Annotated in this window: 353 protein-coding genes, 8 tRNA genes, 1 rRNA gene, 4 pseudogenes, 1 riboswitch and 1 other annotated feature (1 of these 368 cut by a window edge); of the genes and pseudogenes, 193 read left to right on the top strand and 173 right to left on the bottom strand. The window is 55.3% G+C overall.

The annotated features are described in order from the left end of the window. Nucleotides 1–93, top strand: a 5S ribosomal RNA gene (rrf, locus tag AC2FAP_RS15795); the annotation flags it as partial. 314 nt (nucleotides 94–407) lie between these two features. Here the strand turns inward: rrf and AC2FAP_RS15790 are convergent. The 6 genes from AC2FAP_RS15790 to aspA all read right to left on the bottom strand — a co-directional run bounded on the left by AC2FAP_RS15790 (nucleotide 408) and on the right by aspA (nucleotide 6,205). Next, a tRNA-Phe gene (locus tag AC2FAP_RS15790) sits at nucleotides 408–483 on the bottom strand. Between the two features lie 126 nt (nucleotides 484–609). Beyond that, nucleotides 610–1,185: a transcriptional regulator gene (locus AC2FAP_RS15785; protein ID WP_020882970.1), complete on the bottom strand. Its 576-nt coding sequence runs from the start codon at nucleotides 1,183–1,185 to the stop codon at nucleotides 610–612. A 49-nt stretch (nucleotides 1,186–1,234) separates the two neighbouring features. After that, the gene (locus AC2FAP_RS15780) at nucleotides 1,235–2,938 is read right to left on the bottom strand and encodes a protein-disulfide reductase DsbD (RefSeq protein ID WP_063214282.1); all 1,704 of its coding nucleotides are present in this window, start codon (nucleotides 2,936–2,938) and stop codon (nucleotides 1,235–1,237) included. Further along, nucleotides 2,914–3,237 (bottom strand): divalent cation tolerance protein CutA, encoded by a 324-nt coding sequence (gene cutA / locus AC2FAP_RS15775; RefSeq protein WP_014168278.1) that lies wholly within the window; start codon nucleotides 3,235–3,237, stop codon nucleotides 2,914–2,916. The genes AC2FAP_RS15780 and cutA overlap by 25 nt, the downstream gene beginning before the upstream one ends. Nucleotides 3,238–3,350: 113 nt before the next feature. Further along, on the bottom strand, nucleotides 3,351–4,652 hold the full coding sequence (locus tag AC2FAP_RS15770; protein ID WP_006178930.1) for an anaerobic C4-dicarboxylate transporter: 1,302 nt from the start codon (nucleotides 4,650–4,652) through the stop codon (nucleotides 3,351–3,353). A 116-nt stretch (nucleotides 4,653–4,768) separates the two neighbouring features. Then, nucleotides 4,769–6,205 (bottom strand): aspartate ammonia-lyase, encoded by a 1,437-nt coding sequence (gene aspA, locus AC2FAP_RS15765; RefSeq protein ID WP_020882968.1) that lies wholly within the window; start codon nucleotides 6,203–6,205, stop codon nucleotides 4,769–4,771. 335 nt (nucleotides 6,206–6,540) lie between these two features. Between aspA and AC2FAP_RS15760 the strand changes: the two genes are divergently transcribed. Further along, nucleotides 6,541–7,005 carry an FxsA family protein gene (locus AC2FAP_RS15760; RefSeq protein ID WP_032679407.1) on the top strand — a complete coding sequence of 155 codons (465 nt, stop codon included), beginning with the start codon at nucleotides 6,541–6,543 and terminating at the stop codon, nucleotides 7,003–7,005. Between the two features lie 42 nt (nucleotides 7,006–7,047). Here AC2FAP_RS15760 and yjeH read toward each other — a convergent pair whose 3' ends face one another. Beyond that, nucleotides 7,048–8,286: an L-methionine/branched-chain amino acid transporter gene (gene yjeH / locus AC2FAP_RS15755; protein ID WP_020882966.1), complete on the bottom strand. Its 1,239-nt coding sequence runs from the start codon at nucleotides 8,284–8,286 to the stop codon at nucleotides 7,048–7,050. A 178-nt stretch (nucleotides 8,287–8,464) separates the two neighbouring features. Here yjeH and AC2FAP_RS15750 point away from each other — a divergent pair, with 178 nt between their 5' ends. The 3 genes from AC2FAP_RS15750 (at nucleotide 8,465) to AC2FAP_RS15740 (ending at nucleotide 10,925) form a co-directional block, all read left to right on the top strand. Beyond that, complete coding sequence (locus AC2FAP_RS15750; protein ID WP_003855929.1) at nucleotides 8,465–8,758, top strand: co-chaperone GroES; 294 nt, start codon at nucleotides 8,465–8,467, stop codon at nucleotides 8,756–8,758. 32 nt (nucleotides 8,759–8,790) lie between these two features. After that, the gene (gene groL, locus AC2FAP_RS15745; RefSeq protein ID WP_014168284.1) at nucleotides 8,791–10,434 is read left to right on the top strand and encodes a chaperonin GroEL; all 1,644 of its coding nucleotides are present in this window, start codon (nucleotides 8,791–8,793) and stop codon (nucleotides 10,432–10,434) included. A gap of 137 nt (nucleotides 10,435–10,571) precedes the next feature. Further along, nucleotides 10,572–10,925, top strand: coding sequence for a DUF4156 domain-containing protein (locus AC2FAP_RS15740; protein ID WP_020882965.1), 354 nt, complete (start codon nucleotides 10,572–10,574; stop codon nucleotides 10,923–10,925). Between the two features lie 63 nt (nucleotides 10,926–10,988). Here AC2FAP_RS15740 and epmB read toward each other — a convergent pair whose 3' ends face one another. Further along, nucleotides 10,989–12,017, bottom strand: coding sequence for an EF-P beta-lysylation protein EpmB (gene epmB / locus AC2FAP_RS15735; protein ID WP_086462885.1), 1,029 nt, complete (start codon nucleotides 12,015–12,017; stop codon nucleotides 10,989–10,991). 40 nt (nucleotides 12,018–12,057) lie between these two features. On the opposite strand from epmB, the gene efp reads away from it, so the two are divergent. The 3 genes from efp (at nucleotide 12,058) to ecnB (ending at nucleotide 13,069) form a co-directional block, all read left to right on the top strand. Next, nucleotides 12,058–12,624, top strand: coding sequence for an elongation factor P (efp, locus tag AC2FAP_RS15730; protein WP_014882207.1), 567 nt, complete (start codon nucleotides 12,058–12,060; stop codon nucleotides 12,622–12,624). A gap of 58 nt (nucleotides 12,625–12,682) precedes the next feature. Further along, a complete protein-coding gene (locus AC2FAP_RS15725; protein WP_025206267.1) occupies nucleotides 12,683–12,814 on the top strand; it encodes an entericidin A/B family lipoprotein in 132 nt (43 codons plus the stop codon). Between the two features lie 108 nt (nucleotides 12,815–12,922). Beyond that, nucleotides 12,923–13,069 (top strand): lipoprotein toxin entericidin B, encoded by a 147-nt coding sequence (ecnB, locus tag AC2FAP_RS15720; protein WP_014168289.1) that lies wholly within the window; start codon nucleotides 12,923–12,925, stop codon nucleotides 13,067–13,069. 38 nt (nucleotides 13,070–13,107) lie between these two features. Here ecnB and AC2FAP_RS15715 read toward each other — a convergent pair whose 3' ends face one another. Then, on the bottom strand, nucleotides 13,108–13,707 hold the full coding sequence (locus AC2FAP_RS15715; protein WP_485452985.1) for a LuxR C-terminal-related transcriptional regulator: 600 nt from the start codon (nucleotides 13,705–13,707) through the stop codon (nucleotides 13,108–13,110). A gap of 262 nt (nucleotides 13,708–13,969) precedes the next feature. On the opposite strand from AC2FAP_RS15715, the gene sugE reads away from it, so the two are divergent. Next, nucleotides 13,970–14,287 (top strand): quaternary ammonium compound efflux SMR transporter SugE, encoded by a 318-nt coding sequence (gene sugE / locus AC2FAP_RS15710; protein WP_032681885.1) that lies wholly within the window; start codon nucleotides 13,970–13,972, stop codon nucleotides 14,285–14,287. On the opposite strand, the gene AC2FAP_RS15705 is transcribed toward sugE, so the two are convergent. Together AC2FAP_RS15705 and blaACT are read right to left on the bottom strand one after the other, a co-directional pair. Next, the gene (locus tag AC2FAP_RS15705; RefSeq protein ID WP_279258850.1) at nucleotides 14,284–14,814 is read right to left on the bottom strand and encodes a lipocalin family protein; all 531 of its coding nucleotides are present in this window, start codon (nucleotides 14,812–14,814) and stop codon (nucleotides 14,284–14,286) included. The two genes, sugE and AC2FAP_RS15705, sit on opposite strands and share 4 nt — an antisense overlap. Before the next feature lie 97 nt (nucleotides 14,815–14,911). Next, entirely contained in the window at nucleotides 14,912–16,057 is a 1,146-nt protein-coding gene (blaACT, locus tag AC2FAP_RS15700) for an ACT family cephalosporin-hydrolyzing class C beta-lactamase (RefSeq protein ID WP_163304279.1), read from the bottom strand. A gap of 132 nt (nucleotides 16,058–16,189) precedes the next feature. On the opposite strand from blaACT, the gene ampR reads away from it, so the two are divergent. Then, entirely contained in the window at nucleotides 16,190–17,065 is an 876-nt protein-coding gene (ampR, locus tag AC2FAP_RS15695; protein ID WP_020882960.1) for a LysR family transcriptional regulator AmpR, read from the top strand. Nucleotides 17,066–17,094: 29 nt separating this feature from the next. On the opposite strand, the gene frdD is transcribed toward ampR, so the two are convergent. Genes frdD through frdA form a run of 4 tightly spaced genes read right to left on the bottom strand, consistent with a single transcriptional unit; the run spans nucleotide 17,095 to nucleotide 20,388 of the window. Next, the gene (frdD, locus tag AC2FAP_RS15690) at nucleotides 17,095–17,454 is read right to left on the bottom strand and encodes a fumarate reductase subunit FrdD (RefSeq protein ID WP_032679414.1); all 360 of its coding nucleotides are present in this window, start codon (nucleotides 17,452–17,454) and stop codon (nucleotides 17,095–17,097) included. Nucleotides 17,455–17,464: 10 nt separating this feature from the next. After that, nucleotides 17,465–17,860: a fumarate reductase subunit FrdC gene (gene frdC, locus AC2FAP_RS15685; protein ID WP_163304280.1), complete on the bottom strand. Its 396-nt coding sequence runs from the start codon at nucleotides 17,858–17,860 to the stop codon at nucleotides 17,465–17,467. A 10-nt stretch (nucleotides 17,861–17,870) separates the two neighbouring features. Then, the gene (gene frdB, locus AC2FAP_RS15680) at nucleotides 17,871–18,605 is read right to left on the bottom strand and encodes a fumarate reductase iron-sulfur protein (protein ID WP_020882957.1); all 735 of its coding nucleotides are present in this window, start codon (nucleotides 18,603–18,605) and stop codon (nucleotides 17,871–17,873) included. Beyond that, on the bottom strand, nucleotides 18,598–20,388 hold the full coding sequence (gene frdA / locus AC2FAP_RS15675; RefSeq protein WP_163304281.1) for a fumarate reductase (quinol) flavoprotein subunit: 1,791 nt from the start codon (nucleotides 20,386–20,388) through the stop codon (nucleotides 18,598–18,600). Before frdA ends, frdB begins: the two co-directional genes overlap by 8 nt. Before the next feature lie 310 nt (nucleotides 20,389–20,698). On the opposite strand from frdA, the gene epmA reads away from it, so the two are divergent. Together epmA and yjeM are read left to right on the top strand one after the other, a co-directional pair. Next, nucleotides 20,699–21,676 (top strand): elongation factor P--(R)-beta-lysine ligase, encoded by a 978-nt coding sequence (gene epmA / locus AC2FAP_RS15670; RefSeq protein WP_020882955.1) that lies wholly within the window; start codon nucleotides 20,699–20,701, stop codon nucleotides 21,674–21,676. A 200-nt stretch (nucleotides 21,677–21,876) separates the two neighbouring features. Continuing rightward, nucleotides 21,877–23,376 carry a glutamate/gamma-aminobutyrate family transporter YjeM gene (gene yjeM / locus AC2FAP_RS15665; RefSeq protein WP_163304282.1) on the top strand — a complete coding sequence of 500 codons (1,500 nt, stop codon included), beginning with the start codon at nucleotides 21,877–21,879 and terminating at the stop codon, nucleotides 23,374–23,376. 39 nt (nucleotides 23,377–23,415) lie between these two features. Here yjeM and mscM read toward each other — a convergent pair whose 3' ends face one another. The 3 genes from mscM to rsgA form a co-directional block, all read right to left on the bottom strand. Next, the gene (gene mscM, locus AC2FAP_RS15660; protein ID WP_025206261.1) at nucleotides 23,416–26,739 is read right to left on the bottom strand and encodes a miniconductance mechanosensitive channel MscM; all 3,324 of its coding nucleotides are present in this window, start codon (nucleotides 26,737–26,739) and stop codon (nucleotides 23,416–23,418) included. 19 nt (nucleotides 26,740–26,758) lie between these two features. Then, nucleotides 26,759–27,727 carry an archaetidylserine decarboxylase gene (gene asd / locus AC2FAP_RS15655; RefSeq protein WP_020882952.1) on the bottom strand — a complete coding sequence of 323 codons (969 nt, stop codon included), beginning with the start codon at nucleotides 27,725–27,727 and terminating at the stop codon, nucleotides 26,759–26,761. Between the two features lie 97 nt (nucleotides 27,728–27,824). After that, nucleotides 27,825–28,877, bottom strand: a complete 1,053-nt coding sequence (gene rsgA / locus AC2FAP_RS15650) for a small ribosomal subunit biogenesis GTPase RsgA (RefSeq protein WP_020882951.1) — start codon at nucleotides 28,875–28,877, stop codon at nucleotides 27,825–27,827. A 107-nt stretch (nucleotides 28,878–28,984) separates the two neighbouring features. On the opposite strand from rsgA, the gene orn reads away from it, so the two are divergent. From orn to AC2FAP_RS15630, 4 genes are all read left to right on the top strand, one after another. Further along, nucleotides 28,985–29,530, top strand: a complete 546-nt coding sequence (gene orn / locus AC2FAP_RS15645; RefSeq protein ID WP_013095280.1) for an oligoribonuclease — start codon at nucleotides 28,985–28,987, stop codon at nucleotides 29,528–29,530. A 215-nt stretch (nucleotides 29,531–29,745) separates the two neighbouring features. Further along, a tRNA-Gly gene (locus AC2FAP_RS15640) sits at nucleotides 29,746–29,821 on the top strand. A gap of 36 nt (nucleotides 29,822–29,857) precedes the next feature. Beyond that, nucleotides 29,858–29,933: transfer RNA gene (locus AC2FAP_RS15635), tRNA-Gly, on the top strand. A gap of 36 nt (nucleotides 29,934–29,969) precedes the next feature. After that, nucleotides 29,970–30,045, top strand: a tRNA-Gly gene (locus AC2FAP_RS15630). Between the two features lie 269 nt (nucleotides 30,046–30,314). On the opposite strand, the gene queG is transcribed toward AC2FAP_RS15630, so the two are convergent. Beyond that, nucleotides 30,315–31,454: a tRNA epoxyqueuosine(34) reductase QueG gene (queG, locus tag AC2FAP_RS15625; protein ID WP_025206259.1), complete on the bottom strand. Its 1,140-nt coding sequence runs from the start codon at nucleotides 31,452–31,454 to the stop codon at nucleotides 30,315–30,317. Between queG and nnr the strand changes: the two genes are divergently transcribed. The 14 genes from nnr (at nucleotide 31,453) to rlmB (ending at nucleotide 47,233) form a co-directional block, all read left to right on the top strand. Further along, a complete protein-coding gene (gene nnr, locus AC2FAP_RS15620) occupies nucleotides 31,453–32,976 on the top strand; it encodes a bifunctional ADP-dependent NAD(P)H-hydrate dehydratase/NAD(P)H-hydrate epimerase (RefSeq protein WP_410388934.1) in 1,524 nt (507 codons plus the stop codon). The genes queG and nnr overlap by 2 nt on opposite strands. After that, on the top strand, nucleotides 32,969–33,430 hold the full coding sequence (tsaE, locus tag AC2FAP_RS15615; RefSeq protein WP_014168307.1) for a tRNA (adenosine(37)-N6)-threonylcarbamoyltransferase complex ATPase subunit type 1 TsaE: 462 nt from the start codon (nucleotides 32,969–32,971) through the stop codon (nucleotides 33,428–33,430). The genes nnr and tsaE overlap by 8 nt, the downstream gene beginning before the upstream one ends. Before the next feature lie 16 nt (nucleotides 33,431–33,446). Next, nucleotides 33,447–34,784, top strand: coding sequence for an N-acetylmuramoyl-L-alanine amidase AmiB (gene amiB, locus AC2FAP_RS15610; protein WP_014168308.1), 1,338 nt, complete (start codon nucleotides 33,447–33,449; stop codon nucleotides 34,782–34,784). 9 nt (nucleotides 34,785–34,793) lie between these two features. Further along, the gene (mutL, locus tag AC2FAP_RS15605) at nucleotides 34,794–36,638 is read left to right on the top strand and encodes a DNA mismatch repair endonuclease MutL (protein ID WP_449541914.1); all 1,845 of its coding nucleotides are present in this window, start codon (nucleotides 34,794–34,796) and stop codon (nucleotides 36,636–36,638) included. After that, nucleotides 36,631–37,581: a tRNA (adenosine(37)-N6)-dimethylallyltransferase MiaA gene (gene miaA, locus AC2FAP_RS15600; protein WP_014168310.1), complete on the top strand. Its 951-nt coding sequence runs from the start codon at nucleotides 36,631–36,633 to the stop codon at nucleotides 37,579–37,581. Before mutL ends, miaA begins: the two co-directional genes overlap by 8 nt. An 85-nt stretch (nucleotides 37,582–37,666) precedes the next feature. Continuing rightward, nucleotides 37,667–37,978 (top strand): RNA chaperone Hfq, encoded by a 312-nt coding sequence (hfq, locus tag AC2FAP_RS15595; protein ID WP_014168311.1) that lies wholly within the window; start codon nucleotides 37,667–37,669, stop codon nucleotides 37,976–37,978. 74 nt (nucleotides 37,979–38,052) lie between these two features. Further along, nucleotides 38,053–39,333, top strand: a complete 1,281-nt coding sequence (gene hflX, locus AC2FAP_RS15590) for a ribosome rescue GTPase HflX (protein ID WP_020882944.1) — start codon at nucleotides 38,053–38,055, stop codon at nucleotides 39,331–39,333. Between the two features lie 56 nt (nucleotides 39,334–39,389). Continuing rightward, nucleotides 39,390–40,652, top strand: a complete 1,263-nt coding sequence (gene hflK, locus AC2FAP_RS15585; protein ID WP_014168313.1) for an FtsH protease activity modulator HflK — start codon at nucleotides 39,390–39,392, stop codon at nucleotides 40,650–40,652. Nucleotides 40,653–40,654: 2 nt separating this feature from the next. Beyond that, nucleotides 40,655–41,659, top strand: coding sequence for a protease modulator HflC (gene hflC / locus AC2FAP_RS15580; RefSeq protein WP_014168314.1), 1,005 nt, complete (start codon nucleotides 40,655–40,657; stop codon nucleotides 41,657–41,659). Between the two features lie 71 nt (nucleotides 41,660–41,730). After that, nucleotides 41,731–41,928: a DUF2065 domain-containing protein gene (locus tag AC2FAP_RS15575; protein ID WP_014168315.1), complete on the top strand. Its 198-nt coding sequence runs from the start codon at nucleotides 41,731–41,733 to the stop codon at nucleotides 41,926–41,928. A 104-nt stretch (nucleotides 41,929–42,032) separates the two neighbouring features. After that, a complete protein-coding gene (locus tag AC2FAP_RS15570) occupies nucleotides 42,033–43,331 on the top strand; it encodes an adenylosuccinate synthase (protein ID WP_025206256.1) in 1,299 nt (432 codons plus the stop codon). Nucleotides 43,332–43,523: 192 nt separating this feature from the next. Then, nucleotides 43,524–43,949, top strand: coding sequence for a nitric oxide-sensing transcriptional repressor NsrR (gene nsrR, locus AC2FAP_RS15565; protein ID WP_014168317.1), 426 nt, complete (start codon nucleotides 43,524–43,526; stop codon nucleotides 43,947–43,949). 38 nt (nucleotides 43,950–43,987) lie between these two features. Further along, nucleotides 43,988–46,429, top strand: a complete 2,442-nt coding sequence (gene rnr, locus AC2FAP_RS15560; protein ID WP_041162388.1) for a ribonuclease R — start codon at nucleotides 43,988–43,990, stop codon at nucleotides 46,427–46,429. Nucleotides 46,430–46,498: 69 nt separating this feature from the next. Further along, entirely contained in the window at nucleotides 46,499–47,233 is a 735-nt protein-coding gene (rlmB, locus tag AC2FAP_RS15555; protein WP_014168319.1) for a 23S rRNA (guanosine(2251)-2'-O)-methyltransferase RlmB, read from the top strand. A 67-nt stretch (nucleotides 47,234–47,300) separates the two neighbouring features. On the opposite strand, the gene AC2FAP_RS15550 is transcribed toward rlmB, so the two are convergent. Next, nucleotides 47,301–48,575, bottom strand: a complete 1,275-nt coding sequence (locus AC2FAP_RS15550; protein ID WP_449541913.1) for an MFS transporter — start codon at nucleotides 48,573–48,575, stop codon at nucleotides 47,301–47,303. Between the two features lie 194 nt (nucleotides 48,576–48,769). Between AC2FAP_RS15550 and AC2FAP_RS15545 the strand changes: the two genes are divergently transcribed. Next, nucleotides 48,770–50,392, top strand: a complete 1,623-nt coding sequence (locus AC2FAP_RS15545; RefSeq protein ID WP_047355590.1) for an isovaleryl-CoA dehydrogenase — start codon at nucleotides 48,770–48,772, stop codon at nucleotides 50,390–50,392. Here the strand turns inward: AC2FAP_RS15545 and AC2FAP_RS15540 are convergent. From AC2FAP_RS15540 to bsmA, 3 genes are all read right to left on the bottom strand, one after another. Next, nucleotides 50,389–52,320, bottom strand: coding sequence for a methyl-accepting chemotaxis protein (locus AC2FAP_RS15540; protein ID WP_449541912.1), 1,932 nt, complete (start codon nucleotides 52,318–52,320; stop codon nucleotides 50,389–50,391). The two genes, AC2FAP_RS15545 and AC2FAP_RS15540, sit on opposite strands and share 4 nt — an antisense overlap. Before the next feature lie 171 nt (nucleotides 52,321–52,491). Beyond that, the gene (gene yjfN / locus AC2FAP_RS15535; protein ID WP_025206250.1) at nucleotides 52,492–52,767 is read right to left on the bottom strand and encodes a DUF1471 family protease activator YjfN; all 276 of its coding nucleotides are present in this window, start codon (nucleotides 52,765–52,767) and stop codon (nucleotides 52,492–52,494) included. A gap of 148 nt (nucleotides 52,768–52,915) precedes the next feature. After that, on the bottom strand, nucleotides 52,916–53,245 hold the full coding sequence (gene bsmA / locus AC2FAP_RS15530) for a biofilm peroxide resistance protein BsmA (RefSeq protein ID WP_025206249.1): 330 nt from the start codon (nucleotides 53,243–53,245) through the stop codon (nucleotides 52,916–52,918). A 137-nt stretch (nucleotides 53,246–53,382) separates the two neighbouring features. On the opposite strand from bsmA, the gene yjfP reads away from it, so the two are divergent. Next, nucleotides 53,383–54,105 carry an esterase gene (gene yjfP / locus AC2FAP_RS15525; protein ID WP_047366503.1) on the top strand — a complete coding sequence of 241 codons (723 nt, stop codon included), beginning with the start codon at nucleotides 53,383–53,385 and terminating at the stop codon, nucleotides 54,103–54,105. Here the strand turns inward: yjfP and ulaR are convergent. Next, nucleotides 54,102–54,857 carry an HTH-type transcriptional regulator UlaR gene (gene ulaR / locus AC2FAP_RS15520; RefSeq protein WP_014168326.1) on the bottom strand — a complete coding sequence of 252 codons (756 nt, stop codon included), beginning with the start codon at nucleotides 54,855–54,857 and terminating at the stop codon, nucleotides 54,102–54,104. The genes yjfP and ulaR overlap by 4 nt on opposite strands. 111 nt (nucleotides 54,858–54,968) lie before the next feature. Next, on the bottom strand, nucleotides 54,969–56,033 hold the full coding sequence (gene ulaG / locus AC2FAP_RS15515) for an L-ascorbate 6-phosphate lactonase (RefSeq protein ID WP_020882936.1): 1,065 nt from the start codon (nucleotides 56,031–56,033) through the stop codon (nucleotides 54,969–54,971). A gap of 358 nt (nucleotides 56,034–56,391) precedes the next feature. Here ulaG and ulaA point away from each other — a divergent pair, with 358 nt between their 5' ends. The 6 genes from ulaA to AC2FAP_RS15485 are packed head-to-tail and all read left to right on the top strand — an operon-like array spanning nucleotide 56,392 to nucleotide 60,800. Further along, complete coding sequence (gene ulaA / locus AC2FAP_RS15510; RefSeq protein ID WP_025206247.1) at nucleotides 56,392–57,792, top strand: PTS ascorbate transporter subunit IIC; 1,401 nt, start codon at nucleotides 56,392–56,394, stop codon at nucleotides 57,790–57,792. Nucleotides 57,793–57,804: 12 nt separating this feature from the next. Beyond that, nucleotides 57,805–58,110, top strand: coding sequence for a PTS ascorbate transporter subunit IIB (ulaB, locus tag AC2FAP_RS15505; protein WP_014168329.1), 306 nt, complete (start codon nucleotides 57,805–57,807; stop codon nucleotides 58,108–58,110). Nucleotides 58,111–58,119: 9 nt separating this feature from the next. Then, a complete protein-coding gene (ulaC, locus tag AC2FAP_RS15500) occupies nucleotides 58,120–58,587 on the top strand; it encodes a PTS ascorbate transporter subunit IIA (RefSeq protein WP_014168330.1) in 468 nt (155 codons plus the stop codon). A gap of 13 nt (nucleotides 58,588–58,600) precedes the next feature. Next, the gene (gene ulaD / locus AC2FAP_RS15495) at nucleotides 58,601–59,251 is read left to right on the top strand and encodes a 3-keto-L-gulonate-6-phosphate decarboxylase UlaD (protein WP_106503662.1); all 651 of its coding nucleotides are present in this window, start codon (nucleotides 58,601–58,603) and stop codon (nucleotides 59,249–59,251) included. Nucleotides 59,252–59,260: 9 nt separating this feature from the next. After that, nucleotides 59,261–60,121 carry an L-ribulose-5-phosphate 3-epimerase gene (locus tag AC2FAP_RS15490; protein WP_182268140.1) on the top strand — a complete coding sequence of 287 codons (861 nt, stop codon included), beginning with the start codon at nucleotides 59,261–59,263 and terminating at the stop codon, nucleotides 60,119–60,121. Further along, nucleotides 60,114–60,800 carry an L-ribulose-5-phosphate 4-epimerase gene (locus tag AC2FAP_RS15485; RefSeq protein WP_032679424.1) on the top strand — a complete coding sequence of 229 codons (687 nt, stop codon included), beginning with the start codon at nucleotides 60,114–60,116 and terminating at the stop codon, nucleotides 60,798–60,800. Before AC2FAP_RS15490 ends, AC2FAP_RS15485 begins: the two co-directional genes overlap by 8 nt. Before the next feature lie 141 nt (nucleotides 60,801–60,941). Here AC2FAP_RS15485 and yjfY read toward each other — a convergent pair whose 3' ends face one another. Beyond that, nucleotides 60,942–61,217 carry a DUF1471 family protein YjfY gene (gene yjfY, locus AC2FAP_RS15480; RefSeq protein ID WP_025206244.1) on the bottom strand — a complete coding sequence of 92 codons (276 nt, stop codon included), beginning with the start codon at nucleotides 61,215–61,217 and terminating at the stop codon, nucleotides 60,942–60,944. Nucleotides 61,218–61,558: 341 nt separating this feature from the next. On the opposite strand from yjfY, the gene rpsF reads away from it, so the two are divergent. From rpsF to AC2FAP_RS15455, 5 genes are all read left to right on the top strand, one after another. After that, nucleotides 61,559–61,954 (top strand): 30S ribosomal protein S6, encoded by a 396-nt coding sequence (gene rpsF, locus AC2FAP_RS15475; RefSeq protein WP_014068637.1) that lies wholly within the window; start codon nucleotides 61,559–61,561, stop codon nucleotides 61,952–61,954. Nucleotides 61,955–61,960: 6 nt separating this feature from the next. After that, nucleotides 61,961–62,275, top strand: coding sequence for a primosomal replication protein N (gene priB, locus AC2FAP_RS15470; protein ID WP_003856035.1), 315 nt, complete (start codon nucleotides 61,961–61,963; stop codon nucleotides 62,273–62,275). Nucleotides 62,276–62,279: 4 nt separating this feature from the next. Then, nucleotides 62,280–62,507, top strand: a complete 228-nt coding sequence (gene rpsR, locus AC2FAP_RS15465) for a 30S ribosomal protein S18 (RefSeq protein WP_000135199.1) — start codon at nucleotides 62,280–62,282, stop codon at nucleotides 62,505–62,507. Between the two features lie 41 nt (nucleotides 62,508–62,548). Next, nucleotides 62,549–62,998, top strand: a complete 450-nt coding sequence (rplI, locus tag AC2FAP_RS15460; protein ID WP_014168334.1) for a 50S ribosomal protein L9 — start codon at nucleotides 62,549–62,551, stop codon at nucleotides 62,996–62,998. 150 nt (nucleotides 62,999–63,148) lie between these two features. Next, a complete protein-coding gene (locus AC2FAP_RS15455; protein WP_025205818.1) occupies nucleotides 63,149–64,078 on the top strand; it encodes a DMT family transporter in 930 nt (309 codons plus the stop codon). 45 nt (nucleotides 64,079–64,123) lie between these two features. On the opposite strand, the gene AC2FAP_RS15450 is transcribed toward AC2FAP_RS15455, so the two are convergent. Next, nucleotides 64,124–64,768, bottom strand: a complete 645-nt coding sequence (locus AC2FAP_RS15450) for an OapA family protein (protein WP_032679427.1) — start codon at nucleotides 64,766–64,768, stop codon at nucleotides 64,124–64,126. A gap of 233 nt (nucleotides 64,769–65,001) precedes the next feature. On the opposite strand from AC2FAP_RS15450, the gene bamJ reads away from it, so the two are divergent. Further along, complete coding sequence (gene bamJ, locus AC2FAP_RS15445) at nucleotides 65,002–65,622, top strand: BamJ family beta-barrel-assembly machinery protein (protein ID WP_025205816.1); 621 nt, start codon at nucleotides 65,002–65,004, stop codon at nucleotides 65,620–65,622. Nucleotides 65,623–65,935: 313 nt separating this feature from the next. Continuing rightward, nucleotides 65,936–67,345, top strand: a complete 1,410-nt coding sequence (gene cycA, locus AC2FAP_RS15440; protein WP_014168338.1) for a D-serine/D-alanine/glycine transporter — start codon at nucleotides 65,936–65,938, stop codon at nucleotides 67,343–67,345. A gap of 63 nt (nucleotides 67,346–67,408) precedes the next feature. Here the strand turns inward: cycA and ytfE are convergent, their stop codons facing one another. Beyond that, a complete protein-coding gene (gene ytfE, locus AC2FAP_RS15435) occupies nucleotides 67,409–68,071 on the bottom strand; it encodes an iron-sulfur cluster repair protein YtfE (protein ID WP_014168339.1) in 663 nt (220 codons plus the stop codon). Between the two features lie 245 nt (nucleotides 68,072–68,316). Between ytfE and AC2FAP_RS15430 the strand changes: the two genes are divergently transcribed. Further along, nucleotides 68,317–69,966 carry a methyl-accepting chemotaxis protein gene (locus tag AC2FAP_RS15430; protein WP_449541911.1) on the top strand — a complete coding sequence of 550 codons (1,650 nt, stop codon included), beginning with the start codon at nucleotides 68,317–68,319 and terminating at the stop codon, nucleotides 69,964–69,966. Here AC2FAP_RS15430 and AC2FAP_RS15425 read toward each other — a convergent pair. The 3 genes from AC2FAP_RS15425 to AC2FAP_RS15415 all read right to left on the bottom strand — a co-directional run bounded on the left by AC2FAP_RS15425 (nucleotide 69,963) and on the right by AC2FAP_RS15415 (nucleotide 72,758). Then, nucleotides 69,963–70,928 carry a DMT family transporter gene (locus AC2FAP_RS15425; protein ID WP_449541910.1) on the bottom strand — a complete coding sequence of 322 codons (966 nt, stop codon included), beginning with the start codon at nucleotides 70,926–70,928 and terminating at the stop codon, nucleotides 69,963–69,965. The genes AC2FAP_RS15430 and AC2FAP_RS15425 overlap by 4 nt on opposite strands. A 75-nt stretch (nucleotides 70,929–71,003) precedes the next feature. Next, a complete protein-coding gene (locus tag AC2FAP_RS15420) occupies nucleotides 71,004–71,828 on the bottom strand; it encodes an AraC family transcriptional regulator (RefSeq protein WP_196356128.1) in 825 nt (274 codons plus the stop codon). 81 nt (nucleotides 71,829–71,909) lie between these two features. Then, a complete protein-coding gene (locus AC2FAP_RS15415) occupies nucleotides 71,910–72,758 on the bottom strand; it encodes an SDR family oxidoreductase (RefSeq protein WP_063157029.1) in 849 nt (282 codons plus the stop codon). 84 nt (nucleotides 72,759–72,842) lie between these two features. Between AC2FAP_RS15415 and AC2FAP_RS15410 the strand changes: the two genes are divergently transcribed. After that, nucleotides 72,843–73,229 (top strand): winged helix-turn-helix transcriptional regulator, encoded by a 387-nt coding sequence (locus AC2FAP_RS15410; protein ID WP_014168344.1) that lies wholly within the window; start codon nucleotides 72,843–72,845, stop codon nucleotides 73,227–73,229. A gap of 44 nt (nucleotides 73,230–73,273) precedes the next feature. Here AC2FAP_RS15410 and AC2FAP_RS15405 read toward each other — a convergent pair whose 3' ends face one another. After that, on the bottom strand, nucleotides 73,274–75,217 hold the full coding sequence (locus AC2FAP_RS15405; RefSeq protein WP_449541909.1) for a bifunctional 2',3'-cyclic-nucleotide 2'-phosphodiesterase/3'-nucleotidase: 1,944 nt from the start codon (nucleotides 75,215–75,217) through the stop codon (nucleotides 73,274–73,276). A 190-nt stretch (nucleotides 75,218–75,407) separates the two neighbouring features. Here AC2FAP_RS15405 and cysQ point away from each other — a divergent pair, with 190 nt between their 5' ends. Continuing rightward, nucleotides 75,408–76,148, top strand: a complete 741-nt coding sequence (gene cysQ, locus AC2FAP_RS15400) for a 3'(2'),5'-bisphosphate nucleotidase CysQ (RefSeq protein ID WP_014168346.1) — start codon at nucleotides 75,408–75,410, stop codon at nucleotides 76,146–76,148. On the opposite strand, the gene AC2FAP_RS15395 is transcribed toward cysQ, so the two are convergent. Next, on the bottom strand, nucleotides 76,142–76,699 hold the full coding sequence (locus tag AC2FAP_RS15395) for a YtfJ family protein (protein WP_014168347.1): 558 nt from the start codon (nucleotides 76,697–76,699) through the stop codon (nucleotides 76,142–76,144). The two genes, cysQ and AC2FAP_RS15395, sit on opposite strands and share 7 nt — an antisense overlap. Nucleotides 76,700–77,023: 324 nt before the next feature. On the opposite strand from AC2FAP_RS15395, the gene AC2FAP_RS15390 reads away from it, so the two are divergent. Then, nucleotides 77,024–77,230, top strand: coding sequence for a DUF1107 domain-containing protein (locus AC2FAP_RS15390; protein WP_003856054.1), 207 nt, complete (start codon nucleotides 77,024–77,026; stop codon nucleotides 77,228–77,230). Nucleotides 77,231–77,308: 78 nt separating this feature from the next. Here the strand turns inward: AC2FAP_RS15390 and paeA are convergent, their stop codons facing one another. The 6 genes from paeA to AC2FAP_RS15360 all read right to left on the bottom strand — a co-directional run bounded on the left by paeA (nucleotide 77,309) and on the right by AC2FAP_RS15360 (nucleotide 84,918). Then, nucleotides 77,309–78,646 (bottom strand): polyamine export protein PaeA, encoded by a 1,338-nt coding sequence (gene paeA, locus AC2FAP_RS15385; RefSeq protein WP_014168349.1) that lies wholly within the window; start codon nucleotides 78,644–78,646, stop codon nucleotides 77,309–77,311. Between the two features lie 193 nt (nucleotides 78,647–78,839). Beyond that, the gene (locus tag AC2FAP_RS15380; RefSeq protein WP_014168350.1) at nucleotides 78,840–80,387 is read right to left on the bottom strand and encodes an MFS transporter; all 1,548 of its coding nucleotides are present in this window, start codon (nucleotides 80,385–80,387) and stop codon (nucleotides 78,840–78,842) included. Nucleotides 80,388–80,454: 67 nt separating this feature from the next. Further along, entirely contained in the window at nucleotides 80,455–81,489 is a 1,035-nt protein-coding gene (locus tag AC2FAP_RS15375; protein WP_020882923.1) for a Gfo/Idh/MocA family protein, read from the bottom strand. A 12-nt stretch (nucleotides 81,490–81,501) separates the two neighbouring features. Next, nucleotides 81,502–82,569, bottom strand: coding sequence for a Gfo/Idh/MocA family protein (locus AC2FAP_RS15370; RefSeq protein ID WP_193163448.1), 1,068 nt, complete (start codon nucleotides 82,567–82,569; stop codon nucleotides 81,502–81,504). Between the two features lie 2 nt (nucleotides 82,570–82,571). Beyond that, a complete protein-coding gene (locus tag AC2FAP_RS15365; RefSeq protein WP_449541908.1) occupies nucleotides 82,572–83,750 on the bottom strand; it encodes a Gfo/Idh/MocA family protein in 1,179 nt (392 codons plus the stop codon). Nucleotides 83,751–83,766: 16 nt separating this feature from the next. Beyond that, nucleotides 83,767–84,918: a Gfo/Idh/MocA family protein gene (locus tag AC2FAP_RS15360; RefSeq protein WP_449541907.1), complete on the bottom strand. Its 1,152-nt coding sequence runs from the start codon at nucleotides 84,916–84,918 to the stop codon at nucleotides 83,767–83,769. A gap of 193 nt (nucleotides 84,919–85,111) precedes the next feature. On the opposite strand from AC2FAP_RS15360, the gene AC2FAP_RS15355 reads away from it, so the two are divergent. Beyond that, complete coding sequence (locus AC2FAP_RS15355; RefSeq protein ID WP_014168356.1) at nucleotides 85,112–86,170, top strand: LacI family DNA-binding transcriptional regulator; 1,059 nt, start codon at nucleotides 85,112–85,114, stop codon at nucleotides 86,168–86,170. Here AC2FAP_RS15355 and msrA read toward each other — a convergent pair whose 3' ends face one another. Beyond that, nucleotides 86,171–86,812 carry a peptide-methionine (S)-S-oxide reductase MsrA gene (gene msrA / locus AC2FAP_RS15350; RefSeq protein ID WP_020882919.1) on the bottom strand — a complete coding sequence of 214 codons (642 nt, stop codon included), beginning with the start codon at nucleotides 86,810–86,812 and terminating at the stop codon, nucleotides 86,171–86,173. 225 nt (nucleotides 86,813–87,037) lie between these two features. Between msrA and tamA the strand changes: the two genes are divergently transcribed. From tamA to AC2FAP_RS15335, 3 genes are read left to right on the top strand one after another with little or no spacing between them, the layout of a single operon-like run. Continuing rightward, nucleotides 87,038–88,771 (top strand): autotransporter assembly complex protein TamA, encoded by a 1,734-nt coding sequence (gene tamA, locus AC2FAP_RS15345; RefSeq protein ID WP_020882918.1) that lies wholly within the window; start codon nucleotides 87,038–87,040, stop codon nucleotides 88,769–88,771. Then, nucleotides 88,768–92,544: an autotransporter assembly complex protein TamB gene (gene tamB / locus AC2FAP_RS15340; protein WP_449541906.1), complete on the top strand. Its 3,777-nt coding sequence runs from the start codon at nucleotides 88,768–88,770 to the stop codon at nucleotides 92,542–92,544. The genes tamA and tamB overlap by 4 nt, the downstream gene beginning before the upstream one ends. Before the next feature lie 2 nt (nucleotides 92,545–92,546). Then, the gene (locus AC2FAP_RS15335; protein ID WP_014168360.1) at nucleotides 92,547–92,891 is read left to right on the top strand and encodes a gamma-glutamylcyclotransferase family protein; all 345 of its coding nucleotides are present in this window, start codon (nucleotides 92,547–92,549) and stop codon (nucleotides 92,889–92,891) included. 42 nt (nucleotides 92,892–92,933) lie between these two features. Here AC2FAP_RS15335 and AC2FAP_RS15330 read toward each other — a convergent pair whose 3' ends face one another. Then, nucleotides 92,934–93,227 (bottom strand): hypothetical protein, encoded by a 294-nt coding sequence (locus tag AC2FAP_RS15330; RefSeq protein ID WP_032669643.1) that lies wholly within the window; start codon nucleotides 93,225–93,227, stop codon nucleotides 92,934–92,936. A 511-nt stretch (nucleotides 93,228–93,738) separates the two neighbouring features. Further along, nucleotides 93,739–94,269 (bottom strand): inorganic diphosphatase, encoded by a 531-nt coding sequence (gene ppa, locus AC2FAP_RS15325; protein ID WP_020882913.1) that lies wholly within the window; start codon nucleotides 94,267–94,269, stop codon nucleotides 93,739–93,741. 309 nt (nucleotides 94,270–94,578) lie between these two features. On the opposite strand from ppa, the gene ytfQ reads away from it, so the two are divergent. The 5 genes from ytfQ (at nucleotide 94,579) to AC2FAP_RS15300 (ending at nucleotide 100,851) form a co-directional block, all read left to right on the top strand. Further along, nucleotides 94,579–95,535 carry a galactofuranose ABC transporter substrate-binding protein YtfQ gene (gene ytfQ / locus AC2FAP_RS15320; protein WP_020882912.1) on the top strand — a complete coding sequence of 319 codons (957 nt, stop codon included), beginning with the start codon at nucleotides 94,579–94,581 and terminating at the stop codon, nucleotides 95,533–95,535. A 124-nt stretch (nucleotides 95,536–95,659) separates the two neighbouring features. Beyond that, nucleotides 95,660–97,162 (top strand): galactofuranose ABC transporter, ATP-binding protein YtfR, encoded by a 1,503-nt coding sequence (gene ytfR / locus AC2FAP_RS15315; protein WP_032681853.1) that lies wholly within the window; start codon nucleotides 95,660–95,662, stop codon nucleotides 97,160–97,162. Between the two features lie 10 nt (nucleotides 97,163–97,172). Further along, complete coding sequence (ytfT, locus tag AC2FAP_RS15310) at nucleotides 97,173–98,198, top strand: galactofuranose ABC transporter, ATP-binding protein YtfT (protein ID WP_025205793.1); 1,026 nt, start codon at nucleotides 97,173–97,175, stop codon at nucleotides 98,196–98,198. Then, complete coding sequence (gene yjfF / locus AC2FAP_RS15305; RefSeq protein WP_020882909.1) at nucleotides 98,185–99,186, top strand: galactofuranose ABC transporter, permease protein YjfF; 1,002 nt, start codon at nucleotides 98,185–98,187, stop codon at nucleotides 99,184–99,186. The genes ytfT and yjfF overlap by 14 nt, the downstream gene beginning before the upstream one ends. A 93-nt stretch (nucleotides 99,187–99,279) precedes the next feature. Next, on the top strand, nucleotides 99,280–100,851 hold the full coding sequence (locus tag AC2FAP_RS15300; protein ID WP_025205790.1) for a methyl-accepting chemotaxis protein: 1,572 nt from the start codon (nucleotides 99,280–99,282) through the stop codon (nucleotides 100,849–100,851). Here AC2FAP_RS15300 and AC2FAP_RS15295 read toward each other — a convergent pair. Both AC2FAP_RS15295 and fbp read right to left on the bottom strand, forming a co-directional pair. After that, on the bottom strand, nucleotides 100,823–101,179 hold the full coding sequence (locus tag AC2FAP_RS15295) for a helix-turn-helix domain-containing protein (RefSeq protein ID WP_025205788.1): 357 nt from the start codon (nucleotides 101,177–101,179) through the stop codon (nucleotides 100,823–100,825). The two genes, AC2FAP_RS15300 and AC2FAP_RS15295, sit on opposite strands and share 29 nt — an antisense overlap. 148 nt (nucleotides 101,180–101,327) lie before the next feature. Further along, nucleotides 101,328–102,326 (bottom strand): class 1 fructose-bisphosphatase, encoded by a 999-nt coding sequence (gene fbp, locus AC2FAP_RS15290; protein WP_020882906.1) that lies wholly within the window; start codon nucleotides 102,324–102,326, stop codon nucleotides 101,328–101,330. Nucleotides 102,327–102,523: 197 nt separating this feature from the next. Here fbp and mpl point away from each other — a divergent pair, with 197 nt between their 5' ends. Continuing rightward, nucleotides 102,524–103,900 (top strand): UDP-N-acetylmuramate:L-alanyl-gamma-D-glutamyl-meso-diaminopimelate ligase, encoded by a 1,377-nt coding sequence (gene mpl / locus AC2FAP_RS15285; protein ID WP_025205787.1) that lies wholly within the window; start codon nucleotides 102,524–102,526, stop codon nucleotides 103,898–103,900. A 92-nt stretch (nucleotides 103,901–103,992) separates the two neighbouring features. Here the strand turns inward: mpl and yjgA are convergent, their stop codons facing one another. Beyond that, complete coding sequence (gene yjgA, locus AC2FAP_RS15280) at nucleotides 103,993–104,544, bottom strand: ribosome biogenesis factor YjgA (protein ID WP_014168373.1); 552 nt, start codon at nucleotides 104,542–104,544, stop codon at nucleotides 103,993–103,995. A 95-nt stretch (nucleotides 104,545–104,639) separates the two neighbouring features. Here yjgA and pmbA point away from each other — a divergent pair, with 95 nt between their 5' ends. The 14 genes from pmbA to AC2FAP_RS15210 all read left to right on the top strand — a co-directional run bounded on the left by pmbA (nucleotide 104,640) and on the right by AC2FAP_RS15210 (nucleotide 115,955). Continuing rightward, a complete protein-coding gene (gene pmbA, locus AC2FAP_RS15275) occupies nucleotides 104,640–105,992 on the top strand; it encodes a metalloprotease PmbA (protein WP_020882904.1) in 1,353 nt (450 codons plus the stop codon). A gap of 41 nt (nucleotides 105,993–106,033) precedes the next feature. Then, nucleotides 106,034–106,420 (top strand): cytochrome b562, encoded by a 387-nt coding sequence (cybC, locus tag AC2FAP_RS15270; protein WP_014168375.1) that lies wholly within the window; start codon nucleotides 106,034–106,036, stop codon nucleotides 106,418–106,420. A 318-nt stretch (nucleotides 106,421–106,738) separates the two neighbouring features. Beyond that, nucleotides 106,739–107,077, top strand: a complete 339-nt coding sequence (locus tag AC2FAP_RS15265) for a glycine dehydrogenase (protein ID WP_014168376.1) — start codon at nucleotides 106,739–106,741, stop codon at nucleotides 107,075–107,077. A gap of 10 nt (nucleotides 107,078–107,087) precedes the next feature. Then, a complete protein-coding gene (locus AC2FAP_RS15260; protein WP_003830384.1) occupies nucleotides 107,088–107,450 on the top strand; it encodes an SFCGS family glycine-rich protein in 363 nt (120 codons plus the stop codon). A 2-nt stretch (nucleotides 107,451–107,452) separates the two neighbouring features. Beyond that, nucleotides 107,453–107,752: a DUF4312 family protein gene (locus tag AC2FAP_RS15255; protein WP_006810338.1), complete on the top strand. Its 300-nt coding sequence runs from the start codon at nucleotides 107,453–107,455 to the stop codon at nucleotides 107,750–107,752. 22 nt (nucleotides 107,753–107,774) lie between these two features. Beyond that, entirely contained in the window at nucleotides 107,775–108,551 is a 777-nt protein-coding gene (locus tag AC2FAP_RS15250) for a DUF4311 domain-containing protein (protein ID WP_485452984.1), read from the top strand. 13 nt (nucleotides 108,552–108,564) lie between these two features. Continuing rightward, nucleotides 108,565–109,206 (top strand): DUF4310 family protein, encoded by a 642-nt coding sequence (locus AC2FAP_RS15245; RefSeq protein ID WP_014882285.1) that lies wholly within the window; start codon nucleotides 108,565–108,567, stop codon nucleotides 109,204–109,206. 42 nt (nucleotides 109,207–109,248) lie between these two features. Then, nucleotides 109,249–110,382: an amidohydrolase/deacetylase family metallohydrolase gene (locus AC2FAP_RS15240; protein WP_047743208.1), complete on the top strand. Its 1,134-nt coding sequence runs from the start codon at nucleotides 109,249–109,251 to the stop codon at nucleotides 110,380–110,382. Beyond that, nucleotides 110,366–111,484, top strand: a complete 1,119-nt coding sequence (locus AC2FAP_RS15235; protein WP_104440427.1) for a DgaE family pyridoxal phosphate-dependent ammonia lyase — start codon at nucleotides 110,366–110,368, stop codon at nucleotides 111,482–111,484. The genes AC2FAP_RS15240 and AC2FAP_RS15235 overlap by 17 nt, the downstream gene beginning before the upstream one ends. After that, nucleotides 111,481–112,221, top strand: coding sequence for a 2-dehydro-3-deoxy-phosphogluconate aldolase (dagF, locus tag AC2FAP_RS15230; RefSeq protein ID WP_047355607.1), 741 nt, complete (start codon nucleotides 111,481–111,483; stop codon nucleotides 112,219–112,221). The genes AC2FAP_RS15235 and dagF overlap by 4 nt, the downstream gene beginning before the upstream one ends. A gap of 118 nt (nucleotides 112,222–112,339) precedes the next feature. After that, nucleotides 112,340–113,476, top strand: coding sequence for a lactonase family protein (locus AC2FAP_RS15225; protein ID WP_449541905.1), 1,137 nt, complete (start codon nucleotides 112,340–112,342; stop codon nucleotides 113,474–113,476). Nucleotides 113,477–113,495: 19 nt separating this feature from the next. Continuing rightward, nucleotides 113,496–115,406 carry a BglG family transcription antiterminator gene (locus tag AC2FAP_RS15220; protein ID WP_014168384.1) on the top strand — a complete coding sequence of 637 codons (1,911 nt, stop codon included), beginning with the start codon at nucleotides 113,496–113,498 and terminating at the stop codon, nucleotides 115,404–115,406. A 77-nt stretch (nucleotides 115,407–115,483) separates the two neighbouring features. After that, nucleotides 115,484–115,726, top strand: a complete 243-nt coding sequence (locus tag AC2FAP_RS15215) for a type II toxin-antitoxin system RelB/DinJ family antitoxin (protein ID WP_020885404.1) — start codon at nucleotides 115,484–115,486, stop codon at nucleotides 115,724–115,726. Further along, nucleotides 115,716–115,955: a type II toxin-antitoxin system RelE family toxin gene (locus AC2FAP_RS15210; protein ID WP_449541904.1), complete on the top strand. Its 240-nt coding sequence runs from the start codon at nucleotides 115,716–115,718 to the stop codon at nucleotides 115,953–115,955. The genes AC2FAP_RS15215 and AC2FAP_RS15210 overlap by 11 nt, the downstream gene beginning before the upstream one ends. A gap of 48 nt (nucleotides 115,956–116,003) precedes the next feature. On the opposite strand, the gene nrdG is transcribed toward AC2FAP_RS15210, so the two are convergent. The 6 genes from nrdG to AC2FAP_RS15180 all read right to left on the bottom strand — a co-directional run bounded on the left by nrdG (nucleotide 116,004) and on the right by AC2FAP_RS15180 (nucleotide 123,905). Next, nucleotides 116,004–116,468 carry an anaerobic ribonucleoside-triphosphate reductase-activating protein gene (nrdG, locus tag AC2FAP_RS15205; RefSeq protein WP_426494125.1) on the bottom strand — a complete coding sequence of 155 codons (465 nt, stop codon included), beginning with the start codon at nucleotides 116,466–116,468 and terminating at the stop codon, nucleotides 116,004–116,006. Further along, nucleotides 116,469–116,783: a hypothetical protein gene (locus AC2FAP_RS15200; RefSeq protein WP_426494124.1), complete on the bottom strand. Its 315-nt coding sequence runs from the start codon at nucleotides 116,781–116,783 to the stop codon at nucleotides 116,469–116,471. Between the two features lie 36 nt (nucleotides 116,784–116,819). After that, on the bottom strand, nucleotides 116,820–118,958 hold the full coding sequence (nrdD, locus tag AC2FAP_RS15195; RefSeq protein WP_032679516.1) for an anaerobic ribonucleoside-triphosphate reductase: 2,139 nt from the start codon (nucleotides 118,956–118,958) through the stop codon (nucleotides 116,820–116,822). Between the two features lie 367 nt (nucleotides 118,959–119,325). Next, nucleotides 119,326–119,898 (bottom strand): PTS sugar transporter subunit IIA, encoded by a 573-nt coding sequence (locus tag AC2FAP_RS15190; protein WP_032679517.1) that lies wholly within the window; start codon nucleotides 119,896–119,898, stop codon nucleotides 119,326–119,328. Between the two features lies 1 nt (nucleotide 119,899). Then, complete coding sequence (locus AC2FAP_RS15185) at nucleotides 119,900–122,497, bottom strand: glycoside hydrolase family 38 N-terminal domain-containing protein (protein ID WP_449541903.1); 2,598 nt, start codon at nucleotides 122,495–122,497, stop codon at nucleotides 119,900–119,902. Between the two features lie 10 nt (nucleotides 122,498–122,507). Beyond that, nucleotides 122,508–123,905: a PTS fructose transporter subunit IIC gene (locus tag AC2FAP_RS15180; RefSeq protein WP_071993116.1), complete on the bottom strand. Its 1,398-nt coding sequence runs from the start codon at nucleotides 123,903–123,905 to the stop codon at nucleotides 122,508–122,510. A 179-nt stretch (nucleotides 123,906–124,084) separates the two neighbouring features. Here AC2FAP_RS15180 and AC2FAP_RS15175 point away from each other — a divergent pair, with 179 nt between their 5' ends. Next, nucleotides 124,085–124,744, top strand: a complete 660-nt coding sequence (locus AC2FAP_RS15175) for a MurR/RpiR family transcriptional regulator (protein WP_014168392.1) — start codon at nucleotides 124,085–124,087, stop codon at nucleotides 124,742–124,744. Nucleotides 124,745–124,752: 8 nt separating this feature from the next. On the opposite strand, the gene AC2FAP_RS15170 is transcribed toward AC2FAP_RS15175, so the two are convergent. From AC2FAP_RS15170 to treR, 4 genes are all read right to left on the bottom strand, one after another. Next, nucleotides 124,753–125,499, bottom strand: a complete 747-nt coding sequence (locus AC2FAP_RS15170) for an oligogalacturonate-specific porin KdgM family protein (protein WP_032679522.1) — start codon at nucleotides 125,497–125,499, stop codon at nucleotides 124,753–124,755. A 134-nt stretch (nucleotides 125,500–125,633) separates the two neighbouring features. Continuing rightward, complete coding sequence (gene treC / locus AC2FAP_RS15165; protein ID WP_485452983.1) at nucleotides 125,634–127,289, bottom strand: alpha,alpha-phosphotrehalase; 1,656 nt, start codon at nucleotides 127,287–127,289, stop codon at nucleotides 125,634–125,636. A gap of 51 nt (nucleotides 127,290–127,340) precedes the next feature. Continuing rightward, a complete protein-coding gene (treB, locus tag AC2FAP_RS15160) occupies nucleotides 127,341–128,759 on the bottom strand; it encodes a PTS trehalose transporter subunit IIBC (protein WP_025205752.1) in 1,419 nt (472 codons plus the stop codon). Between the two features lie 128 nt (nucleotides 128,760–128,887). Then, nucleotides 128,888–129,835, bottom strand: a complete 948-nt coding sequence (gene treR / locus AC2FAP_RS15155) for a trehalose operon repressor TreR (RefSeq protein ID WP_014168396.1) — start codon at nucleotides 129,833–129,835, stop codon at nucleotides 128,888–128,890. A 392-nt stretch (nucleotides 129,836–130,227) separates the two neighbouring features. On the opposite strand from treR, the gene mgtA reads away from it, so the two are divergent. Together mgtA and AC2FAP_RS15145 are read left to right on the top strand one after the other, a co-directional pair. Next, nucleotides 130,228–132,936 carry a magnesium-translocating P-type ATPase gene (mgtA, locus tag AC2FAP_RS15150; protein ID WP_047956192.1) on the top strand — a complete coding sequence of 903 codons (2,709 nt, stop codon included), beginning with the start codon at nucleotides 130,228–130,230 and terminating at the stop codon, nucleotides 132,934–132,936. 150 nt (nucleotides 132,937–133,086) lie between these two features. Further along, entirely contained in the window at nucleotides 133,087–135,471 is a 2,385-nt protein-coding gene (locus AC2FAP_RS15145) for a beta-N-acetylhexosaminidase (RefSeq protein ID WP_485452982.1), read from the top strand. A 65-nt stretch (nucleotides 135,472–135,536) separates the two neighbouring features. Here AC2FAP_RS15145 and ridA read toward each other — a convergent pair whose 3' ends face one another. The 4 genes from ridA to AC2FAP_RS15125 all read right to left on the bottom strand — a co-directional run bounded on the left by ridA (nucleotide 135,537) and on the right by AC2FAP_RS15125 (nucleotide 137,543). Beyond that, nucleotides 135,537–135,923, bottom strand: a complete 387-nt coding sequence (ridA, locus tag AC2FAP_RS15140) for a 2-iminobutanoate/2-iminopropanoate deaminase (protein ID WP_014168399.1) — start codon at nucleotides 135,921–135,923, stop codon at nucleotides 135,537–135,539. A gap of 74 nt (nucleotides 135,924–135,997) precedes the next feature. Further along, entirely contained in the window at nucleotides 135,998–136,459 is a 462-nt protein-coding gene (pyrI, locus tag AC2FAP_RS15135; protein WP_025205744.1) for an aspartate carbamoyltransferase regulatory subunit, read from the bottom strand. A 12-nt stretch (nucleotides 136,460–136,471) separates the two neighbouring features. Then, the gene (gene pyrB, locus AC2FAP_RS15130) at nucleotides 136,472–137,404 is read right to left on the bottom strand and encodes an aspartate carbamoyltransferase (RefSeq protein ID WP_014168402.1); all 933 of its coding nucleotides are present in this window, start codon (nucleotides 137,402–137,404) and stop codon (nucleotides 136,472–136,474) included. A gap of 34 nt (nucleotides 137,405–137,438) precedes the next feature. Then, nucleotides 137,439–137,543: a pyrBI operon leader peptide gene (locus tag AC2FAP_RS15125; RefSeq protein ID WP_168769597.1), complete on the bottom strand. Its 105-nt coding sequence runs from the start codon at nucleotides 137,541–137,543 to the stop codon at nucleotides 137,439–137,441. Between AC2FAP_RS15125 and AC2FAP_RS15120 the strand changes: the two are divergent. After that, a pseudogene (locus AC2FAP_RS15120) lies at nucleotides 137,523–137,640 on the top strand (hypothetical protein). The gene AC2FAP_RS15125 and the pseudogene AC2FAP_RS15120 sit on opposite strands and share 21 nt — an antisense overlap. A 3-nt stretch (nucleotides 137,641–137,643) precedes the next feature. Here the strand turns inward: AC2FAP_RS15120 and AC2FAP_RS15115 are convergent. From AC2FAP_RS15115 to arcA (AC2FAP_RS15095), 5 genes are all read right to left on the bottom strand, one after another. Further along, nucleotides 137,644–138,123: an arginine repressor gene (locus AC2FAP_RS15115; RefSeq protein ID WP_025205741.1), complete on the bottom strand. Its 480-nt coding sequence runs from the start codon at nucleotides 138,121–138,123 to the stop codon at nucleotides 137,644–137,646. A gap of 80 nt (nucleotides 138,124–138,203) precedes the next feature. Beyond that, the gene (locus AC2FAP_RS15110) at nucleotides 138,204–139,607 is read right to left on the bottom strand and encodes a YfcC family protein (RefSeq protein WP_485452981.1); all 1,404 of its coding nucleotides are present in this window, start codon (nucleotides 139,605–139,607) and stop codon (nucleotides 138,204–138,206) included. 46 nt (nucleotides 139,608–139,653) lie between these two features. Beyond that, on the bottom strand, nucleotides 139,654–140,658 hold the full coding sequence (argF, locus tag AC2FAP_RS15105; RefSeq protein WP_395015790.1) for an ornithine carbamoyltransferase: 1,005 nt from the start codon (nucleotides 140,656–140,658) through the stop codon (nucleotides 139,654–139,656). Between the two features lie 90 nt (nucleotides 140,659–140,748). Beyond that, nucleotides 140,749–141,660, bottom strand: a complete 912-nt coding sequence (gene arcC / locus AC2FAP_RS15100; RefSeq protein WP_014168407.1) for a carbamate kinase — start codon at nucleotides 141,658–141,660, stop codon at nucleotides 140,749–140,751. Between the two features lie 10 nt (nucleotides 141,661–141,670). Beyond that, nucleotides 141,671–142,891: an arginine deiminase gene (arcA, locus tag AC2FAP_RS15095; protein ID WP_020885388.1), complete on the bottom strand. Its 1,221-nt coding sequence runs from the start codon at nucleotides 142,889–142,891 to the stop codon at nucleotides 141,671–141,673. A 675-nt stretch (nucleotides 142,892–143,566) separates the two neighbouring features. Here arcA (AC2FAP_RS15095) and AC2FAP_RS15090 point away from each other — a divergent pair. The 5 genes from AC2FAP_RS15090 to AC2FAP_RS15070 all read left to right on the top strand — a co-directional run bounded on the left by AC2FAP_RS15090 (nucleotide 143,567) and on the right by AC2FAP_RS15070 (nucleotide 150,477). Further along, complete coding sequence (locus AC2FAP_RS15090; protein ID WP_014168409.1) at nucleotides 143,567–144,019, top strand: YhcH/YjgK/YiaL family protein; 453 nt, start codon at nucleotides 143,567–143,569, stop codon at nucleotides 144,017–144,019. Between the two features lie 218 nt (nucleotides 144,020–144,237). Next, nucleotides 144,238–145,146, top strand: a complete 909-nt coding sequence (gene yagE, locus AC2FAP_RS15085; RefSeq protein ID WP_020885387.1) for a 2-keto-3-deoxygluconate aldolase — start codon at nucleotides 144,238–144,240, stop codon at nucleotides 145,144–145,146. Nucleotides 145,147–145,160: 14 nt separating this feature from the next. Next, on the top strand, nucleotides 145,161–147,128 hold the full coding sequence (gene yagF, locus AC2FAP_RS15080) for a xylonate dehydratase YagF (protein WP_485452980.1): 1,968 nt from the start codon (nucleotides 145,161–145,163) through the stop codon (nucleotides 147,126–147,128). A gap of 335 nt (nucleotides 147,129–147,463) precedes the next feature. Further along, nucleotides 147,464–148,846, top strand: a complete 1,383-nt coding sequence (locus AC2FAP_RS15075) for an MFS transporter (RefSeq protein WP_485452979.1) — start codon at nucleotides 147,464–147,466, stop codon at nucleotides 148,844–148,846. Nucleotides 148,847–148,857: 11 nt separating this feature from the next. Next, the gene (locus AC2FAP_RS15070) at nucleotides 148,858–150,477 is read left to right on the top strand and encodes a glycoside hydrolase family 43 protein (RefSeq protein WP_277493075.1); all 1,620 of its coding nucleotides are present in this window, start codon (nucleotides 148,858–148,860) and stop codon (nucleotides 150,475–150,477) included. 4 nt (nucleotides 150,478–150,481) lie between these two features. Here AC2FAP_RS15070 and xynR read toward each other — a convergent pair whose 3' ends face one another. The 3 genes from xynR to argL all read right to left on the bottom strand — a co-directional run bounded on the left by xynR (nucleotide 150,482) and on the right by argL (nucleotide 152,422). Next, entirely contained in the window at nucleotides 150,482–151,240 is a 759-nt protein-coding gene (xynR, locus tag AC2FAP_RS15065; protein ID WP_025205733.1) for a DNA-binding transcriptional repressor XynR, read from the bottom strand. A gap of 133 nt (nucleotides 151,241–151,373) precedes the next feature. Further along, nucleotides 151,374–152,378: an ornithine carbamoyltransferase gene (gene argF / locus AC2FAP_RS15060; RefSeq protein WP_032679528.1), complete on the bottom strand. Its 1,005-nt coding sequence runs from the start codon at nucleotides 152,376–152,378 to the stop codon at nucleotides 151,374–151,376. Continuing rightward, nucleotides 152,348–152,422 carry a putative translational regulatory protein ArgL gene (gene argL, locus AC2FAP_RS15055; RefSeq protein ID WP_223399268.1) on the bottom strand — a complete coding sequence of 25 codons (75 nt, stop codon included), beginning with the start codon at nucleotides 152,420–152,422 and terminating at the stop codon, nucleotides 152,348–152,350. The genes argF (AC2FAP_RS15060) and argL overlap by 31 nt, the downstream gene beginning before the upstream one ends. A gap of 120 nt (nucleotides 152,423–152,542) precedes the next feature. On the opposite strand from argL, the gene rraB reads away from it, so the two are divergent. From rraB to AC2FAP_RS15030, 5 genes are all read left to right on the top strand, one after another. Next, nucleotides 152,543–152,968, top strand: coding sequence for a ribonuclease E inhibitor RraB (gene rraB, locus AC2FAP_RS15050; protein ID WP_014168417.1), 426 nt, complete (start codon nucleotides 152,543–152,545; stop codon nucleotides 152,966–152,968). Nucleotides 152,969–153,014: 46 nt separating this feature from the next. Next, complete coding sequence (gene miaE / locus AC2FAP_RS15045) at nucleotides 153,015–153,773, top strand: tRNA isopentenyl-2-thiomethyl-A-37 hydroxylase MiaE (protein ID WP_047743237.1); 759 nt, start codon at nucleotides 153,015–153,017, stop codon at nucleotides 153,771–153,773. A 30-nt stretch (nucleotides 153,774–153,803) separates the two neighbouring features. Next, on the top strand, nucleotides 153,804–154,532 hold the full coding sequence (locus AC2FAP_RS15040) for a topoisomerase II (protein ID WP_485452978.1): 729 nt from the start codon (nucleotides 153,804–153,806) through the stop codon (nucleotides 154,530–154,532). A gap of 104 nt (nucleotides 154,533–154,636) precedes the next feature. Beyond that, nucleotides 154,637–154,721: transfer RNA gene (locus AC2FAP_RS15035), tRNA-Leu, on the top strand. A 228-nt stretch (nucleotides 154,722–154,949) separates the two neighbouring features. Beyond that, nucleotides 154,950–156,068: a hypothetical protein gene (locus tag AC2FAP_RS15030; RefSeq protein ID WP_049023645.1), complete on the top strand. Its 1,119-nt coding sequence runs from the start codon at nucleotides 154,950–154,952 to the stop codon at nucleotides 156,066–156,068. A gap of 176 nt (nucleotides 156,069–156,244) precedes the next feature. Here the strand turns inward: AC2FAP_RS15030 and AC2FAP_RS15025 are convergent, their stop codons facing one another. The 4 genes and pseudogenes from AC2FAP_RS15025 to AC2FAP_RS15010 all read right to left on the bottom strand — a co-directional run bounded on the left by AC2FAP_RS15025 (nucleotide 156,245) and on the right by AC2FAP_RS15010 (nucleotide 161,054). Next, the gene (locus AC2FAP_RS15025; RefSeq protein ID WP_020885377.1) at nucleotides 156,245–156,454 is read right to left on the bottom strand and encodes a KTSC domain-containing protein; all 210 of its coding nucleotides are present in this window, start codon (nucleotides 156,452–156,454) and stop codon (nucleotides 156,245–156,247) included. Nucleotides 156,455–156,456: 2 nt separating this feature from the next. Beyond that, nucleotides 156,457–158,289: an ATP-binding protein gene (locus tag AC2FAP_RS15020; protein ID WP_049023643.1), complete on the bottom strand. Its 1,833-nt coding sequence runs from the start codon at nucleotides 158,287–158,289 to the stop codon at nucleotides 156,457–156,459. Then, complete coding sequence (locus tag AC2FAP_RS15015) at nucleotides 158,279–159,541, bottom strand: SIR2 family protein (protein WP_049023642.1); 1,263 nt, start codon at nucleotides 159,539–159,541, stop codon at nucleotides 158,279–158,281. Before AC2FAP_RS15015 ends, AC2FAP_RS15020 begins: the two co-directional genes overlap by 11 nt. A gap of 405 nt (nucleotides 159,542–159,946) precedes the next feature. After that, a pseudogene (locus AC2FAP_RS15010) lies at nucleotides 159,947–161,054 on the bottom strand (IS3 family transposase). 174 nt (nucleotides 161,055–161,228) lie between these two features. Here AC2FAP_RS15010 and AC2FAP_RS15005 point away from each other — a divergent pair. Then, nucleotides 161,229–162,104, top strand: a complete 876-nt coding sequence (locus tag AC2FAP_RS15005; RefSeq protein WP_436369624.1) for a HEPN domain-containing protein — start codon at nucleotides 161,229–161,231, stop codon at nucleotides 162,102–162,104. Nucleotides 162,105–162,471: 367 nt separating this feature from the next. Here AC2FAP_RS15005 and AC2FAP_RS15000 read toward each other — a convergent pair whose 3' ends face one another. After that, on the bottom strand, nucleotides 162,472–163,347 hold the full coding sequence (locus tag AC2FAP_RS15000; protein WP_485452977.1) for a phosphorothioated DNA-binding restriction endonuclease: 876 nt from the start codon (nucleotides 163,345–163,347) through the stop codon (nucleotides 162,472–162,474). Nucleotides 163,348–163,647: 300 nt separating this feature from the next. Between AC2FAP_RS15000 and AC2FAP_RS14995 the strand changes: the two genes are divergently transcribed. Next, the gene (locus AC2FAP_RS14995) at nucleotides 163,648–164,100 is read left to right on the top strand and encodes a SymE family type I addiction module toxin (protein ID WP_072255820.1); all 453 of its coding nucleotides are present in this window, start codon (nucleotides 163,648–163,650) and stop codon (nucleotides 164,098–164,100) included. Between the two features lie 95 nt (nucleotides 164,101–164,195). Here the strand turns inward: AC2FAP_RS14995 and AC2FAP_RS14990 are convergent, their stop codons facing one another. From AC2FAP_RS14990 to AC2FAP_RS14975, 4 genes are all read right to left on the bottom strand, one after another. Then, nucleotides 164,196–164,942 (bottom strand): SAM-dependent methyltransferase, encoded by a 747-nt coding sequence (locus AC2FAP_RS14990; protein WP_485452986.1) that lies wholly within the window; start codon nucleotides 164,940–164,942, stop codon nucleotides 164,196–164,198. A gap of 10 nt (nucleotides 164,943–164,952) precedes the next feature. Continuing rightward, a complete protein-coding gene (locus tag AC2FAP_RS14985; protein ID WP_014168433.1) occupies nucleotides 164,953–165,210 on the bottom strand; it encodes a YjhX family toxin in 258 nt (85 codons plus the stop codon). Nucleotides 165,211–165,498: 288 nt separating this feature from the next. Next, the gene (locus AC2FAP_RS14980; protein WP_020885350.1) at nucleotides 165,499–166,071 is read right to left on the bottom strand and encodes a DUF1349 domain-containing protein; all 573 of its coding nucleotides are present in this window, start codon (nucleotides 166,069–166,071) and stop codon (nucleotides 165,499–165,501) included. Nucleotides 166,072–166,121: 50 nt separating this feature from the next. Beyond that, nucleotides 166,122–167,117, bottom strand: a complete 996-nt coding sequence (locus AC2FAP_RS14975) for a LacI family DNA-binding transcriptional regulator (RefSeq protein ID WP_044859407.1) — start codon at nucleotides 167,115–167,117, stop codon at nucleotides 166,122–166,124. A gap of 241 nt (nucleotides 167,118–167,358) precedes the next feature. On the opposite strand from AC2FAP_RS14975, the gene AC2FAP_RS14970 reads away from it, so the two are divergent. From AC2FAP_RS14970 to AC2FAP_RS14945, 6 genes are all read left to right on the top strand, one after another. Then, on the top strand, nucleotides 167,359–168,597 hold the full coding sequence (locus tag AC2FAP_RS14970) for an MFS transporter (protein WP_014168436.1): 1,239 nt from the start codon (nucleotides 167,359–167,361) through the stop codon (nucleotides 168,595–168,597). 19 nt (nucleotides 168,598–168,616) lie between these two features. Further along, complete coding sequence (locus AC2FAP_RS14965) at nucleotides 168,617–170,050, top strand: glycoside hydrolase family 32 protein (RefSeq protein WP_485452976.1); 1,434 nt, start codon at nucleotides 168,617–168,619, stop codon at nucleotides 170,048–170,050. Between the two features lie 91 nt (nucleotides 170,051–170,141). Continuing rightward, the gene (locus AC2FAP_RS14960; RefSeq protein WP_485452975.1) at nucleotides 170,142–171,407 is read left to right on the top strand and encodes an OmpG porin family protein; all 1,266 of its coding nucleotides are present in this window, start codon (nucleotides 170,142–170,144) and stop codon (nucleotides 171,405–171,407) included. A 14-nt stretch (nucleotides 171,408–171,421) separates the two neighbouring features. Then, nucleotides 171,422–172,915 (top strand): family 43 glycosylhydrolase, encoded by a 1,494-nt coding sequence (locus AC2FAP_RS14955; protein ID WP_485452974.1) that lies wholly within the window; start codon nucleotides 171,422–171,424, stop codon nucleotides 172,913–172,915. 12 nt (nucleotides 172,916–172,927) lie between these two features. Next, nucleotides 172,928–173,941 carry an OmpG porin family protein gene (locus tag AC2FAP_RS14950; protein ID WP_063214235.1) on the top strand — a complete coding sequence of 338 codons (1,014 nt, stop codon included), beginning with the start codon at nucleotides 172,928–172,930 and terminating at the stop codon, nucleotides 173,939–173,941. 108 nt (nucleotides 173,942–174,049) lie between these two features. Next, a complete protein-coding gene (locus AC2FAP_RS14945; RefSeq protein ID WP_422710562.1) occupies nucleotides 174,050–175,000 on the top strand; it encodes an aminoimidazole riboside kinase in 951 nt (316 codons plus the stop codon). Nucleotides 175,001–175,272: 272 nt separating this feature from the next. Here the strand turns inward: AC2FAP_RS14945 and guaD are convergent, their stop codons facing one another. From guaD to trpS, 5 genes and pseudogenes are all read right to left on the bottom strand, one after another. Continuing rightward, a complete protein-coding gene (gene guaD, locus AC2FAP_RS14940; protein ID WP_485452973.1) occupies nucleotides 175,273–176,652 on the bottom strand; it encodes a guanine deaminase in 1,380 nt (459 codons plus the stop codon). A gap of 62 nt (nucleotides 176,653–176,714) precedes the next feature. Next, complete coding sequence (locus AC2FAP_RS14935) at nucleotides 176,715–177,161, bottom strand: hypothetical protein (RefSeq protein WP_078774320.1); 447 nt, start codon at nucleotides 177,159–177,161, stop codon at nucleotides 176,715–176,717. A 401-nt stretch (nucleotides 177,162–177,562) separates the two neighbouring features. After that, the gene (locus AC2FAP_RS14930) at nucleotides 177,563–177,901 is read right to left on the bottom strand and encodes a hypothetical protein (protein ID WP_108647536.1); all 339 of its coding nucleotides are present in this window, start codon (nucleotides 177,899–177,901) and stop codon (nucleotides 177,563–177,565) included. Between the two features lie 40 nt (nucleotides 177,902–177,941). Beyond that, nucleotides 177,942–178,109, bottom strand: a pseudogene (locus AC2FAP_RS14925) (hypothetical protein); the annotation flags it as partial. Between the two features lie 173 nt (nucleotides 178,110–178,282). Then, nucleotides 178,283–179,287 carry a tryptophan--tRNA ligase gene (gene trpS / locus AC2FAP_RS14920; RefSeq protein ID WP_485452972.1) on the bottom strand — a complete coding sequence of 335 codons (1,005 nt, stop codon included), beginning with the start codon at nucleotides 179,285–179,287 and terminating at the stop codon, nucleotides 178,283–178,285. A 199-nt stretch (nucleotides 179,288–179,486) separates the two neighbouring features. Between trpS and AC2FAP_RS14915 the strand changes: the two genes are divergently transcribed. Continuing rightward, a complete protein-coding gene (locus tag AC2FAP_RS14915; protein ID WP_025205684.1) occupies nucleotides 179,487–179,912 on the top strand; it encodes a fosfomycin resistance glutathione transferase FosA2 in 426 nt (141 codons plus the stop codon). Here AC2FAP_RS14915 and AC2FAP_RS14910 read toward each other — a convergent pair. Next, nucleotides 179,898–180,905 carry a LacI family DNA-binding transcriptional regulator gene (locus AC2FAP_RS14910; protein WP_485452971.1) on the bottom strand — a complete coding sequence of 336 codons (1,008 nt, stop codon included), beginning with the start codon at nucleotides 180,903–180,905 and terminating at the stop codon, nucleotides 179,898–179,900. The genes AC2FAP_RS14915 and AC2FAP_RS14910 overlap by 15 nt on opposite strands. Nucleotides 180,906–181,090: 185 nt before the next feature. Between AC2FAP_RS14910 and AC2FAP_RS14905 the strand changes: the two genes are divergently transcribed. Then, nucleotides 181,091–182,179 (top strand): cellulase family glycosylhydrolase, encoded by a 1,089-nt coding sequence (locus AC2FAP_RS14905; RefSeq protein ID WP_485452970.1) that lies wholly within the window; start codon nucleotides 181,091–181,093, stop codon nucleotides 182,177–182,179. 45 nt (nucleotides 182,180–182,224) lie between these two features. Further along, complete coding sequence (locus tag AC2FAP_RS14900; protein ID WP_228176100.1) at nucleotides 182,225–183,619, top strand: MFS transporter; 1,395 nt, start codon at nucleotides 182,225–182,227, stop codon at nucleotides 183,617–183,619. Nucleotides 183,620–183,652: 33 nt separating this feature from the next. Here the strand turns inward: AC2FAP_RS14900 and AC2FAP_RS14895 are convergent, their stop codons facing one another. Next, a complete protein-coding gene (locus tag AC2FAP_RS14895) occupies nucleotides 183,653–184,039 on the bottom strand; it encodes a VOC family protein (protein WP_148576568.1) in 387 nt (128 codons plus the stop codon). A gap of 93 nt (nucleotides 184,040–184,132) precedes the next feature. Here AC2FAP_RS14895 and AC2FAP_RS14890 point away from each other — a divergent pair, with 93 nt between their 5' ends. The 3 genes from AC2FAP_RS14890 to AC2FAP_RS14880 all read left to right on the top strand — a co-directional run bounded on the left by AC2FAP_RS14890 (nucleotide 184,133) and on the right by AC2FAP_RS14880 (nucleotide 186,806). Then, on the top strand, nucleotides 184,133–184,903 hold the full coding sequence (locus tag AC2FAP_RS14890; protein ID WP_020885337.1) for a DeoR/GlpR family DNA-binding transcription regulator: 771 nt from the start codon (nucleotides 184,133–184,135) through the stop codon (nucleotides 184,901–184,903). A gap of 63 nt (nucleotides 184,904–184,966) precedes the next feature. Beyond that, the gene (locus tag AC2FAP_RS14885; protein ID WP_014168451.1) at nucleotides 184,967–185,569 is read left to right on the top strand and encodes an ATP-dependent Clp protease proteolytic subunit; all 603 of its coding nucleotides are present in this window, start codon (nucleotides 184,967–184,969) and stop codon (nucleotides 185,567–185,569) included. 115 nt (nucleotides 185,570–185,684) lie between these two features. Then, complete coding sequence (locus AC2FAP_RS14880; RefSeq protein ID WP_485452969.1) at nucleotides 185,685–186,806, top strand: ribosomal protein uL16 3-hydroxylase; 1,122 nt, start codon at nucleotides 185,685–185,687, stop codon at nucleotides 186,804–186,806. Between the two features lie 38 nt (nucleotides 186,807–186,844). Here the strand turns inward: AC2FAP_RS14880 and AC2FAP_RS14875 are convergent, their stop codons facing one another. Continuing rightward, nucleotides 186,845–187,039: a DUF2767 family protein gene (locus tag AC2FAP_RS14875; RefSeq protein WP_020885335.1), complete on the bottom strand. Its 195-nt coding sequence runs from the start codon at nucleotides 187,037–187,039 to the stop codon at nucleotides 186,845–186,847. 229 nt (nucleotides 187,040–187,268) lie between these two features. Here AC2FAP_RS14875 and AC2FAP_RS14870 point away from each other — a divergent pair, with 229 nt between their 5' ends. The 3 genes from AC2FAP_RS14870 to foxA all read left to right on the top strand — a co-directional run bounded on the left by AC2FAP_RS14870 (nucleotide 187,269) and on the right by foxA (nucleotide 190,824). After that, on the top strand, nucleotides 187,269–187,502 hold the full coding sequence (locus AC2FAP_RS14870; protein WP_020885334.1) for a DUF2171 domain-containing protein: 234 nt from the start codon (nucleotides 187,269–187,271) through the stop codon (nucleotides 187,500–187,502). Nucleotides 187,503–187,640: 138 nt separating this feature from the next. After that, nucleotides 187,641–188,594, top strand: coding sequence for an AraC family transcriptional regulator (locus tag AC2FAP_RS14865; RefSeq protein WP_485452968.1), 954 nt, complete (start codon nucleotides 187,641–187,643; stop codon nucleotides 188,592–188,594). A 121-nt stretch (nucleotides 188,595–188,715) separates the two neighbouring features. Continuing rightward, nucleotides 188,716–190,824, top strand: coding sequence for a ferrioxamine B receptor FoxA (foxA, locus tag AC2FAP_RS14860; protein ID WP_108647525.1), 2,109 nt, complete (start codon nucleotides 188,716–188,718; stop codon nucleotides 190,822–190,824). Between the two features lie 66 nt (nucleotides 190,825–190,890). Here foxA and AC2FAP_RS14855 read toward each other — a convergent pair whose 3' ends face one another. After that, nucleotides 190,891–192,306, bottom strand: coding sequence for an aminotransferase-like domain-containing protein (locus AC2FAP_RS14855; RefSeq protein WP_244047645.1), 1,416 nt, complete (start codon nucleotides 192,304–192,306; stop codon nucleotides 190,891–190,893). Nucleotides 192,307–192,482: 176 nt separating this feature from the next. On the opposite strand from AC2FAP_RS14855, the gene AC2FAP_RS14850 reads away from it, so the two are divergent. Next, nucleotides 192,483–192,644, top strand: coding sequence for a DUF1127 domain-containing protein (locus tag AC2FAP_RS14850; protein WP_014168457.1), 162 nt, complete (start codon nucleotides 192,483–192,485; stop codon nucleotides 192,642–192,644). Nucleotides 192,645–192,703: 59 nt separating this feature from the next. On the opposite strand, the gene AC2FAP_RS14845 is transcribed toward AC2FAP_RS14850, so the two are convergent. Together AC2FAP_RS14845 and pdxR are read right to left on the bottom strand one after the other, a co-directional pair. Next, nucleotides 192,704–192,958, bottom strand: coding sequence for a DUF4282 domain-containing protein (locus AC2FAP_RS14845; RefSeq protein WP_020885330.1), 255 nt, complete (start codon nucleotides 192,956–192,958; stop codon nucleotides 192,704–192,706). Nucleotides 192,959–193,039: 81 nt separating this feature from the next. After that, nucleotides 193,040–194,428, bottom strand: a complete 1,389-nt coding sequence (pdxR, locus tag AC2FAP_RS14840; RefSeq protein ID WP_485452967.1) for a MocR-like pyridoxine biosynthesis transcription factor PdxR — start codon at nucleotides 194,426–194,428, stop codon at nucleotides 193,040–193,042. Nucleotides 194,429–194,530: 102 nt separating this feature from the next. On the opposite strand from pdxR, the gene AC2FAP_RS14835 reads away from it, so the two are divergent. Continuing rightward, on the top strand, nucleotides 194,531–195,010 hold the full coding sequence (locus AC2FAP_RS14835; protein WP_020885328.1) for a carboxymuconolactone decarboxylase family protein: 480 nt from the start codon (nucleotides 194,531–194,533) through the stop codon (nucleotides 195,008–195,010). Here the strand turns inward: AC2FAP_RS14835 and AC2FAP_RS14830 are convergent. Continuing rightward, on the bottom strand, nucleotides 194,997–195,899 hold the full coding sequence (locus AC2FAP_RS14830; RefSeq protein WP_485452966.1) for a LysR family transcriptional regulator: 903 nt from the start codon (nucleotides 195,897–195,899) through the stop codon (nucleotides 194,997–194,999). The genes AC2FAP_RS14835 and AC2FAP_RS14830 overlap by 14 nt on opposite strands. 100 nt (nucleotides 195,900–195,999) lie before the next feature. Here AC2FAP_RS14830 and AC2FAP_RS14825 point away from each other — a divergent pair, with 100 nt between their 5' ends. The 7 genes from AC2FAP_RS14825 to AC2FAP_RS14795 all read left to right on the top strand — a co-directional run bounded on the left by AC2FAP_RS14825 (nucleotide 196,000) and on the right by AC2FAP_RS14795 (nucleotide 201,642). Continuing rightward, nucleotides 196,000–197,415, top strand: coding sequence for an aldehyde dehydrogenase family protein (locus tag AC2FAP_RS14825; RefSeq protein WP_436368365.1), 1,416 nt, complete (start codon nucleotides 196,000–196,002; stop codon nucleotides 197,413–197,415). Nucleotides 197,416–197,523: 108 nt separating this feature from the next. Continuing rightward, a complete protein-coding gene (locus AC2FAP_RS14820) occupies nucleotides 197,524–197,847 on the top strand; it encodes an antibiotic biosynthesis monooxygenase family protein (protein ID WP_025205658.1) in 324 nt (107 codons plus the stop codon). Beyond that, entirely contained in the window at nucleotides 197,840–198,217 is a 378-nt protein-coding gene (locus tag AC2FAP_RS14815) for an amino acid-binding protein (RefSeq protein ID WP_196356089.1), read from the top strand. The genes AC2FAP_RS14820 and AC2FAP_RS14815 overlap by 8 nt, the downstream gene beginning before the upstream one ends. Next, nucleotides 198,210–198,905: an ArsR/SmtB family transcription factor gene (locus tag AC2FAP_RS14810; RefSeq protein ID WP_342864903.1), complete on the top strand. Its 696-nt coding sequence runs from the start codon at nucleotides 198,210–198,212 to the stop codon at nucleotides 198,903–198,905. Before AC2FAP_RS14815 ends, AC2FAP_RS14810 begins: the two co-directional genes overlap by 8 nt. A gap of 136 nt (nucleotides 198,906–199,041) precedes the next feature. Continuing rightward, nucleotides 199,042–199,512 carry a MarR family winged helix-turn-helix transcriptional regulator gene (locus tag AC2FAP_RS14805; RefSeq protein ID WP_025205651.1) on the top strand — a complete coding sequence of 157 codons (471 nt, stop codon included), beginning with the start codon at nucleotides 199,042–199,044 and terminating at the stop codon, nucleotides 199,510–199,512. Beyond that, complete coding sequence (locus tag AC2FAP_RS14800; RefSeq protein ID WP_086533213.1) at nucleotides 199,509–200,576, top strand: HlyD family secretion protein; 1,068 nt, start codon at nucleotides 199,509–199,511, stop codon at nucleotides 200,574–200,576. The genes AC2FAP_RS14805 and AC2FAP_RS14800 overlap by 4 nt, the downstream gene beginning before the upstream one ends. Next, the gene (locus tag AC2FAP_RS14795; protein ID WP_185791546.1) at nucleotides 200,566–201,642 is read left to right on the top strand and encodes a DUF2955 domain-containing protein; all 1,077 of its coding nucleotides are present in this window, start codon (nucleotides 200,566–200,568) and stop codon (nucleotides 201,640–201,642) included. Before AC2FAP_RS14800 ends, AC2FAP_RS14795 begins: the two co-directional genes overlap by 11 nt. Here the strand turns inward: AC2FAP_RS14795 and AC2FAP_RS14790 are convergent. From AC2FAP_RS14790 to AC2FAP_RS14780, 3 genes are read right to left on the bottom strand one after another with little or no spacing between them, the layout of a single operon-like run. Then, on the bottom strand, nucleotides 201,639–202,910 hold the full coding sequence (locus tag AC2FAP_RS14790; RefSeq protein ID WP_014168469.1) for a DUF445 domain-containing protein: 1,272 nt from the start codon (nucleotides 202,908–202,910) through the stop codon (nucleotides 201,639–201,641). The genes AC2FAP_RS14795 and AC2FAP_RS14790 overlap by 4 nt on opposite strands. A 3-nt stretch (nucleotides 202,911–202,913) precedes the next feature. Further along, nucleotides 202,914–203,567: a LysE family translocator gene (locus tag AC2FAP_RS14785; RefSeq protein WP_020885321.1), complete on the bottom strand. Its 654-nt coding sequence runs from the start codon at nucleotides 203,565–203,567 to the stop codon at nucleotides 202,914–202,916. 39 nt (nucleotides 203,568–203,606) lie between these two features. Continuing rightward, a complete protein-coding gene (locus tag AC2FAP_RS14780) occupies nucleotides 203,607–204,359 on the bottom strand; it encodes an AraC family transcriptional regulator (protein WP_279260215.1) in 753 nt (250 codons plus the stop codon). A gap of 154 nt (nucleotides 204,360–204,513) precedes the next feature. Between AC2FAP_RS14780 and AC2FAP_RS14775 the strand changes: the two genes are divergently transcribed. After that, entirely contained in the window at nucleotides 204,514–205,884 is a 1,371-nt protein-coding gene (locus AC2FAP_RS14775) for an NAD-dependent succinate-semialdehyde dehydrogenase (protein WP_485452965.1), read from the top strand. Between the two features lie 43 nt (nucleotides 205,885–205,927). Here AC2FAP_RS14775 and AC2FAP_RS14770 read toward each other — a convergent pair whose 3' ends face one another. Continuing rightward, entirely contained in the window at nucleotides 205,928–206,248 is a 321-nt protein-coding gene (locus tag AC2FAP_RS14770) for a hypothetical protein (protein WP_485452964.1), read from the bottom strand. Then, nucleotides 206,248–206,793, bottom strand: a complete 546-nt coding sequence (locus AC2FAP_RS14765; RefSeq protein WP_485452963.1) for a YfaZ family outer membrane protein — start codon at nucleotides 206,791–206,793, stop codon at nucleotides 206,248–206,250. Before AC2FAP_RS14765 ends, AC2FAP_RS14770 begins: the two co-directional genes overlap by 1 nt. Nucleotides 206,794–207,205: 412 nt before the next feature. Here AC2FAP_RS14765 and AC2FAP_RS14760 point away from each other — a divergent pair, with 412 nt between their 5' ends. Next, nucleotides 207,206–208,564: an esterase-like activity of phytase family protein gene (locus AC2FAP_RS14760; RefSeq protein ID WP_485452962.1), complete on the top strand. Its 1,359-nt coding sequence runs from the start codon at nucleotides 207,206–207,208 to the stop codon at nucleotides 208,562–208,564. A gap of 46 nt (nucleotides 208,565–208,610) precedes the next feature. Here the strand turns inward: AC2FAP_RS14760 and yjiA are convergent, their stop codons facing one another. The 14 genes from yjiA to hpaG form a co-directional block, all read right to left on the bottom strand. Next, nucleotides 208,611–209,564 (bottom strand): GTPase, encoded by a 954-nt coding sequence (gene yjiA / locus AC2FAP_RS14755; protein WP_020885316.1) that lies wholly within the window; start codon nucleotides 209,562–209,564, stop codon nucleotides 208,611–208,613. A 10-nt stretch (nucleotides 209,565–209,574) separates the two neighbouring features. Then, the gene (locus tag AC2FAP_RS14750) at nucleotides 209,575–209,778 is read right to left on the bottom strand and encodes a YbdD/YjiX family protein (RefSeq protein ID WP_003856610.1); all 204 of its coding nucleotides are present in this window, start codon (nucleotides 209,776–209,778) and stop codon (nucleotides 209,575–209,577) included. A gap of 96 nt (nucleotides 209,779–209,874) precedes the next feature. Further along, the gene (locus AC2FAP_RS14745; protein ID WP_020885314.1) at nucleotides 209,875–212,028 is read right to left on the bottom strand and encodes a carbon starvation CstA family protein; all 2,154 of its coding nucleotides are present in this window, start codon (nucleotides 212,026–212,028) and stop codon (nucleotides 209,875–209,877) included. A 190-nt stretch (nucleotides 212,029–212,218) separates the two neighbouring features. After that, complete coding sequence (locus tag AC2FAP_RS14740; RefSeq protein WP_063156969.1) at nucleotides 212,219–213,136, bottom strand: helix-turn-helix transcriptional regulator; 918 nt, start codon at nucleotides 213,134–213,136, stop codon at nucleotides 212,219–212,221. Nucleotides 213,137–213,314: 178 nt separating this feature from the next. Then, a complete protein-coding gene (locus tag AC2FAP_RS14735; protein WP_014168481.1) occupies nucleotides 213,315–213,824 on the bottom strand; it encodes a 4-hydroxyphenylacetate 3-monooxygenase reductase subunit in 510 nt (169 codons plus the stop codon). Nucleotides 213,825–213,841: 17 nt separating this feature from the next. Continuing rightward, nucleotides 213,842–215,404 carry a 4-hydroxyphenylacetate 3-monooxygenase, oxygenase component gene (hpaB, locus tag AC2FAP_RS14730; protein WP_014168483.1) on the bottom strand — a complete coding sequence of 521 codons (1,563 nt, stop codon included), beginning with the start codon at nucleotides 215,402–215,404 and terminating at the stop codon, nucleotides 213,842–213,844. A gap of 164 nt (nucleotides 215,405–215,568) precedes the next feature. Further along, nucleotides 215,569–216,480: a 4-hydroxyphenylacetate catabolism regulatory protein HpaA gene (gene hpaA, locus AC2FAP_RS14725; RefSeq protein ID WP_032681716.1), complete on the bottom strand. Its 912-nt coding sequence runs from the start codon at nucleotides 216,478–216,480 to the stop codon at nucleotides 215,569–215,571. A 9-nt stretch (nucleotides 216,481–216,489) separates the two neighbouring features. Next, complete coding sequence (hpaX, locus tag AC2FAP_RS14720; protein ID WP_485452961.1) at nucleotides 216,490–217,842, bottom strand: 4-hydroxyphenylacetate permease; 1,353 nt, start codon at nucleotides 217,840–217,842, stop codon at nucleotides 216,490–216,492. Nucleotides 217,843–217,863: 21 nt separating this feature from the next. Then, on the bottom strand, nucleotides 217,864–218,661 hold the full coding sequence (gene hpaI / locus AC2FAP_RS14715; protein ID WP_032681713.1) for a 4-hydroxy-2-oxoheptanedioate aldolase: 798 nt from the start codon (nucleotides 218,659–218,661) through the stop codon (nucleotides 217,864–217,866). A 9-nt stretch (nucleotides 218,662–218,670) separates the two neighbouring features. Further along, on the bottom strand, nucleotides 218,671–219,474 hold the full coding sequence (hpaH, locus tag AC2FAP_RS14710; protein WP_020885309.1) for a 2-oxo-hept-4-ene-1,7-dioate hydratase: 804 nt from the start codon (nucleotides 219,472–219,474) through the stop codon (nucleotides 218,671–218,673). Between the two features lie 78 nt (nucleotides 219,475–219,552). After that, nucleotides 219,553–219,933 carry a 5-carboxymethyl-2-hydroxymuconate Delta-isomerase gene (locus AC2FAP_RS14705; protein WP_059306539.1) on the bottom strand — a complete coding sequence of 127 codons (381 nt, stop codon included), beginning with the start codon at nucleotides 219,931–219,933 and terminating at the stop codon, nucleotides 219,553–219,555. A gap of 9 nt (nucleotides 219,934–219,942) precedes the next feature. Next, the gene (hpaD, locus tag AC2FAP_RS14700) at nucleotides 219,943–220,800 is read right to left on the bottom strand and encodes a 3,4-dihydroxyphenylacetate 2,3-dioxygenase (RefSeq protein WP_020885307.1); all 858 of its coding nucleotides are present in this window, start codon (nucleotides 220,798–220,800) and stop codon (nucleotides 219,943–219,945) included. Nucleotides 220,801–220,802: 2 nt separating this feature from the next. Then, nucleotides 220,803–222,269, bottom strand: a complete 1,467-nt coding sequence (gene hpaE / locus AC2FAP_RS14695; protein WP_014168491.1) for a 5-carboxymethyl-2-hydroxymuconate semialdehyde dehydrogenase — start codon at nucleotides 222,267–222,269, stop codon at nucleotides 220,803–220,805. Next, nucleotides 222,266–223,543, bottom strand: coding sequence for a 4-hydroxyphenylacetate degradation bifunctional isomerase/decarboxylase (gene hpaG, locus AC2FAP_RS14690; protein WP_485452960.1), 1,278 nt, complete (start codon nucleotides 223,541–223,543; stop codon nucleotides 222,266–222,268). The genes hpaE and hpaG overlap by 4 nt, the downstream gene beginning before the upstream one ends. A gap of 269 nt (nucleotides 223,544–223,812) precedes the next feature. Here hpaG and hpaR point away from each other — a divergent pair, with 269 nt between their 5' ends. Both hpaR and tsr read left to right on the top strand, forming a co-directional pair. Further along, on the top strand, nucleotides 223,813–224,253 hold the full coding sequence (hpaR, locus tag AC2FAP_RS14685; RefSeq protein WP_014168494.1) for a homoprotocatechuate degradation operon regulator HpaR: 441 nt from the start codon (nucleotides 223,813–223,815) through the stop codon (nucleotides 224,251–224,253). An 85-nt stretch (nucleotides 224,254–224,338) separates the two neighbouring features. Then, nucleotides 224,339–226,003 carry a methyl-accepting chemotaxis protein gene (gene tsr, locus AC2FAP_RS14680; RefSeq protein ID WP_025205618.1) on the top strand — a complete coding sequence of 555 codons (1,665 nt, stop codon included), beginning with the start codon at nucleotides 224,339–224,341 and terminating at the stop codon, nucleotides 226,001–226,003. 68 nt (nucleotides 226,004–226,071) lie between these two features. Here tsr and AC2FAP_RS14675 read toward each other — a convergent pair whose 3' ends face one another. The 13 genes from AC2FAP_RS14675 to AC2FAP_RS14615 form a co-directional block, all read right to left on the bottom strand. Continuing rightward, nucleotides 226,072–226,578, bottom strand: a complete 507-nt coding sequence (locus AC2FAP_RS14675; RefSeq protein ID WP_049023607.1) for a GNAT family N-acetyltransferase — start codon at nucleotides 226,576–226,578, stop codon at nucleotides 226,072–226,074. A gap of 29 nt (nucleotides 226,579–226,607) precedes the next feature. Next, nucleotides 226,608–227,081 carry a hypothetical protein gene (locus AC2FAP_RS14670; RefSeq protein ID WP_485452959.1) on the bottom strand — a complete coding sequence of 158 codons (474 nt, stop codon included), beginning with the start codon at nucleotides 227,079–227,081 and terminating at the stop codon, nucleotides 226,608–226,610. Nucleotide 227,082: 1 nt separating this feature from the next. After that, nucleotides 227,083–227,823 (bottom strand): winged helix-turn-helix domain-containing protein, encoded by a 741-nt coding sequence (locus tag AC2FAP_RS14665; protein ID WP_485452958.1) that lies wholly within the window; start codon nucleotides 227,821–227,823, stop codon nucleotides 227,083–227,085. A gap of 270 nt (nucleotides 227,824–228,093) precedes the next feature. Further along, on the bottom strand, nucleotides 228,094–228,633 hold the full coding sequence (locus tag AC2FAP_RS14660) for a helix-turn-helix transcriptional regulator (RefSeq protein ID WP_020885300.1): 540 nt from the start codon (nucleotides 228,631–228,633) through the stop codon (nucleotides 228,094–228,096). Nucleotides 228,634–228,894: 261 nt separating this feature from the next. After that, nucleotides 228,895–231,186 carry a phosphatidylglycerol--membrane-oligosaccharide glycerophosphotransferase gene (gene opgB / locus AC2FAP_RS14655; protein WP_014168500.1) on the bottom strand — a complete coding sequence of 764 codons (2,292 nt, stop codon included), beginning with the start codon at nucleotides 231,184–231,186 and terminating at the stop codon, nucleotides 228,895–228,897. Nucleotides 231,187–231,456: 270 nt separating this feature from the next. Beyond that, a complete protein-coding gene (locus AC2FAP_RS14650) occupies nucleotides 231,457–231,939 on the bottom strand; it encodes a YjjA family protein (protein ID WP_020885299.1) in 483 nt (160 codons plus the stop codon). Between the two features lie 85 nt (nucleotides 231,940–232,024). After that, nucleotides 232,025–232,762 carry a replicative helicase loader DnaC gene (dnaC, locus tag AC2FAP_RS14645; RefSeq protein WP_014168503.1) on the bottom strand — a complete coding sequence of 246 codons (738 nt, stop codon included), beginning with the start codon at nucleotides 232,760–232,762 and terminating at the stop codon, nucleotides 232,025–232,027. Beyond that, a complete protein-coding gene (gene dnaT / locus AC2FAP_RS14640; RefSeq protein WP_020885298.1) occupies nucleotides 232,759–233,304 on the bottom strand; it encodes a primosomal protein DnaT in 546 nt (181 codons plus the stop codon). Before dnaT ends, dnaC begins: the two co-directional genes overlap by 4 nt. Nucleotides 233,305–233,452: 148 nt before the next feature. Further along, nucleotides 233,453–233,881, bottom strand: a complete 429-nt coding sequence (locus AC2FAP_RS14635; RefSeq protein ID WP_006174091.1) for an organic hydroperoxide resistance protein — start codon at nucleotides 233,879–233,881, stop codon at nucleotides 233,453–233,455. Nucleotides 233,882–233,965: 84 nt separating this feature from the next. Continuing rightward, nucleotides 233,966–234,418: a MarR family winged helix-turn-helix transcriptional regulator gene (locus AC2FAP_RS14630; protein WP_020885297.1), complete on the bottom strand. Its 453-nt coding sequence runs from the start codon at nucleotides 234,416–234,418 to the stop codon at nucleotides 233,966–233,968. 41 nt (nucleotides 234,419–234,459) lie between these two features. Then, nucleotides 234,460–235,101: a TetR/AcrR family transcriptional regulator gene (locus AC2FAP_RS14625; protein WP_020885296.1), complete on the bottom strand. Its 642-nt coding sequence runs from the start codon at nucleotides 235,099–235,101 to the stop codon at nucleotides 234,460–234,462. Nucleotides 235,102–235,168: 67 nt separating this feature from the next. Continuing rightward, nucleotides 235,169–235,642 (bottom strand): threonine/serine exporter, encoded by a 474-nt coding sequence (locus AC2FAP_RS14620; protein WP_020885295.1) that lies wholly within the window; start codon nucleotides 235,640–235,642, stop codon nucleotides 235,169–235,171. Beyond that, a complete protein-coding gene (locus AC2FAP_RS14615) occupies nucleotides 235,633–236,409 on the bottom strand; it encodes a threonine/serine exporter family protein (protein ID WP_025205612.1) in 777 nt (258 codons plus the stop codon). The genes AC2FAP_RS14620 and AC2FAP_RS14615 overlap by 10 nt, the downstream gene beginning before the upstream one ends. Nucleotides 236,410–236,820: 411 nt before the next feature. Between AC2FAP_RS14615 and AC2FAP_RS14610 the strand changes: the two genes are divergently transcribed. Both AC2FAP_RS14610 and bglJ read left to right on the top strand, forming a co-directional pair. Next, nucleotides 236,821–237,558 (top strand): helix-turn-helix transcriptional regulator, encoded by a 738-nt coding sequence (locus AC2FAP_RS14610; RefSeq protein WP_014168509.1) that lies wholly within the window; start codon nucleotides 236,821–236,823, stop codon nucleotides 237,556–237,558. Next, entirely contained in the window at nucleotides 237,555–238,190 is a 636-nt protein-coding gene (gene bglJ, locus AC2FAP_RS14605; RefSeq protein ID WP_032681707.1) for a DNA-binding transcriptional activator BglJ, read from the top strand. The genes AC2FAP_RS14610 and bglJ overlap by 4 nt, the downstream gene beginning before the upstream one ends. 38 nt (nucleotides 238,191–238,228) lie before the next feature. On the opposite strand, the gene AC2FAP_RS14600 is transcribed toward bglJ, so the two are convergent. After that, nucleotides 238,229–238,687 carry a YbaK/EbsC family protein gene (locus tag AC2FAP_RS14600; protein ID WP_032679578.1) on the bottom strand — a complete coding sequence of 153 codons (459 nt, stop codon included), beginning with the start codon at nucleotides 238,685–238,687 and terminating at the stop codon, nucleotides 238,229–238,231. Nucleotides 238,688–239,015: 328 nt separating this feature from the next. On the opposite strand from AC2FAP_RS14600, the gene AC2FAP_RS14595 reads away from it, so the two are divergent. Then, entirely contained in the window at nucleotides 239,016–240,362 is a 1,347-nt protein-coding gene (locus AC2FAP_RS14595; protein ID WP_014168512.1) for a PTS cellobiose transporter subunit IIC, read from the top strand. A gap of 47 nt (nucleotides 240,363–240,409) precedes the next feature. Here AC2FAP_RS14595 and fhuF read toward each other — a convergent pair whose 3' ends face one another. Further along, entirely contained in the window at nucleotides 240,410–241,198 is a 789-nt protein-coding gene (gene fhuF / locus AC2FAP_RS14590; protein WP_020885292.1) for a siderophore-iron reductase FhuF, read from the bottom strand. Between the two features lie 94 nt (nucleotides 241,199–241,292). Beyond that, entirely contained in the window at nucleotides 241,293–242,357 is a 1,065-nt protein-coding gene (locus AC2FAP_RS14585; RefSeq protein WP_485452957.1) for a GGDEF domain-containing protein, read from the bottom strand. A 215-nt stretch (nucleotides 242,358–242,572) separates the two neighbouring features. On the opposite strand from AC2FAP_RS14585, the gene AC2FAP_RS14580 reads away from it, so the two are divergent. After that, nucleotides 242,573–242,842: a DUF1435 domain-containing protein gene (locus tag AC2FAP_RS14580; RefSeq protein ID WP_059306528.1), complete on the top strand. Its 270-nt coding sequence runs from the start codon at nucleotides 242,573–242,575 to the stop codon at nucleotides 242,840–242,842. 40 nt (nucleotides 242,843–242,882) lie between these two features. On the opposite strand, the gene AC2FAP_RS14575 is transcribed toward AC2FAP_RS14580, so the two are convergent. The 4 genes from AC2FAP_RS14575 to rsmC all read right to left on the bottom strand — a co-directional run bounded on the left by AC2FAP_RS14575 (nucleotide 242,883) and on the right by rsmC (nucleotide 244,405). After that, a tRNA-Leu gene (locus AC2FAP_RS14575) sits at nucleotides 242,883–242,969 on the bottom strand. 32 nt (nucleotides 242,970–243,001) lie between these two features. Beyond that, nucleotides 243,002–243,088, bottom strand: a tRNA-Leu gene (locus AC2FAP_RS14570). Between the two features lie 28 nt (nucleotides 243,089–243,116). Continuing rightward, nucleotides 243,117–243,203 (bottom strand) — tRNA-Leu (locus AC2FAP_RS14565). Nucleotides 243,204–243,376: 173 nt separating this feature from the next. Further along, nucleotides 243,377–244,405 carry a 16S rRNA (guanine(1207)-N(2))-methyltransferase RsmC gene (gene rsmC / locus AC2FAP_RS14560; protein ID WP_014168516.1) on the bottom strand — a complete coding sequence of 343 codons (1,029 nt, stop codon included), beginning with the start codon at nucleotides 244,403–244,405 and terminating at the stop codon, nucleotides 243,377–243,379. A 102-nt stretch (nucleotides 244,406–244,507) separates the two neighbouring features. On the opposite strand from rsmC, the gene AC2FAP_RS14555 reads away from it, so the two are divergent. The 8 genes from AC2FAP_RS14555 to AC2FAP_RS14520 all read left to right on the top strand — a co-directional run bounded on the left by AC2FAP_RS14555 (nucleotide 244,508) and on the right by AC2FAP_RS14520 (nucleotide 250,875). Further along, nucleotides 244,508–244,921 carry a DNA polymerase III subunit psi gene (locus AC2FAP_RS14555; RefSeq protein WP_149376234.1) on the top strand — a complete coding sequence of 138 codons (414 nt, stop codon included), beginning with the start codon at nucleotides 244,508–244,510 and terminating at the stop codon, nucleotides 244,919–244,921. Continuing rightward, entirely contained in the window at nucleotides 244,890–245,333 is a 444-nt protein-coding gene (gene rimI / locus AC2FAP_RS14550; protein WP_025205607.1) for a ribosomal protein S18-alanine N-acetyltransferase, read from the top strand. Before AC2FAP_RS14555 ends, rimI begins: the two co-directional genes overlap by 32 nt. A 19-nt stretch (nucleotides 245,334–245,352) precedes the next feature. After that, nucleotides 245,353–246,030 carry a pyrimidine 5'-nucleotidase gene (gene yjjG / locus AC2FAP_RS14545; protein WP_485452956.1) on the top strand — a complete coding sequence of 226 codons (678 nt, stop codon included), beginning with the start codon at nucleotides 245,353–245,355 and terminating at the stop codon, nucleotides 246,028–246,030. 91 nt (nucleotides 246,031–246,121) lie between these two features. After that, the gene (prfC, locus tag AC2FAP_RS14540; protein WP_014168520.1) at nucleotides 246,122–247,711 is read left to right on the top strand and encodes a peptide chain release factor 3; all 1,590 of its coding nucleotides are present in this window, start codon (nucleotides 246,122–246,124) and stop codon (nucleotides 247,709–247,711) included. A gap of 303 nt (nucleotides 247,712–248,014) precedes the next feature. Continuing rightward, on the top strand, nucleotides 248,015–248,632 hold the full coding sequence (gene osmY, locus AC2FAP_RS14535; RefSeq protein ID WP_020885287.1) for a molecular chaperone OsmY: 618 nt from the start codon (nucleotides 248,015–248,017) through the stop codon (nucleotides 248,630–248,632). Nucleotides 248,633–248,761: 129 nt separating this feature from the next. Beyond that, nucleotides 248,762–248,923: a DUF1328 domain-containing protein gene (locus tag AC2FAP_RS14530; RefSeq protein WP_003856556.1), complete on the top strand. Its 162-nt coding sequence runs from the start codon at nucleotides 248,762–248,764 to the stop codon at nucleotides 248,921–248,923. A 120-nt stretch (nucleotides 248,924–249,043) separates the two neighbouring features. Beyond that, nucleotides 249,044–250,096: a patatin-like phospholipase family protein gene (locus tag AC2FAP_RS14525; protein WP_113656605.1), complete on the top strand. Its 1,053-nt coding sequence runs from the start codon at nucleotides 249,044–249,046 to the stop codon at nucleotides 250,094–250,096. After that, a complete protein-coding gene (locus AC2FAP_RS14520; protein ID WP_485452955.1) occupies nucleotides 250,093–250,875 on the top strand; it encodes a TatD family hydrolase in 783 nt (260 codons plus the stop codon). The genes AC2FAP_RS14525 and AC2FAP_RS14520 overlap by 4 nt, the downstream gene beginning before the upstream one ends. Here AC2FAP_RS14520 and AC2FAP_RS14515 read toward each other — a convergent pair. Continuing rightward, nucleotides 250,870–251,730 (bottom strand): YjjW family glycine radical enzyme activase, encoded by an 861-nt coding sequence (locus AC2FAP_RS14515; RefSeq protein ID WP_020885284.1) that lies wholly within the window; start codon nucleotides 251,728–251,730, stop codon nucleotides 250,870–250,872. The two genes, AC2FAP_RS14520 and AC2FAP_RS14515, sit on opposite strands and share 6 nt — an antisense overlap. Further along, a complete protein-coding gene (locus AC2FAP_RS14510; RefSeq protein ID WP_485452954.1) occupies nucleotides 251,705–253,252 on the bottom strand; it encodes a YjjI family glycine radical enzyme in 1,548 nt (515 codons plus the stop codon). Before AC2FAP_RS14510 ends, AC2FAP_RS14515 begins: the two co-directional genes overlap by 26 nt. Nucleotides 253,253–253,513: 261 nt before the next feature. Between AC2FAP_RS14510 and deoC the strand changes: the two genes are divergently transcribed. The 4 genes from deoC (at nucleotide 253,514) to deoD (ending at nucleotide 257,776) form a co-directional block, all read left to right on the top strand. Beyond that, the gene (gene deoC, locus AC2FAP_RS14505; RefSeq protein WP_020885282.1) at nucleotides 253,514–254,293 is read left to right on the top strand and encodes a deoxyribose-phosphate aldolase; all 780 of its coding nucleotides are present in this window, start codon (nucleotides 253,514–253,516) and stop codon (nucleotides 254,291–254,293) included. A gap of 56 nt (nucleotides 254,294–254,349) precedes the next feature. After that, nucleotides 254,350–255,672: a thymidine phosphorylase gene (gene deoA / locus AC2FAP_RS14500; protein ID WP_014168528.1), complete on the top strand. Its 1,323-nt coding sequence runs from the start codon at nucleotides 254,350–254,352 to the stop codon at nucleotides 255,670–255,672. A 53-nt stretch (nucleotides 255,673–255,725) separates the two neighbouring features. Further along, a complete protein-coding gene (deoB, locus tag AC2FAP_RS14495; protein WP_020885280.1) occupies nucleotides 255,726–256,949 on the top strand; it encodes a phosphopentomutase in 1,224 nt (407 codons plus the stop codon). Nucleotides 256,950–257,053: 104 nt separating this feature from the next. Then, the gene (gene deoD, locus AC2FAP_RS14490; protein WP_013095492.1) at nucleotides 257,054–257,776 is read left to right on the top strand and encodes a purine-nucleoside phosphorylase; all 723 of its coding nucleotides are present in this window, start codon (nucleotides 257,054–257,056) and stop codon (nucleotides 257,774–257,776) included. A gap of 46 nt (nucleotides 257,777–257,822) precedes the next feature. Here deoD and AC2FAP_RS14485 read toward each other — a convergent pair whose 3' ends face one another. From AC2FAP_RS14485 to AC2FAP_RS14445, 9 genes are all read right to left on the bottom strand, one after another. Then, nucleotides 257,823–258,524 (bottom strand): DUF1120 domain-containing protein, encoded by a 702-nt coding sequence (locus AC2FAP_RS14485; RefSeq protein ID WP_014168530.1) that lies wholly within the window; start codon nucleotides 258,522–258,524, stop codon nucleotides 257,823–257,825. A 117-nt stretch (nucleotides 258,525–258,641) separates the two neighbouring features. Continuing rightward, a complete protein-coding gene (locus AC2FAP_RS14480; RefSeq protein ID WP_223398459.1) occupies nucleotides 258,642–259,211 on the bottom strand; it encodes a DUF1120 domain-containing protein in 570 nt (189 codons plus the stop codon). Further along, on the bottom strand, nucleotides 259,208–261,622 hold the full coding sequence (locus AC2FAP_RS14475) for a fimbrial biogenesis usher protein (RefSeq protein ID WP_410384516.1): 2,415 nt from the start codon (nucleotides 261,620–261,622) through the stop codon (nucleotides 259,208–259,210). The genes AC2FAP_RS14480 and AC2FAP_RS14475 overlap by 4 nt, the downstream gene beginning before the upstream one ends. A gap of 15 nt (nucleotides 261,623–261,637) precedes the next feature. Then, the gene (locus tag AC2FAP_RS14470) at nucleotides 261,638–262,342 is read right to left on the bottom strand and encodes a fimbria/pilus chaperone family protein (protein ID WP_449541893.1); all 705 of its coding nucleotides are present in this window, start codon (nucleotides 262,340–262,342) and stop codon (nucleotides 261,638–261,640) included. A gap of 71 nt (nucleotides 262,343–262,413) precedes the next feature. Beyond that, on the bottom strand, nucleotides 262,414–263,130 hold the full coding sequence (locus tag AC2FAP_RS14465) for a DUF1120 domain-containing protein (RefSeq protein WP_014168534.1): 717 nt from the start codon (nucleotides 263,128–263,130) through the stop codon (nucleotides 262,414–262,416). A gap of 251 nt (nucleotides 263,131–263,381) precedes the next feature. After that, entirely contained in the window at nucleotides 263,382–264,092 is a 711-nt protein-coding gene (locus AC2FAP_RS14460) for a DUF1120 domain-containing protein (RefSeq protein WP_449541892.1), read from the bottom strand. A gap of 271 nt (nucleotides 264,093–264,363) precedes the next feature. Beyond that, a complete protein-coding gene (locus AC2FAP_RS14455) occupies nucleotides 264,364–265,056 on the bottom strand; it encodes a DUF1120 domain-containing protein (RefSeq protein WP_113656601.1) in 693 nt (230 codons plus the stop codon). Nucleotides 265,057–265,462: 406 nt separating this feature from the next. Beyond that, nucleotides 265,463–266,479: a lipoate--protein ligase gene (lplA, locus tag AC2FAP_RS14450; protein ID WP_073397141.1), complete on the bottom strand. Its 1,017-nt coding sequence runs from the start codon at nucleotides 266,477–266,479 to the stop codon at nucleotides 265,463–265,465. A 39-nt stretch (nucleotides 266,480–266,518) separates the two neighbouring features. Next, entirely contained in the window at nucleotides 266,519–267,163 is a 645-nt protein-coding gene (locus AC2FAP_RS14445) for a YtjB family periplasmic protein (protein ID WP_020885273.1), read from the bottom strand. A 117-nt stretch (nucleotides 267,164–267,280) separates the two neighbouring features. On the opposite strand from AC2FAP_RS14445, the gene serB reads away from it, so the two are divergent. The 3 genes from serB to nadR are packed head-to-tail and all read left to right on the top strand — an operon-like array spanning nucleotide 267,281 to nucleotide 270,914. Further along, nucleotides 267,281–268,249 carry a phosphoserine phosphatase gene (serB, locus tag AC2FAP_RS14440; protein ID WP_020885272.1) on the top strand — a complete coding sequence of 323 codons (969 nt, stop codon included), beginning with the start codon at nucleotides 267,281–267,283 and terminating at the stop codon, nucleotides 268,247–268,249. Between the two features lie 11 nt (nucleotides 268,250–268,260). Continuing rightward, nucleotides 268,261–269,646 (top strand): DNA repair protein RadA, encoded by a 1,386-nt coding sequence (gene radA, locus AC2FAP_RS14435; protein ID WP_014168542.1) that lies wholly within the window; start codon nucleotides 268,261–268,263, stop codon nucleotides 269,644–269,646. Nucleotides 269,647–269,681: 35 nt separating this feature from the next. Then, complete coding sequence (gene nadR, locus AC2FAP_RS14430; protein WP_014168543.1) at nucleotides 269,682–270,914, top strand: multifunctional transcriptional regulator/nicotinamide-nucleotide adenylyltransferase/ribosylnicotinamide kinase NadR; 1,233 nt, start codon at nucleotides 269,682–269,684, stop codon at nucleotides 270,912–270,914. Nucleotides 270,915–270,972: 58 nt separating this feature from the next. Here the strand turns inward: nadR and AC2FAP_RS14425 are convergent, their stop codons facing one another. After that, the gene (locus tag AC2FAP_RS14425; protein ID WP_020885270.1) at nucleotides 270,973–271,974 is read right to left on the bottom strand and encodes a zinc-binding alcohol dehydrogenase family protein; all 1,002 of its coding nucleotides are present in this window, start codon (nucleotides 271,972–271,974) and stop codon (nucleotides 270,973–270,975) included. 108 nt (nucleotides 271,975–272,082) lie between these two features. On the opposite strand from AC2FAP_RS14425, the gene AC2FAP_RS14420 reads away from it, so the two are divergent. Beyond that, complete coding sequence (locus AC2FAP_RS14420) at nucleotides 272,083–272,982, top strand: LysR family transcriptional regulator (protein ID WP_014168545.1); 900 nt, start codon at nucleotides 272,083–272,085, stop codon at nucleotides 272,980–272,982. Nucleotides 272,983–273,049: 67 nt separating this feature from the next. On the opposite strand, the gene ettA is transcribed toward AC2FAP_RS14420, so the two are convergent. Continuing rightward, nucleotides 273,050–274,717 (bottom strand): energy-dependent translational throttle protein EttA, encoded by a 1,668-nt coding sequence (ettA, locus tag AC2FAP_RS14415; RefSeq protein ID WP_014168546.1) that lies wholly within the window; start codon nucleotides 274,715–274,717, stop codon nucleotides 273,050–273,052. 227 nt (nucleotides 274,718–274,944) lie between these two features. On the opposite strand from ettA, the gene sltY reads away from it, so the two are divergent. Together sltY and trpR are read left to right on the top strand one after the other, a co-directional pair. Further along, the gene (gene sltY, locus AC2FAP_RS14410; protein ID WP_257806649.1) at nucleotides 274,945–276,882 is read left to right on the top strand and encodes a murein transglycosylase; all 1,938 of its coding nucleotides are present in this window, start codon (nucleotides 274,945–274,947) and stop codon (nucleotides 276,880–276,882) included. Nucleotides 276,883–276,936: 54 nt separating this feature from the next. After that, complete coding sequence (trpR, locus tag AC2FAP_RS14405; protein WP_020885267.1) at nucleotides 276,937–277,266, top strand: trp operon repressor; 330 nt, start codon at nucleotides 276,937–276,939, stop codon at nucleotides 277,264–277,266. Here the strand turns inward: trpR and yjjX are convergent. Next, nucleotides 277,257–277,772, bottom strand: a complete 516-nt coding sequence (gene yjjX, locus AC2FAP_RS14400; RefSeq protein WP_014168549.1) for an inosine/xanthosine triphosphatase — start codon at nucleotides 277,770–277,772, stop codon at nucleotides 277,257–277,259. The genes trpR and yjjX overlap by 10 nt on opposite strands. Nucleotides 277,773–277,822: 50 nt before the next feature. Here yjjX and gpmB point away from each other — a divergent pair, with 50 nt between their 5' ends. Beyond that, a complete protein-coding gene (gene gpmB, locus AC2FAP_RS14395; protein WP_014168550.1) occupies nucleotides 277,823–278,470 on the top strand; it encodes a 2,3-diphosphoglycerate-dependent phosphoglycerate mutase GpmB in 648 nt (215 codons plus the stop codon). On the opposite strand, the gene robA is transcribed toward gpmB, so the two are convergent. Further along, entirely contained in the window at nucleotides 278,467–279,336 is an 870-nt protein-coding gene (gene robA, locus AC2FAP_RS14390; RefSeq protein WP_014168551.1) for an MDR efflux pump AcrAB transcriptional activator RobA, read from the bottom strand. The two genes, gpmB and robA, sit on opposite strands and share 4 nt — an antisense overlap. A 211-nt stretch (nucleotides 279,337–279,547) precedes the next feature. Here robA and creA point away from each other — a divergent pair, with 211 nt between their 5' ends. Genes creA through creD form a run of 4 tightly spaced genes read left to right on the top strand, consistent with a single transcriptional unit; the run spans nucleotide 279,548 to nucleotide 283,555 of the window. Continuing rightward, nucleotides 279,548–280,018, top strand: coding sequence for a protein CreA (gene creA, locus AC2FAP_RS14385; protein ID WP_014168552.1), 471 nt, complete (start codon nucleotides 279,548–279,550; stop codon nucleotides 280,016–280,018). A gap of 14 nt (nucleotides 280,019–280,032) precedes the next feature. After that, nucleotides 280,033–280,722 carry a two-component system response regulator CreB gene (creB, locus tag AC2FAP_RS14380; RefSeq protein ID WP_014168553.1) on the top strand — a complete coding sequence of 230 codons (690 nt, stop codon included), beginning with the start codon at nucleotides 280,033–280,035 and terminating at the stop codon, nucleotides 280,720–280,722. Then, nucleotides 280,722–282,146 carry a two-component system sensor histidine kinase CreC gene (creC, locus tag AC2FAP_RS14375; RefSeq protein ID WP_257806647.1) on the top strand — a complete coding sequence of 475 codons (1,425 nt, stop codon included), beginning with the start codon at nucleotides 280,722–280,724 and terminating at the stop codon, nucleotides 282,144–282,146. Before creB ends, creC begins: the two co-directional genes overlap by 1 nt. Nucleotides 282,147–282,202: 56 nt before the next feature. Continuing rightward, nucleotides 282,203–283,555, top strand: coding sequence for a cell envelope integrity protein CreD (creD, locus tag AC2FAP_RS14370; protein ID WP_485452953.1), 1,353 nt, complete (start codon nucleotides 282,203–282,205; stop codon nucleotides 283,553–283,555). Nucleotides 283,556–283,598: 43 nt separating this feature from the next. Here creD and arcA (AC2FAP_RS14365) read toward each other — a convergent pair whose 3' ends face one another. After that, nucleotides 283,599–284,315: a two-component system response regulator ArcA gene (gene arcA, locus AC2FAP_RS14365; protein ID WP_003856501.1), complete on the bottom strand. Its 717-nt coding sequence runs from the start codon at nucleotides 284,313–284,315 to the stop codon at nucleotides 283,599–283,601. A 95-nt stretch (nucleotides 284,316–284,410) separates the two neighbouring features. Here arcA (AC2FAP_RS14365) and yjjY point away from each other — a divergent pair, with 95 nt between their 5' ends. The 7 genes from yjjY to AC2FAP_RS14330 all read left to right on the top strand — a co-directional run bounded on the left by yjjY (nucleotide 284,411) and on the right by AC2FAP_RS14330 (nucleotide 291,192). Then, nucleotides 284,411–284,551, top strand: coding sequence for a YjjY family protein (gene yjjY, locus AC2FAP_RS14360; protein WP_001541509.1), 141 nt, complete (start codon nucleotides 284,411–284,413; stop codon nucleotides 284,549–284,551). 399 nt (nucleotides 284,552–284,950) lie between these two features. Then, the gene (locus AC2FAP_RS14355) at nucleotides 284,951–285,637 is read left to right on the top strand and encodes a tRNA/rRNA methyltransferase (RefSeq protein ID WP_032679596.1); all 687 of its coding nucleotides are present in this window, start codon (nucleotides 284,951–284,953) and stop codon (nucleotides 285,635–285,637) included. A gap of 211 nt (nucleotides 285,638–285,848) precedes the next feature. Next, nucleotides 285,849–285,917: a thr operon leader peptide gene (gene thrL, locus AC2FAP_RS14350; RefSeq protein WP_015572623.1), complete on the top strand. Its 69-nt coding sequence runs from the start codon at nucleotides 285,849–285,851 to the stop codon at nucleotides 285,915–285,917. Beyond that, nucleotides 285,856–285,973, top strand: a sequence feature (Thr leader region). It overlaps the preceding gene by 62 nt. A 24-nt stretch (nucleotides 285,974–285,997) precedes the next feature. Next, nucleotides 285,998–288,460 carry a bifunctional aspartate kinase/homoserine dehydrogenase I gene (gene thrA, locus AC2FAP_RS14345; RefSeq protein ID WP_014168557.1) on the top strand — a complete coding sequence of 821 codons (2,463 nt, stop codon included), beginning with the start codon at nucleotides 285,998–286,000 and terminating at the stop codon, nucleotides 288,458–288,460. 1 nt (nucleotide 288,461) lies between these two features. Then, a complete protein-coding gene (gene thrB, locus AC2FAP_RS14340; protein ID WP_014168558.1) occupies nucleotides 288,462–289,391 on the top strand; it encodes a homoserine kinase in 930 nt (309 codons plus the stop codon). Between the two features lie 3 nt (nucleotides 289,392–289,394). Next, on the top strand, nucleotides 289,395–290,681 hold the full coding sequence (gene thrC / locus AC2FAP_RS14335; protein WP_020882536.1) for a threonine synthase: 1,287 nt from the start codon (nucleotides 289,395–289,397) through the stop codon (nucleotides 290,679–290,681). 211 nt (nucleotides 290,682–290,892) lie between these two features. Further along, nucleotides 290,893–291,192: a DUF2502 domain-containing protein gene (locus tag AC2FAP_RS14330; protein WP_020882537.1), complete on the top strand. Its 300-nt coding sequence runs from the start codon at nucleotides 290,893–290,895 to the stop codon at nucleotides 291,190–291,192. 31 nt (nucleotides 291,193–291,223) lie between these two features. Here the strand turns inward: AC2FAP_RS14330 and yaaA are convergent, their stop codons facing one another. Together yaaA and AC2FAP_RS14320 are read right to left on the bottom strand one after the other, a co-directional pair. Then, nucleotides 291,224–291,997 carry a peroxide stress protein YaaA gene (gene yaaA / locus AC2FAP_RS14325; protein ID WP_025205476.1) on the bottom strand — a complete coding sequence of 258 codons (774 nt, stop codon included), beginning with the start codon at nucleotides 291,995–291,997 and terminating at the stop codon, nucleotides 291,224–291,226. A gap of 66 nt (nucleotides 291,998–292,063) precedes the next feature. Continuing rightward, nucleotides 292,064–293,494, bottom strand: coding sequence for an alanine/glycine:cation symporter family protein (locus AC2FAP_RS14320; protein ID WP_032681687.1), 1,431 nt, complete (start codon nucleotides 293,492–293,494; stop codon nucleotides 292,064–292,066). 262 nt (nucleotides 293,495–293,756) lie between these two features. Between AC2FAP_RS14320 and tal the strand changes: the two genes are divergently transcribed. The 3 genes from tal (at nucleotide 293,757) to AC2FAP_RS14305 (ending at nucleotide 296,854) form a co-directional block, all read left to right on the top strand. Then, a complete protein-coding gene (gene tal, locus AC2FAP_RS14315; RefSeq protein ID WP_257806637.1) occupies nucleotides 293,757–294,710 on the top strand; it encodes a transaldolase in 954 nt (317 codons plus the stop codon). Nucleotides 294,711–294,821: 111 nt separating this feature from the next. Beyond that, the gene (mog, locus tag AC2FAP_RS14310; RefSeq protein WP_020882540.1) at nucleotides 294,822–295,409 is read left to right on the top strand and encodes a molybdopterin adenylyltransferase; all 588 of its coding nucleotides are present in this window, start codon (nucleotides 294,822–294,824) and stop codon (nucleotides 295,407–295,409) included. 122 nt (nucleotides 295,410–295,531) lie between these two features. Continuing rightward, nucleotides 295,532–296,854: an MFS transporter gene (locus AC2FAP_RS14305; protein ID WP_032681686.1), complete on the top strand. Its 1,323-nt coding sequence runs from the start codon at nucleotides 295,532–295,534 to the stop codon at nucleotides 296,852–296,854. Here the strand turns inward: AC2FAP_RS14305 and satP are convergent. Next, entirely contained in the window at nucleotides 296,831–297,397 is a 567-nt protein-coding gene (gene satP, locus AC2FAP_RS14300; protein WP_020882542.1) for an acetate uptake transporter, read from the bottom strand. The genes AC2FAP_RS14305 and satP overlap by 24 nt on opposite strands. Nucleotides 297,398–297,694: 297 nt before the next feature. Between satP and dnaK the strand changes: the two genes are divergently transcribed. The 4 genes from dnaK to nhaR all read left to right on the top strand — a co-directional run bounded on the left by dnaK (nucleotide 297,695) and on the right by nhaR (nucleotide 303,156). Beyond that, nucleotides 297,695–299,608 carry a molecular chaperone DnaK gene (gene dnaK, locus AC2FAP_RS14295; RefSeq protein WP_014168568.1) on the top strand — a complete coding sequence of 638 codons (1,914 nt, stop codon included), beginning with the start codon at nucleotides 297,695–297,697 and terminating at the stop codon, nucleotides 299,606–299,608. A gap of 87 nt (nucleotides 299,609–299,695) precedes the next feature. Then, nucleotides 299,696–300,841 (top strand): molecular chaperone DnaJ, encoded by a 1,146-nt coding sequence (gene dnaJ, locus AC2FAP_RS14290; protein ID WP_020882543.1) that lies wholly within the window; start codon nucleotides 299,696–299,698, stop codon nucleotides 300,839–300,841. A 182-nt stretch (nucleotides 300,842–301,023) separates the two neighbouring features. Further along, entirely contained in the window at nucleotides 301,024–302,199 is a 1,176-nt protein-coding gene (gene nhaA, locus AC2FAP_RS14285) for a Na+/H+ antiporter NhaA (protein ID WP_014168571.1), read from the top strand. Nucleotides 302,200–302,256: 57 nt separating this feature from the next. Then, nucleotides 302,257–303,156, top strand: coding sequence for a transcriptional activator NhaR (gene nhaR / locus AC2FAP_RS14280; protein ID WP_014168572.1), 900 nt, complete (start codon nucleotides 302,257–302,259; stop codon nucleotides 303,154–303,156). A gap of 59 nt (nucleotides 303,157–303,215) precedes the next feature. Here nhaR and rpsT read toward each other — a convergent pair whose 3' ends face one another. Continuing rightward, nucleotides 303,216–303,479, bottom strand: coding sequence for a 30S ribosomal protein S20 (rpsT, locus tag AC2FAP_RS14275; protein WP_008502037.1), 264 nt, complete (start codon nucleotides 303,477–303,479; stop codon nucleotides 303,216–303,218). Nucleotides 303,480–303,581: 102 nt separating this feature from the next. On the opposite strand from rpsT, the pseudogene AC2FAP_RS14270 reads away from it, so the two are divergent. The 8 genes and pseudogenes from AC2FAP_RS14270 (at nucleotide 303,582) to AC2FAP_RS14235 (ending at nucleotide 311,067) form a co-directional block, all read left to right on the top strand. Next, a pseudogene (locus AC2FAP_RS14270) lies at nucleotides 303,582–303,800 on the top strand (DUF2575 domain-containing protein). 7 nt (nucleotides 303,801–303,807) lie between these two features. Then, the gene (gene ribF, locus AC2FAP_RS14265) at nucleotides 303,808–304,746 is read left to right on the top strand and encodes a bifunctional riboflavin kinase/FAD synthetase (protein WP_014168574.1); all 939 of its coding nucleotides are present in this window, start codon (nucleotides 303,808–303,810) and stop codon (nucleotides 304,744–304,746) included. Nucleotides 304,747–304,780: 34 nt separating this feature from the next. Then, entirely contained in the window at nucleotides 304,781–307,597 is a 2,817-nt protein-coding gene (gene ileS, locus AC2FAP_RS14260) for an isoleucine--tRNA ligase (RefSeq protein ID WP_047955029.1), read from the top strand. Then, nucleotides 307,597–308,097 carry a signal peptidase II gene (gene lspA / locus AC2FAP_RS14255; protein WP_020882545.1) on the top strand — a complete coding sequence of 167 codons (501 nt, stop codon included), beginning with the start codon at nucleotides 307,597–307,599 and terminating at the stop codon, nucleotides 308,095–308,097. Before ileS ends, lspA begins: the two co-directional genes overlap by 1 nt. A gap of 92 nt (nucleotides 308,098–308,189) precedes the next feature. Further along, nucleotides 308,190–308,639, top strand: coding sequence for an FKBP-type peptidyl-prolyl cis-trans isomerase (fkpB, locus tag AC2FAP_RS14250; protein ID WP_020882546.1), 450 nt, complete (start codon nucleotides 308,190–308,192; stop codon nucleotides 308,637–308,639). Between the two features lies 1 nt (nucleotide 308,640). Next, nucleotides 308,641–309,591 carry a 4-hydroxy-3-methylbut-2-enyl diphosphate reductase gene (gene ispH / locus AC2FAP_RS14245; protein WP_020882547.1) on the top strand — a complete coding sequence of 317 codons (951 nt, stop codon included), beginning with the start codon at nucleotides 308,641–308,643 and terminating at the stop codon, nucleotides 309,589–309,591. Nucleotides 309,592–309,749: 158 nt separating this feature from the next. Next, nucleotides 309,750–310,304, top strand: coding sequence for a glucose-6-phosphate isomerase family protein (locus tag AC2FAP_RS14240; protein ID WP_047955031.1), 555 nt, complete (start codon nucleotides 309,750–309,752; stop codon nucleotides 310,302–310,304). Next, on the top strand, nucleotides 310,297–311,067 hold the full coding sequence (locus AC2FAP_RS14235) for a glucose-6-phosphate isomerase family protein (protein WP_020882549.1): 771 nt from the start codon (nucleotides 310,297–310,299) through the stop codon (nucleotides 311,065–311,067). The genes AC2FAP_RS14240 and AC2FAP_RS14235 overlap by 8 nt, the downstream gene beginning before the upstream one ends. A 26-nt stretch (nucleotides 311,068–311,093) precedes the next feature. Here AC2FAP_RS14235 and AC2FAP_RS14230 read toward each other — a convergent pair whose 3' ends face one another. The 5 genes from AC2FAP_RS14230 to AC2FAP_RS14210 are packed head-to-tail and all read right to left on the bottom strand — an operon-like array spanning nucleotide 311,094 to nucleotide 315,397. Continuing rightward, entirely contained in the window at nucleotides 311,094–311,912 is an 819-nt protein-coding gene (locus AC2FAP_RS14230) for a PTS system mannose/fructose/sorbose family transporter subunit IID (protein ID WP_040018597.1), read from the bottom strand. After that, nucleotides 311,912–312,709 carry a PTS mannose/fructose/sorbose/N-acetylgalactosamine transporter subunit IIC gene (locus AC2FAP_RS14225; RefSeq protein WP_449541916.1) on the bottom strand — a complete coding sequence of 266 codons (798 nt, stop codon included), beginning with the start codon at nucleotides 312,707–312,709 and terminating at the stop codon, nucleotides 311,912–311,914. The genes AC2FAP_RS14230 and AC2FAP_RS14225 overlap by 1 nt, the downstream gene beginning before the upstream one ends. Nucleotides 312,710–312,719: 10 nt before the next feature. Then, the gene (locus AC2FAP_RS14220) at nucleotides 312,720–313,214 is read right to left on the bottom strand and encodes a PTS sugar transporter subunit IIB (RefSeq protein WP_449541891.1); all 495 of its coding nucleotides are present in this window, start codon (nucleotides 313,212–313,214) and stop codon (nucleotides 312,720–312,722) included. Between the two features lie 9 nt (nucleotides 313,215–313,223). Further along, nucleotides 313,224–313,652 carry a PTS sugar transporter subunit IIA gene (locus AC2FAP_RS14215; protein ID WP_449541890.1) on the bottom strand — a complete coding sequence of 143 codons (429 nt, stop codon included), beginning with the start codon at nucleotides 313,650–313,652 and terminating at the stop codon, nucleotides 313,224–313,226. Between the two features lie 2 nt (nucleotides 313,653–313,654). Beyond that, entirely contained in the window at nucleotides 313,655–315,397 is a 1,743-nt protein-coding gene (locus tag AC2FAP_RS14210; RefSeq protein WP_449541889.1) for a class I mannose-6-phosphate isomerase, read from the bottom strand. Nucleotides 315,398–315,585: 188 nt separating this feature from the next. Between AC2FAP_RS14210 and AC2FAP_RS14205 the strand changes: the two genes are divergently transcribed. The 8 genes from AC2FAP_RS14205 (at nucleotide 315,586) to folA (ending at nucleotide 325,854) form a co-directional block, all read left to right on the top strand. Continuing rightward, entirely contained in the window at nucleotides 315,586–316,593 is a 1,008-nt protein-coding gene (locus tag AC2FAP_RS14205) for a LacI family DNA-binding transcriptional regulator (RefSeq protein ID WP_020882554.1), read from the top strand. Between the two features lie 133 nt (nucleotides 316,594–316,726). Then, a complete protein-coding gene (gene dapB, locus AC2FAP_RS14200; protein WP_324285203.1) occupies nucleotides 316,727–317,548 on the top strand; it encodes a 4-hydroxy-tetrahydrodipicolinate reductase in 822 nt (273 codons plus the stop codon). Between the two features lie 454 nt (nucleotides 317,549–318,002). After that, entirely contained in the window at nucleotides 318,003–319,151 is a 1,149-nt protein-coding gene (carA, locus tag AC2FAP_RS14195) for a glutamine-hydrolyzing carbamoyl-phosphate synthase small subunit (protein WP_020882556.1), read from the top strand. 18 nt (nucleotides 319,152–319,169) lie between these two features. Beyond that, complete coding sequence (gene carB / locus AC2FAP_RS14190) at nucleotides 319,170–322,394, top strand: carbamoyl-phosphate synthase large subunit (protein WP_014168589.1); 3,225 nt, start codon at nucleotides 319,170–319,172, stop codon at nucleotides 322,392–322,394. Nucleotides 322,395–322,532: 138 nt separating this feature from the next. Beyond that, nucleotides 322,533–322,766 (top strand): YgdI/YgdR family lipoprotein, encoded by a 234-nt coding sequence (locus tag AC2FAP_RS14185; RefSeq protein WP_010427047.1) that lies wholly within the window; start codon nucleotides 322,533–322,535, stop codon nucleotides 322,764–322,766. 105 nt (nucleotides 322,767–322,871) lie between these two features. Further along, the gene (kefF, locus tag AC2FAP_RS14180) at nucleotides 322,872–323,402 is read left to right on the top strand and encodes a glutathione-regulated potassium-efflux system oxidoreductase KefF (RefSeq protein ID WP_020882557.1); all 531 of its coding nucleotides are present in this window, start codon (nucleotides 322,872–322,874) and stop codon (nucleotides 323,400–323,402) included. Next, complete coding sequence (kefC, locus tag AC2FAP_RS14175; RefSeq protein ID WP_020882558.1) at nucleotides 323,395–325,260, top strand: glutathione-regulated potassium-efflux system protein KefC; 1,866 nt, start codon at nucleotides 323,395–323,397, stop codon at nucleotides 325,258–325,260. The genes kefF and kefC overlap by 8 nt, the downstream gene beginning before the upstream one ends. Before the next feature lie 114 nt (nucleotides 325,261–325,374). Beyond that, entirely contained in the window at nucleotides 325,375–325,854 is a 480-nt protein-coding gene (gene folA, locus AC2FAP_RS14170; protein WP_008502023.1) for a type 3 dihydrofolate reductase, read from the top strand. A gap of 39 nt (nucleotides 325,855–325,893) precedes the next feature. On the opposite strand, the gene apaH is transcribed toward folA, so the two are convergent. From apaH to lptD, 6 genes are read right to left on the bottom strand one after another with little or no spacing between them, the layout of a single operon-like run. Continuing rightward, the gene (gene apaH / locus AC2FAP_RS14165) at nucleotides 325,894–326,742 is read right to left on the bottom strand and encodes a bis(5'-nucleosyl)-tetraphosphatase (symmetrical) ApaH (protein ID WP_014168593.1); all 849 of its coding nucleotides are present in this window, start codon (nucleotides 326,740–326,742) and stop codon (nucleotides 325,894–325,896) included. A gap of 4 nt (nucleotides 326,743–326,746) precedes the next feature. Continuing rightward, nucleotides 326,747–327,124 (bottom strand): Co2+/Mg2+ efflux protein ApaG, encoded by a 378-nt coding sequence (gene apaG / locus AC2FAP_RS14160; RefSeq protein WP_014168594.1) that lies wholly within the window; start codon nucleotides 327,122–327,124, stop codon nucleotides 326,747–326,749. A gap of 3 nt (nucleotides 327,125–327,127) precedes the next feature. Then, a complete protein-coding gene (gene rsmA, locus AC2FAP_RS14155) occupies nucleotides 327,128–327,949 on the bottom strand; it encodes a 16S rRNA (adenine(1518)-N(6)/adenine(1519)-N(6))-dimethyltransferase RsmA (RefSeq protein ID WP_014168595.1) in 822 nt (273 codons plus the stop codon). Then, entirely contained in the window at nucleotides 327,946–328,932 is a 987-nt protein-coding gene (gene pdxA, locus AC2FAP_RS14150) for a 4-hydroxythreonine-4-phosphate dehydrogenase PdxA (RefSeq protein ID WP_047356970.1), read from the bottom strand. The genes rsmA and pdxA overlap by 4 nt, the downstream gene beginning before the upstream one ends. After that, nucleotides 328,932–330,218, bottom strand: coding sequence for a peptidylprolyl isomerase SurA (gene surA, locus AC2FAP_RS14145; protein WP_014168597.1), 1,287 nt, complete (start codon nucleotides 330,216–330,218; stop codon nucleotides 328,932–328,934). The genes pdxA and surA overlap by 1 nt, the downstream gene beginning before the upstream one ends. Nucleotides 330,219–330,271: 53 nt before the next feature. Next, nucleotides 330,272–332,623 (bottom strand): LPS assembly protein LptD, encoded by a 2,352-nt coding sequence (lptD, locus tag AC2FAP_RS14140; RefSeq protein ID WP_079231415.1) that lies wholly within the window; start codon nucleotides 332,621–332,623, stop codon nucleotides 330,272–330,274. Nucleotides 332,624–332,862: 239 nt separating this feature from the next. Between lptD and djlA the strand changes: the two genes are divergently transcribed. Further along, entirely contained in the window at nucleotides 332,863–333,678 is an 816-nt protein-coding gene (gene djlA / locus AC2FAP_RS14135; RefSeq protein WP_014168599.1) for a co-chaperone DjlA, read from the top strand. A 29-nt stretch (nucleotides 333,679–333,707) separates the two neighbouring features. Here the strand turns inward: djlA and rluA are convergent, their stop codons facing one another. The 6 genes from rluA to araB form a co-directional block, all read right to left on the bottom strand. Further along, entirely contained in the window at nucleotides 333,708–334,367 is a 660-nt protein-coding gene (gene rluA / locus AC2FAP_RS14130; RefSeq protein WP_014168600.1) for a bifunctional tRNA pseudouridine(32) synthase/23S rRNA pseudouridine(746) synthase RluA, read from the bottom strand. Between the two features lie 12 nt (nucleotides 334,368–334,379). Then, entirely contained in the window at nucleotides 334,380–337,286 is a 2,907-nt protein-coding gene (gene rapA, locus AC2FAP_RS14125) for an RNA polymerase-associated protein RapA (RefSeq protein WP_020882562.1), read from the bottom strand. Between the two features lie 128 nt (nucleotides 337,287–337,414). Further along, on the bottom strand, nucleotides 337,415–339,772 hold the full coding sequence (polB, locus tag AC2FAP_RS14120; RefSeq protein WP_410384494.1) for a DNA polymerase II: 2,358 nt from the start codon (nucleotides 339,770–339,772) through the stop codon (nucleotides 337,415–337,417). 74 nt (nucleotides 339,773–339,846) lie between these two features. Then, nucleotides 339,847–340,542, bottom strand: a complete 696-nt coding sequence (gene araD, locus AC2FAP_RS14115) for an L-ribulose-5-phosphate 4-epimerase (protein ID WP_025205439.1) — start codon at nucleotides 340,540–340,542, stop codon at nucleotides 339,847–339,849. A 52-nt stretch (nucleotides 340,543–340,594) separates the two neighbouring features. Continuing rightward, nucleotides 340,595–342,097: an L-arabinose isomerase gene (gene araA / locus AC2FAP_RS14110; RefSeq protein ID WP_014168604.1), complete on the bottom strand. Its 1,503-nt coding sequence runs from the start codon at nucleotides 342,095–342,097 to the stop codon at nucleotides 340,595–340,597. A 10-nt stretch (nucleotides 342,098–342,107) separates the two neighbouring features. Continuing rightward, on the bottom strand, nucleotides 342,108–343,817 hold the full coding sequence (gene araB / locus AC2FAP_RS14105; protein ID WP_059306546.1) for a ribulokinase: 1,710 nt from the start codon (nucleotides 343,815–343,817) through the stop codon (nucleotides 342,108–342,110). Nucleotides 343,818–344,153: 336 nt separating this feature from the next. Here araB and araC point away from each other — a divergent pair, with 336 nt between their 5' ends. Both araC and AC2FAP_RS14095 read left to right on the top strand, forming a co-directional pair. Further along, complete coding sequence (gene araC / locus AC2FAP_RS14100) at nucleotides 344,154–344,999, top strand: arabinose operon transcriptional regulator AraC (protein WP_025205437.1); 846 nt, start codon at nucleotides 344,154–344,156, stop codon at nucleotides 344,997–344,999. A gap of 128 nt (nucleotides 345,000–345,127) precedes the next feature. After that, nucleotides 345,128–345,895, top strand: a complete 768-nt coding sequence (locus AC2FAP_RS14095) for a DedA family protein (protein ID WP_014168607.1) — start codon at nucleotides 345,128–345,130, stop codon at nucleotides 345,893–345,895. A 27-nt stretch (nucleotides 345,896–345,922) separates the two neighbouring features. On the opposite strand, the gene thiQ is transcribed toward AC2FAP_RS14095, so the two are convergent. The 4 genes from thiQ to sgrR form a co-directional block, all read right to left on the bottom strand. Next, the gene (gene thiQ, locus AC2FAP_RS14090; RefSeq protein ID WP_020882567.1) at nucleotides 345,923–346,624 is read right to left on the bottom strand and encodes a thiamine ABC transporter ATP-binding protein ThiQ; all 702 of its coding nucleotides are present in this window, start codon (nucleotides 346,622–346,624) and stop codon (nucleotides 345,923–345,925) included. After that, nucleotides 346,608–348,218 (bottom strand): thiamine/thiamine pyrophosphate ABC transporter permease ThiP, encoded by a 1,611-nt coding sequence (gene thiP, locus AC2FAP_RS14085; protein ID WP_047955039.1) that lies wholly within the window; start codon nucleotides 348,216–348,218, stop codon nucleotides 346,608–346,610. Before thiP ends, thiQ begins: the two co-directional genes overlap by 17 nt. Beyond that, a complete protein-coding gene (gene thiB / locus AC2FAP_RS14080) occupies nucleotides 348,194–349,177 on the bottom strand; it encodes a thiamine ABC transporter substrate binding subunit (protein ID WP_047955040.1) in 984 nt (327 codons plus the stop codon). Before thiB ends, thiP begins: the two co-directional genes overlap by 25 nt. A gap of 31 nt (nucleotides 349,178–349,208) precedes the next feature. Then, a riboswitch (TPP riboswitch) is annotated at nucleotides 349,209–349,309 on the bottom strand. 36 nt (nucleotides 349,310–349,345) lie between these two features. Then, nucleotides 349,346–351,001, bottom strand: a complete 1,656-nt coding sequence (gene sgrR / locus AC2FAP_RS14075; RefSeq protein ID WP_014168611.1) for an HTH-type transcriptional regulator SgrR — start codon at nucleotides 350,999–351,001, stop codon at nucleotides 349,346–349,348. An 88-nt stretch (nucleotides 351,002–351,089) separates the two neighbouring features. Here sgrR and sgrT point away from each other — a divergent pair, with 88 nt between their 5' ends. Both sgrT and AC2FAP_RS14065 read left to right on the top strand, forming a co-directional pair. Next, nucleotides 351,090–351,242: a glucose uptake inhibitor SgrT gene (sgrT, locus tag AC2FAP_RS14070; RefSeq protein WP_014168612.1), complete on the top strand. Its 153-nt coding sequence runs from the start codon at nucleotides 351,090–351,092 to the stop codon at nucleotides 351,240–351,242. 119 nt (nucleotides 351,243–351,361) lie between these two features. Then, entirely contained in the window at nucleotides 351,362–352,540 is a 1,179-nt protein-coding gene (locus tag AC2FAP_RS14065) for a sugar efflux transporter (RefSeq protein WP_020882570.1), read from the top strand. Between the two features lie 201 nt (nucleotides 352,541–352,741). On the opposite strand, the gene leuD is transcribed toward AC2FAP_RS14065, so the two are convergent. The 5 genes from leuD to leuL all read right to left on the bottom strand — a co-directional run bounded on the left by leuD (nucleotide 352,742) and on the right by leuL (nucleotide 357,601). After that, nucleotides 352,742–353,347, bottom strand: coding sequence for a 3-isopropylmalate dehydratase small subunit (gene leuD / locus AC2FAP_RS14060; RefSeq protein ID WP_014168614.1), 606 nt, complete (start codon nucleotides 353,345–353,347; stop codon nucleotides 352,742–352,744). Nucleotides 353,348–353,357: 10 nt separating this feature from the next. Continuing rightward, complete coding sequence (gene leuC / locus AC2FAP_RS14055; RefSeq protein WP_020882571.1) at nucleotides 353,358–354,758, bottom strand: 3-isopropylmalate dehydratase large subunit; 1,401 nt, start codon at nucleotides 354,756–354,758, stop codon at nucleotides 353,358–353,360. A 2-nt stretch (nucleotides 354,759–354,760) separates the two neighbouring features. Beyond that, nucleotides 354,761–355,852 carry a 3-isopropylmalate dehydrogenase gene (leuB, locus tag AC2FAP_RS14050; protein ID WP_449541887.1) on the bottom strand — a complete coding sequence of 364 codons (1,092 nt, stop codon included), beginning with the start codon at nucleotides 355,850–355,852 and terminating at the stop codon, nucleotides 354,761–354,763. Continuing rightward, a complete protein-coding gene (gene leuA, locus AC2FAP_RS14045; protein WP_014168617.1) occupies nucleotides 355,852–357,423 on the bottom strand; it encodes a 2-isopropylmalate synthase in 1,572 nt (523 codons plus the stop codon). The genes leuB and leuA overlap by 1 nt, the downstream gene beginning before the upstream one ends. A gap of 91 nt (nucleotides 357,424–357,514) precedes the next feature. Beyond that, on the bottom strand, nucleotides 357,515–357,601 hold the full coding sequence (gene leuL, locus AC2FAP_RS14040) for a leu operon leader peptide (RefSeq protein ID WP_071530973.1): 87 nt from the start codon (nucleotides 357,599–357,601) through the stop codon (nucleotides 357,515–357,517). Nucleotides 357,602–358,236: 635 nt separating this feature from the next. Between leuL and leuO the strand changes: the two genes are divergently transcribed. The 14 genes from leuO to murG all read left to right on the top strand — a co-directional run. Beyond that, a complete protein-coding gene (leuO, locus tag AC2FAP_RS14035) occupies nucleotides 358,237–359,181 on the top strand; it encodes a transcriptional regulator LeuO (protein WP_032669418.1) in 945 nt (314 codons plus the stop codon). 380 nt (nucleotides 359,182–359,561) lie between these two features. Then, entirely contained in the window at nucleotides 359,562–361,286 is a 1,725-nt protein-coding gene (gene ilvI / locus AC2FAP_RS14030; RefSeq protein WP_014168620.1) for an acetolactate synthase 3 large subunit, read from the top strand. 1 nt (nucleotide 361,287) lies between these two features. Next, the gene (gene ilvN / locus AC2FAP_RS14025) at nucleotides 361,288–361,779 is read left to right on the top strand and encodes an acetolactate synthase small subunit (protein ID WP_003856371.1); all 492 of its coding nucleotides are present in this window, start codon (nucleotides 361,288–361,290) and stop codon (nucleotides 361,777–361,779) included. 179 nt (nucleotides 361,780–361,958) lie between these two features. Further along, nucleotides 361,959–362,966 (top strand): catabolite repressor/activator, encoded by a 1,008-nt coding sequence (gene cra, locus AC2FAP_RS14020; RefSeq protein ID WP_113656584.1) that lies wholly within the window; start codon nucleotides 361,959–361,961, stop codon nucleotides 362,964–362,966. 598 nt (nucleotides 362,967–363,564) lie between these two features. After that, nucleotides 363,565–364,023, top strand: coding sequence for a division/cell wall cluster transcriptional repressor MraZ (mraZ, locus tag AC2FAP_RS14015; protein ID WP_025205427.1), 459 nt, complete (start codon nucleotides 363,565–363,567; stop codon nucleotides 364,021–364,023). 2 nt (nucleotides 364,024–364,025) lie between these two features. After that, a complete protein-coding gene (gene rsmH / locus AC2FAP_RS14010) occupies nucleotides 364,026–364,967 on the top strand; it encodes a 16S rRNA (cytosine(1402)-N(4))-methyltransferase RsmH (protein WP_014168623.1) in 942 nt (313 codons plus the stop codon). Then, nucleotides 364,964–365,329: a cell division protein FtsL gene (gene ftsL / locus AC2FAP_RS14005; protein ID WP_008501989.1), complete on the top strand. Its 366-nt coding sequence runs from the start codon at nucleotides 364,964–364,966 to the stop codon at nucleotides 365,327–365,329. Before rsmH ends, ftsL begins: the two co-directional genes overlap by 4 nt. Before the next feature lie 15 nt (nucleotides 365,330–365,344). Then, nucleotides 365,345–367,111 carry a peptidoglycan glycosyltransferase FtsI gene (locus AC2FAP_RS14000; RefSeq protein WP_014168624.1) on the top strand — a complete coding sequence of 589 codons (1,767 nt, stop codon included), beginning with the start codon at nucleotides 365,345–365,347 and terminating at the stop codon, nucleotides 367,109–367,111. Next, nucleotides 367,098–368,585, top strand: a complete 1,488-nt coding sequence (gene murE / locus AC2FAP_RS13995) for a UDP-N-acetylmuramoyl-L-alanyl-D-glutamate--2,6-diaminopimelate ligase (RefSeq protein ID WP_032679622.1) — start codon at nucleotides 367,098–367,100, stop codon at nucleotides 368,583–368,585. The genes AC2FAP_RS14000 and murE overlap by 14 nt, the downstream gene beginning before the upstream one ends. Next, nucleotides 368,582–369,940 (top strand): UDP-N-acetylmuramoyl-tripeptide--D-alanyl-D-alanine ligase, encoded by a 1,359-nt coding sequence (gene murF, locus AC2FAP_RS13990; RefSeq protein ID WP_025205424.1) that lies wholly within the window; start codon nucleotides 368,582–368,584, stop codon nucleotides 369,938–369,940. Before murE ends, murF begins: the two co-directional genes overlap by 4 nt. Continuing rightward, a complete protein-coding gene (gene mraY / locus AC2FAP_RS13985) occupies nucleotides 369,934–371,016 on the top strand; it encodes a phospho-N-acetylmuramoyl-pentapeptide-transferase (protein ID WP_008501985.1) in 1,083 nt (360 codons plus the stop codon). Before murF ends, mraY begins: the two co-directional genes overlap by 7 nt. Before the next feature lie 2 nt (nucleotides 371,017–371,018). After that, entirely contained in the window at nucleotides 371,019–372,335 is a 1,317-nt protein-coding gene (gene murD, locus AC2FAP_RS13980; protein ID WP_025205419.1) for a UDP-N-acetylmuramoyl-L-alanine--D-glutamate ligase, read from the top strand. After that, nucleotides 372,335–373,579 (top strand): cell division protein FtsW, encoded by a 1,245-nt coding sequence (ftsW, locus tag AC2FAP_RS13975; RefSeq protein WP_014168628.1) that lies wholly within the window; start codon nucleotides 372,335–372,337, stop codon nucleotides 373,577–373,579. The genes murD and ftsW overlap by 1 nt, the downstream gene beginning before the upstream one ends. Then, a protein-coding gene (gene murG / locus AC2FAP_RS13970) for an undecaprenyldiphospho-muramoylpentapeptide beta-N-acetylglucosaminyltransferase (RefSeq protein ID WP_449541886.1) crosses the window boundary here: on the top strand, nucleotides 373,576–373,776 show its beginning. 864 nt of this gene lie beyond the right edge of the window; the window shows 201 of its 1,065 coding nt (coding positions 1–201); its start codon is at nucleotides 373,576–373,578; its stop codon lies off the right edge, out of view. Before ftsW ends, murG begins: the two co-directional genes overlap by 4 nt.

Raw genomic sequence — 373,776 nt, 5'->3', positions numbered from 1 at the left:
CCCACCTGACCCCATGCCGAACTCAGAAGTGAAACGCCGTAGCGCCGATGGTAGTGTGGGGTCTCCCCATGTGAGAGTAGGGAACTGCCAGGCATCAATTAAAAGAACCCCGTACCGTATGGTGCGGGGTTTTTTGCTTTGGGGCGCGAAATACACATCTGAATTCCCCAAAGAGTGCCGCCAGACAAGGCGAAGCCACGATACGGTAACCCCAAACCCCATCATCTCCCTTCAGGATCCCCCAAACACTTCAATCAGTACGGAATTTAGCGTGCACAGGACCACTTTAAGCGCCATGAAATACTGCAGGAACAGGTTTACGAGGATGTGACCAGAGAGTGGTTACAGGAGAGTTTATCAGACGCAGAAAAGCAAAAACCCAGCCATAGGCTGGGTTCTTTAAATAGTGGTGCCCGGACTCGGAATCGAACCAAGGACACGGGGATTTTCAATCCCCTGCTCTACCGACTGAGCTATCCGGGCAACGGAGCGCATTAAACCGCAATCGCGCCTGATCGTCAACACTATTTCGGGAAAAGCCGTTCAACTGCTTAACTTTGCGGCAATCTGACGGTTTACGCGCCGAACAGGTCAAATTCTTCAGACAGATTACGTCAGCGCACCACCCATACGACACTGCGCAAAACGCAGGATATCTTCGGCCAAACGGTGTGCTGTATCCACATCGGCCTGGCTACGGTTTACCAGCATGCGGCTCAGGCAACCTTCCAGTACCAGCTCCATCTGCTTAGCGACCATCGCCGGGTCATCCACTTCGAGCGTGGTCAGCAGTTCGTGCGTGAAATCATGCGCCGCCCGCTTTTGCTGATCCGCCAGTTGATGGATAGGATGGCCGGGGTCAGGGTAGAAGGTGCAGGCGGCAATAAACAGGCAACCCGGATAACGGTTGTTGCTTACGCATTCGCTCAGGGCGGTATAACGCGCCAGCAGCTTTTGCTCCGCAGTCAGTTCTTCATTTAACATCAGCTGCCTGCGCCAGACATCAACCTGCTGGCTGAGATAACGCAGGGCATCGTAAAGCAGCGCCTCTTTATCCGGCCAGAAGCGCATGAGTTCATCCAGAGGATAATCAATACGGTCGGCTACCATCTCAAGCGTGGTGCTGGCGATCCCTTGAATCTCAAGTAATTGCAGGGCTTGTCCCAGTACGTCTTCGCGTTGCACGGTTATCTCCTCCGTTATTCCCAACGGTTTGTCCCGTTTCAAGTGTTGTTTACGGTTGGCGATTGCGCAAATGCGCGCTGAATGCCGTCGCGTCCATAAACCCGGTTACACGCTGTGCAGGCTGCTCCTGGCCCTGTTCGTTGAAGAACAGAATGGTTGGCAGACCCAGCACGTTAAGTTGCTTCAGCAGTGCCTTATCCGCTGTACTGTTGGCGGTGACGTTTGCCTGGAGCAGAACAGTCTCTTTCAGTGCACCTTGCACCTGCGGATCGCTAAACGTGTACTTTTCGAATTCTTTACAGGCGACACACCAGTCCGCATACAGATCCAGCATGACCGGTTTGCCTTTCGCCTGCGCCAGTGCGCTGTTGAGTTCATCCACGTTCTTTATCTGGATGAAGTTCAAATGCGCCTGCGTTTGTCCCGCGGGTGTGCCAAATGCCCAGTCCTGCAGTGGCCGTACGCTCACCAGCGCGGCGGCGAGCAGGAGGATTTGCACCAGACGCATCCACGGCTTTTTCGCTGCCAGGCTTGTGATAAACGCCCAACAGAAGAAGGCAACACCGAGCATTGCCCACAGGCGCATCCCCCAGACGTCGCCGATAATACGCTCGAGCAAGAACACCGGCAGCGCCAGAATGACAAAACCAAACGCGGTTTTCACCGTCTCCATCCACGGGCCGCTCTTGGGCAGCAGACGGTTGCCAAATACCGTTACCAGAATCAATGGCAGACCCATTCCCAGCGCATAGAGATACAACGTACCACCGCCGAGCCACAGGTTACCGCTCTGGGCAATATACAGCAGGATCGCGCTCAGTGGCGCGGTAGTGCACGGTGAGCAAATCAACCCGGCGATGGCACCCATCACGAACACGCCGCCCGGGGAACCACCCTGCTGACGGTTACTCATCAGCGTTAAGCGAGTCTGCAACGCGGACGGCAGCTGTAAGCTGAACAAACCAAACATCGACAGCGCCAGCACAATAAATACGATCGACAGGCCAGCCAGCACATAAGGGTGCTGAAGTGCAGCCTGGAACTGCAGTCCGGCAGCAGCAACCACGAGGCCCAGTGCGGTGTAGGTCAACGCCATACCCTGCACGTAGATAAAGGCCAGCAGCAGGGCGCGTGCGGTTGAAAGGCGTTGCTTACCGCCAAGGACAATCCCGGAGATAAGCGGATACATGGGCAGCACGCACGGCGTGAAGGCGATGCCGATACCAATCAGTAAAGCCCACAAGGCGGAGAAGGGCAGCGCTGTGTGACCGTCGCCCTTCACCCCGGTGCTCTCATCTGCGTGAGGCGCAGGCATACTGTCGGCCGCTTTAACTTCGCTCAGCGGAATGACTTTAGTTTCCGGCGGATAGCAGAAGCCCGCGTCGGCACAGCCCTGATACGTGACGGTCACGGTGGCGCCTTTATCGGCCTGATTGACCGCCACTGGCACGCTTAACCGCTGGCGATAGATTTCACTTTTGCCGAAAAACTCGTCTTCATGCCACTCGCCCGCAGGCATCTGAAGTGGGCCTACCTTTGCCTGAGCAGGCGTGATGCTGACCTGCTTGCGATAGAGGTAATACCCCTCTTTTATCTGCCAGGTAAGATTCAGGTCATGCTGATCTTGTTGAAAATCGAAAACAAAGGCCTGGTCGGCAGAAATAACGTTCGAACGGCCGGGAGCGTCAAATAACCCGGCAAAAACTGATGTGCTGCACAGCAGCAGGATCAGCGTAAGGAAGCGTTGAGCCATGAGAGATAATCGTTGTCGCCGTGGACCACTGGCAATACCAGCAGTTCGGGGGTTTGATAAGGATGATGAGATTTGAGGCAGTCCAGGAGTGCCTGCTGGTTCGCCAGATTGGTTTTGAGCAACATCTGGACTTCGTACTCCTGCTCCAGTTTACCTTCCCAGTAGTAAAGGGAGGTGGCGCCAGGAAGGAGCGTCACGCAGGCTGCCAGTTTTTCGGCCAGCACTTTGGCGGCGAGATCCTGGGCAGAGGCTTCATCAGGGGCGGTACAAAGGACAACAACAGCATCAGGCGTGTTCACAAGTCGACCTCCTCATCACGAAAGTCTTCACTATATCACGCAAGGCTATTGGTCATTAATGAAACGGGCCGCAGAGCGGCCCGTTTTTAACTATTTTTACAACCCATCATTGTTTACAGCACGATGCCGCCAATGATAAAACCGAGGATCACGCACAGCGAGATAGCCACCACGCCCGGGATCAGGAACGCATGGTTAAACACGTACTTACCGATGCGAGTCGAGCCAGTGTCATCCATCTCAACCGCCGCCAGCAGGGTTGGGTAGGTGGGTAAAACGAACAGTGCAGAAACGGCAGCAAACGAGGCAATAGCCGTCAGCGGGGTAACACCCAGCATCAGTGCCGCAGGCATCAGGGCTTTGGTGGTGGCCGCCTGAGAGTAAAGCAGGGTTGCGGCAAAGAACAACACCACAGCCAGGAGCCACGGATAGTTGTGCAGCAGGTCGCCCGCAACGGTCTGGATATCGCTAATGTGAGCTTTCACGAAGGTATCACCAAGCCAGGCCACACCCAGTACACACACGCAGGCGCTCATACCGGATTTAAAGGTGCTGGCGTTGAGCACTTCGCTGGTGTCGATTTTACAGGTGATGCTGATCAGCGTAGCGATAGTCAGCATGAATACCACAATCGCTTCGTTACGCGGCAGGACCGGGTTTTGGATCAGACCCACGGTGTCACTGATGGCGGTTGCGTAGAACATGACCGCAACGATACCGATCAGGAACAGCAAGACAGAGCGTTTTGCATGCGGCTTCAGTTCGAAGACCTGGCTACCACGCAGTTTCACTTCACCTTTTGCCAGACGCTCCTGATAAACCGGATCGTCTTTCAGTTCGGCGCCGAGGAAGTTACACAGCACGGCGGTGATCATCACTGCAATCAGCGTCACCGGAATACAGATGGCCAGCAGCGTCAGGTAACTCACGCCCATAGGCTCAAGGATACCGGCGAAGAAGACCACCGCAGCGGAGATAGGTGATGCGGTAATCGCAATCTGGGACGCGACCACGGCAATCGAGAGGGGACGAGACGGACGGATGCCCTGCTCTTTCGCCACTTCGGTAATGACCGGCAGCGTGGAGAAGGCGGTGTGGCCAGTACCGGCGAGAATGGTCATAAACCACGTCACCAGCGGGGCAAGGAAGGTAATGTATTTTGGATGGCGGCGTAACATACGCTCCGCCAGGCTTACCAGGTAGTCCATACCGCCTGCCACCTGCATGGCTGCGATAGCGGCAATAACCGCCATGATGATTTCGATAACGTCAAAAGGGATTGCGCCGGGTTTAATCTGAAAGATAAGGGTAAGTACGAGCACCCCGAGACCGCCGGCAAAACCAATGCCGATACCCCCGAGTCTTGCTCCCAAATAAATCGCCAACAGGACGATGACGAGTTCTGCTCCAAACATAAGGACCTGCCTTGCTTATTAACAAGTTGATATTGAATTGTTGTATTTTGGTAACGCCTATAAAGAAAAAAGGCACGTCACAAGTGACGTGCCTTAAGGAAGCCTAGCCTGAACTGCTACTGTTCGCTTTCATCGGTATATCGTTTCGCTTTGTATGCCGGGTGCATCAGGTTCTGGGCCGAGAAGATATCGTCCAACTCGGCTTCGGTCAACAGTCCACGTTCCAGAACGACTTCACGCACGCTCTTACCTGTTTCGGCGCAAATCTTACCGACGATGTCGCCGTTATGGTGGCCGATGAACGGGTTGAGGTAGGTGACGATGCCGATGGAGTTGTAGACATACCCTTCACAAACTTCTTTGTTCGCGGTGATGCCGTTAACGCATTTCTCCAGCAGGTTGTAGCAGGCGTTGGTCAGAATGTGGATGGATTCAAACATTGCCTGGCCGATGACCGGCTCCATGACGTTCAGCTGCAGCTGGCCGGCTTCAGAGGCCATGGTCACGGTTGTATCGTTACCGATGACTTTAAAGCAGACCTGGTTCACCACTTCTGGCACTACCGGGTTCACTTTCGCCGGCATGATGGACGAACCGGCCTGCAGCTCTGGCAGGTTGATTTCATTCAGACCAGCGCGTGGACCGGAAGAGAGCAGGCGCAGGTCATTACAGATTTTGGAGAGTTTCACCGCCAGACGTTTCAGGGCGCTGTGAACCATAACGTACGCGCCGCAGTCGGAGGTGGCTTCAATCAGATCTTCTGCAGGCACAACCGGCAGGTTAGAGACTTCAGCCAGCTTCTGTACCGCCAGCTGCTGGTAACCGTCCGGCGTATTCAGACGCGTGCCGATGGCGGTTGCGCCCAGGTTCACTTCCAGCAGCAGCTCGGAGGTGCGCAGCAGGTTTTTAGTTTCTTCGTTAAGCAGCACGTTAAACGCGTGGAATTCCTGACCGAGGGTCATCGGAACCGCGTCCTGCAGCTGGGTACGACCCATTTTCAGGATGTCCTGGAACTCAACGGCTTTGCGCTGGAAGCCATCACCCAGCTGATTAATGGCGTCCACCAGTTTCACCACGGAGGCATACACCGCGATACGGAAGCCGGTTGGGTAGGCGTCGTTAGTGGACTGACATTTATTAACGTGGTCGTTCGGATTCAGATACTGGTATTCACCTTTCTGATGACCCATCAGCTCCAGGCCGATGTTTGCCAGTACTTCGTTGGTGTTCATGTTAACGGAGGTGCCCGCGCCGCCCTGATAGACATCGACCGGGAACTGATCCATGCATTTGCCGTTGTTCAGCACTTCATCGCAGGCAGCGATAATCGCATTTGCCGCGCTTTTCGGAATGGTTTGCAGCTCTTTATTGGCCAGTGCTGCGGCTTTTTTCACCATCACCATGCCACGTACAAATTCAGGGATGTCGCTGATTTTGTTGTTGCTGATGTAGAAGTTTTCAATCGCTCTCAGAGTGTGAACACCATAGTAGGCATCCGCTGGAACTTCCCTGGTACCCAACAAGTCTTCTTCGATACGAATGTTGTTTAACATGTGAACCTTCTTTTCAAGCTGCCGATGGATTGTACTAAACACACAGTATTTATGTGGTTTTGAATATTTTCTGACCGACGATTATTCCCTCAATCAGCCAGATGTTCGAGATCATATGCTGATGATAGCGAATTGCCGTAATCTGGATCACTTATTATCGACCCGATTCCATGATAATTATTAATCTGTGAAATGAGTCACCGCTTTAAAATTTCCAGAAAAAATATCCGTGCAAACCGATTGAATTTTGGCTAACCGTCACCATTTCTTACAGACGCGTTTCGCGAACACATTCAGACAGGGGCCTGAGGGCACCTGCCACACAGGAGATGCCAGTGCGCTGGATACCATTTATTGCTTTCTTTCTCTATGTTTACATCGAGATTTCAATTTTTATCCAGGTCGCCCATGTACTGGGTGTCCTGCTAACGCTGATTCTGGTGATTTTCACTTCGGTGATCGGCATGTCGCTAGTGCGTAATCAGGGTTTCAAAAATTTCCTGATAATGCAGCAGAAGATGGCCGCAGGCGAAAGCCCGGCCGCAGAGATGATCAAAAGCGTCTCGCTGATTATTGCTGGCCTGCTGCTGATCCTGCCGGGGTTCTTCACTGACTTCCTCGGCCTGCTGCTGCTTCTGCCGCCGGTGCAAAAACACCTGACCATGAAGCTACTGCCGCATCTGCGTTTTAGCCGTATGCCGGGCGGTGGATTCAGTACAGGGCCGGGGGATACTTTCGAAGGGGAGTATCAGCGTAAAGATGAACAGCGCGACCGTTTAGACCATAAAGACGATCGGTAAAAGAGGCCAGGCCCGGTAAGCGAATCGCTACCGGGCTTTGTTTTACAGGGTGCCGCGTTTCGGTAAAAACAGCCACAGCCCCGCCAGCATGCTAATCGCATACAGGCTTTTCCACCCCACCATCGCCAGCAACAGCAGGCAAAGCACGCCACCAACCACTGCCAGCGCTTTATAGCGACCTTTCAGCAGACGACAACCCGCCAGCATGCACAGCAGGTAGATCATGATGAAAATCCCGTTGGCGTACACGATCAGGGCATCAAGATTGATATTCAGCCCGTAAATACATAGCGAACTCAAGACGCAGCAGCCCAGCACGGTATTAAGCGCATTCAACGGCAGCTGACGTTTAGACAGGCGCGCAAGGCGGCTCTCTGGTTTATCAAGCGCCTGCGACCACACCAGACGCGCAAAGCTCTGGATGTAGATATTGAGGCTGGCAAAACAGGCCAGATAGCCAATAACACAGGCGACCCACAGCGCTTTCAGACCAAACAGTTGCACCACCATGCCCGGCAGCGAGGCAGCGGCCGCTTTATCCGCGGCGAACGCGTTGAAATGCAGTACCAGCACGGTACAGGCCCAGTAAACGGTACCTGCTAACAGCAGGCCAATCATCAGGGCGCGCGGGAAATCCCGTTCCGGTTGTTTAAACTCAGAGGCCAGATGGGCGAACGCCTCCAGCCCGACAAAACACCAGAACATCACCGACAGCGCAGCGAACAGCTGCGAATGGTTGACGTCACTTACCGCGGGGAAGGGGATCTCCTTCAGCGTAATATCCCCTTTCCACCAGATGGCGACAATGAGGGCCACAATCAGTATTGCAACGACGGTTTGCAGGTTGGCACTCGAGCTGGCACCCCGTGAGCCGACCCACCAGACGATGGCCAGCGTACCCAGCTCGGCCAGCAGCAGTTGCTCGTTATGCCAGCCAAACAGCGCCTGGCCAAAACCGGTCGCGATATGCAACGCTGCCGGTAGACCGACCGGAATAACAGAAAGAAACAGCCAGCCGGTGACCCGCTCCAGTCGCGGACCAAACGCCATACCGACAAAGTGCGCTACGCCGCCCGCGCTGGGGAAATGCCGTCCGAGGATGGCAAACACGACCGCGACCGGAAACACCAGCACAATCAGCACTGGCCACGCCCACAGGCTATTATTGCCGGCCACCAGAGCTGCCAGCGCGGGTACCGCAAACACCCCCGTACCTAACAAGGAGGTCGACAGCAGACCCACGCCCTGCGCCAGTCCCAACTCCTGTTTTAGTCCACTCATTGACATCGCCCTGCCACGATCAAAAGAGAGGCGATGGTAACACTTTCGCAAATTTTTTTTCGTCTGCCCCTTGAAGGGGGAAAAAGCTATCCCCATCTCTCAGGGCACTAGTCGGAAAACCGCGTGCGGACCGGCGTCATCCATAACTGATAATGACTTTCTCAAAGGAGAGCTATCAATGAGTATTCGTCCGTTACATGATCGTGTGATCGTCAAACGTAAAGAAGTTGAAACCAAGTCTGCTGGCGGCATCGTTCTGACTGGTTCTGCAGCAGCAAAATCAACGCGTGGCGAAATCATCGCTGTCGGTAAGGGCCGCATTCTGGAAAACGGAACTGTGCAGCCACTGGACGTTAAAGTTGGTGACATCGTTATTTTCAACGATGGCTACGGCGTGAAATCCGAGAAGATCGACAATGAAGAAGTGTTGATCATGTCCGAAAGCGACATTCTGGCAATTGTTGAAGCGTAATTTTACGCACGAGAATTTGAGGAAATAAGAACATGGCAGCTAAAGACGTAAAATTCGGTAACGACGCTCGTGTAAAAATGCTCCGCGGCGTAAACGTACTGGCAGATGCAGTTAAAGTGACCCTGGGCCCGAAAGGCCGTAACGTAGTGCTGGATAAATCCTTCGGCGCGCCAACCATCACTAAAGACGGTGTTTCTGTAGCACGTGAAATCGAGCTAGAAGACAAGTTCGAAAACATGGGCGCGCAGATGGTGAAAGAAGTTGCCTCTAAAGCGAACGACGCTGCAGGCGACGGTACCACCACCGCAACCGTACTGGCGCAGGCTATCATCACCGAAGGTCTGAAAGCCGTTGCTGCGGGTATGAACCCAATGGATCTGAAGCGCGGTATCGACAAAGCGGTTACTGCGGCGGTTGAAGAGCTGAAAGCGCTGTCCGTTCCATGCTCCGACTCTAAAGCGATTGCTCAGGTTGGTACTATCTCCGCTAACTCCGACGAAACCGTAGGTAAACTGATTGCGGAAGCGATGGACAAAGTCGGTAAAGAAGGCGTGATCACCGTTGAAGACGGTACCGGTCTGGAAGACGAACTGGACGTGGTTGAAGGTATGCAGTTCGACCGCGGTTACCTGTCCCCATACTTCATCAACAAGCCAGAAACGGGCGCTGTTGAGCTGGAAAGCCCATTCATCCTGCTGGCTGACAAGAAAATCTCCAACATCCGTGAAATGCTGCCAGTGCTGGAAGCCGTTGCGAAAGCAGGCAAGCCGCTGGTTATCATTGCTGAAGACGTTGAAGGTGAAGCACTGGCGACCCTGGTGGTTAACACCATGCGTGGCATCGTGAAAGTGGCTGCGGTTAAAGCACCTGGCTTCGGCGACCGCCGTAAAGCGATGCTGCAGGATATCGCTACCCTGACTGGCGGTACCGTAATCTCTGAAGAGATCGGTATGGAGCTGGAAAAAGCGACCCTGGAAGACCTGGGCCAGGCTAAACGCGTTGTGATCAACAAAGACACCACCACCATCATTGATGGCGTGGGTGAAGAAGCGGCTATTCAGGGCCGTGTTGCTCAGATCCGTAAGCAGATTGAAGAAGCAACCTCTGATTACGACCGTGAAAAACTGCAGGAGCGCGTAGCGAAACTGGCAGGCGGCGTGGCAGTAATCAAAGTGGGCGCGGCAACTGAAGTTGAAATGAAAGAGAAGAAAGCACGCGTTGACGATGCTCTGCACGCGACCCGTGCAGCAGTAGAAGAAGGCGTGGTAGCTGGTGGTGGTGTCGCGCTGGTGCGTGTTGCCGCTAAACTGGCTGGCCTGACTGCTCAGAACGAAGATCAGAACGTGGGTATCAAAGTTGCGCTGCGCGCAATGGAAGCACCACTGCGTCAGATCGTTTCCAACGCCGGTGAAGAGCCATCCGTGGTTGCGAACATGGTGAAAGCGGGCGAAGGTAACTACGGTTACAACGCTGCAACTGAAGAATACGGCAACATGATCGACTTCGGTATCCTGGATCCAACCAAAGTGACCCGTTCTGCACTGCAGTACGCGGCCTCTGTAGCGGGTCTGATGATCACTACCGAGTGCATGGTGACCGACATGCCTAAAGGCGACGCACCTGACTTAGGTGCTGCGGGTATGGGCGGCATGGGTGGTATGGGCGGCATGATGTAATCGTGCGCTTTACCGCTTAGAATGAGAAAAACCCCCGGGCAGAAATGCTCGGGGGTTTTTCTTTTGGTCATCTTTTTAGTATAAGGTTTACACACGGACAACATCTGCTGTCCAGCTTATTGAAAACGAGGAATAACATGCGCGTAAAAGTCTGTGCAGGGATCGTAGGAGCAGCATTGCTGCTGGCGGGTTGTAGCTCCAGCAATGAGCTGTCTGCTGCAGGTCAGGGCGTTCGCTTTGTTGAAGATAAGCCGGGTAACGAGTGCCAGTTTTTAGGCACGGCAACCGGTGAGCAAAGCAACTGGATGTCGGGTCAGCACGGTGAAGAAGGTGGATCTATGCGCGGTGCCGCTAACGCGCTGCGTAACCAGGCTGCAGAGATGGGTGGCAACGTGATTTACGGTGTGAGCAGCCCGTCGCAAGGGATGTTGTCCAGCTTCGTGCCAACGGCCAGCCAGATGAATGGCCAGGTCTATAAGTGCCCTAACTGATCTACATTGCTGATGGCGCTGCGCCCAACCCCACCGGGCGGATAAGCGTAGCGCCACCTGCCGTTATTGTTGCCGCAGTTGCAAATCCAGCGGCGTCTTACTCGGCTCACCGCCAATCTCTCGCGCCAGCTTCGGCACCATATAGCCTGAAATCAGCGTTAACAGTTCGCGCATAATCTGCCGGGCCTCTTCATCCGTGACCATGAAATGCGCCGCGCCTTGCACACGATCCAGTACGTGCAGGTAGTAGGGCATCACGCCCGCATCGAATAACGCATTACTGAGCTCCGCCAGAACCCGGGCATTATCATTCACACCGCGCAGCAACACGCTCTGGTTCAACAGCGTCACCCCCGCTTTGCGCAGACGCGCCATCGCCGCACGGAATGCCTCATCGATTTCATTCGCATGGTTGATATGGTTCACCAGCAGAACCTGTAAACGAGACTGCTCAAGGCGAGATACCAGACCGTCCGTAATACGTGCCGGAATAACAATCGGTAAACGGCTGTGGATGCGCAAACGCTTGATGTGTGGAATGGCTTCAAGCTGGGTCAACAGCCAGTCCAGCTCATGATCTTTTGCCATCAGCGGATCGCCACCTGAAAAAATGATCTCATCCAGTTCCGGATGGGCGGCGATATAGTCCAGGGCGACCTGCCAGTTGCGTTTATTACCCTGATTTTCGGCATACGGGAAGTGGCGACGGAAACAATAACGGCAGTTTACCGCGCAACCGCCTTTCACCAGCAGCAGGGCACGGTTGAGATATTTGTGCAGTAAACCCGGTACCACACTGTTCTGCTCTTCCAGAGGATCGGTGCTGTATCCTGGCGCCGATATAAACTCTTCCTGCGCAGTAAGCGTTTGTTTTAATAATGGATCGTCAGGGTTTCCTTTCTCCATACGGGCAACAAACGCGCGGGGAACACGCAGGGCAAAAAGTCGCTTAGCCTCGCGGCCTGCAAGCAACTCTGGGTGCTGATCGAGGTCTAACAGACGCAGCAATTCATCAGGACTGGTGATTACATCGGCAAGTTGCGATAACCAATCTTCTCTGGACGGGGTGTTTAGGGTTACAATATGCGCCATTTTGTGGCTTAGCTACCAGTTAACAAATTTAGAGGGCCTTATGGCAACGTACTATAGCAACGATTTTCGTGCTGGTCTTAAAATCATGATGGACGGCGAACCGTACGCGGTTGAAGCCAGCGAATTCGTTAAACCAGGTAAAGGCCAGGCATTCGCGCGCGTTAAGCTGCGTCGCCTGCTGACCGGTACCCGTGTTGAGAAAACCTTCAAGTCTACTGACTCCGCTGAAGGCGCTGATGTTGTCGATATGAACCTGACTTACCTGTACAACGACGGTGAGTTCTGGCACTTCATGAACAACGAAACGTTCGAGCAGCTGTCTGCGGATGCTAAAGCGATTGGCGATAGCGAAAAATGGCTGCTGGACCAGGCTGAGTGCATCGTGACCCTGTGGAACGGCCAGCCTATCGCTGTTACCCCACCAAACTTCGTAGAGCTGGAAATCGTTGAAACCGACCCAGGTCTGAAAGGTGATACCGCAGGTACTGGCGGCAAGCCAGCTACCCTGTCCACTGGTGCAGTGGTTAAAGTTCCACTGTTTGTACAGACTGGTGAAGTGATCAAAGTAGATACCCGCTCCGGCGAATACGTATCTCGCGTGAAGTAATTTACGTCAAGACTGAAGGCGCAGCGCCCGCTGCGCCTGTTTTTTGCAGGCAGGGATGATGAACCGTACCGTTAAAATTCTGCTTCTGTTAGCGCTGTCCAGCGCGTTGCTTTCCGGCTGTAACACCACGCGTGGAATGGGGGAAGATATCCAGGATCTCGGCCATATCATTTCTCACGCGGCCAGCTAACCCCGTCTAATTTTCCTAAAAATGCGTCCTTTTCCGTCAAACGACGGGATATTGTCTATTCTTAAGTTGCTATACACAAAACAACTTTGGCTATAAAAGGAAGATATTATGGTTAAGAAGACAATTGCAGCGATCTTTTCAGTCCTGGTACTTTCTTCAGTATTAACAGCCTGTAATACCACGCGTGGCGTTGGTCAGGATATTTCTGAAGGTGGTAGTGCAATCTCTGGTGCGGCAAGTAAAGCACAGCAGTAATTGAATAAACGGTACGGAACCAGACGGGTTTCGTACCGTCAGCTTTCTGATTCCTGCAGGGATAAAAACGGTGAATAACGCGTATCCATATGCAATTTCATGCGGATATTCCGTTTATAGGTATAGACCGTTTTACCGTTAATACTCAGGTGAGCCGCAATTTTCTGATTGCTGGCACCCTCCATCCACAACGTCAGCACTTTCTCCTCCTGGCGCGTCAGCAAAGGCGCGGTTACCTTTGGCTTTTCACTGTTCGCGTGCGAAATGAGTGCGTCGTGGATAACTGTCCCCAGTTGTTCAAGACGGGCATTTTTCAACAGCGATGACCAGACCGGGAATTGCTTCAGCCAGGCGCTCATTTCACTATCCTCACCCGATTGCAGCAAAATAAAGGGCACTCTTTCGCTGGCGTTCAGTAAAGATGAGAGGGACTGAAAGGGATGGACATCCTGTCTGAACCCATGCAGGTCAGCAATGACCAGCGTCGGTTTCCATTGCAGAATGTGCTCTCTGGCGAGGAAAAGATTATTCAGGCCGGTCACAACGACGTTTTCCGGAAATAAACCGGAATGATTGAGCCATGCTTCAAACCCGGTGCGGGTGAAGTGACAACGGTCAATCAAAAGAATTTTGAACATATTATATTCGCAGTCGGCTAGTGGTTTGGCTTCCTGCCATCAGAAAGCACATCATCATAGAGAAGTCGGATGAGTGATAAATGCCTGAACTACGCGGCATACTGCGGCTATTTCTTGCCTTAACATGTTCAGCACAAAAGGATTGAAAAAAAATCGCACGCTAACCAAAATATGAGGCGTAATCTTTGCCTTGCGGGACGACCCGTAAGCGCTTCCTTCATCGGGGACGGCCCCAACTTGCATTTAAGTTAAGGAGCCTGAAATGTCCTGGATCATTCTTGTTATTGCTGGCCTGCTCGAAGTGGTATGGGCGATAGGTCTGAAGTACACCCACGGTTTTACCCGCCTGACACCCAGCGTCATTACCCTTACCGCGATGATTGTGAGTATCGTTTTGCTCTCGTGGGCGATGCGTTCTTTACCGGTGGGGACAGCGTATGCCGTCTGGACGGGAATTGGCGCCGTGGGGGCGGCCATCACGGGGATCCTGCTGTTGGGTGAGTCAGCGAGTCTGGCGCGTATCGCCAGCCTCGCCCTGATTGTGGCCGGTATTATTGGGTTGAAGCTCAGCACCCATTAATGGGGTTGTTCTACCCAGATGAGTTTCGACACATCAAACCCTTGCCGGGTCGCGACGTCCAGCATCTGCTGTTTCATCTCAGGTGAAAGGGTTGGGGTGCGAGAGAGGATCCACAGATAGTTGCGATCCGGCCCGCAGACCAGCGCGTGACGGTACTCTCTGTCGAGCGCTATCACGTTATATCCGCCATAGAACGGGCCGAAGAAGGAGACTTTGAGCGCGGCCCGTCGCGGGTCGCCGGTAAAGTACGCTTGTCCAATCGACTGCTGCCACATCTCCCGACCCGGATTATAGCCCCGGTTGATAACCTGAATACCGCCGTCATCCATCGGGCTGTAATTTGCCGTGACCTTCTCTAAACCCCGTTCAAAACGGTGGTCAAGGCGCGCGATTTCATACCATGTTCCAAGAAAACGTTGTGCGTCGAAATTGCTGACAACGGTGACGCCGGGAGGGGGAGTAGGGGAGCTGCAGGCAACCACTAAAAACGCGGCTGTCACTGCGGCGATAACAGGCAAAATGCGCATAGGAGTTTCCTTACTGTTTTTGTTAAGTGTAGATGACAGCAAGGAAAATGCGGGAATTTTGCAGGCCGGGTGGGCATCAGCATCACCCGGCAAGATTTTACTGCAGAGCGCTCAGAATACGGTATGCCGCTTCCACGCGTGCCGGGTTCGGGTAGCTCTTGTTCGCCAGCATAACGATGCCGAGTTCCTTCTCAGGAATAAATGCCACGTAGCTGCCAAATCCGCCCGTCGAGCCTGTTTTATGCACCCATGACGCTTTTACCGGTGGTGCAGGAGGGTTCACTTCTATCACGGGCAACGGTGCAAGTGCTACCTTGTTGTCGCTGCCCTCCACCACGGTTTTGGCTTCTACCGGCCAGTTGAGCATCTCCCAGCCCAGGCCCTGGTACATCGAGCCTGTGCGCCAGTAGCGAGACTGTGCAAGCACCATGCCCTGCTTCAGTGAGGCATCCTGTACCCCATCGGGGGCCATGTTAGCCACCACCCAGCTCGCCATATCCTTCACGTTGGTTTTCACGCCATATGCTTCGGCATCGAGTATGCCCGGCGAAACGTGAACCGCTTTACCGTCACGATAACCCCAGGCGTAATGCTGTTCTTCTGCCTTCGGAACGTTAATCCACGTATGGTTCAGGTTAAGCGGCTTCAGGACCCGCTCCGTCATCGCCTGCTCAAAGCGCATGCCAGAAGGTTTCACTGCCAGAGCCCCAAACAGACCGATGCTGGCATTCGCATAAAGACGCGTGGTGCCTGGCGCCCACTGTGGTTGCCAGGACTGGTAAAAACGCAGCAGCGAGGCATTATCGGTAACCTCATCGGGCACCTGTAACGGCAGGCCACCGGCAGTATAGGTTGCCAGGTCCAGCATGCGAACGCCCTGCCACTGTTTGCCGGTCAGTTCAGGCCAGTATTTGGTCACCGGATCGCCCAGCGAAATTTCACCGCGAGCAATAGCATCGCCACCCAGAACGCCGGTGAAGGTTTTGCTGATTGAGCCCAGCTCAAACAGCGTTTGTGCAGTGACGGGTGTGTTCGCGGCGACATCGGCCTTGCCGAAGGTGAAGTAGTGCGGCTGGCCCTGATAGATCACGGCGACCGCCATACCCGGAATAGACTGCGCTTTCATCAGGGGCGTAACGGTACGTTCCACGACCTTCGCCAGCTGTGTTTCTGACAGAGGTGCGGCTAATGCAGCGCAGGAGGTGCTGAGCAGCAGAGCGCAGCACAGGGATTTTTTCATCATCAGTTATCTTCCGTAATAGCGAGTCAAGGGAGTGTCCGGGCCCGTCAGACATACCCAGTCTGTTGGATTTGACTGTGGCTGACAAACGGTTAAATTTAGCATTAGCTGTTAATTTTTCTAACGGATGGGTCGATGACACGCAGCTATTTACCGCTTAATTCGCTTCGTGCCTTCGAAGCCGCCGCAAGGCACCTCAGTTTTACTAATGCTGCCATTGAGCTGAATGTCACCCATTCAGCCATCAGTCAGCACGTTAAGACGCTGGAACAACATCTGAACTGTCAGCTGTTTGTCCGGGTTTCGCGCGGATTGATGCTGACGACAGAGGGCGAGAATCTGCTGCCGGTGCTGAACGATTCGTTTGATCGTATCGCCGGCATGCTGGATCGCTTTGCCAGTCATCGCGCGCTGGAGAAGCTTAAAATTGGCGTGGTGGGGACTTTTGCGACCGGGGTGTTATTCGCGCAGCTGGATGATTTCCGTCGCCGCTATCCGCATATCGATCTGCATCTTTCGACCCATAATAACCGTGTCGATCCGGCCGCCGAAGGGCTTGATTACACGATCCGCTACGGTGGAGGGGCGTGGCATGGCACTGAAGCGACGTTTCTGTGTTCTGCGCCGCTGGCTCCGCTGTGCACGCCTGAAATTGCCGTCGGGCTACAAGCACCGGCGGATATGCTGAAGTTTACGCTGCTGCGCTCCTACCGACGCGACGAATGGTCGGCGTGGATGCAGGCCGCGGGCGAACTCCCGCCGTCACCAACGCATCGGGTGATGGTGTTTGATTCATCCGTTACCATGCTGGAAGCCGCGCAGGCCGGCGTGGGAATTGCTATCGCGCCTGTGGGTATGTTCACTCATCTGCTGAACAGTGAACGTATCATTCAGCCGTTTGCGACACAGATTGAGCTGGGCAGTTACTGGTTAACCCGATTGCAGTCACGGACAGAAACCCCTGCAATGCGTGAGTTTGCGCAGTGGCTGGTGGGGAAAATGCAGAAATGACAGGCCCGCCGGGGGGCGGGCCTGATGTATCAGATAGTAACCACGGCAATCAGCGTAACCACCGTCAGGATGGTTGCCAGGCCGTAGAACACCCATTTCCCGCTCGGGACATGGATTTTCAGGTCATGCATCGCATGGTGAATACGGTGCAGGCCACACCACAGCGGCAGGACGATCATCAGGAAGAGGAACACACGGCCAATAAAGCTGCTGGCAAAGGCCAGTACTCGCTCGTAACCCAGCGCATCGCCCGGAAACAGCCCCAGTGGCAGCATAATACCGACCAGCAGGATGATGACCGGCGCGATGATGGCGCTCCACATCCCCCCTGCGCCAAACAGTCCCCAGAAGACCGGCTCGTCAGAACGTTTTGGATTTGGATTAATCACAGTAGTCTCCTTACCAGAACAGTGCGACAAACAGAATGATCACAGTGACGAGGATCGTCACGCCCCATAGCCCTTTAATGACAGGCTCTGGCCCCATTTTCTCGTCTTTAATGATGATGTTCGCCGCTTTTGGCGCCAGTTCAAACCAGGTTTTGGTATGAAGCAGCGCTGCCGCGAGCACAATCAGGTTCAGGATCACGATGATGGGGTTTTGCAGGAAGCCGACAAAGCTGGCCCAGGTTTCAGGGCCATGTTTGAGGGCATAAACGCCATACATCAGCTCCAGGCTGAACCAGACCGCCGGCACCGCGGTGCCTTCACGCAGCATATAGAAGCGATAAAACGGCAGTTTCTTCCACCAGGTGGACGGCATTGGCCGCACGTAGGCTTTGCGTTTAGTCGTCATTATGCACTCCTTAGCGTGGTTTCAGGGTGGCGATAAGAAAGTCTTTCGAGCTTTCCACTTTACCCTGCTGAATAGCGGCGGCCGGGTCGACGTGCTTCGGACAGACTTCGGAGCAGTAGCCCACAAAAGTACAGCTCCAGACGCCGTTCTGGCTGTTAAGCTGCGCCATACGTTCTTTTTTACCGTGGTCGCGGCTGTCCTCGTTATAGCGGTGCGCCAGGGTAATGGCCGCCGGGCCAATAAACTCTGGATTCAGGCCAAACTGTGGACACGCGGCGTAGCACAGACCACAGTTGATGCAGCCGGAGAACTGATGGTATTTCGCCATCTGAGCTGGCGTCTGGGTGTTCGTCCCCTGATCCGGCGTACGTGGATTGCCGATGATGTACGGCTTAATCGCTTCCAGACTTTCGATAAAGTGAGTCATATCGACCACCAGATCGCGTTCAATCGGGAAGTTACCCAGCGCTTCTACTTTGATGCCTTTGGTGTATTCACGCAGGAAAGTTTTACAGGCCAGTTTTGGCACCTTGTTGACCATCATGCCGCAGGAGCCGCAGATTGCCATACGGCACGACCAGCGGTAGCTCAGGTCCGGCGCAAGGTTATCTTTGATATAGCCGAGCGCATCCAGCAGAGAGGTTTGCTCGTCATAAGGGACTTCATAGAATGCGCTGTGCGGTGCGGTGTCCACTTCCGGATTGTAGCGCACCACTTCGATTTTCAGTTTCTGCATCTCAGCCATTCGCCTTCTCCTTCTTCTCGGCGGCTTCTGCTTCTGCGCCATACACGCGTTTAGCCGGTGGCAACGTCGTGATTTTCACGTCGCTGTAGTCCAGACGGGTGGTGCCATCCGCATCGCGCCAGGCGAGAGTGTGTTTCAGGAAATTGACGTCATCACGTTCGGTGCAGCCTTCATCAAGACGCTGATGCGCGCCGCGTGACTCTTTACGTGCCAGCGCAGAGTGCGCCATACATTCCGCCACGTTCAGGCCGTGACCCAGCTCAATGGTATAGAGCAGGTCTGTGTTGAACACGCTGGAGGTATCGGTAATGCGTACGCGCTTGAAGCGCTCCTGCAGCTCTGCCAGCTTATCCACGGTTTTTTGCATCAGTTCAGGGGTACGGTAGATACCGCAGCCTTCTTCCATCGACAGGCCCATCTCGTCGCGGATTTTCGACCAGTTTTCATTTCCTTCCTGGTTCACCAGGTTCTTCAGCCGTTTTTCGACGTCAACGACCTGGGCATCCAGCGCCGCGCTGTTCGCCTCGCCGGCGGTGGCAGCACGCTCCATCGCGCGTTCGCCCGCCATGCGGCCAAAGACCACCAGCTCCGCCAGTGAGTTTGACCCCAGACGGTTAGCACCGTGCAGGCCGACAGAGGAGCACTCGCCCACGGCAAACAGCCCTTTAATGCGGGTTTCGCACTGCTGATCGGTTTCGATACCGCCCATGGTGTAGTGGGCCGTTGGACGTACCGGAATCGGCTCTTTCACCGGATCGACGCCAACGTAGGCTTTTGCCAGTTCGCAAATGAACGGCAGACGTTCCAGCAGTTTCTTCTCGCCAAGATGACGCAGGTCGAGGTAGACCACATCGCCGCGTGGCGTGGAGATGGTGTTGCCTTTGCGCCACTCGTGCCAGAAGGCCTGAGATACTTTGTCGCGCGGGCCCAGTTCCATGTATTTGTTTTTCGGCTCGCCGAGCGGGGTTTCCGGGCCCATGCCGTAATCCTGCAGATAGCGGTAGCCATTTTTATTGACCAGGATACCGCCTTCACCACGACAACCTTCCGTCATCAGAATGCCGGAGCCTGGCAGACCAGTAGGGTGATACTGCACGAACTCCATATCCCGCAGCGGCACGCCGTGGCTAAGCGCCATGCCCATGCCGTCACCGGTGACGATACCGCCGTTGGTGTTGTAGCGGTAAACACGCCCCGCACCGCCGGTAGCCATGACCACCGCGTTGGCGCGGATCTGGACGAGGGTGCCTTCCATCATGTTCATCGCCACCAGACCGCGCGCATGACCGTCATCAACCAGAATGTCGAGGACGAAATGTTCGTCAAAGCGCTGAATCTGTGGGAACTGAAGGGAGGTCTGGAACAGGGTGTGCAACATGTGGAAGCCGGTTTTATCGGCGGCGAACCAGGTGCGTTCGATCTTCATCCCGCCGAAGCGGCGAACGTTGACGCTGCCGTCCGGACGACGGCTCCACGGACATCCCCACTGTTCAAGCTGGGTCATCTCCGTAGGACAATGGTGTACAAAGTAGTCAACGACATCCTGCTCGCAAAGCCAGTCGCCCCCTGCAACCGTGTCGTGGAAATGGTATTCGAAGCTGTCATGATCCTGCGCAACGGCGGCGGATCCTCCTTCTGCGGCAACCGTATGGCTGCGCATCGGATAGACTTTTGAAATCAATGCGATTTTAGCGTTGGGATTAGCTTGTGCTGCAGCAATCGCAGCACGTAATCCAGCCCCGCCAGCGCCTATAACGGCAAGATCGGCTTGAAAAGTTTGCACGACATTCCTCCAGATTTTTGTTATTTCGCAACGCGATAAACTAAAGGTAGTTCACCCGTCCAAAAGGACGATTGCGAAAGCGTTTCCACTGCTCCTTTATGGGTAAAGCAGTATAACCGCGTGGATGTCAGGGAAATTTGACGTGTTCGATTTTTTTGCTGTTCTGTGCGGCGATTTATCGCGGTGAGTAATGAATTTCGTTGCGCAATTGTTCACCTAAATGAAATGCGCTTTTTTACTGCGCAAAATTTGTCTCCGTCCCTGGTAACGAGTAGACTTCGTGCCCTTGTCTGAAATCGGAGAAAAACTCATGAGCGAAACGGCCACCTGGCAGCCGAGCGCATCCATCCCCAACCTGCTAAAACGCGCTGCAATTATGGCGGAGATCCGCCGCTTCTTTGCCGACCGCGGCGTCCTTGAGGTGGAAACCCCGTGCATGAGTCAGGCAACGGTAACGGATATTCATCTGGTCCCGTTTGAAACCCGTTTTGTTGGTCCTGGCCACTCACAGGGCATGAATTTGTATCTGATGACCAGCCCGGAATACCACATGAAACGCCTACTGGCGGCAGGGTGTGGCCCGGTCTATCAGCTGTGCCGCAGTTTCCGTAATGAAGAGATGGGGCGTCACCACAATCCGGAATTCACCATGCTGGAGTGGTACCGTCCGCATTATGATATGTACCGCCTGATGAACGAGGTGGACGATCTGCTGCAGCAGGTGCTGGAGTGCTCAGAAGCGGAAACGCTCTCTTATCAGCAGGTTTTCCAGCGTTACCTGGAAATTGATCCGCTCTCTGCGGATAAAGCGCAGCTGCGCGAAGTGGCGGCAAAACTGGATCTGAGCAACGTGGCAGATACCGAAGAAGACCGCGACACGCTGCTGCAACTGCTCTTCACCTTTGGCGTTGAGCCGCAAATTGGCAAAGACCGGCCGACGTTTGTATATCACTTCCCGGCAAGCCAGGCTTCGCTGGCGCAGATCAGCACCGAAGATCACCGCGTGGCGGAGCGTTTTGAGGTCTATTACAAAGGTATCGAGCTGGCGAACGGCTTCCACGAACTGACCGACGCACGCGAACAGCAGCAGCGTTTTGAGCAGGATAACCGCAAGCGCGCGGCACGTGGTCTGCCGCAGCAGCCCATTGATACCCATCTGCTGGAAGCATTGAAAGCGGGTCTGCCGGACTGCTCCGGCGTGGCGCTGGGCGTTGATCGTCTGGTGATGCTGGCGCTGGGTGCAGAACAGCTGGGCGAAGTGATCGCGTTTACGGTCGATCGCGCATAACGCACCGTATTGCCGGGTAGCACTGTCGCTTACCCGGCTCACCTCTGATATCAATTAACCTTTCCATTTCCGCACGACAACATTAAAAACTGCCACATTCTCTGTACGCAGGTCTTTTTCTTAATTTGCCCCTAATAGCCACAATATTAGTCTGGTCATCTGCTACCATCCGCGCAGTTTAACTTCCTTTGGATGGCGCTATGTCCCAGTCACTTAAAAAGATGACCCTCACCGGGCTCATCCTGATGATTTTTACCTCCGTCTTTGGCTTTGCCAACAGCCCGTCGGCTTTCTATCTGATGGGCTACAGCGCAACGCCGTTCTACATCGTCTCGGCTCTGTTTTTCTTCATACCGTTTGCGCTGATGATGGCGGAAATGGGGGCGGCTTACCGCAAAGAAGAGGGCGGGATCTATTCCTGGATGAACAACAGCATCGGCCCGCGCTACGCGTTTATCGGCACGTTTATGTGGTTCTCCTCGTATGTGGTCTGGATGGTCAGTACGGCGGCCAAGGTCTGGGTACCGTTTTCGACGTTTGTTTTCGGCAGCGATTACACTCAGGTCTGGTCTTTGGCCGGTCTGAGTTCCACGCAGGTGGTCGGGATTCTGGCCGTCTGCTGGATGGTGGTTGTAACGCTGGTGGCGTCTAAGGGCATCAACAAAATTGCCCGCATTACCGCCGTGGGCGGGATCTCGGTGATGTGCCTGAATCTGGTGCTGCTGCTGGTCAGCATTGCCATTCTGTGCCTGAACGGCGGACATTTCGCTCAGGAGGTGAACTTCGTTTCCTCGCCCAACCCGAGCTATCAGTCCGGGCTCGCTATGCTCTCCTTTGTGGTGTTTGCCATTTTTGCGTACGGCGGTATTGAGGCGGTGGGCGGTCTGGTCGACAAGACCGAGAACCCGGAAAAGAACTTTGCGAAAGGCATTATTTTTGCCGCGATAGTTATCTCCATTGGCTATTCGCTGGCAATTTTCCTCTGGGGCGTCAGCACCAACTGGCAGCAGGTACTCAGCAACAACACCACTAACCTGGGCAACATTACCTATGTGCTGATGAAAAGCCTGGGGATGACGCTGGGACAAGCGATGAATCTGACACCGGAAGCGGCGGCAGCGATGGGCGTCTGGTTTGCACGCATCACCGGCTTGTCCATGTTCCTTGCCTATACCGGCGCGTTTTTCACGCTGATTTACTCTCCGTTGAAAGCGATAATTCAGGGCACGCCAAAAGCGCTGTGGCCTGCACGCATGACGCAACTGAATACCGCGGGTATGCCCGCCAACGCCATGTGGATGCAGTGCCTGCTGGTCAGCGTGTTCATTTTGCTGGTGTCGTTTGGTGGGGATACCGCGTCAGCGTTTTATAACAAGCTGACCCTGATGGCGAACGTGTCGATGACGTTGCCTTATCTCTTTCTGAGCCTGGCCTTCCCGTTCTTTAAGGCGAAGCAGGATCTTGAGCGTCCGTTTGTGATTTTCAAAACGCGCGCCGCCACGCTGCTGGCAACCACGGTGGTGGTGCTGGTAGTGGCATTCGCCAACATCTTTACCGTTATTCAGCCGGTGATTGAGGCGAATGACTGGAGTAGCGCACTGTGGATGGTGGGCGGTCCAGTCTTCTTCTCGCTTCTGGCGATGGGGATTTATGAGAATTACCGCCGACGTTCTGTGGCGTTGCTGACGGAAGTGGCGTAGCGGTCAAACATTCCCCTCCCGGAAGGGAGGGGAGAAGGGTTACAGACTTCCTGCCGGGCGTGTGCGCGCCGCTGACGTTAACGTTCTTCCCGTTTTACGCCCGTCCAGGCTTTCCAGACGCATCTGGAACGGTGGGAACGGCATATCAATGCCGTGCTCACGGAACCCTGCCAGAATCAGCTGGTGGATCTCATGACGCAGTGGCATACGGTGTCCCATTTCGGCGGCGTAAATACGCAGTTCGAAAATCTGGATCCCCTGTTGTAAATCCACCAGGAACACTTCCGGCGCCGGGTTGTCGATCACAAATGAACAGCGCTCCGCGGCGGTGTAGAGGATCTGAGTGACCTCTTCGCTGTTGGCATCCGACGGCGCAGGTACCGTCAGCACCACACGCGTGACGGAGTCTGACAGCGACCAGTTGATAAACTGCTCGGTAATAAACGCCTTGTTCGGCACGATGATCTCTTTACGGTCCCAGTCGCTGATCGTGGTGGCGCGCGTGTTGATCCTGGTGATGCTGCCGGTCAAGTCGCGGATCGTTACCGTATCGCCAATACGAATCGGTTTTTCGAACAGAATAATCAGGCCAGAGATAAAGTTGGCGAAGATCTCCTGTAAGCCAAACCCTAACCCCACACCAAGTGCCGCCACCAGCCACTGCAGTTTCGACCATTCAATGCCAATCATTGAGAAGCCGACCAGCCCGCCAAACAGCATGATCAGATATTTGGTGATGGTGGTAATTGCGTATCCCGTCCCCGGGGTTAAATCGAGATGCTGCAGCAGGGCCAGCTCCAGCAGCGCCGGGAAGTTACGCACCAGTTGGGTGGTGATGATCAACACCAGAATGGCAATCAACACCGCGCCTAAGGTAATCGGCTCCAGGCTCTCCACACCTTGTACCGTGGACGTTACGTCCCACAGAGAGATGTTTTCCAGGAAGCCAAACGCGGAGTGAATTTCCGACCACAGGAAGATCACCGACAGCAGGGCAATCAGCATCAGGATCGAGCGTACCAGTCGCAGGGATTGGGTACTGATGGCATCCAGATCCAGCTCGACTTCGTCAGCTTCCGTCGTGCCTTCTGTGCTGTTGACATGGTTTGGCTCTTCCTCGCCACGCGCACGCTGGGCGAGGATCTCTGCCCGTCGGTGCTTGGCACGGTCGAACGCCAGACGGCGGCGCTGGATCAGCATCCAGCGGCGTATCACGTGATACACCACCAGAAGCAGGAACCAGATCGCCACCGAGGTTTCAAGCCTCGCCAGCAGCGCCTTGGCGGTCGCCAGGTAACCCACCGTCGCTGCCAGCATGGCAATCAGCGGTGCGCTCAGCAGCAAGTTCCAGAGCAGCCGGTTGAACATGTTGTCGCCGTTACCGGATTTATCCAGATAGAGCGGGATACCGGCGCGTTTCAGGCTGAGCGTGACAATTGCCAGCGCCCCGCATATCAGCATAAAGCAGAGGCGGCCCAGCGACCCTGAGAATTCCCGGTCGTTGAGTTTATCGAACATGATCAGCGCCATAATCAGCGGCACAATCAGTCCGATGCTCATCAGGTAGTAACGCATGGCGCGTGCAACGCGATTACGCGGCCAGCCGAAGTGAGCGATGAACAAACCGTTGGGCCGCGCGAACGTGGCGCAAATCATTACCACCCACAGCAGTGGCACCGTGGCAGTGACGCCATCGCCAATGGCCACCGCGAGCGGGTAGGGCCAGGCTTCCCGCAGGCCATATCCAAGCGTCATCCACAGGACCGGTAGCGGTGAGGCGACGAGAATCGACCAGAAGACGGTGCGTAACGTCAGCCAGAAGTGATCCTGCGTAACTTTCCCCACCCGGGCGCTGGAGCGCTCCAGGAATCGGGTGAAATACCGGCGCGAGTAAATGCTGAAGCCCACCAGAATCAGCGCGGCCAGCAGCGGGAAAATGGTCTCTTTACTGGTGAGCATCATCACGCTGGCCTGGCCCAGCTGGCTGAAGGTATCCAGCGAAATAAGGCGGCGCAGATCCTGAACAATCTCAATCGGCCACGAGAAGGTCATCGGCCGCACGTCGGAGGTCCAGAAGAGATAACGGTGCGTTGCCTCATTCACCTCTTTCAGCGCATCTTCCAGTTGGCTATTAGAGACCTTGAGCTTGGTCAGTTCCAGAATCAGCGTATCCCCGCCCTGGAGCAGGGAGTTCAGCAGTTCACGCTGGGTACGCAACTGGGCTTCCAGAATGCGGTTCTGCTCGCTGGTCAGCGGCTGTCCGTCAGCCTGACGGATCTGGCGGATTTGCGGCTGTTTGTTGAGCAGATCCTCAAAGTGCAGTCGCTGCACGCGCAGCTGAGCCATTTCGGTATCCAGCTGTTGCGGTTTGGGCATTTCCGGCAGGCGTGAGACCTGCGCGCGTAACGCCTCACCCAGCAGGTTTGATGACCCTAGCCATTGGGACTGCTCACGCAGTGTGTTAAGCGCCTGGCGGACCTGCAGGGTTTGATTGGTAGCCTGACGCTGTTGCGAGGCCACCAGGTCCATACGCTGCGCCTGTTGATTCAGCGCCGCAGAGAGCTCGCGGTTGACCTTAAACTGCTCAACGATGCCGCTGGGCAGGTTCGCGCTGTTTTCCGCCAGCAGTTCGGTGCTTTCAAGCGCACGCTCGGCTTCGCGCTGTCGCTGGCTGTTAAGCTGATTACGCAGGGCCTGCAGATATGCATCCAGCTGTTCGCTCTGCTTCTGCGCCAGCTCAGAGCGCATCCGCGACAGCTCCTGGCGGTTATTGGCGGACAGCTGCGCCAGCTCCAGTTCATCGACAAGGGCTTTGAGGCGAGCAGATTCGGCCTGCAGCCCCAGATTCTGCGCCTGCGCTTGCGGCGTGTTGCCGCTTTGCGTGCCAACGCGACGCTCAACTTCATTAAGCTGGCGGCGGGCATCGGTTTGCTGCTGGGGAAGCTGGCTGAGCGAGTCGGCAATTTCACGCGCCCGCTCCTGCTCCTGCTGAGCCAGACGGCTCTTTTCCAGAAGCTGGCTGCTGACCTGGAGGATCTCCTGATTCAGCGCATCAGAAGACATGTCCGCCGGTATATCGCGCGGTTCATCACGCAGATTACTGAGCTGCGAGCGCAGCGTTTGCGAGAGTTTGGGGAAGTTGTCGATAACCTGCTGATATTGCTGCGCACGCTCAAGGGAGCCTTTTCGCTCCGCGAGCGCGTTCAGGGCGGACTGGAGCGACTCAACGGTCTCTGGCTGAGCGGGTTTTGCCGCTTTTGCCTGCTCCAGTTCCTGGGTTATCTGTTTTGCGTCGGGGGCTGTCGCTGCGTACGCCCCCATGCTGAGGCACCAGGCCATCAGTAGAACGATAATCGGGCGCACGTCAGCGATCCTTCTGTTATTAGCCTTCGTCTTTTTTGTCGTCAACCAGCGGGCTGGCGTCGTGCTCGGCGTCGATCTCTTCTTGGGACAACGGTGCAGGTTCTGCCACCGGCGTTACGAAGGTTTCGGTAGAGACGGCCAGCGGCTGACCCAGTTTGGTGACCGACAGGCTTTCAAGCTGTTCGGCCAGCTTAACTTTACCCGGTGCAAACAGGTTGATAACGGTTGAGCCCAGCTTGAAGCGACCCATCTCCTGACCTTTCAGCAGGGCGACAGAGCCTTCTTCTTCACCGGCAGGCCAGGTCCAGCGCTTGATCACGCCTTCACGTGGTGGGGTGATGGTGCCAGCCCAGACGGTTTCAATGCTGCCGACAATGGTCGCGCCCACCAGAATCTGCGCCATAGGGCCGAATTCAGTATCAAACAGGCAGATGACGCGTTCGTTACGGGCGAACAAGTTAGGTACGTTCTGCGCCGTGAGGTGGTTCACGGAGAACAGATCGCCCGGAACGTAGATCATTTCACGCAGGATGCCGTTGCACGGCATGTGCACGCGGTGATAGTCGCGCGGTGAGAGATAGGTGGTCGCGAAGGTCCCGTTACGGAACAGATCCGCCATCAGGTAGTTACCTGCCAGCAACGCTTCCAGGCTGTAGTTATGGCCTTTCGCCTGCAGGATTTTGTCGTCTTCGATGTGACCCAGTTGGCTAATCACGCCGTCTGCAGGCATCACCAGCACGTTAGGGTCCGTATTCAGCGGGCGCACGTCGTCGCGCAGTGGGCGGACGAAAAACTCGTTGAAGGTGCGGTAGCTGGCGGTATCCGGCTTCTGCGCCTCTTTCATGTCGACCTTGTAATATTTTACGAAAAGGTCGATGACCAGTTTGGTCAGCCAGCCCGCTCGTTTGCTCGCGCCCCAGCCCGCCAGGCGAGTGAGCCACAGTTTCGGCAGAATGTATTGAAGCGAAAGTTTAAATGAGTTTAACAAGGTAGCCTCCAGGCCATTGTTTTGTCGTTCCTGATCCGGCCGCAAAGCGCCGGAACCTGAAAAAAGGGGACGATTTTAGCGATGCTTAGCTTAGTTGTCAGTTATCAGAATCAGAAAAGTTTTTACGCGTTTTTACCTGATCCATGCTCTCGAGAATGCGGTGGTAGTTTTCAAAGCGGGTCTCCGCTATTTCGCCTTTCTCGACCGCTTCACGGATAGCGCAGCCCGGGTCATTGTCATGTTTACAGTCGCGGTATTTGCAAGCACCTAAATAATCATGGAATTCGACAAATCCGTTGAAGATTTGTTCCGGCTCAAGGTGCCACAAACCGAATTCACGCACGCCCGGGGAGTCAATGACATCGCCGCCGTGCGGGAAGTGATACAGGCGTGACGCGGTGGTAGTGTGCTGGCCCAGGCCAGAAACATCAGATACATCGTTGGTCACGATCTCTTGCTGGAGGCCGAGAAGGTTGTTCAGCAGGCTTGATTTGCCCACACCGGACTGTCCCGCAAAGATGCTGATGCGATCGGTAAGCGCCTCTTCAAGCGGTTTCAGACCATCTTTGGTATAGCTGGAAACCATCAGAACGCGATACCCGATGTTGCGGTAGATATCCATCTGCTCGTTGACGAAGTTCATACCGTCTTCATCGAGCAGATCGATTTTGTTGAGTACGATGATCGGTTCAACCTGCAGCGTTTCACAGGCGACAAGGTATCGGTCGATAATATTGAGCGAAAGTTCGGGCAAAATCGCCGAGACGATAACGATCTGGTTAATGTTGGCTGCGATAGGTTTAACCCCGTCGTAGAAATCGGGACGGGTCAGTACCGACGTACGCGCGTGGACCGCCTCAACGATGCCTTTTACCGTGACGCCTTCCGCCGCTTCTTTACCCGGGCGCCAGACCACGCGATCGCCGGTTACCAGAGAACGAATCGTCCGGCGGATGTTGCAGCGGTGAATCTCACCGTTGGCGGATTCCACGTCGGCGTGCATACCGAAACGGCTGATGACGATGCCTTCCATCGGTTCGCCAAACAGGTTGTCGTCGTAATCGACCTTCTCCGAAGTGGTTTTAAGACGGCGCTGGTGATTGGCATTCACACGGCGCTGCTGCCCTTTGGAGAGTTTATTTTTACTCAATCGCGCTGGCTCCTGGTCGCCCGTAAGGGGCAAAACCTCTATGATACACTCTAATTAATACTAGTTAACCTGCTACAGCCGGTTATGCGAGAAGGGTGGAAAATAACATGAGCGCGGATGAAAACAACCTGATTTGGATCGATCTTGAAATGACCGGGCTGGATCCCGAGCGCGATCGCATTATTGAGATTGCAACCCTGGTGACCGATGCCAACCTGAATATTCTGGCGGAAGGGCCGACTATCGCGGTTCATCAGTCCGACGACCAGCTTGCGTTAATGGATGAGTGGAACGTGCGCACCCATACGGGGAGCGGGCTGGTGGAGCGCGTTAAGGCTAGCACCATGGGCGATCGCGAGGCGGAGCTGGCAACGCTTGAGTTTCTGAAACAGTGGGTTCCGGCGGGCAAATCACCTATCTGCGGTAACAGCATCGGTCAGGATCGCCGTTTTCTGTTTAAGTACATGCCGGAGCTGGAGTCTTACTTCCATTACCGCTATCTGGATGTGAGCACCCTGAAAGAGCTGGCGCGTCGCTGGAAACCGGAAATCCTGGATGGCTTTAAAAAGCAGGGTACGCATCAGGCCATGGACGATATCCGTGAGTCTGTGGCCGAACTGGCGTATTATCGCGAGAACTTTATTAAGCTGTAATTCAGGCGGTTGCCGGGGGCGTTGCGCGTTACCCGGCCTACAGAACGCATGAATGGTGTAAAAACGTGCAAAGCGATGAATATTCCATCACTTGAACTGAATTTCACAAAAAACGCTTTTAGGGGGGTTGCAGCTAAACGGATTTCTCGTATAATGCGCCTCCCGTAACGACAGAGAAATACACGTTACGACAGCAACAAAAGCAGTGCAAATTTGCGGGAATAGCTCAGTTGGTAGAGCACGACCTTGCCAAGGTCGGGGTCGCGAGTTCGAGTCTCGTTTCCCGCTCCAAAATTTGAAGGTGCTTCTAAAGCACAGACCACCCAAGCGGGAATAGCTCAGTTGGTAGAGCACGACCTTGCCAAGGTCGGGGTCGCGAGTTCGAGTCTCGTTTCCCGCTCCAAAATTTGAAAGTGCTTCCACAGCACGGACCACCCAAGCGGGAATAGCTCAGTTGGTAGAGCACGACCTTGCCAAGGTCGGGGTCGCGAGTTCGAGTCTCGTTTCCCGCTCCAAATTCTTATCATCTCCAGATTATCCACAGCGGAATGCTTCGTTGGGGACATTTTCTATTGCATCTGAAATACTCTTGTGAACAGAGTTATCCACAGAAGCCCTACTCAGTTACAGACCAGAAGAAAATTAGCAGGGTGAATAATATCTTCTTAACATACTGAATTTAATGAAGTAAATTTCGTTTCAAAATGTTATTTAGATCACTTGACCTCATTGCCAGCCCCGATGGCGCTTGAGTTTTTATTTTTATTCACAGGCTGTGAATATATCAAGCATCCCGTACAAGCCCTTTTTCAATCACTCTCACCAGCCGTTGTTTCTTCGGCAGCTGCACCTCGACAACGCAGGCATTGCGCTTCTCGATTTGCTGCGCAATCGCCCATTCTATGTGTTCATCAAGAAGTGGGTGCTCACCTCTGCGACTTTCGAGCGCCTGAATATTGGCTTCATCCCAGGATGCATTACCCAGCGCAACGGCGACATTACGTAACCAGCGCAGATGCCCAATACGCCGAATGGCGGATCCTTCGGTGACTTTCAGGAACCAGGCCTCACTCCAGGCGAAGAGCTCGATAAGCTGAGGCGCATGAAGCGCTTTACGAGGACTGAAATCGTCTTCATCCGTAAGCTGCGAGTAACGATTCCAGGGGCAGATCAGCTGGCAGTCATCGCAGCCGTAGATACGGTTCCCGATGAGCGGACGGAATTCTTCCGGTATCGCCCCTTCGAGTTCAATGGTGAGATAGGAGATGCAGCGGCGCGCATCCACCGTATAAGGCTCAACGATGGCACCCGTCGGGCAGATGGTCATGCAGGCCACGCAGCGCCCGCAACCTTCCTCTACCGGACCATCTACCGGCAGCGGCAAATCTATGAGCAGTTCACCGAGGAAAAAGAACGATCCGGCATCGCGGCTAAGGATAAGTGAGTGCTTACCTGTCCAGCCAAGCCCGGCTTTTTCTGCTATCGGGCGCTCAAGAACAGGCGCAGAGTCTACAAACGGTCTAAAATTCAGCGACACACAGTGCTGCTGAATAGTTTCCCCAAGTTTTTTTAAACGGTTACGCAGAAGCTTATGGTAATCACGGCCCAGGGCGTACCGGCTGACGTAACCAAGTGCGGGATTTTTTAACGTGCGAGCAAACGCCGCGTTGGCGGGCAGGTAGTTCATGCGTACGCTGATGACGCGTAATGTACCGGGCAACAGCTCGTGTGGGCGGGCACGCATCATGCCATGACGCGCCATCCACTCCATTTCGCCATGGTATTGTTTATCCAGCCATGCCTGCAGTTTCGGCTCGCTGGCGGAGAGGTCGGTATCGGTGATACCCACCTTCTGGAAGCCAAGCTCAGCACCCCACTGTTTAATTTTTTGCGCTAATTCATTGAGATCGAGGGGCTGTGACATGACGGACCATACTGTGAAGAAAAACCCCGAAAGTATACCACATTCCATCTGGCATGCGGATGACCTCCGGCACGCCGAAAAAGAGGCCGCAGACAGCCTCGGCATTACCCTGTATGAACTGATGCAACGCGCGGGCGAAGCGGCGTTTAACGTTACCCGCACGGCTTACCCTGAATCGTCGCATTGGCTGATTTTATGCGGACACGGCAATAACGGCGGTGACGGTTATGTCGTCGCCCGACTGGCGGTTGCCGCCGGGATCCACGTGACGTTGCTGGCGCTGGAGAGCGATAAACCGCTGCCAGAAGAGGCCAGTGCGGCGCGGGAAGCCTGGCTGAACGCGGGCGGTGTTATTCATGCCACCGATATCGTCTGGCCGGAAGAGATTGATGTGATTATTGATGGCCTGCTGGGCACCGGACTACGCAGTGCGCCGCGCGACCCGGTTGCCACCCTGATTGCACGTGCCAATGCCCACAGCGCGCCGGTGGTGGCCCTGGATATACCTTCTGGACTGATGGCGCAAACCGGCACGACGCCGGGCGCGGTGATTCAGGCCGCGCACACCGTTGCCTTTATCGCCCTGAAACCGGGGCTGCTTACCGGTAAAGCACGGGATGTCACGGGAACGTTGCACCATAACGCACTGGGGCTGGAGAGCTGGCTTGCCGGGCAGGAAACTCACGTTTCGCGCGTTGATGCTTCGCTACTGGCACAGTGGCTACCGCCGCGCCGCCCGACGTCCCATAAGGGCGATCACGGCAGGCTGGTGATCATTGGAGGTGACCACGGCACGGCGGGGGCTATCCGCATGACGGGGGAAGCGGCATTGCGTTGTGGTGCCGGTTTAGTGCGGGTGCTGACGCGCATCGAAAATAGTGCGCCAATTATTACGGCCCGTCCGGAGCTGATGGTGCATGAATTGACGCCGCAGTCGCTTGAAGAGAGTCTCGAATGGGCGGATGTCGTGGTCATTGGCCCAGGGCTTGGGCAGCAGGCCTGGGGGAAACAGGCCCTGCAGAAGGTCGAGAATTTTCGTAAACCGATGCTGTGGGATGCCGACGCGCTGAACCTTCTGGCAATCAATCCTGATAAGCGTCACAATCGCATTCTGACGCCGCACCCCGGCGAAGCCGCGCGCCTGCTTAACTGCAGCGTGGCAGAAATTGAAAGCGATCGCTTACTTTCTGCCCGGCGTCTGGTAAAACGTTACGGAGGTGTTGCCGTTCTGAAAGGGGCAGGAACCGTTGTCGCCAGCGACGAGGCGATGGGCATTGTCGATGCCGGAAATGCGGGTATGGCGAGCGGCGGAATGGGCGATGTGCTTTCAGGCATCATTGGCGCATTGCTTGGACAGAAACTTCCCCTTTATGATGCAGCCTGCGCTGGCTGCGTGGCCCATGGTGTCGCGGCGGATAAGCTGGCGGCACGTTACGGCACACGCGGAATGCTGGCCACCGATCTTTTTTGCACGCTACGGCGTGTTGTTAACCCGGATGTGATTGACGTAGAAAATGACTAATCGAGCGATTTCTTTACCTGATGAACAAGCCACTTTAGATCTTGGCAAACGCGTGGCACAGGCCTGTCAGGGGGCAACCGTCATTTATCTGTATGGTGATTTAGGTGCGGGTAAAACCACCTTCAGCCGGGGTTTTCTGCAGGCGTTAGGCCATAAAGGCAATGTGAAAAGCCCAACCTACACGCTGGTAGAACCGTACACCCTTGAAAATCTCATGGTGTACCACTTTGATTTATACCGCCTTGCGGATCCCGAGGAGCTGGAATTTATGGGGATCCGTGATTATTTTGCCAATGATGCCATCTGCCTGGTGGAGTGGCCGCAACAAGGTGCGGGTGTGTTGCCTGACCCGGATGTCGAAATTCACTTAAATTACCAGGCACAAGGGCGTGAGGCACGCATCAGTGCTGTTTCCTCATCAGGTAGTTCCTTACTGGCGCGTCTGGCCGGTTAAGCGTAGGGATGACGGGATGATTAGTCGCGTTAAAGGTTGGTTATTGGCTGCCACGGTGCTGCTGTGCGCGCAGGCCGGGGCGGCAAGCCTGTCGGATATTCAGGTGTCGAACGGCGAAAGCCAGGCCAGGATCACGTTCAGCTTTATGGGCGATCCGGAATATGCTTTTTCACAGCCAGACAGCCACAGCGTGGCGCTGGATATCAAACAAACCGGGGTTATCCAGGGGTTACCGCTCCAGTTCAGCGGCAATAATCTGGTTAAAAGCATTCGTTCCGGCTCGCCAAAAGATAGCCAGTCATTGCGTCTGGTGGTCGACCTAACCGAAAAGGGTAAAACCAGAGCGGTTAAGCAGCAAAACGGTGCGAATTATACGGTGGTCTTTACCATCAACGCTGACGCCCCTCCGCCGCCTCCGCCTCCACCGGTGGTGGCGAAACGCGTGGAAGAGCCGGTTTATACCCCGCGCCCATCCGAACCGGCACGTAATCCGTTTAAAACGGACAGCGACCGCATTACCAGCGTTACCAGCAGCAATACCGTGACGCGGCCGGCGGCCAGCGCACGTCGCGCGGTCAGCGGTGATAAAGTGATTATCGCCATTGATGCGGGGCACGGCGGTCAGGATCCCGGCGCAATTGGCCCGGGCGGTACGCGGGAGAAAAATGTCACCATCGCGGTTGCCCGTAAGCTGCGGACGCTGCTAAATGACGACCCTATGTTTAAAGGCGTGCTGACGCGCGACGGCGATTACTTTATCTCGGTGATGGGCCGCTCGGATGTGGCACGTAAGCAAAATGCCAATTTCCTGGTGTCCATTCATGCGGATGCCGCGCCAAACCGTAACGCCACGGGAGCCTCAGTGTGGGTGCTGTCAAACCGTCGGGCGAACAGTGAAATGGCAAACTGGCTTGAAGAGCACGAGAAACAGTCCGAACTGTTAGGTGGGGCGGGTGATGTGCTGGCAAACAGCCAGGCCGATCCGTATCTCAGCCAGGCGGTGCTGGATTTACAATTCGGTCATTCCCAGCGCGTCGGGTATGATGTCGCCACAAATGTATTGAATCAGCTGCAGGGTATCGGGTCATTGCACAAGCGCCGTCCGGAGCATGCGAGCCTTGGCGTTCTGCGATCGCCGGATATTCCATCGATTCTGGTGGAAACAGGCTTTATCAGTAATAACGCTGAAGAACGCCTGCTGGGCAGCGACAGCTATCAGCAGCAAATTGCCGAAGCGATCTATAACGGTCTGCGTAAATACTTTGATGCGCATCCGCTGCAGTCCGCGCCACAGGGCGGTGCCGCCCAGACGGCCAGCGCAGCGCAGCCAGGTGAGATGACCGCGACCAACTAAGGAGAATTCATGCCGATTCAGGTTCTACCGCCGCAGCTCGCGAACCAAATCGCCGCCGGTGAGGTGGTGGAGCGCCCTGCATCGGTGGTGAAGGAGCTGGTAGAAAACAGCCTTGATGCGGGGGCCACCCGCATTGATATTGATATCGAACGCGGCGGCGCAAAGCTGATTCGCATTCGTGACAACGGCTGTGGAATTAAAAAAGACGAGCTGGCGTTAGCGCTGGCGCGTCATGCCACCAGTAAAATTGCCTCTCTTGATGACCTGGAAGCGATCATCAGCCTCGGTTTTCGCGGGGAAGCGCTGGCCAGTATCAGCTCCGTTTCCCGTCTCACGCTCACCTCCCGTACCGCTGAACAGCAGGAAGCCTGGCAGGCGTACGCCGAAGGGCGTGATATGGACGTGACGATTAAACCAGCGGCGCACCCGGTCGGTACGACGCTGGAAGTGCTGGATCTGTTTTATAACACCCCCGCCCGACGCAAGTTTATGCGTACCGAAAAAACCGAGTTTGGGCATATCGATGAGATCATTCGTCGCATTGCCCTGGCGCGGTTTGACGTGACCATTAACCTTAGCCATAACGGCAAAGTCATGCGCCAGTACCGCGCCGTGGTTGAAGGTGGGCAGAAAGAGCGCCGCTTGGGCGCTATCTGCGGCGTACCGTTCCTCGAGCACGCGCTGTCCATTGAGTGGCAGCATGGCGATCTGGCCATGCGCGGCTGGGTGGCTGACCCCAACGCGAGCAGCGCCGCCTTCGCTGAGATCCAGTATTGCTACGTGAACGGTCGTATGATGCGTGACCGCCTCATCAATCACGCCATTCGTCAGGCCTGTGAAGATAAACTGGGTGCAGATCAGCAACCGGCGTTTGTGCTCTATCTAGAAATCGATCCACACCAGGTGGACGTTAACGTCCATCCTGCCAAGCATGAAGTGCGGTTCCACCAGTCACGTCTGGTGCATGATTTTATCTATCAGGGCGTGCTGAGCGTATTGCAACAGCAGGCTGAACCGACGCTGCCGTTGGAAAAAGAAGAACCCGCCCCGCGCGCGTTTCCGGAAAACCGTGTTGCAGCGGGCCGGAACCATTTTGCTGAACCTGCCGTGGCGCGTGAGCCGGATGCCCCGCGTTTCTCTGCTGCGGGTAGCACACCGCGCCCAACGGGAGCGAACTATCCAAACGCCCAACCTGGCTATCAAAAACAGCAGGGAGCGTTGTACCGCAAATTGCTGGAAACCCCCGCGGTGGAGCGCAAAGCGCCTGTCGCGGTGCCAGCGCCTTCGCTGGACGGCCACAGCCAGAGTTTTGGCCGGGTTCTGACGATTATCGCACCGGATATGGCGTTGCTGGAGCGCGAAGGCCACGTGATGCTTCTGGCATTGCCGGTGGCGGAACGCTGGCTTAAACAAGTGCAACTTACGCCGGGTGAAAACGCGGCCTGTGCACAACCGCTGCTGATCCCCGTTCGGCTAAAAATATCCCCTGAAGAAACAGGGGTACTGCGTCGCGCAGAGGCCCTGTTGGCGCAGATGGGCATTGAAATGGTGCTCGAACCACAACATGTGACCATTCGCGCAGTGCCTTTACCCTTACGCCAACAAAATTTACAAAACTTGATTCCTGAACTGATAGGCTACCTGGCGCAGCAAACGTCGTTTGATGCCGCCAACACCGCGCAGTGGATCGCCCGCCATCTGGCAAGCGAACATACGCCGTGGAGTATGGCGCAGGCCATTAGCGTGCTGGCGGAGGTTGAACGCCTTTGTCCGCATCTGGTGAAGACACCGCCAGGTGGGTTATTACAACCTGTTGATTTACAAAAGGCGATGAATGCCCTGAAACATGATTGACGTAAGCAAGGCGAGCCTGCCAAAGGCGATTTTTTTAATGGGCCCCACGGCCTCCGGCAAAACGGCACTGGCCATTGAGTTGCGTAAAGTTTTGCCTGTAGAGTTGATTAGTGTCGATTCTGCCCTTATCTACCGAGGGATGGACATCGGCACGGCGAAGCCTGACGCAGACGAACTGCGTGCGGCACCGCATCGTTTGCTGGATATTCTCGACCCGGCTCAGGCATACTCCGCAGCGGATTTCCGCCGCGATGCGTTAGCCGAGATGGCCGAGATAACGGCGGCGGGACGTATACCGCTGTTGGTTGGCGGAACCATGCTTTATTTCAAGGCGTTGCTGGAGGGGCTTTCACCTCTGCCATCAGCGGATCCGGAAGTAAGAGCAAAAATTGAGCAGCAGGCGGCAGAGCAGGGATGGGACGTTTTGCATAAGCAACTGGCCGAGATTGACCCGGTTGCCGCAGCACGGATCCATCCAAATGATCCGCAAAGGCTTTCCCGGGCACTGGAAGTTTTTTTCATTTCGGGTAAAACTTTAACGGAACTGACGCAAACGTCAGGAGACGCTCTGCCGTATCAGGTGCATCAGTTCGCCATCGCCCCGGCGAGCCGTGAACTGCTCCATCAACGAATTGAGCAGCGTTTTCATCAGATGTTAGCTTCAGATTTTGAAGCAGAAGTGCGGGCGCTATTTGCCCGTGGAGATTTGCATACGGATATGCCTTCCGTTCGTTGTGTGGGATACCGCCAGATGTGGTCATATCTTGAAGGCGAGATTTCATATGATGAAATGGTTTATCGAGGTGTTTGCGCCACGAGACAGTTAGCGAAGCGCCAGATCACCTGGTTGCGCGGTTGGGACGGTGTTCACTGGTTAGACAGTGAAAAACCGCAACAGGCGTTAAACGAAGTGATTGAGGTTGTTGGTGATATCGCTCACTGAATGTGTACAATTGAGTCGTATCGTGCGCAATTTTTCAGAATCGCAAGGTTCTAAGTACAAAACAAGCATATAAGGAAAAGATAGAATGGCTAAGGGGCAATCTTTACAAGATCCGTTCCTGAACGCATTGCGTCGGGAACGTGTTCCAGTTTCTATTTATTTGGTGAATGGTATTAAGCTGCAAGGTCAGATTGAATCTTTCGATCAGTTCGTGATCCTGTTGAAAAACACGGTCAGTCAGATGGTCTATAAGCACGCTATTTCTACAGTTGTTCCGTCTCGTCCGGTATCCCATCACAGCAATAACACTGGCGGCGGCACGGGTAGTAACTACCATCATGGCAGCAGCGCGCAGGGTTCTTCTTCTCCTGCGCAGGACAGCGAAGATACCGAATAAGGTTTCGGGCTGTTATCCACACGGGGAGCCAGGGATCCTGCGTTCCCCGCTGATCTTTTTTGAGGAATTTACGCTTGTTTGACCGTTATGATGCCGGTGAGCAGGCGGTGCTGGTACACATCTATTTTACGCAAGACAAAGATATGGAAGACCTCCAGGAGTTTGAATCTCTGGTCTCTTCCGCCGGTGTCGAAGCAATGCAGGTGATTACCGGTAGCCGTAAAGCGCCGCACCCAAAGTATTTTGTTGGTGAAGGTAAAGCAGTTGAAATTGCGGATGCCGTAAAAGCAACCGGCGCGTCAGTCGTGTTGTTTGATCATGCGCTGTCTCCGGCTCAGGAACGTAACCTGGAACGTCTTTGCGAATGCCGTGTTATCGATCGCACGGGTTTGATTTTAGATATTTTCGCTCAACGTGCGCGTACTCACGAAGGTAAGCTGCAGGTTGAGCTGGCGCAGTTGCGCCATCTGGCAACGCGGCTTGTGCGTGGCTGGACCCACCTTGAAAGACAAAAGGGCGGGATTGGTTTGCGCGGTCCGGGTGAGACCCAGCTTGAAACCGACCGCCGTCTGTTGCGTGGCCGTATTACCCAGATCCTTTCACGTCTGGAACGCGTTGAAAAACAGCGTGAGCAAGGACGTCGGGCGCGATCAAAAGCTGACATCCCGACGGTGTCGCTGGTGGGGTATACCAACGCCGGTAAATCCACCCTGTTTAACCAGATTACTGAGGCCCAGGTTTATGCCGCAGACCAGCTGTTTGCGACCCTGGACCCCACATTGCGTCGTATTGACGTCGCTGACGTCGGTGAAACGGTGCTGGCGGATACCGTAGGGTTTATCCGTCACCTGCCGCATGACCTGGTGGCTGCGTTTAAAGCCACCCTGCAGGAGACGCGTCAGGCGACCCTGCTGCTGCACGTCATTGATGCTGCAGACGTTCGCTTGCAGGAGAACATCGACGCGGTAAACGTGGTGCTCGACGAGATCGACGCCGACGACATCCCAACGCTGTTGGTGATGAACAAGATCGATATGCTGGAGGATTTTGAGCCGCGTATCGACCGAGATGAAGAGAACAAACCGATTCGGGTCTGGCTTTCCGCTCAGACCGGTATTGGTGTGCCACTGCTTTTCCAGGCTTTGACAGAACGTCTTTCCGGTGAGGTAGCCCAGCACACGCTGCGATTGCCGCCACAGGAAGGCAGGCTGCGCAGCCGGTTTTATCAGCTTCAGGCGATAGAAAAAGAGTGGATGGAGGATGACGGCAGCGTGGGGATGCAGGTGCGTTTGCCGATCGTTGACTGGCGTCGCCTCTGTAAACAAGAACCTGCGCTGGTCGACTATATCGTCTGATCAGAAAGGGGATGCCTGAATAATTCGCCCTTGCATAACAAATATGGAGCATATACATGGCGTGGAATCAGCCCGGTAATAACGGACAAGACCGCGACCCGTGGGGAAGCAGCAATAATCAAGGCGGCAACTCTGGGGGAAATGGCAACAAAGGTGGTCGCGAGCAGGGGCCGCCGGATCTGGATGATATCTTCCGCAAACTAAGCAAGAAGCTTGGTGGCCTTGGCGGAGGTAAAGGTTCTGGCTCTGGTGGGGGTTCCACTCAGGGGCCGCGCCCGCAGTTAGGGGGCCGCGTGGTGGGCATTGTTGCCGCTGCCGTGGTGATCATCTGGGCTGCCAGCGGGTTCTACACCATTAAAGAAGCGGAACGCGGTGTGGTCACCCGTTTCGGGAAGTTCAGCCATCTGGTTGAGCCAGGTCTGAACTGGAAACCGACTTTCATTGACGACGTGACCGCGGTGAACGTGGAGTCTGTCCGTGAACTGGCGGCGTCCGGCGTGATGCTGACCTCCGACGAGAACGTTGTGCGCGTTGAGATGAACGTCCAGTACCGCGTCACCGATCCGCAGCACTACCTGTTTAGCGTGACCAGTGCAGATGACAGTCTGCGCCAGGCCACAGACAGTGCGCTGCGCGGTGTGATCGGTAAGTACACCATGGACCGCATTCTGACCGAAGGTCGTACCGTTATTCGTAGCGATACCCAGCGTGAGCTGGAAGAGACCATTCGCCCGTACAACATGGGTATCACCCTGCTGGACGTCAACTTCCAGGCTGCTCGTCCGCCGGAAGAGGTGAAGGCCGCGTTTGATGACGCGATTGCCGCCCGTGAAAACGAACAACAGTACATCCGTGAAGCGGAAGCGTACACCAACGAAGTTCAGCCACGTGCTAACGGTCAGGCGCAGCGTATTCTTGAAGAAGCGCGTGCGTATAAAACCCAGACCGTCCTGGAAGCTCAGGGTGAAGTGGCGCGTTTCGCGAAGATTTTGCCAGAATATAAAGCGGCTCCGGAGATTACCCGTGAACGTCTTTATATTGAGACCATGGAAAAAGTGCTGAGCCATACGCGTAAGGTACTGGTTAACGACAGCAAAGGTGGAAACCTGATGGTACTGCCGTTGGATCAGATGCTGAAAGGCGGTTCGGCGCCGGCGGCAAAGGCGGATACCAGCGGTGCCAACAACCTGCTGCGTCTGCCACCTGCGGCATCCGGTAGCTCAAGCGCCACAACCACGCCTTCTTCGAACGATGGTGACATTATGGACCAACGCCGTGCTAACGCGCAGCGTAACGACTACCAGCGTCAGGGGGAATAAGGATGCGTAAGTCAGTTATTGCGATCATCATCATCGTATTGGTCGTGCTTTATACCTCTATCTTTGTGGTGAAAGAGGGCGAGCGTGGAATTACCCTGCGTTTTGGTAAAGTTCTGCGCGACAGCGAGAACAAGCCGCTGGTGTTTGAGCCGGGTCTGCACTTTAAAATGCCACTGATTGAATCGGTGAAAACGCTCGACGCCCGTATCCAGACCATGGATAACCAGGCCGACCGTTTCGTGACCAAAGAGAAGAAAGACCTGATCGTCGATTCCTACATCAAATGGCGTATCAGTGATTTCAGCCGCTACTACCTGGCAACGGGCGGTGGCGACGTTTCTCAGGCGGAAGTGCTGTTGAAACGTAAGTTCTCTGACCGTCTGCGCTCTGAGATTGGTCGTCTGGATGTGAAAGACATCGTCACCGACTCCCGTGGTCGTCTGACGCTGGAAGTGCGTGATGCGCTGAACTCCGGTTCTGCAGGAACCGAAGACGAAGTCACCACCCCGGCAGCGGATGATGCCATTGCCAAAGCGGCAGAACGCGTTCAGGCTGAAACCAACGGCAAAGTGCCGGTGATCAACCCGAACAGTATGGCTGCTCTGGGTATCGAAGTGGTCGATGTCCGTATCAAGCAGATCAACCTGCCAGCGGAAGTGTCCGAGGCGATTTACAACCGTATGCGCGCCGAGCGTGAAGCGGTAGCCCGTCGTCATCGTTCACAAGGTCAGGAAGAGGCGGAGAAACTGCGTGCGGCAGCGGATTACGAAGTGACCAAGACGCTGGCAGAATCTGAGCGTCAGGGCCGTATTCTGCGCGGTGAAGGGGATGCCGAAGCGGCAAAACTGTTTGCCGATGCCTTCAGCCAGGATCCCGACTTCTACGCCTTTATCCGTAGCCTGCGAGCTTACGAGAACAGCTTCCAGAGCAACCAGGATGTGATGGTGCTCAGCCCGGACAGCGATTTCTTCCGTTACATGAAGACGCCGGCTAACGCAACGCGATAAACTCAGGCCAGTTTGAGTATTCAAACCACCGCTCTCAACGGAGCGGTGGTTTTCTTTTATAAGGATTAAAAATGAATTCAACGATTTGGCTTGCGCTGGCCCTGGTTCTGGTGCTGGAAGGCCTTGGACCGATGCTTTATCCGCGTGCATGGCGTCGGATGATAGCCTCTCTGAGCCAGTTGCCGGATAATATTTTGCGTCGATTTGGGGGCGGACTTGTGGTTGCCGGCATCGTTATCTACTACATGTTGAGGAAAACGATTGGCTGATCAAAAAGTAATCTGGTTTGGCGTATTTTGAGGTCAAAAAGTGCTGTATATCTGAAAAAGCGATGGTAGAATCCATTTTTAAGCAAACGGTGATTTTGAAAAAAATGGGTAACAACGTCGTCGTACTGGGCACCCAATGGGGTGACGAAGGTAAAGGGAAGATTGTTGATCTTCTGACTGAACGGGCTAAATATGTTGTACGCTACCAGGGCGGTCACAACGCAGGCCATACTCTCGTAATCAACGGTGAAAAAACCGTCCTCCATCTTATTCCATCAGGCATTCTTCGCGAAAACGTCACCAGTATCATCGGTAACGGCGTTGTGCTGTCTCCGGCTGCTCTGATGAAAGAGATGAAAGGTCTGGAAGACCGTGGTATCCCCGTTCGCGAGCGTCTGCTGCTCTCCGAAGCCTGCCCGCTGATCCTTGATTATCACGTGGCGCTGGACGTAGCGCGTGAAAAAGCGCGTGGTGCGAAAGCGATCGGTACGACCGGTCGTGGTATCGGCCCGGCTTATGAAGACAAAGTTGCTCGTCGCGGTCTGCGCGTGGGCGATCTGTTTGATAAAGAGACGTTCGCTGAAAAACTGAAAGAAGTGATGGAATATCACAACTTCCAGCTGGTGAACTTCTATAAAGCTGACGCTGTTGACTACCAGAAAGTGCTGGATGACGTCATGGCGATTGCTGACATTCTGACCGGTATGGTTGTTGATGTGTCCGATCTGCTGGACCAGGCGCGCAAGCGTGGCGATTTCGTCATGTTCGAAGGTGCGCAGGGTACGCTGCTGGACATCGACCACGGTACCTATCCGTACGTCACCTCCTCTAACACCACCGCGGGTGGCGTTGCGACCGGTTCTGGTCTGGGTCCACGTTATGTGGATTACGTTCTGGGCATCATCAAAGCTTACTCCACTCGCGTGGGTGCGGGTCCATTCCCGACTGAGCTGTTTGATGAAACCGGCGAGTTCCTGTGCAAGCAGGGTAACGAGTTTGGCGCGACCACCGGTCGTCGTCGTCGTACCGGCTGGCTGGACGTTGTAGCCGTGCGTCGCGCAGTACAGATTAACTCCCTGTCTGGCTTCTGCCTGACCAAACTGGACGTGCTGGACGGTCTGAAAGAGGTGAAACTCTGCGTAGGCTACCGTATGCCTGATGGTCGCGAAGTGACCACCACTCCGCTGGCTGCGGATGACTGGAAAGGCATCGAGCCAATCTACGAAACCATGCCAGGCTGGTCTGAAACGACGTTCGGTGTGAAAGAGCGTAGCGGTCTGCCGCAGGCAGCGCTGAATTACATCAAGCGTATTGAAGAACTGACCGAAGTGCCGATCGACATTATCTCTACCGGCCCTGATCGTACTGAAACGATGATCCTGCGCGACCCGTTCGACGCATAATCTTCGTGACTGCTGGCCTGCGGGACAACCCGCAGGCTGGATACGCGTCGCGCCATCCGGCGAACGCTCCTCGATCTCCGCTTTTTCGCCCCGTCTGTCAAATAAATTAGCCGCTTACTATCTGGCTGGTTTATCATCATTAATGAATATCTGTGCGGTTTATCCGCGTTTTCCCTTTTTCCTGAGGTTGATGTGCAGTTAACAAGTTTCACCGATTACGGCTTACGCGCGCTGATTTACATGGCGTCGTTACCCGATGGGAAAATGACCAGTATCTCTGAGGTTACAGAGGTATACGGTGTGTCCCGTAATCATATGGTCAAAATAATCAATCAACTTAGTCGTGCCGGATACGTTGCTGCCGTCCGCGGGAAGAATGGTGGGATCCGTCTCGGTAAACCGGCGCAGAGTATTCGTGTTGGGGATGTGGTACGTGAACTGGAGCCGTTGTCTCTGGTGAACTGCAGCAGCGCGTTCTGCCACATTACGCCCGCTTGTCGCCTTAAACAGGCACTTTCTCTGGCCGTGCAAAGTTTTCTCAAGGAACTGGATAACTACACGCTGGCCGATTTGGTTGAAGAGAATCAACCACTTTATAAATTATTGCTGGTGGAATGAAGAAAATTTCCACCGGAGCTGACAACGGAGGAACCGATATGTCACATGATCCTTTCCAGGAACGCGAAGCCGAAAAATACGCGAATCCTATCCCCAGCCGCGAGTTCATCATTGAACACTTAACAAAACGCGAAAAACCCGCCAATCGTGAAGAACTTGCCGTTGAATTAAACATTGAAGGTGAAGAGCAAATTGAAGCCCTTCGCCGCCGCCTGCGCGCGATGGAGCGCGACGGGCAACTGGTCTTTACCCGCCGTCAGTGCTATGCGCTTCCCGAACGTCTTGACCTGCTGAAAGGCACCGTTATCGGCCACCGTGATGGCTATGGCTTCCTGCGCGTAGAAGGCCGTAAAGACGATCTTTATCTTTCCTCTGAACAGATGAAGATGTGCATTCACGGTGACCAGATCCTGGCGCAACCGCTGGGCGCGGACCGTAAAGGCCGCCGCGAAGCGCGCGTGGTGCGTGTCCTGGTCCCTAAAACCAGCCAGATTGTTGGCCGCTACTTTACCGACGCTGGCGTGGGCTTTGTGGTGCCGGACGACAGCCGCCTGAGCTTCGATATCCTGATCCCGCCTGAAGAGGTGATGGGCGCCCGTATGGGCTTTGTGGTGGTGGTTGAACTCACCCAGCGTCCTACCCGACGCACCAAGGCGGTCGGGAAAATCGTCGAAGTGTTAGGCGATAATATGGGCACCGGCATGGCCGTTGATATGGCGCTGCGTACTCATGAAATTCCTTACGTCTGGCCGAAAGCGGTTGAAGAGCAGGTTGTCGGCCTGAAAGAAGACGTGCCGGAAGAGTCCAAGGTGGGCCGCGTGGATCTGCGCGATCTGCCGCTGGTGACTATTGATGGTGAAGATGCCCGCGACTTCGATGATGCCGTTTATTGCGAGAAAAAACGCGGCGGCGGCTGGCGTCTGTGGGTTGCCATTGCTGACGTAAGCTATTACGTGCGCCCGCATACTCCGCTGGATAACGAAGCGCGCAGCCGTGGAACGTCGGTCTACTTCCCGTCGCAGGTAATACCAATGCTGCCGGAAGTCTTGTCTAACGGCCTGTGCTCCCTGAACCCGCAGGTTGACCGCCTGTGCATGGTCTGCGAGATGACCATCTCCACCAAAGGGCGCTTAACGGGTTACAAATTCTACGAAGCGGTAATGAGCTCCCATGCGCGCCTGACCTACACCAAGGTCTGGCATATGCTGCAGGGCGATCAGGATCTGCGTGAGCAGTATGCGCCGCTGGTGAAACACATCGAAGAGCTGCATAACCTCTACAAAACGCTGGATCAGGCGCGTGAAGAGCGCGGCGGGATCTCGTTTGAGAGCGAAGAGGCGAAGTTCATCTTTAACGCTGAACGCCGCATAGAACGTATTGAGCAGACCCAGCGTAACGATGCCCATAAGCTGATTGAAGAGTGTATGATTCTGGCAAACATCTCGGCGGCACGTTTCGTTGAGAAAGCCAAAGAACCTGCGCTGTTCCGTATTCACGATAAACCGTCGACCGAAGCCATCACTGCGTTCCGCTCCGTGCTGGCTGAACTGGGTCTGGAACTGCCTGGCGGTAACAAGCCAGAGCCGCGTGATTACGCTGAATTGCTGGAGTCGATTGGCGATCGCCCGGATGCAGAAATGCTGCAGACCATGCTGCTGCGTTCCATGAAGCAGGCGATTTACGATCCGGAAAACCGCGGTCACTTCGGTCTGGCGCTGCAGTCTTACGCCCACTTTACCTCGCCGATCCGTCGTTATCCGGACCTTTCCCTGCACCGCGCGATCAAGTATCTGCTGGCGCAGGAGCAGGGTCATAAAGGTAATACGACCGAAACCGGTGGCTACCATTATTCAATGGAAGAGATGCTGCAACTCGGTCAGCACTGTTCCATGGCCGAACGTCGTGCAGATGAAGCGACGCGCGACGTGGCAGACTGGCTGAAGTGTGACTTTATGCTGGACCAGGTGGGTAACGTCTTTAAAGGCGTGATTGCCAGCGTCACCGGCTTTGGTTTCTTCGTCCGTCTGGATGAACTGTTTATCGACGGTCTGGTGCATGTCTCCAGCCTGGATAACGACTATTACCGTTTCGACCAGGTCGGGCAGCGCCTGATTGGCGAATCTGGCGGCCAGACCTATCGTCTTGGCGATCGCGTGGAAGTGAAGGTCGAAGCCGTTAATATGGACGACCGTAAAATTGACTTTAGCCTGATCTCCAGCGAGCGTGCCCCGCGTAATGTGGGTAAAACGGCGCGTGAAAAGACGAAAAAAGGGGGCAACGGCAACAGCGGTGGCAAACGTCGTCAGGCGGGTAAGAAGGTAAACTTCGAGCCAGACAGCGCGTTCCGCGGTGAGAAGAAACAGAAGCCGAAGGCCGCGAAGAAAGAGGCCCGGAAGGCGAAAAAGCCGTCCACCAAAACGCAGAAAATTGCGGCTGCCACCAGGGCAAAGCGCGCAGCGAAGAAACAGCAGGCGGAGTAATTCTCCCCCTCAACCTGACCCTCTCTCCTGCGGAGAGAGGGAAAAGAAAAGACAGAACGAGAACCATCAATGAGTGAAATGATTTACGGCATCCACGCGGTGCAGGCCCTGCTGGAGCGCGCACCGGAGCGTTTTCAGGAAGTGTTTATTCTGAAAGGGCGTGAAGACAAACGTCTGATGCCGCTGATCCACGCCCTGGAAGCACAAGGTGTTGTGATCCAGCTGGCGAACCGCCAGTTCCTGGATGAGAAAAGTGAAGGTGCCGTTCACCAGGGCATTATTGCCCGCGTTAAGCCAGGTCGTCAGTATCAGGAAAACGATCTGCCGGATCTTATCGCCGGGCTGGAAAATCCATTCTTCCTGATCCTTGACGGCGTGACCGACCCGCACAACCTTGGCGCATGTCTGCGAAGCGCAGATGCGGCAGGTGTTCATGCCGTTATCGTGCCGAGGGATCGCTCTGCACAGCTTAACGCGACGGCGAAGAAAGTGGCCTGTGGCGCAGCGGAAAACGTACCGCTGATCCGCGTCACCAACCTGGCGCGCACCATGCGTATGCTGCAGGAAGAGAATATCTGGATCGTCGGTACCGCGGGTGAAGCGGATCATACTCTGTATCAGAGCAAGATGACCGGCCGTCTGGCCCTGGTGATGGGTGCCGAGGGCGAAGGTATGCGCCGTCTGACCCGTGAGCATTGCGATGAGCTGATCAGCATTCCAATGGCGGGCAGCGTGTCGTCTCTGAACGTCTCCGTGGCAACAGGTATCTGCCTGTTTGAAGCGGTACGTCAGCGCGGGGAATAAACAGCAAGGCCGTCCTGAGGACGGCCTTTCGTATTTTCTGTGGGAGGGTCACCAGACGGTGAAAAACTCACTCCTCCAGTGACCGCAAATGGTCATCCTTCCTGAGCGTCATCAGCGCGAAGATACTCACTACCGCCGTCGCCATGACGTAATAAGCTGGAATATCCAGGTTGCCCGTCTCTTTAATCAGCCCGGTAATAATCAGCCCCGCGCAGCCCGAGAAAAGGGCGTTCGACAGGGAATAAGCCAGCCCAAGCCCGGTATACCGTACGCGCGTCGGGAACATCTCTGAGAGCATCGCCGGCCCGGGACCTGCCAGCATCCCCACCAGACCACCCGCAATCAGCAGCACCAGCGCTTTGATGGCCAGCGTGCTGGACTCCGCCTGTAAAACCTTCAGCAGCGGCAGGGCAAGGAGCAGCAGCAACGTGGTGGCGACGATCATCACCGTGCGGCGTCCGATTTTGTCGCTCAGGATCCCGGACGGAATAATCGTCAGCGCAAAACCGATATTCGAAATCACCGCAATCAACAGCGCCTGATTAAACCCGGTATGCAGCGCCGACTGCAGATAGGTGGGCATAATCACCAGATAGGTATAACCCGCCGCTGACCAGACCATCACCCGGCCAATGCCCATCGCAATGGCGTTGAGCGTGGCGACGGTATCAGCCTGAGCGGCAACCGGCTTTTCCTGCTGCTGCACAAAGCTTGGCGTCTCTTCCATACTCACCCGCAGCCACAGCGCCACCGCGCCCATCGGTAATGCCAGGAAGAACGGGATGCGCCAGCCCCAGTCATGCAGGGCTTCCGGTGTCAGAAGGGCGGAGAGCAGTGCGACAATGCCAGCGCCTGCTAACAGGCCCAGTGCGACGGTAAATGACTGCCATGCACCGTAGAGGCCCCGCTTGCCGCGTGGGGCAAACTCCGTCATCAGCGAGACGGCGCCGCCATACTCACCACCGGCGAACAATCCCTGCAGGATGCGCAGCAGCGTGATAATCAGCGGGGCGGCAATACCGATGCTGGCATAGACCGGCACAATACCGATTGCGGCGGTGGCCAGCGTCATCAGCACCAGTACAATAATCAGCGTCGGTTTTCGGCCTATCCGGTCACCTATTCTGCCAAACACCACCGCGCCCAGCGGGCGGAAGAAGAAGGCGATGGCAAAGGAAGCGTAGGTGAGGATCAGGCTGGTCAGCCCCGCGTCCCCCTCAAGCTGGAAGAAGTTCTTCGCAATTACGGTCGCCAGAAAACCATAGACCGCAAACTCATACCACTCGATAAAGTTACCAATGGAGCCTGCAATTAATGCACGCTTGTGCGCGTCCGGTTGCATAACGTTCCTCACTGAAAGGGGGTAAGAATAAATTATTCAACAAAAGCGAATGCGCGAAATAGTTTATTCTTATGTTCTGTGAGCTATTTCACGAATGATATCAGCGGGATCGTCATCGTGTGACCTCACTCCCATGCAGCGTGCACGTGGCCTGTCCATACTTATCTTCATTGCCACTGAAGGAGGGAGACAGCATGCACTGGCAGACCCATACCGTTTTTAATCAACCTGCACCGCTCTCAAACAGCAACCTTTTCCTCTCTGATTGCGCTCTGCGTGACGCGGTTGTTCGCGAAGGCGCCGAGTGGGATATCGAGCTTCTTGCCAGCATCGGCCAGCAGTTAGGAACCGCGGAATCGCTGGAGCTGGGCAGGCTGGCGAACGTTAATCCACCGGAGTTATTACGCTATGACGCCACCGGGGAGCGACTGGATGATGTTCGCTTTCATCCCGCATGGCACCTCTTAATGCAGGGACTTTGCGCCAACCGTGTCCATAACCTGGCGTGGGAAGAGGAGGCGCGCAAAGGCGCGTTTGTCGCCAGAGCTGCACGTTTTGTCCTGCACGCTCAGGTAGAAGCGGGCACGCTTTGCCCTGTCACCATGACCTTTGCTGCTACACCGCTGCTGCAACAGGCGCTGCCCGAGCCGTTCCGTGACTGGATCACGCCGTTAATGAGCGATCGTTACGATCCTCATCTTGCGCCGGGGGCGCAAAAGCGTGGCCTGCTGATTGGCATGGGGATGACAGAAAAACAGGGCGGCTCGGACGTACTCAGCAATACCACCAAAGCGGAAAAGTGCAGTGACGGCAGCTACCGGCTTATCGGGCATAAATGGTTTTTCTCTGTGCCGCAAAGCGATGCGCATCTGGTGCTGGCCCAGGCGAAAGGGGGGCTGTCCTGCTTTTTTGTTCCACGCTTTTTGCCTGACGGGCAACGCAATGCCGTACGTCTGGAGCGGCTGAAAGAGAAGCTCGGCAACCGCTCTAACGCCAGCAGCGAAGCGGAATTCCTGGATGCGTCCGGCTGGCTGCTGGGGGAAGAAGGAGAAGGGGTACGCCAGATCCTCCGAATGGGTGGGCTGACGCGGTTTGACTGCGCGCTGGGCAGCCATGGGCTGATGCGTCGGGCTTTATCCGTGGCGCTTTACCATGCGCATCAACGACAGACGTTTGGTAAAAACCTTATCGACCAGCCGCTCATGCGCGATGTGCTGAGCCGCATGGCGCTGATGCTGGAGGGCCAGACGGCACTGTTGTTTCGTCTGGCCCGGGCGTGGGACAGGCGTGCCGATCCTCAGGAGGCCGCCTGGGCGCGCCTTTTCACCCCCGCGGCGAAATACAGCGTCTGCAAAGCGGGTATCCCGTTTGTGGCGGAAGCCATGGAAGTGCTCGGCGGCACAGGCTACTGCGAGGAGAGTGAGCTTCCCCGTTTGTACCGTGAGATGCCCGTGAACAGCATCTGGGAAGGGTCCGGCAATATTATGTGCCTGGACGTTCTGCGTGTACTGACGAAGCAATCCGGCATCCTCGACCTGCTTGTGGATGATTTTGCCCAGGTAAAAGGGCAGGACAGGCACTTCGATCGCAGCTGGCGTCAGCTTCAGCAAAAACTGCGAAAACCGCAGGAGGCGCAGGGGCGGGAGATCACGCAACAGCTTTTCCTGCTGGGGGCCGGAAGTCAGATGCTGCGGCACGCATCGCCACCCGTGGCGCAGGCGTGGTGCCGCATGATGCTTGATACCCGTGGCGGTACGCTGATGAGCGAGCAGGTGCAAAATGACCTGCTGTTGCGTGCCACGGGCAGGGTTGGCTAACTCTTTAGCTGGAACAGGCTCACCAGTTGGGTGAGGTGTGAGCCTTTCTCACGCAGCGTGTGTGCGGTTTGTTCGCTGCGTAAGACGCGGTCGGCGTTGATGTGCGACGCTTCGCCAATGTGGGTCATGGCCAGATTAACCTGGCCTATTCCCGCGGATTGCTCGCGGGACGCATGGTTAATCTCCGTGACCAGCTTGTTGATGTTATCGATGTGCACGATGATGGAATCCATCGCCAGACGCGTTTGTTCAGACAGCGCATGGCCTTCGCTGACTTTTCTGAGCGTATCACCGATGAGCTGTTCAATCTCCTTCACCGCGTTGGCGCTGCGTCCTGCCAGCGCGCGTACCTCCTGCGCCACTACCGCAAAACCTTTTCCGTGCTCGCCTGCGCGGGCTGCTTCAACCGCTGCATTAAGCGCCAGAATGTTGGTCTGAAAAGCGATGGATTCAATCACGCGCGTGATGTCTTCGATTCGCTTTGATGCTTCGCGAATATCATCCATGGTAGCGACAGCGTGGGTGACCGTCTCACCGCCCTGGTGTACCGCGCGCGACGTTTCGCCTACCAGTTGCTGCGTTTGTTCCATGTTGGCGGCATTTTGCTGCACGGTCGCGGCCAGTTGCTCCATGCTGGCAGACGTCTCTTCTACACTGCTGGCCTGCTTGTTAATCTGCCCGGAGATTTCTTCGCTATCGGATGCCAGCGCGTTGGTGCCCATATGGATCTCCGCTGCGGCCTCGCGCACCTGTAGAACAATTTTCTGCAGTCCCCCTCCAATACCGTTAATGGCATCGATGAGCTGACCGACCTCATCCTGGCGGGTCACGGGCAGGCTGGAGCGCAGATCGCCTGCGGCATACTGTCGGGCCAGGTGGATCACATTGCGCAATGGGCGTGTCAGTATGCGTCGTATAATGACCACAAACAGACCTGCGAAGAGCACTGACAGCACCACCCCTGCCAGCAGGAAGCGGTCGCGCATGGCGGTCACGCTTGAGAGCAGTACCGATTTATCCACTTCGCCGACAATGGCCCAGTTCCAGCCTGGCAGTGGCGTATACGCCATGGTCAGCGTGCGACCATCGGCACTGACGCGCTCCAGCGTGCCGGATTTATCACTCAACAGCTGTTGCTGGATAGCGCTATCCCACTCCGGTACTTTTCCCTCCGCGCTGGTGTGGAACAGATACTGCCCGCGCGTTTTGCCATGGCTGCGGTCCAGAACAAAGAAGTGACCGCTCTCGCCCAGTCGACGGTTGAGGATTTTCTCGCGCATGACGTTCCAGGAGTGAGTGATGTCCACACCTACAAAGATGATTGCAATGACCTGGCCGTCTGCGTTTTTAACCGGCTGGTATTGGGTGATGTAGCGCTTGCCGAACAGCAGCGCCAGACCGCGATAAACCTCGCCCCGGGTAACGGCGGCAAAGGCCGGGCTGGTGGTATCCAGAACGGTGCCCATTGCCCGCTCGCCGTTCTCTTTGCGCAGCGATGTGGCGACGCGCACAAAGTCGTTACCGCTACGCACAAACAGGGTCGAGATTGCCCCTGTCCGGCTCAGAAAATCGTCTGAAAGGGTATTGTTTTCATGCAGTCCGGTTTCCCCTCCTTTCAGGAGCGGAACGTTAATCCCGTTAATCGTCTGGGTTTGAGTGTTATCAACACTCAGTGGCTGGGGCAAAAAGGTGGTAAAAAGCCGGGTATAACTCTCCACCTCTTCACTCAGGCTGGTGTTAAACATCTGCACCATATCGATCATGCCGGTGGACTGATTATGCAGGTCTTCTATCGCGAGGGCTTCAAGCTGCTGGCTGGCTTTTTGGCTGAGCAGAAAAGTGAAAAACAGAAACAGGATGGCGACACTGGCACCGGTAAGCAGCGACAGCTTTGCACCCAGACCTGCACGACGGAAAAAGTTGATCATAAATTGCTCATCATTGAAAAGGTATGGCTTTTCAACGGCAGAGCAGGGATAACGTTTACTGGTTTAGTGTAACAAAATGTTATTTAATTGTTTTTAATTGGTTTGCTAAAAGATAAAAAATTTGCAAAAACGAAAAGCCACTAAAAGTAAGTGGCTTTTATCGGAGGGGGATTACGCGTAGAGAATGGCCTGTACCCGCCAGTGATCGATGTACTGATCTTCCTGCATCTGGATAATGCGATACCATGAAGCACCCTGCTCATCGGCCTTTAATGCAACGACACGTTCAACGTCCTGCGGGCTCCCCGAAATATTATTCACGGAGATCTGGCCAATTTCATTCAGGCCAGTCACACAATCAGCACTGGCAAATTCAGCTGACTGCGCGGTTGTGCTCACAAGACCTGCTGAGAGCAACAGTGTGGTCAAAGCAAGAGTTCGTTTCATCGTCAGCTCCATTTCACATGTCTCCGGTATCCGCCGGGCAATCCTTCGCGAATAAACTCACTTCCATTGTTGCGGGCATGGAGTTTATTGTGGACAGGAAAGTGTCTATGGACGCAAAGCAGTGTAAATGTCGTTCAAATGAAGACGATCATTGACGATACAGAATGGCCTGTGAGTACCACTGTCCCGTAATGATGGTTTCGTCGATCATAATGATGACGTAATAATCTGCTTTGGCGGCGACGGCTTGTGCCTTTATTGCTTCTTCCGCGTCATCCGGGGAGCCGCGAACCAGCGCAGAGACGGTACCCATACGCTGTAATCCTTCCGTCTGATTTCGACGGATTTCCTGCGGGTGATCGGCGACCGGGGGAGCGGGTTGTGGCGTTCCCTGCAGCGCGCTACAGCCACTGAGCAGTAACATCAGCAATAAAGCAGCAAACCTGCGCATAACCATATCTCGTTTCCTGATAGCCATAGTGTAGTTGTCTGTGAATTTAGTTTTGGGGGAATGTTCCCGAAGTGTTAGCTGGGGCGTAATTTTCGAATGAAAATAGCGTGAAATCGTAACCCAGTTCTCAACATTATGAATCATTCATCATTACAGGGTCGACAATGATTGAAATTGAAATACGCCATCTGGGTGATCGTGAAATATTACACGCAACACCCGCCGGAAAACGTGAGGAACCACTGCCTGTTATAGTGTTTTATCATGGATTTACCTCATCGAAGCTGGTCTACAGCTATTTTGCGGTGGCACTCGCGCAGGCCGGTTTTCGTGTGGTCATGCCGGATGCACCTGACCACGGCGCACGTTTTACCGGCAACGAACAGGCGCGACTTGGGCAGTTCTGGCACATTTTGCACGGTAGCCTGACCGAGTTTGCCGGGCTGCGCGATGCGCTTTACCAGGCAGGGCTGGTGGCTGATAATCGGCTGGCCGTGGCTGGGGCATCGATGGGCGGGATGGCGGCGCTGGGGATCATGACGCACCATCCAGAAGTGAAGTCAGTGGCTTGTCTGATGGGCTCGGGCTACTTCACCTCACTGGCGAAGACGCTTTTTCCACCTCAGGCACTCACAGAGGTTGAGGCGGCGCTTGCAGAGTGGGAGGTTACCCGGGCGTTACCGCGTCTGGCCGATCGTCCTTTGCTGTTGTGGCATGGTGATGCGGACGATGTGGTCCCACCCGGAGAAACGTTCCGGCTTCAGCAGGCGCTACAGCACGAGGGGCTGGATAGCAACCTGACCTGCCTGTGGGAAGCGGGCGTTCGCCACCGCATTACGCCAACGGCGCTGGACGCCACGGTGGACTTCTTCCGCCAGCACCTTTAAACGCACAGGACGTTGACACCCTGATCTTTCAGTTTCTGGAGGATCTCAGGGTTAGCACCTTTGCCGGTGATCACCATGTCTATCTGTTCAGCACGGCTGAACAGCATTCCTGCGCGTTCGCCCACTTTACTGCTGTCGACCAGCACAACGAGCTTGCCCACCACGTTAAGCATGTTTTGTTCTGCCATGGCGGTCAACATATCGGTTTTGTAGAGGCCATCTGCGGTCAGGCCTTTGCCACTGGTAAACATCCAGTGTCCGGCATAAAGACTGTTTTCGCTGTCCTGCGGGCTGAGTGTGATGGACTGGCTCTTGTTATACTGGCCGCCCATGATCACCACGCTCTCATGCTCCTGATCGATAAGATAGTTGGCGAGCGGCAAATAGTTCGTGATGATTTGTACCGGCTTTCCGCACATCTCCCGACCTAACAGAAACGCCGTGGAGCCGCAGTTGATCACCACGCTCTCGCCGGGGTTCACCAGCTGCGATGCCGCTCTGGCAATACGGACTTTTTCATCATGATTTTGCGCCTGATGAATGTTCATCGGCGTCCAGCGTGGACGCTGCTGGCTAATCGCTTCCGCACCGTTGCGGACTTTTTTCAGCTTACCGCTTTCATCCAGCTTATTAATATCCCGCCGCGCTGTTGCCGGGGAAATCCCTAAACGTTCGATCACTTTCTCAACGGTGACAAACCCTGTTTGCGCCAGGAGTTCCAGTAATATTTGATGCCGTTGCGCTTCCGTCATGAGCTATTCCGATAAGAATTGATTTTAAAAGATGATATTTGAAATAGCGTGAAATTACTAAAAGAAATATGAAACCGCCAGACACTCGGGTCTGGCGATGGGCCTTAATAATCAGAGGAATGACTTGAACGGCAGGTCTGGCTCAAGAGTAAAGCAATCATCAAAGCCACGTGGGTAGTGATACTCGAGATTGTCTTTGTCCAGCGGCCAGGTGAACTTGCCTCCTACCTGCCAGATGAACGGCTTAAAGCCATACTTCAGGCGGTCTTTTTTCATTTCCCACAGTACGCGTATCTCCTGCGGGTCGGCCTGGAAGTTCGACCAGATATCGTGGTGGAAAGGGATCACTACTTTGGTGTTCAGCGCTTCCGCCATGCGCAGCATATCGGCGCTGGTCATTTTGTCTGTAATGCCGCGTGGGTTCTCCCCGTATGAGCCGAGCGCCACATCAATCTGATGCTCATTGCCGTGCTTTGCATAGTAGTTTGAGTAGTGAGAGTCACCGCTGTGGTACAGGGAACCGCCGGGCGTTTTAAACAGGTAGTTCACCGCACGTTCGTCCATACCGTCTGGCAGTACGCCTGCGGCTTTCTGATCGGCCGGAAGGGTAATCAGTGCAGTGCGGTCAAAGGCATCCAGCGCGTGGATCTCAACGTCTTTAATTTTGACCACATCGCCCGGTTTCATGACGATGCAGCGCTCTTTCGGTACGCCCCAGCCGATCCATAAATCCACGCAGGTTTGCGGCCCGATGAACGGTACGTCATCGGCACAGTTTTGCATGACCGCTGCCGCCACGTTGACATCAATATGATCGTTATGATCGTGCGTAGAGAGAACGGCATCGATCTGGCGAATGGCGAACGGATCAAGAACAAACGGTGTGGTACGCAGGTTTGGCTGAAGTTTTTCCACGCCCGCCATGCGTTGCATCTGATGGCCTTTTTTCATCAGCGGGTTACCGTGACTCTGTTTGCCGGTGCCGCACCAGAAATCGACACAAATATTCGCGCCACCTTCTGATTTCAGCCAGATCCCCGTACACCCCAGCCACCACATTGCAAAGGTACCAGGAGCAACCTGTTCCTGCTCAATCTCTTCATTCAGCCAGCTACCCCATTCCGGGAAAGTGCTCAGAATCCATGATTCACGGGTAATGGTGTTCACTTTACTCATCGTTTTGACTCCTGGTTTAATCAAAAGTAATCAACTGGTGATTTGTTGTGATTAATGCTGGCACCATTTCACGCGTATTGCAACGATCAAAATGTGTAATTTTATCTGCATGACGTCACGGACGCTCTTCTCGCTTCTTGTTATCTTTTACCGTATTAATCATTAATTGCATGAATTATATGGAAATAATTCTATGTGGCATGCCGAAGTGAAAATCATTACTAACACCAGGGAAATAATTTGCGTGATGCGTCACAAATAATCAGATTTAATCTTGTGATGATTATTTGTGATTAATAGAGTGTTGTCACCAACCGCACAGGGATTGCCCCTCGTGTTCTCATTTCTGGAGAGAGTTATGGAGATCCTCTACAACGTCTTTACCGTGTTCTTTAATCAGGTAATGACTAATGCCCCGCTGTTGTTGGGCATCGTGACGTGCCTTGGCTATATCCTGCTGCGTAAAAGCGTCAGCGTTATTATTAAAGGCACCATTAAAACCATCATCGGTTTCATGCTGTTGCAGGCGGGTTCAGGCATTTTGACCGGCACCTTCAAGCCGGTGGTGGCCAAAATGTCGGAAGTCTATGGCATCAACGGTGCCATCTCTGACACCTACGCCTCGATGATGGCCACCATCGATCGCATGGGCGATGCCTACAGCTGGGTAGGGTATGCGGTCCTGCTCGCGCTGGCGCTGAACATCATTTACGTTCTGTTGCGCCGCATTACCGGTATTCGCACCATCATGCTGACTGGCCATATCATGTTCCAGCAGGCGGGGCTGATTGCGGTTTCCTTCTTTATCTTCGGCTACCCAATGTGGACGACCATTATCTGCACCGCGGTGCTGGTCTCGCTCTACTGGGGTATCACCTCCAACATGATGTACAAGCCCACGCAGGACGTCACCGACGGTTGCGGCTTCTCCATCGGCCACCAGCAGCAGTTTGCCTCCTGGATTGCCTATAAAGTCGCGCCGTATCTGGGCAAAAAAGAAGAGAGTGTCGAAGATCTTAAACTGCCGGGCTGGCTGAATATTTTCCACGACAATATCGTTTCTACGGCGATTGTGATGACCCTCTTCTTCGGTGCCATTCTGCTCTCCTTTGGCATTGACGTCGTACAGGCGATGGCGGGTAAAACCCACTGGACGGTCTATATCCTGCAGACCGGTTTCTCCTTCGCGGTGGCGATTTTCATTATCACCCAGGGCGTGCGTATGTTCGTTGCCGAGCTGTCCGAAGCCTTCAACGGTATCTCTCAGCGTCTGATTCCAGGTGCGGTACTGGCGATTGACTGCGCGGCTATCTACAGCTTCGCGCCAAACGCGGTGGTCTGGGGCTTCATGTGGGGCACCATCGGCCAGCTGATTGCGGTGGGTATCCTGGTGGGCTGCGGCTCTTCCATTCTGATCATTCCTGGCTTTATCCCGATGTTCTTCTCCAACGCCACCATCGGCGTCTTTGCGAACCACTTTGGTGGCTGGCGCGCGGCGCTCAAGATCTGCCTAGTGATGGGGATGGTGGAAATCTTCGGGTGTGTGTGGGCGGTCAAGCTCACCGGTATGAGCGCCTGGATGGGCATGGCCGACTGGTCAATTCTGGCGCCACCGATGATGCAGGGCTTCGCCTCCGTTGGCCTGATCTTTATGGCCGTCATCATCCTCATTGCTCTGGCTTATATGTTCTTCGCTGGTCGCTCTCTGCGGGCTGAAGAAGATGCAGAAAAACAAACAGCAGAAGTTTCTGCTCATTAAGGAGTTTCGATTATGACCGTACGTATCCTGGCTGTGTGTGGCAATGGGCAAGGGAGTTCCATGATCATGAAGATGAAAGTGGACCAGTTTTTAACCCAGTCAAACATCGACCACACGGTGAACAGCTGCGCAGTGGGCGAATACAAAAGTGAACTGAACGGCGCGGACATCATCATCGCCTCTACCCACATCGCCGGTGAGATCACCGTGACAGGCAACAAATATGTGGTAGGCGTGCGCAACATGCTGTCGCCAGCCGACTTTGGGCCAAAGCTGCTGGAAGTGATCAACGCGCATTTCCCACAAGATGTGAAGTAAGGACGCACCATGAAACTACGTGATTCGCTGGCAGAGAACAGCTCCATCCTTTTACAGGCCGACGCCAGCACCTGGCAGGAGGCGGTGAAACTTAGCGTAGATCTGCTGGTAAAAGCTGATGTTGTCGAGCCGCGTTATTACCAGGCCATTCTGGATGGTGTTGCAGAGCACGGCCCTTACTTCGTGATTGCACCAGGGCTGGCGATGCCGCATGGCCGCCCGGAAGAGGGCGTTAAAAAAACCGGCTTTGCGCTGGTTACGCTGAAAACACCACTGGCTTTCAACCACGAAGATAACGACCCGGTCGACATCCTCATCACCATGGCGGCTGTTGATGCCAACACTCACCAGGAGGTGGGCATTATGCAGATCGTGAATCTGTTTGATGATGAGGCCAACTTCGACCGTTTACGCGCCTGCCGCACCGAGCAGGACGTGCTGGATTTAATTGATAACGCCACTGCGGCGGCAGTTTAAGAGGGAATTGAAAATGTCATTACCAATGTTGCAGGTCGCGCTGGATAACCAGACTCTGTCTCACGCTTACGAAACCACCCGCCTGATTGCGGAAGAAGTGGACATCATCGAAGTCGGTACCATTCTGTGCGTGGGCGAAGGCGTTCGCGCCGTCCGCGACCTGAAGGCGCTGTATCCGCATAAAATCGTGCTGGCGGATGCCAAGATTGCCGATGCGGGCAAAATTCTTTCCCGTATGTGTTTTGAAGCCAATGCCGACTGGGTCACCGTTATTTGCTGTGCGGATATCAACACGGCTAAAGGTGCGCTGGATGTGGCAAAAGAGTTCAACGGTGATGTGCAGATTGAGCTGACCGGGTTCTGGACCTGGGAGCAGGCGCAGGAGTGGCGTGACGCGGGCATTCAACAGGTGGTTTATCACCGCAGCCGTGATGCGCAGGCCGCTGGGGTAGCGTGGGGGGACGCGGATATCAGCGCGATTAAGCGTCTGGCCGATATGGGCTTCAAAGTGACCGTGACCGGAGGCCTGGCGCTGGAAGATCTGCCGCTCTTCAAAGATATCCCAATTCATGTCTTTATCGCAGGCCGTAGCATCCGTGATGCCGCCTCTCCGGTAGAAGCCGCGCGTCAGTTCAAACGCTCAATCGCTCAGCTTTGGGGCTAAGGAGCGGGTATGTTGTCTAAACAAGTCCCGCTCGGCATCTATGAAAAGGCACTCCCTGCGGGGGAGTGCTGGCTGGAGCGGCTGCAACTGGCGAAACAACTCGGTTTCGATTTTGTCGAAATGTCAGTGGATGAGACAGACGAACGCCTGTCTCGCCTGGACTGGAGCCGCGAACAGCGTCTGGCACTGGTAAGCGCCATCGCTGAAACGGGGGTACGTGTGCCTTCCCTGTGCCTCAGCGCCCACCGTCGTTTTCCGCTTGGCAGTGAAGATGATGCTGTGCGTGCTCAGGGGCTGGAGATCATGCGTAAAGCCATTCGCTTTGCCCAGGATGTCGGCATCCGTGTGATCCAGCTGGCGGGGTATGACGTTTACTATCAGGACGCCAACAATGAAACGCGCCGTCGTTTTCGTGACGGCCTGAAAGAGAGCGTCGACATGGCCAGCCGTGCTCAGGTGACGCTGGCGATGGAGATCATGGATTATCCGTTAATGAACTCCATCAGCAAGGCGCTGGGTTACGCGCACTACCTGAATAATCCGTGGTTCCAGCTCTACCCTGATATCGGCAATCTGTCAGCCTGGGATAACGACGTGCAGATGGAACTGCAGGCGGGTATTGGTCATATCGTGGCGGTTCATGTCAAAGATACCCGGCCTGGTGTATTCAAAAATGTTCCGTTCGGCACCGGGGTGGTGGATTTCGAACGGTGCTTCCAGACGCTCAAACAGACAGGGTATTGCGGGCCTTACCTGATTGAGATGTGGAGTGAAACGTCGGACGACCCGGCAGCCGAAGTGGCGAAGGCGCGGGACTGGGTCCGTGAACGTATGGCGCGGGCTGGGTTAGTGGAGGCTGAGCATGCATAAGCTTAAGCAGCAGGTCTTTGAGGCCAATATGGATCTACCTCGCTACGGTCTGGTGACGTTTACCTGGGGTAACGTCAGCGCTATTGACCGTGAGCAGGGGCGGGTCGTGATTAAGCCCAGCGGTGTGCCCTATGAATCCATGACCGCCGACGACATGGTGGTTGTGGATCTCCATGGCAACGTGGTTGACGGAAAGTGGCGTCCTTCTTCTGATACCGCCACCCATCTGGCACTGTATCAGCGTTATCCCTCCCTGGGCGGCGTTGTACATACACACTCGACCCATGCCACGGCCTGGGCGCAGGCAGGGCTGCCCATTCCGGCTCTTGGCACCACGCATGCAGACTACTTCTTTGGCGATATTCCCTGCACGCGGGCATTAACGCAGGCCGAAGTGGAAGGGGAGTATGAACTCAACACCGGTCGCGTCATTATCGACACGCTGGCTGAGCGTGAGCCGCTGCATACGCCGGGTATTGTGGTGTATCAGCACGGTCCATTCTCGTGGGGAAAAGACGCTCACGATGCCGTGCATAACGCGGTGGTGATGGAGGAAGTGGCGCGAATGGCGTGGATCGCCCGCGGCATCAATCCGCAGCTTCAGGGCATTGATGATTACCTTATGAATAAACATTTCATGCGTAAACATGGGCCCAACGCCTATTACGGGCAGAAGTGAATAAGTGCTCTGGAATACCGAAAAACAGTTGTAACCGGTGGTATTTCAGAGCCATTCGCAAAAAAAAGCCCCCGGGCAGGGGGCAAGTTAAACTATGGCTATGTTCTCTTTGTTGGCTTTCCTGGTGCTAGCGTTAAAGCGTTATCGGTAGATATCTGCACTGGCGTGCATATTGCCATTGCTGCCGGGCTCACGCATCAGTATGACGTGATAATATTGTGCACCCTGAGCATCGGTCTCTTGATTGAGTGCCTGATCTGCTTCACTTTCAGTGGCGAAATTATGATTGATGTAAATTACGCCTAAGCTCTGCACATCATCCATGTTTTGGGCCTGCCGGCCGTCTATCTTGATGGCTGCCATCGCGTTTGCACTGAGCAAAAGTGCAGCCATTACGGCAAATGCGATTTTTTTCATGATATGCGCTCCACGACTGCGTGCTGTGAAAGGGGGTGTTGCTCTCCTTTTATAAATAAGGTCTCTGATTAAAGTGTAATCACTTATCCGGCGGGGATGCGTGACCATTTCTGATGCTGTTGTTCAAAAAAACAACGCTTCCTGATGTGATTAATTTTAAATCACCCACTTAGACCAGCTTTACGCTTTGTGCGAATTATTTGTGCAATCAGCTTGAGTTTCCAGGGGCGCGCAAGTATTATGACGCGTCAATTTTTCAGCCGACCTTTAACACGTTCCTTGCCTCCCCGGGCCTCGGCTGACCCAGACAGGAGGCTGAATAATCCGTAAGGAGCAATTCGATGCGTCATTACGAAATCGTTTTTATGGTCCATCCTGACCAGAGCGAACAGGTTCCGGGCATGATCGAGCGCTACTCTGCTGCCATCACTGGTGCAGAAGGTACGATCCACCGTCTGGAAGACTGGGGCCGCCGTCAGCTGGCTTACCCGATCAACAAACTGCACAAAGCACACTACGTTCTGATGAACGTTGAAGCGCCGCAGGAAGTGATCGATGAGCTGGAAACTACCTTCCGCTTCAACGATGCCGTTATCCGCAGCATGGTTATGCGTACCAAAAACGCAGTGACCGAAGCATCTCCGATGGTTAAAGCGAAAGACGAGCGCCGTGAGCGTCGCGATGATTTCGCAAACGAAACCGCAGATGATTCTGATGCTGGGGATTCTGAAGAGTAATTTCTGATGACCAACCGTCTGGTGTTGTCCGGTACCGTGTGCAGGACCCCCCTTCGTAAGGTCAGTCCATCAGGAATTCCGCATTGCCAGTTCGTGCTTGAGCATCGTTCTGTGCAAGAGGAAGCCGGCTTTCACCGGCAGGCGTGGTGCCAAATGCCCGTTATTATTAGCGGACACGAAAACCAGGCCATTACTCACAGTTTAACGGTCGGTAGCGCAGTAATCGTTCAGGGGTTCATTTCTTGCCACAAGGCAAAGAACGGCCTGAGCAAAATGGTTCTGCATGCCGAGCAGATTGATTTGATAGATTCTGGAGACTAGCCATATGGCACGTTATTTCCGTCGTCGCAAGTTCTGCCGTTTCACCGCGGAAGGCGTTCAAGAGATCGACTATAAAGATATCGCAACGCTGAAAAACTACATCACCGAAAGCGGTAAGATTGTCCCAAGCCGTATCACCGGTACTCGTGCAAAATACCAGCGTCAGCTGGCTCGCGCTATCAAACGCGCTCGCTACCTGTCCCTGCTGCCGTACACTGATCGTCATCAGTAATCGGGCACGGTCCATTAATACGACTTTAAGAGGATAAGGTAATGCAAGTTATTCTGCTTGATAAAGTAGCAAACCTGGGCAGCCTGGGTGATCAGGTAAACGTTAAAGCGGGCTACGCTCGTAACTTCCTGGTTCCACAGGGTAAAGCTGTTCCAGCTACCAAGAAAAACGTAGAGTTTTTCGAAGCACGTCGCGCTGAACTGGAAGCCAAACTGGCTGACGTTCTGGCGGCTGCTAATGCTCGCGCTGAGTCAATCAACGCACTGGGCACTGTTACCATCGTTTCCAAAGCTGGCGACGAAGGTAAACTGTTCGGTTCCATCGGTACCCGCGATATCGCTGATGCAGTAACTGCAGCTGGCGTTAAAGTGGCTAAGAGCGAAGTTCGTCTGCCGAACGGTGTTCTGCGTACCACTGGTGAGCACGAAGTGGACTTCCAGGTTCACAGCGAAGTGTTCGCTAAACTGGTTGTTAACGTTGTAGCTGAGTAATTTTACTCTGCTCACGTCGAAGCGCCGGCCTTGTGCCGGCGTTTTGCTTTTTTAAGGGACCAGCCTCGCGCTTTAGTGCTTGTAGGGTCGCTATTCCTGGCGCATTCTCTGATAATAAAATGAAACGCAATTTTATTTATGAGATTCGACATGGAAACCGCTCTGCCCACGCCCGTATTTGCCCGTCGAAAGGTGGCCTATGCCTGCGCCACGCTCTGCTGTCTGCTTTGGGGTAGCTCTTACCCGGCCATAAAAAGCGGCTATGAACTCTTCCAGATTGCCACCGATGATATTCCCTCAAAGGTCGTGTTCGCCGGTTACCGTTTTCTGTTTGCGGGTGTGCTGCTGCTTCTTTTTGCATTAGCACAGCGCAAGCCCATCGGCAGGTTCACGCCCGGGCAGTTTGGGCAATTGACCGTCCTGGGGCTGACGCAGACGAGCATTCAGTACACCTTCTTTTATATCGGACTGGCCTACACGACAGGCGTGAACGGCTCGATCATGAACGCCACCGGCACTTTCTTCAGCGTGCTGCTGGCGCACTTCATCTACCACAACGACAAGCTCAGCTATAACAAAACGCTTGGCTGTATTTTGGGCTTTGCCGGAGTGATGCTGGTTAACTTCCACGGCGGGTTAAGCGAATTCAGCTTCGTCTGGAAGGGAGACGGGTTTGTGGTGCTGGCAGCCTTTATCCTTTCTGCCGCCACGCTTTACGGAAAACGCATCTCCCAGACCGTCGACCCGACGGTGATGACCGGCTGGCAGCTCGCTATCGGCGGTGCGGCGCTGGTGGCGGGTGGCTATCTCACGGGAGGGACGCTGGAAGTGCATAGCATGACGGCCGTCGCGGTGCTGGGGTACCTGACGTTACTCTCTTCGGTTGCGTTCGCCCTCTGGAGCGCGCTGCTGAAAGTGAACCGCGTAAGTATGATTGCCCCGTTCAACTTTGTGATCCCCGTTGCCGGGACGGTGCTGTCCGCCATTTTCCTCGGTGAAAACATTCTGGACATCAAATATGCGATTGCGCTGGTGCTGGTCTGCTCGGGGATTTGGTGGGTCAATAAGCGGAGTCACTAAGAAGGGCATTGCCGGGGGGCTGGCTCGCCTTACCCGGCCTGAACATTAACGTGCTCTGATAAAACTGCCGTCAGGCTGGCGGGTAAACAGCACCTGCTGGCCATTTCCCGTATCAATCGTGAGCCCGGTGACGACGCCGCTGGCATTCTGACGTATCTGCACCAGCTGGCCGTTCTGCAAATTACTGAGCGGCTTGCCCGCGCCTTCCACCTGCGCCATGGCATACACATCGGTTGGCGGCAGATTGTGGTCGCGGAACAGCTGCGCAAGGGTTTTACCCGGCTCTACGCGATAGGAACGCCACTGCTGCTCAATGCCGGTTGGCTGCTGAGCCTGTGGCTCTGCCGGGGCCGCGGCCTGTTCCTGTGGCTGTTCATCCTGAATGGGTTCCGGTTCAACAGGCGCAACCTGTCCCGGATCGTTCGTCGGGGTGACCAGTTGCGTCTGCACAGGCTGTGTGTCCGGCTGCGGTCGCGTTTGCGACTGAATATCCAGCTGGGCATTGCGGGTCACCGTCGCGGTGTCGGCGTCATCGCCACCGGAAGGAAGCAGGAAACCCACGATCACCATCAGCGCGCCAATGATGATCCCTCTGCGATGCAGAGGCGGCAGCGGGTCCATGATGCGAAAATTGTCCGGCGCCTGCCAGATTTTCGCCAGGGTAGGTTTCAGTTCAAATCGCCCGGGCATGGCTCTCCTCCTGCTCCGCGTCTTTTTTATCCTGTGCTCCGAAGTATAGTTTGCTAACTGCCTGAACGGCGTAGCAAACCCGACATCCGTGACATTCGTTCGGGATTAATCCTGGTTCTCTCTATTGTTTCTGTTTCGTCGCGGTTTGTCACCTTAACTTCAGACAAAGTTTTACCCATAAGGGCATGGCTGATATGCTGCCCGCTACTTTAAATGTGATGGAAGGAAAACCCATGACCACCCCGACTTTTGACACTATCGAAGCGCAGGCAAGTTACGGTATCGGCTTGCAGGTAGGACAGCAGCTGAGCGAATCCGGCCTGGAAGGTCTGTTACCCGAAGCGCTGGTGGCGGGTATCGCTGATGCGCTGGAAGGCAACAACCCGGCGGTTCCGGTTGATGTTGTGCACCGTGCGCTGCGTGAAATCCACGAACGTGCTGACGCCGTGCGTCGCGCGCGTTTCGAAGAGATGGCTGCAGAAGGCGTGAAATATCTGGAAGAGAACCGTGAGCGTGAAGGCGTGAACAGCACCGAGTCTGGCCTGCAGTTCCGCGTGATCAACCAGGGCGACGGTGCAATCCCGGCGCGTACTGACCACGTTCGCGTGCACTACACCGGTAAACTGATCGACGGTACGGTGTTCGACAGCTCTGTAGCACGTGGCGAACCGGCTGAATTCCCGGTTAACGGCGTTATCGCGGGCTGGATCGAAGCGCTGACCCTGATGCCAGTGGGTTCCAAATGGGAACTGACTATCCCGCACAACCTGGCGTACGGCGAGCGTGGCGCTGGTGCGTCCATCCCGCCATTCAGCACCCTGGTGTTTGAAGTCGAGCTGCTGGAAATTCTGTAATCAGCTTTTCTTATTTCCTCTCTCCTTCGGGGGAGAGGAATATAGTGATAAAACCTATAGTTACGACGGAATCAACATTTTATCTTGCAAACGAAACTGTTGCGTGTATTTTTGTGAGCTGTTTCGCGTTGTATGAGTGATATGACACTCACTTTAAACATATTATTAACATAATATCCAAATCATAGTATTCATCCCGCCGATTCTTACCTAATATCGATGAGTCCTTTCATGGGGACCGTTATTTTTTTGACGTATTTAAAGGCCAGAAGAGCCTTAACAACACAGACAGGCATAAACAGGAAAATATCACATGGTAGATCAGGTTAAAGTCGTCGCCGACGAAGAGGCGTCGTCTGAACAGTCGCTACGGCGCAATCTCACAAACCGTCATATTCAGCTCATTGCCATCGGGGGTGCCATCGGTACCGGGCTGTTTATGGGGTCAGGTAAAACCATCAGTCTTGCCGGGCCGTCGATCATTTTCGTTTATATGATCATCGGTTTTATGCTCTTCTTCGTGATGCGTGCAATGGGTGAATTGCTGCTCTCGAACCTCGAATACAAGTCCTTTAGCGATTTCGCTTCCGACCTGCTTGGCCCCTGGGCGGGCTACTTCACCGGCTGGACCTACTGGTTCTGCTGGGTGGTGACCGGCATGGCGGATGTGGTCGCCATCACGGCCTACGCGCAGTTCTGGTTCCCGGGGTTATCGGACTGGGTGGCCTCGCTGGCGGTGATTGTTCTGCTGCTGAGCCTTAACCTCGCCACCGTTAAAATGTTCGGTGAGATGGAGTTCTGGTTTGCGATGATCAAAATCGTGGCGATTATCGCCCTGATTGTTGTCGGCCTGGTGATGGTACTGACGCACTTCCAGTCTCCAACCGGCGTTCAGGCTTCGTTCGCGCATCTGTGGAATGACGGCGGCTGGTTCCCGAAAGGCATCAGCGGCTTCTTTGCCGGTTTCCAGATTGCGGTGTTTGCCTTTGTGGGGATTGAGCTGGTCGGTACCACGGCGGCGGAAACTAAAGATCCGGAGAAATCCCTGCCGCGCGCGATTAACTCCATCCCGATTCGTATCATTATGTTCTACGTGTTCGCGCTGATTATCATCATGTCCGTGACGCCGTGGAGCTCCGTTGTACCGACCAAGAGCCCGTTCGTTGAGCTGTTTGTGCTGGTTGGACTGCCTGCGGCGGCAAGCCTGATTAACTTCGTGGTGCTGACCTCCGCGGCCTCTTCTGCCAACAGTGGGGTGTTCTCTACCAGCCGTATGCTGTTTGGTCTGGCACAGGAAGGGGTTGCGCCACGCGCGTTTGCCAAACTGTCTAAGCGTGCGGTGCCGGCGAAAGGGCTGACCTTCTCCTGTATCTGCCTGCTGGGCGGTGTGGTGATGCTCTATGTGAACCCGAGTGTGATCGGTGCGTTTACCATGATCACCACGGTCTCTGCGATCCTGTTCATGTTCGTCTGGACCATCATCCTGTGTTCTTACCTGGTGTACCGCAAACAGCGTCCACACCTGCATGAAAAATCGATCTACAAAATGCCGCTGGGCAAGCTGATGTGCTGGGTGTGCATGGCGTTCTTCGTCTTCGTGCTGGTTCTGCTGACGCTGGAAGACGATACCCGTCAGGCGTTAATCGTCACGCCGCTGTGGTTCATCGCGCTGGGGCTGGGATGGCTATTTATCGGTAAGAAACGTATGGCAGGCATGCGTTAAAAAAAAGGCCACAGATGCTGTGGCCGAATGATAACCTCAGGAAGGCGCTCTCGGGCGCCTTTTTTATTCACCTGCGAGGGCACGCGGGAACAGGACGTTGTTCTCAAGACTGATGTGCTCCATCAGGTCGTCGATCATCTCGTTAATGCCGTTGTACATCGCTTTCCACGTGGTGCACGCCTCTGGTGGCGGTGTAACGTTATGGGTAGTGTGTTTAATCACTTCCAGCAGTTCGCCTGCATCATCATGTTCGCTTTCCATGACGCTGATGGGCCCCATCGCCTGGCTGCCCATACCCTGTTTGATCATCGGGAAGAGGATTTGCTCCTCTTTCATCATGTGGCTGGAAAGCTCTTCGTGAAGCAGGGTCAGGTATTTCGCCAGACCGCGCGGTACGGAAGGTTTGTCGGCGTGAACGCGCTCCACTTTTGTCGCCTGCAGGATCAGTTCAGGCAGCTGTTCACGGTGACGGTCGTGAAAACGCACGATGATATGGTCGATGATGTCGGCAAGGGCTGCAGTGCGCCAGTCTTTCTCAATAGGCTGCTCAGCCAGTTGCGCCAGCTCCGCTTCAATGAGCCCCACATCCAGCTCTTTACGCGAGGCGGCACGTGCCAGGGTTTGCTTACCGCCACAGCAGTAATCCATATCGTATTTACGAAACAGCGCGGACGCGCGCGGGATGGAGAGCGCCAGCTCGCCAAGGGGTTGGTCGCGGAAGGCCATAGCAGTTACCTCATCATCAATAATATAAAGTGCATTTTAAATGCATCTTTAAGGCGGCGCTATAACCCTTTAGAGGGAAGGGGAAAAGTGAGAACCAGATCACAAAAAAATAATGACTTTTAACTTGCTGAATGAATGCAGGAAATTACTTTAGAAAGTTTTTTAACGTGGGGAAACAGTAAACAACTCGCCGTGCCTGCCGATATATCCACGTCAGACAAACCTGCATATAAAAAAGGCAACGCATGTTTAAACGTATAAAAGTCATTACCCTTCTTATTTCGGTGCTGCTTGTGCTCGGCATCATGCAAGTCATTTCCGCCGGCATTTTTATCAACGCGCTGAATAACGACAAAGATAACTTCACCGTCTCGCAGCTCTCAAGCCAGAATGTCGCTGAGTTTACCGATGCATGGATCAGCCTCAACCAGGCCCGCGTAACCCTGAACCGCGGCATGCTGCGTCTGCAAAGCAGCATGGCGTCTCAGATTAACGGCGGCCAGTTGAATGAACTGGTGAACACGGCGAAGAACCTGCTGTCGGATGCACAGTCCCATTACGATAAATACTACGCTTTGCCTAATACTCCGGGTCTGGACGAGAATCTGGCTAACCGTCTGGAAGAGCAGTACCGTATTTACTCCGCCACGCTGACGCAAATGAACGTTCTGCTGGGCCAGGGCAATCTGGAAGATATGTTCAAGCAGAATGCGGAGCAGAAACAGACCGCGATGCAGAACGTGTACCGTGAATGGCGTGAAGCGCAGGCCGTCCTCACGGACAGAGGGATTAAAGACAACGAAAACGATTATAAACGTATCCTGTGGATCCTCTCTGCGGTCATGCTGCTGGTGATTGCCGTGATCGTTTCCAGCTGGATTGCAATGCGCCGCGTTCTGCTGCTGCCGCTCCAGGATGTGATCGGCCATATCCGCGCCATTGCCGCAGGGGATTTGACCCAGCCGATTCAGGCAGAGGGTAAGAATGAAATGGCAATCCTGGCGCGCAACGTTCAGGAGATGCAAACCTCGCTGGCAAACACGGTGGGCGTGGTGCGTGAAGGCGCAGACACCATTTACACCGGTGCAGGGGAAATCTCTGCGGGCAGCAACGACCTCTCTTCCCGCACCGAGCAGCAGGCTGCCTCTCTGGAAGAGACGGCTGCCAGCATGGAACAACTGACCGCCACGGTAAAACAAAACGCCGATAACGCACGTCAGGCTTCCCGTCTGGCACTCGATGCCTCCTCAACCGCGAAGAAGGGCGGTAACGTGGTGGAGGGTGTGGTGCGCACCATGGACGACATTGCGACCAGTTCCAGCAAAATTGCGCAAATTACCAACGTAATCGACGGCATTGCCTTCCAGACCAACATCCTGGCGCTGAACGCGGCGGTGGAAGCCGCGCGTGCAGGCGAGCAGGGCCGTGGCTTTGCGGTGGTCGCAGGTGAGGTGCGTACCCTTGCCCAGCGTAGCGCTCAGGCGGCAAAAGAGATTAAAGCGCTGATCGACGATTCCGGCGAGCGCGTGAATGCCGGCTCACAGCTGGTAAACGAAGCCGGGGCGACGATGGCAGAGATCGTGAATGCGGTCACCCGCGTGACCGACATCATGGGCGAGATTGCCTCTGCCTCTGACGAGCAGAGCCGCGGTATCGATCAGGTAGGTCAGGCGGTGGCCGAGATGGATCGCGTGACCCAGCAGAACGCCTCGCTGGTAGAGGAGTCTGCGGCAGCGGCGGCCGCGCTGGAAGATCAGGCGGCACGCCTGAACGAAGCGGTAGCGGTGTTTAAAATTACCCGCAACCCGGTGGTCAACGCCGCGCCGGTGAAAAGCTACACTCCAGCGGCTAAACCTGTCGCGGCGACGTCTGAAGCGAACTGGGAAACGTTTTAACTCTCTGAAGCCGGAATGACCATCGGTTTTTCCGGCTTTGCTCTCACCGCCATCACGACCCCAACGACCAGCAATATAATCCCGCAGGCGGTTAACAGCGGCGGTACGCTCTGGCGCATCAGGAAGGTGTAAAGCAGCCCGGCCAGCGTTTCGAAAACAATCAACGGCCCTAAAATTACCGTCGGCAGCTTCTGGCTGGCGATATTCCAGCACAGCGCGCCCACCCACGAGCAGAGCACCGCAATCGCCAGCATCAGCCCGACAAAGACCCACGGTCTCGGCCCGAACGGTTGAGCGAAATCCGGTTGCTGGTGGCCTAACCAGAGACAGGCCCCCACATAGCCCATAAGCGAAACCGGGAGCGTGACCAACGCCTGAGCCGTCGCCCACATCATCGGGTGTTTATCCGGATTTTCCCGCAGCCAGCGCGCATTGCGCAGGGCATACCACGCCCAGCACACCACGGAAACGAATGCCAGCAGGATGCCAGAACCGTAACGCAACAGCGAGAAGTCCTCCAGCCCATGCTGCAGCTCGGCAATGTTGACGCAGACCAGCCCCACGGCGGTACACACCAACGCTGGTACCATTTTTGACCACGCCAGTTTCCCGTCGCGGTGGCTGTAAAGCAGGTTAGCGAAGACCGGGATCACCACGGGCAGCGTGCCGATAATCATGGTAGATACCGGTGCCCCGGTTCGCTGAATGGCGCTCGCCAGGCAAACATAATAGATAAGGTTGCCCATCATGGTCAGCGCCAGCGCGGTGAACCAGTCCTGCCGGCCGAGCTGACGCAAACGTGCACGACCGAGCCACGCCAGCGGGAGAGCAATCAGCCCCAGTGCCAGATAACGTCCGGTCGACTGCAGTATTGCCGGGTACTCCGGCACGATCAGCGGGCCGACAAAAATCAGTCCCCACATCAGACCCGCAAGCAGGGCATACAACACACCACTAATCATTTTTCCATCCACATCGGTTTGTTCTGCGTTCAGTGTAGGAGGGGGAAGGGCGCGCGTATTGTATGAGGTTGCGCATCAGCGCTTAACGACCTGTTTCTGGTAGCGCACGGGGGTAATGCCATAGCGGTGGGTAAAGGCGCGAGTCAAATGGGACTGATCGGTCAGCCCGGTCGCGGCGGCGACTTCGGCGGCGGGCATGCCGCGCGTGAGAAACGCTTTGGCGCGCCACAGGCGGATAGCCATCAGCATCTGATGCGGAGTGACATGGAAATGCGCCTTGAACTGGCGCTGAAAATGGTAGGGGCTGAGTGAGACCACGTTGGCCAGCTCGTCCAGCGTCAGGGCGTGCATGTAGTTGTCGTGCATATACTCACGAACCCGTTCGAACCGGTGTGCACCTTCCCGGGTAACCGGCGCGTGGCGGGCTAACGGCTGGAAGGTCTCGATCAGATCCAGCAGCAGGCCTTTTTGCGCCAGCGGGTCGTCCGTATGCCACAGGCCATAGATAAGCCTGCCGATTTGCTGTGAGCGCAGCGGGTCATGGCGGGTTACGTCACTAAACCACCAGTGGCGAAGGCCGGTTACCTCTTCCAGCAGATCGGGTTCAATGTAAACCATCCGGTAGCGCCAGCCGCCATCCGTCGCCGACTCCCCGGTGTGGATCTCGTCCGGGTTCATGGTCACGACGGATTTTTCCGCCGCGAGATGCTGAGTACCGCGATAGCGAAAGCGTTCGGCACCGGTTTCAATGGTGCCGATGCCGAAGGCTTCATGCGTATGAGGCTCAAAGGCGTAGTCAGAAATATGCGCGTGATAAAGCTCCAGGCCCGGCAAATACGCCAGATGGCGAAAGCGCGCGCTGTCTCTCTCATCAATGAACTGTTCCGGTACGCCCTGCACGGTGAACCTCCTCATGAGTCATCTCTCCATTATCAGAGATGACCCGAGGGGATGCTACAAAAAATAACCATTTTGCAACATTTACAGGATGGCTTTAATGCTCTCTGAAAGCGGTGTGGTTGGACGCCCGATCAGTTTGCTCAGCGTATGGCTGTCATCAAACAGACCGCCTTTAGACGCGCCCACATCGGAATCCGCCAGCATATCCGCCAGCCCGGCAGGCAGGCCAACGCCCTTCAGCGCCGCGGCAAAATCCGCCTCGCTCATGTTCTGATATGTCACGTTTTTGCCGCTCTGTTTGCTGAGTTCGGCCGCCAGTTCACTCAGCGTCCAGGCGTGGTCGCCGGCCAGCTCGTATACGTTGCCTGCATGGCCGTCCCCGGAGATGACTTTTGCCGCGGCAGCCGCGTAATCCGCACGGGTGGCAGAGGCGATTTTGCCTTCACCGGCCGCGCCAATAAATACGCCGTGCTCCAGCGCGGGCGGTGCGCTCGCCAGATAGTTTTCGGTGTACCAGCCGTTACGCAGCAGGGCGTAAGGGATGCCGGACTCCGCCAGCGCCTTCTCCGTCGCGACGTGTTCAACGTGCAGACCCAGCGGCGATTTATCAGCATGCAGCAGGCTGGTATAGGCGATGAATTTCACGCCAGCGGCTTTGGCAGCATTAATGACGTTCTGATGTTGGGTGGCGCGCTGACCTACTTCGCTGGAGGAGATCAGCAGCAGTTTTTCTACGCCCTTAAGCGCGGAGGTCATTGTGCTTTCGTCAGCGTAATCCCCCTGACGAACGGTAATTCCCTGCTGGCTCAGGGCTTCAGCTTTTGCCGGATTGCGGACAATCGCCACAATCTGGTTTGCCGGTACGGTGTTTAACAGCTGTTTGATAACGAGCTGGCCAAGCTGGCCGGTTGCGCCGGTAATTGCGATCATGATGAATCCTCTTCGTGTTTGTCTGGTGTTGTGGCACACTAGCACCATAGCTAACTTTTAGTAAGTACGTACATAAAGGTAAGTATGAAAACAACGATACCGACACTCAGCGAACAAATGCGCGATGGCAACCTCTTCGCGGAACAGTGTCCTTCCAGAGAGGTTCTCAAACATGTCACCAGCCGCTGGGGCGTGCTGATTCTGGTGGCCCTGCGGCAGGGAACCCACCGTTTCAGCGACCTGCGCCGAAAAATGGGGGGCGTCAGCGAAAAGATGCTGGCCCAGTCGCTACAGGCGCTGGAACAGGACGGGTTTGTTAATCGCGTCTCGTATCCGGTTGTACCACCGCACGTTGAGTATAGCCTGACGCCGTTAGGGACAGAGGTGAGTGAGAAAGTGGCCGCGCTGGCGGACTGGATAGAAGTGCATACGCCGCAGGTGATGGCGAACCGGGAAGAACGCGCGGCGTAAAGGCAGGCCGGGTAAGGCGAAGCCGCTACCCGGCACACACCGCGTTACTTGCTTAAATCCACCTGATAAATGGCGAAGCCAATATCATCCGTTGCAACTTTCTTCATCGGATAGTGGGCTTTATCGTTAATAAACGCCGCCGCTTTATCGGACGGTGAAGTTTCAAAACGGATGTCCAGCGGCGTGTCGCTGTGAATGGGGGCCAGGCGCCAGTTGTTGTCCACTGCCGGATGAATGCCCCCCGCTTTTTTGGACTCCGCGCTGATCCACGCCGCCAGCACCGAGCGGTTCTCGTCCGGTGAGGCAAAGGCAATATGGCCATCTCCCGTGCCGGCAAACTTGCCACCGTAGGCGCGGTAGTTATTGGTTACCACCAGGAAGGTGGCATTCGGGTCGATGGCTTTGCCCTTAAAGGTCAGGTTTTTGATGCGCTCGGCCTGCGGGTTAATGACCTGGCATTCGCCGTCATATTTTGCAGGCTGGGTAACATCAATCTGATACTCCACGCCGTCAATCACGTCAAAGTTATAGGTCCGGAAGCCATCCCAGTTAATCAGCGACTGCGGCTTGCTGCTGTGCGGATCAATCTGGTTAAACTGCCCGGCGGAGCACTCCAGCCACGCTTTCACCTCTTTGCCCGTCGCTTTGACCACCACCAGGGTGTTCGGATAGAGATAGAGATCGGCGGCGTTACGGAAGGTCAGTTGGCCCTTTTCGACTTCAACGTAGCTTGCCGGGTCATTCTTACGCCCGCCCACTTTGAACGGTGCCGCGGCCGACAGCACCGGCAGTTTTGCCAGGTCCGGGTCGCCCTGAATAACGTGTTCGACATAGGCTTTTTGCGCCATGTTAACCACCTGGACAGTCGGGTCATCCTGCACCAGCGCCAGGTAGCTGTACATGTTATCCGCCGATTTACCGATCGGCTTGCTGACGAAGTCGCGGGTGGCGTCGTGGTCATGCTTCAGCACGTCGACCAGTTTTTTATCTTCGGCGGCCAGTGATTTTTTAGCCGCAGCGTCGTAAATCGGGCGCGCCTCTGCTTTTGACTGAGTGACCTTCCAGTCGCCGCCGTCGTTATTGAGGACCAGATCCACCACACCAAGGTGGTCGCCCCACATGCCCGGCATCACCGACGGCACGCCATTGAGCGTCCCTTTCTCGATGTCTGCACCCTTAATGTTGGCAAAGTCCTTACCCGGGAAGACCGCGTGGGCGTGGCCGAACAGGATCGCATCGACGCCCGGGACTTCACTCAGATAATAAACGGAGTTTTCCGCCATGGCCTGATACGGATCGGCGGAGAGTCCCGAGTGCGCAACCACCACAACCAGATCTGCGCCTTTTTCGCGCATTTCCGGCACGTATTTGCGCGCAGTTTCGGTAATATCGTTAACGGTCACTTTACCGTCGAGGTTGGCTTTATCCCAGGTCATGATTTGCGGCGGCACAAAGCCGATATAGCCGATTTTAAGCGTCTGTTTTTTACCGTCCTGATCGACAACCTCGGTCTCTTTAATCAGATAGGGGGTAAAGAGCGGCTTCTGCGTCTTAACGTCGATGATATTGGCGTTAACGTACGGGAATTTCGCGCCAGCCAGCGCATCGTGCAGGTACTTCAGGCCGTAGTTAAATTCGTGGTTGCCCAGGTTGCCGACGGTATAGTCCAGGGTGTTCATCGCTTTATACACCGGGTGGATCTCGCCTTTCTTCAGCCCCTTCGCCGCCATATAGTCCCCGAGCGGGCTACCCTGAATGAGATCGCCGTTGTCGACCAGCACGCTGTTTTTAACTTCATTGCGGGCGGCAGCGATCAAACTTGCCGTGCGTACCAGTCCGAATTTTTCCGTCGGGGTATCTTTGTAGTAATCGAAGTCCATCATGTTGCTGTGCAGGTCGGTAGTTTCCAGAATTCGCAGGTCTACCGTCGCCGCCTGTACGCTCACTGCAATCAGCATCGCCAGGAGCGTTGCGCTAAACTTAATCATCAGAGGAGTCCTTTTTTCGATCCAGGCCACAAAAGAGTATGTATCTATAGCGTGTTGCTTACAGAAATGTGAATCCTGACAGAAAAAAGCGCCATGAAACCAGAATTGCTTCACAGATAGCAGAATTGTTCCCATTACGATATAACTAAAACAAAGAGTTAACCCCACTGCGTTAACAAAGAGGTGGAGAATGTTAGATAAGATTTGTCAGCTCGCACGGGATGCGGGAGATGCCATCATGCAGGTGTATGACGGTGCAAAACCGATGGAGGTCGTCAGCAAGGCAGATGACTCTCCGGTCACCGCGGCAGATATCGCGGCTCACAAGGTGATCCTGCAAGGGCTGCAGGCCTTAACGCCGGATATCCCGGTCCTGTCAGAAGAAGCGCCGCAGAGCTGGGACGAGCGTCAGCACTGGCAGCGTTACTGGCTGGTGGACCCCCTCGACGGCACCAAAGAGTTTATCAAGCGTAACGGTGAGTTCACCGTCAACATCGCGCTGATTGAAAAAGGCAAAGCGGTGCTTGGGGTGGTATACGCGCCGGTGATGAAGGTCATGTACAGCGCTGCAGACGGTAAGGCGTGGAAGGAAGAGTGCGGCGTGCGTAAGCAGATTCAGGTGCGCGATGCGCGTCCACCGCTGGTGGTGATCAGCCGGTCGCACAGCGACAGTGAACTGCAGGAATATCTGCAACAGCTGGGTGAACACCAGACGACCTCGATTGGTTCATCACTGAAATTCTGTCTGGTGGCGGAAGGTCATGCTCAGCTCTACCCTCGCTTTGGGCCAACGAACGTCTGGGATACCGCGGCAGGGCATGCGGTCGCCACGGCCGCCGGGGCACATGTTCATGACTGGCAGGGTAAGCCGCTGGACTACACCCCGCGCGAATCCTTCCTTAACCCCGGCTTCCGCGTCTCTATTTATTGAGCCAGCAGTTTGTGCAGCAGGGCGACAACCTGCTGCACCTCTTCCTGGGTTAATGCCCCGTCTTTCACCCACTGCACGCGGCCGTCTTTATCCAGCACGATGATTGCGGAACTCTCTTCCTCCAGCTGCCACGCCTTACGCGTCACGCCGTTGCTGTCGACAATAAACTGCGACCACGGATAGAGTTTTTTATTGCTCTCAAGGCTTGAACGCACAAACATGCCGGAGCCAGGAATGGCATCGTCAGTATTAACAATCGTGGTGGTCTGGTAGCGGTCGTGTGGGAATTTTGCGGCCTTGATCGCTTCCACCAGGTTGGCATTTTTCTCTTTTGCGGATGTACGACCGGCAATATGTTGTACAACTCTCACTTTGCCTGCGAGCTGCGCGCTATTCCACGCTTTGTAGCTAAACTTATCATTGTCGAGAATCAATTCTCCCCGGTCAGCAATGCCGACTGGTGGTACTCGTTGTCCTTTTTCAATCGCGTGAGCGCTAGCCCACAGAGGCAGAAGCAGACAGGCTGCTGCAAGGATAGTACGTAGGGTCATGGTGTTTCCTTATTGTTTACAGGTGATCCGACCACTTGGTCATACGCTTTTAATCATAAGTGCGATCAATGTGGTTTTCCCGCAATCCCGATGCCAGTTTGCGGGTGAACGCACATATCCATGAAAAAACGACGGCTTATACTGCCCTGAGTGAAGCTTTGCAAAGATTATTCTGAATAATTGTAATCAAACGGTAAATAAACTTATGCATACTGGGTAACACCGTAGTTCTGGTCTATAGTCTTTGGGCAACAAAATTTGCGCTCAGGACAGTCGGGCCGATTGTGGCACCGCAAGAGCGTATGATTCGCAGGAGATACAAGAATGAAAATTTTCCAACGCTACAACCCGCTTCAGGTGGCGAAGTACGTGAAGATCCTGTTCCGTGGACGGTTGTATATCAAGGATGTTGGCGCTTTTGAGTTTGATAAGGGCAAGATCCTTATCCCAAAAGTGAAGGACAAGCAGCACCTGTCTGTGATGTCTGAAGTCAACCGTCAGGTTATGCGTCTGCAAACTGAGATGGCTTAACCAACGTGCTATGCAGTAGTTAAAAACGCAGTTGATAAAAAAACGGCTCCCGATGGGAGCCGTTGATGTTTATGGGCCTTACGCCGACACTTTCTCTTCTGCGTCAGGCATCCGCGGCACCAGCACGGTCGGTTTATTATCGATACGCGTCACCAGCAACTGGTCGATGCGGTAGTTATCAATATCCACCACTTCAAACTTGTAGCCAGAGAACTTCACCGAGTCGGTACGTTTCGGGATTTTTCGCAGCATAAACATCATAAAGCCGCCAATGGTCTCGTAATTACCTGACTGCGGGAACTCGTCGATATCCAGCACGCGCATGACATCGTCAATCGGCGTACCGCCGTCGATAAGCCATGAGTTCTCGTCACGCTGCACAATCTGCTCTTCCAGACCCTGGCCAACCAGGTCGCCCATCAGCGTGGTCATCACATCGTTGAGGGTGATGATGCCCACCACCAGCGCGTATTCGTTCATGATAACGGCAAAATCTTCACCGGCCGTTTTGAAACTTTCCAGCGCTTCAGAGAGGGTGAGGGTATCCGGAACAATCAGGGTATTGCGGATCTGAACGCCGCTGTTGAGCGCCAGGCTCTGGTTGGCCAGCACGCGGTTCAGCAGGTCTTTCGAGTCCACATAACCGATGATGTGGTCGATATCTTCATTACAAACGAGGAACTTGGAGTGCGGGTGCTCGGCCACCTTTTGCTTCAGGCTCTGCTCGTCTTCGTGCAGGTCGAACCAAATCACGTTTTCACGTCCGGTCATGGAAGACGGTACGGTACGGGATTCCAGCTCAAACACGTTCTCAATCAACTCGTGCTCCTGCTTGCGCAGCACGCCCGCCAGGGCACCCGCTTCGAAGACCGCATAGATATCATCAGAGGTGATATCGTCTTTTCGCACCATCGGAATTTTAAACAGGCGGAAAATGCTGTTGGCCAGGCCGTTGAAGAACCACACCAGCGGACGGAACAGGAACAGGCAGAAGCGCATCGGGTTGATGATGCGCAAAGCCACAGCTTCTGGCGCAATCATACCGATGCGTTTCGGGGTCAGATCAGCGAAGAGGATGAACAGGCCAGTCACCAGCGAGAAGGAGAGAATAAAACTCAGTTGCTCGGAGAGTTCAGGTGAAAAGTAGCGTGCGAAGAGGCCATGAAACACTGGTGAAAATGCCGCATCCCCCACGATACCGCCCAGGATGGCGACCGCGTTCAGGCCAATCTGCACCACGGTGAAAAACATTCCCGGGTTTTCCTGCATTTTGAGTATGCGTGATGCGTTAACGTTGCCTTCGTCAGCAAGCAGTTTCAGTTTGATTTTACGGGAGGCGGCCAGCGAGATCTCGGATATCGAGAAAAATGCACTGACGGCAATGAGACAAAGTATCACTAAAATACTGTTTAACATAGTTTATCCGGCTTCAGCCAGATCCTCGGAAGGGAAGTTAATTACATTTGTGTGAAGACACATAGAACGTCAGCTCGTAGCGTTGAGCTGATTATTTCAGCGGGTAGTATAGCGTAAAGGCGTGTAAATCTGCCAGAGGTCACATTTTGGCATAAAACCGGCCGGACAGCGAAGCGCTGTCCGGTACGTACGGCTATTTTACTGCGGATAAACTGGCGTTTCCTGCCGCCCGGCGCGTGGCATCCCCTCCCCACACCTGGTCATACTCATAGCCGGTGAGCTGTTTGATCACCACCCGGGTGTTGGCGTCGCAGTCGCGATAATCTCCGCCCAGCTTGCGGCGCGCAATCTCCTTCAGCAGCAGCTTGTGCGTCTCGCGGGTCAGTTTAAATTTATAGGTCGTGAAGAAGCTCACGGCCAGAAGGGCCGCCGTCGCGAAAATCAGCAGGCCGATAATGGCCCCCAGCGCGCTTTCAGGCTGTGCGCCGCTGCCCTTCACAAACCCTGACTCCTGCAGCACCAGACCGATGATCATAATGGCAATCGCCACGGTGCTTTTGCGGGTCAATACCATCACCCCGGCAAAAATCCCTTCGCGGCGCTGCTGCGTTACAATCTCATCGATATCAGGGATGAAACTGTAGATATTCCACGGGATGTAATAAAGACCAGAGCGGGCGGCACCGAGCAGGATAAAGACTCCCGAGAACAGCAGCGTTGGCACCTGCGTTTTGGTGAGGTAGACCGTAAACAGGAATACCAGCACGGCGAAGATACAGCCATAGGAGAGGCGTAGCGCGGCGGACGGCGTGATATTCAGCCGGTTCAAAAGTAGCATAAATCCGTACGTGCCTGGTACTGAGGCAAAGGCGGCAATGCTCAGCCAGCCCGACACGGCCGCCGCATCCTGGCTCAGACAATAAACGACATAATAGGTAAAGACCGAGCCGAAGACGTCCATCGCAGTAAACGAGAAGATATAAATAATGATATGCAGGCGGAATGCGCGGATGCGAAAGGACGAAAAGAGGTCCAGTACCAGATATTTCAGATGATTGGCTACCCCGCTGCTGCGCTGGTTATCTATCTTAAAATCGGACTCCTGATGCACATCTTTCGCTTCCCACGTGGTGTACCACGTAATAAACACCGCAAGGCAAAAAACGCAGGAAAATATCAGTCCGGTGAGCGTATAGGTAAACGGATTGTCTTTCCCGGTGAACTGCATAATGACGCCGGGGACGGAAACGGCAAGGAACCCCCCAAGCTGAGAGCAGATCATGCGCACCCCTGAAAGTCGGCTGCGCTCTTCGTAGCGGTTCGTCATTTCTGCGGCCAGCGTCTCCCACGGCACCAGCACCATCGCCGACAGCAGTTCAATAGAGAGATAGGTTCCCAGGTAATACCAGTACCCCATATCCGTCAGCCACAGCAGGGCATACAAAAACATTAACGGGGAACTCAGTAATAAAAAGAAACGGCGACGGCCAAATTTACGGCCGAGCCAGGTACCCGCAAAATTATCAGTGATATAACCCATGATCGGGCTTAACAGCGCATCAATGACGCGGGCGATAGCAAATATAGAGCCCGCTTCAATAACAGACAGCCCGCAATAGGTCGTGTAAAAAAATAACAGCCAGGTGCCGATAATGGCGAAAGCGCCTCCGCCAAACAGATCGGTTATGCCGTAGCCAAGCGCCACGCCATAACCAACTCTACGTTCAGTTGGTTTGACCATAATAATATCCAGTGTAGGGTAATGATTAACCCGTTTTACGGGGCGTATTTTTATTAACGTCTGGAATTCAAATTACGTTCTGGTTGTTGATATTTATCCATTGTCTTGTTTGAGATGACCGATAAATAGCCTCCACAAGGGTGAGTGATTTTCCGGCGGTACGGATATCGATATAGTCTCTGTTTTCCGGATGATGAACGGCAGTATAAAACCGGTGGATCGCCTGCTGATGACCCAGCCCCCAGTAGCTTTTTACCGTGCCGTCGGGGGAATCATCGCTTGCCAGTTTTAACCGCTCACCCGGTGTGACGCGCCAGAGAGTGTTGTCATTCAGCAGCAGCGAGCCGTGTTCACAGTGGATCTCCAGCAGGAGAGGGGCGTCCGTGGTGTGGCAATTGCTGGCATAAAACAGGCCGCGGGCGCCGTTGGCGAAGTGTAGCGTGGCCATTGCGCTGTCTTCGCCTTCGGTCACGTCTGCCAGCTCACCGCTATCCACCACGCCTTTCACTCGCGTCACGCCTTCACCGAACCACTGCATCAGGTCGAGCGTATGGATTGCCTGGTTGATCAGCAGACTCCCGCCTTCTGTTGCCAGCCGACCGCGCCAGGGGCTTTGCGTGTAGTAAGCGCCCGCGCGTGACCATGTGAGTACTGCCCTGATGCTGAGCATTTTCCCCAGCTGTCCATGGCCTAACTCCTGCCGAATACGCTGGCTGGTGGGGTTGAGCCGGTTCTGATAGCACACGCCGAGCAGGCTCTGAGCCCGATCGGCGGCACGGGTGATATCAATGAGTTCACGGGTGTTCATGCCCACCGGTTTTTCGCAAAAAACATGCTTCCCGGCGGCAAGTGCCGCCAGAATCATCTCTTTATGCTCGAAATGGGGCGTACAGATGTGTACCACGTCGATGGCATCATCCAGCAGCATTTCCCGGTAATCCTGATAAAAACGGCATTGATAGTCTTTCGCCAGCGCCAGTCCTTTAACGCTGTCGATGTCGACCAGCGCACGCAGCGCGACGTTGGGTATCTGGCGCAGGGCATTGACATGGCAGCCATGAATCGCCCCGCCGCCGATGATAGCGGTATTCAGGATAGTCATCTCCGGCTCCCCTTAACCCGCCGCGTTGGCGAGCATTTGAGCCTTCACGCAGAGCTCCGCAGCCTTGAAGGCGTGCGCCTGCGTCATGGCATTTTCAGTCCGATGGAGACAGTCGAGGATCAGTTCGCCAAAGAACGGGAATCCGACCTGGCCTGCCACCGGATAACGGAACTCCCCCTCTTTATTGACGAGATAAACCACATCCTGCTCGCCACGGGTTAAATCGACGTATTTGCGGATTTCGATGTAGCCCTCGGTGCCGAGCAGCGTCAGTCGCCCGTCACCCCATGTGGACAGCCCGTCCGGGGTAAACCAGTCGCAGCGGAAGTAGCCGCTGGCGCCGTTTTCGCCTTTGAGCATTGCGTCGCCAAAATCTTCAAAGGCGGGGTACTGCGGGTGTTTAACGTTCCGGACCTGGCTTGCTATCACGGTGGCATCGCGGTTGCCGGTGTAAAAAAGGAACTGCTCAATCTGATGGCTGCCGATGTCACACAGGATGCCGCCGAAGTATCGCCGATCGTAAAACCAGTCTGGCCTTCCTTCGCCTTCACGGTGTGGGCCTGTCCCCAGCGTTTGTACCACGTCGCCGATGGCACCTTGCTTTACCAGTTGACCGGCAAAGACAGCACTCTCAACATGCAGACGTTCGCTGTAGTAAACCGCGTATTTCTTACCGGTTTTTTCAACCATCGCTTTGGCATCTGCCAGCTGTTCAAGGGTGGTGAGCGGCGCTTTGTCGGTAAAGTAATCCTTCCCCGCTGCCATCGATTTCAGCCCCAGCGCACAGCGCTCAGAGGGGATGGCGGCGCCTGCCACCAGACGCACCTCGTTATCAGCGAGGATCGTCTCCAGCGAATCCGCCACTCTGGCCTGCGGATACTGCTGGATAAATTTATCCACTCTGGACGGATCGGGATCGTAAACCCATTTCAGCGTGGCGCCGGCCTCAATCAGCCCGTTACACATTCCATAAATATGCCCGTGGTCGAGCGCGGCAGCGGCAAAGACAAACTCACCTTCCCGGACAACGGGCTGAGGTTTGCCGACTGGCGCGTAGTTCATTCCGTCATGTTTATTCATCTTCAGATTCCTCGATCCAGATCTTTACCCAGGGGGATAGCGCCCACTTCGCTGAAGTTGGCCACGCTTGCGGATTTCTCATGAAAACGGGGGGCGAGGGTGTTAATCCCGCCGGTACGGTAAAACGGATCTTCACGTGGAATGGGGAGCGAGACCACGGTGCGGGTGATGGCAGATTTATAAATTGCGGTAATCAACTCCAGCGAGCGTTTTCCCTGTAATCCATCCACCAGCGGGGCCGTGCCGCGTTCAATACTCAGCAACAGGTCGTTAATCTGCTCGGTATGCAGCGTCCACGCGAGTGCCGGTGTCTGCGCAAAAACAGCGTTGAGCTGTGCTTCCCGCTGCTGGTCGTGAGTTTCCTGAGGAAAACCGTTATCAGCACTCACGCTGGCACAGGCTTGCCAGGGGGCAGAGATGCGCGCGCGATCGCCCTGGATGACGATCTTCTGATCTTCGCCGTGATGCACCACCGAGGCGGTAAGCTGCGTGAGTGCGCCGCTGGGATATTTGAATATTGCGGCGCTGAGGTCTTCCACTTCGGCATTGTCATGCGCCACGTTGGTCATCATCGCCACCACCTCGGATGGAAACCCGAGCATCCACAGAATAGCGTCGATATGGTGAACCGCGTGATTGAGCGTGCAGCCGCCCCCCTCTTTTTCCCAGGTGCCACGCCACCACAGATCGTAATAGCAGTGGCCGCGCCACCAGAACGAATCCACCTGCGCATGGCAGATTTTGCCCGCGAGGCCGGAATCCAGCGCTGCTTTTAAGCGCCAGAAGGCATCGGTAAAGCGATTTTGCGCAATGATGGAGAGCGTTTTGCCGCTGGCCTGCTGAGCCGCAATCATTGCGTCGCACTCCTCAAGCGAGGCGGCCATCGGCTTTTCACACAGCACATGGCACCCGGCCTCCAGTGCATCAATGCTTATTTGTGCGTGGACATACGGCGGGGTGCAGACATCGACGATATCGACGTCTGGCTCGGATGCCAGCATCTGCTGATGGCTCTCATACACGCGGGCCTGCGTCAGGCCGTAGCGCGTTTTTTTCTCGTGCGCTTTTTCCGGGTAGATATCCACCAGCGCGACAATCCGGCAGCGCTGACCAAACTGCAAATAACTCTGAATATGGTTATGTGAGATATTGCCTGTACCTACAATGGCGATATTTAGCATCGTGTCGTCTCCGGAGTTACCAGGTGCCTGAGGCATCAAGCGTCACGTTTATGGCCTCTTTAGCAACTGAGGTGCTGATGCGTTGCTGGAGCAGGCGCAAGTAGTGTTTCTCGTTGATCGGCAGTTCGACCCAATCGTCAGTCCAGGTGGAAAGATGCATGGCATTGGAGAGCGTCAGGCCGTGGATCCCGTCCAGGCCCGGCGCAATCAGCGGTTCACCGCGCAGGATGGCGGCGCAGAAGTTTGCGGTAATGACATGATGTTCGCTGCATTCGGCGGCGACAGGAATGTCGACCTCCCAGCATTCAGGCTCCCCAAAACCGTTTTGCCAGCGGGCGTTAAAGTCGGTTTCGGACTCACGTAGCCGCCAGTAGCGAAGCCGCCCCTCTTCGACGACCACTTTGCCGCGATCCCCGACGATCTCCAGGCGATTTGTCCCCGGCGTTTCTGCCACGGTAGTGATAAATACACCGGTAGCCCCATTGGCATACTCGGCATAGGCGGTGACCTCGTCTTCCACTTCAATGTCACGATGTTTGCCGAACTGGCAAAACGCGCGCAGGCGGACCGGCATGCCCACCAGCCACTGCCAGAGATCGAGCTGATGCGGATCCTGGTTGAGCAACACGCCGCCGCCTTCTCCTTTCCAGGTCGCGCGCCAGCCGCCGGAGTTGTAGTAGCTCTGCGAGCGGTACCAGTTGGTGATTATCCAGTTAGAGCGGCGGATCTCGCCCAGCTCGCCGCTGTCGATAAGATCCTTAACCTTCCGGTAGAGCGGGTTTGGTCGCTGGTTGTACATGATGCCAAACACCACGTCGCACTCGCGCGCGCAGGCGTTCATCTCCTGGACCTGCGCCGTATAAACGCCTGCCGGTTTTTCACACAGGGTATGAATGCCGTTACGCATCGCCAGCATCGACAGGCGCGGATGTTCGTAATGGGGCGTGGCGACAATCACCGCGTCGATAAGCCCGCTCTGGATCATCTCCTGGGCATCACTGAACAGGGGAATGGACCCCACCAGCTGGCGAATGGCCGGGTGTTTTTCCGGTGCATTGTCACAAACTGCCGTCAGGCAGGCGTCATTGACCGTACCCGCGAGTAAATAACGTGCGTGGACCGTACCGATATTACCTATACCAATAATGCCAAAACGTACCTTCTCCATGTCACACCTTAATTTCAGTTGAAAAGAAGTGATGACCGGAAAATAGGAAAGGCGAGGCGTAGCGACAATGTGTTTTTGTGAGAATACTCGCAAGGTGAATAAGTAATCTCCAGGCTTTCTGAAATTTGGTTTTAAAATCAAAAGGCTGTTTCTGCAAATATTTGCAAAAACTGATTGAGAGCGAGGTCACACTATGCCGGGCAGGTTAAAAATGGAGGAGATCGCGGCCCTCACGGGATATTCCGTTAGCACGGTGTCGAGGGTATTAAGCGGCAAGTCATATACCAGCGATAAAGCCCGGGATGCGATCGTTCGCACCGCACGAGAGCTGGGCGTGCTGGAGTCCATGGCCAGTGGACGGCTGTTGATTAACGGTATTGCCGTTTTTGCTCCGGAAAGAACCTTTCAGGGGCGCGGCGATATTTTTTATCTTGAGGTGACCAAAGGGATTGCTGAGGCCTGCTCGCCACACAATGTGTGGGTCAGCTGTTGCGGATTAGAAGAACAGCACGCCGATGTAAAATTATTTATGGAAAAGGCCAGCCAGAAGAACATCAACGCGATAATTATTATTGGTACTGATGATGCCACCATATTTAAACTGGCCAGCACGCTCAATAAACCCTGCGTCTTAATTAATTCCGTGGACCGGGAGCGGGTACTGGATTCGGTATCACCCGATCACCGGGCGATCGGCTTCACCGCCATGCAGTATCTCTTTGAACAGGGGCACCGGCGGGTCCTGACGCTGACCTGCCTTCGACGAGATACGCTTTATGCTCGTCTGGATGGCATTAAAGAGGCGTATCGCCATTTTCACGTCGCCTTTGAGCCGCAGCGTGATTTACTCGTGACGGAGTGGTTTACCGCAGACGAAGCCGAGCGGGCGCTGGATGAGTGGCTGCTGAGTCATGACAGAGCGCAGTGGCCTGAGGTGATTTTCCCGAACAGCACCAGCATGACCGAAGGTGTGGTGAGGGCATTAACCCGCCATGGGCTGCGCGTCCCGGAAGACATCTCTCTGATTACCACCGATTTTGCCTGGAATTTAGCGCACCGGCTGGAAAAACCGGTCACGGGGGTCACGGTGCCCTGCCGCGAACTGGGGATTGAGGCCGTGCACCTGCTGCAGACCCGCCTTAACAGGCCGCAGGCACCGGTTTTTAACCTGCTGTTGCAGGGAAAAGTCATGAATTATGGGTCGGTCAGTAATGCCACGCGCCACGCGGCTCGCGTGGCGCTAGACCAGTAATCAGGCCAGCTGTGGCGGCAGGCAGACGCCGATACCCCCGATACCGCAGTAGCCGTACGGGTTTTTATGCAGGTACTGCTGGTGGTCGTCTTCCGCATAGTAGAACGGTTTGGCAGAGGCGATTTCCGTGGTGACCTCGCGGTTGTCACCGGCATCGTGCATCGCTTTCTGGAAGCGCTCAAGGCTTGCGCGGGCGGCCGTCTCCTGCTCAGGAGTGAGAGGGTAGATAGCCGAGCGGTACTGGGTGCCGTGGTCGTTACCCTGACGCATGCCCTGGGCCGGGTCGTGGTTTTCCCAGAACACCTGCAGAAGCTGCTCATAGCTAATGACGGCAGGGTCATACACCACGCGTACGGCTTCGGCATGACCGGTCTCGCCAGAGCACACTTCGCGGTAGGTTGGGTTTGGCGTATACCCCCCCGTGTAGCCCGCCGCGGTGCTGTAAACGCCGGGGAGTTGCCAGAAGAGGCGTTCTACGCCCCAGAAGCAGCCCATGGCGAACAGGGCGATTTCCATTCCATCAGGAACGTTTGTCATTGAATGGCCATTCACGGCGTGTAAGGTCGCCACAGGCATAGGGGTGTTGCGTCCCGGTAATGCATCAGCTTGTGAAACAAGATGCTTTTTGTCGAATAAACTCACGATGGGGGCCTCCCGGGCTGCGATGTTTCGGTTAAGGTTGTCACGAAGCGTTTAATTGAACACAATAAATGCGCTGAATGAGTCTAGATTTAATCATAAGAAATATTTGGGTGTTACACCCGTTTTCAACCCGTGATGTGGGTTTTTGGCTAACAGGCCGTATTTTGCCGCGGAGCGGCACTTCATTTGCTTCCAGGGTGGAAAAAGGGATATTCAGGAGAAAACGTGACAAAAATCCGCCAGTTATGTTTGGTCAGTTTATTGCTGACAAGCGGGGTTGCCAGCGCGGCGAATGTCCGTTTGCAGGTTGAGGGGTTATCCGGGGCGCTGGAAAAAAACGTGCGTGCGCAGCTGTCGACCATCGAGAGCGACGAAGTGACGCCGGACCGGCGTTTTCGCGCGCGCGTGGATGATGCGATCCGCGAAGGGCTGAAAGCGCTGGGTTATTACGAACCCACCATTGATTTCGATCTCCGTCCGCCGCCAAAGAAGGGGCGGCAGGTGCTTATTGCCCGCGTTTCACCGGGTGAGCCGGTGTTGATCGGCGGCACTAACGTCATTCTGCGCGGCGGCGCGCGTACGGACCGGGATTACCTGGATCTGCTCAGCACGCGGCCGAAAAACGGTACCGTGCTGAACCACGGTGACTACGACCATTTCAAAAAAGAGCTGACGAGCGTTTCCCTGCGTAAGGGGTACTTTGACAGCCAGTTCGACAAAAGCCAGCTGGGCATTGCGCTCGACAGGCACCAGGCCTTCTGGGATATCGATTATGACAGCGGCGAACGTTATCGTTTCGGCGATGTGACCTTCGAAGGCTCACAAATTCGTGAAGAGTATCTGCAAAACCTCGTGCCTTTCAAAAAGGGCGATTACTACCAGTCGCGTGATCTGGCGGAGCTGAACCGCCGCCTCTCCGCCACCGGGTGGTTTAACTCGGTGGTTGTCGCGCCGGAGTTTGATAAATCGCGCAAAACCAAGGTGTTGCCGCTGCATGGCGTTGTTTCGCCGCGCACCGAGAACACCATTGAGACCGGTGTTGGTTATTCGACCGACGTCGGTCCGCGCGTGAAAGCCACGTGGAAAAAGCCGTGGATGAACTCATACGGCCACAGCCTGACCACCAGCGCCAGTATCTCGGCGCCGGAACAGCAGCTCGATTTCAGCTACAAAATGCCGCTGCTGAAAAACCCGCTTGAACAGTATTACCTTGTTCAGGGCGGTTTTAAGCGTACCGACCTGAACGATACCGAGGCAGATTCCACCACGCTTGCGGTATCGCGATACTGGGACCTCTCCAGCGGCTGGCAGCGCGCCATTAACCTGCGCTGGAGTCTGGACCACTTTACCCAGGCCAACGTCACCAACACCACTATGCTGCTCTATCCGGGGGTGATGATCAGCCGCACCCGCTCGCGCGGCGGCCTGATGCCAACCTGGGGCGATTCCCAGCGTTACTCCATCGATTACTCCAACACCATGTGGGGTTCCGATGTGGATTTCTCGGTGATTCAGGCGCAAAACGTCTGGATCCGCACGCTGTATGACAAACACCGTTTCGTGATGCGCGGCAACCTCGGCTGGATTGAAACCGGCGACTTCGACAAAGTTCCGCCGGATCTGCGCTTCTTCGCCGGTGGCGACCGCAGTATTCGCGGTTACAAATACAAATCCATCGCGCCGAAAGATGATGACGGCAAGCTGATTGGTGCCTCCAAGCTGGCTACCGGCTCGCTGGAGTACCAGTACAACGTCAGCGGAAAATGGTGGGGCGCGATGTTTGTCGACGGCGGCGAAGCGGTAAGCGATATCCGCCGCAGCGACTTTAAAACCGGCGCGGGCGTGGGCGTACGCTGGCAGTCTCCCGTCGGGCCAATCAAGCTCGATTTCGCCGTGCCGGTGGGTGATAAAGAAGAACACGGTTTACAGTTTTACATCGGTCTGGGGCCTGAATTATGAGTTTATGGAAGAAGATAAGCCTCGGGGTGCTGATTTTTATCGTACTGCTGCTCGGTACGGTGGCGTTTCTGGTCGGAACGACGTCTGGCCTGCATCTGTTGTTTAACGCGGCTAACCGCTGGGTTCCCGGGCTGGAAATTGGCCAGGTGACAGGCGGCTGGCGCGATCTGCGGCTGAAAAACATCCGCTACGAGCAGCCTGGTGTGGCGGTAAACGCGGGGGAATTTCACCTCGCGGTGAAGCTGGGCTGCCTGCGAGACAGCAAGCTGTGCGTTAACGATCTGTCGCTGAAAGACGTGAACGTGGCGATAGATTCGAAGAAAATGCCGAAATCGGCACCCGTTGAGGAAGAGGATAGCGGCCCGCTGAATCTCTCCACACCGTATCCGATTGCCCTCTATCGGGTAGCGCTGGATAACGTCAATGTCAAAATCGACGACACCACCGTCTCCGTCATGGATTTCACCTCCGGCCTGCGCTGGCAGGAGAAAAACCTCACCCTGACGCCAACCTCCCTTCAGGGGCTGCTGATTGCGCTGCCGAAAGTGGCGGACGTGGCGCAGGAAGAAATTGTCGAGCCGAAGATCCAGAACCCGCAGCCGGAAGAGAAACCGCTGGGCGAAACGCTGAAAGATCTCTTCTCTAAACCTGTGCTGCCGGATATGACGGACGTTCATCTGCCGCTGAACCTGAATATCGAAGCGTTTAAAGGCGAGCAGCTGCGTCTCACCGGCGATACCGATCTGACGGTCTTCAACATGCTGCTTAAAGTCAGCAGCATCGACGGCAACATGAAACTCGACGCGCTGGATATCGACACCAACCAGGGCTCGGTTAACGCGTCAGGGAATGCCCTGCTGCGCGACAACTGGCCGGTGGATATCACCCTGAACAGTTCGCTCAACATCGACCCGCTGAAAGGCGAAAAAGTGAAGGTCAAAGTGGGCGGGGCGCTGCGCGATAAACTGGATGTCGGCGTTAACCTCTCCGGCCCGGTGGATATGGATCTGCGCGCGCAAACGCAGCTGGCGGAAGCGGGGCTGCCGCTCAACCTTGAAGTTGTCAGTAAGCAGCTCTACTGGCCGTTCACCGGCGAAAAACAGTTCCAGGCCGATGACCTGAAGCTGAAGCTGAGCGGCAAAATGACGGATTACACCCTGTCGTTCCGCACGGCGGTGAAGGGGCAAGGTGTTCCGCCAGCGACGATTACGCTGGATGCTAAAGGCAACGAACAGCAGGTGAATCTCGACAAACTGACCGTCGCGGCGCTGGAAGGCAAAACGGAACTCACCGCGCTGCTTGACTGGCAGCAGGCGATCAGCTGGCGCGGCGAGCTGAAGCTGACGGGGATCAACACGGCCAAAGAGGTGCCGGACTGGCCATCAAAACTGGACGGCCTGATCAAAACCCGCGGCAGCCTGTATGGCGGTACGTGGCAGATGGACGTGCCGGAAATCAAGCTTACCGGTAACGTGAAGCAGAATAAGGTCAACGTTGAAGGCTCGCTGAAGGGCAACAGCTATCTGCAGTGGGTGATCCCGGGTCTGCACGTGGCGCTGGGCCGTAACACGGCGGATATCAAAGGCGAGCTGGGGGTGAAAGATCTTAATCTCGATGCCACCATTGATGCGCCAAATCTGGATAACGCCCTGCCAGGGTTGGGCGGTACGGCGAAAGGGTTAGTGAAGGTGCGCGGCACGGTAGAGGCTCCGCAGCTGCTGGCCGATATCACCGCCAGCAACCTGCGCTGGCAGGCGCTGACCGTTGCGCGGGTTCGCGTCGAAGGGGATGTGAAATCCACCGATCAGATTGGCGGTAACCTGAACCTGCGCGTGGAGCGCATTTCTCAGCCCGACGTGAACATTAATCTGGTCACTCTGGATGCCAAAGGTAACGAAAAACAGCACGATCTCCAGCTTAAGGTGCAGGGCGAGCCGGTATCCGGTCAGCTTCATCTGACCGGAAGCTTTGATCGCAAACAGGCGCGCTGGAAAGGGACGCTGGACAATACCCGCTTCAACACCCCGGTAGGGCCGCTGGCGCTGTCCCGCTCTATCGCGCTGGACTACCGCAACGCCGAACAAAAGATCAGTATCGGACCGCACTGCTGGACCAACCCGAATGCGGAACTGTGCGTGCCGCAGACCATTGATGCGGGGGCTGAAGGGCGTGCGCAGATCAACCTTAATCGCTTCGACCTGGCGATGCTAAAACCGTTTATGCCGGACACGACTCAGGCCAGCGGCGTCTTTAGCGGGAAAGCCGATGTCGCGTGGGACACGACCAAAGAGGGGCTGCCGCAGGGTAGCGTGACGCTCTCTGGTCGTAACGTGAAGGTGATACAGGAGGTGAACGACGCACCGCTGCCGGTGGCGTTTGATACCCTCAACCTGAGTGCCGATCTGCATAACAACCGCGCGGAGCTGGGGTGGCTTATCCGTCTGACCAACAACGGTCAGTTTGACGGGCAGGTGCAGATTACCGATCCGCAAGGACGCCGTAATCTCGCCGGTAACGTTAATATCCGCAATTTCAACCTGGCGATGGCCAACCCGATTTTCTCACGTGGAGAAAAAGCGGAGGGGATGCTCAGCGCGAACCTGCGCCTGGCGGGCAATGCGCAAAGCCCGCAGCTGTTTGGCCAGATGCAGCTTAACGGCGTGGATATCGACGGCAACTTTATGCCGTTTGATATGCAGCCAAGCCAGATTGCGATGAACTTCAACGGCATGAGCTCGACCCTCGCCGGGGTGGTGCGTACCCAGCAGGGGCAAATCAACCTCAGCGGCGACGCCGACTGGAGCCAGCTTGATAACTGGCGGGCCCGTGTTGCGGCCAAAGGCAGCAAGGTGCGGATCACCGTACCGCCGATGGTACGTCTGGACGTATCCCCGGATATTGTCTTTGAAGCCACCCCAAGCCTCTTCACGCTGGACGGCAACGTGGACGTACCGTGGGCACGCATCGTGGTGCACGAGGTGCCTGAGAGCGCGGTGGGCGTCTCCAGTGACGAAGTCATGCTCAATGAAAATCTCAAACCCGTTGAGCAGAAGAGCGCCGGTATTCCGATCAACAGTAACCTCACCGTTCACGTCGGCAATAACGTGCGTCTGGATGCGTTTGGGCTGAAGGCGAGACTGACAGGGGATCTGAAAGTCGCGCAGGACAAGCAGGGTCTGGGGCTGAACGGCCAAATCAATATTCCTGAAGGGCGCTTCCATGCCTATGGTCAGGATCTGATTGTGCGTAAAGGTGAACTGCTGTTCTCCGGCCCGCCGGATCAGCCACTGCTCAATATCGAAGCGATTCGTAACCCGGAAGCCACCGAAAACGACGTTATTGCGGGTGTTCGCGTTACCGGCTCTGCTGATGAGCCGAAGGCGGAGATCTTCTCCGACCCGGCAATGTCGCAACAGGAAGCCCTGTCTTACCTGCTGCGTGGGCAAGGACTGGAGAGCGGCCAGAGCGACAGTGCGGCGATGACCTCGATGTTAGTGGGTCTGGGGGTTGCACAAAGTGGGCAGGTTGTGGGTAAAATCGGCGAGACGTTCGGCGTAAGCAATCTGGCACTGGACACCCAGGGCGTGGGTGACTCCTCGCAAGTGGTGGTCAGTGGCTATGTACTGCCGGGTCTGCAGGTAAAATATGGCGTGGGGATCTTTGACTCACTGGCAACACTCACGTTACGCTATCGCCTTATGCCTAAGCTATATCTGGAAGCAGTGTCCGGCGTAGACCAGGCACTTGATCTGCTCTATCAGTTTGAGTTTTAGCAATGCGAATATTTGTCTACGGCAGTTTACGAACCAAGCAAGGCAACAGTCACTGGATGACCAATGCCCTGCTGCTGGGGAATTACAATATCGAGAACTACCAGTTGTATAGCCTGGGCCACTATCCAGGCGCGGTTCCTGGGGAAGGAACAGTACAGGGTGAAGTTTATCGTATTGATAATGCTACTCTTGCCGAACTTGATGCCTTGCGCACCAGGGGCGGTGAATACGCTCGCCAGTTGATCCAGACGCCGTATGGAAGTGCGTGGATGTACGTCTACCAGCGTCCGGTCGAGGGGTTAAAGCGGATTGTAAGCGGTAACTGGTTAGACAGAGACCAGTACTGAAAAAAACAACGCCACCGTCAGGTGGCGTTGTTTTTTATGGGCTTAGCTCTCTTCTGTGCTTCGGCGTCGGGTCAAAAACAGCGGAACAAAAAGCATGATGTACGGAGCAACCAGCCATATCAGACACAGGGCGCGTGAAAAGCCGTAGTAGTTGATGCACCGCGTATTGCTTGAAATGACGGGAATAAAAAACAGTAAAAACAGCAAAATGGCATAATCGCTGCGGTAGGGGATCCATAAATAAAACAAAAACCAGGCGAGCTGGAATGTCATGATGCAGAGATACTGCCATTTGCTGTCTTTGCCGTAACAGTCAAACGCCTTTATGTAGCCCATCTTTATGCTGTGAAGAAAGAAACGTAGCATGTAAAACGCCCACAATCGCGACGGTCAGGAGTGTGCTGGCCAGCAACTCGATTAAAAAATAGCTATGGGTGATGTTAGTAGCACCTGAGCTCAGGGTATGCCATTTACTCTACCCGCTGTACATTGCGACAAAAAGGGTAGACACACCTGTCTTCATAAAGCCCTGAAGCAGACACGAAACGGGCATATTCGTCGGTAATTGTTTTAACGCAGCGAGTAGGGCAAAAGCAGGCTATTAATAGCGTTAGATAATATCAAAGACCTCTATCGGTAAATATCAGGCCATCACTCTCATAATACCCTGCAAGCTCTTCAAACAGGTCGGCTCTGCCGGGGACAAAACCTGGGGTCACTAGCTCATATATTCTGCTGGTTCCTTGAGATGTTACCCGCTATACCGTATTTAGCGTGCCAGTGTCGCGTCAGACGCAAGGTACAAAAAAGCCCCGACTCGCGGGGCCTTATTATTCAGCGGTAAGAATTACTTCTTCGCAGCGCGTTCGAAAGAGGAGATGATTTCCGCTTTCGCTGCTTCTGCGTTTTCCCAGCCGTCAACTTTAACCCACTTGCCTTTTTCGAGGTCTTTGTAGTGCTCGAAGAAGTGAGTGATCTGCGCTTTCAGCAGTTCTGGCAGGTCGTTCACATCTTTGATGTGATCGTACTCTTTGCTCAGTTTGGTGTGCGGAACAGCAACCAGTTTCGCATCTTCACCAGATTCGTCGGTCATTTTCAGCACGCCAACAGGACGGCAGCGAATGACTGCGCCTGGCTGCAGCGGGTATGGCGTTGGAACCAGTACGTCAACCGGGTCACCGTCCAGAGACAGGGTGTGGTTGATGTAACCATAGTTGCATGGATAGAACATGGCGGTAGACATGAAACGGTCTACAAACAGCGCACCGCTCTCTTTGTCCACTTCGTATTTGATAGGATCTGCGTTAGCCGGGATTTCGATAACTACGTAGATGTCTTCTGGCAGTTCTTTACCCGCAGGGACGTTGAGTAAGCTCATGTCTGTGTCCTTTAAAATGGATGGTAAACAAGTGGCAGGTATTATAGCCAACTGGCGCTGAATGTCTCCGCCTGTTTTCGTCTTCTCTCCACGTTCTCCCCACTTTTCAGACCGATTCCATGACAGGAAAATCCATAAACTCAGCCGCTTTTTTAATGGTGAAATGAAAGCGATTACAAACTTGTGATTAACGTTTTATTCACTTTTCTGAAGTGTGATGTAACGCAATTCGTTACATATTTCATTGGCTATAGTCATTTCGCAGAACATCTTTTAACCAACAATAAACACCCCTACGAGGACGTTCATATGTGGAAGCGCTTACTTCTTGTCACAGCAGTTTCGGCAGCCATGTCGTCTATGGCGATGGCCGCCCCTTTAACCGTAGGTTTTTCCCAGGTCGGCTCTGAATCCGGCTGGCGAGCGGCAGAAACCAACGTTGCGAAAAGCGAGGCCCAGAAACGCGGTATCACCCTGAAAATCGCCGATGCGCAGCAAAAACAGGAAAACCAGATCAAAGCCGTGCGGTCATTTATCGCCCAGGGCGTTGATGCCATCTTTATTGCGCCGGTCGTGGCCACTGGCTGGGAGCCGGTCCTGAAGGAAGCGAAAGACGCTGAGATCCCGGTTGTTTTGCTCGATCGTTCCATTGATGTAAAAGACAAATCTCTCTATATGACCACCGTCACCGCCAATAACGTTCTCGAGGGCCAATTAATTGGTGACTGGCTGGTGAAACAGGTGGATGGCAAGCCGTGTAACGTCGTTGAGTTGCAGGGTACCGTTGGGGCGAGCGTGGCCATCGATCGTAAGAAAGGCTTCGCGGAAGCCATCGCCAAAGCGCCAAACATTAAGATTATCCGCTCTCAGTCCGGCGACTTTACCCGCAGTAAAGGTAAAGAGGTCATGGAGAGCTTTATCAAGGCTGAAAACAACGGCAAGAACATCTGCATGGTTTACGCCCACAACGATGACATGGTGATCGGGGCTATCCAGGCCATCAAAGAAGCGGGTCTGAAGCCGGGCAAAGATATCCTCACTGGCTCTATCGATGGCGTGCCGGATATCTATAAAGCGATGATGGACGGCGAAGCGAACGCCAGCGTGGAGCTGACGCCAAACATGGCTGGCCCGGCATTCGATGCGCTGGAGAAATTCAAGAAAGACGGCACCCTGCCTGAAAAAGTGACGATCACCAAATCGACGCTCTACCTGCCTGACACCGCGAAAGAAGAGTTAGAGAAGAAGAAAAATATGGGCTACTAAGGCCTTTTCCCTCGCCCCTTACCCCACTCCTCTCCCCTGAGGGGAGAGGGTATACAAGGGCGGGTAGACTGGCATGAACATTTCCCTCTCCCTAACCGGGAGAGGGCGAGGGTGAGGGGGAAACATGACCGACACACAACACCAGGAAATCCTCCGCACAGAGGGCTTAAGCAAGTTTTTCCCCGGTGTAAAAGCGCTGGATAACGTTGATTTTAGCCTGCGACGCGGTGAGATTATGGCGCTGCTGGGAGAGAACGGTGCGGGAAAATCGACGCTGATTAAGGCACTTACCGGCGTTTACCATGCCGATCGCGGCACAATCTGGCTAGAAGGCAATGCCATTTCGCCAAAAAACACCGCCCATGCGCAGCAGCTGGGGATTGGGACGGTTTACCAGGAAGTGAACCTGCTGCCGAATATGTCGGTGGCGGATAACCTGTTTATCGGCCGTGAGCCAAGACGCTTCGGCCTGCTGCGACGCAAAGAGATGGAAGCGCGGGCCACCAGGCTGATGGAATCCTATGGCTTCTCCCTGGACGTTCGCGAACCGCTGAACCGTTTTTCCGTCGCGATGCAGCAAATTGTCGCGATTTGCCGGGCGATCGATCTCTCCGCGAAAGTGCTGATCCTTGATGAGCCTACCGCGAGCCTTGATACCCAGGAAGTTGAAATGCTCTTTACCCTGATGCGCCAGCTGCGCGATCAGGGGGTAAGCCTGATCTTCGTCACCCACTTCCTCGATCAGGTGTATGAGGTCAGCGATCGCATCACGGTGCTGCGCAACGGCAGCTTTGTCGGCTGCCGCGAAACCCGCGAGCTGCCGCAGATAGAACTGGTCAAAATGATGCTGGGCCGCGAGCTGGAAACCAACGCGCTTCAGCGTGCAGGCCGCACGCTGCTCAGCGAGAAACCGGTCGCAGCCTTCAGCGATTTCGGCAAAAAAGGGGTGATCTCGCCCTTTAATCTGGACGTGCGGCCCGGTGAAATTGTCGGGCTGGCGGGCCTGCTGGGTTCCGGGCGCACCGAAACCGCCGAGGTGATCTTCGGGATCAAACCTGCGGACAGCGGCAGCGCGCTGATCAAAGGTAAACCGCAGACCCTGCGATCGCCGCATCAGGCCTCCTGCCTGGGCGTGGGCTTCTGCCCGGAAGACAGGAAAACCGATGGCATAATTGCCGCCGCCTCGGTGCGGGAAAATATCATTCTGGCTCTGCAGGCGCAGCGCGGATGGCTACGCCCCATCCCGCGGAAAGAGCAAAACGCCATTGCCGAGCGATTTATCCGTCAGCTCGGTATACGTACGCCGAGCGCTGAACAGCCCATTGAATTTCTCTCCGGTGGCAACCAGCAGAAGGTATTGCTGTCACGCTGGCTGCTGACTAAACCCCAGTTCCTGATCCTCGATGAACCGACGCGCGGTATCGACGTCGGGGCGCATGCCGAAATTATCCGGCTTATCGAAACGCTGTGTGCAGACGGTCTGGCGCTGCTGGTTATCTCATCCGAGCTGGAAGAGCTGGTGGGGTATGCCGATCGCGTCATCATCATGCGCGATCGTAAGCAGGTGGCAGAGATCCCGCTGGATAAACTGTCCGTTCCGGCAATCATGAATGCCATCGCGGCGTAAGGAGTTAATCGTGATGCCCCGTTCGCTTCCGCAAACCGGTGCAACCAGGCGCCGCTTCACCTGGCCTACCGGCACGCCGCAAATTATCGCGTTGCTGCTGGTGCTGCTGATCGATAGCCTGGTCGCCCCGCATTTCTTTCAGATTATCGTGCAGGATGGCCGGCTGTTTGGCAGTCCGATAGACATTTTAAACCGCGCCGCCCCGGTGGCGCTTCTGGCCATTGGTATGACGCTGGTGATCGCCACCGGCGGGATTGACCTCTCCGTCGGTGCGGTGATGGCCATCGCCGGCGCCACGGCAGCGTCCATGACCGTTGCCGGGCACAGCCTGCCGGTGGTGCTGCTGGCTGCATTAGGTACCGGGGTGCTGGCCGGATTATGGAACGGCATTCTCGTGGCGGTCCTGAAAATTCAGCCGTTTGTCGCCACTCTCATCCTGATGGTGGCCGGACGCGGTGTGGCACAGCTTATCACCTCGGGTCAGATTGTGACCTTCAACTCCCCCGGGCTGGCATGGCTTGGCAGCGGTAAACTGTTCTTCTTCCCGACGCCGATCGTTATTGCGCTGGTCACATTAGTCGTGTTCTGGCTCTTTACCCGTAAAACGGCGCTGGGCATGTTCATTGAAGCGGTCGGAATTAACATCCGTGCGGCGCGAAACGCCGGGGTTAATACACGGCTGATGGTCATGCTGACCTACGTGCTGAGCGGCATTTGCGCCGCCATTGCCGGGGTGATCGTCGCGGCGGACATCCGTGGTGCGGATGCCAACAACGCCGGGTTATGGCTGGAGCTGGATGCGATCCTGGCGGTGGTTATCGGTGGCGGATCGCTGATGGGCGGGCGGTTTAATCTGCTGCTCTCGGTGATTGGTGCGCTGATTATTCAGGGTATGAATACCGGGATCCTGCTCTCCGGTTTTCAGCCGGAACTCAACCAGGTGGTGAAAGCGGTGGTCGTGCTCTGCGTGCTGATCGTCCAGTCGCCGCGCTTTGTCAGCATCATTAAAGGGATCCGTGGCCATGATAAAACGTAATTTACCGTTAATGATCACCCTGGGCGTGTTTGTGCTGGGTTATCTCTACTGCCTGACGCAATTCCCGGGCTTTGCCTCTACCCGGGTGATTTGCAACATTCTGACAGATAACGCCTTTTTAGGCATTATCGCCGTTGGAATGACCTTTGTGATCCTCTCCGGTGGGATCGATCTCTCGGTTGGGTCGGTGATCGCTTTCACGGGCGTATTCCTCGCAAAAGCGATCGGTTTCTGGGGGATCTCACCGCTGCTGGCCTTCCCGCTGGTGCTGGTGATGGGCTGCGCGTTTGGCGCCTTTATGGGGCTTTTGATCGACGCGCTGAAAATTCCGGCTTTTATTATCACCCTTGCCGGCATGTTCTTCCTGCGCGGCGTGAGCTACCTGGTCTCGGAAGAATCGATTCCGATTAACCATCCTGTCTACGACACGCTCTCCAGCCTGGCGTGGAAAATCCCCGGCGGCGGTCGTCTGAGCGCGATGGGGTTGCTGATGCTGGGCGTGGTGGTGGTGGGGATCTTCCTTGCCCACCGTACCCGGTTTGGTAATCAGGTCTATGCCATTGGCGGCAGCGCCACCTCGGCAAACCTGATGGGGATCTCCACCCGCAGCACCACAATCCGCATCTATATGCTCTCGACCGGACTGGCGACGCTCGCGGGTATCGTCTTCTCGATTTATACCCAGGCGGGTTATGCCCTGGCAGGGGTCGGGGTGGAACTTGATGCCATCGCCTCGGTGGTGATTGGCGGCACGTTGCTCAGCGGCGGCGTTGGCACGGTGCTGGGGACGCTGTTCGGCGTGGCGATCCAGGGGCTGATCCAGACCTATATCAACTTTGACGGCACGCTCAGTTCATGGTGGACCAAGATCGCCATTGGCATTCTGTTGTTTATTTTTATCGCCCTGCAGCGCGGCCTGACGGTGCTCTGGGAGAACCGACAAAGCTCGCCTGTTACCCGTGTAAACACTTCAGTAACAGAGCCATAACACGCTGAATTTGCTTAAAGTCTAAACATTTTCCGGTAGCGGCCGATACTCTTTTTTTATGCCCAGAAATATCTCGCTACCGGAAATAATATCATGCTTAAAACGCTATCGATTCGTACCGGCTTGCTCTCTTTACTGGCCGTTATGACCCTTCTGCTGCTGATTGTCAGCGGCATTGGCATTTATGCCCTCACACAGAGTTCTTCATCACTCCAGCGCATCAACCACCTTCAGGGTGAGCAGATGGTGCAGCTTAATTCTGGCTATACCCTGATCCTGCGCGCGCGTAATGAAGCGGGTCAGGCGGTCCGGATGATGGAAATCGGCATGCTGGATGATGCGGCCAAATCGGTGAAAAACATCAATCAGGAGATTGCCCAGGCCCGTAAAACGCTGAAAGGCGTGATCGACGGCGGGGTGGCGGATGAGCAGGGACAAAAACTGCTGGATAAGGTGGCCGCGAGTCTGGCGACCTATAACCAGCAGGGGATCGACCCGATGCTGAAAGCCCTGAACGATCAGAGCGCAGACAGCTATTACGATCTGCTGGAGAACACGCTGATCCCGGTGGCGGCGCAGTTTGATAATGATATGCAGGTCTTTCAGAAATGGAGCGAAGCGCGCGGGAAAGCGGAAGTGAAGGCCGTGCAGTCGAGCAAAAACCGGGTACTGATCCTGATCGTGGTGGCCGCGCTGCTGACGGCTGGCATTATTGTGCTGGCGTGGCTGGTACTGCGTCACATGCTGCTCAAACCGCTTTCGGCCTCCATTGCTCAGCTGGAGAACGTGGCGGCGGGCGATTTAACCCACACGCTGAATGACCCGGCGAGCCAGGAGTTTAACCGCCTGAACGCGGCCATTGAGGGGATGCGGCAGTCTCTGATGAACTCGGTTTTACGGGTACGTGATGCCAGCTCGCAAATTGATACCGGCAGCCGCGAGCTGACGGCTGGGAACATGGATCTTGCCCAGCGCACGGAATCCACCGCGACATCGCTTGAGCAGACGGCCGCCAGCATGGAAGAGATCACCGCCACGGTGAAACTCAATGCAGACAACGCCGAGCAGGCGCACCAGCTGGCGAAATCCGTGTCTGACACCGCCGATCACGGCAGCGAAATGGTCTGCTACGTCATTGAAAAAATGCGTGATATCGCCGGCAGTTCGGCACGCATCGCCGATATTCTGAGCGTCATTGACGGCATTGCCTTCCAGACCAATATTCTGGCGCTGAACGCCTCGGTGGAAGCGGCGCGCGCGGGTGAGCAGGGGCGCGGGTTTGCCGTTGTCGCCGGTGAAGTGCGAAACCTCGCCAGCCGCAGCGCTGACGCAGCAAAAGAGATCCGTTCGCTTATCAGTGATTCTCAGACCCACGTAAACGAAGGCAGCGAGCTGGCGCAGCAGGCTGGCGAAACGATGGATGAGATCGCAACAGAAGTACTGCGCATGACCAAACTGATGCGCGAGATTGCGACCGCGTCCCAGGAGCAGAGTCGCGGCATTGAGCAGGTGAATATTGCCGTGAATCAGATGGACGAAACCGCGCAGCAGAATGCGGCGCTGGTCCAGCAATCTTCTGCCGCGACGCGCTCGCTGGAAGAGCAATCGCGTCAGCTGATGGACGCCATGGCATCATTTAAACTGACGGCTCAGACAGCGGCATAATATTTTCCCGCCCCGGCGCATTCTGTGTCGGGGTTTTATGTGTCGCGGAATTTAATGCGCCAATATTATCGTGAATGTCGCCCATTAATATTTCCAGAGACTGGGTTAATGCTAATGCATTTTCAGTCGGCTCAAGATATAACCCTTTGCGGAAAAATAGCGGCTCGTCAAACAGCTGATTAAAGCGTTTTAATGCCAGACTCACCGCGGGGCGCGACATCTCCAGACGTACGGAGGCTTTTGCCATACTGCCGCAACGGACCACTTCAATAAAAACAGGGATAAGATTTAAATCAATGCCGGTATTAGCACGGGAATAATTTTTCATGACGATTAGGCTCCAGGAAATATTTGTCAAACTGTTATGGAAATAATGCAGGAGCAAAACCGAATATTAAAGCGTGTTTTTTATAAACACTTATACGGTAAAATATATAAATGAAGCGGGGAGCCTGAAGGGCTCCCCGTGTTATGGGTTATGCGTCCGGATACTCACGGATAAAACGTTCAACGTCATCAACCATATGGGTGTTGCCGACAAAGAACGAACGACGCTGGTGCAGGCTTTCCGGCACGATGTCCAGAATACGCTCTTTACCGTCGCTCGCCTTGCCGCCAGCCTGTTCGGCCAGGAACGCCATTGGGTTGCATTCATACAGCAGACGCAGCTTGCCGTCAGGGTGGCTTGCCGTGCTTGGGTAGAGGTAGATACCGCCTTTCAGCAGGTTGCGGTGGAAGTCAGCAACCAGCGAGCCGATATAGCGGGACGTGTACGGGCGCTGAGTGGCTTTATCTTCTTCCTGGCAAAACTTGATGTATTTCTTCACGCCGTTCGGGAATCGGATGTAGTTGCCTTCGTTGATGGAGTAGGTATTGCCCTTCTCCGGGAAGCGCATACGTTCCTGGCTCAGGCAGAAAACGCCCAGCGAGGGATCGTAAGTAAAGGCGTGAACGCCGCAGCCCGTGGTGTACACCAGCATGGTGGAGGAGCCATAAACGACGTAACCGGCCGCCACCTGGTTACTGCCCGGCTGCAGGAAATCTTCCTCTGTCACCGGCGTGCCAACAGGCGTGACGCGGCGGTAGATGGAGAAAATGGTACCGACAGAAACGTTAACGTCGATGTTAGAGGAACCGTCCAGCGGATCCATCAGCACAACGTATTTAGCGTGTTCACACCCTTCGAAAACGACAATTTCATCTTCTTCTTCGGAGGCGATACCCGCCACGATGTCGCGCGCGCGCAGTGCAGCTTTCAGTTTTTCATTTGCGAACAGATCGAGTTTCTGTTGAACCTCGCCCTGAACGTTCTCGGCACCGCTGGCACCCAGGATATCGACCAGACCGGCCTTGTTGATATCACGGTGGATGATCTTAGCGCCCAGCTTTATTGCCGACAGCAAAGCAGTGAGTTCACCCGTAGCATGAGAAAACTCGTGCTGCTTTTCGACAATAAATTCACCTAACGTTTTCATAACACTTTCCCTGCATCTTTGTGAGTAGAGCGATTGTATGTTCACTAAAACGACTAAAGCCCAACAATCTTAACAAACATTCAAATATTAGCGCAGAGGTGAATCGCGCCAGCAATATACGGATTTACCTGAAATGCGTTTCGCTGTCGCTGACATGTGAGTAAAATGTGCGCCACATTGAAGAAGGATAGTGACGTATGCGCATTCATATATTGGGGATTTGTGGCACTTTCATGGGCGGACTGGCAATGCTGGCGCGCTCTCTGGGCCATGAAGTGACAGGTTCGGACGCCAATGTGTATCCGCCGATGAGCACGCTTCTGGAGAAACAGGGCATCTCTCTGATTCAGGGATACGATGCCAGCCAGCTGGATCCTGAGCCGGATCTGGTGATCATTGGCAACGCCATGACCCGCGGTAATCCGTGCGTTGAGGCGGTTCTGGAACGCAATATTCCGTTCATGTCTGGCCCGCAGTGGCTGCATGATTTCGTGCTGCGCGACCGTTGGGTCGTTGCCGTAGCCGGAACGCATGGCAAAACCACGACCGCCGGAATGGCGACCTGGATCCTCGAAGCCTGTGGTTATAAGCCAGGTTTTGTAATCGGGGGTGTACCGGGTAATTTCGATGTTTCTGCGCGTCTGGGTGACAGCCCGTTCTTCGTGATCGAAGCCGACGAGTATGACTGCGCGTTCTTCGACAAGCGCTCCAAGTTCGTGCACTACTGCCCGCGGACGCTGATCCTCAACAACCTTGAGTTCGATCACGCCGATATTTTTGACGACCTGAAAGCGATTCAGAAACAGTTCCACCATCTGGTGCGCATCGTTCCGGGTCAGGGCCGCATCATCCTGCCGGAAAACGACATCAACCTGAAGCAAACCCTGGCGATGGGATGCTGGAGCGAGCAGGAGCTGGTGGGCGAGCAGGGGCACTGGCAGGCGAAAAAACTTAACGCGGATGCCTCCGAGTGGGAAGTGCTGCTCGACGGTGAGAAAGTGGGTGAGGTGAAGTGGGGCCTGGTGGGCGAGCACAACATGCACAACGGCCTGATGGCGATTGCCGCGGCACGTCATGTGGGCGTTCAGCCTGCGGATGCGGCGGATGCGTTAGGCTCGTTCATTAACGCCCGCCGTCGTCTGGAGCTGCGCGGTGAAGCCCACGGCGTCACGGTGTATGACGATTTTGCGCATCACCCGACCGCCATTCTGGCGACGCTTGCAGCTTTACGCGGCAAAGTCGGCGGGACCGCCCGCATTCTGGCCGTGCTGGAACCGCGTTCGAACACCATGAAAATGGGCATCTGCAAAGACGATCTTGCGCCATCCTTAGGGCGTGCCGATGAAGTCTTCCTGCTGCAGCCGCAGCATATTCCGTGGCAGGTGGCCGAAGTGGCCGATGCCTGCATTCAGCCTGCGCACTGGAGTGCGGATGTGGACGCGCTGGCGGATATGGTGGTGAAAGCCGCACAGCCTGGCGATCACATTCTGGTGATGAGCAACGGCGGTTTTGGTGGGATTCATCAGAAGCTGCTGGACGGTCTGGCGAAGAAAGCGCAGGCGGTCGCCGAGTAAAAAAAAGCCCGGTAGCGCTCACGCTTACCGGGCTTTTTCTCCCTCGCCCACAGGGAGAGGGGCGGGGTTAAGGGCACTCAACGATGCTGTGCTTACTCTTCGTTTTCAGACAGCTCACGCAGATACTGGAAAATCAGGCGTGCAGACTTCGGCGGCTTGTTCGCTTCTTTCTCTTTCTGGGCATTGCGGATCAACGAACGCAGCTGCTGGCGATCGGCATCCGGCCACAGGTTCAGTACTTCCGGTACCGCATCATCACCTTGTTCAATCAGACGATCGCGGATCTGCTCAAGCTTATGGAACAGCGCAACCTGCTGGTTGTGGCGGTTTTTCAGTTTGTCCAGCGCCTGGCGGATCGGTTCAACGTCACGCTGACGCAGCATTTTACCGATAAGCTGAAGCTGACGGCGACGGCCTTCTTTCTTGATTTTCTGTGCCAGTTCAATGGCATCGCGCAGATCCTGATCGAGCGGGAGTTTATCCAGCGCGTTTTTACCCAGTTCTACCATTTCCGCGCCAAGCTGTTTTAACTCTTCGGCGTCACGTTTAATTTCACTTTTACTGACCCAGATGATCTCATCATCTTCGTCTTCGATGTCATCACCGGGAACGTCGTCGAGCCAGTCTTCGGGCTGCTTAGTCATGTCAGGCTCCTTAAAAAAAGAGGCTAATGTTACCAGTTAAGACGCGCACTGAAAAACGGTTCTCTGTTAGACTTCAATTAACTCTCTCTTACAGTATGGCATTTGCGATGAAAGTAACCTCACAAGTTGAAGCGCAGCGTAAGATTCTGGAAGAAGCCGTCTCCACCGCGCTGACGCTCGCTTCAGGTAAATCAGACGGCGCCGAAGTGGCGGTAAGCAAAACCACCGGCATCAGCGTCAGCACCCGCTACGGTGAAGTGGAAAATGTAGAATTCAACAGCGATGGCGCCCTGGGGATCACGGTTTATCACCAGAATCGCAAAGGCAGCGCGTCATCGACCGATCTCAGCCCGGATGCCATTGCCCGTACGGTGCAGGCTGCGCTGGATATTGCGCGTTACACCTCGCCCGATCCTTACGCCGGCGTTGCCGACAAAGAGCTGCTGGCATTCGATGCCCCGGATCTCGATCTTTTCCACCCGGCGGAAGTGACGCCGGACGAAGCGATCGAACTGGCTGCCCGTGCCGAGCAGGCGTCTCTGAAGGCCGATAAACGCATCACCAATACCGAAGGCGGAAGTTTTAACAGCCACTACGGTATCAAAGTGTTTGGTAACAGCCACGGGATGCTGCAGGGCTACTGCTCAACGCGCCATTCGCTCTCCAGCTGCGTTATCGCTGAAGAGAACGGTGATATGGAGCGTGATTACGCCTACACCATCGGTCGCGCGCTGGGCGATTTGCAGTCACCTGAGTGGGTTGGCGCAGAATGCGCGCAGCGCACGCTGTCCCGTCTGTCGCCACGTAAACTCTCCACCATGAAAGCCCCGGTCATTTTTGCCAATGAAGTGGCGACCGGCCTGTTTGGCCACCTGGTGGGGGCGATTGCCGGGGGCTCCGTTTACCGTAAATCAACGTTCCTGCTTGACTCGCTGGGCAAGCAGATCCTGCCGGAATGGCTGACCATTGAAGAGCATCCGCACCTGCTGAAAGGGCTGGCCTCGACGCCGTTCGACAGCGAAGGTGTGCGCACCGAGCGCCGCGATATCATCAAAGACGGCATTCTGACGCAGTGGCTGCTGACCAACTACTCCGCGCGCAAGCTGGGGCTGAAAAGCACCGGTCACGCGGGCGGCATTCACAACTGGCGAATCGCGGGTCAGGGCCTGAGCTTTGAGCAGATGCTTAAAGAGATGGGCACCGGTCTGGTCGTCACCGAGTTAATGGGCCAGGGCGTAAGCGGCATTACCGGCGATTACTCGCGCGGCGCGGCGGGCTTCTGGGTTGAGAACGGTGAAATTCAGTATCCGGTAAGCGAAATTACCATCGCCGGCAACCTGAAAGACATGTGGCGCAATATTGTTACTGTCGGTAACGATATTGAAACACGTAGCAATATACAGTGTGGTTCAGTCCTCTTACCGGAGATGAAAATCGCCGGGCAGTAATACCCGTAAAGGCGTTTTAATAATAAAAAAGGAAGTGAGCAATGCGTAAACACCTGTTAGCGATCGTCGCAGCGTCAACGCTGGTTCTTGGTTCTTCTGCGTTTGCTGCCGATCTTGAAGACGACATGGGCATCCTCAGTGAAAACCTGAAGGTGGTGCAGAAAACGGACAATGCGGCGGAAATGAAAGGCGCATTGACCAAAATGCGTGAAGCGGCACTGGACGCGCAGAAATCCACGCCGCCAAAGCTGGAAAATAAAGCGGCAGACAGCGCTGAGATGAAAGACTACCGCCACGGCTTTGACGTGCTGGTCGGTCAGATTGACGGTGCACTGAAGCTTGCCAACGAAGGCAAAGTGAAGGAAGCCCAGGCGGCAGCTGACCAGTTTGTGACCACGCGTAATACCTATCACAAAAAGTATCGTTAATTCTCGGTACGCGCTTTCCCCGTGCGGGGGCGGTTAATCGCCCCCGCATGTTTGCTCTCCGGGCATAAGAAAACCTTATCCACCTCACATATTTGCACGCCTGCCCATAATCTTTTTCGCTCCCACGCCCCCTTAATTGCCGTCAGATAGCGTGATATTCATCACGTAAATACAGTGATTTATCTATATTCAGCATATTTATGTGGCACAGATCACTGCCGGTGCTCGCCTTTCCACTTCGAAGTGGAAAACAACTCGCTACAAACAATTCCCCCCCAACGTTAGTTTTATTCCAGAGCCATTAACGGGGTAAGACGAGTGATTAACGGAGCGGTAATGAACGACGTTGGAGATCAGGCGGTGCAAACAGAGCAGCTCGCTAACACTATGCTGGCGCAGGTGTATGCCCTGCTGGCCCGGCACAACATCATCCCCAACGCAGTACAGGAACAGATGCTCACCTCTCATGTTCGCGCGATGGCGCACCGGTCCGTGACCGGCGAGCCGCTGCCGGAGGTTGAAGCCGAGCTGTTCGACGAAATTTCTCCCGATTCAATGCGGCTTGCCCGTGAAGTGGTCGCGCAGTTTGGCAACCTTCCTGATGAAGAGGCCTGGCTGCTCTCCGTTCACTTCGAAGTCGCGAAAGACAACCTTTAAGGAGCAACACATGGAACAGATTACAGTCGTGATTGGCGATCGCCTGGGTAAAGGTCAGAAAGTGGCGGCAGGCGTTGAAAAAGCCGGTGGACGCGCGGTTGTCGTGCCGGGTGTGGCGGCAGACATGAAGCTCGGTGACGTGATGAAAGCGGAAAATGCCACCTTCGGCATCTCCTTCTGCGGCAGCGGCGGCGCGGGTGCCATCACCGCACAAACCAAATATGGCTACAAAGCCAAATACGGCATGCGTTCAGTGGATGAAGGCGTCACCGCCATCAATGAAGGCTGCAATGTGCTGGGCTTTGGCTTTATGGATAAAGAAGAGCTGGGCGAGCGTCTGGTTCAGGCGTGGCAGAAGAAACACGGCGCATAAGCATGAAAGAACAGTTCACAACCACGGTGAGAGTGAAGGGCAAAGGCGACGCTAAAGCGCGCGCCTTTGCTGATGCGCTCAACCACGTTCAGGCCGCGGTGATGAAAGCCTCACCGCATATCTTACTGCGTATTGAGCCACAGGATGTGCAGGTCGTTCAGGCGCAAGAAGCGGTGCGTAAAGAAGCTTTTCTGTTCTTCTTTCTGCGCCGGGAAAGACGCACCTACAGCGTGGAGCTGGATGTGACCGTCAACGTGACTGCCATCAATCTCGACCAGGTGGATTTCGTCACGCAACGCTGATTATTCATAAAAGGGCAGACTGATGTTCTTAATTATATTAATAAAATCGCTCATCATTGGCGGCCTGGTTGGCGTCGGTGTGGGGGCCGGGGCTGCACGCATGTTTCATGCGCCTACCACTCAGGGTATGGGCGCGTTTCGTACGTTGGGGGAACTGAACTCCTGTGAAGGGGATCCGGCATCTCACTTCTCCTTTGGGTTAGGCTTCTTCTTTAACGCCTGGGCCTCTTCCGTGGCTGCAGGTGCATTCACACAGGACGTTGACCACCGCATCATCCCGAACTGGGGTGCTGCAGCACTGATGATTAAAAACCGTAACGTCGGCGAAACGCTGCACGATCCGCGCAAAATGGCGATTGCCTGCGGCGTGATCGGCATGATTGTCGTCACCTTCCTTAACCTCACCGCCTCTTCTGTTCCGGCTGCGCTTCAGGTGACCGCCGTGAAGGTGCTGGTGCCTGCGGCAAACCTGCTGGTCAACACCGTGATGCCGGTGATCTTCTGGCTGGCCGCCATCGATGCGGGTAAAAAATCGGGCTTCTGGGCCACCATTTTTGGCGGCGCGGCGCAGCTGATCATGGGTAACGTCGTACCGGGTCTGGTGCTGGGTATCCTGATTGGTAAGGGCGTTGAAGAGAGCGGATGGAACCACGTCACCAAAGTGATGATGGCGGCCATCGTGGCGCTGTTCGTGCTGAGCGGTTTCTTCCGTGGCTTCGACATGAAGATGATCGAATCCTTCCATCTGACCGTGCCGAACTGGCTCGACATGATCCACAACGCGCTCAGCGGTAAATAACAGGAGCCTCGACATGGAACAGAATAAAGGGTTTTGGTATGCCGACTGGTCGTTCCCGATCTTCGTTGGCCTGCTCTCTTCCGGTGTTTTCGCCGGGACGCATATGTACTACCTCTACGGCATCGGCGCGTTCAACGAAGTGGCCTTCGTGGCGATGCTGAAAGCGGGGATGGATACCGGCGTTTACGGCGCGGTGGCGGCGTTCGGTGCCAGCTTCTTGTTCGCCCGTATTATCGAAGGGTCGCTGGTCGGTATCCTTGATATCGGCGGGGCGATCCAGACCGGGGTGGGCCTCGGGGTTCCGGCGCTGCTGCTGGGCGCGGGCATCATGTTCCCGGTGACCAACTTTATCGCCGCGCTGATCACCGGCCTGGTGATTGGCCTGGCAATTGGCTACGTCATCATCCTGGCGCGTAAGTTCACCATCAATCAGAGCAACTCCACCTACGGGGCGGACGTGATGATGGGGGCCGGTAACGCCTCCGGTCGTTTCCTCGGGCCGTTGATTATCCTCAGCGCCATGACCGCCTCCATTCCTATTGGTGTCGGCTCTCTGGTGGGTGCGCTGCTGTTCTATATCTGGCAGAAGCCGATTACCGGTGGCGCCATTCTCGGTGCAATGATTCTGGGCTGGCTGTTCCCGGTCGCCCTTTAATGCCCGCGGGCGCTCCGGCGCCCGCCTTATCAGGAGATCCTCATGTTCGATTTACTCCTGCGCCGTGCGCGCCTCACCGACGATACCCTGACCGATATCGCCATTCAGGACGGAAAAATCGCGGCGCTGGGCGACATTACCGCGGCCGCCCGCAAAACGGTTGAGTTGAACGGTGAAGTGTTCGTCAGCGCAGGCTGGATTGACTCCCACGTTCACTGCTACCCGAACTCCCCTATTTATCACGACGAACCGGACAGCGTGGGCATCGCCACCGGCGTGACCTCGGTGGTGGATGCCGGCAGTACCGGCGCGGATGACGTGGACGATTTTTATGAAATCACCCGTAAAGCCTCAACCGACGTTTATGCCTTACTGAACATCTCCCGCGTGGGGCTGATTGCCCAGAACGAACTGGCCAATATGGCCAACATTGATGCGAAGGCCGTGAAGCAGGCCGTCACGCGCTACCCGGATTTTATCGTTGGCCTGAAAGCGCGCATGAGCAGCAGCGTGGTCGGCGAAAACGGCATTACGCCGCTTGAGCACGCGAAAGCCATCCAGGCAGAGAACGGCGACCTGCCGCTGATGGTGCACATTGGCAACAACCCGCCCAACCTCGATGAAATTGCCGACCTGCTCAGCTCAGGCGACATCATCACCCACTGCTACAACGGCAAGCCGAACCGCATTCTGACGCCATCCGGTGAACTGCGTGCGTCCATCACCTCCGCCCTGAAACGCGGTGTGCGCCTGGACGTCGGGCACGGTACGGCGAGCTTTAGCTTTGAGGTGGCGAGACGCGCCATTGCGATGGGCATTTTGCCACACACCATCAGCTCGGATATTTACTGCCGCAACCGTATTAACGGCCCGGTAGGGTCGCTGGCAAGCGTGATGTCGAAGTTTCTCGCCATCGGCATGTCGCTGCCGCAGGTGATTGAGTGCGTCACCGCGAACGCCGCCGACGGGCTGCGTCTGACGCACAAAGGCCGTATTCAGCCAGGTCTTGATGCCGACCTGACGCTGTTCACGATAAAACGCCAGCCAACGCTACTGGTGGATGCTGAAAATGACAGCCTGCAGGCTGAACACATTCTGGTGCCGCTTGCCGCCATCCGCGCAGGCAAGGGCTACATGACCGAACAAGGGAGCACGGAACATGCCTTCGATTTATGAGAAGTATCACTTAAAGCAAGTCATCAACACCTCAGGCCGTATGACGGCGCTGGGTGTCTCCACGCCGCGGCCGGACGTGGTGCAGGCGGCGATGGATGGCATGAATCACTATTTCGAGATGAAAGATCTGGTCAACAAAACCGGCGAATACATCGCGAAGCTGCTGGATGTGGAAGGGGCGACGGTGGTCTCCTGCGCGTCAGCGGGCATCGCCCAGTCCGTGGCGGCGGTGCTAGTCAAAGACAGCGACTGGCTGCTGGAGAACCTGCACGTCACCCCGATTGAGAACAACGAAATCGTGCTGCCGAAAGGCCATAACGTTAACTTTGGCGCACCGGTAGGCACCATGGTGGCGCTGGGCGGCGGCAAGCTGGTGGAAGCGGGCTACGCGAACGAATGCTCCGCCGATCAGCTGGCGGCGGCCATCACGCCGCGTACCGCGGCCATTCTTTACATCAAGTCTCACCACTGCGTGCAGAAAAGCATGCTCAGCGTAGAGCAGGCGGCGGTGGTGGCGCGTAAGCACGATCTGCCGCTGATCGTGGATGCGGCCGCGGAAGAAGATCTTCACGTTTACTACCGCTCCGGTGCCGATCTGGTTATCTACAGCGGTGCGAAAGCGATTGAAGGGCCAACCAGCGGGCTGGTGATCGGCAAAACGCAGTATGTTGAGTGGGTGAAACGCCAGACGGCGGGGATTGGCCGCGCAATGAAAGTGGGTAAAGAGGGGATCCTCGGCCTCACCTGTGCCATCGAACACTACCTGACGGCGACCAAAGAGAGCGGCGAAGAGATGGTGGCGAAGATGACGCCATTTATTGACGCGCTTAATACCCTTAACGGCGTGACGGCACGCGTGGTCTGGGACAGTGCCGGTCGCGATATCGCCCGTACCGAGATTAAGTTTGATGAAGCTACCACCGGTGTTGGCACCGGCGACCTGGTGACCGCGCTGAAGCAGGGCGAGTACGCCATTTACTTCCGTGGCTACAAGGCCAACGAAGGGATTATCGAAGCGGACGTGCGCAGCGTGAATGCCGATCAGCTGAACATTGTTTATCGCCGCATTAGTGAAGTGTTAGGACAGGAGAAAAAGGCATGAAACTGACCCCCAACTTTTACCGTGACCGCGTCTGCCTGAACGTGCTGGCAGGATCGAAAGCCAACGCCAGCGCCATTTACGAGGCGGCGGAAGGCCACGTGCTGGTGGGCGTGCTCTCCAAAAATTACCCGGATGTCGCCAGTGCGGTTGCCGATATGCGCGACTACGCTCAGCTTATCGATAATGCGCTCTCTGTGGGCCTCGGCGCGGGCGATCCGAACCAGTCCGGGATGGTCAGTGAGATCGCCCGTCAGGTGCAGCCGCAGCACGTTAACCAGGTGTTCACCGGCGTGGCAACCAGCCGTGCGCTGCTGGGGCAGAGTGAATCCGTGGTCAACGGCCTGGTCTCTCCGACCGGCACCGTTGGCAAGGTGAAAATCTCCACCGGTCCGCTGAGCAGCACGGCGCCGGACGGCATTGTGCCGGTTGAAACCGCGATTGCCCTGCTGAAAGATTTTGGCGGCAGCTCCATCAAATACTTCCCGATGGGCGGTCTGAAGTGCCGCGATGAGTACACCGCGGTGGCGGAAGCCTGCGCCCGTCACGACTTCTGGCTCGAGCCGACCGGTGGGATCGATCTGGAGAACTATGAAGCGATCCTGCAGATCGCCCTTGATGCGGGCGTGAGTAAAATCATTCCGCATATCTACAGCTCGATTATCGACAAAGCCAGCGGCGACACGCGTCCGGAAGATGTGCGTACGCTGCTGGAGATGACGAAGAAGCTGGCTAAGTAGTCTTTACCCCTCACCCCGGCCCTCTCCCCAAAGGGGAGAGGGTGTAATCGTCCCCTCTCCCCTTTGGGGAGAGGGTTAGGGTGAGGGGCACAAACCGCACAAAACCAAAGGAGCCACCATGCACACCCGTAACCTGCTTGTCGCTTCACTGTCTTTACTGGCAACCGCTGCGGTCGCCCAGACCCACTACGCCTGGGTCGGGACGTACAACCCCAACGGCGAGGGACTGTACCGCTTTACGGTCGATCCTCACACTGGCGCGCTGTCGAATAAAACGCTGGTCAGCACGCTGCCAAACGCCGCGCAGCTCACCATCTCGCAGGATGGTAAGACGCTCTATCTGGCGAGCGAAGTGGAGCAGGGCGTGGTGCAGGCGCTGCGCGTGGGCGATAAAGGCGAACTGAGCGAGCTTAATCAGGTGGCGTCCGGCGGGGCGGGGCCGGTCTATCTCTCCCTGACGCCAAAGGGTCACCACCTGCTGGTGGCGAACTACGTCAGCGGCTCGATTGCTGTTCTGCCCGTTAATGCAGACGGCAGTCTGGGGGAGGCCACGGACACGCATCAGGATTGGGGAGAGCCGGGCGCGGCGAAACCGGCGGCGGCGGTGGAAGGCAGTTTTGCCATTAGCGATCACAATGGCCCCCATGCGCACATGATCGCCGCCGATCCGCGCGGGAAATACGTTTTTTCTACCGATCTGGGTCTGGATCGTATCTACCAGTACCGTTTTGACGATCAAACAGGCAAGCTGACGCCGAACGATCCGCCGTTTATCAGTGCCTCCTCGAAAGGGGCCGGTCCGCGGCATTTCGTCTTTACGCCGAAAGGCGATGCGTTATGGCTGATTAACGAAGAGGCATCCACGCTCACGCACTATACGCTGGATGCCCGGGGCAGGCTGCAGGAGGGGAAAACCCTCTCCGCCCTGCCACACGGCTACAAAGGCACCAGCTTTGCCGCCGGGCTGGCGCTCAGTGCCGATGGCAAACAGCTGTATGTGGCTAACCGTTTGCATAACAGCATCGGGCACTTTACCGTAACAGCGGATGGCACGCTGACGCATCAGGATGATGTGTGGACGCGTGGTGATTACCCGCGCACCCTGACGCTCGACAAACAGGGGCGCTGGCTGTACGTCATGAATCAGCGCAGCGACAACATTACCCGTTTTCGCGTGGCGCAGGACGGCAAACTCAGCGCCGAGCCGGACTATACCCCGGTCGGCAGCCCATCCCAGATGGTCATTTCACCCTAAGCCGTAAGAGGACAACCCCGTGCGATTTCCGAACCAACGTTTAGCGCAACTTTTCGATCTGTTGCAAAACGAGACGCTGCCGCAGGACGAACTGGCGCAGCGGCTGTCGGTCTCCACGCGAACCGTCCGCGCTGATATCACCGCCCTGAACGCGCTGCTGGCGAGCCACGGCGCGCAGTTTATTCTCAGCCGCGGCAATGGCTATCAGCTCAAAATTGACGATGCAGAACGCTATCAGCAGCTTCAGTCCTCCCACCCGCGCGCGCTGCGCATTCCCCGCACCGGGCCGGAGCGCGTGCACTATCTGGTGGTCCGTTTTCTTACCTCCGCGTTTTCGCTCAAGCTGGAGGATCTGGCGGATGAGTGGTTTGTCAGCCGTGCGACGCTGCAAAGTGACATGGTGGAAGTGCGCGAGTGGTTCCACCGCTACAACCTGACGCTGGAAACCCGACCGCGCCACGGCATGAAGCTGTTTGGCAGCGAGATGGCGACCCGCGCCTGTCTCACCGATCTGCTCTGGGAGCTGGCGCAGCAGGATAGCCTGAACCCGCTGGTGACCGACGTTGCGCTCAATGCGGGGGTGGCGGAGCAGATGGTTCCCGTGCTGCACGATGCGCTGACGCGGCATCACATTCGTCTGACTGACGAGGGCGAGCTGTTCCTGCGCCTGTACTGTGCGGTGTCGGTGCGTCGCATCAGCGAGGGCTATCCGCTGCCGGAATTTCACGCAGAAGATGTGGCCGAGAATGTCCGTGAGGCGGCGAAAGACATCGCTGTGACCATTCAACAGCTGGCGGATAAAGCGCTTTCGCCTTCAGAAGAGAGCTGGCTCTGCGTTCACATCGCGGCACGTCAGATCCAGGAGATTGCCCCCAGTGCCATCAATGCCGATGACGACGAGGCGCTGGTCAATTACATCCTGCGCTACATCAATACCCACTATAACTACAACCTGCTCAGCGACGAGCAACTGCATGCGGATCTGCTCACCCACATCAAAACCATGATCACCCGCGTGCGCTATCAAATCATGATCCCGAATCCGCTTCTGGATAACATCAAGCAGCACTACCCGATGGCGTGGGATATGACCCTCGCGGCAGTGTCGAGCTGGGGGAAATACACGCCGTATGTGATCAGCGAAAACGAGATCGGTTTCCTGGTGCTGCATATCGGTGTCGGACTGGAGCGCCACTACAACATCGGCTACCAGCGTCAGCCGCGCGTGCTGTTAGTTTGCGATGCCGGGAATGCGATGGTCCGGATGATTGAAGCGGTGTTGCAGCGCAAATATCCGCAAATTGAGGTGACCCGCACGCTCACGCTGCGCGAGTATGAGCTGGCGGAACCGATCGGCGAAGACTTTGTTATCTCGACCGCCCGCGTGAGCGAAAAGTCTAAACCGGTGGTGATGATCGCCCCGTTCCCGACGGACTACCAGCTTGAGCAGATAGGTAAGCTGGTGCTGGTGGACCGAACCCGCCCGTGGATGCTGGATAAATACTTCGATGCCGCCCATTTCCGCATTATCGACAGGCCGATTGACCAGCAAACGCTGTTCCGGGAGCTGTGCGAGCAGCTCGAAGAAGAGGGGTTTGTTGGCGCGGAGTTTCTGGATTCGGTCGTGGAGCGAGAGGCCATCGTCAGCACCATGCTGGGCGACGGCATTGCGCTACCGCACTCCCTCGGGCTACTGGCACAAAAAACGGTGGTTTACACCGTGCTGGCACCGCAGGGTATTGCCTGGGGGGATGAAACTGCCCACGTGATTTTCCTGCTCGCCATTAGCAAGCGCGAGTACGAAGAGGCGATGGCGATTTACGATATTTTCGTGACTTTCCTGCGTGAGCGCGCCATGTCACGGCTGTGCAGTTGCAATGATTTCGCTGGGTTTAAAGCGGTGGCGATGGAGAGTGTGAGCCGGTTTTGAGAGACGTTATCCAGAATTCGATGTAATGCAAATGTAATGCTAAGATGCATTACACATTCGATTTCACTGGAGGCATAATGGCCACGCTGAACGTCCGTCTGGATGACAAACTCAAAAACGAGGCTTATGCCGTGCTTGAAAAACTCAATATCACGCCAACGGAAGCCGTTCGGTTACTGTTTCAGTACGTTGCGGAGACGGGGCGTATGCCGGTGAAAACGGTCACTGTTAGCGACAGTGAAGATGAACTCATACAGACAGTCCGGGAGCGGCTGGCTAATCCGCAAAAAGGAATTAAGGTTAGGCTGGATGACTTATGAACTCGTATTTGATCCGAGGGCGTTCAAGGAGTGGACCAGGCTGGGTGATACCATAAAAAATCAGTTTAAGAAGAAGCTTGCGAACGTGTTGGTGAACCCCAGGGTTGAATCGGCTCGCCTGCATGGCCTGCCTGATTGCTACAAGATAAAACTCAGATCCCAGGGTTATCGTTTGGTCTATCAGGTTCAGGACAACGTTGTGACGGTATGTGTTATTGCTATCGTTTAGAGAGAGAAATCAGCCGTTTATCATGACGTAAACAAACGGCTTTAGCGATCACCGCAAATGATGCACAACCTGGTTGCTGCTGCCGCGCCAGATCAGCGCAGGGTCTTTTAAATCCTGCACAAACTTGCCGTCAACCAGCACGTTAATCAAATCCACCACTTCCCTCTGCTCAGCATTCAGTTCTTCGAGCTTATAACCCGTCCAGACCCAGATATCCTTGCCTGCACATTCGCGGCGAATGCGTTTTATCAGCTTCAGAATGTCCGGCACGTTTTGCGGGTGAAGCGGGTCGCCACCGGAGAGTGAAATCCCCTGGCGGGGAATGCGCGTGTCGTTGAGATCGTTGATGATCCGCTGTTCCATTTCCGCGGTGAACGGCAGGCCTGAATTTACGCGCCAGGTGCTTTTGTTGTAACAGCCGGGGCATTCATGGACGCACCCTGAAACAAACAGGGTGCATCGTGTACCGGGACCATTGACGATGTCGACGGGGTAGTATTGATGGTAATTCACTTATAAATTAACTTCGTAATCGATCTGATCGACACAAGTTTGTGCCTTACTGTGATTATCTGCGGTATACCATTTTCCATCTCGAATTTGCACATTTTCAAGATCCACCAATCTTAAACAGCGCCAATTATAAGGAGATAAAGGATCGATTTTTCCTTTACTGCTTTCTCCACCAAATTGGAAAAACAAGGCCTGTTGTTTCCCATTTTTGGTTCCTAAAGCATGTGGACACATTTCGCGATAGTAACCATCATATACAGCTGTAATTTGCTTTTTATTCAGAATTGCATCTTTGATTAACTCGTAAGTGTTCATACTGCAATCTCCTGATTTTCTTACTGTGAAAAGAATTTACCCAATCTGCCCATTCCCCAAATGTTTCACGCGTCGCTTAACCTCTTCCTGCTTACCGGCGTTAAATGGACGCGCATCGGGACTTCCGAGATAGCCACACACGCGGCGGGTCACCGAGACGCGAGCCGCATCGTGGTTACCGCATTTCGGGCAGGTGAAGCCTTTGCTGGTGCACTCAAACTCACCGGTAAAGCCACACTCGTAGCACTCGTCAATCGGGGTGTTGGTCCCGTAATACGGTACGTGCTGATAGCTGTAATCCCAGACATCTTCCAGCGCCTTCAGGTTGTGCTGAATGTTCGGATACTCGCCGTAGCAGATGAAGCCACCGTTCGCGACGGGCGGATACGCGGCTTCAAAGTCGATCTTGTCGTAAGGGTTCACCTTCTTCTCCACGTCGAGGTGGAAGCTGTTGGTGTAGTACCCTTTGTCGGTTACCCCTTCGACAATGCCAAATTCAGCGGTATCCAGGCGGCAGAAACGGTCACACAGGTTTTCACTCGGGGTGCTGTACAGGCTGAAGCCGTAGCCGGTTTCGTCTTTCCACTGGTCAACCGCATCGCGCAGGCGCTGAACAATGGCGACACCTTTTTCACGCAGGGCGTCGCTGTCATACATGTGCTGGTTGCCGAACAGCGCGTTGATCGTTTCGTGAATACCGATGTAGCCCAGAGAAATCGACGCGCGACCATTTTTGAAGATCTCCGACACGTCATCGTCCGCCTTCAGGCGTACGCCGCAGGCCCCTTCCATATACAGGATGGGCGCAACGCGGGCTTTCACCCCTTCCAGACGCGCGATACGGGTCATGAGGGCCTTACGTGCGAGCTGCAGACGTTCGTCCAGCAGCGCCCAGAAGGCCGCTTCGTCGCCTTTGGCTTCGAGGGCGATACGCGGCAGGTTGAGGCTGATCACACCGAGGTTATTACGGCCGTCGTGAACCTGTTCGCCGTTTTCGTCTTCATACACGCCGAGGAAGCTGCGGCAGCCCATCGGCGTTTTAAACGAGCCGGTCACTTTGACCACCTGGTCGTAGTTCAGAATGTCCGGGTACATGCGCTTGCTCGCACACTCCAGCGCCAGCTGTTTGATGTCGTAGTTAGGATCACCAAACTTGTGGTTCAGGCCGTCGCGGATAGCGAACACCAGTTTCGGGAACACCGCTGTCTTACGGTTTTTACCAAGCCCGGAGATACGGTTGCGCAGGATAGATTGCTGAATCAGGCGTGATTCCCAGCTGGTACCCAGACCAAAACCGAAGGTCACAAACGGCGTCTGACCGTTGGCGGTATGCAGGGTGTTCACCTCGTATTCCAGCGACTGGAACGCGTCGTAGCACTCTTTTTCGGTACGGGAGTGCGCGTAGCCATCGGCGTCCGGGATTTGCCACTCTTCAGCGGTTTGACGGTGTTTATTGAAGCTTGCCGTGACGAACGGTGCCAGTACTTCATCAATGCGGTTAATGGTGGTGCCGCCGTAAATATGGCTGGCGACCTGAGCGATAATCTGCGCCGTGACCGCAGTGGCCGTGGAGATCGATTTTGGCGGCTCAATCTCGGCATTCCCCATTTTAAAACCGTGGGTCAGCATGCCTTTCAGGTCGATGAGCATGCAGTTGAACATCGGGAAGAAGGGCGAGTAATCGAGATCGTGGTAGTGGATCTCACCGCGCTCATGCGCCGAGACCACGTCGCGCGGCAGCAGGTGCTGACGGGCATAGTGTTTGGCAACAATGCCGGCCAGCAGGTCGCGCTGGGTGGGGATCACTTTGCTGTCTTTGTTGGCATTTTCATTCAGCAGGGCGGAGTTGGTCTGCTCCACCAGGCCACGAATCTCCTGATTAAGACGACCGCGTTTCTCACGCTGAACGTCCCGATCGTGGCGGTATTCGATATAGGCGCGGGCTAACTGCTTGTAGGGGCCCGCCATCAGCTGGTTTTCAACCGCGGTCTGGATCTCATTGATATCGACCTGGCTGCGTTCGTTCATCTGGCTGCTAACGACTTCTGCGACGGTGGCGCAGTAATCTGCGTCATCGACACCCGCTGCTTTAGCTGCACGCAGAATGGCTTCCTGGATGCGCTCTGATTTAAACGGCACTTTACAGCCATCACGTTTCATCACATGCGGTGTCATGATCACTCCATTTTTAAAAACAGGTTATCCACAGAGGTGGAGAAGTGTTCACCGGGCGTATTGTCAGCCAGGCCAGAGACTTCCCTCGTTCCCAACGCGTGTTATCCACAATTCCGGAGAGCTGAGTCGCCGTCTTGTTGTTGGAATAGTAGACGATAAATACAATATGTTGGGTCGGCGTGCATTTTAAGTGCTACATATAGTGATTTGCATCAAACATGTTTGCGATTTATTTGATTCAGAACAAAGTAAAAAGACGAGAGTACAAACGACGGGCACTCCAGCGTTTGTAAAGACGAGAGGGAAAATTCTGATTAATTATTCAACAAAAACAAGCGCTCAGCAGCATGTGCCGAGCGCCAGTCGGTTAACTCACACCGCATGCCCAGTTCAGTCCGGCCTGGAGAAAGGCTGCCGCCGCAATACTCCCCAGTATCAGCGGGATAACAAGTGAGCGCCCGGGTTCGGCGTCCGCGTTTTGTGGCGTTTCTCTGCGCAACGCGGACAACGCTTCTTCGCCGGTACGCGCCGCCAGAAGCGCGTTACGCACGCGCTCTTCCGCCAGCGAACTGGTCAGCGTCGTCAGCAGCTGCATATGCGTACTGCCGGCCTCGGCGTGCGGGATGGCGAGCAGAAAAACCATCCTGACCGCTTCATCGCCTTCCAGCCCCGGCCAGATAACCGGCTCATCAAAAAGCGCCAGGCAAAACGCCGCCTGCTGCACCGCGTCTGATTTACCGTGCGGAACGGCCAGCGCTTCGCCCAGCGCGGTGGGACCTTCACTTTCGCGGTGTAAGACGCTCTGGATAAAGGCGTCTTTATCGGTGATGACGTTTCGCCCGACAAGCGGTTCGGAGAGCCAGCGGATCAGCGCTTCAGGCGTGCGGCAGGGTGGGTTAATAAACACCAGTTCGGGGTGCGTGAGTTCAAGCAAGTTCATGTTAAGCCTCAATCAAAAAATCACAGGTCGCAGAAGGAGGGATCGTCGTCACCGATGGCACGTGTTCTTCCAGATAATTGAGCTGGGGACGCTCTGCCAGGCCAGCCGGAACAGGGACAGGCTGCGTCCCGGCGTTGAACACGCGGGCGATCGTGCCAGGCGATCGTTGCGCATGAGGCAGGGCTGAAAGAACGAGCGGTTCCGGTAAGGCGAATAACGAAAATTCTGCCGGCAGCGTGCGTTCGGGCAGGCGCAGCGAAAAACGCTCAAGCCGGTTATCGAGGGTATGCAGCGTTTGCCGTTGATAGGTGAAGGGGTGACCCGTCGCCTGATTCTCCAGCTGGCGCAGCGTCAGATGGTCTGCGTTATCGGCCAGCGCCACGGTGAAGGAAAAGTGCAGCGGTTTGAGCAGCTGCGCATCGGGCGTGTCGACCACCGTATTGTTAATGCCAGACGCCCGGCCAGGTCGCCAGTCAAGATCGCTGCGCCCCAGTACGCCGGTTGATTTGAATAAGGTCAGGGCAATGACTGCCGGATCGCGTCCAATAACCTGAAACTCTTTCATGCCGCGGCTATTCACGACCAGCGCTTTGCCCGCTTGCGCGATAGCGATAATGCCCTCGCTGGTTTCGATATCCACGGGCTTCTCACGATAGCGCTCCTGCCAGTGAGTATCGTCGTACCCCGTTTCGCGCTCGATTATCGAGAACGGCTGCGAGGCGAGGGAGTGACGGGTGCAAATATCGCTGTTGATCAGTAAACGCAGCCGGTGATCGCAGTGGCTGTTTACCAGCGAGCTATCAACATGCAGGTTCGGATCGTCGTGACGTAACTCGCACACTATGCGCATCGATAACGGCGTGCGGGTATTTTCCCGGCGTCCAGCGAGATCCGGCGGCAGCGACATGACCGCCTCAAGCACCATCGTTTGGCAAAGAGGGGTTTTGCTGCAGTCGATCAGCGTGAAATGCGCGCAGCGCGTCGGTTCATCGCCCGCGAGCGGCGAGAAATCATAGCTGTCTCCGGCATCCGCGCAGTCTTCAAGACTGAATAACGACGTGATGCGCCTGGCGTTGCGTTTGTCTTCAAGCACCAGCGTACCGGCCTCCAGCGTCAGTCGATAAACCGTATTCTCTATCGCCTCTCCTTTCGCGGCGCGGGTCCTGGCAAACGGAGCCGGTGTGTCTTTTACGTTGACGGTGATATAGCCCACCGGCGGCAGGAGAGGCGTCTGCAGAACAACATGCCAGCGGAAATAAGGCGGAAGGTGCGTTTCGCGTTCGCCCTCACAGGTGAGGGAGATAGCCGTTCCTCCGGGTAACGTCTCGCGTTCCAGAACGTCGAAGGGCAGCGGCTGGCCCTGATACGTCAGGGTGATATTGTCGGCCCGACTGTACAGGGTGGTGTGGATCACGCAGCGGGTCGGGGTGGCCAGCGGGTTGAAAATGAGCAGGTCACCCTCCTGACAGCATGCGGCGGCCAGTGACTTCACCACCAGATTCCACAGGCTGTGACAAAGCTGCTCTGTCTGCTCGAGTCGATGAAGAATGTCGCGGTTAGTGGCATCGCTGTTGCAGCCGCCCATGGAGTCGTGGGCATGGCTTCGCAGAAACTTCTTCCAGAGGGTGTCCACAATCGGGAGCATGACCGGAATGCCCTGATGACGCGCCATGGCGATGGTGGGCTCCAGCTGTCGCAGGATAAACTGCTCGATGTCGGCATTTTTCTTTTTGATATCGTAACGCACAGACCCGATCGTTTTGTGAATGCGGGTGTAGCGCGGCGATTTCAGCTCACCTTCCCATAACGCCAGCTGTTCCCGTTTTGTGCGCAGCAGTGCGACGTACTGCTCCAGCGAGCTGAGAACGTAACGGTCCTTCGTGGGAGAGTGCGTGCTGGCAGCCTGCAGGATATGCGGCAGCGCCGGGTCGATGCTGACCTGATCGCCGCCGCAAGGAAGGAGGAGGTCGTCAATCTGCGACCGTGAACGCAGCAGATCCACCATCGGGTAGATCTTGCCGTGCAGATGGCTGGCCTCCGCGCGCATGTTCTTGGCCGCACCATACCCCAGCGCCATTGCACAGGCGATGATGGTTGCACCTGACGGCGCGCGCCAGAGAAACTGGCTGTTTTTGGCCTGAGTGTCGTGGTCGACACCGCGCCAGAAAACGATATTATCGATATTGCAGCCCTGCAAAATCGTGGGCATCTGCGCGTTATGCCCAAAGGTATCCGGCAGATAACCGACCTGCATGGCATGCCCCAGCGCCCGAGCGGCGAAGATACCGTACTTGAGGTTGCGGATAATCGATTCGCCGTGAACGTTGTAGGTATCCGTCTGGGTGAACCACGGCCCGACAAACACGCTTTTCTCCCTGACCAGTTTTTCCAGCCGGGGCCGGTAATCGGGATTGATGGCGAGAAAGTCATCCACCACCGCCATCTGCCCGTCAAGGTGATAGCACTGCCAGGCCGGATCCTGCTCCAGCGTCTCGATGACCTCCGCAAAGTTGTATGACGCCAGCACCATGCTGTCCTGGCGGGTGAAATACCACTCCTGATCCCAGTGGGTATGGGCTATAACGTGGATCTGGCTCATTGCGCTCTCCTTATCTGGCGTTCTTTGGGCTGAGATAAAGCACGCCCAGGGCGCAAATCAGTGCGCCAATAAAGACGCTTGCCAGGTACCCGACCACATTGGTCGCCAGCGGCCAGCCCCAGATAGCCGGCAGGGGCAACGTCTGCTTCACGCCGAGGGCAATCGCCACCAGCGCACCCGCGACGGCTCCTGTCATAAACACGGGGATCAGGCGTGGGTTTTTCAGGATGAACGGGATAGCGCCTTCTGAAATACCGATAAAGCCCAGCAATAACGAAGTGCTGCCAACGGTTTTCTCTTCACGGCTGAACACATCCGGCAGGCCAAATCGCCCATTGAGGAACGCGGCGAGGCCTACCCCAATAGAAGGAATCACGATGGAGAGCTCGCGGGCGGTTAAATCAAATGTCTCGCTCATGCCGTTCAGGCCAAGCGCGACCGATCCTGCCGCCTTGTTGACCGGGCCGCCGAGATCGAACGCGGTACCCGCGGCGATCATGGCCGAATAGAAGCCGCGTCCGGTATCACCCGCCGAGGTAAAAAAGACCACCATCAGCTGGTTAAGCGAACCAAAAATCGGGTTGATCAGATATTCCATTACCATCACCAGCGTAATACCGGTGATCAGCGGAACGACCAGCATGGTTTTTAGAGTGGTAAGCTGCTGTCGGACGTGAATGGCATCATTCAGCCAGCGCACCAGATAGCCGACAAAAAAGCCGATGCCAATTGCGCCGAAAAAGCCGGAGGGCATAAAGCCTTCAATATCAAAGAAGCGTTTGTAGACCTCATCTGACATGATGCCGCCGATCAGTCCGGGGATCAGCGCCGGTTTACCGGCAATGGAAAAGGCCAGATACATCGCAAAGACCGGGTACATGAACTTGATGGTCATAAAGCCCATTTTATCCAGCACGCTGAATGGCGAATGCTCAATGTTAATAAACTGCCCGGTAATTTTGGCCGTCGCCATCATCAGGCCGCCCATTACCACGACCGGTAACATATAGCTGATGGCCGCCATGATATGGCCGATAAAAATCTGGTAAGCCGAACGCTGAATGGCGTCTTCGTCCGCCACAGTGGTGACGTTTTTCTGCATGGCCAGCGCCTGACGCAGGTAGCGGTCGGTATTTTTAATCAGCTCTTGCGTGCGGGTCTGAAGGTGAGGAACGTGTTCAAAACGTTCTGCATCCTGAATGGGAACGTCGGTTGCAAGAATAATGGCCGTGGCGGAGGCAATATCCTGTTTCGTTAATCTGTTTTTTACGCCGTCGCTGCCCTGCGTTTCGACCTTGACCTCAATATTATGCTCTTTTGCCCATGCAATAATTTTACTTGCCGCCATAAACGTGTGCGCGATCCCTGTAGGACAAGCCGTTACAGCGATAATTTTTTGATTCATCATTGTAATAATTCCCTGGGTGTGAAAATAGCGAAAGTATAAAGAGAACTTAAAACAGTGTTTAAGGTTTGCTAATACTAATTACGTATCGTCATACGCTATGTGGCAATATGTGAAGCGCCTTCCAGACACTATTTCGCTATTCTGCTAATATCCTGTTAGGTTTTAACAGGACGTAATAAATGAATTCATTTCAGGGAAGTGAACGGTTGATATTTGAATACATTCAGCACCACGCACGCAATATTTCTGATATATCGGCAAAAGAGATTGCGCGTGATACTTTTACGACAACCACCTCGGTGAATCGCGTCTGTAAGAAAATGGGCTATAAAAGTTATACCGAGCTTCGCTATCGGTTTTTACGCGACCATTTTACGTCTGTCCCTGCCGAGCCTGCGATGGGGCCACAGGCAGACGATATCGTGGTGGACGTGTCCCGGTTACTGACCCATTCCAGCCATATCTATTTATATGCACGCGGGGCATCTCTCACCAGCCTCAACTACCTGTCGCGCTTTTTGTCACTGGCGAGCCTGCCGCACCTGATTCTGAATGATATGCACCAGTTGACCCGGGTATCGAAGGGCACGCTGGTGTTGATCAGTAAATCCGGGGAGACGCAGTCGCTGATTGAAATGGCGCGTAACGCGCTGCGTAAGGGGCTAAAGATTATTGCGATTACCCGTCAGGGTTCGACGCTGGCCGGGCTTTCTACGCTGTGCTGGCCGTTGTCGATTGATATGAATGCCGTCTCGTTATATCAACGAGAGGGGCAGCTGGACCTGTTAAGCGCCGTCGATCGTATCGGCTGCAGGCTTCTGCAGCACGATACGGAGTAGGCAGGCTGTCAGAGCTGTTTCACGATACCCAGACGAATGGCGTAATCATTTTCATGATTGCCATCCTGAGTGAGGTAGGTTTTATCCAGCGACACCAGTTCGACGTAAGGCGTCCAGCCGTCGTCGAGCTTGTAGTTGAACGCTACGGTGTGCTCCCAGTAGGTATCATCCCCGGTTCCCTGATCGACATTATCCTGCCAGCGGAAGCGCGGGTTATAGGACATGCCGAATTTCCCGATGTTGTACGCGAACCACAGGTCGAACTGGTGTGACTCGCGGCGGGTGTAGCCGCTGCCGTCCAGGCGTTTGTCGCTGTGCGCATCGTTAACGGTGTTATAGCGGTAGCGGGCAGACAGGTTCAGGCCGTTATCGAACGTTTTCCAGCCCTGGATGAAGGGGCGGTAATGCGTATTGCTGGCGGTAAAGACGGTCACCATCCCTGGCGCGATGGCGAACCCATTTCCCAGATCAAAACGCCAGCGCGTTTCGATTTCCTGTGCTGCCTCCGTTAACCCTTTTTCGTCCGGATTATATCGGTCGGTATCACCAAAGAACGTATCGTTATGGTTTTGCGCCGCTTCGACGGAGAAGTAAAAACCGTTATCAGCCTGATGCATCACTTTAATACGTGAATCATTTACGTCTGAGCGCGTATTATGACCAAAGCGAAGATCGACGGAGGTATTTCCGCACCATCCCTGGGTACTTAATAATAATGCGCTAATACATGTTGCTTTAATAATTGTCTTTTTCATAATGTCCTGCCGAGGTTATTTAAATGGCAGGGCTATTCTTATTTTGGCACACCGTGAAGTAAAAGTTATCGTCGTACATTTAGCGTATCGCTAAACATAAAAAAAGAGATACAGCAGGCTGTATCTCTTGAGGGTTATTCCTGTATCCACCAGATGGCTTCAAACGGGCGCAACAGCAGGTTGTCGGGCTGAGGGGGAGCATCCGCATAGTTGCTCAGTGCGACCCGCCAGGCTCCCTGTAATGACGCGGGAACCCATTGCTGGCGCTCACGGCTCAGGTTTGCCACCACCATCAGCGTCTGGCCCTGCGACCGCCGGCGATAGCACCACAGGGAAGGGTGGTCAGGCAGCAGATCTTCATAATCTCCCCACGTCAGCACCGGCAGGGTTTTGCGCAGGCGAATCAGCGTCTGGTAGGTGTAAAACACCGAATCAGTATCGTCCAGCGCCGCACGGGCATTGACCGTCTCGTAATTGTCGCAAACGCCAATCCACGGCTCACCCTCGGTAAAGCCCGCACTGTGTGTGGCATCCCACTGCATTGGCGTGCGGCCATTATCGCGGGATTTACTCGCCAGAATAGCCAGCAATTCTTCAGGGGCGCGACCGTTGGCCCGCAGTTCAGCGAACATATTAAGGCTTTCAACGTCGCGGTAATCGGTTATACGGCTGAAGTGTGGGTTGGTCATACCCAGCTCTTCGCCCTGGTAAATATACGGGGTGCCCTGCATTCCGTGCAGCACCATGCCGAGCATTTTCGCGGCGTGGGGACGGTACTCTCCTTCATCGCCAAAGCGCGACACAATGCGCGGCTGATCGTGGTTACACCAGAACAGCGCGTTCCAGGCTTTGTTGTGCATGCCCTGCTGCCAGTGGCGGAAGAGGGTTTTCAGCGCCACGAAGTCCGGCCTGGCCAGGGTCCACTTTTCGCCGCCGGGGTAATCCACTTTCAGGTGGTGGAAGTTGAAGGTCATCGACAGCTCGCGCCCGTCGAGAGAGGCGTATTGCTGACAGTTTTCCAGCGAGGTCGACGACATCTCACCTACCGTCATCAGGTTTCGCGGGGTAAAGACATCGCGGCTCATCTCCTGAAGATACTCATGAATGCGCGGTCCGTCGGTATAGAAGCGACGGCCATCGCCCACGGCGTCATCCGGGAAATCCTGGTCTTTGGAAATCAGGTTAATCACATCGAGGCGTAAACCGTCCACGCCACGGTCGGCCCAGAACTCGCATACCTTTTTCAGCTCAGCGCGCACCTGCGGGTTTTCCCAGTTGAGGTCCGCCTGCTCGGGGGCGAACAGATGCAGATAGTACTGCTCGCTCTCGGCGTGCCAGCGCCAGGCGTTGCCGCCAAATTTGGAGCGCCAGTTATTGGGCAGTTGTTCCGGCGTACCGTCGCGCCAGATGTAGAACTGGCGATACGGGCTCTCTTTATTCAGCGATTCCCGGAACCAGGCGTGCTGCGTTGAGGTGTGATTGAACACCATATCCAGCACGATACGAATGCCGCGTTGATGGGCCTGCGCGACCAGCTCGTCAAAATCATCCAGCGTGCCGTAGGCCGGATCGATGGCGGTGTAATTCGCCACGTCGTACCCGTTATCTACCTGCGGGGAAATATAAAACGGCGTCAGCCAGATGGCGTCGATGCCGAGGGTTTGCAGGTAGTCCAGCCGCTGCGTGACGCCGCGTAAATCGCCGGTACCGCAGCCCGTCGTGTCCTGAAAACTCTTTGGATAGATCTGGTAGATAACGCCGTTCTGCCACCAGTGAGGAAGGGTATTCATAATGCGTTCCTGCAAATGCGAAGGGGCGCAACTGCGCCCCGAAAGATGAAGTTAAACAATCTGCAGCGCGCCCTGACGGTACTTACGCTGGTAAACCACGGTGGTGAGAGCCATTGGGACGACAATCGCGATGACCATCGCCAGGGAAAACACCTGCCAGAATGCGGGCTGGATGGAGAGAATACCAGGCAGACCGCCGACACCGATCCCGTTCGCCATCACACCGTACAGACCGCATACCAGGCCTGCCAGACCGGAGCCGATCATCGCGCACAGCATCGGGAAGCGGTATTTCAGGTTGATACCGTACATCGCCGGTTCGGTAACGCCGAGGTAGGCGGAGATGGCGGCCGGAACAGAAATCTCACGCTCGTTATGCTTGCGGCTGACCAGGATAATGCCCGTGACCGCCGAGGCCTGCGCAATGTTAGACAGCGCGATGATAGGCCAGACCGGCGTACCGCCCAGGCTCTGAATCATCTGCATATCAATCGCCAGCGTGGTCTGGTGCACGCCGGTGATCACCAGCGGGGCGTACAGGAAGCCAAACAGCATGGCACCAATCGGCGCGAAGCTGCCGGTCATCAGGTGACGTACCGCGAAGGCAACGCCGTCGCCAATCATGCGGCCAAACGGACCGATAAACGCATGGGCGAGGAAGACGGCCAGAATAAGGGAGCAGACCGGCACCACCACCAGATAGAGGTAATCCGGTACGATGCGTTTCAGGCGCGTTTCAATAAAGCCCAGCGTCAGACCGGCCAGCAAGGCTGGGATCACCTGCGCCTGATAGCCCACTTTCGCGATGGTGAACAGACCGAAGTTCCACACCTCAGGCACCTGCTGACCAAGTAAGTAAGCGTTCATTAACTGCGGAGAGACCAGCGTGACGCCCAGCACGATACCCAGAATCGGCGTACCGCCCATTTTGCGCACCGCTGACCAGCAAATCCCGACCGGCAGATAGAAGAAGATCGCTTCGCCAATCAGCCACAGGAAGTCGTAAACGGTTTTCAGCGCCGGGTACATCTGCGCCAGGGTTTTGCCGTCGCTCATCGGCACATCACCGATAACGTTGCGGAAGCCCAGAATCAGACCCCCGCTGATCAGCGCCGGGAGCAGCGGGAAGAAAATCTCCGCGAAGTGGGAAATTAACTGCTCGTGCCATTTCATATTCTGGCGTGCAGCTTTCTTGGCTTGCTCTTTGTCGGCTGAACTGTGCCCGGTTGTTGCCAGCAGAGCCTGATAGTAATCGCCCACTTCGGTACCGATGACGACCTGGAACTGACCGGCGTTGGTGAAGCAGCCTTTGACCATGGAAAGCGCTTCAATGGCTTTCGGATCGGCTTTGGCCGGATCGTTCAGCACGAAGCGCAGGCGGGTAATGCAATGGCTGACGGTCGCGATGTTTTCACGGCCGCCTACCAGGACAATCAACTGGTCGATATCTTCTTGTTTGACTTTACTCATCATGAAACCTCATGACCGATGGTGAGGGGGGTAATGACCTGAGCGCAAGCCTACTCCTTCAGCGTGACGGCGAAAATGGGAACGTTCCCGAAATTGGGCGAAGATCACAATAAACTGATAAACGAGGGTTATGAAAGGTGGGCGGGAATCACGATCTGACGCGGCTCAGCACGTCCGTTAATTTGCTCAATCAGCTGTGCCGCGGCCTGCCTGCCTGACTCGGCGTAGCCCGGATCGACGGTGATAATCTCCGGGTGCAGAAACTTCATCAGCGGCGTACTGCCTACGCTCGCGATCTGCAGCCCTTCTATGCGTTGCTCCTGAAGATATTTACTCGCGCCCAGCGCCAGGGTATCGGTGGCGCACACCAGCGCCGTGGTCTGCGGGGTCAGCACGCTGGCGACCTGCTCGTAGCCCTGTTTCATTCCCAGCCCCGGCAGAGACGCGACGGCGGAAAGGTTGTGCTGTTTACAGAAGGTCAGGTAGGCCTCGTGACGCCGCTTGCCGGTGGTAACGTCCGCATGCGGTACGCCGAGGTAGCTGATATGGCGATGGCCTTTATCGTACAGACGCTGCATCAGGGTAATAATCGCCCCCTCATCGTCGTAACAGACGGAGGCAAAACCGTGGGCATCGCGCGCCAGCATCACCATCGACGCCTGCCAGGGCTTCAGCATCTCCTCTTTGATGCCGGTAAATCCGAACAACACCACGCCGTCAATGTTGCGTCGCTGGAGCATACCCAGATGCTCTTCAACCAGCTGCGTGGAGAACTGGCTCTCCATCATGATTGGGTCGTAGCCCTGCTCATAAAAGGCGGGCAGCATGGTCTGAACGGCGAGGTTCTCGGACAGGGAATCCAGACGCGAGACGATAATGGCAACCACTTTGTCACTTTGCCCGCGCATGGCGCGCGCAGAGCGGGAAGGGGAAAAACCGTGCTGATTCATTACCGCCTCGACGCGCTCGCGGGTGCGTTCGCTGACACCGCTCTCATTGTTGAGCACGCGCGATACGGTGGATTTCCCCACGCCGCTTAAACGCGCAATGTCTTTTATCGTAAGGCGGTTCTGCATGCTGTATTCCCTGTAACAATGACAACGTGGTCAGTAGAGCCTAATGCTATAGCGTGTTTTCGCTATGGGCAAAGTCTGGTTTACGTTCGGTTTATTTGCGGGGGAGTATAATACCGCCCGAATCGCCGCAAACGGTACGGTTAAATCCTTATACTGCGCGGCGGCACCCTACTTTTTTACTTACCGGAGGTGACATGGATCCCGATCCCACGCTTCTCCTGAACGGGAGCGTTCTTTCTTTCCGGTAAGCCAGCCTTTGTGCTGTCTCACCGGTATGTGAGGCAGCAACGTCCTGCACGTTCCTGCTTAAAACATTAAGTGCCTGTCAGGTACGGCCTTGCCACGCCTGCAGGAAATACTGTGTCCGCGTTTGCGGGCGCGGGGGAATGACTATGTTTAAAAATATCACCCGGCAGCTGCAGGCGATGCTGAGCCGCCACCTGCCACATCGTCTTGTTCAGCGCGACCCGCTGCCAAATGCCAAAAATATGGCCTCTGCAGCGATCCCTGCTTCCCTGAGCCAACGCTGCCTGAACGTGGCGGCGATGGATGAAAACGAAGTCTGGCGTGCCTTTGGCGGGCATCCGGAGGGGCTGAACGCGGCGGAAGTGGAAAAAATCCGTGCCGTGCATGGCGATAACCAAATTCCGGCGCAAAAACCGGCGCCGTGGTGGATGCATCTGTGGACCTGCTACCGTAACCCGTTCAACCTGCTGCTGACCGTGCTTGGCATTATCTCCTATGCCACCGAAGATCTGTTTGCCGCCGGGGTTATCGCCCTGATGGTGGGGATCTCCACGCTGCTGAACTTTATTCAGGAGGCCCGCTCTACCCGCGCGGCAGACGCCCTGAAAGCGATGGTAAGCAACACCGCAACCGTCTCGCGCGTCATTAACGATCTCGGGGAGAACGCCTGGGTTGAGCTGCCCATCGACCAGCTGGTGCCGGGCGATCTGGTGAAGCTGGCGGCCGGCGACATGATCCCCGCGGATTTACGTATTCTTCAGGCGCGGGATCTGTTCGTGGCGCAGGCCTCGCTGACCGGTGAATCTCTGCCGGTGGAAAAAGTGGCGCGCACCCGCGACCCGCAGCAGATGAACCCGCTCGAGTGTGACACCCTCTGCTTTATGGGCACTACGGTGGTCAGCGGCACGGCGCAGGCAATGGTCATCGCTACCGGCGGCAACACCTGGTTTGGACAGCTGGCCGGGCGTGTGAGCGAGCAGGAGAGCGAACCGAATGCCTTCCAGAAGGGGATTGGCCGCGTCAGCATGCTGCTGATCCGCTTTATGATGGTGATGACGCCGATTGTGCTGCTGATCAACGGCTATACCAAGGGCGACTGGTGGGAAGCGGCGCTGTTTGCGCTCTCCGTCGCCGTGGGGTTAACGCCTGAAATGCTGCCGATGATTGTCACCTCCACGCTGGCGCGCGGAGCGGTCAAACTGTCAAAACAGAAAGTGATCGTCAAACACCTGGATGCCATTCAAAACTTTGGCGCGATGGACATTCTCTGCACCGATAAAACCGGCACGCTGACCCAGGACAAAATTGTGCTGGAGAACCACACCGATATCGCCGGCAAAACCAGCGATCGCGTGCTGCACAGTGCCTGGCTGAACAGCCACTACCAGACCGGGCTGAAAAACCTGCTCGACGTCGCCGTGCTCGAAGGCGTGGATGAAGAATCTGCCCGCACGCTCTCCGGGCGCTGGCAGAAAGTGGATGAGATCCCGTTCGACTTCGAGCGCCGCCGCATGTCGGTGGTGGTGAGCGAGCATCCGGACGTGCATCAGCTGATCTGCAAAGGCGCATTGCAGGAGATCCTCAATGTCTCAACCCAGGTGCGCTATAACGGCGACATTGTGCCGCTGGATGAAACCATGCTGCGCCGTATCAAGCGCGTCACCGATAACCTGAACCGTCAGGGGCTGCGCGTGGTGGCGGTGGCGAGTAAATTCCTGCCTGCACGCGAAGGGGACTATCAGCGTATCGACGAATCCGATCTGATCCTCGAGGGTTATATCGCATTCCTCGATCCGCCGAAAGAGACCACCGCGCCTGCGCTGAAAGCGTTAAAGGCCAGCGGGATCACCGTGAAAATCCTTACCGGTGACAGCGAGCTGGTGGCCGCCAAAGTGTGTCATGAAGTGGGGCTGGATGCGGGTGACGTCGTTGTGGGAAGTGATATTGAGCACCTCTCCGATGATGCGCTGGCGACGCTTGCGCAGCGCACCACGCTGTTCGCCCGGCTGACACCCATGCACAAGGAGCGCATTGTCACCCTGCTGCGTCGCGAAGGGCATGTGGTGGGCTTTATGGGCGACGGCATTAACGATGCGCCCGCCCTGCGTGCGGCGGATATTGGTATCTCTGTAGACGGTGCGGTGGACATTGCCCGTGAAGCGGCGGATATCATTCTGCTGGAAAAGAGCCTGATGGTGCTGGAGGAGGGCGTTATCGAGGGACGTCGTACCTTCGCCAACATGCTGAAGTACATCAAGATGACCGCCAGTTCCAACTTCGGTAACGTTTTCAGCGTGCTGGTGGCGAGTGCGTTTCTGCCGTTCCTGCCGATGCTGCCGCTGCACCTGCTGATCCAGAACCTGATGTACGATGTCTCTCAGGTCGCCATCCCGTTTGATAACGTGGACGACGAGCAGATCCAGAAGCCGCAGCGCTGGAACCCGTCCGATCTGGGGCGCTTTATGCTGTTCTTTGGCCCGATCAGCTCCATCTTCGACATTCTGACCTTCTGCCTGATGTGGTTTGTGTTCCATGCCAACACGCCGGAACACCAGACGCTGTTCCAGTCCGGCTGGTTCGTGGTAGGGCTGCTGTCGCAAACGCTGATTGTGCATATGATCCGTACGCGTCGCATCCCGTTCATTCAGAGCCGGGCCGCGTGGCCGCTGATTGTCATGACCGGCATCGTGATGGCGCTCGGCATTGCACTGCCGTTCTCGCCGCTGGCCAGTTACCTCCAGCTGCAGGCCCTGCCGCTGAGCTACTTCCCGTGGCTGGTGGCGATCCTCGCGGGCTACATGGTGCTGACGCAGATGGTCAAAGGCTTCTATAGCCGTCGGTATGGGTGGCAGTGATTTCCCCCCTCTCCCGGCACGGGAGAGGGGTACGTTTCCTCCCAAATTCAACAACCTGTGATCTCCGTCAGCGCATTCGCTTGACGACAAAATGAGCGCATGTTAACTGAATGTTTTGCCTTTATTTGGCCCGTCAGATAAGGAACATTCATGTTACGGTACAGTCTCTTAACCGCCGGGCTGATGCTCGGCGCGTCAGCGTTTGCCGCTCCGGCAGGCGACTTTCCCCTGATGCCCTGGCCTGCGAAGGTTGAACGTCCAACGACGCAGGGCGCACTGGTACTCAACAACACCCTTTCCGTCAGCGTTACCGGAGATGACCTCGGCGACGCGGTCAACCGTCTGCGCCAGCGCATCGCCCTGCAAACCGGCTGGACGCTACAGCCGCAGGTCGTTAAACCGGACAAGCCCACTATCCGCATTGTCATTACCAAAAAAGTGAAGCCGCAGCCGCTGCCGGACAGCGATGAGCGCTATACGCTCACGGTCGATGCCAGTGGCGTGGATATCACCGCCAACACCCGTTTTGGCGCGCTGCGCGCCATGGAAACCCTGCTGCAGCTGATACAAAACGGGGCGGAAAACACCTCTCTGCCGTGGGTCACTATTGAGGATTCCCCCCGCTTCCCGTGGCGTGGGCTGCTGCTTGACTCGGCACGACACTTTATCCCGCTGCCGGATATCAAACGGCAGATTGACGGTATGGCGGCGGCAAAACTCAACGTGCTGCACTGGCATTTGACCGACGATCAGGGCTGGCGCTTCAGCTCGACACGCTATCCAAAGCTCACGCAGCTCGCCAGCGACGGGCTGTTTTATACGCCGGAACAGATGCGCGACGTTGTGCGCTATGCCACCGAGCGCGGCATCCGCGTGGTGCCGGAGATCGACATGCCGGGCCACGCCTCGGCGATTGCCGTGGCCTACCCGGAACTGATGAGCGCCCCGGGACCGTATGAGATGGCGCGCCACTGGGGCGTGCTGAAACCGGTCCTGGATCCGACAAAAGCGGCGACCTATCAGTTTGCGGAGGCGATGGTCAGTGAACTGGCGGCGATCTTCCCCGATCCGTATCTGCATATCGGCGGCGATGAGGTGGATGACACCCAGTGGAAAGCGAACGCCGCCATTCAGCAGTTTATGCGCGACAACACACTGGCAGACAGCCATGCCCTGCAGGCCTATTTCAACCGCAAGCTGGAAAATATCCTCGAAAAACACCACCGGCAGATGGTGGGCTGGGATGAGATTGCTCATCCTGATCTGCCAAAAAACATCTTGATCCAGTCCTGGCAGGGCCAGGACGCGCTGGGGCAGGTGGCGCAAAATGGCTATAAAGGCATTCTCTCGACCGGCTTTTACCTCGATCAGCCCCAGTCCACCGCCTATCACTACCGCAATGAAATTGTGCCGCAGGGGTTAAACGGCGAGGATGTGATTGGCGACACCGACAGCGCCCAGAGCTGGACATTCACCATGCCGCGTCTGAAAGGCAAGCCGGTGGAGGGGAGCTTCACCCTCGTGAAAGGGGATTCCGGCTGGCGTGGATTTATTGATTTCGCCGGGAAATCCCGTCGTGCGGTACAGGATATTGCGTGGCGCGACGACAATCAGGTGACGTTTACCGTCGATACCTGGATGGGCGAAACGCGCCCGGTGGTGTCGGTGGACAACGATAAGCTGAGCGGCTATTTCCTGGTGGGCAATGCCCGCTATCCCATTAGCGGCAAGCGCCTGGACGATATCCCCAAAGGCATCCCGCCGGTGGTACCGGACGCCGCTCATCAGGTGAACCTGCTCGGCGGGGAAGCCGCGCTGTGGGCGGAAAACGTGGTCGCACCGGTGCTGGATATCCGCCTATGGCCGCGCACCTTTGCGGTGGCGGAGCGGTTATGGTCCGCGCAGGACGTTAACGATGTCGACAATATGTACACCCGCCTGCAGGCGATGGACAGCTGGTCGACGGTCTCGGTCGGGCTGCAGCAGCATACTCAGCAGCAGGTGCAGTTCACGCGTCTGGCGAATAACGCCGATACCCTTCCGCTGCAAATCCTCGCGCAGGCAATCGAGCCGGCGCAGTATTACACCCGTCAGCACCTTAAGTTCCAGGCCGGAAATTACCATCAGTTCGAACCGCTCAACCGGTTTGCTGATGCGCTCAACGCCGAAAGTGCCACGGTGCGCCAGATGAACAAATGGGCTGACCGCCTGGTCAGCGACGCGGAAGACACGGAAAGCGCCGACGCGCTGCGCCACGTCTTCAACCGCTGGCAAAGCAACACCAGCGATGCGCTGGCATTAAGTGAAAACAGCTACGCACTGAAGGCGATTAAACCGGTTATTCAGGAGGTGGATAAGCTGGCCTCGATTGGCCTGCGGCTGACGGATCTGGTGGCGCGTCAGGGGACGCTGGATGACAACGAGATTGCCTCTATTCAGGGCGAGCTGGATAACGCGGCGAAAATACAGGATGAAGTGGTGATTGCGGCGGTGTATCCGCTGGAGACGCTGCTACGGGCGACGCGGAATCAGTAGCAAAACGCCCGGTAGCGCGTTGCCTGCCGGGCACAAAGGCAGCGTCGGCTGCCCCTGACTGAAACTTAGCGACGTACGGCGATCGCTTCGATTTCAATTTTCACGTCTTTAGGCAGACGCGCAACTTCCACACAGGAGCGTGCAGGGAAAGTGGCGTTGTGCTCAGTGAAGAACGCTTCGTACGTGGCGTTAACGGTCGCGAAATCGTTCAGATCTTTCACGAACACAGTGGTTTTCACGATGTCGCCCACTTTCAGACCCGCAGACTCCACGATAGCCTGTACGTTTTCCAGCGACTGACGCGCCTGCGCCGCCACGTCTTCTGGCACTTCACCCGTTTTTGGGTTCACCGGGATCTGGCCAGAGGTAATAATCATGCTACCCAGATCAACGCCCTGAACGTATGGGCCGATAGCCGCTGGTGCATTTTCCGTCGCGAGTACTTTGGTCATGATTTCTCCAGAATAACAGCTGATTAAATGTTCCCGGCCATTATAGGGAGGCCGGGATCCTTTACCAACCTCAATTAGTTGGCCAGCACCACATAATGAGAAAACTCTTTTTCGCAGTATTTGCATTTGAGTGCGATGTCATCGGCGCGTTTTTTCACTGCAAAACTGGACGAAACCGGCTCAGCATGACTGATGCAGTTGCTGTTCGGGCAGACCAGCACATTTTCAATGCGATCCGGCAGATTGGGACGGGATTTACCGACCACTTCGTACTCGTCGATGCGGTTCACGGTGGCATCCGGCGCGTACAGAGAGAGCTGGTTAACCTGCTCGTCGGTCAGGAAGGTGTTTTCAATCTTGATCAGGTCTTTGCGGCCCATTTCACCCGACGGCAGGTTCAGGCCGATGGTGATGCGCTGGTCGGTTTCGGTCAGCTTGAACAGCGTCAGCAGCTTAAAGCCGATCTGGGCAGGGATGTGGTCAATCACGGTGCCACGTTTGATGGCTTCAACCTGGAGTTTGTTATCGTGTGTCATTGTCGTTTCCCCTTACAGAGCCAATTCGCGATTCAGAACCAGTGCCAGTAACGCCTGGCGGGCGAAGATGCCGTTTCCGGCCTGCTGGAAGTACCAGGCGTGCGGCGTTTTATCCACGTCGGTGGTGATCTCATCGATACGCGGCAGCGGGTGCAGCACCTTCATATTCTCGCGTGCGCCGTCGAGGTCGCTGGCGCGCAGCACAAACTGTGCCTTCACGTTGGCGTATTCAGACGGATCCAGACGCTCTTTTTGTACGCGGGTCATATACAGAATATCGACGTTGCCCATCACCTCTTCGATGCTGGCATGCAGACTCCACGGGATCCCTTTTTCGTCCAGCATGTCGAGGATGTACTGCGGCATCGCCAGCGCGTCCGGCGCGATGAAGAAGAAGTGGTTGCCGTTAAATTTCGCCAGCGCCTGGGTCAGCGAGTGAACGGTGCGGCCATATTTCAGGTCACCCACCATGGCGATGTTCAGGTTTTCCAGACGGCCCTGCGTTTCCTGAATGGTGAACAGATCCAGCAGGGTCTGTGTCGGATGCTGGTTGGCCCCGTCTCCGGCGTTCAGCACCGGAATACCGCCGGAAAATTCGGTCGCCAGACGCGCCGCGCCTTCCTGCGGGTGGCGCATCACAATCGCGTCAACGTAAGTACTGATAACTGAAATGGTATCCGCCAGCGTTTCGCCTTTTTTACCCAGCGAGGTGTTGCTGCTGTCTGAAAACCCTACCACGCTCGCGCCGAGACGGTGCATGGAGGTTTCGAAGGAGAGGCGGGTGCGGGTCGACGCTTCGAAGAAGCAGCTCGCAATCACCTTGTGCTTCAGCAGTTCCGGTTGCGGATTTGCCTTCAGTTTTGCCGCGGTTTCCAGAACCAGTTCCAGCTCTTCGCGGCTGAGGTCGTTTATGGAAATGATGTGTTTTTGATAAAGCGGATTCATGTTTATCTCCTGACGCCGGGCAAAAAAAAGCCCCTCAAATGAGGGGCTCTGGGAATAGATTGTGCAACGGGAAGAAAAACGGCAGGCCAGCGTCTGATTTCAGACGCGGTAAGACGTTATGTCGTACACGCTTGACCATGCTTCCTCCCGGCAAATTGTCGGGCATTATACGCAGCTCGATTTTCGGATCAAGGGGTTTAATGCACACTTTACTCAATGCAAACGGTTCTTTATGAATATTAATTCGTTCTGAGTAAATAATTAATTTGTTTATGCACCAGCGCAGTACGCTTCACCACCCGGGGAGCGACCCAGACGATACTGCTTCCGGCAACCACACCTAAAATTTCCGGTAACTGGTGATAATCCAGAATTCGCGCCACCGCACGGCCATATCCGGCAACGGTATGAACAAGGATAAATTCGCTATTATGCTCCACGCTCACCACCATTTCGGAAACGGTACGCGCGGCATCGGGGGCAGGGCGCAACTGAGGATTCAACGAATAAATCTTTAGCCCTTTGGCATTTCGAATTTTTATGACACCGAGCAATTTCAGCAGACGCGAAACGGTCGACTGGCTGATGCTGTCAAACCCTCTCTCCTGCAAATCGCGGCGGATTTCTTCCTGGGAGAGATAACTCTTTTCGGCGATCAGCTGCTGGCACACCGTTAGCTGCAGTTGTTCTCTGGGAGAGCAGTCTTCGTAATCCATCATATTTCCCATATCAGTTCCCGACATAACCGGTGGCACCGCACCGGTCCGTAGGCCGGACAGGCGCAGTGCCAGCCGGCAAATTACAACAAGGCACCCAGGCTTAACGCCACCATAATCACCACCGTCAGGATCGCCAGCAGCGGCGCAACCCATTTCAGGTAACGCACGTAAGGCACACGGGCAATCGCCAGACCGCCCATCACAACCGCTGAGGTTGGTGTGACCAGGTTAACGATGCCGGAGGCCGACTGGTAAGCCGTAACCACCAGGTCGCGGTTGACGTTAGCGAAATCAGCAAGGGGTGCCATGATCGGCATCGTCAGAACGGCCAGGCCGGACGAAGAAGGCACAAGAAACGACAGCACGACCTCAAGCCAGTACATCACGTTGATAAACGCCACCGTGGACAACCCGCTGACCAGCCCTTCCGCGCTGTGCAAAATGGTGTGGGTAATCATGCCCTTATCCATAATGACTACGATACCGCGCGCAATGCCGATAATCAGCGCGACGCCCAGCAAATCTCGCGCGCCGTTGATAAACGTCGAGGTCAGCTCCTCTTCGCTCATGCGGGCAATCAGCCCGACGATAATGGCGCTGGCCAAAAATACCGCCGAGATCTCCGCCATCCACCAGCCCAGCACCGCTACGCCGTAGATCATCACCGCGAAGGCGAGGGCGAAGATCAGCAGAATGATTTTGCGCACCGGGGTAAATTCCAGCGAATGCTCGCCTTTATTGCCGAGGAAGTGGGCGAGGTTCTCTTCCTGCTTGTCTGCAACGATGGAGCATGACGGATCCAGCCGCACTTTACGGGCATAGCGCATCACCCATGCCACGCAAATGATCCAGCCGATCACCAGCAGCGCCACGCGCAGGGCGATACCGTTGGTGAACGGGATCCCGGCGGCGTTAGCGGCGATCACCGTGGCAAACGGGTTGATGGTGGAGCCGAGCGTGCCGATCCCCGCCCCGAGCAGCACGGTGGATGCGGCGACAACCGGATCGAAACGGGCGGCCAGCATCACCGGGACCAGCAGGGTATAGAAGGGCAGGGACTCTTCGGCCATGCCGTAAATGGTGCCGCCAGCCGCGAACAGCGCCATCAGGATCGGGATCATCCACTCTTCACGTCCGCGAAGGCGGGTGGTTACGCGTTCGATCCCGGCGTCGATTGCCCCGGTTTTGGTGACGATCCCGAGAAATCCCCCGATGATCAGGATAAACAGCGCGACGTCGATCGCTCCGGCCTGGCCGGAAATGGGATCGTACAGCCCGGCAATGGGGGCCATCAGTACGGAAACCAGCCCCTGCGGATGCGCCGCCACGTGCGCGTACGTTCCGGCAATCGGCACTTCTTTACCGAGGGTTTCATTCATTGCCATCTGATACTGACCGGCAGGTACGACCCAGCTCAGTGCCGCTACAACGGCAATCAGAAAAAAGAGAATGGTGTAAGCGGAGGGAAACTTGAACTTGCCCATGATGTTCTCCTGTACCCGGCGCACCCCGTGGCGCGCCGGGCGGTGATTAGTCGCCGAGTGTCGCCACCATGACCGCTTTAATGGTGTGCATGCGGTTCTCTGCTTCGTCAAAGACGATTGAGTTCGGTGATTCGAAGACCTCTTCCGTCACCTCCAGCCCTTTCAGGCCGTAGGCCATCTCGATTTCACGGCCGACTTTGGTGTGTTCGTTGTGGAACGCCGGCAGGCAGTGCATGAACTTGACGTTTGGGTTACCGGTGGCTTTCATCACCTGGGCGTTAATCTGGTAAGGCTTCATCAGGCTGACGCGCTCGGCCCAGGCCTCTTTCGGCTCGCCCATCGAGACCCACACGTCGGTGTAGAGGAAATCGACACCCTGTACGCCTTCCTCCACGTCGTCGGTGAGCGTGATGCGTGCGCCGGTCTCTTTGGCGATGGCGCGGCACTGCTCAACCAGCCCGGCTTCCGGCCAGAACGATTTCGGTGCGACGAGGCGGATATCCATCCCCATTTTGGCGGCACCGACCATCAGGGAGTTGCCCATGTTGTTCCGCGCGTCGCCAAGGTAGGCAAAGCTCAGATCCGGCAGGGTTTTGCCCGGAGCATGCTCCAGCATGGTCATCAGGTCGGCGAGGATCTGCGTGGGGTGAAACTCGTCGGTCAGGCCGTTCCACACCGGCACGCCCGCATACTCGCCCAGCTCTTCCACGATGGCCTGGCCGTAGCCGCGATACTCGATGCCGTCGTACATCCGCCCCAGCACGCGGGCGGTGTCTTTCATCGACTCCTTGTGGCCAATCTGCGAGCCGCTTGGGCCGAGGTAGGTCACCTGTGCGCCCTGGTCAAAGGCACCGACTTCAAAAGCGCAGCGGGTGCGCGTGGACGTTTTTTCAAAAATCAGGGCGATGTTTTTCCCGACCAGGGTTTGTTTTTCACGTCCGGCTTTTTTGGCGGCTTTGAGTTCGATGGCCAGGTCGATCAGGTACTGGATTTCTGCCGGGGTGTAGTCCAGCAGTTTGAGGAAGTTACGGTTTTTCAGATTGATGGTCATTGGGTCGTCCCTTTTAAAATGGTGTTGTCTGGTGCCCTCACCCCGACCCTCGCCCACAGGGAGAGAGGGAAGGTGAGGGGAAAATACGGTTCAGTGGCGAATCAACGTGCCTTTCTCGCCCGCCAGAATGTCTGCCCCGTCGGCCAGCGCGCCGATCCCGGCGATGCCGTTGCAGGCCTCGACAAACTCGCGGCAGGCGGCCACTTTTGGCCCCATCGAACCGGCGTCAAACTGCATGCCCCTGAGCAGTTCCGGCGTGACCTGTGCCAGCGGACGCTGGGTTGGTTTGCCCCAGTCGAGGTACACCGCGTCGGCATCGGTCAGGATCAGCAGGGCATCGGCTTCAATCTGGCGCGCCAGCAGGGCGGCAGAGAGGTCTTTGTCGATCACCGCTTCAATGCCGTGATACCCATTGGCGTTTTCCACCACCGGCACGCCGCCGCCGCCGTTGCAGATCACCAGGTGATCGCGCTGTATCAGTGCCGTGATGGCGTCGCTCTCAACGATGCGTTTCGGCTGTGGAGAGGGAACCACCCGGCGGAAATAGCTGCCGTCGGCCTTGAACACCCAGCCTTTCTCCGCCTGCAGCGTTTTTGCCTGGGCTTCGCTGTAGACCGGGCCGATGTATTTGGTCGGGTTAGTAAATGCCGGATCGGCGGCGTCCACTTCCACCTGGGTGAGCAGGACGCTCACCTCACGCTGGGGCAGATTGTTTTTCAGCGCCTGCTGGAGCATGTAGCCAATCATTCCCTGACTTTCGGCGCCGAGGATGTCCAGCGGGTAGGGGGTGACTTTGTCGTACGCGCTGTTTTGCAGCGCCAGCAGCCCAACCTGCGGCCCGTTGCCGTGAACCAGTACCACGCGCCACTGTTCCGTCAGCCCGGCGATGGTGCGGGCCGCTAGTTCGATGTTCTGGCGCTGGATCTCCGCTTCCAGCGGCTCGCCGCGTTTCAGCAATGCGTTACCGCCAAGCGCCACAACCAGAGTGGGTTTTCGTTCCATGATGGCTCCTTTAAATTCCGTCGCGTTCCAGTGGGCAGCTCATGCAGCGCGCGCCGCCGCGGCCGCGTCCCAGTTCGTCACCCGGGATAGGCAGCACGGTGATACCCGCTTTGTCATATTTCTCGTTGGTCCAGACGTTACGCTCGTAGCCAATCACCACGCCCGGGCGGATGGTCAGCACGTTATTCGCGTCATTCCACTGTTCGCGTTCGGCTTCAAAGGCGTCGCCGCCGGTGGTGATCAGGCGTACCTGATTAATGCCGAGCGCTTTTTCAATGGCGTGCAGCAGATCCGTTTCCTGGGTGCGCAGCAGGCCACCGCGGCCGTCCGGGGTGAGCGTCCAGCACTGAGCGTCTTTGCGCACCACTTCCGGGTAGACGGAGAAGGTGTCCACGTCGATGTGGGTCATGACGGTATCGAGGTGCATGCAGGAGCGGTGTTTTGGCAGTTCCACAGCGATGACGCGCTCGGCCTGGCGGTGTTTGAACAGGCTATTGGCGAGGAACTCAACGCCCTGCGGCGTGGTGCGTTCAGACATGCCGATTAACACTGCGCCGCGGCCAATAACTAATACGTCACCGCCCTCTAACGTGGCGTGGTCGTAATTAATGTTTTCATCGCCGAAATACTTAATAAAATCGCCATCGGCAAATGCAGGGTGCCAGCGATATATGGCCCGGAGATTATTGGTTTCACGCTGGCGGGCCGCTTTGGCCATCGGGTTAATTGACACGCCGTTATAAATCCAGCACGAGGTATCGCGGGTAAATAAATGGTTAGGCAGTGGCTTCATAATAAAATCATTTGCCGTGTGGGTATCCACCACCATATTTTTAAAGGCCGCCGGAATTTCACCGTAGGTTAATCCGCCGCTTAATCTGCGTGCCAGTTCGCGGTGTGGCATATCTGCCAGCCAGCCGCGCACGTCGCCGGCAAAGGTTGGCCCGAGGCGATAGTCAGAGATTTGCGTCTCCAGCAGCCAGGTTTTGGCTTCCGCAATATCAAGCGTTTGCGTGAGAAGGTCGGTCAACAGCAGGACTTCCACACCCTGTTCACGCAGGGTGTTAGCGAAGATGTCATGCTCTTCACCCGCCCGCTCAACCGAGAGCACATCATCGAATAGCAGCTCCTGGCAGTTCGATGGCGTTAAACGTTTCAGACTTAAATTTGGGCGGTGCAGCATAACGCTACGCAATTGACCAATTTCAGAACCGACGTAATGCTTTTCCATAATTATTCCTTTAACTGTTTTTCAGAATAAAAAGGGCATGCGCCATGTGATGTCTTTATTTACATGGCGGCTAAGCTCAATTGATTTCGAGATTTATAGTAGGCGCTTAAATAATGAATGTTGTGACGTCGCTCACGTGAAAATGGCTATTAAGGAGTTTGTTTTCATTTGCATGATTCGTATCAGATAATGATTAATTTGATTATATTTGCGGGTGAATAGCTAAGCAGGATCCGTTGGCATTATTTGGAGTTGTTATTATTTTGTAGAATTTAATGTTTTGACATATTTAGTTATGGTATTGATTTTAATGATAATTAAACGGCGCGCAGAATGACTATGCACTATTACCCATTAACTATTTTTGACTTAAGAAAAATCAATAAATAATTATGGGATTTAATAGCAAATTACCAAAATGATAAAGTGTGAAGTCACAGAGAGTTTTGCTATGAAGCGTATACGATCAGTAAGTTAGCATCACGGCCTGAAAGCGGAGGGCTGAGGTTATGCATAAAGACTGCATAAATGCCTGTGAGCGATTAACAGTGGAGTAACACATTTCCCGATAAACATGCGCTCGCGCAAAACTCATCGAAAAAGCGGTGGTAGGACAGTCTGAATTCTCGTATAAAAGATTAAAATGAAACGCTGTTTTATATTGAGGGTTTATTTATGATCGCTGGCAACATCCATCATCTGCAGTCCTGGCTACCTGAAGAACTGCGTCAGGCTATCGAGTACGTCAAGGCGCACGTTACCGATGCTACCCCCTGCGGCAAACACGACATCGACGGCAACAGCCTGTTTTATCTGGTGTCTGAAGATATGACCCAGCCGTTTGCCGAGCGCCGCGCTGAGTATCACGCCCGCTATCTGGATATTCAGATAATCATGAAAGGCCAGGAGGGGATGACCTTCAGTACCCTGCCGCACGGTACGCCGGACACCGACTGGCTGGCGGATAAAGACATCGCGTTTTTGCCCGAGGGCGGGCAGGAGAAAACGGTGGTGTTAAGTGAAGGTGATTTTGTGGTGTTCTATCCGGGTGAAGTGCACAAGCCGCTGTGCGCGGTGGGCGCGCCTGCGAAGGTGCGTAAAGTGGTGGTGAAAATGCTGGTGGGGTAATCCCTGTTAGCGTTAAAGAAGGGTAAAACGTTCCCTCTCCCGGTGGGAGAGGGTGAAAGCATCAGGCCGCAGCCCGTCATTATGTGATCCAGCTTATATTTTCCGCACTCCCTCATCGCCTCCCATTTACCTGCGCTTTTTCTGCGTCATAGTATGATCGTTAAATTAATGAACGCTGTTCTATAATGTAGAACAAAATAATTCAGCAAGGAGATCTCATGCCGCAGACCGCGTTGTTCACGGGAATCATTCCCCCTGTCTCCACCCTCTTTACCGCCGATGGACAGCTTGATAAACACGGCACTGCCGCGTTGATCGACGACCTGATCGCCGCAGGCGTCGATGGCCTGTTCTTTTTGGGCAGCGGCGGCGAGTTCTCCCAGCTAAACGCCGAAGAGCGTAAAACCATTGCCCGGTTTGCTATCGATCATGTCGATCGCCGGGTGCCGGTGCTGATTGGCACCGGTGGCACCAATGCCCGGGAAACCCTTGAACTGAGCCAGCATGCGCAGCAGGCCGGTGCCGACGGGATCGTGGTGATCAACCCGTACTACTGGAAAGTGTCCGAAGCGAATCTGATCCGCTATTTCGAACAGGTGGCAGACAGCGTCACGCTGCCGGTAATGCTGTATAACTTCCCGGCGCTGACCGGGCAGGATCTGACTCCGGCGCTGGTCAAAACCCTGGCCGACTCGCGGAGTAATATTGTCGGCATCAAAGACACGATCGATTCCGTCGCCCATCTGCGCAGCATGATCCACACCGTCAAATCTGCCCATCCGCACTTCACGGTGCTGTGCGGCTATGACGATCATCTGTTTAATACGTTGCTGCTGGGGGGCGATGGCGCGATCTCGGCCAGCGGTAACTTTGCTCCGCAGGTGTCGGTGAATCTGCTGAAGGCCTGGCGTGACCAGGAGGTGGCGAAGGCGGCCGAATACCACCAGGTCCTGCTGCAAATACCGCAGATGTATCAGCTCGATACGCCGTTTGTGAACGTCATTAAAGAGGCGATTGTGCTGTGCGGCCGCCCGATCTCCACATACGTGCTGCCGCCCGCGTCGCCACTGGATGAACCGCGTAAGGCGCAGCTGAAAACCCTGTTGCAACAGCTCAAGCTCTGCTGAGCCGGAAGACGACGATGACCATTGAGAAAATTTTCACCCCACAGGACGATGCGTTTTATGCCGTCATCACCCATGCGGCCGGGCCGCAGGGGGCACTGCCGCTGACCCCGCAAATGCTGATGGAATCCCCCAGCGGTAACCTGTTTGGCATGACGCAAAACGCCGGTATGGGCTGGGACGCCAACAAGCTGACCGGCAAAGAGGTGCTGATTATCGGTACGCAGGGCGGCATTCGCGCCGGGGACGGGAGACCTGTGGCGCTGGGCTACCACACCGGGCACTGGGAGATTGGCATGCAGATGCAGGCGGCGGCGAAGGAGATCACCCGTAATGGTGGGATCCCGTTCGCGGCCTTCGTCAGCGATCCGTGCGACGGACGCTCTCAGGGCACCCACGGCATGTTCGACTCCCTGCCGTACCGTAATGACGCGGCGATCGTGTTTCGTCGTCTGATCCGCTCCCTGCCGACGCGGCGCGCGGTGATCGGCGTGGCAACCTGCGATAAAGGGCTGCCCGCGACCATGATTGCGCTGGCCTCCATGCATGATCTGCCGACCATTCTGGTGCCGGGTGGGGCGACGCTGCCGCCTACCGTGGGGGAAGATGCCGGAAAAGTGCAGACCATTGGTGCGCGTTTCGCTAACCATGAGCTGTCGCTGCAGGAGGCCGCCGAGCTGGGGTGCCGCGCCTGCGCATCACCCGGCGGCGGCTGTCAGTTTCTCGGCACCGCGGGAACGTCACAGGTGGTGGCCGAAGCGCTGGGTCTGGCGCTGCCGCACTCCGCGCTCGCCCCGTCCGGGCAGGCCGTGTGGCTGGAGATTGCCCGTCAGTCTGCGCGGGCGGCGAGCGAGCTGGATAACCGTGGGATCACGACCCGCGATATCCTGACCGACAAAGCCATTGAAAACGCCATGGTGCTTCACGCGGCGTTTGGCGGCTCCACCAACCTGCTGCTGCACATCCCGGCGATTGCCCATGCGGCGGGCTGCACCATTCCGGATGTGGCGCACTGGACGCGCATCAACCGTAAGGTTCCGCGTCTGGTGAGCGTGCTGCCAAACGGCCCGGACTACCACCCGACGGTGCGTGCTTTCCTGGCGGGCGGCGTGCCGGAGGTGATGCTCCATCTGCGCAAGCTGGGGCTGCTGCATGAAGATGCCATGACCGTTACCGGCCAGACGGTCGGGGAGAACCTTGACTGGTGGGAAAACTCAGCGCGTCGGGCGCGTTTTCGTCAGTGCCTGCGCGAGCAGGACGGCGTCGATCCGGATGACGTGATCCTGCCGCCTGAACGCGCCCACGCGAAAGGCCTGACCTCGACGGTCTGCTTCCCGACCGGCAATATCGCGCCCGAAGGGTCGGTGATCAAAGCCACGGCCATCGATCCGTCTGTTGTGGATGACGATGGCGTTTACCGCCATACCGGACGGGTGCGGGTGTTTGTCTCTGAAGCGCAGGCTATTAAGGCCATCAAGCAGGAAGCGATCCAGCAGGGCGATATTATGGTGGTGATTGGCGGAGGCCCGTCCGGCACCGGCATGGAAGAGACCTACCAGCTGACCTCCGCACTGAAACATATCTCGTGGGGCAAGACGGTATCGCTGATCACCGATGCGCGCTTCTCAGGGGTATCCACCGGGGCGTGCTTCGGCCATGTGTCGCCGGAAGCGCTGGCAGGTGGCCCCATCGGCAAGCTGCGCGACAACGATATCATTGAGATCAGCGTCGACCGCCTGTCCTTAACGGGCAGCGTTAACTTTATCGGCACGGCGGAACAGCCGCTGACGCCGGAAGAGGGGGCGCGCGTGCTGGCGTCGCGTCCGGTGCATCCTGACCTGCACGCCCACGCATTTTTGCCAGACGATACCCGCCTGTGGGCGGCTCTGCAGTCAGTGAGTGGCGGCACCTGGAAAGGGTGTATTTATGACACCGATAAAATCATTGAGGTAATTAACGCCGGTAAAAAAGCGCTCGGTCTTTAATTATATTTCTGGCTCTTGTCGTCTACGGAAAATATTCCGTGGACGGCTTTTGCATGTCTGTTTTTTATTATTGCGTAAACAATCTAATTACATGAAAAACAAAGTCTTTAAATGATATCAGGATGTCGAGTGGCGTCACAAAAGCAAAATATCATAATTCAGAAATAAGATATGACCATTGTCGGTTAATTGAACACTTAATTACACTCTATTAACACGATGTTGTGAATTCAGCACACGAAATAAGGGTGTATTCCTGATGATGCACCGGGCATTTATTTGCCTGAATCAGGACCCTGGCGTTTGCACTGTTCCACGTACTGCCGTTGGGGGTAATGATGCAATTAACCATGAAAGATAAAATTGGCTACGGGCTGGGTGACACCGCCTGCGGCTTTGTCTGGCAGGCCACCATGTTCCTGCTGGCCTATTTCTATACCGACGTGTTTGGCCTGTCGGCGGGCATTATGGGGACGCTGTTTTTAGTTTCCCGCGTGCTGGATGCCGTCACCGATCCGCTGATGGGGCTGCTGGTTGACCGCACACGCACGCGTCACGGCCAGTTCCGTCCGTTCCTGCTGTGGGGCGCGATCCCGTTTGGGATTGTCTGCGTGTTGACCTTCTACACGCCGGACTTCTCCGCGCAGGGTAAAATCATCTACGCCTGCATAACCTACATTCTGCTGACCCTGGTTTACACCTTCGTTAACGTCCCTTACTGCGCCATGCCGGGCGTCATCACCGCTGACCCGAAAGAGCGCCACGCGCTGCAGTCCTGGCGCTTTTTCCTCGCGGCGGCGGGATCGCTGGCCATCAGTGGCATTGCGCTGCCGCTGGTGAGCATCATTGGTAAAGGCGATGAGCAGGTCGGCTATTTCGGCGCCATGTGCGTGCTGGGGCTGAGCGGCGTGGTGCTGCTCTACGTCTGCTTCTTCACCACCAAAGAGCGCTACACCTTTGAGGTGCAGCCGGGGTCGTCGGTGTCGAAAGACCTCAAGCTTCTGTTCGGCAATACCCAGTGGCGCATTATGTGTGCGTTCAAAATGATGGCGACCTGCTCCAACGTGGTCCGCGGCGGGGCGACGCTCTACTTCGTGAAATACGTCATGGATCACCCGGAGATGGCGACGCAGTTTCTGCTTTACGGCAGCCTCGCCACCATGTTTGGTTCGCTCAGCTCATCCCGCCTGCTGGGGCGCTTTGACCGGGTGACCGCCTTCAAGTGGATTATCGTGGCCTACTCCCTGATCAGCCTGCTGATTTTCTTCATCCCGGCCGAACATATCGCCCTGATTTTCGCCCTTAACATTCTGTTCCTGTTCGTCTTTAACACCACCACGCCTTTGCAGTGGCTGATGGCTTCTGACGTGGTGGATTACGAGGAGAGCCGCAGCGGACGCCGTCTCGACGGGCTGGTGTTTTCCACCTACCTGTTCAGCCTGAAGATCGGTCTGGCGATTGGTGGCGCGGTGGTGGGCTGGATCCTGGCGTATGTGAACTACTCCGCCAGCAGCAGCGTGCAGCCGGTCGAAGTGCTGACCACCATTAAAATTTTGTTCTGCGTGGTGCCGGTGGTGCTCTACGTGGGCATGTTCATCATGCTGTCGTTCTACAAACTCACCGACGCCCGCGTGGCGGCCATCAGCCAGCAGCTGATTAAGCACCGTGCAACGCAGGGTGACGCCGTGCCCGACGCTGCGACAGCCGCATCCCATTAACAGGAGGCAACATGACAACGATAACAAACCCGATCCTCACCGGCTTTAACCCGGACCCGTCCCTGTGCCGTCAGGGGGAGGATTACTACATCGCCACCTCGACGTTTGAATGGTTTCCGGGCGTGCGCATCTACCACTCCCGCGACATGAAGAACTGGTCGCTGGTCAGCACGCCGCTGGACAGGGTGTCGATGCTGGACATGAAGGGCAACCCGGACTCCGGCGGCATCTGGGCGCCGTGCCTGAGCTACGCCGATGGCCAATTCTGGCTGCTGTACACCGACGTGAAAATTGTCGATTCGCCGTGGAAAAATGGCCGTAACTTCCTCGTCACTGCGCCCTCCATCGAGGGGCCGTGGAGCGAACCGATCCCGATGGGCAACGGAGGGTTTGACCCGTCGCTGTTCCACGACGACGATGGCCGCAAATACTACCTCTACCGGCCGTGGGGGCCGCGCCATCACAGCAACCCGCATAACACCATCGTGATGCAGGAGTTTGACCCGCAGACCGGCACCCTTTCGCCCGAGCGCAAAACCCTGTTTACCGGCACGCCGCTCTGCTACACCGAAGGGGCGCACCTTTATCGTAAAGAGGGCTGGTACTACCTGATGGTCGCCGAAGGTGGCACCAGCTATGAACACGCGGTGGTGGTGCTGCGCTCAAAAACGCTCGACGGGCCGTACGAGCTGCATCCGGACGTGACGATGATGACCAGCTGGCATCTGCCGGAGAACCCGCTGCAGAAGAGCGGCCACGGCTCGCTGCTGCAGACCCACACCGGGGAGTGGTATATGGCCTACCTCACCAGCCGACCGCTGCGCCTGCCGGGCATACCGCTGCTGGCCTCGGGCGGGCGCGGCTACTGCCCGCTGGGACGCGAGACCGGCATTGCGCGCATCGAATGGCGCGACGGCTGGCCGTACGTTGACGGCGGCAAACACGCGCAGCTGACCGTCCCCGGCCCGCAGATAGCGGAGCAGCCCGCCGCCTCCCGGGACAGCTGGCGGGAGGATTTCGACGGCAGCACGCTTGACCCGGAGCTGCAGACCCTGCGCATTCCGTTCGACGACACCCTCGGCTCGCTGAGCGTGCGACCGGGGTATTTGCGGCTTTACGGCAACGACTCGCTCAACTCGACCTTTACCCAGTCGACCGTGGCCCGCCGCTGGCAGCACTTCGCCTTCCGGGCAGAGACGCGCATGCAGTTCTCGCCGGTTCACTTCCAGCAGAGCGCCGGGCTGACTTGCTACTACAACAGTAAAAACTGGAGCTACTGCTTTGTGGACTACGAGGAGGGGCAGGGCAGAACGATCAAAGTGATCCAGCTTGACCACAACGTGCCGTCGTGGCCGCTGCATGAACAGCCGATCCCGGTACCGGACAGCGCAGAGAGCATCTGGTTACGGGTTGACGTCGACACGCTGGTTTACCGCTACAGCTACTCGTTTGACGGTGACACGTGGCACACCGTGCCGGTGACGTATGAAGCGTGGAAACTGTCGGATGACTACATCGGCGGGCGCGGCTTCTTTACCGGCGCGTTTGTCGGCCTGCACTGCGAAGACATCAGCGGTGACGGCTGCCACGCTGACTTTGATTACTTCACCTACGAACCGCTCGCGAAATAGCGGCTCAGGCCGGGTAACCCAGCGCGCGTGAGAGCTGGAGCCCGGCCTGCTGAAGTTGCTCGCGGAAGCTGGCCAGTTCGGCGTCATCCACCCGCGATGTCAGCGTCGACAAACTCAGGGCGGCAATCACGCGGGATTCATGGTTCCACACCGGTACCGCCACGCAGCGCACGCCCTGCTCGTTCTCTTCGCGGTCGAAGGCGTAACCCTGCTCGCGGGTCTTGGCGAGGGCCTCCAGCAACGCGTCGCGGGAGGCAAGGGTGGAAGGGGTATAGGTAGTGTACTGATAGCCCTCAAGCAGGGCGTTTAGCTCGGCCTCGCCAAGCCAGGCAATCAACACCTTGCCGATGGCGGTGGCGTGAACCGGCAGCCGACGACCAATGCGTGAATAGGCGATAGCCGCCAGCTTGCCTTCAATCTTCTCGATATAAACGCCTTCACGACCGTCCAGGATCCCCAGATGGGTGGTCTGCCCGGTACGCTGCGACAGCTCCGTCAGCCAGCCTTTCGCCTTCTGACGAATATCGATTGAGCCCACCACAAAATGGCCGCGCTCCACCAGCTTCATGCCGAGGCGATATTTACCGTTTTCCGGGTTCTGATCGATATAGCCGTGAAGCTGCAGGGTTTTCAGCAGCGAGTGGAGGGTACTTTTGCTCAGCCCCATCAGTTTGCTGATGTCGGTGATCTTAAGCTCGGTGGCCTGCTCGTTAAACAGGTCGAGGATCTGCAACGCACGTTCAACAGACTGAATAATCGGCATAATGCTGGTATGTCCACGCAGGAATTAAGGCGAAAACGTACCTTTTTCAGGCGGAAAAATCAATGAAGCGGCGCCGGTTTACGCCCTCTCCCGGTGGAAGAGGGCCGGGGTGAGGGCACCAGACCGCGGAGGATCACTCCCCAAGCGTCGCCACCATCACCGCCTTAATGGTATGCATCCGGTTTTCTGCCTGGTCAAACACAATGCTCGCCGCCGATTCAAACACCTCGTCTGTCACTTCCATTCCGCCGTGCAGATCGAACTCTTTCGCCATCTGCTTACCCAGCGTGGTCTGGTCGTCATGGAACGCCGGCAGACAGTGCAGGAACTTCACGTCCGGGTTACCGGTCAGCGCCATCATCTGCGCGTTCACCTGATACCCGCGCAGCAGGGCAATCCGCTCGGCCCACTTCTCTTTGGCCTCGCCCATCGACACCCACACATCGGTATAGATGAAGTCCGCCCCTTTCACGCCGGCCGCGACCTCTTCCGTCAGGGTGATCTTCCCGCCATTCTTCTCCGCCAGCGCGCTGCACTCCGCCACCAGGCGCTCTTCCGGCCAGCAGGCTTTCGGTGCCACCAGACGCAGATCCAGCCCGGTTAACGCTGCCGCTTCCAGCATCGAGTTACCCATGTTGTTACGCGCATCGCCCGCATAAACCAGCGTCATCTCGTTAAACGCTTTGCCCGGCAGGTGCTCCTGCATGGTCAGCAGGTCCGCCAGCAATTGCGTCGGGTGGAACTCATTGGTCAGCCCGTTCCACACCGGCACGCCCGCATACTGCGCCAGCGTTTCGACCACGTCCTGGCCGTGACCGCGATACTGAATGCCATCGTACATCCGCCCGAGTACTCGCGCGGTGTCCTTAATTGATTCTTTATGCCCAATCTGGCTGCCGCTCGGCCCTAAATACGTGACGCGCGCGCCCTGGTCAAATGCGGCAACTTCGAAAGAGCATCGTGTACGGGTTGAGTCTTTTTCGAAGATGAGCGCGATGTTTTTGCCAGTAAGCTTTTGTACTTCCTTACCCTTTTTTTTATCGGCTTTAAGCTGAGCGGCAAGGGTCAGCAGGGAATTGAGCTGTGCAGGGGTAAAATCGAGCAATTTCAGAAAGTGTTTCTTGTACAGATCAGACATTTTATCCTCACATGGCAAACGCCACTTATTGAATTAAAATTCACTTTATATGTCTAATTATTCATTTGCAACCCCGTTTCACAAATCTTTCCAACAAAGGTGGAGGCAAACCCGTCCGTGTGTGAAAATAGAAGTATCTGCCGCACTTTAAAGAGGAATGAGCCATGGCAAACCCGGAACACCTGGAAGAGCAACGCGAAGAGACGCGCCTGATTATCGAAGAACTGCTGGAAGACGGTAGCGATCCGGACGCGCTGTACACCATCGAGCACCATTTCTCTGCTGACGATTTCGACGCGCTGGAAAAACTGGCGGTAGAAGCTTTCAAACTGGGTTACGAAGTGACCGAGCCGGAAGAGCTGGAAGTGGAAGAGGGCGACACCGTCATCTGCTGCGATATTCTGAGCGAAGGCGCGCTGAAAGCAGAACTGATCGACGCTCAGGTCGAACAGCTGATGAACCTGGCCGAGAAGTTTGAAGTGGAATACGACGGCTGGGGAACCTACTTCGAAGATCCGAACGGTGAAGACGGCGAAGAAGGCGACGACGAAGATTTCATCGACGAAGACGACGACGGCGTGCGTCACTAAGCGTTTCAGGCGGTGGCGCGTGCCACCGCTTTTTCAAGGCAGAACCATGGATTACCCGCAGATACTCGCCCCCGTTCTTAACTTCCTCCAGTGCCCGACCCCGCCAGCATGGATTGATCACGCCCGCGACCCGGCGAACCTGCCGCTGCTGCTCACCGACCACATGGTGTGCGAGCTCAAGGCCGCCCAGACCGCGCTGCTGCTGGTGCGCAAATACGTCGCCGATGAAAGCGGTGCCGACGCGCTGCTCGACTGGCTCAAACCCTACGAAGCGTTCACCTTCCGCGAAGGCCCGGAACCGGATTTTGTGGCCCTGCACAAGCAGATTGGCAAAAGCGTCATGCCCAAAACCGACGACCCGTGGGGCCAGGCGCTTATCGACAGCATGGTGCTGCTGATCAAAGAAGAGCTGCATCACTTCTGGCAGGTGCGCGAGGCGATGCTGGCGCGCGACATTCCGTACGTCAAAATCACCGCCAGCCGCTACGCCAAAGGGATGCTGAAAGCGGTGCGCACGCACGAACCGCTGACGCTTATCGACAAGCTCATCTGCGGCGCCTACATCGAAGCCCGCTCCTGCGAGCGTTTCGCCGCGCTGGCCCCGTTCCTCGACGACGATCTGCAGAAGTTCTATCTCTCGCTGCTGCGCTCGGAAGCGCGCCACTATCAGGACTACCTGACGCTTGCCCAACAGGTGAGCGACGACGATATCTCACCGCGCATACAGCTTTTTGGCGAAATTGAAGCCACACTTATCTCGACACCGGACAATGAGTTTCGCTTTCACAGCGGCGTGCCGGTGTAAACCGGCATAGCGAAAAGAAAAGGATGCGAGATGAATAAAACGTGGATCCGTATAGTCGTGGTGACTCTCCTGGCCGCCGTCGTGGCGTTCTGGGTCTACTTCGACAAACAACGCCAGCACACCCCCGAACAGCAGCTTGATACCACCCTCAACGCAATGCCCGCCTGGCAGGTGATTAAAGAGCAGGAGCCTGTGCTTCATCAGCGCATTCTTGACCAGATGGCGGCCCTGCAAAAAGCCGGCGAGCCGGAACAGAAGATTATCGACACCATCCAGCCGCAGATCCTGCATCTGCAGATGTCGCGCCTGCAAAACGCGCCGGACGCTAACGTGGTGAACTATATGACGATCAACATGGAGCAGACCGCTGCCATTCAGAAGGTGAGCGACGACGCCTGTTTCCGCTTCCTCTACCCGGCGGTAAAAGGGGGCGTCAACCCGATGCGCATGCTGGATAAAGACCTGATGACGCGGCGCATGCAGGCCGACGCCGACATGATGCGCGCGGCCAACGGCAAAAACCGCCACACCGTGACCCCGGAAGAACGCGAAGCCGCGGTGACGGATGTCCGCCCGATTATGAAAACGCTGGCCGACAAGTACGGCGAGGACATCCAGCTGCTGCAGATGCCGGAGAAGGCGGTGGGCAAAGAGAAGCTCTCCTGCGACATGGTGCAGGAGATGTGGGCGAAGGTGCTGGCGCTGCCAGAGCAGAAGGCGGCAGGCGTGATTCGGCTGGCGGTTTCCGAGGTAGAATGACAGGGCGCTGGTTTTTTGGGCACTTAGCGTAGGTTTAGCGCGTCGCCGCTTGCATGGCGGCGCGCGACAGGTATAATCCACAACGTTTCCGCATCCCCTTCAGTGCCGAAGTGGCGAAATCGGTAGACGCAGTTGATTCAAAATCAACCGTAGAAATACGTGCCGGTTCGAGTCCGGCCTTCGGCACCAAAAGATGCAAATCAAAGTCGCTTAAGGGCGGCTTTTTTTTGCGTCTGAAATCCGGTATCCGCAAGGCTTTCCACGCATTTTCACTCAACCTAAGTCAACCTGATTCAATCTACATCAAATTATTGATGCGGGTACAACTGCGGGTATATATTTAGATTGATCCAATAAAACTTTACTATGTTAAATGGGCATTTAAAAGAGTAATAATCAATGTGTTAGGATAATATAATGAACAACTACTCAGATGTAACACGTTTATACACTATGGAAGGTGCAACGCATATTTATTCAAGTGAGCCTGCCTTACTGACCACGGCTGATCTTTACCAAGTCAATCGCAATCCTGCCTATCTGAAGGCATTAGAAGGCTGTAATATTTATCTTATTACTTGTCGTGAGCGGATATTTATTAAGCCAGAAAAATTTTTACTGAATGGTAGGACTGTTATTGGTTCATTTCTTGTTAAAAGAGTGGCTGGCTTTGTTGAGGTACCGTTTGAATATTACATCTCTAAAGAAATTGTGCCGGAAGAATACCAAATCATCGATATTGCTGTTGATTTAAACGGAACTAAACTTGTTATAATAACTGAAAATATAAAACAGATTGTATCTGTTAGTAATCTGATTGCAGAGGCCCGTTCAAAATTACTTCCCACTGATACTGATCTAAGAGTTATGTATGTTGGTCAAGGTATTGGGCGAAAAGGGACGCGTACTGCTGTTGACAGATTGCGAGCTCATTCAACTTTACAACGTATTCTTGCAGAAATGAGTACTCATTTTCCATCATTCGAAGTATTACTGCTACTTTATCGGTTTGAGCATGGACGAACCATTATAAGCAATGGTGGCAATATGAATGTAGAACCGCTTTCTTCAACAACAGAAGATTCGCTCCATTTCAACAGACTAAGTAATGTGAAATTGACTCGTGCTGATATAGTTTCTTTAACCGAAGCGGGATTAATAAACTATTTTAAACCCGAATATAACGTTTTAATTAAGCATTCTGATTTTGCATCAAGGTCACGCTTGAAAATTCTTAATCGCCTTCTAAATATTGGTATTACCGGTCTGATAATAGAGATTTGTAGTGCGAATATTCGATCTAGAATTGGAACTGAACATGCTATACCAAAAGATCTCGCGGATTTGTATACATCTGATATTTTAGAAGGAAAAAATATCAAGGATGCAGAAATACGTAAACAATGGCAATCCGAGTTATATGTCCAGAGCCATAGTCATTGTGCCTCATTTCCTTTAACAAACACATATGAAAGAAATACCTTTTTGCATGGAACTATATTCATCGATGATAGTGAGGTTCCATTCAATACTTAAATTGAGTTGAAATAACTCCAAAGGGGGGCTGCTCTATCAAAAAAGTTTTCTTACAAAGGATCTGATTAAAATATTACATTTATTAGGATAAGTATATGGAGAATGAGATATTCTAACCATATAACAACAATACTGATAGAGATCGGGTTGTATGTGAAACAACCCGATTGAATAGATCAAACTCTCGAAAATGGAACAGCATGCTTTATATACATATTAAAAAATTGTCCCTTAGAAGGGGCTGATTTGAATTGCTCGTAAAGATGCTCATTAACATTATAGTATTGGTAAACAGCCCCATCCTTAAATTCGATTTCCATGGTTTCACTGGCGGAATCATAACCAGCAGACATAATGTTTGACGATGATACGGCGTCGCGGTGCATATTTAGCTCTCCTCAGGTTCATCTTCGATTGGTGAACGGGTGATTTCAAGTTTTTGGACAACTGCATTAGTCTGCTGACTACGCCAAGAGGCAACCACACGGTCATAGCCTTCGGCTGAACGCCTACTCGCCCAGGCTTGGGTTACCTTGGGATCATTACTACGTGGTAAGTGCTTTTGGCAGGGCAAAGTAATGCGACAGCGGACAGGGAGTCGAGCAGCTTCCCCGGTAATTATTGCTTCACCAGTTCTCAACACGGGCAAAAGGTCCATCAGCCCGGCTAAGTTATCCGGCAAAGTTCCTTTCACACGCGCACGATCTACGGGATTTGATAACCGAAGCGCGATGATCGTGCCACATTGAGATAAAACGGTCTCATCTACTTCTGCTGGTCGCTGGGACACAATCATAGCACCTACACCATATTTACGACCTTCTTTTGCTATGCGTTTTACCACTTCAGAGGCGACTGTTCCAGCATCAGGTCCAAGATAACGATGAGCCTCCTCCATCACTACTAAAAGAGGACGCTCTACACCTCCCTCTGATTTTTCCCGACTCCAAAAAAGTGCTTCATAAACAATACGTAAAATAGAACCGATGAGTCGAGTCAAAACTCCGCTAGGGACTCCGGACAAATCCAATATAGTGATTTGTTTATCATGGCCGAGCCAACCTTCTAACAGTTTGTCGAGATCTGTTTTAACTGCTCCCGTTAGGTCAGGCTCCCAATCGCCAGGATGAAGAAGAAAATCATAGCGGCGATCTAGTAGGCGGGAACGAAGTAAATTTAATGGTCTTCGAATACCTCTAGCTGCTGTGTTGGTGAATGGCCCTTTGGCACCCATTGCATGAGGTTGATACTTTGGCGCGACCAAGGTTTCTGCATCCCCAGATTCTTCAAGCGCAGGTTCATCACGATTTGCACCGATATAGGTGGTTGTTTCAAAATCAACTAATTCATACCAAAGTCGTTTTAAGCTAAACGGTACCGGGCTATCTACAGTAAGAGTTCTAGAATCAATACCTGCTCTTGGATTTACTTTAATGCCCTTGTCTTTTAACTCCACAATTTTATCTGTGAAGGCAATTTCGTGAGCTTCAGAAAGCCCTCCTGTTATGAAATCTAAAAGTTCACCAGCCTCTAAAGCCCAATAGGGAACAAATAAAGGTTTTTGATCCTGGTTAGGGGTTGCACTGAAAACAGTCGATACGTCTTCCAAAGCTTTAGTGTACTCACCGTGGATGTCGAGCATAAGGATACGAGCGCCAGGTGATCCCTGAATTTCATCTTTCCGAATAATTGATCTCAGGAGGCTAGCGACAGTTGTGGATTTACCTGCCCCAGTTGACCCTAGTATTGCTGAATGGCGCGTTACAAGAGCATCTAAAGAAAGACGTACGTCAATGTTTTCCGCGCTCGCAAGATGTCCTATGCTCACTTGGTCGTCACCGATTGAACCGTAGATTCTTCTTAGATCAGCTTCAGTAACCAAGTGTACTGAGTCATTTATATTAGGATGCTGGCTTAAGCCTCTTTCGAATTGACCACCGACTGTTTCACCGGCAAGCTGGACTGTCATCCATCTACCTGAGTCAATTTCAGAAACATCAGATTGTGAGGGTGCGGCAGTGGCCCCGATCTCAGAAACGATACCAAATAGGTCCTGATAGCCCTGAGGAATTCTGACAAAACTGCCTACTTGGCCAACTCGATATGTATGTCCTTTAATGACGGCAAAGCCGGAGTCTAAGGACTCAGCAAGTTTTATAGTGAGGGTGGCGCCTGAGACAGCACTAACGGCACCTAAATATGTCGGATCATTACCACTCATCTTGGCCTTCCTCTAGCTCAACCGCATTTCTGCCGCTTCCATTGGTTTCATCCTCAGCTTTATCTGGTTCATCCCTTTTCAAAGATTGTGCTATCAAGTCATTTGCTTGAGCTAATGCACAGAAGCGAGCAAAAGCTGCAAAGTCCCCTAATAAAAATTTATTTGGCTCTTTCGGCCACCGTGCTGCCCAGAAACTTTCACGAATACTTCCCCAGTTTTTAGGTAACTCCCCTGGACGCCATTTTCCTGAAACTCCTCCAATGACGGCTCCATCTGCTGCGTAGACGCTCAGGTTAGGTCTGTCACTTGCTAATTTTACAGCTGGCTCTTCCTTTGCAAGATCTTGATATTGAAACGCCAAAACTGCCGTATTGGCGTTCATAGCCAAACTTTCATCAAGAACGGCACAAATATGTGCATCCCTAAATGAAAATCCAACCGTGAGCAACAAAGAGTCGGGGGTAAGTAAAAACCTTTTAAGTCTCTCAAAGAGAGCAGAATAAGGTTGTTTTTGAGTTAGGTCATATTTTAAATGGTCCGGGTAAACTAATTCGGCGGCCTCTCTACCATGTCCTCGGACAACCGCCCCGTCTTCCAAAGCCCAGCCTAGGGAACCATGCATCTTCCATAGCTTTGCCCATCGAGCAGGTAAGTCGTCGCCTGCTACTGATACAGGGTCAAAGAAAGGCTTGCTGCCGCCAGAAAACCCGTCAAAATAAGGAGACCTAACGCGTTCAAATGCCTCTTCGAAAAGAAAATCATAATTCGTAGTGAATATTTCTACAGAGTTCGACCGAACGGTACCAGTAATCCATGCAATTAAATCAGAATATGCGTTTCGTTCTTTGGGTAAATAAACTCCGACTATTTCAGAAATTTTTTTACAAATATCTTTGCCTAGTTGCCTATACTCTTTTGAGTCTAGCCCCTCGACTTTCGTTTTCCCCAGCGCTTGCTCTAATAAACGGATACGTGATAGAACTGACTCAATATTAGCGGTACTTCCCAAACTTGCTTTTATTGCTTCTACCGCCTTCGTTTGAATCTCTGTCAACCCGGAGGTTGCTTGGAATGTCAATGCCTCGACGCCCGGAATAAGCGATTTTCCATTTGGGTCGATTTCATTTTTTTCATTTACGCGGATTGCGAGTGGTGCTCCTGCGCCAACAAGAATTCCAATACGCTTCCTACCCTGTGATAGTACCTGGCGCAAATCAGACATAAACCGATCTGGATTGTGGAACGTTTCCATGCTTCTCCCCTTACTAGATGTGGCTACCTGCGCACTCCGCGAAGCTTTAAGAGTTGATAACATCTTCCTGCATAGCCGTTATCCCAACAACTTCTTTAACCTAAGTTACAAAATTTTAACATTGTTGGGAGAAGTCAAATTTGCTATGCCGTTGAGAGAGTATTAGTAGCAGATTAAGCGCTTAGTACAATATCTTCATCTTGGGTTTATTTTGCTTGCTTCATGGTTGCAAAATTTATGTGATGAAAGTCGCATATCGGCGTTACTTAGTCGCAATTAAATCTGATTTGTATGTAAAGAAAGATGCTGACCTGCTCACCGTAGATTAACACACCGCGATGTTAGTAATGTCTTCATATGACCCTAACCCGAATATACTCAAGTCATAATCAGGAATAGCCGGCTTCAGTCTGGCTGCATATTCTGGCAACCGGCAGGTTTCTCGGAAAATTCGGACGGGGTCATCCGTTCCAGTGCATAGTGGGGACGTTTCTGGTTATAGTGTATGCGCTAGGCCTCGATTTTGCACCGTGCATCCTCCTGGAGCATGAACCCGTTCTTGTTCAGACACTCCTGTCGTAGCCTGCCGTTAAACGACTCCACCTTCGCATTGTCCGTAGGTGTTCCCGGTCGTGAGAAGTCTATACGGATCCCTCGTTCATACACCCACTTGTCCAGCATTTTTCCTGCAAATTCAGAGCCGTTATCGGTTTTCAGCAATTGGGGTAAAGGACGTTTGAGCGCAATGGTGTTCAGCATCTCTATAACCTCCGTTGAGCACAGATTCTGACCCATGCAGATCCCCAGACATTCCCGTATCTAGAGATCAATGACTGTCAGCAGACGTAACCAACGCTCGTCAAATAAGGCGCCAGAGACAAAGTCCATGCCCCAGATATGATTCGGATACCGCCCATAAGGCTGGGGCTGTCGACGCTGTGCTGATTTATTCCGGCGTGGGCGTTTGAAACGCAGGGACAGGCCCTGCTCGCTGTAGAGTTGATAGATGCGTTTGTGATTATCCCGTCAGCCCTCCCGCCTGAGCATGACGTAAACCCGGCGATAGCCATAGTGGGTCCGGGTATCGGTGATCTCCCTGATACGAAAGCGTAGTGCACTATCGTCTGCCACCACAGAACGGTAGCGGAATGAGCTGCGGTTGACCTGTAGTGCAATTAGACCTGCCTCTCGCTGGCCCTGTAGCGTGCCTGCAGGTCCCGGACCCATTCGCGCAGACGCGCCAGCGTCAGTTCTTTTTTGCCAGCACGTCCTGCAGCATGGCTTAGTCGAGGCTGAGATCGGCAACCAGTTTTTTCAGCCTGAGATTCTCTTCCTCAAGCTGCCGCATGTGCTTCAGTTCTAAAGGAAAAATCCCGCCATATTTCTTGCGCCATGTATAGAACGTGGCATCAGAAATGCCCAGCTTACGGCAGACCTCCGGCACGGACGTCCCCAGTTCGGCCTGCTTCAGGGCTAAAACAATCTGCTCTTCGGTGAATCGTGATTTTTTCATCGGCACCACCTCCGCTCAGGGAGTGTAGATCATGCCGGCATTCTGTTTCTGAATGGCACAGGATTTTGGGTCAGGGTCACCTCTACAATATATAGAGGGAATAAAAAGCTTTTATGAGCTAAATTGTAGTCTTCCGTTATAGTTGGCAAAATATTAGAAGGGATTGATAAGATTATGTGGACGCTAGATGATCTACGTAGGTTGGATAAAAAATATGCTGAGGAAGGTATTCACGTTCATCAAAGACCGCTGAACGCCGCAATTGAACTTCTTGGAACAAGTTTCAGCCTTGGTATTTTTAGTAATCCCGAGGTTCAGCGCATCGTAGATGCTTACACTACCATGATACCTGAAGTCGAAACAAGTTGGCCTGGTGCAGGAATAGGTCTAATTGCATCTATGGATCAAGTGAGGAAAACAACTTTTCCTATTTTATACGGGGAGAACAATCTAGAAATCTGGAAAATAGCAGGATTTTCAAGTGACGAAGAATGGTGGGAATGGTGTAGAAAAGAACGAACTATTGCTGCAGAAGTTTCTTTTGCTATTGCTGATATTCATGATTTCACTATGGGGCTAAATGAAATTGAAAATTGTGCATCAGAGGCTTTGACACTCTGGCAAATGTGCAGATCCAATCTAGAAGATATGGCAAATACACTGCCTAATAGCTTTAGCCATGATTCAATTATCCAGCCGATCTGTATGGTAGCAGAGCTTTCCTTAAAAGCTGTTTTAGTTTGGCACGGAGTCGATCTAAAAACTTTGAAAGGAAAGAATGGCCATAATCTGGCGTATTTGGCACAAACAGTTATGGATAAAAAACCCCATCGTGACGATAGTCAAATTAAAACCGTGATTGATAACCTCCCCCCTTACGTAGCCAGTCGCTATAAACCGGCGGGACTTAAACGTCTACAAGTTGTTCGGTTAGCTCTTGGAGTTCAATTTATTGCAGCATCTAGTTTACGTCGAATCACTACGTCAGATTTAGCTATACAAATGGAATCAGGAGGGTTTCCGGGGCCACGTCAAGTATTCACTATTTGAAGGTGAACAACCAGTAAATCTTCCGTACCACATGTCCTTCGGTTCACCTGAAGCCAAATTAGCGAGCCAACCAATTAGATTGGTGGCTCGGGAAGAGTATCCGACCTGCATCCTAGAGATTAACACAGTGCGCTATTAGCAGCGTCCGCTCCTGGCACTAGAGCTGCCTGTCAGATTAGGTTTAGATCTATACCATAGCTGCGTCAGGTCAAATCTGAGCTAATACAACTCAGTCATGTTTGTCCGGGTTCGAAGCCGAAACAATGAATTTCGTCTTGGTATCTGTGTTGGTATAAAACGTAAATATTTTTTACTAATTATTTTAAATCATGAGATTAAGATTTATGTGCGAGTCCGGCCTTCGCACTCACCCCCTATACACCTCCCTCCGATGCCATTCCACAAACCCTTCCCCTGGATAATTCCCTTTCACCATCGGCAGTGCTATCTGCTTCCCGGCGAAATCCCAGAACAGTCTTCCCACAATCCCATTCCCGTTGCCATTTACCGCCTCAGACACCAGAACCCGCAAACTGTCATCCAGCCCAATCGATCCCTTATCAAACGCTTTATGATGAATTGCACACAGCGCCAGCCCGTTCGGGATTTCACACGGCCCGCCAAACTGTTTCCATTTGATATGCGCGGCTTCAAGCGCAACGGAGGTGTTATCATGTCGCATGTTGAATCCGCAGATTGCACATTCATAGTTATAGGCGCGAAGCACCTGCTGACGAAACAACGGATCGCGAACCTTACGGATCTGTTGAATATCAAAACCCATCTCATCTGCGATCTCTTCCTGGATACTTTCCGGGAAATGCGCCTCAAGGATCTTCTGTGCCAGCGAGCCGATCAACTTCTTGTTCTTTGTCAGTAGCGCATAGTGTTCTTCATCAAAACCGCCAGCGACCTTATGTTCAACCAGCTCTTTTACCGGTGGCTGTTTGCTGCCAGTGGTGGAACAGAGTTCACTGTTCTCAAGATCCCAGAATCCATCCCCTTTGAGTCGCCAGAAGGGCATGTTCGGGTAATGTTCTTTCCTGTCTGGACCAAAGCGTTCTAACAGGCTTAGCAGTTGAGCATGTACCTCGGTACCGTAGTCAAACAGACGTGCATGCCCCTGCTGATAGTTCGCCAGCACGTACAGAAGCAATAAGGGCTTATGCGGCGCACGTTGTTCGCCCTTGCGCCAGATGGTGATGTTGGCAATTGCCTGTTCGAGTGTTTTGCTGGAAGCCATCGCGTTACGGAAGAAGGTAAATAATTGCGATGATGCTCGCAAAACCCAGACCAATCAACCCACAACTAGCAAAAACATGACCTTAGCGAACACAACACTATTTCCTGAAGCCCCCTCGCAAATTCCAAATTTACCCCACGCCAAACCGCTGTATTTATATTCAGCCTGGTATAATACGCATCAGAAATAACGCCGAACGGCAGAGTGAGTTTCACAGGAATTATTTACAACGAGACGCGATATGAAGGTGCTGCAACACCCCCATACCGCTAACCACCAACAACTACGGAGAAGTTGAAAATGGCTGCGCCGAATTTTATGCCAGAGTTTACGGTTTGCAAAACAGAATCAGACGCTTTCACCGGCATGATTGAAAACCGCGAGCTGGTACGCAAAAACAGCACCCGCCGACTTCACGGTAACCAGACCAGTGCCGCGCCAGTTCACCCCCGCGCAGGAACGCCGGAAGCAAGTTCCGCCTGCTGCGAACTCTATGCCCGGATAGATAATAAATATCTTCCGCTGGGGGGAGACTGGCTAACACGAGCAGGGTTTATCAGCGGTATGCCGGTTAAAATCCGGGTGATGAAAGACTGTATTGTGATCACGCCGCAGCATACAAGAGAATTATGGGGATGCCTGGAGGGGATGAGTGTGGTGAATATCAATAAACAAAAAGTCGCTCAGTGGCTAAAAACATTTCCGGGGGCGTTAAATGATACGGGCGATATCCCGGTGATTAAACGCGGGTGAACGTGACGGAATCCGCGTTTATATTATCCTGAGCCGTCTTAATATCTGATGCGTGAAGGCGGTATAGTCGTTAAGGCTATACCGCCTGTTTCAGGCTATCGGGCAATCAACGCAAACACCCCCCAGCCAAAGTACTCTCGTGTGTAGGTGACGTGGCGTTTGGGCGCAATTGTCAGCTCCGCCCGAACTTCTTGTGCAAAGTCATCGTCAGGGTTTTCCTCCAGCCAGCGACGCAGGGTCATCCATTTCGCCGCTTCGTATCTGTCCCAGCCTTCCTGGTCTGCCAGAACCATTTCCACCAGGTCATAGCCCTGTGCGTCGAACGAGGCGACCAGGTCGGGCAGGGTGAGAAAGTCTGCGATGGACGAGACGCCGCAGGCCTGGGCTACCTCATCGCTCGCAGGAACCTGACGCCAGTAGGGTTCACCGATGAGTATCATCCCGCCAGGCCGGAGGCTTTTTGCCAGTAGCACCATTGTTCCGGCGACGCCGCCGGCAATCCAGGTGGCGCCTACGCAGGCCGCTACATCACATTTTTCATCTGCGACATATTCGGCCGCGTCGTCATGAATAAAACGCACGCGCTCGCTGACGCCGAGTTCGTCAGCACGGCGCGTTGCCTGTTCGGTGAAAAGTCGGCTCATGTCGATGCCGGTGCCGGTAATGCCGTGATCGCGCGCCCAGGTGCAGAGCATCTCCCCCGAGCCGCTGCCGAGATCCAGAATGCGCGTGCCTGGCTTCATGCGTAACACGCGGCCCAGCGTGGCGTACTTTTCCGGGGTGAACGGGTTATGAATGCGGTGTTTGCTTTCGCTGACGGTAAAAATACGTGGGATATCCATCATCCTCTCCTTAACGATTATCTGGCTGGGCACGAACGCTGTTCAGCCCGGTCGTGTTAATGCGGTAGGGCTGACCGTTGACGGACTTGATCAGCTTTTTGGTTTTGAGTTTTTTGAAGACGGCGAGCGTGCAGTCGGCGAGCAACAGCCCTTCGCGGCTGTAGCATTCAACGGCGGTGACGCGGCCTGAGCTATCGCGGACGTGCGCAATACGTCCACCTTTGGCGAGAACGTGTAAGGTACGTTGTTCCTGACGGGATAAATTCATACTGGAAAACCTGTTTAATCATCATGTGCAAAACGTGCAAACACACCGCGGTGTCCGCATTCGATTTCGGCGCATTGATAATCAGTCCGGCCTGAAAGGTCGGGGAGCTGATTATCGGATGATGACATTCTCCAGCATCAAAGCCTCGGGTTGAGTTGAGAGGTATTTACGGGGTGAATAATATCACCTGTTTATTTTAAGGGAATGGTCGGGTGGGAAAAGTGTGATCCAGGTGGAAGCTCAGGCAGCGCCATCAACGGATCGTAGAACCGGATGGCGCGATGTAAATCAGCTGAGATCGTGCAGCGCTTTATCCATGGCCGGCGCGAGACTGAAATCACTAAACTCGACGGCTAAGCCGCTGCGTTCAGGCGTGCAGCACATGACACCGACTTTCACTGGCCCCGACGGGAAATGGCATAAACGCAGCAAAGGCCACGACAGCCCGTCTGCTGAGTACTGTAACCGCAACGCGTCTCCCTTGCGGGTCAGGCGAAGCCAGAACTCCCGGGGGTTACCCGGGAAGATACCGGTTGCCCAGTCGGAGGCCTGTAACGTCAGTACGCTGCCAATGGCCGGCGCGCCATCATTGTATTCAATCCCGGCCTTGAGCCAGTGTTGCTCGTCCGACATCAGCATGATCCCCGCCTGGTCATAGAGCGTGCTGAAATCAGCGCGGATGTTTGTCTGAAACGTGAAATCACCTGCCGCGTCAGTCGCGTAGATGTGGCCCGAGAAACGCTCGAATCCGTACCATGTATGGCGCCAGAAATCGGTGTGGTCGTCGGTCACGACCGATAACGTGTTGTTCTCGCTATGCCATTTGGCCGGTTCGTTTATCCAGTAAAATTCGTTTTGCATAATGTCCCCAGGTGACTGTCAAAAGGTCGTCGGTATGCGGCCTCCCTTGTTCAACAGGATTCGCGCCTGAGCCAGGGGCTCTCGACCAGTACCTTATCCCGGTGGGTGTCGCCATTGATAATGTGCAATGTACTTAAGCGCCCAATCTCATAATGCGGCAGCTGGACCGTGGATAGCGGGGGTAAAAACAAATTTCCGATGCCGACAAGATTATCGTAGCCAAGAACGGCAATATCCTGTGGGATTCGGATACCCTGCGTTAACAGCGTCTGATACACCATGAAGGCAATACGGTCGTTACCACAGATGACCGAATCAAATTGCGGTTTCCCCTGAACGATATGCGCCAGCAGCATCTCCGGAATATCCCGGTAGTGCTCATCGCCAAATTGCATATAGCAGTGTTCAAGCGTATCAGGATCGATACCGGCTTCACGGCAGGCGCGATCCAGCCCCTGACGGCGGCGACGCGTCGCCAGATGGTTGACAGGTAAATGCAGGCAGAGAGGACGGCTGTATCCCGCCGCCAGCAAGGCCTGTACGGCCGTATACTGGCCTTGTTCATCGTCAGGTATATAGCTGGCAACCGGTTCTCCCGTGTTCTCGCAGTTGGCCAGAACGCAAGGGTGCTCCAGTAGCCGGGGCGGGATGCTCACTTCACGCAGCCCCATGGTGGTGAAAATGATCCCCCCGGGCCGGTGGGCGAGCAGCAGGTCGACAATATCGTCAGGGTTATCATCGGTAAACATATTCACCACGAAGCTGTTCCAGCCATACGCCCGTGCGGTTTCTTCGATAGACAGCGTGATTTCTACCGAAAAAGGGGTGGTGACGGTATCCAGCGCCAGCACGCCGATGGTTTTGTTCCGGGAGCCGACACGACGAACCTGCCGGGCTGAGAGGTCAGGCACGTAATTTAACTGCAGGATCGCCTCCTGCACCCGGGACAGAGTTTCAGGCTTTACGCGTTTCGGGTCATTGAGCACCCGTGAAACCGTCATGAGTGATACATTGGCCAGTTTGGCCACATCTTTTAAAGACGCCATAGCTTTCCATTATCTGAATGCATTCGACCCGGTAAGGTGTTGTGAGCCAATGCGAATGTCCTATTCTAGGCACCGACACCCAGGGTTACGCAAGTCACACTCAAAAGTTTGAGCGCGATCTCAACACATTAATGTTAACGTTAACTTTTGTGATTAACATCGAGTATCACATCAAAACCGAGTGTACGCCTGAAATGTTAACGTTACCATCTTACCATATCCTTCTTGCGAGATTACGTAGATGAAAAAACGGCCTACTCGAAGTTACATGCTGCTCAGCGCTCTGCTGTTCTTTTTCTTTGTGACCTGGTCCTCATCAAGTTCACTTCTCTCAATCTGGCTTCACCAGGAAGTGGGGCTAAAGGCATCGGAAACCGGCATTATTTTTTCCGTGTTATCCGTCTCCGCGCTCTTCGCGCAGGTCTGTTATGGCTTTATCCAGGACCGACTCGGTCTGCGCAAACATTTGTTATGGTTTATCACCGCGTTGTTGATCCTCTCCGGCCCGGCTTATCTGCTTTTTAGCTACCTGCTGAGCGTTAATATTCTGCTGGGCAGCGTATTCGGGGGCTTATTTATCGGCCTGACGTTTAATGGCGGTATCGGCGTTCTGGAGTCCTATACTGAGCGCGTTGCGCGTCAGAGTACGTTTGAGTTTGGGCGGGCACGCATGTGGGGGTCTCTGGGCTGGGCGGTCGCCACGTTTTTTGCCGGGTTACTGTTTAATATCAACCCTGACCTTAACTTCCTGGTGGCGTCATGCTCAGGGTTAATCTTCTTCTGTCTGCTGGCCCGCTTAAAGGTGGCCGCGCCGGCAAGCATGGAGAAACTCGAAATTGGCGCTAAAAAAGTTTCTCTGGAAGACGCCCTGCGTCTGCTGACTCTGCCGCGCTTCTGGGCGCTGATATTCTTCGTGGTCGGAACCTGCATTTACGGCGTATACGATCAGCAATTCCCGGTCTATTTCTCGTCACAGTTCCCGACATTACGAGAAGGGAACGAGATGTTTGGCTATTTAAACTCTTTCCAGGTCTTTCTCGAGGCCGCGGGTATGTTTTGTGCGCCGTGGCTGGTTAATCGCATTGGCGCTAAAAATGGCCTGATATTCGCAGGTATGGTGATGGCGCTGCGCATGATTGCTTCCGGGCTGGTGGAAGGCCCCTTGCTTATCTCCATTACCAAACTGCTTCACGCGGTCGAACTGCCAATATTGTTAGTCGCCATATTTAAATACAACAGCCTGAATTTCGACAAACGTCTCTCCTCCACCATTTATCTGGTGGGATTTGCCTGCACCAGCTCCGTCATTGGCACCGTCTTGTCCCCGCTGGCAGGCTTTAGCTATGAGAGATTTGGCTTCGCCCAATCCTATCTGATCATGGGCATCATGGTGTTCAGCACCACGTTTATTTCCATTTTCCTTTTGCGCTCAACTAAATCCTCATCTGAGCCATCTTTTCTGCAGCAAAACGCTGTGTAATGTACTGAGAGTAAAGACGATGACATCCTTATTAGAACAGGCTGAACAGGTGCTTGAAAAAGCACAATCCGGGATTAATCCGCGCTGGTATCCGCGCTATCACCTCGCCCCTCGCGCAGGCTGGATGAATGATCCTAATGGCCTGGTATGGTTTGACGGCTGGTATCACGCTTTTTATCAACATCATCCCTATTCCCCGAAATGGGGTCCGATGCACTGGGGGCACGCCCGAAGCAAAGATCTGGTGCATTGGGAACATCTGCCCGTCGCGCTAGCGCCGGAAGGCCCGGCGGACAAAGACGGCTGTTTCTCCGGCTCCGCCGTGGTGGACGGCGATACGCTGGCGCTCATCTACACCGGACATAAATTTCACGGCCCGTCGGACACAGACGACAACCTCTACCAGGTGCAGTGTCTGGCGACCAGTCGTGACGGCATCCATTTTGAACGGCACGGCAGGGTGATTGATACACCGCCCGGACTGCATCACTTTCGCGATCCGAAGGTGTGGCGCGAAGGTGAGTTCTGGTACATGGTTGTCGGCTCCCGCGTGGAAAATACCGGCCAGGTGCGCCTGTACCGTTCCACCGATCTCCGCGAATGGCATGACGAAGGTATTTTCGCCGAGGCTGATGAAGGCAAGGGCTTTATGTGGGAATGCCCGGATTTCTTCACCCTGGGAGAGAAGCGTGTCCTGATGTTCTCGCCGCAGGGCATGGCGGCGGAAGGGTATTACTATCGCAACCTGTTCCAGAGTGGCTATTTACTTGGGGACTGGCAGCCAGGTCAACCGTTCACCCACAGCGGACAATTTACTGAGCTGGACCACGGCCACGACTTTTATGCCCCGCAGAGTTTCGTGACCCCGGATGGCCGACGCATTGTCATCGGGTGGCTGGATATGTGGGAATCACCGATGCCCGAACAGCAGGATGGCTGGGCCGGAATGCTCTCGCTTCCGCGCGAATTAAGCCTTGTCGATGGCCGTGTGAGAATGAAACCGGCTGCCGAAGTGACCGCGCTGCGTGGCAGCTATTATCCCACGCCCGTCCGCTGTCTGAACAATCAGAGCGTCCTTGTCGCGGCAGATGCCGACGCGGTCGAAGTTCGGCTGGCATGGGATTTGAGCGCATCGACGGCTGAACAGTTTGGTATCGCGTTGGGTGACGGGCTGAGAATTTACGTCGACGATCAGGCCGGGCGTCTGGTGGTGGAGCGTCGCTATCCGCAATATTCGCTGGAAGGCACGCGCAGTATTCCGCTACCAGCAGACAGCGTTCTGTCACTGCGAATTTTTATTGACCGCTCATCGGTGGAAGTTTTTATTAACGATGGTGACGCTTGCTTAAGCAGTCGTATTTATCCGCAGCCGGGCAAGCGCGATATTTCATTGTTTGCAAATCAGGGGAAGGCCTCATTATACGATGCGGGATACTGGTCTTTAGATAAATAATCTCCGTTCCGACCTGTTTCTTGCAGGGTGAGTTTTTATTTCTGCCAGTCTCTGGCTGGCATATTATTGTCTGGAATAATGAGAGAGCAAAATGGATGAAAGCGTAATACCTCAAAATTGCATTACCTCGAAAGATAAAAACATATTTGTTCCAGGAAAACAGACGCTGGTATTAATGGTGACATTAGCGGCATTTCCTGCCATTGCTGAAGACGTTACAGGAAACTATCAAAGCTATTTTCAGGATGAATCAGACACCAACGGTACGAGTGTATCATCAGCTAATAAAGGCAATGAACAATCGTCCCTTCGTGCTTCGTCTTCTCCGGTTGCTGCAGGTCAAAAAACTGAACTCACGACCTCGTCAAAGCCCGTGACGTTATCGGCGCAAACGGAGAATAAAAAAGCTGAAGTGAAAAAGCGTCCTAAAGGGGATAACCCCGAAGACGTCAGTCTGTTGCGTTTAAGGCAGGAAGATCCGCCGGTTCACTGGAACAGTATCGGTCGTAATATGGAAGTGGGTGGCCTGCATGGAAACATCGGGTCTCAGATAGAAATTGACGATGTTCGCTGGAGCAATAATAAGAAAAACAGCGGCAAGTTTAAACTCGCCACCATTCAGGCTTTTTTAAGGCATGATGAATTGCCTAACTGGTATTTCGGTTTCTGGAATGCCAGAGAAGACAGTTATAAAGGACAGTTCAGTAATCAGGACTATCAAGGCACCAATACCATCAATGAATTTTTTGTGGGCCATATTTTCGAAACCTGGCGAGGGAATATCGGTACGGAAGTTATGGTCGGTTCCGAAACGGCAACGAAACGCTGGAAAAACCGGTTTAAGATCTGGCAGGACCTGCGACTGTCCAACAAATGGAGCTTGGCCGGATACGCGTATGGCGAATATCAGCCTCAGGGGAACGAACCGGGGAATGGCGATCTGGAGCAGTACATTTTCGAAATTGAGCCAGCCATTCAATACCGCGTGAATCCGGATCTCGGACTCTATTTGCGACCCTATTATTATCATAACCGCCAGGAGCGTCAGAGCTGGGGCGATATTGTCGAAGAAGAATGGAAAGTCACGGCCGGACTCTGGCGAAACTGGTATCCATTATTAACCTCCCTGTATGTTGGATTTGGCCAGGACAAAATAGATAACGCCAGCAATGCCAGCGAAGTTTTCTATGACGGTCGGTATAAGTTTATCGGTGGCACGCTAAGTTATCCGGTATTTGGTGAAGTGCGATTATACGGTGAATTCAAAGCACAATTTACGAAAGAAACCGGGCTTTGGACATCGACCGGTCACTCATGGAACCCGTTTACCGTGGTTGGCGTGAATTATAACTTCTGACATTCAGGTGTAGCATGAAAAAATTAATAGTTGCGGCATCTGTCGCGCTGCTTGCGCTTTCACTCGGCAATAATCCTGCCTGGTCGCAGCCTTCGAAAGAAACATTACAGAATAAAAGTATCACCCATATTAATGGCTTTTTCCCGCGGGTTGACGGTTCATTTGTGGGCGACCCTATGCCCGTTTTTAACGATGGCACATTTGATATTTATTATCTTAATGATGTCCGCGGCGGCAGCGATTTGGGGGTACATGCTTTTCATCTCTTGTCGAGTGCCAACTTGTATGATTATCAGAACCATTCCGAAGTGATCCCCTACGTTAACGACGTTGACGATCCTGAACTGTTATTGGGAACCGGTTCGATTATTAAGGTCGGCGATACCTGGCATGCCTGGTACACCGCACACAATGAAAATGTGTTCCCGGTTGAGTCTATTATGCACGCGACCAGTAAGGACCGCCTTCACTGGGTGAAACACCCGCAGGACACCATTTTACCCGGCGGTAACTATCGGGGTAATGATTTCCGTGACCCTCACGTCGTTTGGGTTGAGGAAAAGAAAGAATACTGGATGTTAATTACTACGCGCAGTAACGGTCGTGGGGTTATTGCCCGGTACAGTTCAACGGATTTAACGCACTGGGAAGATCGCGGCGTATTTTTTGATAACGACACCATCACCAGCAATGCCAACCTCGAATGCCCGACACTGGTTTACTTCAACGGACGCTGGTATCTCAGCTTTAGCGACCAATGGCCGTTACGCCTGACACAATATCGGGTTGCGGATAATCCGGAGGGGCCGTGGCGGAAACTGGGCAATTATGTGGTCGACGGCTCGGGTTTTTACGCGGGGAAACTGGTACTCAAAAACGATCGGCTGTTTGTTTTCGGCTGGATCCCGACGAAAGCCGGTAACCGTGACAGCGGCAATATTGACTGGGCAGGGAATCTGGTTGCTCATGAGCTCACCGCAGATGATCAGGGCCAGCTCAACAGCATCCTGCCCCAGGAGCTTCAGAAGGTCATCAGTGAGAATCCTGGTCCGGTGACCACCTTAACGAGCACTAAAACGCTTAAAACGGCCACGTCGTTCGGCCCCTTACAGTCGGCGCTGTACCCGGCCTTGCCTGAACGTGGTGAGTTGAGCGCAACCATTGATGTTCCTTCTGCCGGAATGGTGATGAGCTTTGGTCTGACCGACGACAGAGTCAGTGATGCGATGCTGAACGTTGTGTTCAATAAGAGCAAAGGAAAAGTCTATTTTTTCAACGCACCGCTCGCGTCGATTCATCAGGCTAACGCGGAATCCTGGGTGGATGTTCCGATCGGGGAAAAAATTGAGTTACGCGTTCTCATTCAAAACTCAATTGCTGTCTTTTATATAAATAATAAAGCGGCATTCAGTACCCGGATGTATTCCATGCAGGAGAAGCCGTGGAGTATTAGCCTGCCTCAAAACGACCATTTTCACGCAACGTTGAAAATAAAAGAAATGATTTAACGGGATATTATTATGAAAAACTATCATGCCCTGTCTGTTATTTTTGCTCTTCTGTTTCCCGCGCTGGCGAATGCGAGCATGAGTATCATGAAGGACCCCTCGGGAAAGGTTGTTGCCGTGGACCCGTGGTCCTATCTGGATGAAGAGGTTATGTGGACCTCAGCCCGCTCCTCCAATCCTGCCGGTGGCCGCGTTCATGGCCAACTGAAGATGAAATATGCCATTGAGGACAATAACTGGCGTAACAGCCATTTCCACAACGGGAATGATTCACTGACGTTTGTACAAGGCGTGATGCGACACGATGCGTTACCCGGTTGGTATCTGGCTTTCTCTGAGGGCAGAACCACCTACTATAACGGGACGTGGGAGGATCAGTCTTACCTCAGCCAAAACCAGTGGACTCAGTTGATCATCGGCCATGAATATTTTTACAAACGTCTGCGCTATGGCTGGGATGTCATGGGTGGAAGCGCTTCAATCGAGGACCGCTGGCAAGGCCGCGTTAAGTTCTTTACCGATCTTCGTGTTACGGACAATTTCTCATTCTTTAACTATTTGTATCAGCAGATCGATCACCGCCGCAGCGGTGGATCGCAAAATGACCGCGACGTGCGTTCATTTCAGATTGAGCCTGGCGTGCAATATATTATTAATAACACCACCGGCGTCTGGTTCCGCCAGCAATTTGCCTCTGCCATTTTAGACAGGGCGCAATGGGGCGATATTGACGAAAAAAGCTGGACCACGTCAGTCGGCGTCTGGCGCAACTGGGGGAAATTATCCACAACGCTCAGCGGCGGGTATGGCCATTATAAGAAATACAATGCACAGCCTGAAGATGGCGAAGTCTTCCAGAATACCCGCAACCGCTTCCTGAAGGTATCGGCGAATTATCCGTTGACCTCTCGTTTTACCGTGTCCGGAGAAGTTACTGGCTCGTTGATAAAACAGGACGGAAGCTGGGTGACCCACGGTGAGGCTGTTACCACCGAATATAAGCTGATGCTGGATTATAACTTTTAAACCGTATGCCTGGATAATCCATGGCACCTGTTCACGCTTAAGCACTATTAAAAAAGTGACCTTCCCGCAGGTCACATTTAAAAAGTTAATTATTATTGAGGAAATGTCATGAATATCTGGACTCTTGGCGATGCAGTGGTGGATCTTCTACCGCTTTCAGACATGCAATATCAGGCCTGCGCAGGAGGTGCCCCGTTCAATGTGGCAATTGGCGCTGCGCGTCTGGGCTGCCAGAGTGGTTTTATTGGCCGGGTCGGTGAGGATGACTTTGGTTATTTTCTGAAGAAAACGCTGTCTGACGCAGGCGTTTCAACCGAAAGTCTGCAGTTGGATAATCAGCACAGAACCAGCACGGTATTGGTCTCTCTGGGCCGCGCTGGCGAGCGTGGATTTACGTTTTTAACCAACCCTTCCGCGGATCAATTTTTAACGCCCGATGCGCTGCCCGACTTTAGCGAAGATATTCTGCACTTCTGCTCTCTGGCCCTGGTCGCCGAAACGTGTCGTCATACGCTCGTCACCGCCATCAACCAAGTAAAACAGCGTGGGGGATTACTGAGTTTCGACGTGAATTTACGGGAGCAAATGTGGCCCGATAAGCATGAAATGCTCGAGACGGTGCGTCATTTCGCCGCCCAGGCCGACATTCTTAAACTCTCGGAAGAAGAATGGCACTGGATGACAGGCTCTCACGATTTTTCCCATGCGCTTAATGCTCTCAATGCTCTGCCCGCGCAACTCAAAGTCGTGACTTACGGTGAGCAAGGTGCCATGGTGCTGTGGCGCGACAGCGTTATTCATTTCGACGGTTATACCGTCAACAGTGTTGATACAACCGGTGCTGGCGACGCGTTTGTCGCAGGGTTACTGGCCTGGATTGCACATCGCGGGATGCCGCAGAATGTTGAACAACTCCACCAGTCCATTGCTCAGGCCAGCGCCTGCGGTGCCCTCGCGACAACGCGCAAAGGGGCGCTGACCGCGCTACCTGATACTAACGCACTTAATACCTTTATCACTCGATTCTCGCTACCGGATTACGAGGTGAAAAAGGGCTAAACAGGGTGAGAACATGTTTGGCTGGCGCGCGCATTTTCGTGGAGACGTGTACTCAAGTCATTCCAGACTTAGCTGGTAAGATGACAATGGCCGAATACGGGGGGCAAACAGGTCTCTGGAAAACTTCAGCTCCCCGCTTGCTGGTTCAGCCATGCGGATAATTCCTGCTTCGTGTTTACACCAGGTTCGCTTCTGGCATACCTCTCCCTGAGAAAAAGAAAGCATTTCACAGGGAGCCACGGTGATGCCGCAGACGGTGCCGCTGTATGATCTTACTGAACTTTCACGGCTTTTCCGTCTACCCAGACACGGCTGATGTTATTTCGCCTGGCGTTAAAGATGATTTTTTGCAGTCTATCTTCAGGCTGGTCTTCAGCAGCATGAATATAAATATCGCTTCCTGCAGCCCGGGTATCGATAACGATGGCATCGAACTGGTATCCGACCTCCAGCTTTCCTACAGGCAGCTCAAGCACGCCACCCGCACCGGCTGTCGCCAACCAGAATGCTTCCTTGAAGCTGACTGCCGAGCCTGGTCTGCCGCGGTGTTCCGGTTTGATACGGGCATCGACGCCATCATTCAGGGCTTTACTGGCGGTGATGGCATGGCGGCAGGCATCAAATACCGAGGGGCTATGGCCACCGGCAATATCGGTGCCTAACCCGACGTTCAGTCCACGGTCCAGCATTGCTCGCAGAGGGAATACTGCATTGGCAAAATAGAAATTTGAAAGGGGGCAGTGCGCGACGCCAGCCCCGGTTTTCTTAATCAGGTCAGCATCGTCATCTTCAATGTGATTTGAATGCGCGAGGATGGTTTTTTGGGTCAACAGGCCAAAATCACGCAGCGCCACGGTGTCCGTTTTCCCCAGGCGTTCTTTGACGTAACCATGTTCCCAGTCACTTTCTGAGCAATGGGTTTGCACATGGCAGCCTGTTTCTTTCGCCACCGTGCCCAGTCTTTTCAGCAGGTCATCCGTGCAGGAGGGAATAAACCGCGGGGTGATAACCGGGAGCACACGTTTTGCCGTATTGCCGGGTAACTCTGCGACAGCGCGAATAAATGCACGCGTTTCCGCCTCGGCCGATGCCGCCGTTTCGTCCCGATAATAGTCAGGGCACTGGGAGGGATCGTCCATCGCGACGCGGCCCACCAGGGCGCGCTGCCCCTGGGCCAGGCATATGCGGGCCAACTCGACGCTGCTTTCAGTGTGCAGGGTGGCGAAGTAGACGGCGGTGGTTGTGCCGTTCGCCAACAACGCGCTGACCAGTTCCGTATAATTTCGGCGGGCAAAATCGACGTCGGCGTATCGGGCTTCCAGCGGGAACGTGTAGTCATTCAGCCACTTCTCAAGCGGTTTATCCAGCGCCTTGCCCATCTGAGGCCACTGCGGGGCGTGGACATGCAAATCGATCAGGCCGGGCAGAAGATACTGGTCAGAAGAGAGTTCAGTGAGCTTACCCGCTTTACGGGCGGCGTCACGTACGTGCCGGAACGCGCCATCGTTATGTTGAATAATATCCACAATGGTACCGCTACCGTCGATACAGAACAGCGTGTCGGTAAAGTGGGTCACATTTTCCTTTGATTCCGCCGTATAGCCCTGCGCGCTAACAACCCGTTGCCAGGGGAATGCGTGGTAGGTGTTCATCTGTTTGTCCTTTTTCACGATTATGCTGAAGGGAAAATGTCCCGGATGGCAGTAGGATTTTTTCAGGTCGCAGGATCCTGAACTATCCAGACCCCCGTGTTCTGCCTGATATTCGGTTTAATGGCGCCCTGACGCTGGTTGTAGACAAAGGTGCCGGTCCTGTCGCTCAGGCAGACGAGCGTGAGGGTAAACAGCGTCGTCTGGCCCTGAAAATCCTCCTCTGCTTCCAGAACGCCTACGCTGTGTGCCAGGCCTGTTTGGCTTTTAAAAACTTCATAACGGTATTTCCCTTGCACCTTATTGCCTGTGCGCAAGATATGGCTGGTATACGTATCGTCAGTGAACTCCAGTCGGAGCAGGCTATCGGCATTGGGGTTTTGCACAGACCATAGCGGACCCGTTTTATTGATAAAGATTTTGCCGGAGAGTGTCTCCGGTACGTTGCAGGTCGCCTGAGCAAATAGCGGAAGCGCCAGCAGTGCTGAAAGTAATGTTATCCTGAGTTTCATCTTATTTGTCCATATCTTTGCCGGAGGAGAGGTAGGGTATCTTCCGTGCATTCATTTTTATTCGTTAAAAATCCTGGCACAAAAATGAAATACATCAATAAATCGAAAGGTTAATAAGATGGCGAAAGTTGAGGCTATTAAAGAGATAGCAATGATTTATTCCGCTGGACATGCTTTATAAGCCGAAGGGTGAATGCGGTAGTGTGTCTGGCAGCGCATGATTAAGCAAAATGGCGAAATGACTGTTGTCTTATTGTCGGTTTGAATAGCTTTTTTATCGCGGGATTTTTCATATGCTTCGTGTTGTGGTGAATCCCCCTGTGCGGTGGGGCATAATTTATAGGTTAACGTCATTATGCGGGCTTTGCTCACCGGGAGGCACCCGGCACCACACTGTTCTATTAAATGTTTATAAAAGAAGGTAGATATAACATTGCCACGACCCATATTAATAAGCCAGGAATTTTCAAAGGCCACGGCTCAAGGATAGCTATGCAAGCAAATGCACCTACCACGAGCACAGGGCCTGATAACACGTTCAGGATCCCACCTAAAGTAAGTATCTTTCCTGGCAGTAATCTATTGAGTACTAATGAAATAATGTAAGCACTCATAGTAATGATGGAAAAGGCGATTGTTTTATCATGCCATGTGTCGAATTCAATCCAGCAAAGACTATAGGCAAAAATTAAATATGAGCAAAGAAGCAGGTTTATAATTGGGATGGTAAACTTACTCATATGACCCTGCCGTAGTGTTTGTTTTTGGTTTTTCTATTGTTATTTTCTCAGTCTTGTGTGTATATCGTGTGTCCGTGTCAACGATACCATAAACCCGATATCCATAATCTAACGGTACAGATAGCCCTCCATTTATAAGTCCAGTCACGGTATCAGGCGAGGAGATTATATTGCATAATCTCCTCGCTATATCTTCTACGTCAGCCATAGTATCTCTTTAAATCTGTTATAAAGAGTAATATCGATGTAATATTAATGCAATTAAAGCAATTTATATAATCTACACGAAAAATTAAGAATTATTAGGGGCATTAATATTATCTTAAATGAGACAATAAGCGGTTTCATGCCAATCCCACGCACTCCACCGCTCAAACTAACTTAACTAAACACCGGCACCCCCAGCCCAACCTTCACTTCCCTCAGCGTTCCCTGTGTCACCGCCTGCGCCCGTTCCGTGCCGCGCTTCAGCATCGCCATCAGCTCCCCTTTATCCTGCATGTACATCGCCCTCCGTTCCCGCATCGGTGCAATCAGCTCCTGCAGGCACGCCTCCAGCTCGTTCTTGCATGCCCGGTCACCCAGTCCGCCCGCCTGATAATGCGCCTTCATCGCTGCCACTTTCGCTTTGTCCGGATGAAACGCGTCGAGGTAGGTAAAAACCACGTTTCCCTCAATCTGCCCCGGGTCGCTCACCTTCAGGTGGTTCGGATCGGTGTACATGGCGCTGACCGCACGGTGAATCGCCTCTTCACTGGCAGAAAGGTGCAGGGTGTTGCCCAGTGATTTCGACATCTTGGCGCTGCCGTCGATGCCGGGAAGGCGGCCGGTGTCGCTGAGCATCGCTTTGCAGTGGCGCAGCACCGGGGCAGGCAACAGGCTGTTCATCTTGTGCACAATCTCATTGGTCTGCTCAATCATCGGCAGTTGGTCGTCGCCGACGGGGACGCACTCGGCCTTGAACGCAGTGATGTCCGCCGCCTGGCTGATGGGATAGGCCATAAAACCGACCGGCAGCGAGCGGGCAAAGCCTTTCTGCGCAATCTCGTTTTTCACCGTCGGGTTACGCTCGACGCGGGCGACGGTGACGATGTTCATATACAACATTGTCAGCTCGGCGAGAGCGGGCAGGGCGGACTGCAGGCAGAGTGTCGTCAGGTTCGGGTCGATGCCGGCGGCGAGGTAGTCGGCGAGCACTTCAGGGATGTTGTCGCGAATTTTTTGTGGGTTGCTGCCGTTGTCGGTCAGCCCCTGCAGGTCGGCAATCAAGACATACTGGTTATGCGTCTGCTGTAGCGCCACGCGCTGGCGCAGCGAACCGACGAAATGACCCAGGTGCAGCGGGCCGGTTGGGCGGTCGCCGGTGAGGATGGTTTGAACGTTCATAAAGACTCCTTAATGTGCAATTGCCGAAAGGGGTCTTAGAAATGTGAAAGCCGCCTTTCGGCGGCTATCTGAAAATGGGGAAAACTACTCCGTGCCGCCTTTAAGAAGGCAGCCACCAGCGGTTTACGGTGAGCACGGCGTGGTTTATGTTCATGAAGTTACCGTACCACGTCTGGCGCAAAAAACAAAAGGGCACGTCATGCTGCAATCACTCAACCATCTGACCCTCGCGGTCAGCGACCTGCAAAAAAGCGTTACCTTCTGGCACGAGCTGCTGGGGCTGACGCTGCACGCCCGCTGGAATACCGGGGCCTATCTTACCTGCGGCGATCTGTGGGTCTGCCTGTCCTATGACGAGGCGCGCGGTTACGTGCCGCCGCAGGAGAGCGATTATACCCATTACGCGTTTACCGTTGCGGCGGAAGATTTTGAACCGTTCTCGCACAAGCTGGAGCAGGCGGGCGTTACCGTCTGGAAGCAAAACAAAAGCGAGGGGGCATCGTTCTATTTTCTCGACCCGGACGGGCACAAGCTGGAACTGCACGTGGGCAGCCTCGCCGCGCGGCTGGCGGCGTGCCGGGAGAAACCCTATGCCGGAATGGTCTTCACCTCAGACGAGGCTTGATGTCCGTACCTTCAGCCTGCCCGCCAGCGTCACATGGGTGGCGGCATCTTCCTGATTGCACAGGTACTCCACCGCCAGCCGTCCCAGTTCGCTGTAGGGGAGCGGGATACTGGTCAGCGGTGGGGTGAGTTGCTCGGAGATCTTCTGGTCGTCGTAGCCCGCCAGCAGCATATCCTGCGGGATGCGCACGCCGTTTACCGCCAGCGCCTGATAGCAGCCGATCGCCAGCCAGTCGCTGGCGCAGAAGATGGCGTCCGGGCGTTCGTCCAGCGCCAGCAGAGAGGTGGTGGCGGTAAAGGATTCGCTGAACTGCCAGTTGGTCTGGCGCACCAGACTCTCGTCACAGGCTAAACCGGCCTGCTGTAAGGCGGCCTGATAGCCGGCCAGCCGCTGGCGGGAGGCCTCCATCCAGCTCTCGCCGGTGATGTGGGCGATACGCGTTGCACCGCAGGCGATCAGGTGTTTGGTCACCTGGAAGGCGTTGGCGTAGTCGTCCGGAATAAACGACGGCAGCAGCGGCGAGCCGGGGTCGCGCTGATTGAGCAGCACCAGTGGAATGCGGGTACAGTCCTGAAAAGCGGTCATGTCGACAAGCGTGGTAACGGGGGAGGCGAGGATAATCCCCACGCAGTTGCGCTTCTCCAGCTGGCGGATAATGTTCAGCGCCAGCTCTACGTCATCACCGTAGTCGTACACCGTCAGCAGCGCTTCGTTGCGCCATGCGGCTTCCCGCGCCTGGCTGATGGCATCGATAAAGGGATCAAAGCTTTGCAGGGAACTTACCAGCAGGGCGATTTCCTCCTGGTTGCGCGGGGCGTGAATGGCAGGCAGGCGGTCATAACCGAGCTCGGTCGCCACGCCGATCACCCGCTGGCGGGTCTCGTCACTGAGCTTGATGTTACGGGACTGGTTGAGCACCAGCGATACCGTCGCCTGCGACACCCCCGCCGCCCGCGCAATATCGTTCATCGTGACTTTTGTTTTTCGCTTCATCCGTCCTCTCCCTCTCGCGACACCGCATCATACCCTAACTGTTCGCTTACGCGCCGTCGATCACGTTTCTTATTCGCGCCTGCATGAACTTTGTGAAGGCTGTCGCTTTTCGGAGCGTCATGAATTGCGCATTTATCCCGCAACTAATATTTATTAGCTAAATATTATCAGTAAGAGGACGCGTAATGAAAGAGCAGTGGAGCAGGGAGCAGGCACAGGCGTGGTATCAGCAAAAAGGCTGGCTGTGTGGGTTTAACTATTTACCGTCGACGGCGGTGAACTGGACCGATATCTGGCAGGAAGAGACCTTCGATGCCGATACCATCGATCGCGAACTGGGCTGGGCGGCGGAGGCGGGCTACAACACCCTGCGCATCAACCTGCCGTTTATTGTCTGGGAACACGATCGCGACGGCCTGATGGCGCGCATCGACGCGTTTCTGGCGATGGCCGACAGCCGCGGGTTCAGCACCATGCTGACCCTGATGGACGATTGTGGTTTCTCCGGCGATGAACCGTATCTGGGGCCGCAAAAGCCGCCGGTGCCGGGCAAGCACAACAGCCAGGCGGCAGCGAGCCCGGGGCGCGATAAAGTCTGCGATCCCGACTGCTGGCCGCAGATTGAGCGCTATATCCGCGACGTTATCCGCCAGTTCCGCGACGATGAGCGCGTACTGCTGTGGGATCTGTATAACGAGCCGGGCAACCGCGGCATTTTTGCGACCGGTACGCAGGAGGTGCAGTACGACGCGAAGCTGGAGACCTGCGCGCATGAGCTGATGAAGCTGGCGTTCCGGTGGGTGCGTGAAGAGGATCCCACTCAGCCGCTCACCGTCTGCGCGTGGCGTCTGCCGGCGGAAGAGGAGGGCGAGACGTTTTATCAGCATCCGCTGGATCAAACCGCGCTGGCACTATCCGACGTGGTGAGCTTCCACGCTTACACCAACACCGGACGTATGACCGCGATTATCCAGCAGCTGCAGGCGCTTGGGCGGCCAATCTTCTGCACCGAATGGCTGGCCCGCCACGTGGGCAGCACCCTCGAGGAGCAGCTCCCGCTGATGTACACGGCGAAGGTCGCGCCGTATCAGTGGGGGCTGGTGCGCGGTAAAACCCAGACGTGGCTGCCGTGGCCGGTGGTGATGAAGGAGTCTACGGACTACTGCCGCCTCTGGTTCCACGACGTCTTTGAGGAGAACGGTATCCCGTTCTCGCGCAGTGAAATGGCCTTAATGAAGAAGCTCCGTAAGATCGCCCCGAAAGCGCAGGGCTAATAATATCGACCCGGCGGCCTGCCGCCGGGCAACCAGGTACGCACTATGGCAATGACAATGAAAATACCGTCTCGCGAGTTGTGGTCTTATTTTGGTTATGGATTAGGTCAGTGTTTTAGCTTTGGTTTAGTGGGTTCGTTTATTAACTATTTTTACACCGACGTGCTCGGGATTTCGGCGCTGGCGGCGAGTACCATCTTCCTGATTGCCCGCGCGTGGGATGCGGTTCACGACCCGCTCTTTGCCAGCATAATGGACACCATTAACACCCGGTTCGGCAAGTTTCGCCACTTTTTGCTGATCGCCCCGTTACTCATTACCGGCGTCACGCTGCTGTCGTTCTATAAAATCGAAGCGGACATGACCACCAAAATTCTCTACGCCGGGGTGACGTACATTCTGTGGGGAACGCTGTACGCCATCTCTGATATCCCGTTCTGGTCGATGTCGTCGGTGATGACTAACGACTCCGGGCAGCGCACCCGCGCGGTGACGGCGGCCATGCTGGGGGTCAACGCCGGGATCGCCTGCGCCAACATTTTCTTCCCGAAACTGGCGGCGTTCTTCGCCCAGTACAGCAACGACAAAGGCTATTTTATGGCGGCGCTGGTGATGATGCTGGTCGGCCTGCCGCTGATGCTCAACGGCTTTATGCAGATTAAGGAGCGTGTGCCGCCGAGTCCGGAAAAGGTGACGATACGTGACACTTTCCATAACCTGCGCCAGAACAAGCCGCTGTTTATCGTTCTGCTGTCGTTCTTCTTCTGCGTGTTCCATAACGTGGCCGGCGGCCTCTACATCTACTTCTTTATCAACAATATGGGTGACGGCAGCCTGCAGATGGCGATCGGCGTGATGGGGATTATGGCGGCGGTGGTGTGTCTCGTCGCCCCGATGCTGACGCGCAAGATGCAGAAGCGGAAGCTGTTTATGATCCTCTGCGGGCTGGATGTGGCGGTACGCGTGGTGATGTGGTTTGTGGGCTATCAGCAGACGGCGATGCTGTTTATCCTGCTTGGCCTGAGTACGCTGTTCGTGATGATGTCCAACATTCTCACCTCGTCGATGATTGCCGACACCATCGAGTATGCGGAGTACCACACCCACAAGCGCTGTGCGGCGATCACCTTCTCCGGACAGACCTTTACCGGCAAGATGTCGGTGGCGGTCGGCGGTGGGCTAATCGGCGTGTTTCTGACGATGATCGGCTATGTCCCGCAGGCACAAACCCAGAGTGACGGCGTGCTGTCGGGGCTGTTCTTTGGTATCTGTCTGCTGCCCGCCATCGGCTCGCTGATCCGGCTTGGGTTTATGTCGCGCTTTACCTTTACCGAGGAGAAGCATGCGGAGATTTGCCGCCTGCTGGCGGAACGTCAGCACGAGAAAGCGCAGCAACGTGAGGACGAGGAAAATCTGGTGCGCCCGGCCACGGTGAATTAAACATTAACGCCTGCATGGCAGGCGTTATGTCTTTTACTCTCCTGTGAGCTCAATCCGGTTGCCGTCCGGGTCCGCAATCACTGCTTCATAAAACCCATCCCCGGTCATGCGGGGGGCGCTGAGCAGGGTGCCGTTTGACTGCGCCTGCGCCGCCATACGGTCCACCTCAGCCTGACTGCCGACGTGAATGGCGATATGCGCCCAGCCAATAAACTCCGGATAAGCCGGGGCGTCGGGCAGGTCCGGCACCGTCATCAGTTCAAGGGTTGGACCGCCATCCAGGGTAATAAAATGTGACGCAAAGCCCGGGCGATTTTTACTGAGGTAGCGTTCATTACGGCGTCCGCCAAAAACCGTTTCCCAGAACTGTACCTGTGCATCAAGGTGTCGGGTCCAGAGTGCAACGTGGGCAATGTTCATTGTTATCCTCGCGGTGAGTGCTGATTGACAGAGCACGCGCAGTGCAACATTATGCGCTTTGATGCTCGGTTTTGTTATTTTAAAGGACTTATAATGCTCGATTATGCTGCTTTTCCGGAGCAACGACAAGCGCTGATCCGTCAGATCCTTCAGGAGAGCGGAAGGGTGGTGTGCACCGAACTGGCGACACAAATGAAGGTCTCCGAGCACACCATTCGCCGTGATTTACATGAGCTTAGCAAAGAGGGCTTCTGTAAAAAGGTCTACGGTGGCGCGGTACTTCAGCTGCCGGATGCGGGGACATTTAGCCGCCGCGAGCAGGAAAACAGTGCACAAAAAGCCACAATCGCGCAGAAAGCGGCAACGCTGATCAAAGCAGGTGGCTGTATCTTTATGGATACGGGCACCACCAACCTGGCGCTGGCGAAAGCCCTTCCTGCCGAACTCAGCGTGACGGTGGTGACCAACTCCCCGGCCATCGCGACCGCGCTGCTGCAACATCCGCTGTGCGAGGTGATCATCACCGGCGGGCAGATCCAGCGGGCGTCCGGCGCGACGGTGGGTGCCACGGCTGCAAGCCAGCTTGAGGGGATTATCTTTGATCAGGCCTTTATCGGTGGCTGTGCGATGGATCCTGAGATGGGGCTGACCGGTTTTGATTTTGCCGATTGTGCGTTCAAAAAAGCGGTGATCGCCCAGAGCAACCAGACCATCGTGGCGTTGACTGCTGACAAGCTTCCCGGCGTGGCGCGCTTTGTCGTGGCAAAGAGCCGGGACATTGATGTGCTGGTGGTGGACGCGAATATTAAACAGGACGTTATCGACGCGTTTGCGGCGCAGGATGTTCGCATTGTGTGCGCCTGAGGACTTTGACCGGTAAAACAGGCTACACTCTGGTTTTGAGCGCTAAATGCTGAGGACATAACAATGCACTACACACTGAAAGAAGGCGATAAGGATAAAGCGGAAGGGTCAAACGGCGCGGGCGCGCTGCAGCAAAAACTGCTCGAGTCCCGCTCGATTGTTATCTCCGGTGAGATCAACCAGGAACTGGCGCAAAAAGTCATTACCCAACTGATCCTGCTGCAAAGCGTGAGCAACGATCCGATCAAGCTGTACATCAACAGCCAGGGGGGCCACGTGGAAGCGGGTGATACCATCCATGACTTCATCAAGTTCATCCGTCCGGACGTACACATCATCGGCACCGGCTGGGTGGCGAGCGCCGGGATCACCATCTTCCTGGCGGCGAAAAAAGAGCACCGCTACTCTCTGCCCAACACCCGCTTTATGATCCACCAGCCGCTGGGTGGCGTGCGTGGTCAGGCGACGGATATTGAGATTGAAGCGCGTGAGATCATCCGCATGCTGGATCGCGTGAACAAGCTGATCGCTGACGCCACCGGCCAGCCGCTGGAAAAAGTGAAAAAAGACACCGACCGCAACTTCTGGATGTCTCCGGCAGAAGCGCTGGACTACGGCATTGTGGGTAAACTGATTACGCATTATGACGATCTGAAGCTGGATTGATCCCTCAGGGCCGGACGTTTGCGCCGGCCTTCTCCTCTCGTTTGACCCATGACAAGTTCCCCCTTGACCGTCTCCCCTATAATCGCGCCTGTTTACCCTCTCACTGGTGCTACCCATGGCGTATCAACTGAACCTGAACTGGCCGGAATTTCTTGAAAAATACTGGCAGAAACAACCCGTAGTGCTAAAAAATGCCTTCCCTGATTTTGTCGACCCGATTACCCCGGACGAACTGGCAGGGCTGGCGATGGAGCCTGAAGTCGATAGCCGTCTGGTCAGCCATTCCAACGGTAAATGGGAGGCCAGCAATGGTCCGTTTGAGCACTTCGATGGCCTGGGCGAAACCGGCTGGTCGCTGCTGGCGCAGGCGGTAAACCACTGGCACATGCCTGCAGCGGAGCTGGTGCGCCCGTTCCGCGTCTTGCCAGACTGGCGTCTGGATGACCTGATGATCTCCTTCTCTGTCCCTGGCGGCGGCGTGGGCCCGCATATCGATCAGTACGATGTGTTTATCATTCAGGGGATGGGAAGCCGCCGCTGGCGCGTGGGTGGCAAGCTGCCAATGCGCCAGTTCTGCCCGCATCCGGCACTGCTGCACGTTGATCCGTTTGAGCCGATCATCGACGAAGATCTGGCCCCGGGCGATATCCTCTACATTCCACCTGGCTTCCCGCACGACGGCTTTACCCACGAAACGGCGCTAAACTACTCCGTCGGTTTCCGTGGTCCGAACGGCCGCGATCTGATCAGCAGCTTTGCCGATTACGCGCTGGAAAACGATCTGGGCGGCGAGCACTACAGCGATCCGGATCTGACCTGCCGCGAACACCCTGGACGCGTGGAACAGTACGAGCTGGATCGTATTCGCCAGATGATGATCGACATGATCAGCAAGCCTGATGATTTCACGAAATGGTTCGGTAGCTTTGTCTCGACGCCGCGCCATGAGCTGGATATTGCCACCGCGGAACCGCCGTACACGGCAGAAGAAGTGCTTGATGCATTGCAGGGTGGCGAAACGCTGTCTCGCCTGAGCGGTCTGCGCGTGTTGAATATCAACGGCAGCGTCTTCATCAACAGCGAACTGCTGGAAACGGTAGATGCGAAGGCTGCGGACGTGCTGTGTCGCTACACGGAACTCGGCCAGGCGGAGCTGGGCGAGGCGCTGAACAATCCGGCATTTATTGACGAACTGACCGGACTGATTAACCAGGGCTACTGGTTCTTCGACGAGTAACGGCTGGCGGCGTTTAGCCAGGCTAAACGCCGCCTCGTTCAGACCAGCATATTACAGGCTTTCCAGTAATTCAGGAGCCGCTCATCGTCGCGCTCCTTCTCTGCTTTTGTTTTCATCGCCTGCGCCAGATTTTCACGCGACAGCTCGTGGCCTTTTTGCACAATGTCTAAAACCGCTTCACCAAGAGCCAGTGAAATTTCTGTACGATTATTACGAATATTACGAATCGTCATTAATGCCTCCTCGTTGGTTGCGATAATGTAATTATGGAATAAAAAATAAACGTCGAGAATAATTCATCTTATTCTTATTTTTTCATTATGCTTCGCTATGCCTCGCGGTAGCTATAATATTCTGTTGTGTCAATGATGTTTCAAAATGCTAATAAGCGCCCGTAAGCCAAATTTATGCGCTACAGTTAATTCCGTGCAACGGCCAAATAACCAAAACGGGAGAATTATTATGGTAGATAAAAACGCAATTATGGATCACGCTCAGGTTGTCGCCAGCTGCGGAACACACGTCGGTGTTGTGGACCATCTGGATGGTGAGCGCATCAAGCTTGCGAAAAGCGATCCGGAATCCGGTGGGAAGCACCACTTTATACCGCTCGGTTGGGTGGACAAAGTGGATGATAATAAAGTTGTCCTGACCAAAAACCATAAAGAGGTTTTTGCTGAGTGGCAGCAAGCATAAATATATCTCTTTAACTGAAATATATTTCTTCGCTCCGGCGCAGGCCGGAGCATAATACGTTTTATGTCCAGTGATTGCTGCCACCACCAATGAATGGTACTGTTTCGTTTGTCCTTTCCCCGATGCAGGCACCGTCATATGCTCCAGCGTGAAAATAGATCAGCGAAACGCCTGTTTTTTGTTGAGGATTTTCAGATATTCGGTGAGCGCTACGGCATCGACTACCGGTTCCCGCAGTTAAAAGATGCGCAGGTCAACAACCGCGCCGTGCTGCAGGGGAATGTGGAAGAGATGACGCTTTCATCCGGCATTTCACTGACCCACTCCAACGTTCGCGTTTTACAACCTTACGAAACCACCTCTCGCCATAGCAGCCCACTCTATATGCTGGTGGTGCTGGCAGGAGGCGTCACGATCGCGCTCAATGGCGTTGAATATGTCGTACGATCCGGCATGGTCTTCAGCTCCCGCCTGAGTGAAGAGCAGATAATGTGCGCGCGTCACGATGCCGACAGCACGCTGAAAACGCTCTCGTTTGGTCTATTCCCACACGATGCCAGGCGTGAGGCCCTGCTTGAGTCACTGCTCCAGGAATGGCAAAGCCTGAATGCGCCCACCCTGGTCTGGCACGTTCCTGAGTTTGTCCTTGCGGGGATCCAGCATGCTCAGCAGCAGGGTCTAAGCGCGTTATCCCGTCAGCTGTTGCTGGAAGGGCTGATGTATCAGCTTCTGGGCCAGGGTTTGGCGCAGCGCCAGCAATCCTTCCCGTGCCGGCCTGAGCATGCGCGTCTTGAACGCGTGCGCAGCAGGCTGGAACAGTCTCCGGAGCAGGATCATACTCTTGCGCAGCTGGCCGCCCTCGCCGCCATGAGCCCGAGCAGCCTGCGCAGCAAGTTTCGTCAACGCTACGGCTGCACCCTTTTCGATTACCTGCGCGAATGTCGGCTCGCGCTGGCGCGTCGCTATCTGCTTGAAGGCTATAGCGTGCAGCAGGCGGCGTGGATGTGTGGCTATCAGCACGCCACCAATTTCGCTACCGCGTTTCGTCGCCATTACGGTATTGCACCGGGCGACGTGCGCAAACGCCGCTAACCTACTTTCTCTCTTCGCGCGAACGCAACCCGTGCGGTTTAGCACCGCGCATACGTATCCTGGCGGCGCGCATAGCTGTTTGCTTTCTCAAAAAGGTAATAATTCTTATTAACAATAAGAAATACCTTTGGAGAGGGTTATGTTTGCTAAGTCACGTCTGGCACTGCTGGTGGGATGGGTTACCGGTAGCGTCGCTTTTCCTTTACTGGCGCAGGATGCCCAAAAAACGGACACCGTTGTGGTCACGTCGCAGATGCAATCTGCTGCCACCAAGCTTGAAACGCCGGATATAGAGACTCCGCAGTCGGTCTCTATCGTTACCCGCGAGCAGTTTGAAGAGCAGGGCGCGACCAGCGTGCGCCAGGCAGTGAGTTACACGCCGGGGGTTTACAGCAACCAGATTGGCGCGTCAAACCGCTTCGACTACATGGTGCTGCGCGGTTTCTCCGACGGCAGTCTGGATAACGTCTACCTCGACGGCCTGAAGATGATGGGAGACACCAACTCTCACAGCTCGCTGGTGGTGGATCCCTGGTTCCTCGACAATATCGAGGTGGTGCGTGGCCCGGCCTCCGTGCTGTACGGCCGTTCATCGCCGGGCGGTATCGTGGCGCTGACCTCCCGCAAGCCGTCGTTCGATCCGGGCGGGGAGATTAAGCTATTTGCCGGGAACAATAACCAGCGCGGGGCGATGTTCGACGTCACCGGCCCGGTTGATGATAACGACCGCGTGGCGGTGCGCCTCAGCGGGATGACCCGCTATGCCGATTCCCAGTTTGATCCGCTGAAGGAAGAGCGCTACGCGCTGATGCCGAGCCTGACCTGGCGCATCACTGATAACACGCGTCTGGATCTTATGGCCTATCTGCACCGCGATCCGGAAGGGGGGAGCCACTCCGGCCTGCCTTATGACGGCACCGTGGTGCCGCATAACGGTAAGAAAATCACCAACACCTTCTTTGAAGGTGAGGATGATTACGACAAGTACGATCGTCGGGAAAACATGGTGGGCTACAACATTGAGCACATGTTCGACAGCGGCTGGACGGTGCGCCAGAAGCTGCGCTATCTGCACACCAAAGTGGAGCTGAATCAGGTATATGCCGCGGGCTGGCTGAACGATACCGAGCTCAACCGCGGCTATTCCGGTTCTGACGAGAAGATGAATGCCATCACGCTGGATAACCAGGTCGACGGCAGTTTCGATACCGGGGCAGTTAACCACCGTGTGCTGATCGGCCTGGATTATCAGGACCGTACCAATAACGTGACCGGCTACTACGGCGGTTTCCCGCCCATCGACGCGTTCCACCCGGTTTACGGTGCGAAACCGGATTACATCACCCAGTACAGCAAGGAAAAACATAAGCTGCGCCAGACCGGGTACTACCTTCAGGATCAGATGTCCATCGACCGCTGGCGCCTGACGCTGGGCGGGCGTTATGACCAGGTAAGCGTGTCGAACGTTGATAACGTTAACCATACCCGCAGCGACCTGGATAAGAACAACGTCAGCAGCCGCGCGGCGTTGCTGTATCTGTTTGATAACGGTGTCGCGCCGTACGTCAGCTACTCCACGGCCTTTACGCCGACCAGCTTCGCCGATGAGCAGGGCAACATTCTGGACCCGATGAAAGGCAAGCAGTGGGAAGCGGGCGTGAAGTATGAACCCGAGGGGATGAATAGCCAGTTCAGCGCCTCGGTGTTCCGCATCAACCAGAAGAATATCGCCACCAAAGAGGAGCCGACCGATCCGTACCGTTCCATCGGTGAGATCGAGTCCGAGGGCGTTGAGCTGGAAGCGGTGGGTCAACTGACCGACAGCCTGCGCATGCAGGCGGCGTACACCTATACCGACATTCGCTACAAGAAGAGCAGCCCGGAAGAGGAGGGCAAGCGCGCCGTCTATGCGCCGCGTAATATGGCCAGTGCCTGGCTCAGCTACGACGTGAAAACGGGCCCGCTGGACGGCCTGACCGTCGGCTCCGGCGTTCGTTACGTCAACGGCATTACCAGCGATCGCCAGAACACCCATACGCTGCCGTCGTATACGCTGGTGGATATGGTGGTGGGGTATGACCTGTCGAAGGTGGGGCTCACGGGCATGAGCGCGCAGCTGAACGTCAATAATCTGACCGATAAACGCTATGTGGCGGCGTGTAACTCGCTCTCCTACTGCTATTTCGGCGCGGAACGCAGTATCGTTGGCAGCGTTTCATGGACGTTTTAAGTCAGTGACAGTGCCGGGCGGCGGTGACGCCTTGCCCGGCCTGGTGGAGGAGGGCATCAGGCCGCACTACGCCTCCATCGCAATCACAATTGCCTCACCCATCTTCTTCAGCGCCTCGCGATGCTTCTCCGTTGGCGGTAACGCAACGTTGATCCGCAGGCAGTTGCGGTACTTGCCGGACGCAGAGAACAGCGACCCGGCTGCCGCCTGGATCTTCAGCCGGCACAGCTGCTTGCTGACGCACACCATGTCGACGTTTTCCGGTAACTCCACCCACAGCAAAAAACTGCCCTGCGGGCGCGTCACGCAGATCTCCGCCGGGAAATACTGCCGCACCCAGCAGGTATAGGTTTCCATATTCTGCTGATAAATCTGGCGCATACGGCGAACGTGACGATGATAATGGCCGTCGCGAATAAACGCCGCCACCGCCATCTGCGTTCCCGGCACGTTAAAGCCGCCTGCGGCGTATTTCATGTGCATCACCCGGTCGTAATAGCGCCCCGGCACAATCCAGCCGACGCGCAGGCCCGGTGCCACGGTCTTGGTAAACGAGCTGCACAGGAGCACGCGGCCATCAATGTCCATGGAGTGAATGGTGCGCGGGCGCGGGTATTCCGCCGCCAGCTCGCCGTAAATATCATCCTCCACGATCACGATATCGTGCCGCTGGGCGAGAGCCAGCACCTGCCTCTTCCGCGCTTCCGGCATGATAAAACCCAGCGGGTTATTGCAGTTGGGCACCAGGATCACCGCTTTAATGGGCCACTGCTCCAGCGCCAGCTCTAACGCTTCAATGCTGATCCCGGTTTCGGGATCGGTGGGAATTTCGATGGCTTTGATGTTGAACCCGCGTAGCATCTGCATGGTGCCGTGAAACGACGGGGATTCCACGGCCACAATATCGCCCGGTTTGCATATCGAGAGCAGGGCAATCGACAGCGCGCCGTGGCAGCCATTGGTGATGACAATCTCATTCGCGGCCACGGTAGAGCCGCCGTCCAGCATCAGCCGTGCGATCTGCTCGCGCAGCTCGAGCCGACCGTCGAGCACGTCATAGCTCAGCATCTCGCCCGGATTGTGCTGCGCGATGCGGCTCATTTCGCGCCACAGCGGTTTCAGGCTCGGTTGATTGACGTCCGGCGAGCCGCCGCCAAAGGAGATCATCTCTTTGTCGGCACGGGCATCCAGCAGCATCATCACTTCATCCCACTGGGTGACGTCTACCGGACGCTGCACCGGACGCGTCATTGCCGGTACGGGCGGCATGGCCTTACGTTGCGAGACAAAATAGCCGGAGCGTGGCTGAGGCGTGATCAGCTGCAGATTTTCGAGGATCTGGTAAGCCTGCTGTATGGTGCTGATGCTAACGCCATGCTCCTGGCTCAGCGCGCGCACCGACGGCAGACGTTCACCGCTGCGATACAGCCCTTGTTGAATGCGTTCCGCCAGAAGGTTGGCGAGATGTTGGTAGCGCGTCATGCTGTATCCTTTGTTTTCACCATACAGATTGTAAAACCAGTACAGATTGCCGCAAAAAACGGCATGCAGATACAGTTTTAGCGGATCTGTATGTTAAACAAAAGATGTTTTTGAATCTGTATTGTACGACCTGAATTCCACGATGATAACGCTACTGGCACAGTGAGGAGAGCATCATGGAATTTTACGAGAACCGTTCAAAACGTCCGTTTATTGTTTTTGTCTGGATCGGCAAAACGCTACGCAACTGGTACCGTATTCACCGCACCCGTCGCATCCTGAGCAAGATGAGTGACGAGCAGCTTAAGGATGTCGGGTTGTCGCGCTATGATGTGTAAGCAGGCAGGGTCGGCGCTGGCCGGGTAAGGAGAAACCCCTACCCGGCGCAACGGAGAGATTATTCGACTGATTTCACCGCGGTGTTTTCAGCGATGCGGCGCAGATATTCGTTATTCTTAAACGCAACCATGATCAGTTCGAACGTCACGCGACAGCCGATCAGGCTGAAAATCATCCCGATAAATCCGGTGATCAGATGATCGGTAAACATGGAATACACGCCGGCAATCAAAATCACCAGCATGACGATCCAGTAGAAGAAGACCAGCACGCGTGGCGTTAATAAGTAGTCAAATCCCAGAATGGCTTTCATTTTCTTTTCCTTAGAAATATAAAAAAGGCTCAAGATTGTATCTTTATCACGTTCTTTTATGGCGTGGATAGCTATCTGATTTCAGAGTAGTAATTCCAGCGTTTCTTGTTTTGGCCTTTCAAGTAGTGCCACCGCCTCCTGATACGTGCGCACGTTGTTATAGCCCATCACCAGTCCGTACCGCTTGCCGGAGCCGCGATACCACTCCGAGAGCGCGTTAACCTGCAGCTGCTGCGCTTGCCAGCAGTGCGCGATTTCCCGGTCACAACTCCCCTTCGAAAGGAATGCCACGATGTGCATTCCACCGTCGTTTTGCTCGGTGAAAAACAGGTCGCCATACACCTCCTGCAAAGCCTTAATCATCCACTCCCGCCGGGTCTGATACAGGGCCCGCATCTTCTTAAGATGTCGGAAAAAATGGCCTTCGTTGAGAAAGGCGGTGAGGATCTTTTGCGTCAGCACCGGCTGGCCGCTGGTGACGATGTCCGCGCAGTCGGTAAAGGCCCCGAGGGTGCTGGCGGGCATCACCACGTAGCCCATGCGCAGCGACGGCATAATGGTTTTGCTGAAGGTGCCCATAAAAATGACCCGGTCGTGCCGGTCGAGGCTTTTTAGCGACGGCAGCACCTTGCGGGTGTAGTGAAATTCCCCGTCGTAGTCATCCTCAATAATCCAGGCCTTGTTCTGACTCGCCCAGTCGAGAAGCTGTTGTTTACGCGGCAGAGAGAGGGTGACCGCCAGTGGGCTCTGGTGCGACGGGGTGACGATGGCGAAGCGGGCATCGCGATGGTGGCGCAGCAGGTATTCCGTATCGATCCCGGCGCGATCGACCGGCACGGTGTGCAGGCGCGGCACGATCCGCTTGAGCAACTGCTGGCCCATAAAGTAGCCCGGATCTTCAAACACCACCTTGTCGCTGCGGCTGGCCAGCGTATCGAGGATCAGGCGCAGGCTACCGCTGTAGCCGCTGGTGATCAGCACCTGCTCGGCGGTGCAGGTGAGCCCGCGTGAAATATTAAGGTAGCTGGCAATCGCCTGGCGCAGCGGATACCAGCCCAGCACGGGCGGATTCAGCATCTCTTCCTGGCGCATGGCGCGCGTCGCCTGGCCTGAAAGCAGCAGCCATTTTTTATAGGGAAAGCTGTCGAGGGAGGGAATGCCGGGGCGCAGAAAACCTGCCCGTTCGCGCTGGCCGATCAGCGAGGCCGGAAGCGTGCCGGTGGTCTGCTCCGCAGGGGCGTGCTGCGCGGGCAGTAACAGGTCCGGATTGACCCGCGTGCCGCGTGCCCCCTGGCTTACCAGATACCCTTCGCCCGTCAGAATGGCGTAAGCGGTTTCAACGGTTTTGCGCGCCACCTTCAGCTCTTCCGCCAGCACGCGAATGGCGGGGACTTTGTCGCCAGGCTTTAGCACGCCACGCGTGATGTTGTCGCGATAGCGGGTATAAATAGCGTGATAGCCCGGTTTCATGTCCTACCTCGTTTGACGGCTTTTGTATCTTTTTACTATGTCATTATCCGCGTAGATTGTCCCCATCGCATGACATATGCCGCACAAAAAAGAGGAAAGACAATGAGCACTCGCGTCAACCACCATAAGATCACACCTGCCCTCGCCAACGCGCTGTCCAACCTGAGCATGGAAGTGGCGAAAACCTCTCTCGACCCGGCGCTGAAGCACCTGATCGACATTCGTGTCTCACAGCTGAACGGCTGTACCTTCTGCCTGGATATGCACTCGAAAGAGGCCAAAATCGCCGGAGAGCGCGAGCTGCGTCTGTACCATCTCGCGGCATGGCGCGAGTCCCCGCTGTTCAGCGCCCGTGAGAAAGCGGCGCTGGCCTTCGCCGAAGCGCTGACGCAAATTAGCGTGCATGGCGTGAGCGATGCGCTCTACCGCAGCGTGGCGGAGCACTTCTCGGACGTGGAGATTTCAGAGCTGAACTTTGCCATTGTGGCGATCAACGCCTGGAACCGTCTGGGGATCACGTCCCGCATGGAGCCGGGCTCGCTGGACGCGGCTTACGGGCTGAATAAAGCTAACCTCGAATAACCCCGCGCTCACGGATCATCGCCACCAGCGCCCGTAACCCTGGCGGGACGTGGCGATGCCCCGGATAGTACAAGCGCAGCCCGGCAAACGGCTGCGTCCAGTCGTTTAACACGCTCACCAGTTCCCCGCTTTCAAGCTCTTCCCGGATATACAGTTCCGGTAAAAACCCTATCCCTAATCCCGCCTTCACGGCCCGGATCGAGGCGAAGAGATCGGACGTGGCAAAGCGCGGCGGTACCGCCAGAGCGTAGTGTTCTCCGTGACGCGCCAGCTCCCAGCGGTAGATCCCACCGTGCGCCATGCGCATACTGATCCCCTGATGTAAGAGCAGATCCTCCGGCGTGTGCGGCGTGCCGTGGCGGGCAAAGTAATCCGGCGTGGCGGTGACAAGCTGGCGGATTTCACCGGTCAGCGGCACGGCGATCATGTCCTGCGGCACGGATTCTTCAAGACGGATCCCGGCGTCGTAACCTTCTGCGACGATGTCGATCATTCGTGCTTCGCTTAGCGTCTCGACGCGCATTTTCGGGTAGCGGATCATAAAGTCGATCAGCAATTGATCCAGAAAGAGCGCACCGATATGGTTCGGTACGTTTAAGCGCAGGGTGCCGGCAGGTTCGCCGGTATCACTGTGGATCTCTTCGCTGGCCTGGCGTATCGCCTGCAGTGCCGGGCCGATACGCGCCACATAGCGCTGCCCGGCGTCGGTAAGCGCCACGCTGCGGGTCGTGCGGTTAAACAGGCGCGTCTCCAGGCGGCTCTCCAGCCCGGCGATAGCGTTACTTACCGCCGTAGCGGACATGCCCAGCTCCTGTGCCGCCCCGCGAAAACTGCCGCGCCGCACAACCGCCATGACTACTTCCAGCTCTGTCAGACCCGAACGATGCATAGATTATCCTGAAAATCGAAACAACCCTTGCAGCATAGCGTGGATTATCGCAACGGAGAAGCCGTGCCAGACTGTGTCCATACAGCCTGAGGAGGTTTATATGCACAACATCGAACAGATCTTTATCAACGGCGAATTTGTTACCCCGCACGGCACCGAACGTTTTGATTTATACAATCCGGCGACGGCGCGGGTGATTGGCCAGGTTCGCCTGGCCGATGAGGTAGACGCTGAGCATGCCATCGCGGCCGCGAAAGCGGCATTTCCGGCATGGTCGCAAACCCCCCGACAGGAACGCATTGCCGCGCTGAAACGCATGCATGCCGCCGTTGCCGCCCGTCATGACGCGCTGCTGGACGCGGTGATTGAAGAGTACGGCGCGCCAGCCTCGCGCTCGGCGTGGATGGCCCGCTACCCGGCAGATGTCATTGCCCAGGCCATCGAGGCGCTGGAAGCCTTTGAGTTTGTGACCACGGCGGGGGCGGCAACGGTGCAGATGACGCCGCTTGGTGTCGCCGGGCTTATTACCCCGTGGAACAGCGACGCGGGGTTTATCTGCGGCAAACTGGCGGCTGCGCTCGCGGCGGGCTGCACGGCGGTGATTAAACCGAGCGAGATGAGCGCGCTGCAAACCCGCATTGTCACCGAGGCGCTGCGCGATGCCGGGTTACCGCCGGGCGTGTTTAACATTGTCACCGGACGGGGCGATACGGTCGGTGAGACCCTCAGCCGCCATCCGGACGTGGCGAAAATTTCGTTTACCGGTTCGACCGTTACCGGCAAAGCGATACTGCGCAACGCGGCGCAGAGTGTTAAGCGAGTGACGCTGGAGTTAGGCGGTAAATCGCCGACGATCCTGCTTGATGATGTCGATTTGGCGCAGGCTATCCCGCTGGTGGTGCAGGCCGGGTTTATGAACAGCGGGCAGGCGTGCGTGGCCGGAACGCGCATTCTGGTACCGCAGTCGCGTAAGGCGGAAATCGAAACTGCGCTGGCGCAGGCCGTCGCGGCCGTGAAATCCGGCGATCCGCGCGATAACACGACAGAAATTGGCCCGATGGTCAGCGAAAAACAGTGGCTGCGGGTGCAGGGCTATATCCGTAAAGGTCTCGATGAGGGGGCAAACCTGCTGGTGGGGGGCGAAGGGCGTCCGGAAGGCACGCAGGACGGCTGGTTTGTGCGCCCGACGCTGTTTACTGACGTCACAAATCAGATGGCGATTGCCCGGGAAGAGATCTTCGGCCCGGTACTGTGTGTGATCGCTTATCAGGACGAGGCCGAAGCCGTCGCCATTGCCAACGACACCGAGTATGGCCTGAGTGCGATGGTGCTGGGCAGGGGTGTCGAACGTGCGCGTCGCGTGGCGCAGCAGATTGTCGCGGGCCGCGTGCTGGTGAACACGCTGGCCCATGAGCCTAAAGCGCCGTTTGGCGGGTTCAGGCACTCCGGCGTGGGGCGTGAGATGGGCGAGTGGGGGATCCGCGCGTTTATGGAGCCGAAGTCGATTCTGGGATAACCGTTTGTCGCCCTCCCGGGAAGCGGGCGACAATACTTCGCCCTTCACCGAAGCATCCGCATTTTCTTTCCTGCATGCTCTTCGCACCCTCACAACGGAGAGACAACCATGATTGCAGTCCTTTTTGAAGCCCAGGCCGCGCCTGCCCACCAGGCGCGTTACCTGCAGCTCGCCGCCGAACTCAAGCCCCTGCTGGCGGATATCGACGGGTTTATTGATATCGAGCGTTTTCAGAGCCTGACCACCGACGGCAAAATTCTCTCCCTCTCCTGGTGGCGGGATGAAGACGCGGTCCGCCGCTGGAAGCAGAACGTCTTTCATCAGGCGGCGCAGAGGGAGGGGCGGGAGGCCATCTTTACCTACTACCGCATTCGGGTGGCGCAGGTGGTGCGGGAATACGCCTCAGAAACCGGAGGGCATGCGGATGTATGACGTTCATGTGATTTTCGACGCTACGCCAGGGGAACTGGCGCGATTTGGCCAGCTGCTGGGGTGTAATGGTGTGGGGCTGGAGGGCGGCGGCGTGTTTGGTACCGAGGCCCATTTCCTGGTGGAAGAGGGCGAAAAAGCCCGTCGCGTGCTGCTTGAGGGCGGGTTTAACGTCCGGTCAGTCCGTAAACCGCTGATCAGAAAACTGCAGCAGGCGCGTCCCGGTGAGCTGGGCGAGATTGCCGCGGCGTTAGCGGCTCACGGTGTGTCTGTACTGACCCAGTACAGTGACCATGCGAATCACCTCATTCTGCTGACGGATAATGATAAGCTGGCGGCAGAGATCACCAGACCATGGGCAGTCAATGCTTAAGACCCGTTTACCCCCTGACAACAGCGCGCTGCTGGAGCAGGCCATGGCGGCAGTGGCCGCCGCCATGGCGGATCCGTCGCGTGTGAAAATGCTCTGTGCGCTGATGGATGGCAGGGCATGGACCGCCACCGAGCTGAGCGCGGCGGCGGATGTCGCCCCCTCCACCGCCAGCGGGCACCTGACCCGTCTGCTGGACGGAAAGCTGATTACCTGTCTGTCACAGGGGCGGCATCGCTATTACCGCCTGGCAGGACACGACGTGGCGGAACTGGTCGAGCAGATGATGGGGCTGTCGTGGAGCCGCATCACCCCGCCGGAAACCTCCGCCCCGAAAGCCCTGCGTGAAGCCCGCACCTGTTACGACCATCTGGCAGGGACGGTGGCCGTTCAAATCTATGATTTTATGCAGGCGCAGGGCTGGCTGGAGACGGACGGGTCAGCCCTGACCGTGTATGGACGCGAACAGTTCCTGACGCTCGGTATTTCATTAAGCACCAATCCGCGCCGTAAGGCCTGCTGTGCCTGTCTTGACTGGAGCGAGCGGCGGTTTCATCTTGGGGGCGAGGCGGGCGCGGCGCTCCTCGCGTACCTGGACAGCAACGGCTGGATCCAGCGGGTGGCGGGATATCGGGACGTGGTGGTCACCGCGTCGGGAAACGTTGCGATTAAAAAACGTTTTAGCCGCTAAATTCTCGGCGGTCTGATGCCCTTTCCCCACCGGGAGAGGGCATTCGTCTTTCGCAATTCCTGCTCTTTTGTCTCTCGTTTCTTGATACTTATCCTGGTAACTATTATCTTGACCGCGTGTTACGAGAGGATATCCCATGCGTGAAGAAGAACTGTTTAGCCGCAGACCGATGGGGATGCGGATGGCCATGATCGTGCGTCAGTGGCGCGCCGTGATTGACGACGCCATTCTCGAGACCGGGTTAACCCAGTCGAGCTGGACGGTGATGATGCAGCTTCAACAGCTTGGGGATAACGTCTCGGTGAGTGAACTGGCGGAGGTGCAGGGTATTGAACTGCCGCCGCTGATGCGCACGCTGACACAGCTGGAAAAACAGGGTTACCTGTTACGCACCGTATCGCCTTATGACAAGCGTATCCGGCTACTCACGCTGACGCCGGAGGGGAACGCCGTACTCAGGACGCTCTCCCGGGTGATCGAGACATTTCAGGCGCGCGTATCGCAAAACATCGCGCCGGAGCATCTCGATATTTTCAGCGCCACATTGAATCAAATCGCCTGCAATTTGCGGAAAATCCGCGAAGAAGATAACAAGACCGAAAAATAATGACTCCTGAACAAAAGTTTGCCCGCTGGGTAAGGGTAAGTATTGCCTCTTTCCTGCTGATGTTTGTCTACTTTGTCGTCGCGGACATCTGGATCCCGCTGACGCCGGACTCCACCGTCATGCGCGTGGTGACACCGGTTTCTCCGCGCGTCTCCGGTTACGTGGCGGCTGTCCATGTACACAACAACAGCCAGGTGAAGCGAGGCGACCTGCTGTTTGAGCTGGATGACACGCCGTTTCGCAATAAAGTGGAAGCAGCGCAAATCGCGCTGGAGCAAGCGCGTCTTTCTAACGAACAGCTGGATGCGCAGATCGCGGCCGCACAGGCCAGCCTGAAAACCGCCGTGCTGACCGCGCGTAACGACAAGGTGACCTACGATCGTTATCAGAAACTCAGCACGCTGCAGAACGTGTCGCAGGCGGATCTGGATAAAGTCCGGACCACCTGGCAGAGCAGCGAGCAGTCCGTCAGTTCGCTGCAGGCGAACATCCGTAACCTGCGCATTCAGCGCGGTGAGCGGGAAGAACACCGCAACGTCACCCTGCAGAAATACCGCAACGCGCTGGATGAAGCGGAACTGAATCTTGGCTGGACGAAGGTTTACGCCCAGGCGGACGGCACGGTCAGTAACCTGCAGCTCAGCCCCGGCTATTACGCCTCCTCCGGCTCGGCCGCGCTGGCGCTGGTGAATAATCAGGCCGATATCGTGGCCGACTTCCGCGAGAAGAGCCTGCGCCATACCCATCAGGGAACCGATGCCGCCGTGGTGTTTGACGCCTTCCCGGGACACGTCTTCCGTGCGCATGTGACCAGCAGCGATGCGGGGATCCTTGCCGGACAGGAGGCGGTGAACGGCGAGCTGTCCGAGCCAGAAACCTCCAACCGGTGGGTTCGTGATGCCCAGCGTATGCGAATCCACGTGGCGCTGGACGAGGCGCTGCCGAAGCAACTTCCGACCGGTGCGCGTGCCACCGTGCAGCTCTATAACAGCGAAGGGCCGTTTGCGCGCTTCTTCTCCGGGATGCAGATCCACCTGGTGAGCCTGCTGCACTATGTCTATTAACACTCTGGCGCGGGTGTTTACCCCGCACGGCAACATCGTCTATACGGCAAACGACTTTCGCCAGACCCTGCGCATCGTCTTTGCCGGCATGATTGCGCTGAGCATTTCGAGTTTTTACAACACTCACTACGGCGTGTTTTTCGTGGTCTACCCCATCATGCTGCTGTCGCTGGTACCGGTCTTTAACCGCCACGTGGCGAAGCAATTTATCTTTAGCGCCTCGCTTAACTGCGTTGAAATGGTCATTATCATCGGCTATCTGTCGCAATGGCCGGTGATCATGACGTTAGTCGTGTTCGCCCTGTACGTCATGCGTTTTCGCTTTATGAGTAAGGGACCGCTGTTTCTGTTTGGTTCGATGGGCGTGGTCTGCCAGAGCGTGATGCTCAACTTTATGAGCTATCCCACCACCGACTGGCATACGCTGCTGTTTTCCAATATCGAAGCGAGCGTTATGGCGGTGTGCCTGAGCGCGCTGATGAATTACCTGCTGCCGGACGTGGAGCCGCGCAAGCCGCCGCCGCTGATTGAAAAAGATGACGCCCGTGTGCGCCACGAGTCGCTGCTTTCCGGGACCGTTGCCACCCTGATTTTCGTCATCTTCCAGATAAGCGACCTGAGCGACTCACTTTCCGCGCTGATGGCCGGGGTATTGATTCTGTTTCCCATGCACTATCGCGGCGCGGTGATGAGTTCCCTCTGGCGCGTGGTCGGCGTGGTGCTGGGCTGCCTCTACATTCTGGTCGTCCAGCTTATCCTTTACGATCACAGCAGCCATATGCTGCTGATGATGCCGCTTATCGGCCTTGGGCTGGCATTTGGCGCGCGGCTGCACGTGATGGAGAAGGTCGGCGCCGGGGTCGGGTTTTCCAGCATCACAACCATCGGCATTATGTTCGGGCAGAACATGCACCCGGACAGCGACCTGGTGTTCAGCGATCTCTATCGCATATCCTCGGTGACCTTTGCGCTGGTGGCGACCCTGACAATGGTCTTCCTGGTGCATTTGATCCTCAATCGCTTTGCCCCTACGCGCTATGTGATCGCGCCGCCTGAGGCGAATTAATGCGCGAGCACGGCAGGCAATTGCGAGAGTAAAAACAGGATCAGGCCAATCGTCCCGCCCACCAGCGTGCCGTTCACACGGATGAACTGCAGGTCTTTGCCGATGTTAAGCTCAATCTGGCGCGACATATCTTTGGCATCCCAGCTCTTGACCGTGTCGCTGATATGCCGCGTGAGGAACGCGGCAAAATCCGGCGCTACGCGGTGCGCCGCCTGCTCCAGATGCTCGTTCAGCGATGCCTGCAGGCTGGCATCGTTCGACAGCGTTTCACCAAACCACAGTCCGGCGTTGGCGATGCGCTGCCTGACGCGCGAGTCCTCGCTTTGCATATCCGCTTTCAGCCACTGACGCAGGTCGGCCCACATCTCGCCCAGATAACGGTTAAACGCCTCGTCGTTCTTCAGGTAGTGCTTGATGTTATCGGCTTTGGCGGCCATTTCCGGATCGTTTTTCAGGTTGTCGATAAACTTCAGCGTGGCGCGGTCAAACGCCTGGCGGATCTGGTGCGTGCGGTCGTGGCTGATATCATCCAGCAGCGTATTCACCGCATTCGACACCATCTCCGCACTCTGATCGCCGAGCCACTCGGTAGGCAGTACCATGGCCTTGCGTGGATGCTCGGTCTTCAGCCAGTGCACAATCTGGTCGGCGATAAAGTCCCGCGTGCTGTCACGCTGGATAAGCGCGATCAGGCGGTTGATGATGGCGTCCAGCAGCACCTGATGGCGATTGTTCCGGGTCATGCTCTCCAGCATCACCGCGCTGGTTTCGGTGAAGTCGACCTTGTCGATGGCCTTGTGCACCGCCCGTTTGAGCAGCCGCTGAATGCGTCCGTCGTCGGTCAGTTCAAGAAAACCGCTCATTACCTGAATCAGATGCAGCCCGACGCGCCGGGCGTTGTCGGGCTGGCTGAACCAGGTGCCAATCATCTGTGCCGGTTCATAGCGGCGGATCAATGCCACCAGCGACTGGGTATCGAGAAACTTTTCCTGCACGAACTGACCCAGATTGTCGCCAATGCGGTCTTTGTTGCGCGGAATGATCGCCGTATGGCGTGAGATAAACGGAATGGGCACCCGGCGAAACAGCGCGACGACGGCAAACCAGTCCGCCAGTGCGCCGACCATCGCCGCCTCGGCAATGGCCTTTACGCCGCGCACCCAGAAGGTTTGCGGCAGGAACAGGGTGGTGATAAACGCCGCGGCGGCAATCAGCAGCAGCGACAGCGCCAGCAGCTTGGCGCGTTTAAGTTCAGCTATTTTTTCCATGGCTTAAGAATAGAGGGAGGCGGGAAGAAAATGCAAAAAACGCCACACGACCCACCCACCAAACGCCATCAGCACCACGCCAGCGGTTCGCTCAATCAGCCAGAGTGAACGGCTGAGCGTCCGCTGAACCACGGGCAAGCCCATCAGCGACACCAGCGCTAAATCCCAGACCAGCACCACCATTACCATCCAGACACCGCAGGTTGACTGCTGAAGCAGCGTGACATCCGGCCCTAACAGCGCCGTCATGAGCGCCAGATAAAAAAGCGCATTCTTCGGGTTTAACAGTGCCGAACCAAGCCCCAGCAGGATTTGCTTACGCAATGAGGGGCACCGCTGATGAGTCTCATTGAGCGCAAGCGTCTGCGGGCGGCTGCGCGCCAGCCGCGATCCAATCCAGAGCAGGTAGAGCGCGCCGGATAATTCGATAAGGGTGAACAGCCACGAAAACGTGCGCAGGGCACTCCAGCCGATAATCACCAGCACAATATAGAGCGCGTTACCCGCGGCGATACCGAGGCACAACCCGGCACTGCCGCGCAGCCGGTAACGCGCGGCGTAACCGACCAGCAAAAAGAAATCCGGACCGGGGCTTAACAGGGCTACAAAATGCGCCAGCGCCAGGGCGAGAAAAGCGGAAGGGAAGAACAGTTCCATCGTGACCTCCAGAGCAAAAACGGAGATCACCTTACGGCGTTACGTATCCTGATTATTGTCTGATATTGATCGGCCCGTCGCGTACTGGCGAGGCGTGGCGGCCGTGTAGCTGACGAAGGTTTTATGGAAATGGCTCTGGTCGGCAAACCCGCTCTGGTAACCGACATCGGCGAGACCATCTCCCGCACGCAGTCGCGCTTTGGCGTATTCCACGCGAGAGATGCTAAGAAAGCGTCCTGGCGTCAGGCCTGTGTCCTGTTTAAAGGTGCGGATTAACGTCTCTTTGCGCAGTGAAAATCGCCGGGCAAGGTCGTCAAGGGAAGGCGGAGCGGTGAGGTTCGACAAAAACGCCTCTTGCACCTGCTGACTCAATGAATGGGGCTTATCTGTACGGCCTGTAGAGGGGGGAAGGGCGCAAAGCAGTGCGTTCAGGGAGGCCGCGGTCATGTTCTCAACCACGTCAAGATAATGATTAAACAGCGCTTGGTCGCGAATGACCTGCAGTGCCAGCGAAAGGTCAGTGTCGATATACAGCATATGGTAGCTGCGTGGCTGCCCTGCCACCGGGTTGCAGCTGTGGGGAGCATGCGCCGGGATGACGATGATGTCGCCAGGGGTCAGGATATACTCCCTGTCATGGACTGTGCAGCACGTCTGGCCTTCCATGATTGCGCCAATGGAGAGCTGTGGATGACAATGACGTTTATACGCCTGGGTGCTCTGCCACGTGCTGCGCAGCTCGTGGCCGCAGGCGCGATGAAAGGTCTGGCGGATGTGTCGGGTCTCGGTCATGGGGGACTCCTGTCAGGAACGTTTTTTATACCATGCCCGCGCGACATGTTGCAGTACCACGCTAAGAACCTTCCGGATATACCCAACTTTACGTCCATCGCCAGTCATATTGTCTACCCTTAATACCCTAAGCGGTAAAACAAGGAGATTCGACATGGCTTACCAGACAGTAAATCCTGCCACAAACCAGCTCATCAAAGAATATCCCTCCCATACCGACGCGGATGTTGAAGCGGCGCTGAAGGCGGCCGATGCGCTTTACCATTCGGACTGGGCAAAAGGCGACATTAACCAGCGCCTGCCGGTACTGCGTAAACTTGCGGACCTCATCGACGAACGTACGGAGGATCTGGCCAAAATTGCCAGCAAGGAGATGGGTAAGCTCATTGAGCAGAGCCGCGGTGAAGTGAAACTGTGCGCGCAAATCGCCCGCTACTACGCGGATAATGCCCAACGGTTCCTCGCCCCGGTGAAGTACGACTCCGAACTCGGGGAAGCGTGGGTCGAGCACCACCCTATTGGCGTGCTGATGGCCGTTGAGCCGTGGAACTTCCCTTATTACCAGCTGATGCGTGTCCTCGCCCCGAACCTGGCGGCCGGTAACCCGGTGATCGCCAAACACGCCAGCATCGTGCCGCACTGTGCAGAGACGTTTGCACATCTGGTGCGTGAGGCCGGTGCACCGGAAGGGGCGTGGACCAACCTGTTTATTTCGTCGGATCAGGTGGCGAACATCATCGCCGACGATCGTGTACAGGGTGCCGCGCTGACCGGTTCCGAAAAAGCGGGCAGCGTGGTCGCGGCGCAGGCGGCGAAGCACATCAAAAAATCGACCCTGGAGCTGGGCGGTAACGACGTCTTTGTGGTGCTGGATGATGCCGATCTGGAGAAGGCCGTGAAGACGGGCGTGAATGCCCGATTCAATAACGCCGGCCAGGTCTGTACGGCGGCGAAGCGTTTCATCCTGCATGAGAAGATTGCGGATGCCTTCCTCGCGAAATTCACCGAGGCGTTTAAGCAGGTGAAGATTGGCGATCCGCTGGACGAGAGCACCACCCTGGGGCCGCTGTCCTCTCAGGATGCGCTGGACACGTTGACCAGACAGGTCAACGAGGCGGTGAAAAACGGCGCGACGCTGCATTACGGTGGCAAACCGGTGCAGCGTGACGGGTGCTTCTTTGAGCCGACGATCCTGACGCATATCTCGCGCGACAACCCGGCCTACTTCGAGGAGTTCTTCGGCCCGGTGGCGCAGATCTATGTGGTGAAAAATGATGACGAAGCGGTCGCACTGGCGAACGATTCCCACTATGGTCTGGGCGGCGCCGTGTTCAGCAAGGATATCGAGCGGGCGAAGAAAATGGCGTCGCGTATTGAGACCGGCATGGTGTATATCAACTGGCTCACCGATACCGCGCCAGAGCTGCCGTTTGGCGGCGTGAAGCGATCCGGTTACGGACGCGAACTGTCGGACCTGGGGATCAAAGAGTTTGTGAACCAGAAGCTGGTGGTGGTGCGTAAGTAACTCCGCGAATAAAAAACCTGCCATCCGGCAGGTTTTTTTTGGGTTATTGCACTTCAATCTTGTCCCAGCCGCTTTTGAACATGCAGCTGTCGACTAAGGTATCCCGGCGATATTCATTCGCGTCTTCAACCGTGTAGCTCGTGGAAATATCCTTTTTCTTTTTCGATTTGTCCATTTTTTCCGAGCTCGAACCGGTCACAACATTGTCCGGGGGCAGAGCAATCAGGGCCTGTGCTTCGCATTCCGTGAGCCTTTTATTCATCTCAGCGTCACTGACTCCCGGTTTCACCCATTTATACTGGACGCAACCGGTGAGCAGAAGCGTGATGCTCAGAACGCAAAGCGCGGTAATGCGGTGTTTCATCAGAAGGTGACTCCACCGCCTACATATGCGCCGTCGATCAGCGTGTGGCCAGGACGACCGTCTTTGCCGTCAACGCTTACGTGACGATAACCCACTTTCAGCGTCACAGGCGTGACTGGCGTCCAGCTCACACCGCCGTTGGCTTCCACGTAGTTTTTCACGCTGTTGTTCAGACCTTCTGGTGCGGCATACCCTTCGCCAAACACGTGGATGCTGTCCGTCAGCGCAACGTTAATACCGCCACCGATGGGGAATGCCACGCCGTTATCGCCTTTTTTCGGGCCAAGGTAGATTGCTTTGGCACCGGCATTCAGCATCACCGGGCCCACTTCCAGGTTGTAACCGGCGCCAACGCCACCTGTTTGCGTGCCGTCGTCAGTGTTTTTGAGCCAGTTGCTTTCAAGGTACACGCCGGATGAGGATTTACCCATTTCCAGATTAAGGTTAGTAAAGTTTTTACCTTGCTCAATCGTGCCGCCCATAGCCAGTGCAGAACCCGACAGGACGGTCAGAGCAGAAAGAAGAAGAACATTCAGTTTTTTCATGTTTTATGCCTCGTCATTAATTTCATCTGAGGCCACCTTAACAAGCGATGTTTATGACTGCAAATGTGATTAAGGTCGTGTTTTTATGCTGTTTTTGTTAATGACTGGCTTTTGGAATGTTGCTTCCATGTTTAGTTATCGCCGGGTCAATATGTATTACCTGGACGTTTAGGACAGGTTTAGTTTTTTGACTAAATAGACACTGAACGAGACAGAGGATAACCGTTTGACATGAATTAATTGGCTTTCTAATAATTTCCAGAAACATTTCAAATTTTACACTTTGTGGTTTAGTTTTACATTTCTGGCGGTTCATGCGCCTGCAATTGCCTGCCCGCGTATCTCTGCGGTGTCATTTTCCTGACACGTTTGTTCTTTACGTTGTTGGCTTCACTTTCTGGATACTAACAATATGAAAAGAAAAATTATTCCTGTGCTTATCGGTTGTGCGCTCTCTTTCTCTGGCCTGGCGGCGCAGCCCACGGCCGAACACTATGTTGTCAGCTTCCCCGAAGGCACGCGCGTGAGCTACAGCGGCGCGTTTGCCGGTGCGTTCCCGAAGGGACTCCCGGTCGGGATTGGCTCTGGCCTGCTGTTTATCGGTAAACAGGGCGATACCCTGACGTTTGCGACCGTGACCGATCGCGGTCCGAATGCGGATTCGCCGAAAGTGGGGAAAGACGAAGCCAAAATCTTTGTCACGCCCGATTTCGCTCCGCTGCTGATGACGATTCGCGTACAAAATGGCAAAGCGGAGGCCGTCGATGCGCGCCCTCTGCATGACGATAAAGGCGAGATCAACGGTCTGCCGCTGCAAAGCGGCGTGATTGGCTCGACCAATGAAGTGGCGTTCAGTGACACGTTAAAGGTGCTGAAGGGCGACAATCGCGGGCTGGATACGGAAGGTATCACGCCGGACGGTAAAGGCGGTTACTGGCTGTGCGACGAGTACGGTCCGTTCCTGATTAACGTCGACAGCAAAGGCAAGATCCTGGCGATTCACGGTCCGCAGGCGGCGGAAGGCGAGAAATCCATCGCGGGCGGCTTGCCGAATATTATTAAATGGCGTCAACCAAACCGGGGCTTTGAAGGACTGACCCGTATGCCGGACGGGCGTATCATTGCCGCGGTGCAAAGCACGCTGGATATCGACGGCAAAAGCAAAAAACAGGCGCTGTTTACCCGCCTGGTGAGCTTCGACCCGGCGACCGGGAAAACCGCGATGTACGGTTATCCCATCGACAGCGCGGCCTACAGCAAAAACAGTGACGCCAAAATTGGCGATATTGTGGCGCTTGATAACCAGCACCTGCTGCTGATTGAGCAGGGCAGCGATAAAAACGATGGCATGCGCAACCTCATCTACAAGGTGGACCTCAGCAAGGCGAGCGATCTGACACGCTTCGATAAGCCGGGCGAATACCCGGAGTTTGATGACGAGAAGACGCTGGCCCAGCGCGGCATTACGCTGGCGGCTAAAACCCAGGTCGTGGATTTGCGCGCGCTTGGCTGGCAGCAGGAAAAGGCCGAAGGGCTAGCGCTGATTGACAACAACACGCTGGCGGTCGCGAACGATAACGACTTTGGCGTGAAGGTGGCGATGGAAAATCCGGTCGAGGGCAAGAAGCTCAAGGATTATCGGGTGAATTCGCAAGGTGCGCTCACGATTGATGATAAACCGGTTGCGACCACCCTCGCCGTGAAGCCGCTGGCGAAGCCGGCGTCAGAAAGCGAACTGTGGATTGTGACGCTGCCCGACGCGCTGAAATAATCTCACAGCCCTCTCCTCAACTGCGGAGAGGGCTGCGTTCGTACGGTTATTTGCGCAGTGCTGCAAACGCTGTCCGGATCTCGTCTTCCGGCAGCTGTAGCCCAATAAACACCATGACGCTTCGCGGCGTTTCATCTCCCCACGGTCTGTCCCAGTCCGCGCTGTACAGCCGCTGTACGCCCTGGAACAGCAGGCGGTTCGGTTCGCCATCAATCCACAGCATCCCTTTGTAGCGCAACAGCCTGTCGGCAAAAGAGAGCAACAGGTTTTCCATGACGCGGGAGACATCGCTGATATCCACCGGGTAATCCAGCTCGACCACAATCGACGAGACGTCGTTTTGCTTATCTGCCATAAAGTGGAAGCGCGGCGTTGAGGTGACATGCTCTTCCAGCATAAAGCCGTTGGTGTTGAACAGCTGCGAGAGGTCGATATCACCATGCGTCGCGATGTAAATCGGCGCCCGCGAGTTGATACGCGTCAGGCGCTCGCGCAGTTTTTCGCTGTCGCCCGCCACGTCGGTTTTGGTCAGCAGGATGCGATCGGCGTAGCCCACCTGCGACTGGGCGAGGGTGAACTGGTTCATCTGTTCGTCGGCATGAACCGCGTCGACCAGCGCAATGACGCCGTCCAGCAGGTAGCGCTGGCAGAGGATCTCATGGGCGAAAAAGGTCTGAATAATCGGGCCGGGGTCGGCCATACCGGTGCATTCAATCACCAGGCGGTCAAAATCGATTTCACCGCGATCGCGGCTGTCGAGCAGATCCAGCAGGGCGTCTTCTAATTCATTCGAGCGGGTGCAGCAGATGCAGCCGTTAGTCAGGGTTTTGATCTGCGTGGCGCGATCGCCAATCAGCTGATCGTCGACCGAGACTTCGCCGAATTCGTTTTCGATCACGGCGATTTTGAAGCCGTGCTGCGCGTTCAGAATGTGGCGCAGCAGGGTGGTTTTACCGGCGCCAAGGAAACCGGTCAGCAGGGTGACGGCAATCGGGGTCATGGTCTCTCCTTTAGCAGCAGCGTACGCCGCCTTCTCCACTCCCGCCGTAGCGCGCTTCCTGACGCTCGCGGAAGAATTCGGTATAGGTCATGTACGGTTTATCCGGATGGTTGGTCTTCATATGCTCAACGTAGTTGTCATAGTCCGGAATGCCAATCAGCATTTTCGCCGCCTGACCGAGGTATTTTTTCGCTTCGCCTAAGTTACCAAACATTATGCCTTCCAGATAGAAAAAGCCCGGCAGGGGCTGCCGGGCGTAGTTTCCCTTCACCCTAACCCTCTCCCGCAGGGAGAGGGATGCGAGGGCGGATTAGTGGTGTGAAGAGGTCTTCACGCCGCCTTCCGGTACCGGGACATACGGGGTTTCTTTATCCGTACGACCCTCGGCGTTACGCACGTTCAGCCAGGTTTTAATGCCGTAGAAGATGATGCTGTACACCACCACCAGGAACAGAATGCTCAGACCTGCGTTGGTGTAGTTGTTCACCACGATATGGTTCATGTTGGCAATCTGCTGGGCAGTGAGGTCCGCGCCGCCTGCGGCAATTTTCTCTTTGTACTGGTTAGCCATGAAGAAGAAGCCTTCCAGCTGCGGATTGGCGCTGAACAGTTTCAGACCAAGCGCCCAGGTGGTGCAGAGCAGCAGCCACAGCGCAGGGATCACGGTGACCCAGATGTATTTGGTGCGTTTCATCTTCACCAGTACAACGGTGCCAAGAACCAGGGCGACAGCGGCCAGCATCTGGTTAGAGATACCGAACAGCGGCCACAGGCTCTTCACGCCGCCCAGCGGGTCGACAACGCCCTGATACAGCAGGTAACCCCACAGACCCACGCAGCCCGCGGTTCCCAGAATACCCGCCACCAGAGAGTCGGTTTTCTTCAGGAACGGCACGAAGTTACCCAGCAGGTCCTGCAGCATAAAGCGTCCCGCACGGGTACCGGCGTCCAGCGCGGTGAGGATGAACAGCGCTTCAAAGAGAATACCGAAGTGGTACCAGAAGCCCATGTCCGCCCACGGCAGCACTTTGTGGAACACGTGTGCGATACCCACTGCCAGCGTCGGTGCGCCACCGGCGCGGTTCAGGACTGACGGTTCGCCAATGTCTTTCGCAGTCTGCATGATCTGCTCAGGCGAAATCACGAAGCCCCAGGAGCTGACGGTTGCGGCAGCATGTGCGCTCGCATCTTTCAGCTGCGCCATGATCAGCGCCGCGTTATCACCGCCCATCTCATGCAGGTTTGGCATGGTAATGCCCAGGCCTGCCGGAGGGGTGTTCATCGCGAAGTAGAGACCCGGTTCGATGATGGACGCGGCAACCAGCGCCATGATCGCCACGAAAGACTCCATCAGCATTGCGCCGTAGCCAATCAGACGCGCGTCTTTTTCGTTAGCCAGCAGCTTCGGTGTGGTACCGGAAGCAATCAGGGCGTGGAAGCCAGAGACCGCACCGCAGGCGATGGTGATAAACAGGAACGGGAACAGCGCACCTTTCCACAGAGGACCGGTACCGTCGATGTACTGGGTCACTGCCGGCATTTTCAGATCCGGGTTAATCACCAGGATGCCGATCGCCAGACCAACGATAACGCCGATTTTCAGGAAGGTCGCCAGGTAGTCACGCGGTGCCAGGATCAGCCAGACCGGCAGCAGAGCGGAGACAAACGCATACCCAATCAACGCGAAGGTGATGGTGGTGTCCTTGAAGGTCAGCGCCGGGCCCCAGTACGGGTCGTGCGCAATCACGCCACCGAAGTAGATGGATGCAACCAGCAGCACAATACCAATCACCGACACTTCACCCACGCGACCCGGGCGGATAAAGCGCATGTAGATACCCATGAACAGCGCAATCGGCACGGTAGAGCAGACGGTGAAGACCCCCCACGGACTTTCGGCCAGCGCTTTCACCACGATTAACGCCAGCACCGCGAGGATGATGATCATAATCAGGAAGCAGCCGAACAGTGCGATGGTCCCCGGCACGCGGCCCATCTCCTCTTTCACCATCTCACCCAGAGAGGCGCCGTTACGGCGAGAAGAGATAAACAGCACCATAAAGTCCTGCACCGCCCCGGCCAGCACTACGCCCGCGAGCAGCCACAGGGTGCCAGGCAGGTAGCCCATCTGCGCGGCCAGAACCGGGCCGACCAGCGGACCCGCACCGGCGATAGCGGCAAAGTGGTGACCAAACAACACGTAGCGGTTGGTGGGCACGTAGTTGAGGCCGTCATTATTAATGACCGCCGGAGTGGCACGCGTCGGGTCGAGTTTCATGACCTTCTGCGCGATGTATAAGCTGTAGTAGCGATAAGCAACAAGATAGACGGAGACAGACGCAACGACGATCCACAGGGCGCTTACGTGTTCGCCCCGGCGTAGTGCGACAACCGCCAGACAAAAAGCGCCGAGGATCCCGAGTAACGCCCAGGGCACGTGCTTCAGTAGTTTTTTCGTATCCATAGTAAGACCTGGTTTTTTATGTAATGAAAAAGGGTCAGGGTTCGTTATGAGGAGATATTGATTAATGCTGGAGCGATCGTGCCAGAACCACGCGCGTGTAAAGACAGGTAAATGAATGAGCGGTTGAAAGGGCCAGGTGAGCGGTCAAAGAGGGCGGCGAGTGGTTCCGTCTCGCCGCCGCCGGGAGAAATTATGTGATTGAGATCACGTGGTTATCTGCTGTGCGCTCTACCGCCAGATAATTTTCCAGCGTTTTAAGCAGCTTCTCTTTTAGCCAGTTGGGCTCCAGGATTTGAATGTTCGGCAGCCAGTAGAACAGCAGCGGCAGGATCTGGTTCTCGTGTGCCGCCTGACAGCGCAGCGTGACGCCGTTGTGCTGCTCACCGACAAGCTCTTGTTCCGGCAGCAGGTCGCGGCGCATAAAGTAATGTGAAATAGTATCTTTAATGAATATTTTCACTTCGAAAGTGTCTTCCGACACCCACGGATCAAGGCTTTTTTCCAGCAGCCCGAGCGCATTTTCTTCCGGCGTGAAGGTTTTTTGTTGAATATCAAACCAGCTAATCTGACTCAACGAGAAGGATTTTAGCCGGCTATTCTCGGTGGCTTGTAAATACCATATATTTTTATTGTTAATGAGTTTATAGGGATTAATCAGGCGGGTTTTACCCTTATAAACGATCTGGCATACATTACGATTCTTAATCGATTTCTCGATTTTCGATAAATAGCGACGAATATCACGTTCTACCGTGTGCTCTGCGTCGTTGCCAAGAATAAGAATATGATTTTCGTCAACGCGTGTTTCAAGTTTCTGCCAGAATTCCGTATTTCTTTCCGGGAAAAAGCTATCGGCATTCAGGAAGTTAGCAATCGTGTGATGTAATCCTTGTCCACCGGGAGATTGTGCGGAGTGGATCAGACGATACAGTCCGTTACCGGTATGTTCCACAATAGGTGAAAGCGCATTTAAATCCCGGTAGACAGTGCGCTCGGTAATTTTAAATTTTTCCATGAGCGCACTGCGGTTTACCACACCATTTAAATGTAACTCAACCAGAATATCGACCAGACGTTCAGCCGAGCGGCTCCGCGTCGATTTAGCCATAAGGTCTTCCTGTATATTAGGGTATGCGCTGAATGATGCGGGTAGCACTGACATGTATTGTCAGTATTCAGACACAGAAAATTTCTCTTATGGCTATATAACGGCGTGATTAAGCGGAAACCTTAGGAATTTTTGTGGAAATTGGCGCTGGCCGGGAAACGGCCAGCGCAGGAGGGGGTCATACTGCGGCTTCAGTCTCCATCATGACGGGGTGGAAACGGCGTTTAAAATAGATCAGGCCGTGTCCCGCTTCGCTCAGAATGATATTTTTAATTTCAACGAGATAAACCAGATGGGTGCCGATGGTTTGCACCTGGCTAATCTCGCCTTCAAGGCTTGCCAGCGCGCCCTTCAGCACCGGTTGCCCCTGCGGACCTTTCTGCCAGCAGGAGAGGGCAAAGCGATCGTCCATTGCCATGCCGGTCATCCCGGCGAAGTGGCGGGCCATGATCTCCTGCTCATGGTTCAGCACGTTGACGCACAGCTTACCGTTACCCTGGAAAACCGGGTTCATGGCGCTGTTGGCATTGATGCAGACCATCAGCGATGGCGGGGTGTCCGTGACTGAACAGACGGCGGTGGCGGTGATACCGCAGCGTCCTGCATCGCCCTCGGTGGTGACAACGTTAACCGCCGCCGACAGGCTGGCCATCGCATCGCGAAAACGCAGGCGTTGTTCTGTATGCATTGAAACCTCCCGCTGCGTTATTTCAGCAGCTTATCCAGCATGTTGATATCGGAATTATTGTGCAGGTGCGGCACCGTCCAGCCATGCTGGTCGTACTCGGACATGCAGCGGTCGACCATTGCCATCATTTTGTCCATGTTGCCAGAACTCTGTGCCTGACGCAGACACTGCAGACGGATTTCGTCCTGGCTGCCGGAATAGTTGATCTCATACAGCTCGTGACGACCACCAAACTCGCTGCCGATGGCATCCCACATCAGTTTCAAAATCTTAATGCGTTCCACGTGATCCATGCCGTTGGAGCCGCGCACGTATTTCGCCAGATACTGGTCGATCTGCGGATTGTTCAGGTCTCGTGCGCTGGACGGCAGATAGATCAGGCCGCTGGTGACGTTACGCTCGATGATGTTCTTGATCTTCGCATAGGCCATCGGGGCCATGACGCGGTAGGTCTGCAGCGCCGCGTGATCCGGCAGGTACGCACCATTCACCCACGGTGTGGCTTCAGAACACATGGAGTCGCTCAGCGCCCAGAACATGTTGCGCCAGGCCACCACTTCCCCGAGATCCGCCTGCACGCCGCGGAACTCCAGGGTGCCGGTACACTCCAGCGATTTCTTCAGCAGCGCGGTAATGAAATCGAGCTTCACCGCCAGACGTACGCAGGCCTGCAGCGGGTACATGCGGGCAAAACCGCCTTCCATGGTCCAGCGACGGCAGCGATCGAAATCGCGGTAGATCAGCACGTTTTCCCAGGGGATCAACACATGATCCATCACCAGGATCGCGTCGTTTTCGTCGAAACGGCTGGAGAGCGGGTAGTCGTATGGAGAGCCGGTCGCACCTGCCACCATTTCGTAAGAGGCGCGAGAGATCAGCTTCACGCCTTCGGCGTCCATTGGCGCAACGAACATCAGCGCGAAGTCCGGGTTTTCGCCCATCACCTGCGCGGAGCCAAAACCGATCATGTTGTAGTGAGTCAGCGCCGAGTTGGTTGCCACCACTTTTGCGCCGCTAACGATGATCCCGGCGTCGGTCTCTTTTTCCAGCTTGATGTAGACGTCTTTTACTTCGTCCGCCGGTTTGTGACGGTCGATGGGGGGATTAACGATGGCGTGGTTGAAGTAAAGCCCGGTTTCCTGAATACGGGTGTACCAGTTACGGGCGTTCTGTTCGAACTGGCCGTAGAACGCCGGATTGGCACCGAGCGCGCAGCCAAACGCCGCCTTGTAGTCCGGGGTGCGGCCCATCCAGCCGTAGCTCAGGCGCGACCACTCGGCGATGGCGTCACGCTGCTGACGCAGGTCGTCGGCGCTTTTCGCCACGCGGAAAAACTTATGGGTGTAGCCGCCGCTGCCGGTATCGGTGCCCCAGCACAGCGTGTCCTGCATGTCAGGCTTGTGCAGCGCATCGTACATCTGCGCGATGGAGGCTGCCGCATTGCGAAACGCCGGATGAGTGGTCACGTCTTTGACGCGCTCGCCGTAGATATAAATCTCACGGCCATCCTGCAGGCTTTTTAAATACTCTTCACCGGTTAACGGACGTTTGGCATCAGCGCGGAAATCTTCAGGCTTCATAGGGACCTCGTATCGGAATAGTGATGTTAAATTTATGTTTTGTTTTTGTTGTTTAATTGAAGCCTGAGCGGGGGTGAACGTGAAGGGACGATTGGGACAACGGCTGGTACTTTTCACATATGATCGCAGAGTGTGATTTCCCTCACCCTGAACCCGGGGGAGGGTCAGGGCTGGGGTGGGGTGACAGACGACACCGGTACTTTTTGTGCCCGATACGCGCTCGGCGAACACCCCACTAACCGATTAAAAAACCGGGCAAAATAGGCCGGGTCTTTAAACCCCAGCTGCCAGGCGATTTCGCTGACCGCGCTGTCGGAGAAGAGCAGCATCCGCCTCGCTTCACGCAGCTGACGGTCAAAAATCAGCCGCTTCGGCGGGCGGTTGGCGAAGCGCCGGCAGATATCGGTCAGACGCGATTCGGTCAGGTGCAGTTCGCTGGCATATTCCGGTACCGTCCAGTGCTCATGAAAATGGACGTCAATCAGCTGGGTAAAGCGCTGGAACAGTTTCAGCTCGCCGCGCATGCCGCTGGCGGCGTGATCGTCGAGCTTCGCGTTGCGCAGCAGCAGGGTGAACACCGCCTGGGCTAACAGAACCAGCGTGTGTTCGCGCCCGGGCAGTTGCGCCGTCGATTCCCGGGCAATCAGCGGCCAGTAGTGCTTCAGTGCCGCCAGTTCGTCCGGCTTATCGGCCAGCGAGAGGCAGATCCCCGGCAGGCCAAAGGCTTCCCGCGTGCCGGGGTAGAGCACTTCCAGCAGCGGCCAGATCAGATCCTCGCGCACCGTCAGAACGTGCCCGTCGCTGTCGGATTCGGTAATAAACGCGTGCGGCACCGACGGGGGGGTCAGCACAAACAGCGGAGCCTGCACCGAGTAGCGGTGATCGTCGAGCTGCAGTTCGATCTGTCCGGTATCCAGAAAGTGCATCTGAAAATACTGGTCGTGACGGTGAGCCTGCATGTCGCGGCCAAAAAAGGCCGCCATGCGGGCGAACGACTGATAGTGAACATCATCCGTTCCCAGACTTTCGTCGTACTCTTTGCTGATGTCGATATTCGCGATCGGGTTCTGGCACATAGCCGCTCCTTACGGGATTTTCTGCGCCGCCATACCTGGCTCGTGCTCAAGGCTCTCCCGCTGCGTCATCGGGATACGTGTCAGCACCAGCGCGCCGACCACCAGCAAGCCGGCAACAAACCACAACCCGGAGCTGAAGCTGCCGGTGCTGTCACGCAGAATGCCGATCAACAGCGGGCTGACGGCGGATCCGACGTTACCGATGGCATTGATCACCGCCAGTGCGACCGCCCGCGACTGCAGGCTAATAACCCGATCCGGCGTGGTCCAGAAGATCGCCATGGCGGTAAACGATCCGGTTGAGGCCATGATGATGCCAAGCAGCTGGATCAGGCTGTGGTGGGTCGCCGAGGCCAGTAACCATCCTGCCGCCGCAAAGAGGTACGGCAGAATGGTGTGCTTTTTTCGCTCTTTCAGCCTGTCGGAGCGGCGGCTCCACCAGATCATCCCGAGAATGGTGCAAAACTGCGGGATCGCCGCCAGCAGGCCAATCACAATGTTGCTGCTGCCGGTGTTGAAGCTTTGCAGGATCTGCGGCGTCCAGATATTAATCGCGCTCAGGGTGTTCGTGAGGCAGAAATAGGCCAGGGTATAGAGCAGCACGGCCGGGGTAAACACTTCGCGCAGCGTCGAACGCGGCGTGACGGGACGGGCGATGGCCGACACCTGCTCGCGGGCGATCATTGTTTTAAGCGCCTGCTTTTCGTCGTCATCCAGCCAGCTGGCCTGATCCGGCGTGTCGTTCAGGTAGAACCACGTCACTACGCCGAGCACCACGGACGGTAGCCCCTCCAGCAGGAACAGCCACTGCCAGCCTTTCAGGTTCCACAGCCCGTCCATGGCCAGAATATAACCGGAGAGGATCGAGCCGAGCATCATGGTCACCGGCATGGCGATCATAAACAACGCGTTGGCGCGGGCGCGGTGGTAGGCAGGGAACCACCAGGTGAGATAGACGAGGATCCCCGGCAGGAATCCGGCCTCGGCAATGCCCACCAGCATGCGCAGCACATAGAGCGTGTGCGGGCTGGTGGCGAACATGGTGCAGGTGGAGGCGATGCCCCACACCACCATGATCCCGGCGATCCAGCGCCGGGCGCCGACCTTCGCCAGCATGATGTTGCTGGGGATCCCACATATCACGTAGGTGACGTAAAACAGGGTGGCGGCCAGGCCAAACATGGTCGAGGTGAGGCCCAGATCTTTGCCCATCGTCAGCCCGGCAAAGCCGATGTTAATGCGGTCAAGAAACGAGAAGACAAACAGGATAAAGAGAAACACGATCAAACGACGAAACAGCTTCTGAATAACGCGGTGTTCTACAGCTTTATTATCATGGGCTTGCAGGGTAGAGGTCGTCATGTTGCGCTCCACATCGTACGTTTAGTAGACGGATTTATTGTTATTTACTGACGTAACCGGGATATCGATAAAACGTGCCGCCAGCGCCTCGGCGCTGCGTGCAAGCAGGGTGGTGTCGACCCCGACGGCGACAAACAGCGCGCCAAGCTCGAGGTAGCGTTTTGCCAGCGGCTCGTTAGCCATCAGGATGCCGGGCGCTTTGCCTGCCGCACGGATCTGCGCAATGGCCTTCTCGATGGCGGCCTGGACTTCCGGGTGCTGCGGATTTCCGGCAAAGCCCATGTCGGCGCTCAGATCCGCCGGGCCAATAAACACCCCGTCCACGCCTTCCACATCGAGGATGTGCGGCAGATTTTTCAGCGCCTCGCGCGTTTCAATCTGCACCAGCACGCACATGGCATCGTTAGCGCGCTGCAGGTAATCAGGCGTGCGGTTCCAGCGCGAGGCGCGAGCCAGCGCGCTGCCCACGCCGCGGATCCCCGCCGGTGGATAACGCGTGGCGCGCACCGCCAGCCGGGCTTCATCGGCGTTTTGTACCATCGGCACCAGCAGGGTTTGCGCCCCGACGTCCAGCAGCTGTTTGATCTGGACCGGATCGTTCCACGACGGGCGTACCACCGGCTGGCTGGCGTAAGGTGCGATCGCCTGCAGCTGGGTCAGGACGGTTTGCACGTTATTGGGCGCGTGCTCTGCGTCGATCAGCAGCCAGTCGAACCCCGCACCGGCCAGCAGCTCGGCGCTGTAACTGCTGGTCAGCCCCAGCCACAGGCCGATTTGCGGTTTTCCGGCGCTGAGCGCCGCTTTGAATCTGTTTTCCATGGTGGTCTCCTAGACAAAACGGCAGCTGATGGAGCCCATCTTGCCGTAGTCCACGTGGAAGGTATCGCCCTTGCTGGCCGGCACCGGGCGGGTAAACGAACCGCCGAGGATGATTTGGCCAGGCTCCAGCTGAACGTCGTACGGCGCGAGTTTATTGGCAAGCCATGCCACACCGTTGGCCGGGTGGTTGAGCACGCCCGCGGCGACCCCGGTCTCTTCAATGACGCCGTTGCGGTAGAGCAGCGCGGAGATCCAGCGCAGATCCAGCTCGTCGGGCTTAATCGGGCGACCGCCAAGGATCACACCTGCGTTGGCGGCGTTATCGGAGATGGTGTCGAACACCTTGCGTGGACGCTGGGTCTCGGGATCGATGTTGTGGCAGCGGGCGTCGATCAGCTCCAGCGCGGGGATGACGTAATCCGTGGCGTTGTAGACGTCGAACAGGGTGCAGTTTGGGCCGCGCAGGGGTTTTGCCAGCACGAAGGCCAGCTCCACTTCGATGCGCGGGACGATAAAGCGGTCGGCAGGGATATCGCCGCCGTCGTGGAAGAACATGTCGTCGAGCAGAGCGCCGTAGTCCGGCTCGCTAATCTGCGAGCTGGCCTGCATCGCTTTGGAGGTGAGGCCAATCTTATGGCCTTTCAGCACGCGACCTTCGGCGATTTTCAGGCTCACCCATTCGCGCTGTACGGCGTAGGCGTCGTCAAGGGTGATCGTCGGGTAGTCGAGCGAGATCTGGCGGATCTGCTCCCGGGACTGCTCCGCCTGATGCAGACGATGGGCGATCAGGGTATGGGTGTGTTTATCGAGCATGGCGATTTCCTGTTGTTGCCGGGTGGCGTGCTGCTCACCCGGCTTGCGTTCAAAGCCGTTGTCGGCCCGGTAAGGGCGCTACTTAAACAAAGCGTGCACGTTGTTCTGCTTGTAATTGAGCGTCGGGTGCAGCTCGTCTATTTCAAAAGAGAGCGCCAGATAGCGCGATGCCATCAGGTCGGCGAAGTGGGTTTTAATCAGCTCAAACAGTGCCTTTCCCACCGCCTCCCGGCTCTCCAGACTGCGCCCGGCGCCAATCTTCAGCGTCATATGCACAAAGGCGTAATCGTGCTTACCGTCGGCCATCTGCCAGGTGTCCAGCCAGTGCGCGCGGCTACGGATACCGCCGAGTGGGAAGATTCCCGTGGCGGCAAGCGCGTCGTTCACTTTGGCGAACAGTCCTGGCAGGTCCGCCTGCTCGCGGATGTTGTCAGTGCATTCAGCAATAAAGTGCGGCATGGTGGCTCCTTACGCGGACGCGGGCAGGGGGAAAACGGCGTTAACCTGGCCGGTGCCGGAGCTGGGGAACAGCTCGGTGAGGAACTCCACCTTGCCGTCGTATGTGTCCCAGCCGAGCATCCCCAGCAGCATCACCGTGTCGTGCATATTGCCCTCGCCGTAGCAGTAGTGGGCATACTCCGGCAGCATGCTGCAGAACTCCCTGAACTTGCCTTCACGCCACAGCTTCACCACGCGTTCGTCCATCTGACGGTCGAACTCGCGGGTGTAGCTGTTCATTCCCTCTTCGGCGCGCTGGTCGTCGATAAAACGGTGCGACAGCGAACCGCTGGCGAGCACCGCCACGGTGCCGTCGTATTTCTGAATCGCGCTGACGATGGCCTCGCCCAGCCTGCGGCTGTCGGCGAAGTCGTGGACGGTGCAGAACGCGGCGATAGAGATCACTTTGAAGTGCTTATCGCTGTTCATGTAGCGCATTGGTACCAGCGTGCCGTACTCCAGCTTGAGGCTCGGGATGTTGTGCGCTTTGGCACGTACGCCGAGTTTCACCGCTTCGTCGGCGATAAGCTGGCCGAGCGCGGGGTTACCGTCGTAGTCGTAGGTCATGTCGCGGATAAAATGCGGCAGCTCGTTGCTGGTGTAGATGCCGGAGAAATGATCCGCGCAGTTGATGTGGTAGGCGCTGTTCACCAGCCAGTGGGTATCGAACACAATAATGGTATCGACGCCCAGCTCCCGACAACGCTTGCTGATTTCTTTATGTCCGTCGATGGCGGACTGGCGGCAGCCGTGGTTTTTTCCCGGCAACTCAGAGAGGTACATTGACGGAACGTGGGTAATTTTTGCCGCTAACGCTAACTTGCCCATACTCAGATCCCCCATTTTGGAATCGGATGGTCGCCCATGGAGATGCAGACGTTTTTCATTTCAGCGAACACCTCGAAGCTGTATTCGCCCCCTTCGCGCCCGGTACCGGAAGCCTTCACGCCGCCAAACGGCTGACGCAGGTCGCGCACGTTCTGGGTGTTTACAAACACCATTCCGGCTTCGATATTGCGCGCCAGGCGCAGCACTTTGCTGACGTCCTGGGTCCAGATGTATGACGCCAGGCCGTACTCCACGTCGTTAGCCAGACGCAGCCCTTCGGCTTCGTCCTTAAACGGCAGCAGGCAGGCAACCGGACCGAAAATCTCTTCCTGGGCCACGCGCATCCGGTTGTCGACGTCTGCCAGCACGGTCGGGCGCAGGAAGTTGCCGTTTTTCAGGTGAGCAGGGAGATCGGTGGGTTTGTCAGGGCCGCCCGCCAGCAGGGTCGCGCCTTCTTCAATGCCAAGACGGATATAGCCGGAGACTTTTTCCCAGTGCTGCTGGCTGATCAGCGCGCCAACCTGAGTGTTCGGATCGGTCGGGTCACCCACGCGCAGACGGTTCGCGCGCTCGGCAAAGCGCCTGACGAATTCCGGGTAGATGCTCTGCTGAATGAAAATGCGTGAGCCAGCGGTGCAACGCTCGCCGTTGATGGAGAAGATGGTGAACAGGGCGGCGTCCAGCGCACGTTCGATATCCGCATCTTCAAAAATCAGCACCGGGGATTTCCCTCCCAGCTCCATGGAGTATTTCTTCAGTCCGGCGTTTTTCATGATGTTGCGCCCGGTGGCGGTGCCGCCGGTAAAGGAGACGGCGCGCACGTCGTGATGACGTACCAGCGCATCGCCCGCCGTTGCGCCATAGCCCTGCACCACGTTCAGCACGCCCGCCGGAATACCGGCCTCCAGCGCCAGCTCGCCCAGACGGTCGGCGGTCAGCGGGGAGAGTTCAGACATCTTCAGCACCGCGGTGTTGCCCAGCGCCAGGCACGGCGCAACCTTCCAGGTGGCGGTCATAAACGGCACGTTCCACGGCGACACCAGCGCGCAGACTCCCACCGGCTGCACCAGGGTGTAGTTGAGCATCTTGTCGTCGACCGGGTAGGTTTTACCGTTCATCTGCTGGCACACTTCGGCGAAGAACGCGAAGTTGTGCGACGCGCGTGGAATAAGCACGTTTTTGGTCTGGTGGATCGGCAGGCCGGTGTCGGCGGTCTCGAGGGCCGCAATCTCCGGAACGTGTTGATCGATAAGATCTCCGAGGCGACGCATCAGGCGTGCGCGCTCTTTCATCGGCAGGTTAGCCCACGTCGGGAATGCCTCTTTGGCCGCCGCCACGGCCTGATGAATTTCAGCTTCACCGCCGGACGCGACCTCCGCCAGCACCTCTCCGGTGGCCGGGTTAGTGGTGTGGAAGTAATCACTTCCTGCGACGTTCTTACCGTTAATCCAATGGTTTATTTTTTTCATTTTGCAGTCTCCTCACTGACAATGCGGTTCACCAGGCGGCCCACGCCCTCCACTTCCACGACCACTTCGTCGCCTGGCTGTACGTCAGACAGACCCTTTGGCGTGCCGGTGGCAATCATGTCGCCGGGCTGCAGGGTCATAAACTCGCTGAGATAGGCAATCAGAAACGGGATGCTGAAGATCAGATCGGCAGTGGTCCCTTGCTGGCGCAATTCACCGTTCACGAAGGTGCGCAGGGTTAAGTTATGCGGGTCGGGAATGGCCTCTTTCGGCACGATATGCGGGCTGAGGGGGGTCAACCCGTCGCGGCTTTTCACCCGCAGGTTCGGGCGGTAGTAGTTTTCCAGGTAGTCACGGATGGCGTAATCGTTGCAGACGGTATAGCCCGCGACATAGTCCATCGCCTCGCGCTCACTGACCTTGTGCGCCGTTTTGCCGATGACCACCACCAGCTCCGCCTCGTAGTGCATGTACTCAATGTTGTTCGGGCGGACCGAGGTCTGGTTATCGCTGGTCACGGTGTTGGGGGCTTTGATAAACACCAGCGGTTCCGTTGGCGGCGTAAACGCCAGCTCGCTGGCGTGATCGGCGTAGTTCAGACCAAGCGCGAACAGCGTGGCGTGCGGATGTGGGCCTTGCGCATGGGCGACCTCGCGTTCATCAACCACCGGGTTTTCCAGGGACGGGAAGCCTTTCGCCAGAATGCGTACGCGATCGCCTGGCTGCAGCGGGACGCGCGAGTGTGGGGTGCCGAGCAGAATGGCATCGCCCGGACTGAGGGTGGCGAACTCGCTCAGGGCGCTCAGCAGTTCGGCGGCATTGCGCTGCAGGTCAGCGGTGTTCCAGTGGTCCGCTTCCCGGCCGTTAATTTCGGTGACGATGGTCAGGTTATCAACGTGGTCGAGGGCGGCCAGCTCTCCCAGCGGACAAAAGCCGTCGCGGCATTTGGCCTTGATCGCCGGGCGATAAAAACTCTCTTCCGGCAGGCTCACCTCGTTGGCAAGCGCGTAACCGGCGATGTACTCCGCCGCCTCGTCCACGGGAACGTTACGCGCCGTTTTACCCACAACCAGCGCTACCGTGGCACCGCTTAACACGGTTTCTCCCTGCGGGAAGGGAATGGGGTCGCCCGTGCGGATCACGGTGTTATGCGGTTTGATAAACCACACGGCGGTTTTTGGCGGCGTGTTGTAGGGGGCTTTTTCAAACGCGTCGCGCCAGGCATCGCGCTGGCTCTGGTGGTTCAGCGCTACGGCAAAAACAGTACCTTTCATTCACTTACTCCTCAGGCCGGACGTCCGGCCTGTGATTTCATTAATATGTTAATGATCTGGTTGTATGCCTTTGCTGTTTATTTCGCAACCAGAAGTGAATAATTTGTGATATGAATAACAATAAATTTACATAAAGAGATTAAAGGCTATATTTATCATTGCGTTAATAAATCAGGCTTGTTTCTGTTAGACTTTTTGTCGTAAAACGCGTTGTGTGTAAAACCAGCAGAACTGAATTGTTCATGTGTTAATGATTACCGGGAGAGGCTATGCATGATTCATTAACTATCGCCCTGTTACAGGCGCGGGAAGCGGCGATGTCTTACTTCCGCCCGATTGTGAAACGGCATAACCTGACCGAGCAGCAGTGGCGCATCGTGCGCGTGCTGGCCGAACATCCGTCGATGGATTTTCACGATCTGGCGTTTCGCACCTGTATCTTGCGTCCCAGCCTGACGGGCATTCTGACGCGCATGGAGCGTGACGGTCTGGTGCTGCGCCTTAAGCCCGTAAACGATCAGCGAAAGCTGTACGTGTCGCTGACCAAAGAGGGGAACAGGCTATACGAGCGTGCCCAGGCGCAGGTGGAAGAGGCGTATCAGCAAATCGAGGCCGAATATACGCCGGCGAAGATGCAACAGCTGACAGCGCTGCTGGAAGAGTTTATTGAACTGGGGAACCGGCATATCACAGCGCGCGAAGAAGAGTAAAAACCACAAATTTAAGGATGATTTTCGTAAAGTTTTCCCTTTCCAGGCCGAAAATCCTGTTATCTGTCTGATGGAAAGCGAAAACATGTTAAACCGTATCAAGATTGTCACCAGCTTAATGCTGGTATTAGCGATATTTGGCCTTTTACAACTCACATCCGGTGGTCTTTTCTTCAATGCCCTCAAGCATGACAAAGAGAATTTTACCGTCCTGCAAACCATTCGCCAGCAACAGTCCACGCTGAACGCCAGCTGGGTTGCCCTGCTGCAAACCCGTAATACCCTGAACCGTGCGGGTATCCGCTACATGATGGATCAGAGCAATATCGGCAGCGGCGCGACCGTGAACGATCTGATGCAAATTGCGGCGGCTTCTCTGAAACAGGCAGAAAAAAACTGGGCTGAATACGAAGCCCTGCCACGCGATCCGCGTCAAAACGACGCCGACGCGACGGAGATCAAACGTAACTACGATATCTACCACGGTGCACTGGCGGAGCTGATCCAGCTGCTGGGCGCGGGCAAAATCAACGCCTTCTTCGATCAACCTACCCAGAGCTATCAGGATGGTTTTGAGAAGCAGTACGTGAACTATCTGCAGCAGAACGACAAGCTGTATCAGATGGCGGTGGAAAACAGCAATAGCTCCTACAGCCAGGCAATCTGGGTGCTGATTAGCGTACTGATTGCGGTGCTGGTGGTGATCGTGGCCGTGTGGCTGGGTATCAAGCAGGCGCTGATTTCGCCACTTACCCGTCTTATCGACAACATTCGTCATATCGCCAGCGGCGATCTGGTGAAGCGCATTGAGGTGCAGGGCGCTAACGAGATGGGTGAACTGGCCGACTCGCTGCGTCATATGCAGGGCGAGCTGGTCCGTACCGTTGGCGATGTGCGTAACGGTGCTAACGCCATCTACAGTGGCGCGAGCGAAATCGCGATGGGTAACAACGATCTCTCTTCCCGTACGGAACAGCAGGCCGCATCCCTCGAAGAGACCGCTGCCAGCATGGAGCAGCTGACGGCGACCGTTAAGCAGAACGCCGAGAACGCCCGTCAGGCGAGCAACCTGGCGCTGAGCGCGTCTGAAACCGCGCAGAAGGGCGGTAAAGTGGTGGATAACGTGGTGCAAACCATGCGTGACATCGCGGGCAGTTCACAGAAAATTGCCGACATTATCAGCGTGATCGACGGCATTGCGTTCCAGACTAACATCCTGGCACTGAACGCCGCGGTAGAAGCGGCACGTGCGGGCGAGCAGGGCCGCGGATTTGCCGTTGTTGCGGGTGAAGTCCGTAACCTGGCACAGCGCAGCGCCCAGGCAGCACGTGAGATCAAGAGCCTGATTGAAGACTCTGTTGGCCGCGTGGAAGTCGGGTCTACCCTGGTAGAAAGCGCCGGCGAAACCATGGGTGAAATCGTTAATGCGGTAACCCGCGTGACGGACATCATGGGCGAAATCGCCTCTGCGTCTGATGAGCAGAGCCGTGGTATCGATCAGGTGGGTCTGGCGGTGGCTGAGATGGATCGCGTGACCCAGCAGAACGCCTCGCTGGTGGAAGAGTCTGCCGCGGCGGCAGCGGCACTGGAAGAGCAGGCGAGCCGTCTGACTCAGGCCGTGGCCGTGTTCCGCATTCAGCAGGAGCAGATGAAAGCCCGCGAGCAGGCTTCAGCGAAAACCGCTGCGGCCCCTGTGATGGCGCGTAAAGCCGCGACCACCGATGCGGGCGAAAACTGGGAAACGTTTTAATCCTGCCACAGTGCCGGGGGGCGGCTACGCCTGACCCGGCCTGTAATGGGGCGTTTTGCAGGCCGATATCACAGAGGCAGGCGCATGGCACAGCGGGAGTCATACGCGAAACCGTGCGCCGCTTCTTCCTCTCTTTTCTGACGCAGTTCAGGCGTTAGCATCGTCACCGTTTCAAACCCGAGTCGCGCATAAAACGGCGCATTCCACGGCACCTCGCAAAAGGTGGTCAGCGTCAGCGATGTCAGCCCCAGCGTGCGGGCATGGTCTGCGGCGCAGGCGATAAGTCGCCGACCTATTCCTCTTCCCTGCCACTCCCGATGAACCGAGAGTTCGACAATAAACAGCGATGACGGATGGGCTTCTGCAAGGATAAACCCGACGGGCAGGTCGTTTGCCAGCGCCAGCCAGCTTAACCCGCGTTTCGCGTAATCAAGATGTTGTTCCGCGCAAATGACGTCGCCGTCTGCAAGCCAGGCCAGTTCGGGGACGTCCCGAAAACGCTCGCCTGCCGCGCGCTCGATGGCGGGCAGGGCTGCAACATCTTTGGGCGTCGTCGGTCGAAAGAGAATGTTCATGGCGGAAAGTATACCCCGACCAGCCGCGCCTATTCTGAACAAATCAGGACCGGCGCATAGAAATTGCTGATCACCAGCGCGTCTTCCGGCGTGCGTTCAATCTTCAGGAGTCTTTTGTTCCCCGGCGTCAGGCCGGCGACGTACTTTTCAAAGACCCCCGGTGGCAGGGTGTCATGGCTAAAGCGCGCCACGCTTTGTATGAATATTTCATAGAGTGAACCCTCAACGTGCCGCCACGTAAACATCTCCTGGCGGGAAACATCCCAGTGATGTGGCTCGTTAACCACGTCGCCGTTAAGCGTAAGGTACCCTGTGTTGTCGGGCTGAAAGCGCAGCGTAATCTCCCCTTCAAAGGAGAAATCATGATTGTCATGTCGGGCTGAAAATGTCAGGTTTCCTGCACAGGTTCCGGACAGCGGAGGCGTGTAGACGTACCACGCCAGCGTCACGCCAATCAGCAACAGATTGAGCGCCAGAATAAGCCACACTTTTTTTTGTTTCATATCACCACTCGTAAAAGTAAAGCGTTCGGCAGGCGCTGGCTTTACCGTCCGTGAGAGAACACTGGGAAAGGACCAGCCGCCCTTCGTGGCCATAGAAAAGTGTTCTCTGGATGTGCATATAGAAAATAGAGTTTTTCAGGCAGGGCAGATTACCTTCGCGCTGAAGCGTCTGCGCCAGCGCCATGGCCTTAGTGTGAAACACATCTGCCAGCGGGGCGAAGGTGTAGACCGGACAGGTGCCAATGTGGGTGAGCAGATGAGTGTCACTGTACTGGTGTGCCTGTTTCGTCAAACAGGCGCCGATGCACAGCGCCACGACCATCAGCGTGAGTACGCCGCAGAATAGCCATTCTGGCTGAATGCGTCGTGAGGCCGGGACCGCCTCCTCGACGGGAAAATCGTCCTCCAGGGGCGTTACCGGGATATCAGCACTGAGCATAAAGCCCGTTTTCGGCACGGTGACGATAAACAGGGTGTCGGGCAGCAGGCTCGACAGCATTTTGCGCACAATACTGATGTATTGATTTAACGAATTGTTGGACCCCTGGAGCCCACGTTGATCCCAGACATCACTCAGAAAGGTGTCACGTTCGACGACGTTGCCGTGATGCTGAACCAGCAGCTTCATGATGGCGTTGGCGGTACAGGTGAGGATTTGTCTGTCCAGATCGGGTGCATTGATAAGAGAAACAGAACCGTCTTCGTCGTTATAGACGATGGCGTCAGCAAGCAGGTATTTCATAAGTTATTGTAATACAGAAAAAATAACAAAAAAGAAGATAAGGCTGTGCCTTGTCGGACATAACACGCTGGCTATTTTAACGCCATTGTTACCGATAACATTGATCCAGACAAGATTTAAAGCAATTTACTCGTGCAGTCGGATTACCACGTCATCCCAACGTGGCGGGAAGGGCATAGCGAGACAGCAGCGCCAGCATCAACAGCCAGAGAATGAGACAGGGAAGATGACGCCGCATGATCTTATTTCCCGACGTGATTAGCCGTGCAGTTACAAACACGATGCCGGGTAGTCGAGCAGGAAGAGTTTGCGATGGAATTCCGCCAGGTTCTGGCAGTGAAATTTGTTCATCGCGTTACGCTTGTGGGTGTAGATCGTTTTCGGGGATTTATTCAGGATCTGCGCGATGCGAACCGGGCTGAACCCGTTGCGGAACAGCATGCAAACCCGAAGCTCCTGGCAGGTGAGCGTGGCGTTTTTTACGCTTGCGAACGGCGTGTTCTGAAAACAGCGGCTGAGCTGCGCGAGTGACAGGTTTCCTGCCACCACGTGGACACGCTCACCCCCCAGAATGATGTTGATATCGTTGACGCGGGACGCATCGGTGAACACCAGCCACCCTTTTTTGACGCGGATATTCAACATCAGTTGCCGCAGGGGCAGGATCCCCTCAGGGCTCACGTCGTTAATCCAGAAAATTTCAGGGCAGGGGTCCACACTCTGCGAGATGAACGTCTTCAGGCCCAGCCACAAGAAGGCATTGCCGCTTAAAACGATGACCTTATAGTCGGCATTCAGTGTCTGCGGCATCAGGGTTTTTTCCCCTGGTAGCGCTGGTCGTACTCCGCTGCGCTGTGCCAGGGTGGATTCGAACGTATTGCCGGTTAGCATGATAAAAAGTGGGTAACTCTCTCAGGGTGTAAGGAGTTACACATTCTGGGATATGATTTCTTTCTGGTGAATTTATAAATGGAAATGAGAGATATATGGTGTTTCTGTCTTATTTTTAATGGATTTATAGGATTATATATTTACATAAAGCGCCCGGCAGAACGCCGGGCGCAGAAGGGATCAGCTCTCTTTACTGACAATTTTAATCTCTACCATCCCGATGCCGAGCTCGCGCGGTGAATGGCCAAGAATATTTCCCTCATTCGTCGGCTGCGGGTCCGGCGGAACAATCACCAGCGTATTGCTGCGGGAAGGATTATCAAAATGCAGCGTGGTGGTGGTGACGTCATTTCCCAGCGTCAGCGTTTGCTCTTTATCGCCCACACGCACCGGGATGGGACGGTTCGCGTTTGGACCATAGGCCCGGGCGGTGATCACCAGGTCGAATTTTTCCGGCAGAGGATGCGCGTACTCAATCTTCACTTCACTGCCCAGCTGCGCATTAGACCAGCGCCCCCAGGATTCCGGACGCGAGATGCCGCTGAACTGTTTGACCTCTTCCGGTGCCCCGGCCACGTTGAAGATAAAGCTGTCTGCTTTATAGCGAATATCGTTATCCACGATCTTCAGCATGTCGACATTTCGCTGATAGCGCGCGGTATCGATGACCGTATCGTTGAATGCGGTTTTGCCTTTCCATTGCGCTTTATCGACATGCTGCACGGTTTGCTCCCCGCCAAGCTGTCCCTGAGAAACGCACCAGTCGGTTGAGAGAGCCAGTGGCTGGGACCAGAGCTGGCCCATTTTGTAGCACCTGTCGACCCAGACAAAATTATCGCGAGGGGCGAAGTCGGCCAGCTGGAAACGCAGCGGCGCAGAGTATTCGCTTTCCGGCAGCGGTTCGACGCGCGTATCCGACACGCGCAGCAGCAGCGGCAGACGGAAATGACTGCCGGAGAAGGCGATAGTGTTTTTATCCTGATCGATGGTGAAGTCTTTCATCTCTTTCGGGAAGTTCCACAGGCGGATGATGTCCGGCTTCCACGCAAGGATTTTCTCCTTCATGTTGAGGAACACTTCCGACAGCGACTGCCCCGAGAGCGTACTGCGGCCAAGGCCAATAAAGTTATCCCCGCCCAGAATGTCCAGCACGGTTGCGCCGTTATCCATGGAGTTGCGTTTGGTGGCGATCACATCCTGTTGCGGCTGGTCGCCGCGCAGAATGAAGAACAGATTGCTGCGATCCTGTTTGCTGAGCTGATCCCAGGCGCTGTTTTTCATCGCCAGATGGTCAGATGAGACGACGATGACCGTGTTTTTAAAATACGGCGAGGCTTTGATTTTCTCGACCAGAGCGGCGATATGCTCCTGGCTGCAGGTTACCGCGCTGAACGATGTGTTGTTTTTGCCGTCAATCTCATAGCGTTTGCGCTTACAGGTGCGCGAGACAAACCCGTCCGGATGGTGGGTATCTACCGTCAGGGCAAAGAGGGAGAAACGCTTGCCGGCGCGGGACAGTTCCTCGAACTTTTTCCAGGTTTCGTCCAGTACCGTGTCGTCGTAAAAGCCCCAGTCGTTGCGGTAATGCGGGTCGGCAACGGTCGTTTTTAACTCTTCTGAGCCATACAGATGGTCAAAACCGTGGGATTTCAGGAACACATCTTTTCCGGCAAAGCGCAGGTTAGCCCCCTGTACGAAGTAGTTTTCGTAGCCGGAGTTTTTCAGGATATCGCCGAGGCAAACGTTCTGCGGGAAGAAGCTCGACATTGAGGCCGAGGCATTACCCTCAAAGGGGGCGAAGAGCGGGATACCGCACTGCGAGGCAACCATCCCGGCGATGGTGTAATCCGTACCGGGCAGCTGCGCGGTATGGCTGAAATCAAGGCTTTCGTTTTTTAGCGCGCCCAGCTCCGGCGTCAGGTTCGGGAAGGCATTGTTATCAAACCAGGTGCGTTCCAGACTCTCGCCGTAGATATACACCAGGTTAAGCTTCGGGTTGGCTATTTTTTTGGACGGCTCTTTATACCAGGCCATGAAATCCGGGTCGCCGTCGCGCGACTGTGACTTTACCAGCTCGGTTATCTGATGAAACGCCGGGCTGGCATCCACGGACGCCAGCGCCAGACAGAGTGCCAGCAGGCTGTAGCCGCCATGATGCGGAAGATGTCGACGGCGGCGCAGCACCCAGGCCAGGGCACCAAAAATAATCACCAGCGCCGCAATCAGCCCAAGCCCGGGAAGAATGTATTTACCCACGCCCGCGCCCGTCAGGCTATTTGTCAGCGTGTAGAGCACCGCATCGTTAATGCCGTCACCGGTAAAGTAATCGCTGGCGTATAAGGTAATGTTTAAAATAATAAAAATGCCGAGCACCACCAGCGTGGCGATAAACCACCAGGTGTTACGGCCCGCTTTGCAGGCGTAAACGCCGACAGAGGCCAGAAAAAGGACAAGGGACATTAACTCTGACAACAGTCTATCCTCATGACGCCAGGCGCTTAGCTGGCTAACTGATTATTTTTTGGGTTATACAATGTAATTGCGTTGTCGTGTAGCTGCAATTTTAGTGTCACGAAAGTGTGCTGTTGTTAGGATTTGGTTTAGAAAATCGTTTTTTTGAAGGGGGGTCGCATCCTGACATACGGACGCTCAGACGGTGGCAGGCAGGAAAAAGACGGCTTTAACGCCGCGTTAAAAGAGTAACGTCTTAAACGCGGCGTGTAATGGCAATACAGGCGGGGATCAGGAGATGAAATTAACGCCTTGTTTCAGCACCAGATCGCAGGCTTTGGTTTTCACCTGTTTCGCCAGCGAGGAGTTGCCGATGGTGCTCAGGTTGAGCTGTTGACCGTTTTGCGCATTCAGCAGGCCCTGAATACCATCCATATAGTTGGTGTCCTGTTTCTGCTCCTGTGTATCCAGACCGAGTTTGCCCAGCACCTGATTTTTCACGTTTTGCGCGTCGGTCACGGAGGCCAGTTTTTGCTTCGCGCAATATTCCAGAATCCCCGCGGCATTGTTCATTGTGCCTGCGCTCAGGCTCTGAGTGCTGTTACCCAGCAGGCCGGTAAGGGAAGAGGCTGACAGCCCGCCCTGGGTGCTGCTGCTCTCTTTGGTCAGTTCGCTCGCTGCGCTGGACAGCGAATCCTGCCAGGATGCGGCCTGTGCCGCGCCGGTAACCAGCAGGGCGCCTAATACGGTGCTGAAAAGAAACTGTTTTTTCATAATGGCTTACTCAAAAAAGGTCCGTTTTGGGGCGAAAGTGGAGTCAGTATATACCTCCGGGCCACCGGTCTTTCCTGGAAATATCTTAATACTCTTTACCGGTGACACGGCTGCGGTAACTTTCCCAGTCGAAGATGACATACAGACTGTTCCCGAGCTTCATGCGATCCATGACGCGTTCGCCCAGCAAGCGGGTCATTTCGTCGATGTTGTGGTTAGTCAGCATGCCGGTGGGGCGTTTGGAGGAAGAGCGGCGATCGACAATCTGGTTAATGATCACTTTTTCATAGCGGGATTCGGTCTGGACGCCAATCTCATCAATAACCAGTAAATCGACATTACTCAGGTCGTTAAGCAGTTGCTCTTCGCTGGTTTCGCGGTTGCTGAAGGTGTCTTTCATGGCGGACATGATATCGGCCACGGTGATGATCAGCACCGATTTCCCGCGCAGCAGCAGCTCGTTACAGATAGCGGCCGCCAGGTGGTTTTTCCCCGTGCCAGGCTTGCCGCTAAAAATGAAGCTGGCGATATTGCCGTCGAATTCATCCACGTACTGACGCGCGGCAGCGAGTGCATTCATCTGCCCGTTGGTCTCAATTTTATAGTTATCAAATGAGCAGTTCTGGTGCAGGGGGCGAATACCGGAACGGTTAAAGGTGCGCTGCATTTTCATCGCCCGGTTTTCGCGGGCCAGCGCGGCGGCGCGGATCTTACCCTGCTCTTTTTGCCACGCCAGGAGTTCTTCACCCGTCGTGAAGGCGGGCTTCACGTTGGCTGGCATCATCTTTTGCAGACGTTTCATCAGGTCGCCGACGTTCTTCATTTCGCACCTCGGAATCCATTAGGGATCTGTTTATCCGGTTCGGAAAACGCGTTGATATCACGTTTTGGCTGGCCGTTATTGCTGGCGCGATTAATTTGCAGATGACGCGCGAGCTTCTGTTGCCACTGAATATGAGTGAATACTTTGCCTTCCGCCTGCCACCACGCGGTAAACGCGGCCAGCTCTTCGGGGGTAGCCGGTTGCGTTAACGCTATGCCCCACAATGCCGCCTGCCGTTGAAAATCAGCATCAGGTTGCCAGCCCGCATACAGGGCAAATTTACCCATGGGAACGGCCACGGGGACGCTAACCGGCTCGTCAAAGAACTGGTTATCGAGGGTTACGTCGCTCGCCGGGCGGGACAACTGCGCTTCAATCTCCAGAAGCTGTGCCAGACGTTCCGATGTGATGGCATAAAACGCCGGAGCGTTGTCAGCAAATACCGCAACCGTGCCGCCTTCGGCGTGGGTCAGCACACCGCGGGGATCGCGCATAAAGGCATCAATACCAGCAATGCTGGTGGTCAGAATTCTGGAGGACATAACGCTTACTCTACTGATAACTACGGGCGTGATATGGGCTTATGGTAGCACAGAGAGCGGGAAGGGAAGGAGGGGTTTTCCCCGGCGGCGCGATGCCTGCCGGGGCGACAACGGCTGGCCTGATAAGCGTAACGCCATCAGGCAGTTATCAGGCGATAATGTTCAGCGTTACGTCGATGTTACCGCGGGTCGCGTTAGAGTACGGACACACAATGTGTGCTGCATCGACCAGTTTTTTGGCTTCTGCAGGATCCATACCTTCAACGTGGATGTTCAGTTTTGCTTCGATACCAAAACCGGTTGGCAGCGGCCCAATCCCCACTTCGCCTTCAATAAAGGCCTCTTTCGGCAGGGTAAATTTGTCGCGCGCGGCTACAAACTTCATGGCACCCAGGAAGCAGGCAGAGTAGCCGGCAGCAAACAGCTGCTCAGGGTTGGTGACGTCACCGCCCATGCCGCCCATCTCTTTTGGCACGCCGAGTTTAACGTCCAGTACGCCGTCGGAAGAGGTCGCACGGCCATCACGGCCTCCGGTAGCTTTTGCTTTGGCAGTGTAGACAACTTTTTCTAAAGACATGGCAGATTCCTCATCTTACATTAATGTGCGCTATTAAATAGCGTGCGATATATATGGGTAAATAAATACGCGTAAAGTATAGCCTTACGCGCGTTGGATCTGTTGTCGCAAACGTTCCAGCTGCTGCTTAAGTGACAGCATGGTCTCAGTATCACACTGGGCGGCGCATCCCACTGCATGGGGGATCCCGGAAGCCTGCAGCTGGAGATGACGTCCCGCATCGCTCAGGGTGACGGCGACCTGACGCTCGTCTTTACGTGAGCGGTGGCGGTTTATCAGCCCCGCGCTTTCCAGACGCTTCAACAGCGGCGTCAGCGTGGCAGAGTCAAGGAACAACCGTTCACCGATGTCCGACACCGTAATGTCATCCTGCTCCCACAGCACCAGCATCACCAGGTATTGCGGGTAAGTCAGGTTCAGCGGTGCCAGCAGTTGCCGGTACAGCTTGTTCAGCGCCAGATTTGCTGAATAGAGAGCAAAGCAGAGCTGGTTATCCAGCAGGAGCGCAGCGGTTGTGTCGTTCGTTTTCGCGTTCATGAGATGAATATAGATAGTGTACGATTTAATTGCAAGCTATTTTACGGGCAAGTATAACGGAGCGCCACCTGAACGGCCATTTTACGGTAGTGCTGGCGCTGTGCCTGTTCGTCCGCACCCTCTTCAAACAGCAGGGTGAAGGTGTAGCTGTTGGCAACGTAGTGGAAGCTGAAACTGCTGATCAAACGATGCAGATCGCGGGCTTCAACCGTCTGATTGAACAACTGCTTTTCTTTCCCGCGACGGAGGATCGCTTCAAGCAGATCAAGCGCGCTGCGGTTGACCTGGCGTAGGTAGCTGGACTGCTGCATAAAACGGCCGCGCTGCATGTTTTCCATGCAGATAATGCGGATGTAATCCGGGTGGTCGGCATGGTAGTCAAAGGTGGCTTCAACCAGATGAACCAACGCTTCGACAGGGGGCATTCCCGCCAGGCTGAGCGCCTGTTCACTGGCGCGGATCTGGGTGTAAACATACTCCAGTACGAGAAGATACAGGTTCTCTTTGTTTTTGAAGTGGTAAACAACCATGCGTTTGGTGGTGCCAGCTTTCTCCGCAATTTGTTCCATGCGGGCACCGTTCAACCCGTATTCGGCAAACAGCGTGATAGCGCTCTGAAAGATTTTCTCTTTCAGGCTGGATTCTTCATTGTGCTCGGGGAGTTCGCTGCCTGGGTTAGCCACATCCTTTCCTTATCGTCACCAAACGGATTGGAGTGATTATCCTCACGGCAGCGTAATAACACAAATCTCAAACCCGTGGACGTTTGCGGTACAGCCACAGTCCGGGGATCGACAGTCCGATAGAGAGCGCACCGACAATGGACGAAGCCTTAAGAAAGTTGCTCAGAAGGAGGATCATTTGCGGTTCGGTGTAGCCGAAATGGCTGATTTTTACCGCGGAAATCATGGCCGTATAGGCAGATATGCCGGGGAACATCGGGATAACGGCAGCGACGGTGAACACCTTGGGATGCGCCAGATACCAGCGCGACCACTGAATTCCGATGCTACCGACCAGCATTGAGGCCATAAATGTTGACCATTCAATGTTGAATCCCGCCGTCATCATCACCATTCGCGAGCCATGACCAATAGCACCCAACAGCGCGCACCACGGTAGCGCGCGTTGCGGAACGTTAAAGACCATCGCAAAACCGACGGCAGGGATCGCGGCCAGCAGCATATCCTGCGCCAGCGCCAGCAGAAAATCGATCACGCCCATCCGCGTAACCCCCAGAGTGTCATGGCCATTACCACACCAATGCAGGTTGCAAGCGTCAGCAGGCTGGCAATCGCCCAGCGTGCCAGACCGGTATTGATATGACCCTTAAACATATCGGCTACGGCGTTAATCAACGGGAAGCCGGGCACCAGCAGAAGCACGCTGGCCGCCATGGCAATCGTCGGCGTGTTGGCAAACTGCGGCAGACGAAGCAGCAGGCCAGACACCGTGGTGGCGACAAAAGCGGTAATGCAGAAGTTAATTTGCGGGTGGAGTTGGCGGTGCGTCAAGAGCTGGCGCACGTACATGGCGATGCTGCTGGCGAAAAAGGTGATGATCGCGCCGTCCCAGCCGCCTTTGTTGAGCTTACAAAAACAGGCGCAGGACAGCCCGACCATTAACACCACCAGCCAGCGGGGATAACGTAAGGGCTTAATCTGGTTGAACCGTTTTTCAATGTCGTGCAGGTCGAGAAGCTTATGCTCAGCAAGAATGACGATATGCTGAACCTCGGTTACAACGTGCATATTGATACCGCGGTCGTGGTTTTTGCGGGTGGAGGTCAGGCACTGACCGTCTTTTATGGTGGTCAACACGATAGCATTGGATGAAATGGCGCTCTCAACGCTATCCATACCCAGCGCCAGCCCCAACCGGGTGGAGAGTTCCTCGACCAGCGCGCTTTCCGCCCCGTGCTGGAGCAGAAAAAGACCGCACTGAATACAGAGCCGCGTGATGGCACGCTGCGTTGATCGATCTGCCTGCATGTCATGTCCTGAAGAGAAGGTGAATAGCTTGCCTGTTGGCCCGTCATGCTTACTTTTAGCACAAACTGCAGTGCCTCTAGCTGTGGGTCAGATCAAGATTCATGCAAACAGTTGCGGGCTGTCTGGCGGCGGGATGCGGTTTTGGACCATAAACATGATGAATTATTAATTGGGAAATATAAGATATTTATATTTAGTTTTACTAAGTTTATATTTTAATTATTTTAAGGTCTTTATAATTAAATTTATCTGTGCTTTGTGAGATATTACCGCTGTTTTAGGCATTTCTTACATGAAGCACACATCTCATCTTCTGCTTGTATTAATCAGTTTTACACTCAGGGACGAATACACTTATACCTTGATGCGTTTTAACGTTACTCATCATATGAAAATGGACACGGAGGGTCTATGTCGTCATTGAATGGTAAACATGGCGTCGTCATTAGCAGAATACCCGTAATGCAAAACGGGTTGGGGGGCGTGATGACACGCCATTTTGCCGATTTTGATTTAACGTTTTGCCGTTCGCTGCAGGAATTAACCCTGCTGCAGTTACGGCGTGCAGACGTCATTATTGCTGATATTTCAGGTGAATACAGGAATCCCCGGGGCACGCTCGAAGAATATTACGGTTTATTAAATCAATATCGGGATATTCACTGGATTTTTTTAGTCTCCCGGCCGCTTTACCCTATTGCCGTTGAGCTGCTGATGCGTCCGGAAAGCACGTTGCTTTCTGATATGGAGCCGATAGAAGGCGTAATTAACGCCATCCGTGCAGGCAGTGAACGGGCAGAGCGAATAAGCCAGACGTTATTAACGCCCGAGCCTGCCTGTAACGATGATGAAGACGACCGCGTCATTGCGCTCACCCACTCTGAACGCAAGGTATTGCGTCTGTTAGGCAAGGGCTGGGGGATTAACCAAATTGCCACCTTGCTCAAGAAGAGCAATAAAACGATCAGTGCACAGAAAAACAGTGCGATGCGACGGTTGTCATTACGGAGTAATGCCGATCTGTACGCCTGGATCAACAGTACTCAGGGATTGAGAGAGCTGAGTTTAATGTCAGCCTATGGAGAGTTCGAGGAATGGATAAAACCGGTTCAACAAGACATATTGCCGTCATCGAAAATTGCGCGATGAGTGCCGTCGGGCTGGAGCACCTGTTTGCACTGCCCACGCTCAGCCATTATCAACTGCACATGTTCAGTGAATTTGACAGCTTTAAGAAGGCGCTTCCTCATGTCTCTTTTTTCTCGCTGATCTATTCACTTTCTGATGCGCGAGAAGAGCGTCGAAACTGCCTGGCATCCCTGCGGGATCTCGCGTTTACGCATAATCATATTCAGCGCATCATCCTGGCGGCAGATGAAATGGAAGCGCGGTTAATCAGCCATCTTTCCCCTTCACGCCTTCACGGTGTCGTCAGTAAATCGGTGTCGCTCGACCGCCTGCAGGAGGAACTGCTGGTGTTGCTGAGTGAAACGCTGCACATCAATGACAATATGCTCAACCACTGGTACAAGAGTCAAAACAGGATGTTAAGTCCAACGGAGCGGGCGATTTTGCGGTATATGTCCTGCGGGTTTTCTATTCCTGAAATCGCCGCGCAGCTTGAGCGCAATATTAAGACCATCCGGGCGCACAAGTTTAATGCGATGGTGAAGCTTGGGGTCAATTCTGACGTGGGGCTGCTTGATGCGGCAGATATTCTGACTCATCTCCCGGCCCGGGATCCGCGAACATCAGTATTAAGCCAGCCGACATTTTTATAAGCTGATATCTGTGCGCCAGACAGGCTCTGGCGCCTCATTCAGATGCAAACATCCACCCATTTTGCGGACGTCAGTTCTGCCATTCTGTCTGGTGAAATACGCACGGCACTGTGAATTGCACCCGCGGCCGGCAGCACTTCAGCATACTGCTTCAGTGAAATATCGCAATAAACCGCGAGCGGATTTTCCAGCCCAAACGGGCACACGCCGCCAACAGGATGACCCGTGATGGTGACCACTTCATCACAACTGAGCATGCGTGCTTTTGCGCCAAACGTGTCTTTCAGTTTTTTATTATCCAGACGCGCATCACCTTTCGCGACCACCAGAATGATGTCATTTTTAACCTTCAACGACAGCGTCTTGGCGATTTGTCCCGGCTCAACACGATGGGCGGCAGCAGCCAACGCAACGGTTGCGGTACTCTGGCTAAGTTCAATAACCTCTATATCCGGAGCGTTGTCGGCAAAAAACTGCTGTACAGACTGCAAACTCATTGTTTCCTCCTGACAAATATCCCGCGTAATCTGTCATAAGAATTTATGCTCTGTAAATATCTCTTCAGTAACAAATATCCCACACGGCCGATTTCTGGATCGCCTTCACATTCACAGAAACCGGTTACAGTAACCGGTTGCAGACCGTGAGTGAGAGATTAATACTGACTATGTAACGTCCCCTGTATCCAATAATAAGAGCTAAATATGAAACCATTCCGTCTGAGCAGTACCGCTGGTAAACGCGCCGGCAAGGTTGTGAAGGTGATGTATGGACCAACGTATGGCGTGTATGCGCCCGTCATAAACGTCTGAAAGGAGATCTGCTATGTCTGCCAACCATGCTGCGTTTAATCTGATATTTCGTTTTGTAGAAAATTACGTCAGCCCGATTGCCGGGCGGATCTCCTCCCAGCGTCATGTTATGGCTATTCGTGATGGCTTTATCTCCGCGATGCCGTTCATGATTGTGGGTTCATTTTTACTCGTCTTCGCGTATCCACCGTTTTCGCCTGATACCACCTGGGGTTTCGCGCGCGCCTGGCTGGACATGGCGAAGCAATTTGAAGGTCAGATCCTCACGCCGTTTGATATGACCATGGGCGTTATGTCCCTGTATATCTGCGCGGCCATTGCCTATAACCTTGGCAAACACTATGTCAAATCGCATCAGTTAGACCCGTTCATGTGCGCCATGCTATCGCTGATGGCGTTTCTGCTGGTCGCGGCACCGAAAACCAAAGGCACGCTTCCGGTCGACAGCCTCGGTGGGACTGGCATTTTTACCGCGATTCTGGTGGCTATCTACTGCGTTGAGATGATGCGTTTTCTGAAAGCGCATAACATCGGGATCCGTCTGCCGGACCAGGTTCCGCCGATGATCAAAAACTCTTTTGACCTGTTGATCCCGGTGCTGGTGGTGGTGTTGACGCTTTACCCGCTGAGTCTGGTGATTCAGTCTGAGTTTGGCATGCTGATCCCGCAGGCGATTATGTCTGTCTTCAAACCGCTGGTTTCCGCCGCAGACTCCCTGCCGGCAATCCTGCTGGCGGTGTTGATTGGGCATTTGCTGTGGTTCGCCGGGATTCACGGCGCCGCGATTGTCTCCGGGATGTTGCAGATGTTCTGGCTGACCAACCTGGGCGCTAACCAGACCGCGCTGGCCGCCAGCCAGCCGCTGCCGCATATTTTTATGGAAGCGTTCTGGACGTTCTTTATCGTCATTGGGGGGTCAGGTGCCACGATGGGGCTGGTGTTCTGCTACCTGCGCAGCCGCTCCGCTCATCTGCGTTCTATCGGCCGTCTGAGCGTGGTGCCAAGCCTCTTTAACATCAACGAACCCGTTATTTTCGGTACGCCGATTGTCATGAACCCGGTGTTCTTTATTCCGTTCCTGCTGGCACCCATGGTTAACGCCGTGCTGGCCTGGTCGGCGATGAAGTTCGATCTGATTGGCCGCGTGATCTCCGTTGTGCCGTGGACGGCACCTGCACCGGTAGGTGCCGCATGGGCGCTGGGCTGGGATTTCCGTGCAGCCATTCTGGTAGTGGTCCTGGCGTGCGTATCGGCCATCATCTACTTCCCGTTCTTTAAAGTGTACGAGAAGCAACTGCTGGAGCAGGAAGCAGAAGAAGCGCAACGTAATGCGGAAGAGGAAAATCAGCAGATAGCGTGAGAAACGGATGCCGGGTCAGCGTTAATGCGGCCCGGCAACACCTGACCTTACTTGAGCGTACAATCTCCACACTGCTGAACGTCCGGCAGGCGATAACGCTGGCAGCAGGTGCGACGAACCAGAAGCCCGTCACGAAGGACCACGGTGCGAAATAACGGGTTATCGCGACCATCGGAAAGCTGTTTTGCAAAGAAACAGGACTGGCGCAGGGCCTCGACCTTCTCATCACCGAGTAGAGGTTTCATTTCCGTCAAATACCAGTGGATTAAATACCCGGTATTGCTCCAGATAAGCTTCCCGTTGATTTCCCCCGTCTCTTCCAGCGCATCCACTACCGGGATCAGGGCGCGAGTTATGAGCTGCTCCATACGTTCCTGAGCAGAGAGGTGCTCTGCGTTCTGGTCTTCGTGGAGATCAATCCAGAAACAGGCCGCACGGCCGGTCTCGTGGAACTCGACATGAAAATATTCCGGGGAGAGTTCCAGCATGCCCTTTTGTGTGAGCAGCGCCAGCATGAGTGGGGGCACCATCAGCCCGATATACCACTGCGCCCAGAGGGAGAGCAGGGGTTTATTTTCCCGCGTAAGGGTCGGTTGATTGCGATAGATATGGTCGGAATAGGTTGCCAGCAACGACTGCAGTGTCGACGGCTGTCGCCACTCTTCCAGCGTCATGGCGTGGTGCGGGTGCGCTTCATCCAGCCTGATAAAGTCCAGCAGGTGGGCGCGGGTTTTAGCGATCTTATCCCTGATGGCATCCGCAAGCGAAACATTCCCGGTGGGGAGGCGGGCTCTCCAGAGAAGTGGTTCAACGATTTGTGCGGTATGAGTGGCCATAGTATAGATACAAATCTAAATGATAATGATTGCCAATCCTAACTATTGCTCATACCGATGGCAAGACTTTTGTCCTCGTTATATGACGCCGCGCTTACGCGGTCTGAAGCTCTTCGCTCAGCAGGATGTTATTGCGCCCCATATGCTTTGCTTCGTAGAGGGCTTTGTCCGCTTTCTCCAGTGCACCTTCGGCGTCTTCATCCTCAAAAATGGCAATCCCAATGCTGATGGTGACGTTTGTCGCCACGCTTTCATTGAACATATGCGGGATTTTTAAATCGTAGACTTTCTGGCGGATCCGCTCTGCCGTCTGGCGGGCATGCTCGAGAGAAATATTGGTCAGCAGAACCATAAATTCTTCCCCGCCGAAGCGCGCCACAATATCACGTGAACGCACGGCATCACGGATGGCAGCAGAGACCCGGATCAGCGCCTGGTCGCCCATCATATGGCCGTAGTGGTCGTTGTAGGCCTTAAAGTGGTCGATATCCATCAGCAGGACAAAGTGCTCGCCGTTCTCCACTGCCGGAAGATTCTCCAGCCGGCTTTGCAGTCCGCGACGGTTATAAAGACCGGTAAGCGGGTCCATCATGCTCAGATCGGTGAGGGTCTCACGCTCCTCCAGCAAACGGGAGAGCAGTTCCTGCGCGAAGCGATCGTTACGTCTTTGCAAAATGTTATGAATCGCAATTGCTACCACAGGAAGTGCGAAAGAATAGGTCATTCTCAGCCATATATCATGATTACTTAACCACAGGCAGACAATAAAGGTGGGGAAGGCGTGCAGCGTAAATGCTTTGATATTACTGGCGAAGGCCAGCGTACCAATAAACAGTACCGTTAATAATGCCATGATCAAATAGGTCGCCTGATCGTGGGTAATTAACGAAAATTTCGAGGCCACCTGCCACGCCCATAAAATACCGAAGATCGCTGAAACGGCAGGAATATTTACCTTGCGGGTTCTCTTTTTCCAGTGCCAGACGAGCAGCCCGGTGCTGATAACAAAAATAGAAATCAGAGGGACTGATAACAGGCGAATAGAATAGAGCGGGTTTGTTACCGAGAACACAGCTGAGGTCGCGTTCAGAAATAAAAATAAACGTAACGATAATTGATATTTACTGTGGACCAAAGACCGCCAGGATTGTGATGTCATAGTAGTGCGTTTTTATTAATATTTAATTAAAACAGGTAAATAGGTGTTGTTTCGCAATGAAAGATGCAAAAAACTCAAAGAGTAATTATCAGAAAAACTTTAGGTCTAGTTAACAGGTGAGCAATTTATCACCTTAGGCATTTCCTGTCATTACAGGAAAGGTAAAGGGGGAGAGTTTTTGATTAATCGTGCTGACAAATGATAATTGATATCATATGATATTGGTTATCATTATCAATGTGAAAGGTCGAACCATGTTGAACAGGGCGCTGGGAAGTGGTTGGGGAGTGTTACTGCCGGGGGCGATTCTTGGCGGTCTGATGTTTGCCGATCTCTCCATTGATGTCTGGAAAGCGCTCATTGTGTCAGGACTGTTAGTGACGTCAGGGATGATCTGGCATAAACAGCTGCGCCACTTTGTGTTACTGCCGTCATGCGTAGCACTGGTCAGTGGAATTCTGGTGATACTGATGAGTTTGAAATAAGCGGAAAGCGAGAAGAACGTCAGAAAGGATGTAAGATAATTGGTGCGAGGGGGGGGACTTGAACCCCCACGTCCGTAAGGACACTAACACCTGAAGCTAGCGCGTCTACCAATTCCGCCACCTTCGCACAGTCATCTTACTTTTTTGATATCGCCTCGTTGGTGCGAGGGGGGGGACTTGAACCCCCACGTCCGTAAGAACACTAACACCTGAAGCTAGCGCGTCTACCAATTCCGCCACCTTCGCCCAGTGCGAGCAATATCAACGTGATTTATGGTGCGAGGGGGGGGACTTGAACCCCCACGTCCGTAAGGACACTAACACCTGAAGCTAGCGCGTCTACCAATTCCGCCACCTTCGCATACCATCGACACTGTAAAAGTATCGTAACCACGGAGGCGCATTCTAGATGTTTTCAGCTTTACGTCAACAGAAAAATGCGCACGCTGTTTTGATTGCTGCAAAAATGGCCGATGGTAGCGCCAGGTTTTGCCGGATAGCGGTTACGCGTATCCGGCCTGCCAGATAAGTGGATTACTTCTTAGCCTGACGCGTCATCACGGTGCGGTAAACCTTAAAGCGACCCGTCTGGGCGATGACTTCATGGAAGCCAAAGGTTTCATCCAGCACTTTCGGGTACGGTAAGAAGGCGTTAGCCACGATACGCAGTTCACCCCCGCTGTTCAGATGACGTACTGCACCACGGATCAGCGTTTGCGCCGCTTCAAGGCTGGTTTCCATGCCATCGTGGAACGGCGGGTTGGAGATGATCATGTCGAAACGGCCATTCACGTCAGAGAAGACGTTGCTGGCAAACACGTCGCCTTCCAGGCCGTTTGCAGCAAGCGTTGCGCGGCTTGCTTCAACCGCCGGGGCGCTCACATCGCACAGGGTTAAGCGCACTTTTGGCGAATGGCTCGCCAGTACGGTCGCCAGTACACCCGCGCCACAGCCGACGTCCAGCACTTTGCCTTTCGTATGCGGCGTCAGGGTGGAGAGCAGCAGCTGGCTGCCCACGTCCAGACCGTCGCGGCTGAAGACGCCTGGCAGAGTTTTAATGGTCAGACCGTCAAGCTGATACTCATCCCAGAATTTCTCAGCATCAAAGGTCGCCTGTTTTTCCAGACGGCCGTGATACAGGCCACAGCGACGGGCGCTGTCGATTTTATTCAGCTGCGCATAGCCTTCCAGCATCTGTTCTGCGCTACGAACGCCGCTGCGGTTCTCACCGACCACAAAAATATCGCAGCCAACGGGCAGCAGAGAAAGCAGGTTCATCAGCTGGAACTGGGCTTCTGGCTTGTTCTTCGGCCAGTAGTAGATGAGCGTGTCGCAGTCGGCGATGTCGCTCTGTTCAGCGACCAGGCTAAAGCGCGCGCGGTCGTCCATCTGGCGGCTCAGTACCTGCCAGTGGTGGTAGTATTGGGTGTGGGCACGGCTTTCAGCACAGTCGAAACGTGCGGGCAGGTCATCCTGCATATCTCCGGCAAACAGAATACGGCTTTCTTCGAAATCATCACTGTGACGCAGCAAGACTTCACTTGCCGGGGTAAATGCAGACATGAATTGTTCCTCAATTAACTCAGGCGGGGATTATAGTAGGTAGATGGCGCAGTTTCGACACATTTGCTATATTTGCGCGCCTGAGAGACAGGAGTTTTCCCTATGACATCCCGACGAGACTGGCAGTTGCAGCAACTGGGCATCATCCAGTGGGCCTTGCGTCGCCCGACGGCGTTGCAGGGCGAAATCGCCATCTCCATCCCTGCGCACGTCCGGCTGGTGATGGTGGCGGAGGAACTGCCTGCCCTGAATGAACCCCTTATTGGTGATGTCCTTCGTAGCCTGAAGCTGACCACTGAACAGGTTTTACAGCTTACGCCAGACAGGGTCACCATGCTGCCATCCGACAGCCGCTGCAACAGCTGGCGTATGGGAGACATCGATGAGGTCTCCCTGGAAGGGAGCCAGATCTGCTCGCCAGCGCTGGACGAACTGAAAGCCAACCCAAAAGCGCGCAGCGCGCTATGGCAACAAATCTGCGAATATGAACACGATTTCTTCCCTCACGACGCCTGATCTGACCGCGGCGTACGCGATTGAAACGCGCGCCCATGCTTTTCCATGGAGCGAAAAAACCCTCGCCAGCAATCAGGGCGAGCGGTATCTGAATTACCGTCTGGACGTCGACGGCGCGATGGCCGCTTTTGCCATCACGCAGGTCGTTCTGGACGAAGCGACGCTGTTTAATATCGCGGTTGATCCCGCGTATCAGCGCCGGGGGCTGGGAAGAGAACTGCTTGAGCATCTCATTCGCGAGCTCGAAACCCGTGACGTTTTCACCCTGTGGCTGGAGGTGCGCGCGTCGAATGTCGCCGCCATCGCACTCTATGAAAGCTTAGGCTTTAACGAGGCGACTATCCGCCGTAACTACTACCCCACCGCAGAGGGACGTGAAGACGCCATCATAATGGCTCTGCCGCTTGGATAACTAAAATAAGGTTGTAACGATGAAATGGGACTGGATTTTCTTTGATGCCGACGAAACGCTGTTTACGTTTGACTCGTTTGGCGGCCTACAGCGGATGTTTCTCGATTATAGCGTTACCTTCACCGCTGAAGACTTTCAGGACTATCAGGCGGTAAACAAACCGCTGTGGGTGGATTACCAGAACGGTGCCATCACCGCGTTACAGCTGCAGCACCAGCGCTTTGATGTCTGGGCCGAGCGGTTAAACGTCAGCCCGGGTGCGCTTAACGATGCCTTCCTTAATGCCATGGCGGATATCTGCGCGCCGTTGCCGGGCGCGGTTTCCCTGCTGGACGCCTTGAAGGGCAAGGCGAAGCTGGGCATTATTACCAACGGTTTTACCGCCCTGCAGCAGATCCGCCTTGAGCGTACGGGCCTGCGCGATCATTTTGACGCGCTGGTGATCTCTGAAGAGGTGGGCGTACCTAAGCCGGATCCGCGTATTTTTGATTATGCGCTGGAACAAGCGGGCAATCCCGCTCGTGAACGAGTGCTGATGGTCGGGGACACCGCGGAGTCGGATATTCGTGGCGGGATGAACGCCGGCCTGTCGACCGTCTGGCTGAATGCACACGGTCGCACGTTGCCGGAAGGTATCCAGCCGACCTGGACCGTCACGTCATTGAACGAACTGGAGCAGCTCCTGTGTAAACAATGATTGCCTGCCCCCCATTGATGGGTAAAATAGCCGCATTTTTCGTATCCCATGATGCGCGGCCTGACGCCGCGCTTATATAGAAGATTTCATTATGACGTTGTCTCCTTATCTGCAAGAGGTGGCCAGGCGCCGTACTTTTGCCATTATCTCTCACCCGGATGCCGGTAAAACGACCATCACCGAGAAGGTGTTGCTGTTCGGACAGGCGATTCAGACTGCGGGTACCGTAAAAGGCCGTGGTTCCAACCAGCATGCAAAATCTGACTGGATGGAGATGGAAAAGCAGCGTGGTATTTCCATTACCACCTCCGTGATGCAGTTCCCGTATCATGATTGCCTGGTCAACCTGCTGGATACCCCAGGGCACGAAGACTTCTCGGAAGATACCTACCGTACGCTGACGGCGGTGGACTGCTGTCTGATGGTCATCGACGCCGCGAAAGGGGTAGAAGATCGTACCCGTAAGCTGATGGAAGTTACCCGTCTGCGCGATACGCCGATCCTCACCTTTATGAACAAACTCGACCGTGACATCCGCGACCCGATGGAACTGATGGATGAAGTGGAAAACGAGCTGAAAATTGCCTGTGCGCCTATCACCTGGCCCATTGGCTGCGGCAAGCTGTTTAAGGGTGTCTACCACCTTTATAAAGACGAAACCTATCTTTACCAGACCGGTAAAGGCCATACCATTCAGGAAGTCCGTATCGTAAAAGGTCTGGATAACCCGGAGCTGGATGCGGCTGTGGGTGAAGAGCTGGCCGCGCAGCTGCGTGACGAGCTGGAGCTGGTTCAAGGTGCATCTCACGAATTCGACAGAGAGCTGTTCCTGAGCGGTGAAATCACCCCGGTCTTCTTTGGTACCGCGCTGGGTAACTTCGGCGTTGACCATATGCTTGATGGCCTGGTGGAGTGGGCGCCACAACCGATGTCACGTAAAACTGACACCCGTGAAGTGGAAGCGAAAGAAGAGAAGTTCACCGGTTTCGTCTTTAAAATTCAGGCCAACATGGACCCGAAACACCGTGACCGCGTCGCCTTTATGCGCGTGGTGTCCGGTAAGTATGAAAAGGGCATGAAGCTGCGTCAGGTACGTATCGGTAAAGATGTGGTGATCTCCGACGCGCTGACCTTTATGGCGGGCGACCGTTCGCACGTTGAAGAAGCCTATCCGGGCGACATCATCGGTCTGCACAACCACGGTACGATTCAGATCGGCGATACCTTCACCCAGGGTGAAATGATGAAGTTCACCGGTATTCCGAACTTCGCACCGGAACTGTTCCGTCGTATTCGCCTGCGCGATCCGCTGAAGCAAAAACAGCTGCTGAAAGGGCTGGTTCAGCTTTCCGAAGAGGGCGCTGTCCAGGTGTTCCGCCCTATCGCTAACAACGATCTGATCGTAGGCGCTGTCGGTGTGCTGCAGTTCGACGTGGTCGTTGCGCGTCTGAAGAGCGAGTACAACGTGGAAGCGATCTATGAATCGGTTAACGTGGCGACCGCGCGCTGGGTAGAGTGTTCTGACGTGAAGAAATTCGAAGAATTTAAACGTAAGAACGAAGTGCAGCTGGCGCTGGATGGCGGTGATAACCTGACGTATATCGCTCCAACCATGGTCAACCTGAACCTGACTCAGGAACGTTATCCTGATGTCCAGTTCCGCAAAACGCGCGAACACTGATCCCCTCTCAGAGCACGGCAATCGCCGTGCTCTTCTTTATTTCCTGTCTTATTAATCTCTTGCGGAATGTTCTTAATTCAACATTATTTCGCGTCTTTTGCTCGTTTTTTACCCAAATCTGAAAGCGGCACTGTGAGAGTGATCTATATTTAACTCAGTGTTTAACACCGGGCGTGGATGAATTAACTGTTCAATGCATGACTTTGGGTTCTCCATTTTGCCCGTGTGTTCATTCGCAATATATAAAACTAGCAATTAGGGAAGTATGTCGCCCGAATGACGGGTATACACAGGAATACATCGATGAATATGACAAGACTGAAGATTTCTAAAACTCTGCTGGCTGTGACACTGGGTAGCATCCTGGTAAGTGGTTCTGCTCTGGCTGAAACCAGCACTATGGATAAAGCGCAGTCCACTGCCGATACCGCAGGGCAAAAAATCGATAGCTCTATGAATAAAGTCGGTAATTTCATGGATGACAGCTCAATCACAGCAAAAGTGAAAGCCGCACTGGTGGATGATGAAGCTATCAAGAGCACCGATATTTCCGTTAAAACTGACAAGAAAGTTGTCACCCTGAGTGGTTTTGTAGAAAGCCAGGCCCAGGCCGAACAGGCGGTAAAAGTGGCGAAGGGTGTTGAAGGTGTAGCGTCCGTGAGCGACAAACTGCACGTTCGGGACAGCAAAAACGCGTCGGTGAAAGGGTATGCCGGAGATGCAGCCACCACCAGCGAAATCAAAGCTAAACTTTTAGCAGATGACATCGTGCCATCTCGTAAAGTGAAAGTGGAAACCACCGATGGTGTGGTTCAGCTTTCCGGTACGGTCGATTCTCAGGCGCAAAGTGAGCGCGCCGAGTCCATCGCGAAAGCGATCGATGGTGTTAAAAGCGTTAAAAACGATCTGAAAACGAAGTAAATCTGCACCATTCGCCCGTCTGGCTAACGTCAGCGGGCGAAATAAAAATGACTCTGGAAAATCGCCGGTGAGTGACCTGAGCGCGCTCACATTTAGCGGCCGACATTAACTATGGTAAAGGAGAAGCTTATGTTTCGTTGGGGCATTATATTTCTGGTTATCGCGTTAATTGCCGCCGCATTGGGCTTTGGTGGTCTGGCAGGTACAGCGGCATGGGCAGCAAAAATTGTCTTCGTCGTGGGTATTATTCTGTTCCTGGTCAGCCTGTTTACGGGTCGTCGACGTCCGTAGCAAACGCAATATTCCTTCAACAAAAAAAAGCCAGTCCTCGTGACTGGCTTTTTCTTGTTTCAGTCGCTGGTCGGGTGCGCTACTGTGTCATAACAGAAAAATGAAAACAGGAAAGCAGAGGTGGGGCAACGAATTCCCGTTACGCTCGGCAATATTGCGCCGCTGGCGTTAAAGCCGTTTCGCGCAGGCCCGCTTGCGCTGGTGTGTGAAGGTGGCGGACAGCGCGGCATTTTTACGGCCGGTGTGCTGGACGAGTTTATGCGCGCGCAATTCAACCCGTTTGACCTGTACTTCGGGACCTCTGCCGGGGCGCAAAACCTCTCTGCTTATGTCTGTAACCAGCCCGGCTACGCGCGAAAAGTGATCATGCGCTACACCACGGCGAAAGAATTTTTCAACCCGGTGCGCTTTGTGCGCGGCGGGAACCTGATTGACCTCGACTGGCTGCTGGATTCGACCTCAAGCCAGATGCCGCTGGCAATGGATACGGCGGCGCGCCTGTTCGACAGCGGAAAAGAGTTCTGGATGTGCGCCAGCCGTGGTGATGACTACACGCCGGGCTATTTCTCTCCTCAAAAAGAGAACTGGCTGGATATCATTCGCGCCTCCAGCGCCATTCCCGGTTTCTATCGTTCCGGCGCACTGCTGGACGGCATCAGCTATCTGGATGGCGGCATCAGTGACGCTGTGCCGGTACAGGAAGCTGCGCGACGCGGGGCAAACACCATTGTGGTGATCCGCACCGTCCCGTCGCAAATGTACTATACCCCGCAATGGTTTAAACGCATGGAGCGCTGGTTAGGTGACAGCAGCCTGCAACATCTGGTCAATATCGCGAAGCAGCATGAAACGACCTACGGCGCCATGCAGCGCTTTATTGAAAAACCGCCGGGTAAGCTGCGTATATTTGAAATTTACCCGCCTAAACCGCTGGTCAGCATGGCGCTGGGCAGCCGCGTTCCTGCGCTGCGTACCGATTACAAAACGGGGCGCCTGTGCGGGCGTTACTTCCTGGCGACAATAGGCAAACTGCTGGCTGATCAACCGCCTATACATCGTCATAAAGCCATTATTACCCCACCGGCGGTGGTGGCGAATGATGCGCTGGCGATGCCGCTGGTGGATGCTCCGCAGGCGAATGACGCATTGTTAGATAATGAGGATCTGGCGTGACGTACCGGTTTATCGATACCCACTGTCATTTTGATTTTCCACCGTTTACGGGGGATGAAGAGCAAAGCATCACGCGAGCTGCACATGCCGGCGTAGAGGCGATAATTGTGCCGGCGGTTGAAGCGGCATACTTTGAGCGGGTAGTGGATCTTTCAAGGCGGCACCAGGCGCTGTACGCCGCGCTCGGCCTGCATCCCATTGTGATTGAACACCATCTTGATGAGCATATCGACGCGCTGGACGCCATTGTGCAGACGGCTGGCGACAAACTTGTCGCCATCGGTGAGATCGGCCTCGATCTCTATCGCGACGATCCGCAGTTTGCGCGCCAGCAGACGATCCTTGATGCGCAGCTGCGGCTGGCGAAGCGCCACGATCTGCCGGTGATCCTTCACTCCCGTCGAACCCATGACAAACTGGCAATGCATCTGAAGCGTATCGATCTTCCGCGAAGGGGCGTTGTGCACGGTTTTTCAGGGAGCCTGCAGCAGGCGCAGCGCTTTATTGCGCTGGGCTATAAAATTGGCGTCGGGGGTACCATAACCTATCCACGCGCCAGTAAAACCCGCGATGTGATGGCGCAGCTGCCGCTCGAAGCATTATTACTGGAAACCGACGCACCGGATATGCCGCTCAACGGTTTTCAGGGGCAGCCAAATCGCCCGGAGCAGGCCGCTCGGGTCTTTGACACGCTTTGTGAGCTGCGCGAGGAGCCGGAAGAGGTGATTGCGCATGCCCTGATGGAGAATACCCGCGCGGTATTTGGTATCACGCTATAGATAAAGCGCCGGTCGGATTACCACAATCTGCTGTTGTTCCAGCGCCCGCGCCAGCGGCTCAATATCTTCTGGCGTGGCGCTGCGCCAGGACGCCGCCTCACCGTAAACGCCGTGAGCATGAAAGGCGTTAATGCGTACCGGGACATTGCCCAACGCGTGGATAAACGCCGTCAGCGCTTTGAGATGCTCCAGATAATCACACTGCTCCGGGATCACCAGTAATCGCAGTTCCGCCAGCCGCTGGTGGTGTGCCAGCCAGCGGATACTGTGCTTAATCTGCGGATTTTCGCGTCCGGTCAGGAAGCGATGGTGTTCGTTCCCCCAGGCCTTTAAATCCACCATTGCCCCGTCGAATACCGGCAGCAGTTTTTGCCAGCCGGTTTCCCCTAACAGACCGTTGCTGTCCACCAGGCACGTCAGGTGTTGCAGGGCGGGATCGGCTTTGATCGCCGTGAAGAGCGCCACCAGGAACGGTAGCTGCGTTGTCGCTTCACCGCCGCTCACGGTAATGCCTTCAATAAAGGGTGCGGATTTAGAGAGCTGAGTGAGGATCTCGTCGACGCTAAAACGGTGCGCCATTGGCGTTGCCTGCTGCTGGCACAACTGCAGGCAGGTATCACACTGCTGACACTGACTCTCCTGCCACCAGACCCGCCCGGCCTGTATGTTCAGCGCATCGTGTGGGCAATGGGGTACGCAGTCGCCACAATCGTTGCAGCGTCCGATGGTCCACGGATTGTGGCAGGTTTTGCAGCGCAGGTTGCAGCCCTGGAGAAACAGAGCCAGGCGGCTGCCCGGCCCGTCCACGCAGGAGAAGGGGATCACCTGACTAACTAAAGCGCATCTGCTGTTCATGGCTTATCACGCGTGGCTGGCGCTCCAGGATGCGGGTATGTCGGGCGGCTTCTTCTCCAAGCCAGGTGGTGTTAGTGCGTGACCCTGCTTCACGGTATTTCTCCAGGTCGGACAACCGGACCATATATCCGGTCACGCGTACCAGATCGTTACCGGCCACGTTGGCGGTGAACTCCCGCATTCCGGCGTTGAACGCACCCAGACACAGTTGCACCACGGCCTGCGGGTTGAGTTTGACCGTCTCGTCCAGCGTCAGGATGTCGCTAATCCCGGCGTGATAGTGCTTGTGGTGTGGCGCCACGCTCAGCAGGTGGCTAATCGGGTCTGGCTCCTCCCCGTAAGGCAACCGCGCGCCCGGCGTCGTACCGATATCAGAGCTTATTCCGGACTGGGCATGCAGCATCGCACGCTGTTTCCAGCCGTATTTCACCGGTGTGCTTTCAACAAACGCCGCGAGCTGCTCGCTGATGCGATATCCCAGCGCGTTGGCCTGGTCGTCTTTACCGTAACGGCCCGGTGAACCCGCTTTCTCACACAGCACGTTCACCGCTTCGGCCAGGCCGTACATGCCGAACATCGGCACAAAGCGGTCGGGATCAATCAGTCCCTCTTTGACGAGGAAGCTATTCTCAAAGAAGCCGGATTTTTGATACAGGAACTCGCAGCGGGCATTGATGACGGCCAGTTGCTGCTGGCAGTAGTGGGGCAACGTACGGCTAAAAAAGTCTTCGGGCGAGTCGCTATGTTCGGCAATGGCCTTCAGGTTCAGGCGCACCAGCGTGCTACCGCCGCCTGCCAGCGGCAGGGAGTTGTAACAACTCACGATGCCATAACGGCCTTTTGTGAAAATTTTATCATTCACCGGGCCGTTAGAAATATGGGGTTTGCTGCATTCACAGAGGTTTTCGGCCACCCTGAGCAGCAGCGAATCTGGTGTGATATCGGGATCATAAATAAAGGTCAGATTCGGTGCGACCTGCTTCAGCTCTGCATCAGCGCGTAAAATCGCGCGGGTAACGGGCGTGTCCGCCGGACCAATATTGGCATGCATAAACGCATCCGGAAGCGTTCTGTCGAGATAGCGCCAGAAACGTTTTATTCGGCTATCGATTTCTTCTTGTGTTAGAATATTAACATACGGTTGCAGTAATGCATCAAGATGACCGAGGAAGACCGGCATCGATGTGACAGAAGGAACATGGTGGTACAGGATGGTCAGCAGTGAGAGCGCGTCATCCAGATCCTTTGCCCCTTCCAGTTCCAGCCATGCCGAGCCGTTGGCGAGGAATCTGGCGTAATCAGGCAGAACATAGCGCGGTTTATAAGGCGCATGGCCTTCGAACATGTCGCAGATAAATCCCTCTTCCAGCGCGGTGCGAGCGGCCTGAGGCAGCGCGGGGTAGGGAAGATTGTTCTCCGCCTCCAGCGCCAGAAAATGACGTTTTTGCTCGGGGGTCAATACCGGACTTGTCACAATTTGCTGGCAACGTTGTTGCAGTGCGTGAGGGCTGGCGTGGGACATATTCGCTTCCTTTATGGTTCTGCGGATGATGACCGAATTGTAGGAAGTCATCCCGGGGGGACTTTTGATCCCACACCGGGTATCGCTGCTTTAATCAGCAGCGACAGCAGTAAAATTTGAAGTTCATCTCATTACAGTAATGCAAATTTGTACGCAGTTTTCATTAACTGTGATGAATGTCGAAGTGTAAGTGCGGCTGGATGTTAGAATAGTCACAGACCGCAAGGTGAAATTTATACGGCGATGCCGTTGGAGAATGTTATGACCGATTTAACTGCAAGCAGCCTGCGCGCGTTGAAACTGATGGACCTGACCACCCTGAATGATGACGACACCAATGAGAAAGTCATCGCCCTGTGCCATCAGGCGAAAACGCCCGTCGGGAACACTGCAGCCGTCTGTATCTACCCGCGCTTTATCCCCATTGCCCGTAAGACGCTGAAAGAGCAGGGCACGCCGGATGTACGCATTGCAACCGTGACTAACTTCCCGCACGGCAATGACGACATCGAGATTGCGCTGGCTGAAACCCGCGCGGCCATCGCGTACGGTGCTGACGAAGTGGACGTGGTATTCCCGTACCGTGCGCTGATCGCCGGTAACGAGCAGGTTGGTTTTGACCTGGTGAAAGCGTGTAAAGACGCTTGTGCAGCGGCAAACGTGCTGCTGAAAGTGATCATCGAAACCGGTGAGCTGAAAGAAGAAGCGCTGATCCGTAAAGCGTCTGAAATCTCCATCAACGCGGGTGCAGATTTCATCAAAACCTCTACCGGTAAAGTGCCGGTGAACGCAACGCCGGAAAGCGCGCGCATCATGATGGAAGTGATCCGTGATATGGGCGTGGAAAAGACCGTGGGCTTCAAACCTGCAGGCGGCGTGCGCACGGCTGAAGATGCGCAGCAGTTCCTGGCGATTGCCGACGAATTGTTCGGCCCGGCGTGGGCGGATTCCCGTCACTATCGCTTTGGTGCATCCAGCCTGCTGGCGAGCCTGCTGAAAGCGCTGGGTCACGGCGACGGTAAGAGCGCAAGCAGCTACTGATTTTTATCCTGCGGCGGGCCATCCGCCGCATTTAACCTGTTTTCTCGGGGGTTACCGTGTTTCTCGCACAAGAAATTATTCGTAAAAAACGTGATGGTCATGCATTAAGCGACGAAGAGATCCGCTTCTTTATCAATGGCATTCGTGATAACACCATCTCTGAAGGGCAGATTGCTGCTCTGGCGATGACCATTTTCTTCCACGATATGTCGATGCCTGAGCGTGTATCGCTGACCATGGCGATGCGAGATTCAGGAACCGTTCTGGACTGGAAAAGCCTGAACCTCAACGGCCCGATTGTGGATAAACACTCAACCGGCGGTGTAGGTGACGTGACGTCACTGATGCTGGGCCCAATGGTGGCGGCCTGTGGTGGTTATATCCCCATGATCTCCGGGCGTGGCCTGGGACATACCGGCGGTACGCTCGACAAACTGGAAGCCATCCCGGGCTTCGATATCTTCCCGGATGACCATCGCTTCCGCGACATTATTAAAGACGTTGGTGTGGCGATTATCGGCCAGACCAGCTCTCTTGCTCCTGCAGACAAACGCTTCTACGCGACTCGCGATATCACCGCGACCGTTGACTCTATTCCCCTGATTACCGCCTCTATCCTCGCCAAGAAACTGGCGGAAGGCCTGGATGCGCTGGTCATGGATGTGAAAGTGGGCAGCGGCGCCTTTATGCCGACCTATGAGCTTTCCGCGGCGCTGGCAGAAGCCATTGTGGGCGTCTCCAACGGTGCGGGCGTGCGTACTACCGCCCTGCTGACAGACATGAACCAGGTGCTGGCGTCCAGCGCAGGCAACGCCGTGGAAGTGCGTGAAGCCGTGCAGTTCCTCACCGGTGAATACCGGAACCCGCGTCTGCTCGATGTCACCATGGCCCTGTGCGTGGAGATGCTGATCTCCGGCAAGCTCGCCAGCGATGATGCCGATGCACGCGCCAAACTTCAGGCTGTGCTGGATAACGGCAAAGCGGCAGAGATATTCGGCCGCATGGTAGCGGCGCAGAAAGGCCCGACCGACTTCGTGGAACACTACGCGAAATACCTGCCAACGGCGACGCTCAGCAAAGCGGTCTACGCCGATACCGAAGGCTTTGTCTCGGCGATGGATACGCGCGCACTCGGCATGGCGGTCGTGTCGATGGGCGGCGGTCGTCGTCAGGCCTCGGACACCATTGATTACAGCGTCGGCTTTACCGATATGGCGCGTCTGGGTGACAGCGTTGATGGTCAACGTCCGCTGGCCGTGATCCACGCGAAAGATGAAGCCAGCTGGCAGGAAGCGGCGAAGGCGGTGAAAGCGGCCATTACGCTTGATGATAAAGCACCGCAAAGCACACCGACTGTCTATCGCCGTATCACCGAATAGCGGTATACTGATCTGATCGATAATTTTTGAAGCACTACGTACGGAGAACAATTATGAAACGTGCATTTATTATGGTGCTGGACTCATTCGGCATCGGCGCAACCGAAGATGCAGAACGTTTTGGTGACGTGGGTTCCGATACCATGGGTCACATCGCTGAAGCCTGTGCGAAAGGCGAAGCGGACAACGGTCGTAAAGGCCCTCTGACTCTGCCAAACCTGACCCGTCTGGGTCTGGTGAAAGCCCATGAAGGTTCTACCGGTAAAATTGCAGCCGGTATGGACGGCAATGCGGAAGTGGTAGGCGCGTACGCCTGGGCGCACGAGCTCTCTTCCGGTAAAGATACCCCGTCTGGCCACTGGGAAATCGCTGGCGTGCCGGTTCTCTTCGACTGGGGCTACTTCTCCGATCACGAGAACAGCTTCCCGCAGGAGCTGCTGGACAAGCTGGTTAAGCGTGCCAATCTGCCGGGCTACCTCGGTAACTGCCACTCTTCCGGTACCGTGATTCTGGACGAACTCGGTGAAGAGCACATGAAAACCGGCAAGCCGATTTTCTACACCTCTGCCGACTCCGTGTTCCAGATTGCCTGCCACGAAGAGACCTTTGGTCTGGATAAGCTTTACGAGCTGTGCGAAATCGCACGTGAAGAGCTGACCGAAGGCGGCTATAACATCGGTCGCGTGATTGCACGTCCGTTTATCGGTGATAAAGCGGGTAACTTCCAGCGTACCGGTAACCGTCATGACCTGGCCGTTGAGCCACCGGCACCGACCGTACTGCAGAAGCTGGTTGACGAGAAAGACGGCCACGTGGTGTCCGTGGGGAAAATTGCAGACATCTATGCCAACTGCGGTATCACCAAAAAAGTGAAAGCCACCGGTCTGGATGCGCTGTTTGACGCCACCATCAAAGAGATGAAAGAAGCGGGTGACAAGACTATCGTCTTCACCAACTTCGTGGACTTCGACTCCTCCTGGGGCCACCGTCGTGACGTGGCCGGTTATGCCGCGGGACTGGAACTGTTTGACCGCCGTCTGCCGGAGCTGATGGAGCTGGTGGGTGAAGATGACATTCTGATCCTGACCGCCGACCACGGCTGCGACCCAACCTGGACCGGTACCGACCACACACGCGAGCACATTCCTGTGCTGGTGTACGGCCCGAAAGTGAAACCTGGCTCACTGGGCCACCGTGAAACCTTCGCCGATATCGGTCAGACTATTGCGAAATACTTTGGTACGTCCGACATGGAATATGGCAAGGCCATGTTCTAAACACATCCGGGCGTATCCCCTCTCCCTCCGGGAGAGGGAGAACACCATGCAGGCCGGGCAGGCGCCGCCGCCACCCGGCAAAAACACGATAAAAGGAACTGAAGATGGCAACTCCTCACATTAATGCCGAAATGGGTGATTTCGCTGACGTCGTATTGATGCCGGGCGACCCGCTGCGCGCGAAGCACATTGCAGAAACTTTCCTCGAAGACGTGCGTGAAGTGAACAACGTTCGCGGCATGCTGGGCTTCACCGGTACGTACAAAGGCCGCAAAATCTCCGTGATGGGTCACGGTATGGGTATCCCATCCTGCTCCATCTACACCAAAGAGCTGATCACCGATTTCGGCGTGAAGAAAATCATTCGCGTAGGCTCCTGCGGTGCAGTACGTATGGACGTTAAGCTGCGTGATGTGGTTATCGGCATGGGCGCGTGCACGGACTCTAAAGTTAACCGTATGCGTTTCAAAGACCATGACTTTGCCGCCATCGCTGACTTCGGCATGGTGCGTAACGCGGTTGACGCCGCAAAAGCGCTGGGCGTAGACGCACGCGTGGGTAACCTGTTCTCTGCTGACCTGTTCTATGCACCAGACGGCGGCGAGATGTTCGACGTGATGGAAAAGTACGGCATCCTGGGTGTGGAAATGGAAGCGGCTGGGATCTACGGTGTTGCGGCTGAGTTTGGCGCGAAAGCACTGACCATCTGCACCGTGTCTGACCATATCCGTACGCACGAGCAGACGACCGCTGCTGAGCGTCAGACCACCTTCAACGACATGATCAAAATCGCGCTGGAATCCGTTCTGCTGGGCGACAAAGAGTAATGTTGTACTGCCGGGCGGCGTTCGCTGCCCGGCATGCTCTTCCCGGTTACAAATACACCACGCTGATGGTCGCCTGACCGTCAAACTCCGTATCTTCCGTTAAAGACAGATTCTTCAGATTCTCGACCGCCAGCGACACGTTCAGCGGGAAAGAGACGCTGGTGACCGCCATCGGGTCGTTTTTGCCCGCCGGTGCAACGCTCATCAGACCCAAATCTTTATTGGCGATGGTACCACCGTTGGCTTTCTGCCAGCGGCTCACGCCCGCTCCCGCGGTCACGGCCGTACGGATAGGCTCAGCGTTATTGCCGTTCGCCGTCACATCGCCTGGCGTGGTGTAGATGGAGTACGCGCCGATGTTTTTACCATCGTGCGTTTTGCCCAGCCCAAAGGTGTTCATCGCACCGCGAAGCTCACCGCCGTTAGCATTGGCGTTTTTCACCTTCAGGTTACTGCTGCCCGTGCTGGCGTTGGAATCGGTACGGTTATCCGCAATGCTCCAGCCCACCTTTGTTGGCGTTGGGCAGTTGATCGTCAGCATCACCCCTTTTTCGCCCAGCTGCGTAGCCTGGGTTTGCGACAAATCGCCAATATGAATCCTGCCAAAATCGATCACGCCATTATTGCTCAGCTCCGGTACACACGAGGCACCGGCAAGCGAGGCTTTGACTTTCAGCACGGCGGTATCGCCCGCGTGTGCGGATGTGGCCGCCAGGGCCAGCGCGACAACGAGTAAACATTTTTTCATTGTTAATCCTTAACATAAATAAAAAGCATGACATTGCGGGGTATTAACCCGTCAGTATTTGTAACGGTAGTGCTTTTCTACGCTTCACGCAGGCAGGTACCTGACGCGTGAATGGGGTTATTCCTGTGTTAATAATTCCCAGGCCATATTGCTCTCAAGAAGGGTATTGTCAGCAACATGACGAAGCTGGCTGTTATTAATGACGGGAACAATCTTAAGGGTGAAGCTCATGTGTTTACCCCGCACCGGCACGGCATTTTGCCGGGCAACGAGACCTTCATTATTTTTGATAAACGCGCGTTGCGTCGGGCTGGAGGAGGGCGTAAAACCGATACGGTCCGTCGTTTTCGCCAGCGTGCAGGCATGCCCGTCAACCACCATATTGTCGGCAATAATGGCCAGTCGCCCGTCCTGACCAAAGAGAACTCCCCCGTTGACGCCGGCAGTGGACTGCAGAAACAAGGCCATCACTCTCGGCTCCGGGCAGAAAACGTTGGCCGTAATTTCTTTGGCCGGCATCCGGTTCCAGTTCTTCTGCGAGGCGGCGATATCCGACGGTTTGAGTTTTCCAAACGAGACAACAGGCTGCGAAAACGTAACCTGACACTCTTCACTGGACGCGCGTGCGGAGAAGAGCAAAATCATGCTGGCAAACGCCGCGAATAAAAGGGAATAACAGGTTTTCACTGGCACATTCCTTCTGCTTTTTCGTAATAGGACTCGGTATTTTTGTCTTCGCTGAGCGAATACGTGATGTGGCAAATTTTTGCCATGTTGTCGTCCACCACATACAGGGCGGGCGCATCCGTGGCGTCGGGAATAAACACGCTGCCGTTATCCATTACGCTCACGATATAACGGCTGTCTTTATCCACCACGCTAAGCCCTCTGGCGAGCCATGACCCGTCAGGGCGTTTCACGCTCAGCATTAGACGACGCGTGTTCAGCACGTGGAAATCCACCTGCGCGAATGAGCCGTAAGCTGCGGAAACGGTCTGTATCCCGTTCGATAAATCCATTCCCTGTGGCAGGGAGCTGGCATCAATGACAATCTGAGAGGTTTGCCACTCGCGCAGACCCGGCACCACGGCTTGTCCCCACGCATCGGTCCAGACGGTTCCATCGGGCGTGGCGATTTGAATACCGCTTTCCGGCTCGCTTAATCGCGCAATGCCAAAGGTGTCTTTAATCGGGTAGGGTGCAAACGTAATGCCATGACCATGCAGGGCGATGCCGCCGCTGAGGGAGGTGCTGTAATTATGCTGGTTCCCGTCGTTCAGCCCTGCGGCCATGCCCAGCTGTGTGTAGTGCAGGTTGGTGCTGACATTACCGTTAAACGACTGGGTCTTGTCCTGATTGTCGCGATCGACCGAGAGGTTGTAATTGGTGTTTTGACCCCACGATCCGCTGTCCTGAATACCGAGGTTTTGTTTTTCACCCTGGCTGCGCATATAGGTACTGATGCGCTCAGTACCAAACGGAATGACCAGATTAAGATAGAGCAGGTCGCCATCACTTGTGCCGCCCTTCTCCGTCTCACTGCTGCTGAGGGCGTGCTGCCAGTTCACTGAGAGCGACGTGTGCCCCAGACTCTTGCCCCAGGAGACCATCAGGTAGCGGGAGCTACTGCTCTCTTCATCCCCGGCATTCTCGCTGTACTGGAATGAAAGCGAGCCAACCCATGCGTTGTTCCAGTTGAGGCTGGTATTCCAGGCGCTTTGATTGCGCTGGGATTCAGCGTCCATCGCCTCGTTTAACTCCCGGTAGCCGGTGCTGTAGGTTGATGCGCTGACCCCAAGCGTGAGTTGCTCGGGCAGGGAAAGGTGACTTTGCAATTCTATCTTGCGGCCATTTTGTTGACCGTAGAACTGCGCGCGGCTCATCTGAATGCTGGGAGAAAGGAGCCAGTACTCGGCTGGCGACCATTCCAGCATCGCCCCGAGGGCCTGATACTGCTCTGCCAGCACGCCCGCCGTGACGCCGGTGAGCTGGGGCGTAAACCGGGTTCCGTCAGAAAAATTAAATACCCAGGGCGACCCCTGTTCATCCCCGGTATCGCGAACTTTACCCAACGAGACGCTGAGCCCTTCGGTGCGCGTCATCCCGCTCACGTTCAGTGAGGAGGAGGGAACCGTAAACGTCGTGGTGGAACCGTCGGTTTCGACCACGCTGATGTCCAGATCCACGTTGCCACGCACCACCGGGACATCGGTCAGAGTAAACGGACCGGCATTCACCAGCGAAGAGTAGATAACCTGCCCGGACTGACGAACGTCAACGCGCGCCTGGTTGGTGCGGGCGATGCCGGAAATAGTCGTCGCCGGAATATTCGGTTGCAGGCCCGTTTCCGGCAGGAACTGAACGCCATTAATTTGTGCGCCACTGAACAGCGCCGAGTTGACGTTAATCTGCCCCGCCTGAATGCGAAGTTTCCGTTCTTCGAAGACGTGTTCCGCGTAGGTATAGAGATTCTCTGTGCTGCGGGTTCCGTTATCGTCGGTCAGGATAAAGTTGCTGCGCAGCGTCCAGTTCGCCACGTTGAGACCGGCGCCAATATTGCCCTGGGAAAAGGTACTGTTTCCGCCGCTGCCGTACTCGTTGTAGTTGCTGAACGCACTGTAATTGATAAGACCCGCCGCACCGCCGTGCGCGTAGTATTTCGCGGCATAAAAACCATTGTCCATCGCCTCTGCGGGAACATAAATCTCAAGCGACTCCGCGTTGGGCAGCAGCGTGACGGTGGCCGTCGGGTAATCTTGCAGAAGATTATGGCAGGGCTCTTTTGCATCGATATTCAGCGGAAGAAGACCTGCCGCACGGGTAAAGTCATCATCCAGACACAGTTGCCCTTCCTCTCCCACGCGGATCGCAAGCGTGCCTTTATCGACGCCGTTAATTTTTACCTGCACGGCATGCGGCCCCGGCAGGTATCGCTGGGCCTGGGAGAAGTAGTGGGCGAGGTTGGTGCTGATACCGCGGGTCGCCAGAATATCGGTATTAAAATCCATACCGGCCGCCGATACCGACTGGGCGGGCAATGTCAAAGCCCCCAGTATGGCGGCGCGAAGCGTCTGATTACGCAAAGAGAACTCAATCACCAAAACATCCCTGTCTTACTGGCGCGTCAGGGAAGCGGTAAAGCTCTCAACTTCAATCCCGTAGCGGCTGGCCGGATTGAACTCAATGGCGTTATCGGTGCCGTTAACCGGGGTGTCGGTCTGCACCGTCATGGTCTCTCCCGGCAGGATAAACGTCTTGTTGACCAGACCTTCCGTATGCGAAGGCAGTAAGGTGACAGAGGTGGAGAAACGGACCACGTAGGCGGACGGATTCTGCACCTTGACCTCTTTCCCGGTGACTGACCAGGTCAGTAATTTCCAGGCGTCGGTGACCACCGGCAGATCTTTGGGATGGATCAGGACCGGTAAATCCTGACGCAGGTTGATCCCGACCTTCACGTTTTTATCCGTGCTTTTGGGCGGAATACCTTCGAACACCACGCGTTTGTACTGTTCAACGCTAAGCGGTTTGTCGGTTTCAAGAATAAAGCGAACCTGTTGCTCCTGGCCTGGCTCAAGGCGCACTACCGGTTGGGTGACGTTGAGTTTTACCCCCTGGTCGCCCCCGATATCCCGGGTGGAGGTGTAAAGCAGGGTGGGAATGCTGTCGGTGTTTTTCACGCTCATGACGCCGCCGTGGTTCGCTTCGTCAATCAGCAGCAGGGTGGTTTCAGGCACCATTCCGGCGGCAAAAAGCGAAGCCGGAAGGGCGAGGCACAGTGAGCAGATCAAACGTGTTGATGTGTGGATCGTAGACATAGTGGGTTTCATTCGCTGGTCAGGAAAAAAACTCCCCATGTAACTGGAGAGTTTTGCGTCAGGGGGCTGGATTAGAGGTAAACCAGGGTGATCGTTGACTGGCCTTCAAGCTCGGTTTTGTCGGTCAGGGTCAGCTTGTCGCTTGGGGCTACGGCCAGCGCAATCTTCAGCGGGAATGCCGCGCTCATGAAGGCTAAAGGTGCACGCTGGCCGCTTTTGGAAACGGTCATGACGTCGGTGCCATCGTTGGAGAGGATGCCGCTGGTCCACATGTTCATCCAGCTTCTGCTGCTGATCGTGCCGCCGGTATACAGGGTAGCCGCGATAGGCTGTACCGCCGCGCCGTCTGCGGTAACGGAGGTCAGGTAGGTAGAAATGGCATACGCACCGATGTTCTCGCCGGCGCTGGTTTTACCTACGCCGTTCAGTTGGCTGGAGCCAGAAGCCTGGCCACCGTTTGCGGTAGCGTTATCCACGTGGAATTGGTTGGCTGGCAGGCTGGCACCGGCGTTGGAATCCGCGCGATCGTCGTGAAGCGTCCAGCCCACGCGTGTGGCGGACTGGCACTTGATGGTCAGGGTGACATCTTTATGGCCTGCCTGATATGGCACGCTGGAGGAGAGGGAGTCCAGACCGATTTCACCGAAGTTGGCCAGACCCCCGTTGCTGATTTCCGGCACGCAGCCTGCGCTGGTCAGTGAGCCCTGTACTTTGAGCATGGCGGTCGGTTCTGCGCAAACGGCTGTTGCCGCCATGGATAGCACGGTGGCAAGAAGAAGCTTTTTCATTGTTATTCCTTAACCTGAAAGAGAGTGACTAAAAAAGATATTTTTAGTCCGCAAAGTGCTTGCATGAATACACGTGTTAAATAACAAGCGCCGCTGATTCTATTAATGATTCACAGAATGCAATAATTAGATTTTCTAACGAGCACATTGAGATTTTATTAAGTCATTACAATCAGATATGAATGGATTTATATTCTGCTTTAAAACGGCGGGATATCCCGCCGGAGAAAAGAAAACATGACCTTAACGTATCAGAGATAAACCAGCGTAATGGTGGTTTCGCCGCTCAGTTGAGCTTCATCGGTCGTGGTCAGGCGATCGGTATTCACAATGGCCATCGAGACTTTAAACGGGAAGACGACGTTGGTAATCGCCAGCGGAGAAGATTTGCCTGGGGTGGTCGCCGTCATAATTTCTGCGTTACCGTTGGCAATAATACCGGTACTCAGGTTACGCCACATGTATTCGCCATTGCTGTTGACGTACGCCGGGGCATAAATGGCCTGAGCCGGAAGACCATTGGCGGTAACTTCATTCACGCGCGTTGCGATGGCATACGCCCCAATCTTTTCGCCCACAGCCGTGGTGCCAACGCCATAGGTGGTGCCAGCGCCCCAGGCATCACCTCCGTTATCCGCCGCATCGCGGATGTAGAACTGGCTGGACGTCAGGTCATTTGCCGCATTGGTATCTTCTTTATTGTCCGCGATGCTCCAGGCCACTTTGGTCGCTGAAGGGCAGTTAATGGTTAACGACATGTCCTTTTGACCCATCTGATTCGTCTGGGTAGGAGAAAGTTGATCCAGGGCGATGGTGCCAAAATCGATAGAACCGCCATTGCTTAATTCAGGCGTACAGGACGCATTATTCATTTTGCCTTTCACCTTCATCACAACGGTAGAGTCGGCGAGCGCAGCGTGCGAAGCCACGGCAATCAGAGTGGCGAGAAGAAGTTTTTTCACTGTTATTCCTTAACCAAAAAGTGGACATTTTCTTATGTGCGTGTAATTAACGTATTGATTCACAAGCGCGGGAATTCTATTAATGGTCAGAGTTATTTGTGAAATGAGAAATTCTACACTCGGTTGTGAGTTTAATTAAGGGCTGTAAATACAATCATGTATGTATTTACGTCTTGCGAATAATATGATGGATGCAGTATGAATAAAGGAATAAAAAACGGCGAATTAAATTCGCCGTCAGAGATACGTTATCGCCTGAGCGATAATTTAATTAGAGGTATTTCAGCGTAATGGTCGCCTGACCATCCAGTTCGGTATCTTCGGTAATGCTCAGTCTGTTGGTATTCCTGATTGCCATGGAGACTTTCATTGGGAATACGGCTTCGGTAAAGGCCATCGGCACGAGTTCACCCGGTTTGGCGACGGACATGGTTTCGTAGTCATCCAGAACAAGACGACCCGTCGTATTTTTATTCCATTTAGTCAGATTAGTGCCTCCCGCGGTAATCGCATCAGCAGGTGCGCCGTCTACCGTGACATATGGCAGGTTGGTATACACTGCCCATCCGCCAATCTTCTGGCCCTCTTTGGTAAAACCTAAACCGCTTGTGTACTGAGGGCTGAATGTCGAGCTGCCATCAACGGCAGAATCATCGACTTCAATATAATGGCCATCAGCCAGACTGTCTTTGCGGTTGTCGTACATTGTCCAGCCGACTTTGGTCGCAGAATTACAGGTAATTGTCATGGTGATATCACGCTGGCCGAGCTGGTTATCCTCAGTCGCGCTCAGTGAGCCCATTGATATTTTGCCATAATCTACTGCACCGCCGTTGCTCATTGTAGGAGTACATGACGCGTTGGTCAGTTTGCCTTTCACTTTCATGACGGCGGTGTTAGCCGCATGGGCTGCGGTCATGGACGTTGCCGCAGCGATGGCCGCGACAAGAAGAATTTTTTTCATTGTTGTTCCTTAACGAAGAGAAATTATAGAGCTGTCGACTAGTAATGTAATCAATAGGTTTTATATATGGGTATAACCACGGGCGGTAGTATATTGTGGCTGCTCTAAATGGTGTATTTAGAATTTCTAAACGGGCAGTAATGAAAATATAAAAGCATAGATAGTGTGAATATTTTCACGCATTTTACGGGCATATTTCCGCTTTTATTGTTCAATTTATTATTGAAAGTTATTAGCGGTTTTCGTAAGGCCGGGAAGCATTCAATGCCCTTCCCGACGATAATATAATTTTTTAATAAGATGGGGCAGGCTGGATCCCTGAAGCCTGCTTAAAAAATAAGAATAAGAGGTTATCGCGTAAACAGGTTACATCACTCACCCGGCGAAGCACGCCGGGCAACATAGTTTAGCGTACGGCCTGCGAAAGCCAGGCAGAAAGCTCGCCCAGCTCGATTGCCTGATCGGGGAACTCGCCACGTAACGCCTCACATGTCAGCTGCACCGTGTCGGCACGATACAGGCAGCCCTGTAAGCGGCTGGCCAGCGCCTCCAGCGGCGCAGGGTTCAGGCTGTCCGTAAAGACCTGTGCCCGGGTAATGTGGCCTTTTTCCACGTCAAAATGAAGCTCCACGCCGCCCCAGGTGAAGCGCTCGTCCAGCAGGTGCGAGAAGGCCGGCGCCTGACCAAAGTTCCACTCCCAGCTGCTCTGACGGGCAAAGGTTTCCGCAAAGTTTGGCAGGTCAGGGGTGTTATCCGGGGAGATCACTTCGGCTTCGACCCGCTCGCCGTAGTGAGCGAAAAACGCTTCGCGGATGGCATCGCAGATCTGTTCATGGGTGATGCCCGGCAGTAATTCGGTCAGGTTGGCGACGCGGCCTCGCACGGAGGTGATACCTTTGGCCTGCAGCTTTTTCTTATCGGGATTAAGGTAATTCGCAAGACGGCTGAGGTCGGCGTTCAGCAACAATGTACCGTGATGGAACCCCCGGTCCAGGGTTTCACGGTAGGCGGAGCCGGAGACTTTGCGATCCCCGTCGGGGGTTTTGACGACCAGATCGTTGCGGCCTGACGCTTCGGCAGTCACGCCCAGCGATGTCAGGGCGTTAAGCACAATCGCGGTGGAAATGGTTTTATCGTATTCAGGTTTGCCCGCCATAAAGGTAAAGCAGGTATTGCCGAGGTCGTGAAATACCGCGCCGCCGCCGCTGCTGCGTCGCGCCAGGCGGACGTTATCCTCTTCCATACGCCGGGTATTACACTCTTTCCAGGGATTCTGCGCACGGCCAATCACCACCGTATCGGCGTTGCGCCATAAAAATAACACCCGTTGAGTGGCTGGCATCTGACGGAAGATGCACTCTTCTACCGCGAGATTGAACCAGGGATCGTGAGAGTCAGAGATAAGCAGGCGTAACGTCGTCATGGCAAAGTTCCTTTTCCGAATCGTAAGCCTACTTTATCACTATTCTTTCTTATCGCCCTCGTCCTCTTCGGGCACCGATTTACTGGCGGTCAGGAGGAAAGGCGATTGCTGCCAGCGGGTGCGTTTACCCTGCAGCAGCGTGCGTGCCAGCACCACACCGATGGCCAACGAGAGCAGCAGCATCAGGCGCAAAATATTGGTGGTGTTGTCCACCTGTTTTGCTTCGGTGGGCAGGGTGTGGGTGTCGAGCGTCAGCCGCAAATACCCGAGCGGACCATTTTTCCCCTGCACGGGTTCGACGATCTGCTGATTGAAATAGCCGCCGGCTTTTTTGCCGTCCAGCGCCAGCCTGTCACGGACGTCAACGTGCTCACCGGCACGGGCGATCAAGTCGCCCTGTTCGTCGTAGACACCAGCATCAAGAATGCGGCTGTTTTCGGTTAACTGGCGTAATATCTGACCTATGCGCTTCTCGTCCGGCGTTTCGGTGCGCATCGCCGGGGCGATGTTGAGCGTGACCTGACGCGCCAGAGTACGCGCCAGTTCCTCAAACTGCGGGTTACGTTGCCGCTGGTGATTCTGGCTGAACCACGATGCTCCTTGCATCAGCGCGACCAAGAGTGCGAGACATATCAGGACAATCACGGCACGATGAAGTCGGAATTTCAGTTTTGCGCGAGCCATATTCCACCTGCTGAAAATTTACGGCTTAATGTTGCCAGAAGTGATGGTTACAAGGTAGCCTCATGCGTTATTTTCCCTCTGGAACCTTCCGGCGCGAACGAATTCACAGGAGCTTCAATGCCGAACATTACCTGGTGCGACCTGCCTACGGATGTCTCTTTATGGCCAGGATTGCCGCTCTCTTTAAGTGGTGATGAGGTGATGCCTCTGGATTACCACGCTGGCCGTAGCGGCTGGCTGCTGTACGGACGCGGCCTGGACAAGCAACGCCTGACCCAATATCAAACCAAACTGGGTGCAGCGATGGTCATCGTGGCGGCCTGGTGCGTAGAGGATTATCAGGTCATCCGCCTGGCAGGTTCCCTGACGCAGCGCGCGACCCGCCTGGCGCATGATGCCGGCCTGGACGTGGCGCCTCTCGGCAAAATTCCACACCTGAAAACGCCGGGTCTGCTGGTGATGGACATGGATTCCACCGCCATCCAGATCGAGTGCATCGACGAGATCGCCAGGCTTGCCGGCAGCGGCGAGCTGGTGGCCGATGTGACCGAACGCGCGATGCGCGGCGAGTTGGATTTCACTGCCAGTCTGAGACAGCGTGTGGCAACCCTGAAAGGGGCGGACGCGAACATTCTGCGCCAGGTGCGTGATGAGCTGCCGTTAATGCCGGGGCTGACGCAGCTGGTGCTGAAGTTAGAAACGCTGGGCTGGAAAGTGGCTATCGCCTCGGGCGGGTTCACCTTCTTCGCCGACTACCTTCGCGACACGTTGCGCCTGACCACCGTGGTGGCGAATGAGCTGGAAATCATGGACGGCAAGCTGACCGGCCAGGTGATCGGCGATATCGTGGATGCCCAGTACAAAGCCAATACCCTGACCCGTCTGGCGGAAAAATATGAAATTCCTGTCGTCCAGACCGTTGCCATCGGTGATGGCGCGAACGACCTGCCGATGATCAAAGCGGCAGGCCTTGGCATTGCCTACCATGCCAAGCCTAAAGTGAATGAAAAGACGGAAGTCACCATCCGTCATGCTGACCTGATGGGGGTGTTCTGCATTCTCTCCGGCAGCGTGAATCAGAAATAACGAGGTAAACCGTGGCGAAAGCTCCAAAACGCGCATTTGTCTGTAATGAATGTGGTGCGGATTATCCGCGCTGGCAGGGGCAATGTAGCGCCTGTCATGCCTGGAACACCATCACCGAAGTGCGTGGTGTGGCGGCTTCGCCGAGCGTGGCCCGCAATGAACGCCTGAGCGGTTATGCCGGCAACGCCGGTGTCGCGAAAGTGCAAAAGCTCTCGGATATTAGCCTCGAAGAGCTGCCGCGTTTCTCGACCGGCTTCAAAGAGTTTGACCGTGTGCTCGGCGGGGGAGTGGTGCCGGGCAGTGCGATCCTGATTGGCGGTAACCCGGGAGCGGGTAAATCAACACTGCTGTTGCAAACGCTCTGCAAGCTCGCCGAACAGATGAAAACCCTGTACGTCACCGGTGAAGAGTCCCTGCAGCAGGTGGCGATGCGTGCGCACCGTCTTGGCCTGCCAACCGGTAACCTCAACATGCTTTCGGAAACCAGCATCGAGCAAATCTGCATGATTGCCGAAGAAGAGCAGCCGAAGCTGATGGTTATCGACTCCATTCAGGTGATGCACATGGCGGATATCCAGTCTTCACCGGGGAGCGTGGCGCAGGTGCGTGAAACCGCCGCCTATCTCACGCGCTTTGCCAAAACGCGCGGTGTGGCGATTGTGATGGTCGGCCACGTCACGAAAGATGGTTCCCTGGCGGGGCCGAAAGTGCTGGAGCACTGTATCGACTGCTCCGTTATGCTCGACGGCGATGCCGATTCCCGTTTCCGTACGTTGCGCAGCCACAAAAACCGTTTTGGTGCGGTGAACGAGTTGGGTGTGTTTGCCATGACCGAGCAGGGGCTGCGTGAAGTCAGCAACCCGTCTGCCATCTTCCTCAGCCGGGGCGATGAAGTGACCTCCGGTAGCTCGGTGATGGTGCTCTGGGAAGGGACGCGTCCGCTGCTCGTGGAAATTCAGGCGCTGGTGGATCACTCAATGATGGGTAACCCACGGCGTGTGGCCGTTGGCCTGGAACAAAACCGCCTGGCGATCCTGTTGGCCGTACTGCACCGCCACGGCGGCCTGCAGATGGCGGATCAGGACGTGTTCGTCAACGTGGTCGGCGGGGTCAAAGTCACTGAGACCAGTGCGGATCTGGCGCTGCTGCTGGCAATGGTCTCCAGCCTGCGTGACAGACCGCTGCCGCAGGACCTGGTGGTGTTTGGTGAAGTGGGTCTGGCCGGGGAGATACGCCCGGTGCCAAGCGGCCAGGAGCGCATCTCCGAGGCGGCGAAGCACGGCTTTCGCCGCGCCATTGTGCCCGCCGCCAACGTGCCGAAAAAAATCCCCGAAGGGATGCAGGTCTTTGGCGTGAAGAAACTCGCAGATGCGTTAAATGTCTTTGACGACTTATAATTACGTATTCGATTTTGCAGGAGGCACCGTAATTTATGTCATCATTTGACTACATCAAGACCGCAATCCGCCAGAAAGGCTGCACGCTGCAGCAGGTGGCGGATGCCAGCGGCATGACCAAAGGCTACCTGAGCCAACTGCTGAACGCCAAAATCAAAAGCCCCAGCGCACAAAAGCTGGAAGCGTTGCACCGCTTTCTGGGGCTTGAATTCCCGCGTATGCAAAAGAACGTCGGCGTGGTATTTGGCAAGTTTTACCCGCTACATACCGGGCACATCTATCTGATCCAGCGTGCCTGTAGCCAGGTGGACGAGCTGCATATCATCATGGGTTACGATGAAACCCGCGACCGTCAGCTGTTTGAGGACAGCGCCATGTCGCAGCAGCCGACCGTGCCGGACCGCCTGCGCTGGCTGCTGCAGACCTTTAAGTACCAGAAAAACATTCGTATTCATGCTTTTAATGAAGAGGGCATGGAGCCGTATCCGCACGGCTGGGATGTGTGGAGCAATGGCGTCAAAGCGTTCATGGACGAAAAGGGGATCACCCCGAACTGGATCTACACCTCTGAAGAGTCCGATGCGCCGCAGTTCCGCGAGCATCTGGGCATTGAAACCGTGCTGATCGATCCAAAGCGTACCTTTATGAACATCAGCGGGGCGCTGATCCGCGAAAACCCGTTCCGCTACTGGGATTACATCCCAACCGAGGTAAAACCGTTCTTTGTGCGCACCGTTGCGATTCTGGGCGGCGAGTCGAGCGGGAAATCGACGCTGGTCAACAAGCTGGCCAACATCTTTAACACCACCAGTGCGTGGGAGTACGGGCGTGATTACGTCTTCTCTCATCTGGGTGGTGACGAGATGGCGTTGCAGTACTCCGACTACGATAAAATCGCGCTGGGTCATGCGCAGTACATTGATTTCGCGGTGAAATACGCCAATAAAGTGGCCTTCATTGATACCGATTTCGTCACCACCCAGGCGTTTTGCAAAAAATACGAGGGACGCGAGCATCCGTTTGTGCAGGCGCTGATAGACGAATACCGCTTTGACCTGGTGATTTTGCTCGAAAACAACACCCCGTGGGTTGCCGACGGGATCCGCAGCCTCGGCAGTTCCGTCGACAGAAAAGAGTTCCAGAGCATGCTCATCGACATGCTGCACGAAAATAACGTGGAGTTTGTGCATGTGGAGGAGTCAGATTACGACAGCCGTTTCCTGCGCTGCGTAGAGCTGGTGAAAGAGATGATGGGGGAGCAGGGGTAATTCCCTCATCCTAACCCTCTCCTGAGGGAGAGGGCCGGTGTGAGGGGGACCCCCCCCCTCAATACTCAACCACCACTTTGCCACGCATATGCCCGTCCAGCACTTTTCGGTGCGCTTCGGTGATGCTTTCGACGCTCAGCCCGTGCAGCGTTTCGCTCAGTGAGCTTTCCACCACGCCGTTATCCACCAGCTTCGCAACCTCGTTTAAGATCTCGCCCTGACGCGCCATGTCGGCGGTCTGGTACATGCTGCGGGTGTACATAAACTCCCAGTGCAGCGCGGCAGATTTGGATTTCAGCTTATCCTGGTTCAGCGGATGTGCGTTCTCAACGATGGAGCAGATATGCCCCTGCGGTGCGATCAGTTCACTGACGGCATCCCAGTGGCCGTCGGTATCATTGAGAATGAAAATGTAATCCACAAACGTCAGGCCCTGTTTAGCCAGTTCACCTTTCAGGTCACGGTAATTCACCACGTGATCGGCACCGCGATCGCGACACCACTGAGCAGAATCTTCCCGCGAGGCGGTCGCGACGATCTTCACGTTGCTGCGATGTTTCGCAAACGGGATCGCCAGCGATCCTACGCCCCCCGCGCCGCCAATAATGAGCAGTGTTTTGTCCGGGCCGGCATCCTGGATATTCAGCCGTTCAAACAATCCTTCCCAGGCGGTGAGGGCGGTTAACGGCAAGGCGGCTGCGGCAGCCCAGCCGAGGCTTACCGGCTTATGCCCGACAATGCGCGCATCGATCAGCTGATGGGTGGTATTGCTGCCCGGGCGGGTAATATCGCCCGCGTACCACACTTCATCCCCCGGTTTAAAACCGCTAACGCCTGCACCCACGGCTTTCACAATGCCGCTGGCGTCCCAGCCGAGAACGCGTGGTTCCGTCAGGCCGCTTCTGACGATGCCCGCGTGAACTTTGGTATCGACCGGGTTGATGGAAACGGCTTTTACCTCAACCAGCAGATCGTGCTCGCCGGGCTGCGGCATCGGTTGGGTAATTTCAATGAAATCAGCAGGACTGTCTGGATTAACGGCAATGGCTTTAACTGACATGGTGAGCTCCTTTAGGGAAAGCGTGTTGTTGAGACTAGTCTATTAAGTGCTCAGCCGCGTGATAAGATGGACAATTAAGAACGAAGTGTTCGCACAGGATGAACAATCATGTTTAAACAACTTCAGGATATGGCGCTGTTTGCGCTGGTGGCAGAGCTGGGCAGCTTTACCGCGGCGGCACAGAAAGCTGAGCTGCCGAAATCCAGCGTCAGCCAGCGAATCAGTCAGCTTGAGCAGCAGGTGGGGATCCGCTTGCTCAATCGTACTACGCGCAGGCTGAACCTGACGTTCGCCGGCGAGCACTATCTGGTTCACTGCCGTGAGATGCTGGCGGCAAGTGAACGGGCGGAGTACGCCATTCAGCGGCTGCGTGAAAACCCCAGCGGTCGACTGCGCATCACCTGCCCGGCCGGGATCGGCGCGACACTGCTGGCGCATTTGAATGCGGAGTTCCAGCTCCGCTATCCGGACGTTTCGCTTGACGTGTCCATTTCTGACGACGTGCTCGACCTGGTCGAGTCAGGTTTTGACGTGGCGCTGCGTACCGGTAAGCCGCAGGACTCCTCCCTGATTGGCCGTATGATCGGTCATTGCCCGCGTTATATGCTGGCCTCACCGACTTACCTGGCGCGCCGGGAGCCGCTGACGCATCCCCGGCAGCTGGTGGAACACCGCTGTATTACCCACAAGGCGTGGTCTGAATGGCTGCTGCAAAGCGAAAGTGAGGATTACCGTTATCTGCCGGATAACGCCCATCTGACGGATAATCTGGTGTATGCGCGCGAATGTGCCATCGCCGGCGCCGGGATCACGCTGCTTCCCGCTTTTTTGCTTGAGGATAAGGTTGAAAAGGGCGCGCTGGTGAAGGTGCTGCCGGAGTGGAACGTCGAGGGGAACGATTTGTGGCTGGCTTACCCGAGCCGCAAGCTGAACTCGCCGGCGCTGATGCGTTATATCGACTTTGCGATGCAGTGTGATGAGGTGAAGCGGTTTTACGTGGGGGGGTGAACGGTGCGTCACTCACAGGGTGTAGGAACAAACAAAAAAAACGGCAACTGACGTTGCCGTTTTACATTTATTTCGCGATACGTTTGTACTTAATACGTTTCGGCTCCAGCGCATCCGCGCCCAGCGTACGTTTCTTGTACTCTTCGTATTCGGTGAAGTTACCTTCGAAGAACTCCACTTTCCCTTCGTCCTGGTAGTCCAGGATGTGGGTTGCGATACGGTCAAGGAACCAACGGTCGTGCGAGATAACCATTGCACAGCCCGGGAACTCCAGCAGGGCGTTTTCCAGTGCGCGCAGGGTTTCAATGTCCAGGTCGTTGGTCGGTTCATCGAGCAGCAGCACGTTACCGCCAACCTGCAGCAGTTTGGCCAGGTGCAGACGACCACGTTCACCACCGGAGAGCTCGCCCACGCGTTTACCCTGGTCGGTGCCTTTGAAGTTAAAGCGGCCAACGTAAGCGCGGCTTGGCATTTCGGTGTTACCGATACGCATGATATCCAGGCCGCCGGAGACTTCTTCCCACACGGTTTTGCTGTTATCCATTGCGTCACGGAACTGGTCAACGGAAGCCAGTTTCACGGTTTCACCCAGAGTGATTGAACCACTGTCTGGCTGTTCCTGACCGGACATCATGCGGAACAGGGTGGATTTACCCGCGCCGTTCGGACCGATGATCCCCACGATGGCACCTTTCGGTACGGAGAAGGTCAGGTCGTCAATCAGCAGGCGATCGCCATAAGACTTACGCAGATTGGTGACTTCAACCACTTTATCCCCCAGACGTGCGCCAGGCGGAATAAACAGTTCGTTGGTCTCGTTACGTTTCTGGTATTCGGTGTTGTTCAGCTCTTCAAAGCGTGCCAGACGGGCTTTGCCCTTAGACTGACGGCCTTTAGCGCCCTGACGAACCCACTCCAGCTCTTTCTCGATAGACTTACGACGCGCGGCTTCCTGAGAGGCTTCCTGCGCCAGACGCTGGTCTTTCTGCTCCAGCCAGGAGGAGTAGTTGCCTTCCCATGGAATGCCTTCACCACGGTCAAGCTCCAGGATCCAGCCTGCAACGTTGTCGAGGAAGTAACGGTCGTGGGTGATCGCCACAACGGTACCTTCGAAGTCGTGCAGGAAACGCTCCAGCCACGCCACGGATTCCGCATCCAGGTGGTTGGTCGGTTCGTCGAGCAGCAGCATGTCTGGTTTTTCCAGCAGCAGACGGCACAGCGCCACGCGGCGGCGTTCACCCCCGGAGAGGTTCGCGATTTTCGCATCCCAGTCTGGCAGACGCAGGGCGTCAGCGGCGCGCTCGAGCTGCACGTTCAGGTTGTGGCCGTCATGTGCCTGGATAATCTCTTCAAACTTGCCTTGCTGAGCGGCCAGTTTATCGAAGTCCGCATCCGGTTCAGCGTATTTGGCATACACTTCATCCAGACCTTTCAGTGCGTTAACGACGTCAGAAACCGCCTCTTCAACGGATTCACGAACGGTGTGTTCCGGGTTGAGCTGAGGCTCCTGCGGCAGGTAGCCAATTTTGATGCCAGGCTGCGGACGGGCTTCACCTTCGATGTCTGTATCGATGCCGGCCATGATGCGCAGCAGGGTGGACTTACCGGCACCGTTGAGACCCAGAACACCGATTTTTGCGCCCGGGAAGAAGCTCAGCGAGATATTTTTAAGAATATGACGTTTCGGCGGGACAACTTTGCCGACACGATGCATGGTATAAACGAATTGAGCCACGTTGGACTTCGCCTCTTTTATCGTGATGAGAAAGAATATCAGCCTCGAAGTGTAGCCTTTTTCCCGTCCTAATCCCAGCCAGGAACGTCGGGAGTGTTAAAACGCGCAAGAAAGGTAAAAAAGTGTCCGCGACGTGGCGCGTTGCAGGATGCCTGGTTAGCATAAGTTAATTAGACTTTGACGTGGCAAGACGCTGCAATTGACGAAAAAACAATGAGGAAGAGCTTGTGGGAAAAGCCAAACAGGTGGTCTGGCGTCTGCTGGCTGCCAGCGTATGCGTGATGGCGGCAAGCCAGGCGGTGCATGCCGATTCACTGGATGAACAACGTAATCGCTACGCCCAGATTAAACAGGCGTGGGACAATAAGCAGATGGATACCGTGCAGGCGCTGATGCCGACCTTAAAAGCGTATCCTCTCTATCCGTATCTGGAGTATCGGCAGATCACTGACGATCTCATGAATCAACCCACGGTCACCGTGAATAACTTTATTCAGGCGAACCCGACGCTGCCGCCCGCGCGGACGCTGCAGTCTCGTTTTGTGAACGAGCTGGCACGTCGTGAAGACTGGCGTGGGCTGCTGGCGTTTAGCCCGGAAAAACCGAACACCACCGAAGCCCAGTGTAACTATTACTATGCGAAGTGGGTTACCGGACAGCAGGAAGAGGCCTGGGCGGGCGCGAAAGATCTGTGGTTGACCGGAAAAAGCCAGCCAAATGCCTGTGATTCCCTCTTTGGCGCATGGCGTGCGTCAGGTAAGCAGGATCCGCTGGCGTACCTTGAACGTATTCGCCTGGCGATGAAAGCCGGAAACACGCGGCTGGTTACCACGCTTGCGGGACAAATGCCGTCTGATTATCAGACGATCTCAACCGCCGTCATCGCCCTGGCGAACGATCCGAACAGCGTACTGACCTTTGCCCGCAGCACCGGCGCGACCGACTTTACCCGCCAGATGGCCGCGGTGGCTTTTGCCAGCGTGGCGCGTGACGACGTGGAAAATGCGCGGCTGATGATCCCGCAGCTGGTGCAGGCGCAGCAGCTCAATGAAGATCAAACTCAGGAGCTGCGCGACATTGTGGCGTGGCGACTGATGAGCACCGATGTAACCGACGAGCAGGCGCGCTGGCGAGACGATGCGATTATGCGTTCGAACTCCACGTCGCTGGTGGAGCGCCGCGTGCGTATGGCGCTGGGGACGGGCGATCGCCGGGGGCTGAATACCTGGCTTGCGCGTCTGCCAATGGATGCCAAAGAGAAAGACGAATGGCGTTACTGGCAGGCGGATCTGCTGATGGAGCGCGGGCGTGACGATGAAGCCAAAGAGATCCTCCATGCGCTGATGCAGCAGCGTGGGTTCTACCCGATGGCGGCCGCACAGCGTCTGGGTGAGGAGTACACGTTCCGCATTGATAAAGCCCCTGCTAACGCCAACCCGACGTTGACTCAGGGACCAGAAATGGCGCGCGTTCGCGAGCTGATGTACTGGAACATGGACAATACCGCCCGTAGCGAATGGGCGAATCTGGTGACCAGCCGTACGACCGATGAGAAGGCACAGCTTGCCCGCTATGCCTTTGATAACCACTGGTGGGATCTGAGCGTGCAGGCAACGATCGCCGGCAAGCTGTGGGATCATCTCGAAGAGCGTTTCCCGCTGGCCTATAAAGATCTGTTTGAGCGCTACACCAGCGGTAAAGACATTCCGCAAAGCTACGCCATGGCCATTGCCCGTCAGGAGAGTGCGTGGAACCCGAAAGTCCGTTCCCCGGTCGGGGCCAGCGGCCTGATGCAGGTGATGCCGGGAACCGCGACGCACACGGTGAAGATGTTTAACATCCCGGGATACAGCAGCCCGTCACAGCTGCTGGATCCGGAGACCAACATCAATATCGGTACCAGCTACCTGCAGTATGTTTATCAGCAGTTCGGCAATAACCGCATCTTCTCCTCAGCGGCGTATAACGCAGGCCCGGGCCGCGTGCGCACCTGGCTTGGCAACAGCGCCGGGCGCATTGACGCCGTCGCGTTTGTGGAAAGTATTCCGTTCTCGGAAACCCGCGGCTACGTGAAGAACGTATTGGCTTATGACGCCTACTATCGCTATTTCATGGGACAAAAAGATACCCTGATGAGCGATGCTGAGTGGCAGAGACGTTACTGATGGGGCGGGTTGTGTTATGCTGTACTCGTTAATGAGTACAACAGGCGGCATAACATGACCCAGCATTCCCCGTATTCCTCGGCAATGGCCGAACAACGTCATCAGGAGTGGCTTCGTTTTGTGGAGTTGCTCCGCCAGTCTTACGACCAGGATCTGCATTTGCCTTTATTGCAGCTGATGCTGACGCCGGATGAGCGTGAAGCTCTGGGCACACGCGTGCGGATCATCGAAGAGCTGTTGCGCGGTGAGATGAGCCAGCGTGAGCTCAAAAATGAACTGGGCGCGGGTATCGCGACGATCACCCGCGGATCGAACAGCCTGAAATCCGCGCCGGTGGAGCTGCGTCAGTGGCTGGAGTCTGTGCTGCTGGGCGCTCAGCGATAAATCGCGTTATGGAACGGGCTCAGGGCCAGAATCACCGCCTGGTGGTAAACGCCTGAACGCGTCAGCGCGCCAGCGGTAAAGACGCCAATCGCGCCTTCTTTGCGGCCAATTTCATCGATGCCGGTGTACTGAGACATCACCGGCCCGAGCGCTTCACCCGCGGACACTTTTTCCAGAATGATTTTTGGCAGCGGCAGGGTTGCTGAACGCGCTTCTCCACGCTGTTCACGGTTCTCGATGACCACCCAGCTGAACGTCGCGCCTTCGTCGATACCCGCTTCAATTGCCACCCAGAAGTCAGCATCCGGTGCGGCAGCCCTGGCGTTTGCCACGCGATTTCGTGCGCCAGCGCGCGTTTCCTCGCTGCCAAACGGCTGTTCAGGCACGCCGCTCTCGACGCCGATGGCATCAATATGGCAGGATCCTTCGCCGAAAATCTCTTCGAATGCCCTTAGAATTGCCTGAATTTTGGCAGGATTGGTGGTAGCAGAGACAACATGGTGCATAATTAAGCTCGATTCAAAAAAAACTCATCGCAGTATAACGGAAAAAAAGCATGTTACAGGTATACCTTGTTCGCCACGGTGAGACGCAGTGGAACGCCGAGCGACGTATTCAAGGCCAGTCAGACAGTCCTCTTACTGAAAAGGGTGTGCAGCAGGCGTGGCAGGTGGCAGAACGCGCCAGAACGCTGGGCATTACGCATGTTATCACCAGCGACTTAGGTCGCACACAGCAGACGGCGCGCATCATTGCCGATGCCTGTGGTTGTGATGTCATGATCGAGCCGCGTCTGCGCGAGCTGGATATGGGCGTGCTGGAAAAACGGCATATTGATACGCTGACGGAAACGGAAGAGGGCTGGCGTCGCACGCTGGTCAACGGCACCGAAGATGGCCGTATTCCGGAAGGCGAATCCATGCAGGAGCTGAGCGTGCGTATGCATGCCGCGCTGGCGGAATGCCTGAAGCTTCCGGCCGGGAGCCGTCCGCTGCTGGTGAGTCACGGTATTGCGCTGGGCTGCCTGGTGAGCACGATTCTGGGGTTACCTGCGTATGCAGAGCGCCGTTTGCGTCTGCGCAACTGCTCTATTTCCCGTATCGACTATCAGGAAAGCGCGTGGCTGGCGTCAGGTTGGGTCGTAGAGATGGCAGGGGACATTTCGCATCTTGATGCCCCTGCACTTGACGAACTTCAGCGTTAACGACGTATCGGAATTAAGAATTCCATACGCAGATTGATTGGGCCTTCTTCCGGTTTAGCATCGCTTGCCGGATAGTAGCGCTCAATATCCTGACCTTTACGGCGATTCAGGTTCAGCATTGGCATGCAGGTTCCGTAAACGGTCAGGATAAATTCCTGTACACCCGTTCCCAGCCCTTCATAAGCGAACATCACGTATTCGCCGCCTTCCAGCACCACGGGCTTTGAACCCTGAATATAGCCATTCGCCAGCTCTGGCGTTAACGCGGTGGTGTAGAACACCTCCTGCTCGTCGTCTTTTTCCTGGCTTGGGTGCGTTTCGTTGAGACCATACAGGATGGGCGGGATCGCCGGTGCATGGCTCAGGAAGTCGCGCCAGAACTGAACGCGCATCTGATGACGGAATTCGGAAATCTGCTCCAGCGAACAGGAGTAGCTTTGCGTCGTACCAATCAGGTGCGTTTCTGGCAGGGTGATAAATTCATATTTCGGCATTGCAAACTCGCCCAGACGCAGCGGCGGACGCATGCCAAACGAGCTCCAGTCAGGCGAGCGGCGATAGAGCGCTGGCGTTAACGAGAACTGTTTTTTAAAGGCGCGGGTAAAGGTTTGCTGCGAGTCGAAACGATATTGCAGTGCAATATCCAGAATCGGCCGCGCGGTCAGGCGTAATGCCACCGCTGATTTTGACAGACGACGTGCGCGGATATAGGCCCCGATAGCATGACCGGTGACATCCTTGAACATCCTTTGCAGATGCCACTTGGAATAGCCTGCTTTAGCCGCCACATTATCCAGTGACAAAGGCTGGTCGAGGTGACCTTCCAGCCAGGTGAGCAGGTCGCGAATAATTCCAGCCTGATCCATATACTATCCTCATCCTTAAAACAGCAGGTGCCTGATAACAGGTTAGCGGATAATAGCATTTTTTGATGTTTTAGCATTCAGTGTTTTTTTTGCTCATTAATGCCTTTTGTTCCTCGTTTTGGGTGAATATATTCTAATCCTGTGATCTTGCTACATTTTTGTCTACAGTGTTGAATAATCGCTCAGCGTAATTCTTAAAAATGGTAACAATATGAAATACAAGACTTTGATCTTCACTGCCCTGATGTTGACGGTGGGGCACGCCGCGCAGGCGGAACAGATTGGTTCTGTCGATACCGTTTTCAAAGTGTTCGGCCCGGACCACAAGATTGTGGTGGAGGCGTTTGACGATCCGGACGTGAAAAACGTCACCTGCTACGTTAGTCGGGCGAAAACCGGGGGCATTAAAGGCGGGCTTGGGCTGGCGGAAGATACCTCCGATGCGGCAATCTCCTGCCAGCAGGTCGGTCCTGTGGAGCTGAGTGACAAAATCAAAAACGGCAAAGCGCAGGGCGACGTTGTGTTCCAGAAACGGACCTCGCTGGTGTTTAAAAAGCTGCAGGTGGTGCGTTTTTATGACGCCAAACGCAACACGCTCGCCTATCTGGCCTATTCCGACAAAGTGGTTGAAGGCTCACCGAAAAACGCCATCAGCGCCGTGCCGATCATGCCATGGCACTAATTCAGGGATGAATCATGCAGCAACCTCTGGTCTGGCTGGTTGAGGACGAAATCAGTATCGCCGACACGCTTCTCTACATGCTTCAGCAGGAGGGGTTTGCGGTGAAGGCTTTCGGGCGTGGGTTACCGGTACTGGAAGAGGCGCGGCGGCAGGTCCCCGCGCTGGCGATTCTGGATGTCGGGTTGCCTGACATCAGCGGCTTTGAACTCTGCCGTCAGCTTCTGGCGCAGCATCCATCACTGCCGATCCTGTTCCTGACGGCGCGAAGTGACGAAGTGGATAAGCTGCTCGGGCTGGAGATGGGCGCGGATGATTATGTCGCTAAACCCTTCTCCCCGCGTGAAGTCTGTGCCCGGGTGAGGACTATTCTACGGCGGTTACAAAAATCCACCGCCCCTGCCGAGATCGTTCGTATCGGGCAGTTTGAACTGAACGAACCCGCCGCCAGAATCAGCTGGTATGGGGAGCCTTTACCGCTCACGCGCTACGAATTCCTGCTGCTCAAAACATTGCTGCAGGCGCCGGGCAGGGTCTTTTCTCGCCAGCAGCTTATGGACAAAGTGTGGGGCGAAGACGGCGATAGCTTCGATCGTACCGTGGATACGCATATCAAAACCTTGCGCGCCAAGCTGCGCGCGGTCAATGACGGGCTTTCGCCCATCAGTACCCATCGCGGGATGGGTTACAGTCTGGGGCTTTATTAATGCGTATTGGTATGCGTCTGCTGCTGGGCTATTTCCTGATTGTCGCTATCGCCGCGTGGTTTGTACTGTCTATCTTCGTGCAGGAGGTTAAGCCCGGCGTGCGCAGAGCCACCGAAGGCACGCTGATTGACACCGCGACCCTGCTGGCGGAAGTGGGGCGAGACGACCTGCTCGCAGGCAATCCGCAGCAGGGCCAGCTGGCGCAGGCCTTTTCACGGCTCCATCAGCGGCCGTTTCGCGCCAACATTGGCGGCATTCATAAAGTCCGCAACGAGTACCACGTCTACATGACCGACGCCACGGGCAAGGTGGTGTTTGATTCGGCGGGCCTGGCGGTAGGAAAAGACTACTCCCGCTGGAATGACGTCTGGCTGACGCTTCGCGGGGAATATGGCGCGCGCAGCACCCAGAGCAATCCTGACGATCCGGAAAGTACGGTGATGTATGTTGCCGCACCGGTGATGGACAGGGGCAACATTATCGGCGTGCTGTCGGTCGGAAAACCTAACAGCGCCATGGCGCCGGTTATTCACCGTAGCGAGCGGCGGATCCTGTGGGCGGGTGGGGCGCTGCTCGGCATTGCCCTGCTGATTGGTCTGCTGGTGGCGGGATGGATCAATCGTTCCATTGGCAGATTGTCGCGCTACGCCGATGCGGTGACCACGGACACGCCTCTCCCGCTGCCTAACCCCGGCAGCAGTGAGTTACGAAAGCTGGCGCAGGCGCTGGAAAATATGCGCATTCGCCTCGAGGGTAAGAATTACATCGAGCATTATGTGCATGCGCTTACTCACGAACTCAAAAGCCCGCTGGCGGCAATCCGCGGCGCGGCAGAGATCCTTAATGAGCAGCCGCCGCCGGCGGTGGCCGCGCGGTTTATCGATAATATTCTGGTGCAAAACGCGCGTATGCAGTCGCTGGTGGAAAAACTGCTCTCTCAGGCGCGTCTTGAAAACCGGGTAGAGATAGAGCCGGTGAGCGTGAGTGTCAGCACGCTGTTTTCACGGCTTGCGGATTCACGCTCCGCCGTTATCACGGCGAAAAATATCATCCTGACCTGCCAGCCCACTTCGCTGCAGGTGCAGGGCGACCCCGAGCTGCTTGAACAGGCGCTGGGCAATTTGCTGGATAATGCCATCGATTTTACCCCGCAGGGCGGGACGCTTCAGCTGGCTGCCGAGGAGACGCCAACCGAGGTCCGGCTTACCGTGACCGACAGCGGAAGCGGGATACCGGACTATGCCATGGCGCGTATTTTTGAACGTTTTTACTCGCTCCCTCGCGAGAACGGCTTGAAAAGCAGCGGGCTGGGTCTGGCATTCGTGCAGGAGGTGGCGCGTCTGCATCAGGGGGACATTGCTCTGCATAACCAGCCAGAAGGCGGCGTGAAAGCCACGCTGACACTTCACCGTCACTTCACATAACTTCAAACTGGCCCCACATAGCCCCGGTACGCTCTCCACATCACAAAGGAGACGTAATGATGAAATCCCCCCTGTTCTGGAAAGTAAGCACCCTGCTGGGGTGCATTCTGCTGTTGTTAATCCCGCTCTTTATGGTCAGTAACCTGATTTCGGAGCGTGAGAGCTACCGTAACGATGTTGAACACTCGCTTCGCCAAAGCACCAGCGGGCCGCAAAAGCTGGTAGGACCGCTGATTGCCATTCCTGTCACCGAGGTTTTTTACAAACTTGAGGATGAGAAAAAGGTCGAATACAAAAAAAGCTACCTGCACTTTATCCTGCCGGAACCTCTGCTCGTTGAGGGAAATCAGCGCGTGGAGTCCAGAAGCATCGGTATTTATGACGGGCAAATCTGGAACACCGATCTCAAAATAAAAGCGCAGTTTTCGACGGAGAAAATGGCGCAGCTGAAGGGCGAAACCATGACGCTGGGGCAACCATTCCTGGTGATTGGCGTGGGTGATGCCCGGGGCATTGGTACGGTGAAGGTCGCAAAAATCAACGGTGAGGCGCTCAGCGTAGAACCGGGAACCGGCGTGTATGGCACACTTGCCGGTATTCATATTCCGCTGAGTGATAAAGCCCTTGAGCCGAAAACGCTCGCCCTTGATATGTCGTTTAATCTGGCGGGGACGGGCAGTTTTGCGGTGGTGCCGGTCGGGCGTAACAGCGAAATGACGCTGAGCAGTAACTGGCCGCACCCGGGATTTATGGGATACTATCTGCCTGTTAAGCATCAGATTAGCGAGTCTGGTTTCCAGGCAAACTGGCAGAGCAGCTGGTTTGCTAACAACATGCAAAGCTGGTTCGCCGAGGGCGAGTCACCGGAGTGGAGTTCAATCCCGGCCTTTAGCGTGACGGTTGCCACGCCAGCGGATCAGTACCAGCTGACAGACCGCGCGATCAAGTACGCTATTCTACTGATTGCCCTGACGTTTATGGCCTTCTTCGTGTTCGAAACCCTTACCGGATTGCGTCTGCACCCAATGCAGTATCTGCTGGTGGGGTTGTCGCTGGTCCTCTTCTATCTCGTCTTACTTGCCCTGTCTGAGCATGTCGGGTTTACGCCGGCCTGGATTATTGCAAGCCTTGTCGGCGCGATGATGAATGGTGTGTACCTGCAGGCGGTACTGAAAAGCTGGAGGCGAAGCGGGGTGTTTGTTCTGGCGCTGCTGGGGCTGGATGTCGTGATGTGGTTCCTGCTGCGTTCTGAGGACAGCGCGTTGCTGCTGGGAGCTGCCGTACTGGCGATGGCACTGTTTGCGGTCATGTACCTGACGCGTCACCTTGACTGGTATTCACTCTCTCAGCCGAAGCGTCCCGTCCCCCCCGTTGAACCTGATGCGGATACGATGCGAGTCTGGAAATAAAAAACGGCGCGAAAGCGCCGTTTTTTTTACTTCAGTTGCCGGATTACTCCTGCAGGTCGCCGCAGAAACGATAACCTTCACCGTGAATAGTGGCGATAATTTCCGGCGTATCAGGCGTAGATTCGAAATGTTTACGGATACGACGGATGGTCACGTCTACGGTACGGTCGTGCGGCTTCAGCTCACGGCCGGTCATTTTCTTCAGCAGTTCTGCACGGGACTGAATTTTGCCCGGATTTTCACAGAAGTGCAGCATCGCGCGGAATTCACTGCGCGGCAGTTTATACTGCTCACCGTTCGGGCTAATCAGTGAACGGCTATTGATATCAAGTTCCCAGCCGTTGAACTTGTAGCTGTCTACGCTACGACGCTCTTCGCTGACCGTGCCCAGGTTCATGGTGCGGGACAGCAGGTTGCGTGCACGAATGGTTAACTCGCGTGGATTAAACGGTTTAGTGATGTAGTCATCCGCACCGATTTCCAGGCCAAGGATTTTATCAACTTCGTTATCACGGCCTGTCAGGAACATTAACGCGACGTTCGCCTGTTCACGCAGTTCGCGCGCCAGAAGAAGGCCGTTTTTGCCCGGCAGGTTGATATCCATGATCACCAGGTTGATATCATTTTCAGAAAGGATCTGATGCATCTCTGCGCCATCGGTCGCTTCAAAGACATCGTAGCCTTCTGCTTCGAAAATGCTCTTTAACGTGTTGCGTGTTACCAACTCGTCTTCAACGATAAGAATGTGCGGGGTCTGCATGTTTGCTACCTAAATTGCCAACTAAATCGAAACAGGAAGTACAAAAGTCCCTGACCTGCCTGATGCATGTCGCAAATTAACATGACCGGCCTAACGTGACTAAAGTACGTAATTGCGTTCTTGATGCACTTTCCATCAACGTCAACAACATCATTAGCTTGGTCGTGGGTACTTTCCCTTTGGACCCGACAGTGTCAAAAACGGCTGTCATCCTAACCATTTTAACAGCAACATAACAGGCTAAGTGACACCAGACACCCAATAAAACTACGCTTCGTTGACATATATCAAGTTCAATTGTAGCACGTTAACAGTTTGATGAAATCATCGTAGCCGAATGCTAGCCTTTGTCACAATTTTTCAATAAACCAACTAGTTGCGTACCTTGATTTATAAACGATACGAATCCAATCAGAAATGAGTATTCATGAGGTCATTACCATTATAAAACATAAGGATAATAGCCTTCTGTTAACATTCTAACTGATTGTTCAGCCACAAAATAGTTTAGCGTTTTTAATTTGTTCTGAAACGCTATTTCGGTGATTTGTGTTGCATTTTTGTAAATTCGCGCCGCGTAATATGTTGAAGTGCATCACATTTTTACCCGCTAACTGATTAAAAAGAGAGCATAAATGCATCTGTCGATTGTACTGGTCGCCCCAGCCAGAGCCGAAAATATAGGCGCTGCGGCGCGTGCCATGAAGACCATGGGGTTTACCGATCTTCGCATCGTGGACAGCCAGGCGCACCTCGAGCCCGCGGCCCGTTGGGTGGCGCACGGTTCAGGAGATATTCTCGATAATATAACCACTTACGACACGCTCGCCGCTGCGCTGCACGACATTTCCTTTACCGTGGCGACCACGGCACGCAGCCGGGCAAAGTTCCACTATTACGCCACGCCGGCGGAACTGGTGCCGATGTTAACGGAGAAAAGCCAGTGGCTGACGAAGGCCGCGCTGGTCTTTGGGCGGGAAGATTCCGGTCTGACGAACGAGGAGCTGGCGTTGGCGGACGTCCTGACCGGTGCGCCGATGGTGGCGGATTATCCGTCGCTGAATTTAGGCCAGGCGGTAATGGTGTATTGCTATCAATTAGCCTCCCTAATACAAATTCCTCAACCCCAGGCTGAAGGGGCAGATGAAAACCAGCTGGCCGCGCTGCGCGCTCGCGTTGACCATCTGTTATTACAACTCGGTGTCGCGGAAGATCAAAAAATGGCGGACTGGCTGCATCAGCGACTTGGGCGTCTTGAGCAGCGAGACACGGCAATGTTGCACCGTTTGCTGCATGATATTGAAAAAAAATTGGCCGAGTAAAATGCTGTCATAAGTTTTTACTATGGCGTATCCGTCTGTCTGGGTGGGGTGCATCTGGGGGAATCGGATGAAAATAAATCTGCAAGCAGCGGGACGTAAGAGCGTCCCGAATTGTGATCAAATTAAAAATTCATTGACTTAAGGTGCCCAATCCTTTAACCCTAAAAGAATACAGCACAGACAGATAATAATGACAGAGTACACAACATCCATGAAACGCATCAGCATCACCACCATTACAACAACCATCATCATTACCACAGGAAATGATGCGGGCTGACGCGTACAGGAAAAACAGAAAAAAGCCCGCACCCAAACAGTGCGGGCTTTTTTTTCGGCTAAAGGAAACGAGGTAGAACCATGCGAGTGTTGAAGTTCGGCGGTACATCAGTGGCAAATGCAGAACGTTTTCTGCGTGTTGCCGATATCCTGGAGAGCAACGCCAGGCAGGGGCAGGTCGCGACCGTGCTCTCTGCCCCGGCAAAAATCACCAACCACCTGGTGGCGATGATTGAAAAGACCATCGGTGGCCAGGATGCACTCCCGAACTTGAGCGACGCCGAGCGTATCTTCGCTGAGCTGCTGCAGGGACTGGCGGAGGCGCAGCCGGGTTTCCCGCTCGCCCAGCTGAAATCCTTTGTTGAGCAAGAGTTCGCCCAAATCAAACACGTGCTGCACGGTATCAGCCTTTTAGGTCAGTGCCCGGACAGCATCAACGCGGCGTTAATCTGCCGTGGTGAAAAATTGTCGATTGCCATCATGGCGGGCCTGCTGGAAGCGCGTGGCCACAATGTGTCGGTTATCGATCCCGTTGAAAAACTGCTGGCAGTGGGTCACTACCTCGAGTCTACCGTTGATATAGCCGAATCAACCCGTCGCATTGCCGCGAGCAAAATTCCGTCTGACCATATGATCCTGATGGCGGGCTTCACCGCCGGAAACGAGAAGGGTGAACTTGTCGTACTGGGCCGTAACGGCTCCGACTACTCTGCTGCCGTGCTGGCAGCCTGTTTGCGCGCCGACTGTTGTGAGATCTGGACTGACGTCGACGGTGTATACACCTGCGATCCGCGCCAGGTGCCGGACGCCAGGCTGCTGAAGTCGATGTCATACCAGGAAGCGATGGAGCTTTCCTACTTCGGCGCTAAAGTTCTTCACCCTCGCACCATCTCTCCCATTGCCCAGTTCCAGATCCCTTGCCTGATTAAAAACACCGGTAACCCGCAAGCGCCGGGCACGCTGATTGGTGCCAGTACCGATGAAGACGGCCTGCCGGTGAAAGGCATTTCTAACCTGAACAATATGGCCATGTTCAGCGTTTCCGGCCCGGGAATGAAAGGCATGGTCGGTATGGCGGCTCGCGTTTTCGCGGCCATGTCCCGCAACGGTATCTCGGTTGTGCTGATCACTCAGTCCTCTTCTGAATACAGCATCAGCTTCTGCGTACCGCAGGGGGATTGCCTGCGCGCCCGTCGTGCGCTGGAAGAAGAGTTTTACCTTGAGCTGAAAGAAGAGCTGCTGGAGCCGCTTTCTATCCAGGAACGCCTGGCGGTTATCTCGGTGGTGGGCGACGGTATGCGTACGCTGCGCGGTATCTCGGCCAAATTCTTTGCCGCGCTGGCCAGGGCCAACATCAACATTGTGGCCATTGCCCAGGGGTCATCTGAGCGTTCAATCTCGGTGGTCGTTGACAACGACGATGCGACAACCGGCGTTCGCGTGGTTCATCAGATGCTGTTCAACACCGATCAGGTGATCGAGCTGTTCCTGATTGGCGTGGGCGGTGTGGGTGGCGCGCTGCTGGAGCAGGTGAAGCGTCAGCAGGAGTGGTTGAAGAAAAAGCACATTGATCTGCGCGTGTGCGGTATCGCGAACTCAAAAGCGCTGCTGACCAACGTTCATGGCCTGAACCTGGAAAACTGGCAGGCTGAGCTGAATGATGCCAAAGAGCCCTTTAATCTGGGCCGGTTAATCCGTCTGGTGAAAGAGTATCACCTGCTTAACCCGGTCATTGTCGACTGTACCTCGAACCAGGCGGTGGCCGATCAGTACGCCGATTTCCTGCGCGAAGGTTTCCACGTGGTGACGCCAAACAAAAAGGCCAACACCTCGTCGATGGATTACTATCACCAGCTGCGTCTGGCGGCGAGCAAGTCACGGCGTAAGTTCCTCTACGACACCAACGTGGGCGCGGGCCTGCCGGTGATCGAGAACCTGCAAAACCTGCTGAACGCGGGGGATGAACTGCAGCGTTTCTCCGGCATTCTTTCCGGCTCGCTGTCGTTTATCTTCGGCAAGCTGGATGAGGGCATGAGCCTGTCGGAAGCGACCCGTGCCGCGCGTGAACTGGGGTACACCGAGCCGGATCCGCGAGACGATCTCTCCGGTATGGATGTGGCGCGTAAGTTGCTCATACTGGTGCGTGAAACGGGCCGTGAGCTGGAGCTTTCCGATATCGTGATTGAGCCTGTTCTGCCTGCCGGGTTTGACGACAGCGGTGACGTGAACACCTTTATGGCCAATTTAGCGCAGCTAGACGACGCCTTTGCCGCACGCGTTGCGAAAGCCCGTGATGAAGGTAAGGTATTGCGCTATGTTGGCAATATTGAAGACGATGGTATGTGCCGCGTGAAGATTGCTGAAGTGGATGGCAACGACCCGCTGTTCAAAGTAAAAAACGGCGAAAACGCCCTCGCGTTTTACAGCCACTATTATCAGCCACTGCCGCTGGTGCTTCGCGGCTATGGCGCAGGGAATGATGTTACCGCGGCGGGTGTATTTGCCGATTTGCTGCGTACCCTGTCATGGAAGTTAGGAGTTTAACATGGTGAAAGTTTATGCCCCGGCTTCCAGCGCCAATATGAGCGTCGGATTTGATGTGCTGGGTGCGGCGGTGACGCCGGTGGATGGTTCGCTGCTGGGCGATACGGTAACGGTTGAAGCGGCAGAGAGCTTTAGCCTGAATAACGTGGGCCGCTTCGCCAGCAAACTGCCGACAGACCCGCGCGAGAATATCGTTTATCAGTGCTGGGAGCGGTTCTGTCAGGAGATTGGCAAAAATGTGCCGGTCGCCATGACGCTGGAAAAAAGTATGCCGATTGGCTCTGGTCTGGGTTCCAGCGCCTGCTCCGTGGTCGCCGGACTGGTGGCCATGAATGAGCACTGCGGCAAGCCACTGAATAATAACCGTCTGCTCGGGTTAATGGGCGAGCTGGAAGGGCGCATCTCCGGCAGCATTCATTATGACAACGTCGCCCCCTGCTTCCTCGGCGGTATGCAGCTGATGATTGAAGAAAATGGCATCATCAGCCAGCAGGTGCCAGGGTTTGATGAGTGGCTGTGGGTGCTGGCCTATCCCGGCATTAAGGTATCCACCGCTGAAGCGCGTGCGATCCTGCCTGCGCAGTATCGTCGTCAGGACTGTATCGCTCACGGACGTCATCTGGCCGGCTTTATTCACGCCTGCTACACCCGTCAGCCGCAGCTGGCAGCAAAATTAATGAAAGACGTTATCGCCGAGCCGTACCGCACTAAGCTGCTGCCTGGCTTTAACGAGGCGCGACAGGCGTCAATGGATACCGGCGCACTGGCGTGCGGTATCTCCGGCTCCGGCCCGACGCTGTTCGCCCTGTGCGATAAGCCAGACACGGCGCAGCGCGTGGCGGACTGGCTCTCTAAACACTACCTGCAAAATCAGGAAGGCTTTGTTCATATTTGCCGTCTGGACACGGCTGGCGCACGAGTACTGGGATAACGAATGAAACTCTACAACCTTAAAGATCATAACGAGCAGGTCAGCTTCGCGCAGGCGGTGACTCAGGGACTGGGCAAAAATCAGGGGCTGTTCTTCCCCCATGACCTGCCGGAATTTCAGCTGACCGACATTGATGAACTGCTGAAGCAGGATTTTGTCACCCGCAGCACTAAAATTCTCTCTGCCTTTATCGGCGATGAAATCCCGCAGGAGCTGCTGGAAGAGCGCGTGCGTGCAGCGTTCGCTTTCCCGGCACCGGTTAAGCAGGTTGAGCCGGATGTCGGCTGCCTTGAGCTGTTCCACGGTCCAACCCTGGCGTTTAAAGACTTCGGTGGCCGCTTTATGGCGCAGATGCTGACCCACATCAGCGGCGACAAACCGGTAACGATTCTGACAGCGACCTCCGGTGATACCGGTGCGGCCGTTGCCCATGCGTTCTACGGTCTGAAGAACGTTCGCGTGGTGATCCTCTACCCGAAAGGCAAAATCAGTCCGCTGCAGGAAAAACTGTTCTGTACGCTCGGGGGCAACATTGAAACCGTGGCGATTGACGGCGATTTCGATGCCTGTCAGGCGCTGGTCAAGCAGGCCTTCGATGACGAAGAGCTGAAAGTGGCGCTGGGTCTGAACTCGGCGAACTCCATTAACATCAGCCGTCTGCTGGCGCAGATCTGCTACTACTTCGAAGCGGTTGCACAGCTGCCACAGGAGGCGCGCAATCAGCTGGTCGTCTCCGTACCAAGCGGCAACTTTGGTGACCTGACGGCGGGCCTGCTGGCGAAATCGCTCGGTCTGCCGGTAAAACGCTTTATCGCCGCCACCAACGCCAACGACACCGTGCCGCGCTTCCTGAAAGACGGTAAATGGGCGCCGAACGCCACGCAGGCGACGCTTTCGAATGCGATGGACGTAAGCCAGCCGAACAACTGGCCGCGTGTGGAAGAGCTGTTCCGCCGTAAGGTCTGGCGTCTGGGCGATCTGGGTTACGCCGCGGTGACGGATGAGACCACCAAAGCCACCCTGCGTGAGCTAAAAGCGGTGGGGTACACCTCTGAACCGCATGCGGCGATCGCTTACCGTGCGCTGCGCGATCAGCTGAATCCGGGGGAGTATGGCCTGTTCCTGGGAACGGCTCATCCGGCGAAGTTCAAAGAGAGCGTGGAAGTGATTCTGGGTGAAACGCTGCCGCTGCCAAAAGAGCTGGCCGAGCGTGCGGACCTGCCGCTGCTTTCGCATGAACTGCCCGCGGATTTCGCCGCGCTGCGTAAGTTGATGATGACGCGCGGATAACGGTTCTGTCCTCCTATGCAGGCCGGGTAAGGTCAAACTTACCCGGCTTTTTTTATGGAGAAATTAAGGAGAAAAATAGCAGTAAAAAAGCAGAAATTCCCAATAAATGCGGTCACTTAGCGATTAGGATTGCAGAGAATAACATCCCCCGTCCTCCTCACGTATTCTCCTTACATCGGCCCACATCGGGTAAATGAATAAGGAGTCACCTATGTCTAAACTGAAACCTGCTCTGCTGGTGCTTTCAATGATGCTGGTCGCTCCGATGGCGGTTCAGGCCTCTGAAATCACCCTCGTCCCTGCGGTAAAACTGCAGATTGGCGATCAGGATAATCGTGGTCACTACTGGGATGGTGGCCGCTGGCGCGACCATGACTGGTGGAAGGCTCACTATGACTGGCGCGATAATCACTGGCGCCCACATGACGAGCATCACGATCGTCATCATGATGACCACCATCACGATCGTCACGACGACCCGCGTCCTGGCCCGGACTGGAAACACCATTAATGCAAAACCCCGCCATCTGGCGGGGTTTGTTTTACTGCTCGTGGCGCTTAAACACCAGTTCGCCTTTTCCCGACGCTTCTTCATCGAAGAAGTAGCCTTCGCTGTTGAAGCCGGTCAGTTGCTCCGGCTTCGTCAGGCGGTTCTGAATGATGTAGCGGCTCATCAGCCCACGCGCTTTTTTGGCGTAGAAGCTGATGACCTTGAACTTGCCGTTTTTCTCATCGAGGAAAACGGGCTTGATAATTTCCGCATCCAGCTTTTTCGGCTTCACCGATTTGTAGTATTCATCGGAGGCCAGATTGATCACCACATTATCGCCCTGAGCACGCAGCGCAGCGTTCAGTTTGTCGGTGATGATATCGCCCCAGAAATGGTACAGATCTTTGCCTTTAGGGTTTTCCAGGCGGATACCCATCTCCAGACGATATGGCTGCATCAGGTCCAACGGGCGCAGCACGCCGTAAAGACCTGATAACATGCGCAGATGCTGCTGGGCGAAGTCGAAATCGGCTTCGCTAAAATCTTCCGCCTGCAGGCCGGTATACACATCACCTTTAAACGCCAGAAGCGCCTGGCGGGCGTTGTTCGGCGTGAAGTCCGGGTGCCACTCGTGGAAACGGGTCGCGTTAAGATCCGCCAGTTTGTCGCTGATACTCATCAGCGAGGCAATTTGTGGCGCAGAGAGCTTACGCGCGACGTGAATCAGCTGTTGCGAATAGTCCAGCAGTTCAGGCTGGGTATAGCGCTCGGTGGCGAGCGGGCTCTGGTAATCGAGCGTTTTAGCAGGTGAAATCAGAATCAGCATATCCAGTCCTTGCAGGAAATTTAGAGCGACTTTAGCAAAAAATCGCCCTCAATTGATCGATAGCTGTTATTGCCGTGGCAAATCATCCCAGGTGCCGGGCGCAATTTGCGCCTGGATGTCGGGATAACGCGAGGCATCAAAGACCGGCGGTACGCCCAGTTTGCGCTGACGAAGATAGTCCCGTGCGATAAGCGTAACCACGGGTGAGAGCAGCAGGATCGCCGTCAGGTTAGTGATGGCCATGAGCGCCATAAAGACATCCGCCAGTTGCCAGACCAGCGGCATGCTAAGCAGCGAACCTGCTAACACCATCAGTATCACCCCGAGGCGCAGCAGCGTGATCATACGGCGGGAGTCCACTTTCAGGAAAATAAGGTTATTTTCGGCGTAGAGGTAATTCACAACAATCGAGCTGAAGGCGAATAACAGCAGGATGAGCGAGACAAACCCGGCTCCCCAGCCGCCCGTCAGATTCACCAGTGCCTGCTGAAGCAGTTGTATGCCGGCTGTTTCCGATGAGTGAGGTACCGGCCCGGCCAGCAGCAGGATCATGGCGCTGGCGGAACAGATAATAATGGTGTCCGTAAAAACGCCAATCATCTGAACAATGCCTTGTGCCGCCGGGTGAGGCGGCCAGGACGCGGCGGCGGCTGCGGCATTGGGCGTTGATCCCATACCGGCTTCATTGGAGAACATTCCGCGCTGAAAGCCCGACATCAGCGCCTGGCTGAACGTATAGCCCAGTGCGCCCGATGCCGCCTCACGCCAGCCAAATGCGCTTTTGAAGATGGTTGCAATCACTTCTGGCACCTGCTCGATATGCCGTGCGGCGACGAACAGGCTGGCGGCAACCCACAGCAGCGCCATGACCGGCACCAGCCACTGCATCAGGCGGGCGACACCTTTTAGGCCGGTCGAAATGGTCAGCAGGATACAGAGGGCTAAAACAAGCCCGGTGATCCACTCCGGACACGCAAAGGCATAGCGCAAGGCATGGGCGACAGAATTCGCCTGAACGGTATTGAAAATCAGACCGTACGCGAGCAGTAAAAACAGCGAAAACAGCACGCCCATCCAGCGCATTCCTAAGCCACGCGCCATGTACCAGGCCGGGCCGCCGCGAAACTGTCCGTTTTTATCTTTTTCTTTGTAGAGTTGGGCGAGGGCGCTCTCGGCAAAGGAGGTGGCCATCCCGATAAGCGCCGTGACCCACATCCAGAAAACGGCGCCCGGGCCACCGGCGCTGATGGCCAGTGCCACCCCCGCCATATTACCGCTGCCGAGGCGTGCGGCAATGCTGGTGCAGAGGGCCTGGAAAGAGGTTAATCCGCCTGGCTGGGGCGTGACGCTGTTTTTCAGACTTCTGCCAAATTTGCGAATATAACGAAACTGGATAAACCCGCTGCGTAGCGTAAACCAAATACCTGCACCCAGCAGCAGGTATATCATTATCGAACCCCAAAGGACTTCATTAATAAAGAAAAGGAAATCAGGCATTAACGTCCCTCTTGTTGATGCCAAAATGAATATGTAAGCGCTACCACTGATTGGACATGCTGTTACTTAGCAGCCTGTTAATATTCTGAGTTTATCATACTCTGTCTAAGCGCACTGTCTGCGGTTGCGCTACCCCTCCGTCGTGTTATCATCAGGGCAGACCGGTTACATCCCCCTAACAAGTAAACCTGTCATTTTTCCGCTGCAGGCATGCTGTCGGTAGCGTGAATTATCCAGGGCACGTTAAAAGAGAAACACTATCATGACGGATAAATTGACCTCCCTTCGTCAGTTCACCACTGTCGTAGCTGACACCGGAGATATCGCGGCAATGAAGCTGTACCAGCCGCAGGATGCCACCACCAACCCTTCTCTGATCCTTAACGCCGCACAGATCCCTGAGTATCGCAAACTGATTGACGACGCAGTGACCTGGGCGAAAGCACAGAGCAACGACCGCGCGCAGCAGGTTGTTGATGCCACTGATAAACTGGCCGTGAACATTGGTCTGGAAATTCTGAAACTGGTTCCTGGCCGCATCTCTACCGAAGTTGACGCACGTCTCTCCTACGACACCGAAGCGTCTATCGCCAAAGCAAAACGTCTGATCAAAATGTACAACGATGCCGGCATCAGCAATGACCGCATCCTGATCAAACTGGCGTCAACCTGGCAGGGTATTCGTGCAGCTGAACAGCTGGAAAAAGACGGTATCAACTGTAACCTGACGCTGCTGTTCTCCTTCGCACAGGCGCGTGCATGTGCGGAAGCCGGCGTATACCTGATTTCTCCATTCGTTGGCCGTATTCTGGACTGGTACAAAGCCAACACGGATAAGAAAGAGTACGCGGCATCTGAAGATCCAGGCGTCGTTTCCGTGACCGAAATCTACGAATACTACAAACAGCACGGTTATGAGACTGTGGTGATGGGCGCAAGCTTCCGTAACGTAGGTGAAATCATCGAACTGGCTGGCTGTGACCGCCTGACCATCGCCCCGGCACTGCTGAAAGAGCTGGCTGAAAGCGAAGGTGCTATCGAGCGTAAACTGTCCTACATCGGTGAAGTGAAAGCGCGTCCGGAGCGCATCACTGAATCTGAGTTCCTGTGGCAGCATAACCAGGATCCAATGGCTGTAGATAAACTGGCGGACGGTATCCGTAAGTTTGCTATCGACCAGGAAAAACTGGAAAAAATGATCGGCGACCTGCTGTAATCATTCTGCGTGACCGGGTTCCCGGTCACGCTACTTCTTTCGTACTCTGTCTGAATTTCCCCTCTGCGTGTATCATTCCCTTTAATCAGTACTTTTTTGAATGGAATGGATATGAATACCTTACGCATCGGCTTAGTGTCGATTTCTGACCGCGCCTCCAGCGGTGTTTATCAGGATAAAGGCATCCCCGCGCTGGAAGAATGGCTGGGCAGTGCGTTGACAACCCCCTTTGAGATCCAGACCCGCCTGATCCCTGACGAACAGCCAATTATCGAACAGACACTCTGTGAGCTGGTGGATGAGATGAGCTGCCACCTGGTATTGACCACGGGAGGCACCGGGCCTGCGCGCCGGGACGTCACTCCGGATGCCACGCTGGCGGTTGCCGATCGTGAGATGCCTGGCTTCGGTGAGCAGATGCGCCAGATCAGTCTACACTTTGTCCCGACGGCGATCCTCTCCCGTCAGGTCGGGGTGATCCGCAAGCAGGCATTGATTCTGAATTTGCCGGGCCAGCCGAAGTCCATCAAAGAGACGCTTGAAGGACTGAAAGCGGAAGATGGCAGCGTGATCGTGCACGGGATTTTTGCAAGTGTACCGTATTGTATACAGTTACTTGACGGTCCGTATGTAGAAACCGATGAGAAAGTGGTAGCAGCTTTTCGTCCGAAAAACGCTCGTCGCGAGACAATCTCCTGAAATTAATCAATATGTGACATTAGCTGAAGTGACGGTAGCGTGGTAAGGGTTTTACGGTATAGTAATTTTTTCTTTACGTTTGCTGTAAAAATAAATCCACAATACAAGCCAAATGGTTCGCTATGTCACATAACACTCGACCTCTGAATCGACAGGACTATAAAACCCTCACGCTCGCGGCCTTAGGCGGTGCGCTGGAGTTTTACGACTTTATCATCTTCGTCTTCTTCGCCGCCGTGGTGGGGGAGCTTTTCTTCCCGGCAGATATCCCGGAGTGGTTGCGCCAGGTGCAAACCTTCGGCATTTTTGCCGCCGGGTATCTGGCACGACCGCTGGGTGGCATTGTGATGGCCCACTTTGGTGACCTGGTCGGGCGTAAGAAGATGTTCACGCTCAGCATTTTACTGATGGCCGTGCCGACGCTGGCCATTGGTCTGCTGCCCACTTACGCCTCAATGGGCATTGTTGCTCCGCTGCTGCTGTTGCTGATGCGCATTCTTCAGGGCGCGGCGATTGGCGGCGAAGTGCCGGGGGCCTGGGTGTTTGTGGCGGAGCATGTGCCGGCGCGCCGCATCGGCATCGCCTGTGGGACCTTAACGGCGGGGCTGACTGTCGGTATCCTCCTCGGTTCAGTGGTGGCCACTATCGTGAATACCAGCATGACGCAACAGGCGGTTCACGACTGGGGATGGCGCGTACCGTTCCTGCTCGGCGGGGCGTTTGGCCTGGTGGCGATGTATCTTCGCCGCTGGCTGCAGGAGACACCTATTTTCCTTGAGATGCAGCAGCGCAAGGCGCTGGCACAGGAGTTGCCGGTAAAAGCCGTGGTGGTGCGCCACCGGAGCGCGGTTGTGGTGTCGATGCTGCTCACCTGGCTGCTGTCGGCGGGCATCGTGGTCGTTATCTTGATGTCTCCGGTATGGCTGCAAAAGCAGTACGGTTTTGCGCCGGCGGTAACGTTGCAGGCAAACAGTATCGCCACCATTATGCTCTGCTTTGGCTGTCTGGCCGCGGGGCTGGCCGTTGATCGTATCGGTGCCGGCCTGACTTTCATCATCGGCAGTCTGCTGCTGGCTGCGTCGAGCTGGGCGTTTTACCACCTGGCAGGCAGCCATCCTGAACAGCTGTTCCTGCTCTACGGTACGGTCGGGCTGTGCGTGGGGGTTGTCGGTGCAGTGCCGTATGTGATGGTGCGAGCTTTTCCGCCAGAGGTCCGCTTCACCGGGATCTCTTTCTCTTATAACGTCTCTTACGCCATCTTTGGCGGGCTGACGCCGATTGCGGTCACGGTGTTGATGGGAGTATCCCCGATGGCTCCCGCCTGGTATGTGCTCGCGCTGTCGGTGATGGGGCTGGTATTAGGCATTTGGCTTCGGCAGAAACAGGGATGTCGTGCCCGCGAGGCGGACACGACAGATGGATCAGTGTTTTTCACCAATCGGTAGGATGGTGCGGTCAAACTGCTCGTTCAGCACTTCACCCATTGCCAGGTAGATAGCGCTTGCGCCGCACACCAGACCAATCCAGCCGGCAATATGCACGATGCTTTCATTATCCACGAGGTGGCCGATCGCCAGCAGGGCGAACAGCACGGTCAGGCTCAGGAAAACAAACTGCAGTGCGCGGTTGCCTTTCAGGGTGCCGAAGAACATAAACAGCGTGAAGACGCCCCACAGACCAAGGTAAACGCCCAGGAAATGTGCGTTTGCCGCGTCTGCCAGGCCCATTTTAGGCATCAGCAGGATCGCGACTAGGGTCAGCCAGAAAGAACCATAAGAGGTGAATGCGGTTAAGCCGAAGGTGTTGCCTTTCTTATATTCCAGCAGGCCCGCGAAGATTTGCGCGATACCGCCGTAAAAAATGCCCATCGCCAGGATAATGCCATCCATCGGGAACATCCCGATGTTGTGCAGGTTCAGCAGGATAGTGGTCATGCCAAAACCCATCAGGCCCAGCGGAGCCGGATTAGCCAACTTAGTGTTGCCCATAAGTCCTCAAAAAAATCATCATTAATATGGTGAAATGGTTAAACCCGCGTCAGTTCTCCCTGACGGGGCGCGGCATCATAATGGGCGCAATCAATGCCGTCTATGATCTCATCAGGGTGAAATTAAAAATTTTTTTTACCGTTCCCCCTTGATGGACGCTGGCGCGACCCCATCTTGTAGTCAACCGCAGTGTGTGGACCTGAAAAAAATCAATTGTGGGCAGTTGAAAAAGCACGTTCTGCCCTTATTACAGGTACACAACCACATGTTGACTGAATTTTAAGTGGAGACGTTTAGATGGGTAAAATTATTGGTATCGACCTGGGTACTACCAACTCTTGTGTAGCGATTATGGATGGCACTACCGCACGCGTGCTGGAGAACGCCGAGGGCGATCGCACCACGCCTTCTATCATTGCTTATACCCAGGATGGTGAAACTCTGGTTGGTCAGCCGGCTAAACGTCAGGCAGTGACAAACCCGCAAAATACCCTGTTTGCGATTAAACGCCTGATTGGCCGCCGCTTCCAGGACGAAGAAGTTCAGCGTGACGTTTCTATCATGCCTTACAAAATCATCGCAGCAGATAACGGCGATGCATGGCTTGATGTGAAAGGCACCAAAACGGCACCACCGCAGATCTCTGCTGAAGTGCTGAAAAAAATGAAGAAAACCGCAGAAGATTACCTGGGTGAGCCGGTAACTGAAGCTGTTATCACCGTTCCTGCTTACTTCAACGATGCTCAGCGTCAGGCAACGAAAGATGCTGGCCGTATCGCAGGTCTGGAAGTAAAACGTATCATCAACGAACCAACCGCAGCGGCACTGGCTTACGGTCTGGATAAAGAAGTTGGCAACCGTACTATCGCGGTTTACGACCTGGGTGGTGGTACTTTCGATATCTCTATTATCGAAATCGACGAAGTTGATGGCGAAAAAACCTTCGAAGTTCTGGCAACCAACGGTGATACCCACCTGGGTGGTGAAGACTTCGATACCCGTCTGATCAACTACCTCGTTGACGAGTTCAAGAAAGATCAGGGCATTGACCTGCGTAACGACCCGCTGGCAATGCAGCGCCTGAAAGAAGCCGCTGAGAAAGCGAAGATCGAACTGTCTTCCGCTCAGCAGACCGACGTGAACCTGCCGTATATCACTGCAGACGCGACCGGTCCTAAACACATGAACATTAAAGTGACCCGTGCGAAACTGGAAAGCCTGGTAGAAGACCTGGTGAACCGTTCCATCGAGCCACTGAAAGTTGCTCTGCAGGATGCTGGCCTGTCCGTGTCTGATATCAACGACGTTATCCTCGTTGGTGGCCAGACCCGTATGCCAATGGTTCAGAAGAAAGTGGCTGAATTCTTTGGTAAAGAGCCACGTAAAGACGTTAACCCGGACGAAGCAGTGGCTATCGGTGCTGCTGTTCAGGGTGGTGTGTTGACGGGTGATGTGAAAGACGTTCTGCTGCTGGACGTTACCCCGCTGTCTCTGGGTATCGAAACCATGGGCGGTGTGATGACGGCGCTTATCACCAAAAACACCACTATCCCTACTAAGCACAGCCAGGTGTTCTCTACTGCTGAAGACAACCAGTCTGCAGTAACCATCCATGTGCTGCAGGGTGAGCGTAAGCGTGCGGCGGATAACAAGTCACTGGGTCAGTTCAACCTGGATGGCATCAACCCGGCGCCACGCGGTATGCCGCAGATCGAAGTAACCTTCGATATCGATGCTGACGGTATCCTGCACGTTTCCGCGAAAGACAAAAACAGCGGTAAAGAGCAGAAGATCACCATTAAGGCCTCTTCCGGTCTGAACGAAGAAGAGATCCAGAAAATGGTTCGTGAAGCAGAAGCGAACGCGGAATCTGACCGTAAGTTCGAAGAGCTGGTTCAGACCCGTAACCAGGGCGACCATCTGCTGCACAGCACCCGTAAGCAGGTTGAAGAAGCCGGCGATAAACTGCCAGCTGAAGACAAAACGGCTATCGAAGCTGCACTGAGCGCGCTGGAAACGTCTCTGAAAGGCGAAGACAAAGCGGATATCGAAGCGAAGATGCAGGAGCTGGCACAGGCTTCTCAGAAGCTGATGGAAATCGCTCAGCAGCAGCACGCCCAACAGCAGGCTGGCGCTGACGCTTCTCAGAACAACGCGAAAGACGACGACGTTGTCGACGCTGAGTTCGAAGAAGTGAAAGACAAAAAATAATCGCCCTGATGCAGGGTAATTAATCGGCACGGGCGTAGGAGAACTCTCCACGCCCGTGCTCGCATGTTAAGGGGCTTAAAAAAACCAATGGCAAAGCAAGACTATTACGAGATTTTAGGCGTTCCGAAAACTGCGGAAGAGCGTGAAATCAAAAAGGCGTATAAGCGCCTGGCCATGAAATTCCACCCGGACCGCAACCAGGGTGACAAAGAGGCTGAAGCCAAATTTAAAGAGATCAAAGAAGCCTACGAAGTCCTGACCGATGCACAGAAACGTGCGGCCTATGACCAGTACGGCCACGCAGCCTTCGAACAAGGCGGCATGGGCGGCGGTGGATTCGGTGGCGGCGGCTTTGGCGGCGGCGCTGACTTCAGCGATATCTTTGGCGATGTTTTCGGCGACATTTTTGGCGGCGGTCGTGGCCGTCAGCGCGCGGCGCGCGGCGCCGACCTGCGCTACAACATGGATCTGACGCTGGAAGAGGCCGTACGCGGCGTCACCAAAGAGATCCGTATTCCGACGCTGGAAGAGTGTGACGTTTGCCACGGCAGCGGCGCGAAAGCAGGCACCCAGCCGCAAACCTGTCCAACCTGTCACGGTTCCGGTCAGGTACAGATGCGTCAGGGCTTCTTCGCCGTGCAGCAGGCGTGTCCGCACTGTCATGGTCGCGGTACGCTGATTAAAGACCCCTGCACAAAATGCCACGGTCATGGTCGCGTTGAGAAAACCAAGACGCTGTCCGTTAAAATCCCAGCAGGCGTGGACACGGGCGACCGTATCCGTCTGGCAGGTGAAGGTGAGGCCGGCGAGCACGGTGCACCGGCAGGCGATCTGTACGTGCAGGTTCAGGTCAAGCAGCACGCCATCTTTGAGCGTGAAGGCAACAACCTGTACTGTGAAGTGCCCATCAACTTCGCCATGGCGGCACTCGGTGGCGAAATTGAAGTGCCAACGCTTGATGGTCGCGTCAATCTGAAGGTTCCAGGCGAAACCCAGACCGGCAAGCTGTTCCGCATGCGTGGTAAAGGTGTTAAATCCGTTCGCGGTGGTGCGCAGGGCGACCTGCTGTGCCGCGTGGTGGTTGAAACCCCGGTTGGCCTGAACGACAAGCAGAAACAGCTGCTGAAAGAGCTGCAGGAAAGTTTTGGCGGCCCGACGGGTGAGAAAAACAGCCCGCGCTCCAAAAGCTTCTTCGATGGCGTCAAAAAATTCTTCGACGATTTGACCCGCTGATCCGTTAGCTGGTGTTCATCTCAAAAAGCCCGGAAGCGATTTCGGGCTTTTTCTTTTTGTAGCTGTCCTCATGGCTATCATTCGGTAAAACTGAATATATACTCAACATTAACCTGCTTTTGCCGAGCTGTTTGGCCTGGTATTATGGTTTTACCGAAGTATTGCTGTAAGAGAGAGCCTACGTGAAATTAATACACCGTTTTTTTAGCAGTGAAGCATCAGGCGGCATCATCCTGATTATTGCCGCTGCGGCCGCGATGGCGCTGGCCAATATGGGTTTCACACGCGACTTTTACCACGCGTTTCTGGAAACTCCCGTCGAGCTGAAAGTCGGGGCGCTGGAAATTAACAAGAACATGCTGCTGTGGATCAACGATGCACTGATGGCCGTGTTTTTCCTGCTGGTAGGACTGGAGGTTAAGCGTGAGCTGGTCCTGGGTTCGCTTGCCAGCCGTCAGCGTGCCGCGTTCCCGGTGATTGCCGCATTCGGGGGGATGGTCATTCCGGCGTTGCTCTTCCTGGCGTTCACCTGGCAGGATCCGGTATCGCGTCACGGCTGGGCCATTCCGGCAGCAACGGATATCGCGTTTGCCCTGGGTGTGCTGGCCTTGCTGGGAAGCCGCGTGCCGGTGGCACTGAAAATCTTCCTGATGGCGCTGGCGATCATTGATGACCTGGGCGCGATTGTCATTATTGCGCTGTTCTACACCAGCGACCTGTCGATCCTGTCGTTGAGCGTTGCCGCAGGAGCGATTGCGGTACTGGCGCTGTTGAACATTTGCAACGTGCGCCGCATCGGGATCTACGTGCTGGTGGGGATGGTGCTGTGGACCGCGGTACTGAAATCAGGCGTGCACGCTACGCTCGCCGGGGTCATCGTCGGCTTCTTCGTTCCGCTCAAGCCGCAGGAGGGGAAATCGCCTGCCAAACAGCTGGAGCATGTACTGCACCCGTGGGTCGCCTTTATGATCCTGCCGCTGTTTGCTTTCGCTAATGCAGGCGTTTCGCTGGAAGGGGTAACCCTTGAGGGACTGACCTCAATGTTGCCGCTGGGCATTATTGCCGGACTGTTTATTGGTAAGCCGCTGGGTATTAGCCTGTTCTGCTGGCTGGCGCTGAAGCTGAAGCTGGCGTCACTGCCGCACGGTACCACGTTTAAGCAGATCATGGCGGTGGGCGTGCTGTGCGGCATTGGGTTTACCATGTCGATCTTTATCTCAACGCTGGCTTTTGGTGCCCATGCGCCTGAGCTTATCGTCTGGGCGAAGCTGGGTATCCTTATCGGATCGTTACTGGCCGCAGTTACTGGCTATACCTTATTGAAGGTCAAACTGTCAGGACCGGTCGTTCAGGCATAACAGGAAACCGGGAGAAGAACACCTTCTCCCGCTACACGATCAGGGAGCGAAGACACGATGTCTCATTTGAATTACAACCACCTTTACTACTTCTGGCACGTCTATAAGCAGGGCTCGGTCGTGGGGGCGGCAGAGGCGCTCTACCTGACGCCGCAGACCATCACCGGGCAAATCAAAGCGCTGGAAGAGCGGCTGCAGGGCAAGCTCTTTAAGCGCAAGGGCCGTGGGATTGAGCCAAGTGAGCTGGGCGAACTGGTTTTCCGCTACGCGGATAAGATGTTCACCTTAAGCCAGGAGATGCTGGATATTGTTAACTACCGCAAAGAGTCAAACCTGCTCTTTGACGTCGGCGTGGCGGATGCGTTGTCAAAACGGCTGGTCAGCGGCGTGCTGGATGCGGCGGTGGTCGAAGATGAGCAAATCCATCTGCGCTGTTTTGAATCCACGCACGAGATGCTGCTGGAGCAGCTGAGCCAGCATAAGCTGGATATGATTATCTCGGACTGCCCGATCGACTCTACGCAGCAGGAAGGGCTGTTCTCGGTGAAGATTGGCGAATGCGGGGTCAGCTTCTGGTGCATTAACCCGCCGCCGGAAAAACCGTTTCCTGCCTGTCTGGAGGAGCGTCGTTTGCTGGTGCCAGGCCGGCGCTCCATGCTTGGGCGCAAACTGCTGAACTGGTTTAACTCTCAGGGACTGAAGGTGGAGATCCTCGGCGAGTTTGACGATGCGGCGCTAATGAAAGCCTTTGGTGAGGCGCATAACGCCATCTTCGTTGCACCGACGCTGTACGTGCACGATCTCTATTCAGATAACAAGATTACGGAGATTGGCCGGGTCGATAACGTGATGGAGGAGTATCACGCGATATTTGCAGAAAGGATGATTCAACATCCGGCAGTACAGCGCATCTGTAACCGCGACTACTCGGCGCTGTTTACGCCACCGGCAATCTGAAGATATAAAAAAACCCGCGTTAAGCGGGTTCTTTTAAAACAAGCAACAACAAGTGGCGATTAAGCCAGTTTGTTGATCTGCGCGGTCAGGTTTGCTTTATGACGCGCTGCTTTGTTTTTGTGGATCAGACCTTTAGCAGCCTGACGATCCACGATTGGTTGCATTTCATTAAATGCGTTCTGCGCAGCAGCTTTGTCGCCAGCTTCGATAGCTGCGTATACTTTCTTGATGAAAGTACGCATCATAGAGCGACGGCTTGCATTGTGCTTACGAGCCTTTTCAGACTGGATAGCACGTTTCTTAGCTGATTTGATATTAGCCAAGGTCCAACTCCCAAATATGATCTATGTGGACAATTCAAAGGCCGAGGAATATGCCCTCTATACCTTCTTTTGTCAATGGATTTGTGCAAATAAGCGCCGTTGATTGGCGACGCTACGTTACGTAGTGATGGCGCAGGATTCTACCAGCTTGTCGCTCGTGAATACAGCTTTTCGGCACAAAAAACGCAGTTCACGGGCAGATTTTTTTGCTGTGAAAGGTCAGCCTGATGAAATCATTACGGCTTTCTGTTTTGCGCGAACAATCGCCGGTTAACCTTAACCGCTGTACAAGGTATACTTTGGCGATTTTCACTGTTTTGAGCCAGACATGAAGCTGATACGCGGCATACATAATCTCAGCAGAGCACCGCACGGGTGCGTGCTGACCATTGGTAATTTCGACGGCGTGCATCGTGGTCATCAGGCGCTGCTGCAGGGATTGCGTAAAGAAGGGGAGGCGCGTGGCCTGCCCGTTGTAGTGATGATTTTTGAGCCGCAGCCGCTGGAGCTGTTTGCCGGCGATAAATCACCGGCTCGCCTCACTCGCCTGCGCGAGAAGTTGCGCTACCTGGCAGAGTCCGGGGTGGACTACGTATTGTGCGTGCGTTTCGATCGCCGCTTTGCCGCGCTCACAGCACAAAATTTCGTCAGTGACCTGCTGGTCAGGCGCCTTGGCGTGCAGTTTCTGGCCGTGGGTGATGATTTCCGCTTTGGCGCTGGTCGTCAGGGCGATTTCTTGCTATTACAGAAGGCTGGCCTCGAGTACGGCTTTGATGTCACCAGCGCAATGACCTTTTGCGAAGGCGGCGTCCGGGTTAGCAGCACTGCGGTGCGTCAGGCGCTGGCCAACGATGAACTGGATACGGCGGAAACGCTGCTGGGACATCCGTTTAGCATTTCAGGCCGTGTGGTCCATGGCGATGCGCTGGGCCGCACCATAGGTTTCCCGACGGCGAATATACCGCTACGTCGTCAGGTCTCCCCGGTTAAAGGGGTATATGCGGTGGAAGTGGCTGGTCTGGGCGATAAACCGTATTTCGGTGTCGCCAATATTGGCACACGTCCTACAGTCGCCGGTGTCCGTCAACAATTAGAAGTGCACCTGCTGGACGTTGTAATGGACCTTTATGGTCGCCATATAGATGTGATACTGCGTAAAAAAATACGCAATGAGCAGCGATTTGCTTCGCTGGATGAACTAAAGGCGCAAATCGCGCGAGATGAATTAACGGCCCGCGAGTTTTTTGGGCGAGTAAACCCGGCTTAAATGCCTACGTGAAAAATACGGAACCGAGAATCTGATGAGTGACTATAAATCAACCCTGAATTTGCCGGAAACAGGGTTCCCGATGCGCGGCGATCTCGCCAAGCGCGAACCGGGAATGCTGGCGCGTTGGACCGATGATGACCTGTACGGCATCATCCGTGCAGCCAAAAAAGGCAAAAAAACCTTCATTCTGCATGATGGCCCTCCATATGCGAATGGCAGCATTCATATTGGTCACTCTGTAAACAAGATTCTGAAAGACATTATCGTGAAGTCCAAAGGCCTCGCGGGATATGACTCGCCTTACGTTCCGGGCTGGGACTGCCATGGTCTGCCAATCGAACTGAAAGTTGAGCAAGAGTTTGGTAAGCCGGGTGAGAAGTTTACCGCGGCAGAATTCCGCGCAAAATGTCGCGAATACGCGGCCACGCAGGTTGACGGTCAGCGTCAGGACTTTATCCGCCTGGGCGTGCTGGGTGACTGGTCACGTCCGTACCTGACCATGGACTTCAAAACCGAAGCCAACATCATCCGTGCGCTGGGTAAAATCATCGGTAACGGCCATCTGCACAAAGGCGCGAAGCCGGTGCACTGGTGCGTGGACTGCCGTTCTGCGCTGGCAGAAGCGGAAGTGGAGTATTACGACAAAACCTCTCCGTCAATCGACGTGGCCTTCCACGCGGTCGATCAGGAGGCGGTGAAAGCCAAATTTGGCGTGACCTCTGTCAATGGCCCCATCTCGCTGGTTATCTGGACCACCACCCCGTGGACACTGCCAGCAAACCGCGCGATCTCCCTGTCCGGTGAGTTCGAGTACGCGCTGGTGCAGGTAGACGGTCAGGCGCTGATCCTGGCGAAAGATCTGGTTGAAAGCGTGCTGAAACGCGCGAATATCGCCGACTACACCGTGCTGGGCACCGTGAAAGGTGACGCGCTGGAGCTGATGCGCTTCAAACACCCGTTCCTTGACTTCGATGTGCCGGCGATTCTGGGCGATCACGTGACGCTGGATGCGGGTACCGGTGCGGTACATACCGCCGGTGGCCACGGTCCTGACGACTACAGCATCAGCCTGAAATACGGTCTTGAAATCGCTAACCCGGTTGGTCCTGACGGTTCTTACCTGCCAGGCACCTACCCGGCGCTGGACGGTATCAACGTCTTCAAAGCGAACGACATCATCGTTGACATGCTGCGCACCAGCGGCGCGCTGCTGCACGTTGAGAAAATGCAGCACAGCTATCCGTGCTGCTGGCGTCACAAATCACCGATCATCTTCCGTGCGACCCCACAGTGGTTCATCAGCATGGATCAGAAAGGCCTGCGCGAGCAGTCCCTGAAAGAGATCAAAGGCGTGCAGTGGATCCCGGACTGGGGTCAGGCGCGTATCGAATCCATGGTTGCTAACCGTCCTGACTGGTGTATCTCCCGTCAGCGTACCTGGGGCGTGCCAATGTCTCTGTTCGTGCACAAAGAGACACAGGAACTGCACCCGAACACCCTGGCGCTGATGGAAGAAGTCGCGAAGCGTGTTGAAGTTGACGGCATTCAGGCATGGTGGGATCTCGATTCCCGCGACATCCTGGGCGCTGATGCAGACAACTACGAGAAAGTGCCTGATACCCTGGACGTGTGGTTTGACTCCGGTTCAACGCACGCGTCTGTTGTTGACGTGCGTCCGGAATTTGCCGGCCACGCGGCAGATATGTATCTGGAAGGTTCTGACCAACACCGTGGCTGGTTCATGTCATCGCTGATGATTTCCACCGCCATGAAAGGTAAAGCACCGTATCGCCAGGTGCTGACCCACGGTTTCACCGTGGATGGTCAGGGCCGTAAGATGTCTAAATCGATCGGTAACACCGTCTCTCCGCAGGACGTGATGAACAAACTGGGCGCGGACATTCTGCGTCTGTGGGTTGCTTCTACCGACTATACCGGCGAAATGGCGGTGTCGGACGAGATCCTGAAACGTGCTGCCGACAGCTATCGTCGTATCCGTAACACCGCGCGCTTCCTGCTGGCGAACCTGAACGGGTTCGATCCGGTAAAAGATATGGTGAAACCGGAAGAGATGGTGGTGCTGGATCGCTGGGCAGTAGGCTGCGCGAAAGCGGCACAGGAAGATATCCTGAAGGCTTACGAATCTTATGATTTCCACGAAGTGGTGCAGCGCCTGATGCGCTTCTGCTCCATCGAGATGGGCTCGTTCTACCTCGACATCATCAAAGACCGCCAGTACACCGCGAAAGCGGACAGCGTGGCGCGTCGTAGCTGCCAGACTGCGCTGTTCCACATCGCAGAAGCGCTGGTTCGCTGGATGGCACCGATCATGTCCTTCACCGCAGATGAAATCTGGGGTTACCTGCCAGGCGACCGTGAGAAGTATGTCTTCACCGGCGAGTGGTATGAAGGTCTGTTCGATCTCTCCAGCACCGAAGCGATGAACGATGCCTTCTGGGACGAGCTGCTGAAAGTGCGTGGCGAAGTGAACAAGGTTATCGAGCAGGCGCGTGCTGACAAGAAAGTCGGCGGCTCGCTGGAAGCGGCAGTTACCCTGTACGCCGAGCCAGAGCTGGCGGCGAAACTGACGGCGCTGGGCGATGAATTACGATTTGTCCTGTTGACCTCCGGTGCGAAAGTTGCGGATTATGCCCAGGCGTCTGCTGATGCACAGCAGAGCGAACTGCTCAAAGGACTGAAAGTCGCACTGAGCAAAGCCGAAGGTGATAAATGCCCGCGTTGCTGGCATTACACCACTGATGTCGGCCAGGTGGCGGAACACGCAGATATCTGCGGACGCTGTGTCAGCAACGTCGCCGGTGACGGCGAGAAACGTAAGTTTGCCTGATGAGTAAAACTCTCTGTTCAACAGGACTGCGCTGGCTGTGGCTGGTGGTGGTAGTGCTGATTATCGATCTGGGCAGCAAGTTCCTGATCCTCCAGAATTTTGCTCTGGGGGAGACGGTGTCGCTGTTCCCGTCGCTTAACCTGCATTACGCACGTAACTACGGTGCGGCGTTTAGTTTCCTTGCTGACAGCGGTGGCTGGCAGCGCTGGTTCTTTGCAGGTATCGCTATCGGTATCTGTGTGGTGCTATCGCTGCTGATGTACCGTTCGAAGGCAACACAAAAGCTAAATAACATCGCCTATGCGCTGATTATCGGTGGCGCGCTGGGCAACCTGTTTGATCGCCTGTGGCACGGCTTTGTGGTCGATATGATCGACTTCTATGTCGGCGACTGGCACTTCGCGACCTTTAACCTCGCCGACAGCGCAATTTGCATCGGCGCGGCGTTAATCGTGCTGGAAGGCTTCTTGCCGAACGCGGCCGCGAAGAAACAGGCTTAAATGTAAATGCCGGGTGGCGCATGCGCCCCCGGCCTACAGAATGTCTGGCCTCCCGTCTCTCACCGGGGGGTCAAAACAAGCGAGCAATTTGCATGTCTAAATCCGTACAGAGCAACAGCGCGGTTCTCGTTCATTTCACGCTGAAACTGGATGATGGCTCCACGGCTGAATCCACCCGCAATAACGGCAAACCCGCCCTGTTTCGTCTCGGCGACACCTCCCTGTCTGAAGGTCTTGAGCAACAGCTGCTTGGCCTGAAAGAAGGCGAGAAAAAGGCATTTTCGCTGGAGCCGGATGCCGCGTTTGGCGTGCCAAGCCCGGACCTTGTTCAGTACTTCTCGCGCCGCGAGTTTATGGATGCAGGTGAGCCGGAAATCGGGGCGATCATGCTCTTTACCGCTATGGATGGCAGCGAAATGCCTGGCGTGATCCGCGAAATCAATGGTGACTCCATCACCGTTGACTTCAACCATCCGCTTGCCGGGCGCACCGTCCATTTTGATATTGAAGTGCTGGAGATCGATCCGGTACTGGAGGCCTGAAATGCAGATCCTGTTGGCTAACCCGCGCGGCTTTTGCGCCGGTGTAGACCGCGCTATCAGCATTGTTGAAAACGCGCTCGAGATTTACGGCGCGCCGATTTATGTGCGTCACGAAGTGGTGCATAACCGTTATGTCGTCGACAGCCTGCGCGAGCGTGGCGCGATCTTCATTGAGCAGATCAGCGAAGTGCCTGACGGCGCGATCCTGATTTTCTCCGCGCACGGGGTTTCTCAGGCGGTGCGTAACGAAGCGAAAAGCCGCGATCTGACCGTGTTCGACGCCACCTGCCCATTAGTGACCAAAGTGCATATGGAAGTGGCGCGCGCCAGCCGTCGTGGTGAAGAGTCGATCCTGATTGGCCATGCCGGCCACCCGGAAGTCGAAGGTACCATGGGCCAGTACAGCAACCCGGAAGGGGGGATGTACCTGGTGGAGTCGCCGGAAGATGTGTTTACGCTGAACGTCAAAAATGAAACGCGTCTCTCGTTTATGACCCAGACGACGCTCTCCGTTGACGATACGTCGGACGTGATTGACGCCCTGCGCCAGCGCTTCCCGAAAATCGTCGGCCCGCGTAAGGACGACATTTGCTACGCCACCACCAATCGCCAGGAAGCGGTGCGTGCTCTGGCTGAACAGGCGGACGTGGTGCTGGTTGTCGGTTCGAAAAATTCCTCTAACTCCAACCGTCTGGCTGAACTTGCGCAGCGAATGGGGAAAGCGGCCTATCTGATTGATGATTCCAGCGATATCCAGGAAGCGTGGGTGAAAAACGTGGCCTGTGTCGGGGTAACCGCCGGCGCCTCGGCTCCGGATATCCTGGTGCAGAACGTGATTTCCCGTCTGCAGGAACTGGGCGGCGGCGAAGCGGTCCCGCTGGAAGGACGCGAAGAGAATATTGTTTTCGAGGTCCCGAAAGAGCTGCGTATCGACGCACGCGAAGTCGAGTAAGTTTCCTCGCGCATGACCCGAATGCCGGCCACGTCAGTGGCCGGCATTTTTATTGCTGATTAACTGTGATTCACCTGACACATTGCGCCTTTGATGCGCAGGTTAATCGTTTAAATTGTTATGCTGGGCGGGTTGTTCTCCTCGGGCCGGAGAAGACGATGACTTCAGATATTATCCTGCCGCCTCTGGTGGCCTGGGCCAGTGGTACACTTGCCCGCGGCGCACTTATTCTTAAATCCACACGCCTTGCCGATCTCAATGGTTTGTTTGCCGATCGAGACGCCTGGGCACAATGCGATCCGCATCAGACGGTGTATGACGTCGAAATGCTGGAATCGCCTGCACAGGAAGGGGCGTTGTTTGTCGGCGTTACCCATTTACATGCAGGTAAAATTGGCCGGGAATTCTTTATGACCCGCGGCCATTTTCATCAACGTCGTGAACAGGGCGAAGTCTATTTTGGACTGCGGGGAAGTGGCCTGCTTTTACTCCAGACGACATCCGGCGAAACCCATCTGGAGTGCGTGATGCCGGGATCCGTCCATATTATTGCGCCTTTTACCGCCCACCGTTTGATCAATACCGGTGAGACCACGCTCTCTTCACTCGCGGTCTGGCCCGCCGTCGCCGGACACGACTATGCCGCATTACCCCACGGTTTTGCCGTGCGGGTATTGGCCACTGACGGTGGCTGGGAGGTTCAGAATGGATAACTTTGGGCTCGACATGACCATCACCCGACACCCGCTGGGGTTCAGCTACGGTGAGGACGTCACTGGCCCGATGCCAGAGATCCGTAAGCTTGATGAGATCCGCGCGTCGTTACGGGATCCTGACTGCTCAGGCCCGGAAGACGTTTATGCTATTGCGATGGATGTCGCCCGTCTGGCAGACCGGCAGGAGCTGAAAAAACGCATGCTGCTGTTTGGGGTCGTGACCTACGCGACGGGAACGCTGGGTGAAGAGCCGATCCGCAGCCAGGGGCATGTACACCGTAAAAGCCGTCACAGCGGCTGGTCTCCGCCCGAGCTGTATGAAATCTGGCAGGGGCGCGCCATTATCTATATGCAGGAGTATGTTGCGGACGATCCCGGGCGCTGTTTCGCCGTACTGGCCGGGCCGGGCGAAAAGGTGCTGGTTCCGCCTGGCTGGGGGCATGCCACTATCTCTGCCTCGCCGGATGAACCGCTGACCTTCGGTGCGTGGTGCGACAGGGAATATGGTTTTGAATATGATGCCGTGCGGGCGCGTAAAGGACTGGCCTGGTATCCGCTGCTGCAGGGGAGCCATATCATCTGGCAGCACAACACGCATTATCTGCCGGGGCGGCTACAGATGATCACACCGCGTCGCTACAGCGAATTCGGCCTGACGGATGAGCCTGTCTATACGCAATTTATTGCCGATCCTGCTCGCTTTCAGTTTATCTCTCGCCCGGATAAAGTGGCCGAACTGTGGCATAACTTCCACCCATAAAAAACCGGGGCATTGCCCCGGCTGTCTTATCCAGCAAACAGACCTGACGCGACGCCCAGCGCCGCCAGCGCAAGCAACACAATCATGGCCCTGACCGGGGAGACGCCACGTTTCGCCATCAGATACCAGGTGCCCAGCACCACCAGAAGCGGTAATAGCTGCGGGAAGATACCGTCAAGCATCTGCTGAACATGGATGTTAACCCCGTCACGGGTGATAAATTCCAGTCCGGTGCCCAGCTTAACGTAGCTTGCCGCCACGCCGCCCATCACAAATACACCCAGCAGAGACAAAGCTTCGCGCAGTCGCGTTGACTTGCTGCTCACCAGCATCTCGACCGATCCTGAGCCCATCTGGTAGCCTTTCAGAAACAGAAACCAGGATCCCGGGATAATGATGGCCAGCCAGGCGACGGTGTAGAACAACGGGCCAAGAACATTTCCTCCGGCGGCAAGTGCCATACCGATGCTCAGCAAAATGGGGATCAGCATGCCGGGGATCATTGAGTCACCAATCCCCGCGATTGGTCCCATCAGCCCCACCTTCAGGGTATTGATCGTTTCGCCATCAATGGGCTCGCCGTTGGCTTTTTTCTCTTCCAGCCCAAGCGCCATACCGTTTACGATGGCACCGATCTGCGGCTCCGTGTTGTAAAACGAGGCGTGTCGGCGCAGCATCTCGGTGCGCTGGGCGGCATCCGGGTAGAGTTTTTTGGCGACCGGTAACATGCTCAGACAGAAGCCGAACGATTCCAGACGCTCGAAGCTCATCGAAGAGAGGTTATGCATCATCCACGCTCGCCAGCAGCGGCGCAGATCTTTTCGGGTCAGTTTACGGTCTTCCATCAGAATTCATCCTCATCGTCGGCGGGCCTACCCGGCGTGACAGCCTGCGGCGCTTCCGGCTTGTAGTTGTAATGAATTAACGCCAGCAGGGCGCCCACAATCACCAGCGCCACCATGTTGAGCTTCAGGAACACAATGCATATGAAGCCCACCAGGAAGTAGATCAGCATGCTGTAGCTTTTGATGATCTGCTTAAGCAGGATGGCGATCCCAATGGCCGGTAAGATGCCCCCCAGCACGTTCATGGTCGAAAGTACGATGCCGGGCAGGCTGTCCATAAACCCGCTGATGTACTGCGCGCCAAAATAGACGGCGATAAACGTTGGCACAAAGCGCAGAACAAAGTTCATCACCTGCGGCCAGACCGCGCTGTTAAGATAAATTCCGCGCTCATCCCCGCGCTCAAGCGCCACGTCGGCGCGGTGGTTCCAGAACGAGTTCAATACCATCATGGCGTTAAACAGTATCGTTCCGGCAATGCCAATGGTCGCCGCCAGCGCCACGGCCACCTCTGGCCCTTTGCCCGACAGAATCCCCAGCGCGATAGCAGGATAAGCGACAAAATTGAGGTCGGCAGGCATTGAACCGCCGGGGGTGACCATCGCGATATAAACGGCCTGCACCGCCACACCAATCATGATCCCGGTTTTAACGTCGCCCAGAATCAGGCCCACCAGCATCCCCGAAACCAGCGGGCGGGAGATGAGATACCAGCCGCCCGTCAGGCCAAACAGCCAGGGACTACTGAGTGCACCGAGATAGCAAAGCAGACCGATGAGAGAAGCTTCGAAAATCATCATGCGCTCCTTATTTCAGTTTTTGCCGGGCGTCCTGCCAGCTGTAAAAACTGGCATCGGGCACCAGACGAAACTCAATGGCATGCCCCTGTTCAGTCAGCCAGTCAAAGGCTGCTGCCTCCTCTGGCGTTACGGACTGATTAGGGCCAATGGTGATGGTGTTGGCGCGGGCACTCATTGGCCCGACGTTAATTTTGCCATTGCCGTTCTTCAGGCTTATGCCTGCCTGTTCAAGGCGTTGCAGGGTGGCAGGCGATTTGCCAATCACGAAGTAGCGCTTATCGCTGGCAATCACTTTCGGCAGCTTTTCGATGGCGGTCAGGGTATCGAACAGCCACACTCTGGTATCTGACACCGCGCCTTTCATTACCGACGAGAGCAGCGGATCGGCCGCGACGGCATCGTCAATTGCCACGATGCCATCACAGGGCAGCTCTTTGGCCCAGCGTGTGACGAGCTGCCCGTGGATCACCCGGTCGTCAATACGTACAAACGAAATGCTCATATAAGCTCCTTAGAAATCGTCGTTCTGGGCGGATTCCACCCGTTTTGCCTGAACCAGGGTGGGCTGCGTTAATTCGATGAGCTGCGCGGCGGCGGCATGGACATCCCGGGCCATCAGAATGTCGTCGGTGAGCAAGAGCATGGGGAAGTTGACTCCTGCCACCACGGCGACCGGCGGATGCGTCTGGGGATTAAACGCGTATTCGCAGGCCACATTCCACGGTGTACCACTCTGCATATCGCACAGGACGACGATGCCGTCTGCGCCCGCACCTGCGCGGTGGTATGCCGCAGCGAAATCACAGCGAAACCCCGCTATGCCAGCCTGTGCGTTCAGACATACCGCCTGTCGATGAGGAAGATCGCCATACACCATTTTTCCGCTTTCCAGCAGGGCGGTGGCCAGCGGGCCGTGTGTCGCCACAATAATGTGAATCATGGTTAACCTCTTACCCAGGCTTTAATGGTGGCAATGGATTTACCGCAGCTCGGCCCTGACGGAGAAATACGGTATTCGCCTGCGTCAGCGGGGACGATAAACGTTTCTGCGTAGTGCACGACGAACGGGGCGAATGCGCCGCCGGGGCTGTCTACCGTCGCCTCTTCACCTTCAACAAGATTAAGGACATTCACGCCTCCGTGGGGGGAGTGCGTCACCGGTTCACTGAACCAGTGGCGACGCGTTTCGATGAATTCACGCTCGTGAAGCCCGGTCCGCTCTTCGCGCCAGCCGGTGCCTTCGCCGAGGGGTTCACACTGATTCACAAGATGCTGTTCGACCCACTTCGTATCGCGTTGCCAGTCGATCACCTTTTCGCCATGCGCCAGATGAACCGGGCGGGGCTGCCCATCCATTCCCAGCCGTCCCCAGTCCCAGAGCTTGAAGGTGAAAATGTAAGGCGTGGCGCTGATCTCAAGTACCACGGTTCCTGCTCCAGAACAGTGAACCGTACCGGCGGGGATCAAAAAATGATCGTGCTTGTTCGCCGCAAGATGATTGACGAAGCGGGCGTCGTCGAACGGCTTTTCACCGCGACTGGCCCGTCTGAGGTCGTCCATCATCGCTTCGGGCCGGGTACCCGTTCGGGTCCCCAGATACACCTGAGCCCCTGGCTCTGCCTCAAGGATGTAATAGCTCTCATCCTGGGTGTAATGCATACCAAAATGCTGCTGTATGTACTCCGTGGTCGGATGTACCTGAAAACTCAGGTTCTGCCCGCCGAGGGTATCAAGCAGGTCAAAGCGGATGGGAAATTCCGCGCCAAAACGGGCATGCACTTTTTCACCCAGCAGCGCCCGGGGGTGCAGCAGCACCAAATCCTGAGAGGGGATCTCGATCCGCACCGCGCCGTAACGAAGCAACAGGCTGTTTTCCTCGGGCACGCAGTCAAAACACCATGCGTAGTTAGGCGCAGAGGGATCGAGATCGAATTTCTGTTTCATCCATTGTCCGCCCCAGATGCCGGGGTCGAAAAAGGGCACTACACGAAAAGGACGTTGGGTGGTGTGTTGCAACCCGGCGCGCAGTGCATCGCCGCCGACCATCGCCGGATCATCCGCCTGGGTGGTATCCAGGAGATAATCAGTACGCCGTAGCAGCGGGGTTTTGTGACGATCGAATACGCGCCATTCAATGAAAAAGGCGCGTTTGTAGCGACGCAGAATATCCTCGTGTTGGTTCGCTGCGCCCCAGTTAGCCAGTTCACCGCTGCGCATGCGCTGCTGGATCTCCCAGCGCGGTAAATCGGCGTAGACCAGAATATCGCCTGCATTAACCAGCGCGGCACCCGGCCCGTAAATAACGATTATCCCTTCGCGGCACAGTTCGACCTGCGCCTGCAACGCCTCGCGTTTCACCGGGTCGATGAATTCCTCGAGCTGGTGGCAGGAGAGCACGCCGAAGACGCGGTCGTCAGTGAGATGTCGAGCCAGCAACCCGCTTAAAGCATGTTCGTCGAGACGCATCTGTTCGGCATTGAGCGTCAGCGTGGCCCCCAATGCTGGCAGCAGTTTTGTCTCCAGTTCCTCCAGCCTGACGCCGGGGTAGCAGTCAATGACCAGCACGGTTCGTGTATATTGACCCGCTCTGTGGGTAAGCTCGCGCACAATCGCGTCCCAGCCCTGCCAGGCACAATCGTCATACCCCTCTACTGCGACTTCCGGGAATTTATCGTAAGTTGCCATCTTTTCTCTCCGTCTTCGTTGCTTAAGGTTATTCGATTAACCTTGTTTGGGAAGGGTGATTAACGCGATTAACCCGCCAGTTCTGGCGATAAGTGGCGAAAAGGCGGCCATTATGTGAAGAGGCTCACGCGCAAAAGTGCAAAATTGAGGTTATTCGATTAATCTGATGTGAACGACAAGGAGCGATCATGACGGGTATCACGCTGGCTGATGTGGCAAAACGCGCCGGGGTTTCAACCGCCACCGTATCAATGGTGCTGTGTAATAAAGGGCGGATCTCGCAACGGACCCGGGAGCGCGTACTTCAGGCGCTGGATGAATCGGGCTATGTTTACAATCAGACGGCAGCCAACCTGCGAAACCGCAGCAGTAATCAGGTGGGGCTCCTGTTGCATGACATCACGAACCCTTTTTATGGCGAAATGACGGCAGGTCTAAGCCATGAGATGGAACGCCACGACCTTCTGCTGTTTCTGGCAAACAGCGAAGAGTCGTCCGAGCGACAGCAAAAGTTTGTGGATTCGCTGATGCGTAACAACGTCTGTGGCATGGTGCTGTGTGCCGCGCGAGAAACCCCGCAGGCCTTTTTCGATGGTCTTAAGCGACGCAATATTCCGGCAATTATGGTCGTGCGACCGCTAAACGATCCGGACTTTGATTTTGTGGGAACCGATAACTTCCTTGGCACCCAAATGGCGACAGAGCATCTTCTGAGGATGGGGCATCGTCAGATTGCCTTTATCGGCGGTAGCCTGAATTCGGGGTCTCGCGCTCAGCGTATTGGCGGATTTACCAGTAAATTACTGGAGTATGGTGTAACGCCGAATCCCGAATGGATCGTCACCTCACAGGCAAGCCAGAGTGATGGCGCGCGCGTGGCGGAAGCGTTGTTGATGAACCATCCGCAGATTACCGCGGCAGTGTGTTATCAGGACATTGTTGCCCTTGGCGTTATGCAGTGTTTACGCAAAATGGGGCGCGAGCCGGGACGCCATTTTGCCCTGGTGGGCTTTGACGATATTACCGAGGCCGGGCTGGTACAGCCTGCACTGACTACCGTCTCCGTTGCCGCGAAGGAGATAGGGCGTAAGGCCGGCGAGTTGCTTTTCAGCCGGATACAGGGGAACCGGGAGCCGGCGAAACGCATTATTTTACCGCCCGCGCTGGTGGTCCGCGAATCATGCGGTTTTCGCTGAAGATTATGCCTTTTGCTGATATTTCTTCCTGTTTATCATTAAATTCTAATTATCGTCGTTTTCAGTTGGCAGCATCTGCAAAGGCTGGTTAATCTGAAAACGGTTTACATCATTTTAACGTAAGAGAATAACTATGCATGATGCACAGATCCGTGTCGCCATTGCGGGCGCGGGTGGACGTATGGGTCGCCAGCTGATTCAGGCGGCACTACAGATGGATGGCGTGGCACTGGGCGCGGCGCTGGAGCGTGACGGCTCATCGTTGCTTGGCGCTGACGCGGGTGAGCTGGCGGGCGCGGGTAAGACAGGCGTTACCGTGCAGAGCAGCCTGGAGGCGGTAAAAAATGACTTTGATGTGTTCATCGATTTTACCCGTCCGGAAGGCACGCTCACGCATCTGGCATTTTGCCGTCAGCACGGTAAAGGAATGGTGATCGGCACCACCGGTTTTGATGATGCCGGGAAGCAGGCCATTCAGGATGCCTCACACGAGATTGCGATTGTCTTCGCCGCAAACTTTAGCGTGGGGGTGAACGTCATGCTGAAGCTGCTGGAGAAGGCAGCGAAGGTCATGGGCAGTTATACCGACATTGAGATTGTTGAAGCGCACCATCGTTATAAAGTCGACGCGCCATCCGGTACGGCGCTGGCGATGGGGGAAGCGATTGCTCATGCACTGGATAAAGATTTGAAAGACTGCGCGGTCTACACCCGTGAAGGGCACACCGGTGAACGTGTTCCCGGCACGATTGGTTTTGCTACCGTCCGCGCGGGCGATATCGTCGGCGAACATACGGCGATGTTCGCCGATATTGGGGAACGCGTCGAGATTACGCATAAGGCATCCAGCCGGATGACGTTTGCAAATGGCGCTGTACGCTCCGCCTTGTGGTTAAAAGGCAAGAAAGAGGGTCTTTTTGATATGCGAGACGTGCTCGATCTCAACAATTTGTAACCGTTATTACCCATCGTGATGTGGTTATTGCAGTCGTAATGCTTTGATTGCATAGGGCAATATTTTATTGCCCTTTTATTTTATGTCTTTCATCATGATTTTCTGAATTTACAAGCTAAAGTTCATCTCTTCTTCGTGTTTTGTGTTATCTGGATGTAAATTTTGACCGTCTGGTCCACTTTTTGATGCCACGAAGCGGCCTTTCCCATTAAACTTGCTGCGCAAGCGTTTTCCGCAGTGATTTACCTGATCTTTTTGCCGCTTAAGCTCTCCTGGCTCTCTCAGGCTCGCAAAAGAATATGACAAATCTCCGTTTTAAGTTGACTTTTAGCCACCAAATCCCCAGAATGCCGCCGTTTGCCAAAAATCCGCTGGCAACACATTTGCATTGATTCATGACGCGGTTATGAATTAATATGCAGATAAAGTGAGTGAATATTCTCTGGAGGGTGTTTTGATTAAGTCAGCGCTATTGGTTCTGGAAGACGGAACCCAGTTTATCGGTCGGGCCATAGGGGCAACGGGTTCGGCGGTTGGGGAAGTCGTTTTCAATACTTCAATGACCGGTTATCAAGAAATCCTCACTGATCCTTCCTATTCTCGCCAAATCGTTACTCTTACTTATCCTCATATCGGCAATGTCGGCACCAATGCTGCTGACGAAGAATCCTCTCAGGTACATGCGCAAGGCCTGGTCATTCGCGACCTGCCGCTGATTGCCAGCAACTACCGCAATACCGAGGACCTCTCTTCCTACCTGAAGCGCCATAACATCGTGGCGATTGCTGATATCGATACCCGTAAGCTGACGCGTCTGCTGCGCGAGAAGGGTGCACAAAACGGTTGTATCATCGCAGGAGATAACCTCGATGCAGCCCTGGCGCTGGAAAAAGCGAAAGCTTTCCCGGGTCTGAACGGCATGGACCTGGCGAAAGAAGTGACCACAGCAGAAGCCTATAGCTGGACGCAGGGAAGCTGGACGCTGGCGGGAGACCTGCCGGAAGCGAAAAAAGAGAGCGACCTGCCATTCCACGTGGTGGCGTACGATTTTGGTGCCAAGCGCAACATCCTGCGTATGCTGGTCGACCGCGGCTGCCGCCTGACGGTTGTCCCGGCGAAAACCTCTGCTGAAGAGGTACTGAAGATGAATCCGGACGGTATCTTCCTGTCCAACGGTCCTGGCGACCCGGCACCGTGCGATTACGCTATCGACGCCATTAAATCCTTCCTGGAAACCGATATCCCGGTATTCGGCATCTGTCTGGGTCATCAGCTGCTGGCGCTGGCGAGCGGTGCCAACACCGTGAAGATGAAGTTCGGTCACCACGGTGGGAACCACCCGGTGAAAGATATCGATAACAACACGGTAATGATTACGGCACAGAACCACGGCTTCGCAGTGGATGAGGCGTCAATGCCGGCTAACCTGCGCGTGACCCACAAGTCTCTGTTCGATGGCACCCTGCAGGGGATTCATCGTACCGATAAGCCAGCGTTCAGCTTCCAGGGTCACCCTGAAGCCAGCCCGGGCCCGCACGATGCCGCGCCGCTGTTCGATCACTTCATCGAACTTATTGAGCAATACCGTAAGACCGCTAAATAATCAGGAGCCGAGAAGACCATGCCAAAACGTACAGACATAAAAAGCATCCTGATCCTTGGCGCTGGCCCGATTGTGATCGGCCAGGCCTGCGAATTCGACTACTCCGGTGCCCAGGCGTGTAAAGCCCTGCGCGAAGAGGGTTACCGCGTTATCCTGGTGAACTCTAACCCGGCCACCATCATGACCGACCCGGAAATGGCGGATGCAACCTACATCGAGCCGATTCACTGGGAAGTGGTACGCAAAATCATCGAAAAAGAGCGTCCGGACGCGGTTCTGCCTACCATGGGCGGCCAGACGGCGCTGAACTGCGCGCTGGAGCTGGAGCGTCAGGGCGTGCTGGAAGAGTTCGGCGTGACCATGATTGGTGCGACAGCCGATGCCATTGATAAAGCTGAAGACCGTCGTCGCTTCGACGTGGCGATGAAGAAAATCGGCCTCGACACCGCGCGTTCCGGTATCGCACATACCATGGAAGAAGCGCTGGCTGTGGCGGCTGACGTTGGTTATCCGTGCATCATCCGTCCATCCTTCACCATGGGTGGCACCGGCGGCGGTATCGCCTACAACCGCGAAGAGTTCGAAGAGATTTGTGAACGCGGTCTGGATCTCTCCCCCACCAAAGAGCTGCTGATTGATGAATCGCTGATTGGCTGGAAAGAGTACGAGATGGAAGTGGTGCGTGATAAAAACGACAACTGCATCATCGTCTGCTCCATCGAAAACTTCGATGCGATGGGTATCCACACCGGCGACTCCATCACCGTAGCGCCAGCCCAGACGCTGACCGACAAAGAGTATCAAATCATGCGTAACGCCTCGATGGCGGTACTGCGTGAAATCGGCGTAGAGACGGGTGGCTCTAACGTTCAGTTTGCCGTGAACCCGAAAAACGGTCGCCTGATTGTTATCGAAATGAACCCGCGTGTTTCTCGTTCCTCCGCGCTGGCCTCGAAAGCCACCGGCTTCCCGATTGCGAAAGTGGCCGCGAAACTGGCGGTGGGATATACCCTCGATGAGCTGATGAACGACATCACCGGTGGCCGCACTCCAGCGTCCTTCGAGCCGTCCATCGACTACGTCGTGACCAAGATCCCTCGCTTTAACTTCGAGAAGTTCGCTGGCGCAAACGACCGTCTGACCACGCAGATGAAATCTGTTGGCGAAGTGATGGCGATTGGGCGTACTCAGCAGGAATCCCTGCAGAAAGCGCTGCGCGGCCTGGAAGTGGGAGCCACGGGTTTTGACCCGAAAGTGAGCCTGGAAGACCCTGAAGCGCTGACCAAAATTCGCCGCGAGCTGAAAGACGCAGGCGCAGAGCGTATCTGGTACATCGCCGATGCGTTCCGTGCGGGCCTCTCTGTTGATGGCGTGTTCAACCTGACCAACATCGACCGCTGGTTCCTGGTGCAGATTGAAGAGCTGGTACGTCTGGAAGAAAGAGTCGCGGACCTGGGCATCAATGGCCTGGACGCTGACTTCCTGCGCGTACTGAAGCGTAAAGGCTTCGCCGATGCGCGTCTGGCCAAACTGGCGGGCGTACGTGAAGCGGAAATCCGCAAGCTGCGTGACCAGTATGACTTGCACCCGGTCTACAAACGCGTGGATACCTGTGCAGCGGAGTTCGCGACCGACACCGCTTACATGTACTCCACGTATGAAGATGAGTGTGAAGCGAATCCGTCCGTCGACCGCGACAAGATTATGGTGCTGGGCGGCGGTCCTAACCGTATCGGCCAGGGCATCGAGTTTGACTACTGCTGCGTTCACGCCTCCCTGGCACTGCGCGAAGACGGTTACGAGACCATCATGGTCAACTGTAACCCGGAAACCGTGTCGACCGACTACGATACCTCCGACCGCCTCTACTTTGAGCCGGTAACGCTGGAAGATGTGCTGGAAATCGTGCGTATCGAGAAGCCTAAAGGCGTTATCGTGCAATACGGTGGCCAGACCCCACTGAAACTGGCGCGCGCGCTGGAAGCCGCTGGTGTGCCGGTAATCGGTACCAGCCCGGATGCAATCGACCGTGCAGAAGACCGTGAACGTTTCCAGCAGGCGGTTGACCGTCTGAAGCTGAAACAGCCGGCCAATGCCACCGTCACCGCTATCGAGATGGCTGTTGAGAAGGCGAAAGAGATTGGCTACCCGCTGGTGGTACGTCCTTCGTACGTGCTGGGCGGCCGCGCGATGGAAATCGTCTACGACGAAGCTGACCTGCGTCGCTACTTCCAGACGGCAGTGAGCGTGTCCAACGATGCGCCGGTTCTGCTCGACCGCTTCCTCGACGATGCCGTTGAAGTGGATGTGGATGCCATCTGTGACGGCGAAATGGTGCTGATTGGCGGTATCATGGAGCACATCGAACAGGCAGGCGTTCACTCCGGTGACTCCGCATGTTCCCTGCCAGCGTACACCCTGAGCCAGGAAATTCAGGACGTGATGCGCCAGCAGGTGCAGAAGCTGGCCTTCGAACTGCAGGTTCGCGGTCTGATGAACGTCCAGTTCGCTGTCAAAGACAACGAAGTCTACCTGATTGAAGTGAACCCGCGTGCAGCACGTACCGTACCGTTCGTCTCTAAAGCTACCGGTGTTCCGCTGGCGAAAGTGGCGGCGCGCGTGATGGCGGGCCAGACGCTGGCACAGCAGGGCGTGACGAAAGAAATTATCCCACCGTACTACTCGGTGAAAGAAGTGGTACTGCCGTTCAACAAATTCCCGGGCGTCGACCCGCTGTTAGGGCCAGAAATGCGTTCTACCGGGGAAGTGATGGGCGTGGGCCGCACCTTCGCAGAAGCGTTCGCGAAGGCGCAGTTAGGCAGTAACTCCACCATGAAAAAATCTGGCCGTGCGCTGCTCTCTGTTCGCGAAGGCGATAAAGAGCGCGTGGTTGACCTGGCGGCTAAGCTGCTGAAACAGGGCTTCGAGCTGGATGCAACCCACGGCACGGCCATTGTGCTGGGTGAAGCGGGCATTAATCCGCGTCTGGTGAACAAGGTGCATGAAGGTCGTCCGCACATTCAGGATCGCATCAAGAATGGCGAATACACCTACATCATTAACACCACCGCAGGTCGTCAGGCGATTGAAGACTCCAAGCTGATTCGCCGCAGCGCGCTGCAGTACAAAGTGCATTACGACACTACCCTGAACGGTGGTTTCGCCACCGCGATGGCACTGAACGCTGATGCCACCGAGAAGGTGATTTCCGTTCAGGAAATGCACGCCCAGATTAACAAGTAAGCCAACATACCCGGCAGTATTCGCTGCCGGGTATTATTCCCACCTTCAGAACCTTCTGGTTTTCCAACCGCATTCAGTCAGTTAGCCTAAAATGGTTAGGTCGATAACGAAATTCAACTGAGAGCAGGGGAAAACACCATGCAAAATAAACTTCTGATCGCGTCCGTTCTGGCTGCCACCGCCATGTTTACCGTTGCGGGCTGTTCATCTAATCAGGCAGTAAAAACCACGGATGGCCGTACGATAGTGACTGACGGTAAGCCGCAGGTCGATGATGACACCGGTCTGGTTTCCTATAAAAACGCCGAAACGGGTCAAACTGAACAGATCAACCGTGACCAGGTGAAATCCATGGGCGAACTGGATAACTAGTTCAGATTTCTGACGTTAGCCCGTCAATAATATTCACTATTAGCCTGTTGAATTACTGACTACACTCTTTTGGTAAAAGAAGGCAGTAAAACAACAGGCTAATTAATGATTCTGATAATTTACGCACATCCGTATCCGCATCACTCGCATGCAAATAAACGGATGCTTGAGCAGGTAAGGACGCTTGATAACGTAGAGATACGTTCCCTCTATCAACTTTATCCCGATTTTAATATCGATATCGCCGCCGAACAGGAGGCGCTCTCTCGTGCCGATTTAATTATCTGGCAGCATCCGATGCAATGGTACAGCACCCCTCCGCTCCTCAAACTGTGGATCGATAAAGTCTTTTCCCACGGCTGGGCGTATGGCCACAACGGTCACGCGCTTAAAGGCAAAAGCCTGATGTGGGCCGTGACCACCGGCGGGGGAGAAAGCCACTTCGATATTGGTGCTTTCCCGGGCTTTGAGGTGCTGTCACAGCCGCTGCAGGCGACGGCGCTCTATTGTGGGCTGAACTGGCTCCCTCCTTTTGCGATGCACTGTACGTTCGTTTGCGATGATGAGACGTTGCAGGCGCAGGCACGCCATTATAAACAACGGTTACTTGAGTGGCAGGAGGCGAACAATGGATAGCCATACGCTGATACAGGCGCTGATTTACCTCGGCGCGGCTGCGCTGATTGTGCCCGTGGCGGTACGTCTGGGGCTGGGTTCGGTGCTGGGTTACCTGATTGCCGGCTGTGTCATTGGACCGTGGGGCTTCCGTCTGGTGACCGATGCCGAGGCGATTCTCCATTTTGCTGAGATCGGCGTCGTGCTGATGCTGTTTGTAATTGGCCTGGAGCTGGATCCCCGGCGGTTATGGAAACTGCGCGCTTCGGTATTTGGTGGGGGAGCGTTGCAGATGGTGGCCTGTGGTCTGCTGCTGGGTGGGTTCTGTATCCTGCTGGGCATGGACTGGAAAGTTGCGACACTCATCGGCCTGACGCTGGCACTCTCCTCAACGGCCATTGCCATGCAGGCAATGAACGAGCGTAACCTGACGGTCTCTCAGATGGGGCGCAGCGCGTTTTCGGTGCTGCTGTTCCAGGATATTGCCGCCATCCCGCTGGTGGCGATGATCCCGCTGCTGGCCGCAAGCGGTGCTTCAACGACCATGGGGGCTTTTGCGCTTTCTGCGCTGAAAGTGGTTGGTGCCCTGGCGCTGGTTATTCTGCTTGGCCGCTACGTGACCCGACCACTGCTGCGCTTTGTCGCTCGCTCCGGCCTGCGTGAAGTTTTCAGTGCCGTTGCGCTGTTCCTGGTGTTTGGCTTTGGTTTGCTGCTCGAGGAAGCCGGCCTATCGATGGCTATGGGGGCGTTCCTGGCAGGGGTGCTGCTGGCCAGCTCTGAATATCGCCATGCGCTGGAAAGTGATATCGAGCCGTTTAAGGGATTATTGCTGGGGCTGTTTTTCATCGGCGTTGGGATGTCTATCGACTTTGGCACGCTGGTAACGCATCCGCTGCGGATCCTCATCCTGCTGGTCGGTTTCCTGGTCATTAAGATGGGCATGCTGTGGCTGATAGCGCGTCCATTAACGGTGCCCAACAAGCAGCGTCGTTGGTTTGCCGTACTGCTGGGGCAGGGGAGTGAGTTTGCATTCGTGGTCTTTGGCGCGGCGCAGATGGCCAACGTACTGGATGCTGAGTGGGCGAAAGCGCTGACGCTTGCCGTCGCACTGTCGATGGCCGCAACGCCTGTTCTGCTGGTGGTGCTGGCGCGTCTGGAAAAAACGGGGAGCGAGCAAGAACGCGAAGCCGACGAGATCGACGAGGAGCAGCCACGGGTGATCATCGCCGGGTTTGGTCGCTTCGGGCAGATCGTGGGCCGTTTGCTGTTGTCGAGCGGGGTCAAAATGGTGATCCTCGACCACGATCCCGACCATGTTGAGACCCTGCGGAAATTCGACATGAAAGTGTTTTACGGGGATGCAACGCGTGTCGATCTTCTGGAGTCCGCCGGGGCGGCGAAAGCCGAAGTGTTGATTAACGCAATCGACGATCCGGAGACCAGCATGCAGATGGTGGAGCTGGTCAAGGAACACTTCCCCGAGCTGACCATTATCTCTCGCGCCCGCGATGTGGATCACTACATCCGGCTGCGTCAGGCAGGGGTGGAGGCGCCAGAGCGTGAAACGTTCGAAGGTGCGCTCAAGTCTGGCCGGATGGCGCTGGAAAATCTGGGGCTAGGGGCCTATGAAGCACGTGAACGTGCGGACCTGTTCCGCCGCTTTAACACCGAGATGGTGGAAGAGATGGTGGCGATGGCGGGCAGCACAGCCACCGAGCGTGCAGCGGTGTTTAAACGCACCAGCGCGATGCTGACGGAAATCATTAACGAGGACCGCAATCACCTGTCGCTTATCCAGCGTCACGGCTGGCAGGGCACGGAAGAGGGCAAGCATACCGGCGATCCGGCGGACGAACCGGAGAGTAAACCTTCCGCGTGAAGTGGAGTTGCCAGCAATATTAAAAAATTTCTCTATCTTTACTCAGCCGCCAGTCGACGAAAGATTAAGCTTTCCGTATAGTGGCGGCAATTTTTTGCATCCGGGAAATTTTCAATGATCAGTCTGATTGCAGCGCTGGCGGTGGACCGTGTTATCGGTATGGAAAATGCCATGCCGTGGAACCTGCCTGCCGATCTCGCATGGTTTAAACGTACTACGTTAAACAAGCCGGTAGTGATGGGCCGCCTGACCTGGGAGTCGATTGGTCGTCCATTACCGGGCCGTAAAAATATCGTTATCAGTAGCCAGCCTGGCACTGACGATCGCGTCGAATGGGTGAAGTCCGTAGACGAGGCCATTGCCGCATGCGGTAATGCCGAGGAGATCATGGTGATTGGCGGTGGGCGTGTGTACGAACAGTTCCTGCCTAAAGCACAGAAGCTGTATCTGACCCACATTGATGCTGAAGTGGAAGGGGATACGCATTTCCCGGACTACGATCCTGATGAGTGGGAATCTGTCTTCAGTGAATTCCACGACGCGGATGCGCAGAACTCCCACAGCTACTGCTTCGAAATTCTGGAACGTCGCTAAGTGAATGTCCCTCTCCCGTCTGGGGGAGGGAAATCCTCATCAGGAGGCAACGGCCTCGTCTTCCCCTAAGTCCAGCTGTCGGTTGGATGGCTGAACAAAGTACGTTTTATCTTCCCAGCGCAAGCAGGTTAACTCTCCACCCCAGCAGCAGCCGGTATCGAGACCGTAGATCCCCTCCGGTGTGCCTTTTCCTTCAAGCGACGCCCAGTGGCCAAACACCACGTTATAGGCGTTGGTCACCGGACCGGGAATGGCAAACCACGGTTTAAGAGGCGCAGGGGCGCTTTCCGGTGTCTCTTTGCAATACATATCTAGCTGCCCGTTCGGGAAGCAAAAACGCATGCGGGTGAAAGCGTTCGTAATAAAGCGCAGGCGGGCCAGACCGCTAAGGTCTTCGCTCCAGTGATTCGGCATATCGCCGTACATCGCGTCGAGGAAGAAAGGATACGAGTCGCTTGCCAGCACCGCTTCAACGTCACGCGCACAGGTTTTCGCCGTCTCAAGATCCCACTGAGGGGTGATCCCGGCATGCGCCATGACCAGTTTTTTCTCTTCATCGATCTGCAGCAGCGGCTGGCGGCGTAGCCAGTTGATGAGAACATCCGCGTCCGGGGCATCCAGCAAAGGCGAGAGACGATCTTTGGGTTTGTTGCGACTGATCCCGGCAAAGACGGCCAGCAAATGCAGATCGTGGTTGCCCAGTACCATGCGCACGCTGTCGCCCAGTGATTTGACGAAGCGTAGAACGTCCAGCGAGCCAGGGCCACGCGCCACTAAATCGCCCGTCAGCCAGAGCGTATCTTGTCCAGGCGTAAAGTCGACCTGTTTTAACAATGCGATCAGTTCATCGTAGCAACCGTGAACGTCGCCAATCAGATATGTAGACATTAGATTAATGAATGAGTGTTGTAACGGCGAGACGGAACACAGGAATAGCAACGCGGAACACATTGCCATCGACGTCGACCATTTCGTAATGGCCCTGCATGGTGCCCAGCGGCGTTTCGATCACGGCACCGCTGGTATATTGATACTCTTCGCCAGGGTCGATGTGGGGCTGTTCACCAACCACACCTTCACCCTGAACTTCGATTTCGCGACCGTTGCCATTGGTGATAAGCCAGTAGCGCCCAAGCAGTTGCACAGGCATCCGCCCCAGATTGCGAATGGTCACGGTGTAAGCGAAGACAAAACGTTCTTCATCCGGTGAGGACTGGGATTCAACATAAACGCTTTGTACATGGACACATACGCGGGGCGAATCAATCATGGCTTAACTCTCCTTCGGCGGCGCATTTTCGCTGATGTAATTAGCCAGCTTGCAGTACTGTTCTACGGAAATATTTTCTGCACGCATTGCCGGGTCAATACCCAACTCAGTCAGCACTTCAACGGTAAACAGATTGCCCAGGCTGTTACGGATCGTTTTACGGCGCTGGTTAAAGGCTTCCGTAGTAATGCGGCTTAGCACGCGCAGGTCTTTCACCGGGTACGGCATTATTTTATGCGGTACAAGACGCACTACCGCAGAGTCCACTTTTGGTGGCGGCGTAAAGGCGGTTGGCGGTACTTCGAGCACCGGGATCACGTTGCAGAAATATTGCGCCATCACGCTCAAACGACCATACGCTTTACTGTTCGGCCCTGCAACCAGACGGTTAACCACCTCTTTTTGCAACATGAAGTGCATGTCGGCAATGGCATCAGTATAGCTAAACAGGTGGAACATTAGCGGTGTGGAAATGTTGTACGGCAGGTTACCGAACACGCGCAGCGGTTGGCCCATTTTTTCCGACAGCTCACCAAAGTTCATGGTCATGGCATCCTGCTGATAAATCGTCAGCTTTGGCCCCAGGAACGGATGAGTTTGCAGGCGTGCGGCGAGATCGCGATCGAGTTCGATAACGGTCAGTTCGTCCAGGCGTTCGCCTACGGGTTCAGTCAGAGCGGCAAGACCCGGGCCGATTTCGACCATAGCCTGACCTTTCTGCGGATTAATGGCAGACACGATACTGTCGATCACGAACTGATCGTTGAGGAAGTTTTGCCCGAAGCGTTTTCGGGCTAAGTGGCCCTGATGGACTCGATTAGTCATTGAGTATTAACAATCATTTTGATGGCGAGATTAAGCGCCGTAATAAAACTGCCGACATCCGCTTTCCCCTGGCCTGCCAGATCCAGCGCAGTACCGTGGTCAACGGACGTTCGAATAAAAGGTAAACCGAGGGTGATATTCACCCCGCGGCCAAAGCCCTGGTATTTTAGCACGGGCAGGCCTTGATCGTGGTACATCGCGAGCACGGCGTCCGCATTATCCAGGTATTTTGGCTGGAAAAGGGTATCGGCAGGCAACGGCCCGCTTAAGTTCATCCCTTTTGCCCGCATTTCTTCAAGCACCGGAATAATGGTGTCAATCTCTTCGGTACCCATATGTCCGCCTTCACCGGCGTGCGGGTTCAGCCCGCAGACCAGCACATGCGGCTGTTTGATGCCGAATTTGGTTTGCAGGTCGTGATGCAGGATCCCGATGATCTCCCGTAAAAGAGACGGAGTAATGGCATCCGGAATGGCCCTGATGGGCAAATGGGTCGTCACGAGGGCAACGCGCATTGCTTCTGTCGCCAGCATCATAACCACTTTCGGGCTGTGCGAGCGCTCTTCAAAGAACTCCGTGTGCCCGGTAAACGGTATCCCCGCCTCGTTGATAACGCCTTTGTGCACGGGACCGGTGATCAGGGCGGCAAATTCGCCCTTCAGGCAACCGTCGCAGGCACGCGCCAGCGTCTCTACAACATAGTGGCCGTTTTCGGTACTGATCTGACCCGGGATGACGGGAGTACGAAGTGGAACAGGAAGAAGCGTAAGCGTGCCGGCTTGCTGTGGTGCAGGCTGCTGGCCTTCAACGTAGGGGATGAGCGTTAAAGGCAGACCGAGCAGCGTTGCCCGGTCTTGTAACAGTGTTGCATCAGCGCAGACAACCAGTTCCACCGGCCAGCTGCGCTGGGCGAGCTGGACAACGAGGTCAGGCCCAATCCCGGCAGGTTCGCCGGGAGTGATCACAACACGATGCTGTTTCATTAGTTGCTCAGTACTTTCACATAAGCGCTGGCGCGTTGTTCCTGCATCCAGGTTGCTGCTTCTTCAGAGAACTTACGGTTAAACAGCATGCGGTAGGCTCTGTCTTTCTGCGCCGCGTCCGTTTTATCAACATTGCGGGTATCCAACAGTTCGATCAGATGCCAGCCGAAGGAGGAGTGCACCGGGGCGCTCATCTGGCCTTTGTTCAGCTTCATCAGTGCGTCACGGAACGCAGGATCGTAGATATCTGCGGCCGCCCAGCCCAGATCGCCGCCCTGATTAGCAGAGCCGGGATCCTGAGAGAACTCTTTCGCGGCATTCGCAAACGAGGTTTTTCCGCTCTTGATGTCTGCAGCAATCTGTTGCAGTTTCACGCGCGCCTGATCGTCAGTCATGATAGGTGACGGCTTGAGGAGAATATGGCGAGCGTGAACTTCGGTAACCGAAATGTTCTGACTCTGACCGCGCAGATCGTTCACTTTCAGGATGTGGAAGCCCACGCCTGAACGGATGGGACCCACGATGTCACCTTTCTTCGCCGTGCTCAGCGCCTGGGCAAAGATGGAAGGCAGCTCCTGGATACGTCCCCAGCCCATCTGGCCGCCTTTCAGCGCCTGTTGGTCAGCGGAGTAGGTGATGGCCAGTTTGCCAAAGTCACCGCCGTTACGTGCCTGCTCGACAATCGAACGCGCCTGGCTTTCAGCTTCCGCAGCCTGGTCGGAGGTTGGGTTCTCTGGCAGCGGGATCAGAATGTGGCTCAGGTTCAGTTCGGTGCTGGCGTCGTTCTGGTTACCCACCTGTTTTGCCAGCGCGTCCACTTCCTGAGGCAGGATCGTGACGCGACGACGGACTTCATTGTTGCGCACTTCCGAAATCAGCATCTCTTTACGGATCTGATTACGGTACGTTGCATAGCTGATGCCATCATAGGCCAGACGGCTGCGCATCTGGTCCAGGCTCATGTTGTTCTGCTTCGCGATGTTAGCAATGGCCTGATCGAGCTGCTCGTCAGTGACCTTCACACCCATTTTCTGACCCATTTGCAGGACAATCTGATCCATGATCAGACGTTCCAGGATCTGATGGCGCAGGGTAGCGTCATCCGGGAGTTGCTGACCTGCTTCACCCGAATTGAGCTTCACAGATTTCATCAAACCGTCAACGTCGCTTTCGAGCACGACGCCGTTGTTAACCACAGCGGCGACCTTATCAACAACCTGGGGGGCCGCGAAGCTGGTATTCGCAACCATAGCGACACCGAGCAGCAGCGTTTTCCAGTTCTTCATACTTTTTCCATTTCAATTAACCGCAAAGCGGATTACGTTGCAAATTAAGCACATTACAAGGAACTGCGGTACGGCAGAATGTTCGAGCGCAGCATCTGCTGCGTGCCCAGGCCGTAGTTGGAGCTCAGGCCGCGCAGTTCGACATTAAAGCCAATCACGTTATCGTATTTGCCCTGTTCATTCTTGGTATCCCAGCCGTTAAGCTTACGTTCGTAACCGACACGCAGCGCGTAGCAGCAGGAGTTATATTGCAGACCAACCATCTGGTCAGCAGGTTTACTGGTGTTGGTGTCAAAGTAGTAAGCACCGACGATTGACCAGCGATCGGCGATTGGCCAACTCGCTGCGCCACCCACCTGCGAGATGCCGTCTTTGTACTGATCCGTATTCGCATAGTTTGGCAACGTGGCCTGAATATATTCCGGGCTGGCGTAACGATAGGTCAACTGCAGCATACGGTCTTCATCACGACGATATTCAATCGCCGCACTGCTTGTCGCAACGTTGTTGAGACGCGTATCGTACTGCACACCCCCGCGTAAACCCCAGCGATCGGTCATACGCCAGTAGGTATCACCCGCCCACACCAGAGAACCCGTTTTGTCGTCTTTCTCCCAGTTAATGTTGTCATCACCGGTCCGGGACTCGGTGAAATAGTAGATTTGACCAACAGAAACGTTAAAACGTTCAACGGCGGCATCATCATAAACGCGTGTTGTGACGCCGGTCGTTAACTGGTTTGCTGACGCAATACGGTCGAGGCCACCGTAGGTACGGTCGCGGAACAGACCGCTGTAGTCAGACTGCAGGAATGAGGAGTCATAGTTCTGAATGTTGCTCTGATCGCGATACGGGACGTACAGATACTGCATACGTGGCTCAAGCGTCTGGGTATAACCCTCCGCCAGAAGACCCATATCGCGTTCGAAGATCAGTTTTCCGTCCATTTTGAACTGCGGCAGGACGCGGTTCACGGATTCTTCGAGATCGGTGCCGTAACGGTTGTTATACCAGTCAAGATTCTTCTGCTGGTAATGGGTGGCCATCAGTTTGGCCTCGGTATTCAGGCTCGACCAGTCATTTGACACCGGCAAATTGATGGTTGGTTCGAGGTGAACACGCGTGGATTCCGGCATATCCGAGTTCGTGTTAACGAAGTGCACGGCCTGGGCGTACACGTGGGTGTCAAACGGACCAACATCGTTCTGGTACCAGTTAACGTCCAACTGCGGTTCTGCACCGTAAGTACTTGTGCTCTGGCTGCTAAAGACCTGGAACTGCTTGGTAGAGACCGTAGCGTCGAAGTTCTGAATAGCGTATCCCACGCTGAATTTCTGCGTGGCGTAGCCATCGGTACTGGACCCGTATTTGGAGTCAAAGTCGTTGAAATAGTAAGGGTCGCTGACTTTGGTGTAGTCGACGTTAAACCGCCAGACCTGGTCCATCACCCCGGCATGTTTCCAGTAGAACAACCAGCGGTGTTTATCACCTTCTGTTGGATGCTCATCCTGGAAGACTTTATCCGACGGCAGATAATCCAGTTCCATCAGGCCAGTACCCGCCTGCGTCAGGTAGCGGAACTCGTTTTCCCACATAACGTTGCCGCGCTTATGGATATAGTGCGGCGTGATCGTGGCGTCCATGTTGGGCGCGATGTTCCAGTAATACGGCAGATAGAACTCAAAGTAGTTCGTGGTGCTGTATTTGGCATTCGGGATCAGGAAACCTGAGCGGCGTTTGTCACCCACAGGAAGCTGCAGATAAGGGCTGTAGAAAACAGGTACCGGACCGAGCTTAAAGCGGGCGTTCCAGATCTCGGCAACCTGCTCTTCACGGTCATGGATGACTTCACTTCCGACCACGCTCCAGGTATTAGACCCGGGCAGACAGGACGTGAAGGAGCCGTTTTCGAGAATCGTATAGCGGTTTTCGCCGCGCTGTTTCATCAGGTCTGCATCACCGCGCCCCTGGCGACCTACCATCTGGTAATCACCTTCCCAGACGTTAGTGTCTTTGGTATTCAGGTTTGACCAGGCTTTCGGACCTTTCAGGATGACCTGATTGTCGTCATAGTGCACATTACCCAGCGCATCCACCGTTCGTACCGGCTCGGCCGCACCTTCCGGCTGCTTCTGGTGTAATTGCACTTCATCTGCCTGCAGACGGCTGTTGCCCTGGTTAATATCCACATTGCCAGTAAATGTCGCATTGTCAGGATATGTGCCTTTAGAGCTATCGGCAGTAATGGTTACCGGCAAGCTATTCGTATCGCCCTTTACCAGTGGACGATTATAACTTGGGACGCCAAGCATACACTGCGAGGCGAGATCGGCCGCCAGTCCCTGTTGGCTGTACAGGGCGGTGCCAATCATTGTGGCCAGGAGGGTGGGGATACGTTTTTTCATACGTTGTATTTTATTGTTCCGTCATCAGTGGCTACGGCTTACAAACGCTCAGAGACTATCTTACTCATCAGCGCAGTACCAGCGTTAATCCTGCCCGTTTGCGCGCCAGAGTGTTAGGCTCGCTATCGAATGACGAGTATGATAAAGCAAATTATAGGCGATGTCCTTCAATTGACCGTGGCTTGAACACTGTGATGATGACGTTGCGTCGGCCAGGAACATGACTAACCGGGGAGTATATGCAGTATTGGGGTAAAATAATCGGCGTTGCGTTCGCCATCATCATGGGTGCCGGGTTCTGGGGGATCGTACTGGGGCTTATTATCGGCCATATGTTTGATAAGGCTCGCAGCCGCAAAATGGCCTGGTTTGCCAATCAGCGTGAGCGTCAGTCCCTCTTTTTCTCCACCACGTTTGAGGTGATGGGGCACTTAACCAAATCAAAAGGGCGTGTGACGGAAGCCGATATTCAGATAGCCAGCGTCTTTATGGACCGCATGAATCTGCATGGTGACTCCCGTCTCGCGGCACAAAATGCGTTTCGCATCGGCAAAGCGGATAACTATCCGCTGCGCGATAAAATGCGTCAGTTCCGCAGCATCTGCTTCGGCCGTTTTGATTTAATTCGGATGTTTCTGGAGATCCAAATCCAGGCGGCGTTTGCCGATGGTTCACTTCATCCGAATGAACGCGATGTTTTATACGTTATTGCGGAAGAACTGGGCATCTCCCGTATGCAGTTCGACCAGTTCCTGCGTATGATGCAGGGCGGTGCGCAGTTTGGCGGCGGCTATCACCAGCAGTCCTCTGGCGGTGCCTGGCAGCAGGCGCAGCGGGGTCCGACGCTGGAGGATGCCTGTAACGTGCTGGGGGTGAAGCCATCGGACGATGTGACCACTATCAAGCGTGCCTATCGTAAGCTGATGAGTGAGCACCACCCGGACAAACTGGTCGCGAAAGGTTTACCGCCGGAGATGATGGAGATGGCGAAGCAAAAAGCGCAGGAAATTCAGAAAGCGTACGAGTTGATTAAAGAGAAGAAAAGTTTCAAATAAAAAAGGCCCGACACTGTCGGGCCTTTTTTTCAGAAGTCGACCGGGGCTTTAAACGTCATTGCATTGCCAAAAACCGGATGGGTGATGGTGAGCGTCTGCGCATGCAGCTGCAGGCGTGGCGCCAGTGCCAGTGCATCGGGCGGCGCGTAAAATCTGTCCCCCAGAATCGGGTGCCCCAGCGCAAGCATATGGACGCGCAGCTGGTGCGAGCGCCCGGTAATCGGTTTAAGCAGCACGCGCGCAGTGTTATCTGGCGCGTACTCCAGCACTTCATACTCGGTTTGCGCTGCTTTGCCGGTTTCGTAACAGACCTTTTGTTTTGGTCGGTTCGGCCAGTCGCAGATCAGCGGTAAATCCACCAGCCCTTCCGCCGGCTGAGGATGCCCCCAGACACGTGCGACATACTGCTTTTTCGGCTCGCGATCGCGGAACTGGCGTTTCAGCTCGCGTTCCGCCGCTTTATTCAGCGCCACTACAATCACACCGCTGGTGGCCATGTCCAGACGATGGACGGACTCCGCCTGAGGATAATCGCGCTGAATACGCGTCATCACACTGTCTTTGTGCTCATCCAGACGCCCTGGCACGGACAACAAGCCGCTGGGCTTGTTGACCACCATAATGTGCTCATCCTGATAAAGCACCACCAGCCAGGGATCCTGAGGTGGATTGTAAGGCTCCATCACCATCTTGCGCTCCGTTTACTGATGCGTCACAACGATAAGACGCAGGGCATCCAGACGCCAGCCTGCCTGATTAAGGCTTTCCAGCACCTGCTGACGGTTGCTCTCGATCGCTGCCAGCTCGTCATCGCGGATGTTTGGGTTTACCGCTTTCAACGCTTCCAGACGGGAGAGTTCCGCGGATAGTTTGTCGTCGGCTTCTTGACGTGCGGCATCAATCAGCGCCCGGGCCGCTTTTTCGATCTGCGTTTCACCCAGCTGCAGAATAGCGTGTACATCCTGCTGTACCGCGTTGACCAGCTTACTGCCGGTATGGCGGTTCACGGCGCTCAACTGGCGGTTAAAGCTCTCGAATTCAACCTGAGCGGCGAGGTTCGTGCCGTTTTTGTCCAGCAGTAGACGCACAGGCGTTGACGGCAGGAAGCGGTTGAGCTGCAGCTGTTTCGGCGCCTGCGCTTCGACAACGTAAATCAGTTCCAGCAACAGGGTACCCACTGGCAGCGCTTTGTTTTTCAACAACGAGATGGTGCTGCTGCCGGTATCGCCTGAGAGGATCAAATCCAGACCGTTGCGGATCAACGGATGCTCCCAGGTAATGAACTGCGCATCTTCGCGCGACAGCGCCACATCACGTTCAAAGGTGATGGTGCATCCATCTTCCGGCAGGCCAGGGAAATCCGGGACCAGCATATGGTCGGACGGGGTCAGGACAATCAAATTCTCGCCACGATCGTCCTGGTTTATGCCAACGATGTCGAACAGGTTCATGGAGAAGCTGATCAGGCTGGTGTCATCATCCTGCTCTTCAATGCTTTCAGCGAGCGCCTGGGCTTTTTCACCGCCGTTGGAGTGGATCTCCAGCAGGCGGTCACGGCCCTGTTCCAGCTGAGATTTCAGCGCTTCATGCTTATCACGGCAGGCTTTGATCAGTTCATCAAACCCGTCGGTGTTCTCTGGCGCGGCCAGATAGCCGATCAGATCGGCGTGCACCTGATCGTAAATCGGGCGGCCGGTCGGACAGGTATGCTCAAACGCATCCAGACCTTCGTGGAACCAACGCACCAGTACGGACTGGGCGGTTTTTTCCAGATAAGGAACGTGGATCTGAATATCATGCGCCTGGCCAATACGATCCAGACGGCCGATACGCTGTTCCAGCAGATCCGGGTTGAACGGCAAATCGAACATCACCAGGTTGCTGGCAAACTGGAAGTTACGGCCTTCAGACCCGATTTCAGAGCACAGCAGAACCTGGGCACCGCTGTCCTCTTCTGCAAACCATGCCGCGGCACGGTCACGCTCGACGATGGACATCCCTTCGTGGAACACGGCGGCGCGAATACCTTCGCGTTCGCGCAGGACCTGCTCCAGCTGCAGTGCGGTGGCTGCTTTGGCGCAGATCACCAGCACTTTCTGAGAACGGTGCGCGGTCAAATAGCCCATCAGCCACTCAACACGCGGGTCGAAGTTCCACCAGGTGCCGGTATCGCCTTCAAATTCCTGGTAAATCTGTTCCGGGTAGAGCATGTCGCGTGCACGCTCTTCTGCAGTTTTGCGCGCGCCCATAATGCCGGAAACTTTAATGGCCGTCTGGTACTGCGTCGGCAGTGGCAATTTGATGGTATGCAGTTCGCGTTTCGGGAAACCTTTCACCCCGTTACGGGTGTTACGGAACAGGACGCGGCTGGTGCCGTGGCGATCCATCAGCATATCGATCAGTTCTTTACGCGCGGAATCCGCGTTGTCACTGTCGCTGTTGGCCGCCTGCAGCAGAGGCTCAATATCCTGCTCGCCAATCAGATCGCTCAGGGTGTTGAGCTCGTCATTCGAGAGATGTTTACCCGCCAGCAGCAGGGCAACGGCATCGGCGACCGGACGGTAGTTATTTTGCTCTTCAACGAACTGCTCAAAGTCATGGAAGCGGTTTGGATCGAGCAGGCGCAAACGGGCGAAGTGGCTCTCAAGACCTAACTGCTCCGGCGTTGCGGTCAGCAGCAGGACGCCTGGCACGCGCTCGGCAAGCTGTTCGATAGCCATGTATTCCCGGCTTGGTGCATCTTCGCTCCAGACCAGATGGTGCGCTTCATCGACCACCATCACGTCCCATTCGGCGTCGCACAGATGCTCAAGACGCTGCTTGCTGCGGCGTACGAAATCCAGAGAGCAGATCACCAGCTGTTCCGTTTCAAACGGGTTGTCCGCATCGTGCTGGGCTTCTGCATAGCGCTCGTCATCAAACAGAGCGAAACGCAGGTTAAAGCGGCGCAGCATCTCGACCAGCCATTGGTGCTGCAGGGTTTCGGGTACCACAATCAGCACGCGCTCGGCTGCGCCGGAAAGCAGCTGTTGATGCAGGATCATGCCCGCTTCAATGGTTTTCCCCAGGCCCACTTCATCTGCCAGCAGAACGCGAGGTGCGTGACGGCGGCCCACGTCATGGGCGATGTTCAGCTGGTGGGGAATAAGGCTGGTACGCTGACCGCGCAGGCCGCTCCACGGCATACGGTACTGTTCACTCTGGAACTTGCGCGCACGATAGCGCAGGGAGAAGCGATCCATACGGTCGATTTGCCCGGCAAACAGGCGATCCTGCGGCTTACTGAATACCAGTTTACTGTCGAGCAGCACCTCACGCAGGATGACATTGGCCTCGTCGGTGTCCAGGCGAGTCCCGATGTAGGCGAGCAGTCCATTCTCTTCTTTTACGTCTTCGACCTTTAGCTGCCAGCCGTCGTGGCTGGTCACGGTGTCACCCGGGTTGAACATCACGCGGGTCACAGGGGAATCATTGCGGGCGTACAGGCGGTTTTCACCGGTAGCAGGGAAAAGGAGGGTAACCATTCGTGCATCCACGGCAACCACGGTTCCTAATCCAAGTTCGCTTTCTGTATCGCTGATCCAGCGTTGACCAAGTGTAAAAGGCATATTTGTTCGGCTCTAATCGTAAATTGCAGGCAATAGTTCAACCACCGTCAAAAAAGACAGTCATTGAAAAATGGGTCCGGGAATGGAAAGGGCGCTATGGTACTGGATGGCAGCCATTTCGTCACGTGTCAAAATAGGCCAAGTTGCCCTGTCACTAGTGTAGCAAAGTCGTCGTCGATGAAGGGCAAAATTCCGTCCGCGACCGGCTGAAGCTGACGCGTAAGATAGTGCTCGTAATCCAGAGGCGAGTGCTGGTAATCCACGGGTTCCGGGCCGTTGGTGGTCCAGAGGTATTTGATGGTTCCCCGGTTCTGATACTGCGGGGCACGCCCCCGGCGCACGTTCTCCTCATCAGCCAGACGCGCCGCGCGGACGTGCGGCGGAACGTTGCGCTGGTATTCCGCCAGCGGGCGGCGCAGGCGCTTGCGGTACACCAGCTGGGCGTCGAGTTCACCGGCCATCAGGCTGGCAATTGTTTCACGCACGTAGTCCTGATAAGGCTCGTTGCGAAAGATACGCAGATAAAGCGTTTGCTGAAACTGCTGTGCCAGCGGCGTCCAGTCGGTGCGTACGGTTTCCAGCCCTTTAAAGACCATTCGCTGCTTGTCACCTTCCTGAATAAGACCGGCGTAGCGCTTCTTACTGCCCTGGTCGGTACCGCGAATGGTGGGCATTAAAAAGCGGCTGAAATGGGTTTCAAACTCCAGTTCTAACGCGCTGCTTAACCGCTCTTTTTGCAAACTTTCCTGCCACCAGGCGTTCACAAAAGTCACCAGTGATTTGCCGATTCGCGCTGCATCCTCTTCTGAATGCGCGCCCTTAAGCCAGACAAAGGTGGAATCCGTATCGCCATAAATAACGTCATAACCCTGGGATTCAATCAACGCTTTGGTCTGGCGCATGATGTCGTGCCCGCGCATGGTGATAGATGACGCCAGTCGTGGGTCGAAGAAGCGGCAGGCGCTGGTCCCCAGAACCCCGTAAAACGCGTTCATGATAATTTTCAGCGCCTGAGAAAGGGGCTTGTTGCCATGACGCTTAGCCTCGTCGCGACCGTGCCAGATGTTTCCCACGATTTCCGGCAGACAGTGCTTTTCCCGTGAGAAGCGGGCCCCGAGAAAACCTTCTGTGCTGTGCAAATCGTCAGGCTGCGCCATCCCTTCCACCAGCCCGACGGGATCGATCAGGAAGGTGCGAATAATGGACGGATAGAGGCTTTTGTAGTCCAGCACCAGCACGGAGTCATACAACCCGGGCCGGGAATCCATCACGTAACCGCCCGGGCTTGCCTGCGGCGGCACGTCACCGAGGTTGGGGGCGACATAGCCCGCCCGGTGCATACGCGGGAAATAGAGGTGGCTAAAGGCGGCCACGGAGCCACCGTGCCGGTCAGCGGCGAGGCCGTTCACCGTCGCGCGCTCGAGCAGGAAGGGCATGATCTCCGTTTTGTGGAAAATCTGCGTCACCAGTTCACAATCTTTCAGGTTGTAGGTGGCGAGCGCCGGTTTGTCTTCGTTAAAGCGCCGGTCGATTTCATCCATTCTGTCCCACGGATTGTCGATGGATTTCCCTTCGCCGAGCAGCTCCTGCGCTACCGCTTCCAGAGAGAAAGAGGAAAAATTCCAGAAGGCAGATTTGAGCGCCTCAATGCCGTCGATAATCAGGCGGCCATTGGCCTGCGCGAAAAACACACCGTTTTTAAAACCGTGCTCGCGCCATTCCAGCTCGCTGTTTCCGCGCCCCAGCATCAGGGGGATGCGGTAACGTTCAGCATGTTTTTGCAGCACGCGCAGATCGAACTGCACCACGTTCCAGCCGATCAACACATCGGGATCGCGATCGGCAAACCACTGGTTAAGCTTTTCCAGAAGCTGTGGCCGGCTGTTGACATACTCCAGCCGGAAATCCAGCGCGGACGCCTTGCCATTCGGGGGGCCAAGCATATAAACAACCCGATCCCCGCAGCCTTCCAGGCCGATACAGTACAGCTCACCGTGGCGAGTGGTTTCGATATCCAGCGAGACCCATTTCAACGGCGGCCGGTAGGTAGGGTTGGGTTTGAGACGGGCGTTAATAAGGCTGCCGTTTTGCGCGGTGCCGTCGACCCAGACGGGGGCGGTAATAAACCGCTCCATCAAAAAACGTTCTGGCGGGCGGATATCGGCTTCATACAGCGTCACGCCAGCGTCGCGCAGCAGTTTTTCATAACGCATCAGCTGGCGATGGCCGCGGCAGTAAAGGCCATGTACGGGCTGACGGTGGAAATCTCTCAGTTCAAGCGGCGTCAGGCGCCAGCCATTTTCACCGCGCAGCAGTTGCTTTACTTTCTCAACATGATCGTTCGGGATAAAAGCCACGGACTCCTGCGGCGGCAGGGTCACGTGCAGCGGGCCGTTGTCCGTCGCCAGCCAGAATGCCACCTCGGTGCCCTGAGGAGTATCCCGCCAGTGTCGGGTAAGTAAAAAACCTTCTTGCGCCTGCGCCACGCCGCTATCCCATAAAACAAAACCAGGCTTGATTATAGCCTGGTTGAATATTTTATGCTGGGTATATATACAGTTTACTGCCCGTAATAGGCTTTTGCGCCATGTTTACGCAGGTAGTGTTTATCCAGCAGGGTTGGCTGCATATCCGGAAGCTGCGGTGCCAGCTGGCGGCAGAAGATGCCCATATACGCGACCTCTTCCAGCACAATCGCGTTATGTACCGCATCTTCGGCGTTTTTGCCCCAGGCAAAAGGTCCATGGGAGTGCACCAGCACGCCGGGCATTTGCGCAGCGTCGATACCCTGTTTTTCAAACGTTTCGACGATAACGTTGCCGGTTTCCCACTCATACTCGCCGTTGATCTCTTCATCAGTCATCAAACGGGTGCAGGGAATGGTGCCGTAAAAGTAGTCTGCGTGCGTGGTTCCGGTCGCCGGAATGGACTGGCCGGCCTGCGCCCAGATGGTCGCATGACGCGAATGGGTATGCACAATACCGCCAATGGTCGGGAAGGCCTGGTAGAGCAGGCGATGCGTTGGCGTGTCGGAGGAGGGTTTTTTCTTTCCTTCCACCACTTCGCCCGTGGCGATGCTGACGACAACCATATCATCCGCGGTCATTACCGTGTAATCCACCCCTGACGGCTTTATCACGAAGACGCCGTGCTCGCGGTCAACGGCGCTGACGTTGCCCCAGGTCAGCGTCACCAGATTGTGTTTGGGCAGCGCCAGGTTGGCTTCAAGTACCTGACGTTTGAGATCTTCTAACATGCAATCCTCCAGGAAAAGAGGCCCGCCCTGCGGCAGGCCAAAGGTTCCCCTGTTAACGTTTTGAACCGTAATAGACTTCGTTCCAGCGCAGCGCGTCTTTGAACGCGGGCAGGCGGGTATCGTTATCAATGACGGTCAGTTCGATGTCGTGCAGTTCGGCGAACTGACGCATGTCGTTCAGATCCAGCGCATGGCTGAAGACGGTGTGGTGCGCGCCACCGGCCAGGATCCAGGCTTCCGAGGCGGTTGGCAGGTCAGGCTGCGCTTTCCACAGGGCGTTGGCGACCGGCAGTTTTGGCAGAGAATGCGGGGTTTCAACCGCATCCACACAGTTCACCAGCAGGCGGAAACGGTCGCCCAGGTCAATCAGGCTGGCGTTGATGGCAGGACCGGTACGGGTGTTGAAGATCAGACGTGCCGGGTCGGCTTTTCCGCCAATGCCAAGGTACTGCACGTCGAGGATCGGTTTCTCTTCAACGGCAATGGAAGGACACACTTCCAGCATATGCGAGCCCAGTACCAGGTCGTTGCCGTTTTCGAAGTGGTAGGTGTAGTCCTCCATAAAGGAGGTGCCGCCCTGCAGACCGGTTGACATCACTTTCATAATGCGAAGCAGAGCGGCAGTTTTCCAGTCGCCTTCGCCGGCAAAGCCGTAGCCCTGCTGCATCAGACGTTGTACCGCCAGGCCGGGCAGTTGTTTCAGACCGTGGAGGTCTTCAAAGGTGGTGGTAAAAGCATGGAAGCCACCCTGTTCCAGGAAGCGTTTCATGCCCAGTTCGATACGTGCTGCATCCAGCACGTTCTGGCGTTTGTCACCGTGAATTTGTGCCGCAGGGGTCAGACGGTAGCTGCTTTCGTATTCGTCGACCAGCGCGCTTACGTCGCCATCGCTGATTTCATTCACCACCTGCACCAGGTCGCCCACGGCCCAGGTATTCACCGAGAAACCAAATTTAATTTGTGCGGCAACTTTATCGCCGTCGGTGACCGCCACTTCACGCATGTTGTCGCCGAAGCGCACCACTTTCAGGTGGCGAGTATCTTGTCGGGACACCGCCTGGCGCATCCAGGAGCCGATACGTTTTTGCGCATGCTGATCCTGCCAGTGGCCGGTGACGACCGCATGCTGCTGGCGCATACGTGCGCCGATAAAGCCGAACTCGCGGCCGCCGTGCGCGGTCTGGTTCAGGTTCATAAAGTCCATATCAATGCTGTCCCACGGCAGGGACGCGTTGAACTGGGTATGGAACTGCATCAGTGGTTTATTGAGGATGGCCAGACCGTTGATCCACATTTTGGCCGGCGAGAAGGTGTGCAGCCACACCACCATGCCAGCGCATTTATCGTCGTAGTTCGCGTCGCGGCAGATGTTCGTGATCTCATCCGGGGTCGTGCCGAGCGGTTTGAGCACCAGTTTGCACGGCAGTTTAGCCTCTGCATTGAGCGCGTTGACCACGTGCTCAGCATGTTTCGTCACCTGTTGCAGCGCTTCCGGCCCGTACAGATGTTGGCTGCCAATGACAAACCACACTTCATAATTATTAAAAATGGTCATTATTGTGTCCTTAATGTGTCAGGGTTGCCGTAGTGTCCGCGGTGTGTTTGGCCGGGGCGGCGACAGGGAGATAGTGAAGTTCGGCGCTTTTTGCCCATTGCTGATAGCGCTGATAAAGCTGTTCAAAACGCTGCGCCTGCTGAGCACGCGGCTGGAGGGTATTTTCGACAGCGCTCGCCATGTGCTGCTGCGCGGTCGGGATATCGGCATGAACGCCTGCCGCAACGGCCGCGAAGATCGCTGCACCGAGGGCGCAGCACTGATCGGAGGCGACAATCTGCAGCGGACGGTTCAGCACGTCACAGCAGGCCTGCATGATTACCGGGTTTTTACGGGCGATGCCGCCCAGTGCCATCACGTTGTTGACGTCAATGCCCTGCTCGGTGAAGCACTCCATAATGGCGCGCGCCCCAAAGGCAGTTGCGGCAATCAGGCCGCCAAACAGCGCTGGCGCGTCGGTGGCGAGGTTAAGATCGGTGATCACCCCTTTCAGGCGTTGGTTGGCAAATGGCGTACGGCGACCGTTGAACCAGTCGAGCACTACCGGCAGGTGATCGAGAGAAGGATTCTTTGCCCACGCGGTGGTGAGCTGCGGCAAAAGCTGCTTTTTACTTTCGGCAATCTGGGTCTTCAGCTCAGGATGCGCCGCGGCCAGCTGATCCAGCGGCCAGCCCAGCACACGGCCAAACCAGGCGTAGATATCGCCAAAGGCGGACTGACCCGCTTCCAGGCCGATAAACTCCGGTACGACGCTACCGTCAACCTGGCCGCAGATGCCTTTTACCGCCCGATCGCCTACGCTGGCTTTATCCGCGGTAAGAATGTCGCAGGTAGAGGTGCCGATAACCTTCACCAGCGTGTTTGGCTGGGCGCCAGCGCCCACCGCACCCATGTGGCAGTCAAACGCCCCGCCGGAGATGGCCACGTTTTGCGGCAGACCCAGGCGCGTCGCCCACTCTTCACAAAGCGTACCCACCGGAATATCGGCGGTGAAGGTGTCGGTAAACAGCGGGTATTGCAGACTCTTGTTGATGACGGGATCGAGTTCATCGAAGAACGCCGCCGGTGGCAGGCCACCCCAGCTTTCATGCCACAGGGATTTGTGTCCGGCGCTGCAGCGTCCGCGGCGGATATCCTGCGGACGCGTGGTACCGGAGAGCAGGGCTGGTACCCAGTCGCACAGTTCAATCCACGATACCGCGGCCTGCGCAACGGATGCGTCCGCGCGGGTTACGTGGAGGATCTTGGCCCAGAACCATTCACTGGAGTAAATACCGCCGATGTAGCGCGAGTAGTCCGTTTTACCGGGCTGGTGACACAAGCGGGTAATGGCTTCGGCCTCTTCAACGGCGGTGTGATCTTTCCACAGCACGAACATGGCGTTTGGGTTATCAGCAAACTCCGGGCGCAGCGCCAGGACATGGCCTTCGGCATCCACAGGGGCAGGCGTTGAGCCGGTACTGTCGACGCCAATCCCGACGATCTCTGCCCGCTGGGCGTCGGTCAGTTCAGTCAGTACGGTTTTGATTGCCGCTTCCATCGACTCAATGTAGTCACGTGGATGGTGACGGAACTGGTTATTTGGCGCATCGCAGTAGCGCCCCTCTTGCCAGCGCGGGTACCACTCAACGCTGGTTGCTATTTCCTGGCCGCTTGTACAGTCCACTGCCAGAGCGCGAACCGAGTCGCTGCCAAAATCGAGGCCAATCGCAATTGCCATGGTGTTGCTCCATCAAAAAACAGGTATGAGAGAACATTAGAGACTGGAGGCGAAAATCGTCAGGCAGGATCCGCTAATCTTATGGACTAAATTGCTGTTGCAATAGAAAGTGTGACGCCGTGCAAATAATCAATGTGGACATTTCTGCCGCACTTATAGACACTTTTGTTACTGCTGATCTGCCCCCGTGGGCGGACAAATCAGGGGGAAAGGCTGAAACATGGCGGACGTAAAAGAGGCGTGATGCTTTTTGGATCTTTTCGCGGGCCATTTTTATACTGCTTTTATCGATATGGACAATTGGTTTCCTTCAGGACCCTTGGGAGAACTGAATCTATGGCCGAAACGCAAAACGATCCCTTATTACCGGGCTACTCGTTTAATGCTCACCTGGTGGCGGGGCTGACCCCTATCGAGGCTGAGGGATATCTCGATTTTTACGTCGACCGACCGCTCGGGATGAAAGGGTATATTCTGAACCTGACGGTGCGTGGGGAAGGGATTATCAAAAATAACGATCAGCAGTTTGTCTGCCGTCCGGGCGATATGCTGCTGTTTCCGCCGGGGGAGATCCACCACTACGGGCGCCACCCGGAGGCCAAAGAGTGGTATCACCAGTGGGTCTACTTCCGCCCGCGCGCCTACTGGCAGGAGTGGCTCTCGTGGCCGGCTATTTTTGCGCACACCGGTTTTTATCGCCCGGACGAGGTTCATCTGGCTCAGTTCCGCGAACTCTTTGCCCAAATTATTGAAGCGGGGCAGGCGGGTGGCCGGTATGCCGAACTGCTGGCGATTAACCTGCTTGAACAGGTGCTGTTGCGCCGGATGGAGGCGATAAACGCGTCACTTAATCCTCCGCTGGACAACCGCGTGCGCGACGCCTGCCAGTACATCAGCGACCATCTGGCCGACAGCCAGTTCGATATCGCCAGCGTCGCCCAGCATGTGTGTCTCTCACCGTCGCGGCTGTCACATCTGTTCCGTCAGCAGCTGGGCGTTAGCGTCCTGAGCTGGCGTGAGGACCAGCGTATCAGCCAGGCGAAGCTCCTGCTCAGCACCACCCGCATGCCCATTGCCACCGTGGGGCGCAATGTGGGCTTTGAAGACCAGCTCTATTTCTCCCGGGTATTTAAAAAATGCACCGGTGCCAGCCCCAGTGAATTCCGGGCAGGATGTGAATAAACGGTAAAAAAAGATAAACAAGCAGGTGAACTGTGGAAGCAACCTGTAAACTATTCAGACAATTGTTGTCTTGACGCGGTGCAGGGCGCTAAGCAGAATCCCTGATTCGTTTTCTGACCGGAATAGTTATGCAGGCATTGCTGGAACATTTTATCACCCAGTCCGTTATGTATTCGCTTATCGCTGTTGCGCTGGTGGCGTTTCTGGAATCGCTTGCACTTGTTGGGTTGATCCTCCCCGGCACGGTGATGATGGCGGGGCTGGGCGCGTTGATTGGCAGCGGTGAAGTGAATTTCTGGCAGGCGTGGATGGCGGGGATTATCGGCTGTTTGCTCGGCGACTGGATCTCCTTCTGGCTGGGCTGGCGCTTTAAGAAACCGCTGCACCGCTGGTCGTTCATGAAAAAGAACAAAGCCTTGCTGGATAAAACCGAACACGCGCTGCATCAGCACAGCATGTTCACGATCCTCGTGGGTCGCTTTGTTGGACCAACGCGTCCGCTGGTGCCGATGGTCGCGGGGATGCTGGATCTGCCTGTTGCGAAATTCGTGGTGCCGAACATCATCGGCTGTGTTTTCTGGCCGCCGTTCTATTTTCTGCCGGGGATCCTGGCAGGGGCCACCGTTGATATTCCTGACGGAATGCAAAGCGGTGAATTTAAGTGGTTGTTGCTGGCTACGGCCCTGCTGTTGTGGATCGCTGCCTGGTTGTGCTGGCGACTGTGGCGCAGCGCGAAAGCGAATGTTGATCGCCTGACGCGTTATCTGCCACGCTCGCGCCTGCTGTGGCTCGCGCCGTTAATGCTGGGGGTTGCCGTGGTGGCGCTGGTCGCCCTGATTCGCCACCCGCTGATGCCGGTGTACGGTGAAATCCTCTTGAAGGTGGTGAGCCGTTAATCTGTTTCCCTCTCCCGTGGGAGAGGGTCAGCCCGCACTGATGCCTAACAATGAAGACGCCCCTGCGTGACCGCTGAGCAGTTCCTCTGTGCCGCCATCCCAGGCAATTCGCCCTTCTGCAATGACCACCGATCGTGGCGCAATCCGCGCGGCATCCTCAATGCTGTGCGAAACCATCAGCATTGTCAGTTGCTGACGCTGGCACACGTCCTGCACCAGGGTAAGCATCTCCTGGCGCAAGGCAGGATCGAGTGCAGAGAAGGGCTCATCCAGAAGCAGTATGGGCTGCTCGCGCACCAGGCAGCGCGCCAGCGCCACCCGCTGACGCTGCCCGCCGGAGAGGGCTTCGGGGAGGCGATCAATAAACGCGGTAATGCCCATCTGAGCGGCAATCAGCTCCAGCTTCTGGCGCTGACCGTCGTTGAGTTTCAGGCCAGGATCCATACCCAGGGCGATGTTTTGCCGCACCGTCAGGTGCATGAACAGATTATTTTCCTGGAACAGCATCGACACCGGACGTCGGGCGGGTGGCGTGCGCGTATGGTCGCGGTTTTCAATCACTATCGACCCGCTCGCCGGTTGCAGAAAACCGGCAATCAGATTGAGCAAAGTACTCTTTCCGGCCCCGCTCGGACCCAGAACCGCAATCATCTCTCCCTGACGAACCGAAAGGGAGAAGCGCATTGGCAGATGCTGGTAGAGCCAGGTTACATCAGTCAGTTTTAACATTACGCCCCGGAAGTTTTTCGATAACGGTAAATAAGGCAAAGCAGAGCACCAGTAACAGCAGCGCCGTGACGGCTCCCTCCTGGCTACGATAGGAGCCAATTTGCTGGTACAGCCAGTACGGCAGGGTGCGGAAATCTTCATTACCGAAGAGCGCCACGACACCAAAATCACCAATTGAGAGCACACAGGCGAAGGCCAGGGCCTGGGCCAGCGGGCGTTTCAGCGCACGCAGTTCGATAATCTTTAGCCGCTGCCAGCCCTGCAGACCGAGCGACTGGCACAGCAGCGCGTAGCGGCTGTTGATGTCTCGCATCGGATTTTCCAGCACCTTCAGCGCGTAGGGGATCGCCATCAGGGCATTGGTGAAAATCACGATGCCGTCGGCGTTTTCCGGCAGGCCAATAGTGCTGTTGAACAGTAAAAAGAACCCCGTCGCCAGTACAATGCCGGGCATCGCCAGGATCAGCATGCCTGTCAGCTCCAGGGCGTGCCCGGCTTTACGGGCCTGACGCGCGTAAAGCTCGCGGCTGCTCCATAAAAGCATCATGGTCAGCATGACACACAGCAGCCCGGCGGCCAGCGCGATCCGCAACGAGGTCCACGTTGCCTGCCAGAGAACGGGCTGCTGCAACACGGTAACGAGATTCAGGTTCAGGCCATCGACGATGACGGCCATCAGCGGCGGAAGCAGCAGCAGCAGCGCCAGCGTGATAAGCAGCAGGTCAGCGATCCGGCTATGCATGCTGTCCTGCGGGTCGCGCCAGCCGGTTATCTGATTACTGCCCGGCGGGATGGCTTTGCTCAGACGCTGGCTCAGCAGCACAAGGCACAGGCAGCAAACCATCTGCACCATCGCCAGCAGCGCGGCGCGGCCGGGGTCATAGTCGTAACTGAGCGCCTGGTAAATTGCCAGTTCGATGGTGGTGGCCTGCGGGCCGCCGCCGAGTGAAAGCACGGTGGCAAAACTGGCGAAACAGAGCATAAAGATCAGAGCCGCAACCGGCGGGATCTGACGACGCAGCCACGGCCATTCGACCAGGCGGAAGAAGGATACGCCGCGCATGCCCAACTGGGCGGCAAGCTGGCGCTGTTCACCGGGGATGTTTTCCAGTGCCTGTAAAAAGAGTCTGGTCGCCATCGGCATATTGAAAAAGACATGCGCCAGCAGAATGCCCTTCAGTCCGTAGGGCGAGAAGCGCCACTCCAGACCCAGCAGGCTGAAAAGTAAAGCCAGCCACCCCTGACGACCATAGACGCTCAGGATGCCAAACACGGCCACCAGGACCGGCAGGATCAGCGTCATGGCGCACAGGCGCAGCAGGGCCTGCCTGCCGGGGAAACGGCGGCGATAAAGCGCGCGTGCCAGGAAAATGGCGGGGATAACCGACAGCAGCGCAGAGAGAAAGGCCTGCCAGAAAGAGAAACGGATAACGTGCCAGAGATAACTGTCGTGCCAGAGCGCGAACAGGTCGCTCTCTGGCGCGTTAAACCACAAGGCAAGGAATGCGCCCAGACTGACCGCCACCATCAATACGGCGGCGAGCAGCCCAGGAATTAACCAGCCGGGAATTAACGGCTGACGGCGCGTTGCCATTCACTTACCCATGCTGCTCGCTGCGCGGCAACCTGCTGAGGCGTAAACTCCAGCGAGGTTTGCGGTTTGGTCAGTTTCTCAAAGCCCGCTGGCAACGCCACGCTGGTCACGGGGTACATCCAGTTACCCGCTGGAATCGCGTTCTGGAATGCCGGGGAGACCATAAATTTCAGGAACTTCTCGGCCAGTTCGGGCTGTTTGCTGGATGCCGTGCGGGCTGCCACTTCGACCTGCAGATAGTGCCCTTCAGCAAAACTGGCGGCGGCGTAATTGTCTTTTTTCTCGGCGATGATGTGATAAGCCGGGGAGGTGGTGTAGCTCAGAACCAGATCACTTTCCCCTTTCAGGAACAGACCGTAGGCTTCGCTCCAGCCTTTTGTCACGGTGACGGTTTTGGCGGCCAGCTTCTGCCACGCTTGCGGAGCGTCATCGCCGTAGACTTTCTGCATCCACAGCAGCAGCCCCAGGCCTGGCGTACTGGTGCGAGGATCTTCATAAATAACGCGCCATTTCTGCTCGCTTTCGACCAGTTCCTTCAGGCTTTTCGGCGGGTTTTTAAGCTTGTTTTTGTCGTAAACAAACGCGAAGTAACCGTAATCGAACGGCACAAAGGTGTCGTCCTGCCAGCCGCCCGGGACGCTGACGGCATCGGTGGCGACGCCGCTTTTGGCAAACAGTCTGGTTTTCGAGGCGGCCTCCAGCAGGTTGTTATCCAGCCCAAGCACCACATCGGCTTTACTGTTTTTGCCTTCCATGCGCAGGCGGTTAAGCAGCGAGACGCCATCTTCCAGCGCCACGAACTTCAGTTCGCACTGACAGTCAGCTTCAAAGGCTTTTTTCACCACCGGACCCGGACCCCAGTCGGCTGAGAAGGAGTCGTAGGTGTAGACCGTCAGGACGGGCTTCGCGACAGCAGGGAGCGCAAACAGCGCCAGAAGGGGGAGAACTTTTTTTAACACTTTGCACCTCAAGGTTGAGTGGCAAAGGATTTTGAGTGACAGCCTCAAATCCCTTCGCCGGCGTTATCCGGATCAGGTTCGACGGGTATTATCTCAGCGCACATCAGTGATGCAGCACCCCGTTGAGAACGGCGCTATTGTAATGATTTGGCAAATATTACGAAAGTGTTATGGCTCCGGCGGCGAAAACCAGGCGGATTTAAAATCAAACCAGCCCAGCGTATTCATTCTGACACCGCGCATACTACGTTGCCCCTGGATCATCAGCCAGTGGTGGATCAACGGCACGATCGCTTGTTCAGCCAGCAACTGCTGGCACCATGAGGCCAGATTCATGTCGCCGGCGCGCCAGCGTGCCGCGTCCTGCTGCCAGTCCCGGTCTATGCAGTGCTGGATAAGCGGGACCTCATACAGGTGAGAGAAGAGCGAGAAATCAAGCGGCAGGGTAAAGTTGGCGCTGTTGAGCCAGATGTCGCTGACGATCTCCCCCTGATGCCATTCATCGTAATCCACCTCTTTGACATCCAGCCTCACCCCAACGGCGGCCAGCAGTCGGGTCATGATTCTGGCGATAAAGCGGTGTTCAACGTGCTCGCGATAGTAGGTCAGGGTGATGGACTCCAGCCCGGCGGGCTTGTCGCAGTATGTCGGGCGGGCGTGATGCCAGCGAGGAAGCAGACCATACGCCGGGAACCAGTAGGTCTGGTACTGCTCCTCCGCATGATAAATCAGGCTGGAGGGCGACAACACGTGGCTTATCCATTTACGCACCTCATGGTTTGCCCCGCGATGGGTACGGCTGTCGAACAGCAGGTAGTAGCACCCTTCTTCGAGCCGGCTCTCCACGGCCTTTTCGCCCGTGGTGGGCCCTTCCAGCGTCAGCCCGGCGCTCAGCTCTTCATTGAGATCCGGTAATACCCACACGTTCACTTCGTCGATCAGCGCCCGGTAGCCAAAATAGTCATCAAAAGCGCGGATTTTCAGCTGGTTGTTGTTATTGCGCGATACAGAGTAGGGGCCGGTGCCAATCGGCAGGCTGGCAAAATTATTCATCGATTCCCATTCACCGGGCAAAATCATCGACGGTACATAGCCCAGCAGCCACGGAAGCCATTTGTCCGGCTGAGACAGTTCAACATCCAGTGTCCATGCCGTAGGGGAGTGAACGCGTGAAATATGGGAATAGAGCGGTAGCGTGCAGGCGCGCTCTAAAGAGGCAATCACATCGACCATCTCCAGCTCGCGGCCGTGGTGGAAATGAATACCAGGACGTAGAAAAAAGCGCCAGTGAAGAGGAGAAAGTTGCTGCCAGTGGTGCGCAATATCCGCTTCCAGTTCCCCATTTTCCTCATTTATGCGCGTCAGGCCGCTGAATATTTGTCGGGCCATATGGGTTTCAGAGCGGCGTAACGCCGTGCCGGGTAACAGGTTTTTCATCGGTCGATAGTAGAGCACCCGCAGAATGTGGCGACCCTGACGAAAGCTGCGCCCGAGATGCGACACCAGCATCTGGCGTACTGCCGCTTTGTCCCCCACCAGCTGCACCAGCTGGTCGATGCGGTCCTGTTCCAGCAGGTCTTCCGCCCGCTGCTGCTGCAACGCCAGCCCGGTATACAGAAAGGTCAGGCGCGAGCGTTTTCCGCGACCCGCCTCGGCCTCCCAGTTGAGCCAGCCCTGCTGCTGCATGGTATTAAGCAGCGTGCGCATGTGCCGGCGCGAACAGCTGAGCAGGTCCGCCAGCTCGTTCAGCGTGGTCTCCTGCGATCGCCCCTCGCAGCATTGCCAGAGGCGGATAAATTGTTGTTGCAGACGACCAGAGGGCATAAAAGGGGAACTCCTGAAAAAAAATCAGCAATTTATTAATCCCTATATTAGGCCAATAATTCTTCCCGATGAAGTGAGGAGGTAAATTATGAAGAGGTCTACCGCACGTCAGTTTTATCAGCGTTATTTTTCAGCGACGCAGGGAGCGTCCTGGCTGGCCCGCCAGTGTGCAGAGCAACGGTTGAAAATCCTGGAAGATCTGATGCAGTGGGACGTTACGAAACCGACCTCTTCTTGCTAACTCGCCTCGATCATGTGTGACTGAGTATTGGTGCTTATCACCCGCCAGCAAAATGTTTTTGCTGGCTTTTTTCGTTTACTATTCACCCACTTTCGATTCGCTTTCACAAGGACTTGCGCATGCTCTGGTTGATGACGATGGGGCGACGCCTGAACGGCGTGTATGCCGCTTTTATGCTGGTGGCCTTTATGATGGGCGTGGCGGGGGCATTGCAGGCTCCGACGCTGAGCCTGTTTCTCAGCCGTGAGGTGGGGGCGCAGCCGTTTTGGGTGGGGCTGTTTTATACCGTGAACGCCATCGCCGGGATCCTGGTCAGTCTGGCACTGGCAAAACGATCGGACAATCGGGGCGATCGTCGCAAACTGATCCTCTTTTGCTGCGCCATGGCCGTGGGTAACGCGCTGCTGTTTGCCTTCAATCGCCATTACCTGACGCTGATTACCTGCGGCGTGCTTCTGGCGTCACTCGCCAATACCGCCATGCCGCAGCTGTTCGCGCTGGCCCGTGAATACGCGGATAACTCGGCGCGGGAAGTGGTGATGTTCAGCTCGGTCATGCGTGCGCAGCTCTCTCTGGCCTGGGTGATCGGCCCGCCGCTGGCGTTTATGCTGGCGCTGAACTATGGCTTTACCACCATGTTTTCTATCGCTGCCGGCATTTTTGTCATCAGCCTGATACTGATTGCCTTTGCGCTACCCTCGGTGGCGCGAGTGGAGCAGACGACCGATAAACCCATCACCCAGGTGAGCGGCTGGCAGGATAAAAACGTCCGCATGCTGTTTATCGCGTCCATGCTGATGTGGACCTGCAACACCATGTACATCATTGATATGCCGCTGTGGATCAGCAGCGATCTGGGGTTGCCGGACAAGCTGGCAGGGATCCTGATGGGGACGGCTGCCGGCCTGGAAATTCCGGCGATGATCCTGGCGGGTTATTACGTTAAGCGTTTTGGAAAGCGTCGCATGATGATCGTCGCCGTGGCGGCGGGAGTGCTTTTTTATCTGGGGCTGATCGTTTTCCATTCGCGCGAAGCACTGCTTGCGCTACAGCTGTTTAACGCCGTGTTTATTGGCATCGTGGCCGGGATTGGGATGCTCTGGTTCCAGGACTTAATGCCGGGACGGGCAGGCTCTGCCACTACGCTCTTTACCAACAGCATTTCAACGGGCGTTATTCTGGCAGGGGTGATTCAGGGGGCGTTGTCGCAAACCTACGGCCACGCGTCAGTGTACTGGATGATTGCGGCCATTTCCGTGGTGACGCTGGTGCTAACCTGCCGGGTAAAAGATGTCTGATTCTGAAAGGCTGCTTCACGCAATAAAACGATTTTCTGACAGGGTCTGAGAAGGCGCATAAAGTGCGTGGCATCAGCCTGAGGCTGTTTGCCTCAGGCTGATGCAAGAGGCAAACAGTGGTGAGTCCCACATCAATTAACACTGAGGGTGTACTGCACCCATTATGTTGGACGGTTGATCTTCACCGGGATGGTACGCAGCCTACCCCATAAACGCAGGCTGTTTTTGCTCATAGGCGGAGATGGCATCTTCGTGCTGCAGCGTCAGGCCAATACTGTCCAGGCCATTCAGCATGCAGTGACGACGAAAGGCGTCAATGCTGAAGCTGTAGGATTTATCACCCGCTTTCACCACTTCCGCTTCCAGATCCACTTCAAACGAAATCCCAGGATTTGCCTTCACCAGGGCGAACAATTCGTCCACCTGCGCATCACTCAGCGTCACCGGCAGCAGCTGGTTATTGAAGCTGTTGCCGTAGAAGATATCGGCAAAGCTTGGGGCGATAACCACTTTAAACCCGTAGTCGGTGAGCGCCCAGGGTGCATGTTCACGGGAAGAGCCGCAGCCAAAGTTTTCACGCGCCAGCAGAATCGATGCGCCTTTAAATTCCGGGAAGTTCAGCACGAACTCGGGATTGGGCACTTCGCCTTTGTCGTCCAGGAAGCGCCAGTCGTTAAACAGATGCGCGCCAAACCCGGTACGGGTCACCTTCTGCAAAAACTGCTTTGGAATGATGGCGTCAGTGTCGACGTTAGCGGCGTCCAGTGGGACAACCCGGCCCGTATGTTGGGTAAATTTCTCTGCCATGATTGTCTCCTTATTTCAGGCTGCGAATATCGGCGAAATGACCGGTCACTGCCGCAGCGGCGGCCATTGCCGGGCTGACCAGGTGAGTACGCCCACCGCGGCCCTGACGGCCTTCAAAGTTACGGTTACTGGTGGAGGCACAACGCTCGCCAGGATTCAGGCGGTCATTGTTCATGGCCAGGCACATGGAGCAGCCAGGCAGGCGCCATTCGAAGCCCGCTTCGATAAAGATCTTATCCAGGCCTTCAGCTTCCGCCTGGGCTTTCACCGGGCCAGAGCCCGGCACAACCAGCGCCTGAACGCCCGGTGCCACTTTGCGGCCTTTGGCAATCTCGGCCGCCGCGCGTAAATCTTCGATACGGGAGTTGGTGCAGGAGCCGATAAACACTTTATCAATGGTCACGTCAGTCAACGGAATGCCTGGCTTCAGACCCATATAGGCCAGCGCTTTTTCCGCACTGGCGCGCTCGACCGGATCGCTGAAAGAGGCCGGGTCAGGAATATTATCGTTAACGGAAATCACCTGGCCCGGGTTGGTTCCCCAGGTGACCTGTGGCGCAATGTCTTCCGCCTGCAGCGTAACCACGGTGTCAAACGTCGCACCATCGTCGGTTTTCAGGGTTTTCCAGTACGCAACCGCCTCAATAAAATCCTGGTCTTTCGGCGCGTGCAGACGGCCCTTCACATAGCTGAAGGTTGTTTCGTCTGGCGCAACCAGACCCGCTTTTGCCCCCATCTCAATGGCCATGTTGCAGAGCGTCATACGGCCCTCCATGCTCAATGCCTGGATGGCTTCACCGCAGAATTCAACCACGTGACCGGTGCCGCCTGCGCTGCCGGTTTTACCGATGATGGCCAGCACGATGTCTTTGGCGGTAATGCCCGGGGCCGCTTTGCCTTTCACTTCAATCTTCATGGTTTTGGCGCGGCCCTGCTTCAGGGTCTGCGTCGCCAGAACATGTTCGACTTCAGAGGTACCAATACCGAACGCCAGGGCCCCAAACGCGCCGTGGGTGGCCGTGTGGGAGTCACCGCAGACAATGGTCATGCCTGGCAGGGTGATGCCCTGTTCTGGCCCCATTACGTGGACGATACCCTGATACGGGTGGTTCAGATCGTAGAGCTCGACGCCAAATTCATTGCAGTTTTTGATCAGCTCCTGCATCTGGATACGCGCCATTTCGCCCGACGCATTGATATCTTTGGTTTGCGTGGAGACGTTGTGATCCATTGTCGCGAAGGTTTTACCTGGCTGGCGCACCGGGCGCTTATGCGCACGCAGTCCGTCGAATGCCTGAGGGGAGGTAACCTCGTGCACCAGATGGCGATCGATATACAACAGTGGGGTTTCGTTTGGTGCCTCGTAAACTACGTGCGCATCAAACAATTTTTCATATAACGTTTTCGCCATGATTACACCCCTTCAGCGACATAGCGGGCAATAATGTCGCCCATTTCATCGGTACTGACTGCCGCCGTGCCGCGTGCTAAATCACCGGTACGGACACCTTCTTCTAACGCACGGTTAATGGCGTTTTCAATTGCAGTTGCTGCATCACCGGCATCAAGACTGTAGCGCAACAGCAAGGCCAGGGAGAGGATCTGCGCAATCGGGTTGGCAACGTTTTTGCCAGCGATATCGGGCGCGGAGCCGCCAGCAGGTTCGTACAGGCCAAATCCCTCTTCATTGAGGCTGGCTGATGGCAACATCCCCATAGAGCCTGTGATCATTGCGCACTCGTCCGAGAGAATATCGCCGAACAGGTTGGAACACAGCAGAACGTCAAACTGCGACGGATCTTTAATCAGCTGCATGGTCGCGTTGTCGATGTACATATGGGACAGTTCGACATCCGGATACTGTTTCGCGACTTCACTGACGATTTCACGCCACAAAATAGAAGACTGCAGAACGTTCGCTTTATCGATAGACGTCACTTTATGACGACGTTTGCGCGCCGACTCAAAGGCAATATGGGCGATACGTTCAATTTCAAAACGGTGATAGACCTCAGTATCAAAGGCTTTTTCATGCTGACCGCTGCCTTCGCGCCCTTTAGGCTGCCCGAAGTAGATCCCGCCGGTCAGTTCACGCACGCACAGGATGTCAAAGCCGTTAGCCGCGATATCTGCACGCAGCGGACAGAACGTTTCCAGCCCCTGGTACAGCTTCGCCGGACGCAGGTTGCTGAACAATTTAAAATGTTTACGCAGTGGCAGCAGCGCGCCGCGCTCAGGCTGCCCGGCGGGCGGCAGGTGTTCCCATTTAGGGCCACCCACGGAGCCAAACAGCACTGCATCCGCATTTTCACACCCTTCAACGGTCGCTTTTGGCAGCGGAGTACCGTGATTATCGATGGCGATACCGCCCACATCATAGTGGCTGGTGGAGATTTTCATCGCAAAACGCGAACGAACGGCTTCCAGTACTTTCAACGCCTGTGCCATCACTTCCGGGCCAATACCGTCACCCGGTAACACAGCAATATGGTAATTCTTCGACATTACACGGTTTCCTTGTTGTTCTCTTTATTCTGAGCTTTGCGTTGCAACTCTTTTTCAACTTCAGCGGCGCGCCAGATGTTGTTCAGCACGTGGACCATCGCCTTCGCGGAGGATTCAACAATATCCGTCGCCAGGCCCACACCGTGGAAACGACGGCCATTGTGGGTGACCACGATATCAACCTGACCCAGGGCATTCTCACCGTGGCCCTTGGCCGTCAGGTCATATTTCACCAGCTCTACGTCGTATTCGGTGACGCGGTTAATTGCGCGGTAAATGGCATCAACCGGGCCATTGCCGTTTGCCGCTTCGGCCTTAATGTCTTCGCCACAGGCCAGTTTGACCGAGGCAGTCGCAATGTCGCTGGAGCCTGACTGCACGCTGAAGTAATCGAGGCGGAAGTGCTCAGGCTCTTCCTGCTGTTTATTGATGAAGGCCAGCGCTTCCAGGTCATAGTCGAATACCTGACCTTTTTTATCGGCCAACTTCAGGAAGGCGTCGTACAGCTGATCCATGTTGTAATCGCTGTCCTTATAACCCATCTCTTCCATACGGTGTTTCACCGCCGCACGACCGGAACGGGAGGTCAGGTTCAACTGAACCTGGTTCAGGCCGATGGATTCCGGGGTCATGATTTCGTAGTTTTCACGGTTTTTCAGCACGCCATCCTGATGAATACCGGAGGAGTGCGCAAAGGCGCCGGTACCCACAATCGCCTTGTTAGCCGGGATGGGCATGTTGCAGATCTGGCTGACGGTCTGGCTGGTACGCCAGATTTCGTTGTGATTGATGCGGGTATGCACATTCATGATGTCTTTGCGCACTTTGATCGCCATGATCACTTCTTCCAGTGAACAGTTACCTGCACGTTCACCGATGCCGTTCATCGCGCCTTCTACCTGACGTGCACCGGCGTGCACCGCAGCGATGGCGTTGCCAACGGCCAGCCCCAGGTCATCGTGGGTATGTACGGAGATAATCGCTTGATCAATGTTTGGTACGCGTTCATACAGACCGGTAATGATGTTGGAGAACTCAAACGGCATGGTGTAGCCGACAGTGTCCGGGATATTGATGGTTTTAGCGCCCGCATTGATGGCAGCTTCCACCACGCGCGCCAAATCTTCAATCGGCGTACGGCCAGCATCTTCACAGGAGAATTCAACGTCATCCGTGTAGTTACGGGCACGTTTTACCATGTAGACCGCGCGCTCAATGACCTCATCCAGCGTGCTGCGCAGCTTGGTGGCAATGTGCATAGGAGAGGTAGCAATAAAGGTATGAATACGGAATGCTTCGGCAACCTTCAACGACTCGGCCGCAACATCGATATCTTTTTCCACACAGCGTGCCAGGCCACAGACGCGGCTGTTCTTGATGGTACGCGCTATGGTCTGCACGGATTCGAAGTCACCCGGAGAAGAGACAGGGAAACCGACCTCCATCACGTCGACACCCATACGTTCGAGAGCCAGCGCGATCTGCAGTTTCTCTTTCACACTCAGGCTTGCCTGTAATGCCTGTTCACCGTCACGTAAAGTTGTATCGAAAATAATGACTTGCTGGCTCATGGGTTAGGTCCTTGTCAGTCTTAGGGCGCCTTGCTACGAGCATAAAAAAACCCGCGCAGTGGCGCGGGTTTTTAGTCTTACTGGTGACGATTCAACGCTGAATTTCGCCCGCCAGTCTACCGCGCACAGTGGATGCGTTTAGTAGTAGTAGACCGGTGAAACGAATGGTGCGAATCATGAATCGTGCTCCGTTAAATTCAATATGCTTTTAGTGGTACTGGATACGACTGTGCATGTCAACCCCTGCAGGCAAAAACGCACCCGGCTGGCCAGGTTGACAGGATATGTGCTTTAGCTAATTGTGCTGGGTTTTGCTTTTCCGACCCTGCAAATTGTCTAATTTTGGACTGAGAAAAAGGTTGCAGAAATAATTGAATATCATTGTGATGAATAAATTAAAAGTTCGCTACCCAATTCTGTGGGACGCAAATGGGTTTGATTTCATTAAGTTATAAATGTGGTGAATGTTTTTTATCACTTCGGATGTCTTATGGTTATTACAGATTGTTAACTTATTTAATCGGGGTTGCAATAACAGTTTAATAATACTTAAGACATCATTAACTCGCTGGCGATTGTATATTGGTCTAGTTTATGGTTTCATTCAAATCCTAAAGTGAAGCATATCATTTGCAGTGGTGTTTATTTTATCGTTTGTCAGTGGCGAAAAGTCATTTTCGCTAAACTGTTCTTTATATTTTCCGAATTTAAAATAATTCTCTTTCGCTGATCGTATATGCATGGTAAATCATATTCTTCGGAATTATTACAGTACGTTGGCAAAGGGAGTGTAGCGTGACAGTGGAGTCAGAAGTGCCAGAAATTAATATTAAACAACCTCAAACTACTGATGGGATTAAACCGCAGTTACGTACGGTGGACCTTAATCTGCTCACGGTATTTGATGCTGTCATGCAGGAGCAGAATATCACCCGGGCGGCCCATACGTTGGGGATGTCTCAGCCCGCGGTCAGTAATGCTGTCGCCAGACTTAAGGTTATGTTTAACGACGAGTTATTCGTTCGTTACGGGAGAGGAATACAGCCTACCGCACGGGCATTCCAGTTATTCGGCTCTATCCGTCAGGCGTTGCAGCTGGTTCAGAACGAGCTGCCAGGGTCAGGCTTTGAACCTTTAAGCAGTGAGCGTGTATTCAATCTTTGTGTTTGCAGTCCGTTAGATAATTATTTGACGTCGATTATTTATAATAAAGTTGAAGAGATCGCTCCCAATATCCATCTGGTTTTTAAATCATCCTTAAATCAAAACACAGAGCATCAGTTACGCTACCAGGAGACCGAGTTCGTTCTGGGATATGAAGAATTTCGACGTCCTGAATTTTCTTGCGTTCCGCTGTTTAAAGATGAAATGGTGTTGGTCGCCAGTAAAAAACACCCCCGACTCAATTCTCCGCTTCGGGAAAGTGACGTTTATAGCGAGCAGCATGCTGTTGTTGCGCTCGACAGATATGCTTCCTTTAGCCTGCCGTGGTATGACACGGCGGATAAACAGGCAAGCGTTGCTTATCAGGGAATGGCAATGGTCAGCGTATTGAACGTGGTCTCGCAGACACATCTGGTGGCTATTGCACCACGCTGGCTGGCTGAAGAGTTTTCCGGTCAACTACAACTGCAAATGTTGCCGTTGCCGCTCAAGCTGAATAGCCGTACCTGCTATCTCTCCTGGCATGAAGCCGCCGGTCGGGATAAAGGGCATCAGTGGATGGAAGAGTTGCTGATCAGTATTTGCCGTCGATAAGCGTATCAGGATAAATTGCATCTTCGCGTGTGATTTATCCTGGTTTTTTCTCTGTTATTGTTATTTTATTCTGTTGTGAATTTTTTCTTACTGCTCTCTGGCTCGCAAAAATAGATGATTTCCTGAATCGACGCGCTTTTCAGCGATGATTAATCATCTCATCCTCTAATACCAGATGAATTGACCATATCCTTCCTTAATACCTGTTTTTTCTGCTTTGCGAACCGTTTAGCTCACCCGGTCTGCTAATTGCCTGCCTCATAACGAGCGGTTAAGGTAACGATCACTCTGCAAAATATAAGATTGGTTTAACCCAGTCGTAAGACGGTGCGGAAATGAATTCTGCAGCTCGTCTATAACAAAATGCCTGGAGGCAAAGCATGGAGATGTTGTCTGGCGCGGAAATGGTCGTCCGATCGTTAATCGATCAGGGCGTGAAGCAAGTGTTCGGTTATCCCGGAGGCGCAGTCCTGGATATTTATGATGCGCTTCATACGGTAGGCGGCATTGACCATGTTTTAGTACGCCACGAGCAGGCGGCGGTGCATATGGCTGACGGGCTGGCCCGCGCGACAGGTGAAGTAGGCGTGGTATTAGTGACGTCAGGTCCCGGCGCGACAAACGCCATCACCGGCATTGCCACGGCGTATATGGACTCTATCCCGCTGGTTATTCTTTCCGGCCAGGTGGCGACGTCACTGATCGGCTACGACGCGTTCCAGGAGTGCGACATGGTGGGGATTTCGCGTCCCGTTGTGAAGCACAGCTTCCTGGTTAAGCAAACTGAAGACATCCCGGGGATATTGAAAAAAGCCTTCTGGCTGGCAGCAAGCGGGCGTCCCGGCCCGGTGGTGGTCGATCTGCCGAAAGATATCTTGAACCCGGCGAACAAGCTTCCTTATGTCTGGCCGGAGTCGGTGAGCATGCGCTCATACAACCCAACGACGCAGGGCCACAAGGGGCAGATCAAACGTGCCTTGCAAACGCTGCTGGCCGCCAAAAAACCGGTAGTCTATGTCGGTGGTGGGGCAATTAATTCTGCCTGTGAAGGGCAGCTTCGGGAGCTTATCGAGAAACTCAATCTTCCCGTTGCGTCGTCGCTGATGGGGCTGGGCGCTTTCCCGGCAACTCACCGTCAGGCTCTGGGGATGCTGGGTATGCACGGTACCTATGAAGCCAACATGACGATGCACCATTCCGATGTGATCTTTGCCGTCGGCGTGCGCTTTGACGATCGCACCACCAACAATCTGGCGAAATACTGCCCGAACGCCACCGTGCTTCATATTGATATCGATCCCACTTCTATTTCGAAAACGGTGTCTGCGGATGTGCCGATCGTCGGTGATGCCCGCCAGGTGCTGGAGCAAATGCTGGATCTGCTGGCACAGGAGCCGCCTTCCCAGCCGCTGGATGAGATCCGTGACTGGTGGCAGCAGATCGAACAATGGCGTGCGCGTCAGTGCCTGAAGTATGACACGCAAAGCGACAGCATTAAGCCGCAGGCGGTGATCGAAACTATCTGGCGGCTGACGAAAGGCGAGGCATACGTGACGTCTGACGTGGGTCAGCATCAGATGTTTGCCGCCCTTTATTATCCGTTTGATAAACCGCGCCACTGGATTAACTCCGGAGGGTTAGGAACGATGGGCTTTGGCTTGCCTGCCGCACTGGGCGTCAAGCTGGCTCTGCCTGACGAAACCGTCGTCTGCGTGACGGGAGACGGCAGTATTCAGATGAACATCCAGGAGCTGTCGACGGCCCTTCAGTATGAGCTGCCGGTACTGGTGCTGAACCTGAATAACGGTTATCTCGGGATGGTGAAGCAGTGGCAGGACATGATCTACTCTGGTCGTCACTCTCAGTCCTACATGACGTCACTGCCGGACTTTGTTCGTCTGGCTGAAGCCTACGGCCATATTGGGATGCGAGTGACCGATCCGGCAGAGCTCGAAACGAAGCTCGGTGAAGCGCTTGAGCACGTTAAAAATAACCGCCTCGTTTTTATGGATGTCATTGTTGATGGCACCGAGCACGTATACCCGATGCATATTCGCGGTGGTGGTATGGATGAAATGTGGTTAAGCAAAACGGAGAGAACCTGATATGCGCCGGATATTATCTGTTTTACTGGAAAACGAGTCTGGCGCACTGTCGCGCGTCATTGGCCTTTTTGCACAGCGCGGCTATAACATTGAAAGCCTGACCGTTGCGCCGACTGACGATCCGACGCTGTCGCGCATGACCATCCAGACCGTCGGCGATGCCAAAGTGCTTGAGCAGATCGAGAAACAGCTGCATAAGCTGGTCGATGTTCTGCGCGTCAGCGAGCTGGGGCAGGGTGCCTACGTTGAGCGAGAGGTCATGCTGGTGAAAATCCAGGCCAGCGGTTACGGGCGCGAGGAAGTGAAACGTAACACGGATATCTTCCGTGGGCAGATTATAGACGTCACGCCTTCTATATATACGGTTCAGCTGGCCGGAACGAGTGACAAGCTGGATGCCTTCCTGGCATCTGTGCGGGATGTGGCAAAAATTGTTGAGGTTGCGAGATCGGGCGTTGTTGGCCTGTCACGCGGCGATAAGATCATGCGTTAGTTGTCTAAAAGGTTCGCCTCTTTCTGCCCGGTCACCAAAGCCGGGCTTTTTTTTGTGTAATCAGCCGACAACAGAGATAAAAGCGGTTGCCGCGAAGGCTATTCTGCGTTTAGATGTTAAAAGATTTAACCATAACCTTGCCAAGGCCATGGACTCTTTTCATTTTTTAAGGGGCAATTGTGAAACTGGATGAAATCGCCCGGCTAGCCGGCGTGTCACGAACAACGGCCAGCTATGTGATTAACGGTAAAGCAAAGCAGTACCGTGTCAGCGATAAGACCGTTGAAAAAGTTATGGCGGTGGTTCGTGAACATAACTACCATCCGAATGCTGTCGCAGCTGGCCTGCGTGCCGGACGCACCCGCTCTATTGGCCTGGTGATCCCGGATCTGGAAAACACCAGCTATACCCGTATCGCCAACTATCTTGAACGTCAGGCGCGCCAGCGTGGCTATCAGTTGCTGATTGCCTGCTCGGAAGACCAGCCCGACAACGAGATGCGCTGTATTGAGCATCTGCTCCAGCGTCAGGTCGATGCCATCATCGTCTCCACCTCTTTACCGCCTGAACACCCATTCTATCAACGCTGGGCGAACGACCCATTCCCGATTGTGGCGCTGGATCGTGCGCTCGACAGGGAGCATTTCACGAGCGTCGTCGGTGCCGATCAGGATGATGCCGAGATGCTGGCGGCAGAGCTGAGAACCTTCCCGGCTGAAACGGTGCTGTATCTGGGGGCGCTGCCTGAACTGTCAGTCAGCTTCCTGCGTGAACAGGGATTCAGATCCGCCTGGAAAGACGATCCCCGTGAGGTGCACTACCTCTATGCCAACAGCTATGAACGTGAAGCGGCCGCACAGCTTTTCGAGAAATGGCTGGAAACGCACCCGATGCCGCAGGCGTTATTCACCACCTCATTTGCTCTGCTGCAGGGGGTGATGGATGTGACCTTACGCCGTGAGGGTAAACTGCCTTCCGACCTGGCCATCGCGACCTTCGGTGATAACGAGCTGCTCGACTTCCTCCAGTGCCCGGTTCTGGCGGTGGCTCAACGCCATCGTGATGTGGCTGAACGCGTGCTGGAAATTGTGCTGGCAAGTCTGGACGAGCCGCGTAAACCGAAGCCGGGTCTGACGCGAATTAAACGTAATCTTTACCATCGCGGAATTCTGAGCCGCCATAAATGAAATGACGGGGCGGAGAAATCTGCCCCCTTTTGACGAAATAATTCGCCGGGATAATTCCCGTAGAGAAATTAGGATAATTCTTGCGAATTTACCTTCTGCTATTTTTCTTAATTCATTTTGGCGTTTAATGGTTCCTTTAAAGGACGTTTAAACGATTTTAAATGCTCGTCTTTGTATTATTTTGTTACAAACCCTCTTCCGGCGATGAATATTCAGACGTTTTTCCTTCTCCTGTGCCAGCTTGCACGGCAACCGCCGCGTTTCGCGAGCCCTGGGGTGAATCTGGCGCTGTTATCCCCTGAGAATCTGTCATAAAATGCTGCCCGCGTCGCAAACTGACACTTTATATTTATCTGCGATGATATTGAGTGAGCCTTAACGCTAGTGTGCATATTCGGTTTTTTTCTTACAAATATTCATAACGTTAATTTTGCCTCGCCAGTTGTGCAGTTATTAACCAGGGCTGTTTATCTCTGTAAATAGAGGCCTTTCGGGCCTGTATAGGGAGAGTCCTGGCTTGACAAGCTTTTCCCTCGCTCCGTAAACTCCTTTAGGTGGGAATTTGTGGGTTAAAGTGGTGAGGAGGGGTGAGACTGGCATGTTCCGTGGAGCTACGTTAGTCAATCTCGACAGCAAAGGGCGTTTATCGGTACCAACCCGATACCGCGACCAGCTGATTGAGAACGCTACGGGTCAAATGGTTTGCACCATTGACATCAACTCCCCCTGCCTGCTGCTTTACCCCTTACCTGAATGGGAAATTATTGAGCAAAAGCTGTCGCGACTGTCGAGCATGAACCCGCAGGAACGCCGCGTGCAGCGGTTGTTATTGGGACATGCCAGTGAATGTCAGATGGATAGCGCAGGCCGGTTACTGATTGCCCCTGTGTTACGGCAACATGCCGGTCTGACCAAAGAAGTGATGCTGGTCGGGCAGTTCAACAAGTTTGAACTGTGGGATGAAACGACCTGGTATCAACAGGTCAAGGAAGATATCGACGCTGAGCAGTCTGATTCCGCGACATTATCGGAACGGCTGCAGGACTTGTCTCTATAAATATGATGGAAAATTACAAACATAAAACGGTGCTGCTGGATGAGGCCGTTAACGGCCTGAATATTCGTCCGGACGGCATCTACATTGATGGCACTTTTGGTCGCGGTGGCCACTCGCGCTTAATCCTCTCCCAGCTTGGAGCGGAAGGGCGTCTGCTGGCAATCGATCGCGATCCGCAGGCGATTGCCGTTGCGCAAACCATCGATGACCCACGCTTTTCCATCGTGCATGGACCTTTCTCTGCGCTCGCTGATTATGTTGCCGAGCGCGGCCTGACGGGCAAGATCGACGGAATCCTTCTCGATCTTGGCGTCTCTTCACCCCAGCTTGATGATGCTGAACGCGGCTTCTCCTTTATGCGCGATGGTCCACTGGACATGCGCATGGATCCTACTCGCGGTCAGTCTGCCGCCGAGTGGTTACAGACCGCGGACGAAGCGGATATTGCCTGGGTGATCAAAACCTTCGGCGAGGAGCGTTTTGGCAAGCGTATCGCGCGCGCCATCGTTGAGCGTAACCGCATCGAGCCGATGACCCGCACGAAAGAGCTGGCCGAGGTGATCGCGGCGGCGACGCCGGTGAAGGATAAGCACAAACATCCCGCGACCCGTACCTTCCAGGCGGTTCGTATCTGGGTAAACAGTGAACTGGAGGAAATAGAGCTGGCGCTAAAAAGCTCGCTCGACGTGCTGGCCCCGGGTGGGCGGTTATCCATCATCAGCTTCCATTCGCTGGAAGACCGCATTGTGAAGCGCTTTATGCGTGAACAAAGCCGCGGTCCACAGGTTCCAGCGGGGCTGCCGATGACGGAAGAACAACTCAGGAAGCTGGGTGGCCGTCAGTTGCGAGCATTAGGCAAGTTGATGCCGGGCGAAGAAGAAGTGGCACAGAATCCACGCGCCCGTAGTTCAGTGCTGCGTGTTGCAGAGAGGACGAACGCATGATCGGCAGAGTGACAGAGACCCTAAGCAAAGTTAAGGATTCGTTAGGAAGCAACGAGCGCCATGCCTTGCCTGGCGTGATCGGCGACGATCTTTTGCGGTTTGGGAAACTGCCACTCTGTCTGTTCATTTGCATCATTGTCACGGCCGTCACGGTGGTCACGACTGCCCACCACACACGCTTATTAACTGCGCAACGCGAGCAGATGGTACTGGAACGCGATGCGCTGGATATTGAATGGCGAAACCTGATCCTTGAAGAAAATGCGCTCGGCGATCACAGCCGGGTTGAACGGATCGCAACGGAAAAGCTGCAATTGCAGCATGTTGATCCTTCTCAGGAAAATATTGTAGTACAAAAATAAGGGAAAACGCGACGCATGAGAGCAGCGGCAAAAACGCTTAAACCAAAACGTCAGGAAGAACAGGCCAACTTTATCAGTTGGCGTTTTGCGTTGCTTTGCGGCTGCATTTTACTGGCACTGGGTTTCCTGCTGGGACGCGTGGCATGGTTGCAAATCATCGCCCCTGACATGCTGGTTCGACAGGGCGACATGCGTTCCCTTCGCGTTCAGGAAGTGTCGACATCCCGCGGGATGATCACCGACCGCTCAGGCCGTCCACTGGCCGTGAGCGTACCGGTTAAAGCCATCTGGGCCGATCCGAAAGAGCTGCACGATGCGGGTGGCATTACGCTTGATAACCGCTGGAAGGCGCTCTCGGATGCCCTGAAAATGCCGCTGGATCAGCTCGCTTCCCGCGTCAACGCCAATCCAAAAGGGCGTTTTATCTATCTGGCGCGTCAGGTCAACCCTGACATGGCGGACTACATTCGTAAGCTGAAGCTGCCGGGTATTCACCTTCGTGAAGAATCCCGCCGCTACTATCCTTCCGGCGAAGTAACCGCTCACCTCATTGGCTTTACCAACGTTGATAGCCAGGGGATTGAGGGCGTTGAAAAAAGCTTCGATAAATGGCTCACCGGCCAGCCTGGCGAGCGAATTGTTCGTAAAGACCGCTACGGCCGCGTTATCGAAGATATCTCTTCCACGGACAGTCAGGCGGCACACAACCTGGCGCTGAGTATTGATGAGCGTCTGCAGGCATTGGTCTACCGCGAGCTGAACAACGCCGTCGCCTTCAACAAGGCGGAATCCGGCAGCGCTGTGCTGGTGGACGTCAGTACGGGCGAAGTGCTGGCGATGGCCAACAGCCCGTCCTATAACCCGAACAACTTTACCGGCACCGCAAAAGATGCGATGCGTAACCGGGCGATTACCGACGTGTTCGAACCGGGCTCCACGGTGAAACCGATGGTGGTCATGACGGCGCTCCAGCGTGGCATCGTCAATGAAAACACGGTTCTGAACACGATCCCTTACCGTATTAACGGCCACGAGATTAAAGACGTGGCGCGCTACAGCGAATTGACCCTGACCGGGGTTTTACAGAAGTCGAGTAACGTTGGCGTTTCAAAGCTGGCGTTAGCGATGCCGTCCTCAGCGTTAGTAGAGACTTACTCACGTTTTGGGCTTGGAAAGGCGACCAATTTGGGGTTGGTCGGAGAACGCAGTGGCTTATATCCTCAAAAACAACGGTGGTCTGACATAGAGAGGGCCACCTTCTCTTTCGGCTACGGGCTAATGGTAACGCCGTTACAGTTAGCGCGAGTCTACGCAACGATTGGCAGCTATGGCGTCTATCGTCCGCTGTCCATTACCAAAGTTGATCCACCGGTTCCAGGTGAGCGTATCTTCCCGGAATCCATCGTTCGTACCGTCGTTCATATGATGGAAAGCGTGGCGCTGCCTGGCGGCGGCGGCGTGAAGGCGGCGATCAAAGGCTATCGCATCGCCATCAAAACCGGTACCGCGAAAAAAGTGGGGCCAGACGGCCGTTACATCAACAAATACATTGCCTATACCGCAGGCGTTGCGCCTGCCAGTAATCCGCGTTTTGCGCTGGTGGTCGTCATTAACGATCCACAGGCGGGTAAATACTACGGCGGCGCCGTTTCCGCGCCTGTGTTCGGGGCCATCATGGGCGGCGTGTTGCGCACCATGAACATCGAACCGGATGCGCTGGCAACGGGCGAGAAAAGTGAATTTGTAATTAATCAAGGCGAGGGTACAGGTGGCAGATCGTAATTTGCGCGACCTTCTCGCTCCGTGGGTGCCTAATGCACCGGAGCGAGCACTGCGAGAGATGGTACTGGACAGCCGTGCGGCTGCTTCTGGCGATCTTTTTGTGGCGGTGGTCGGTCATCAGGCGGACGGGCGTCGTTATATCCCGCAGGCGATTGCGCAAGGTGTTGCTGCCATTATTGCTGAGGCCAAAGATGAGGCAACCGACGGTGAAATCCGTGAAATGCACGGGGTGCCGGTCATCTATCTCAGCCAGTTAAACGAGCGTCTTTCTGCGCTGGCCGGACGTTTCTATCACGAACCGTCCGATCGGCTGCGTCTGGTGGGCGTGACAGGTACAAACGGCAAAACCACGACCACGCAGCTCATGGCGCAGTGGGCGCAGTTGCTGGGTGAAACCGGTGCGGTCATGGGAACTGTCGGTAACGGTCTGTTGGGCAAAGTGAGCCCGACCGAAAACACCACCGGCTCCGCAGTCGACGTACAGCATGTGCTGGCCGGCCTGGCAGGGCAGGGGGCAACCTTTGCCGCGATGGAAGTCTCTTCCCACGGTCTGGTGCAGCACCGCGTGGCGGCGCTGAAGTTTGCCGCCTCGGTATTCACTAACCTGAGCCGCGATCACCTTGATTATCATGGTGATATGGAGCATTACGAAGCGGCGAAATGGCTGCTCTACTCCACCCACCATAGCGGACAGGCCATCATCAACGCTGACGACGAAGTCGGTCGCCGCTGGCTGGCGAAGCTGCCGGATGCGGTTGCGGTGTCGATGGAAGACCATATCAACCCGAACTGCCACGGCCGCTGGCTGAAGGCGGTTGCGGTGGATTATCACGACAGTGGCGCCACCATTCGTTTTACCTCCTCATGGGGTGACGGTGAAATTGAAAGCCGCCTGATGGGCGCGTTTAACGTCAGCAACCTGCTGCTGGCGCTGGCGACGCTGCTGGCGCTGGGTTATCCGATGAACGCGCTGCTGGAAACGGCCGAGCGTCTGCAGCCGGTATGTGGCCGTATGGAAGTGTTCAGCGCACCGGGCAAACCGACCGTGGTGGTCGATTATGCCCACACGCCGGACGCACTGGAAAAAGCGCTGGAAGCGGCGCGTCTGCACTGCACCGGTAAGCTCTGGTGTGTGTTTGGCTGCGGTGGCGACCGTGATAAGGGCAAACGTCCACTGATGGGTGCCATTGCTGAACAGTTCGCGGATATTCCAGTTGTGACCGATGACAACCCGCGTACTGAAGAGCCGCGCGCCATTATTAACGACATTCTGTCGGGCATGCTGGATGCAGGCCGCGCCCGCGTGGTGGAAGGCCGTGCGGAAGCCGTGACCAACGCCATCATGCAGGCTCAGGAAAACGACGTTGTGCTGCTGGCCGGGAAAGGCCATGAGGATTATCAGATTGTTGGCAACCGTCGTCTCGATTATTCGGACCGCGTCACGGCCGCGCGTCTGCTGGGAGTCGTGGCATGATTAGCATCACCTTAAGTCAGGCCGCTGCGGTACTGCAGGGCGAGCTGCTGGGTCACGATCTGACCATCGAGGCCGTGACGACCGATACCCGCAAAGTGACCCCGGGTTGTCTGTTTGTGGCGCTGAAGGGCGAACGTTTTGACGCGCATGATTTTGCACAACAGGCCAGGGAGAATGGTGCAGGGGCGCTGCTGGTCAGCCGTAAACTCGCTGTCGATCTGCCGCAGATCGTGGTGAAAGATACCCGTCTGGCATTCGGCGAGCTGGCGGCCTGGGTTCGTCAGCAGGTACCGACGCGCGTCGTCGCGCTGACCGGTTCATCAGGCAAAACCTCTGTGAAAGAGATGACTGCGGCCATCCTGAGCCAGTGCGGAAATACGCTTTATACGGCAGGCAACCTTAACAATGATATCGGCGTGCCGATGACATTACTTCGCCTGACCAAAGAGCATGAATTTGCCGTGATCGAGTTAGGGGCAAACCACCAGGGCGAAATCGCCTGGACCGTGAGCCTGACGCGCCCGGAAGCAGCGCTGGTGAATAACCTGGCCGCTGCACATCTGGAAGGTTTTGGTTCGCTGGAAGGCGTGGCGAAAGCTAAAGGCGAGATCTATACCGGCCTGCCGGAAGACGGTATCGCCATTATGAATGCCGACAACAATGACTGGCTGAACTGGCAACAGATCATTGGTTCCCGCAAGACCTGGCGCTTCTCGCCGAATGCGGCCAACAGTGATTTTACCGCGACCAATATTCATGTGACTTCGCATGGCACGGAATTCACCCTTAATACCCCAACCGGGGGCATTGAGGTGCTTCTGCCATTGCCGGGTCGTCATAATATCGCCAATGCGCTCGCGGCAGCGGCGCTGTCGATGGCGGTTGGTGCGTCGCATCAGGCGATTAAAACCGGTCTGGCAAATTTAAAAGCCGTGCCGGGGCGTCTGTTCCCGATCCAGCTTGCGGAAAACAAACTGCTTCTGGATGACTCCTATAACGCGAACGTCGGCTCAATGACCGCGGCGGTGCAGGTGTTGTCTGAGATGCCAGGTTATCGCGTGCTGGTGGTGGGCGATATGGCTGAGCTGGGTGATGAAAGCGAAGCGTGTCATGTCCAGGTGGGGGACGCGGCGAAAGCGGCAGGTATTGATTGCGTGCTGAGCGCCGGAAAACTGAGCCAGGCGATTAGCCATGCCAGCGGTGTTGGCGAGCACTTTGCCGATAAAGCCGCGCTGATTGAACGCCTTAAGGCATTGATGACAGAAAAACAAATTGTGACTGTGTTAGTGAAAGGTTCACGTAGTGCCGCCATGGAAGAGGTTGTGCACGCATTACAGGAGAACGGGACATGTTAGTTTGGCTGGCCGAACATTTGGTCAAATATTATTCAGGCTTTAACGTCTTTTCCTATCTGACGTTTCGCGCCATTGTCAGCCTGCTGACTGCGCTGTTCATCTCTTTGTGGATGGGCCCGCGCATGATTGCCCGTCTGCAAAAACTCTCCTTCGGTCAGGTTGTGCGTAACGACGGTCCGGAGTCGCACTTCAGCAAGCGGGGTACGCCGACCATGGGCGGGATCATGATCCTGACCGCGATCGTTGTTTCCGTACTGCTGTGGGCTTATCCCTCTAACCCGTACGTCTGGTGCGTACTTACCGTGCTGGTGGGCTACGGCATCATTGGGTTTGTTGATGATTACCGCAAGGTCGTGCGTAAAGACACCAAAGGTCTGATCGCCCGCTGGAAATACTTCTGGATGTCGGTGATTGCGCTGGGTGTGGCCTTCGCGCTGTATCTGGCAGGAAAAGACACACCCGCCACCGAGCTGGTGGTGCCGTTCTTTAAAGATGTGATGCCGCAACTGGGGCTGTTCTACATTCTGCTGGCCTACTTCGTCATCGTGGGCACCGGTAACGCCGTAAACCTGACCGACGGTCTGGATGGCCTGGCGATTATGCCAACCGTCTTCGTCGCCGCCGGTTTTGCGCTGGTGGCGTGGGCCACCGGTAACATGAACTTTGCTAACTATTTGCACATTCCATACCTGCGACACGCAGGCGAACTGGTTATCGTCTGTACGGCGATTGTCGGGGCGGGACTGGGCTTCCTGTGGTTCAACACCTACCCGGCGCAGGTCTTTATGGGTGACGTCGGTTCACTGGCTCTGGGCGGCGCGCTGGGCATTATTGCCGTACTGCTGCGCCAGGAGTTCCTGCTGGTGATTATGGGTGGGGTATTTGTGGTTGAAACCCTTTCAGTGATTTTGCAGGTCGGGTCCTTCAAGCTGCGCGGTCAGCGCATCTTCCGTATGGCACCGATTCACCATCACTATGAACTGAAAGGCTGGCCGGAACCGCGCGTGATTGTGCGCTTCTGGATTATTTCGCTGATGCTGGTGCTGATTGGCCTGGCAACGCTGAAGGTACGTTAATCATGGCAGATTACCAGGGCAAAAAAGTCGTTATCATCGGGTTGGGGCTGACAGGCCTCTCCTGCGTGGACTTTTTCCTCGCGCGCGGCGTGACGCCGCGCGTAATGGATACGCGTGTTTCTCCGCCGGGTCTGGATAAACTGCCGGAACAGGTTGAACGCCACCTTGGTGGTCTGAATGATGACTGGCTGCTGGCAGCCGATCTGATTGTCGCCAGCCCCGGTATGGCGCTGGCGCATCCTTCACTCAGCGCCGCGGCCGATGCGGGCGTTGAGATTGTCGGTGATATTGAGTTGTTCTGCCGTGAAGCGCAGGCACCCGTTATCGCGATTACCGGCTCTAACGGTAAAAGCACCGTCACCACCCTTGTGGGTGAGATGGCGAAAGCGGCGGGCATGAACGTGGGCGTGGGAGGCAATATTGGCCTGCCAGCGCTAATGCTGCTGGATAAGGGCTGTGAATTGTACGTCCTCGAGCTTTCCAGCTTCCAGCTGGAAACGACCTCCAGCCTTCGTGCGGCCGCGGCGACGATCCTTAACGTTACTGAAGATCATATGGATCGCTATCCGTTTGGTCTGCAGCAGTACCGCGCCGCCAAACTGCGCATTTATGAAAATGCGAAGGTCTGCGTCGTCAACGCGGATGACGCCCTGACCATGCCGGTGCGCGGGGCGGACGATCGCTGCATTAGCTTTGGCATCACCATGGGTGACTATCATCTTAACCGTCAGTTGGGCGAAACCTGGCTGCGCGTGAAGGGTGAGAAAGTGCTGAACGTGAAAGAGATGAAGCTTACCGGCCAGCATAACTACACCAATGCTCTGGCGGCGCTGGCGCTGGCGGATGCCGTAGGGCTGCCGCGTTCGTCCAGCCTGCAAGCATTGACCACCTTTACCGGCCTGGCGCACCGTTTCCAGCTGGCGCTGGAGCACAACGGTGTGCGCTGGATTAACGACTCAAAAGCCACCAACGTCGGCAGTACCGAGGCCGCCCTGAACGGCCTGCACGTTGAAGGTACCCTGCATTTACTGCTCGGCGGCGACGGTAAATCGGCGGATTTCTCCACGCTGAAACCGTATCTCGCCGGGAATAATATCCGCTTGTACTGCTTTGGTCGCGACGGCAGTGAGCTGGCTGAGCTGCGTCCTGACATTGCCGAGCAAACCGAGACCATGGAGCAGGCGATGCGGCTGATTGCCCCTCGCGTGAAGCCGGGTGATATGGTCCTGCTCTCCCCGGCCTGCGCCAGCCTCGATCAATTCAAGAATTTCGAACAGCGTGGCGATCTCTTTACCCGTCTGGCGAAGGAGTTAGGCTGATGCGTTTATCTCTCCCCCGCCTGAAAATGCCGCGCCTGCCAGGATTTGGCGTTCTGGCGTGGGTGTTTGCGGCACTCAAAGGCTGGGTGATGGGCTCTCGTCAAAAAGATAACGACAGCCTGGTTATGTACGACCGTACGCTCTTCTGGCTCACGCTGGGACTGGCGGCGGTTGGTTTTATCATGGTGACCTCGGCGTCAATGCCTGTCGGGCAGCGACTGGCGAACGATCCGTTCCTGTTTGCGAAACGTGATGGCCTGTACATCATCCTGGCGTTCTGTCTGGCGCTGGTGACATTACGTCTGCCGATGGAGTTCTGGCAGCGGCACAGTACCGCGATGCTGATCGCCTCCATCATTATGCTGCTGATCGTACTGGTGGTGGGGAGCTCCGTAAACGGGGCATCGCGCTGGATTGCCTTTGGCCCGCTGCGTATTCAGCCCGCGGAATTTACCAAGCTCTCCCTGTTCTGCTACCTGGCTAACTACCTGGTACGTAAAGTGGATGAAGTGCGTAATAACCTGCGCGGCTTCTTAAAACCCATGGGCGTTATTCTGGTGCTGGCGGTCTTACTGCTGGCGCAGCCTGACCTTGGTACCGTGGTCGTGCTGTTTGTCACCACGCTGGCAATGCTGTTCCTGGCCGGGGCGAAGCTGTGGCAGTTCATCGCCATCATCGGAATGGGTATCTCAGCGGTTGTGCTGCTGATCCTCGCCGAGCCTTACCGTATCCGCCGTGTGACCTCATTCTGGAACCCGTGGGAAGACCCGTTTGGCAGCGGTTATCAGCTGACGCAGTCGCTGATGGCTTTTGGTCGCGGTGAAGTCTGGGGTCAGGGGCTGGGCAACTCGGTACAGAAACTGGAGTATTTACCCGAAGCGCACACTGACTTCATCTTCTCCATTATTGGGGAAGAACTGGGTTATATCGGTGTGGTATTAGCGCTATTAATGGTATTCTTCGTCGCTTTCCGCGCCATGTCGATTGGGCGGAAAGCGCTGGAGATCGATCACCGCTTTTCAGGTTTCTTAGCCTGCTCAATAGGTATCTGGTTTAGTTTCCAGGCATTGGTTAACGTCGGGGCCGCAGCGGGTATGCTGCCGACCAAAGGCCTGACGTTGCCGTTGATCAGTTATGGTGGTTCCAGTCTGCTGATTATGTCGACGGCCATCATGATGTTGTTACGCATAGATTATGAAACGCGTCTGGAAAAAGCCCAGGCGTTTACACGAGGTTCACGATGAATCAACCGAAGCGGTTAATGGTGATGGCAGGCGGTACCGGTGGACATGTGTTCCCGGGGCTCGCAGTTGCGCACCATTTAATGGATCAGGGCTGGCAGGTACGCTGGCTGGGAACCGCGGACCGCATGGAAGCCGACCTGGTACCGAAGCACGGTATCGAGATCGACTTTATTCGCATTTCCGGCTTACGCGGAAAA

Source organism: Enterobacter cloacae complex sp. 394I7, assembly GCF_057320345.1.
Note: the sequence above shows the minus strand (reverse complement) of the source record. Positions and strands in the feature narration are given on the sequence as shown.

Coding starts and splice junctions, on each gene's coding strand:
- apaG (WP_014168594.1), bottom strand. CDS start 327,124: ATGATTGATTCGCCCCGCGTATGTGTCCATGTACAAAGCGTTTATGTT.
- AC2FAP_RS14795 (WP_185791546.1), top strand. CDS start 200,566: ATGTCTATTAACACTCTGGCGCGGGTGTTTACCCCGCACGGCAACATC.
- ulaC (WP_014168330.1), top strand. CDS start 58,120: ATGAAACTACGTGATTCGCTGGCAGAGAACAGCTCCATCCTTTTACAG.
- hpaD (WP_020885307.1), bottom strand. CDS start 220,800: ATGGGCAAGTTAGCGTTAGCGGCAAAAATTACCCACGTTCCGTCAATG.
- AC2FAP_RS14530 (WP_003856556.1), top strand. CDS start 248,762: ATGTTTCGTTGGGGCATTATATTTCTGGTTATCGCGTTAATTGCCGCC.
- cysQ (WP_014168346.1), top strand. CDS start 75,408: ATGTTAGATAAGATTTGTCAGCTCGCACGGGATGCGGGAGATGCCATC.
- arcA (WP_020885388.1), bottom strand. CDS start 142,891: ATGGAAAAGCATTACGTCGGTTCTGAAATTGGTCAATTGCGTAGCGTT.
- AC2FAP_RS14775 (WP_485452965.1), top strand. CDS start 204,514: ATGGCTTACCAGACAGTAAATCCTGCCACAAACCAGCTCATCAAAGAA.
- AC2FAP_RS14935 (WP_078774320.1), bottom strand. CDS start 177,161: ATGAAACTCAGGATAACATTACTTTCAGCACTGCTGGCGCTTCCGCTA.
- AC2FAP_RS14790 (WP_014168469.1), bottom strand. CDS start 202,910: ATGGAAAAAATAGCTGAACTTAAACGCGCCAAGCTGCTGGCGCTGTCG.
- rluA (WP_014168600.1), bottom strand. CDS start 334,367: ATGGTGATGGAGCCTTACAATCCACCTCAGGATCCCTGGCTGGTGGTG.
- yjgA (WP_014168373.1), bottom strand. CDS start 104,544: ATGACTAAGCAGCCCGAAGACTGGCTCGACGACGTTCCCGGTGATGAC.
- AC2FAP_RS14855 (WP_244047645.1), bottom strand. CDS start 192,306: ATGACGCGCTACCAACATCTCGCCAACCTTCTGGCGGAACGCATTCAA.
- AC2FAP_RS15485 (WP_032679424.1), top strand. CDS start 60,114: ATGCATAAGCTTAAGCAGCAGGTCTTTGAGGCCAATATGGATCTACCT.
- ytfQ (WP_020882912.1), top strand. CDS start 94,579: ATGTGGAAGCGCTTACTTCTTGTCACAGCAGTTTCGGCAGCCATGTCG.
- thrA (WP_014168557.1), top strand. CDS start 285,998: ATGCGAGTGTTGAAGTTCGGCGGTACATCAGTGGCAAATGCAGAACGT.
- guaD (WP_485452973.1), bottom strand. CDS start 176,652: ATGAACACCTACCACGCATTCCCCTGGCAACGGGTTGTTAGCGCGCAG.
- AC2FAP_RS14880 (WP_485452969.1), top strand. CDS start 185,685: ATGGCGTATCAACTGAACCTGAACTGGCCGGAATTTCTTGAAAAATAC.
- mgtA (WP_047956192.1), top strand. CDS start 130,228: ATGTTTAAAAATATCACCCGGCAGCTGCAGGCGATGCTGAGCCGCCAC.
- sugE (WP_032681885.1), top strand. CDS start 13,970: ATGTCCTGGATCATTCTTGTTATTGCTGGCCTGCTCGAAGTGGTATGG.
- epmB (WP_086462885.1), bottom strand. CDS start 12,017: ATGGCGCATATTGTAACCCTAAACACCCCGTCCAGAGAAGATTGGTTA.
- AC2FAP_RS14820 (WP_025205658.1), top strand. CDS start 197,524: ATGATTGCAGTCCTTTTTGAAGCCCAGGCCGCGCCTGCCCACCAGGCG.
- AC2FAP_RS15125 (WP_168769597.1), bottom strand. CDS start 137,543: ATGGTCAAGCGTGTACGACATAACGTCTTACCGCGTCTGAAATCAGAC.
- thiQ (WP_020882567.1), bottom strand. CDS start 346,624: ATGTTAAAACTGACTGATGTAACCTGGCTCTACCAGCATCTGCCAATG.
- AC2FAP_RS15405 (WP_449541909.1), bottom strand. CDS start 75,217: ATGATTAAGTTTAGCGCAACGCTCCTGGCGATGCTGATTGCAGTGAGC.
- AC2FAP_RS14240 (WP_047955031.1), top strand. CDS start 309,750: ATGACTTCAGATATTATCCTGCCGCCTCTGGTGGCCTGGGCCAGTGGT.
- AC2FAP_RS14845 (WP_020885330.1), bottom strand. CDS start 192,958: ATGAAAGCCATTCTGGGATTTGACTACTTATTAACGCCACGCGTGCTG.
- AC2FAP_RS15455 (WP_025205818.1), top strand. CDS start 63,149: ATGGAAACCGCTCTGCCCACGCCCGTATTTGCCCGTCGAAAGGTGGCC.
- AC2FAP_RS15215 (WP_020885404.1), top strand. CDS start 115,484: ATGGCCACGCTGAACGTCCGTCTGGATGACAAACTCAAAAACGAGGCT.
- satP (WP_020882542.1), bottom strand. CDS start 297,397: ATGGGCAACACTAAGTTGGCTAATCCGGCTCCGCTGGGCCTGATGGGT.
- AC2FAP_RS14985 (WP_014168433.1), bottom strand. CDS start 165,210: ATGAATTTATCCCGTCAGGAACAACGTACCTTACACGTTCTCGCCAAA.
- hpaH (WP_020885309.1), bottom strand. CDS start 219,474: ATGCTCGATAAACACACCCATACCCTGATCGCCCATCGTCTGCATCAG.
- AC2FAP_RS15335 (WP_014168360.1), top strand. CDS start 92,547: ATGCGAATATTTGTCTACGGCAGTTTACGAACCAAGCAAGGCAACAGT.
- AC2FAP_RS15725 (WP_025206267.1), top strand. CDS start 12,683: ATGAACCGTACCGTTAAAATTCTGCTTCTGTTAGCGCTGTCCAGCGCG.
- nadR (WP_014168543.1), top strand. CDS start 269,682: ATGTCATCATTTGACTACATCAAGACCGCAATCCGCCAGAAAGGCTGC.
- AC2FAP_RS15180 (WP_071993116.1), bottom strand. CDS start 123,905: ATGATGAATCAAAAAATTATCGCTGTAACGGCTTGTCCTACAGGGATC.
- pdxR (WP_485452967.1), bottom strand. CDS start 194,428: ATGAAACCGGGCTATCACGCTATTTATACCCGCTATCGCGACAACATC.
- AC2FAP_RS15000 (WP_485452977.1), bottom strand. CDS start 163,347: ATGGCTTCCAGCAAAACACTCGAACAGGCAATTGCCAACATCACCATC.
- yagF (WP_485452980.1), top strand. CDS start 145,161: ATGACCATTGAGAAAATTTTCACCCCACAGGACGATGCGTTTTATGCC.
- rraB (WP_014168417.1), top strand. CDS start 152,543: ATGGCAAACCCGGAACACCTGGAAGAGCAACGCGAAGAGACGCGCCTG.
- AC2FAP_RS15715 (WP_485452985.1), bottom strand. CDS start 13,707: ATGTTCAAAATTCTTTTGATTGACCGTTGTCACTTCACCCGCACCGGG.
- araD (WP_025205439.1), bottom strand. CDS start 340,542: ATGTTAGAAGATCTCAAACGTCAGGTACTTGAAGCCAACCTGGCGCTG.
- AC2FAP_RS15190 (WP_032679517.1), bottom strand. CDS start 119,898: ATGAACTTGCTTGAACTCACGCACCCCGAACTGGTGTTTATTAACCCA.
- tamB (WP_449541906.1), top strand. CDS start 88,768: ATGAGTTTATGGAAGAAGATAAGCCTCGGGGTGCTGATTTTTATCGTA.
- rsmH (WP_014168623.1), top strand. CDS start 364,026: ATGATGGAAAATTACAAACATAAAACGGTGCTGCTGGATGAGGCCGTT.
- ilvI (WP_014168620.1), top strand. CDS start 359,562: ATGGAGATGTTGTCTGGCGCGGAAATGGTCGTCCGATCGTTAATCGAT.
- AC2FAP_RS14600 (WP_032679578.1), bottom strand. CDS start 238,687: ATGAGTTTGCAGTCTGTACAGCAGTTTTTTGCCGACAACGCTCCGGAT.
- efp (WP_014882207.1), top strand. CDS start 12,058: ATGGCAACGTACTATAGCAACGATTTTCGTGCTGGTCTTAAAATCATG.
- hpaB (WP_014168483.1), bottom strand. CDS start 215,404: ATGAAGCCTGAAGATTTCCGCGCTGATGCCAAACGTCCGTTAACCGGT.
- AC2FAP_RS15200 (WP_426494124.1), bottom strand. CDS start 116,783: ATGAACACTTACGAGTTAATCAAAGATGCAATTCTGAATAAAAAGCAA.
- djlA (WP_014168599.1), top strand. CDS start 332,863: ATGCAGTATTGGGGTAAAATAATCGGCGTTGCGTTCGCCATCATCATG.
- AC2FAP_RS14305 (WP_032681686.1), top strand. CDS start 295,532: ATGTCACATAACACTCGACCTCTGAATCGACAGGACTATAAAACCCTC.
- arcC (WP_014168407.1), bottom strand. CDS start 141,660: ATGGAACGAAAACCCACTCTGGTTGTGGCGCTTGGCGGTAACGCATTG.
- AC2FAP_RS14510 (WP_485452954.1), bottom strand. CDS start 253,252: ATGTCCCACGCCAGCCCTCACGCACTGCAACAACGTTGCCAGCAAATT.
- thiP (WP_047955039.1), bottom strand. CDS start 348,218: ATGGCAACGCGCCGTCAGCCGTTAATTCCCGGCTGGTTAATTCCTGGG.
- deoC (WP_020885282.1), top strand. CDS start 253,514: ATGACCGATTTAACTGCAAGCAGCCTGCGCGCGTTGAAACTGATGGAC.
- osmY (WP_020885287.1), top strand. CDS start 248,015: ATGAATATGACAAGACTGAAGATTTCTAAAACTCTGCTGGCTGTGACA.
- hpaG (WP_485452960.1), bottom strand. CDS start 223,543: ATGAAAGGTACTGTTTTTGCCGTAGCGCTGAACCACCAGAGCCAGCGC.
- AC2FAP_RS14980 (WP_020885350.1), bottom strand. CDS start 166,071: ATGCAAAACGAATTTTACTGGATAAACGAACCGGCCAAATGGCATAGC.
- yjiA (WP_020885316.1), bottom strand. CDS start 209,564: ATGACCCCGATTGCCGTCACCCTGCTGACCGGTTTCCTTGGCGCCGGT.
- AC2FAP_RS14620 (WP_020885295.1), bottom strand. CDS start 235,642: ATGGGCGTGATCGATTTTCTGCTGGCGCTGGCGCAGGATATGCTGCTG.
- AC2FAP_RS14660 (WP_020885300.1), bottom strand. CDS start 228,633: ATGCCGCAGACACTGAATGCCGACTATAAGGTCATCGTTTTAAGCGGC.
- AC2FAP_RS14890 (WP_020885337.1), top strand. CDS start 184,133: ATGCTCGATTATGCTGCTTTTCCGGAGCAACGACAAGCGCTGATCCGT.
- AC2FAP_RS14810 (WP_342864903.1), top strand. CDS start 198,210: ATGCTTAAGACCCGTTTACCCCCTGACAACAGCGCGCTGCTGGAGCAG.
- hpaA (WP_032681716.1), bottom strand. CDS start 216,480: ATGTGCCAGAACCCGATCGCGAATATCGACATCAGCAAAGAGTACGAC.
- AC2FAP_RS15005 (WP_436369624.1), top strand. CDS start 161,229: ATGTGGACGCTAGATGATCTACGTAGGTTGGATAAAAAATATGCTGAG.
- paeA (WP_014168349.1), bottom strand. CDS start 78,646: ATGTTAAACAGTATTTTAGTGATACTTTGTCTCATTGCCGTCAGTGCA.
- fhuF (WP_020885292.1), bottom strand. CDS start 241,198: ATGGCCACTCATACCGCACAAATCGTTGAACCACTTCTCTGGAGAGCC.
- AC2FAP_RS15300 (WP_025205790.1), top strand. CDS start 99,280: ATGCTTAAAACGCTATCGATTCGTACCGGCTTGCTCTCTTTACTGGCC.
- rnr (WP_041162388.1), top strand. CDS start 43,988: ATGTCACATGATCCTTTCCAGGAACGCGAAGCCGAAAAATACGCGAAT.
- creA (WP_014168552.1), top strand. CDS start 279,548: ATGAAATACAAGACTTTGATCTTCACTGCCCTGATGTTGACGGTGGGG.
- AC2FAP_RS15365 (WP_449541908.1), bottom strand. CDS start 83,750: ATGCTAAATATCGCCATTGTAGGTACAGGCAATATCTCACATAACCAT.
- ribF (WP_014168574.1), top strand. CDS start 303,808: ATGAAGCTGATACGCGGCATACATAATCTCAGCAGAGCACCGCACGGG.
- AC2FAP_RS15110 (WP_485452981.1), bottom strand. CDS start 139,607: ATGGGCAAGTTCAAGTTTCCCTCCGCTTACACCATTCTCTTTTTTCTG.
- AC2FAP_RS15740 (WP_020882965.1), top strand. CDS start 10,572: ATGCGCGTAAAAGTCTGTGCAGGGATCGTAGGAGCAGCATTGCTGCTG.
- dnaJ (WP_020882543.1), top strand. CDS start 299,696: ATGGCAAAGCAAGACTATTACGAGATTTTAGGCGTTCCGAAAACTGCG.
- AC2FAP_RS15540 (WP_449541912.1), bottom strand. CDS start 52,320: ATGATCAACTTTTTCCGTCGTGCAGGTCTGGGTGCAAAGCTGTCGCTG.
- AC2FAP_RS14330 (WP_020882537.1), top strand. CDS start 290,893: ATGTCTAAACTGAAACCTGCTCTGCTGGTGCTTTCAATGATGCTGGTC.
- yjfP (WP_047366503.1), top strand. CDS start 53,383: ATGATTGAAATTGAAATACGCCATCTGGGTGATCGTGAAATATTACAC.
- AC2FAP_RS14445 (WP_020885273.1), bottom strand. CDS start 267,163: ATGGCTCGCGCAAAACTGAAATTCCGACTTCATCGTGCCGTGATTGTC.
- AC2FAP_RS14585 (WP_485452957.1), bottom strand. CDS start 242,357: ATGACATCACAATCCTGGCGGTCTTTGGTCCACAGTAAATATCAATTA.
- hpaR (WP_014168494.1), top strand. CDS start 223,813: ATGCATGATTCATTAACTATCGCCCTGTTACAGGCGCGGGAAGCGGCG.
- yjeM (WP_163304282.1), top strand. CDS start 21,877: ATGTCCCAGTCACTTAAAAAGATGACCCTCACCGGGCTCATCCTGATG.
- miaA (WP_014168310.1), top strand. CDS start 36,631: ATGATTGACGTAAGCAAGGCGAGCCTGCCAAAGGCGATTTTTTTAATG.
- fkpB (WP_020882546.1), top strand. CDS start 308,190: ATGTCTAAATCCGTACAGAGCAACAGCGCGGTTCTCGTTCATTTCACG.
- AC2FAP_RS14750 (WP_003856610.1), bottom strand. CDS start 209,778: ATGTTTGGTAACTTAGGCGAAGCGAAAAAATACCTCGGTCAGGCGGCG.
- AC2FAP_RS14635 (WP_006174091.1), bottom strand. CDS start 233,881: ATGTCTTTAGAAAAAGTTGTCTACACTGCCAAAGCAAAAGCTACCGGA.
- treB (WP_025205752.1), bottom strand. CDS start 128,759: ATGAGTAAAGTCAAACAAGAAGATATCGACCAGTTGATTGTCCTGGTA.
- AC2FAP_RS14465 (WP_014168534.1), bottom strand. CDS start 263,130: ATGAAAAAGCTTCTTCTTGCCACCGTGCTATCCATGGCGGCAACAGCC.
- ytfR (WP_032681853.1), top strand. CDS start 95,660: ATGACCGACACACAACACCAGGAAATCCTCCGCACAGAGGGCTTAAGC.
- queG (WP_025206259.1), bottom strand. CDS start 31,454: ATGTCACAGCCCCTCGATCTCAATGAATTAGCGCAAAAAATTAAACAG.
- AC2FAP_RS15355 (WP_014168356.1), top strand. CDS start 85,112: ATGCCGGGCAGGTTAAAAATGGAGGAGATCGCGGCCCTCACGGGATAT.
- AC2FAP_RS15370 (WP_193163448.1), bottom strand. CDS start 82,569: ATGAATAAACATGACGGAATGAACTACGCGCCAGTCGGCAAACCTCAG.
- AC2FAP_RS14770 (WP_485452964.1), bottom strand. CDS start 206,248: ATGAAACACCGCATTACCGCGCTTTGCGTTCTGAGCATCACGCTTCTG.
- ytfE (WP_014168339.1), bottom strand. CDS start 68,071: ATGGCCTTCCGCGACCAACCCCTTGGCGAGCTGGCGCTCTCCATCCCG.
- AC2FAP_RS14185 (WP_010427047.1), top strand. CDS start 322,533: ATGCAAAATAAACTTCTGATCGCGTCCGTTCTGGCTGCCACCGCCATG.
- AC2FAP_RS14320 (WP_032681687.1), bottom strand. CDS start 293,494: ATGCCTGATTTCCTTTTCTTTATTAATGAAGTCCTTTGGGGTTCGATA.
- AC2FAP_RS15075 (WP_485452979.1), top strand. CDS start 147,464: ATGATGCAATTAACCATGAAAGATAAAATTGGCTACGGGCTGGGTGAC.
- AC2FAP_RS14225 (WP_449541916.1), bottom strand. CDS start 312,709: ATGATTTTCGAAGCTTCTCTCATCGGTCTGCTTTGCTATCTCGGTGCA.
- pyrB (WP_014168402.1), bottom strand. CDS start 137,404: ATGAATCCGCTTTATCAAAAACACATCATTTCCATAAACGACCTCAGC.
- hflC (WP_014168314.1), top strand. CDS start 40,655: ATGCGTAAGTCAGTTATTGCGATCATCATCATCGTATTGGTCGTGCTT.
- AC2FAP_RS15250 (WP_485452984.1), top strand. CDS start 107,775: ATGTTCTTAATTATATTAATAAAATCGCTCATCATTGGCGGCCTGGTT.
- araC (WP_025205437.1), top strand. CDS start 344,154: ATGGCCGAAACGCAAAACGATCCCTTATTACCGGGCTACTCGTTTAAT.
- apaH (WP_014168593.1), bottom strand. CDS start 326,742: ATGTCTACATATCTGATTGGCGACGTTCACGGTTGCTACGATGAACTG.
- AC2FAP_RS14930 (WP_108647536.1), bottom strand. CDS start 177,901: ATGAGTAAGTTTACCATCCCAATTATAAACCTGCTTCTTTGCTCATAT.
- thrC (WP_020882536.1), top strand. CDS start 289,395: ATGAAACTCTACAACCTTAAAGATCATAACGAGCAGGTCAGCTTCGCG.
- AC2FAP_RS14485 (WP_014168530.1), bottom strand. CDS start 258,524: ATGAAAAAATGTTTACTCGTTGTCGCGCTGGCCCTGGCGGCCACATCC.
- ispH (WP_020882547.1), top strand. CDS start 308,641: ATGCAGATCCTGTTGGCTAACCCGCGCGGCTTTTGCGCCGGTGTAGAC.
- arcA (WP_003856501.1), bottom strand. CDS start 284,315: ATGCAGACCCCGCACATTCTTATCGTTGAAGACGAGTTGGTAACACGC.
- ftsW (WP_014168628.1), top strand. CDS start 372,335: ATGCGTTTATCTCTCCCCCGCCTGAAAATGCCGCGCCTGCCAGGATTT.
- AC2FAP_RS15090 (WP_014168409.1), top strand. CDS start 143,567: ATGATCGCTGGCAACATCCATCATCTGCAGTCCTGGCTACCTGAAGAA.
- AC2FAP_RS14955 (WP_485452974.1), top strand. CDS start 171,422: ATGAAAAAATTAATAGTTGCGGCATCTGTCGCGCTGCTTGCGCTTTCA.
- deoB (WP_020885280.1), top strand. CDS start 255,726: ATGAAACGTGCATTTATTATGGTGCTGGACTCATTCGGCATCGGCGCA.
- tal (WP_257806637.1), top strand. CDS start 293,757: ATGACGGATAAATTGACCTCCCTTCGTCAGTTCACCACTGTCGTAGCT.
- cybC (WP_014168375.1), top strand. CDS start 106,034: ATGCGTAAACACCTGTTAGCGATCGTCGCAGCGTCAACGCTGGTTCTT.
- AC2FAP_RS14870 (WP_020885334.1), top strand. CDS start 187,269: ATGGTAGATAAAAACGCAATTATGGATCACGCTCAGGTTGTCGCCAGC.
- AC2FAP_RS15020 (WP_049023643.1), bottom strand. CDS start 158,289: ATGAGTGGTAATGATCCGACATATTTAGGTGCCGTTAGTGCTGTCTCA.
- AC2FAP_RS15025 (WP_020885377.1), bottom strand. CDS start 156,454: ATGCACCGCGACGCCGTATCATCGTCAAACATTATGTCTGCTGGTTAT.
- hpaI (WP_032681713.1), bottom strand. CDS start 218,661: ATGGAAAACAGATTCAAAGCGGCGCTCAGCGCCGGAAAACCGCAAATC.
- kefF (WP_020882557.1), top strand. CDS start 322,872: ATGATTCTGATAATTTACGCACATCCGTATCCGCATCACTCGCATGCA.
- ulaB (WP_014168329.1), top strand. CDS start 57,805: ATGACCGTACGTATCCTGGCTGTGTGTGGCAATGGGCAAGGGAGTTCC.
- AC2FAP_RS15255 (WP_006810338.1), top strand. CDS start 107,453: ATGAAAGAACAGTTCACAACCACGGTGAGAGTGAAGGGCAAAGGCGAC.
- rapA (WP_020882562.1), bottom strand. CDS start 337,286: ATGCCTTTTACACTTGGTCAACGCTGGATCAGCGATACAGAAAGCGAA.
- dnaC (WP_014168503.1), bottom strand. CDS start 232,762: ATGAAGAACGTCGGCGACCTGATGAAACGTCTGCAAAAGATGATGCCA.
- nnr (WP_410388934.1), top strand. CDS start 31,453: ATGACGGACCATACTGTGAAGAAAAACCCCGAAAGTATACCACATTCC.
- treC (WP_485452983.1), bottom strand. CDS start 127,289: ATGAATACCCTTCCTCACTGGTGGCAGAACGGCGTTATCTACCAGATC.
- ecnB (WP_014168289.1), top strand. CDS start 12,923: ATGGTTAAGAAGACAATTGCAGCGATCTTTTCAGTCCTGGTACTTTCT.
- AC2FAP_RS15410 (WP_014168344.1), top strand. CDS start 72,843: ATGAAAACAACGATACCGACACTCAGCGAACAAATGCGCGATGGCAAC.
- yjfY (WP_025206244.1), bottom strand. CDS start 61,217: ATGAAAAAAATCGCATTTGCCGTAATGGCTGCACTTTTGCTCAGTGCA.
- deoD (WP_013095492.1), top strand. CDS start 257,054: ATGGCAACTCCTCACATTAATGCCGAAATGGGTGATTTCGCTGACGTC.
- AC2FAP_RS15550 (WP_449541913.1), bottom strand. CDS start 48,575: ATGCAACCGGACGCGCACAAGCGTGCATTAATTGCAGGCTCCATTGGT.
- AC2FAP_RS14215 (WP_449541890.1), bottom strand. CDS start 313,652: ATGATTCACATTATTGTGGCGACACACGGCCCGCTGGCCACCGCCCTG.
- yjjG (WP_485452956.1), top strand. CDS start 245,353: ATGAAATGGGACTGGATTTTCTTTGATGCCGACGAAACGCTGTTTACG.
- AC2FAP_RS14230 (WP_040018597.1), bottom strand. CDS start 311,912: ATGGAAGACCGTAAACTGACCCGAAAAGATCTGCGCCGCTGCTGGCGA.
- AC2FAP_RS14675 (WP_049023607.1), bottom strand. CDS start 226,578: ATGAACATTCTCTTTCGACCGACGACGCCCAAAGATGTTGCAGCCCTG.
- yjfF (WP_020882909.1), top strand. CDS start 98,185: ATGATAAAACGTAATTTACCGTTAATGATCACCCTGGGCGTGTTTGTG.
- AC2FAP_RS14355 (WP_032679596.1), top strand. CDS start 284,951: ATGCATCTGTCGATTGTACTGGTCGCCCCAGCCAGAGCCGAAAATATA.
- bglJ (WP_032681707.1), top strand. CDS start 237,555: ATGAGTGCCGTCGGGCTGGAGCACCTGTTTGCACTGCCCACGCTCAGC.
- amiB (WP_014168308.1), top strand. CDS start 33,447: ATGATTAGTCGCGTTAAAGGTTGGTTATTGGCTGCCACGGTGCTGCTG.
- AC2FAP_RS14945 (WP_422710562.1), top strand. CDS start 174,050: ATGAATATCTGGACTCTTGGCGATGCAGTGGTGGATCTTCTACCGCTT.
- AC2FAP_RS14895 (WP_148576568.1), bottom strand. CDS start 184,039: ATGAACATTGCCCACGTTGCACTCTGGACCCGACACCTTGATGCACAG.
- pmbA (WP_020882904.1), top strand. CDS start 104,640: ATGGCATTTGCGATGAAAGTAACCTCACAAGTTGAAGCGCAGCGTAAG.
- rpsF (WP_014068637.1), top strand. CDS start 61,559: ATGCGTCATTACGAAATCGTTTTTATGGTCCATCCTGACCAGAGCGAA.
- AC2FAP_RS14885 (WP_014168451.1), top strand. CDS start 184,967: ATGCACTACACACTGAAAGAAGGCGATAAGGATAAAGCGGAAGGGTCA.
- AC2FAP_RS14220 (WP_449541891.1), bottom strand. CDS start 313,214: ATGAGCATTTCGTTTGTACGTATTGACGACCGGGTGATCCACGGGCAG.
- ampR (WP_020882960.1), top strand. CDS start 16,190: ATGACACGCAGCTATTTACCGCTTAATTCGCTTCGTGCCTTCGAAGCC.
- AC2FAP_RS15015 (WP_049023642.1), bottom strand. CDS start 159,541: ATGGAAACGTTCCACAATCCAGATCGGTTTATGTCTGATTTGCGCCAG.
- creC (WP_257806647.1), top strand. CDS start 280,722: ATGCGTATTGGTATGCGTCTGCTGCTGGGCTATTTCCTGATTGTCGCT.
- AC2FAP_RS14990 (WP_485452986.1), bottom strand. CDS start 164,942: ATGGATATCCCACGTATTTTTACCGTCAGCGAAAGCAAACACCGCATT.
- AC2FAP_RS14905 (WP_485452970.1), top strand. CDS start 181,091: ATGAAAGAGCAGTGGAGCAGGGAGCAGGCACAGGCGTGGTATCAGCAA.
- blaACT (WP_163304279.1), bottom strand. CDS start 16,057: ATGATGAAAAAATCCCTGTGCTGCGCTCTGCTGCTCAGCACCTCCTGC.
- AC2FAP_RS15430 (WP_449541911.1), top strand. CDS start 68,317: ATGTTTAAACGTATAAAAGTCATTACCCTTCTTATTTCGGTGCTGCTT.
- groL (WP_014168284.1), top strand. CDS start 8,791: ATGGCAGCTAAAGACGTAAAATTCGGTAACGACGCTCGTGTAAAAATG.
- AC2FAP_RS14210 (WP_449541889.1), bottom strand. CDS start 315,397: ATGGCAACTTACGATAAATTCCCGGAAGTCGCAGTAGAGGGGTATGAC.
- trpS (WP_485452972.1), bottom strand. CDS start 179,287: ATGAACGTTCAAACCATCCTCACCGGCGACCGCCCAACCGGCCCGCTG.
- lplA (WP_073397141.1), bottom strand. CDS start 266,479: ATGACGACGTTACGCCTGCTTATCTCTGACTCTCACGATCCCTGGTTC.
- AC2FAP_RS15380 (WP_014168350.1), bottom strand. CDS start 80,387: ATGGTCAAACCAACTGAACGTAGAGTTGGTTATGGCGTGGCGCTTGGC.
- leuC (WP_020882571.1), bottom strand. CDS start 354,758: ATGGCGAAAACGTTATATGAAAAATTGTTTGATGCGCACGTAGTTTAC.
- priB (WP_003856035.1), top strand. CDS start 61,961: ATGACCAACCGTCTGGTGTTGTCCGGTACCGTGTGCAGGACCCCCCTT.
- hpaE (WP_014168491.1), bottom strand. CDS start 222,269: ATGAAAAAAATAAACCATTGGATTAACGGTAAGAACGTCGCAGGAAGT.
- AC2FAP_RS14965 (WP_485452976.1), top strand. CDS start 168,617: ATGACATCCTTATTAGAACAGGCTGAACAGGTGCTTGAAAAAGCACAA.
- AC2FAP_RS15705 (WP_279258850.1), bottom strand. CDS start 14,814: ATGCGCATTTTGCCTGTTATCGCCGCAGTGACAGCCGCGTTTTTAGTG.
- AC2FAP_RS14830 (WP_485452966.1), bottom strand. CDS start 195,899: ATGCATCGTTCGGGTCTGACAGAGCTGGAAGTAGTCATGGCGGTTGTG.
- mraY (WP_008501985.1), top strand. CDS start 369,934: ATGTTAGTTTGGCTGGCCGAACATTTGGTCAAATATTATTCAGGCTTT.
- pdxA (WP_047356970.1), bottom strand. CDS start 328,932: ATGAAACAGCATCGTGTTGTGATCACTCCCGGCGAACCTGCCGGGATT.
- argF (WP_395015790.1), bottom strand. CDS start 140,658: ATGACCATCAATCTGAAAAACCGTAACTTCCTCAAACTGCTGGACTAC.
- AC2FAP_RS15395 (WP_014168347.1), bottom strand. CDS start 76,699: ATGACCCTACGTACTATCCTTGCAGCAGCCTGTCTGCTTCTGCCTCTG.
- ulaD (WP_106503662.1), top strand. CDS start 58,601: ATGTCATTACCAATGTTGCAGGTCGCGCTGGATAACCAGACTCTGTCT.
- AC2FAP_RS14825 (WP_436368365.1), top strand. CDS start 196,000: ATGCACAACATCGAACAGATCTTTATCAACGGCGAATTTGTTACCCCG.
- rimI (WP_025205607.1), top strand. CDS start 244,890: ATGAACACGATTTCTTCCCTCACGACGCCTGATCTGACCGCGGCGTAC.
- nhaR (WP_014168572.1), top strand. CDS start 302,257: ATGTCTCATTTGAATTACAACCACCTTTACTACTTCTGGCACGTCTAT.
- ilvN (WP_003856371.1), top strand. CDS start 361,288: ATGCGCCGGATATTATCTGTTTTACTGGAAAACGAGTCTGGCGCACTG.
- kefC (WP_020882558.1), top strand. CDS start 323,395: ATGGATAGCCATACGCTGATACAGGCGCTGATTTACCTCGGCGCGGCT.
- lspA (WP_020882545.1), top strand. CDS start 307,597: ATGAGTAAAACTCTCTGTTCAACAGGACTGCGCTGGCTGTGGCTGGTG.
- araB (WP_059306546.1), bottom strand. CDS start 343,817: ATGGCAATTGCGATTGGCCTCGATTTTGGCAGCGACTCGGTTCGCGCT.
- mog (WP_020882540.1), top strand. CDS start 294,822: ATGAATACCTTACGCATCGGCTTAGTGTCGATTTCTGACCGCGCCTCC.
- AC2FAP_RS14425 (WP_020885270.1), bottom strand. CDS start 271,974: ATGTCAGTTAAAGCCATTGCCGTTAATCCAGACAGTCCTGCTGATTTC.
- AC2FAP_RS14455 (WP_113656601.1), bottom strand. CDS start 265,056: ATGAAAAAAATTCTTCTTGTCGCGGCCATCGCTGCGGCAACGTCCATG.
- dnaT (WP_020885298.1), bottom strand. CDS start 233,304: ATGTCCTCCAGAATTCTGACCACCAGCATTGCTGGTATTGATGCCTTT.
- AC2FAP_RS14760 (WP_485452962.1), top strand. CDS start 207,206: ATGAAAAGAAAAATTATTCCTGTGCTTATCGGTTGTGCGCTCTCTTTC.
- creD (WP_485452953.1), top strand. CDS start 282,203: ATGATGAAATCCCCCCTGTTCTGGAAAGTAAGCACCCTGCTGGGGTGC.
- hflK (WP_014168313.1), top strand. CDS start 39,390: ATGGCGTGGAATCAGCCCGGTAATAACGGACAAGACCGCGACCCGTGG.
- leuA (WP_014168617.1), bottom strand. CDS start 357,423: ATGAGCCAGCAAGTCATTATTTTCGATACAACTTTACGTGACGGTGAA.
- AC2FAP_RS14420 (WP_014168545.1), top strand. CDS start 272,083: ATGTTTAAACAACTTCAGGATATGGCGCTGTTTGCGCTGGTGGCAGAG.
- AC2FAP_RS15245 (WP_014882285.1), top strand. CDS start 108,565: ATGGAACAGAATAAAGGGTTTTGGTATGCCGACTGGTCGTTCCCGATC.
- frdB (WP_020882957.1), bottom strand. CDS start 18,605: ATGGCTGAGATGCAGAAACTGAAAATCGAAGTGGTGCGCTACAATCCG.
- creB (WP_014168553.1), top strand. CDS start 280,033: ATGCAGCAACCTCTGGTCTGGCTGGTTGAGGACGAAATCAGTATCGCC.
- serB (WP_020885272.1), top strand. CDS start 267,281: ATGCCGAACATTACCTGGTGCGACCTGCCTACGGATGTCTCTTTATGG.
- AC2FAP_RS14705 (WP_059306539.1), bottom strand. CDS start 219,933: ATGCCGCACTTTATTGCTGAATGCACTGACAACATCCGCGAGCAGGCG.
- AC2FAP_RS14630 (WP_020885297.1), bottom strand. CDS start 234,418: ATGAACGCGAAAACGAACGACACAACCGCTGCGCTCCTGCTGGATAAC.
- leuL (WP_071530973.1), bottom strand. CDS start 357,601: ATGATTCGCACCATTCGTTTCACCGGTCTACTACTACTAAACGCATCC.
- AC2FAP_RS14615 (WP_025205612.1), bottom strand. CDS start 236,409: ATGCAGGCAGATCGATCAACGCAGCGTGCCATCACGCGGCTCTGTATT.
- AC2FAP_RS15575 (WP_014168315.1), top strand. CDS start 41,731: ATGAATTCAACGATTTGGCTTGCGCTGGCCCTGGTTCTGGTGCTGGAA.
- AC2FAP_RS14670 (WP_485452959.1), bottom strand. CDS start 227,081: ATGAAACAAAAAAAAGTGTGGCTTATTCTGGCGCTCAATCTGTTGCTG.
- AC2FAP_RS15030 (WP_049023645.1), top strand. CDS start 154,950: ATGAACAACTACTCAGATGTAACACGTTTATACACTATGGAAGGTGCA.
- AC2FAP_RS15545 (WP_047355590.1), top strand. CDS start 48,770: ATGCACTGGCAGACCCATACCGTTTTTAATCAACCTGCACCGCTCTCA.
- ridA (WP_014168399.1), bottom strand. CDS start 135,923: ATGACCAAAGTACTCGCGACGGAAAATGCACCAGCGGCTATCGGCCCA.
- fbp (WP_020882906.1), bottom strand. CDS start 102,326: ATGAAAACGTTAGGTGAATTTATTGTCGAAAAGCAGCACGAGTTTTCT.
- AC2FAP_RS14975 (WP_044859407.1), bottom strand. CDS start 167,117: ATGGCGTCTTTAAAAGATGTGGCCAAACTGGCCAATGTATCACTCATG.
- bamJ (WP_025205816.1), top strand. CDS start 65,002: ATGACCACCCCGACTTTTGACACTATCGAAGCGCAGGCAAGTTACGGT.
- tsaE (WP_014168307.1), top strand. CDS start 32,969: ATGACTAATCGAGCGATTTCTTTACCTGATGAACAAGCCACTTTAGAT.
- AC2FAP_RS14900 (WP_228176100.1), top strand. CDS start 182,225: ATGGCAATGACAATGAAAATACCGTCTCGCGAGTTGTGGTCTTATTTT.
- yjjX (WP_014168549.1), bottom strand. CDS start 277,772: ATGCACCATGTTGTCTCTGCTACCACCAATCCTGCCAAAATTCAGGCA.
- AC2FAP_RS15070 (WP_277493075.1), top strand. CDS start 148,858: ATGACAACGATAACAAACCCGATCCTCACCGGCTTTAACCCGGACCCG.
- AC2FAP_RS14915 (WP_025205684.1), top strand. CDS start 179,487: ATGCTGCAATCACTCAACCATCTGACCCTCGCGGTCAGCGACCTGCAA.
- AC2FAP_RS15170 (WP_032679522.1), bottom strand. CDS start 125,499: ATGAAAAAGACAATTATTAAAGCAACATGTATTAGCGCATTATTATTA.
- AC2FAP_RS15425 (WP_449541910.1), bottom strand. CDS start 70,928: ATGATTAGTGGTGTGTTGTATGCCCTGCTTGCGGGTCTGATGTGGGGA.
- frdC (WP_163304280.1), bottom strand. CDS start 17,860: ATGACGACTAAACGCAAAGCCTACGTGCGGCCAATGCCGTCCACCTGG.
- AC2FAP_RS15570 (WP_025206256.1), top strand. CDS start 42,033: ATGGGTAACAACGTCGTCGTACTGGGCACCCAATGGGGTGACGAAGGT.
- lptD (WP_079231415.1), bottom strand. CDS start 332,623: ATGAAAAAACGTATCCCCACCCTCCTGGCCACAATGATTGGCACCGCC.
- AC2FAP_RS14235 (WP_020882549.1), top strand. CDS start 310,297: ATGGATAACTTTGGGCTCGACATGACCATCACCCGACACCCGCTGGGG.
- AC2FAP_RS14995 (WP_072255820.1), top strand. CDS start 163,648: ATGGCTGCGCCGAATTTTATGCCAGAGTTTACGGTTTGCAAAACAGAA.
- AC2FAP_RS14580 (WP_059306528.1), top strand. CDS start 242,573: ATGATATTGGTTATCATTATCAATGTGAAAGGTCGAACCATGTTGAAC.
- dnaK (WP_014168568.1), top strand. CDS start 297,695: ATGGGTAAAATTATTGGTATCGACCTGGGTACTACCAACTCTTGTGTA.
- carB (WP_014168589.1), top strand. CDS start 319,170: ATGCCAAAACGTACAGACATAAAAAGCATCCTGATCCTTGGCGCTGGC.
- AC2FAP_RS14595 (WP_014168512.1), top strand. CDS start 239,016: ATGTCTGCCAACCATGCTGCGTTTAATCTGATATTTCGTTTTGTAGAA.
- ileS (WP_047955029.1), top strand. CDS start 304,781: ATGAGTGACTATAAATCAACCCTGAATTTGCCGGAAACAGGGTTCCCG.
- AC2FAP_RS14805 (WP_025205651.1), top strand. CDS start 199,042: ATGCGTGAAGAAGAACTGTTTAGCCGCAGACCGATGGGGATGCGGATG.
- orn (WP_013095280.1), top strand. CDS start 28,985: ATGAGCGCGGATGAAAACAACCTGATTTGGATCGATCTTGAAATGACC.
- ftsL (WP_008501989.1), top strand. CDS start 364,964: ATGATCGGCAGAGTGACAGAGACCCTAAGCAAAGTTAAGGATTCGTTA.
- leuB (WP_449541887.1), bottom strand. CDS start 355,852: ATGTCGAAGAATTACCATATTGCTGTGTTACCGGGTGACGGTATTGGC.
- AC2FAP_RS14000 (WP_014168624.1), top strand. CDS start 365,345: ATGAGAGCAGCGGCAAAAACGCTTAAACCAAAACGTCAGGAAGAACAG.
- xynR (WP_025205733.1), bottom strand. CDS start 151,240: ATGCCGATTATTCAGTCTGTTGAACGTGCGTTGCAGATCCTCGACCTG.
- yjfN (WP_025206250.1), bottom strand. CDS start 52,767: ATGAAACGAACTCTTGCTTTGACCACACTGTTGCTCTCAGCAGGTCTT.
- AC2FAP_RS14950 (WP_063214235.1), top strand. CDS start 172,928: ATGAAAAACTATCATGCCCTGTCTGTTATTTTTGCTCTTCTGTTTCCC.
- AC2FAP_RS15295 (WP_025205788.1), bottom strand. CDS start 101,179: ATGAAAAATTATTCCCGTGCTAATACCGGCATTGATTTAAATCTTATC.
- rsmC (WP_014168516.1), bottom strand. CDS start 244,405: ATGTCTGCATTTACCCCGGCAAGTGAAGTCTTGCTGCGTCACAGTGAT.
- sgrR (WP_014168611.1), bottom strand. CDS start 351,001: ATGCCCTCTGGTCGTCTGCAACAACAATTTATCCGCCTCTGGCAATGC.
- AC2FAP_RS15375 (WP_020882923.1), bottom strand. CDS start 81,489: ATGACTATCCTGAATACCGCTATCATCGGCGGCGGGGCGATTCATGGC.
- mutL (WP_449541914.1), top strand. CDS start 34,794: ATGCCGATTCAGGTTCTACCGCCGCAGCTCGCGAACCAAATCGCCGCC.
- murF (WP_025205424.1), top strand. CDS start 368,582: ATGATTAGCATCACCTTAAGTCAGGCCGCTGCGGTACTGCAGGGCGAG.
- AC2FAP_RS14970 (WP_014168436.1), top strand. CDS start 167,359: ATGAAAAAACGGCCTACTCGAAGTTACATGCTGCTCAGCGCTCTGCTG.
- AC2FAP_RS14785 (WP_020885321.1), bottom strand. CDS start 203,567: ATGGAACTGTTCTTCCCTTCCGCTTTTCTCGCCCTGGCGCTGGCGCAT.
- surA (WP_014168597.1), bottom strand. CDS start 330,218: ATGAAGAACTGGAAAACGCTGCTGCTCGGTGTCGCTATGGTTGCGAAT.
- AC2FAP_RS15145 (WP_485452982.1), top strand. CDS start 133,087: ATGTTACGGTACAGTCTCTTAACCGCCGGGCTGATGCTCGGCGCGTCA.
- AC2FAP_RS14735 (WP_014168481.1), bottom strand. CDS start 213,824: ATGCATACAGAACAACGCCTGCGTTTTCGCGATGCGATGGCCAGCCTG.
- AC2FAP_RS14875 (WP_020885335.1), bottom strand. CDS start 187,039: ATGACGATTCGTAATATTCGTAATAATCGTACAGAAATTTCACTGGCT.
- AC2FAP_RS14740 (WP_063156969.1), bottom strand. CDS start 213,136: ATGGCTAAATCGACGCGGAGCCGCTCGGCTGAACGTCTGGTCGATATT.
- rpsR (WP_000135199.1), top strand. CDS start 62,280: ATGGCACGTTATTTCCGTCGTCGCAAGTTCTGCCGTTTCACCGCGGAA.
- AC2FAP_RS15235 (WP_104440427.1), top strand. CDS start 110,366: ATGCCTTCGATTTATGAGAAGTATCACTTAAAGCAAGTCATCAACACC.
- aspA (WP_020882968.1), bottom strand. CDS start 6,205: ATGTTAAACAACATTCGTATCGAAGAAGACTTGTTGGGTACCAGGGAA.
- AC2FAP_RS15360 (WP_449541907.1), bottom strand. CDS start 84,918: ATGGAGAAGGTACGTTTTGGCATTATTGGTATAGGTAATATCGGTACG.
- pyrI (WP_025205744.1), bottom strand. CDS start 136,459: ATGACACACGATAACAAACTCCAGGTTGAAGCCATCAAACGTGGCACC.
- dagF (WP_047355607.1), top strand. CDS start 111,481: ATGAAACTGACCCCCAACTTTTACCGTGACCGCGTCTGCCTGAACGTG.
- AC2FAP_RS15260 (WP_003830384.1), top strand. CDS start 107,088: ATGGAACAGATTACAGTCGTGATTGGCGATCGCCTGGGTAAAGGTCAG.
- AC2FAP_RS14850 (WP_014168457.1), top strand. CDS start 192,483: ATGGAATTTTACGAGAACCGTTCAAAACGTCCGTTTATTGTTTTTGTC.
- hpaX (WP_485452961.1), bottom strand. CDS start 217,842: ATGACGACCTCTACCCTGCAAGCCCATGATAATAAAGCTGTAGAACAC.
- murD (WP_025205419.1), top strand. CDS start 371,019: ATGGCAGATTACCAGGGCAAAAAAGTCGTTATCATCGGGTTGGGGCTG.
- AC2FAP_RS15770 (WP_006178930.1), bottom strand. CDS start 4,652: ATGTTTGGAGCAGAACTCGTCATCGTCCTGTTGGCGATTTATTTGGGA.
- AC2FAP_RS15210 (WP_449541904.1), top strand. CDS start 115,716: ATGACTTATGAACTCGTATTTGATCCGAGGGCGTTCAAGGAGTGGACC.
- epmA (WP_020882955.1), top strand. CDS start 20,699: ATGAGCGAAACGGCCACCTGGCAGCCGAGCGCATCCATCCCCAACCTG.
- AC2FAP_RS14095 (WP_014168607.1), top strand. CDS start 345,128: ATGCAGGCATTGCTGGAACATTTTATCACCCAGTCCGTTATGTATTCG.
- AC2FAP_RS15330 (WP_032669643.1), bottom strand. CDS start 93,227: ATGGGCTACATAAAGGCGTTTGACTGTTACGGCAAAGACAGCAAATGG.
- argF (WP_032679528.1), bottom strand. CDS start 152,378: ATGTCTGATCTGTACAAGAAACACTTTCTGAAATTGCTCGATTTTACC.
- yjeH (WP_020882966.1), bottom strand. CDS start 8,286: ATGAGTGGACTAAAACAGGAGTTGGGACTGGCGCAGGGCGTGGGTCTG.
- AC2FAP_RS14470 (WP_449541893.1), bottom strand. CDS start 262,342: ATGTCTACGATCCACACATCAACACGTTTGATCTGCTCACTGTGCCTC.
- mraZ (WP_025205427.1), top strand. CDS start 363,565: ATGTTCCGTGGAGCTACGTTAGTCAATCTCGACAGCAAAGGGCGTTTA.
- AC2FAP_RS15490 (WP_182268140.1), top strand. CDS start 59,261: ATGTTGTCTAAACAAGTCCCGCTCGGCATCTATGAAAAGGCACTCCCT.
- tsr (WP_025205618.1), top strand. CDS start 224,339: ATGTTAAACCGTATCAAGATTGTCACCAGCTTAATGCTGGTATTAGCG.
- cycA (WP_014168338.1), top strand. CDS start 65,936: ATGGTAGATCAGGTTAAAGTCGTCGCCGACGAAGAGGCGTCGTCTGAA.
- AC2FAP_RS14745 (WP_020885314.1), bottom strand. CDS start 212,028: ATGGATACGAAAAAACTACTGAAGCACGTGCCCTGGGCGTTACTCGGG.
- prfC (WP_014168520.1), top strand. CDS start 246,122: ATGACGTTGTCTCCTTATCTGCAAGAGGTGGCCAGGCGCCGTACTTTT.
- AC2FAP_RS14910 (WP_485452971.1), bottom strand. CDS start 180,905: ATGAAGCGAAAAACAAAAGTCACGATGAACGATATTGCGCGGGCGGCG.
- hfq (WP_014168311.1), top strand. CDS start 37,667: ATGGCTAAGGGGCAATCTTTACAAGATCCGTTCCTGAACGCATTGCGT.
- bsmA (WP_025206249.1), bottom strand. CDS start 53,245: ATGGCTATCAGGAAACGAGATATGGTTATGCGCAGGTTTGCTGCTTTA.
- AC2FAP_RS14650 (WP_020885299.1), bottom strand. CDS start 231,939: ATGAAAAAACAGTTTCTTTTCAGCACCGTATTAGGCGCCCTGCTGGTT.
- AC2FAP_RS14610 (WP_014168509.1), top strand. CDS start 236,821: ATGTCGTCATTGAATGGTAAACATGGCGTCGTCATTAGCAGAATACCC.
- thrB (WP_014168558.1), top strand. CDS start 288,462: ATGGTGAAAGTTTATGCCCCGGCTTCCAGCGCCAATATGAGCGTCGGA.
- AC2FAP_RS14780 (WP_279260215.1), bottom strand. CDS start 204,359: ATGACCGAGACCCGACACATCCGCCAGACCTTTCATCGCGCCTGCGGC.
- AC2FAP_RS15115 (WP_025205741.1), bottom strand. CDS start 138,123: ATGATGGATTACGAAGACTGCTCTCCCAGAGAACAACTGCAGCTAACG.
- AC2FAP_RS15175 (WP_014168392.1), top strand. CDS start 124,085: ATGAATTCATTTCAGGGAAGTGAACGGTTGATATTTGAATACATTCAG.
- AC2FAP_RS14865 (WP_485452968.1), top strand. CDS start 187,641: ATGCTCCAGCGTGAAAATAGATCAGCGAAACGCCTGTTTTTTGTTGAG.
- AC2FAP_RS15415 (WP_063157029.1), bottom strand. CDS start 72,758: ATGATCGCAATTACCGGCGCAACCGGCCAGCTTGGCCAGCTCGTTATC.
- AC2FAP_RS15450 (WP_032679427.1), bottom strand. CDS start 64,768: ATGCCCGGGCGATTTGAACTGAAACCTACCCTGGCGAAAATCTGGCAG.
- ppa (WP_020882913.1), bottom strand. CDS start 94,269: ATGAGCTTACTCAACGTCCCTGCGGGTAAAGAACTGCCAGAAGACATC.
- miaE (WP_047743237.1), top strand. CDS start 153,015: ATGGATTACCCGCAGATACTCGCCCCCGTTCTTAACTTCCTCCAGTGC.
- treR (WP_014168396.1), bottom strand. CDS start 129,835: ATGCAGAACCGCCTTACGATAAAAGACATTGCGCGTTTAAGCGGCGTG.
- AC2FAP_RS14205 (WP_020882554.1), top strand. CDS start 315,586: ATGACGGGTATCACGCTGGCTGATGTGGCAAAACGCGCCGGGGTTTCA.
- yagE (WP_020885387.1), top strand. CDS start 144,238: ATGCCGCAGACCGCGTTGTTCACGGGAATCATTCCCCCTGTCTCCACC.
- nrdD (WP_032679516.1), bottom strand. CDS start 118,958: ATGACACCGCATGTGATGAAACGTGATGGCTGTAAAGTGCCGTTTAAA.
- AC2FAP_RS14765 (WP_485452963.1), bottom strand. CDS start 206,793: ATGAAAAAACTGAATGTTCTTCTTCTTTCTGCTCTGACCGTCCTGTCG.
- folA (WP_008502023.1), top strand. CDS start 325,375: ATGATCAGTCTGATTGCAGCGCTGGCGGTGGACCGTGTTATCGGTATG.
- leuD (WP_014168614.1), bottom strand. CDS start 353,347: ATGGCAGAGAAATTTACCCAACATACGGGCCGGGTTGTCCCACTGGAC.
- AC2FAP_RS15240 (WP_047743208.1), top strand. CDS start 109,249: ATGTTCGATTTACTCCTGCGCCGTGCGCGCCTCACCGACGATACCCTG.
- araA (WP_014168604.1), bottom strand. CDS start 342,097: ATGACCATTTTTAATAATTATGAAGTGTGGTTTGTCATTGGCAGCCAA.
- AC2FAP_RS14555 (WP_149376234.1), top strand. CDS start 244,508: ATGACATCCCGACGAGACTGGCAGTTGCAGCAACTGGGCATCATCCAG.
- rsmA (WP_014168595.1), bottom strand. CDS start 327,949: ATGACTAATCGAGTCCATCAGGGCCACTTAGCCCGAAAACGCTTCGGG.
- AC2FAP_RS14065 (WP_020882570.1), top strand. CDS start 351,362: ATGCTCTGGTTGATGACGATGGGGCGACGCCTGAACGGCGTGTATGCC.
- robA (WP_014168551.1), bottom strand. CDS start 279,336: ATGGATCAGGCTGGAATTATTCGCGACCTGCTCACCTGGCTGGAAGGT.
- AC2FAP_RS15780 (WP_063214282.1), bottom strand. CDS start 2,938: ATGGCTCAACGCTTCCTTACGCTGATCCTGCTGCTGTGCAGCACATCA.
- trpR (WP_020885267.1), top strand. CDS start 276,937: ATGACCCAGCATTCCCCGTATTCCTCGGCAATGGCCGAACAACGTCAT.
- AC2FAP_RS14665 (WP_485452958.1), bottom strand. CDS start 227,823: ATGAAATACCTGCTTGCTGACGCCATCGTCTATAACGACGAAGACGGT.
- sgrT (WP_014168612.1), top strand. CDS start 351,090: ATGAAGAGGTCTACCGCACGTCAGTTTTATCAGCGTTATTTTTCAGCG.
- AC2FAP_RS15040 (WP_485452978.1), top strand. CDS start 153,804: ATGAATAAAACGTGGATCCGTATAGTCGTGGTGACTCTCCTGGCCGCC.
- gpmB (WP_014168550.1), top strand. CDS start 277,823: ATGTTACAGGTATACCTTGTTCGCCACGGTGAGACGCAGTGGAACGCC.
- mpl (WP_025205787.1), top strand. CDS start 102,524: ATGCGCATTCATATATTGGGGATTTGTGGCACTTTCATGGGCGGACTG.
- yaaA (WP_025205476.1), bottom strand. CDS start 291,997: ATGCTGATTCTGATTTCACCTGCTAAAACGCTCGATTACCAGAGCCCG.
- ulaA (WP_025206247.1), top strand. CDS start 56,392: ATGGAGATCCTCTACAACGTCTTTACCGTGTTCTTTAATCAGGTAATG.
- AC2FAP_RS15750 (WP_003855929.1), top strand. CDS start 8,465: ATGAGTATTCGTCCGTTACATGATCGTGTGATCGTCAAACGTAAAGAA.
- AC2FAP_RS15390 (WP_003856054.1), top strand. CDS start 77,024: ATGAAAATTTTCCAACGCTACAACCCGCTTCAGGTGGCGAAGTACGTG.
- AC2FAP_RS14515 (WP_020885284.1), bottom strand. CDS start 251,730: ATGAACAGCAGATGCGCTTTAGTTAGTCAGGTGATCCCCTTCTCCTGC.
- AC2FAP_RS15225 (WP_449541905.1), top strand. CDS start 112,340: ATGCACACCCGTAACCTGCTTGTCGCTTCACTGTCTTTACTGGCAACC.
- rplI (WP_014168334.1), top strand. CDS start 62,549: ATGCAAGTTATTCTGCTTGATAAAGTAGCAAACCTGGGCAGCCTGGGT.
- ulaR (WP_014168326.1), bottom strand. CDS start 54,857: ATGACGGAAGCGCAACGGCATCAAATATTACTGGAACTCCTGGCGCAA.
- AC2FAP_RS15185 (WP_449541903.1), bottom strand. CDS start 122,497: ATGAGCCAGATCCACGTTATAGCCCATACCCACTGGGATCAGGAGTGG.
- AC2FAP_RS14960 (WP_485452975.1), top strand. CDS start 170,142: ATGGATGAAAGCGTAATACCTCAAAATTGCATTACCTCGAAAGATAAA.
- AC2FAP_RS14815 (WP_196356089.1), top strand. CDS start 197,840: ATGTATGACGTTCATGTGATTTTCGACGCTACGCCAGGGGAACTGGCG.
- AC2FAP_RS14835 (WP_020885328.1), top strand. CDS start 194,531: ATGAGCACTCGCGTCAACCACCATAAGATCACACCTGCCCTCGCCAAC.
- rlmB (WP_014168319.1), top strand. CDS start 46,499: ATGAGTGAAATGATTTACGGCATCCACGCGGTGCAGGCCCTGCTGGAG.
- ulaG (WP_020882936.1), bottom strand. CDS start 56,033: ATGAGTAAAGTGAACACCATTACCCGTGAATCATGGATTCTGAGCACT.
- dapB (WP_324285203.1), top strand. CDS start 316,727: ATGCATGATGCACAGATCCGTGTCGCCATTGCGGGCGCGGGTGGACGT.